Here is a 461,373-nt window from a genome sequence, read left to right as displayed (position 1 = left end):
CTTACGCACCGGTGGTCTTTCTGGAGTACAAAAACTGATTGACTCCAAAGCGCTCGGTAGCATAGAACTAAGCACAGGAATACAAATATCCGGACAGTTCAACTCAGTTATTGACCACAATGGAAAACCTATTTACCTACGAACCGTTGGCCCCACAGCACTATCTTATCGAGAAAAAGAGTTGGTAGGGCACGGCACAGAACAACATCCCGAAGGCTTTGGCTCCCCTGTCGGGAAGCTAAAAGGCATCAATCTTGCCATAGAAGATATGAGCCCACGTGACTTAAAAGCCTACAAGATCTATGAAGGAGAACAAATATCATTGGAATTTGAAGGAGGGGTCACCGTTGAGGGCACCATAGTTACAGGTACACGTAATCTTCAAGGAAAAATAATCTTGATAACGTTCAAGGATTGCAGGGTAATGCATGATGGAACGCTACTGTTCTTACCAGATTGGGGGTTGTACCATATGGCTATTGGCCAAGAAGTGGTTTCTGCATTTAACGGTCCTGCAGATTTGAACAGTTTCAACCTCATAACACACGAGCTTACAGAAACTACGATCAAGTCCAAAAAGAGTAAAGAAAGAGCACGATTGGAAGTTTATTACAAGCAGATAAGAGAGTTTAGAGAGGGCACGAATACCACCATTTCCCGTCACAAGGTGTTTCAGGAAATAAAAAAAGAATATCCTAACGATTGGTTATTACCTACGGAACTTTATGAGTTGGCCAAAAAAAGTAGTGATGAAGATTTCCAGAAAGAGATTATAGAGCACTTGGAAACCGTAAAACAACATAATCCTAAAGTGGGTCATTTGATTGATGACGGACTGAGCTTAGTCGACCATAGTTTTTCCCATAGCCTCTAATTGAGTTGAAGAATCAATTTGTTTTTGATTGTATACCAACTTCCAGCCCAAGGAATTTGTAAGCACATAGAGTTTTGAAAGTTCGCTGACCAGCCTGTTTTCGGCATTAGATTTTAACGAAGAGGTTTCAATCTTTTTTAGCAATGAAGATTTGACCGTATTTTTAATTTTGTTGTAATCATTCGCACTAAAAGGGTTCAGGTAATCTGCAGATACATCGTAGTATTCAAAATCAGGATTTATTTTTATCTCAGGTTCCGGAATGGACTTAATGTAAATCGTCTTTTCTGTCTCTTCTATTTCATAATCAACTTGGGAAAGGTCATATGCAATAGCAACCTCAGCATTCACTACGACCAAAGCTCTTTTATCGGCCGAAATGAGTGAACCGAACAGTGCTTTAGAATCTTTATAATTATAGACCTCGGCAAAATGACCCTCGGTAACGATAAGCTTGGAAACATTTTTCAATTCCTCTTGAATGAGCAACGAATTTTCTCTTAATATTGCCTTTTCCTCCCTATCGTCAGTACAGGATTTATAGATCAATACCGATGCCAGTGCGATCAATGCCCCAAACAGTACTTTTTTCATGTTTTAGAATTGAATGAAGGGATACTTTTCTTGAAGATAGACAATTTTAGCTTGAAGTGAAGCCGCAAACTTTTGATGTGCATTTGAATTGGGGTTAAAAGGTTTGTGCAATAATCCTTTTTGAACGGTTTCCACTTCTTCCATACTGGAATACGCTTCTTCAGCAATCCAAACCGATTTGAACTTTTCCCAAATGTAAGCTATCGCAAGTTGATTGGGATGCACCATATCCTTTTCATAAAAACGATAATCCCGTAGTTCGTCCATCATGATTTCATAAGAAGGGAAATAAGAAATAGTATGCCTTTCTTTTACGTAATGGAGTGCATTTACCAGATTTGCTTTACTTCTTTGGTTTTCAACAAAACCATCTTTTAGATGGCGAACAGGGGAAATCGTGAAAATTAATGTTGCTTTCTCATTGATGGATTGAATCAAATGAATCAATCGTTCCAAACAACCCTGAATAGTCTTGACCGACAACAATTCTTTTGAAAATTGTTTTTGCGGTACTTTATGGCAATTGGCAACAATGCTATCGCTTTCAGTATTCCGGTATACCCAAGCCGTACCCAAGGTTATGACGATGTGACTGGCCGCAGTTACCCGCTTTTTTGTTTGACGAAGTTTATCATTTAAATTTTGAAGTAATTCCTGTTTTGATAAAGCACTGCAATCGGAATGCGCATCAAAACACTTCCAGATTTCTTGATGCTCAAAAACCTCGTTCTCCTGATACATTTTATCATGTAGGGCACGCTCTATCAAATTTTCAATGGCAAGTGGATGAAACAGGATTCCAAAAGGATTTTGAACTTGCTGGAATTTATAATAGCTCAGTTTTTGACCTATATTTTCCACAAAACAGGAGCCCAGTAGTAATAATTTACTTTTATAATCAATTTGGGTTTTACCTTTTCCCAATGGAATTGTGGTCTGCAATTTCATTCAGATATATTACTTGCAATTATCTATGCTCTTTATCATTTCTCGATATTGATCTTCAAGCTGATTTTCCAATTGCACCATAAACTCAAGTACTCTTAGAAAATCCTGCATAGTTCCAGTTCTCAAAGCATCTGTTGCATTTTTGAGTTCAGTCTTTACCAAATCCTGAGTGTTGTACAATCCCTGAAGCTCATAGAGACAGTCGTATCCGAATTTATGGAATATACCTGTGGACTTAGCTACATCCCAAGCAATACTACTCAAATCCGTTATCTCAAGATTGACAAAGGCGTCGATTTCATATTTATTAAGTTTGTCATCTACAGGAATAGAATCAACACCCTTAATTTGCTCAGGATATCTATCCCAGAGTTCTTTCATATCCGAAGGGGTTAAAATCAACGCTTCATTACCGTTCTTCAAACTATCCATTTCAGTAAGAAAGGATGGAATTTTTTGGTTGAGGCTTCTATTCACGACCAACTCTTCCAGATTGGCTTCTAGCTCTACTTTTATCTTAGATAGTGCAACCTCCTTATCATTTTGAATTGCTTTCGAAGAATTCCAGTCATTGAACCAAATAGCCAAATTGATTCCCACAAAAATCAAGAATATTTCACCGAAGATATATTTCCAGTTAATCGTTTTTACTTTGAAAAACCGCATAACCCATAGAATTTCCTAAATCATTTCCTTAACACTATTTAGTGCGTCTTCAATTCCGGCCGGATTCTTACCCCCAGCGGTAGCAAAAAATGGCTGTCCGCCACCACCTCCCTGAATATGTTTTCCAAGTTCGCGGACAATGTTCCCCGCATGCATCTTTCTATTGGTCACCAATTCTTTGGAAATGTAACAGGATAACAACGCTTTTCCATCATTTTCGGCTGCGAGCAATAAAAACAGGTTATCGAACTGACCGCCCATTTCAAAGGCAAGGTCTTTAATTCCTGCTGCGTCCAACTCCACTTTTTTAGCCAAAAACCGAACACCATCAACTTCTTCCAATTCTGAAATTAAATCATTTTTAAGTCCTTTCGCCTTATCCTTCAAGAGTTGCTCCACTTGTTTCTTCAGAGTGGAATTCTCCTCTTGCAAACCTTCTACTGCTTTTACAGGATCTTGGGCATTGTTCAATAGGTCTTTGATTTCATAGAGCATTCTATTGTTCTTAAAGTAGAACTCTTTGACCGCATCCGAGGTTATCGCTTCAATTCTTCGAATGCCAGCTGCGACAGCCCCTTCAGATACTATTTTAAAATGCCAGATATCACCTGTATTTTTTACATGCGTTCCACCACATAGTTCAATGGACTGACCAAACTTAACGGTACGTACCGTGTCTCCATACTTTTCGCCAAAAAGTGCCATGGCTCCTTGCTCCATGGCTTCCTTCAATGGAATATTCCTATTCTCTTCAAATGGCAATTGTCCTTCAATACGGGCATTGACAAAATTCTCGACCGCACGCAGTTCCTCCACCTTCAACTTTGAGAAATGCGAAAAATCAAATCGTAAATATTTGGAATGTACGGCCGAACCCTTTTGTTCCACATGTGTTCCCAAAACTTCTCGCAAAGCTTGGTGCAATAAATGGGTCGCCGTATGGTTACTTGCTGTTCGCTCACGTTGCTTTTTATCTACACTGGCCTTGAATATGCTAGTGACAGCATTGGGAAGACTTTCTGAAAAGTGTACAATCTCATTATTTTCCCTTTTGGTGTCAATAACATAGATGATATCGCCATTAGGCGCTTCCAAATATCCTTTATCGCCTACCTGCCCACCTCCTTCGGGATAAAAAGGCGTTAGATTAAAGACCAATTGAAATTGCTCCCCATCTTTCTTACTGCTAATCTTTCTATATTTTACCAGCTTTACATCTGCTTCTAGACTATCATAACCGATGAATTCCTGCTCCGAGTCCTCCATTAAAACGGTCCAATCTTCCTTGGAGGTTTCCGAAGCGGCCCTAGAACGGTCTTTTTGGGCCTTTAAGGCTTTTTCAAAGCCTGCTTTATCCAACTGATACCCTTTTTCATCAAGAATCAGGGCCGTTAAATCGATAGGGAATCCAAACGTATCATAGAGTTCAAATGCCTTTTGGCCCTCTATGGTTTTAGTCTTTGAGGATTTTATGACCGAATTCAATAGTACCAATCCTTGTTCTAACGTACTCAAAAAAGAACTTTCTTCTTCCTTCACTACATTCTCAATCAACTGATACTGTTCTCGCAGTTCTGGAAAAGCTTTGCCCATGGTCTCCCCAAGCACCTTCACCAACCGGTAAATAAAAGGTTTGTTCGTGCCCAAAAATGTAAAACCATAGCGAATAGCCCTCCTTAAAATCCTGCGGATAACATAACCTGCACCAGAATTGCTTGGCAATTGTCCATCTGCTATTGAAAATGCTACGGCCCTAACATGATCAGCTACCACCCGTATGGCAATATCCGTCTCTTCATTCTTGCCGTATTTACGTCCGGTGATAGTTTCTATCTCACGGATCAATGGCGTAAAAACATCGGTATCGTAATTTGATGTGACCCCTTGCAACACCATACAAAGTCGCTCAAAGCCCATCCCTGTATCCACATGCTTTTCCGGGAGGCTTTCCAAACTTCCATTGGCCTTTCTGTTATACTGCATAAAGACCAAGTTCCAGATTTCCACAACTTGTGGATGATCTTGATTCACTAACGAAGCCCCAGATATTTCTGTTTTTTCTTCTTTGGGACGGATGTCCACATGAATCTCCGAACAAGGGCCACAAGGACCTTGGTCACCCATTTCCCAGAAATTATCTTTCTTGTTCCCCATAATGATTCTATCCTCGGGAACAATGGCCTTCCATAACGCAAAAGCTTCTTTGTCCATCTCCAAATTGTCAGTATCGTCACTGCCTTCAAAGACGGAAACATATAAACTGTCTTTGTCTATACCGTAGACTTCCGTCAACAGTTCCCAAGCCCACTGAATCGCCTCTTTTTTAAAATAATCGCCAAAACTCCAGTTCCCCAACATCTCGAACATGGTGTGGTGATAGGTATCTTTTCCCACCTCCTCCAAATCGTTGTGCTTACCACTGACCCGCAGGCATTTTTGACTGTCGGAAACACGCTTGGATTTAGGAACGGAATTCCCTAAAAAATACTCCTTAAACTGGTTCATTCCCGCATTGGTGAACATTAAAGTTGGGTCATCTTTCATAACCATTGGTGCGGAAGGAACTATTTTATGGTTTTTCCCTTTAAAAAAGTCTAAAAATTGAGTTCTAACTTCTTGGGATGTCATCGGAATTGCTAGGGTTTTATTAAATTTAACAGTTTAAGCAAAACAATTTTTATATTTGCTTGTTTTCATTAGAAAGAAAGCGCAAAAATAGGATAAAATCCCTTCATGTCTAAAGTTAAATACTATTACGACCCAGATACACTTTCATATAGAAAGATTGAACCTAAAAAGTCCAAGAAGTATCGCAATTTGTTTCTTTTCATAGTAGGAGCGGCTTTATTTGGATTTTTAGGGCTTGTCATACTATTGAACACTAGTCTTTTGAACACGCCTAAAGAGCTTTCTCTGGAACGTGAGGTGAACAATTATGAGCTTCAGTATGAAATCCTGATGAAGAAGATGGAGCAAATGGAGCAAGTGCTCGCCAATATTGAAGATAGGGACAACAATATATATCGATTGTATTTTGAAGCCAACCCTATACCGGAAGAACAACGAAAAGCAGGTTTTGGTGGTATCAATCGGTACAAATCCTTGGAAGGCTTCAATAATTCCGAAATTATAATCAACGCTACAGAGCGGTTGGATATCATTCAAAAGCAGATGGTAATTCAGTCCAAATCTTTGGATGAAATTGCCAAACTTGCCGAAGAAAAAGAAAAGTTATTGGCATCCATACCCGCCATTCAACCTGTACGTAATGAAGACTTAACCCGAATGGCTTCTGGTTACGGATGGCGTTCCGACCCTTTCACCAAGGCAAGAAAAATGCATTGGGGCATGGATTTTACCGCTCCCAGGGGCGTTCCCATCTATGCAACTGGAGATGGAACGATCAAACGTGCCGATAATGGCTCGTCCGGATACGGAAAACACATTAGGATAGATCATGGATATGGCTATATGTCACTGTATGCGCATTTGAGCAAATACAATGTTAGTAAAGGCCAAAAGGTAAAACGTGGCGATTTGATAGGTTTTGTTGGAAACACAGGACGCTCTGAAGCCCCCCACTTACATTACGAGGTCTTTAAAGACGGAGAGCGCATCAATCCCATTAATTTCTACTATGGCAGTTTAACGGCAGAAGAGTTTGAAAACATGCTCAAATTCGCCAACCAAGAAAACCAATCCCTGGATTAATGCATATAGACCTTCCCGAAAAACGATATTACGGCATTGGCGAAGTGGCAAAAGCATTCAATGTGAACACCTCTTTGATTCGGTTTTGGGAAAAAGAGTTTGATGTACTTCAACCAAAAAAAAATGCCAAGGGCAATAGAAAATTCACTCCACAGGATATCAAAAATTTACAGTTGATCTATCACTTGGTCAAAGAACGAGGCTTTACCCTTGAAGGCGCAAAAATTCATTTAAGGGAAGAAAAACAAAAAACGCTTTCTAATTTTGAGGTCGTACAAAAATTACAGAAAGTAAGAGCTGAGCTTTTAAAAATCAAGGAACAACTTTGAAAAGGTAGAAATACGAGGTCGGAAGCTAAAAATTCAAATAAAAGCGTAACAAAAAACACCAATAATACACTTATCTACTAACACTAAATAAACCAAAAAAATGAAAAAAGGCATCATTGCTGTAATCGTACTTGTTGTACTGGCAGTAATACTTGGCGGATGGTACGTGAGAACAAACAATATGCTTGTAGATATGAAAGGGGAAGCTACAAAACAATGGGCCAATGTGGAAAGTTCATATCAACGAAGAAGTGATTTAATCGGTAATCTCGTTAAGACCGTACAGGGAGCAGCAGATTTTGAAAGAGGAACTCTGAAAGATGTTATTGAAGCTAGGGCAAAAGCTACTTCTACTACCATTGACGCCAACAATATTACGCCAGAACAATTGGCACAGTTCCAACAAGCGCAAACAGGTCTTTCTTCTGCACTTTCCAGACTTTTGGTTACCGTAGAACGTTATCCAGATTTAAAGGCCAATCAAAACTTTTTGGAACTACAATCCCAATTGGAGGGCACTGAAAACCGTATCAATGTAGAACGTAATAGATTTAATGATTTGGCCGGTGAGTACAACATCACAATCGAAAAAATACCAACTAATTTTATTGCTAGCATAGCCAATTTCGACCCTCTTGCCTTGTTCAGTTCAAATCCAGGTGCTGAAAATGCTCCTGATGTAAACTTCGAATTTAATTGAACATGTCGCACGTAGAGGAGTTTTTAACCGCAGAAGAGGAACAGGAAATCATTGCGGCCATACAAGAAGCCGAGAAAAACACTTCGGGAGAAATACGGGTACACCTTGAAGCATCTGCAAAAATCGACCATTTTAGTAGGGCACAGCAAGTGTTCCACTTTCTTAAAATGGACAATACCAAAGAAGAAAACGGGGTATTGCTCTATGTAGCGGTAGATGATAGAAAATTTGTTATTTATGGTGATAGAGGTATTGACCGTGCTGTCCCCAAAGACTTCTGGAACTCCACCAAGGACATTATTGCCGAACATTTTAAAAAAGGTGCTTTTAAACAAGGTGTAGTAGAAGGCATACTAAGGGCCGGAAAGGAATTGGAAGAACACTTTCCTTGGGACCATAACGACACCAATGAACTCAGCGATGCGGTATCCAAAGGTTAGGCCTCCCATGGCCCCTCCAGATAAGGGGAATATTGTTTTTTCGTCTAGAGGAATTATATTGATTACTTTCTTTTTAGCACTTTTTACTTCTAATTGGGTACATGGGCAATTCGCTATTCCAGAAAAACCCAAAGAACAAACAAGCGTTTATGATTATATAAACCTATTGCCTACGGCACAAAGCAAAACTTTAGAACAAAAACTGATTCGGTATTCCGATAGTACATCTACTCAAATCGTTATTGCCATTATCAGCTCTACGGAAGGTGAGGATATCAACTATTTAGGAGCACAATGGGGACAAAAGTGGGGTATTGGTCAAGCCGACAAAGACAACGGGGTGCTTTTGCTTTTAGCAAAGGATGATCGTAAAATAGCTATCAATACTGGGTATGGCGTAGAAGGCAGTCTTACGGATTTTATGTCGAAAAGAATTATTGAATCCATAATTATCCCAGAGTTTAAAAAAGGGGATTATTATGGTGGACTCAATAAAGGGTCCGATGCAATTTTTCAAGTACTGAACGGAGAATTTAACGAAGATCACACTTTTGGAGATGAACAAGGGTTTTCATTAAAGGCAGTATTACCCTTTATTATTTTCATCATAATTCTCATTATTCTGTCTCGAAAAGGTCGTAACAACAGGGGTGGACCTGGAAACAAGAAAAAAGGATTGGACCTTTGGGACATCATAATTCTCAGCAATATGGGACGTGGAGGTTACCGCGGCTCATCGGGTGGAGGGTTTGGTAGTGGTGGATTCGGGTCTGGCGGAGGATTTGGCGGTGGCTTCGGTGGAGGCGGATTCGGAGGCGGAGGCGCTTCAGGAGGTTGGTGATTTTCAAAAAAACTGTGCCTTTGTAATAAAATCAAACTAATACATTTTTAAAAAATCTATCCCAAAATATTCTTAAAAAGAATCCGTTACAAATAGAGCAGCATAAATAAATGGAGTGCAAGCTCAATAACCCCATTTACCGTGTATTTCATATCTCTTTTTTAAAGTATTTTGGCTGTGCTTAATATACATTTAACTCTAAAGGTTTTCAAATGGGACGTTATTTCAGATTATTTTTAATTTCAATGTTGGTACTTATTGGTTCTTGCAAAAAGAAAACCGATAGCTCCTTGGATACCGATAACCTCTTCAAATTCAAGGATTATATAAGTTACCATACCAATGGGACCCAAAGTATATCGACCCCCATTAAAGTTGTACTTGCAAAACAGCTTGATCAATTTGAATTGACACAGGAACTGCCCTCGGAATATTTTAAGATCTCACCAAAAATAGAAGGTAAACTTGTCATCGAAAACGGAAGGGAACTTGTTTTTCAACCTTCGGAATACCTGGAACCTAATACGGAATATGCTGTAAGTGTGGCGTTAAACAAACTTTTTGATGCCATTGACCGCGACTTTAAGGAATACACCTTCAGCTTTAAGACCATAACCCCAAATTTTAAGATCAACCTTGGCAATCTACAATCCTACAGTAAAAATTGGCAATATCTAACAGGAACCCTAGAAGCTTCGGATATTTTAAATGCTTCCAAAATAAACAGCGTTCTTTCCGTAGCACAAGGCGATAAAAAGATTTCTGTAAAATGGGAAAATACAAAAGAAGATGCCCGCTATTTCACTTTTAAGATTGATAGCATTCCGCGCAAAACGGATGATAGCGAATTGGCAATTAGCTGGAACGGAGAAGCGTTGGGAACAGAAAATAAAGGCTCGGAGAATTATACCATACCCGGTCTAAACAAATTTATTGTTGTTGATGCCAAAACATCAACTGCCCCAAATGCTGCATTAACGCTTAACTTTTCCGATCCCTTAAAACAAAATCAAAACCTTAACGGGCTTGTCACTATTGAAGGCGCCCAAAGTTTACGATATGAAATCAATGGCAACGTTTTACAAGTATATCCCGCTAACCGAATTTTAGGGCAGGTACGTGTCAATGTTTTTGAAGGCATAAAAAGCGAATATGGCTACTCACTCAAAAAACCATTTTCTGAATTGGTTTCCTTTGAACAGTTAAAACCTTCCGTACGCTTAATCTCTAAAGGTACTATTCTCCCTAATGCCGCTTCCACGCCAATATATTTTGAGACGGTAAACCTTTCAGCAGTCGAAGTAAGGGTAATCCAGGTCTTTGAAAACAATATGTTGCAGTACCTTCAACACAATGATTTAACCCAGCGATATAACTCGGATATTAGAACTGTTGGTCGTAGGGTAGCTTACAAGGTAATTCCGTTAGTTGAAAATAAGGATGACGACACCAGTTCTTGGAAAGCTCACGCCCTAGACTTATCAAAGCTTATAAAAGTGAATCCCGGTTCTTTATACCGAATAGAATTCAGTTTTAAAAAAGAACATACTACTTACGGATGCGAAGGTTCTGGAAATTCAGAAGGCGATGAAGCAACCAATTCCATAGCCGAAGCGCAAAACCTTAGTGAAGAAGCCAGAGAAGAACGTTATTGGGACAACGAACTCTATTACTGGAGAGACAACAGTTATAATTGGGAAGAGCGTGATAATCCATGTCATAATGCTTTTTACAATTCAGATAGAATTGCATTCACTAATCTTTTAGGTAGTGATTTAGGGCTTATTGTCAAAAAAGGCAATAATCGTTCTTACCATTTTGCGGCAACGAATCTCGTGACCACTAATCCCGAAGCTGGTGCAACCATAAAACTATATAATTATCAGCAGCAGTTATTGTCCGAAGTAAAAACAGATGCTTCCGGATTTGGCATTTATGATGGAGATGCCAATGTTGCTTTCGCCATTGCCGAAAAAAACAACAATTTCGCTTACGCCAAACTTGCTGATGGTAATGCACTATCATTAAGCAAATTCGATGTTTCGGGACAAAAACTACAAAGCGGTCTTCAAGGATTCATGTATACCGAAAGAGGCGTGCATAGACCGGGCGATCCAATTCATCTCACCTTTGTATTGGATGATAAGGCCAATCCATTACCAGCTAAGCATCCGGTATCTATGGAGGTCACCGATGCTAGAGGAAAGCTTGTTCAAAGAAACGTGCTTAAAGAGGGAACTATTCCCGTAGCTGATGGACTGTATGCAAAAAAGGAAGGGAACTTTTACTATTTTCCCATTCCCACGAAAAGCACTTCACCAACAGGAACCTGGAATGCCAAGGTTATTGTAGGCGGAGCACAGTTCAATAAAAGTTTAAAAGTAGCTACCATAAAACCAAACCGTTTAAAGGTAAGTTTTGACTTTGAGGATGAAGTTTTAAAAGCAAATAGAAACAACAAAGGAAAAGCAGAAGTAAAATGGTTGCATGGTGCACCTGCACGTAATTTAAAAATTGACATCAATGCTAAACTGCAACAGGCCTCCAATGCATTTCCAAAACATAAAGGTTATATTTTTCAAGACCCGGTTCGTACGTTTAATGATACAGAACTCCAGTTTGTCAATTCAAAATTAAATGGGGAGGGCGTACTTAATATTGACCAAAAAATTACCGCAAATACCAATGCTCCCGGTATGCTACAAGCCACTTTCACTACTAAGGTTTTTGAAGGCGGTGGTGATTTCTCCATAGATGTTTTCTCCAAGAAACTTGCTCCTTTTTCACACTTTGTGGGATTACGCTCTCCAAAAGCAAAACGATATGGTTCGTTTTTAACGGATGAGGATACCACTTTTGATGTCATCTCCGTAGACGCAGATGGCAAAAAAGCAGCCAATCGCAAACTGAAAGTAAAAATCTTTGAGATAGCATGGCGTTGGTGGTGGAACAGAGGCTACGACAATCTCTCTCGCTACGAAAACGCTACCGTTCATAAACCCTTTAAAGAAATGACCGTAACTACCGGTGCAGACGGAAAAGCCAATTTTAAGGTGAACATTCCCGATGATGATGGAGGTCGTTATTTAGTTCGCGTTATCGATGAAGTATCGGGTCATGCCACCGGACGAACTGCATACTTCTATAGAAATTGGTGGAGAAGACCTGCATCTGGCGATACGGAAAGCTCAAAGATTCTAATTTTTTCCGCTGACAAGGAAAAATATACACTTGGCGATCAGGCAGTGGTCACATTTCCTTCGGATGTAGGAGGAAGAGCATTATTGAGTATCGAAAATGGCTCTGAGGTTTTATCGCAAAAATGGATTGAAACTTCTGCAAAAGAAACCAAAGCTACCATTCCGATTACAGCAGATATGGCCCCTAATGCCTATATCAACATATCACTGTTGCAGCCCCATGGTCAGGTAGCGAACGACCTGCCTATTCGATTGTACGGTATTGTGCCCTTACTAGTTGAAAACCCAGCGACTTTTCTAAAACCTGAGCTAGAAATGCCTGAAGTTTTAGCCCCCGAGAAGTCATATAAAGTGACCGTTTCAGAAAGCAACAAAAAACCGATGACGTATTCACTTGCGGTTGTGGATGAAGGGCTGTTAGACCTTACGCGCTTTAAAACCCCAGACATACATTCCTCTTTTTATGCCAGACAAGCATTGGGCGTGAAGACTTTTGACATCTTTGATGATGTCATGGGCGCCTACTCCATAAGTGTGGATAATATTTATGCCATTGGTGGTGGTGGAATTGGTGAGGGTGCCAAAAACAGGAAAGCACAACGTTTTAAACCCGTAGTAACATATCTAGGGCCGTTTACTTTAAAAGCTGGTGAAAAAACAACGCACACCATTGATATGCCCAATTATGTTGGTTCCGTTCGTACCATGGTGGTTGCGGGTAACAAAAACAGTGCGTACGGAAAAGCTGAAAAAGCAACTCCTGTGCGTAAACCATTAATGGTATTGACTTCGATACCTAGAAAACTATCGCCTGGGGAAACAGTTACTATTCCCGTTACTGTATTTGCCATGGAGAAAAAGGTGAAAAATGTAAAGGTTTCCATTGATGCTGGAAAAGCGCTTGAACCTATAGGGGCTACTACAAAGAACATCACTTTCAATTCGGTTGGAGAACAAATCGTGAATTTTGATTTTAAGGTAAATCCGAGCAAATCATTTCAGACCATAAAAGTAACGGTCTCTGGTAACGGAGAGCGTGCTAGCAATGAAACCGAGATCGATGTAGAAAACCCTAACCCCATTACCACAAAAAGTACCTTGTACACCGTAACGGAGAATCAATCACAGAGCATTTCTTTTGAAACTTTTGGAACGTCCGGAACAAATACGGCATTTATAGAGTTCTCAACACTGCCTCCTATGGATTTTTCAAAACGGATGAACTATTTATTACAGTATCCTCATGGCTGTGTGGAGCAAACCACTTCTGCTGCTTTTCCCCAATTATTTTTGACAGAGATACTGGATATTACTTTTGACAGAAAAAAGGAAATCGAGAAAAACATCAAAGCCGCCATTAAGAAGCTCAACGATTTCCAAGCGCCTAGTGGCGGATTAAGTTATTGGCCCGGTTACGGCTATGCTGACGATTGGGGAACTTCATATGCTGGACATTTTATGTTGGAGGCCAAACAGAAAGGGTATCAATTGCCATTGACATTTTTGAGCAATTGGTTACGCTACCAAAAGAATACTGCACGCCAATGGAGCAATCAACGTACAAGTTACAATACAGATATTGCACAAGCTTATAGGCTATACACCCTTGCCTTGGCACAACAACCAGAGCTTGCCGCCATGAACCGATTACGGGAAGCTAAAAATTTAAGTAACGAAGCCAAATGGCGTTTAGCTGCAGCTTACGCATTGGTAGGCAAGAAAGAAGTAGCCCAGCAATTGATACAGAAGGCGAACATCAATTTTCAGCCTAACTCCTATAACTATAGAACTTATGGCTCCGTTTTTAGGAATATGGCGATGGCATTGGAGACCATGGTAATCATTGGAGATGACCAACAACGGGAGTTGGCCATTTCATTGGCGAAAAAATTATCTTCACAAAGTTGGTACAGTACCCAAGAAACATCTTTTGCCCTTTTGGCCATGGCTAAGATGGTAGCAAAAAATGGCGGTAAATCCATTAATTTAACTTTTACCAATAATGGAAAGGAAATCACTGTGAAAACAGATAGAGCTATTGCACAACGAGGGCTTTCAATTACATCGTCGCAAAGTGAAATCACCGTTAATAATAAACAAGGGAACGTTATCTATGCTACCCTTACCCAAACAGGTAAATTACCTGTAGGTGAAGAGTTGGCACAACAACGAAACCTCTCCTTGTCGGTAAGATATCTAGATGCCGTTGGAAATTCCATTGATGTATCCAACCTTCGTCAAGGCACCGAGTTACAGGCCCAACTGACCGTTTTTAATAGTTCAAATGACTATATCGATAATCTGGCATTAACGCAAATTGTTCCAAGTGGGTGGGAAATCGTGAATACGTCATATGCAGGCGGAGGAGATTCAAATTCGAGCAAAGCGGAGTACATTGACACTAGGGATGATCGAACAAATTTCTATTTTGACCTTGGTTCAAAAAAATCCAAAACCTTTACGGTAAAGCTAAATGCTTCCTTTTTGGGAGATTATTATCTACCTGGATCACAGGTCGAAGCTATGTACGATGATAATAGATATGCCCGTAATAAGGGGCAATGGATAAAAGTGTCACAATAATGGGATGACCAATTTTTTATCAGTTCTAAAGCGATTTGTACTGAAACATAAAATTAAGGTTTCGGTTTTTCTGATAGTATTCTTGTTATGGTTGTTCTGTTTGCCCAAGGAGCTTTTTAAAGAGCCTACTTCAACCGTTGTGACAAGTTCGGACAATGTTATGATCGGGGCGCGAATCGCAGATGATGGCCAATGGCGATTTCCCCAAATCGATTCTATCCCAGAACGTTTCAAACAAAGTATTTTGCTGTTCGAAGATGAATATTTCTATAGACACCCAGGGTTTAATCCTATTTCCATTTTCAACGCTATAAAACACAACTTAACAAAAAATACACGCCGAGGAGGTAGTACCATTACACAACAGGTTATCCGTCTAAGTAGAAAAAACAAAGGACGGACTTATTTTGAAAAGTGCATCGAAATCTTCATGGCCACACGATTGGAGTTTCGCCATTCCAAAGAGGACATTCTAAAACTATATGCCACATATACCCCTTATGGAGGTAATGTAGTTGGTTTGGAAACCGCTTCTTGGCGCTATTTTGGAATACCTGCGCATGAATTGAGCTGGGGGCAATCCGCTACTCTGGCCGTACTTCCCAATGCGCCTTCATTAATTTTTCCCGGGAGAAATGACCAGTCGTTATTAATAAAACGGAACAGACTGCTCAAAAAACTATTGGATGAAAAATATTTTGACCAAACTACATACGAACTTGCTATTTCCGAACCCTTGCCGCAACAACCAATACCTCTTCCAAACAATGCACCGCATTTAACGGAACGCATTAAAAAGGAGCATAAGGGCGAACGTATACAAACATCTATCGACAGGTATTTACAAAATCAAGCAAATTATGTTGCAGAACGCCATTACCAACGACTAAAAAGTAATGAAATTCACAATCTTGCTATTTTAGTGTTGGATGTTGAAACTCGGAAAGTACTAAGCTATATAGGGAATTCTGCTTCTGGGAGACAACATGGCAACTATGTGGATATCATCACAAAAAATCGAAGCACAGGAAGTACTTTAAAACCTTTCCTTTTCGCATCGCTCATGCACGAAGGGCAATTGTTGCCAAATACTTTGGTCAAAGATGTTCCAACAGTAATCAACGGTTATAATCCAAAAAACTTCAATAAGAAGCACTCAGGTGCCGTACCCGCAAGTAGGGCTTTATCGCGATCGCTCAATGTTCCTGCAGTTCGATTGTTACGAGAATACGGACTTCAAAAATTTTATAACAAGCTCCGCAAAATGAATATGCACTCATTGAACAAACCTGCGGGGCATTATGGGCTATCATTGATTTTAGGTGGAGCTGAAAGCACATTATGGGACGTTACCAAAACCTACGCCTCAGCTGCATCGACCTTAAATTACTTTATATCGAATTCCAGCACATATCGTACCGATGAATTTTTAGAACCAAGCTATCTTTTTGAAAGTGAAAACGACTTTGGTGAACAACAATTCAATCCGCCCGTTCTAAATGCCGGATCGTTGTACCATACTTTTAAATCTTTACAAGAAGTCAACCGCCCAGAAGGAAATGAAAACTGGCAATTTTTTGATTCTTCGCAGCGTATCGCCTGGAAAACGGGCACCAGTTTTGGTTTTAAGGATGCTTGGGCCGTAGGCGTAACTCCAAAATATGCCATTGGGGTCTGGGCAGGGAACGCAGATGGCGAAGGTAGGCCTGGATTAACAGGTATTACGGCAGCCGCACCTATTTTATTCGATATTTTGGATGTACTTCCAAATAGTGGTTGGTTTCAGCAACCTTTTGATGATTTGTCAGCACTTGAAATCTGCTCCCAAAGTGGATATCGTGCTTCTGCTTTTTGCAACAGTACCAAGCAAGAACTTTTACCCATACATGGAAAAAAAAGCATCCAATGTCCTTATCATCATCAGGTTTTTTTGGATAATTCAGAAGCATATAGGGTAAATTCCGAATGTTATCCCTTGGAAAATATGATAGCAAAGAATTGGTTTACATTGCCTCCGGTAATCGAGTATTATTATGCCGCTTCAAATCCAAATTATAAACCATTGCCAAATTTTCTACAGGGATGTTCGACTTCAGAAACAAGGCTAATGGAATTTATATTCCCAAAACGAAATGAAGAAGTACTTCTTCCCAAAGATTTGGGCAAAAAAACTACTGAGGTCATTTTCAAGTTGGCACACCAACAAAATGAAAGTGCTGTCTACTGGTATTTGGATGAGCGCTATGTTGGTATGACCACAAGTTTTCATGAGCTCATTTTGGATGTTACACCAAACGATTATACACTTACCGCCGTAGATGATAAAGGCAACCGTATTGAGCAAAAAGTTTCTATACGATTGGCTTCTGGGGGGTAATCATCCCGATCCAAAACGCACAAAAATAGCTTCTATTCAATTAATTTATGCGTGTACATCATTCATTATAGCCCTTGGTGTTATCGATGAAATCGAGCGAAGTCAAATTATCATCAATACTAAAAGAATTACCGTGTCCGAGCAGTACAAACCTCATTTTTTGGACTATCTCAAGAAAAATTCACTGGACTGATCCATCAACTTTGATCAAGTGGTAATATATTATATCAAGTAAAATCCTTTGCCAATGAGCAAATCAATTTATCTTACGTTTTCTGAACCAGAGGTCTTCTAGACTCATGTTCAGTGTTACAATGTGATAGTTTTCTTTTACAAGTATGTTCTGAACCTGCCCTTTTGAGCCATAGCCATATGATAAGTTCAGCATAGAGTTGTTGTCCCTCTCAATTGGAAGTCCTATACCGCCCGTTATGCTGTAACCATCTATTTTTGTATCGTTTATAGCCAAGTAACCGTTGTCATAGTTAAAACCGGCCCTAAATCGTATTCTCTCCGCATATTTGTAACTAGATCTATTTTTAGCATATTCCAATCCAAATGCATAAATATCCTGGTCTGCATATTCACCTATATTCTCTTGCTGTCCGGTACTGGACCAATAGTTTTTCTTGTAGTCGGCACTTAGGATAAACGAGTTTAAGATTGTACCACTTACTCCAAGACCAAATTCCAAAGGCATTTTAAAGTCTGCCGCCGTGTCCGCTTCCTCATCTTCTACGGTAATCTCTGAAGCATCCAAGGTTTTGAGCACCGAACGCTTTAAATTCCCATTCAAACTAGTTGGAAACTGAACGGTACTTCCCAAAGTAAACTTATCGGTAATATCGTATTGTATTCCAAGACCCAAACGTATGCCACTATAATTGGTTGTTTCGGTCAATTGAAAAGCGCTATTGTTGATTATGAACGCTTCATTTTCCTCTATATTTCCAAAAAGAAAGGAAGTACTTACCCCCAATCGTAATTTCTCGATTACACTATAACCAATATTCAGTCTAAGGTCGCTTAATCCCCCTAATCCTGTTACGCTGCTTTCAAATGTTTCACTGGAACCTTCAATATTGGTCTGTAAACCTATCAACGAGTATCCTACATCGCTATAAGGAACCATAGTAATTCCAGCTCCCAACCCTTCTGTAATGCGAAAAGCAAACGCCAAGTTGGAAAAGTTCAACGTAGTCTTTCCATCATCGGACATCTCGTTGCTGATGTAATCATACTGGCCCCTGACCCCAACATCATAAAAAAAAGAGTTTTGAGGGGTCAACGCATAATTGGAAGAGTTTAAATTATTGATTTCGGTTTCTGTCTTTAATCCAATACCCGTATAACCCATACCATTGGACCTTCCTATACTGGTCTGGTTGATGACCCCTAAACCGTAAAGTGAATAGGGAGAGCTGGTCAATCCTTCTGATTGGGCAAAGGTATAATTTGTCCAAAGTGTTATTCCTGTTAGGGTTGTAAACAGTATTACTTTATTCATTTTCATCATAAACGGCATAGGTAAGTTCCAATGTGGTTTGGTAATCAGGACTGGTATTTCCATTCAATACAAACCTGTCAACAGTGGTATTGTAATCGTCAGGCAAAAGGATAAGTGCTTCGTCCGTATCTCTTTCTGCCCTTAACAGTTCTTCGATATAACTGCCCAATGATATTTCGTAATAGATATCGTTGAATTCTTGACCATCGGTATTAAGTACCGCCACCACAGGCGAAGTGCTTGCGACCAGCAATTGTCCTGTTAAGTCGTTGTTCTGATCAACGATATAAACTGATAGATTGTCCCTCAATATTAATTCATCGTTATAAGCACCCTCTGTTGGCTTTATTTTGAGAACGGCATCCAAAATGGTGCCTTGCCCCGGAATATCATAGATAGATTTAATGTGGGGAAACTGTATTCTTGTTGCAATGCCTATACCCGATTGTATGTAGCTTTGATTTTCTGATTCGGAGCTACTCAGATTTATTTCTTGATCCGTAAGACTAGCTAAATAGTCGTTTGGATTTTCCGCAGTAATCTGGTTAAAGAAGGGAAGTGGGGAATCAAAAGTGTTAACACTAAAATCTGTAAAATACTGTTCTTGGTCGTTTTCTTCCGAAATACTAAAATAAAGCCTCATGATACTTGATTCCAATAAAAACCCTAAAACCGAACCGTTGTTGGTTTCGTCCGGTATAAATGCAACACCCTTTAAGTATTCCGTGAATTCATCGGAATTTGTAAGTGTTTTGTCTTGTAAACCTTCAAATAAAGCAATTCCAAAATCATCGTTCAATTTGATTTCAATCGAATCTGTTTGCAAAGGTCTAGGTGAAAAGTCAATATAGCCCAAGTCTTCATCGGCGTAGGCAATTGTACTGGAATTGTAAAAGTTTTCATCATCCTCAGGCTTCATTTGCTCAGTGAGCTCCTTGATATGAATACCATTGGTCTGTAATGTATCGTTGTAGTAATACTCGTCGTATTTAAGGTAAAAAACAATACTGTCATATTCGGCCTCGGTATCTATAGTATAGGTCGATGGGAGTAATTCTGCGTAGCTTGAACTCTGCACCGTACCAAATACAGAATCAGTATATTTTCCTATCAACATTCGTGTTGTCGTTGCGGTTATTATACTATCAAATTTCATGGTCGATGTTTCAACCGTTAGAGTATCCACCAACAACACCCGTATATTACTGTCTGTAAATGCTTCGCCAGCAACAAAATCGGAATTCAGGTTATCTTCACTACAAGCCAAAAGCACCAATAGCAATATTCCCAACACCCCTATAATTCTAAGCATATTCTAATGTTTTGGGTAAATGTAAATGGAGACCCCGAGCATTAAAACCAGAATAGACCAAACCCAGATCTTACAAGATAAAAGGGCTCATTTTCAATACAAAAGTTAAACTTTATGTTGGTAGATTACATAGGCAGGTTCATAGGTTAAAAAGCCGACTTTATCTATTTTGGTTTTAAACTGGAAATAAGCTTTATAGTTTTGACAATCAATTAATCTTAACTATATGGAAAAATCAAGACAGTCACTTAAAATAGTATTTCTTTTAAGTCTATCATTTATTTTCTTAACAGGTTGTTCAAATGATGACGACGACGATGATGATTTGGGCAATTGGATCAACCGCTCGGTATTTGATGGAAGTCCACGTAGTAGCTCAGCAAGCTTTACCATAGACAATATTGGTTATATAGCAGTAGGATATGATGGAGACGATTATCTTAATTCTGTTTGGTCCTATGACATGGACGGAGATTTCTGGTCACAGAAGGCCGATTTCCCTGGAGTAGCAAGAAATGCAGCGGTAGGTTTTGAAATTAATGGAACTGGTTATGTAGGCTCTGGTTATGATGGACTTGATGAGTTAGGAGATTTTTACTCCTATGACCCAAGTTCAAACGCATGGACAGAGATTGCTGCATTACCCTCAACTACAAGGAGGAGCGCTGTAGCTTTTGGTATTAATGGGTATGGCTACTTTGGAACTGGGTATGATGGCGAAAACGACCGCAAAGATTTTTGGAAATATGATCCCGCAACCGATACATGGTCAGAACTTGTTGGGTTTGGTGGGAATAAAAGAAGAGCTGCTACCACTTTCCGTATAGGCGACTTAGTCTACTTGGGAACAGGGGTGTCCAATGGAAGTTATTTGGAAGATTTTTGGGTTTTTGATGCCGCAACGGAAAGTTGGACGAAAAAGCTGGATTTGGACGAGGAAGACGACTACTCGATTACAAGAAGTAATGCCGTAGGTTTTGCTATAAACGGTTACGGCTATATCGCCTGCGGCGAGAGCAGTGGTACTTTGTCCTCCGTATGGGAATACGACCCTTCTACGGACACTTGGGAAAACAAGACCAATTTTGAAGGTACTACAAGACAAGATCCGGTCGCATTCTCAAATTCATCAATGGCTTTTGTGGGCCTTGGCCGAACCGGCAGTCTATATTTGGATGATTTTGACGAATTCTTTCCGTTTGAAGAATATGATGAAGATGATTAAAGTTTTTAGGGTTGGATTTTTTTTAATTGAATGAACGGGGCTGTTCCGCTGAGGCGGCCAGCCCCGTTTAAGTTAAAATAGACACAAATGAAATCATTAACTAAAAAACTTATTATAATTTCTGCTGTATTCGCTATGGGATTGTTTTTTTTGATGGCCATAGATTCTTGGCCAAAGGAGAAAACCCAAGAACAAGTTTTAAAATCAAAGGTCATTATAGTAGATGGAGGTTTTGGTTATCAAATCTATAATAAAAAGAAGCTAATTATTGAACAGAATTTTATTCCGGCTATTTCTGGAAAGAAACCATTTGTATTGGCCAAAGATGCACAACTGATTGCCGACTTGGTCGTGAAAAAACTCTCAAACGGCGAAAGTCCAATAATTTATAAGGAAGAAATGGACAAACTCAATATTGAGCTATAGTGGCATAAAGACAGTCAGTGGACATTACAAAAAAACATACCTATCAGTTTTCCCTCCATTTTTTTTTATGGCTAGTGCTATCCATCCTATTGTTTTACCCTTTTATTTCAGAGCCAAGGCCTATACCTCCAGATGTACCCATACGTTTTGTTGTTGTAATTTCACTGTTCTATTTCAACTATTCTTTTCTGGTTCCAAGACTCTTGCTAAAAAATCGTACAGCTATTTACATCATTGTTTCTCTCTTTATAATTCTTGGGATTATTTTCTTAAAAGAAAGGTATTTTCCTTTTCGTCCCCCTGAAAATATTCCACCCTTTCCACAAGATCGCCACGCTTTCTACATGTCAAGGCAATTTTTTATGTCCATCGTTGTTTTTAGTGTTCCTTTTGTCACCAGTACCGCATTAAGGATTTACATTGAATGGCGAAGGAATGACGATTTGCGCAAAATAGTGGAAAAGGAAAAAATCAATTCGGAGCTTCAGTTCCTAAAAACACAATTGAATCCACACTTTCTTTTCAACTCATTAAATGCCATCTATTCCCTTTCAGTAAAGAATTCTCCCGATACATCCGATGCCATTATCAATATATCTGAACTCATGCGCTATATGTTGTACGAAGCAGATAAGGAGTTTGTTCCGTTGGGAAAAGAATTGGAATACATCCAAAATTACGTAAGGTTACAGCGAATTCGACTTTCCGATAGCGAAAACGTAGTCCTTAAAATTTCCGGTGAAGATAAAGGGAAGTCAATACCGCCCTTACTTTTTATCTCCTTTATCGAAAATGCCTTTAAATATGGTACCGATTTCAAGGGAAGGACAAACGTTAAAATAAACCTTTTAATTGAAAAAGAGTCCATACACCTGTACGTAATGAATAAAATAGGAGCATTTCGAAAAAAAATAGAAAGTTCAGGGGTTGGATTGGCCAATATAAAAAACCGCCTGACACTTTTATACCCCGATTCGCATGATTTAACAGTACAAGACGATGGTGTAAACTATGAAGTAAACCTAATCTTAAAATTGTAATTATGAAATGTATAATTATCGATGATGAACCTTTGGCAATAGATCTTTTGGAAGGCTACTGTGACAAAATGGGCTTTGTTGAAGTGATTGGCACTTTTACCAATCCACTTAATGCCATTTCCATAGTAAAAGAAGGTAATATCGACCTTATTTTTTGCGATATCGAATTACCGCAAATAAGCGGTGTTGATTTTATAGCATCCTTGGAGAACCGTCCATTAGTCATATTTACGACCGCATATTCACAATATGCTGTTGAAGGTTTTGAATTAAATGCCGTTGATTATTTGGTAAAGCCCATTCCTTACCATCGTTTTATAAAAGCTGTTTCACGAGCAAAAGAACTATTGACAAAAAAAGAAAAACCTGCCAAGGCCAATGTATTTCCTTCCTATGGGGCAAAGAACGAAAGTCAAAAATTCATTTTTGTAAAGTCAGAGCATGAAAGTGTCAAGATAAACCTGGATGAAATTCAATATGTTCAAGGTCTTAAGGATTATTTAAAAATCCATATAGCGGGATCCAATAAAACTATCCTGACATTGTTAAACTTCAAGGAAATGCTTGATAAATTGCCACAAAACCAATTTATACGCGTGCATAAATCTTTTCTTGTCAATATAAATTTTATACAGAGTGTCCAGAGAAACCGAATTGTAATCGATGACATTAGAATACCAATTGGAGAAAGTCATAAGACACAACTCTTTTCTTTTTTGGGATTATAAAAATTCTCTCTTTATAAAAAAGTAGTCTGAAGGAACTGTAATGGTTTGAGGAAATCATCCTTAACGTAAGCTCTTGGAATTAAAAAATTCAACTATAGAGTCTTGGGAACAAGAAATGTTTCAAGTTTTAGACTAGTAAAAAAGATAAAATTTTACTTCTTCCTCATGAAAATAGTAATGGGCACTCCGCTAAAATCAAAGTTTTCCCGAAGCTTGTTCTCCAAAAAACGTTTATAAGGTTCGCGCACATATTGTGGTAGATTACAGAAAAAAGCAAACTGTGGGTATGGTGTGGGCAATTGCGTACAAAACTTAATTTTCACATACTTTCCTTTGTAGGCTGGCGGAGGTGTGTTCTCAATAATGGGCAACATGATATCGTTCAATTTTCGGGTCACGACTTTCTTTGAACGATTTTTAAAAACATCCACTGCAGTTTCAATGGCTTTAAAAATACGTTGCTTGGTCAGCACCGAAATAAATAGAATGGGTACATCATCAAAAGGTTCTATTGCCTTTTTTATCTTCTGGGTGTATTCTTTTACAGAATTGGTTTCCTTTTCTACCAAATCCCACTTATTCACCAAGATTACCACGCCTTTATTGTTGCGTTGTGCCAACCAAAAGATATTCTGCACTTGTCCGTCAAATCCTCTTGTAGCATCTACCAATAAAACACAAACATCACAATGTTCAATAGCCCTAACGGAGCGCATTACAGAGTAAAACTCCAGATCTTCCTTTACCTTGGCCTTTCTTCGAATCCCCGCAGTATCGACTAGATTAAATTCAAATCCGAACCTATTGTATTTGGTATCAATACTATCACGTGTGGTCCCCGCAATATCTGTAACAATGTAACGGTCTTCACCAATTAGCGCATTAATGAAAGAGGATTTACCTGCGTTTGGTCTGCCCACTACCGCAAATCGCGGCAACTCACTTTCTTCTTCCTCAATTTCCGGAAGTTCTTTGACCAGTGCATCCAATAGCTCTCCTGTCCCACTTCCGTTTATACTCGACAAGGTAAAATAGTCACCAAGACCCAAAGCATAAAACTCTACAGCATCCGCTTCACGTTGGGCATTGTCTACCTTATTTATGGCAAGAAAAATAGGTTTATTGACCCTACGCAATAATTTGGCTACGTCTTCATCCATTCCCGTTACCCCAGATTCCACATCTACCATAAAAATAATGGCATCAGCTTCGTCTATGGCAAGTTCAACTTGTTTGTCAATTTCTTGCTCAAAAATATCATCGCTCCCCAATACATAACCTCCAGTATCAATAAGCGAGAATTCCTTTCCGTTCCAATCACTTTTCCCGTAATGGCGGTCACGTGTTACGCCGCTAACAGCATCCACAATAGCTTCTCGACGTTGAATAAGTCGATTAAAAAAAGTGGATTTACCCACGTTTGGTCTTCCTACAATTGCAACGATAGCACCCATCAGCATGAAATTTTGGCAAAAATACCACTATTTATGAAGAAAAAAATGATATCTTCTTTAATCAATTTCAATACGTTATGAATGATCTAGGTAATGAAATCGTGTTACGCCCCAGGTTCGATATATCATTGGATTCCGACCTTGAACCTTTAATGGAAATTTTTGACAACACCGAACAAGAACAATTATTGGTCAAACGATTGGATGAGCATATTTATATTCGATTTAAAAAAAAGGATACTACGTTTTGGTCTCCCCAACTTCATTTGGAACTAACTTCTTTTGAAAAAGGGATTAGCCGTATACATGGGGTTTTTGGCCCAAATCCTACGCTTTGGACGTTTTTTATGTTCTTACATTTTGGCATAGGTACACTTTTTATAATTCTAGGAGTTTTTGCCTATTCTCACTACGCTTTGGGCCACAATATTACGCTTTGGTTGGTTGGAATGGTGTTTTTAGTACTGATATGGTTTGCGCTATACGCATTTGGAAGACTTGGAAAATCTAAAGGGAAACCACAAATGAAACAGCTAAGGAATTACCTGAACGAATTGATTTCCGATTTTGATAAAAAGTAAAAGGTATGGCCCGCAGACCATACCCTTAACTAACTTAAACTCTGAAGCAAAAAATATCTTAATTGTTCTGATAAAAAGTAATTGTTCCGCTTACTTCGTTGCTAACTACTAGAATTTCTTTGCCCGTAGGGCTATCATCAGCATCTATTGCCAAAACCCCTTCTGGGCCAACGTCACCAGCGGTCTCCAAAATCTGCAAGAATTCCGGGAAACCTGGATTGGAAATATCATATACCATGATTTGGTTATTTCGCTCCAGACCAACAAAAAGAATTTGTCTATCCCCTATTTTCTGAATGGTCACTGCCTCTGGTTCGGCACCTTTATCATCACTACGGCTGTCGTCTCCATTAAATACTGCTGGTGTAAGTTCCAAAGTCCTTTCGGCAATATCGTTTCCACTATCGTAGACCAACTGTCCCGCTCCAGACCAAATACTGAAGGATCTTGCCCCATAGTTGTATAATTCATCAAAATCACCATCACCATCAATATCGCCCAACGTCGTGGTGGATTGCAGACGCCCTAAGTTCTCATCCAATTGCAAGGTAGCTGCATCTGGAAAAACTGTTTCATCAAAAACTAAATCTGCCATACGTTCCTCTTCTGAAAAACCGTCATAATCGCGTGCATCACCTTCATTGGCAGTAACTACGTAATCCATCCCATTTACAGAATAATACGCTATTGCATCTGGCTGGTACATTCCAAAAACAGGAACGCTCCGCAATTCTTTTTTGTCGTCTCTATTGCTGGGATCTATTTCGTTACCGGGAGCGGAATAGTCTTTAAATCCTAAAGGAAGAATGGATTCGATCTGTTTTGTTTCTAAGTTGACCACTGCAACCCCATTATTCTCTTGTAAGGTAACCCATGCTTTCTTAGAATCATCTGAAACGGCCACATATTCTGGTTCAACATCCATAGCCAGCGTGGCGTTAGGGCCAAAAACACGGAATCCTTTTTCTTCCAAGGAAGCTTCATCACCGTTAAAGCCCGTAAAATCAAGAATGGATACCTCTCTGGTTTTTACATTTATGATCCCAATTGAACCCATAGGATCGTTCGTGTATTCATCATTTGGTTCGCCCTCGTTGGCACATACAATATACGCTCCGTTTGGAGTAAACGTAACCATATCTGGCAAAGCACCTACTTTGAAGCTACAGATTTCTTTTTGGGTAGTTGTATCAAACAGTTCAATATAACCATCGGCCTGCTTATCTTCTGCTTCGATTGCAACAGCTAGTTTGCCATCGCTTACGGCAACACTGTTTGGGGCACCCGCATTAATACACGTAATCGAATTTAGTCTTATCGGGCTATTTAAGTTTGAAATATCAAAAACCGAAATTTCCGTGCTCTCCACGTTCACGATAAACAATTTGTTGGTAGAAGGGTCGAATGCAGAGATTTCGGAAGCACCTTCGCCTCCAACCTGAATGGTACCGTAAAATCCAAAATCCACTTGGGTCACTGGAATTTCGTCGTCAACGGGGTCATCGTCACTGCCACCATCACCAATAAAATCATCTATTTTATCACAAGAAAAGAAGGTAAAAAGTAAAATCGTGGGGAATAAAAGTCTAAGGTAATTTTTCATTTTCGTTTGGTTTAAATTTCCTTGGAAGTTCTAAACCAAACATTAAGTGATTGTTAGAGGAATACTAAATTATGATTTAGTTATTGTAACCAAAACGTTTCAACTGACGCGAGTTGCTTCGCCAGTTTTTATTTACCTTAACATAGAGCTCTATGTGCACTTGCTTGCTAAAGAATTTCTCCAAATCTTTTCTTGCTTCTACGCCTACTCGTTTTAAGGCACTGCCCTTGTGCCCTATAATAATTCCTTTCTGGGTATCTCTTTCCACCATTATTATGGAACGAATCCTAATGATATCGTCATCTTCAAAAAACTCTTCTGTTTCTACCTCAACGGCATATGGAATTTCTTTTTTATAGTGCATCAATATTTTCTCCCGAATGGTTTCGTTCACAAAAAAACGCTCTGGTTTATCCGTTAATTGGTCTTTAGGATAATATGGTGGAGCTTCGGGCAATAATTCTAAAATTCGTTCAAAAACCTCTTTTACATTAAAGTTTTCCAAAGCGGAAATTGGATGTATTTCCGCAGTTGGGAGTAACACTTGCCAATGTTGTATCTGCTCTTCCAATATGTGCTGTTCCGAAGTGTCTATCTTATTCAGGAGCAACAATACTGGAATTTTACTGTTCTGGATTTTTTTGAAAAAAGCCTCATCTTTCAATGCTTTTTCCCCAATTTCGACCATATAGAGCAGAACATCCGCATCTTCAAAAGCAGATTTCACAAAATCCATCATGGAGTTTTGTAGTTGATATGCGGGTTTTATAATGCCAGGAGTGTCCGAAAGAATGACCTGAAAATCATCTCCATTGACAATCCCAAGAATTCGATGTCTTGTAGTCTGTGCCTTCGAAGTGATGATAGACAATTTTTCACCAACAAAAGCATTCATCAATGTTGATTTACCAACATTGGGATTACCAATAATATTTACAAAACCTGCTTTATGCTTTTTCATCCTTCAGTTTTTTAAAGTACACTTTTGCCCGTTCGTTCACCTTTGGCGCCAATAATAAAACTGCTATCATATTTGGGATGACCATTAGGGCATACGATAAATCAATCAGATTCTTTACCAAATCCAATGAGGCTATCGCCGCAAAAACTATCATGATTACAAAATATACATTGTACAGCTTTCCAATTTTAGCGTTGGTCAAGTACGATAAACTCTTTACGCCATAATAGGAATAGGTAAAAAGTGTTGACAATGCGAATGCCGAAACGATGATCATCAATAAATCATCACCTACACCAAACAGTGTTGTTCTGAATGCTTGAAGCGTCATTACAATTCCACTGGAATCTTCTAAATAGGCACCGCTAAGTATAATTACGACCGCAGTGAACGTACAGACCAAAATGGTATCTATAAATGGGCCCAACATGGCAACCAGTCCCTCCCTAATAGGCTCATCGTTTTTTGACTGGCCGTGGTACATGGGCGCACTCCCCAATCCTGCTTCGTTTGAAAACATGGCACGTCTGACCCCAATGATTACCAACCCCCAGAAACCGCCAGTGACCACTGTTTTAAAATTCCATGCCTCTGTAACAATCAGTTTTAATGATGGGATTACTTGTGAAGCATTCAAAACCATGACCACGACAACTGCCACCAGATAGACCATTACCATAAAGGGAACAATGGCTGTAGCTACCTTTGCAATATTTTTCAATCCTCCAAAAATCACAAAAGAGGAAATTATGGCCAATACGATACCGATGGTCAGTTTCCAATTGAACAACGGGTCAGCTTCAGTGCCGCCCATTGCAATTAAGTTCTCCTCCGGTACGACAACGCTCATGAAAGTTTCTGTAAACTGATTCGCCGTGAAGACACCAAGAAACCCAAACAAGCCAGCTATACTGAAAAAAATCGCCAAGGGCTTTGCTTTTTTCCCCAAGCCCTGTGTGATGTAGTACATAGGTCCTCCTTGCAAATTCCCATCTGAGTCTTCGCCGCGATACATAATGGATAGACTACAGGAATAAAACTTGATGCACATTCCTATCAGAGCGGTCATCCAAATCCAAAAAACGACCCCGGGCCCGCCATCGTGAATGGCAATGGCAACACCCGAAATATTTCCCAAACCTACCGTTGCCGCCACAGCTGCTGAAAGCGCCTGAAGTGAACTCACATCACCTTTGGCATTTTTATCGTCATATTTTCCGCGAGTTATCGCAATGGCGTGGCCAAAAAAACGATAGGGTAACAATCTTGAATAAAACACCAAGAATAAACCACCACCTATCAATAAAATAAACATAGGCCATTCGGTGCCTGCAACTGCCTTAACCAAAAAGTCATTGAACTGTTTCATAGATTTCGAAGGTAGCTATTTCATTGAACAATTAAGTTTACTTTAATAGAATTCGGAATGTTTTTCAAACCAAGACAAAGAGATTGGTTCAAAAAATGAAGTGACACATCGGTTTCTTCTGGGATTAGTTTGATTGAATTGATGTGCATACACATATTTTTCAAATCAAAGTCTTGTTAAATTTGGATATAACACAGAAACGGTTGTATATTTGCCGTCCACATCGCGGGATAGAGCAGTAGGTAGCTCGTCGGGCTCATAACCCGAAGGTCACAGGTTCGAGTCCTGTTCCCGCTACTTTAAAATCCACTGACAAGCAGATACTTAAATCAATTGTCAGTGGATTCTTTTTTTAGCACCTTACAGAGCGCATATACTACCGCGTACAAGTCAACTGGAATGACAAGGAAATTTATAGAACCAAGAATATATATGGAGGGCCAAATTTTGATTTATCCAAAAAATGGTACGTCTATTATTCCTATGAACATCCCACTAAAAAGAATAAGGACGGAACGCAGGCAATGAAGCGCCAACCAACAAAAACTTTAAGCATCAACAGAAAATACAAGACCAAGTCAAAGCGACTATATGATTTAGGGGTGGATGCACTTCACGAAATGCTCAAAGAGGGATATTCTCCATATCCACATTTGTTTGTTTCCGTGTTAAAATAGCTTCGACTTCCTCAATTGTCAAAGCCTCGATGATAACATACATGATTTTTACTCGCAGTCAAACTAATTTCCATGTTGTATTTCAGTTTATTTTTAAAACAACTGAACCATATCGATAGGGAATTTAAATCAAAATACACTTCGGTAGGGTTCAGTATCAAGTTTCTATTTTGAATATTATTTCATTCGAACAAAAGCCAATGACCTGCAACTGGATAAAAAAATACCTGTTTGCGATAGGAGTATAAAGTGAGCCAGAAGGGCGTTTCTTTGTTACGGTTTATTTGAAGTTTTGTTTGATTTCACGATCGATCATTTTTTTACCTGCTTGTCTTTCTGAACTCCAGAATAACTTTTTATAGAACGGCCGTAAATGTTTAGCCCATCCATCGCTTACTGTCAGCATTCTTTTTTTACCTCTTCTCATCAAAAAAGTAAACCTATTGGTCCCATTAAAAGTGAATTACCAAGAATATTAAAAGAGAACATGTTTGGGGCTTTGTAGATAAAAGATTAAGGAATCCGTAAACTGGCCGTTTTACAAAATCATTTTGAGCAATATATAGAGTCGTTTAAAACTTTCTTTTTACCCAATCAACAACAGGAAGCCCACAACGGAATTTAACCGTTACTTAACACAAAAGTCTATTTAACTTGTTAATCTCGTATATCAAATAAAATCAACTTAAAAAAATACTCAATGCAGGACCTTGTTGCCCAATGTGTAGAAAAATTAAGCAAGAGTAACGAAAAGGCTTACCAAGAGTTTATTGCTGCATCAGAGGAAGGGTCTGCGAAGAAGGGTAAAACTTTGATCCCCATAGGTGGCGTATGCAGAAAACTATATGTACTTAATTCAGGTATTATAAAGCACTTTCGTTATAAAGAAGATGGTTCCGAACATATTACATGGTTTGGTTTCAAAGACGACATGATATCTGCCTACACCAGCTTTGTTACTCAAAAACCAAGTCTTGAAGGAGTTGAAGTTATCGAAGATATTACCTATACCGTTTTTCCGAGAGAAGCTTGCTATGGTTTGGCGGCAAAGTATCATGAAATGGAAACTTTTTTCAGGGAGTTGCTAGAACTTTATTACATCGCTTCTGATGAAAGGCTCTTTTTTCTGCAGGCATTGACAGCAAAACAAAAATATAGCTATATCCAAAAGAACCATCCTGAATTTATCCAGTTTTTACCTCAGAAAGAGCTCTCGTCTTTCCTTGGTATTACTCGTGAAACCCTAAGTCGTATACGAAAGTATTCCTAAGGTTTCCTTTTTCTCTGATTCCAGAAAACAAATCATTTTATTTACAAGTCTTAATCAGTGTTTTAAATTTTAAAGCACCTCTAAAGTCGTTTTTGACATATGTCACACGTATCCTGAATTTGACGGAATAGTTTTGTCTCATAATAATTTCAAATTATGGAAACAAATACGCAAGTTCAACTCTATCCCATCCTCAATAATAGAGTACTGACTCCACCAAGCCTAAGTAGTATTTTGGAAATATTTTATGCTTCCAATCAAAAATACTTTACGGTAGAGGAGCTTCAAAAAGTCACACAATTGCAAGTGGAAGAAATTGAAAACGCACTTGCGCTACTAAACAATTTGGGTGATGTAGGAATTAGCAGAAAAGAATCTTTTGTTGACCAACATTTCTTTCTGGATATCGATGGAAGTATCAAAAACCTTAAACATAGTGTGCAAGACAGTAAGAATGTCCTGAACATTTTAGAGAAAGTACTGGAACAACGCAATGGCGAAAACCAACCCCTTGAGTCCTTTATCAAGAACACCATCATCTTCTACAGCGAGATATTGGATTTTATAACTCTAAAGATTGATGAACATTTTGACCAGTAAAACAATGAAACGGATAAAAAGATTTTTTTTGGCTTTACTAAGCTTCTGCCTACTACAAGGGTTAGCAGCACAGGAAAAAAGTTATCGTATTGGAATATTGCTAGATGCCAACAGCACGGCAATTGATTCATTGGTGACAGAAATGAAGAATGAGATAAAGGCTACTGTGGGTGAAGATGCCGAAGTCCTTTTTCCCAAAGAAATACAATTGATCAATAAGCTCGACCTTCAAACAGCTGAACTACAGTACAACCAATTGATCAAAGATGATACCGATATCATTTTAGGCCTTGGGGTTATTATAGGAGATATCATAAGAAGACAGAAAAATCACCTTAAACCTACCATCTTACTAGGCGGAGCGAATAGGGATATGCAACTTTTTGATTTTGACAAAGAAACTTCCGGCATCCCTAATTTCACGTATTTATTGGAACAGGACTCCTATAAAAAAGACTTGCAAAGACTCCATAAGCTTACTGGTTTCAAAAAAGTGGGTGTACTCATGGAAGCGGAATACTTAAAAGTGCTTCCCATTGCGGAAACTTTTGAACGTATATCCAAAGAAATAGGGATTGACTACAAAATAATTCCCTTGGAAAAATCGCAAACCCTTGACAAAAATTTGGGAGCTATTGATGCCGTATACTTAGCAGGCGGGTTCTTCCTTTCAGAGGAAGCGCTTGAATCACTTTCAAAGCTGTTTATAGAAAAAAGACTCCCCTCTTTCACACTCAACAATGCGCTGCAAGTAAAAGCGGGTATTATGGCAACCCGAAACCCCAAGGACAATTTTGATAACGTAATTCGTCGTTTGGCCATTACCGTTGAACGCTATATTAGTGGTAGGCCATTGGAAGACCTACCGATTTTGGTAGATACCCAAGAAGGGCTTTTGGTCAACTACAACACTGCAGATGCCATCGACCTTCCCGTACGTTACAGCATGGTAAGCGATACCGAATTCATAGGAGAATTGACCAACGCCAATACCCAAGCAACCTATTCCTTACAGAATGCCATAGCCCAGGCACTGGGCAAAAATGTTGCGTTGAAATCGATTGAACAAAACATTGCCCTTCAAGAACAGGAAGTAAAGACCGCCAAGAACAACTATTTACCCTTGGTATCGGCAAACGCCGCTGCTGACTTTACCGACCCTGATGTTGCTGACTTTGGTTTTGGACAAACCCCGGAACGACAAACTTCGGGCAGAATTCAGCTAGAGCAAACCCTATTTTCCGAAACGGTAAATGCCAACGCAGCGGTTCAAAAACACCTGCGCAACGCAGAACAGGAAAACTATAATGCGGAGGAATTGAATACCGCCTTCAATGTGGCCAATGCCTATTTTGATATTCTAATTGGAAAGGCGAACACCGAAATACTTCGTGCCAATGTAAAGACGACACAAAAGAACTTGATGATCGCACAGCAAAATTTTGAAGCAGGCATTTCTGGGCAATCGGACATTTTTCGTTTTCAAAGCGAGTTGGCCCAAAACAACCAGCTGATGGTAGAAGCCTTTACCCAATTGGAACAGCGTATGATTCAATTGAACCAACTTTTGAACAATGATGTGAATGCCAAAATAGATATTGAAGAGATAACCCTAGAGACCAGTTTACTGGAAACCCTTCAATATACTGATTTCAATGAGCTATTGGACAATCCCGTGACGCGGGAGCCATTTATTGCTTTTCTGACAAAGGAAGCCCTAAAGAATGCGCCAGAACTTAAAGCATTGGAGCATACGGTAAAAGCTACGGAACGCAACATCCGCCTAAACGGCATGGGGCGTTTTTTACCAACTATTGGCGTGCAGGCGGGCTACAATAGTATTTTCAATCGCAGTGGGGTAGGCAGCAGTGCAACCGACGGCTTTGTACTACCTGATAATACCTATAATGCCAGTGTCGTGGTATCCATTCCCATTTTCAACAGAAATCAGACCCACACGAACAGGCAAACGGCAAAAATTCAAAAGGAACAACTGGAATTTAACAAACGGGACAGTGAACTGACCATTGGAGCCAATGTGAACAATAGCATTTTAAACGTCATCAACCAAATGGCCAATATGGACCTTTCCAAAGTGTCGGAAGAGGCAGCGAAGCGGTCTTTGGCACTGACACAGACCTCATACGCAGAGGGGGCAACTACTATGGTGCAGCTTATTGATGCACAACGGAATTATTTGAATGCCCAATTGACCCAGAAGACGGCTATCTATAGTTATCTCTTGAGTGTATTGCAGGTAGAGCGTTCCATTGGTTATTTCTTTATGATGCAGCCCCAAGAGGTCAATAGCGCTTTCATTGCCAAATTTTTAGATACGCAAAACAACTAATAATGAATTTATTACATATAAAACATAATACCATGAAATCAATAGTAAGGATAATATCTATAGGACTTCTCACGAGCATGCTATTTTCATGCTCAGAAAAAAAAGAAGCACAGACGCGTAAACCAAAATTGGTAAAGTATACCGAAGTCGGTTTCAACAATCAAAATGGTGTCGTAACCTATAACGGTGTGGTACAGCAAGAACTGGTCATTAATCTAAGTTTCAGGGCCAGTGGTATGATTACAAAGTTGCCCCTTGAAATGGGACAAAAAGTCGCGAAAGGGGATTTATTGGCCGTTCTAGATAACGTCTCTTCGCGATTGGCTTATGAGCAGGCAGTTACGCAAAGCAATGCCGCAAAATCGAATAGAAATACGGCCAAATCCGCTTTGGACCGCATCCTAAAATTGTATGAAAAAGGTAGTGCTTCGCTCAGCGATTTTGAACAGGCAAAGAACAACTTTAAAGCGGCGGAAGAAAACTACCAAGCCGCAAAACGAACCATATCCATTCGGCAAGACCAAGTAAATTATGGCTATATCTACGCCCCGGCAGATGGCATCATTGCCGCGGTGAATTCCGAAGTCAATGAAAATGTAAATGCCGGACAGACCGTGGCCACGCTCAATGCCGGAGAGGTAATGGAAATTGTGATAGGTGTGCCCGAAAATGTTATCAATACCATCACGAAGAACGATGTGGTAACCGTGCGATTGCCCTCATTGCAAAATCAAGAATTTAAGGGAACAGTTACGGAAGTGGCCCCTGCCCTTTCAGCTCAATTGGGCACATATCCCGTGCGTGTGGCATTGGAAAAACCAACTGCAGCTGTGAAGACCGGTATGGCCGCAGCGGTTGATTTTTTTCCTTCAATGGGAAATCCTTCTACGATAAAACCTGAGGCTTTGGTGGTACCCGCACAGTCCGTCGGGGAAGATTATGAAGGACATTATGTTTTTCTCATTGCTGAAAATGATACGGCACTCATTGTGCAAAAGCGACAGGTGGCTGTAGGCGAGTTGACCGAAAACGGATTTGAAATTACACAAGGTATTCAAAATGGAGACCGTATTGCCACGGCTGGGCTACAGAGTTTATTGGACGGGCAAAGCATTCGATTAGAGTAAAATACCTCAGAGCAAGCCCGAGAGACATTGATATAGAATAACATTTTGATTTCGAGTCAAGTCTCGAAACATTTAAATCTCGATTATCGAGTAAGAAATAATAGGAAGAAATCATGAATTTAACAGCATTTTCAATACAAAAAAACCGTATCGTATTAATGATACTGGGCGCTATCCTTTTAATGGGGATGGCCATTTATCCTGACCTTCCACGCGATAGTATGCCTTCTTATACGGTTCGTATAGCCAATGTGGTAACCGAATTTCCAGGTGCCAGTCCAGAAAGAGTGGAGCTATTGGTAACCGATAAGGTCGAAAAGATAGCACAAGAACTTCCGGAGCTTAAAGAGGTGACCAGTGTATCCCGAACGGGGCTCTCCGTTGTAACGGTTGAATTAAAAGAGGACGTTGGTCCTGATGAACTACAATCAGTTTGGAACCGACTGCGCCGCAAGTTACAGGGCATGGAAGGCATGCCCGAAGGTATCGATGCCTTTTTGGATGATGAAGGTGTGGGCGATGTCTACGGTATTGTCGCAGGACTCGTTTCAGACGGGTTTAGTTATGCAGAGATGAAAGAGTATGCGGACGATATCAAGAACGATTTCATAAAACTGCCCGAAGCTGCCAAGGTAGTCATGGGCGGGGTGCAGGAAGAACGGGTGTTCATCACTTTCGATAATGCCCGATTAAAGACCTATGGACTATCAGCGCAAAAGTTACAACAGCTAATTTCTGGGACTAATATTCTTAGTTCTGGCGGACAAATCAATCTGGGACAAGAGCGCATCATTCTGGAACCAACGGGAAATTTCAACAGTATAAAAGATATTGAAGATATGCTATTGCCCGTAAGCGAAGATTCGGGTTTACTAGTACGTTTAGGGGATTTGACCAAGATTGAAAAAGGGTACATAGACCCTTCCCAACAACGGGTGCAAATCAATGGTAACAATGCCATTTCCTTTCACATCAACCTAAAGAAAAATGCCAATATTATTTCCTTGGGCGAAGATGTGAATCAACTATTGACCAAGTGGCAAGATAAACTTCCGGCCGGATTAGACCTGAAAAGAATTTCTTCCCTAGATGTCTATATAGACGCAAAGGTGAGCAATTTTATCAGTAATTTATTGCAATCCATAGGCATTGTTTTAGCAGTTATGTTGGTCTTTTTAGGGTTCCGTACAGGAATGATAATCGCCAGTCTTATCCCTATAGTTACCATTATGACCCTTTTGATTATGGGACTCATTGATATAGGTCTGAACCAAGTTACCTTGGCTTCTTTGATTATGGCTCTGGGTATGTTGGTAGACAATGCGATTGTGGTTGCAGAGACCATTATGGTAAAGATGGAAGCAGGAGAGAAAGCCAAAAAAGCGGCTATCGATGCCTGTTCGGAACTATTCGTTCCTCTCCTGATTTCGACCCTGACCACTTCTGTTGCTTTCTTGGCCTTCTACCTTTCCCCAACGAATATGGGAGATATTGTAGGGCCGATATTTATCGTCATCACCATTGCGTTATTATCCTCATGGATTATTGCTTTGACCATCATCACGCTGTTTTGCTCCCTTTTCTTGAAGATCAAACCCAAGAACGAGCGCAAACCCGGGCTTGTAGATAAGGCGATAGCGGTTTTAAAATCAAAGTATAAATCACTTATCATAGTCGCATTGCATCACAGATGGAAAGTGATGATTGTACTGTTCGCGGTATTCATACTCTCATTGGTAGGGTTTTCAAAAGTTCCGTTTTTGTTCTTTCCCGATAGTGACCGGAATATGATAACGGTAGATATTAACCTTCCCGAAGGTTCCAATATTGATGCCACGACGTCCACCGTCAGGAAATTGGAGCAGTTTATGAGAGACTCGCTTCAGGTAACCCAAGACAGACCGGATGGAATCGATAGCTGGTCCGCTTACATCGGCCAAGGTCCCGAGTCGTATGATTTAGGCTATTCTCAAGATGAGGCAAACTCCAATTATGCACACATTTTGGTCAACACCTCTTCTTTTGAAATGAACCAAGATATTATCGCAAAGTTGGATGCTTTCGGATACGACAACTTCTCAAATGCCGATATCAAGGTAAAAGCCCTTGCAGCTGGTGCGGCCACGGTACCCATTGAAATTAAGTTGATAGGTGAAAATCCAGATGAGCTTGCCAAAATAGCCACAGCGGTTAAGCGGCAGTTATCTACCATATCCGGCACTAAAAATGTAAAGGACAACTGGGGACCAAAGACGAAGAAATTTGTGGTAAAAATAGACCAGAACAGGGCCTTGGCTGCCGGGGTAAGCAGCCAGGATATTGCACTGTCGTTACAGACCAATCTTGAGGGGTTGCAAACCGGAGAATATCGCGAGGGGGATAAATCCATACCCATTCTCATGCGGGGAAAGGACAATTACAATCAGACTTTGACCTCGTTACAGACCTTGAGCATTTTTGCCCAGGCAACCGGTAAAAGTGTACCCCTGCCACAGGTCGCTTCTATTGTGCCGGAATGGCAATATGCCTCCATAAAAAGGTATAATCTGAATAAGTCTATCAATATTACCAGTGAATTGGCACAAGGTGGAAATGCCGCGGCCATTACCACCGAAATAGGTGCTTGGTTGGAGGAAAATAAGAAAGAATGGCCAAGTGACTGTCGGTATGAATTCGGGGGGGATGAAAAAGAGACCGCTGAGAACATGGGGTCGGTCATTGCTTTTTTACCACTATCGGCATTCATTATAGTACTGTTATTGGTCATTCAGTTCAATTCGTTCCGAAAAATGGTGATGATTTTTTTCACAATCCCTTTGGCGATTATCGGTGTGGTGATTGGTTTATTGGTATTTCAGGAGCCCTTCGGCTTTATGCCTTTTTTGGGAACCATTTCCTTGGCGGGAATTGTCATAAACAATGCCATTGTACTTATAGACCGTATGCAGATTGAACAAAACGATTTGGGGCTAAAACCCGAAGATGCGATTATCACAGCCTGCTTGCAGCGGTTTCGACCCATTGTACTGGCTACCTGCACCACTATTCTTGGATTGATTCCCCTATACCTGAGTGGTGGGGAACTTTGGGAAGGTATGGCCATTAGTATTATGGTGGGTCTACTCTTTGGTACGGTCATCACCTTGATATTCATTCCATCATTATATAGCATTTTATTCAAATTGAACTATAAGGGGTATGAGTTTGATGAAAAGCTTTTGGAGGAATAGAATGCAGATTATTTTAAAGAAGTAAATGCGAAGGCGTATCAAAGAATATAAAAGACACCTATTCCGGTCACTGGCCTTTTGGACAGTGTCCATAGTGTTATTCGCCATCTATCGTTATTTTGCCATAGACCACGAAATCGGTATTCGAATTGATGCCGCCTATGAACCCATTTATCATTTTTATCAAATTGTATGGAGTTTTGGTCTCAGTGGTTTTTTGTTGGGTATCGTGTATGCCAGTGTCGAGTACATTTTTGATACGTATCTATCCCGTAAAATCCCCTTGATCATAAATTTATTGGTTCAATTTGTTTTAATATCACTTTCGGTGATTGCCATTTCAGAAGTGGTTTCAACATTTTTTTCGAGTGTTAATAGACTGGACTTTGATATATCACCCGAAATTTGGTACCGTAATCCATCATCCTGGGCACTTTTTACCTACATCTTTTTTGCATCAGTCATTTTTTCCGTTCTGGTCATTAGTACGGATAGGTTGGGCAGGGGAAAACTCATTCGAATGATGGTCGGACATTATCTATATCCAAGGGAGACCCAACGTATTTTTATGTTCTTGGACCTTAAGAGTTCTACGGCCATCGCAGAGCGCTTAGGGCATTACAAATACAGCCAGTTGATACAAGACTTTTTTTACGATATCAACGAGCTGGTCGTGCCCCATGATGCGGAAATCTATCAGTACATTGGTGATGAAGTAGTACTCACTTGGCCTTACAAAAAAGGCATGAAAAGAAATAGTAGCTTACGACTGTTCTTTGCACTGCAAAAAATGATTACCGATAAATCTGATTTTTATCGTAAAAAATACGGTCTGGTACCTGAGTTCAAAGCCGGTCTTCACGGTGGCGCACTTATGGTAACCCAAGTAGGGGTCGTAAAAAAAGAATTGGCCTATCATGGTGATGTTATTAATACAACAGCTAGAATTCAAGAAGCATGCAATACCTACGCCGCACATTTACTCATTTCTGAATCCCTTTTGGAAAAATTACAAAAAACACGTCCGATAACTTCACGATACATTGGCAATGTGATGCTCAAGGGCAAGGAAAAAGAGGTGAAAATACATACCGTGGAGATTAATTGACATTTGTCACGGATTTTCACTTGCCCCTCAACATAACTTTACTTCATAAAATTATTGGACAATAGATCCCATTAAAAAAATCATCGATTATGAAATTCAAAAGCGAAGAGGTTTCTCAGGTCATCGAACAATTGGATACGATCATATTAAAAATCAGAACGGAAGAAGAACATGCCGCACATATCTTGGAAGCAGTGGACGCTGCCTATCGTAAAAGCGCGCAGAACTTATTGCATTATAATGTGCTGCGCAGTTTTGATTTGAGGGATATTCAGAAAAACCTTAGAAAATGGGGACTCACCCGTTTTACTAATGATGAAAGTCATATTATGGCAAGTTTGCAAAGTACCCGTTTTATATTGGCCAATCTTATTGGCAGTGATGATGGCACTTTTCTAAAAGATACCTGGTCTATTAAAAAAGGGAAACGCCTTTTAGCAAAACACACGAAAGAATTATTAGGTTATCGTTCCAAAGGCCGCAGGGTACGTATCATGGTTACACAACCTACCGCCGCGGCATATGATTATGAGATGGTTCTTCAAATGGTAAAAGAAGGTATGAACTGCGCCCGAATCAATTGTGCCCATGATACTCCTGAGGTATGGGAGAAAATCATCGCCAATGTGAGGAGAGCTGCCAAGGCACAGGGCAAAACTGTAAAAATAGCGATGGATTTGGCAGGGCCTAAAATACGTACAGGGCAAATGGCTCCCGGACCAAAAGTGAGAAGGTTCAAGGCGCAAAAAGATGTTTTGGGCCAAGTAGTACATCCGGCAGAGATTATTCTTGTAGATGAAACTGGGGATTTTTCAGGGCCAAACATCTTACCTATTGTATCAGGAGGTTTAGACCAATTAAAGGTTGATGACCATCTTCAGATATCGGACGCTAGGGGTAAACAACGAACAATATATGTAGTGCGGATAGAAAAGGATTTTGTTGTCGCTCACTGTAAAAAAACGATTTATGTGGAAACAGGAATGATGCTAAATCGGGTGTTCGGAGGGTTATATACGCTTCAAGTAGGAGAACTTCCGGAAACTGAACAATCCATAGTATTAAAAAAAGGAGATGTTTTGGAAGTCACAAAGACCCCGGTACTTGGACAACAGTCACTGTCGAATGAAGATGGACAGCTTTCCGTACCGGCGAGAATATCTTGCCAAATGCCAGAGGTTTTTGATTATATAAGGGAAGGTGAGCGTGTGCTTTTCGATGATGGAAAAATACAGGGCGAAATTGTTTCGGCGTCCAAAGATTTATTTGAAGTACGTATCGATAGCGCCAAAGAAAATGGGGACAAGTTAAAAGCTTTCAAGGGAATGAACTTTCCTGATTCCCGATTAGGATTTTCAGGCTTAACGGAAAAGGATAAAAAAGACCTTCCTTTTGTAGTGGAACATGCAGATATTATCAACTTTTCATTTGTAAATCGCCCAGAAGACGTAAGTGAATTACATGAAGAACTTCAAAAACTGAATGTCTTCAATGCCGTTGATGTTATCTTGAAAATAGAAACAAAATATGCGTATGATAATCTGGTACCCATTCTTTTGGAAGCCATGAAATCGAAACAAGTGGGCGTGATGATAGCCCGTGGAGATTTAGCGGTGGAAACAGGCTGGGATAAAATAGGAAACATACAACAAGAAATGTTGTCCCTTTGCGCTGCGGCGCATATACCTGTAGTTTGGGCGACTCAAGTGTTGGAAAACCTTGCTAAAAAAGGCCTACCCTCCCGGTCTGAAATCACGGATGCCACTACGGCTTTAAAAGCAGAATGTGTCATGCTAAACAAAGGCCCTTTTATAAACGAGGCCATACAATTGTTGCATACGATTTTGTCCAGTATGGAATCCTCAAGGGATAAAAAAGAAGTTCTTTTGCCAAAAATGGAGATTTTGGCCGCTTAAGTAAACTACCTCGAGGCAAGCCCAAGAGCCATTCTTAAAGAAGAATATTTAAATAGCGATTGTGGAGTAAAAATATTGTGTTGGTTTAGGTTGGTTTTTTTTTAATCCTCAGGAGGTATAATCCGTATGTGGTTGTATCCTCTTCGAGGATTTTTTAGTGCTTAAAAATAATTTCCCCCAAGTTCTTTATTGATATATGTCACGCATTTCGTGCAACGACTCTTCTACTTTTATGATAACAAAATTGAAGAAGTCATGTGGAAAAATAGAGTAGTAATTAGATTTAGAAAAGTGGTATTCGCAACCATAATGGGATTGTTTTCTTTAACAAGTTCCGGTCAGTTCGCCACCGTTGAGATAGACGCTCCAAAAAAAGATACGCAATGGTCAACATTCACATATGACCTTGGTACTGTGTTTAAAGCGGTAGGACATTCCTATACAAGACCTTTACATTGGCAGGGCAAGCAATGGGCCACCTTCGCCGGAGTGATTGGAGGTACAGGTGCCGTATATCTAATTGACGAACCCGCTTCCGACTATCTAAGTGACCAAGGTGAGGATATTCCAAAATTTTTAAAGGAATATGGAAGAACCTATGGCAGTCCACAGGTCAATTATGCCGTAACGGGCGGCGTGTATCTAACAGGCCTTTTTACCAAAAATGAAAAACTGCGTAGAACCGGGGTTTTGCTTATTGCATCAGCCACCTCAACCGGATTTTTACAACAAGTATTAAAATCCGCAGTGGGTCGGGCGCGACCAGTAAGTGGCCAATCAAAAGATACTTTTGACCCGTTTAATAGTCATCGTGATTATCATTCCTTCCCTTCGGGTCATACTATGCTGGCCTTTACCAATGCATACGCTATCGCAAAACAGTTCAAGAGTCCATGGGTGAAAGGCGGAATTTATGCCGTAGGCCTAGTGCCAGGACTTTCAAGATTATGGGAGGACCAACATTGGCTTTCCGATGTTGTTTTGGGCATGGCCATCAGCATATTTACCGTGGAATCCATCGACAAATACCTTGATAAAAAATACAGCGAAAAGTACAATCGACAAGAAAAGAAAGTACAATGGAACCTCACTTTTGCTCCTAATCAGTTGGGCGTGAGCATGAATTTCTAGAAAACCTTTTTCTTATACAGTATTAACCTTAAATATCAATAAAATGCTACGCTATTTTTTAGGCAATAGCCCCAAATGGCACAAATACCTTATTATCGGATTTCTAATTTTCAATGTTTTCTCCTACTATATACTGGGGCCCGTTATTACTGCTTGGCTCTTTATATTGGAGTTTATTTTCACCTTGGCCATGGCGTTAAAGTGCTATCCATTACAATCGGGCGGTATATTGGCTATCCAAGCTTTGGCACTTCAACTTACGACACCAAAGCATGCCTTGAACGAGGTCATACAAAACCTTGAGGTCGTGCTCTTGTTGGTATTCATGGTGGCCGGAATTTATTTTATGAAGCCATAAAGTATTTTCGGCGGTTAAATTTCTGTAAGACTTACATAGTAGCGTTTTTACTCGCAAAACTATATAGGTATAATGATAGCGCATTCTTAAATATTCATCAGAATAAATAATCTTTATTAATAAAAATGGAAATACATTACAAAAATCACATATAGCTACAGCCCCTAGAAAGTTCATTTTAAAAAAAGTACTAGCTGGCCAATACGCAAATCAATTTGGCAATCATTTAAAGTTGTTCAAACTTTGGTTATTTTTAACTTTAGCAGCTTAAATTTTCCTTACATATTAAGGTATAAATGTTTTACAATTACTTTTTTTAAAATGAGCTTTTTAGATGTGTTTCCTCTGTTGAGCTCAATACTAGGTGTACTTATCGGGGCTTTTGTTATCACGAGAAAGTCAGGGCTGGGCAATAATAGAAGAATAAGGTTTGCGCTAAGTGCTTTGGTATTTCTCTATGCCTATACTTCTTTTGACTACTATTTATCCCTTAAAATTGACATCAATAGTATCTATTCTGGCGGGTCTTACCTGCTATATCACCTTGTAGGGCCTCTTTTCCTATATTTTATCTTATTGTTTACCAAGGCTCCGTGGAATTTCAAAAAAAGGGGTGTACTCATAATCCTATATACAGTGATCCGTTGGGGACTTTTCCTTCCACTAATTGAGTATGAAACAGTAAATGATATAATAGCCTCTGCAGATTCATACGGTGTGTGGTTTTGGATAGAACTGGAATACATATTCTCGACATCAATTAATATTATATTGTTGGTGGTGGGATATCTGAAGTTGAAAAACACACCTTTGTATCTAAAATTGGATAAATCGCAAAGTCTTAATTACAGGTGGATCAAGTTATTGATCCTACTTTTTATAGGCTTACAAATTGCAAGTGGCTTCAATACCGCTCTTAACACAAATAGCCTTGCCACTCTTGAGATTTACGCAAAAATCGAAACACTGATTTTAGCCATGTTCTTCTTCGTTTTGGCGTTTTCGATTATGCATTTTCCAGTATTTGCTTTCACAGGGTCTTTTGAAGACTTGCCAAACGAAACCAAGAAAAAGTACGCTAAATCTTCCCTATCTGATTCATCAAAATTGTTTCATCAGATTCAGGAAGCTGTCACTGGTGAAGAACTGTACTTGGATTATGATATTAAACTGAATACTTTGGCAGACAAACTGGGTAAATCTGTGCACCATATTTCCCAGGCAATCAACGAAAACGCCCATATGAGCTTTTCGGATTATATCAATTCTTTCAGGATTGAGGCGGCCAAACCACTTCTGTTGAAACCAAAACCTGACACTATCTATTCAATAGCATTGGATGTTGGATTCAATAGTAAGGCGGCATTCTACAATGCTTTCCGCAAAAATACTGAAATGACCCCTACAGAATTCAAAAAAAATCACGCTAACCCACCACCTTCATAATCCATTGATTTCCATAGAAAATTGATTCCAAGAAGTGTCTTCCCGATAAATGAAGACACTTTTTTTTGTCCAGTATTATAGGATAAAATACCTAAGCGGTCTTGTAGAGATACATTTGGACCACTTAATAATTATTACAAAAATAATAACAGTTAAAACAAAAATTATGATTGCACTTAGAACAATTTCAATCACATTACTATTATTGGCATGTTCTTTCCTGTCCAATGCCCAATCTAATGAAGATGTACTTGAATTCGGTATCCGTGGGGGCATTAACCAAAGTAATTTAAAAGATTCAAATGGGAAGTCCAGATTTGGGCCGACAATAGGATTTTTTGCGGAATACAATGCCTCAGAAAAGGTTGCCATACGCTCGGAACTAAAGTATTCCTCATTAGGGACTAAGGAAAAGGAAAATATAAGCGGTCTTAAACTAAACTACGTTCAAGCACTTCCAATCCTGTTAAAGGTGTATCCGGCGGAAAGCTTTAGCCTAGAGATTGGCCCATATGCAGGTTATTTATTAAACAAAAAAGGAAGTATAAACAAGTCTGACCTTCGAAAATTTGATTTTGGGGCGTCCGCAGGTCTCGGGTACCACCTCACTGACCATCTTGAGTTAGGTGCACGTTACTACTTTGGAATGCGAGATATTACCAAAACGATTGGGAAGGCAAAAAACAGATTCATTGAAATAGCGCTTTCCTATACATTTTAAATATCAATCAGTTCAATTCCGGTCCTTACTAATAAAGAGATATAATGCGCGACTCTGCCCAAGACATCATTCAAGAGACTAAAGAAAGAATACTGGGGTATGATGTTGCCCGTGCACTTGCAGTTTTTATTATGGTGATTGTCAATTTCAACCTTGTTCTGGCTAAAACGGACAATAACCATACTTTGTCCAAAGCTTTGAATTTCTTGCAAGGTAAAGGAGCAGCGCTTTTTGTTGTTTTGGCAGGGGCCGGTATTTCCCTAATGATTAGGAATAACCTATATGACGGAAACAAGACCAGATTGACAAATAAAAAGAGACTATTATTTAGACGTGCAGCTTTTCTCTTCGTGTTCGGATTGTTGTATACTCCAATATGGCCGGCCGACATCCTCCATTTTTATGGATGCTATATCGCAATTGGAGCTTTACTGATGACAACGCGCTCTTTCAATCTTTGGTTGCTCATTGTGTCTCTAATAGTTGTTTACCCATTCTTGCTGGACTTTGTAGATTATGAAAAAGGCTGGAATTGGAAAACCGTTGAGTATTTGGATTTTTGGAGTATTGGGGGGTTTATAAGAAATCTATTGGTAAATGGATTCCATCCAGTATTCCCATGGGTAGCATTTCTCTTTGCGGGTATTTGGCTTGGTAGGCAAAGCCTGATTTCCAATGGTAGAAGGAACGTTATTTTTTGGTCATCCCTTGTCATATTCGTACTTGTCCAAATAATCTCAAAAAGATTGGTGGATGTTTCCATAATCCAAACAGATCTTAAACTCCAAGATATTGTTGCACTATATGGAACCAAGCCTATGCCCCCAATGCCATTGTTTATGGTTTCAGGGGTGAGTTGGTCCTATTTAATCATTCTAATATGCATATGGGCCACTGAGAGATTTAACAGAAAAAGTCAGCTGCGTTTTGTTGTCAAGACGGGTCAAATGGCCTTCACGCACTATATACTTCATGTAATGGCGGGAATTATGGGGGCGTATCTCGTTTTTGGAGAGAACCAATTAAGTGTTCAGACCACCTTGCTATACTCTCTTATGTTCTGCGCGTTCTCTGTCTGCCTGTCACATTTTTGGGGTAAAAAATTTAAAAAGGGGCCGATGTCCCTACTATTAAGATATATAACAGGATGAAAAAAATGAAAACAAACAATTCGAAAATAAGAACAATCTCAATTATCGCAACCCTATTTCTTGGTCTGCTAATCGGAGTAAAAGGGTATGCACAAAAAACCAAAAAAAGTGTTTTGGCCAACATGTGGCATTTGTATGCCTATAAGGTAGGTGAAAAAGAATATGCTCCAAAAAAAAGGGAAAAAGACGATTTTATTCTTTTTGAGGAAGACATGTCCTTTGTTTCCACAACCGAGGGTAAACGTGAGGAAGGAACGTATTTCTTGAATTCCAATGGAGGATATCTTGAGTTTGTGGACAACAAAGGCGACAGGTTGAAGGCCTTTATAATATCAATTGATAAAGAAACATTGATCCTTAAGTTTGATATTAAGGAGATGAGGGAAGTGGAAGTGCATTATAAAAGTCACATTATAGTACCGAACCAATGAAAAAAATTCATTTAACAATAGGGACTCTTATTTCAACTTTTTTAGCTATTTCACAGGAAACAGTTAGTTTAAAACCTCCGGTAGAACTGGATACCCAAAAATTTTACATAGAAAATGTCCTTGATGATAGACAAGAACCAAGAATTGGAGTGTTCGAGAATAGCTCAGGAAGGGAAATCGACCTGATTTTAAACGGTGGAGCTTCTTTGGCAATAAAACGTTTTACAGATTTGGCCATTCCAAAGAAAATGGGCAATACCCCCATAACCATAAGAATCAAGTCACTTGAAATTCAACAAGCGCAAACAGGTATTGATGAGATAACCACCAGGGCCTATATTAGATTGTCTTTTTGCTCCGGCGCAGAGTTACAACATGGGGAACTTTTTAACGTCAATCGTTACGAGGAAGAGGTCTTTACAATTGGAGAACATTTAAAGATTCGGGAAACCCATGAAAAAAGAATTCGATCTGCCCTTGAATATTGTATTCTAAGTTTTCAGTCTTTCTTTAACAAGAATGGTAGCGATTCCAACAAGGGCAATGAAATCATAAGCCATTCTGGATCTTCAAGTCTAGAAAATAGAACTCCTTTGGGTAAATGGTACGACCTACTCACATTCAAAAGAATGTTTAACAGGTATGACAATGGCTGGGAAGTAAGTTATTTGGGGTTTGCTGACAGTAATTCCAAATTCATTGTTCCCTTTGAAATTTCATATGGGCAGTTGACGGCCAAGTCGGATTTTTTAAAGAGCAAAGGGTATGACTCCCTTGATTCTTATTCCCTTGGTGGTGGTTTCAATGGGCTTCTAAAGATTGTTCCGGGATTATATCTTAACCTGGGGGTCAACATGCCTCTCGGGGTAGAAATTTTAAGGGGCTTGGACAACAAAAGGTCCCACAACTTTTTAATCGGAATAGGAGCAAGTCAAGGCATAAAAGTCATTCCATGGAAAAATTTTGGTCTTGTAGTTGGAATAGGCGTTTCCGAAATGATACAGACTTCTAAAATCTACAAATCGAACTTGGGATGGGAAATTGAATTTGGGATAAACCTTTAATACATGAGGTTAGCGATTCACAACATCATAAGAATCCCGATACAACTATGTTGTATCGGGATTGAATATGACTTATAGATTTAAGTTTATCCTTAGTCTAGTCAAAGGGGGTGCTGCTCCAGATGCAAGAACATATTAAACCTCTACCTAAATGTTAAGCTTATTATATAAAAACATGCCATAAATACATAGTAAATTCCATTACATGCTATTTGTAGTATTTGTTTTAGTGAAAAAACCGAAATTTTTAGAAAATTTAAAGTTTAAACAGTACTGAAATTTTCATCTAACATTATAAAAAATATCTGCGTTCTTTGGCCTCATAGTTTTCTGAAGGATGCTATTTTCAAGAGACATTTACAATTCAATTAACAGTGCTTTCTGCTAAAGGCGTATCACTTTTTACAATGATGTATGTTGATATGGCGTAAAAGGCATCGCCATTACCACCATTATTGGACCAGTCTTGAAAATCATATTCAAAATTGAAAGAAGTATTGGCAATATCGTCAAAATAGTCTTTTCGGACTGGAACCTCCATACCTGGACACCATCCTGCACGATCAGGTTTCCAATTCCCTGGGTCTTGATTGCTTACCGGATTATCCGCACAACCCAAAGGCCCCATGTTATGTGAAAACATTGCTTCACCATCAATTCGAACGTTATGGTTTCTAAAACACCATTCGGCACAGCCCCTACCTCCACTATCATTTGGAGTGGCATGGCCCCATCCAGAAATGATGGTTCTTAAATGTGTACTTTCAGCATTGTCGGGTATAGTTATCGATTTATCTAAATCAAGATTATGACTCTTTCCGTAGGGTACACCGGCAATAGAATTTTCATTGTAATTCAATACCCTGGCAATCGTGTAGTACTTATAATCAGGTATTCCTTCAATATAGTCAAAATCAACGGTCACCTCATATCCCTTGGCATTCCAACACTCTGTAAAAATTTGCAGTTCTTTTGTCCCCGTCAAAAGTGTTTTGAAATCGGTCACATCAAATTCAAATCCGCGTGGCAATTGACTATTGTCGTTCCAATAGGGAGTAATGAATCGACCCAATTCAAACCAATCATTGGTAACATCGTCTTTAACGCTCACATTGGCATAAACATCCCATTCATCACAACCACCATCTGGACAGGTCAACTTTACAAACATTTTGACCTGTGCGATATTGGACACATCGCTATGAACTGTAAATGAACTACTTGTCCGTTGTTCGAAACCACCCCCAAAAGCCAAACGTTCCTTATCAAAAGTTATGTAATTATGAACAACGGCGTTCGCATAATCAGGAATGCCTGTACCTACCACGTTAATTTCGCTAGTATCGGTAACTTCTTCATTCATAATAGCAATACCTCCTGAAAATCGCTTTACCTTATTGGGTATAAATTTAATATAGAGATTGGTGTCTCCATTCGCTGTATTTGACGGAATGGATATTGAAGGCGCATAGGTGATATCATCCAAAGATATTTGAAAACCATCTGGCGCATTGACCTGGATTTGTTTGGTCAGGTTTTTGGCAGTAATAACTGAAATAACCGATGATGAAGTTTGGTCAATGGTAGTATCATCAAAAGTGAAATCAGATTCCGACATAGATATTCTAGGGGCTGAATTGATTCCTTCTCCCTGTAAATCCATAGAAATGGATTTGGCATTTGAACTAGTAAAAGACAAGGTTCCGGTAATGGTTCCCGTGGCATTTTCGGAAGGGGTAAAGGCGACAAAAATGGTAACATCTTTATTATTGACATCACTTACTTCTAAGGAAACTGTATTTGAAAAAGTATTGTCATCCAATGAAACTTTAAAACCATTAGACGTTGAAATTGATAATTTACCGGTAAGGTTATTTCCTTTTACCTTGATGGTTTTTGAAAGGGATTCTGTGAGCACCTCTGTTGCACTAAAAGCAGTTAATGAACCGGATACTATGATTTCCGTACTTCCAACTGGAACTTCAGGTTCTTCCTTATCACCGCCACAACCAAACAACATAAGTATGTTTAATAGACCCACAATATGGATGAATTTCCCAAAAATCAGATTCTTTTTAAAAACTGAAAGACGAATATAAAATGCTATATTTTTCATAATCAAGTATTTTATTATTGAAGATGTGAAGTAAAATTTCTATAATTATTAATGGGCCACTTAATTGGCAACTAATATGGTTTAAAAAGCATTTGACAAAATGTGCACATTCAAATCCTTGTATGCCAAATAATCAAAATTCACTGGTCAATATGTAATTCGTCCAAACTTTATTTAATCTTTTACTTCAAACTCGGTTTTTAAACGAATGTCATTGGATGCCGCTCCTACTTGAACTATAAATTCTCCGGATTCCACAACACGTTTCATCTTCATATTCCAAAGGCTTAAATCATCGGGCAATAGGGTAAATTCAATTTCTTTTGCTTCACCTGGCTCCAAATCCACACGTTGAAACCCACGTAATTGAATCTTAGGTGTGCCTACCGAACTGTAACTATCGGTAATGTATAATTGTGCTACTTCAGTCCCCTTTACTTTAGACGTATTTTTAATTTTCACCCAAACTTTCTGTTCCTCGTTTGGAGACATCTCAGGCTTTTCTACACGGATGTCAGTATACTCGAAACTACTGTAACTCAATCCATGTCCGAATGCAAATAAAGGTTGAATACTTTCGTCAACATAACCTGCATTAGCCGATTTTTTCTGGTTGTAATAAATAGGCAATTGCGCATTAGCTCTAGGAAATGATATGGGCAGTTTTCCTGACGGATTTACTTTCCCGCTTAAAATATCGACTGTTCCCTGCGCTGCTTCCTCTCCAGCATACCAGGTTTCTACAATAGCATCTGCCAAGGCAACTTCTTCTGTTAAGACTAAAGGCCGCCCATTCTGAAGTACTAAGACAATAGGTTTTCCTGTTGCGGCTACTTCTCTTAAAAGCCTTTTACTATATTGATTAAGTTCTAAACGCACTTTGTCCCTACCTTCTCCATTACCATCTTTTTCTCCTAATACCAAAACCGTTACATCTGCATTTTTTGCTGCTTTAACCGCTTTCTCAAACATGGTCTCACGGTTTTCATCAGGATTGATTTTCCAACGAATTTTAATATCTGCAAATTCATCGTATTCTGTAAGTTCCATCTTTATAGGATACTTTTTGTCTTTCTGAAGTCGCATGCTCTTTTTAGACCATGAGTTTTTATACTTCACGTCCCAGCTATCGATTAACACTTCATCACCAATGATTAATCTGCCCAAATCGTCTGCCCATAATTGAAAGTCATATACACCATTTAATTTAGGTATCAAATATCCTGTCCAGCGAATGGAAAAATTATCGCTTGGTATGCCAGGAGCTGGGCTTAGGTTATGCCAATAGTTTTCTAATTTAGTTTCTGTTTGGGTAAGCGATGGTTTTCCTGAAAAATCCGGGTTTGTGAAGTATTCTGCTTTGAGTCCTACTTCTCCATCTGCTGTTTCCAAGAACCGCTCGTCTATTTCTTCCATAATACCACCCGGAACGCCCACATCTACAAAATCTATCTCATAGTCTGTTTTTTGAAACGCCTCAATAATAGATGCTTCATTTTCGCCTCTTCTGGAATAGCCACCCAACAAGGCTTTATTGGCCATCTCACCAATAACCGCCACCTTTTTCACACTAGCATCAAATGGTAGTACATTATCTTTATTTTGAAGTAACACGATAGATTTGTGTGCTGCTTCCAATGCTAATTCTTGACTCTGCTTATTCCCATATCGAGCAGACTTAAGTGTAGTATCGATATAGGGATTGTCAAAAAGCCCTAACCTAAATTTCACATAAAGCACACTGGATACACCTCTATCTACATCTTCCATAGATAATAAGTTTTCATCTAGAGCATCTAAGATGCCTTGACGAAATACATCGTGTTTATAATCATAAAATTGCATGTCCAATCCTGCTTTGATGGAACTTGCAATGGCTTCTTTGGAATTTTTAACCGTTTTATGTATAAATTCCTGTTTCGCAATGGCTCCTAAGTCGGATATCACCATGCCTTTAAAGCCCCATTCTTCTCGCAGTAAGTCATGTAACAACCATCTGTCGCCTGCCGCTGGCACACCGTCCCATTCATGATAGGCCGCCATGGCGCCCAAAGCACCAGCTTCTTTATATGCTTTCTCAAAAACATAAAGAAAATTACTTCGCGCTTCACGCTCTCCAATGTAAACCGGAGCAGTATTTTTGCCTCCTTCGGGAATACTGTGAATGCCAAAATGTTTCGGTTCTGCAACAATAGCATCATCATCGCTTAAATCGTCTCCTTGCATCCCTTTGATGATAGCCACTCCTTTTCTTGCGGCTAAATAAGGGTCTTCTCCATAGGTTTCTTGCACACGTCCCCAACGTGGTTCTCTTCCTAAACCTAAAGTGGGTGCCAACGCCAAATGAACACCAACTGACCTAGCTTCGGAGCCTATTACCTTGCCTATTTTCTCCATTGCCTCTACATCCCACATACTGGCCATACCAATGGGCACAGGAAATGAAGTACTTCCTTTTCCCAAATAACCATGTAGGGCTTCTTCAATAATCAATATTGGAATTCCCAAACGATTGTTTTCTATAACGAACTTTTGTAATTCATTAGACAATTCAGCAGACTCTGGATAAAAATCTCGTACAGAACCCACGTTTAAACCATCCAATACAGGTTTTGCTTTTTCTATGGATAGTTTGCCGTTATCAATCAAATCATGAGCAGAATACATATCTAACTCCCTGATTTTTTCTTCTAGGGTCATTCGAGAAAGTAAATCAGCAACGCGTGTCTCTGTATCTAACCCTGAATTTTTATAGGTAGGATTTTCTTCATTTTGTGAACAGCAAAAAAGAAAAACAGTCGCTATAAGAATATTGTAGCGTTTCATCTTTATTCGTTTTTTACAGTCAAAATTTCTCTTAATCGAATATCATTCGAAGCCGCACCAATCATAATTCGGAACTCTCCCGGTTCTACTACACGGTTCATATTTTCATCGAGCATGGTGAGCATCTCAGGAGTTACCGTAAAGGTGACTTCTTTGGTTTCTGCTTTCTTGAGGTGTATTCGTTGAAACCCTTTGAGTTCAGTTACAGGACGCGTTACTGAAGCTATCAAATCCCTAATGTAGAGCTGTACTACCTCATCGCCGTCGTAATCTCCTGTGTTGGTTACCTTAAAGCTAAAGGTTGCGCTGTCTTCAGTGGTAATTTCCTTTGCATCAACAATAAGGTCGCTATATTCAAACGTAGAATAGCTCAAGCCATAGCCAAATGGAAAAAGTGGTTTTCCTGTCAAATCTCGATAATCATCCCCTCTTCCGGTAGGTTTATGATTATAGTACAATGGTAATTGCCCCTCATGTATGGGAAACGTAATTGGTAATCTTCCAGCAGGATTGTAATCTCCAAATAACACATCGGCTACAGCATTTCCGCCCTCATCTCCGGGATACCAAACATCAACAATGGCAGGCACCTCATTAATCCAATTATTCATAGTGACCGCACTACCGCCAACGATGACCACGGTAACGGGTTTACCGGTCGCAGCAATCTGTTGTATCATTTCTTCCTGATGCCCCGGAAGTGAAAGTTTAGCCCTATCTTGAAATTCTCCTTCATTAATACCTACTACCACAACTGCTACATCACTTTTTTGTGCTTGGGCAACAGCTTCTTTGATGTCATTTTCCCATGAATCTTCAACACCTACATCCCAGAGCAACTTAAACCATACATTACCCTTGGTTTCATAGAATTCTACTTTGATATCATACTCTTTGTCTTTTTGAAATTTGTAGGGTTTTGTTAGCTGTTGAAAGGTTTGTTTTCTCCAATTATCAATTACCAATTCTCCATCAATATACAGGCGGTAGCCATCATCTCCTTTTAATCCGATGTTAAACTCCCCTGTTTTTGGGGCAACCAATTTTCCTGTCCAACGTGCAGAGAACCAATCGTAATTAATGGTCTTATGTTCGGGGGAAAATAGCGTCCACCTGAAATTAAGAACCGGGTCTATACGTGTTAAAGCCGGTTCGCCTTCAAGATTAATATTATTAAAGTATTCCCCTTTTAATCCCTGTACTTTTTTACTATCGTCAAAAGTGTATAGGTTTTCGGTTGGGATGGCCACAAATTCTTCTGAAACACGACCGCAACCTTCAGCATAGTTTACTTTTGCTGCACCTATCTTATTTTGAATGCCTTCCAAAATACTAACCTTGTCGTTACCAGGGCCTGAATAGCCGCCTAACCTTGCTTCAGTAGCATCTGCTCCGATGACTGCTACCGATTTTATTTGCTTCGTAAAGGGTAGGGTATTTGCTTCATTTTTTAGCAATACAATAGATTCTTGTGCGGCTTTCTTCGCTATTTGTCGGTGCTCTTTTGTACCATTAGATGTTTTAGCCACCTCAACATCAACATATGGGTTTTCGAATAAGCCTAGCTTAAACTTTGCGCGAAGTACCCTTCTTACGGCTTCATTTAGCTTTTCTTCATCAATGTCCCCTCTTTCAAATGCCGGATAATATTTTTCCTTGTACTGATCGTAATACACTTCAAAAATAACATCCAATCCGTTTTCTATGGATTGCTTTCCAGCATCAGCAAAATCTGTGGTCGTGAAATGAATCATGTCAATAATACCCACGGCATTAGCATCTGAAATCACAAAGCCATCAAATCCCCATTCTTTTTTCAATTTTTGGTTGAGTAACCAGTCGTTTGAGGTACAGGGTCTACCATCATAAGAGTTGTAAGACGTCATCACCGACCATGCATTAGCTTCTTGAAACGCAGCTTTGTAGGCTGGAAAATAGACCTCCTCTAATAGTCTTTCATTAAAGTGAATGGGGTAACTATCCCTACCGCCATCACCTACATTGGCAACGAAGTGCTTTGGGGTGGTTACCACGCCCATTTTTTCAAACTCTGAAATAAAAGCAACCCCCATTCGCGTAGTCAGAAAAGTATCCTCGCCATAGGTTTCTTCTGTTCTTCCCCAACGCACATCCCTGGCAATATTAAGCACAGGTGATAAAATTTGACGTATGCCTCTTGTTCTAGTCTCCGTTGCAATGGAATGGGCAACATTTTTTACTAAAGTAGTATCCCAGGTTGCTGCTAGTCCAATTGCCTGTGGATATGCCGTAGCACCTTTGCGTACCAATCCGTGGAGGGCTTCATCAAAAGAAATAATAGGAATGCCCAATCGGGTTTCTTCTATAAAATATTTTTGCACTTTGTTGGCCAGTTCAGCCGCTTGTTGGGCTTCGCCACCTTCTGCATACGTCAATATCTGTTGTGTAGCTGATGAGGAGGTGTTCAATTGAAACCCAAAAACACCGTCTTTGTACTTTTCCAATCCTTCAGATGATTGGTACGGCACCATAAATACCTGCCCAAATTTCTCCTCAATGGTCATACGTGACAATAAATCCTCAACCCGATCTTCAATGGGGGCACTGGCATCTTTGTAGATGAGCTTATCTTCATTCTTACATGATACGGCAATTGAAAGCACTGCCATTATCACCACTATTATTTTTGCTCGATTCATTCTCTACATTTATTTATCTTTTATTTATTCTATTTTTATCTCAAGCGATATAATGTCACAAATCATTTTTAATTTTTTCCCAAAAACCAGCATCAAATAATTGTGCACTACCTATAATTGCTGCTTCTTCACCAATGGTGGACACGACAATCTCTACATTCAACTTTGCTAAAGACGTATTCAGATCAGCTAAAAAATAATCAGAAGCCTTTGCAATATTCCCTCCCAACAAAATAGTGCTGGGTTTGAATTTCTTGATATGGGGAGCTAAAAAGGCTGCCATGTGTTGTACATATTCTTGAAAAATGACAGGTACAACTTCATGACTTGAAGCTATCATTTCACGTACACCTGAAATTTGCTTACCAGTCTGTTCAAAAAATCGTTTTACAAACCATCGGGTAGAAAAATAGGCATCACCAATACCATCCTTAAATTCTTGATTCCATAACCACCCACTTTCTGGTATATCTTCACTTTTAAAAATAGGAACCCCCTTTTCTAAAAAACAAGCTCCTAAACCTGTGCCCAGTGTGAGCACAATCATCTTTTCTTTATGATTTAACTGCATTGCGTTTACGGCACCTACCGCAAAAGCAACAGCATCATTTATAAAGCGAAAGGTATAGTTGCCCTTAACTAAATAGGCAGGTAATTCATCAGGTATACTGACCGAATATAGGTGTTGGTACTTGTCAACATTTTCATCAAATAGTGCAATACCATTTTTATAATCAAACGGCCCGGGCATAGCAAAACCGATATGGATACTTTCATCTGCAACCCCTTGATTTTGAACAACAGCGTTTATTCCCTCAGCCCATTTTTCCAAAACCTGTTTTTTCTCTGTATTACTGTCTAGTTTTAATGTGGACATAACACCAAGTTCCAATGCAGGCATATCCACCACACCACAGGATATATGGCTTCCTCCTACATCTGCTCCAATTGTTAAAGACTTTTTCATTTCTATGCTACAACTAAATTTATTATTCAAAAGGTTTTTGTCAATGGGATTATCTGGTTCTTTTTAGCTGTCAAAATCTCTTCTACTCTTAATATTGTAGGTGAAATGCCCGGTTAGGCAATACACCAAGTTATATTCTGCAGGACGATTTCTTTTATCATTAACAAGCTTCATCTTTAACATAAGAAACAACAACTTTCGCTGTTTGATGCCCACAATTTTTAAGCGAATATTTACTTATGGCAGCTGGTACTGCAAAAGTTTCAGCATAGTTGAAGGCTCCTTGAATTGTTTCATCAACTTCTAAGATTACAGAAGTGCCTTCCACCAACATCATGATATGGCATTGATCATTGGACATAATTTCTATGGTATCTTCAAACTCATAGCGCTCAATTTTGTAAAAATGGTCGGGATGTGTGGATAAATCCAATATCTGCCAATTAGTCCCTGACGATTTCACTGTAGTTTTTGATACTAAAGTATTTTTAACCACATCGCCTTTTCGGTCAAAATTCAGATTCCGAAAAGCTCTTTCAATGTTGAGCGGTCTGGGGCTACCATCTAAATCCAGGCGTTGCCAATCGTACATTTTAAATGTAAAAATATAAGGGGTTGCACTTATCTCCAGTACCATATTATCGATTCCTGAACAGTGAATTGTGCCGTGCGGAATCAAAAATAAATCATGTTTTTGGGCAGGTAGTTTTTGAACATATTTTTCTACCTCTAAAACCTCCTTGGTTTCATAGCTATTTACCAGTGCAGTCTTAAACTCATTAGGATTGATATTTTCTTGGAAACCCAAATATACATCAGCGCCTTTTTTAGCATCTAGGATATAATAGGTCTCATCTTGGGTAAAGGTCTCTCCAAATTCCTTTTTTATAAACTCTGGTTTAGGATGACACTGTACTGAAAGATTTCCGCCATCGAAGGTATCCAGAAAATCAAATCGAATAGGAAATTCATCTTGGAAACGGTCAACGGCTTTACCCAATACATTTTCCTTTTCCTGAAACATCAACAAGTCAAATGAAACTTCCAAAAGATGTCCATCAGCCTCAAATAGTAAGCCATTTTCAGGAACTATCATTTCAAAGGACCATGCATAATTTGGTATATCTTGATTAAGGTCTTTTATTTTTTCCTTAATCCATTGTCCTCCCCAAACTCCTGGTTCAAACCAAGGCCTAACTCGAAAAAAGCTTTTAGACATGTCTTTTAATCCTTTCCTAATGGAGTCACCAATACTAAAAGTTGGTATTCCTGGGCGTTGTTGGTCAACAAAAATATCGATATCACCAAGCAGTCGTTTCTTTTCTTTGTTGAGCACAATCCAATCAACAAAATAAAAGTGCTTATAGGCTTCTTTAGGAGATTTAGGATAATCTAGGCCTAGGTTGGTGACCGCTCCTGCCCTAGCTCTAAACTGCAATTCATTTTTAGGGATATCAAAATATACCAGTAAACCTTTTATGTTCAGCAAACTTGATCCCGGGCCGTAAAAAATAGTGTACTCTGTATTCGTATTTGTTTGCTCAACTATTTTTTGAGTCTTACAATCATCGAAATAGTCATTTAGATCAAGGGAAGTCCTATGTCCAAAAATAGGATCATCACCACCCAAAAAAGGGGCGGTCATTTCCTCAATGAAATGGGAATCCTTAAAAAAGGATTGTGTATTTTTAAAAGTAACGGAACAACCTTGCCTATCAAAAATAGCCTTGAGATTTGAAACTACCTCGGTCCAATCAATACCAACATATCCTTCAAAAATAATAGTATTGCTCCCATAAAGTTGATTTGCCAATGCACTATAACCTGAATATATCTCTCCCCTTGCAAGAGAATGATATGGATATAAATCATAGCCTTTATCGTTAGAAAAATCAACTTTTAAAGGCAATAATTCTTGTTTAGTGGTACGCTTCATTATAGTTTATGGTTATTCGTTAAGAATCAAATATAATAAACAATATGTACATACATATGGACATAAAATTAATTAATTGTAATTTAGTAGTGTAATAATACCTATTGCACCGTATAAACAAACCATATTATTAAAGTTTTTAGTTATCTATTTTTTATGAAATTCTCCTCGCCACTAAGTTTGAAAGCAAAATGTTGCTTGGTTTCCTTTTTTGCAACATTTGTTTTGTCAATATCCGCCAATGCGGATACCAAAAGTGCACTGCCTTTTCTTTTTCACGAAGGCAATGGTAATGGTCACATACAAGAACTGAACACCAATTATAAATTGTATCAAATCTGCAAAAACGATATTGAAGGGTACAAGGAGATGATTTCTGGTTCAAATTTTTTCTCGTATCCATCAATACGTGAGGATGTCAATACCTCTATGATAGCCAGAACTACCACAGGCAAAATGGGTTTTGAATTTTTGACCGGTGAGGTTCCATCCAATTACGGCTCCGATAAGGTGACGTTTTTTATGCTTAGCGATATTGACTTTAACCAACGTGAGCCCTTTGATATTTTTGTTAATGGGCAATTATTATTGACTTTCAACTCCAACGAAGACGGTACGCTTTCCATCTCCAATAATCCCGGAAATGGAGCAGTTGAATACCTCTTGGTCCGAAGAGATGGCAATGGGGACGGACTTGGCGCATTTCGATTAACCATACCCACTTCATCCCTTAAAAAAGGGGAAAGTGCAAAAGTCAAAATAGTGGGGCACAAAAAAAATAAGAATTCTTGGGTGATGATTTTCAAAGCGGATGATGCGGTAGCTAGAATCAAAAAGTCTGTTGAGAATGATGCTGCTTTTGTTATCAAAGAAAATAGTGGCATGCTCTACGTAGATGCGCCAATGCATTTTGATGGCAAAACCGTATACTTAATGAGTGATGGAAAAAAAAGTAGGACCAAAACCTTTAAAGCACAGGGTGAACTTGCAAAGGCATCTTTCAGCATCACTGCTCCTAAAAACAGTTTTTCCATTGTTTACGATGGTATTGAAATCTCTTTAGAATTTAAAAATGGAGATGGTACAACAACCACTACCGATATCGTTGGGAGTTTTTTATTTCATCATACCACCAAATACAAAAGCGGATGGCATGCTTCGTTATCTAAGTTATATAAACCAGAGTTTTTCGAAACCTACGATGACTTCTTTGATAAAAGATATGAAAACGGATTGGTTTCCATCATGAATTCAAGCCATCAAGATATTGCATGGGTAGACCGTCCTGAAGTATGTATTATTTTGCGTGACACTTTGTTGCTTGCTCCTGTACTTAAAGATGCTTTTGTCCGTGAAAATTACGGTTTTGATATTGAAGACGGACTCATGCTTCGCGAATACATAGAAAGGCATCCCGAATCTAAAGAACAAATCACCACACTTTTAAACAAGAAGCTGATTTCTGTTGGGGCCACCTATAATTGCCCCTATGAAGATATGTATGATGCTGAGGATCAAGTACGACAATTGTATCTCGGTAAAAAATGGGTGAAGAAAAACTTTGGAGGCTATGATTCCAAAGTATATTGGAATGTAGACGTACCTGGAAAATCGTTACAAACACCGCAAATATTGAAAAAAGCGGGCGTTGATTATATGGTTATCAGTCGACATGCCAAGGGAATGTTCAATTGGGCCAGCCCTGATGGCAGCTCAGTTTTCACGTATTCTCCAGGGCATTATGGTAACGATTTGTTATACCTCTCCAGAGATTTGAACAGCCAAATGAAATATAGCGCGGAACAAGTACAATGGTGGGAAGGTACATTTAAGGGTAGTCAAATACAAACCCCGCTACTTTCAAGCCAAGACATGCTACCTGCCATTGATTATTCTGAACTTATTGAATCATGGAATTCTTTTGATGAGTTGAAAGACGAAAATGGAGAAAAAAAGAATGTTCATTTTCCAAAAATGGAACTGATGACGGTAGATGAGTTTTTGCCCTTAGCGGAAGAAAACGCAACGAATGTGAAAACTATCATGGGAGAACGCCCTAATGTATGGGTATACATTCACGGACCCGGACACCATGACGCTTTAACGGCAAGTAGGGAAGCTTCAAAGTTATTGCCGGCTGCGGAGAAATTCCTGTCTGTTGCGACACTTTTAGATCCTAAGAAAATACAATATCCCTTTGAAGAATTTGATGAAGCGTGGCAGGCTAAAATTTATCCCGACCATGGATGGGGAGGTCATGACGGAGACATTACCGATAACCTTTTTAAAGAGAATTTAGTGAAGTCACGCATGATGGGGCAAAATTTAGTAAATCAAGGTACCGATTTTATTGCTCGAAGAATAAAAAGGGATTATAAATTAGGAACACCGATTATGCTTTTTAATAGCCTGTCGTGGAAACGCACAGATCCCGTAACGACTAGTATGGATTTCCCAAAAGGAACAATGAATACTGTTGCAGTAACTACTTCTGACAAGAAAAAAATACCCGTACAAACGGCAAACGAAAGTCGCTATGACGATGGAAGTCTAAAAAGCGCGGATATTACTTTTATTGCCGAAAATATTCCATCAATAGGATATGTCACTTATTATGTTTCTGATGCAGGTAACACATCATCCAAAGATTATAAAGCCAATACGACATCCTATGAAAATTCATTTTACAAAATCGATTTTGAAGATGGAGGTATTGCTCAAGTACATGACAAAAAGTTCAAAAAAGACCTGTTTTTGACGGATAATCTAAAAGCAGCTGATGTCTTCACCATGCAATCTGTAGGGAATGGTGCTGGTGAGTTCGGCGATGTGCAACAACCAAGTATGGAAGGTTTTGATAAGGTAAGCCAACACAAGGCCAGTTGGAAAATCATTGAAAATGGTCCTGTATTCACCAAATACCGTTTAGAGCAACAAATTGCTCACGCCATCGTATGGCAAGAGGTGACGCTATACCATAATTTAAAGCGTATTTATTTTGACACCAGCTTACGCAATTGGGATGGTACCTTATATCGTGAATTTAGAACGGCTTTCCCTTTAAATATGGATAATCCTGAAATTGCACATGAAGTGCCATTTGGTAGTGTTCGTGTTGGTAAAGATGAAATTAAAACAGGTGGCGAGCGATACACACCACTCTGTAAAAACGTGCATCCAAGAGCGATTATTGATTGGATTTCAGCCACAGATGATGAGATTTCAGTTACTTTAAGTTCATCGGTATCTGCCGCCGACTGGATAGACCCTACACAAGACATTTCCAACAAAACTGTACTTCAACATCTATTACTTGCCAGTAGAACTTCGTGTCATTGGGAAGGTAATGAATATTCACAGGCGGGAAATCACGACTTTCATAATGTATTTACCTCTACTAAAGCTGGAAGTTTAGAAGGACAAAAAATCGCAAAGCAAAAGAATGAACCATTGCATGTGATTTTAAATCCTGATGCTGTAAATAAGCCTTCTTTACCCGAGGTGAACAGCTTTTTCAAAATAGATTCTGATAATGTTATCATGACTACCCTTAAGAAAGCAGAAGACTCTGATGAATTTATTGCGCGTATGTACAATCTAAAAGATGGTAATGAAGATGTAAATGTTTCTTCCTTTTTTGATATTGGTTCTTATAAACATACCAATATCATCGAAGAAAATCCAACTCCAGTTGCTCCGCAATTAAAGGTTGGTAAGTATGCTATTGAAACATTTAGTTTAGGAATCAAAGAATAAGTATTATAGTTATGGTAAGCCATGCACGGCAATAGGATTTATTACCGTGTTTGGTCTACCATTGTTTACTTCATCTGGGAAATAGGTGATGCCATTGGAATATCGCTTTTTAGTTTGCCAAGTTCTTTTTCACCATCAAAAAGTAATGGAAAAAATTTGCTTTCCAACACCTCTCCGGTTCTGCCCATAGGCGGAAAGTGCCTTAATTCATCTAAACGTTCATAACCATCGGTATTTGACATCGTTTGTGGTCCCATAATATTGAGTACTACAGCCCTTCTTGAACGGTCAGAAACATTGGCATAAGAACCGTGCATGGTTTGCGGGTGATGAAAACTGGCAAATCCTTTTGGTAAGGCATTCGCTTTTTTATTCTTAAAGTCTTTAAGCTGTTCCTCGGTCAATACCTTGCTGACCGCATCCATCTCCCCTGCAAGTCCGGTAATGGGCAGTAATCCCCACTTATGACTACCGGGCACATAATAAAGACAACCGTTATCATGATTGGCATCATCTAATCCAATCCAACACGTTAGATGGTTCATAGGCTTTGTAAAGGTCCAATACGAAAAGTCTTGATGCCAAGACACAACTCCACCATGTTGTGCTGGTTTACAGAATAATTGGTCATGGAATAATTTAAAAGAGCTTCCTAATAATTGATAGGCGGCCATTCTAAAAGCTGGCGCCCATAACAAATCGTGAAACCCTGGGGTAGTGCGCCATCCTCCAATGGCATGGAACAACACTTTTTCAGGATTTTCAGATTCATTGCTCTTGTAGTAATAGAACAGTTCCTTTTTTTCGTCACTAATAGGATTTAGTGATTTTAATTCTTCATTCAATGTATCAACTTGTGCTTCGGTCAATACCTTAACTCCAGATAAAAATCCATCTCTTTCGAATGCTTCTACTTTCTCCTTAGAGAGTACATACGGTTCCCATTCTTCAGGACTTTGAGGTTGTTTAAAAAGCTTCGATATAGGGTGGCTATAATTGGCCAAATCTTCTACTGTAGCATTGTCCATTGTTTTCATAATGTTATTGTTAGTTTGTGAAAAATTGTAATGTTTCTAAAATATGTTCCCCCAATACTCCCAGTTATGTTCTCCTGGGAACTCATTGTATATATGAGGAATCGCATTTCTTTCTAACTGTTGATGTAATTCGCGGTTTGCCTCAAGAAGATTGTCTTGAAGACCACAGTCAAAGCGAAGTTTTGGGAGTTTATCTTTATGTGTAATCAAGGTTTCTAAGACGGACTCGTCAACTGGATTATGCTGCTTGTAATGTTCTAGCTCTTCTTCGACAAACAATGCCATTTGGCTTATGTGAGTAATAGATGAAAGGCCAGAAATACCCTTGAATTTTTCATGGTAAGCAGCACCTATTCGCAAAGCTCCAAAACCACCCATAGAAAGTCCTGCAATGAATAAAGGGGATTTTTCATCTACCTGCAGAATGGTTTCTAACACCGCTTCAACAACATCTTCAGCAATCCACTTTTCAAAATTCTGGGTGGTGTGCGGCACATAACCACTACCATCGCCCCACAATCCGTCAGACGGCATTGCCAATGCCATTGGAGGTACTTGTTTTGAAGCAATCCATTCATCCATTTTTTTATGAATACCCGCATGGTATGCCCAAGACCAATGGCTTCCATATACACCGTGTAGTAATAGTACTAAAGGAAGTCTTTGCTGTGTTCTGTCCTCAGGAACATATACGGAAATATCGCCTCTGCCTTTAAGATTAGTACTTTTAACAACGATATGCCGTAAATTCCCAAGTTCATACTGAGGGTTTGAAATATGTATGGTTCTAAACTTTGACATTTGTTTTAATCTTCGAAAATGATAACTCCCTTCGCATTTTTTCCGCTCAACAGGTCTTCAAATCCTTTGTCCAAATCTTCGAATGCATAAGTATTGGTTACCATTTCATCCAATAACAAATCCTTCTTTTGATACAAATTCAATAAAATGGGAAAGTCAATTTGTGGTCTACACTTTCCATATAAGGGGTTAATATATATTTTATCCCACTGAAATAGATTCATATCTATGGAAATAGTGTCTTCGATACCACTTACCTGAACCGCCATTCCTGCATTACGAACCATTGCCAAGGGTGCTGCACCTAAACTGGGAATAGCTGTACATTCAAATGCATAATCGGCGCCTCTACCATTGGTCAAATCCTTTACCTGCTCAGCAGCATTTAACAGGTTTTCATCTGTTTTATCCGCTTTTATAGTATGGGTGGCACCAAATTTAACTGCCATTTTTAAGCGTTCAGGATTGATGTCTATGGCAATAATTTTATCAGCTCCCGAAATTCTCGCCCCTTGTATTACGTTCAATCCTACTCCGCCAGCACCAAGCACAACAGCAGATGAACCTGCTTTTACCTGGGCCGTGTTTACTACAGAGCCATATCCCGTCATCACACCACAACCTATGATTGCCGCCGAACTAAAGGGAATTGTAGTGCCATACCGCACCACAGCATGTTCTCTTACTACCGTATGGGTAGAAAGCGTACCAATATTGAAGGAACGTTGAATTCCTTTCCCTTTATACTTGGTCCGTTCTATAGGAACATGTCCTTCTCCAACTCCGCCTCCAGAAGTCTGATTCCCTACGGTTACGGGAGAGTTGTTTTCACAGATGTGTTGATTCATTTCTTGGCATTGAAAACATCTGCCGCAGGGTATGGCCCAATTAAGAATAACGCTATCGCCTACTGCAACAGTGGTAACATTATCTCCGATGGCTTCGACAACACCAGCACCCTCATGCCCCAAAATCAATGGTGTTTTCCAATGAAGCGAATCATGGTCGGTATGGCATAATCCCGCTGCCTTGATTTTTACGAGTACCTCGTCATGTTGTGGTAGTGCAATTTCCACACCCTCTATAGCATAGTTTCCATTTCCATCTGTTATTGCTGCTTTACCCTCCATGAATTAACAATTTGATAACATGCAAGATATCGATTTGGCGTTATGGTTTTTTCTTTAATATTATTCATTTATGAATGAATATTACCTACAAATGAATATTATATTAAATAAAACTATTTATATTGATGAAATTTTTGGTAAAAACCTCAAATGAAAGCTTCATTAGTAAAAATCACATTTGATTCTGAGAGCCCTTTTCATTGCGAGTATTTGGACTTACCGTATTTCGACCATCCATGGCATTTTCATCCAGAATTGGAATTGACTTTGATTTTGGAGAGTGATGGAATCCGGTATGTGGGCGACCACACCACAAGATTCAGTAGCGGGGATTTGGTTTTATTGGGTTCGAACTTACCTCATTTATGGCAAAATGATAGTGATCAAAGCAAAGATAGCACGAAAAGGAGTCGCGCTATAGTGCTTCAATTTCCTAAGGATTTTATAGGACGAATTTTTAAAGAATATAGGGCGTTAAAACCCATAGCCAATCTTTTTAGGTTGGCAGAGAGAGGCGTTTCCTATTCAAGCAATATAAGCAAGCAAGTAGCCCCAATGCTTTTAGAAATCAACAAACAATCTGGTTTGAAAAGATGGGCTATCATTTTTGAGATGCTGTGCGTGCTTACCGAAACCGATGACTATGAAATTCTAGCAGGGCCCTATTATCAACCTATATTAAAAAACAGTGATACCATGGTGATGAACAGGCTCTACGAGCATGTTAGAATCCACTTCAAGCATAAAATCACCCTTCAGGAAATGGCGGAAATGGCCTATTTATCCAAACCTGCCTTTTGCAGATATTTTAAAAGAAAAACTTCGAAATCGTTTTTTGAGTTTTTAAACGAATATCGCATAGGGCATGCAAAAAAAATGCTTAGGGATAATTTTTCATTATCCATTGGCTATATAGCTGCTCAATCAGGATTTCCAAGTATTCAACACTTTAATGCCCAGTTCAAGAAATTGGAGGGGATAACACCGAAACAGTACAGAGGCAATACAGAAATGACAAATATGTAAATATTCAGAGGCGAATTGATCTATAAAGATCGTATGAAATGAGCCGTACTTCTATTCGAATTTCAAAATACTTGCATTGACCAATTTTTGATGGTCAATAAAATAACCCCGATGTTTTTTGCCATCAATGAAAATACTTCGAACAGGTTTTTTTGATTCCGAATTTTGGGAAGTTATAATCAATTTATTGTTTGAGTAATAACGCTCGTCCAAATGAATGGTGACTTTATCAAATATTGGCCGCGTTAATGCGTAGATAGGTTCTGAAGGAACAACAGGATATAATCCCATCATGGAAAAAACGGCCCATGCACTCATCGTTCCCGTATCATCATTCCCGGGGAGTCCATCAGGCGTATTTTTAAAATAAGTTTCTAGAAGTTCCGAAACTTTTTGTTGGGTACGCCACTCCTCTCCTTTCACATAATTAAAAAGATAGGGATAGCCAATATCGGGTTCATTGGCCATATCAAACTGTTGGTTCTTGAACACATCCTGCAAACGATTGGAAAACGGTTTTGTACCTCCCATGAGTTTCATCAAACCCTTCACATCGTGGGAGACCATAAAAGTATATTGCCATGCATTGCCCTCGATAAACCCAACATTTTTAACAAAATTAGCTCCAGTTTCAGGATTATAGGGTGTCAACCAACTACCATCATCATTTTTGGGGCGCAATAAATTGAATTCACTATCAAACAGTTTTCGATAAGAAATGGCACGCTTTGAAAAGCGTTTGTAGTCTTCCTTTTTACCCAAAGCTTTAGCCATTTGAGCAATGGCAAAGTCCGAAATATTGTATTCCTGTGTCATGGAAACGGAACCATTTTCGGTAGTTTTGGTAGTAAGATACCCTTTATCCAGATAATCCGCTATACCAGGTCGAAGTGGATTATCAATAATCTGGTCAGCACTTTTCAGCATAGCAGCGTAGGCTTTTTCTACATCAAAATCCTGTATACCTTTCAGATAAGTGTCAGCAATGACAATACCTGCGGGATCACCTACCATGGTGGTCGTTTCGGTAGCGTTTAGTTCCCATTTGGGCAACCACCCTGATTCATCATAAATCTTCAACATACTTTGTATCATGTTTGATTGCTGTTTTGGGTAAACCAGACTCATCAACTGATGCAGGTTACGATAGGTGTCCCAAAGTGAGAATACGGTATATCGCGTTCCATCGGTCTTTAAAGTCTCCCGAGTTCTCATTTTAGGGTACGCTCCATTGAAATCATTTAGTGTACTAGGATGAATCAGTGTATGATATAACGCCGTATAAAAAATAGTTTTATCTTCCTCAGTTCCTCCTTCAACTTCAATTCGAGACAAATAGGTATTCCATTCTTGTCTTGCAGTTGCCAAAATCTGGTCAAAATTCTTAGTAGAGGTCTCTTTTTGAAGATTTTCACGCGCATTTTCGATACTTACATACGAAATCCCAACCTTCATTTCAACTTGAGTGGGCACCTTAAAATTGTAAGTCATGTATGCTCCTATACTATCACCAACAACTTCTTTGGTGTAGCCTTCCATTATTCGAGTTATACCATTGTAGCCCATCCATTGGCCTTCCACTCCATCGTACTTTCTTGGTTTTTTCCAAACCCCGAATTCATTTGCTGGTTCTGAAAATTGTGCTACGAAGTAAACCGGATAGGCTTCTTCTGGTTTATAATAACAAAAAGAGCCTACGGTACGAATCCCCTCAATTTCAGTTGGGGAAACTATTTTTACTTGAGCGCCCTGCTCATTGGTAAGTCCTAAACCTAAATTCAGTAAAATATTGGCTTTTCCAGATGGAAAACTATATTTGCTGATTCCTGTTCTTGTCGTTGCCGTTGCTTCTACTTTTATGTCGTATTTATCAAGTGTATTGGTGTAATATCCAACTTTGGAAATCTCTTCAGAATAAGTACTGCCATATTTTAGATGGTCTGTTTCCAAATCACCTGTGGTGGGCATCGCCAAAATCACGCCCAGTTCAGGGCATCCCACTCCGCTCAAATTCAAATGACTGAAACCTGTTAAAAATGTATTTTCATGAACATAGGGCGTTGATAACCAGCGACTATCTTTTTCTAAAGGCAAATTTTGAGGTCCTGCAACATTAAAAGGGGAAACACTCACCATACCACGAACGGCGATAGGTCCTGGGTTGGTAGTTCCAAAATTTGAGGTCCCAATGAATGGATTTACATAATCTACTGGTTTTGTCTGTGCCATCGCAGCACTTAAAAACAGGAGAAATCCGTGTACGATGTATATTCTTAAAAAACTCATTGTTCTACCTGTATTTTTTTTGCTGATGATTTTCCTTTAGTTCCATCTTGTGCGACAGGTTCAACCATTATATGTATGCCGTTGTCCTCTATAGGTACAGATGGGATATAATAATCCGTTGACGGGGTTTTTCCAAGCCATATCTTTCTCTTGTTTTTGGAAAGGGCATAGATATTTTGAAAAGCAGCATTGGAATCTTTAAAAGATAAATAAACCTCAGCCATACTCCCATTGGAAAATAACTCAACGGTAAATTTTGGAGCTGGCAATTTAGGCTCTCTTTTGTGAAATGCGGTGATTTCTCCCAAATACCCAGTTCCTGACCCTTTTATTTGAATCCCCATTTTTACAATGGAAATGTTTGGTCTGGGCAAAATGGTAATTGATGTTTTTTTCCACTTCTCAGAATTTTTCAAAGCATATCCCAATTTTTCTCCATTGGACAGTTCATAGAAAAACTCCATCGGCAATCCATTTTCCGATTTGGCAACTACACTAAAAGTGACCGCTTTATTCAACAAAATATGGGTTTTATAAAGCGGGATTTCAGCTTCACCTTTGCTTTCTATTAAAATGCTGCTTCCACCTTCATAGCTATCCTTAAAACTGAAGTTGATGGCAGCTTTGGTACTATCCACTTCCCACTGCCACGTGGGGAGAATATCTTGAATACTCAGATTATGCCACTCTTTGGAAGAAACAACCTTTCCTTTTTCTTTATAAAATCGACCTAGACCATAGTTGAAATTGGTAACGAAGGGCAATTTATCAATGACGCTTCTTGGTTCAAAAAAATTGGTGAATCCTTGCCATTTTTGAGTGCCGTACGGGTTTTCATAAGTAGGGCCACCATTCCAAAATTTTTGCTCGTTTTCATATACTTCTTCAGGTTCTTTGGTCTTGGAAAGATTAAACGTGGTATGCGGGCTGAACAACCCTAGCGACGTGTTTTTTGCGCCATTTTCACTGAATAAAGCATCCCATTGTATATCGGTTTGGGAACTTTTTGCACCTACATCGATACCTGCATATAAATTCCATTCACTTCGTCCCAACTTTTTGGCCAACTTTTTTGAATCTTCCAAATTGGTAGGATTGTATCTAAAATTGATGAAAAACGCATCGGACATCACCTGATCGTCATCTTGAAAAAACAAGTCGTTGTGATTATTGAGTTCGTCCTGCCATATCACCCGGCTATCTTCGATCATGGCATCATACCAAACTATTTTTAAATCTGTTTTTTTCTTGAAATATCTAAGAAAATTCAACATTCGCTCAGCGGTACCTCTTTTCAGGTTATAGGTTTCCTGATTAATAAACCATCCTTCAAAATGATACGTATTGGCAACTTCAATCAATTTATCAGCTACGGGAAAGCCTCCGTCTTCTCTTTGTTGTAAAAATTGATACACCCACTCCTCTTTTCCACCATATACATTTGGCGGAAAAAAAACAGTACCAATAACCTTCACTCCATTTTTATGAGCAGCATCTGTCCAGGTGGGCAATGGTGCCAAAATAATACCCTCTCCTGCCGAACCACCCCATTGGACAAAATAGTCTAGATACTGCCAAAACGAGAACGCATATTGTTTTACTGATGAAAATCCTTGAGCAGGGTGTCCATTGGTAGGATAAGGTGCTATCAATGACATAATACCAGGTATGTACGTTGATTCGTCGATAGCTACCGAGTCATTCAAAAATCGGTCTGCCAAAGGAATATGGCTTTTGTTAAATCTATAATGTGGGTCTTTTTCCGGCGACCATTCCAGTAGTTCCTCTACAAACCAATGGGAAGCATAAGGTTGGTTCTCCCCATACTTGGTTTCTTGGGAATTTCCTAGATGGGCGAAAAAAAATAGTACACTATATAAAAATAGAAATCTCATGATTTAATCTTTTCGTTGCTCAATGAATACGGAGCGGCTTCTTTACTGATTGCCCAATTTTTATTGGGCGCGTTACCCATATCAAACTGGAGCTCACCCCCTTTTTGAACAATTTCGGTTGAAATCCATGTTTGGTCAAATGGTTTCTCGTTGAACATGGCATTTTGGATAAAGGGGTTTTCCTTTCTGTTGTTATTGGCCCTGATCGTAAATGTATTTCCGTTTTGCAAGTACAATTTAGCTTCCTCAAAAAGCGGACTGCCTATTACATATTGCTTGGTTGCTGGGGCAACTGGATAAAATCCCAATGCACTAAAAACATACCAAGCAGAGGTTTGGCCGTTATCTTCATCTCCACAATAACCATCTGGGTTGGGAGTATATAATTTGGTCAAGACCTCCCGTACTCTTTTCTGTGTTTTCCACGGTTGTTTTGCATAATTATAGAGATAGATCATATGTTGGATGGGTTGGTTGCCATGGGCATAATTCCCCATGTTCATAATCTGCATTTCGCGTATTTCATGAATGGTGAACCCGTAATAGGAATCGTCATAATCTGGGGGCATATTGAAAACTCCATCCAATATTCCAATAAATTCCTTGCTCCCTCCCATTAGGTCGATGAGCCCTTGTACATCATGAAAAACGCTCCAAGTGTAGTGCAAACTGTTACCTTCAGTAAAGGCATCTCCCCATTTTAAGGGATTAAAGGGCGATTGAAATGAGCCATCCTTGTTTTTCCCCCGCATTAGTTTTGTTGACGGATCGAACAGGTTTTTATAATTCAAAGACTTCTCATAATATTCTTCGGCGAGTTTATCCTTTCCCATCGATTTTGCCATTTGGGCAATCGTAAAATCCGCATATGCATATTCTAGGGTTCGAGCTGCATTCTCATGAACATCCACATCATAAGGCACATAACCCAGCTCGTTATAGTACTCCAGACCAGCACGGCCCACACTGTTTACAGGCCTATCATCTGCCACAATAGCATTTTTGATCATAGCATCCAGAAGCATTTCTTTGTCAAATCCGTCTATCCCATTTAAGTAGGCATCGGCAATTATGGATGCCGAATTGGAACCTATCATACAATCACGATGTCCGGGACTGGCCCATTCTGGCAACCACCCTGATTCTATATAGGTATTGACCAAGCCTTCCATAATGTTTCGGTTCAGATCTGGATACATCATATTAAAAAAGGGGAAGACAGCACGAAACGTATCCCAAAATCCATTGTCGGTAAACATATAGCCAGGAAGCACCTCACCATTGTATGGGCTGTAATGTACTATTTCATTATCTGCATTAAACTCATAAAATTTTCTTGGGAAAAGAAGTACGCGGTACAAGCAAGAATAGAATGTACGCAGATGATCAATACTTTCTGTACTGACCTGAATTCTGCTCAATTCCTCTTCCCATACTTTTGTTGCCAAAGCTCTCGTTTCTTTAAAATCTTTATCGCCGACTTCACGATCCAAATTCAATTGTGCTTGTTCTGGGCTAATAAAGGATGAAGCTACTCTTACATGAACGGCTTCCCCACGCTTGGTTTTGAAACCGACAATGGCCCCAACATGCTCTCCATTATTTTCTGTAGAGTTCTCTTTTAGCTTCCAATTATCGCTCCATGTGTGGGTAAGGTCAAAGTCTTTGTCAAACTCAGCCACAAAATAATTGTGAAAGTTATCGGGAACACCGCCGCTATTGTTTCTGCAATAGCCAATGATCTTGCGTTGCCCCGGTAAAATTTTGACCATAGAACCCTTGAAGAAAGCATCGAGCAAGATATAGGCCTTATCAGTTTCTGGGAACGTAAACCTAAAATGCGCTGCCCGTTCGGTGGGCGTTACTTCGGCAAATACGTCATAGTCGGCAAGATAAACGCTGTAATAATCAGGGCGGACTGTTTCAGCTTTGTGCGAGAAATGAGATGCCCTTTCGTCTTCTTGAAACTTTAGTTCATCCGTCACGGCCATCAAAGAAAAGGCTGCATAATCATTGATCCAAGGACTTGGCTGATGTGTTTGTTTTATGCCACGTATGGTTTTATCGTCGTATTTATACGTCCAGCCGTCACCCATTTTAGAGGTCATGGGCGTCCAAAAATTCATACCCCAAGGAGTGGCAATGGCAGGATAGGTATTGCCATTGGAAAGACCAAAATCAGAATCGGTTCCCATCAATGGATTTACGTAATCCAAATATGTTATTTCTTCCTCTGTTAAGTTATCATCTTCTTCTTTTACACTATTGCCCGTACAGGAAAAAATAAAGGTTGCTAAGAAAACAAAGAAAATACTTGACCAAGATTTATAAATATTCTTTGTTTTCATTCTAGTTATAGATTTTATTGACTTCGGGGGTTTTGAGCTGCTTATTATCTGCAAATTCAGGATTATCTGTTAACTTGAAAATCAAAGTGCCTCCCGAACTGATTTCTTTATGAGTGATATAGTTCCTGGACAATGCTTCTCCATTTAAAAATACCTTTTCAACGAAGCGTTTATGGATACCTCCTTCTGCTATTACATGAAATGTTTTGCCGTTACCAACTTGAATCAAGGCACTTTCATACAACGGAATACCAAGGTCATAAGTTCCCTGAGCAGGATTTACGGGATAAAACCCCAAGGCACTCAAAATATACCAAGATGACATCTGCCCGCAATCTTCATTTCCACAATGGCCATTAGGTTCATTTTTATATTGCCCTTCTAAAATATCGCGAACCAATTTTTGAGTTTTTGAAGGCTGTCCCAAATAATTATAGAGATAGGCCACGTGATGGCTTGGTTCATTACCGTGCGCATATTGCCCAATCATTCCCGTACTGAATATCGGCAGTTTATCCGATGGTTTGGGCGCGTAGCTGAACATTGAATCCAATTTTTGGGTAAATCGTTCTCTACCTCCAGTTTTTTCAATAAGTCCTTCTATGTCATGAGGCACAAACCAATAATATTGCCAAGCGTTGCTCTCAGCGAAATTGGGCCCATATAATTTAGGGACGAAAGGTATAATAAATTCACCATTGGTATCTTTTGGTTGTATCCATGAGCTTTCTTCGTTGTATAGGTTTTTCCAACTCTCCGAGCGTTTTAAAAAGTAACGATAATCATCTTCTTTGCCCAAAGCTTTTGCAAACATGGCAATGCACCAGTCGTCAAAGGCATATTCCATGGTCTTCGAAACCGACCAATTTTCATGGTTTTCATCCGCAGGAATAAATCCCCTCTCTTTATAAACATCAATCTGTCGTCCGTTGACCATGGCACTCTCTTTACAGGCAGTATACGCCAACGCTGCATCAAACTGAAAACCTTTAAAGTAGGCATCCACGATTACGGGTACGGCATGGTAACCGATCATCATATTGGTCTCGCTCCCCTGCATTGACCATACGGGCAGTATATCTGTCTCTTGATAGTGGGCCAATAGGGAATTGATGATATCAGGTACTTTTTCTGGATGTATTATGGTTTGTAAGGGATGTGCCGCCCGAAACGTATCCCACAACGAAAATGTATCGTAACGGAGAAATCCATCCGTTTTCACAATGGTATCCTGACCTTTCTTGAAAAGCCCCTGAGTATCATTGGCCGCTTTGTATTCATTATTGATATCGCTGTACAGTGTAGGGGCAAGCATGGATTGATACAGCATCGTATAGAAGATGGTTTTTTTATTTACATCTTTTGTATCGACTGTTATCTTTTGTAATTCATGTTCCCATTGCGATGCCGCTTTTTGCTGAATAGCATCAAAGTTCTGGCCAGCTTCAATCGTAATGGCTTTCCCTGCAGCTTCCATACTTACTGATGACAATCCCGTTTTAACTTCAATTTGCTCATCTTTAGCAGTACTGTAGTGAAGTATTATTTTGGAATTGATACCATTAAACGGAGGGGCATCCTTCTTTTTATCATCAAGAATCTCATGGGATGTGAAAGGTTTTGAAAATTGCATTTCAAAATAAACCCTCTGGTTTCTGGCCCAACCTGTGGACATTCGATACCCTTGCAAAGTGGAATCGTTGACTACCTTAATAAAGGTATCGGTCGGGGTATCCCAATTGATGGCATATCCTAAATCTACGTGTAGTTGTGTATCATTATCTTCAGGAAACGTATAGCGGTGCACCCCAACTCTTGCTGTAGCGGTCATTTCTGCTTTGATGCCATAATCCAACAGGTTTACCCAATAATATCCTGGCGATGCCCCTTCTTGGTCATGACTGAAGCTGGAAAAAGGTTTATAATTGTTTTCCTTTATTTTTTTGGAAAACCTACTGTTTGTTGGCATCACTAAAATATCGTACAAATCGCCTGCGCCCGTACCAGAAAGGTGGGTATGCGAAAAACCAGAAATAATAGAATCTTGATAATAGTATCCTGCAATACGGTCCCAGCCTGGGATACCAATATCCGGACTTAATTGTACCATTCCAAATGGGACGGTCGCACCCGGATAAGTATTTCCTGGGCCATCAGTACCAATGAAAGGATTGACATAGTTAATCAGTTTTTCCTCACTAATCTGCTTTTTTGACAATTGCGTACAACTTGTAAAAAGAAGAATCAATATGTAGGTGTACCATCTCATGAATTCCAAAAAATGACTATTACAAACTATTTTCCTTTGTGAATTTCACAATCTCCGAAATATGGCCAAACGCCAAAGCCACAACAGTATCCGCCGCTCCATAATAGATGGCAATCTTATCTTCTTCAATGGAATGCAATGAAGCACAGGGAAACACCACATTGGGGACATCGCCTATACATTCATAAGATGTTTGTGGTGACAATAGATAGGGCTGTGTTCGATAGGTTACTTTTGAAGGGTCATTTTTATCCAAAATTGCAGAACCCATAGAATATCTAAAGCCATTGCAGGTATTGATCACTCCGTGGTAGAACATCAACCAACCTTCATCCGTTAAAATAGGTACGGACCCCGCACCAATTTTGGTACATTGCCAAGCACTATCCTCAAAGGGAGAGGCTTTCATTACCACACGATGTTCGCCCCAATATTTCATATCTGGACTATAACTCAGATAAATATCCCCAAAAGGTGTATGTCCATTATCGCTAGGCCTACTTAGCATAGCATATTTACCGTCTATCTTTTCAGGAAAGAGCACGCCATTTCTGTTGAAGGGCAAAAATGCATTTTCGCATTGAAAAAATTCCTTGAAATCAAATGTATATCCTATGCCAATTGTTGGGCCGTGATAGCCATTGCACCATGTTATCCAATAGCGATCTTCAATGAAAGTGACCCGCGGGTCGTATTTATAGGCCGACTCAATCATTTGGGTGTTTCCATCCTTAAAATCTATGGGGCTGTGCTCAATGTTCCAATGAATTCCATCTTTACTGAACCCTGCAAATATGTTCATTTGAACCGCCTTGTTGTCACATCGGAACACCCCAGCATAACCATCTTTAAAAGGTACTACGGCACTATTGAAAATACTGTTGGATGATGGAATGGCATCTCGTCGAATTATGGGGTTTTTATCATAGCGCCAAACAACATCCTTACTCGAAGCGGGTCTATCTTGCCATGGAATTGAACTCATATTTTTATTTTTTTGGAATCTTATACATTGAACTTTTTATACGGGTTTAATTGGGGATTTTTCGAACCTTATCCAACCAAGTAAATTTTAAAATTGCAGAGGTAACCAGAAAAACTGCCAGTGAAATCCATGTTTTGGGATAGTCCCTAATCAGAAAATAAATGGGAAGCAGTATCATGCTCGATTGCCAAACAATCCCAACGGTACAGTTTACCATATCCATCTTAAAATCAGTATTCTTTTCAAAACTGGAATCTTCATTTTTTAACTGTTCCAAAACAGGTTTCCACCAGCCCCAGGGTTTGACCGAGGCATAAAAGGATTTCAGCACGTTCATTTCGGTAGGCCTTGAAAAATAGGTACCCAAAAAGGACCCAAGGAGCGAAAAACCAAATATCAAAGGGAAGAGATATATGGCGTGTACATTAGAAAGCTCGTATAAAAGCGACCCTTCTTCAAAACTTCCTTTGTATTGGTCCAAAAAGAATTGAAGCGTAGCGATGAGCAAACCTGCTAACATGCCCCAAAAATAGCCCCAGCCATTAAAGCGCCACCATACCCACTTTAAAAAATTAGCAGCTACGTAGCCGCCATACAGAGCGCTGGTAATCCAAAGGGTCAATGAGTTAATGGAATCCGCAAAGAAGCCCATGAAAACACCAAGAATAACTACACCGAACGAAGCAACATAACTAGCTTTAATGTAGTGTTTGCTCGGAGCTTCTGGCTTAAAATATTTTTTATAGATATCGTTTACGATATAGGCAGGTCCTGAGTTTACGAACGCAGAAAAAGTGGACATGAAGGCAGCCAGCAGACCAGCCAACATCAGTCCCTTTATGCCCACGGGAATATGGTTGTTGATGACCTTGGGGAGAATGATTTCCAAATCTCCGCCGGATAAATTGGGATCTGCAGCCATTTGCGGTCCCAAAACCACCAAAGCGATGACTACAAATCCCGTGATCAATAAATATCGGGGTATGAATAAGATCAAGTTTGTAAATCCACTCATATAAGCTGCTTCTTTCACCGATCTTGTGGATAAAATCCGTTGAAAATCATAACTGGGTACTGGGCCGGCAATACTGGCAAAAAAACCTTTGAACAAGGTCATTCCAATTAAGGCTCCGAACATTTTATAGCCCTCGGAATCAATCAGGTTATTAAATGCTTGAAACTTGCTGCTCCAATGTGGGCCAAGTTCATTGCTGAAAAAGATATTCTTCCATTCTTCTGAAATAACTGAAGTGATCTCCATATCGCTAAACGTAAAAAAAGTATAGCCTGCCACTAAAATACCTGCGATAACCATAATTACGTACTGCAGTACTTCGGTAGCAACTACAGAAAACATCCCTCCTTTGATAGTATATAAAGTTGTGAGGAAAATAATGATGAGAGCATAGGATTGGTCGGAAGTCAAGATGAGGGTTTCTCCAATTTCCAACGGAATGTTCCAAGGCAAGATCACAGTCATGAATTTACCAATACCTTCAAAAAAATAAGCGATGAAACCTACCGCAGAAACCACTGCAAAAATGGCAACGATACTGTGCGAAGCCCTACCTGCTTTACCATCACCAAAGCGGGTAAGAATCCATTCAGAACCTGTCATGATGTTTGAACGCCTTATCCAGACCGCCAAGAAAATCATGATAAATACTTGGTTCCAAACGGGCCAAAGCCACATGAACATAAAGCTTTTTGCCCCATAAAGGAAGAGGATGCCCACCATCCAAGCAGTACCTGAAATATCAAACATTCCAGAACCATTGCTCAAACCCAGATAATACCATTTTATATTATTCCCGCCCAGAAAATAGGACTTAAGCCCTTTGGAAGCCTTTTTTGAAACCCAAATACCCACAAAAAGGGTGAGCAGCACGTAAATTACAATAATCGAAATATCTATTACATCCATAGAGTGGTCTAATTTATGCCCCACATTTTATTGGGTTCTGGTCCCATTTCAAACTCCAGTGTACCGCCCGCTAAAATTTCCGAATGATCGATATAAGTACGCTCCAACAATTTGCCATTCAATTTTACGGATTGAATGTACTTGTTGGTTGCTGAAGTATTTTTTGCGATAACTTCGAATTTCTTGTCCCCAGAAAGTGTGATGGTCGCCTTTTCAAAAATCGGGCTTCCGAGTTCGTACTGTCCCGAAGCTGGGTTCATGGGATAAAAACCGAGGGAACTAAAGACATACCATGCAGACATTTGTCCGCAGTCTTCATTGCCGCTCAATCCATCTGGTTTTGTACTATATTGGGTGTCTAAAATTTCGCGTACCCAATACTGCGTTTTCCATGGATGCTGAGCTCGATTGAACATATAGGCTATGTGATGGCTAGGTTCATTGCCATGGGCATACTGCCCAATTAATCCTGATATGTCTGCAGAAATATTGTCTCCGGAAATTTCTGAAGTTTCGGTAAAAAGTTGCTCCAACTTTTTGGTAAAAGCGTCATTTCCGCCATGAAGCCCAATAAAGTCAGCAACGTCGTGCAATACAAACCAGCTGTGTTGCCAGGCATTACCTTCGGTATAATCTGTATGTTCGCGATGGTTTGAATATTTTGGGTCAAAGGGTTCGTTCCAACTTTTTCCATCTACTGATTTACCTCTCATAAAACCTGTTTTAGCATCAAAAAGGTATTGATATGCTTTAGACCTTTTCAAAAAATAGTCATGGTCATCATTTTTTCCCAATACTCTGGCCATTTGGGCCACACACCAATCATTATAGGCAAATTCCAAGGTGATCGTTACGGATTCATCCAATTCGGTAAACGGGATGTAACCGTATTTTTTATAAGGACCAAGTCCACGAATATCACCCATCATGGTTTCTCGAACTGCTGCATAGGCCTTTTCAATATTAAAACCACGAATTCCTTTTAAAAAGGCTTCACAGATGACCGAAACACCGTGATTGCCCGTCATAGTATCGGTCTCGTTACCATAAAGTGTCCATACAGGCAACCTTCCCTGTTCATCGTAATAAGCCAACATGGATTGTATGATATCACTTACCTTCTCTGGATGTAGTAGATTTAAGAGGGGGTTTTCCGCTCGGAACGTATCCCAAAGCGATAAGGTAGAGTAGGTCTTTCCACTTGTCTTGACAATACTATCATTTTGCAACCGAAACTCGTTATTGACATCGCTAAAGAGAACAGGGGCAATTTGAGTATGGTATAGTGCAGTATAAAAGATGGTTTTTAGAGAATCGATAGGTGTTTCCACTTGGATCTTAGCCAACAAAGATTCCCATTGTTTACTGGTCCGATTTTTGATTTCCTCAAAATTTTGTTCGGCTCCTTGTTGTCGTAAGTTTTCTTTTGCATTATCGATACTAACCGAGGACAGCGCAACTTTGACATCGACTGTTTTTAAAGAATCCTTTGTGAAAAAGAACTGGCCACCTGTCTTTTTTCCTTTGACGGAGCTCATGCCCTCCACTGCTTTTCCATCGGTAACCAATTGATGCGTTGTAATGGGTTTTGAAGTTTCAATCACAAAAAACACTTTTTGATTTTTTGCCCATCCTGTACTAAAACGATAACCTACCAAACGATTTTCATTTTCTACTGCGATATGACCTTCGGTTGGTTTGTCCCAATTGACCGCAAATCCTAAATCAAGAATAAATGAAGGATTATTTTCCTCCCTAAAAGTATATTTATGGAAGGCTACATAGTCATTGGCCGTTAGGGCTACATCAACCTTGGGTTCTTCGAGATAGACTTCATAATACCCCGGCGAAGCAAGCTCGCTACTGTGTGGAAAGCTTGAAGTATAGGGAAGGCTATCCCTAGAAGTTCCAAAAAGGGTTACATCAACAGATTTGTTTGTTGGCATCAACAATACATCGGTCAAATCGCCAATACCCGTACCGCTTAGGTGCAATTGACCAAAACCAGAAATGATTGAATCGCTGATATGATACCCTGAACACCAGTCCCAACCAGTAATACCGTTACCTGGACTGGGTTGTACCATTCCAAATGGAGCGGTAGCACCGGGAAAAGTGTGGCCGTGGCCTCCTGTGCCAATAAATGGATTAACATAATCCACAAGACTTTCCCTGGTTTCTTGTTTAGGTTCATTCTTGCAAGAGGTATAACATGTTCCTAAAATCAATACAAGTATTAGGACATGCCCTCTTTTTAAGATGTGTGATGTGCTTTTCATCTACATTTTTAATAAAATAAACCTTGTTTCATAGTGTTCTATGAGCATCGGCTTGGTCAATTGCTGTATTTCTTCTCCGAGTACGTTGACCTCATACACTTCTTTTGCCCCAGTTTGATTCATTAATGCATTGATGTCTAAAATCGCATGGTCACCTTCTGTTTCGCGAAGGTGAAGTATAACACCATCGTTTATAGCTGTTGGTTTTGCATTCACAAGAAGTAGATTGGATACGCCGAGATTCAGTACGGACTTACTTAGTGTTTTTTCAGTTGTTGAATCTTTCTCTGGTGAAATAACACGACCCGCCATACCAACACGATTACCCCACCCAAACTTAGTAGCAAAGGTGTTTGATGTATTTGATGATGATGTCAAGAAATAACTCCATTTCATTTCGCCATCTTGACTGGCTCTAAAATTAGTCACCCAATAATTATTCAACACCCAAGAATAAATGTGTGGGCTTTGGGGTTTGCGCTTGTAGTAAAATCTACCTGTATTGATATCACCAAAATGTACCAAAGGCACATCATTACTGCTAAATAGAATTTGCGCCTCATTATTCTGTACTGCTGCAAAATTTTGAATAACGTTCCAATCTGCAGATGTACCTTCCAATTGATTTACCCCAGGATTAACTGTACCTCCCTGAACATCAAAAGCCAACTCATCATCATCGCTCATTTTAAAAGGAAAGGCAATGTATACGCCTTCAGGTGAAGTTACCGGTAACTTTACCATGCTATAAGAGAGTTCTATTTTTTTGGACGTGTTATAGAGTCTTATTTCTAGGTTTACACCTCTTTCGTCCGCACATCCTTCTATTTTTCCATTAACGGCGACACTGTTCCACAGTGCATTTTTCTTAATGTCAGAAACCGTAATATCGGTTAGGCCGCTTATTTTTCTCTTAATAGGAACATATACCGTATCCCTACTGGTATTGGTAAGCCGTTCCATGGATTTACGGTCTTCGGGTTCTTCGTAGATGAATTCGCCAAGTTTTGTTGAACTATCCATATCTACCAATTCCTTGTTCAACTCTTTATCAAAAAGGCTTGTGACCACCCCTTTTTCACGGTCTATTTTTAAGCGATAGTATTCGTTTTCAAGTATGGAGTTGTCATGCTCTGTTACTTTATCGGTCTGCTTATCCTTTTTATCTTCAAGAATGATACGAAAAGTTGCATAGCCCATGGGGGGTATATTAGTGGCCCATAAGGTATAGTTACTTCCATCGGCTCTGCTCGATATACGCTGTATTTGAATGGCTTTTCCATTCTCATCAACAAGTTTGTAATCACGTCCTAAAGGCAGTAATTCATGGTCTATATATACATTTACCAATCCGGATCGTTCCCAATTTAATGTATTGAATACCGCTACTGTTGGGTATTCTCCTTTTGGAACATGTTGTTGTATGAGTCCTAGCGCTTTTTCCCTAATCAAGCTTGATTCTTTATAGGCAGTCCAAGCATAGGCTGATTTTTGCCCCCATTGGACAACAGAGTTTTCACCCAATGGGTCTGTGATACTTTCCGCGGCACCAAAGGTATGCTCATCGTAAAATAACAATTCATCATAGGCCTTTTCAATCTCTCCATTGATGGTTTTAGGAAGTTCTGACCCCATGAGATAGGACATTGATAGCAGCCCCATATTCCCTATCATTTGAGAATGTGCCGTTCTTGCTGTTTTGGTTTCTCGAAACGCCGATCCGAAGCCGTCGGTCCACCAATCGGGCCAAGCTACTTTTTTTACGGGAAGTTCTTCGGCCAGATGTTTCTCAACATAGAGCATAAACTCGCTGTCCAAAGAAAGTTTTAGCTTGGGCCATTCGTACTTTTCGTTCCATTCTTTTACAATATCGCAAGCTATTGTGGATGGCGGCGAATTATCGGTCAAATAGCCTGAAAATTGAAATGCCGTTCTGTTGTACGGATAGCCTTTGTCCTCCAATTTGCTAAGGTAGCTTGAAAGATTCGACCTGAACTGGTCCATCTTTCCACTGGTCAAACTTAACGCATTACCATGCGTATAATGCTCACTTCGATAGGCCAAAAGTCGGTTACCTGAATTGGATTCCCACCAAAATGAAGTGGGCTTGTTAAAGGGAACATGGGCACGATGACCATGTTGCCCCATAGTCAAATATTTTACACCTGTATTTTTGTACAGATCGATCATGGCCCAACCAATACCATTCACATCATTTTGCATGGCGGTAGTAACATCGATTCCCTTTTCTTTGAAATGCTTTAAGGCCTGTGTTTGCATGGCCAATGCGGTTTCATCAATAATTTCCGAGAAGTTGAAGAACATGCCCGTTACTTCGATACGCCCCTCTTTTATGCGTTGTAATAGTCTATCTATCTGGCTCTTTGGTCTATTTTTCAAATACTCCCTAACGGTCCATGAAGCTTCGCAGGTCCATCGGAACTTGGCTTCGTCTGGATAATCATCGGTCTGATCACAATAATCCAAAGCCGTGTCAATAAAGCGCAGGTGCTCCGCTAAAATTTCGGTTTGAGATCTTGTGTAGCCGATATCCGTATGTGAATGCTGTACCAAGTTGATGGTCCACTCCCGTACAGGTTCAACCGTAAAACTAAGTTGTTCTTTTTTATTCCCTATTTTTAATTCCACATCCATTTCAGTAGGTGACTGTACTGCCGGTACCAAAAAATCCAACTCATTAAAACCTGTGTTGATCTTATATTTCTGCTTATTGTTTGATGCCGAAATGCTAGCCGTAGTTGGTTTTTTAAGATGCATCAATTCAAATCGGACACTATGAAAGAGCTTACCATCTTTCTTTACGACTACCTTTAACTGTTGTGTTCTAATTTTTTCACCAAGCTCACGTTTGAAAGTCATAAACCATTCGTTACTATCATTATCAACACCATCTATTTTCAATACCACTGGCTTGCCCTTGGTAAAATAGGAATCTGGAACGGTAAGTACGGCTGTACCCATTTCATCTAGATTCATATCTATCATTGAACGGTTGAATTGCAGTACGATACCGTCTTTTCCCTTTAATGTGCGCAATTGCTCATTACTATTTGGTGATGAAAATCTAAGTACCTTTTTATCATTAACGTAAAGGTCGAACTGCTGGCTTGGAGATTTTGCACCAATACCATAGCCCCAAATAAATGATGCTGTTGGCTTTGTATAGGAAACGGGAATTACCTCGGTCTCCCATTCAATTGGATCGAAACTTGACTTTGCCCTTGTCAAAAGACATTGGTCAAGATTTGAAAAAGGGGAATGGTATGCGAAATTGGCACCAGAGATAGATGCCTTATAACCGGCAAAATAATTGTCTTGTGCATAGGCATTCGGCACAAAGACAAATACGAATACGAATATGCTCAACAATAAAGTGAAAAGATTTTTATTTACTTTCATTTTGTTAGATGTTTTGTTTGGAACCTTCCAAAAATTCATTTTTTTCATTTAATTTTTTTTCAACCTGATTTATCTACTTTTATTTTAATTTCTACAAGCTTATCTGTAGGCTTTCATATACCTATAAATTTTATTCGTTTCGTAAAGCTAGAACAGGATTTATCCTGGCAGATTTCCAACTCTGCCAACTTACCGTTGCTGAACTTATTATAAAGGTGATTATTCCTGCCAAAGCGAAAACCCACCAACTAATTCTTGTTTGTACTGCAAAGTTCTCTAGCCAATTCTGAATGAAAAAGAAAGCCAACGCACTACCAATGAAGAAGGCAATAACGACCCATTTTATAAAGTCTTTGTTCAACAAGACCAATACTTCCCATATTTTGGCCCCGTTTACTTTCCGAATCCCGATTTCTTTGATCCGTTGTTGGGCAGCTTGGATGGATAAGCCCAATAGGCCTAAAATTGCGATTAGTATTGCCAAGATGCAAAGGGCACTAAAAAGATTACCAAAACGTACGTTTCCATTATATTGCTCTTCGTAATGACCATCAAGAAAATAGTAATCAAACGAACTGGTTGGAAAAGATCTAATCCATTTATCATTTAAATAAGAAACAACTTCATCGGTCTTCCCTGTGTATCGAACAATAAAATAATTATAACGCCCCCAATCAGATTTGGTACAATAGAAGAATACGGGTTTAAAATTATGGGTAGGGGATTGTTGTCTATAGTTTTTTAATACTCCAATGATGGTCACCGCCTCCTTCCGGTAGAGCTCTGGTAATTGAATGTGCTTTCCAACGGCGTCATCGGGGCTTTCAAAATTTAAAAGCTTTGCCATTTCTTCATTGATTAAAATTTTACGCCAAGGGTCAGATGTTTCATCAAAATCGACTCCAGCTGCCATTTCTAAGTCTAATGTTTCAACATAGTCATAATCAATATACCCCCCATCTGTTATTTCATGAATGGGAGTGTCAATATCGGTTCTATCGACCATATACCCCATATCCATAAATTGACCCGGGATATCGCTACTGGCCGTAACATTGATAATCGATGCATTTTCTGAGAGTGATTCTCTGAACCTATATAATCCTTTTGGACTTGAATCACTACCTATCGGAGGTTTGATAACCATGGTTTGACTTAAATCAACTCCAATTTCTTGGGAACGCATAAATTGAACCTGCTTATAAACCATTATAGTACCAATCAATAACACAACCACTGTTATAAATTGGAAAACCACCATAGCACGTTTAAACCTTGAACCTGAACTTTTTGCATCAGGTTTTAATAAAAAATCTGGATTGTTTACAAAAAAGAAAACTGTTGCAACAAGCCCTGAAACAAAAGTGCCTATCACCAAGATTCCTACCAATACCAATGAAATGAGTCCAGTGCTAAAAATGAAGCCCATACCCCCATTGTCGAAATAGGTATTGATCAACGGGGTGGCCAGAAGAATTAATAGTATGGAAAAACATATTGAAATCAGGTTTACAAAAAATGCTTCAACTATAAAATGAAAAATGACTTGAATTTTTCCAGCACCAAGTATGGTTTTTATACGTGTAGTCGCATTTCGTTTTGTAGCCAATGAAGTACTTATATTGATGTAATTCAGCCAAGAGATAATTATGATAAAAAGAGCTATTATAAGCAGATATTTGGTTTCTGCTCTACTTCCCTTTTTCTCGTGTTCCCATTGTAAAGGTTCGTTTAAATGAATTTCGGGAAAATGCACCAGTTCCATATCATAGTTTAAGTCGCCTTGGGCCACTACACCGCTTCTCTTAAAGAAAACCTCCATGATGCGGTCTTCCATTTTTTCAACATCAATGTTTTCTGCTAAGTGTAAATAGGTATACGAAATGGCATAATTCCATGAATTATCCAATTCCTTCCATATCTGTTTTTGAGTCTCCATAGAAATCAAAAAATCGAATTGAAGATTGGAATTATCAGGGATATCATAAAAAATACCGGTAATCTCGCACTCAAATGGACTACCACTGGTTGACATCGTTAAGACTTTTCCCAACGGGTTTCCACTCCCGAAATACTTTTTGGCAGCACTTTCAGAAATGACCATTGTGTTGGGGCGATTCAATACTTCGTTGATAGCGCCCACTTTTAGTGGATAATCAAAAAATGAAAAAAAGGTAGAATCGACTATAAAAACATTGGGCTCACGATATTTTAAAACTGATTCATCATCCTTGGCATAACTTACAATTCTTTCTGACTGATAGGTAAGTATCCTCACATAATCAAGAACTTCTGGTAATTCCTCTTTCAATGTAGGGCCGTATCCGTTATCCGTAGTTGCATAGGTACTGGTATATCCATTATCAGTCCCGTAAATTGAGTGCATACGGTATATATTTTTGGCATTCGCATGCATACCGTCATAACTATTTTCAAATCGATAATGCATGAAAACGATTATAAACACTGCAAAACCAGTACTTAGCCCTATGATGCATAAGGAAAAGACAAACTTGTGTTTCAAAAAAAGACGGACTACTGTTTTTAAATCATTATAATTCAACATTTACCAATCATTTTCATTTATTAATTATTCTAATAAAGGGGCAACACTTAAATTTCTATTTATGTAATATCAATACAATTGACAATAACAGTTACACTTATTATATATAATTTACTTCTTCTTGGACAACCAATAATTCTCGATTTCTTCCAAGGTCTTTCCTTTGGTTTCAGGTAATACTTTTATGATGATATAAATTGCAGGAATCATGCATATCGCAAAAAACCAAAAAGTACCATATGCTTTAAAATTCTCTAAAAACCAAGGTGTCATCTGTCCTATAAAAGTGGCCCCCAACCAAATAGCCATCGTTGCCATTGACAATGCCTTTCCTCTAACTTTTAAAGGATAAATTTCTGCCATTAACACCCATAAAACCGGACCATAGGAGAAAGCAAAACAAGCAATGAACAAGAGAATAAAGGTCATGAGCAAATAGGTGTTTTCCACTTGCAGGAAGAATAAAAGTCCGACTACTATAAGGGAAATTGTAATCCCAATAACTCCATATATGAGCAAAGGTTTTCTACCCAAATTATCTATTTTCCATAAGGCCATAAACGTGAACAACACATTTACAAAACCAATAATGACTTGCCCCCCAGCGCTTCACCCAACTGCAAACCTCCTTCTTCCAAAATTTTTGGACCAAAATAGATGATGGCGTTGATTCCGCTCAACTGACTTAGTATTGCCAAAGAAATTCCGATTAACAAGGCTATTTTGAATGAACCTGAAAACAGTTCCTTGATTTTTACCGATCTTTTTGATAATACTTCCTCAACATTTTGTATTTCATTGTCTGCTTCTTCTGCATCAGTAAAACGCAATAATATTTTTTTGGCTTTTGTCGTTTCTCCATTCATAATCAACCACCTAGGGCTTTTTGGAATGATCAAGAGCAAAAGCAGAAAGATGACAGCTGGAATGATTTCACTCCCCAACATGGCTCGCCATACTTCAGAAACATAAATTTTTCTGACCATTTCGGAACTCTCTTCAAAGCCGTTGGAAGTGGAAAGCGACAGTAAATATGAATTGACAAAATAAGCCACTAAAACACCTGAGGCGATAGCAAGCTGATACAGTGCAACCAATCTGCCCCTATTTTTCGCTGGGGCGATCTCAGAAATATATAGCGGTGACAGCATAGATGCGATACCGACCCCCACTCCGCCCAAGAGACGATACAAAACCAATTCCGTAAACGTACCAGATATGGTACATCCTATGGCAGAAAGTGCGAAAAATATACCTGAGGTTACCAATATATTTTTTCTACCATATTTATCACTCAGTATTCCCGCTATCGATACTCCTAGAATGGTACCTACAAGTGCTGAACTTACATACCACCCTTCCATTGAGGTACTAAGTTCAAATTGCGCTTTTACCAAGCTGATGGTGCCTGATATAATGGCAGTATCGTAACCAAAAAGAAATCCACCTAAGGCAGCAATCAGAGCTAGAAATGTGATATTATTCTTCAAAATGAAATTATTGCATTAACTATTCTTTTTCCAAAAGTGAAAGCGCTGCTTTCATATATCCCATGGCATAGGCCATACCGGCATACCATGGTGCATCGCAAGTCATTTGGGGGGTATGGTCGGGAATCAACACGCCATTAAAGTTATTTTTCTTTAGGATTTTCAGAATCTTGAACATATCAATATCACCTTCATCCACAAAAACCTCTTTATAATTTGGCACTTTACCTACTACATTTCGAAAATGGATGTAACTGATTTTATTTTGTTTGCTATAGGTATCTGTAGCCTCATATACATCACCCTCGGTCATTTCGGCTATTGAGCCCAAGCAGAATTCCAAATTATTTGACGGACTTGGATGCATATCGATAAGTTTTTGATACATGTCTGGTTGATATATCAATCTTGGAGTTTCCCGAACATAGGGCATAGGCGGATCGTCCGGGTGAGCTGCTAACTTCACACCAGCTTCCTCAGCAACAGGTATTAACTCGTCGAGGAAGTATTGCAACCTTTTCCATAATTCATCATGATTAATTTTAGGAATACTTCCTTCTGGGGCATTTACATCATAAATCATGTTCCAGACCATTCCGTTGGGTATGGGGGTGTTATCTACCCCTTCCATCCCTACAGATATGGCCTCACCCCTTGCATACGGTTTTTGCAAGCGTGATGATACGCCCGCCAATGAAAAATTATACCCGAATGTAGGGATACCAACTTCACCTACATTGCGTATGAGCTGTTTTAAATTGGCCATTTGCTGTTCTTTCTTTGGGCCATCCAGCAAAATGTCATACCATTGGGCAGGATCAAAATTTTCAATAGCCTCTAATTCGAGTCCGTGGTCGTTGACTTCTTTTTTTATTGCTGCCAACTCTTTACACGACCAAATCTCATCGGGATTCCCTGCTTTTCCCCAACCCGCTTTTCCGCCAATGGGCTGGTCAGCATTTTCTTTATTATGTCCAAAATAATCAACCATGTGAATGACCAAATGTGTAGCGCCACATTGTTTGGCAAAATTGTAATGTTTGGTGTTCAACATATGACGGTATAAACCGAATCCTAATTTCATTTCTATCCAATTTTAATTTAAAAAAGTGATACACACAGGCGATAAAATTTCTCTGGTACGGTATGTTTCCGATAAACGCCCATCTTTCTCGATTTTATACACCACAAGGTCATGCGAATTTTGATGTCCCGCCAATAACCATTTTCCATCTGGTGTGATATTAAACTCTCGCAGTTCCTCTCCTCCAGTACGAGTTATTTCAAGAAGCTCAAGTGTATCTTCAATAATTTTAAAAATGCTTATCGCTTCCAAACTTCTATTTGCAACATATAATACTTGTTTATTGGGATAAAACCGTATTGCCGAAGCACTTGGAATACCTTTAAAATCCATAGGCAAGGATGCATATGTTGCAATTTCTTGAAAGACACCGTCCGAACATTTGAGAACGGAGACATTTGCTGTCAGCTCATTTATTACATAAGCGATACTTCCATCTATATTAAAAACAAGATGACGGGGACCTCCACCTTTGGTAACCTCACAATCCTTTTCTGGGTTAGGTTTTAAGATACCATCCGTAAAAGTGTAGGCTTTAACCGTGTCGACACCCAAGTCACATACATAAACATCTTTTTGATTGGGATGAACTGCAACATGATGTGCATGGGGTGCTTCTTGACGAATCTTATTGCTACCTGAACCGCTGTGACGGTATTCCCTTTGAACACTTTTTAGTTCTCCAGATGCCATTAAAGGAAATTGAAGCATATTGCCCGTACCGTAGCAGGCAGTTAAAATCGTATTTTTAAATAGCGACAAATGGCAAGGATATGTACCCAATATAGATTGTTGATTCAATATTTGGAGCGAATAATCACTATGTATTTTATAGGCTTGCACTTGTGGGGCTTCAGTAATATCCAACTCAGTAGTACAGTATAAAAATTGGTTATCCATACTGATGGTCAAATAGCTTGGGTTACGGGAACTTTGAACGCTAACAGTGTACACTTCTCCGGTTTCTTCATTAAGTTGAACCGTATAAATACCTTTCCCTGTACCACCAAAATCGGGATTCAAATACTCAGTATAACTGCCTATGAAAAAAGTAAGTAACGCCATTATTTAAAATGTATTAAGTACACATTGTTTTTGAGCAATGTCTTAGTTTTTTCTTTTTGGTCTGGGGTCATATTGTATTGTATGATTCATATATGCACCATCAATATAAATATCCGCACCGTTAATATAGTCTGCTAAATCACTGGCCATAAAAGCAACTGTATTGGCTACGTCGGCAACATTGCCAATTCTACCTTGGGGAATCCATTTTTCAAACTTTTCCTTACCAAAGTTTTCGATTTCTTTACGATTCATATTGGTTTCTATAGCTCCAGGAGCGATGGAAACTACTCTAACATTGTTGTCTGCAAGTTCAAGGGACAAACACTTTGAGAACATTTTCAATCCGGCTTTTGCCGAACAATAATGAATTAATCCTTTACGCGGTACAGTGTCATGAATTGATGAAATATTGATGATAACGCCTCCTCCGTTACTCTCCATACGTGCAGCTGCTTCTTTAGAACATAAAAAAGGTCCCTTTAGATTTACGTTAATCACATTTTCCCATTCTGCTTCCTCCATGTCCAAAATATGATTTACCGTCTCGCAACCTGCATTATTTACAAGAATATCGATAGTCCCGATTTCTTCATCCATTCTAAGAAACATTTCTTTTACTTCATCAGCCTTGGTTACATCTGCACCGCCTACTGCTACTGTTGAACCAAAGGCTTCACGTATTTCTTTCGCCACTGTTTCTGCCTTGTCCTTGTTTTGATTGTAATTGATATAAACATCCGCTCCACATTTTGCCAAGTGTCTGCAAATTTCCGCACCAATGCCTTGACTGCCTCCCGTAACCAAAGCCTTTCTTCCTTTCAAATCAATCTTGTTCATTGTTTTAGGTTTTTACTGACCCTTTTTATTCACTTTTGATGAACTGCTCTGTCAAATAAATCTTTGACTCCTTTATGGAGTTCTTTATACTGTTCTTTGTTTAAATCAAAATGTTCACAGTCCGAAATATGGGTATTGGATTTCTCCACGATAATGAGTTCACAATCTTCAGTCATAGCAATATTGTGCCACATATTTTTAGGAATGTTATAGGTCTTATTAAGGTGCATCAACTCCATTTCATATTTCACACTATCGCCTTCAATTATTGCAGCAATCAGTACCGCATGGCCTTTCATGAGGATAAAAACTTCATCGGTTTCCCGGTGCACATCTAAACGCATTATGGCATCGATATGCTGTTCGGACATATAATTTAACTGTGCTACTTGCCAGCCGTCACGTATTAAAAAAGGATGGTATCCACTTTTTTTAATTTCATAAGATTCTATCATATAAGCATCAACATTACTATGTTATCTGTTTTTACCGTCACGCCAATGTTTTTCAATTTCTTCTAGTGTTTTGCCTTTTGTTTCAGGCACAAATTTCCAGATGAACCAAATTGCGGGAAGTGTAAATGCCGCATAGAGAAAGAACGTACCGGAAGGCATAATTTTTTCAATCAATATGGGATTTGTCAGTGTTATCACAAAACCAGTCACCATAAGGGAAAAACTACCAATACCTACCGCTAATCCTCGGATACGTGTTGGAAAAATTTCACTGATGATTACCCAGACAATCGGCCCAAATGAAAAAGCAAAACTGGCTACATAGAGCAGTAGTGGAATGATGACGTATTTTGACCCAATGGCAAAAAGAAGGCCAACTCCTGCCAAAGAAATAAAGGCTCCTGTAACCCCGATCAAAAGCAATTTTCTTCTTCCAAATTTTTCGATATTCAAAATGGCAACAAAAGTAAAAGCTGAATTGATGACACCCACAAGAACGGCACCTAGAAACGAACTTTCAACACTTTGAATGGATTCGTTTATGATATTTGGTGCAAAGTACATGATAGCCGCAATGCCACTGAGGTGCGAAAACATAGGCAACAAAACACCTATGACCAAAGGCATTCGCAAATAGGGCCGTAGCAATTCTTTGAGACCACCAACTTCTTGACTTTCCAAGCTTTTGATTTCCTGAATTTGTGCTTTTGCGTTTTCGAGTCCGTTAATCTTGATCATTATCTGCTCTGCCTCTTGGTTGCGACCTTTACTGATTAACCAACGTGGGGTTTCCGGCACCAAAAAGAGCAACCCTAAAAAGAGTAATGCTATGGGCACTTCTGTACCAAACATTCCCCGCCAAAGCTCATTAACGAACAACCATTCAAAAAAGCCAGAAGCGTCATTGGAAATGACTCCTGCGGCGTCTCCGGCATTGTTAAGAACCGCCCAATCAATTAAAAAGGCCAATAAAATTCCCAAGGTTATTGAAAGCTGGTATAAAGACACCATTTTACCCCGATTTTCAGAAGGCGAAAGTTCAGAAATATAAATCGGCGCAACCACCGAAGTTATTCCAACACCTATACCCCCTATAATGCGTACTATGATCAAAAAGTTAAATGCGGTATCGAGGTCAGAAGTAATCCAAAAGGGATTATTTGTATCTCCAAGAAATTGAGGAGGCAGCATAGACCCAAATGCAGATAGGGCAAGGCATATAGCTGCTAAAATCAATGCTTTTTTTCTTCCCAGAACATCGGTTACCGTTCCTGCTATGACACACCCTAAAATAGTACCCAATAATGCAGAGGATACTACCCAACCAAGTTCAACAGCTGACAGCTGAAAATGTTGTTCTAGAAAAGCATTACATCCAGATATGATGGCAGTATCATAACCAAACAAGAATCCTCCAATGGTAGAAACAAAGCTTATCCCCAATAAATAATTTGATTTTCTAGTTGTCATGTCCCTTGATGATACATTACATTATTCCGAATTTATCAAAGGCTTCAACTGTACTCATACCTTCTTCCAAAGCTTTCTTGACCAACTGTTCGCCACGTGCCTTCTCAATGGCTCCCATAAAAGCTTTATCCTCTACCTCTTTGGGCACCACCAGAACACCATCTCGATCACCGTACACAATATCCCCATCGTTTATTCTAATTCCCCCAATTTCAATGGGAACACGATAGTCGATCACTTTACCCCTAGGCCCTTGATCTTGGGCATAGCCTCCAAAGGAAAATGTGGGAAAATTAAGCTTTAACACTTCATTGGTATCTCGGGACCAACCATCCAATATGGCACCTGCCGCTTTCAACTTCATTGCGCGGGTACTCATTAGACCACCCCACAAAGCATATCTGGGCGATGCTCCCGTGCAGATATATACTTCATTTTCCTTAAGGTCGTCCAGTGCTTCGAACATGAGGCCAAATGGCTTTTTCATCAATGGGTTCTTTGTAATGGTTGCACTTTCTTCGAATGTATCCGCTTCAAGTACAGTCATTGCGCGGCCTATTACCACAAAGTCATCATTTATCGGTTTAATATTTGGTGGAAGAAACTGTTGCTGATATCCTAATGTATCCAGTACGTCTCCCACAAGAGCAACAAACAGTTCTTCTTTGGCTATTTGGAAAAGTTCTTTATCATTGTTCCAAATGGATTTAGTCTCGTTCATGTATAATTCTTAAGATTTTGAATTCTGATTTATGTGCCGTTTTTGGTTGTTGTTAAACTGCCTTTACTTGAAACCTTCGTTACCAGCGCAATTACATCACGTGATTAAATATCCAACGAATAAGAGAATCCAATAAAGAGCGATACTTTTTGAAGAAAATAAATCAGGGACAGTAAATCACTAAACCATCCCTGATATTAAAAAAACTAAACTAACTCAAAATATATCTAATTACTCCTCTTTATTCCAAATTACACCTTGCAGCTCCCCGTCATAATTACCGGTTTCATCCTTGAATTTGATACCATTGACTCTATCCAATGGGAAATAAATTTGCAAGCCTGCTTCACTACCATCAATATCGGCATTAAATTGAGCAGGTGTAAGCGCCAAATCCCAAAGACGGAAATCTCTCATTGAACCGTCAATTTTCTGACCAAATCTGTTGGCTCCTAAATATATCTGGTCTACTGGACAACAATCACTGGGAGCAGGTATGTTTTCTTGCAGACCTACTTGTTCACCATCAACATAAACAGCGGTTGTTTGAGCTGCATCATCATGAACAATTGTAATCTGTAGCCATTGTTCAGGTTGTAACGTGAGTGCAGGGAATGTGGGTCCGGTAAAACCATCGTCTAAGTTGAAGGTATAATTCCATCCTCCTCCTGAATTTAAGAGGTTCTCTTCTGTTAACTCAGTATACCCATTAACTCTAAAACCTAATACATTCAGTTCAAGCGCATCTCCAATTCCTCCGGGGTAGAATAAATCCGTCAATCTCATTTCGAACTCAAAGGTATAATCGCCTTGTGGCACATAGTACGGGGTTATTCTAAAACCCTGCATGCTATCATCTTGATCATCGACATAAAAACCATTTGCACCGCCCACCAAGTTATCATTGACAAGTGCAACAACGTCTAAAGCAGCAGCAGCAGCATCTATATCTGACTGACGTTCCGCATCTGTTCTTGCAGCTGAACCGGCAGCAATCAATCCATCTAAATATGCAATAGTACCAATTGGGTAGTCCCCGTTTTGATCGCCTTCCACAATGGTGTCCTTAAACGCAGTCAAATCTGAAATTGCAGCGTCTAGAGCTGAATAATCCAGAACTATAAAAGGTGGTTCCGCAACCCATTCTACATTTCCATTAAGCGTTGCTGTGTAAACACCGGTAACATCCACAAAAGAGTCCCCTAAATCCGATCCGAAAGGAAAATAGGCTTCTAGTCCATCTTCCGTACCATCAAACTCGGCAGTAGCATTGGTCTGAATTGCAGCTTGGTCCAATGCAGCGTCCCATACAGTAAATTCACGCACCAATAAGTTGGCAACCCGTTCTGGAAACCCAGGGTTTGTTCCAATTGTTAAAGGTATATCCGTATTGCCAATAGCCCTATCCCCGGCTTGTGCTACCTGAACACCATTGACATAAGCTGTTACCAATGAACCACCATTGGAGCTTGTAACCGCCACATCGATCCATTCACCACTGGTAAATGTTCCTGCAGGTATTTCTATAACAGTAAATGTTCCTGCTGTTTGGGTATTCCCAACGACGAGCTGAGCATTACCATCTATGAAATATCTAAGTTGAAAACCATTTCCTGGCTGATCAATTTTTGCAAATAAATTACTGGAAAAAGAATTTGCGTTTAGGTCTACAATATAAAACTGTGCTTGTAATGTAAAATTACCTTCGGAAATAAACGTGTTGAGGTTTTCTGAAATACCAATGGAACTACCTGCTTCTTGTCTTATATATGGTATTGCCACTGCCACCAAGCTTTCTCTATAGGCCTGAATTCCCGCGTTCATTTTTATGACAGCATCATCGACATCTGCTTGAGAATCTGAACTGGCTATAATTTTTTCGACCGCAGCAATGATAGTTTCCAAAATTGCTTTGGAACCTGGCTGTTGATCTCCTGCATTAATACCTTCTTCAGTATTGCTTATTAAAGTTCTGGCTTCTGCTATTGAGGCTTCAACTGCAGCAATATTAAAATTCCCACCGCCCGTTGTATCGTCATCGTCGTTGCAGGAAATGGCCACAAAAAGAAAGAGTGCCAGCGTAAGACATCCTGCCGTTATTTTGGTTATTTTATTTTTCATGGTTTTTTTTTAAAAATTACTATTCATCAATCCGCCTGATTTTGTTTTGGTATCCGCAGTATCCCACCACAATCTTGCATCCATACGATTTGTTTGTATGGTATTAAATTGTGATGGCATTAATTCTGAATCCAAATCATGGGCTTCATCGGGGTAGCGCAACCTTTTTACCCAGGTATCTTGAGCTACCGTAGCATTACTACTGACCCCATCCACGGGCAAAGTTATATCTGGATAATCCGTCCTTCTAAAATCGGCCCATGCTTCTGCTCCATTGGGAAAATTAGCAATCCATTTTTGGGTAATCAACTGCTTCAGTTGAGCCTCGTTGGAACCTGTGAGTGTTGGTACGGCCGCAATATAGGCAGAAGCCTGACCAGGGTCGACACCAACATGATCCATGGACGCCTGTATACCTTGCTGATACAAACCATTGGCATCGCCAGGAACCCATCCCCTTAGTGCAGCCTCGGCCTGAAGGAACAGTACTTCTGAATAAAACATAATAGGCTTATAAAGAAGTATTGCACCTCCATCGCCAACAAAGTCAATGTATTCACCATCAAAATCCTCCGTCTTCATGGTGGCAAAATCCACGGCGTCTTCAGGAACGATATCAAATCCGTTTTTCACTCCAACAAAATCCCCACCATTTAGTGGAGATGATTCGTTGTACGCCAGCCATCTGCTTGCCCGAGGGTCTTCAAAACCGGCTTCACTGTACAAATAGTTTGTAAAGGTCTCGGAAACCCTAATATTGACAAAAATATTTGAAATTATATGGAGGTAATCGTAAAAACCATCTCGCCAAAGCGGTATACGAGCAACGTCATCATTTGTTGTCATCACACCTAAATTGATTGCTGCTGCTGCCTCGGCCTGTGCTTTACCCGGATCTACATTGGCCAAACGCATGGCCAAACGCAGACGAAGGGAATTGGCAAAACGCTTCCATTTCTCTGCATCACCGTTATATATTAAATCATCTTCACTTAAGGTAACCTGACTTTCATCGCTCGAATCAATGACCTTAACTGCTGCATCCAATCGATCGAACAAGTCATAATAAATTTCCTGTTCTGGACTGTATGGCACATCATTGATACCTTTGCCAGCATCAAAATAAGGAAGGTCTCCATAGGCGTTGAGCATTCGAACCCATTCAGCTACTATCCAAATATCAAGTTGCGCCAAAACGTTCGTGTATACGGGATCTTCCCCATATATATCAATTAATGTATTTGCTTCTTGTAAGGTCTGGGTATAAAACTCCAACCATTTATTCCTGAGCCAAGGATTAACATATTCATACCTTGGGGATTCAAAACCATCTACGAGATTACCCCAATATTGCGCATAAAAATCAGCAAAAAGATTGACGTTACGCTGATAGTTACGTGTTGGATTCTGTAGAATAGGATTAAACAATGATCCAAAAGTTGGCGTATTGACTATAGTGGGGTTTGTATTGGTTTCCACAAAGTCTTCGGTACAGCCCATTATGAAAATGGCTGAAATCATTGTGATTATTAAACTTTTTATTTTCATATCAATCAATTTTATAGATTAAGGTTAAGTGCAAATCCTATAGATCGGGTCACCGGTACAGCAGAAAAATCAAAGGCCTGTGCCCCGAAGGTTGAATTAAAAGTCGCATCCGGTACAGTACCCGGAGTATCACGATATAAATAAAATAGATTCCGCCCTATTAATGACAAACGTGCACTCTGAACAAATCCAATTTTATCTAAAACCTGTTTTGGAAAAGAATAACTTAGAGAAAGTTCGGCTAATTTCATGAAAGAAGCATCGTATATAAATTCTTCGTCAATACCTGAAACCCTTCCCCAGTAAGCATCAGGTGACACAATTTGAACATTGGGGCTTCCGTCCGCTTGATTGCCCGCAGCAAAGAAAGGTTCACGACCCAAGCTTATTGATTTCAAAGAGTTTCCCGAGCCTGTGGCATTGGCTTCTGTTATCGATAGTATATCCCCCCCTTCTTTCATGGCAAAAAGGGCACTTAACGCAAAATTCTTATAGTTGGCATCTATACCAATCGAACCACTAAAATCTGGTTGAATATTACCTAATTTCACATCCTCTTGGGTCTCAACGGGCAGCCCATCTGCACCTATCACCATTTCTCCATTAGCATCTCTTACGTAAGCCGAACCGTAGATATCACCTAACCTTTCACCTTCGGTATTCCTAATCGTGTTTGAAAAATTGATATCCCTAAAAAATTCCCCATCATCTTCGGGTGTTAGCAATTCTTCCAATATCCCTTCATTTTTGGCAAAGTTAAAGGTAAGTCCCAGATTGAAATCATCGGTTCTGATCGGCACTACCGTTGCGATCAACTCGATACCCTTATTGGTAATTAATCCAGCATTATCAAATATGGAATTAAATCCAGTAAAGCGTTGATCCGCAATTTGAACTATCTGATTTTTTGTTCGTTCATCATAATATGTAGCTTCCAATGAAAACCTATTATCAAAAAGTCTCACATCGATACCAGCCTCATAGGTGGTAGAAATTTCAGGTCTTAAATCAGCAATTACACCAACACTTGGTGTTTCCGATGCTAATAAACCAAAAGCGCCCGGTGTATATCGAAAAACAGGATTAGTATTGTATGGATCAGTATCTTTACCCACCTGGGCCCACGATCCCCTTAATTTTAGATAGTTTACCCAATTTGGAAGTTCTGTCATTTCGGACACCAGTGCACTTAATCCTGCAGAGGGATAAAAGTAAGAGAACTCGTTATCGGTTCTTAATGATGCCAGTGCCGATGACCAATCGTTCCTTCCCGTTGCCGTTAAAAACAAATAATCTTTGTATGAAAAATCGACAAAACCATACAGGGACTGAATTTCCCTACTCGAGAATTCCTGACGAACCGTGATGTTCGTTCCAGCATTCAAGAAAAAATCATTGGGCGAGACCAGCTTGCCTGAACGCGCATCCAAAGCCTCGAAACCATTTTTCATAAGATTACCTCCAGCACTGACCGTTAAGCTAAAGTCATTGTTTAAATCCTTATTAAAGGTTAATAAGAATTCCATGTTTTCTTCCTTAAAAAACTGTTCGTACGTATCGATATTCGGCCTAACTGTAGGAGCAACATTATCCTCATAGCGCTGGCCAAAAACACGCTGGTACCTAAAAAAGTCCAGTCCATACTTTAAGCGTAGCGTTAAATTATCGGAGAACTTAAAATTGCCCGCCAAATACCCAAACATTCTGTTTCGCTCATCATTGTTGACTTGCTGTATCTGAACAAAATAGGGATTTCTTACATTGGGATTGGGGTTGGCCGTAAGTGGTCTATTGGGACCGTACAAAATCTCTGTGGGAAAGCCGTTGACCACCTCAAACCCAGGCGACAAATCTTCTGTTCTGATATTGGCGGGAGTAGCATACAATTGGGATATATAGCTATAAATACCAACTTCCGGTCGTTGCTGCCCTCGGGTTCTGAAATAGGATACTTTTGCATCTACATTCAACCAAGGCGTAATATCTTGGGAAGCCCTTAAATCAAAGTTCAATTTTTTAAGCCCACTATTTTGATACACTTCCTCGTTATTATCAGATAATATCGAAGCCTTAAAGTTTCCATTTTCGCTTCCCTTTGTAAACGATATGGAATGTCTTGTATTTACAGCCGTTCGCATGAAGTCTTCAATAAGCCTGTTATTGGCCTCGTAAGGCAAATTCTCCCCTGTCCATGCCGGTCTGAGTTGCCCGTCGAATCTTGGCCCCCAAGCATTTCTTGCATCTGGACTATAGACCCCTTCAACACCCTGACCATATTCTTTTTGCAAATCAAGAAAATAAGCGCCCTGAGAAAACGTGGTAGTCCCTGTATAGCTGATACCCAAGCCTGCACCTCTTTTACCTGTTTTTGTGGTAATCAAAACAACACCATTTGCTCCTCGTGAACCGTATAATGCAGCAGCTTGCCCACCTTTTAATACAGATATAGATTCAATATCGTCCGGATTGATATCAATGACACCACCCCCGTTGGAAAAGCCGCCGAAAGTATCTTGAGCATCGCTAGTGTTTTCTTCAGTGGAAAATGGGACACCATCGATGACCCACAATACCTGATCATCCCCTTGTAATGAACTTGAACCCCGCAACTCCAATCGTGCATTACCGGTTATACCACCTGAAGTGGTAACGGTAACTCCGGCTACTTTACCTTGTAAAGCGGTATTAATATTCCCGTTAGAGGCTCTAACTAAATTTTCAGACTCAACCTGCTGGGTTGCATAGGCGAGTGCCTTTTTCTCTTTGGTAATACCCAATGCGGTCACTACGACTTCATCCAATAATTCGGTGTCGGTTATTAAAGCAACATTGATTGTGGATTGTCCATTTACAGGAATTTCCTGACTTGCAAAGCCAACATAGGAAAATACCAATACGGGGTTGTTCCCTGTCACTGTAATGGTGTAATTGCCATCAAAGTCAGTTTGAACTCCATTTGTAGTTCCTTTTTCTATAATGGTAGCTCCCGGCAAGGGAGTTCCATTCTCATCGGTAATCGTACCTGAGACAGAATTTTGAAAATCATCTCTCGTTTTTTCTTTTGTGTGCCCTTTAGGAACAATGGCACCATTTTCACCTAATAATATCTCATTACCCTTGACTAAAGGACCAATAAGAACAAATAATGTCAGCGTCAATATTCTAATTGCTTTGCGACACCATTTATAGTTAGCAGTGCATGACTTCATAAATAAAATAGTTTATTTGGTTAATTAATTGAGTTAATTAGAACAACTATCAAAAAATTGATATGTTCCTATGTTCAAACATATTAATTTTTAATGAGTTTAGCAAGGAAGTAAATAGTAATTATTCAAAGTTCATTATTATTTTAAAAAATAAGCAGTGAAATATTTCAACTTTATTGTATTAAACTATTCTTTTTATGAAGAATTGACAATTCAACTAAACAGCTTTTTTTAGCATAATCAATAAAGAATATGATAAACCATGGCTTATTCAAGTCTTGTAAATACAATATAATCCTTGACATCATTTGTAAAGATTAATAACCCACAGGTAAAATATTCATGACAACATTTACCTTACTTGATTAAAAAGAGAGGCCATTTTCCACAAAACAAGCTTTTTTGACAACATAAACGTAATCCCTAAAAACTCTTCTATATACTTACAGCGTTTGTACCACACCTTAAAAGAAGAGCAAACCTGTTATTGGGTTATTGAATTTAGTATAATAAGAATAGTATATAAGAACTACAGTGGGTATTCCCAATTCAAGTTGAAAATACGTTTAAGCTTCTTTTAAAAAAGTTTACTTATTCAATCAAACCCCCTTTTTATTTCTATATCGTAGGTAAAATACTCTGTTCTATAGTACACAATATTAAATTCCACGGGGCGATTCCCAACATCGGTGACCAATCTCTCTCGTTTTAAAACCGGTGTATTCTTTTCAATTTCCAAAAGCGTACATAATTCTTCGTTAGCTATGATCGCACTAAGTCTTTCTTTGGAGGTAGCAACTATGATGTCATGATTTTTCTCTAACAAATCGTAAAGTGGTACATTAAAATCATCTTTATCCGAAATCTCGGTTCTTGGGTGAAAATAGGAAACCGAATACAAATACTTGGCCTTTTTAGAACCTCGGATTTTTTCAAGCTTGAGCACTTCTTTATCAATGTTTATGGAGAGGGACTGGCTAACTTGACTATCTGGTAAAACAACTGAGGTCTTGACCAAATAGTTGACAACATCAATACCTTGGTTTCGCATTTCTTTTGTGAAGCTGATCCATCTATCCAATCTTGTGCTAATTCTCTTTTGGACCACTTTTGTCCCCACTCCTTTTTTTCGCTCTAAATGACCTTCTATAACTAATTTATTAATGGCTTGCCTTATCGTGTTTCTAGACACCCCAAGCCTTTTAGAAAGAGTCACTTCCTTGGGCAGAAGTTTTTCACCATTTTTATAGTCTTCTTGAGAAATAAGCTTGCGAAGATAATCTTCAATTTGTGCATGTAAGGGTATAGGACTATCGAGATCTAGCTTAAATGGCATAATCGGTTTTAATATTTTGTTAGTTCGCAATTTATAAAAATTGAAACTAAATTGAGGAAAACCAATTTCAATATGTAATTTATCATTTTAGTTTTTTCGGTATAAACTGAATTTGACGTTATTAATCTTTTGTACGTTAACAGCAATAAGCTTTCTAAATACTGTATAGAACATACATCTCCTTCTAGAATATGATTTACAATTTTCTTTTTTGATTTAACCAATCAATTCCGCTTGATGTTTACTTGGTTTTAACGCCAATATTAAAAATAGAATCAAACTGTTTAAAAACAACAGTCCAAGAGTTTTACTATATATATTGACAGCAGCATAGCTAAATTCAAACTCTGGTAGATTTTTATAGTCACTTTTGCTGAAGGTTGAATCTTTAAATAGCATCGGCTTAAAGAAGTTTCTCCACTCTTTTGAAAATGCCAAGCTCTGGCGTTTAAAGTCTTGATAGTCTTCTGTTGAAGTCCCAGCAATGCTGTTCAATGCATTTTGTACAATCAAAGCAGGCGACAACCAACTTGAAGCATTTACCAATCTGTGTTGGTTACTTATTTGTGCTTCAAACTCTGATAGTAATGGCTTCAATTCGTCTTGAATCAACTGTTGTGTGGCCATATACTTTTGATAAAACCCTCTTACTTGTGTGCTGTCATTTGTCGCATATTCTGGATGGTCTCTTAAAAAATTATCTAAAATTTCATCTTGCTTCTTGGTAGCTTCAGCTTTAATTGAACGCATTTCATTTAGCATTAACGTTCTTGATGGAATGGGATACAGTGAATTGCTTATTTGATTTATTAATGAAGGGGACAACAAAACAAACAAAATCCAAAACCCAATTAATGTAATGGCATTTTTGGCAGAACTCCTTATCCAAATATTAGTTGCAAAAGCCAATACAAACCAAAATAAGGCATATGCAATAACGATGGACAATAAAGCCACAAAAGACATAAAGCCCGTCTTGAAGTCAAAGCCAAAAACAATGAACACTAAAGAGAGCGTTATGATGATAGCGATTACCAACCAAAAAAAGCGTAACCCTAGTTTTTGTAAGACCCAAACCCTAATATCAATAGGTTGTGATGCCAATAGTTTTAAAGAGCCACTTTCACGTTCGGATGCCAATATATTGAATGAAAATGCTATAATAAGAAGCGGTAAAAGATAGACAATGACAAAAGCTAAATCAAAACTTCCAAATAATAACTGAACTGGACTGGTCATTTCTTTAAAACTCATCGTTGAGTCATCGCCTGTAACAATTGGTTGTACGTAATGTGCAAACAAATCAGATTGTCCCGTAGCTACAAAAGCTGTTGATTTGGAGGGCATATTAACCACTCTTGGATGTAAATTCCCTATCACGATTGGTCGAGTAGGAACAAGCCAACTCGATGCATTGACTTCAAAACCTTTGTCAATAGAATCGAGTTGTGCCAACATTTCTTTTTCTTCCGTTTTGAACTCATTTATTGCTTCAGCAATGTTGGATGTTCTCGCATCCACCTTTTGTGTACCATTATACACAGCGAAGCCAAAGAGGATTAGTAGTAGTATGGTCAACACTTGAATCCATCGGTTGCGAATCAAAAGCAACCATTCGTATTGAAAATTATATTTTAACATTTTTAAGTGATTTAGTCGTGAAAAATAGTACTGCAAACGAACCGAACAACCAACACAATAGTATTAGGATATTACCGGTATTGTGCTTTAAATTCTCAGATAATGTTGGAGGCTCATAATTGAATTTTGGCAATTGTTTCCAAAAGTCTGCATCCGCTTTCCAAGACCAATCGCCATATTCGGATTCTTCTGCGAAATGTTCATTGAGAAATTTTTGGGTTTCAATCCTGTAATTTTCAGCAGCATCAGCAAAATCCCAATGCGTGGTATAATCTGTGTTGGCTATTGACATACTTAAAAAGCGAGTGGGCAAAAAAGGCGAAACAACCGCTAATTGACTATAAACCCTTGATTGGTTTGAATACTGTGTCCTTAATTGCTTATAGTGCTTAAAATAGACTTCGGCTTGGTGCTCTTCTCCTTTCTGCATTCTATAACCATCATAATTAAAAGGAAGTTGGCTTAAACTATCAACGCCATATTCTTTCAAGACTTCCCTCTCAAGAGTTTTTGATGCTTCGCTCCATGGATCATGACCATCTAATCCTTCCTTTTTATCCTTAGTAATATTTGCTGCAAATTCTTGTTTTGAAGGGTAAGGGTAGTTGTATTCGGCAATGTTACTGGCTGTTTTTGGCAATATCAAACAAACTAAAATCCATATGCTCAATGATAGTACCAATGCGATTCCAGATTTTTTCACCAACCCAGAAATTATAAATACTAAATTGATAAATATAGCATAGTAGACCACATAAGCCAGGAACAGTGTCGCTAAGGATGACCAACTAAAAACCCCAAAATCCGGTAAGCTAGATAATATGATACCAGTTGCGGCAAAAAGAACAAATAGCAACGCAAATAAGGGTAAAAATACGGCGAGCCATTTGCCAAAAATGAGTTTAAAGCCAATCGCACCCTGACTGTTGAGCAATGTGATGGTTCCCATTTCCTTTTCTTTCGTCAAGCTATTGTAAGCGATAAGAATGATGAGCAAAGGAATAATAAACATGAGAATAAAATCTGGTGTTAAATTTCCAAATCTTGCCAATCCTGTTTGGTCAGAAGCTTTGTCAAATTGGGCTTCATTTCGCTTGTGAGCTTCTAAAAAAATAGAGGTGCCCGTATACTTATCCACACCTTGGTCTATGAGTGCCAATGGGTATTTCGGTTTAAAAGCGTATGTCCCATAATGTGCAGCGGAATGGGGATTCTTTTCGCCTTGGTTATCCCACACCTCTCGTTCCGATTGTTTTGCCGATACATATTCTTCATTGATGTCTTTATAGTGCCACGCACTTATAATAACAGCCATTATGGTAAGAATGATGACCAGAATGAATGCGATTCTAATACGACCATCCCTAAACAGTTCTTTACTTTCTTTTTTAAGGGTGGTCAGTATCATAGTTCAATGGTATTATAGGACATGGTTTCCAAATAATTTTTCTCTAAATCAGACAGCGTAATATCATCAACAGACCATTGTTGTTTTAATTGACCATCTTTCATAATACCAATGGTTGTTGCGACCTCTTTCGCCCTGAATAAGTCATGTGTAGCCATAAGCGTGGCAACACCTTTTTGCCTTAGTTTTTGTAGTAGTTTGCCAAACTCGAAACTTGCTTTTGGGTCCAATCCAGAAGTAGGTTCATCCAAGAGTAAAACTTTGGCATCTTTAGCTAATGCTATAGCAACACCTACTTTTTGACGCATTCCTTTTGAGTATTTTGACACAGGTTTGTAAAAGGCAGATTCCTGAAGTCCAGCTTCAGTCAATATGGATTCCAAAGTTTTTTTGTTAAACCTTTTATTCGCAATTCCTGAAAAATAATCCAGATTTTCAATCGCATTAAGACTTGGGTATAACATTAAATTTTCAGGGATATAAGCTAAGTACTGCTTGGTTTGTTTGGAATGTTCAACAACGTCCAATTGATTGATAGAGGCACTCCCTGAGGTTGGTTTCAGAAAACCAAGTAAAAGATTTATCGTAGTTGTTTTGCCTGCTCCATTTGCTCCTAGGAGGCAATAAATATCTCCTTCTTTTACTTCTAAGTCAAGAGCATCCAAAGCGGTTAAATCACCATAGGATTTTGTAAGGTTATTGGTATGTATCATATTTTTTTGTATTAATAGATATTAGACATGTTATTGTACTGAAAGTGTACAACAAAATGTTTTCTAAATGAATTTTTGGAATGCAGTGGTGACTTAATTCGCTACATTGAGCTCTTGAAATTTACTTATTGCTACATTGAAGCAAATACCAGATAAGAATGGCTTAATGAAATAGATAGCTAAATATTTTATGCCATGCATCATTAAGCATAAAGAACAGAGTCATCCAAATTATAACGATGGTGGTGGTTTATTAAAGTAGAAAAAATGGTGGTGCTCTCTAAACAGAGGGTTTTTGTAAAGCAAGGTAAAAGGCTTTGGCAATACCGCTTTTTTAAAGACCTTACTTGAATAGGAATACAAATGACCATTAAATGTTTTGGTCTTGTTCGAATCAACAACTAAGATACAATGCTGACAATCGTTACTATCATCATGTAAGACAGCATGAGAAAGTGAGTGGGCTACTCCTATCTTTAAAAAGATAAAGATTAGCAGAAGTAAAATACTTTTTACGCTATGAGATGTATTTTGACCCACAACTCAAAGCTAAACAAAATAGTGTAAAAACTTTGTTAATGCTATAATACAGTCTGTTACCCAACTTCATTAAAATAACTATCCCTAATTAAAAAAGATTGATCTACTGGATAAAGTCAACTCTTTTTAATTTTTTAAAAACTCTAGCGCGATTGATTTGTAGTTATCTCCAATGGGTATTTCCAATTTTTCAATTTCTACGTCCTGTTTTGTATAGGCCGTTATTTTATGACTATTTACAATGTAAGAACGATGTGTTCTGAGAAATCTAACATCTAGAGTCTCTTCAAAAGACTTAAGGCTTTGTTTTATTAAGTGGCTACCTTTTTCCGTTACTATTTTGATGTAATCCTTAACACTTTCAACATATAAAATATCATCAAAGAACAGTTTTACCTGTTTTCTATCTTCCCTAATAAAAATAAAATCACTTTTTGTAACCTCAGAACGTTTTGTTTCCGTATTCATGACTTTTTGATACTCCAGAAACTTTTCTATTGCCTTAAAAAAACGAGCAAATGAGATAGGTTTCAACAGATAATCCACAGCATTCAATTCAAAACCATCCAAAGCAAAATCACGATAAGCGGTCGTGAAGATAACTTTTGGCTTTTCAATTAGGTTTTTAAAAAACTCGGTACCCTTTAAAATTGGCATTTCTATGTCCAAAAAGAGAAGGTCTATTTTTTCTGCCTTAAGGATTTTGCTAGCCTCGATAGCACTGGCACAAGAAGCCACCAATTCAAAATCATCCAATTGCGCTAAATGTTTTTGAATGAGCCTTCTAGCTAATATTTCATCGTCAACAATGACACATCGGTATTTCATTTTCTCTTCAATCTTAGTACTGCCTTATAAGCATCTTCCTCATTGGTAAGGGTTAACGCATGTGAATTAGGGTACAGTAGTTCTAATTGTTGCATTACATTTTTGAGGCCCAAAGGCTCTCCATCTCCATTACTCTTCTCAACTATTGCAGTGTTTGGTTTTGAGTTTTGTATTGAAAATAGTATAGAGGTACTGTTCGCTGTTAAGGAAATATCGATTTTAGCCATTCCCAATTCTTGTGTCACCCCATGTTTAAAAGCGTTTTCAACAAATGTCAAAAGTAGGAGTGGTGCAATTTTTGTTTCAGGCTCAATGACATGGTCAAAACTCACTGAGACCCTTTTATCATAACGTATTTTTTCCAGTGCTAAATAATTTTCTATTAAATCAATTTCTTTTTGAACGTGCACATAATTATTCTTACAACGGTAAAGTATGTAGTCCAGAATGTCAGAAAGTTTTTCAATAACCTCTGGTGTTTTATCCGATTTATCCAAAGCCAACGAATACAGATTGTTTAAGGTATTGAATAAAAAGTGTGGGTTCAATTGATTGCGCAAAGCGGTTAGCTCAGCGGTCTTTTTTTGTTCGTTCAACTTTAAAAACTTTTGCTGATTCTGGTAAAATCGCGCCATCAATAACAAGGCAGTCGGCGTAAGATACAATATACACTTGCTCAAGAATACAGAAAAATAAGTCAAACGCTTTCCATAGGGCTCTAATGCGTATTTAACTTGAATTTCGTTGTAGGAGTCAAAATAGATAACATCGAAATAGAACGTCTTAGCAGCCTGATACAGGGCAAACACGGCCATCAACAAAATCAACATCCAAAAGGCAAATAGACCAATCCTATTTTTATCCAAAAGTCTGGGAATAAGTATATAAATGCTCATGTAGGCAATTATTATCTGCGCCAATACAATAAGCCCAAAGGATTCCAAAATATGCCTATAACTAGCATACATACTCGTATTGTTCACGGAAAGAACAAAATACAAGTACACCACCGTCCAAAACAGTACATGCCTAAAAACAGGGGACTTAAAATATAAGGTTAACCTCTCCATATCGTAAGGTGTAAAAATAACCTTTAAACTCCTTTAAAGAACCTATTGTCCACGAAACAGTAATTATAGGCTATGAACAAGTAAAAATTAGCAGTAAAAGCCTTATTGGCATTCCATAGCCGAGGAGAGACCATTCGTCTACTTTTCCAAAAAAGGACTGTACACAGCGATAGTTTTGAAAAAAATAAGAGGTAATAATGGGTAAAATATTAAAAGTTATTGTTGTAATTATGGTCCTGAGCATACAAGCTAATATATACGGACAAACCATAACATCGGTTATTGGCAACGTACTAAATACAAAAAAAGAGGTTGTATTGGGAAACGCCCTTATCATCTCTCCATTAGACTCCACTATTATAACGGGAACAACTTTTTTTGAGGGAAAGTTTGAGTTAACAAATCTTAACGAGCGCAAAATACTTCTAAAACTTACTTCGCTCGAATTTAAAGACACATTTATAACTATAGATTTTAAAGGAATTTCAGATATCGACTTGGGGGATATCATCGTTGACGAAGCAAGCAATGCCTTGGAAGAGGTGGTACTGGTAGCCAACCTCCCCTTATTCGAAACCAAAAATGATGGAACAGTACAAGTTAATGTAGAGAACACAGTATTAGCAACAAGTAACTCCGTTCAAGAGATTTTATCAAGGTCGCCCAATGTACTGGTTGAAGATGAAGGTATTTCAATTATTGGAAAGGGTACGGCCATCATCTATTTGAACGGTCAACGTATTTTTAGCGAGCAATTGGCAAACGTACAAGCTTCCGAAATCAAGAACATCGAAATTATATCCAATCCCTCCGCAAAATACGACGCTGAAGGACAGGCAGTAATCAATATTGTTACCAGTACTTCTACAATGGAGGGGATAAAGGGAATGCTAAGCCAAAATGTTAGTGTTTCAGATTTTTCGCCAACAAACACAAACACCAACTTCAATTTTGATTATAGAAGGAATCGTATTTCGATAACCGGGAACTATGGTATGCAGTTAGGAGCTTATCGTTTTTTATTGAATACGACCAGAAACAGATCGGAAGAAGGGGACTTTTTTAATTCGGATATTACGACCGATTGGGTATGGGATCAAAAGTTTTTTGCCAATTACGGGGTTGGTGTACAATATAATTTCTCTGATGAAAGCTATTTATCCATCGGTTATAATGGGCTTAACCATGCGTTGGGCGGTACCGAAAGTAGCAACAACGACATTGTTTTCAATGATGTTTTGGAACAATTTGAAAGTGTGGTCAATAAAGACGACCTCACCACCCAAAATGCTTTTGTTCTAAACTATTTTCAATCACTGGACTCTCTAGGTTCTTCACTCTATTTTGGGGGTCAATATTCTCGTAATAATACCGCAATAGATGATATTATTGATGAAGAATCCATTAGTGAAGGGCAAATATCAAGGCGTACACTTAAAAATCTTGTAGATAGGGAAATTCCCATTTACAGCGCAAGACTGGACTTTACCAAAGTATTTTCAGAAAAAGGACAGCTGGAGACCGGAATTAAATTTGGGAGCGTCCAGAATACTTCAGACTCTGACTTTCTGGTCTCGACCAATGAAACCGATTTTACTCTAGATGAAGCCCTTTCAAGAGAATTTGAATACAATGAACAGATTTATGCAGCCTATATCAATTACAGTAAAAATGTATCGGAAAAAGTGAATTACAATTTTGGACTACGGAGTGAATTGACCGAATATGAACTTGCAACGGACAATCTAGAAGCTCCAATAAAGGATGATTACTTGAATCTATTCCCAAATGCTTCAATCGGAATAGTCTTGAATGAAAACAAGTCCTTTTTCGCCTCTTATGCTTCAAGAATAGCGCGCCCAAGATATGAATCCTTAAATCCCACTATCATCTACCAGGATGCTTTTACCTCAATTCAGGGAAACCCCAATATAGTGCCGGAAAAAATCCACGCTTTTGAAATCGGTGCAAATCTCCGTAAAATAACCTTAAAACTTGGTTACAATTACACTCTAGATCCAATAACAGGCGGAGCGGTTCAAGGAGAGGACCCAAAGAGTTATATACTACAACGCTTAAATAGTAATAGGCAACACGATGTTTTTGCCAATGCAATCTTACCTTTCAATACCGATTGGTGGACGTCTATGAACTCAGTGACCGTTAGTTACAATAAATTAATAGACACCCAATCCTCCTTTGGTTTCAAAGAAACTAGACCACAGGCTTACCTCTACACCAATAACAAATTCACCTTGTTCGAAGGTATGAAGCTACAATTAATAGCTTGGTACCTGAGTAATCGCTATGATGGAATCTATTTTAGAAAAAATCAAGCTGAAATCACTTTGGGATTGGAGAAGGATTTCTTCAATAATTCTTTAAAACTCCAAGTGGTCGCCAATGATATCTTTCAAACAAACAAGCCTGATGGCGACTATCGTCTGGGAAATACATTGATTTTATTTGATAGGATCAATAACACAAGGTACGTTAGGTTTATGGCTACTTACAATTTTGGTAAGTTGAAAAAAACCAACTATCAGCGTAAGTCCACAGGAGACGAAGAGAATAATAGACTGTAGAAGTTATATTCAATCTTTTTTGGACAAAGACTTTACCGTTCTAAAACCCAAATGCTCTTGTGCAGAATCCGTACTGTTCGCCATCCTTGAAGAAATTCGGTAGCTGGCACAGTACGATTCATGACAAAGAAATGAACCTCCTTTAATCACTTTTTCCTGTACATAGGGGTTGTTGGCATTATAGGCCTCCTTTGCACCCTGCGGATTTATAATCTCTTCTTCTGAATTGGCCAATGTTCTGTAATACTTGGTATTATACCAATCTGAAGTCCATTCCCATACATTCCCTGATGTATCGTAGAGTCCAAAAGCGTTCGCCTCAAAACTTTTTACTGGAGCGGCACCTTCAAATCCATCTGCTTCATCATTTTCATTTGGAAAAGTTCCTGTCCAGGTGTTTGCCCTATTCTCTAAACCATCTTTAAGTACTCCCCAGTGGTACGGAGCATCTTTAACTGCATTCCCCGAGCGGCGTACTCCCACTCTGCCTCTGTAGGCAATCGATGCCCTTTCCATTCACAGTACGCCAATGCATCTTCAAAAGATATGTGAACTACGGGATGATTTTCTTTTCCGATTAAGTCACTTCCCGGTCCTTTAGGATGTTTCCAGGACGCCCCTACTTTCCACTTCCACCATTGCGAAACGTCCATAAAGTTGGTAACAGGTTTTGGTGTTTTCCTAAATATCAATGAGCCTGGCTGAAAAATAGAATCATGTGGCTTTGGAGTTCCAGGTGGCAACTGCTGCTTCATCTCCTCCCAATCCAATGCCCGCTCTGCAACGGTAACGTAACCAGTAGCTTCTATAAACTTTTTAAATTCTGCATTGGTGACTTCCGTGGCATCCATAAAAAATCCATCTACTGTAACGGTATGGGAGGGTTTTTCGTGCGCCATAGCCAATTGATCTCCAGCTACAGCTCCTTGCTCAAAACTCCCTCCAGGAATCCAGATCATTCCCTCTGGTATTATTGTGCCGTTAGGTAGACTATCCAATACTGTATAACTTTCCTTTGGCTGCTCTTCGGATGGTTTTTGCTTTCGAGAATTACAGGAAAAAAGTAAAATCAAAAAAAGAATACCTAAATTTTTATAACAGTTCAAAATCATACCTATTGGTTTTCAGGTAAACGAAGATACAAAGGTGTTTTTGCCTTTCGTTAAGGTCATCATATAAAAAATAGGTTATGCTCCTACATGGATAATGCGCTGTTCCAAAATCTTATGTCACCTCCAAAATTGGTTTTCTTCGTTGCGTAAAATTTAAAATCATCAATACGGTAATAATCAAGAAGATTACTCCGCCAATCACAAAAACTTTTGTTGCTAAAAACTCAAACAAAACTCCGCCTAAAATAAGCCCAAACATACTGGCTATGCTCCCCATGCTATTACCATAGCCCTGTATTGTACCTTGCATGGTCGATTTACCCGTTCTGGACAAGAGTGCCATAAAACTTGGCCACATTAATCCATTTCCTATGGAAAGTAGGGTGTTTGCCAAGTAGATGACTAATAAGCTCCGATACGATAAAAGTAGAAATGACAGCGCCAATATAAATGAACCTATTAAAATTAGCTTTTCATTGCTCACTTTTCCCTCTAGTTTAGTAAGTACCGGACCTTGAACAATAATCATGATGAGACTTGAGTATGCCAAAAAAACGCCCAAATTCGTAGAGGACCACTCCAAAATAGTATTCGCATAAATAGGCAGTCCAGCATAGAAAAGGCTAAATCCTAAAAAGGTGAGAAAATAGACAAAGTATAGTAAAGGAATCCCAGGTTCTTTCAAAATCATTCTCAAACTAATTTTTTGTGGATTGGCCTGCAGTTCTCCCTCTTGGTAACAGTCTTTATGCTCAACCTGAAAGAACCGCCGTAGTGAACGCAAACCCACTTTACCTGTATTGACCACACAAGGAACACTTTCCTCTAATTTTGTATTGATTACAAATATGGCGATCAATGATATTATCGCAGCCAAGATTAAAGGCAACACTTCCCCCATTACCGTTGACGCCAAAACCCCAGCAAAAGCTGGCCCTAGCACAAAGCCCAGACTGGTCGCGGCACCCATTTTTCCAAAATTTGAATTCCTATCCTCATCGGTAGAGATATCGGATAGGTAAGCGTTGGCGACAGAGATGTTTCCGCCCGTAAAACCATCAAAAATTCTGGCCAGGAAAATAATGACCAAGGGCAGGGTCATCACATAACTTCCTGTAATATTTGTATTCTGTGACCATAACTCGGTTTCTGGAAGGATAAAGGCCAACAAGAAAAGTGTCCAGGCAACAAAGGTTCCCAACTGGCTTATGACGAGTACTTTTTTTCGCCCAATTTTGTCGGAAAGCCGCCCTAATATGGGTGCACCTATAAATTGAAAAAAGGGGTACATAGCTCCCAGAATTCCATAGATAAAACCGTTTCCTCCCAAATCCGTTACTATAAAAATAAGAATAGGTACTACAATGCTATAGCCCAATATTCCAATGAAATTGACCAATAAAATAGGAAAAATCTTAGGAGAAATGAGCTTGGGAAGCTTCATATAAAGTTAAAAATCCGTTCCTTTTAAAGATACGGATTTTATTGTCCCAATTCCCTAGCTTCAAAATGAACAAGTTCTTGATTTTCAAAAGCCGTATTTGCTTCAATAGGATTGCAACATACCTCGCAATCCTCAACATAGGTTTGGTTGGATACCGACATATCCAGCAGAAAAGAAATCTCTTCCCAACAATAGGGACATTGAAAAAAATGTTCGTGCATATCTTATTCAAAAAACGATTCTTACGAGTCTAGTATCTCGACTGCGCTCGATATGACTTAACGTATCAATTCGCCAATCAAAAGTCTACGTTCAGCAATTGACCGCTTATTTGCAACATTTGTAATTCGGCCAGTTTAGCACTGTATTTTGCTTGACTTTGTGCTAACTCCGCATTCAATAAATTTAACTGTGCCTGTCTAAATTCTATAGAGGTAACTTGACCCAACTTATAGCGTTCGTCTGTTCGTTTAAAGTTGTTTTGGTTGGTCTGCAAATTCTTTTCCTGTACTTCCAAAACGAACAATGCATTGGTATAACTATCCCATGCATTCCGGATATCGCGCTCTACCTCCAGCTCTATTTGTTTTTTTAGCAGTTCTTGATTTTCGTATCCGATTTTTACATTTTTTATACCCGTAACCCCTCTTCCACCATCAAAAAGGTTCCATGTTAAGTTAACCGCTCCCGTTACTCCTGTTGAAGTGTTCTGAATTAAGAAAGCAAGTGGACTATTGTTGTTGGATTCATTCCAACCGTATGTTCCCGTCAAACCAATGGTGGGCAAAAAAACGCTTTTAGCGGCCTTAACATTATATTCATTGATAATCATTTCTTTATCCACAATCTGTAAACGAACATTGTTTAATTTCGCTTCTTCGTGCATGTTCTCCATTTGTAGCCCGGGAACAAAGTTGACCGTAGTGTCCGCTAAAAACTGGTTTGAAAGCTCTTGGTTCAAGACTAGGTTTAAATCCCGCATTGTATTGCGCAATTGTTGTCTGGAATTTAAAAGATTGATGCTATCCGTATTTATATCCACCTCGGCATTCAACACATCCAAGCCTGTATTCTGTCCATATTCAAATTGATATTCCGCACGTTTCAATCGCTCCTTTGAAATTTCAAGGGCCTGCTCCAAGGTATTGGTGTTCTCGGTCAACCTTGCCACTTCGTAATAGACCGTAAACAATTGAAGAATCGTGTTTTCTATGGTTTGTCTTACCTCTAATTCCGATTGCTGCGAGCGTTCCTTAAAACTTTTATAGGTGTACCGCCTGTTAAGGCCATCGAACAGGGTATAGTTTACATCTACGGACGCATTGTAACGTCTTGTTTCTGCGCCATCCGCAGTACGTACATCGCCACTTGCCAACTGACCTTCTGTATTCTGTACATCTATACTTCCACCTCCTACTGCGGTTACCGTTGGCAAATATCCAGAATTCAAGATGCTGGCGTTATTATCATCTATTTTTTTTGTGTTTCTGGCGACCCTAATGTCCAAATTATTTTCTAAAGCCAAATCAATAGCTTCTTCTTTGGATAGTATTTTATCCTGAGCTTGTGTTGCATGTATGTGAACCAGTAAAAAAAAGGGTAGTGTATATAATATACTTCTCATCATCTTGTTTCTTCTAAAACTTCTGAAACGTCTTCGTTGGATTCAATATGGTTTGTACTTCCGTTGAGCTTGTGCGCACCTTCCAACATGAACTGCTCTTCACCTTGCTCTTTAATTGCGCGCTCCACCTCTTCTTTGGTAACCTTTTCTCCTGTCCATAATCTCTTGCCCCACACTTTTATATTATTTCCGAACGAAAGGAACAAAGGCAACATGACCAAGGTCAAAACAGTGGCAAAACCAATACCATATGCAATGGAAATGGCCATTGGCTTAAGAAATTGTGCCTGTCTACTTTTTTCCAATAGCAATGGTGCCAAACCAGCAATAGTGGTAACAGAAGTTAAAAATATAGCTCTAAAACGAGAGCGACCGGCTTCATATATAGCTTCGTTGAATTTGAGACCATTACGAAGGTTTATATTGAATTTACCAATAAGTACCAGACCGTCATTGACCATGATACCTATAAGGGCAATAATGCCCAGCATGGAAAGAATATTAATTGGAAAGCCATGTATCCAATGCCCCCATGCCACAGCCGTTAAACTAAAGGGCACCAAAAGTATGAGCAATAAAGGTTGACTAAAACTTCTAAAAGTAAATGCTATGGTCACAAAGATCAGAAAAAGTACTGTAAGGCCTGCAAAACGTAAGGAACCTATAAGTTTATTTGCCTCTCTGTTCTGTCCTTCGTAAGATGGGGTTATTGAGGGATATTTTGATAATATCTCTGGCATAACATCTGTACGAATCCAAGTCATTGCATCCGTTCCACTAGTCGTTTCCGGGTCTTTTAAATCAGATGAAACTTGAATTTCCCGTAGCCCGTCCAAGTGATTGATAGCAACATCACCGCGTTCAATGGAGTACGTGGCAATTTCCTTAAGTGGTATCCGCTCTCCATTGGGCGCTGAAATCCGCATCTCGTCCAAATCAGCAATGGAAGATCTATTATCCCTATCGTAACGGACCCAAACCCGAATTTCATCCTGTCCTCTCTGAAAACGTTGTGCTTGGGCACCAAAAAAACCCGATCGCACTTGGTTCATAACGGTTTGGAGATTCAATCCAAGTAAATAAGCGTTTTCTTTTAGTTCCAGTCGTATTTCTTTGATTCCCGCTGGATCGTTATCGGTAACATCCTTTAAAAGCGAATTGTTCAGCATCGCTGTTTTTAATTCTGTCTTAGCTGCTTTGAGTTCTTCTATATTATTTCCTAAAAGTGAAACAGACACCGGATCACCACCAAAATTACCCCCAGAACCATAGATAAGGCTTTCCACACCAACAACTGGACCCACCAATTCCCTAAGTCGTGTGGTTACCAAGTCTGCCCTGATCGCATCTGGACGTTCTTCTCCAGGCAATAAATTAATGATCAATCTTGCTGATGAGGAACCCGGACCAACATTTTTAATCATGTTTTCGAACAACATCTTATCCGTTTCCTGTAAATATTCATCCGTTAGCTCTTGATTTACTATTTGTGCCTTGTCCTGTATTAAACTGATTATGGAATCTGTTATTTTTTCGTTAGTCCCATTCGGCATTGACAATTCCACTGCAATCTGGTCACTGGCAATTCTGGGGAAAAAGGCAGTTCTTATAATTCCTCCACCTATGGAACCAAAGGTTAAAACAAGTGCCATAAAAAAGATGGCGAAAGTGAGCAGCTTATAATCCAAAGCAAAACGTAATGTAGGACTATATAACTTGTCACGCATCCAAGCCATGGATTGGTCTCCCATTTTGTTGATTACCCTCAACTTGGAAAAAACACGGGCAATTCCATCCTTTGGGCCCTGCTTTTGTGGTTGAAGTGCCTTCGAATGCGCCAAATGTGCAGGTAATATAATCAGTGCTTCCACCAAGGAAACCACTAAAGTCAATATGACAATCACAGAGACTTCACTAAAGAAATCACCTATCCTTCCATCCAAAAACAGAAAGATTGAAAATGCCAGTATCGTGGTTATGATTGCGGAAAGAATAGGGGGAATAACCTCCATGGTACCATCTATCGCGGCTTGAACGGGTGTTTTTCCCTTTTCATAATGTTGATAGATGTTTTCGGCTATCACGATACCATCATCTACCAAAATACCAATAACGATTATCATCCCAAATAATGAAAGTACATTAATGGTAACATTGAGCATTGGCGCAAAAACAAACATTCCCAAAAAAGCTATTGGCAAACCAAAAGCCACCCAAAACGCCAATCTGGTATTTAAGAAAAGGGACAAAAACAGAAGAACCAAGGCCATACCCACTACAGCATTTTCCATGAGCAGGTCGGTACGTTGGGTAAGTGTTTTGGACAAATCCCTAACAACATCCAATTGAACATTGGTATATTTCTGATTAAAATCCTCTATATACTCTTTTACATTCTCCGCAGAACCGATTAAATCTTCGGTGTTGGTACTTGTTATTGTAACATTTACCGATAAGTCGCCATTGAAGTAGGACACATTTGGCGTTTCGGAAAAACGATCGCGAATCTTTGCTACGTCCTTTAATCGTATGACTTTACCGGATTCATCTGCCCGTACCACTAGATTTGAAAGCTCATCACCATAATAGGAGCGGTTGTTCGCCCTTATCAGATATTCCTCAGAATTTGTCTTTATATTCCCTCCCGTTACCAAAATATTGGCACCCGAAACGGCTTGTGCCACATCGGCAAAAGAAACGTCGTAGGCCAAAAGATTGTTCTCATCGACAGCAATTTCTATTTCTTCATCTGGATACCCTGCAATTTCTATTTGTGATATTCCATCAATTGCCCGTAAATCATTTTCTATCTGGCGCCCTATTTGTTTTAAGGTCACTAATGGAATATTATTTCCACTTACCGCAAAACTTATCGTAGGTCTTACCGCTTCTAGTTTTGAAACCACAAGAGGCTCCATACCTGTAGGAAATGTGGGGACTCTGTCGACTGCGTTTTTAACTTCCAATAACATGAAATCGATATCCCGACCTTTTTCAATCTCTACATTTATGGTTCCACTGTTTTCACTTGAGGTCGAGGTCACCCTATCCACTCCTTCCAACCCTTTGAGGTTATCCTCAATTTTTAGAACAATACCCTCCTCTACTTCTTGTGGGGATGCTCCAGGATACGTAATTGCTATAACAACATTTCTTGATTCTGCAAGCGGGAAAAATGATGATTTTAGCGAAAGTGCCCCAACAATACCAAAAATGAAAAAAGCAATAATGATAACATTTACCGCTACGTGATACTTAATAAAATAAGATATTACCTTTCTCACGATTTCGCCTTTTTATCTTGATTTTCATCATATACCTTCACCAGCATTCCTGCATATGCACCCGTGAGCGATTTGGAAACAATCACTTCACTGTCCGGCACATCTTTTAGCACTACTTTTTTATCCGTGAAATATACGGGCTTAACGTCTATAAGATCAAGTACTGAATCACGTACCACAAAAATTTGATTGTTCTCAAGTAACAGCGAGCGATCTACTTCGATGGCATTAGCTTCTTCTTTTGCCTCTACATTGGCCTCCAAATATTGTCCTTCTTTCAAGTTTTCACCACTAACTTCTATAAATACAGTTATGGTTTGTGAGCTTTGGTCAACACGTCCATTAATTCGTGTCACCTCACCCATATAATCCTGTGTATTCTCTAAATTTGAAAGTTGTACTTTTTTTCCCAATTTTAAAAAATCCCCGTACGTTTTACTAACGGACACCTCTAATTCATAAGCCCCTACGCTTATGAACTCTCCTAACTTCTGTCCTGCCCGTATCAAGGTTCCCTCAGTCACCAAAGCTTCGGTCAAGACACCATTAAAAGGTGCAGCAATATTATACTTGGAAAGACGCTGTTCAAGATTCTTTACATTATAGTAGTTGGATATAACCCCTCTTCCAGAAATAAAGAATTTCTCTTTATCCGTAGTGATTTCAGGTAATTTGGGAGTGCTCTTGTTTAAATCGAAGCTATTTAAATACTCTTGCCATTTTGTGTAGATTTCCGGATAATCCAGTCGTAAATCCGGCATAATGGAAGTCAACAGATTGTACAGGTCACTTTTAGCGGATTGCACACTGGCATAGTACTCATCGGCATCGATTCTAATTAATGCCTGACCGGCACTATATTCTTGTCCTGTTCTAAATAATTTACTACCTGACCTAAAAACACCTTGAACCTCGGAAAATAGCTCGACACGCTTCTTTGCCCTAAGATTTCCATTGGCCGGCACCACTATGGGAACAGCGCTATTTACGACTGTATCGACAAAAACAGTCTTCACCACTTGTTGTGGTTTTGGCCTTCTGTCCTTTTTGCTTCCTGCAATCAGTCCTGCAAAATATAAAGATGCAAAAATAAGTAGGCCGCCAACTACGGCCGAAATAATGAGCTTACGCATGTATCGTATAAATTAGTCCCTGCAAAACTATTCCCTCCCATAAGTTTGAAGGGTTAAATATTTCATAAAATGTTTGTCTTTTTAATTTTTGACAAAAAAAAGGGGATACACGCCTGTATCCCCAAACCAAACAAACTAAAGTATAACTAACTACTCATTATCATCAACATCTTCAAATTTTGTATCGGCCATTCTAGACCGCTGTAATTGTATTTCGTTGAATTTTGGATTCAATGTTTTTTCATCAGAATCAAAAACCAAAAACTGTTTTGCATCCATTTCATTAAGTCCTTTGTAGGAATCAAATCTATTATTCTGTATCTGTAGAATTTTTAAACTTGCCAATTGTGCAAATTCTAAAGGTATTTCGCCACCTAATTGGTTATTTGCCAATACTAATTCCTTCAACTGGCCCAATTTTCCTATTTCTTGGGGAATTGTTCCTTCTAAGTTGTTTTCAAAAAGACCTAGTGCCTCTAGGTTTGATAAGTTTCCTATGGAATTGGGGATAGCACCCTTTAAATTGTTACTGGAAAGATTTAGCTCTTTCAGACTTTTTAATTCACCAAATGATGCGGGTATGGCACCTGTCAAAAAATTATTGAACATAGAAAATACCTCAAGAGACCCTAATTGATTTACATCTTTTGGTAGAGTTCCCTTGATTCGGTTCATCTCTAACCGTAATACCTGTAAACTTTCCAATCTCACAATACTCTCAGGCAATACACCGGTAATATTATTGAAAGCAAGGTTTAAATGAGTTAGGTGTTTCAGTTTCCCAATACTCTCGGGAAGGGTTCCTTCCAGATTGTTCCTAAAAAGATTAATCTTTACAACATGATTATCTTTTACTTGAATGCCCTTCCAAGTATCAATCGGGTCATTCAAATTCCAAGGAGTGGTCCACTTTTCGCCATTCATACTTTTGAACAGATCCACCAATGCGTCCTTTTCCTTTTTGGAAATTGCAGCATTTACAAACAAATGTGAAGTAATACAAACTGCTATAAAACAAAAAATTGCTTTTCTAAACATGGGTTGTGTGTTTAGGTATCATGTTATAGGTACAAATATGATGATGAAAGTAAAATCTTACAAATTAAATGGGTGAACTACGGGGAATATGTTGTAAACGAAGCCTATTCTGTGGTGAAGAAATCTTTTTTAATGCTAAAGGAATGTCTCAAGGTCTTTGGATAATTTTTCCCAATCCTCCATTAAGGATTCCAAAAGATTTTTTTTACCTTGATATCCATCAAAAAAACCTTGTTTGGCGATGGTACTATCATAATCCATTAACAAGTCATGGTCGATGGATGCAATTTCTTGTTCCAGTTGGGTAATTTTCTTTTCTACCCCGCTAAGTTTATTTTTTAGGGATTTAATTTTCTTTTGAATTTGATAATCGTTCTCTTTTACAACAATTTTTTCAACAGGCTGTTTTTTTTCTCCTTTTTCTATTTTTCTAAAATCATCCGCTTTGCGTTGTTCCAAATAAAAATCGATATCTCCTAAATATTCTTTGATGTTTCCATCTTTGAATTCGTATACTTTATTTGTTAATCCTTGCAGAAAATCCCTATCATGGGAAACCAAAATCAAAGTACCTTCAAAATTCTGTAGTGCCCGTTTTAATACATTTTTAGATTTTATGTCCAAGTGGTTCGTGGGTTCATCCATAACCAGTACGTTGAAAGGTTGTAACAGCATTTTGGCCAATGCCAACCGATTTCGTTCTCCCCCTGACAACACCTTCACATACTTTTCGACCTCATCGCCCCGGAACAAAAAAGAGCCCAGAATATCCCTTACCTTACTCCGATTGCTCTCATTGGCGGCATCTATCATCGTATCTAGGATAGTTTTACTACCGTCTAAGTATTCAGCTTGGTTTTGAGCAAAGTACCCGATCTGAACATTATGTCCTATTTTAAGTTGACCCTCATAGTCTAGCTCACCTACCATTATCTTTGCCAACGTGGTCTTTCCCTGCCCATTTTGACCAACAAAAGCAGTTTTGCTGTTCCGCTCCACCAAAAGGTCGATATCGTTCAAAACTTGGTTTTTCCCATAATTCTTGGATAGGGCTTCAAGCTCGGCAATAACTTTTCCAGGAGTCACGGAAACAGGAAACCTAACATTCATAACGCTATTATCGTCTTCGTCCACTTCAATACGTTCAATCTTGTCCAGTTTTTTAATCAGGGATTGTGCCATGGAGGCTTTTGAAGCTTTAGCTCTAAACTTTTCTATAAGTTTCTCTGTTTGCTGTATCTGTTTTTCTTGATTTTTTTGGGCACTAAGTTGCTGCACTTTTATTTCGTTCCGATGTTCCAAAAATTTTGAGTATGGCTTGTGGTAATCATAAATACGGCCCAACGAAATTTCTATGGTCCTATTGGTCACATTGTCCAAAAACATTTTATCGTGGGAAACTATGACAACAGCTCCTGCATAGTTCTTTAAGAACTGTTCTAACCAGATAATGGACTCAATATCCAAATGGTTGGTAGGCTCATCCAACAGTAGCACATCATTATTTTGAAGCAGAAGTTTTGCAAGCTCTATTCGCATTCGCCAACCTCCTGAGAACGTATCGGTGATTTTATCAAAATCATTTCTCTTAAAACCCAATCCCAAGAGCACTTTTTCTGTATCTCCCTGATAATTATAACCTCCCAAAATCTCATATCTGTGGGTAACATCGGTTAGGTCTATCATTAGTTGGTTATACGCCTCACTTTCATAATCTGTACGCTCGGCAAGACCTTTGTTTATTTCATCAAGCTGCAGCTCTAATGATTTGATCTCGTGAAACGCTTGATAGGATTCTTCCAAAACCGTTCTTCCTAATTCAAAATCGATGTCTTGTTTTAAAAATCCAATCCTAATATCCTTTTCCATGGCAATCGTTCCAGAATCTGGAGCCATTTCTTTGGCAAGCAACTTTAACAAAGTGGATTTTCCAGCTCCGTTTTTCCCGATAAGGCCTACCCGATCTCCAGCATTTAAGCGAAAGGCAATTTCTTCAAAAAGATAATCGCCCCCAAAAGCGACAGATAGATTATGAATGTTCAGCATATTATGTGACCTGTGTTACAAAACAAAAGTAGTCGAATCCGTACCTTGGCAAAAAGACGAATGAGTACCTTTGTAAAAAATCGTTGCAAATGTTAAAAAAAGGAAACAAACTCTACAGTATTTTAACAGGAAGTTGTCCTAAATGCCACGAGGAGAGCATGTATGTAAACAATAACCCGTATGTAATTGGACAAGTTTTCAAAATGCACGAACGTTGTTCCAATTGTGGACTCAAATACAAAATAGAGCCTTCTTTCTTCTATGGCTCCATGTATGTGAGTTATGGTGTTGGAATAGCGTTTGCCGTAGCGGCATTTGTTATCGCTTTCTTGATAGTTGGCGCTTCTCTTGTAAACACCTTTATCGCTATTGTACTAACATTGATTGTTTTTATGCCGGTGATCATTCGCTTATCCAGAAATATTTGGATCAACTTTTTTATCAAGTACGAGCCCAAGAGTTTGAAGGGTCAGTTGGAATAGTACTTCCTTGTAAACCTATCAATATCGATTTCCGAAGCCAGCGCCACATTCTGTTCGATTGCGCTGAACAATTGACTGGAAACCAATGGTGCTATTAGTACACCCCTAGAACCAAGACCGTTTAATACATATAACCTTTTATATTCTGGATGCTGGCCTACTAATGGTCTTCTGTCCACTACAGTTGGCCTAATACCCGCAACATGTTTCACAACCTCAAAATCACATTTTAAAAATGTCTTCAATTTTGTTAGCAGTTCATTTTTTGAATCGATTGTAGGTTCATTGGTCTTGTCCTTCCATTTGTACGTAGCACCTATAAGATACAAGTCTTCTCCCAACGGGATACTAAAAACAGAGGATTTAATAACATTGTTTTCTTTTAACTCGGGTGCTCTTATGGTCAAAAGCTCTCCTTTTGTGCCATTCAATGGTAAGTACTTGAAAAAAGGGTTGCTCTTGAGTCCGTAGCCATCAGCAAAAACGATATGCCTTGCCTTTATCGTTTTATACGAAATATGACCCTCAAGTACCTCAAAATTATCATAATCGAAAGATTCTTTAATCAAGAGGTTATTTTTGGTCAAACTATTTGAATAGGCCAACAATAATGCCTTTGTATCTATTCTACCCGTATACTTAACTTCTCCAAAACCAAAAGGAGCATCAATATTTGCGTTATTATTTTTGAGGATAGTGGTAGATAAAAAATAGTCAAGTCCGGGACGGTCTGCAGCCTCAAACCAAGAGTTCTGTTCTTCTATGGATGTGAACCTTCGTAATACTCGAAGCTTATGATCTAATTTTATGCTGAGTTTTTGTTCTAAATCAGCATAAAACGGAATAGCCAAATCCATTTGTTCCCTAGCGTTCCATGCCAGAGTAAATCTTTTTAGAATGACCGGATTATAAAGTCCTCCAGCTACAAGTGATGCTTGTTGGGAATCATCCGAGATTACTTTGAAGGACATACCTTCTTTTTCCAATTTTTCACAAAAAGCAATTCCTGCTAAACCAAGACCAACTACTAGATAATCCAACATAATGCAAAATTAATCTTCTTCATTGGAATTCGCTACTTTACCAAATTAAATGAGATTGGAAAACTCCACATTAGGCAATACATCTACACAAAAGGCACCAAAATAAAAACGCCGCACTTTCGTGCGGCGTCTGTATGAATTGAATTGGAAATTTAATACTTGTTATTTGTGGATTCCGATTTTCATCGGAATTAATTCAACCATCAACTTTGCATTACTGCTTCACAGTTTTCAAAGCTTGGGTTTCATTAATATGCCCACATATCCTGTTCCCTGTCTCGGATGACCTCTTTGATTCTTTTGGACTCCAAGAGTTGAAAAAGGGCATTGTCAAAAACATAGTCGTCAATTTCACGGTCACCGTGAACGTTGTCTTCTTTATAGATGACACCATTAAAACGTCTTGCATTCAACAACATATCATAGGTAATTGGGCGCGCCGAATTACGCTGGTTGTACACTTTGGCTTCATGTAGCACTTGTCTTGCTGCTGGATACCAGACCCAAAACAATTCTACTTTATTCTCGCCAGGATCTACAGACTCATCGTCGATGAAGTTTACGTCTGGAGCAACTGGGGCAATACCCAATAAACGGTACCTCAATTCTCCTTGACGCTTATCAAAATACCAGATGCCTTTGATGCGATACTCTTCAATATCGGCAGCGGTCAAATCTCTCTGATTAATAAACTCAGCTGAAATTTGCTCACCTGCATTGATTTGTTCGTAACCAAGGTCCGTAGTATCCACTTTACTTAGCGTAGCGCTTAAATCTTCAAACTTACGCTTTTCGGTAAAGTAAGAATCCGTGTATACTTCGGTCAGTTTACCATTTTTGATATTTTTCATCAATACGTGGTACAAGGATCTTCTGTCCCCTCCAATACCGATGGTATCGGTTGGATAGTACAACGGGAAATTAACACGCTCATCCAGGTCAATTACTTCCCACACGGTTTTGGACCAAAGGATATCTCTATCATCTGTGTATCCATATTCCAGCGGGGCATCGTTGTCCTGTTCTATTTGAGCTTCGGTTTTCTTACCAATGTCTTCTGGCAATTTGGCATTCAAAATGTTTGCCTGGGCCATCATGGACACCGGTATCAAACTTAAAGCTCCAATTAAAAATACATTTTTCCAATTCATGATAATCTGTATACTTTATTTAGTTTGTAAGCTCTACAACAACAGGAGAAACTTTTTTCAACTTATAGCTCTTGTTGTTAGAAATGTATGCTTTGATATCAAATATCTGAACCGCCTCACCTCTCTTAGCTCTTTGCAGGGCAGATTTGGCTCTGGCATTCAATTTGTTTCCGTTGATCACTATAGTAGGTTGACCTGGTACTTTGAACTTAAATCCACTTACTCCAAGATTTAAATCAAAGTCAAAGTCTTCCAACATAGCGCCTATCGTAGAGATTTCCAAGTTCTTCCTTGGCATTTTAACGCTACCTGATTCTCCTCTTACAGTACCTCCTGGTCTTGGAATATCCTTGATACGGAACGTTGCAGGTGTACTGATACGCTGACCATCTGGTAAAACACCAGAAGCACTAATTGTAACTTCTCTTCCTTTTCCAGGATTCATAACATATTTACTACCACTTCTCTTGGAAAGTCCAGGAGCAGATGCGGAAACTTTGTTATCAGGAATACCAGGAATGGATATGGTCATAGGGTTAGCAACCCCACGGTATACCACATTCATCTTGTCAGCAGCGATTACTGCAGCATTTGGTTTAGAAATTGTTGCAAAAGTATTTTTTACCTCAACAGGTATTTCTTCACCATCTTGCATAAAGTACATAGTACCAACAATTTCATGATCGCCCGGGCTACCGGCACCAATCAACATTTGAACTCCACCAGCTTCCAGTCTGTAATCTTTGCCTTCGGTCAATTTTCTACCGTCCAAAGTCAATTCAGCCTTAACAGGTGTAGATGTTTTATCCGTTTTGCTGATGATAATCTTACCATCATACTTGTCACCGTTGTAAAAAGCTGACTTAGAAGCCAACAATGAAGTGGCAAAGTTTGTCAATGATACTTGGTTCGTAAGCTCACCTTCCAACATAGACTTTAAAGCACTTTCTTCAGTGGCTTTAACGTCTGCTTGTAGTGCAGTTAACTTAGCCAAAGAAGCTACCAAAGGATATCCTTCGTAGTGATAGTTTATCCAATCTTGCTTTGTGCCATCTCTTTTTTCAACCTTACCGTTCTCATCACCGGTCTGAAAACGAGTATTCACTGACTGCTTTAAAGCTTCCGGTACAATAGCGCCAACTTGGGTCTTGTAATCGTTGATTCTTTTCATGAATTCCTTACCATCCGCAGATAGGTTATCTCCTTGAAAAAGTTTTTGATCCAAGTAATCGGAATTATCCATTCTAGCATAATCCTTAGGGTCTTCCAGCTTTTCGGTCATACCCTTTTTAAGGGATTCCAAATAATCAAAATACTCTTGCGATAAACTTTTTATCTTTTGAGCGTTTTGAAACAAGACACCGTATTTTGCGGCATCTTCTTCAGATTTAGTTTCCAGACTCGCCAAAAAGTTATCATTACTTTCGGTAGTCTTTATATTGGAAGTCTCAAGCTTTTCGTTCATGATACCGAACGCCGCAAGAACTTCCTTACTCATATTCAGGGCCAACATCGCGATGAAGATCAAATACATAAGATTGATCATCTTCTGACGTGGTGTTTGTTTTCCTCCTGCCATGTTTTTTTCTAATTAGAATTAATAATTAATTTGATTTGGGTTTTGGTCTATTAATCAACCCCTAATTAGTTTTTGCTCATTGCAGATAGCATACCACCATAAACTCCGTTCAGAGAAGAAAGGTTAGTTGCCAAAGATTCCATTTGGTCTTTCAATGCACCAGCATTCTGTACCACTTCTTCATTAATTGAAGCTTGTCTGCTTGCGCTTTCCAACTGTACTTTGTACAAGCTGTTCAAAGATTCCATTTGAGCGGCGGCATGTGATAATTCTTCAGAATATTTCTTAGTATGCTGAATTGCATCTGTAGTAGGTGCAATACCTTTAGCAGCACCTTCAAAATTCTTGATGCTATCACCCAAACTTGTAAAAAGCTCAGAATCAATATTTGCCTCCTTAAGAAGATTATCCAATTTTTTAGAAAGAAGGCCTTCAGCTTCCTGAGCTTGCTTAGCTTCTTTCTTGTTCCCTTTAGCTTCACCATTGTTTAATTCTGGATAAACCAAGGACCAATCGTATTCATCATCTACTGGTTCAAATGCACTGATAGCGAAAATTAATGCTTCGGTAATAAGTCCAACCGCAAGAAGTAATCCACCGGTCAGTGGTCCAAATTCCCAGTGAAGGATTTTAAATAGTGCACCAATAATTACTACTGATGCTCCAAGCCCGTAGGCCATGTTAAACAGTTTTTTTGTTGATTTTGACTGTGCCATAATTCTAGTTTTAATTAAGTTATATAAATAAGTATTTGGTTACTGATTTAATATAATGTTCTCTCCTTTGCTTGTTACTAATTAGTTTGGAAGTCCTTGACCTCTGGTTGAATCTTCTTCGCCCATGTAATCTTGAACTGTTCGGAAACCGATATAACTTCTGGCGGAATCCTGATATTCATAATCTCTGGTACTTACCTGTAAGAAGTAAGCAACATCTTTCCATGATCCTCCACGAATAACTTTTCTTTTGTTTTGTTTTGACCCGATATTTGGATTCATTGTAGACAGGTATTCGTATGCACCCTGGTCAAAACTGGAGCTTGTCCACTCAGAAACGTTTCCTGCCATATTGTATAGGTTGTACTCATTAGGTTCGTACGATTTAGCCTCAACAGTATAAAGAGCAGCATCTGCAGCATAATCTCCCCGTTGTGGCTTAAAGTTGGCCATAAAACAACCAGTGTCACTAATTACATAAGGACCGCCCCATGGGTATGTTCCTCCTTCGATACCTCCTCGTGCCGCATATTCCCATTCTGCCTCTGTAGGTAATCTAAACTGGTTAACGAACTGTTTTCCCCTACTTTTTTGATCATCATTTTTAAACTTGGTTCTCCAAGAACAAAATGCTTTGGCCTGTTGCCAATTTACACCAACTACTGGGTAGTCGCTGTAAGCATCATGCCAAAAATAATCATTGTGCATGGGTTCGTTATAAGAGTATTCAAAATCACGAATCCAAACGGTAGTGTCAGGATAAATTTCCAACTCTTCTTGTTTAATAAAGTCTTTTCTACTGGCTGTCTTGGCTCTTGCAGCAGCCTCAATATCCATCCAATTATACTTGTATTTCAATTGAGTAACATCAATAGTTCGTTGACCGTTGTAGCTTTCTTCCTCTGGTATATATAAAGAGTCCATTACCTCGGCATAGTACTCATCTGGATATTCAGATGTATCCCAAGTTAAGTCAGCATCTTTGTTCAAGGCCCTGCCTTCATATCCAGTTTCGCCTAAGCCTGCATAATTGTCCAACATATATTTGTCATAAACCGAAAGTCTGGTAGTATCGGTATCTTTAAAGGCAAACTCCCCTATACCATCATCTTCTGGACCAATACCCAGTTCATCGGCAAGGATGGCCAATTTAGTTCTGGCAATGGAATCTTTCACCCATTCCACAAATTGACGATACTCGCTATTTGTGATTTCGGTGTCGTCCATATAAAATGAACGTACGGTAACTGTTCTGGTAGGAGCATTCAATACTTTTGCCTGGTCCTCTTCAGCCTTACCCATTACATAGGAGCCACGTGGAATAAGTTCCATTCCGTAAGGTTTCTCTGGATACCACTTTTTACCTTGGGCTCCGACTAGTTCACCTTTTGATCTTGATTTTGAACCGCAACTGGTGAGTAAAAAAACAAGTGCTATAGATGAAAAGAATAGCTTTCTCATACTTTAGGTTAAATTTTCGATTTAAGATTATAAACTGTGTAACACAAATTCACTATTCTCAAAACTGATTTTTGAATAAATTATTGTGTAGATACAATTAATGCTTAAAAATTAATTTATTAAATCAAAGCCCTTTTCTATAGGCTTTGAACCACCTTTCTGGAATGTTCTGGTTGCAAGCATCCAGATAGTCCTCTTCGGTGCAAGGTAATAACGCCACCGAATTTGTTTTAGTATGTTCTGTTAAAATTGTTGGGACTTCCACCCACCAACGTTCTGTAATATGGCTCTTGAAGAATACGAGCTCTTCTGTATCCGTTGGAACGGTAAACTTGGTAAAATCCTCACTTTTGGAGCTTGGAAATTCTTTTATCCTAAAACTAATACCTTCCAAAAAATACCATATAATCTGTGCTATCATTTGAAAAGCCTGCGAAGAATTTTCTCCTTCATATATACCGAACAAGGATACTTTATCACTAATTCCCGCATATCTGGCGATAGCGCAAATCTCCCTTCCTGTAAAACCATTTGGGGAAAAGTTTTTATGCAATCCCATTTCACATGCCCTAATTGCCCGTAGATCAAGACTTACAATATGGGCACTTCGCAATACCGGTTCCGCCAATCCTATATTTGCAGCAATATCACCAAGCCTGTAAGCATCAAAAAAAAGACGCTCCATTAAGTCTATCTCCTCTTGTGCATTAAAATAACTTTGATACCCAATATTTGAAAAGTTGAAAAGGTTGTTAGGCTTGTCCGTAATAATTTTACTCATATAAGAGTGCGAGGAAATTAATTCCTCATCTTCACCAAAGTCAAAACGACTATCAATAGATACTAAATTGACCATATTCCTAATATTGTCAAAAGCTCTGTAGGTAGGAAAAGTGATATCCTGGGTTCCCCCGATCACGACAGGAATGATGTTTTCTTCCAAGAGACCTGCCACAATTTCTTTGACAACAAAATAAGTATCCTCGACCGTATCACCTTCCTGTACGTCGCCAATATCCAAAATAGTGGAGTTCCAGTTGCCAGTCATTAACCGGTATAGCTGAATACGGATTTCATCTACATTTAATTTCTCCGGTTTTTTCTCAAAAGCATTCCTTGATTCCAAAACACCAAAAAGCGCTACTGTCGCATTGGCAAATACGGGCAATCCTTTTTTTTCGGTATGCTTGAAGATATTTTTACCTAACGCTTGAGGAGGCAATAGCTCGGAGAATGCTAAAACTTTGTCTTTTACAGGAACCAAAAAATCGAATGCCATACTACTTTTTTGCCTTTGGTTTGGCCTTGGTTTTTTTCTTGGGTGATTTTTTTTCAATGAGAGACTGTGCCTCTTCTAGAGAAATCTTAGTTGGATCGACATCCTTGGACAGCTCAACCTTGATTCTTCCCTTGATAATATTATGGCGGCCCCATCTTGCTTTTTCAATACGGATTTTTTCAGCAGGCCATTCTTGAATAAGCTTTTCCGCTTCCTTTATTTTTTTTGCTTCAATAAGTTCAACAATGTCCGCTTTGGTAAGATTATCAAAATCGTATTTTTTGTTCACATTGATGAACATTCCGTCCCATTTAATAAAAGGGCCAAAACGACCTACACCTTTGGTGACTTCTTTATCTTCATAGTGTGCAATGGGCGCATCTGCCTTTTGCTTGGCTTTTATCAATTCGATGGCCCTGTCCATATCAACTTCAAAAGCGCTTTCGCCCTTGTCCAATGAAATAAACTTTTTGCCAAACTTAACATAGGGTCCAAAACGACCTACGTTTGCCTCCACTTCTTCACCCTCGTATACTCCTAATTTTCTAGGCAGTTCAAAAAGCGTTAAAGCTTCTTCGAATTTAATTGTTGTAATGGACTGGTCCGGCAAGAGACTTGCAAATCTTTTTTCCTCATCATCAGCATCCCCAATCTGTGCCATTGGTCCAAAACGCCCTAAACGCACAAGAACAGGTTTTCCGGTCTTTGGGTCTTCTCCCAAAATACGCTCCCCACTGGCACGATCGGCATTTTCTTCAACTTCAAGAACATTGGGATGAAAATCTGAGTAAAACTCTTTCATCATTTTTTGCCAATCTTCGTCTCCAGTGGCTATTTCATCAAAATCTTCTTCGACCTTTGCTGTGAAATTATAATCAAGTATGGTCGTAAAATGATCCACCAAAAAATCATTGACTATAATACCTATATCTGTAGGCACTAATTTTCCCTTGTCCGAACCTATCATTTCAGACAGTTTTTTCTCAATAAGCTTACCGCTCTCTAAAATCAATTGGACATAGTGGCGTTCTGTCCCCTCTATCGTTCCTTTCTCAACATAACCCCTATTCTGAATTGTTGAAATCGTAGGTGCATAGGTTGAGGGTCTTCCGATGCCCAGTTCTTCTAACTTTTTGACCAAAGAAGCTTCGGTATAGCGGTACGGTGGTCTTGAAAAACGTTCGGTAGCTGTAATAAAATTATTTTGAAGTGTTTCTCCAACGCTCATTGCCGGAAGCATTCCTTCTTGCTCTTCCGCCTTGTCCTCTTCATCGGTTCCTTCCAAATATACCTTAAGGAAACCATCAAACTTTACTACTTCTCCATTTGCAGAAAATTCTTCACTGTGCGAACTCGCCTTAATTTTTACATTGGTTCGTTCCAAGGCTGCATCACTCATTTGCGAGGCCAAGGTCCGTTTCCATATCAATTCGTAGAGTTTGGCCTGATCACGCTCCAGCGAAGGATTGTTCAATTTCATATCCGTTGGGCGAATGGCCTCGTGCGCTTCTTGTGCACCTTTTGATTTACCAGTATAGTTCCTGACCTTACTGTAAGATTCCCCATAATTCTGAATGATAGCATCCTTTGCAGCATTTAAGGCTTCTTTGGATAAGTTTACACTATCTGTTCTCATGTATGTAATAAGACCTGCCTCATACAACCGTTGTGCGACCTGCATGGTCCTACCTACTGAAAAATAAAGTTTTCTGGAAGCTTCTTGCTGCAATGTGGAAGTAGTAAATGGTGCTGCCGGAGATTTTTTTGCAGGCTTCTTATCTAAACTCGCAACAGAAAAATCTGCTCCAATATTTTGTTTTAAGAATTGTTCGGCAACCTGTTTTGTTGGAAACATTTTATTCAACTTTGAAGCAAATACATTTCCGCTATTGGTTTTGAACTCTGCCTGTATCCTGTAGGATGCTTCCGGTTTAAAAGCTTCAATATCCCTTTCCCTTTCAACAATCAATCGCACAGCCACAGATTGTACTCTACCCGCTGATAGCCCCGGTTTTATTTTTTTCCATAATACGGGCGACAATTCATAACCCACTAGTCTGTCCAAGACTCTTCTTGCTTGTTGGGCGTTCACCAAATTGTAATTGATTTCCCTAGGATTCTCAATAGCCTTTTGGATTGCCGACTTGGTTATGGAGTTAAAGACAATACGTTTGGTTCTACTCTTATCCAATCCCAATGCCTCTGCCAAATGCCAAGAAATTGCTTCTCCCTCTCGATCCTCATCACTTGCCAGCCAGATGGTATCTGCCTTCTTTGCTAGATCTTTCAATTTTTTCACAAGAGCCTTTTTCTCCTTGTCAACCGTGTATTTGGGTTTAAAGTCGTTTTCCACGTCAACACCAAGTTCTTTTGAGGGAAGATCTGCAATATGGCCGAAACTTGATTCAACTTGGTAGTCTTTCCCTAGAAAGCGTTCAATGGTCTTCGCTTTTGCTGGGGACTCAACAATAACTAAATTTTTTGGCATGGAATGGGTTTTGAAGTGACAAAAATATATCAAATTTTCGATTTGATGCTACGCAGTATATATAAGAAGATAAATGGTCATCATAAAATGAACTTATGAAAGGTAAAATAGTATTCATTGAAAAACCAATTGCAAAATATTCGTCCAACACTATTTTATAGTTATTTTTAATGAGTACTTCAACCAAACACTCATGAAAAAAACTACACTTTTACTTTTTACTTTTTTAGCAGTATTTACTTTAGTTGAGACAAATGCCCAACGCAAGAAAAATAAAAAGGAGACCAAAAAAACTTTTCCAGAAAAACTCTACAATGGAATACAATGGCGTCTTGTTGGTCCTTTTAGGGGAGGAAGAGCGGGCACAGCAACGGGAGTTATCGGCAACCCAAACTTATATTATATGGGGACTGCGGGTGGTGGAGTTTGGAAAACTACGGATTCCGGTAGCAGTTGGAGCTGTATTTCCGATGGTTATTTTGGAGGGTCTATTGGAGCAATAGCCGTCTCTGAAGCGGATCCAAACATTATATATGTAGGCGAAGGGGAACAGACACTTAGAGGCAACGTTTCCTCAGGAAATGGTCTTTGGAAAAGTACTGACGCAGGTGAAACTTGGAAGTTTATAGGACTTAAAGGGTCTGAACATATTTCAAGAATACGAATTCACCCAACAAATCCAGATTTGGTTTATGTAGCCGCCATAGGAAATCTTTGGATACCCAACGAAACACGTGGTGTATACCGGTCAAAAGATGGAGGGGGTACTTGGGAGAAGATACTATATGAAAGTGATAAAGCCGGTGCAGGAGACCTTATTATGGACCCAAATAATCCAAGGATCATGTACGCGGCCACTTGGCAAATGAAACGAAATGGATATCGCATGGATAGCGGTGGACCGGATAGCAAAATGTACAAAAGTACCGATGGCGGAGATTCATGGACAGATATTTCCAAATATGATGGTCTACCCAATGGTCCTTGGGGCATAGTTGGCATTACGGTTTCACCCAAGGACTCCAATAGGGTTTGGGCTTTAATAGAAGTAGAAGATGGCGGTTTGTTTAGGTCCGATGATGCAGGAAAAACATGGAAGAAGATAAATGAAAACAGGGCACTGCGCCAAAGGGCTTGGTACTACACGCGTATTTATGCCGATACACAAAATGTGGATAAACTTTTTGTGATGAATGTCAGCTACGGAGTATCCACGGACGGAGGTAAGACCTTTACTTTAAAAAATGCGCCACACGGGGATCATCATGACCTATGGATTGACCCGAACAACAATCAGAGAATGGTCATAGCAGATGATGGAGGAGCACAAGTATCAAATGATGGCGGTGAAAACTGGTCCACCTATTACAACCAACCCACCGCACAGTTTTATAGAGTGACAACGGACAACGCATTTCCCTACCGTATTTATGGCGCCCAACAAGATAACAGTACGGTTCGAATCTATCACCGAACTTCGGGAAACTCCATAAATGAAACGCATTGGGAACCAACATCCGGTGGTGAAAGTGCACATCTTGCTCCAGACCCCAAGAACAATAATATTGTCTATGGAGGCACTTATAAAGGATATATGATGCGTAAAGACCATTCCGTAGACCAAACAAGATCCGTAAACATATGGCCTGATAATCCAGCAGGCTCAGGAGCGGAGGTTATGAAATATCGCTTTAATTGGAATTTTCCGGTAAAATTCAGTATCCATAACTCAAAAAAACTTTATGCCGGCTCTAACTATTTGCATGTGACCACAAATGAAGGACAAACCTGGAAAACCATCTCCCAGGACCTTACCCGAGGTCTTCCGGAGACGATAAAATCATCCGGCGGTCCTATTACGCAGGACAATACGGGAGCTGAGTTTTATTCCAATCTTTTTGCCATAAATGAATCTCCTTTGGAAGAGGGAGTCATTTGGGTTGGTAGTGATGATGGGCTTATCCATATTTCAAAAGATAATGGTGAAACTTGGGAAAACGTTACTCCGCCTTCAACTATGAGTCCTAAATTGAACATGATCAATTGTATTGACCCAAGTCCGTTCAAAAAAGGGACTGCATATGTAGCGGCAACATCCTACAAATTTGGCGACTATACTCCTTACTTATATAAAACCAATGATTATGGAAAATCATGGCAACTCATAACCGCTGGCATAAAAAGTAATCATTATACCAGGGCCATACGTTCTGACAAAGTAAAGGAAGGTCTGCTCTATGCTGGCACGGAATGGGGCATGTATGTTTCTTTTGATGACGGTATTAGTTGGTCACCATTTCAACTCAACTTACCCATTACGGCTATACGAGATTTACATGTACGGGACAATGATTTAATTGCAGCCACCCACGGACGTAGTTTCTGGATGATCGATGACCTAACTCCCTTACACCAACTATCTTCAGAAATGGCCAATAATTCATTTTTTCTCTACAAACCGGATAAAGCTTACAGAATGCAACAATCTGGTGGATGGTCCAAACCAAACATGAAATTGGTAGGGGAAAATCATCCTGATGGTGCAATCATCAATTTTTATATTGAAGATGTAAAAGAGGGAGATTCCATTAACATAGCAATTTTAGAATCCGATGGCAAACTTATCCAAGAATTTTCCAACACTGCAAAAGAGAACAAATTGAATCCCGAAGCCATAAAACCAATTAAGGTGAACTCTGGGGGTAATCGATTAATCTGGAACATGAGATACCCTGGGTTCAAAAGCTTTGAAGGCATGGTTTTTTACTCATCGCCCAATGTAGGGCCCAAAGCAGTGCCGGGAGACTACAAAGTGAGAATGACTTACAATGGGGAAACATTGGAACAATCGTTTACAATTAGCAAAGACCCCAGATTACCTAACACGGATGAAGATTATCAGAAACAGTTCGACTTTTTGATAAAAGTTAGAGATCAAGTAAGTAGGGCAAATTCTGCAATTTCTTCCATTAGGTCCATTGAAAAGGATTTGAACTATCTAAAAGAGAAAATAAAAGATAACGAAGAGATTCAAAATCTTGTCCAAGAATTTCAATCCAAATTGGATGTCTTGGAGAACAACATTCACATGACCAAAAACCAAAGTAGGCAAGATCCCTTAAACTATGGTATTCGTATCAACAATCGAATTGCCTTTTTGATGGCAGATTCCCAAAGAGGGGATTATCCGCCAACGGACCAGTCCTTGGAATTTTTTAAAGAAGTAACCAAAGAACTGGATACGGAAATCAATGCACTTGATAACGTATTGGAAGACTACATCCCAAAAATCAATAGTCATGTCTCCGAAAACAAAATAAAGATGATTTCTTCAAAGTAATATTCCTAAACCACAGTTGAATATCGAAATAAAAAATGCCCCTTTTTGAAGGGGCATTTTTTTAGTTCAGTCCTATCTGACTGATGAGTTTTATATTATCATCCAAATATTCGTATTGATAGAGTACCTCATCCCCTACCATGATCAAATGGCTTTCCAAGGGAATTACATCAAAGGTCACGATATCCTTAAAATGGTTTAAACTTATTAAATTATTCACATCTGTTTTATCGTAAACTTTCAATCCAGAACTTCCATCACAAATAAATAGCTTCTCATCTTTAATGCCAAGACCATAAGGTTCATCCATTGGATATTCAATAGTCAACTCTGGATTTTCAATATTGGAAATATCAACAATGAACAATCCGCTATCAATAGCACCACATCCATTGCCGCCACGTAAGGTCACATAGGCATAGTCACCATCTACGACAACAGGGTCACAGGCCGTACCGTGCTGAAATTCTGAAACAAACGTTGGAGTAGCGGGCGAGGAAATATCATAAATATACATTCCCTGCATACTCCCTAAAAATAAATGATTGTCCCGATTAAAGATGGTTTCAATATCGAACCCTGCGTAAACATCCTCTAAATCTTGGGGATTCTCCAAATCTGAAATATTGAATACATTAATATTATGACGATCAACGGCATACAGGTAATCATCAACAATTTTAAAACGCGCCAAAGAACCTCCCTGACCAGTATCTCCACCATTGGTCGATTCAGCCACTGCAGCATCATTGAAGAAATCGACTCTAGTTTGTTCCACTTCTTCAATCAATCTGCGCTCCGTGACCGTTTGCCATCCAATTACTATCTCTGTATCATAATCAAAATTGGTATACTCAACAATATCAGCTTCAAAAGGAAAGAAAACAAAGTTGCCAAGAACATTTTCCAATCTATTTACGGGTTTAATATTATCGATATCCGAGATGTCCAAAACCACTAAATCCATTAAACTGTCAGCATACAAAAAGTTATCTTTTATAGAGATATCAACGTTACCCGGAATCTTAATAAATGAAACTTTTCGAGGTTGTTGGGGATTACTGTTGTCTATCACGTGAATCCCTTGACTTTTGTCGTTGATAAAAATATAATCTTGATACGTATATACTTTTCCAGATTCATCGATGGGACGAGGAACCTCTATGGATAAGCTTGTCGCAAATTCAGCCTTACTTATAATTAAAGGGCGTGCGACCAAATATTCTGCATAATCGTCATCTTTATTATCACAGGACGAAAAAATCAATACGAGGATGCCCAAGGACATTAAAATTTTCTTTTTCATTTTTGTTTAGTTTTTTTGTTAGAATAGTATTCTTTAGATTAAAAAACTTAAACAAAGTTGCGTGGTAAACTTAAAAAAATTACAAACGGGATGGAAAACCAACTGCTTCTTTATAAACAAAATAGGCAGGAACCTTGCTAATCATTGCGGTAAAGAATACACCAACAAAGCAAAGCAAGACTCCAAGTTGGCCAATAACTCCCATTAGCAAGAGTAATCCAAAAATAACTCCCCAATTTTTGTTCCCAAGGGCGAAACTTGCCTTTGTAATGTCCATCGCACTCAGTTCTTTATCAAAAGCCAAGAATACCGGGAAAAGTGATAAAGGAACAATTAAATAAAACATACCCAATCCACAGGCCAAAAACCCTAAAATACTAAGCCCGAACATGATCAATGAAAGCGATAAAGCCTTGACCAAATATTCCTTTTTGAAGTAAAAAAAATAGCCATCGACCGGTTGGTTCAAATCTTTTAGCCAACATATTCTTAAAAATCCCGCATTCAAACACAAACTGCAAACCATTACACCCAATAGAAAAACAGGCATAAACAAAAGCATGAACAATGCAGCAGCCGGTGGCATCTCTTCATTTTGAAATGCTTCAGGGTCTGCGATACCAAAAGCCAACATGGGTACATAAAGCAAAATATAAAATGGCAATATGGACACAAAAGTCAAAATAACGATTACAAATCCTTCCAACCACACTTTTTTAAAGAGCTCTAAGGAATTATTGAAAACATTTCCAAATTCCAATGGCTTGCTTTCACTTATTTTTTGGGATAAATCATCAATATTCATAGATTCTTAATTGGTTAAATTAAAATTGAGGCTAACAATAACTTAATAATACCTAAATATAGTATTAAAATGTACTGCCAAATTGTCACCAACATAGAATATGCATTATCTTTGCATCCCATTATAACGAAATGACAGCGAACGAAAATATAGAGAAAGTTATAGATGAAAGCCAACAAGGGAACACCTTGGCATTGGAGAAGAACAAAGACAACAATAGAAAGCTCTACATTGAGAGTTATGGTTGCCAGATGAATTTTTCCGATAGCGAGATTGTAGCTTCAATCTTAGCGAAAGAAGGTTTTAATACCACGCAAGAACTGGAAGAAGCGGATTTGGTATTGGTCAATACCTGCTCTATTAGAGAAAAAGCAGAATTGACCGTGCGCAAACGCTTGGAAAAATTCAACGCGGCCAAAAAGATAAATCCAGGAATGAAAGTGGGAGTGCTTGGCTGTATGGCCGAACGTCTAAAAAGCAAATTTCTGGAAGAGGAAAAAATCGTTGACATGGTTGTGGGACCAGATGCCTACAAAGACCTGCCCAATCTTATACAAGAAATTGATGAGGGTAGAAACGCTGTTAACGTAATACTGTCCAAGGACGAAACCTATGGCGATGTTGCCCCAGTGCGATTAAATTCGAACGGGGTAAGCGCCTTTGTGTCCATTACACGCGGTTGTGATAATATGTGCACCTTTTGTGTGGTTCCGTTTACCAGGGGGCGCGAAAGAAGTCGTGACCCACAATCTATTCTAGAAGAGGTCAATGACCTTTGGAAAAAAGGGTTCAAGGAAATTACGCTACTGGGCCAAAATGTGGACAGTTACCTTTGGTATGGCGGGGGATTAAAAAAAGACTTTGAAAAAGCTTCGGAAATGCAAAAAGCCATTTCGGTAAATTTTGCAAAGCTTTTGGAATTGACCGCAAGTGCCCAGCCTAAAATGCGCATTCGTTTTTCTACTTCCAATCCACAAGATATGACCTTGGATGTTATAGAGACCATGGCCAAGTATGACAATATCTGTAATTACATACACCTTCCCGTTCAAAGTGGCAGTGATAGAATTTTGAAGGCAATGAACCGTCTTCATACAAGAGAAGAATATTTTGAATTGATCGATAGTATTCGAAAAATCATCCCAGACTGTGCCATAAGCCAAGATATGATTGCTGGTTTTCCTACGGAAACCGAAGAAGACCATCAAGACACCTTGAGCTTGATGGAATATGTAAAATATGACTTTGGTTTTATGTTTGCATATTCAGAAAGGCCTGGTACCATGGCAGCAAGAAAATTGGATGACGATGTCCCGGAGGATATCAAGAAAAGACGCTTGAACGATATCATAAATCTTCAACAACGACATTCCCTCTTCAGAACCCAACAACATCTTGGCAAAATCGAGGAAGTTTTAATTGAAGGACCTTCAAAAAAATCAGATGCGCATTGGAAGGGAAGAAATTCCCAAAATACCGTTGTTGTTTTTCCAAAGGAAAATTACAAAGTCGGGGATTTTGTCAATGTAAAAATAAATGAGTGTACCTCTGCAACGTTGATAGGAGAGGCTGTTGCATATTCAAAGAACAATTAAAGCATGGAAAACGTTCAATCCATAAAACAACGTTTTGAACTTATAGGCAATGATGTAAAGCTCAACCGGGCTTTGCAAAAGGCTATTCAGGTTTCCCCAACAGACATTTCGGTGCTGGTAACTGGGGAAAGCGGTGTTGGTAAAGAGGCTATTCCAAAAATCATTCACTCGCTTTCGCATAGAAAGCATGCTAAATACATTGCGGTAAACTGTGGTGCCATTCCCGAAGGAACTATAGATAGTGAGCTTTTTGGTCATGAGAAAGGTGCCTTTACAGGAGCTACACAAACCCGAAGCGGTTATTTCGAAGTAGCTGATGGTGGAACCATTTTTTTGGATGAAGTTGGGGAATTGCCATTGACCACGCAAGTAAGACTGCTTAGGGTTTTGGAGAATGGTGAATTCTTAAAAGTAGGTTCATCTCAAGTGCAAAAAACAGATGTGCGGATTGTAGCGGCCACTAACATAAATATGTTCGAAGCCATTGAAAAAGAAAAATTTAGGGAAGACCTTTACTATAGATTAAGTACCGTAGAAATAAGCATCCCCCCACTCCGTGACCGCCAAGAGGACATTCATTTGTTATTTAGAAAGTTTGCTTCAGATTTTGGTCAGAAATATAAAATGCCCACTATCCGTCTAGAAGAACATGCAGTTCAATTATTGTTAAAATATAGGTGGCCGGGCAACATCCGCCAATTACGAAATATAGCAGAACAAATTTCTGTCTTAGAAGAAAATAGGTCCATAACGGCATCTACGCTCAACAGTTACCTACCCAATGCCAATGCCAGTAATCTACCTGCTGTTGTAGGGCAAGCAAAAAAGGATAGTGACTTCAGCAATGAAAGGGAAATTCTCTACAAGGTGTTATTTGATATGAAGGGTGACCTCAACGACTTAAAAAAACTTACCTTGGAGCTTCTAAAGAACAATGATTCCGAGAAAGTACAGGAAGAAAACGAGACGTTGATCAGAAAAATATACGGAAATGAAGAGGATGAGATTCCACCACAAGAAAACAGAACAACTGAAGTGCTTCATTTACCCGAGCCAATTGTAGAAACAACCAGTGCCACAGTAACACAACCACAGGAAGATCGTTATCATTTTGCTGAAGAAATTGAAGAGGAAGAGACCTTATCGCTACAGGAAAAAGAAATTGAACTGATCAAAAAGTCATTGGAGCGAAATAGGGGAAAACGGAAAGCAGCAGCTACGGAATTGGGTATCTCAGAAAGGACCCTGTACAGAAAAATCAAACAATATGATCTCTAGATTTCAAAATCTTTTGAAAATGTCACAAGAACAAAAGCTGATGAGAAAAAGCAACTACAAACTGGGAATCCTTTCCCTTGTACTATGTCTTTACGGTTGCGGAGCATATAATTTCTCAGGAGCGGACATTGGAACGGCCAAAAGTTTTCAGGTGAATTTTTTCCAAAATTACGCGGACCAGAGTCCGGGCTCTGTCATTGAACCTGGTTTGGATAGGGATTTCACCAATGCTTTGCAAGAATTAATTACCAACTTAACAAGTTTGGCGCTTACGGGCAGTAACGGGGATTTGTTGTACGAAGGAGAAATTGTAGAATATAGGGTTGTTCCCATGACTGCAACAGCAGACCAACTTACAGCTCAAAACCGTCTTACTATGAGCGTTAATGTTAGGTTTTTTAATAAAACAAAAGAAGAAGTGGATTTTGAAAAACGTTTCTCCTTCTTTTTTGATTTTGACGCAACAGCTACATTGGCCTCGGTGCAGGCCCAAGCCCATGAAGAAATTTTTGATCGTATCACCCAAGATATTTTTAATGCTTCGCTAGGAAATTGGTAGACCCCATGAATGTATCCGACTTCATACAAATTATTCAAAAATCAGATACCATTCTGTCACCAAAACAGACAAAGGCGTTAGAGGATATTATTGATGAATACCCTTATTTTCAGACTGCAAGAGCACTACATCTTAAAGGACTTAAAAACCTGGATAGTTATAAATACAACAGCGCATTAAAGGTTACAGCTGCCCATACCGCAGATAGAGATGTACTTTTTGATTTTGTCACGTCCAAGGAATTTGTCCAAAACAATATTGCGGACACTATAATGGGTCGTACCCAAAAGCTGGAAGATAAAAAGGCCGTTTCTGAAGAAATTCAGCCCAATCCAGATATGGAGACCATTCTTGGCGAATCTAAAGAGGGTGCCTTGCCGCAGAACCTTCAAGATGCGGAACGTATCCTGAACCCAAAGCTTTTTAAATCTAAGAAGCCTGAAATAGAAAAACCAGATCCATCAGAAAAAAAAAGCCCTGATGTTGATTTGAACATTGGAAAACCAATTCCCTTTACAAAAAAAGAAAAACACTCTTTTACGGAGTGGTTGCAATTGGCCTCTAAAAACCTTTCCGAAGAAACCGAATCTGAAGAAACGGCAGCGTTGGAAAAAAAGAAAAAGTTCGATTTATTGGACAAGTTTATAGAGAACAAACCCAAGATTGTTCCAAATGAAGACTCAAAGGCAAAGGTGAAGATAAAAGAGTCCACAAAGATGAATACCAATGAGCTGATGACAGAGACTTTGGCTAAAGTGTATTTAGAGCAAAAAAAGTATAAAAAAGCGATTCAAGCCTTTAAAATATTGAGTTTGAAATATCCAGAAAAAAATGGTTTCTTTGCAGACCAAATTCGGACAATAAAGAAGCTTCAGAAAGAAAACGAATAATAGAAAATCATGAGTACGTTTACAATATTTTTAATACTAATTATCATAGTGTGCCTTTTATTGGTATTGGTCATTATGGTTCAAAACCCTAAAGGCGGCGGTTTGTCTTCTTCATTTGGAGGTGGAGGCAACCAAGTAGTTGGGGGCGTAAAAAAAACAGGGGATTTCTTGGACAAAAGTACTTGGACGTTGGCATCCCTATTAATTGTTTTGATCCTTGTTTCCAATGTTTCCCTTAAAGGAAGCTATAGTCAAGCCGATTCCAAACTATTACAAGGTGATGATGTAGAAACTACAATTCCAGAGACTGTGCCAGAAGAAGTTCCAGAACAACTTCCACCTGCTACAAACGATAATCCAGCGGATACGATCAACTAACAGCAATGACAATATCCTATAAAAATGCCGGCTTGAGTGACAAGCTGGCATTTTTATTTTCTAATAATGTCAGTTTTTAACCAATGGCATAATTTCTGCCCAAAAAATTCAGAATTTTTAAATTAATCAAAAAATCAATAAAATGGCTAAAGTCAATATCAAACCATTAGCAGACAGAGTTCTTATAGAACCTGTTGAAGCTGAGACAAAGACAGCTTCGGGAATCATCATTCCTGATACCGCAAAAGAAAAACCACAAAAAGGAAAAGTAGTCGCCGTTGGTCCAGGCACCAAAGATGAAGCAATCACTGTAAAAGTGGGCGATACCGTTCTTTATGGAAAATATGCCGGTACAGAACTAAAACTAGATGGTTCTGATTATTTGATGATGCGCGAAAGCGACATTTTAGCAATTGTTTAATAAAAATCAACTAGAAGAAAATGGCAAAAGATATTCAATTTGATGTAGAAGCACGTGATGGCCTTAAAAAAGGCGTTGACGCCCTGGCAAATGCAGTAAAAGTTACTCTAGGACCTAAGGGAAGAAATGTTATCATTAGCAAATCGTTCGGAGCTCCACAGGTTACCAAAGATGGTGTAACTGTAGCAAAAGAAATAGAATTGGAAGATGCGCTTGAGAATATGGGTGCACAAATGGTAAAGGAAGTAGCTTCAAAAACCAACGATTTAGCTGGTGATGGTACAACTACCGCAACAGTGCTAGCACAGGCCATCGTAAAGGAAGGCCTTAAGAATGTGGCTGCAGGTGCCAATCCAATGGACCTAAAAAGAGGTATTGACAAAGCGGTGGAAGCCATTGTTGAGAACTTGGCAAAGCAATCCAAAAAAGTTGGAGACTCTTCAGAAAAGATAAAACAAGTGGCTGCAATTTCTGCTAACAATGATGAGACTATCGGTGATTTAATTGCACAAGCATTCGGAAAAGTTGGTAAAGAAGGGGTAATTACCGTTGAAGAGGCAAAAGGAACAGATACATACGTTGATGTTGTTGAGGGAATGCAGTTTGACAGAGGGTATCTTTCTCCCTACTTCGTGACAGATTCCGAGAAAATGATTGCAGATTTAGACAACCCTTATATTCTTTTGTTTGACAAGAAGATTTCTGCGATGAAGGATTTACTTCCAGTATTGGAGCCTGTAGCTCAGTCTGGAAAGCCATTATTGATCATTGCTGAAGATGTTGATGGTGAAGCATTGGCAACTTTGGTTGTGAACAAACTAAGAGGTTCCTTAAAAATTGCTGCAGTTAAAGCTCCTGGTTTTGGTGACAGAAGAAAAGCAATGCTGGAGGACATCGCTATCTTGACAAATGGTACCGTTATTTCAGAAGAAAGAGGATTCTCTTTGGAAACGGCAACAATAGATATGTTGGGTACTACGGAAAGAGTAACAATCGACAAGGACAACACTACCATCGTTAATGGCGGAGGTGTTGCAAAAAATATCAAGACCCGTGTCAACCAAATAAAAGCGCAGATTGAAACTACTACTTCTGATTATGACAAAGAGAAGTTACAAGAGCGTTTGGCCAAACTAGCTGGTGGTGTTGCCGTACTCTATGTAGGTGCTGCCTCTGAAGTTGAAATGAAAGAGAAGAAAGACCGTGTGGACGATGCTTTGCATGCTACCAGAGCTGCTGTTGAAGAAGGTATTGTTGCTGGTGGTGGTGTTGCTTTGGTTAGAGCTAAATCCGTACTTTCTAAAGTTAGCGCTGTAAATGCAGATGAAGAAACAGGATTGCAAATCGTTGCAAGGGCAATTGAATCTCCTTTGAGAACCATTGTTGAAAATGCTGGTGGTGAAGGATCGGTAGTCGTTGCAAAAGTTTTGGAGGGCAAAAGTGACTTTGGTTACGATGCAAAATCCGATGCTTATGTAGAAATGATGAAAGCAGGTATTATAGATCCTAAAAAAGTGACCCGTGTTGCTTTGGAAAATGCCGCTTCGGTTTCTGGAATGATCTTGACCACGGAATGTTCTTTAACGGACATTAAAGAAGATGCTCCTGCTATGCCTCCAATGGGTGGCGGTGGCGGAATGCCAGGCATGATGTAATTCGAAGAATATTGATTTTAATAGAAAAAACCGCACCAAATTAGGTGCGGTTTTTTTGTAGCATAGACGTGTTAAATCCTTGATAAAGTGATTTTCAGGCAGAGCTCTTTTTTGTATTTTAAAAGAAAACAAAATGAGCCAAATCCATATTAGTACATTTCTTGTCCCACTTCTTCTTTTTAATTTCAACCTCAATGCTCAAAAGGAAGAGACTACAGAGCTAAAGAAGATATACCAATCTCGTTTCCAACACTGTCGAGAGTCCATTCATTTGCATTTAAATAAGACTACCTTTATTCAAGGGGATGAGATTTGGTGGACGGCCTATGCTTACAATAAAAAAAGTAATTATCCTTCCAATGCAACAAAAAACCTATACTGCGGATTATACAATTCCAAAGGAGAACAAGTTATCAAAGACCTTTTTTTGTTTGATCAAGCTATTACTCACGGAAGCTTTAAGATAGATTCTACATTAAATCCTGGAACGTACTTTATAAAAGCAGATACCAAATGGATGAAAAACTTCGAAGAGGATGCGCCATTTGTTCAAAAAGTTACCATAGTTGATTCCGATAAGGAAACAGAGTCCAATTCACTCCAAAAAGACCATGACCTACAACTACTTCCTGAAGGCGGGCATTTGATATCTGATACGGATAACATGGTAGGCCTACGCATTGTGGATGGTAATGGTAGAGGAGTACAGATTCAAAAAGGAGGAGTATATGATGAAGAAAATAATCAATTGACCGAAGTCTTTACCAATGAGGTGGGTTTAGGTCGGTTTGAACTACTTCCCAAAAAACAAATGACCTATACCTTAAAGACAGTTCTCATAGATGGGAGTATTATTGAAAAAAAGCTTCCGGAAGCTAAGTCTAATGGGGTTGCCATGGCGATAAATAATATTTTGGAGGAGAAATTGATCGTCTCATTAAATACGAACAACAAGACCTTTGAAACCATCAAAAAAGACTCATTTCATTTGGCCATCCATCGTGATGGAATCATGACCTTAAATTCTTTTGTCTTTGACAGTATCTCCAGAAATATTAAAATCAGCAAAAAAAATCTGTTGCCTGGAACGAACATAATAACCTTGTTCAACCAAAACTTAGAACCAATAAGTGAACGACTTATTTTCAATTTCAATGGACTTAGGTTGGCCAATACATCTTTGACAAAGGGCAAAACAAAAAAGGACTCGGTCTATTTGAAAATAAAGGCTTACACCAAAAAAAACACTCCTATTTCACTAAGTGTTTCTGCCTTACCAGCCGCTAACACCAATAATCTTAATGAATCCAATATCTTTTCTTCCTTTCTCTTACACCCGTATTTAAAATCAGCTATTGAAAACTCTTCCCGATATTTTTCGGATTCCAATAGAATAAAGGAATATGAACTGGACTTGGCTATGCTCACGCAAGGCTGGAGTAGTTATGACTGGGGACTGATTTTTAAAGGGGAACCCGTAATCACATATCCTTTCGAACATGGGGTAAACGCCCAATTGAAACTATCCTCAAAGCTAAAAAAAGAAGAGCGATTAGTATTGATTGGAGATTATAATGACTCCATGGTTTTTCTTGATATGTACGATTCCCAAAACCTAGAGTTAACAGATTTGTTTTCACAAAATGGTGATACTCTTAAATTTTCCATCCGAAAAAAAAGAGGAGGATTGAGGAAACCTGATTTAAATATTCATTTTAATAGCTTTGATGTAGAAAAGGATTCAATCATTCTGAAGAAATACAATCATCCTTATTATTACAAGTTGGCTACTACAACAAGACTCAATAAAACCCCTCTTTTTAGACCATCTGGAGATATTATAGCCTTGGACGAGGTTGTACTGACTGAAGGACGAATTGAAAAAAAACTTACACGGAAAGGTCCAAACGTTAATTTTGCGTTTAAAGGCGTAAAAGTAGATGAGGCGGAACTGAAAAAAAGCCCTTTTTTAACCGACCTAATCGCAAGAAATGGATTCAGAGTGGATACAAGAATTCCAGGTGCATTGTCTATAAGAAATATCATTCCTAGCAGAGGACCTGTTCGAGTTTACGTCGATGATTTTCATTTACAAGATATTGCCCAATTACGTTATGTGCCCTTAAATCAGATAGACGAGATTTATTTTGAAACACAAGGCTTGTCTGGGGATATATATGCTCCCGGAGGAGTTATTCGAATTTATTGGAAGTCAGGGTTATCTTTAGGGAAATCATCAATGAATTTTGCCGAAAAGCTCGTGAAAAACAGTTTTTCCAGACCCAAAACTTTCTATCGTCCAAAGTACATCTCAACCAAAGGTGAAGCTTTTGAAAATTATGGTATTGTTCATTGGCAACCTAAATTAACCACCAATAAAAAGGGTGAAGTAGGTTTCAAAATCCCAAAAGACAATATTTCTTCAGTAAAAGTTTATATAGAAGGCATGGGAGAAGATGGCTCGCTCCTCTCCCATACTCAAGAAATTTCATTGGATTAAATCATACTTCCCAACATCCAAAAAGCCATCACCAACATAATGGCATTTTCTATAAATGTTGCTTCGGTCATGGGGAGTTTTAATGCCGTTCCCAAACAGGCACATCGAATGCTTTTTTTATCCACTAAGGTTTTAATTACTCCAAAAGTCGTTATTCCCAAAACAAGTATTGTAGCAACCAAAGCGATTTCCACCTCAATCCGCATAAGAAATAAAAGACCCAAGCCAAGTTCCAGAAATGGATAAATCCACCCGTAAACTGGAACAGCTTTTGCCAATGGGTCGTACATGCGAAAACTTTCAGGAAAACCTTTCAAGTCCAATAGCTTAAAAAAACTAAAAACGATGTAAAACAATCCCATAAAATCCAGCATAGCTGAAGCAGTATTCCAATTTTTGAAATTCAACAGGAACGAGGCTACAAACAAGTACATAAAAATCAAAAACAAGGGTCGTAGCTGTACCCATTTGGATTGTATTTCCTGAATGGGTGCTTCCAATGTTTCCCCTTGTATTTCAGAAATACCGTACTTACTCCCCAAAGCATCTTGTAGGATACTGTTTTGAACATGGTTTTCTGAAATTATTCTGGCCTTGCCATTATTCAAATCCACCTCAACATGTTCTACCCCTTTAATTGCCAACAACTTTTTGGACACAGAAGCGACACAACCTTCACAGGTCATTCCACTCACCGAATAGGTATGTTCCATTTAATGTTTTTTACTGTCATCGGTATTATCTTCACGGTATTTACAGCACGGATGAATATTATCATATGCTTCTTGAGAAGCCTTTAATTCCTTTGTATCATGACCTGCTTCGACCAATGCGGTTTTTATTTTCATGGCATCTGTTTTTCGCTCATCCATAATTAAGGAAAGCTGGTGCGATGGAATGTCCCAAACGGCATATTTTACACCAGGAACATTGAGCGCAGCTTTCTCGATACGCATTTTGCACATCTCACATTTTCCGTCGACCTCAAATTCAAGTTTCTTTTTTTTGTCCTGTGCATTGCTCACGAGCATCCCCATGATACATACTAGAAAAATCACTATTTTTTTCATCTTTATGTTATTTAATTATGTTATGATTTAAATCTAAAACCTGTATAGACCATTCTACCTAAAATTGGACCGAACACTATAGTAGTGTCAAAATTAGGGCCAAATGGGTTTTCTGCATCTAAAACAGGATTGTTTTGTCTAAAATTGGTCAAATTTTCACCCCCAACGTACATCTCAAATTTCTTTGAGAATACCTTGGTTATTTGCGCGTTCATCAAACTATATGCTCCTGAAAACTCGCCTAATTGAAAAGCTTCAGGATTTGCAGAGGTATTGGGTAATCGTTGTTTTCCCAAGGCGTGCAATGTATAATCAAAACGCCATTGCGCTCCATTTTCTTTCGCCGTGGTGTTATAGCCTATATTAGCAAAGTACCGATTACGAGCTTGTAATGGTTTTTGTAAAAGTCCGGTTTGGTAATCGGTTTGCACATCATAAAACTTATATGCAGTTCGCAACTCCACATTCGGTACAACTTCATAGTTCAGTTCAACCTGCAAACTATTAGCAAAACTCTTCCCTTCCAAATTTGAAAAGACTACTTCTCTAGGGTTTTCCCAATCTACAACAATTTGATTTTCAAAATCAGTTCTGTAAAAATCCACTGAAACATCCCCCGGCCTATCGAACAAGGTAAAGCCCTGTATAAAACTTACACCATAATTGTATGCCTTTTCGGCATCAAAACCATAAATATCCCCTCCATTTTGCACCAATCGAATAGTTCTTGACGAAGCGAACAACCGCTGGTTTTCGGCAAAAATATTGGCTGCTCTCCTTCCAATTCCAAAAGATCCCCGTAGACTACCTTTTTCCCAAGGCGTATACCGAATATGCAATCTTGGCGTGATGAAAGTACCTAAACGATTATGCGTATCTACACGCAAACCAGCAGTCAGACTAAGCTTTTCAAGATTGGTGTAACTGTATTCAAAAAAAGCTCCTGCTGAACGGTCGGTTCGCTCAAAATCTTGATTGTTCACCAACTCATCATAGCCATCAAAAGCAAAAGTCAAACCAGCTTTAAACTTGTTTTTTGTATTTCCTAAAATGGAATTGAACAGAAAATTAGAGTACAGACTTTCGTGGGCTATATCGTAAATATTGAATCCATAAAAAGAATCTTGTCTATGATTACTGTAGGAAACCTGAAAACCAAAACTCTGATAGGGTGATTCCGGAAAAACATAACCCAATTTGAGCGAGCTATCAAACCGTCTGGTATCAATTTCACTCCCCCAAGCATTTGTAGTGAATTTATCCGTACTTGGATTAAAATTGGTTTGCCCTACCTGTTTTTCATCATTCAGAAATCTGACATTAAGAAAACTGACCCATCCATTTTCAATATCTTGATATTGCCACCGGTTCGCAATATTGATCTGATTGGCCAACGGAGCATCCAAGAAACCATCATCATTATTGTCGACTTCTACATCTCTTCGATTTCCATGCACGTAAAAGCCCGTGCTCCATTTTTCCGATAATCTTCTGTTGATATGGGTATTCAGCTCCAATCTTCCATTTAAATTGGCATATCCGTTTACAAAAATGGGATAGTCCGTAGACGGTTTTTGGAGTTCGGTATTGATTTGCCCCGATATACTTTCATACCCATTGACCACACTCCCGGCACCTTTGGTAATCTGAATGCTTTCCACCCAAGTACCTGGGGTAAAGGTAAGTCCGTAGACTTGCGATGCCCCCTAACCATAGGAATGTTTTCTTGGGTAATCAATAAATATGGACTTGTAAGCCCAAGCATCTGAATCTGTTTTGTTCCCGTAAGGGCATCATTAAAATTAACATCAATGGCCGGATTGGTCTCAAAACTTTCTGATAGGTTGCAACATGCAGCTTTCAAAAGTTCTGCGCTGTTTACCGTAACCACATTTTGGGCAGAAAAGAATGTTTTTTGCACATCATCCTTTTTCTTTTCCAAAACAACCTCATCCAATTGATTGGAAGGTGTCAACCAATGATGTACCATTCTTGGCTTGTCTATAGTTAACGTATCTGTCTTGAATCCTACAAAACTAATAATAAGTTTATTGTAATCTTTTGAATAGGGAATATTAAAGGTGCCGTCATTTTTGGTCATCGTTCCAATTTGGGAATTTGACCAATACACATTGGCTCCAGCGAGTCCAATATGTTTGTTTTCAGTATTGGCTTCCATCACCATGCCCTCAATTGCATCTTGTGCAGCAATAGAATAGGGAAACCATAAAAAAAGTATTAAAATATATTTCATTTGTTTGTATTGAACATTTGTACTTGGTACAGAAGAATGTACCATTGGCAGTCCTTAAGAAAGGACTTTGAAAAAGTTCAATAGAATCAAATTAAAAAGACTTGGTCCAAAACTTGGATGTTCCTGACCAGATTGGGAGGTGGGTATTTTTCGTGTGGAACCGGGAGCTCATCGACCGGAACAAATAAATCAAAGTAAGATTGCGAAAAGGCTACCAGAAATAACTTGTGGTCCAGTTCAAAATCGTCCCAAGAAAGCTTTAGATCATCTTGACCTTCGAGCGTAAACGATTCGTCATCGCAACAATGGTTTTCCATGGTTTCTGCCCCCATTGCCGCCATGGCATCCTCCATACCACAATCATCAGCATTTACGAACAGAGCAATATCCATGACCCTACCCATACACAAGTGTTTATCCACAGTCCATGAGACGGTAGAAAACAACACCATAATGGCCAAGGATACCGATGCAATATGCCGGAAAATCTTTTTCACAAACGTAAAATTACAAAAACTCTATCTTTTTGAATTTAAAACGGAGTACGTTAACTAAAATTTAGAGTATTTGAAAATGTAATTTTCAACGTTTCCTGCGACCAAAATCGCTAATTAAAAAATACATTTGCAAAAACTGTTGTCATGCTAGTATCCCTAAGATCAAAAGTCACCAATATTTTATCTCAAAACGAAAAAAGTGTGGAAAATCGTTTGGACGAACTGTGCCAACTCTTAAAAGACACCGTGGAGTATTACGATTGGGTGGGCTTCTATTTTAAAAATGGTAATAAGAACGAATTAAAGCTCGGTCCTTACGCTGGGGAACCCACAGATCATACGATAATTCCCTTCGGGAAAGGTATCTGTGGGCAAGTAGCGGTCAGCAATGAAAATTTTGTAGTACCTGATGTAGCTGCCCAAGATAATTATATTGCCTGTAGTATTACCGTCAAGGCTGAAATTGTGGTCCCGCTATTCGTAAATGGTGAAAATGTTGGACAAATAGATATCGATTCCAATACCCCCGACCCATTTACTGAAGAAGATGAGCGCTTTTTGGAATTTGTAAATGAAAAAGTAGCCCAGATTCTTTAAAACTAATGTAATTTGTTGATAACCCCTATAACTTTTTAATAACAAAAAATTTACTTTTGTGTGCTTAATAAATTGATTTTAAGACACAAAATGAACACCACCAAAAAAGCTACTTCTGCGTTAATTTCCGTTTTTCATAAAGACGGACTAGAGCCTATTGTAAAAAAACTTGATGAACTCGGTGTAACCCTGTATTCAACCGGCGGAACGGAAAAATTCATTCAAGATTTAGATATCAATGTAGTCCCTGTAGAAGATGTCACAAGCTATCCCTCTATTTTGGGCGGCCGTGTAAAAACACTTCATCCTAAGGTTTTTGGTGGCATATTGAATAGACAGGACAACGAAAGCGATGTTGCCCAAATGGCAGAATTTGAAATTCCACAATTGGATATTGTCATTGTTGATCTATATCCCTTTGAAAAGACAGTTTCCAGTGGTGCATCTGAACAAGATATTATCGAAAAAATAGATATTGGTGGCATCTCCCTTATCCGTGCTGCGGCCAAAAACTTCAAAGATGTACTTTGTGTATCTTCCATGGAAGATTATGAGGATTTTTTAAATGTAATTTCAAAAGGAAATGGCTCAACTACGATAGCGGACAGAAAGCGTTTTGCAACCAAGGCATTCAACGTTTCTTCGCACTATGATTCGGCAATTTTCAATTATTTTAATGGTGATGGAACCGAAACCGCTTTAAAAATAAGTGAGCAAAATGGAAAAGTACTCCGCTATGGCGAAAACCCACATCAAAAAGGATATTTCTATGGAGATTTTGAAGCCATGTTTACTAAGCTTCATGGCAAAGAGCTTTCCTATAACAATCTTTTAGATGTTGATGCAGCAGTAAATTTAATGGGGGAATTTAAGAACGATGCCCCAACCTTTGCCATTTTAAAACACAACAATGCTTGTGGCCTAGCAACTAGGAATTCAATCAAAGAAGCTTATGTTGATGCACTTGCTGGTGACCCAGTTTCAGCATTTGGGGGTATTCTTATTTCCAATGTTGAAATTGATGGCCCTACTTCCGAAGAAATCCACAAATTGTTTTGTGAAGTGGTAATTGCCCCTAGTTTTTCCGAGGAGGCTTTAGAAATACTCAAAGGGAAAAAGAACCGAATTATATTGGTGCAAAATGAAGTAACGCTCCCGAACACTTTGATCAGAACTTGTCTGAACGGTGTGCTGGTCCAAGACAAAGATTATAAAACCGATAGATCAGATAGCTTGACAACGGTTACCAAACAAGAACCGAACATACAGGAAGTTGAAGATTTGATTTTTGCTTCAAAACTCTGTAAGCATACCAAAAGTAATACCATAGTCCTTGCAAAAAATAAGCAGCTATGCGCAAGCGGAACAGGACAAACATCACGGGTAGATGCCTTGAACCAGGCCATTCATAAAGCAAAATCCTTCAATTTTGAATTGGAGGGAGCTGTAATGGCAAGCGATGCGTTCTTTCCGTTTCCCGACTGTGTAGAGATTGCCCATAAAGCAGGTATCAAAAGCGTGATACAACCTGGTGGATCTATAAAAGATCAATTGAGTATAGATTATTGTAATGAGAACGGGTTAGCAATGGTAATGACTGGCACTAGACATTTTAAGCATTAATTTTAGTACTTTAGTCTTTAATTTTATTTTTAATCCAAAAAACCGACACTTTTTATGGGATTTTTTGATTTCATGACCGAGGAAATTGCGATTGACCTTGGTACTGCAAACACCCTAATCATTCATTTAGACAAAGTAGTTGTTGACAGCCCTTCCATAGTAGCCAGAGACCGTATTTCTGGAAAAATCATAGCCGTAGGAAAGGAAGCCAATATGATGCAGGGGAAAACCCATGAAAATATTAAGACCATTAGGCCATTAAAGGATGGGGTAATCGCTGACTTTGATGCATCTGAAAAGATGATCAATATGTTCATCAAAAATATTCCTGCTTTAAAGAAAAAATGGTTCCCTCCCGCCCTAAGAATGGTAATTTGTATCCCTTCCGGTATTACTGAAGTGGAAATGCGTGCGGTACGTGAATCGGCAGAACGGGTAAACGGGAAAGAAGTCTATTTAATCCATGAACCTATGGCTGCCGCTATTGGTATAGGTTTGGACATTATGCAGCCCAAAGGAAATATGATCGTAGATATAGGTGGTGGAACTACTGAAATTGCTGTGATAGCCCTAGGTGGGATCGTGTGCGATAAATCAGTGAAGATTGCAGGTGACGTGTTCACGAACGACATCATATATTATATGCGAACGCAACACAACCTCTATGTTGGGGAAAGTACTGCCGAAGCCATAAAAATTGAAATCGGTTCTGCAACTGAAGATTTAAAATCACCGCCAGAGGATAAATCCATACAAGGGCGGGATCTTTTGACTGGTAAACCAAAACAAGTTCAAGTTTCATATAGGGAGATTGCCAAAGCACTCGATAAAAGTATTTTGCGCGTTGAGGATGCCGTTATGGAAACACTTTCGCAGACCCCTCCAGAACTAGCCGCTGACATCTACAATACAGGTATTTATTTAGCAGGTGGTGGATCTATGTTACGAGGATTGGACAGAAGGCTTTCCCAAAAAACGGATTTGCCCGTGTATATAGCGGAAGATCCTTTAAGAGCAGTTGTTCGTGGTACGGGCATAGCGCTTAAAAATTTGGAGCGTTATAAAAGTATATTGATAAAATAATTTGGTCACCCAATCATTTTTGTCCACCTGAAAGTTGTTGTACTTTCTTAATGATATGATTGCATGCAGCGCATCATCAATTTTATTTTAAGCTACAGAATTACATTTTTATATGTCTTTCTTATGGTCATATCTTTAATAATGACCGTTAGGTCCCATTCGTACCATCAATCAAAATTTTTCAATTCGTCCAAATGGATTACGGGAAATGTCTATAACAATGCTGCTAACATTTCTTCTTATTTTCAGCTTAGGGATGAAAACAATAGGTTGGTGCAGGAGAATGAAGAATTACGGAGATTGCTATTTAATTCCGAAGAAAAGCCCAATGTTCAAATAGATACAACAACTATTGATTATGAGGTAATCAGTGCCAACCTTATTAAAAATAGTTTTTCCTCCCCCAGAAATTATATTACGCTGGACAAGGGTAAAAAGCAAGGTGTTACACAAGACATGGGCGTTATTACTACTAAAGGTATTTTGGGCATCGTTGAAAATACATCTTCTAACTTTTCAACGGTTCAGAGTGTTCTCAATACCAAGTCGAATATTAATGCCAAGATAAAAAACACCGATTATTTTGGATCACTTATCTGGAACGCAGAGGAATATAATGTCGTACAACTCATCGATATTCCAAGATTGGTTCCGTTGGTTGTTGGCGATACTATAATTACTGGTGCAATGTCCAGTATCTTTCCAGAAGGAATTCCCATAGGAACAATTAAAAAATACGATTTAAATACTTCAAAAAGTTTTTATAATATCGATGTTGAACTGTTCAATGATATGGCCAATGTTAAAAACGTGTATTTGATAAAAAACAAGAATCGAAAGGAAATTATAGAACTGGAAGCAACTACTACAAATGAATAGTACCATATTGATAAATATTTTTAGGTTCATTCTACTGGTGCTCACACAGGTACTGATTTTTAACACCTTAAACTTTTTGGGCTTTATAAATCCCCTTGTCTATGTCATATTTTTATACTGGTATCCCATAAAGGGGGACAGAGGTGTATTTATGCTGTCGGCATTCCTTCTTGGTTTTATGATCGATATCTTTTCAGATACCATGGCGCTTCATGCAATGGCCACATTGACCGTTGCTTTTGTAAGACCCATCATTATGCGATTTTGTTTTGGAGTCAATTATGAATTTCAAAATTTCAGCTTTAAAAATACCACCAAGGTACAGCGTGTCACTTTTTTGGGACTTTTAATTTTACTGCATCAAATCGTATTCTTTACTTTTGAAATGTTAAGTTTATCCCACATCCTTCTAATTTTGAAAAAGGTTTTTGCTACCGGTATCGTAACTTTGTTCATATGTACGCTGTTCAGTTCACTTTTTAGTCCAAAAAGCGAATAAAAACCATACAATTTCGTTGGAATAGTATATGGCGTAACTAAAACTCTGCCGTTTATGAAAAAACTGTTACTATCCTCTATCATTGTCATTATAGGATTTACCTTTATTGGCAGGCTTTCCTATTTACAGCTCTTTAGCTTTTCTCCAAATCAGACTTTGGAAGACCCAGCTATTAAAGCTATTTATGATTACCCGGAAAGAGGTTATGTATACGATAGGAACGGTGAGCTTATGGTAGGAAACCAACCCGCCTATGATGTAATGGTGATTCCGCGAGAGGTGAAACCATTGGATACTTTGGAATTTTGTGGGCTCTTGGGAATAGACAAGGCTTCTTTTATTGATAAGATGAGAAAAGCGAAGGTATATTCACCAAGACTGCCATCTGTTCTGGTTCCTCAACTGTCCAAGGAAGATTATGCAAGGCTTCAGGAAAAAATGCGACATTTTATTGGTTTTTATATTCAGAAAAGGTCTCTACGTTATTATGATACCAATAGTGCCGCCAACGTACTCGGTTACATTAGTGAGGTCAATGAACGTGATTTGGAGAACAATCCTTATTACGTAGCAGGTGAGCTAAAAGGGAGAACTGGAATTGAAAAACAATATGAAGAGATTCTAAGAGGACGAAAAGGAGTTAAGTTTATTCAAAAAGACCGTTTCAACAGAGATATCGGTCCATATAAAAATGGAAAACTGGACACCTTGCCAGAACAAGGAAAGGAAATTCATATCACTCTGGACAAAAGTCTTCAAGAATATGGAGAACGATTGATGCATGGAAAAAGAGGGGGCATCGTGGCGATTGAACCCAAATCTGGGGAGATATTGGCCATGATTTCCGGACCAACCTATGACCCTGCCCTTTTAGTGGGTAGAAAACGTTCTAGAAACTATAGCAAACTCCATTATGACACCATTTCAAAACCTACATGGGATCGGTCAATTCTGGCGGAACCTTCACCAGGTTCACCCTTTAAGACCATGAACGCTTTAGTGGCATTACAAGAAGGTGTCATAAACCCTGAAACAAAATTTAGATGTTATAATGGGTTCTACGTAGGCAGTCAAAAGAAAGGATGCCATTGTGGTGGAGGCGTTCGCGACATGAACTCGGGCATCTACCAGTCCTGTAACGCCTACTTTGCAGGAACCTTTAGAAAGATCTATGAAAAATACGCTTCTACCGATGAAGGTATGGACGTATGGGAAAAGCATATGAAAAGCTTTGGGCTTGGCAGCTATTTAGGCACCGATATCCCAACCGGACGCCCCGGCAGAATTCCTGGAAAAGGCTTTTACGATAAGTGGTATGGAGATGGAAGATGGGGCTCTTCAACAATAATTTCAAATGCCATTGGACAAGGAGAAGTTGCGGCTACCCCATTGCAACTTGCCAACATGACAGCTGCCATAGCCAACCGTGGTTATTTTTACACACCACATATCATAAAAAGTGTCGGCTCTACCGGCGCAATAGACCCCAGGTTTACGGAGCGACGCGAAACTACTATTGACAAAGAACATTTTGAGCCAGTAATCGATGGCATGGCGAACGTGTACAAATTTGGTACTGGAAGATGGGTTCAAGTACCCGATATTGAAATAGCTGGAAAAACAGGAACCGTTGAGAATTTTGTTAGAATCGATGGGGAACGTATGCAACTTACGGATCATTCGGTATTTGTGGCATTTGCTCCTGTTGATAATCCGAAAATAGCCTTGGCCGTTTATATTGAAAATGGATATTATGGTTCGCGTTATGCGGGTCACATTGCTTCCTTATTGATTGAAAAATATGTGAAAGGCGAAATCACCCGGAAGGATTTGGAACAGCGCATGCTTGAAAAAACATTGGAACACGAATATGCGAAACCATACAGCGGGGAACCTTTCAAGATAAATGAATATGTCTGGTAGAGGGCTTTTTGGCAGAATAGATTGGCTAACCATTTTTCTTTACGCTTGTTTAGTTTTTATTGGCTGGATCAATATTTATTCCACAACGCTGAGTGATCCAGATGCTTCCATTTTTGATTTTTCAACACTTTATGGAAAACAGCTTTTCTTTATAGGAGTAGCTGGTGTTGGGATTCTTTTTGTCCTTTTTATCGAAACCAATTTCTTTGAACGCTTTGCCTCTATTTTTTATATCATTTCAATTGTTTTGTTACTTGGGTTGTTCGTCTTTGGCAAAACGATTGCCGGAGCCACATCTTGGTATGATTTGGGTTTTTTCAATTTACAGCCTTCTGAGCTAGCCAAAGTTACCACCGCCCTTGCCTTGGCAAAATATTTAAGTGATATTCAAACCGACATTAAGAATCGAAAGCACCAACTATATGCCTTATTGATCATACTATTACCTGCAATTTTAATATTGCCCCAACCAGATCCAGGAAGTTCTCTTATCTACTTTTCACTTTTTTTCGTCCTTTTTAGAGAAGGATTTCCATTATATTATCTAGGTATCATATTGGTAATGGTTGCTTTGTTTGCCACAACGCTGATGTTCGGAACTGTTTGGATAGCCATTTCCTTAGGACTATTGACAGGCGTCATTTTTGTATTCAAGAAAAAATCCACAAAAATACCTTTGTTACCGCTGGGCGGGATAGTTGTTTTGTCGATTCTATTCTCGCTTTCGGTTGACTTTATTTTTGAAAACGTTTTTGAGCAACGGCATCGTGACCGTTTTGCCCTGTGGTTACGTTTGGAAAAAGATCAGGAAAAACTAGAGGAAATTAGAAAGAACATTGGTTACAATACTTATCAATCTGAAAAGGCCATTGAGTCTGGAGGTTTCTTTGGAAAGGGTTTTCTAGAGGGCACACGTACCAAAGGGGATTTTGTACCGGAACAACATACCGATTATATTTTTAGTTCTGTAGGCGAAGAATGGGGGTTTATGGGAACGGTAACCGTAATCCTACTGTTCACTTTTTTCTTTTTACGACTGATCTTTATCGCGGAAAGACAGAAAAATGATTTTAGCCGAATGTATGGATATGGGGTCATTTCTATACTGCTTATCCATTATTTTATAAATATAGGCATGGTCATTGGGCTATTGCCCACTATAGGGGTTCCCTTGCCTTTTTTTAGTTATGGCGGTTCTGGACTCATCTTCTTTACCATGTTGCTTTTTATTTTCCTAAAACTGGACTCCAACCGTTTAAAGGACGGTATTTAAAAAGTCCAACCAGAAGTATCTATCTTACTTTCAATCTTTTCTTGCCAAATTTTAGGCTTATTTTTAAAAAAATCGATAGAAGTTAGTTTCTCAATACTATCTATTGGGACCAAAAAGCTTTCTAGTGGTTTCTTGCTCTCCTCGTTCGGAATCAAAAAGCAAAGTACCTTTACCGAATCTCCATTCTTTCTAAAAATGACTTTGTAGAATGCATTGGGAACATCTACATCTTCACTTCCTATTTCTTTCAACCCTCTTTCCAAAACACCCCCTGTTATGATGTTTAAATCACCGTATTTTTTACACCAAAAGCGAACTTTCTGCTCTAACCTATTCCAAATCCCAGCATTAAATTTTCTGTTTTGAGGACTGATATTGCTTGTATAAAAGGTTTCGTTATAGGCATATTCTGAAAAACGTCTATCCCCCGCAGGACAAAGATGTCCCCTATCATAACCGGACCCTCTATAGTTTTTCCAATCGGCAGATTTAGTGGCTACTTTTGGGTCTTCAATAAAATAAGGGCGCTCCCTGTCATCATAGGTCAGATGACTTTGCTTGAGCTCATACGCCACCCATTCCGCCTGTTCATGTGGCTCGCTATAGGAGAGCATAAAATAGTCGTGCTTTATAATGGCTCCTGTGGTGGAGCTTGGCAAAAAATCTGTTGTAAACGGAGAAGAATGCGCTTTGGAATTTGGGTCTGAATAGGTTGCAGGAGTATAAAAATTCTCAAATAGCCAAAAGCCAACCACACATACTACAAACAATAAGGTATAAATTGTATTATTTTTCATTTCGTCATAAACATACTTTATTTATAATAACCTTGGAAATCAAAATCGCACTGCCATTACTATTTTGGTCGGTAACATAAATAAGTGCACAATAAAAAAAGCCGCTTCAAATGAAGCAGCTTTTTTAAATGCTTACCAATGTAAATAGACTATCCCTTTACACTTGCTAACTTTCTTTCGTTGTTTTTGATATTGTTCATCTGCAAATCTTTAAGAACGTTCACAGCCTCTTCCACATAAATATCCTTCGCTAAGTTTTGATGCCATCTATTCCTCTTCTCACGCAATACAGAATCCTGGACAAAGAGTTCTGTTTCATACTTCAATGACTCAAAAGTTAAATGCGAATCATAATCCCTTAACGTTTTAAAGTATTCCGATTTCTTTTTTGCCTCTTCACCTTTATCGGTATACACATCATAATTTAAAGAAACTACAGTCTCATCTTGTTGTTCCTTCAACCATTTTGCGTTTTCTTCAATCAATTTTATTTGCTGATTGTTGGCCATTCTTTCCTTACTTTTTGCAACGGTAGTTTCAAAATCGATATAACCGTCCCAGATTTTATATTCTGCCGGGGTAATCTTATCCCAGCCCAAAGGATTTTGTTGGTCCCTTTCGCCAAGATCAATGTAGCTATACCTGTCCGGTACAACAATATCACTTTTTACACCTTCTAACTGCGTAGATCCACCATTGATTCTATAAAACTTCTGCGTTGTCAATTTTATAGCTCCTAAATCACCATGTTCATTACTTCTAACAATATTGTCCAAAGGAATTACATTCTGAACGGTTCCTTTTCCAAAAGTCTGTTTGCTCCCTATGACGACCGCGCGTTTGTAATCTTGCATAGCGGCAGCCAAAATCTCCGAAGCCGATGCTGAAAGTTCGTTGACCAATATCACCAATGGTCCATCCCATTGAATGCGTTCATCTTTATCTTCATGTACCTCTTTTCTTTGACCGGAAGATCGTACCTGAACAATGGGACCGTCTTTAATGAAAAGCCCTGCCATTTCTACAACGGTCTTTAGCGAACCACCACCATTGTCTCTTAAATCCAAAATAATTCCTTCTACACCCTCTTGCTTTAATCGCTCCACTTCCTTTGCTACATCCGAAGCAGCGTTTCTTTCGGTATAATCTTCAAAATCAACATAGAATTTGGGTAGATTGATAATACCATAGTTATGGTCTTTTTCTTTTACTTTGGCAGATTTTGCATAAGACTCTTCTAACAGTACAACATCTCTCGTAATGGATACTTTTTCAACGGTACCGTCAACTCTTCTTACCGTTAGGTCCACCACAGTTCCTTTGGGGCCTTTTATCAACTTTATGGCATCGTCCAAACGCATCCCAACAATATTAATGGGCTCCTCACCATTTTGGCCAACTTTTAGAATTTCGTCCCCAACTTCCAAGCTTTGTGCCCTCCAAACTGGACCACCCGATATTATTTCCATGATTCTGGCACCTTCAGGCTTTTTTTGAAGCCTAGCACCAATACCTTCGAACTTACCGGACATTCCAATATCAAATTTTTCTTTATCGTCTGGAGCGAAGTAATAGGTATGAGGATCAAATTCATCAACTATCGTGTTGATGTATTGTACAAACCAATCCTTTCGTTCTAAATCGTCAACAAAATCGAAGAATTCGTCCAACGTATTCATTGTGTTCTCCCTAGCTTCTTCTTCCGTTGTTTCTTTATCTATGGATGCAGGGATTTCATCAAAGCTAAATACAGCATCAACAGTAGCTGTCTGTGATTGTTTGGCTTCAGCTATTCTATTCTCTATTTTATTGTCAAAAACACCAAGGGTATTGTATTTTAATTGTTGTCTCCAACGCTCTTTTAATTGCTTTTTGCTCGAAGCAAATTCTTGATCTTTGTAATCTATATTGATGCTCTCCTCGATTGTATAGTCAAACGGTTGGGAAAGCACCTCTTTGTAGATATCTTTCGCTTCGTCCATCCGTTTCATTAAACGTTGATAGACAATATTAAAAAATGTAATGTCCGTATTCTTGATTTCATCGTCAATTTGAAATCTGTACTTTTCAAACTCCCTTATATCACTGGCCAAGAAGTATCTTTTGGTAGGATCCAATATTTCGATAAAATCATCAAAGACATTGGAAGAGAAATTATCGTTCAAATCTTTTGGTTCATAGTGGCCGCGCTCCAATACGTAGGTTATCAAATCCAACAACAATTTATCCTTGTCATCGTTCTCAAAAGATTTATTTGTAAAACTGCAGGAGGCAACTGCGATAAGTATTATTAAAAAGCCAAGAACAAAATTCTTTTTCATAAGAGGTGTGTTTATTTGGGAGCGAAATCAATTGACACATCAATGTCAAATCGTCATTACGTCATCCTTCTTTCTTTTTCATACGAATTCCCTAAGATACAGAAAAAACCGTGCCAGTATGAATCATGGTTTTTAATTTTTTGTTAAACGCCTAGAGGTCCATATCCTTATGAAAAACGTATTTTTACGACTTTAATTATATCTTATGAAAAAACCACTCATCTTAGTTACTAATGATGATGGAATTACTGCCCCTGGACTCAGGGCTTTAATTAAGGTAATGAAAGAGATAGGAGAGGTAATCGTCGTAGCTCCCGATAGCCCGCAATCCGGTATGGGACATGCCATAACCATAGACAACACGCTCTATTCCAAAAAAGTGGTCATTGATCAAGATGAAGGCGCACCCAGCGAGTATAGTTGTAGTGGGACACCTGCTGACTGTGTTAAATTGGCACTGCAGGAAATATTGGACAGAAAGCCGGATATCTGTGTTAGTGGTATAAATCACGGTTCTAATTCTTCAATAAACGTGATTTACTCCGGTACCATGAGCGCCGCAATAGAAGCTGGCATTGAAGGAGTTCCCGCAATAGGGTTTTCACTTTGTGATTATTCTTGGGATGCAGATTTTAGCCATTCCTTAAACTCGGTAAAGAAAATAGTCCTGGAAGCATTGGAACATGGTATCCCCAATGGGACTGTACTGAATGTAAATATTCCAAAAAGCACTGACGAACCTGCCGGAATTAAAATCTGTAGACAGGCCAGAGCCAATTGGAAGGAGAAATTTGACAAGCGCATGAGCCCCACAGGCAAAGACTATTATTGGCTCACTGGCGAATTTGAATTATTGGACAAAGGCGAAGATACCGATGAATGGGCTTTGGCGCAGGGATTTGTTTCTGTCGTCCCTACCCAGTTCGATCTTACCGCACATCATGTAATTCCGCAAGTAAACAACTGGAGTTTAAATGAAGAATAGAAAAGAAGTTTTAATTGGTTTTGCCGTCGGTATTATAGCCAATACTTTGGGCACACTACTTTACATATTGGTTTTTTCGGATTTAAGTATTGTTGAGACATTTGAAGCTGCCGTTGCACAAGAACATATAGGAAGTTTATTGGCATTGGGCGCTATCCTGAATCTAGTCGCATTTTTTGGATTCTTACGTTTAAAAAGAGATTATAGGGCCCGAGGAGTCATGATTGCGACCTTACTCACGGCACTGGTGATTTTATATTATAAGATTTTTTGAAGGGTCAAGGGTCAAAGAAAAAACGTTTGAAATTGAATATATTCTTTACACGTGTTTTTAAGTTTAATTTTGTATTTGAGTTTGACACTTGAACTTAAATTTGATATTTGTATTTGACTTGTACTTTACACTGGAACTTAGATAATGAAATACTACATCATAGCTGGTGAAGCCTCGGGAGATCTCCATGGATCTAATCTCATCAAAGCGCTTAAAGCACAAGACGCCAATGCGAACATTCGTTGTTGGGGCGGTGATTTAATGCAAAAAGCGGGGGGTGATTTAGCCAAACATTACAAGGACATGGCTTTTATGGGCTTTTTGGAAGTCATCAAGAATATCCCGACCATCTTCAAGAATATTTCATTTTGTAAAGAAGATATCGCAAAGTTTAATCCCGACCAGCTAATTTTCATTGATTTTTCAGGCTTTAATCTTCGTATAGCCGAATGGGCAAAAAAAAGTAATTTCAAGACCAATTATTATATATCCCCACAAATCTGGGCGTCTCGGGAAGGAAGAATTAAAAAGATAAAACGTGATATCGACAATATGTACGTAATACTTCCTTTCGAGAAAGATTTTTATGAGAAGAAGCACAATTATCCTGTACATTTTGTGGGCCATCCTTTAATCGATGCTATAGCAAACACCAAAATTGTTGATGAGCCTACGTTTAGGGAGCAAAATGGATTGGACTTAAGAAAACCTATAATTGCACTCCTACCCGGAAGCAGAAAGCAAGAGGTGCAGAAAATGCTGGAAATCATGCTTTCTGTTTGTAGCGATTTCCCAGATTACCAATTTGTAATTGCTGGAGCTCCAAGTTTATCCAATAGTTTTTATGCCTCATTTTTAAAGGATAAGAGTATCAATTATGTCTCCAACCAAACCTACTCCCTTTTGAAGTATTCACATGCTGCATTGGTGACAAGCGGTACGGCAACTTTAGAAACGGCACTTTTTGGCATCCCTCAAGTCGTTTGCTATAAAGGGAATTGGATTTCTTATCAGATTGCAAAGCGAATTATTACGCTCGATTATATTTCTTTGGTCAATTTAATCATGAATAAAGAGGTTGTTAAAGAATTGATTCAAGGCGAGTTGACAACCAAAAACCTTAGAAAAGAACTATCAAAAATAATTGATGGGAGTGAAAGAGATACCATGTTGAAAGATTACGATAGGCTAAGAAAGAAATTGGGAGGAAAGGGCGCCAGTCAATTAGCAGCTAAATTAATCACGGAAAATGCTTAGATTTAATGCCCAAGAATTAAAAACTATTCTTGGATGTTACAAAGAGCCCTCTATCTTATCATTATTTTGCTTGTTTTTGGTTGTGGTACAACCAAGAAAAAAAGAACCTACCGCAGCACTCCTAAAACCATTTCTGTTGAAGGATCTGAAGAAGAAAGTATCCCTATCGTAAAACCTAAGAAAGAAAAAAGGAAGTACACCAAGGCGGATAGTATTATCGCTACTGCTATGACTTTTTCGGGAACGCGCTACAAATATGGCGGGACAACAAAAAAAGGAATGGACTGTTCTGGACTTTTGTATGTTTCCCTCAAAGAGAACGATATCATTTTCCCTAGGGCTTCGCATCAAATGGCGGAGGAGGGAAAGCGAATAAAAATCCCTCAGGTACAAAAAGGGGACCTTCTCTTTTTTAAGACCGGAAAAAGTGGAAAACGCATCAATCATGTTGGTCTTGTCGTTGATGTAGAAGGAGATGATATCAAGTTTATTCACTCCACAACATCTAGAGGTGTTATTGTTTCTTCTTTACGTGAAGGCTACTGGAATTATGCGTTTGTGAAGGCAACGCGATTTTTATAATGCAGTTTTTCAATTTTATTTCTATAAAATTGACCTTATGCCTTATTATGGGAATTGTTATTGGTTTCTATTTTGAGATAGCTCCATTATTATCCCTTACTATCACTATTGCTTTATTGCCTTTTTTGTATTGGACCTATAAAAAACAGACTCGCGAAGGGTTTCCATTTTTTGAGCTTACAACAATTTCTACTACGATAGCTCTTGGCGTTGTAATCGTTACTTTGGCGAAATCCAAAGATTTACGATATCATTATTCAGAACAAAACATAGAGAAGTACAACTTGTGGGAACTTAAGATTGTGGAGAAACTGAAGCCCAATCCATATTCTCAACGCTATGTGGCCAAAGTTGTCTCTCTTGAAAATAAAAGGTGTTCTGGAAAGATAATTTTAAGCCTATTTGTAGATTCTACTATGCGAAAGCTTCGGGTTGACAATGAGTTGTTCGTTTATTCATCCGCTAACAGTATTTCCGCTCCAAGTAATCCGCATCAATTTAACTATAAAAAATATCTGGAAAAGCAAGGAATATATCATCAAATCCAAATTTATCCCGAAACAATTATTATAAAAGATAAAGCATCAACTACGCTTAGGGGGTTAGCATCCTATTTAAGGGAACGCATCATCGTCAAATTGAAGCAAAGGAACTTTGGCAAAGATGAATTAGGTGTTATTCAAGCACTTTTATTAGGTCAACGAAATGATATCTCAGAAGAAACCTATAACAGTTATATCGATGCTGGGGCTGTTCACATTCTAGCAGTTTCCGGACTTCATATCGGTATTCTACTGTTGCTATTGCAGTTCTTGTTGTCACCTTTGGAACGAGTTCCAAAAGGAAAGACACTTAAGTTAACATTGATAGTCGTTTTGCTTTGGAGCTACGCTTTTATAGCCGGCCTTTCCCCGTCCATAGTACGAGCGGTAACCATGTTCTCTTTTTTTGCTTATGCCATGTACTTGAATCGTCCAACAAATTCATTCAACATCGTGGCCTTGTCCATGTTCTTTATTCTGTTGATGAAACCGCTGTTTTTGTTTCAAGTAGGTTTTCAGATGAGCTATGCAGCAGTTTTTGCGATTGTATGGATCTATCCAAAACTCCAACATTTTTGGTTTCCGAATAACCATATAGTGCGTAAGATTTGGCAATTGATGTCGGTAAGTGCGGCGGCACAATTGGGCGTTTTGCCCATAAGCCTTTTTTATTTTCATCAGTTTCCTGCTTTGTTCTTTGTTTCCAATTTGCTGATAGTTCCTTTTTTGGGGTTGATTTTGGGGCTCGGAATTCTAGTAATTGTATTATCCTTACTGGATAGTCTACCCAGTTTCATGGTTCAGGCTTACAATACAATCATTCAGATTATGAACGCCATTATCGATTGGGTAGCACACCAAGAAGGGTTTATCATTAAAAATATTCCGTTTGATAGTGTCCAGTTGATTTTAGGGTATATCATTATAATTTTCCTTGTTTTATTTCTTTCCAAACCAAAATTCAAGGCTATCCTCCCCTTATTTTTTGGAATTATTGTATTCCAAGGATGGAATATTTGGAACCAATTCCGATTACAAGATAAAGAAGCCTTTGTTTTGCTCCATAAATCGAAAAACACTTCGTTATTGCATCAAAACGGTGATTCTTTAGTGGTGTACACTACGGACAGTCTTGGTATAGCACCAGTAGTTGACAACTATAAAATAGCGGAAAGGAATCCTTCTGTAAACTTTGCACCATTGCAACACAGCTTCAGTCTTGGCAACAAAGATTTGTACATTTTGGACAGTACCAGGATTTATCCCCAAAATAAAAATCTGGATTTTTTAGTCTTGACACAATCTCCAAAAATAAATCTAGAACGCATTATTGACTCCATCCAACCCAAAAATATTATAGCAGATGGAAGTAACTTTAAAAGCTATACAGCACGATGGAAGGCGACTTGTAGCAAAAGAAAAATCCCTTTCCACAGTACCCGTGAAAAGGGAAGTTATTCTTTTTATTTTAAGGAAAATTAATGGCTCGCTAATTTAAACCCTTCTGCTTCTTAGTCATGGACTACAGTTTCTTCGTCCTCTGCACCGTGCGTCAATCGTTTTAATGGTTTTAACAGCAATAAGACCAATATGCCAAAAAGTACAGCGAATAAAAAGAGCCCTCCAAATACTTTAAGCTCCCCTGCTTTTACGGAACTTTCACCAATGATTCCCGCCACCTTATTTCCTAGTCCGGTTGCTGCCCAGTATACCCCCATCATAAGGGCCATATAACGTACGGGAGCCAGTTTTGTGAAAAACGATAAGGATACCGGTGATAAACAAAGTTCACCGAGCGTATGGAACAGATATGCAAGCACTAACCAGTACATTGCCGAGCTTCCTTGACTCTCATATTGTAAAGAAGCGAATACCATGTAGGCAAAACCCACACCCATAATAATTACCCCAACGGCCATTTTAAATAAGGAGGTAGCCTCTTTTCCTTTTAGTTTTCTTCTGGCCCAAAAACTAGCAACAGCTACCGCGAACAAAATTATGAACCCTGGATTGGCAGATTGAAACCAAGCAGCTGGAACTTCCCACCCCAGTAACATTCTGTTTGTTTTCTCTTGTGCATACAGGTTCATTAAACCGCCCATTTGTTCAAAACATCCCCAAAAAACAATTACCATTAAAAGGGACAATAACAAAACAACGTATCTGTCTTTTTCCACCTTTCCATTTAGGTTTTTATAGATCATCATCATCATACCTGTGATAAGGGATAAAAAAATAAACAGAACACCAAAGCCCCAATTATCAGGTCCTTCATAGGTGAATCCGGCATAAATCGAGTAAGCTAAAAGCAAGACCACGATTCCCAATTGCAGTGGAGATTTAAATAGTTGTGAAAAAAGTTCTCCAAGACTTATATCCGAAGATTTTTCTTCGACCGTTGGTGGATTCCCTACATGAATTAAATACCGTTGTCCATATAGATAGACGAGTAGCCCCAAGAGCATCCCTATACCTGCCATACCAAATCCGTAGTGCCAGCCATAAGCCTTGGCAACCAGACCTACGGATAAAGACGCTAGGAAAGACCCTAAATTTATACCTACATAAAATATACTAAAGCCCTTATCTCTTCTAATGTCTTTTTTACCATACAACCCTCCTACCATAGTGGATATATTCGGTTTCAGCATTCCGACACCCAAAATCACAAAACCTAGACCCGTATAATAGGCCCAAAGGTCGTCTATGGCCAAAATACCATGACCTATGGTCAATAGTATAGCGCCTATCGTCACTGCTTTTTTCTGTCCCAGATACCTATCAGCCAAAAAACCACCTGGGATACTCATTACATAGACCAACATGGTATACCATCCATAAAGTGCCAGCGCTTCCGTCACTGTCCAACCTAATCCGCTTTGAGGATTATTTTCCAATGTTTGTGCTGTCATGTAAAGCGTTAGAAGGGCCCTCATTCCATAATAGGAAAAGCGCTCCCACATTTCTGTGAAAAAGAGCACATATAGCCCAACGGGATGTCCAAAAAGTTCTTTCTTGTGTGCAGGTTTTACAAGGTCTGACATATATTTATTGTGTTAGATTACAGGTTTGCTTTGATAAAATTGGTCATCTTGGTATACAGGTGCAATCGCGTATTTCCTCCATAGATTCCGTGGTTTCTATCGGGGTAAATAGCCCAATCAAATTGTTTATTGGCTTGTACCAATGCTTCGATCATACGCATGGTGTTCTGCACATGCACATTATCATCGCCAGAACCGTGTACCAATAAATATTTGCCTTTTAAAAGTTCTGGATAGTTGAACGGAGAATTATCATCATATCCACTGGCATTCTCTTGTGGGGTCTGCATATAGCGTTCTGTATAAATGGTATCATAGAATCTCCATGAGGTCACAGGGGCTATAGCAATTGCCATTTCAAAAACATCATTTCCTTTTAACAAGCAATTTGTGGACATAAAGCCTCCATAGCTCCAGCCCCAAATACCCGTTCTGTTCTCATCGATATACGGTAGTTCACTTAACTTTTTCGCCGCGGCTATTTGATCTTCAACTTCATATTTCCCAAGTTCTTTTTGCGTTACTTTTTTAAAGTCACGACCCTTTAATCCTGTGCCACGGCCATCAACGCATACAACAATATATCCTTCTGAGACCAACAGTTGGTGCCAGTAGTCGTTAGGACCAAACCATCTGTTCGCAACCTGCTGCGAACCTGGCCCACTATATTGAAACATAAATAGTGGATACTTTTTGGTTTCATCAAAATTTACGGGCTTGATCATATACATATTCAAATCGTTCCCGTTGATATTGATAGTGGAGAATTCTTTTGGACTTAATTCATATTCCTCTAGCTTATTGTCCAAGACCGAATTATTCTTAATTTCTTTTACCTCTTCACCGTCCGAAGCTTTGTTCAGTGTAAATTGATATGGTGTAGTGGCATCAGAAAATGTATTGATGAAATAGGTATAGTTAGCACTAAAATCCGCTGCATTGGTCCCTTCTTTCGTGGTCAGTCTTTTCTTTTTCTTGCCATTTGTTCCAATGCTGTATACATCTCTGTTTATAGAGCCGTTTTCCGTAGATTGATAATAGATTCTATCCTCATTTTGGTCGTAACCGTAGTAGTTGGTCACTTCCCATTCTCCTTGAGTAACTTGGTTCATTAACTTACCATCCTCATTATAAAGGTAGATATGGTTGTACCCGTCTTTTTCGCTGGTCCAGATAAAACTATCATCTGCCAAAAAAGTGAGGTTATCGGTAACATCAACATATGCATTGTCCTTCTCTTCTATCAATATTGAGACTGAATTGTCTTTTGCATTAACTTCATGAAGTTTTAAATGGTCTTGATGGCGATTAAGGGTCTGAACACTTAAATAATTGGGGTTATTCATCCATTTTATTCTTGGTACGTAATAGGCATCCCCTAAATCAATATCTGATTTATTTCCCGAGGCCATGTCATACATGTGCAAGGTGACTTTTGCATTTTCTTCTCCAGCCTTGGGATACTTAAACTCATGCTGATATGGATACAATTCCTGACCATACACGTCCATTGAAAAGTGAGGTACATTGGTTTCGTCAAAACGAAGGAATGCAATCTTGGTTCCATTGCTATTCCAATCAAAAGCGCGAACAAAAGCAAATTCTTCTTCATATACCCAATCTGTAACCCCATTAATTATGGTTCCTTTATTGCCATCGGTAGTAATCTGCCTTGTAGTGTTTGTTGCACTTTCAAAAACATACAAGTTGTTTTCTCGTACATATGCCACTTTTGAACCATCTGGGGAAAGTAAGGGTTCTTGAATTTTATTATCCGAAATCTTCACAACGGTTTTACTAGCCACATCATATACGTAGTAGATTCCCTGTTTTGAACGCCTGAATATGGGTTCAGTTTCTGTAGCCAAAATTATTTTGGATTCATCGGCACTAAACGTGTATGAACTAAAAAAAGGAACTTCCTCCGAAGAGGTTACAATGGTCTCCAACTTTTCTGAAGTTTTATAGTCATACTTATCCAAACTACTGGAACGTGGCGAGCGATTAAAATTTAAGATCGTGTATTGTTCTCCATTTTTCATGGAACGGAGCACATCCATATATTCCGGCCTAAATGCGCCTCCCCAGATATCTTCTAAGGCTATTTTTTTCTTTTGGGCTATTGATATAGTTAAAAATCCGAAAACGGATAGGAACAGAAGGAACTGTTTTTTCATGAAGTTGTAAATTGATTAAAAACTATCAAGTTTACTAATATTTATTCAGAATATAAACTTTGATGTTACAATTGTAACAAGAATTATACTCCAATACCATTACAGTATCATCTAAATGCCATGAAAACCAATATTGTTGGAATGAAAAATCGCATTATCCTTATATTTGAGGCCTTTAACCAAACATTATGAGCACTCCTGTTGAAGGGTTTTCCAAGCTTTCAAAAAAACAAAAAATTGAATGGTTAGCAACCAACTATACCAAGAATCCCAAGGAATCTAAAAAATTGTTGGAACAGTATTGGAACAATGACGCTTCTGTTCAAAAGCTTCATGATGAGTTCATAGAAAATACCATTTCCAATTACTACCTCCCATTTGCAGTTGCACCCAATTTTCTAATCAATGAAAAGCTCTATGCCATTCCTATGGCAATAGAAGAAAGTTCCGTTGTCGCAGCGGCAAGCAAAGCTGCCAAATTTTGGTTGGAACGAGGTGGTTTTAAAACCGAGATACTGGGCACAGAAAAAGTAGGGCAAGTTCACTTTATCTTTAAAGGAGATACAACCAAACTTCACCAATTTTTCGATACCATAAAACCTGATTTTTATAAGGACACTGCTTCCATCACAAAAAGTATGGAAAAACGTGGTGGGGGCATCACTGACATCCAACTTAGGGACCTCGGCAATGAAATTGAGGGATATTACCAATTGCACTGCACTTTTGAGACCTTGGATGCCATGGGTGCAAACTTCATAAACTCCTGTTTGGAACAGTTTGCAAAAACACTGCTAGAAAGGGCCGCTTCCTACTCTAACTTTACTGATGAAGAAAAGGCCATCGAGGTTGTCATGAGCATATTATCCAACTACGTCCCCAATTGTTTGGTCAAAGCGGAAGTGAGTTGCCCAGTTGAAGCACTGGACGGAGATACCATTGCACCCAATGAGTTTGCAAAGAAAATGGTTCGAGCTATAGAAATTGCTAAAGCCGAACCTTACAGGGCCGTGACCCATAACAAAGGTATCATGAACGGGATTGATGCAGTTGTCATGGCTACCGGAAATGATTTTAGGGCAGTTGAGGCAGGAGTCCATGCTTATGCCGCGAAAGATGGTAGTTACTCTAGCTTAACACATGCCCGTATTAAAGATGGTATCTTCAAATTTTGGATTGAAGTGCCCTTGGCCCTTGGTACTGTTGGCGGACTTACTTCGCTACACCCTCTCGTAAAATTAGCCTTGGAGATTTTACAAAACCCAACAGCTAAAGAGCTGATGCAGGTTATTGCAGTAGCAGGATTGGCACAAAATTTTGCCGCAGTACGTTCTCTGGTTACAACGGGCATACAGAAAGGACATATGAAAATGCACTTACTCAACATGCTTAACCAAATGGGCGCAACGGAAAACGAAAAGAAGCAGCTTGTGGATTACTTTAAAGACAAAACTGTAACCAATGCTTCAGTTAAAGAAGCTTTGGAACGAATTAAAAATTAAACCATACGCTTTTTTGTATCTTTAATTTCAATTATCGGCTTAAGTCAAAACTTTTAATACCGTACATTTTGGAACGATTAGAGAAATACATAGAAATTGATTCTTCAAAAAGATTTGGAAAACCAGTATTGAAGGGAACTAGAATATCAATTTATGATGTTTTAAACTGGATGGCCAATGGGATGAGCAAATCAATGATCTTAGAAGACTTTCCAGAGTTGACCGAGCAACATATCAATGCTTGTTTGGCATATGCAGCTGATAGAGAAAAGAAATTGAACATTGCTTCGTGAGACTACTTTTTGACCAAAACATTTCTTTCCGTCTTTTAAAAAAAATACTTCCTATTTTTTCTGAATCCTTTTCTGTAAAGGACTTAAATCTTATAAATTCTTCGGATATTGAAATATGGAAATATGCAAAAGCCAATAAATTTACCATCATAACTTTTGATGCAGATTTTTTTGATTTGAATACGCTATATGGTGGCCCTCCAAAAATCATTTGGTTAAAAACTGGAAATATGACAACCAACTCAATTGCACAATTATTCATTGATCAGGAAACTTTGATAAAAGATTTTATAGCCAATGAAACAAGTGACTTCTTATTGCTATCCTATTAAGATTCTAAGATGCACAAAGAATTTTACAGTAATGGAAAGTTATTGCTCTCTGGAGAGTACGCTGTTTTAGATGGTGCCCTGAGCCTTGCAATCCCTACAAAACATGGGCAATCTTTAAAAATAACCACAACTACAACAGGCTTTTTAGAGTGGGAAAGTTTCGACAAAACCAAAACTGCTTGGTTTAACGGAAGCTTCGATATAAAAAGTCTGAAGACCATCGACACTACGGATAAAAATGTTGCAAAAACACTATCTGAATTATTGGTTGAAGCCAAATCACAAAATTCACGATTTTTAGAGAATTCTTCAGGTTTAAAGGTGGAGACCAAGCTTACTTTCCCGAAAAAATGGGGGCTGGGCACCTCTTCCACACTCATAAACAATATTGCCCAATGGGCAGAAGTAGATGCATATCGACTATTATGGAATGCATTTGGCGGCAGTGGATATGACATAGCTTGTGCACAGCATTATCAACCCATCTTATATCAAAAAGAAAACAATACTGCACACGTTGAGGAAGTGACCTTCCAGCCTTCTTTTGCCAATTCCATATACTTTGTTTACCTCAATCAAAAGCAAAGCAGTAAGGAAGCTATTACAGCCTACAGAACGCAGTATTTTGATGTACATAGTTTAATTACCAATATTTCAACGATTACCAAAAAGATGGTGAATACAACATCACTTTCAGAATTTGAATCCTTAATGCTGCAACATGAAGATATATTGTCAGAAGTACTAGGATTAGAAACTGTAAAATCCAAGCTTTTTGCTGATTTCACAGGCGCGATTAAAAGTCTTGGTGCTTGGGGTGGTGATTTTATTATGGCAACTGGCGGCTCAGATGTTTCTGATTACTTTAAGGCGAAAGGGTTTGAAACCGTTGTTCCGTATGCCGATATGGTACTTTAAAAAATGAATAAAAAAAGCCTCCAAAACGGAGGCTTCATATATTTTAGATGTTCGTTATTGCTAGTAGAACGTAGCCCGCTTATCTTCTATTTCCGATCCTTCCTTTAGTGCGTTGTACACATCACCATTAACTCGGTTTGAAGCACTGGTCTTCAGCGTATTTGCATACGTACTAAAGTTATCGATGGTTGGAGCTTCCTCTCTTTTGATTACCTTGACCTTAAATACCCCTGTTTCTCCTTTAATAAGACCAGAGGCTTTATCTTGATCCATGGCAAATGCATTTCCTACGACCAATGACTCACGTCCAGCACCAGGTATGGTTGGGGATTTCATGGTCAATGCAGAGGCATTCGAAACCGTAACATTATTGTCTTTTGCAAAGGTATCCATGTCTTTACCTTGATTGGCAAGCATGATTTTTTCTGCTTTACGCTCTTTTCTAATCTTTGGTAATGCAGTCGCCGAAGCATCTTCCGAAGTCATTAAACCTTCTTTATATTTTTTGGTCAGTTGCACCACGGCATACCCATTGTTAATATTGAAACGTTTGATATCACCAACCTCGGTATCTTCGTTAAAAGCCCATTGTACAATACCTCTTTGTGCAGAAAGACCGGGAAGGTTTTCATCCATCTCCTTGATTTTGTTCACAGGTCTTACGGTATGTTCAGAAGACCTTGCAATGTCTCCAAAATCATCCGCCTTACCATCTGTAGCCGACATCTCAAATTTTGTGGCTTCGGTGAACAACGTATTTATCGTCTCTTCTGAAGGTTCTATTTCTCTGGAAAAAGTTGCCACCTGTACAACATCTTGCTTATCGTCCACTTTAATAACATGAAAACCAAACTGGGTTTCTACCAAGCCTATGGTGCCCACTTCGTTTCCAAAGGCAAAGTCATTGAACTCATCTGCCATGACACCTTCTTGAAAATATCCTAAGTCACCACCCCTTGGTGCTGAAGGGCCATCAGAGTTATCTCTTGCCAGTGTTGTAAATACAGCTCCTTCTTCTTTAGCTTCGTCCAAAATCTCTTTTGCTTTTTCCTCCGCTTCTTCTTTTGTTCTTTTAATACTAGGGTTGGCACGTTCGGCACCTTCGTAAGCAAATAAAATATGACTTGCTTTTACGGTTCCATTGGGCTTTCTATTCATCATTTTAGAAACCTTGAAAAAGTCACCATCACGGTAGGGTCCGTAAATTTCACCTACTTCCAAAGCCATTAAACTATCGGCCACAACAGCGGGCAAATCTTTTTTAGCTTTAAAAATGGTATCGAACTTACTATCGGAATTTCTATCTAAAAAAGCACCAACATCTGTAGCGTTTCTAAAACCGGGAATAGTATCCGTAGTATTTCTTTCCTGAATGTACTCAACAGTATCGTCCAAAAGGGCGGTCATTGCGTCTTCAACAGCTTTTTCATCTTCTACGGAAGCCTTTTCCTCAAAAAAGACAAATCTGATATCCCTAGCTTTTTCCTGTTTAAAATCTTCCTTGTGCTCATTTACATAAGCCTCAATATCTTTTTTTGAAACTTGAATGGTACTATCTGCAATCGAGGTATATGGCACTCGAACATATTGGATATCGACTTTCTCGTTCGACATCCTATAATCAAATGCACCTTCGGTCAAGGTTGCACCAACGCCCCCTTTTATCAAATTAAAATATAGGCGTTCCTTCGCAGATTGTATAATGGACTTCTCATCTTGTAACCAAGCATCGTAACGAAGTGGGTCGTTTGCTTTCCAGTCTGCAATGGCGCTTTTAAACACCTCAGCATTAAATACTCCATTTTCATCTTGAAAATCGGGAATCTGTGCATAACCCGAGGTCTTTACAAACTCTACGATTTGGTCGCTCTCCACATTAATGCCCAAGTCTTCAAACTGCTGACCCAGGATTTCCTTTCTTACTTCTTGATCGTACACACGGCTTACCAGCTGTGTTGAAGATAGATTAGGGCCAAATCTTCTGGATGCAATCTCTACTTCTCTCCTAAAATCATCAATAGAAATACTTTCCCCATTCACTTCCGCCACCGCAGAACCTACTTTTCCACCTCCCAAATCATTGCTTGAGAAGACTCCTGATATTACAAATGCGAACAAAGCGAGACCGATAATCAAAATCAGTACCGTTGTCCGTTTTCTAATATTCTCTAATATTGCCATTTTACTACTTGTTTTCTATAATTTCAGTGGGCGAAAATACCATTTTCTTTTCAAATAGGAAAGTGAAAGAGCCGTCGGAAATTCTTAATTTTCAGGGAGAACATGAACGCTGACCAAATCGATTTTGGTATTGGAAACTTCTAAGATATGAAATAAGAAATCATCTATCTTTATTTCGGAATCATGTTCCGGTATTTCACCGATTTCATTCATGATCAATCCACCCAAGGTTTCGTACTCATCACTCTCCGGAAGCTCCAATTTATAGTTTTCGTTAATGTAGTCCACTTCTAAGCGTGCAGAGAACTTATATACGTTTTCGCTCACTTGTTCTTCGTGCAAGTCTGTGGTGTCGTGCTCATCTTCAATCTCTCCAAACAACTCTTCAATAATATCCTCAACAGTCATAATACCAGATGTTCCACCGTATTCGTCCAGTACCACTGCAATACTCTTCCGTTTTTTGGTCAATACGTTGAGAATATCCTGTATCAACATCGTTTCTGGCACAAACTCTACGGGCAAAAGAATACTTTTAATGCTTTTTGGTTTTTTAAAGAGTTCATAGGAGTGTACATACCCTATAATTTCATCTATACTTTCTTTGTAGACTAAAATTTTAGAAAGGCCTGTTTCTGAAAATAATTTGGTAAGGTTTTTTGGGGTTTCATTTATCTCTACTGCAGTAATTTCGGTACGGGGCACCATTACCTCTCTGGCCTTTACTGTTGAAAATTCCAAAGCGTTTTGAAATATCTGGATTTCCGAATCCACTTCATCCTCCTCTTCCACCGTCTCCATTTGTTCTGTAATGTAGTCGCCAAGTTCTATTTTGGTAAATGCCAATTGTACCTCGTCACCATCCGTCTTAAAAAATACCCTTAGGATAAAATCCGACACTTTTATCACAAACCAAGAAATAAAGGAAAACAACAGGTAAAAGAAATACGCTGGAATTGCAAAGACTTTTAGAAGTGTGTTCGAATAAATCTGAAATAGCACTTTTGGTAGAAATTCAGCGGTAACCAAGATAATCAAAGTGGAAATCACCGTTTGGGACACTAAGCTAAAATCAGTCAGCAATGCATTTAAAAACTCAGAAGAAGTAGGCAATGCATTTTGAAACCACGCCATGAGCACATCGCCCATAAACAGACCATATATGACCAATGCTATATTGTTGCCAATAAGCATAGTGACGATAAATTTTGAAGGTTTCCCTGTGAGCCAAGTGAGTACTTTGGCAAAAAAACCTTCCTGCTTTTTCTCAATTTCTATGTGAATCTTATTCGCGGATATGAACGCAATCTCCATTCCCGAAAAAAAAGCGGAAAACAATAAGGAGAAAATAATGATAAGCAAAGACGTATCCAATACTACTGCTGATTATCCTTTTTACGTTGCTCAAACCGTTTACGGTATCTTCTTCTAAAAAGAAACATTCCAACTGAAACCACAGCAAAGAATATAAAGATATAAGTACTGCTGGGATCTACGCTCCATAGTGTAGCTATCTTATAGGTAGAAACAATGGCCACTGCTAAATATAAATACTCGGTATATCTTAGAAATTTAATCATACTATTCCTTTTCTTTTAAGGTCATTAGACCATATGTTTTATGTGCATTGAAGAAGCTAAAGTCCCTATTAAAATCCATACCTTCTCCGTCCATCACCGTTCCATCTTCAGGATTTGTATAGGTAAACTTTTCCTCTGTAAAAATCCAATTGTTCGCCCTATCATAAAAGAGCTGAGGGGTTTCCAGCTTTTTTCCATCGTGGCTCTCTATGACCACGTTACCTTGAAGGTCTATTAAATTGGTCTGGGAATATACTATCCCATAGTCCGCCGTGATAACACTTTTTTGACTTTTTTCATCAAAAAAATCCACTTTTAGCCCTTCTGGAAAGGTACGATATTTAAAATCTTGATTGTCGAAATCCTCTGTTATTGGACTCGTTAGCACGGCAATCACCCTAGAGTTGGACAAGTCCTCCGTGCTCATTTCATCTATGGTCTCCGTATAGGTGAGTGTAAAATTTTGTGCCACTCCTTGTGGAAAAATGGGTTTAACCGCCTCTTCTCCTACTCGTTTATAGTCATCAGCACAGGATATAAAAAGGATTGCCACGGTAAAAACCGTGGCAAAATATTCAAGCTTATTTTTTTTTACCTGTTTCACATTACAAACTCGGTACTTTTACGCTACCGCCTACCCAACATTTGAATGTAACTGTTTTACCGGCCATTCCTGAATTAAAGATCATTGTCTTATCCGGAGCTTTAGCCCTGTAACTAGCTGCTGATTGATTCGCTCTTGAGCTTAATGATGGGTCAACTCTTCCCGCTTTGCTGGCCATATCTGCTGCTTTCCAGTAAATGGCTCTTTTTTCGAATGGTGTTGTTCCACATGCGTTAGCACTCGTAGCATATAGATTGGCGATCAGGAGATATGCTTTTCCATTAGAGGAATTCGCGTTAATTGCCTTTTGCGCATAACTTCGGGCTTGTGACTTGCTAGACCTTCTAACAATAGTTGCGACCTTGTATAGGATATTAGATTTTTTATAGGAATCAGATTCTAACTCGACCGCCTTATTAAAGTCGGCAATAGCTCCTTTTCTATCGCCATTTTTGGATTTCAAAGTTCCCAAATAAACATACACGTCTGCAGATGGGTCCAAGCTTGCTTGAATTTCCACCATTTCACTGAACAATGGATCATCTGTACATTCTTTAGAGAACATTCTTCCTACAGCTCTTTTCACCCAATCAACATCACCTTTCTTTGCATCAAGGCTTTTCTTATATAATGGAATAAGGTTACCGCAATCTGCAAGGGCTCCCAATTTGGAATCAATACTACCGGCTATCTTACCATAAGATTTTGAATTTATGGTCGCAGCTTTTAATTGTCTCTTTTCTTTTGAAGTCAATGTTCCCAAAGAGTCTTTTGGAAGTAATTTTGTAACAACAGCCGTAAGCTTCTTATTTTCTTCTGCAACCTTTTCAGTTACATCATCATAAGTATCAAATACTTCCTGCAAGTCTTTTTTTCCAGAACCGTGCAAATCCACTAAACTGGAGAAATATAAATAAAGTGCTTTGGGGTTCTTAAAGTGCTCCTTATCTCCTTCAAAAGCTTCTTTCAACATATCGTAAAGCTTCTCATCTGAGGCCATTTTATTTTCGTAGGATAAAAGAGCCTTATCGATAGCAACTCCCGCCTTACTAAACTTGCTCGGGAAATACTTAAGGCTATTGTCGTATAAAGACATTAGGTCTTGAATGTACCCATCTTTATCGGCGCCCGACGAATTCTTTATCTTATAGGACAGGATTTTTTCTCCGTAGGAGAAATTAGCCTTGTTAATATCTGGGCAACTTTCGTAGACCATTTTCCATGGTTCGTAAGCTGCATCATAATTTTTTACTTTAGCATGTTCTGCGTAAATGGAAAGATTGGTCATGCACTCTGGATTTTGTGCCTGAGCCATACTTAATCCCATCGACATAAAGACAGCTAACATCGTTAAGTAGTGTTTCTTCTTCATTTTACTAATTTTAAAGCGGTTAATGTACAAATTTTCATGAAAAAATCATCTTGATGAAACATATATTGGTGGTTATTTATCGACATTTAAAAAACTTCATCAATTTATTCTTTTTTTCACAAACCATTTTGCGTTTAAAGATAAACCAACATTTATTTTAATATAATTTTCTTCAATTAAGTTTTGATCTGTTGTTCCTCTTCTTCCCAGTTCAACTCCCAAGTTCAAATTTGAAAAAGCATCAAAGGACGTACCGGACAACGGTAACCCAAGTCCAAAAGTTATGCCAAGATTATTTATATCCTTATTATTTACCTCTAGACCGCTTACATCATACCGTATTCCGGCCCTGTATATAATTCTTTTAAAATAGCTAGATAATGATCTATAATTAGGTATAAAATAACCCCCGAATGCAAAACTGCTTGCATCATTATAGATTACGTTTTCCAATCCCAAAAATTCATTTTGAAAGTCACTGAACTTTTGAAAACTGTATTCTCCACCCACAAACCATTTTTTATTTTCACCAAAACCTAAACCAGCTGTTGTTCGGAAAGGAATCTTAATTTCTGTGTTCCTTAAGTTGGCAGCATCTAAATCAACATCAATCACTTCAATTTCTTGACCGTTGACCAAAGAAAAAGAGCCTAAACGCTCAGTGTTCTCTGAAACCAGATTTCCTTGGGTATTTACCATTAGCGATGTATACAAAGTATATTTGTCCTTAATGGTTGGTGTATAATTGGCCGAAAAATTAAAGTCATAGCCATTAATTCTGGATTCACGCCTATCCAAGGTTCCAAATTGAACATCTTCCACACTTTGGATACGTTGATACTCCAATCGTCCAAAATTAAAATTGGCAGTAGCCCCAATACTTAAGTTCTTCATTGGTTCATAGCCTATTGACATGTATACACGATTAAGCCCTCCTTCCCCTGCAAAAACATTTGTTATCGTAGGTTGTCCATCAATCGTAACCTCATCTGTTAAATTATACCCTACAGAGGAGAAAGGCATTACGCCAAATCCTAAGCCCAAGTTTTTGGCCAACGGAAAACCAATGGACAAATAGTCCAAGTTGGTTACCGAGGTACTCTGTTCTTGTGAAAAATCCTTAAGTTGAAATTCTGTATGGGACAATCCGAAGGCATAGGTAGTAAGCTTTAACTTGGAATATGCAGCTGGGTTGCGCAAATTTATATGTATACTGTCCGCATACATACTTATTCCCCCATCATTTGGTTCTCTACCGTTCCATTATTCCTTAACTCCCCTATTCCAAAATATGAATATGGTGATACGGTACCATTTTGCGCAGAAATGCTATGTGCAATCATGCAAAAAAAAGCAATCAAAAATTTCTTAACCATCTAGTGTTTGTTGTAATCCAGCAAGTAATTGAGCCCCTCCAAGAGAAATTTAGAATTCGCAAATATGGTATTTTTTAATCGGTTAGCAAAAAAATGGGAGTCACCGCCTGTTAAAATAACTGTTAAATCTTGAAAGCGAGATCTATACTGGTTAATCACTCCATCAATTTCCTGAGAAACGCCGTTTATTACACCACTATGCATACTTGTTTTGGTTGAATTCCCGATAAAATCCAAGATTTCTTCTGGCTGAAGTAAAGGAAGGGCATTTGTCTGATCATGCATAGCCCTATATCTCATTTGTACACCTGGTGAAATAGCCCCACCCACATACTCTCCAGAATCGTTTATCATATCGTATGTGATACATGTACCCGCATCGATAACCAGCGTATTTCCCCTTGGGTTTTGATAAAAAGCAGCTGTAGCAAGCGCAACACGGTCCATACCTAAAGTCGAAGGGGTTGCATAACTATTCTTGAAAGGCACCTTGGAGCTACTGGAAAGTAGGTGTACATTACAGAACAACGAAACAATCTCAAGTTCTTTCCCTTCTAGGTTCCCAACTGATGCAATTAGCGCCCGATTGATTTTTGGATACAATTCAAAAAGTTCTTTGACCCGCGATAAAAATAATCCAGATTCTGAGCTCTCATAAAACCTTATTGTTCTATGTTCAAAAACCGCATACTTTATACGTGTATTGCCTATATCAATAACCAGGTTCATACTACAAAGATGACAAATTGAAAAAAAACCAATGGCTTTTTTCTAGTTTTTGTTTGGATATCCTAAATTTGAAATTATATTTGCACCCGCCTTAGCAAAAGGCATTCAAGGTACCTTAGCTCAGTTGGTAGAGCAACGGACTGAAAATCCGTGTGTCCCTGGTTCGATTCCTGGAGGTACCACAAAAAAACCGGCAAAATTGCCGGTTTTTTTGATTTTTACCCTGTAATCAAATTCTTAATAAATTCATAAATATAAAAATCGAATACCCCTATAGGCACAAAATATGAAACTAACCCTTATATTTAGCCCATCTAGATTAATTTTAAATAAAAATGACCGAAGATTTATTAGAAAAGGCAAAGGAGTTTGAAAACAGAACTTTGAGTCATATGTCCACAAGCGATAGGGTTGCTGCTTCAAGAGAGGCAAAACAACTTATACTTTCCATCAACGAAATTTATAAAGAGACCAAAGACGAAAACTTAATGGATGTCATGAAACGTCTCACTGAAAAGAAGAAAAAAATAGAAAAGCGCTTAAAGGGAACCCCCTTGGTCTAAACTAACTTCATTTTTTAAGAAATTTCAGGTATTGTTTTGGTTTGTAGAAAGTCCCTTCAACAATCAAAATCGTGGATATAAGCAATACATTTCTATCGTACGCCGTTTCCATATTTGAGATTCACCTGCTGATAGTTTCGAAATCTACAGCACAAGAAATCACCCTCAACCATTCTATGGCTGCAACCCTTATTTGGTAGTCTCCTGACCTACTTGCTTTAGAGACTTACTGGTTATACTTTGTAAAATAGTAAATCCCAGGGAGCCAAGCCAAAGTAAAGTCTGATTGGGCCATCATTCCCCGTCACATTCTAATCTATTTTGTGAATAGGTTTTACTTAATAGAATGGCACTTTGCAATTCACGAAGAAATTTTTACCAATTACATCTTTTTAGCTGCAACTCACAAAAAGCTGAAACGTTGAGTGGGTTCTATTCCTTAATTTCGGAATATAAATCAAACTTCAACCCCCAAAAAATTTATTTATCATGAACACTATAGAAGAAAAAGTAGGCTATCTATTCTGGTTTTTTGTCATTGCATGCTCTATGTGCGCTTTTATTACCAGCCTCTATCATTATGTAAACTAAAAAATGGGTGTCAGCCAAACCGACACCCATTTTTTAATTGATTCTTCTATCCCTTAATTTCCTATAACCTATTGCATCTTGCAGCAACACCAATGACTGTATCATCCAGTTCACTAACTTGGCAACATCAAAGCCATTCTATTTTTGGCCACATTCCTTCTTTTTTTTCGTGTAAACGCTCCATATCATGTAGGATCTCATCCAATAACTTAATGGCTTCATTAATATAAGGACCTTTATTGAGCATTACACATTCTGCTCTAACGGAAGATGCTGTATCTGCAATCTCAGATCGCGATGGCAATCCATTTTTTGCCAAACTTTCCAAGACCTGGGTGGCCCAGACAACAGGAATATGTGCAGCACCGCAAAAGGACAAAATCTCTTCCTGTACTTTGCTCATATTTTTCCACCCCACTTCCAATGCCAAATCGCCCCTTGCTATCATTATTCCCAAATACTTTGTCTTCATTGCTGCAAGCAGTATTTTCACCAAGTTCCTAAAAGCGAAGCGTGTTTCTATTTTGAGGATTATACTTATCTTATCTTTTATATTCAATCGTTCCATTTCGTCCAATAGCTCGACTACATCCGCTTCAGTGTTGATGTATGAATAGTTTACGATATCTGCATATTGGGCAACAAATTCCAAATCTTTTTTATCTTTTGCTGTTAGCCCATTTATGCCCATATCCAAAGTTGGAAAATTGATTCCTTTTTCAGCTTTTAATTTAGACCCATTTTCTTTTGCTTTCTTTATGCGTACCATAAAAAAATCATCGCTTACATCTTCTATGATTCCCTTGATTTTTCCATCATCAAACAAAATAGGCTCGCCCTTTTTTACTCTTTTAACCACAGAATGGGGAATACAGGATATCTTACCGGGTTGAATTAAACGACCCTCTTTATCAAATTTAGAAAGGCTTCCTTCCTCATCTTTTCCAGAGACTATCAGTAAATCATCCTTACGCAAAGTAATATAACGAGCTACCACGGGAAGTTCGCCCACAATGCCTTTATCCAAATCCGAACGCATTGGAAACAGTTTGGTTCCCGTTCCTATATATACCGTTTTTTCACTACTGAGTAGCAACCGGTCTTTTTTAACCTTTACAACTTGCAGCTTACGAAACTTGCTTCTTGTATCCTTTAAAGCAACAAAGTCCCTTTCTTGTAACTGTGTCATCCAAGAATTGGAAACAGGAATTTCATTTGGACCTAAATCACCTTTTGTATCTGGAACAAGTTCGATATGTGCAGGGCTTTCAACAATTCCGACCGCTGTTCGCTTTGGTTTGAATTTTTTCACCTTGGAACCCTCCAGAAGATTGCCTGTTCTTATCTTGGGTCCTGCCAAATCCATCGCAATTTTAACCGTAGTCCCGCACTCCAAAGCTGCTTTTTTTATGTTCAGCACAATGTCCTTCCAAATCTCGGCATTGTCATGGGCACAGTTAATTCGTGCACAATCCATCCCACTCTTCACCATTTCTAGAACCATATTATAGTCATGCGCAGCTTTTGTGGGCTGGGTTACCATAATGCGCACCCTTCTATCCTCTGACCTAGCTCCAAAGAGGTTGTTCGTATGTTTTTTTAGCAGGTTGCTCCCCTCACCTATGGACAAGCAATCATGATTGCTTGATCTTTCTGAACTTAAGTTCAAGCGGTCTATAACTGTTTTGACGTTCACCAGACTTCCTAAAATATTGCCTTCTGAATTTGCCAAACGCGTCAAACCCAAGTACTTTAGTTGTGCTTGAATCTTCCTAACATCAAAACTTCTAAAAGTTCCATAATGCAATAGATTCCTAGCACTTTTCTTATAAACTGGGTTACTATTTTTAAGGATTTCCCTATTAGCTGTGTCTTGCTCTTCAATTTTAGCTATCAAAGATTCGATCCTTAAGCTTATTTCGTTCATTTCCTTAAAAGACATGCTCATTCAGAGATATTTAGAAGCCTAAAGTTCTAAATCAATTCATATAAAAAAACTGATAAAAATCAGTCATCTTCATTTAGTTTCAACAGAAGGTTTAAAAAAACAATTTGATAGATGGATTATAGGTTTTTTAAGATGATCTATATCATCAGTTCAGTGATTATTAAATTTTATCGAGATTGTATCAAAATAATATGAAAAACGATTCCTCTGATCTTATTTGAAATCAACTTTTGGGAGAAAAAATAATACGATTATTGGAGCAGTTCGCTTTTCCGTTATACTCAGCAGTCGATTTATATATATCACTGTTTAACTTGTTAAACAAACAGAATTAATACTTCAAATTAGCAAAATACTATCTTTTGTTTTTATTTTTGACCAATGCGAATCTCCCCGTTTCTATTATTCTTCATTTTACCTACTGCTAGTTCTTACGCACAAAAGCAACAGCCTAATACACCTAAAAAAAACAATCGTAATACGGTAGCCTACATTTCAACAGAAGAAGTTGATGACGAAGAAGATAACATACACGAAAAGGCATCCAACAAAGAAAAACCCGTAGTGGTTTATGGTTCAAAAGGTGTACATTCAGAAGATATTACAAAAAAGCTAATGTACTGGGATATATCGTTTATGACACTAATGGATTTAAAACTGAAGGAAGTATACACATTTAGTAAGTTTTGGGGCGATTTATTGACGAATGCCACAAAATATAGTCAACTAAATAAGAACAGAACCTATTGAAGCATATCGAAAACCATCTACTTTTAATTTTTACACGTAATCCCGAACTTGGAAAGTGTAAAACCCGACTTGCAGCCACAATAGGTGATGAGGCGGCACTGAATAGTTATAAATTCTTGCTCGACCATACCGTTACCATTACCAAAGATTTAAAAGTGGAAAAACAAGTTCATTATTCCGAAGCTATTTGGAAAGATGACATCTGGGACAATAAACTTTATCACAAAAAACTTCAGTATGGTAAAGATTTGGGAGAACGAATGGAGAATGCCTTCAAAAATGGCTTTGATGCCGGTTTTGAAAAAATCATTATAATTGGCAGTGACATGTACGACCTTTCGCAAAGTGATCTGGAAGAAGCCTTTGAACAACTTAACAAACACGATTATGTGCTTGGACCAGCAAAAGATGGAGGGTATTATCTTTTAGGAATGACATCTTTAAAAGTGGAACTCTTTCAAAATAAAGATTGGGGCACAGCAACCGTTTTGCCAGAAACCATGAACAATCTAGAGGGCGAAGATATTTTTATGCTCCCTACAAAGAACGACATAGACCTTTACGAAGACATAAAAGACATTGAGGCATTTAGTCCTTATTTAAAACACATTAAAGAATGACCAAGAAGCAACTAGACGAATCCGTAGCATATTTACAAAAAAAAGGGTTCGATGCACCGGACATAGGCATTGTATTGGGTACAGGATTGGGACAATTAGTAGACGAAATCGAAAGCCCTATCGAAGCACATTATAATCACATACCCTATTTTCCACTGGCAACGGTAGAATTTCATTCCGGAAAATTGATTTATGGAACAATAGCCAATAAAAAAGTGGTCGTTATGCAAGGACGTTTCCACTTGTATGAAGGTTATGACTTTTTAGATATCACATATCCCATTCGAGTAATGCATCAGCTCGGAATTAAAAAGTTATTCGTTTCAAATGCTGCTGGAGCAATTAACCTGAATTTTAAGAAAGGTGACATTATGTTGATTGAAGATCACATAAACCTACAGGGTGGTTCGCCGCTCGCTTTCAAAAATGTTGCCGAGTTTGGCGACAGATTTGTAGATATGAGCGAACCCTATGATTTGGAAATGCGAAATAAAATAGAAGCGACCGCACAAAAAGAAGGTATTTCATTAAAGAAAGGAGTTTATGCATCTGTGGTGGGGCCACAGTTGGAAACAAAGGCGGAATATCGAATGCTAAAAATTTTAGGAGCAGACGCCGTGGGAATGAGTACGGTACCAGAAGTAATTGTTGCCAATCATTTACGACTACCCATTGTAGCCGTATCTGTTTTAACGGATGAATGCGACCCTGATGATCTAAAACCGGTAAACATTCAAGAAATTATCGAAATCGCGGGAAAGACAGAGCCTAAAATGATACAATTATTTAAAGAATTAATTAAAGAATTATGAGTTATCTAGATGCAACCCAAGACTTATATAAAGAAGCTGCAATAACTCCAGATGTCGGACTTTGTTGCACAACCAATCCTATTTGGCAGTTCCCTGGGCTATCCATTCCCAAAATCATGCAAGAAATGAACTATGGGTGCGGAAGTACGGTTTCGGCCCAAGATCTTATAAATGACCCAAAAGTACTTTATGTAGGTGTGGGCGGCGGAATGGAATTACTACAGTTCTCCTATTTCTCTAGACAAAAGGGAGGCGTGACCGGGGTTGATTCCGTAGACGAAATGTTGGAGGCATCCCAAAAGAACTTCAAAATTGCAGAGGAAGAAAATGACTGGTTTAAAAGTGAGTTTGTCAATTTAGTAAAAGGCGATGCCCTAAACCTTCCTGTAGAAGACGAAAGTATAGATGTAGCCGCCCAGAACTGTTTGTTCAATATCTTTAAAATGGAAGATTTGAAAAAAGCGGTTTCGGAAATGTATCGTGTGCTAAAACCTCACGGGCGCTTGGTGATGAGTGACCCTACGTGTGAGCAACATATGAACGATGAGCTTAGGAACGATGACAGGTTAAGAGCGCTTTGCCTTAGCGGAAGCATTCCCATTAAGGATTATGTAAAAGTGTTGACAGATGCAGGTTTTGGCACTATTGAAATTAGGGCAAGAAAATCGTACAGGGTGCTTTCCCCTAACCATTACCCAACCGACGAACTCATTTATATAGAATCTATTGAGATTGCTGCCATAAAAGATCCAATGCCAGAAGATGGACCGTGTATGTTTACTGGAAAAACAGCCATCTATTACGGTGATGAAGCATCTTTTGATGATGGAAAAGGACATGTTTTATTACAAAATCAACCATTGGCCGTTTGTGACAAAACAGCAGCTGCATTAAAACAGGCATCCGACCAAATTCATGTGAGCGAAAGTACTTGGCACTACAATGGCGGAGGCTGTTGCTGATTTTTTTAGGATTCCTTGAAAGGTTAACCCTTTTTTTCTGACTATTGTTTTAGAGTTTAAATTGACAATAAAACCATGAACGCAGTCCTAAATCTTTTTTTTGTTTTACTTCTTTTATCATGTAATGGATATGCAACAACATCCAATACAATAAACAATGAAACAGTAGCCGCACCACCCAGTCATGACTCGTGGAACGCTCTATTAAAAAAGTATGTCGACGATGATGGCAACGTAGACTATGTTGGATTAAAAAACAATAGTACGGGTTTAGATGGCTATTTAAAGCAACTAGGGCAAAATCCGCCTTCGTCTTCATGGAGCAAAAATGAAAGATTGGCATTTTACATCAATCTATATAATGCGGCCACGGTTAAATTGATTTTGGATAATTACCCTGTCCAGAGTATTAAAGATATTCCAAATAGATGGAAAGAGGAATGGATTCCCTTAGGTGAGGGAACTACATCGCTCAACGACATAGAGCATAAAATACTTCGCAAAATGGATGAGCCGAGAATTCATTTTGCGATTAACTGTGCATCTTATTCCTGTCCAAAACTGCTTAATACAGCCTTCACATCACAAAATATGGAACGATTACTTAATAAAGCGTCCGTAGATTTTGTGAACGATAAAAAACGTAATCGCTTTGAAAATGGACAAGCGTATCTTTCCAAAATATTTAAATGGTACAAGAGCGATTTTACGGAAAAGACGTCACTTTTGGAATACATAAACACGTATTTGGATAATCCGGTCAATAAGAAGGCTAAAATTGATTATCTGGACTACGATTGGAGTTTAAATGAAGCAAAATAACAAAATGGGAATCAGCATCATTATTCCCGTACTCAATGAAGAAAAATATCTTGGAAAGTTATTGAAACACATCGCGTCCGCCAGTGGGCCAACAAATGTGGTCGAAGTTATTTGTGTTGATGGTCATAGTAAAGACAGTACAAAGGAAGTTGCCCTAGCGCATGGAGCAAAAATAATAAGTTCTGAAAGAGGGCGTGCCAAACAAATGAATATAGGCGCAAAAAATGCGAAAGGTGAAATTCTTTATTTTTTACATGCCGATACATTTCCTCCCGCTAATTTTGACACCATAATTCTACAGGCAGTGGTACAAGGACATGAATCAGGATGCTTCAGAATGAAATTCGACACAAAAAATCCGGTGCTACAATTTTTTGCCTGGCTATCCCGCATTAACCATACCCTTTGCCGAGGTGGCGATCAATCCCTATTTATTAAGAACAGTCGGTTTAAAAAGACAGAAGGATTCAACGAGGATTATTTAATATACGAAGACTCAGAATTTATACAAAGACTTTACCAACAAACCCGATTTAAGGTTTTGCAAAAAAGTGTTATCACATCAGCAAGAAAATACCGAGAAAAAGGATGGCTGAAAGTACAGTTCCATTTTGCAATGATTCATTTAAAAAACTATAGGGGTGCCGGTCCAGAAGAACTTTATAATTATTATCACAAAAACATACTCACTTAATTCCTTATCATGAAAACAAAAAATATCTTGTTCGGACTATTCGCAATCACTGTACTATTTGGTTGCAAGGAAAACGAGAAGAAAACAGTGTCAGCTTCAGAAGAAATAAGCAAAACAGTAGCACTGGCTACAGTTCCCGAGAACTGGGTAAAAAAAAGAGTTGAAAACACGAAAACAAGATTAACTGCATCAGAGGCAGGAAAAGTGGTATGGAATGCAATGGAAGCACATGGAGGGCTTGAAAAATGGTATGCCAATGGTCCGATTTCCTTCAGGTTCAACTACCAACCCTTGGATGGGAGTACACCAAGAGATACCTATCAATCGATAGATACTTGGAGAAGTAGGGCCAGACATTACCAAGCAGGCGATTCTACACAGCAATACGGTTGGGATGGTAAGAACTCTTGGGTCATTGCCAAAGACAGTACCTCTTTTGCCTACAATACCAGGTTCTGGTCATTAACACCTTACTTTTTTATGGCACAACCTTTTGTTTTGGATGGGAAAGGCGTTAATTTGGAGTTATTGCCTCAAAAAAAGTATAAAGATAGTATTCAAGATGTGGTGAAAGTTACATTTGATGCAGGTACAGGAGATGCACCAGATGACTACTATGTTCTTTATTTTGATACGCAAACGCATAAATTGACCGTTATCCGATATATTGTTTCGTATCCGGGCTATTTTGAGAAGGGAAAACATCTTCCGGAAAAATTCATGACTTTACATGGAGAACAAACCGTTGAAGGCATTTCATTTCCAAAAACTTACAAGACACATTGGTTGAAAGAAGATGAAACTGCTGGCGAGCATATCACCAACATAACTTTGAGCAATACTGAGTTTAAGCCAAATTTGGAATCCGATTATTTTAATGTTCCAAACGAAGCCAAAGTAACCGAAGGATTGTAAAATCAATCCTCAATCTTTAAATCCGCATAATCCTTTAGAATACCACTGGCAATCCAATTAGTAAACGACTTCTTGTCTGAACGCACAGGTATAGTGCCTTCCATTGATTTTTTAGAAGCATTGGTTATCACCATGAGGCTTAGTGCAGGCAATGTATTTTTGGCCAAGAAAAGACTGGTATCATCTTTAAAAATCATATCGGCATCTTTATAAGAGCGATTGGAAATACTGTTTTTCTTGAAAGCATTTTGAATATTATTGGCCAATCTATGACCTTCTTTACTTTTTTCGTGATGATAGACTGCTACATCAATATTCCCATTTGCTATAAGACCATTTGCCCTTATCATTAACAATCGCTGGTATTTTCCAGAATTTTGCAAATAGCGCTTATTTATGGTTTCAATATATCCGCCCATTTGGGCTGCACCTGTCAATTCTTTGCCTTCAGAAAGTGTTTTGTCACGTTCAATAATGTACACTGTAGCGCCCTGTACCATAAGTTCTTTTGCCAAGTTTTCCACTACAACACTTATAAAGCCTTTTTTTGCCTCATCTTGGTTCTCCGCGATTAAATAGTAAACAGCATCTTTGAGCGCTCTGCTCTTTAACGACATATTGGCAAGCTCCGTATCAAAAATAGGAGCTTCGGTCGTTTTGCCAGCCTCCATTTTTACACCTGTATTCTTAAAAGAATCCGAAGCATTAGGAATACTATACTCCCTCCCTACATGCAACATACTCCCATCTTTGATGTTCTTTGCATTGATCGTAATGAATTCTTCGTAGTATTTGGCAGGACTCAGCCCTTGTTTTCTTAGGATTGAAAAAATACCGTCTCCCTGTTCTGCTATCACAGTTTGATTCTCTTGCGCCAAGAGAATCGAAGATGCGCAAACCCACAACAAAATTGCTTTTATTGATTTCATAATCAGTGTTATTGCTGGGATGCAGCACAAATATGGGAAAAAACAATGAGAAACCTAAGTTGGAGTCAAAAATACTGGCCAATTCCAAAAACAACTCCTTTAGCAGCTTCTTTGGTTACGCCGTGCCCATAATCAATCCTAAAAATTGCGTTGAATATTTTCTTGTGGATAAAACGAATTCCCAAACCTGGATAAATTCTCAAATTCTGTTTGTCACCAAAATCACCAAAGTCACCTCCAGGATTCCTCCAGCTCCCGCCATCCATAAAAACGTTTCCCTGCAAAACAAACCAATCTTTTTCATACAGTGTATGTCGGTATTCAGTGTTCAGTACAATTGCCGCGGTACCTCTGTCTATAAGATTTCCCACCCCCCTAATATTCAAATTATTGTCCACTGCAAATGGGGCGAATGGCGTATCCAAGTTACTTGAAATTCCCAATCTGAGCCTTGTAGCCCAGTTTCCTTTGGAACCTATTCGTTTGAAATAGGAAAAATCATTGAATCCAATCCAAAATGGCGGCAACTGTGTGTTGGTACTTCCAACATATTGAAGATTTAAAACACTTCTAAAACCTTCCAAATATTGGTAATGATAGCGAAGCCCATCATAGTTATAAATCAACTTGAACAGATGTTTATCCACATTTAATTCCTGCGGAACGGAAGGGTCGGTGCTCCCAAAAAGATATTGATAATCCTCAGTAAAAAAATTGATGCCAAATTCAAATCTATTCTTAAAATTAAGTTGATACAGCGCCAATAATTCAACAGACTCGTTATTGTAGCGATAATCCGCAGTGCCATTATCAAGAAAAACAGGTTCTTGTGTTGTTAGATTTTGATAGCTAAACGCAAGACCCAACTTACGTCCCAAAATGTAGGGCGCCCTAATATTGGCACCGTACGAATCAAAAATATCTTTTTGATAGAAGCCTCCCAGTGTAATATTTTGTCCAAGCGCATTAAATTCCTGCAGACCTATCCTGTAAGCAAACTCTTCATTGTTGGAAGTATATACGTTTGCAAAAGGAATGAGAGTGAAGTTTTCTTCCACCCCATACGTCACTGTACAACCTTCAATTTCGTCGTCTACAACTTGAAAATAGGCATGTGCAATGGAAGGCAGCCTCTTTAACCTATATATATCCTCATCTATCTGAGAAGAATCCAGCTCCGTGCCCAGCTTTAGTTGAATCACTTTTTCCAAAAAGGAAGACTTGGTCTTTTCATTCCCTTGAATAACAATTTTTGTTACTCTTTTGGTTTGTGCCGCAACGGATAAACCAACTAATGTGATGAGCAAAAAAAGACAAAGTTTCTGAATCACAGGTTCTTTGTAATGGTTAGTTAATTGCTTTGTCTACAATGAACCATAAAAATTACGAATAATTTTTTCCGCCGGTTTGTTTTGTGGGGTAAAACGGTTATCCTTTTTACCACCGGAATCGGAATGATGGATAAACCATTTCCAAACAAAACCTCCTGCAAACCAGTCTTCACTCCAAAATTCATCAAAAATAACCTGTGTGGCATCTGCTTGTGCTTCAAGATTTACGGTCATATCATATTCATCGACCAACCATGGTTTTTTGGCGGTGTAGTCCATGCTACGGTATCCAAATTCGGTAAAAAGAACTGGACGGTCATATTTATTGGCATTTGTTGTTAAATCAGTTTTCCACTTTTTCCATCCACTGGCCATTTCTTCTTTGGTCGGAAATTTTTCATCCGATAAAGGAAAATAGGCATCGACCCCAATAAAATCCAGTTTGCTCCAAAATGGGGTTCTACCATATTCATCCCAATTGGCGGCATAGGTGAGTTTTCCCTCGTACACCTTTCTAACTTTAACGATCAACTCGTTCCAAAACTCTGGTCGGTTCTTTACAAATTCCTCCAGTTCTGTACCTATGCAATAGATTTCGCATTTGGTTTCTTGGGCAAGTTTTGCATAGGTCAAAATAAAATCACTATAAGTCGTTTCGAGTGTTTCCCAGTCTTTTTCCGATTTCATGGTCATGTCTCCTGTAAATTCACCCTTCCAAACCCAGATTTGGGGTTTTAGCATAATTTTTACTTTGTTTTTTTGGAGGAGATCTATGTATTGTTTGGCACCCTTTCTGGTTTCACCGAACCATTGCCTATCCGTGTTGAAAATTACATTTGGAGAATGTAGGTTCCTAACAAAACCAAAGGGCATAACCGCTGCGTAGTTGGCGTGTACGCCGAGTAAAGGATTCACTTGATCTTGTGTGACCTCCTCTCTTGAACCAACAAAACTCAAACCATTTATTTTTTCAGCTTTTTGACTGTTACAGGATAGTTGCAAGAGGCACAAAAAAAGGAGCCCTAATCTTTTCATAGTTAAAAATTAAGACTCCTAAAATAACCTTTTAAGGTTTAGGTTTAAAAAATAGCCCTCAAACCTATGTTAAATGTTTCGCCAAGTCCCGTGTCATTTCCCCGGACGAAATTGGTATATAGTCCCTCAATGTTCAACGCATCCGTTAACTGATATTTAAGACCTCCACCCACTGCGGTAAAGTCTTGTGAAAACTCATTGCCTCCCAAATCCAAAAGTTGCGAGTGCTGTGCCAAAACGAGAACCGTAAACTTAGAGCTTGGAAAATAGCTTAAAAATACCCCTGGTGTTAACCGCAAACTGTTGTTTGCAAAACTTTTGAGCTCATCCCCAAAGTTAAGTTCAGAATTGATTTCAGAAAAAATCTGCCATTTGTCACCCGGGAAAACATGGTCGTAGAAAAATCGGTTTTGCCATATGAACCCGTTTTGGTCAAGAAAAACCCCATTCTCGGTTTCATTATCGACCAACGGAATGAAAAACGAACTCTGAATCGAAAAATTACTGACAGAAGCAAAAGGAACAAATTTTACCGATGGAGCTATAGATGTAAAGCCTGAACGTGCAGAACCTTCTTCACCACTAAATTGAAAAACATCTAGAGCTCCACCACCTCCAACAACATTGGACCTGAATTCGAAAATTGCCCCAATATTCCATCTTTTGTTCTCACCGATTCCAGTGTATGCTTCCAGCGTGGATGTAAAAAAGGTATTTCTGGGGATATCGCCACTAAATGTATCTTCGGTTTCTGTATACAGGTTATTGAACCATTTAAGATCCCATTGTCCTTTACCTATAAGTTTTGAAGGCGTATATTCTTGGATATTGCTTCGCCCTTGATCACCGTCGTCTTGAGCTGTTACATTAAAAATGGTTAGGCACAGTGCTACTGCAAGTGTTACGTATTGTAAATTTTTCATGATTTCTAGGTATATTATTTTAAAAATTTATTTGGTTTCGTTCAAAGTCCAATCATAAGGGTAATAAGTCACTTTGGCTTTGTCCTCTATTTTTTCTTTTCGATATCGGTTTATAAAATCCACTAAACTTTTACCGCCTTGGGTAAAATCACCTTTGTACCATTCAAATATCTGGGAAACACCTACTTTTTTACCTTTCAATCTTATGAAGTTTGGATTGTTCAAAGACAGTTCCGTTTGCTTTTGTAATTGGGCATCTAAAGTATCGGGTAAATAGGCTTTGTTTATTATTGGTGGACAACCCAAACCAGCACATACCAATACAAAATGAAACCGGGCCTCCTCTGGAAAATTAGCTCGCAATAGTTTATTCTCTATATTGTTCAGCGTTATGTTCTCACCTCCAATTTTATGTTTGATTTTATCAAAAAAACCTACTTTGTCCAATGGCGATTTTAGGGGATAGTTATCCACAATTCCTTTTATAACGGATAAATTGTATCCGTTTATCCAAAAAGCTTGATAGGTTTTGGCATCAGATTTTGAAACAGAAATACTTTCAGCCATTGCAACGAGTTCATTTAAATCGGCTGCATTTGACTTTATAGCTGCATATGCAACTTTGCCATCCTTGACATAGGTATTTAGAAACATATTGGTTTTCTCAAAAAAAGCGTCGGTAGTTTGTGCAAAGCCCAAATGAACCATAGTTATCATAAAGAAGGCTTGCAATGCTATTCGTGATTTCATCTTTTAACTTTTAAATGGTTAGACTGGGGCTTATGTCGAAGGCACTCCCATCAACATACAAAACCAAGGTGTATTTTATGAAATATTTAAGAAATTGTAAATCAACGATTTGAACGTTCGATTTTTTAAAAACAACCTTACACCCAGTCACTAATTTAAATTACTTCTAAATTATGTTTGCCCGTTAAGTTCTTATATTTATGAACGACCCATCAAAACAACAACCAATACATCCATGGAAAATATTGTAATCATCGGAAATGGAATTGCAGGCGTTTCGGCCGCAAGACATATTCGAAAACTTTCCGATAAAAGAATCATCATAATTTCTGCAGAAACGGATTATTTCTTTTCAAGAACTGCTCTCATGTACGTATATATGGGGCACATGAAATTTGAACACATTCAACCTTACGAGAATTGGTTCTGGGAAAAGAACAGGATAGAGTTGGTTAGAGGTTATGTTACCCATGTGCAAACAAAAGAGAAACAATTATTAATCGATGGCTCAAGAGCGATTCAATATGATAAATTGATAATCGCCACAGGATCCAAACCAAATAAGTTTGGTTGGCCAGGCCAAGATTTACATGGTGTACAAGGACTATACTCCAAACAAGACTTGGATTTATTGGAAGTGAACGCGCCCAACAAAGAAACGTGCAAAAGAGCTGTAATTGTTGGTGGTGGCCTTATTGGAATTGAATTGGCAGAAATGTTACGAAGCCGAGATATTCCAGTTACTTTTTTGGTACGGGAAAACAGTTTTTGGAACGGCGTTCTACCCAAAGGAGAATCACAACTGATCAATGAACATATTGAAGAGCATCATATAGACTTACGACTTGCGACAAACTTAAAAGAAATTGTAGCGGACGAGAACGGTAAGGTCAAATCGGTGATTATTACAGAAACGGGAGAAGAGCTACCATGCGATATGGTCGGTCTTACGGCTGGAGTGACTCCCAATATTGATTTTCTTAAAGATTCAGGCATTGAATTAGGTCGTGGCGTAAAAGTGAACCGATTTTTAGAAACCAATGTAGCGGATGTTTATGCTATTGGGGATTGTGCCGAACAACATGAAGCTATTGGCAATAGAAGACCTATAGAAGCGGTTTGGTACACAGGTAGGATGATGGGAGAGACCGTTGCACAGACTATTTGTGGAAACAGGATTGAATACAAACCAGGACATTGGTTCAATTCTGCCAAATTTTTAGATATAGAATACCAGACCTATGGATGGGTTTTTTCCGAAAGGAGCAAGAAAGACCATGAAGAACATTTTCACTGGAGACATGCAACGGAGAAATTATGCGCAACAATAGCTTTTGATAAAAACAGTAATCAATTTCTGGGCATAAATACCTTCGGCATACGAATGCGTCACGAGATTTTTGATAGATGGTTGACCGAGGAAAGAAGCATTGATCATGTCATCGAACATTTGAGAGATGCCAATTTTGACCCCGAATTCTATAAGAACTACGAGCACGAAATCGTATCTAAATTCAATAGCGATTTTGGAAAATCCATCAAACCAAAAAAGAAGAGCGTTAGACGTATTTTCAACTTAAAACCTCAACACAACTAAACAACAATAACAGATTTGAATTTGAGATTTGAGCTTGAATTTGAAACTTGAACTTAAAAAATATGAGCACTTACGATAGAAGCATGGCCTTAGCAGGTCAACCGCCTAAGGAAATCAGTAGAAATCAAAAAATAGCCACGCTTATTGGTCTGTCGGGCCTGGCGATCATTTTATTGGCAGCCTTCAATGTTAGCTTTCCCAACAAAGCACTGTGGCTTAGTATTTCAATGGCTGCCATTACTACTGGAACAATTTGGTTCTCTTGGGAAGCCTATTCGAAAAAACTTCCTGGGATAAAAAACGATGGTGTTTGGTTCAAATCCATTTCAAGCCAAGGCTTTTGGGGGTGGATAGCTGGGATAGCCTTGACTGCATTTTATATTGTACTTTATTTTTATCCAGAGTATTTAGGTTTGGTAAAAGATGGTGAAAACAAAGGTGTCATTGCTCTTTTTGACCCGTTAAGCAGAATGCTCAGTGGAAACCCAGCAAGCCAATGGTTTGTTTATGGAACGCTATATACCGTTGCCATTCTAGCCTTTGGAATCAAGTTCATGTGGAAATATCGCCATAACCGATATGAGCGAATACGTACCATGAGCGTGATGTTCTTTCAAACGGCCTTTGCATTCATTATCCCCGAGTTGATGGCACGTTTAAATGGTGACAAAATTCTAAATGGGGGAAGCTTGCCATACTACGATTTAAAAAACGTTTGGCCCTTAAACTATTACAATTTTGAAGGGTATCGTATAAAGAGCTTTTTGAGCTCTGGTGATATCGGATTCGCCTTATTGATTTTTGGTATACTTTCCGTTTTTGTGATTACGCCTATCCTCACCTATAAATATGGTAAACGATGGTATTGCTCATGGGTCTGCGGTTGTGGCGGTCTGGCAGAAACTGCAGGGGATTCTTTTAGACAGCTAAGCGATAAAACCGTAAAGGCATGGAACATAGAACGCTGGGTAGTCCATAGTGTGGTTGTTTTTGTAACCTTGATGACGACAGCAGTAATTTATTCTTACTTGGGTACAGATACCAGCAAGTACTGGCTTACCAAAAGCACCTTTTTAATTGGTGTAGCTGTATTATTGACCGTTGTTTTTACACTGGTAATGGTATTTAAGCGCAAAGAACTTCAAAAAGATGCACAGTACGGCGCTATTGGGTATTTTGTAATTATAATGGCACTTATTGGGATGCATTTTTTCAGTGGGGATGGCAATGTCTTTTTATTCAAATCGGAAACACTTCGCAAATCCTATTCATTTTTAATAGGAAGTATTTTTTCTGGCGTAATCGGTACAGGTTTCTATCCAATTTTGGGAAATAGGGTCTGGTGCAGATTTGGTTGTCCCATGGCAGCAATGATGGGTTTTCAACAGCGGTTATTTTCAAAATTCCGAATTACTACGAACGGAGGCCAATGCATTTCCTGTGGTAATTGCTCCACGTATTGTGAAATGGGTATCGATGTGCGCGCCTATGCACAAAAGGGAGAAAATATTGTTAGGTCTAGCTGCGTAGGTTGTGGTATTTGTTCTGCCGTATGTCCAAGAGGAGTGCTAAAATTAGAAAACGGACCATTACAAGGCCGTATCGATAGTAACCAAGTTTTATTGGGCAATGATGTTGATTTAATGACACTTGTGAACAAAAAATAAGATGTTACGTTTTAGTTTTCTGTTTCTTTTGGTATTCTTGGTCAACACCAATAAAAAGTACCATCGTGAATATCACAACAATGGTATTCTTAAAGCTCAGGGTTGGAAGGTTGGTGATTCCAAGGAAAAATTCTGGAAATACTACTTCTCCAACGGTAAAATCATGGAACAAGGCCATTATAAAATGAATTTGCGTGAAGGCTACTGGTATTTCCACGACGAAAATGGGAAACTTGAAATGGAAGGTCATTTCAAAAAGGGAAAAAAAGTAAAATGGTGGCTTTTCTACGACGAAAATGAAAAAGTGGATCATAAGTGCCAGCTACAAAATGGCGTTAAAAACGGATATTGTCTCAAGTACGTTGACGAAGAATTAAAATCTGCGGAGAAATACAAAAACGGAAAAAAAATAAAAGAATGGTTTAGCTTTAGCGGTTTCAAAAAAGAAAATAAATTGTCCGATTTAAAGTAATGGCAGATATTAAAGTCATCATTCCCGCAGTAAATGAAGCGGATTCCATAGGAAAAGTTGTGTCCGAACTTCCAAAATCCGTCTCGGAAATTATAGTCGTGGACAATGGATCTACCGATAGCACCGTTATTAATGCAGAAAAAGCTGGAGCGACCGTATTAACGGAAAACCAACGCGGATATGGCTTTGCCTGTTTAAAGGGAATGGATTACATAGCCAAACAATCCAAATCACCGGATATCATCGTATTTATCGACGGAGACTATTCCGATTATCCCGAAGAGCTGGATAAAGTAGTTGCTCCAATCTTAAATGACAATATGGATTTAGTAATCGGTGCACGAAAAAAGGAACTACGGGAACCAGGCTCAATGACATTCCCCCAAATATTTGGCAATGAACTGGCCACATCGTTGATGCGCTTATTTTTTGGAGCAAAATTTACCGATTTAGGTCCCTTTAGAGCTATCAAATACAATAAGCTCAAAGCACTGCAAATGCAGGATAAAACATATGGTTGGACAGTGGAAATGCAACTGAAAGCCATACGTAAAAAACTGAACTACACAGAAGTACCAGTACGTTATAAAAAGAGAATAGGTGTCTCAAAAGTTTCAGGAACCATAAAAGGTGCTATATTTGCAGGCATAAAAATTCTAGGTTGGATTTTTAAATACAGTATTAAATAATATGGGACTTACCATCGCTTTTATTATCATCGCTATTTACAGTACGGCCTTAGTTTTAATTTTTTGCTACAGCTTGGCCCAGTTAAATCTTTTGGTTAACTATCTCAGCAACAAAAGAAAGAACGAAGAGGCACCAAAATTCAATCTCTTAGATCCAAAAGAAATTCCATTTGTCACCATTCAACTTCCCATCTACAATGAAGAGTATGTTATGGAGCGCCTTTTGGAGAATATCTCGAAAATAGAATACCCAAAAAGTAAACTGGAAATCCAGGTCTTGGATGACTCTACAGATGATACGGTTATTGATACGGCCAAAAGAATCGAAGGGCTCCAAAAAACAGGACTAGACATCACACACATACGCAGAGAGAACCGACAAGGTTTTAAAGCAGGTGCCCTAAAAGAAGGTTTAGAGATTGCAAAAGGTGATTTTGTCGCCATTTTCGATGCTGATTTTCTTCCTGAAAGCGATTGGTTGAAAAAAACAGTTCCTTATTTTAAAGATGAAGAAATAGGTGTTGTCCAAACAAGATGGGGTCACATTAACAGAGATTACTCAACACTTACAAGAATACAGGCATTTGCGCTTGATGCACATTTTACGCTTGAACAAGTAGGACGTAATTCCAAAGGGCACTTTATCAACTTTAACGGTACTGCTGGAATCTGGAGAAAAGATTGCATTTTAGATGCAGGGAACTGGGAAGGAGATACACTAACGGAAGATTTAGATTTAAGCTACCGTGCCCAGTTGAAAAATTGGAAGTTCAAGTACTTGGAAGATGTTGAAACCCCGGCAGAGCTTCCCGTGGTCATCAGTGCTGCACGATCGCAACAATTCCGTTGGAACAAAGGTGGTGCTGAAAACTTTAGAAAAACGGTTTGGAGTGTAATTACCGCCAAAAACATTCCTTTTAAAACAAAGTTTCACGGCGTAATGCACTTATTGAACAGCTCTATGTTCCTGTGTGTTTTCATCGTTGCGCTTTTAAGTATTCCTATGCTCTATATCAAAAATAGCTATGGTCACTTAGGGTGGGTTTTTGAGGTAACAAGTTTCTTTATTGTAAGTACCATTATCCTCTTCATTTGTTACTGGTTTACCTATAAAAGTATACAGGGCAGTGGATTTGATAACTTTATAGATTACATCAAACTCTTTTTTACGTTTTTCTCCGTAGCATTGGGCTTTTCGTTGCACAATACCGTTGCTGTTTTGGAAGGACACATGGGGAAACGTAGTGAATTTGTGCGAACACCAAAATTTAATATCAATAACCTAACAGATAGCTGGAAAGGCAACAAATACTTGGCCAAGAAGTTATCACCAAACATGATTTTGGAATTTGCGTTGATGATCTATTTCTTATTTGGCATGTACAGTGCTGTGCCGTTAAATGATTATGGACTCTTTCCTTTTCATTTGATGTTGTTCCTAGGTTTTGGTTTTGTCTTCTTTAAATCGTTGACGGCAAAAGCGTAGTTATTTTATTTGATAACGAATCGACAGCATATACACGCTAGGCAAGCCCCAAGAGATATTTAAACTCCAAGAACCAAATTCCAAAGTAAGGATTCTCTGAAAAATTCGTGTAATTTGTGTCCATCCATCCCAACAAAAAGGACATGGCTAGCTTCACCAATGCGATTAAACACGTTCTTCTTTGTACCTTTCTAGGCACGTAAAACTTATATAGTTTGATGGTATAACATCGAATTGACCTACATGGAAGAGAAACCACGTTTAGCAAGATTGACAGCCATATTAACACAATTACAGTCCTCTAGAATTGTAACGGCCAAAACACTTGCGGACAAGCATAACGTTAGCATTAGGACAATTTATAGGGACATACGGACTTTAGAGAAATCCGGGGTGCCCATCATTACCGAAGAAGGTAAGGGATATAGTATGATGGAAGGCTACCAACTGCCACCTGTAATGTTTACAGAAGATGAAGCCAATGCGTTGATTACCGCGGAACAGCTCATTCTTAAGAACAAGGACGCTTCTTTTGTCCAGAATTATTCCGATGCCATTCTAAAAATAAAGGCGCTGCTAAAGGGTTCGCAAAAAGACAAGGCAAGTCTTCTCAAAGACCGAATCTATTTTACCGATAATTTTTCACGCCAAACAACAAGTAGTTATCTTATGCAGATTCAATCGGCATTGACAAATTTCCAAGTCTTAAATATTGAGTACCTCTCCTTGGGCAATAAATCCACCAATCGAGATATAGAACCCTTTGCTTTATACAGTACCCAGGAAAAATGGTTGCTCATTGCGTATTGCAGGCTTCGCAAGGCGTTTAGGGTATTTCGAATCGACCATATCCAAAAAGTCGCGAATACTTACGAAGTATTTGAATCGCACAATATGAGTTTGGAAGAGTATTATAAGTCGTATGACAGATATAATGGAAATGATTCCGACTACAAGAATCAATAAACTTTAATGGCACTTATCGATTAGGATATGCTCCGTTTCAATGAGGTATATCGTCAGATATTGAGTACAAGTTCAGTACTGATATATGAAGTTCAGGAATTTTGGCCTATAAAGGAATTCCTATATTGATACATGCGTGTTACGAGCTAAATAATTTCAACCACCCCTGACACACCCTTGTCATAAACTGGTTTTAATTTTGTATAAACCTTAAAAATAATCATCATGACAAACACTAAAAAAGACGCATTGACCATTGTTGGCATAGCGGTAAGAACTTCAAACAAACCTGGTAAAGGAGACAAAGATATTCCGCAATTGTGGGGAAGGTTTATGGCAGAAAACGTGATAAACCGTATTCCAAACAAAGTGGACAACACCATTTATGCCATATACACGGATTACGAAGGAGACCATACCCAGCCCTATACCATAGTCATAGGTTGTAATGTTCACAGTTTGGATAATATTCCCGAAGACTTTACCGTAAAAATGGTTCCTGCATCGAACTACGCACAGTTCACCGCTAAAGGAGACCTGACCAAAGGTGCCGTTATCAATACCTGGATGGAAATATGGAATACAGATTTGAAACGAACTTTTACAACTGATATTGAAGTCTATGATGACAGAGCAGTAGACCCAACCAATGGTGTAGCCGAAATCTTAGTGGCCACAACCTAATATTCATCTCATCAGAAAACGAACAGTCATGAAAAACAAAACCCGTAAAATGCATCAGTTCGAGTTTTTCAGTCTGGCAGACCGTACGTCTGTCGGACATAAACTCAGGGACGGAACAAACCAAAGCCCGGAAGAGTATCGAGCAACTAGATTAAAGCAAAAAAGATGGTTCTCCATACACTTTATCCAAAAATCACCTTGAAAATCAAGGGAAGTGATAATTTATCGATAAAATCATTGGTATCATTGGTGGAGACTAAGCCGAGTCTAAATATCGTTTGAAAGAAAGCAAACTTTGGTATTTGGATAAGGTTTTACTCCTTCTTTTTACCCAATCCCAGCACATAATCCACAGTTTGTTGTATAGCATCACTATCACCGTCATACGTATAGTTTATTGCAATACTGCAATTGTATTCCGGAATATGCATAAAAACAGTACCCCAGAAGCCCGTATGTAGGTATGCTGTTAAGCCGGTTTTTTCACCAACAACACTGGTAAATCCTAATCGTTGATTCGGAAGTGCTTCTCCGTTGGCCGAGTAATCCTTTTTTAACAACATAATGTCCAGTGTATCCTCTTTTTCGAATATTCTACCATTAAATAAGGCCTGAAGAAAAAGAGTTAAATCTTCCGTGGTCGATACCAAGCCACCCCCGCCATAAAGATCAACAGAGTTATCCCAATTGGAAGCATCCAGTTCGCCCATATATCGTTTTACATTGTTCAAAAGTCCTTCTGGACGTTCTTCAAGACTTTCCAAATATGTAGATGACATCCCCAATACATCAAAATTCAAGAGCGTTCGCAAACTTTCCGCAAGACCAGAATTGGTTTGTCGTTCCAAAATTTCACCCAAAAGAACGTATCCCGTATCACTATAGTGCTCTTCTTGACCTGGGGGAGCATGTGGCTTTCCATGATCCATGGCAAACTTGATTTGCTCGGTGCGTGTCCATCGTTTCTTTGGATCCTTTCTTGCCTCAGCGATATACTCTTCCCCTCCTACCGCATAATCATAAAGTCCACTCGTATGATTCAGGCAATGGCGCACCGTAATGCTTGCGGGTGCATAGCCCCCGTCCTGCAACAATTTGATATGAGCATTAGAGATATATTTAGTAATGGGGTCTTCAATTGAAATACGTTGCTGTTCGTGAAGACGCATAATAGCTGCGGCCACAAACACCTTGGTCACACTTGCAATTCGGAAAGGTTGTTTCGCATGTAAAGGCATTGTTTTTTCCTTGCTGTCAAAACCACTGCTCCCGGTAAAATCAATTTGGAGTTCGGGAGACTTTACACTCGAAGAAACTCCAATAATCGTATTGCTTTTCTTCTTACAGGCCTTGTCCAAAATCTTCTGTAAAGCTATGTTGTGATCTTTGACTTGGGCATCACAATCTAAGGGCGCAAAGGTTGACGCTGCCAAAATCAAAACTAGTAAACCGTGTTTCATTGATATTTTTTTCGCAAAGATTGGTATTTGGGATAAAGCTACATTGTAAAAATTCGTCAACTATAATGAGGGCGTAGTTTTATGAAACTGGGCATTTGAACCAAAGCTGATGGAGTATTCCCCGTAAACCTTTTCATTTCTTTGATAAAATGGCTCTGATCATAGTATCCATATTGTAAAACATAATGCTGCCAATCTTGGTTCTTTGTTGTTGAAAGTTCGCGGAGGACTTTTTTGAAACGCTGCAAGGTTTGAAAAGCTTTTGGGGTCAGTCCAGTTTCTTTTTTAAAATAACGTTCCAAGGTTGAATACGAGTAGCCCGTGGTATGCATAATAGTGCTCAAATCACAATCTGTACTTACCTCTTGCGACATTTCGACAATAAATCCTTCACCTTCCTTTCGGTAACGTTGTGCAAACCAGCTATCCAATGTACAAACCAATAATTCCGGGACACACGTTTTCAGATAATCATTCAGTTTTTGCATTCCAATACCGAAAACATCTTCTGTAAACGCTACCGAGTTCTTCATAATGATATCAGCACCAACCCGAATAAATGGCTTTAATGATGAAAGTGCCCTGGACTTAAACTTTACTACAATGCAACGTTTCAAAGCTGAAAAATCAATATGTACCTTTTCATGGATAAAACTAAAGAGAAGACTTCGGTTCGACCTGAAATTTTCGCCTTGGTATGAAAGGGAATAATGTCCCTCAAGCACAATGATCATATCAGGGGTTATTCCCGGATAGGCATACATGTGCGTGCTATTCAATGTTAATAGGTCGGCACTATTCAGAATCCAATAATGGTCAATATGTCTCTTTACTTCTGGTAGCTGTGGTTCATAAACCATGAGGGCAAGCTAATCATAAAAATATTAGATTATCCTATTTGGGATAATTTTTGTATTTCAATAGGTATTGCAAAAGAGGTTTTATCAAATAGCGAATATGCAGTAGTTGTAACTGTAAAATAATTAGCCCTGTAAGAGTACATATATGCTCTTCAAAAGACCTATTTTAGTATTTTGCAACGCTAAACAAAAGATGTCCAATCGATTTTCAATATTCTGGAAACCTTATGGTATACCAGTACTACTAGTAATTCTGAGTTTACTTCTCTATTACATTTTTGCTTACAACTTGCAACGCGAGGATTTTCCAAAACTTATCGTACTCTTCAGTGCTCTCTTTTTTTGCTACTACCTGATTCTCCAATCTAAAAAGTTGGACTCTAAATTGCTATTGACCTTTGGGATTCTTTTTCGTCTGGTCTTTTTAATCACCGAACCCAATCTTTCTCAAGATTTTTACCGATTTATATGGGATGGTGAACTCATTAAAAACGGAGTAAACCCATACATTCACTTACCAAATACGCTCATTTTAGACCCTGCCCTGCCTATTGCAAACGCTCAGGAGTTATATGCTGGAATGGGTGAATTGAGTGCAAAACATTTCAGCAATTATCCACCTGTAAATCAATTCCTGTTTACGCTTAGTGCCTTTGTGGGCAATGGAAGTATTCTAGGCACCATCATCACTATGCGCTTGTTCATCATACTCGCGGACATAGGTATCTTATATTTTGGCAAAAAATTACTTCAGAAGTTGAACCAGCCAAGTCATATGATATTTTGGTATTTTCTAAATCCATTGGTCATTCTGGAGTTGACAGGCAACCTTCATTTTGAAGGTGTAATGTTGTTTTTCTTTATTTGGTCACTATATCTAATCAAAACAAGTAAATGGTTTTTGGGCGCTCCAATATATGCCATAGCTATACTGGTAAAACTTGTGCCCGTTCTATTTTTGCCGCTGTTTCTTAAATATTTTGGATTCAAGAAAAGTATTGGATTTTACATTTTGACAGGTGCAACATGCCTTGTTTTATTACTCCCTTTTTACAACAATACTTTTATCAATAATTATTCGGAAACGGTTGGACTTTGGTTTTCCAATTTTGAGTTTAACGCTGGTATGTATAACCTAGTCAAAAAAATAGGAGTTACGTATTTTGATGCCAAACCTTGGGAATTGATTAAGGTATATGGAAAAATAGTTGCATTTTCCACAATAATCGGAGCACTCCTGTTAACATTCTTTAGAAAAAATCAACAGTTTGATACATTGGTTGTTTCTATGCTGGCATTGCTTTCTGGGTACTACTTTTTATCAAGCACCTTGCACCCCTGGTATATTGTGTACTTGCTGGTCCTTTGTGTTCTTACAAACTACAGGTATCCTATCTTATGGTCATTTGTGGTAATATTGAGCTATTATGCCTATTCCAATCCCGAGTATCAAGAAAATCTTTGGCTGTTGGCCATTGAATATATTTTAGTCTTTGGCTTTTTGATTTATGAAATAGCCGTTAAAAAAGACAAAAAGTTATATTTCTTCAAAAAGTTAAGGTCATTCTAGGTCAGTTGGAATTTATTTGTACATTTATCACATAATGAAAGGACAAAACCACATACTATCTACACAGAGCTACATTGCTCCAGTACGTCCATTCGCTCCACGCCGTCGCCCGTAAGGGTGCACATAACTTATGGAATTAGGTGAGTCCATTTCCGCAACAACCACACAAATCTTAATTATTTATCAGTTTTAAAAAGCCATGCAATGAAAATTGTAATTGCTAACGAATCCCATTATAAATACGCGCAAATCATAAGTGACACCATTACCGAATCTGCAAAAGTTCGAGGTACCGGTATTGCACAACGTACGCCCGAGTACATTATCAAAAGACTACAGAATGGCAATGCGGTAATCGCTTTAGAAGGTGAAAAATTCGCTGGGTTTTGCTATATCGAAGTATGGGGCAACAAGAACTTTGTAGCGAATTCTGGATTAATAGTACATCCTGACTTTAGAAAACAAGGACTCGCCAAGAAAATCAAAAAAGCGGTGTTCGAGCTATCCAAAGAGAAGTTCCCAGATGCCAAAATCTTTGGAATAACCACTGGCCTACCCGTAATGAAGATGAATTATGAATTGGGCTATAAACCAGTAACGTTTTCAGAATTGACGGATGACCCAGAGTTCTGGAAAGGATGCCAGACTTGTAAAAACTTCGATATCCTTACAAGAACAGAGCGTAAAATGTGCCTTTGCACAGGAATGTTATATGACCCTGATGCAAACAAATACAAATCAAGAAAACTGAACGGAAAAGCCTTTCAACGGTTAAAAGAAATGAAACAGAACCTTTTCCTTAAAAAGAAAAATAAATAATGATTTCCCTGGATGCTGAGCGAAGTCGAAGCATAAAGGGGCATAGAATCTAAGATGTAGAATAGATTCCTGCATGTGCAGGAATACCAAAAAAACCAAATGAAAAAATTAGTTTTAGCCTATAGTGGTGGCCTGGATACTTCATACTGTGCCAAATACCTATCAAAAGAAGAAGGATATGAAGTCCATGCCGTAAGTGTAAATACTGGGGGGTTTTCAGAACAAGAGATTCTGAACATCCAACAAAAAGCGTTGGAATTAGGAGCAAAAACCTATACTTCGATTGATGCGGTTTCCAACTTTTACGATAAAGTAGTCAAGTACCTCATCTTTGGAAATGTACTTCGAAATAATACGTATCCCCTATCCGTAAGTGCAGAACGAATTGTGCAGGCCATAGAGATTGTAAATCATGCTAAAAAAATTGGAGCTACCTCCATCGCCCATGGCAGTACTGGAGCAGGGAACGATCAGGTAAGATTCGATATGATCTTCCAAATATTGGCCCCAGAAATTCAAATAATAACACCGATTCGGGACAATAAACTATCAAGGGAAGCCGAAATTGACTATCTGCAACATAACGGGATTGACTATTCTTGGGAAAAGGCAAAATACTCCATAAACAAAGGATTATGGGGCACTTCTGTTGGTGGTGAAGAAACCCTGACTTCACACCTACCGTTGCCAGAATCAGCATTCCCAAGTCAATTGGAAAAAGAACTCCCTAAAGAAGTTAAACTAACTTTTGAAAAAGGAGAGCTAATAGCAATTGATGGTGAATCTGCTTCACCTGTTGAGAATATTGAAAAACTGGAAGCTGTCGCTTCCAAGTATGCCATTGGAAGAGATATTCATGTAGGTGATACCATTATCGGCATAAAGGGGAGAGTAGGTTTTGAAGCTGCCGCATCGCTCATCATTATAAAAGCGCACCATTTGCTGGAAAAGCACACCCTGAGCAAATGGCAACAATACCAAAAGGAACAATTGGGCAACTTTTACGGTATGCTTTTGCATGAAGGAAATTATTTGGACGACGTTATGCGGAATATTGAAGCTTTCCTAACGGACACCCAGAAAAAAGTATCGGGCGATGTGTACATCACACTCCATCCTTACCGATTTGAACTCAATGGAATCTCTTCAAAACACGATTTAATGAATGCCTCTTTTGGCAGCTATGGTGAAATGAACAAAGGTTGGACAGCAGACGAAGCCAAAGGGTTTATCAAAATCCTTTCAAATTCAGGGAAAATAGCTAACCATGTAAACCAAAAAGATGATTAAAGCAGGAATTATTGGTGGGTCTGGGTACACGGGCGGTGAATTGGTACGGCTTTTATTGAATCATCCTCAAGCTGATATCGATTTTGTTTACAGTACAACACGTGCAGGACAACCTATTACCACTACCCATCAGGATTTATTGGGATTGACGGATTTAAAATTTTCCGGTGAGGTAAAACCGGATGTTGATGTAGTTTTTCTTTGCTTGGGCCATGGAAATTCCACCAAGTTTTTAGCAGAAAACAGTTTTGAAGCACGTACTAAAATCATTGATTTAAGCAACGATTTCCGGTTACAAAAAGATGCTGAATACAATGGAAAGGCATTTGTTTATGGCCTTCCCGAATTGAACAAAGAGAAAATAAAAACTGCGGCTGCCATTGCCAATCCCGGTTGTTTTGCAACCGCTATACAATTGGCCTTGTTGCCCTTGGCCAAAGCGGATATGCTACAGAACGATATTCATATAAATGCGGTAACAGGGAGTACAGGTGCAGGTGTTGGCCTATCATCAACTTCCCATTTTAGTTGGAGAAACAACAATGCTTCTTGGTACAAACCTTTCACTCATCAACACTTAGGGGAAATTGGAGAAAGCCTGAATTCCTTTGGAAACAAAACCGCAAAGCTCCATTTCTTGCCCAATCGGGGTAATTTTACAAGGGGTATTTTGGCTACGGCCTACACCAATTTTGAAGGTTCATTGAATCAAGCAAAGGAACTTTATAACGAATTCTATTCAAATGCCATCTTCACACAACTTTCAGGAGAGGCCATTCATTTAAAGCAAGTGGTGAATACCAATCAATGTCATGTTCACTTACACAAGCACGAAGATATTTTATTGGTAACCTCAGCAATAGACAATTTAATCAAAGGTGCATCGGGACAAGCGATTCAGAACATGAATCTAATGTTCGGGTTTTTTGAAAACACGGGTTTACAACTAAAAGCAGGAGTTTTTTAAAAAGAAAATTATGAAAATAGCAATCATAGGAGCGGGAAATTTGGGTTTGGCCATTGCAAAGGGAGTTTTACACAGCAATGGCGCCACGACCATGTACTTGACCAAAAGGAACACTACAGAAATTATGGATTATGAAAAATACGGCAACGTCACTGTTACCTGGGACAACCGTGAGGCCGTAAAAAAATCCGATATCTTGATTTTTGCAGTACAACCTGGACATTTTTCAGATATTCTTGAGCAAGTAAAAGATTTACTAACAGAAAAACATGTGGTAATCAGTACTATAACAGGTTTCAATATTTCCAAAATAGAGGAGATTATTGGTGCAGATAAGTACATCATCCGTAGCATGCCCAATACCGCTATTTCAGTAGGGAGTTCCATGACATGCCTTTGCAGCAACGAATTTGGAAAAAAACGAATTGACCTTTCCAAAGCCATTTTTAATCGAATGGGACATACATTGGAAATTCCCGAAGAACAGATGCAGGCTGCGACGGTAATCTGCGCAAGTGGTATCGCTTTTTGGATGCGCCTGATTCGAGCAACTACCCAGGGAGCAATTCAGTTGGGTTTTGATGCCAAGGAAGCCCAAGAACTGGCAATGCATACCTGTAACGGTGCCGCAAGTCTCTTAATAGAATCTGGAAGCCATCCCGAAGAAGAGATAGATCGGGTTACGACACCGAAAGGATGTACAATTTCCGGATTGAACGAAATGGAGCACCAAGGACTAAGTTCTTCACTGATACGGGGAATAGTCACTTCTTTTGAAAAAATAAGCCAAATCAGAAAAGGATGAAAAAACTCAAACACAAGAATCAAACTCAACCCTATAGCTACAGAATTGTATTTGATATTTGAGTTTGAACTTGACACTTGAACTTGAATTTGCACTTGATACTTAAACTTGAACTTTAGATGAAACTATTTGATGTATATCCTTTATATGACGTCACCCCAGTATCTGCCAAGGGTATTGAACTAACAGATGATAAGGGCAAAAAATATCTCGATTTCTATGGAGGCCACGCCGTGATTTCCATTGGACATTCCCATCCCCACTATGTAAATAGGTTAAAAGAGCAATTGGACAAGATTGGATTCTACAGCAACTCCATCCAAAATCCAATTCAAAAAGAGCTTGCTTCCGTTTTGGGAAAAGCCTCAAACTGTGAAGCTTACAACCTTTTTATGTGCAATTCGGGCGCAGAAGCCAATGAAAATGCTCTAAAACTGGCATCCTTTCATACCCAAAAATCCAAGGTAATCGCCTTTAACAACAGCTTTCATGGAAGAACCTCAGCTGCAGTTGCCGCTACGGACAATCCCAATATAAATGCACCCATAAACAAACAGCAAGAGGTTACTTTTCTTCCTTTAAACGATTTTGAAGCCTTTGAAAAAACAGTGAATTCGGACGAGTACTGCGCCGTTATCCTAGAAGCAATTCAAGGAGTTGGCGGCTTGGATGAACCCACAACTGAATTTTATCAATTCATTGCCGAAAATTGTAAAAAGAAAGGGATTGTCCTCATAGCGGACGAAGTACAATCGGGATTTGGGCGAAGTGGAAAGTTTTTCGCCTTTCAACATCATTTGGACACTGAGCGGAGTCGAAGTGTACAACCCGATATTATTTCTATTGCCAAAGGCATGGGAAACGGTTTTCCCGTCGGTGGTATTCTAGTACATGAATCCTTTAAAGCTTCTTACGGTCTCTTGGGAACCACTTTTGGCGGCAATCACTTGGCCTGTACAGCAACCTTGGCCGTCTTAGAAGTTCTGGAACAAGAAGGTTTGCTGGTAAATGCTACCGAGTTGGGCAGCTATTTTAAAGAAAAAGCCAAAGCATTTTCAGAAATAAAAAAAATAAAAGGCAGGGGGTTGATGCTAGGTTTAGAATTTGGGTTTGAAGTGGTGGATTTACGAAAAAGGCTCATTTATAAACAACACATGTTCACGGGAAGTGCCAAAAACAAAAAACTGCTACGGTTTTTACCCGCTCTGAATATAACCAAAACCCATATCGATTTATTTTTTGAGGGACTACAAAAAGAGTTGGGATGATATTTCGGCCAAACTCAACACTCCACCCTTCGACTACGCTCAGGGTATGGACTTTAACTAAGCTGAAAATGACAAAAAAATAAAATGAAAAACTATTTATCCATAAATGACATTGATTTCCTTCCCAATTGGGTAGACGAAGCGATTGCATTAAAAAAAGACCCCTATCAGTTTCAAGAAATGGGGAAGCACAAAACTATCTGTCTTTTATTTTTTAACAATAGTCTACGCACTCGGCTAAGCACTCAAAAAGCAGCCATGCATATGGGAATGGAAGTGATGGTAATGAATTTTGGAAGTGAGGGTTGGGCCTTGGAATATGAGGATGGAACTGTGATGGACCAAGGAAATTCGGAACACATTAAAGAGGCGGCCAAAGTGGTTTCCCAATACTGTGATATTATCGCCATAAGGGCGTTTGCAAAACTCGAAGACAGAACAAAAGATGAAGCAGAAGAAGTGCTCAATGGTTTTAGCAAATACGCATCCATTCCCGTAGTAAATATGGAAAGTTCCATAGCACATCCATTGCAGGCGCTCGCTGATGCCATTACCATTGCCGAAAACAATACCAAACCAAAACCCAAGGTGGTATTATCATGGGCTCCACACCCAAAAGCATTACCGCATGCAGTAGCAAACTCGTTTGCTGAGATGATAAAAAAGCAAAACGTTGAATTTACCATTACACATCCAAAAGGATATGAACTAAATCCGTCAATTACGAAAGGTTGTGATATTGAATATGACCAAAATAAAGCTTTGGAAGGTGCTGATTTTGTCTATGTAAAAAATTGGAGCAGTTATTCAGATTATGGAAAGGTACTATCACATGATAGCCGTTGGATGATGACCAAAGCTAAGTTGGGAAATGCAAAATTCATGCATTGTCTTCCCGTGCGAAGAAATGTAGTGGTTGAAGATGCCGTATTGGATGGAGAACAGTCTTTGGTCTTGGAACAATCTAATAACAGAACGTTTGCGGCCCAAATCGTCTTAAAAAAGATATTGGAAAACAGTAATGTTCCCTCTCCCAAAGGGAGAGAATAAAGGAGATAATCTATGAAAGCCAAATTATCCATAGTAAAAATAGGGGGTAACATCATTAATGATGACCAAGAGTTATCTAATCTCTTGGAGCTATTCTCAAAAATTAATAGGAACAAAATCTTGGTTCACGGAGGAGGTAAAAAAGCCACGGAGATTGGAGAAAAACTTGGGGTCGTAGCTAAAATGGTCAACGGAAGAAGAATAACCAATGCCGAGAGTTTGGACGTTGCCATCATGGTTTATGGCGGGTTATTAAACAAAAAAATTGTAGCAGAACTTCAAGCCCAGGATTGCAATGCTATTGGGATGAGCGGTGCCGATGGAAATGCCATCACTGCAAAGAAAAGACCTGTGGGCGTTATTGATTTTGGGCTCGTTGGTGATGTGGAAAAAGCAAATTCCGATACTGTTTCGATGCTTTTAAAGGCTGACCTTACCCCTACTTTTTGCGCATTGACCCATAATGGTAAAGGACAACTTCTAAACACTAATGCAGATACTATTGCAGCGGAACTGGCGATAGCCATGTCTTCTGAATTTGAAACCACATTATATTATTGTTTTGAGAAAAAAGGAGTACTGCAAAACATTGATGACGAAAATTCCGTAATTCAACATATCGATTCCAAGAAATATAAGTCCCTTTTAGCAGAAGGAATCATTGCGGAAGGAATGCTTCCAAAAATGCACAACTGTTTCCACGCATTGCAACAAAATGTAAAACAAGTTTGTATAGGAAACAGTGATATGCTTCAAGAAGAAAATTCAAATTTTACAACGCTGACCTTATGAAAGTACATCAAACGGAACTAACCCAAAAAGCAATCCAACTTCTGAAAGAGCTGATTGCCATTCGTTCATTTTCTGAAGAAGAGGATGAAACAGCAGATGTCATTCAAAAATGGTTGGCCAACTTCGGAATTAAAACGGAGCGACAGTTCAACAACGTGTATGCCTTCAACAAATACTTTGACGAAAACAAACCCACACTGCTTTTAAATTCCCATCACGACACCGTTAAACCCAATAGTGCCTATACCAAGGACCCCTTTGACCCACACATTGAAGATGGAAAACTATTTGGCTTGGGAAGCAATGATGCAGGAGGTTGTTTGGTCTCGCTTTTAGCCACTTTTACGCATTTTTATAATCATGAAGATCTAAGTCACAATATAATTATTGCAGCTACTGCAGAAGAAGAAAATGCTGGGGAACGAAGCTTAAGAGGCCTATTGCCCATGCTTCCAGAAATAGATGTAGCCGTTGTTGGAGAGCCTACCCTAATGAATCTGGCCATAGCTGAAAAGGGATTGGTCGTTTTTGATGCTGTTGTGGAAGGAACACCATCACATGCGGCGCATCCAAATGATAACAATTCCATTTACAACACTATCGAGGTTCTTGAGTGGTTCAAAAAATATACATTCGATAAAACTTCCGATGCCTTGGGCGAAGTAAAAATGACCGTGACGCAAATCAATGCCGGAAGTCAGCACAATGTGGTACCCGCACAGGTCGATTTGGTAATCGATGTTCGGGTAAATGACCGTTATTCCAACGAGGAAATAGCGGAGATGCTTCAAAATGAAGCGCCTTGTAAAATTACCCCGCGTTCGTTACGATTGAATTCCTCGGCAATTGACCCAGACCATGATTTGGTACAAAGCGGACTTGCACTTGGTAGAAAAACCTATGGCTCACCCACACTTTCAGATCAAGCGGCCTTAAGTTGCCAATCTGTTAAACTGGGACCTGGTGATAGCACACGTTCGCATTCCGCAGATGAGTTTATTTATCTAGATGAAATCGAGAAAGGCATAGATGTGTATATCAAGATTTTGAAAGGGTTTTTAAGCAATTAAAAGTTTAGGAATGTCGGGAGAAACAAATCTGTCCAAACTTTTATCCAATATGGAACCTGTCCTTCACAAGAATAGGTATGTGTTCGTAACCGTACCCCATTCTTATGAGATAGATTTTTCTATTGTTCATGGAACTTTCAAGGAAGATGAAGGAGTAACCCTTGTTTTAAAAAAAGAGCATGCTGACCGTTCAAATCTAACTTATGATTTTGTAGCTTCCTGCATCACGCTAACCGTTCATTCCGCTCTTCACGCCATTGGGCTTACTTCAGCAATTTCAACAGCACTGGCAAATGATAAAATTAGTTGTAATGTAATTGCTGCTTACTATCATGACCATATCTTCGTAGAAGAAAAAGATGCAGAAAAGGCCATAAAGGTTCTGCTTAAATTAACTAACGCTTATAATCTGAAGAAATGAAACTCTGGGACAAAGGATTCAGTACAGACCAAAAAATAGACCATTTTACGGTAGGCAATGATAGGGAATTGGATTTGCTACTGGCAAAGTATGACGTAATCGCCTCTAAGGCACACGCAAAAATGTTAGGTGAAGTAGCTTTGATCAACAAAGACGAATCAGAAGATTTGGTCAGGGAATTGGATGGTATCGCAAAAACCATTGAGGAGGGCACTTTTACCATAGAGGACACTTTTGAGGATATGCATTCCAAAATTGAGTTCCTGCTCATCGAAAAACTTGGGGATACCGGTAAAAAAATCCATACCGCCAGATCGCGAAACGACCAAGTTTTGGTAGCCATGCAACTCTATCTAAAAAATGAGTTAGCAGAAATAAAGTTAGGGGTGAAAAACCTTTTTGAGCTTTTGTTAGGTTTAGCTGATAAGCATAAAGCTATCTTACTTCCAGGGTATACACACTTACAAATTGCCATGCCCTCTTCTTTTGGGCTGTGGTTTTCAGCGTATGCCGAAAGCCTAATTGATGACTTATTTTTTGTTGATGCTGCTTATAAAATAGCCGACCAGAATCCGCTGGGGAGCGCTGCGGGCTATGGCAGTTCTTTTCCTGTGGACAGAACAAGTACCACTAAAGAAATGAGGTTTGCAACCATGAAATACAATGTAGTTGCTGCCCAAATGGGTCGTGGAAAAGTGGAAAAAGCGACAGGATTCGGTATTTCAAGTATCGCTTCAACACTTTCCAAACTGGCTATGGACATCTGTCTGTATATGAGCCAAAATTTTGATTTCATTTCATTTCCGGATGAACTGACTACGGGAAGCAGTATTATGCCGCACAAAAAGAATCCAGATGTTTTTGAACTGATCCGGGCCAAATGCAATAAGATCCAGGCAGTGCCCAATCAACTTGTTCTTATTACGAATAACCTGCCAAGTGGTTATCACAGAGACCTTCAATTGGTCAAAGAGGTTATAGTGCCCGCTATTCAAGATATTAAGGCATGTTTGGAGTTGATGCACTTTAGTCTAAAAGAAGTCAAGGTCAATGACAAAATTCTCGATGACCCAAAATACAATTACCTCTTTAGCGTGGATACCTTGAACGAGTTGGTCAAAAATGGAATGCCCTTTAGGGATGCCTATAAAAAAATGGGCGCTGAAATTGAGGCCGGAACTTTTCAACCCAAAAAAGACATACACCATACCCATGAGGGAAGTTTAGGGAATTTGTGTTTAGAGGAGATTCAGGCCAAAATGGAAAAAGTGTTTAGTCTATAAATCCTATTTCATTTTTAATGTTTGAGTTATAAGTTATCGATTAAAAAAACATCTCCATGATATTGTGCTTGGTTGGTATTTGAAGTTTTCCGAACTTCACTTACTCGTGCCGAAGTAGTTTCAGTATCAGTCGATATAATTTATTGAAACGATATTTTATATTATTCGTTACCATACATTAGAAAGAATTGAATGGAAAATTATGTTTTCAAGTCTGAAAGACTAGGATTTAGAAATTGGACTGAAATTGACAAATCTAAAATGGGAATGATTAACTCTAATGCCAAAGTGATGGAACATTTCCCAGCCATTCAATCACAAAAACAGACAGATGAATTCATTGACAGAATGAAAATTCAATTTTCTAAAAATAAATTCTGCTATTTTGCTGTTGATAAACTCGATAATAATGAATTCATTGGCTTTATAGGAATTGCCGAACAGACTTTTGAGTCTGATTTTACACCCTGCGTAGATATCGGATGGAGATTAGCCCAAACTGAATGGGGAAAAGGTTTTGCGACAGAAGGTGCGAAGAGATGTATTGAATTCGCCTTTAACGAAATTGGTTTAAATAATATTAAGTCAATCTGCCCAGACACAAATCATAAATCAGAAAAAGTGATGAAAAAAATCGGAATGAAAAAAACCAGAAATTTTAATCATCCCTTACTTTCTGAATTTAAAGAATTGGAAAAATGCGTACTATATGAAATTGAAAAGTAACGTGTGGCAATAATGGACAACCGCAATTATGACTGATTCGACTACCTTTCAGCGGTTTAAGAAATTTATGCTCGGATGAAATGTGTAAAATGATTCTTTCCTTCACGGTAAACAGCTATTCAAAAAAACAAAACTTTTCAACTTTCAGGAAACCAATCAAAACAGACATCCTTATTCTTCATTTTCCTTATCTCATAATTTTTAGTAACCGAATGTGAATAGCTTTTAATAAAGTATCTTCGGGTCAGGTTTGCGTCTGTATAAAATTTTAAAATGAGAAGTACGTCTTTAATGCCATTTCAGCTGCTGTATATTCTAATTTTTACATTTCCTTTTTTCACAATAGCACAGGATACGTACCAAAGAAATTCGTCCGCCGATGTTCAAGGGTATATTTTCAATCTTACGTTAAATGATGAGAACGATAGCATTATTGGAGAAGCAGCGTTTACTGTAGATTTTAAAAATGAAGTCAACGAATTTAGCATAGACCTTATTAAAAAAGCAAGTCGCTATGGCATGGAGCTGAAGGGCGTTCTCGAAGGTGATGTTCCCACAAAGTATACGTTCAAAAACAATAAAATTACGATTACACCTACGCCTTCGGAATCCAAGACAAGAACGTTCAAAGTAAAGTATCAGGGAATTCCAGAGCGGGGTCTGGTCATAGACACCACAAAATTTGGACAACGTTCCTTTTTTGGTGACAACTGGCCAAATCTAGCCCGGCATTGGCTGCCTTGTGTTGACCATCCATCCGATAAGGCATCCATTGAGTTCAGGATTACGGCACCCGACCATTATGATGTAGTGGCCACGGGAGAAAAAATAGAAGAAAGCAATTTGGGCAATGGCTACAAATTAACAACCTACAAAGAACCTGCACCAGTTGCTATGAAGGTAGTGACCATTGGTGTTACCAAATTTGCAAGCAAAATACTTGGCGAGGTAGATGATATTCCCATATCTGCCTGGGTATACCCAGAAAATCGTCTGGACGGGTTTTCAGATTATGGTGTAACTACAAATGTCATAAAATATTTTATAAACAACATAGGCCCATATTCCTACGCCAAGTTGGCCAATATGCAAGCCAAGACCCAGTGGGGCGGATTGGAAAATGCGGGCACCATTGCCTATTTTGAAAATTCGGTCACTGGAAAGAACGAAGTTGAAGGACTGATTGCCCATGAAATTGCGCATCAATGGTTCGGGAATTCAGCCACTGAAAATGATTGGAACCATGTATGGCTTAGCGAGGGCTTTGCCACCTATTTTGCCATTCTTTATCAGGAAAGTGTGTATGGGGATACCAAAAGGAAGGAAGAACTTGCTCTTGACAGGAAGCAAATTATAGATTACTATCAAGAGAATCCATCACCTATCGTAGACCTCAGTATTAAAGACCCCATGAAGGTATTAAGCACCAATACGTACCAAAAAGCAGGTTGGGTGCTCAACATGCTTCGCTATAAATTGGGTGACGAAGTATTTTGGAAAGGCATACGGGCCTATTACAAAACATATAGAAATTCCAATGTCATGACTTCCGATTTTAGAAAATCCATGGAAGATGCATCTGGTGTAAAGCTCGAAGAATTCTTCCAACAATGGATTTTTACTAAAGGTTATCCTTCGATTGAATGGGATTGGTCCTATACAAACGGTAAAGTTTTAGTGCATCTTGAGCAAACCCAAAACCATCATGTTTTTGACTTTCCGCTGGAAATCGAAATCATGGAAAAGAGGAAGTCCTTCATTTCAACAGTTCAAGTAAGCGATAAAAAGTCTTCCTTTGAAATTGCTGTTGATTCTCGTCCCACTGCAATTCATCTAGACCCATATCTTAAACTTTTATTTGAGGAAAAGTAACTCTTAAGGAAATTATATTGAAGGTATTGTGTCGAGTCATCGTGGTGAAAGGGGGTGCACTTTGTGAGATAATTTTCAATATAGAGCGATTGACCGTTGTTGCTCTTTATAGGCCTCAAGATGTTCCATGGCTTCAAGTTCTTCGAGCGTACCTCTTTTTTCCACCCAATGCTTAAGCGTATCGGTCCCATTAAGTATATCGATGGGTTCCAAGTGATGAATGTATTCATAAGGAGGTTCCAACCATTTAAAATCAGCTTCCATATGATAAAAAAGTTCCCGCATTAATAATTGTCCCGTTCTCCAAGGTTGAAACGTTTCCCTATCCGTAACATGGATTTGAAAACCCCCACAGACCTTATCCTTAAATTTATGGAAGGTCGGCAGAAAAAGTATCGGTCTAATGGCAAAACCTTTCAGTCCAAAACCTTTTATTGTTTTTTCTAGATGATTTGAAAAGAGCAAAAAGGGTTCAATTTTAGGATGCCCCACAATCTCCAACGGTTGGGTGGTACCTCGTCCTTCGCTTAAATAGGTACCTTCGAACATCACCGTTGATGGGAAAACAAGACAACTTTCGGCGCGGGCGATATTTGGTGAGGGCAACGCCCATGGCAGTCCGGTATCCGTAAAATACATCTCTCTTTCCCAAGCTTTCATGTGTATCACCCTAACGTTCGCCGCCGCTCTGGCCCATAATTTCTGATGAAGCAATCCAAGTTCCCCAATGGTGAGTCCATGTCTTACCGGCATAGGGTGTCTACCTATGAAAGAGGCAAATTCAGTATCCAAAATATTACCTTCCAATGTATTGCCATTAATGGGATTGGGACGATCTAAAATAATGACTTCGATATCCTTGGTTGCACACTTTTCCAACAACAATGTCAAGGTGTAGACATAGGTATACATGCGACAACCAATATCTTGAAGATCTACAAAAAAATGATCTATTCCCTCCAACATTTCATCGGTTGGCACCCGGGTTTCGGAGTAGAGGGAGTAAATGGGAATATTAAAATACGGATGAATGGAATGGTCCGTCTCGATCATATTATCTTGAGCATCCGTAGAAAAACCGTGCTGCGGACCAAAAAGTTTTTTAAACCGATGTCCAAAAATAGATTTGAAAACGTAAGAAGCATGATGGCACGAACTGTCTATGGAAGCATTATGGCAAAGCAAGGCCACGTTGCCCATAAACTGTTTTTGCAGGTTGATATCCTTTGCAAGAACTTCAAGACCGACCGCTACTTTTGCCATTGTAATGTGTTTAAAGGGTAAGGTACGTTATTTAGTCAATAATCCTAAGCATCAATCCAAAAGGCATATTTATCAATTCAGCGCTGTTTTACATTAAAAAATTTCCCGAACTTCACTTGCCTATGTTGAACTTATTTCAATATAGTTAGTAGAACGAATTTATATACTTAAAGTAATATCGCATTCTCAGTAGAACTGAACTATATCTTTAATTTGCAATGAATCATTATTTAACTGAGAAAAATCTATATCAGGCATTCAGGTCAGCCCTTGAAGAAAGTGCTCAAATAAATACTGAAAGTTGGACTTATATAAAACCGTTCTTGAACCTTAGACACTTTAAAAAAGGTGAATTTATTATCAAGGAGGGCGAGGTTGAAAACTATCTTTCAGCTGTCGCTTCAGGTTGTGTCCGACATTTTATAATGAAAGGAGATGATGAAGTAAGCTTTGAATTTGCGTTTGAAAACGAATTGAGCAATTCTTATGCTTCTTTTCTTTCGAGGCAACCATCCCGTATTTTCATAGAAGCTATTGAGGCCGTTAGTTTAGTAAGTCTACATTATGACAATTTACAAGAACTCTACAAGGGCTCAGCCATCGGGGAACGTATTGGAAGGTTAACAACCGAAGGCTACTATATGTGGAGGGAACAGCGTGAGCTCATGCTTCTAACACTCACTCCAGAAGAACTTTATCTTGACCTACTATCTCAATATCCTGAATATATAAACCGTATTCCACAAAAGTACCTTGCTACCTATCTACAAGTAAAGCCAGAATCATTGAGCAGAATAAAACGAAGAATCCATACGAATAGGAAACGAACTTAACCCAAGTTATTTTTTCAATTAACTCCGCCAAATACCTTTGCGATATAAAACGAGGGGGTATGAAATGTCATTTAAAAAAATTATTGGTTTTGATACTCATAGCCATAGGTAGAGAGATGATTGCGCAAGAGAATGCTGATGGATTTCAAAAACACAGTAATTTGTATATTAGCTTCGGAGCTGGTTCTTCAATGCTAGGTCAATTTCCTTCTGACATTTACTTTTCGGGAAGTACGAACTTACAATTGGGAACTATGTACGAAAGAGCACTTCACAAGCGATTTTCATTAGTTGTTGGATTGGAGCTTGAACAGGTTTCATACAATTTTGATGGCGACCTTGAATTATCATCTACTTTAAATATCGTTCAAGCAGGTCTTGACAAAAAATATACGGGCATTAGACAATGTAATATTGCTATTCCAATACAGGGACGATTTTACTTTCTAGATAACAATTACGCTGATTCGAAGAACATGTTCGTTCAAAGTGGAATTAGGTTTATTCAATCTTTGGATTTTATTGGCCCTGAAAGTTTAGGAACAACTTATTATTATCGAAGTAACGGGGAGGACGAAATAGTTTCACTGGCTGATTTCACGAATCAGACTGCTGTACAGTTGGAACTAATGATAGGGTTCAAAGGTCAGTTTTTTAAACGATTTGATTTACTCAATGCGTCTACCCTTGGATTTATGTATCAACCCATATCCTTATTTAAAGATGGCTCATCTGAGATTTACCCAACACATTTCACGTGGCGTTTTTTATTCTGACTTTAAAAAACAAGTAACGCCATACAACAATATGTATAAAAAATAGGGCTAATAGTAGTAAGATTAGGGTTTTTGGCTTATATCAAACTTTGTGCTCAACCGAAAGTTTAGTACTTTGAAATTGCCTACTTTTCATATACCAAACGATAAGTGCCATTAAAATAAATCCTTTTTCCCATTAAAAAATTCTGGAAACACTGAAATAAGTCTGCCTAATTCAGGTTAAAAATCATTCATCAATCCAAAAAGGTATATTTATCGATTCAGTGCTGTTTTACATTAAAAATTTCCCGAACTTCACTTATCGTTGGATATAAATTATTAAAACAAATTCTTATCCTTAAAAGTTTTATCTCATAAACAATTATTTGATGAAGCATCATATTTTATATGTTGTAGCACTTGTCTCTGTAATTACTAATAACGGATACGCACAAAAACAAATGAAGGGTGATTCTATTCCAAAAAGTAGTTATAGTGAATATGGGGTAAATATTTATTTCAAAGGTTCCATTGAAATTATCAAGAATGATTTTGAAGAAGCCAAAGGCTATTTTTATAAGGCTTATGAAATAATACGTTTTAATAAAAATCGAAGAATAATAGCATCCCATTCGCAACATCTTATTTCAGAAAATATGCCTCCGATAGATAGTGGGTATTTTGAACCAATTCAAATGTTAGGAGATGAAGTTTTAGATATCGAAAATGATTCTAGACCCTTGGTTAATAAAAGTAAAGATTCCTCGAATGTAAAGATCTATGCATCCCTTTCAAATTTTTTCTCTTATCATTTCCATCTCTCTTCATTATACATTCTTCCAAAAGACTCAAAAAGAAAATTGTTGGAGGAGATAGAACTTTACATAAATAGACATCCACCATACAAATTGGTTGGAGGAATTGAAGAAGTAGAAATAGGGAATAAAAAAGCACTTAAATTTCTTGTTAAAAATGGAAAAACAAGACTTAATCATTATATTATCTTCGGAAAAGGATATAACTATTTGTTCGTATCATCACCTTATGGAGAAGATGAAGTTATTCAGGATGTAATTAATGAAATGATCTTAGACAGACGAAATACAACAAAAAATAAACGGCATTGAAACGGTCGTTTATACCAACTGTTTTAGAACATAAAATAAATCGCATCATGAAAAAAACATCATTCATATTAATATGCTGTTTTGCCTTTAGTATTGTAGCAGCACAATCGAAATCGAAATCAGAAAATTTTCAATCCGATCCTAAACTTGTACTTGGAGAAGTTTTTAGAGGTGCTAATGAACAAGATTATTCAAATCTTAATAAGCTATGTCCCCCGAATAAAACAAATGATGGAGACACCCAAAAATATATCTGTGATATTGCTTCTTCTTCGGAACAGACGATAAATGAATTTATAAGTTATTTTAAAAATGCACGAGTTTCAGGAAAGGTTACATACTTTTTATCCTCAGATGGAACTGAAATGGCGAAAGTCCCGTTCTGGTTTAACCACCCTAGTGGTGAAAGTCGAAGCAACGAAACCATGAATATGGTTAAAGTAGAAGGCAAATGGTACTTATCAAGTTTTTAATTTAAATACGTTCTGTACTTGGATTAAAAAACTCCTTAAATCCACCTTCTGTTACAAAAGAATCATTAATTAGTCATAATTGAAATAGCCCAACAAAATCAAGAACCATTTGGAAAATCAAGGGAGACTTATGATATTGAAAACCAAATAACCAATCGACCATCATAAATGAAAGCTGTTCTCTACCAAAAATATGGTCCTCCCAGTGTTCTTAAAGTAACAGCGATTGAGAAACCTATACCAAAAGACCATGAAATTCTTATCAAGATTCACGCAGCCACAGTTACTTCTGGGGATGTAAGGCTTCGCAGTTCAGATTTCCCTACTTTGTTTTGGCTACCAGCGAGATTGATTTTTGGACTCTTTAAACCCAAAAAGAAGATTCTTGGCCATGAATTGTCCGGAGTAGTTGAAGAAAAAGGAAAAGATGTGACCCGTTTTAACATTGGTGATGAAGTCTTCGGCACCACTACAATGCTCGATACCGGTTCTTACGCTGAATATATTTGCTTGCCAGAGCAATGGAAACATGGTGTTGTCGATGTAAAACCTACAAACCTCAGTTTTAAAGAGGCAGCTACTTTGCCCATTGGAGGCATGACCGCGCTATTTTTATTGGAAAAAGCAAAAATCTCCAAAGGTAAGAGCATATTGGTCTATGGTGCTTCTGGAAGTGTAGGCAGCTATGCCGTTCAAATCGCAAAAAGCTTTAGCTCCTCCGTTACCGGAGTGTGCAGTACTTCAAACATTGATATGGTGAAATCCCTTGGAGCTGACAAAACGGTTGATTATACGCAAGAAGATTATGCTTTACTTGAAGAAACGTTTGATATTGTTTTTGACGCTGTTGGAAAGACGACCAAGTCGAAAGCCAAGAAGGTTTTAAATAGCAATGGTGTCTTTGTTTCCGTTAAAATGCTGACAAAGGAAAAGAGTGAGGACCTCCTAAAATTAAAGGCGCTGGCAGAGGAAGGAAAAATAAAGCCCTTTATTGACAAAAGTTATCCACTTGAGGACATTGTAAGTGCCCATACCTATGTTGACAGAGGTCGTAAAAAAGGGAATGTTGTTATTGAAATAAAAGTGTAATACAAATTACTTTGAGAAAGATGGCCCGCAATCAAAAATTATTGAGTACTTTGTAACTGCTTAAACACTTTTTAAAAGTTTATGTCCATAACAGCCGTAATTTCATATTCGGATATTGTAAAATAGATAGTCATGTTCTTCATTGGCTATCATCTTAACTTCGGATAAGCATCCGAAGCATTACTACTTATTTACATTTTCAAATAAAACATCACATTGATTGTGCCTACTCTATTATTTGGGTTAGATAACATCTAAGAAGTGAACTTCAAAATGTTCCGGATAAACCCTTTGCTCACAATGTAAAGGAGAATTAGACACAATCTTTTAAAACATACAGAATATGAAATTAGAAGATTTTGGATATAACAAAAAAATCGAAAAACTAAGAATTGATACTAACCTCAAAGACTTTGAAGTTGGGAGAATTGTTGTACAACATAAAGAAAAGTACATTGTTAAAACAGAACGGGGCGACCTTGATGCAGAGATTACTGGCAACCTAAGATATTCGGCCAACGGTCCTGAAGATTTTCCTGCTGTGGGGGATTGGGTCGCTTTAGTAATTTATGATGCTTACATTTCAATAATCCATAATATAATACCTAGGATTTCTGTCATATCCAGACAGGCTATTGGTAAGCATGGTGATATACAAGTCATTGCTGCCAATGTTGACTTCGCGTTTATCGTTCAAGCTATTGATAGGGACTTCAGCATAAATCGCATTGAACGATATTTGACGATATGCAATTCATCTGAAATCAAGCCTATTATCATTCTCAACAAAATTGATTTGATATCTGATATTGAATTACAACAGCTAGTTACCACCGTTCAAAAACGGATAAAACACATCCCCCTGGTTTGTTTGAGCAATACCTCCAAAAAAGGATTGAAAAAATTAGAGGCGTATTTATTCAAAGGCAAGACATACTGTTTTTTAGGTTCATCAGGAGTTGGCAAATCCTCTATGATCAATAATTTAATTGGTAACAATGTAATGGCAACCAGAGAAATAAATGAGCGTATACATAGAGGAAAACATACCACCACACATAGAGAGTTACTCGTTACCAAAAAAGGGATTTTTATTGATAATCCCGGTATGCGGGAAATAGGTATTACAAGTTCCACAGATGGAATAACCGATTCCTACAATGAAATTTTTAGCTTGGCCAAACAGTGTAAGTTTTCGAATTGTAAACATATCGATGAAATTGGATGCGCTGTGTTAGAGGCGCTTAGTTCGAAGAAGCTCGATGCATCATTATATCAGAATTATTTAAAAATGGAAAAAGAGAAGGAGCACTTTGAATTAACCGTTTCTGAAAAACGAAAAAAAGATAAAAAATTTGGAAAAATGATTAAAAACATCAAAAAAAGAAATAAGTACTGAGTACATTATCTTGAAGAAAGCAGCGGTTCAAGTCTGTTCTTGAACCGCTCTATTTTTTATATAAACTGGAATCTATAATGACATTTACTTAATCATCTTCAAATTAATGACCTCCTGCTCCGTTAAGTTGCGCCAATGGCCTCTTGGCAGGTCTTTTTTGGTCAACCCAGCAAAAATAACCCGGTCAAGTTTGGTAACATGGTAATCCAAATGTTCAAAAATTCGTCGAACAATACGGTTACGCCCGCTATGGATTTCAATGCCCACTTCTTTTTTTGGCGCTCCCTGTATATAACTAACATCATCGACCTGTACCTTACCATCCTCTAATTCTAAGCCCTCTTCTATTTTTCGCAAATCGGCCAAAGTAAGATTTTTGTCCAAGTGCACATGGTAGATTTTCCGAACGCCATGTGTTGGGTGCGTTAGTTTTTTGGTAAGATCACCGTCGTTGGTGAACAATAAAAGTCCTGTAGTGTTCCTGTCCAACCGCCCTACGGGCAAAAGCCTGGATTTTGAAGCACTGGAAACAAGTTCCATCACCGTACGCCTGCCCTTTTCATCATTGGTGGTGGTAATGAAGTTTTTGGGTTTGTTCAGTAGTATGTATTCTTTCTTTTCCGGGTTCAATTTTCTACCGTCAAAGCGCACATCGTCCGTTAGCTGAACTTTATAGCCCATTTCCGTAATCACCTTTCCATTTACGGATACATTGCCCGCTGCGATATAGGTATCCGCTTCCCTTCGGGAACAAATACCCGCATTGGCTACATACCTATTCAAACGCATCTCGTTGGGATTGGTGTTTTTTGGTGGGGCAGCTTTCTTTTTAGCTGGATTATAACTTTTGGAATATTGTTTTCGCCTATCTCCGCCAGTAGTTCTATTGGAAGGTTTCCCTTTTCGGTTGTAGTCTGATTTCGCCATCAGTCATTAAATTTTTGCAAAGGTACATATTGCAAATCAGCGGACAACGCTTTCCTTAAAATACCGTAACCATATTTCTTAAGTAACCGTTACCTTTGATATGCGCCTATAGTTAATCAAAATGAAAAAAATCATCCCTCTGCTGTTGCTTAGTACCCTTTCGCTAGTCGAATCTTTTGCCCAAAAAAAGGTATTGGACCATTCTGATATCAATCTTTGGAATACCGTGGAAGATGAGGCCATTTCACCAGATGGCTCCTATGTACTATACGATTTGGAAAAGGGTGAAAAAGATAATTTTTTGAAGATACAGGATTCCAAAGGCGATTTTCTTTTGGAATATGACCGTGGCAAAGAGGGTCATTTTACCTATGATTCACAATATGCACTCTTTACAATAAAACCATGGAAAGACAGCGTGGTTGCCCTAAAAAAACGAAAAGTAAAAAAAGAAAAACTTCCGAAGGATTCATTGGGAATTTTTAACCTAAAGACGAAAAACCTTGTAAAAATAGGAAACATAAAAACGTACAAGCTGCCGGAAAAATGGTCTGGTTTTGTGGCCTACCTACTGGAAGACATCAAAAAAGAGGATACGAAAAAAGAGGAGGAAAAAGATTCCGTATCACCTATCGAAAAGAAAAAGGATAAACCCAAAAAGGTGAACAAAAAGAATGGGTATCATTTGGTGCTTAGGAACCTTTCGACCAATACACAGGATACCATAAAGTTTGTGACCGATTATACTTTTGCCAAAACCGGTAAATGGTTTGCCTACACAACAACAGGCGAAACAAAAGATGCGAATGCTGGGGTCTTTGTCATTAATGTGGAAACAATGCAGACCACTATGCTCCACGAAGCAAAAAAAGGAAAATATTTTCAGCTCAACTTCAGCGAATCTGGCAAGAATCTCGGTTTTATTGCAGACACGGATACCACAAAAATCCAGTTGCGCCCAAACGAACTTTTTCTTTGGCAAGAAGGCAAGGCTACTGCCGAAAAAATTGTGGACAATACCAGCGCGCCTGCTAATTATGTAGTTTCCAAACACGGAAAAATACATTTCTCCAGAGACGAATCCAAGTTGTTTTTTGGCCTTGCCAAGCCCCCCATTGAAAAGGATACTTCCTTATTAAAAGAAGAAATTGTCAATGTTGAAGTTTGGACGTACGACGAACCCAAATTATATACCGTTCAAGAACTACAACTTAAGAATGATACAATACAATCATTTACGACTGCAGTACTCCTAAAGGACAAGCAGCTTATTACCTTAGCGGACAGAACCTATATAGATGCCCAACTAGGAGATAATGGCAATGCTCCTTATGCTTTGGCACGTAACGCTACACCTTATGAACTGCCAAGCCAATGGACGGCGAGACGTTATTACGATTACAAGGTTATCAATACCATTACAGGAGAAACACAATCGGAAGTAAAAAAAATGCCCCGTATGCGGCTTAGCCCCAAAGCAAAGTACGGTTATGGATATAGTAGGATAGACAGTACATGGTTCACCTATAATTTACAATCGGGCAACTATAGGCCCCTTACCAAGGATGCTGTGTTCTACAATGAAGAAAACGATTACCCCAATTACCCCAATTCCTATGGCGTTGCAGGTTGGACCAAGAATGATACGGCGTTATTGATCTATGACCGCTATGATATTTGGAAAATCAATCCAGAGACTGGCAATCGGACTAAATTGACCAAGGGCAGGGAAACCAAAACGGTATATCGTTATCTGCATTTGGATGAGGAAGAGCCTGCTATCGATTTTGACCAAAAACTCTTATTGAGCACCTTCAATGAGGTGTCCAAAGATGGGGGTTATGCTAAATACAATCCAAAGTCAAACACTGTAAAACAACTTGTTTCCGGACCGTACAGTTACGCAACACCAACAAAAGCACCTCTTACCGATAAGCTGATTTTCACCAGACAGTCCTTTAAAGAATTTCCCGATCTACGTCTTACCGATTTGAACTTCAAAAAAGACATCAAGCTCAGTAATGCCAACCCACAACAGAAAGAGTACAACTGGGGCACTATAGCGTTGGTAAACTGGATTTCATTGGATGGTAAAAAACTTACAGGCTTGCTTGTGAAGCCCGAAAATTTTGACCCCAACAAGAAATACCCCCTTTTGGTGAATTTTTATGAAAGGAATTCAGATCGGCTTCATAGACACCGTCATCCCAGGGCCGAACGGTCTTCATTAAATTATAGTTTTTACGCCAGTCGGGGTTACGTCATCTTTAACCCAGATGTGCATTACCGTATTGGTTATCCTGGGGAAAGTGCTTATAACTGTGTGATTCCCGGTGTTACTTCCTTGATTGAAAAAGGTTTTATAGACCCTAACAATATTGGTGTTCAAGGGCATAGCTGGGGAGGTTATCAGATTGCCCATTTGGTCACAAAGACAGATATTTTTAAAGCTGCGGAAGCTGGGGCACCCGTACCCAATATGATCAGTGCCTATGGTGGAATACGTTGGTGGACAGGTCTGAGCCGTCAATTTCAATACGAGCATACGCAAAGTAGAATTGGGGGTACGCCATGGGAATACCCCACCCGATATATTGAAAACTCCCCTATCTTCAATATTGATAAAATAAACACGCCTTTATTGGTCATGCACAATGACGCCGACGGTCATGTTCCTTGGTACCAGGGCATTGAACTCTTTGTAAGTCTACGCAGATTGGGCAAACCATCATGGTTATTAAATTATAACGGGGAGCCGCACTGGCCCTTAAAGCTTCAAAATCGCAAAGATTTTAATATTCGGTTGGCGCAGTTTTTTGACCATTTCTTAAAAGGCGAACCCAAACCAGCGTGGATGCAGCGCGGTGTTCCTCCCATGGAGAAAGGCTTCAGGCAAGGATATGAGCTTTTGGATGGGACTGGTGAAGATTAAAGCTCAACAGTGGACTACCATTCTTTGTTTAAACTTTTTGCCACATCGAATCTGGAGCAATATCCTATAGATATCAAAATTTTGTTATTATCAGTTCGGGCCTTTCGACCGTGTTCAATATGAAACGTTGGCCCTTAAATTCAGGCTTTTACTTCAATCCATCAATTGATATGGTACAATCATTAGTTTAAACCAAATTTTTACATATAAATTCTCGAAATTTATTTGTTAAATAGTGAACAATCATAAAACGATTTTTTCGTTTGATGAGAACCATAAGAACCTTTACGTACGGCATGAAGTTTCCATTTTTAAAAAAACGAAAGTTCTGGTGGCGGTTTGTTGCTGCTGCCATTTTATTTCCTACACTACTTCTGGGAATTTTGTTGCTCTATATCCACTATGCCCAAAACGATATCCTCCAAGATAAAATAGCGGAGCTAAATCAACAACATAAGGGCCTAATTACGATGGACGATTCCAAGTTATCGCTTTTCGGGAACTTCCCCTATATTTCCCTAAAATTATACGATTTAAGGATATATGAGACCAAGGCGAACAATGCGCCCAAAATCATCAATGTTGACAATCTTTATATTGGTCTTAACCTGTGGGACATCGTTAAGGGAAACTACGAAATACAATCGCTGTTTCTAAAGGAAGGAAACCTTGATATTGTTCTTCATGAAAACGGAACCAATAATCTTCAAAATGCACTTAAAACTACCACTGAAACAGAAGAAGGCGAGCCAATAAATCTACACCTCAAAAATATCAAGTTAAAAAATCTCAACATCCGTAAGTTGAATGAAGCTACAAATACGGACATCGAAACTGTTATTTACTCGGGCAATGGCGGATTTAAACTAGGCAAAGATTTTATTGCCGGCCATATCGATACCGAATTCCAATTAAACATATTCCAGGATAGCAAAAAGACCTATATCCATCACAAACATTTTGAGCTACATACCGATGTGACTTTTAATGAAAAGACAGGAATGCTTGAGATAAAGCCATCTGGTATTACCATGGAACACGGCAACTTTGACCTCCAAGGAACCCTTGATACGAAAAATGATATGCAGATTGACCTTACTGTCAAAGGGGACAAGCCCAATTTCGATATGTTCATCGCTTTTGCCCCTGAAGACCTTATACCTGTTTTGGAACGCTACGAAAATGAGGGGGAAATCTATTTTAACGGTATAGTTAAAGGGCCACTTAATGATGGAAAGATGCCGTTCATTGAAGCCACATTCGGAGCAAGTGAAGCTTTTTTGGAAAACATGGAAGAAAGAAAGCGCATCAACGAAATGGGATTTAAGGGTTATTTCACCAATGGTGAAGATCGTAGCATGAAGACGATGGAATTTTCCCTTACCGACATGAACGCCAAGTTGGAGTCCGGTAATTTTTCTGGTGCTTTGGTTGTGAAAAACTTTGAAGAACCAGAAGTGGATATGCAGGTGGACGCCGATTTCAATTTAGCATTCATGACCAAGTTTCTGAACATTACCGATATTGAAAATGTCTCAGGAAATGTGTTTCTAAAAATGCGATTTCACGACATTATCGATCTAGATCAACCGGAAAAAGCCATCAGCGACCTCAACCAGGCTTACTTTAGCGAATTAAAGGTGACTAATCTTCAGATTTCTTCGGCAAATTTACCTGCACCCCTAAAAAACCTTGATATGCACCTAATAATGAACGGGAAAGATGCGGTACTTGAACAATTTGATATGCAGGTCGGGAATTCAGATTTGTCCATGACAGGAAACCTATCGGACCTACCTGCTATCGTCCACCATTCAGACACCCCTGTAGAAGTACACCTTGATATTAAATCAGATGTTCTTGATATTGCCGAATTGACAGGATTTTCAGAGATAGATAAAAAAGGCATCAATGAAAAAATAGAAGACCTAAGTGCAGGGTTTTCTTTTAAAGCTTCGGCCCAAGACTTTACGGAATCCCAATTTTTGCCCAAAGGAGAATTCTTTATTGACAGTCTAAACGCACGACTTAAATACTATCCCCATACATTGCACGACTTCCATGCGGATTTCCTTATAGATGACAAAGACCTTAAGGTTGTGGATTTTACGGGTTACGTAGATGATTCCGACTTCCATTTTAACGGAATGGCACATGATTACGGATTTTGGCTAAAGGATGCACTCAACGGAGATGTGAAATTGGATGTTACATTAACTTCCGACTTACTTAGACTGGAAGATGTTTTTTCTTATAAAGGCGAAAACTACGTGCCTAAAGAATATAGGCACGAAACATTCGAAAAATTGACATTGCACGTGAATTCCAGTATGCACTACATAGATTCCATGTTGCATTCCATTGATGTGGACCTTGATAAACTAGATACCAAAATGCAACTACATCCTATGCGATTCCACGACTTTAAAGGTCGAATCCATTATGAGGACGAGCAGCTCGTAATCGAAAAGTTCCATGGCGAAATTGGCAGAACAATTTTTGACGTGAACTTGAACTATTATCTAGGGGAAGAACAAAACGCCAAAAAGCGAGAAAACTATCTAGCCCTAAATGCAAACTACATTGATTACGATCAACTTTTCAACTTTGACACACAACCTCCAGCTCCTCATAAAACTACCAATACAAAAACTGCAGATGTCAAAAAGCATGCGGAAGCTTTCAATATTTACGAACTCCCTTTTACAGACATGCAGTTTGATATCAATATTGATCATTTTATACGCAATCGTATTGATCTAAAGAATATAAATGCAAGTATACGCACCACACAAAATCATTTTGTCTATGTAAATACGCTTAGCATGGATGCAGCGGGAGGAAGTCTTAACCTATCTGGGTATTTTAATGGTAGTGACCCAGACCATATCTATCTGAATCCCAATCTTACCCTTAACAATGTTGATCTGGACAAAATCCTATTCAAGTTTGAAAATTTTGGTCAGGACCATTTGGTCTCGGAGAACTTGCATGGTAAGGTTTCTTCTCAAATCAACGGAAAAATTAGGATGTATCCTGATCTTGTTCCAGATTTAGATCAATCGGAAATACAGATGGATGTTCAAGTACTCAGTGGTCGTTTAGTGAACTACAAACCCATGTCCATGTTATCGGATTATATGGGCGATAAAAACCTTAAAAACATTCGCTTTGATACCCTTCAAAACCATTTGGACGTAAACCAAGGGCGCATCAACATACCGAACATGACCATCGAATCGACCTTGGGACACCTAGAAATATCGGGAACTCAAGATTTGGAAAACAATATAGCCTATAACATCAAAATACCTTGGAAGACCGTTAAACAAGCTGCCGTCTACAAGCTGTTCGGAAATAAGAAGAAAAAAGATTCCATTGCCGCGAACGACAAAATCATAGAGGTCGACCCAAACAGGAAAGTCAAATACCTCAACCTAAAGTTACACGGAAACATAGATGACTATAAAATCTCGTTGGGTAAGGGCAACGATAAATAAGCTGTTATTTAGTACTGATGATTTTGTCAATTGATATGACGGATTCATCAATTTGAGGTCAGGTTTGTAATCCTAAAAAGCTAACTTCACTTATCGTAGGATATGATTTATTAAAACAAATTCATGTCCCTTTTATTGGGCGTAAGTTGAAACAATACATTGCAGATTGACAGAATATCCGAAAGACATAAAATTCAAATACAGTTGGAGAAAATACCAACAGCGAGTGCTTGACGAATTGCAAGATCATCTATCTGACCAACATCTTCATGTAATTGCACCACCTGGTTCAGGTAAAACAGTATTGGGACTTGAAGTTGCAATTCGACTTAATAGACCAACTTTAATTCTTGCTCCTACAATAGCCATACGAAACCAATGGATACAAAGGTTTTGTGAACTTTTCCTTCAAACCAACTTGACACCTAATTGGATTTCGAGAGATATTCGCAACCCAGAATTCATGACAGTTGTAACATATCAAGGGCTTCATGCAGCCTGTAATAATTGGAGCATTGAAGAAGAAGAAATTGAAGAAGAAGAAACAGAAGAAAATGGAAATGGCAAATCCACCAACTCAGAACTTGATACTATTGTACGTGGACTAAAATCTCAAAACATCAAAACTATTGTTGTAGACGAAGCTCACCATTTAAAAAGTGAATGGTGGCGAACGCTTATAAAAGTCAAAGAAAAATTAGCCCCAGTAATTGTTGGCTTAACAGCTACTCCTCCCTATGATGTAACAGTGACAGAATGGCAACGCTACGTTAATTTAAATGGACCTGTTGATACTGAAATTTCAGTTCCCGAATTAGTGATCGAGGGGATTTATGCCCTCATCAAGATTATGTTCATTTTACCTTACCAACAGAGAAAGAAAATCAAAAAATTATTGAGTTCAGACAGAACATTGAAAAGCTTTTTCAGGAAATAAAGAAAGATAAAACCATCATCAAGGCAATTGAGCAACATCCCATTTGGCAAAATCCAACGGAGCAATTAGATTGGATCTATAATAATCTCTCCTATTATTCAGCTTGCTTAATATTTCTTAATGCCAACGAAAAAGAAATTCCTGAAATACATCTTGAAGTCATTGGCGACAAGAAGTTTAAAATTCCCAAACTTGATTATAAATGGATCGAAACGCTTTTAGATTTCTATCTCTATAAAGAAAAGGAGTATTTCAAAGTTTTCGAAGAACATCAAAAAACACTGGAAAATCGATTAAGAAGATATGGAGCAATTGAAAGGCGGCAAATTAATTTTTCGCACAATAATAGAATAACAGGGTTTTTGACTTCTAGTATCAGTAAACTAAACGGCATCAAAAATATCGTTGATTTTGAATACAAACAATTAAGAAAAGATCTACGATTAGTAATTCTTTCAGACTTTATTCGCAAAGAATTTTTCATCAATGCGCCTGAAAACAATCTTGAACTGAACAAAATTGGTATCATTCCGATCTTTGAAAAATTAAGGCGGGAAAACAAGGATAATATAAGAATTGCTGTCCTCACAGGTTCTATCATTATTATTCCACTTAGAGCTTATGCGACATTTGAGACAAAAGCAGCGAAATACGGAATTACCCAAATCAATTCAAGTCCAGTTCCTTTTGATAGTAATTACATTTTAATCAGCCAAACAAAGCAACTCAAACACAACATTGTTCATATAGTAACCCAAATATTTCAGCTTGGAGAAATTGAAGTATTAATTGGAACGAAATCTCTATTGGGCGAAGGTTGGGACGCACCTGCAATCAACTCATTGATCTTGGCAAGTTTTGTAGGTTCATTTGTGCTTTCCAACCAAATGCGTGGCAGAGCTATAAGAACACAAAACGGGAATGACAATAAAACAGGAAACATTTGGCATTTGGTCTGTATTGATCCAACCTCGCCAGCGGGCGGAGACGATTTTGATTTATTAAAAAGGCGATTTAGAAGTTTTGTGGGCATTTCATTCAAAGAAGAGCCCGGAATAGAAAATGGAATTGGACGCCTAAACTTGTCAGTAAACATTTATCAAAAAGAAGAAGCGGAGAAAAAGAACGTTGAAATGTTCTCCTATGCAGGCGACAGAGAAAGTTTAAAACAAAAATGGAAAAAGGCACTTGAAACAGGCGTTACACTTGTTGAAGAGATTAGAATTCCATTTCCAGAGGAAGAAGATTACAAAGCTGTTAAGTCAATGTACTTGAATAAAACAATTGGCAACCTCCTTGCGACTTTAGGTTCGGGTTTAGTTGCTTTTGGTTTAGAAAATTTACAAGGGCTTGGCAAGGTAGCAAGAAACATAAAGTCTATGCAAGATCTGTATGTATTCCTTGCCGTTTTTGGAGCAGTTGGAATGGCAATTTTTGGCAGACTTACATTTAAGACATTAAGATTGTATTTTAAATACCGGGATATTTCAAAAGACATTCAACAAATTGGAGATGCACTCTTAAATTCCTTAATTAAAGTAGGAGTCATAAAGACAGATTATTCAAAATTAAAGGTAGTAACCTCGGTGGACAATTGGGGAGCTATTTTCTGTCACTTAGAAGGTGGAACAACCTTCGAGAAATCAACGTTTATAAGTGCATTACAAGAAGTAATTGTCCCTATTGACAATCCAAGATATGTAATCATCAGAAAGAACAAGTTTATATTGTTCATAAAACAAAAAGACTATCATTCTGTTCCTGAAATACTTGGACGAAATAAGAATTTAGCGGAATATTTCAAAAACCAATGGGAACGACTTGTTGGTTCTTGCGACCTGATTTTTACACGAACAATTGACGGTAGAAAAATACTTTTAAAGTCAAGAGTAAAATCATTGGCAGCACAGTTTGATACAGAAGTGGAACATGTAAATAAGTGGAAGTAAAAAACCTACGTCCAACATCTTAGAACTTCCAAACCATACTATAAGGGAGCTGTTATTCACCTTCAAACTCCACCGTGGATTGCCGTTCCCTGTTCACCATTAATTTGGTAACATCGGGTCTTGAGTAATGACCTACAGGATCAAAATTCTGTCGTTCCTCATAGACCCTATTAAAATCCAAAGTTTCATAAATCAGTCCTTCTTTATCTATAACAGGCTCTACCTGCCATTCCCCATCGGGGCCGGCAATTGCAGAACCTCCGTTTGCCAAAACTTTGGGAGCTTTTTTCAAGATTTTCTCCAAATGCGGGGTTGTTTTTGGAAAATCGGATATCGTCATCAGTGATGATACCGAGATTACAAAACTTCTGGATTCTCGGGCTATAAATCGGGTAATGTCTTTCGTATTGTGCAATCCACCGGGCCAAACGGCAACATGTAAATTTTCGCCCTGGCCATAGAGTGCTGCACGTGGAAGCGGCATCCAGTTCTCCCAACAGTTCAATCCCCCAACGGTAAACTGTTTTAAAGGATGTACTTTGAGCCCGTTACCATCCCCTGGCGCCCAGGTCAAACGCTCGTCATAGGTAGGTTGCAATTTGCGATGCACCGATTTTATTTCCCCTTTTTGATTGATGTAGACCAGCGAACAGTAAAGGCTATGCCCTCCCCTGTCCTTGGCACGTTCCATCATTCCCAGATACACTGCAATATTTTTCTCATTGGCAATTTTACAGATTGTATCCAGCTCTCCAGCTTCAATCTGGATTGAATTTCTGACGTAATGCGCATGTAACTCCTTGTTTACTTTCAAGTCCCAAGCGGCACCTTCGGTATGGGCCAACCAGAAAGGATATCCGGGCAAAAAAGCTTCGCCAAAAACTATCAGTTCCGCTCCATTTTTTGCAGCATCTTCAATTGAGATTTCTATTTTTTCAAGCGTAGCCAGTTTGTCCAACCAAACTGGGGCAATCTGGGCCATTGCCACTTTTAAAAGATTTTCCATTATAGAATTCGATTTAAGACCAAATCAACATCGATCAATAAAATACTGAAAACACCGGCCACAATAATAAACTTTAAAATATTGTGCAGCCAAACATAGTGTTTTTTACCATTGGCCTTCCATAACAGAATGATAAAAAGACCCAAAAGAAGAATACAGGCAAAAAAGAACAGGTACATATAACCAACATCAAAAGTATTGATCAGTAAAAGCGAAGGAATAAGCGTCATCACAATCAACGATCCAATCATTAGCTTAGAAATCCTCACTCCATATATGATTGGAATGGTTTTATAGTTTTGTGCCATATCGCCAGCCATATTTTCCAAATCTTTGATCATTTCCCGAGCCAAAATCAATAGAAAGAGGAAAAGGGCATGTACAAAAATTACGGTCTGAAAATTTGCATAGTAGACGAAAACGACAAAAAAGGGAGCTATGGCCAATGAGGCCGAAACCAAATTGCCAATAAATGGAATACGCTTTAATTTATGCGAATACAACCAGATTCCAAAAATATAGGCCGAGAAGAAAAATACCGCTCTAAATGATATATAACTGGCAGCCACAGCAGCCAAAAAATTGAGGATGAAATAGGTTGTCAATTTAAATCGTTGGCTTACCAACCTGTCCAGCATACTCTTTGTTGGCTTATTGATCAAATCTTTCTCGGCATCGTAGAAGTTATTGATGATATAACCGCCCGCTATTGCCAATGCCGATGCTGTCACGATCAAAAAAAGATTAATGTCGAACACTACCTGCCTAAGAGGCAAATCTGGGGACAAAATATAGATGGAAGCTAAATATTGTGCCAGGGTAATCATTAGAATGTTATATCCCCGAACCACGGAAAACAAACTCAATAGCTTAAACAGCAGGAGTTTATTTTTTCTAGTAAGCATGTGATACGATTAGAAGTTGTACACCACTTCTAGGTTATGACCTTGCAATGTTTTTTTGGCTTTTTCCAAATCTTGTGTAAAGCCAAGAATGTAACCACCACCACCTGAACCGCAAAGCTTCAAATAATAATCATTGGTCTCAATACCTTTTTGCCAAAGTTGGTGGAACTTAGCTGGAATCATAGGCTTGAAATTGTCAAAAACTACGTTGGAAAGCTCTTTCAAGTTACCAAAAAGGGATTTTACATTTCCATTTAAAAAATCCTCTACGCAAGCATCCGTGTGCTTTATGAATTGGTTTTTAAGCATGCTACGAAACCCTTCCTGCTTCATTTTTTCCATGAAAATCTGAACCATTGGCGCGGTTTCACCAGTAATGCCACTGTCCAATAAGAAAACTGCGCCTTTGCCCTCCTTGTTTTGGGATGGAATACTTGCAGATTCTATATTGTCTTTAGAGTTAATAAGAATGGGTAAGCTCAAGTAACTGTTCAGCGGGTCTAGACCAGAAGACTTACCGTGGAAAAAGGATTCCATTTTCCCAAAAATCGCTTTAAGCCGCAAAAGTTTTTCTCGGGTCAGGTTTTCGAGAACGGTTATTTTATCGGTTGCATATTTATCGTAAATAGCCGCAACTAACGCCCCACTACTGCCAATGCCGTAACCTTGGGGAATGGAACTGTCAAAATACATTCCATGGTCAACATCTGCCTGAAGTGTTTCCAAATCAAAAGAGACCAAGTCTTTCTCTTCTTGTTCCAATTTTCTCAAATATCCAACATACTCTTTTAAACTTTCATTTGACTTTTTTGCAGAAGCAGAAGTGTTATCATCGGTCTTTAAAGCTCCCTTAAAAAAATTATAGGGAATAGAGAGTCCTTTGGAGTCTTTAATAATTCCGTATTCTCCGAAGAGTAAAATTTTAGAGTAAAATAACGGACCTTTCATGTTAGATTTATTGGTGAAATTCCATTTTGTTTAACAAATTTCAAAATAAAGATAAACAAAATTGATGTTCAAAATTCAAAACTTTCGATTAATTACGTTTATTTGAACGCCAATACCTTCTTTTCAGTGTATTAGACGACTAAATTAACGTAACTTTCTTGCACCGTCGCCAATTCGGTCGCAAATATAATGTCCCTTCTCGCAATGCACAACCAATTCATCCTGAATAAATTGAATAACTTTTTCTTTCACCGATTCAGGATACAACAGATGTACATTGGCGCCTGCATCCAACGTGAAGCATAACGGCACTTTTGTTGATGCCCTATAACTCCATATTTTATTGATAATTTCCAAAGTTTCGGGTTTCATAAGGATAAAATAAGGCATGCTTGTCATCATCATTGCATGTAGGGTAAGTGCTTCGCTTTCAACAATTTTTATGAAATTGTCCAAGTCCCCATTTTCAAAAATAGTTTTCAGTTTATCCAAATTTTGATGGGCTTGGGCAAAACGTCTTTCAGCATATGGATGGTCGTGCATTAAATTATGTCCAACAGAACTACTTACCTGTTTTTGGCCCTTGTGCACCAATAAAATGGTATCATGAAAATTCTTAAAAACAGTGGCTATTTTAAAGGGATACCGTACTCCGTACAAATCGGAACTTTCCTCGATAGCGGCATATTTGCCCCATTGAATTAAATCCCCTTCGATACTTCTACCTGCACTTCCCGAACCTAAACGTGCCAAAAAGGAGGCTTTTTTCCTGAAGAAATCATCGCTCATGCTACTATCCAGCTTTTTTTCAATATCCATAAGACAAAGCGATAGGGCAGCCATTCCACTTGCAGAGGAAGCTATTCCGCTACTATGGGGAAAGGAATTTGATGTTTCAATTATGAAGTGATACGATTTTAAGAAAGGAAGATACTTTTCTATGCGTTCAAAAAAAGTCTGAATCTTCGGCTTAAAATCTTCTTTGGGTTTTCCTTCAAAAATTAAATCAAACGAAAATTGCGGACTATCACCTTCCTTTTTGGTATATGAAACCGAGGTCGTCGTTGCACAGGCATCGAGCGTAAAGCTAATGGATGGATTAGCAGGAATCTGATTGGCCTTTTTTCCCCAATATTTGACCAAAGCAATATTACTGGGCGCTTTCCATGTAACTTTTCCCTCTGAAGGTAAATCAGCATAACTTTTGGACAGAAAGTCTTTTTCGGTCATTGAAAAATATTTAAGGCAAATATAAGGTGCTGGTCAGGATACGAGAAATAGGTATAAATAAATTCTTATTTTAGAGGGAATTGCACTTACCATGAAGAAAAAAGCTGTTTACATTTCAATTTCGGTTATCATTTGTCTGCTTATTGGTTTTTTATCCAGTTTTGCTACACAAAGTTCGGTTAATGATTGGTACTTAACCTTGAGCAAACCCAGTTTCAATCCGCCTAATTGGCTATTTGCTCCTGTTTGGACCTTACTTTATATTATGATGGGGGTTTCGGCGGGAATCGTTTGGTCCAAAGGGTTTCATCATATTTGGGTAAAAACGGCCCTGTATCATTTTGGGTTTCAATTGCTCTTTAATGCCTTGTGGAGCATTGTTTTTTTTGGGCTTCAAAGTCCCTTTTGGGCACTCTTGGTCATTCTTACTTTATTAACATTGATTATCCTGACGATGAAATGGTTTAGCGTGGTAAGTAAAACAGCCGCAATTCTATTGGCCCCTTATCTGCTGTGGGTGAGTTTTGCAACGCTCTTGAATTATAAAATCTGGGAGTTGAATTGACTTTATGCCATTCACTCTTCCACCATTGCGATCAATTTTTGCATTGTCTTCAAATTACGGGTCGTAGCTTCAACCTTGAGTTTACGTTCGATTAGGTTGTTGTTCAATTTTGCATTGCCATACCCTTTTTTACAACACAGATAAACGCATGTGTCGGTAATATGAAAGTCCTCATTCACGAATTGTTCGACCTTGAATTTCTCTTTCAAAATTTTTTCGGGCGGGTGTTTAAGCAAGACAAAGTATAATCTATTCTCTTCTGATTGATCATTGAATGGATTGGCATCCAAAATTTGCGCTAACACTTCTCCGGTGGCTACCAAAGTTGGTAAACTAAATCCAAAATCGTTCAAAATAATTTCGTGAATAGTCTTTTCAAGTTGTTTAGCATCGCACACTTCACTTTCAAAAACAACATTTCCACTCTGTATATACGTTGTTACTTTATGAAGACCGTAATTTTCTAGCGATTGTTTTAAATCGGCCATTCTAATTTTCTTTTGACCACTTACATTAATTCCCCTAAGAAGTGCTACATAGGTTTTCATAGGCTATAATTTTTCTTGAATAAAATTACTCCGATTTATTTTAGTAAATTCAGACGCATTAAATTAACACAATGAATCAGTATATTCTCGCCTTAGATCAAGGTACCACAAGTTCCCGAGCTGTAGTTTTCGATAAAAAAGGAACTATAATATCCGTTTCCCAAAAAGAGTTCACCCAAATTTTCCCCAAGCCAGGATGGGTAGAACACGATGCAGATGAAATTTGGGCCACACAAGCAGGGATGGCAGCCGAAGCTGTAAGCAAAAAAGGATTAAAAGGAGAACAAATTGCTGCGATAGGGATTACCAATCAACGTGAAACTGTTGTGGTATGGGACAGAAATACAGGCAAACCCATATACAATGCCATAGTTTGGCAAGACAAAAGAACTGCGGATTATTGTGATGAGCTTAAAAGTCAGGGTAAGTCCGAAATGATTCGGGAAAAGACAGGATTGGTCATTGATTCTTATTTCTCGGGCACCAAAGTAAAATGGATTCTGGACAATGTGGAAGGTGCTCGTGAAAAAGCGGAATCTGGTGATTTGGTACTCGGCACCATAGATACTTGGTTAATTTGGAAAATGACGGAGGGGAAAATGCACATTACCGATGTTACCAATGCATCCAGGTCCTTGCTCTTCAACATAAATACCATGGAATGGGACAATGAACTTTTGGAACTTTTTACCATCCCCAAAAGTATGCTCCCCGAAGTAAGACAATCCAGCGAGGTATACGGAAATACAAGTCCAAATTTTTTCGCTGCTAAAATTCCAATAGCAGGTATTGCCGGTGACCAACAGGCAGCATTGTTCGGGCAAATGTGCACCAAGCAGGGAATGGTGAAAAATACGTATGGCACAGGTTGTTTTATGCTTATGAATATTGGTGAAAAGCCCATTGTTTCTAAAAACAACCTTCTGACTACAGTGGCATGGAAAATAAATGGAAAAACGCATTACGCACTTGAAGGAAGTATTTTTATTGCCGGAGCGGTCGTGCAATGGCTTCGTGATAGTTTAAAAATCATAAAGAATTCTTCTGATGTTGAACAACTTGCAGGTTCTGTGGATAGCTCAGAAGGTGTTTATTTTGTGCCAGCCTTTGCTGGATTGGGTGCCCCGCATTGGAATCAACATGCCCAAGGAACCATTTTTGGACTAACCCGTGGAAGTACCGATGCACATATTGCCAGAGCCGCTTTAGAATCCATTGCCTACCAGACCATGGATATTTTGAAAGCCATGGAAGCAGATTCTGGAATTTCGATAAAAGAGCTTAGGGTCGATGGCGGTGCCACTGTAAACGATTTGTTGATGCAATTCCAGGCAGATGTTTTGAACACCGTAACTATTCGACCAAAAATAGTAGAGACTACAGTGATGGGGGCGGCTTATTTGGCCGGACTTGCTGTTGGGTATTGGGAAAGCCAGGAAGAAATTCAGGATATTTGGCAAACCGATGTCCATTTTAAACCATCCAATGAAAGAGCGTATATAGATGCTGGAATTAAAGGATGGTACAGGGCCATTGAAGCTTTGGAACACTGGACAAAAAATCAGTAAACTATTGGCAGTTGACAAACAAAACTATTTACCCATAAAACTTTAACAAACCTACAATGACTCCTTTTATCGCTGAAATTATGGGAACGTTCCTCCTCATTCTTTTGGGATGCGGTGTAAACGCAAACGTATCATTAAAAAAAACCTATGGAAGTGACTCAGGTTGGATAGTGATTACAACAGGATGGGCTTTTGCCGTCTACACAGGTGTAGTCGTCGCCGGGCCGTACAGCGGCGCACATCTCAATCCTGCCGTTACTATTGGTCTAGCAATAGCAGGAGAGTTCTCTATTTATGATGTTCCCAATTATATTTTGGCTCAATTTATAGGGGCTATGCTAGGTGCTTTCTTTGTGTGGCTTATGAATAAGGACCATTTTGATGCTACGGAAGATGGAAATAGCAAAAGAGGTGTTTTTTGTAATTCCCCTGCCATTCCCAACGTATTTTTAAATATTTTGACTGAAATTCTGGGCACTTTTGTCCTGGTCTTTGCGGTGCTCTATTTTACCGATGCCGTTTCTATGAAGGACAATACGATAATTGGTTTGGGGTCTTTAGGTGCATTGCCCGTTGCTATTATTGTGTGGGGAATAGGTTTATGTTTGGGCGGAACGACCGGTTATGCCATAAATCCAGCTAGGGATTTAGGACCCCGAATTATTCATGCGCTGGTTCCCATTAAGAATAAAGGTTCCAACGGTTGGCGCTATTCTTGGATTCCCGTAGTGGGGCCTATTTTGGGAGCTACCCTTGCCGCAGGCATCGCTATGGTTCTTCAATAATTATTCGGAAGAGATTGCTTGTGCAGCTATGTAAGCACCCGTCCAAGCGTTCTGAAAATTGAAGCCACCCGTTATTGCATCCACATTTATTATTTCTCCAGCAAAGTAAAGGTTTGGGTGTATTTTGCTTTCAAAAGTCTTGAAATTAATTTCTTTTAGATCTACGCCTCCAGCGGTTACAAACTCCTCTTTAAAGGTACTTTTCCCTTCAACCCTAAACGAACATTGCGTAAGCTGTTGTGCTAAATTTTGGAGTTTTTCTTTTGTAACATCCGCCCATTTTAAGTCTTTTTCGATACCGGCAGCCTTTACCAAACTTGCCCATAACCTTCTGGGCAAATCCACTACCTGCGTTCTCAAGATAGTTTTCTTTGTTTCTACCTTTTTTACTTCTTTAAGGAGCATCTCCATAGACTCTGTTGAATACTCGGGAGTCCAATTAACATTTATCCTAAAATTATATTTATAATCATGCAATATGTTTGCCCCCCATGCCGAAAGCTTCAAAATAGCAGGGCCACTCAACCCCCAATGTGTTATCAATACGGGACCTTCGGATTGTAGAACCGGTTCTTCTCTTGAAACACTCTTTAGTTTGACATCTACTTTGGATGAAAAAATCTTCTTTGGCAAAACTTCAACAGTGGCAAAAGTACTTACACCTTGAATTCCCTTTATCCGCTCATCCTTGATATTGAATGTAAACAGCGAGGGAACTGGCGGGACTATCTTATGTCCTAAGGATTCCAATAAAGTCCACATTTTAGGATTACTTCCTGTAGTTAGGACCAGTTTTTTGCAGTTGTAGTGCTTGTTCATAGTGGTTACTTGCCACCCATCTTCGTTACTGGTTTTCTTAAAATGTTTAACGGCACTATTCTTTAAAACCTGTATTCCCAGACGTTCCGTTTCCGAAAGCAGGCAGTCAATAATGGATCGCGAGGAATTGCTTTGTGGAAAAACCCGTCCATCGGACTCTATTTTTAAAGGTACTCCCCTTTCCTCAAAGAATGCCATCACATTTATGGGTGCATAGGTATGAAAGGGACCCAAAAGTTCTTTTCTGCCCCTGGGATAGTTGTTTACCAATTCATGGGCCGAGAATTCACCATGGGTTACATTGCAACGACCGCCACCTGAGACCTTGACTTTTGAAAGTACATTCTTTCCTCTTTCAAAGATGGCAATTTTAAGCTTTGGTGACTGCTCTGCAATATGGATGGCCGTGTAAAATCCTGCTGCGCCACCACCAACGATTATGACATCGAACATTAATGTACCCGTTCTGGAAAATTGGTGATAATGCCATCTACTCCAAACGCTTTCATTCTTTGGATATCGTCAGGTTCATTGACCGTCCATGTGTAGATTTTAAACCCCTCATCCTTAATTTTCCCCGTATTCTCTTCGGTCAATGTTGTGTAATCAGGGTTTATAGCGACAGCATTTAATTCTTTGGCTACTGAAATTGCATCCATTGGGTCTTCTTCAGTCAACACGGCAATCTTTATGTTTTTATTGATTTTTCGCATTTCTCTCAACTCGTCCCAATTAAAGCTGGAGATAACGAAATTGTCCAAAATCCACCCTTTTCCTTCAATATAGTTTTCTATTATAAAGTTTACCCTTTCAGAAGTATTGGCTCCTTTAAGTTCTATGTTCATTGCTACTTTATTATCAATTAGTTTGAGAACATCTTGTAGCATTGGAATTTTATGATTTCCGTCAAGGGTAAGTTTTTTTAAATCATAGATGTTGTATTCTTCGATGTTGCCACCACTGTTGGAAAGGCGTTCCACGCGTTCATCATGAAAGACCACTATTTCCCCGCTCGATATCTTGAACACATCGATTTCTATCATATCCACACCCAAATCCAAGGCTTTCTGGACCGAAGCCAACGTATTTTCGGTCTCATGTCCCATAGCTCCCCTGTGGCCGATGACCAATGGTTTTTTTTCCATCATACTACAACTATTGAGTAAAAAAGCAGCTGCTAAAGCTAATGGTAAGTTTTTCTTCATCTTGGTTATTTTATACCTCTAAAAATACAACTTGAAAGTGAATTGGAACAGTAAAACAATTAATTGCAAGCCCTTATAAGGTAAGATAATGAAAATGGCTCAGCAAAGTCTCCCTCACACCAATATTATCTAGCTTCTGACCAACAAAAAACCAAGTTGGAACAAGCAACTTTTATTGGGCAACACTTAAAATAATCGATTCCAAAGGTTGAAGCTCAATAGCCACGACCCCAATCCCATCTTTTACATTGAGTTCTATGTTCTTCTTTCCATAGAGTTCTTCCACTAAACTATGCCCACCCTCCGACAAATTCCATTTAGAAATTATGTCTTGAGGTAGTTTTAAATCAAAGGTGTAGCTTTTATCAGAATCAAAATTTGAAACAATTACCAATTTTTCATTTTCAGACCATCTCACATACGAGAGCACTCTATGGTCATAATTTTCGGTATTATCTTTATTGTAAAAGTGTATTTCTTGATAGCGCCCCATCAAAGCTTCACTGTTGATGGTAAAGTTTAAAAGACGTTTGTAAAAATCCCGAAGGGTTTTCTCTTCTTCTGAAAGCTGCCCGCCATCAAACTTCTTATTGTTCATCCATCTTTGGTGGTGCGGAACTCCAATATAATCAAATATGGAAGTACGCGTAGGTTTACCAAAACCTGCATCTTCTGCTCCTGGCTCTCCCACCTCTTGTCCAAAATAAATCATGGTCGGAGAAGTACTCAAGGTCGCGGAAACCACCATTGCCGGTTTTGCTATTTCTGCCCTGCCCACAAAATCTGGACTTGCAATACGTTGTTCGTCGTGGTTTTCCAGAAAGTGTAGCATATGGTGCTCTATGTCAGCCATGCCTTTTTGCACAACGGGAATATGATCGGTCCAACCATAGCCTTTCATAATATGCTTGATGCTATCGTACAACTCCACTTTATCGTAGAGATAATCCATTTTTCCTTTATGGATGTAGTCCCTATAAAGTTGTGGATTATATACCTCCGCCAGTAAAAAAGCATCTGGATTCTTGGTTTTGATATTGGAATTCAAATAACTCCAAAACTCTACGGGCACCATTTCGGCCATATCAAAACGGAAACCATCTACGCCAAGGTCGAGCCAATACAGTGTGATATCCTTGAACTTATCCCATGAATCTGGAACAGTCTTATCTTTCCAGAACTCCAAATGTGCTTTATAATCTTTGTTGCTGAAGTCTTCTGAAAGCTCGTCAAAATCCTTAGTACCATCTGGTCTTACCCCATAATTTACTTTGACCGTCTCATACCAATCGTTAAAGTGGGGTTGTGCCAGTCGTGATCCGTTACCAGTCCATTTAGCAGGTCGCTCCTTGAACGCTCCATCAGCAAGTTTATTTTGGCTTCCTCCAAGTGGAAGGTATCCATCTTGCCATTGGGGCACGGTAAACGATAAATCGGGGATGTAATAAAAGTTGTTATTGATATGGTATTCCAAAGAGGTATCGTCATTGGAACCAAAATCCGAAACTCCTTCAGGGTTGGTCAAGCCCTCATAATTTCTGGCGACATGGTTGGGAACAATATCAATGAGTACTTTCATTCCAACTTTATGTGTCCGCTCGATCAGTGCTTCAAACTCTTCCAATCTTTTTGAAGGGTCGATTGCCAAATCTGGGTTTACATTATAGTAATCCTTGACAGCATATGGAGAGCCTGCACGTCCTTTTACCACATCGGGGTCGTCGTTGGAGATACCGTAATCCGTGTAGTCATTTATTACAGCATGATGGGGAACGCCCGTATACCAAATATGTGTTACGCCAAGGTCTTTGATTTCCTTTAGTGCTTCTTCGGTAAAATCGGCAAACTTCCCTATTCCATTTTCTTCAATGGTACCCCAAGGATTGTTAGTGGTATTGGTATTACCAAAAAGTCGTGTAAAAACCTGATAAACTACAGCCTTTTTCTTCATTTTTTTCTCAACTGTTTTCTTTTCTGTTTTCTGTTCACACGAATGAATCGACACTAAGACCATAAGTATGGGTAAGTAGAGGTATCGCTTCATGCTTCAACTACTTTTCCCGGAATTAATGTCAATGGTGTATTGTTCACTTGAATTGCAAGTTCTTTTTCTCCGGTGATTTCAAAACTAGCGCCTTGTTTTGAAACCGATATCGTAATAATCTGATTTCTAAAATTAATCTTGAACGCATAAGAAGTCCACTGCTCTGGTATTTGAGGTGTAAAATGAAGCTGGTCTTTAATTATCCGCATTCCCCCAAAGCCTTCCACAATGCTCATCCATGTACCGGCCATGGATGTAATGTGCAATCCTTCCTCTACTTCCTTATTGTAATCATCCAGGTCCAATCTTGACGTCCTTAAATAAAAGGTATAGGCCTGTTCCATTCTTCCCAAGGTTGCTGCTTGAATACTATGTACACAGGGAGACAATGAGGATTCGTGTACCGTAAAGGGTTCATAGAAATCAAAATGCTTTTCCAATTGATTTTTGCTGAAATGGTCTTCAAAAAAATAGAAGCCTTGCAAAACATCGGCCTGTTTTATATAGGGGGAACGCAATATTCTGTCCCAACTCCACTTTTGGTTAATGGGTCTTTGTGATCTATCCAAATCCTGAACCTTCACCAATTCTTTGTCCAAAAATCCGTCTTGTTGTAAAAACACCTCATGTTTCCCTGAATAAGGAAAATAAACATTGTTGGCCACTTTGCTCCAAGCTTCGGTTTCGGATGTCGTTAAACTGGTTTTGTTCCATATTCTGTCATAATCCTTTGGATATTTGGATTCAACCACCTCAAGTTGCTCCAAAGCATAGTCTATACACCATTTAGCCAAGTAGTTGGTGTACCAGTTATTGTTGACATTGTTTTCGTATTCATTAGGGCCAGTAACTCCCAACATTACATACTGCTGCTTATCTTCAGAAAAATTAAAGCGTTGGTGCCAGAACCTTGCAATTCCTATTAAGACCTCCAATCCCATTTTTGGAATATAGCTATAGTCTCCCGTAAATCTGTGGTAATTAAAAATTGCAAATGAGATAGCTCCATTTCTATGGATTTCTTCAAAGGTAATCTCCCATTCGTTATGACATTCTTCACCGTTCATTGTTACCATGGGATATAGTGCGGCCCCATTGGTAAAACCAAGTTTTTGAGCATTCTCTATGGCTTTTTCCAGATGATTATAACGATATTCCAATAAACTCCAAGCTACTTCTTGGCCCTTGGTTGCCATATAAAATGGAACACAATAGGCTTCGGTATCCCAATACGTACTGCCCCCATACTTCTCTCCCGTAAATCCTTTTGGACCTATATTCAATCGCGAATCCCTTCCTAAATAGGTCTGGTTCAATTGAAAAATGTTAAAACGTATGCCCTGTTGTGCTTTTACATCGCCTTCAATTTCAATATCGCTCATCTCCCAAATCTTTGCCCAAGCTTCTTTTTGCTTTTGAAGTAATTCATCAAACCCAATGGAAGTCGCTTTGTCCAAAACATCGTTTGCAACATTGACAAGTTCCGATGCATCGTGATTCCGAGAAACTGTGTAACCACCGAATTTTACCAAAGCAATTTTTTCTCCTTTTGAAACATGTTGTTCAAACCCAAGACCAACAAAAGAATCTGTTTTCCTGTCTAATTTGGACTCCGATATTGTGGTACCATTATAAACTACATGCGCTTCCATAAAAGTACATGTAGCGAAATTGGTTTTCATCGTATGTGCTTCTATATAAGCTCGGTTTTGTTGGTAATCAACTTTCGTCGTGTCCCAGAACTTATCGTCCCAATTGCTATCTTCATTTGTAATACCGCTGTCCAAATAGGGCGTAAAGGTTACTTTAGCATCAGCATTCAGCAATTCTATTTCCATCTTTATAGCACCTACTTCATCAATATCTAAACTCAAAAAACGTGTAACAGTTATGGAAGCCTCAATATCGTTGGATAAGGTTGCCCTAAAATTTCGACAGTACCACCCTTCTTTCATGTTCAGTTTCCTTTTAAAACCGGAAACTTCTTTACAGGTATTCAAATCCAGCGGAACATCATCAATTTGTACGTTTATACCAATCCAGTTTGGTGCATTCAACACTTTTGCAAAATACTCCGGATAGCCGTTTTTCCACCAGCCCACTCTGGTTTTATCAGGATAGTAGACCCCTGCAATGTAGCTCCCCTGAAAGGTATCTCCGGAATACTGTTCTTCAAAATTGGCCCGCTGCCCCATAGCACCGTTGCCAAGACTGAACAAACTTTCTGAAGATTTTACTTGTTCTTTGTCAAAACCTTCTTCTATTATGGACCAAGGGTCCGCTTTTATATAATCTTGATTCATTGCTGTAAACTAAAATGTAGGTAGTTAAATGCATGCCTTGGAATAAGACATTGCAAAATTAATTAATTGTGGAATCCCTGACCACTAATGTAGGTTCTAAAATTTTGGTTTGAAATGATTCTTCTTCAACCTCACTTTCAATTTTATCGATTAACATTTGGGCAGATGTTTCTCCCATTTTTTCACCATGTTGTGCCACAGCGGTTAAACTGGGGTTGGCATATTTGGACAAGAGTCCATCTGTAAATCCTATAAATGCAACATCGTTAGGAATATGGAGGCCTTTTTTCTGAATTAGCTTCATACTATAAACGGTGAAAATCTCATTAACGCACAATACAGCATCCATGCTGTTGGAATCGAAGAAATCAATAATGCTTTTTTCATCTATTTCCATTGATGAAAGCTTAAGGATTAGGGATTCGTCGACAGGAAGATTATTTTCCATAAGCGCTTTTCTATAGCCTTCGGTCCGAGCTTTGCTTACGCTTAAGTAATCATCCGTGGTAATCAATGCTATTTTTTGCCTTCCTTGTTCTATAAGCTTTTTCGTTGCCATATAGGCCCCTAATTGATCATCTATGATTACTTTATCACAATCAATTTCGTTGGTAATACGGTCGAACAATACAACGGGTATGCCTTGTTCCGTTACTTCTTTTAAGTGGTTGAAATCTCCTTTTTGTTGTGTCTCAGAAGATAGGGACATGATAAAGCCATCGATACTCCCATTCGCCAACATCTCCATATTTATGACTTCTTTGTCGAAAGATTCCTCAGAAAGGCAAACAATGACATTGTAACCTTTTGCATTCGCATATTTTTCAATACCTCTGATTACAGTAGTAAAAAAATGGTGGACGATGTCCGGTATCACCACCCCTATATTTTTAGTTCTTTTGTTCTTAAGGCTAATGGCAATATTGTTCGGTTTGTAATTGTAAAGTTTGGCAAAAGCCTGAATTTTTTCTTTCGTATCTCTGCTTATCTCTTCACTGTTCTTTAAAGCCTTTGACACAGTAGAAATAGAAACTTCAAGTTCCTTTGCGATATCTTTTAGCGTAATCTTAGTTTTCAAAAAAAAGAGATTTGTATTTGTTAGTTAAGGTTTTCAAATTACTCAATAAAGCAGCGTAACTTAATCAATTGATTTTTTTTAACAAAAACTAATGTGAATACTTACAAAAATTTCTTGAAATGTGTTAACATGATGTAAAAAATAAAAATAGTATATTAGCAACAACGGTATAGATTTGATTATTTTTATGTCTTTACATTATGATTTACATAAATTAACTCTTTTAGTTTTGTGAACCTTTCATTTTTTCAAAGTTATTAACACGAAACCGTTTTCGTAATAGGTGACACACTCCTTAAATTTAGATTAACATTTTTTTTATATATGTTTAACACTTGAATTGAAATTAACTAAACTTAAAATTAATTATTTATGAAGATTACGCTACTTAAAAGTTTTTTGTTATTGGGAGCATTTATTTGTTTCGGAGTAACGAAAGCTCAGACAGTATCAGGTACTGTTTCGGACGCAAGTGGTCCTTTGCCGGGAGCCAGCGTTGTTGTCAAGGGAACAACAAATGGTACTCAAACTGATTTTGACGGTAACTATACTTTAAATGATGTTGCTGCTGATGCAGTTATCGTTTTCAGTTATATTGGTTTCTCCTCTCAAGAGGTTTCTGTAAGTGGACAAACAACTATTAATGTTGTTTTACAGGAAGATGCAAGCGAATTGGACGAAGTCGTTGTTGTTGGTTATGGTACTCAAACAAGGAGGACAGCAGTTGGTGCTATTGAGAGTGTCAAATCTGAAGAGTTCAACAAAGGTGTAATAGTAAATCCACAGCAATTAATTCAAGGTAAAACAGCAGGGGTGCAAATATCAGCTACCACAGGTGAACCTGGTGCAGCAGTAAATGTTAGAATACGGGGTACCGCTTCTGTACGTTCAAATAACAATCCATTATATGTTGTTGACGGTGTTCCATTGAATGGTGGAAATACTTCGGGAGTATCAGGTGGAGGAAACACGGACATTGGTACATCCGCTGCTCTTGACCCATTAAGTTTCCTAAATCCTAATGATATTGCAAGTATAGATATATTAAAGGATGCTTCGGCAACTGCAATATACGGTTCTAGGGGAGCTAACGGCGTAGTTTTAATAACTACTAAAGGAGGTACTCCAGGGAAAAGTACACTGGAATTTTCGACAACACTTTCGGTCGGTTATGTTCCAAATCAATTAGATTTATTATCGGTAGATCAATTTTTACAGGCTCAAACTGATCTTGGTGGAAACGCTGCAGACTTCGATTTTGGTGCTAGAAATTCTTGGCAAGATGAAATTTATAGAACTTCATTTACACAAAACTATAATCTTTCCTATGGCGGTGGTAATGAAAATGGAAATTATAGGTTATCATTTGGCTACCAAGATCAAGAAGGGGAGGTAGAAGATAGTTATTTTGATAGATTGACGGCTAGATTTAATGCATCACAACGCTTTTTTGATGATAAGTTACGATTAACAACCCAAGCGACTATATCAAACATAGAAGCACAAAGACCTTCTATTTCTGATAATCCAAATGCTAGAGGTGATTTATTGGCTACTACTTGGGCTTTTAATCCTACTCAACCCATTCGTTTGGAAAATGGAAGTTTTAATCAACCAACCTTTGAAACTAGGAATCCATTGGCCGTACTTGGGCTTTCAAGAAATATCTCAAGTACGTTGAGGGCACTGATCAATGTAGGAGCAGAATATAGATTCACAGATAATCTAAAACTGAATACCAACATAGGCTTAGATAAATCGACATCATCTGCAAACTCGGCCATTTCATCTTTGTTTAATTCCGAGCAAACTTCAGGAATAGGAAAGGCTACCTTTTTTGAGGTTGATTTAACAAACACTACATGGGAATCTTATTTAAATTATAATAAGGAAATTGGGGAGGGCGATGTATTAGACATTACTCTGGGACATTCCTATCAAGAATTTGTTGCTGAAAATATATCAATAGAAGCCGCAAATTTTAGAACAGCAGATTTGTTTCAAATGGTAAACAACTTGGCTTCTGCCACTACTTTTTCTAATCAAACTTCTTTGAACAGAGATGAGTTACAATCGTTCTTTCTCAGAACAAATTATTCTATCAATAGCAAGTACAATTTCTCAGGTACATTGAGAATAGACGGATCTTCAAGGTTCGGTGGTAATAATAAGTACGGAACATTTGGAGCTGTGGGTGCTGCATGGACACTTTCTGAAGAGGATTGGTTTCCAGAGTTTTTTGACAGGTTTAAACTTAGGGCCGCATGGGGCGTAACCGGAAACCAAGAGGGTCTTGGTTCAAACAATTTTACCCGCCGCGAAAGATTCAATGTGGGAAATCTTGACCCAACTCCTCCAGCAACCGGAGGTATAGACAACGGTGGGGTTTTCAACCCAGGGGGAACCCTATTTCCTGCCTTTGAAAATCCAGATTTAAGATGGGAAGAAAACGAACAATTGAATATTGGTGTTGATTTCGCATTTTTGGATAGCAGGATTAGTGGTTCTGTGGAATATTACAGCAGAATTACTTCAGGATTCCTTTTACAGACTCAGAGTGCCCAGCCAGCAGTTCAACCCTTTGTTTTCGAAAACGTAGATGGGGAAATCAAGAATTCAGGAGTCGAATTGAACTTGAATGCCCTTATAGTGGAAAATGAAGACTTTTCTTGGGACCTAAATTTCAATGTTGGTTATAATGATAATGTAATTCAGAATTTCAATGGACAGCCGATTCAGACAGGTGCCATTAACGGGCCAGGCCTAACAGGTGCTTTTGCCCAACAACTAGAGAACGGCCAACCTCTATTTAGTTTTTATTTGAATGACTGGAGGGGATTAACTCCTGTAGCTGATCCAAACAATATACAACCAACAGAAGGTGTAAACTTATTTTTGGATGCTAATGGCGAGGAATCGACTATAGGAACTCCCAGATTTGTTGGTGAGAGCGCTTTACCAGATGTAACTTTGGGTTTTACCCAAAACTTCAGCTACAAAAACTGGGATATGAGCATCTTCTTTAACGGTCAATTTGGTCAATCCATTTATAGCAATAATAGAAATGCTTTTTTTGCTATAGGTAATTTGGCACAGGGAAGAAACGTTACGACTGATATTCTTCCATTCGTTGGGGCCGAAAACCCTCTGAACATTGCAGAAGTTTCGTCTAGATTTTTAGAAGATGGCTCATTTTTACGATTACAAAATGTAACTGTCGGACATAACTTTCCGTTAGCTGAAACCAGTCTGTTTAGTAGCCTGCGTGTTTTTGCAAGTGCTCAAAATCTTTTTGTCTTAACTGATTACAGTGGACAAGATCCTGAAGTTTCAGTAGACAGAAATCTGAATAATGTTCCTTCGTTAGGCATTGACTTGACAGCATTTCCTAGACCAACAACTATATCTTTAGGCTTTAATGCAAGTTTCTAATAAAAAAATTAAAATGATGAGAAAAAAAATGTTTAAAAAAAGATTGATCCAATCAATTGGAATAGTGGTACTATTTCTTGTTGGACAATCATGTACCGATTTAGAGGTTCCGTTACAAGATTCCGTTTCAGCATCAACTGAAGATGGTAGTTTTGGAGGTGTTGTCAGCACGGTAAATTCACTAGAGGCCCTATACAACAACATAGAAAATCTAAATGCCCAAAACAATGAATATGCACTTATGGAAGTTACTGCGGACAATATAGCAGTACTCACCAGGGGAGCGGACTGGGGAGATAATGGTGTATGGAGGCAACTTCACAACCATTCATGGAATGCTACCCAGCTATATGTATTAAATTCTTGGAATAATAGAAATTCCCAGGTTTTGGCGGCCACACAGCTTTTAGATCCCGCTTCTGGTGCCGATGCGTCAATAACTGCACAAGCACAAGTAATTAGAGCTATAAATATGTTTATGGTTTTAAATTTTTTCGGTCAAGTACCCTTTAGGGGAGTAAATGAAGGTGTAGACGTTGATCCAACTGTACTTAGTGCACAAGAAGCTTTTGATTTCATTCTAGAAGACTTAAATACCGCAATCTCAAGTGGTAATCTGCATACCGATGGACCAGATGGAGACATATTCAACATTGGTGAGGCCACTGCTCGTTTTCTAAGGGCAAAAGTTAATTTAAATTCAATGAGTATATTGGGTTCAGCTCCTGCAGGAGCAATGGATGCGGTTATAGATGATGTTGATGCCATAGAACTTTTAGGGTTTACCTTAGATGATAGTGATGGCCCAAATGGATATTTTGATATTTGGGATTTATCTGCTGCCGCGGGTAATGACGAGGTTATTATGGCATTGGACGTAGGAACAGGACAAAGGGTTTTCAATATGATTCACCCCAACCAAACCGGATGGAACGGTTTTGTTACGCTTACCGAAACCTTTAGGTTGCATGGAACAAGTGATGTTAATGATGATGCCAGATTAGGTTTAGCTGGCCCTGATTTCAATGGGCTATCGACAGGTTATCTTCGAGGGCAGCAATTAAATGGCAGTGGAGAACCTCTTCAAGACAGACAAGGAACATCGTTGGTTTACGAGGACGAACTCTTGACAAGTCTTGAAATCAATAACGAAAGAAATGGTATTAGAATCGTGAAGTATCCTCAAAGAGGAGCTGATGGTTTTCCTGACCCCACTAATAATTTCGTTTGGTTACGTTTTGCCGAGGCCTTACTCATGAGAGCGGAAGCAGGATTGAGAGGTGGCGAAGGTGCAGATCCATTGGCCGATGTAAACCTGATTAGAGAGAGAGCCGGTGTAGCTACGTTGGGTTCTATTACCCTAGAGGAATTGAAGGATGAGATTACCAAAGAATTAAATTCAGAAGCCAATATAGCTGGTAATAGGGCTGTACAAATTCGTTTCGGCACCTTTGCTGATACTTGGGAAATGAAAACCGTACAGGATGAATTTAGAAATTTGTTCCCCATACCAGCAACTGCATTAGGATCAAACCCAAATTTAGTACAAAACGAAGGTTACTAAATCAATACAGTTTAAGTTTATCAATAAAAGAGGGCAATGCATTGCCCTCTTTTTTATTATAAATTTTAACAGCGTTAATATCAACATATCATTATGAAAGTCGGCTCAAAATAGTTAGTTTTCAAGATATAAAAGGTTGTACCTTTTGATACTTTCAAAAACATAATGATCTCATATTCAAACTTATCTCAACATCAGATGTCAAAAAGACTTCTTTTTTATTTTATAAGCATTTTAGTTTTTCTGTCCGTTTCTTGTTCCAAGAAGAAAACGGAGGAAAAAAACATCTCTTCTGAACTACTCTTCACAGCTTTAGACAGCACCCAAACTGGGATATCCTTTATCAACCAAATAGAAAACGAGGAAGATTTTAATATTTTCTTGTACCGTAATTTCTATAACGGTGGCGGCGTTGCCATTGGGGACATCAATAATGACGGATTGCCCGACATCTACCTTACCGCTAACCGCAAAAAAAACAAACTGTTTCTAAATAAAGGAAATTTCACTTTTGAAGATATTACCGAGTCTTCTGGTGTTTCCGGAACCAAAGCATGGTCAACCGGGGTAGTTTTAGTGGATATCAATGCTGATGGCCTTTTGGATATTTACGTCTGCAATGCTGGTAACATTAAAGGAGATGACCAGAAAAATGAACTCTTCATCAACAATGGAGATTTGACCTTTACCGAAAAAGCAGAACAATACAACTTAGCAGATAGCGGGTTCACTACGCATGCAGCATTCTTCGATTATGATAAAGATGGGGACCTTGATGTATATATGCTGAACAATAGTTTCATACCAGTAGCTAGTTTAGGGTATGAAAACAAAAGAGACTTAAGAGCCGAAGACTGGAACGTCATAGATGAAATAAAAGGTGGTGGAGATAAACTGTTTCGAAATGATAATGGTGTTTTTAAAGATGTAAGCGAGGAGGCCAACATATACGGGAGCCTTGTGGGGTTTGGTCTAGGAGTCACTATAGGGGATATTAACAATGATCTTTTCCCTGATATCTATGTGTCCAATGATTTTTTTGAACATGACTATCTCTACATTAACAATCAAGATGGAACTTTTACCGAAAGTATTAAGGATTGGGCCAACCATTTAAGCTTATTTTCCATGGGAGCGGATATGGCAGATATCAATAACGATGGAAAGTCGGATATTTTTGTTACCGATATGTTGCCCGAAGGCGATGAAAGATTGAAAAACACGACCACTTTTGAGACCTACGACACACACCAACGAAAACTGCAGAATGATTATTATTATCAATACATGCAGAATACACTGCAACTGAATCAAGGAAATTCGTTTTCAGAAATTGCCAATTATAGTGGAGTTTCCGGAACGGACTGGAGCTGGGGAGCGCTTCTCTTCGATATGGATAATGATGGTTATCGAGATATTTATGTGTGCAACGGTATTTACCATGACTTGACCAATCAAGACTTTATAGATTTTTTTGAAGATGTAGCTAGGCAACAAACTGCCATTTCTGGGAGTAAAGACCAAAAAGATGCGGTTATCAATGCTATGCCCTCCACCCCTATCTCAAATTATGCTTTTAAGAACAATGGAGATTTAACTTTTTCAAATTCATCTGAAAATTGGGGATTAAATACCCCTAGTTTTTCCAACGGGGCAGCCTATGGGGATTTAGACAACGATGGTGACTTGGATATCATTGTAAATAACGTAAACCAAGAACTTTTTGTATACCAAAATAACTCCGAAAAGAGCTCGAACAATTATATCAATATAAATCTGATAGGAAAGGCTCCGAATACCTTTGGGGTAGGCAGCGTTGTAGAACTTTTTACAGGGAGCGAAATAATACGGCAAGAACTGATTCCGAGCAGAGGTTTTCAATCCTCGGTAGATTATAAAATGGTTATAGGCCTCGGAAAAAAATCAACGATTGATTCGTTACGGGTGATATGGCCCAATGATGAAACCCAAACACTCACATCCGTTACCATCAACACAACATTAATACTCAAACAAGTTGATGCTGTTGAAATTTTCAAAAAGATTGAAGAAATCAAAACACCATTTTTGACCGAAATAGAATCTTCGATACCTAGGCATATTGAGGACAGGCATGTAGATTTTGATTATGAAGGGCTTATATCAAAAATGCTTTCCAAAGAAGGACCAACAATTGCTGTAGCGGATATTGACAATGATGGCAATGAAGATATTTTTATTGGTGGTGCCAAAGGCGAAGCCGCAAAAATATATCTGCACAAAGGGAATGGCACACTAAAGCCAGCATATGTCCAAGATGTTTTTAGGGCCGATAGGCTTTTTGAAGATACTGCTTCTGCTTTTGTAGATGTAGATGGAGATGGAGATATGGATTTAGTGGTTGGATCAGGCGGAAACATTCCTGGGGATGCAAGCAATTACCAGAATCGCATCTATATTAATGATGGAAAAGGAAACTTTTCCAAAAGCCCTAATAAAATAGCAAGTCTCAATACCAATGTTTCGGTAATTGCTCCCTATGATTTTGATGCTGATGGTGACCAAGACCTTTTTATTGGAAGCAGAAGTATCCTTGGCACTTATGGGGTTACACCACAACATCTATTTCTGCAGAATGATGGGGAAGGAAACTTTTCGGACATAACTGAAAGTAAAGCATTTCACCTTAAAAAAGCAGGAATGGTCACAGACGCCAAATGGGCAGATGTAGATGGGGATTCGAAAAAAGATTTGGTGGTAATGACCGATTGGGGAAGTCCTAAGATTTTCAAGAACAACGGAAGAAGACTTAGTCCGAAAACAAGTTCATTAGATAACTTACTCGGTTGGTGGAATACGGTTTATCCTAAAGACTTGGACAATGATGGCGATATAGATCTGATACTGGGAAACCAAGGAAGCAATGCGGCGTACAATGCTTCAAAAGAAGCTCCGGCCAAAATGTTTATCAACGATTTTGATGATAATGGAACAATAGAACAAATCGTTACAAGAAGTATTGATAATAGAGATTTTCCCGTATCCCTAAAAAGAGAATTGACCTCACAACTCGTATCGTTAAAAAAACAGAATTTGAAGTTTTCGGACTACGCAACTAAAAGTATTGATCAATTGATAGATCCCAGCATTTTAAAAAACACTATTGTCAAAGAAGTTAATACTACCGAGAGCGTTATTGCGATAAACGATGGAACTGGTAATTTTGACATAAAGAAGCTGCCAAGAGAGACACAATTTTCGTGCATTTGTAGTGTTAACTGCAAGGATATTAACGGAGATGGCAAACTCGATATCATTTTAGCGGGCAATAATTACAATTTTAAGCCACAGTATGGTAGACTGGACGCAAGTTATGGTAGTGTCTTAATTGCAAGTGAAAATGGCGAGTACGATTGGTTACCTCATGATGAATCTGGTTTTTATGTGAGAGGTGAAGTAAAACATCTTCAAACCTTTAAAGATAAAAATGGTGTAGCGTTTTTATTTGTTGCCATCAATAGTCAGAAACCAAAAATATTTAGATACAACAAGTAGCTATTCACAATTTATTGGATGTAAACGTTTACATTTTTATTTGTAGATTTACAGCCATTCAGAATGCTTTCAAAAACAGCGACATATATATTGGGTATAGTGGTACTTATTGGTACCCTTTTAGGATATATATCTCCTGCAATAGCCCTTGGTGCAGGAATGGTTTGCGGAATCTTCAAGATTGCCGAACAGGATTTAGTTCAAAACAGTAAGAATTTCCAAAAAACCTTGTTACAGCTTTCGGTGGTTGGACTTGGTTTCGGAATTCACATGCAACAAGCCATAGAAGTTGGCTCAAATAGCTTTTTCATTACACTCATTACTATTGTTTGCACTTTTATCATTGCTTTTGCTATTGGCAAAATCCTTAATTCAGAAAGAATTACCACAATATTGGTTGCTTCTGGAACAGCCATATGTGGTGGCAGTGCTATTGCAGCGGTCAGTCCAAGTTTAAAAGCCGATTCATCCCAAACCTCAATTTCACTTGCCATTGTTTTTTTGCTCAACGCTATTGCACTATTTATCTTCCCATACATTGGTCATTACTTTGAACTAAATCAAATTCAATTTGGTACTTGGAGCGCCATCGCTATTCACGATACAAGTTCTGTGGTCGGCGCAGCGGAAGTTTACGGAAATGTTGCATTAAATGTAGCTACCACTACTAAACTGGTCAGGACACTTTGGATCATTCCATTAGTACTGATCATTTCGTTCGGTTCTAACTCAAAAGAAAAATTTACATTCCCATGGTTCATTTTTGGGTTTATCGGGGCAATGTTGATCAATTCTTACGTATCATCCGCTGAGGTTTTTAGTGAACATATTGTATGGGGTGCACGAAAGGCATTGATATTCACACTTTTCTTGATCGGTTTACAAATTAACATTTCACAACTAAAAAAGCTTGGCTTCAACATTCTAATAGTTGGTATTTTTACGTGGATTGTTTTGGGCATTGTCTCTTTACTATATGTCTTAAATTACGTTTAACATTTTAGAAATTCCTTTTGTGAAATCACAAATAGGGTTTAATAAAGGCTTACATGGCAGGAATAAAGGAAATTGCTAAACGAACTGGACTATCCTTAGCTACGGTATCTAGGGTATTCAACAACAGTGCGCTTGTTTCTCCAACAACAAGGCAAAAAGTACTAAAAGCAGCAAAGGACCTAGATTATCAGCCCAATATTACAGCGGCTGCTTTGCGCAGTGGAAAAAGCAAAATTATTGGGGTAATCGTCCCAGAAGTGAACAATTATTTTTTTAGTGGTATCATAAATGGAATAGAAGGAATTGTAAGCGAATCCGATTATAATATCATCATCGCACAATCCCATGAATTGCAAGAGAAAGAAGACGAAGCCCTAAACTCGTTTCTAAAATTAAATGTGGAGGGCATATTACTGTCCATTTCTAAACAAACAACTGACTTTTCTTCAATTAAAAAAATATTGAAGAGCAAAACACCCATAGTTTTCTTCGACAGGATACCAAATTTAGATAGTGTAAACTCTGTAACGCTCAACGATTATATGGGAGCCTTTATAGCTACCGAACATTTATTGACTAGCAATTGCAAGAACCTTCTTCATGTTGCTGGGAATCCCAAAGTTTCGATTTTCAAAGATCGACAGAGGGGTTTTTCCAATGCAATTTTAAAAAGTGGGAGAAAAGATATTACGTCCCATATCGTAGAATTGACAGGAGATGTAGAAAAAGATATGAAGATCTTAAAAAAATTGTTCAAAGTGAACCCGAACATGGACGGCATTTTTGCCTATGGTGACGAAATAGGCCTTCATGTTTTAAACCTACTCAAAGATTTAAACGTAAATGTTCCAGAAAAAATAAAACTTATTGGATTTGGGAATGCAAATTTCAGCAACCTCACACAGCCCAAAATAAGTACTGTTGATCAAGAATGTTCTCAAATGGGAGAATTGGCAGCCGAATTACTGCTCCAAAACCTCAACAATAAAAATGCAAGACCCGAAACCAAAGTACTATCACCAAAGTTGGTTAAAAGAGCGTCTACTCAAGTATAGAAGTCTTAAAACCTCAGTAATTGTTCAATTTGGTTTTGAATGGTTTTATCCGCATCCTCGTGTATAGAATTGTTTTCAGAATTCAATAACTTAAAAATAGAAGAAATTGGATTTTTATTTGGATGGACATGCATTCCCAAATGGTTCAACACATCTGCAAGATGGTCCATCCCCCTTAAATTACCTGCTCTTCCCGAAGCTATTCCAGTAATGCAGGCTTTTTTATTATCAAAGCTTGGTTTAATTTCACGAACCGACATCGCATCCAAGAGTAGTTTTACAATTCCGGGATAACTCCCATTGTATTCTGGAACGAAAAACCAAAATTTAGAAGATGGTATAAAATAAGTGTCCTGTATCTCCTGAATCATTTTGGGTTGATTGGAATCTTTATACATATTTTCATAAATGACATTACCTGTAAGGGGTGCTAAATCCAAAAATTTTACTTCTTCTTTGGTTGCCGAACAAAGCTTCTCGTATGCATGCTTAGCAAAGTGCAAAGTTTTGTTGTTTTTTCTATTGGATCCTGAGATAATTGTAATCATTCAAGCTAAAAATCAAATTAAACATAATATTTGATGGCGAAAATATGGAATTTTACAATGTAAACGTTTACATTTATCAGTAATTTATTTAAATTTGACCCTTAACACGACTCATTTAGCATACATGAAACTGACAAAAGACAGTATTTCCCCATATATTATCGGTACTATGAGATTGGGTACCTGGGGGAGCAATCTAAATACCACCGAATATGAACGTTTTATCGAAGGATGCCTTGATCTAGACTTAATAGATTTTGACCATGCAGATATTTATGGACACTACACCACCGAGAACGATTTCGGAAATGTGCTCAAGTCCAGAAAGGATTTAAGAAAGAAAATGCGCATTACTACTAAATGTGGTATAAAATTAACCTCAGAAAACAGACCTGAACATAAAATCAAATCATATGATTTAAGTGCAGAGCATATAATTGCTTCGGTCGAAAAATCGTTGGCAAGCCTTCAAACGGATTATATAGATGTTCTCTTGCTGCACAGGCCAGATTACTTATTTAATCCTCATGAGATTGCCGCTGCTTTTTCAAAACTTAAAAAAGAAGGAAAGGTTTTAGATTTTGGGGTGTCCAATTTCTCACCTTCGCAATTCGATTTATTGCACTCCCTTACGCCTCTTGTTACAAATCAAGTTGAAATATCATTATTGCACAGAAACGCTTTTGAAGATGGCACGTTGGATCAATGTCAAAAGTTAAATGTAATTCCGACCGCTTGGTCCCCGCTCGGTGGAGGACTGTTGTTCAAAGAAGGAGCGGATGAAAAAATCCAAGCTATTCAAAAAACGTTGAGCACACTTGCGGAAAAGTATAGTGCAACAAGTGACCAAATCCTCTACGCATGGTTGCGGAAACATCCGGCAGGAATCATTCCCGTTCTGGGAACCTCAAAGATTGAGCGTATTCAAATTGCAAAACAGGCTTTGGATATAACATTGACCCACGAAGAATGGTACATGTTATGGGAAGCAGCATTAGGCAGCGAAGTTGATTAGATAAAATATAAAGAAACTACAATGGATAATTCAAAAATAGAAATAAGATCTCCTCATTTAGAAGGAGCCGAAGTCTCATGGTTTGCTCCAATTTGCAACGGAGACGACAGGTATTTAGGCGAACGAAGCATGGATCACAAAAGTACATTTGAGAATACTTCCCAAATAGTACTTACCGCAGATAAAAATGGGTTTCGAAATATTTTATGTCCTTCATCATATCAAGTTGGACAAGATACACTCCCTTTTGTTTCCGCAGTTGCTCCAATGACGGAACAAATCAATTTATTGGCTGCAATTCGCTGCGGAGAAATTCACCCTCCGATGTTAGCAAGAACGTTAGCTACCATAGATCATATTTTAAAAGGCAGATTTACCATCAATATCATTTCCTCTCCCCTACCTGGCGAAGAAATGTCATCGGAAGACCGGTACCAAAGATCAAGGGAAGTGATAGAAATTTTAAAACAAATTTGGACGCAAGATGATATCGATTATAAAGGCAAGTTCTATAATTTGAAGCTTTCGTCCTCTCCTGGTAAACCTTATCAAAATGGTGGTCCATTACTTTATTTTGGAGGTTATTCACCTGCTGCAGTAGATTTATGTGCCGAACACTGCGATGTATATCTTATGTGGCCCGAGACTGAAGGGAACCTTCGTAAACTTATGGAAAACATGAGCGCAAAAGCAGCAAATTATGGACGTAAAATCGACTTTGGACTAAGGGTACATGTAGTGGTACGAGAAACCGAAGAAGAAGCACGAGCATATGCTGATAGTATTGTTTCCAAATTGGAAGTAGAACAAGGAAAGGAAATACGGGAAAGAGCCTTGGATGCAAAATCTTATGGAGTAAGTAGGCAAGCTGAAATGAGAGAAATAGCCGAAGACGATGGCTATGTAGAACCGCATATGTGGACAGGAATCGGTAGAGGACGTTCAGGATGTGGAGCAGCGCTTGTTGGGAATCCAGACCAGATTGTAGAGAAACTAAACAGGTATATGGACATGGGAATCAGGGCATTCATATTTTCTGGTTATCCCCATAAGGAAGAGTGCGAACGTTTTGCAAAACTGGTTTTACCACATCTAAAAACATTCTCAATGCCGGAAGTACAAGGAAAGGTAACATCAGAAGAGCCCATGAGCCCTTTAGCTGCTGGAATACGCATTTAAAGCACCTGTTGAACACTGACTTTGGAAACAAAATGGTATATTACATAATCAAGGATAATTTCATAACCAACCACCTCAAACTAGGCCAATCACATTTAATCGTAAATTGGAACGCTGCGCTATGGAATTAACTCATTTAATTACATAGTCTATGATTGATTTACTAATTGTAAGTGCTTATTTCATTATTGTATTTGTTACCGCCATCACGGGTAGAACTTCTAAGGAGGCAACCACAGAGGAATATTTTTTAAGTGGAAGAAACCTTCGATGGCCATCAATAGCCTTTTCAACTATTGCAACCAATGTACAAGGATATCAATTTCTCGGTTTCATGGGCTCCGCATACCTCTATGGATTGGCACAGGCAAACTTTGAAATCAATGCAATCCAAGGACTGCTTTTAGCGGCCTTCATTTTTGTCCCCATGTATTTGAGGGAAAAGATTATCACCATAACACAATTCATAAAAACAAGATTGGGAAGCACGGTTGCTTTATTGTATTCTGCTTCAAATATTCTACTTTTCTCTACAATAACACTTGGTGCAGCACTATTCTGGGGAGCTTATTCCGTTGACTTGGTTTTCGGGGATTTCCTATCGTTTATTCATCAAGATAGACTGATTCGGATAGCAATATTGATTGTTTTCTTGGGGCTTTTTTCAGCAACGTACACCTATTTTGGAGGATTAGCAGCAGTAGTGCGTACTGATGTTATCCAATTTGCTATTTTATTGACAGGCGGGATTGTCGTATTGTTTATCTCCATATATCACCTTGGTGGTTGGTCCCAGTTATACGAGAAAACTGGAGATTTAATGCATCTACATTTACCTGCAGATCACGATACACTCCCTTGGATTCATATTTTTGGAGCATTCCTCTTGAATATCAATTACTGGTGCGCCAACCAATCTGTTGTCCAGCGTTCTTTAGCTGCTAAAAGCCTAAAAGACGTGCAAATAGGACTTATGGTCGGTGGTCTTATGAAGTATTTTATGGCAGCCATTATTATTCTTCCCGGGATAGCTTTGGTAGGCATTTTAGGGGAAAATGGTTTACCAGAACCAGATGCGGCATTCCCTTATCTAGTAAACACCTATCTACCAATAGGAGTCAAAGGCCTTATTTTATGTGCACTTTTTGCATCGCTGATGAGTACTGTGGACTCTACTTTTAATTCCTTGGCAACATTATGGTCAATAGATATTTACAAGGTATATGTAAAGAAAGATGCCTCGGACAAGCAAATAGTACGTTCTGGAAAAAGAGCTATTTTACTATCTTTTATCTCGGGAGTTATTATTGGTGTTGTATTATTGTATCTTAAGTTTCAAGATCCGGGAGCTGCTTTCACGCATACGCTTAATCAGTTACGATACTTTATCAATTGTGGTATTGTAGTTTTAATATGTTCTGCAGCATTTTTGGCTTTTCCAAAACACCGAGTAGCGTTATTTGGTTTCTTGGCTACCGTGCCACTTCAATTTTTCTTTTTGGAATTTTTCCCGGAAATGAATTACTTCGTAAGGGCCATGTGGGTTATATTAATTGGATTTACAATTATTTGGTTAGGTTCTAGAACAGGCTTTGTAAGAGATAAATTAAAAGCGGAACCCGCTTCACCAATACTTGGAAAAGCTGGTATCGGAATGCTATTATCATTAATTGCCCTGCATATTATTTTTCACTAGAAAAGATGAAACGACGTAGTTTTATTGCGAAAGGAACCCTAAGTGCTTTTGGTGGAATACTAAGCACTGAAATTGTCTTTAGCCACAAAATACCTTTTGGGTATAAGCCCTTGGCACTACAAGACCCAGACCCCTTTAAAATGTTTGGCAAGGATACCGATATGACGGTCCTTAACAATAAACCCTGGAATATTGAAGCCAAGGCACACCTTTTGGATGATAAAGTCACTCCAAATAAACACATGTTTATTAGAAACAATGGACTTATTCCAGAAAACATTGACGTTAAAAATTGGTCGCTGACCTTTGACGGTGAATCTGTACAAAACAGTAAGACTTACTCCCTGTTGGAATTAAAATCAAAATTTAGACACTATACCTATCAGCTTACTTTGGAATGTGGGGGAAATGGCAGAAGTGAATTTAATCCACCAGCGAAAGGTAATCAGTGGACTGTTGGAGCAGTATCATGTGCCAACTGGACCGGTGTACGATTAAAGGATGTATTGGAAGACGTGGGTATAAAAAGTAATGCAGTCTATATAGGGTACCACGCAGCAGATAAACATCTGAGCCTGAATCCTGAAAAAGAACCTATCTCCAGAGGTGTTCCTATTGCTAAAGCATTCCAAGATGAAACCTTACTTGCTTTTAAAATGAACGGTGAAGATATTCCATTGGCCCACGGTTACCCTTTAAGATTGATTGCAGGAGGTTGGCCTGCCTCTGCATCCGGCAAATGGATAAATAGAATTAGCATTAGAAATAAAGTACACGATGGCGCTAAAATGAACGGCACGTCATACCGGGTTCCATGTGAATCTGTTGCTCCGGGGGAGAAGGTTGCAGATGAAGATATGTGCATCATAGAATCCATGCCCGTAAAATCTTTGATTACCTATCCTAAATCTGGAGCCATGATTAAAGAGGGAGCTACTTTGAATATACGAGGCCATGCATGGGCCGGTGAACTAGAAGTTTCCAGAATGGAATATTCCATAGATTTTGGTGCCACATGGATTGAGTGTACCTTAGAAAAGCCAAAAAATCGCTTGGCTTGGCAACATTTTTCAGCAAATATTAGCAACTTTCCGAAAAAAGGATATTATGAGGTTTGGGCAAGAGCTATAGACTCAAAAGGTACTGGCCAACCTATGCTTTTACCGGGATGGAATCCAAAAGGGTATTTGAACAATGCGTGTCATCGAATCGCAATCAAAGTTATCTAGCTGATGTCTTCTGAAAACGAATTCAAAAAACAGGTTAAAGATTTATACCAAAAGATTTTAATAGCTTTTGGTATGATTGGTATTGCCGTATTTGGTTTTCTTTATATTGCCTTGAATCCATCCGTTTTTTCTAAAAAACCAGAAGAAACTGTGGTTGAAGTACCAGAAACCAATAATGAAATTGAAAGCGGAATCCATGTTGACACTGGTTTTGTAGATGGTGACGGACTTACAGAAGTAATTCAAAATTGTACCAACTGCCATTCTGCCAAGCTCGTAACCCAAAACCGAATGTCCAAGGAAGGATGGATAGCGACCATACGATGGATGCAGGAAACACAAAACCTTTGGGATTTAGGAGACCAAGAAAAAAAAATCGTAAATTACCTCGCTACTAATTATGCGCCTCAGAAAAAAGGGCGCCGCGAAGCATTGACCAACATCGAGTGGTATGTTTTGAAACAATAATCAAGAGTTTTCATAAACTAACATTTTTACCTTGGAATTATGTTATTTTAGGAATATTCTTGATACAAAATCAAGTAATCCATATTATATTAGCTTTTTAACAAACAATCCATAAATTACAAACCAACCATATGACAACTTCATTCAGCACTTGGGATTATTTAATATTTGTCTGCTATGCCATACTTATTTTAGGAGTAGGTCTTTGGGTCTCTAGAGATAAAAAAGGACATCAAAAAAATGCTGAAGATTATTTTTTGGCCAGTAAATCGCTACCATGGTGGGCCATTGGTGCTTCATTGATTGCTGCAAACATTTCCGCAGAACAATTTATTGGAATGTCGGGCTCTGGTTTCGCTGTTGGACTCGCCATTGCTTCTTATGAGTGGATGGCCGCATTGACGTTGATCATTGTTGGAAAATACTTTCTTCCAATTTTTATAGAAAAAGGGCTTTATACCATTCCAGAATTTGTTGAAAAAAGATATTCTACCAATCTAAAAACAATATTGGCTGTTTTTTGGATTGCACTTTATGTTTTTGTCAATCTAGCTTCCGTCCTTTATTTAGGAGCACTGGCGCTAGAAACAATCCTTGATGTACCAATGATTTATGGGGTAATAGGTCTTTCCCTTTTTGCAGCGGCGTACTCTTTGTACGGCGGTCTTTCTGCTGTGGCATGGACCGATGTCATTCAAGTTGTATTTTTAATCTTGGGCGGACTGGTCACCACGTATCTGGCCTTGAACACAGTATCAGGTGGAGAAGGGATAATGGTAGGTTTAAGCAAGGTTTACGATGCCGTTCCCGAAAAATTTGCCATGATTTTGGATGAATCCAATCCAGAATATAAAAATCTGCCCGGTATTGGCGTACTCGTTGGTGGATTATGGGTTGCAAACCTCTACTATTGGGGATTTAACCAATATATCATTCAACGTACTCTTGCCGCTAAATCTTTAAAGGAATCCCAAAAAGGTATCCTTTTGGCCGCTTTCTTAAAACTCATTATTCCGTTAATTGTTGTGGTTCCAGGTATTGCAGCCTATGTTATGGTCAATGACCCTGAGATTTTGGCAAGTTTAGGGGATGCTGGACTTAAGAACCTTCCTTCCTTAGATCAAGCGGACAAAGCGTATCCTTGGTTGTTGCAATTTTTACCAGTAGGTTTGAAAGGAGTTGCTTTCGCTGCTTTGGCAGCTGCCATTGTTTCTTCATTGGCTTCGATGCTCAATTCCACCTCTACAATATTCACCATGGATATTTATAGACAGTATATCAACAAAAATGCAAGTGATAAAAAAACAGTAAACGTTGGTAGGATCTCTGCCGCTATTGCACTGATTATCGCAGCTATTATGGCACCTTTGTTAGGAGGTATTGATCAGGCCTTTCAATTTATCCAAGAATATACCGGAATCGTAAGCCCAGGGATACTTGCAGTTTTCATGTTAGGACTTTTCTGGAAAAAGACGACGAACAGGGGAGCTATTATAGGTGCTTTGGTTTCTATCCCCATAGCCATGTATTTTAAAGTAGCCCCAAATGGTTGGTCTACAAGTTCGTTATTCATTGATGTTCCTTTTATCGATCAAATGGGATATACAGCACTACTGACAGCATTGGTAATTATTATTGCAAGTCTTTCGCAAAACAAAGGAAAGGATGATAAAAAAGGAATCCAGTTGGGAGGTGGTCTATTTAAAACCACACCTTTGTTCAATATTGGGGCATTTGCGGTGTTGATCATTCTTACTGCGCTGTATGCAATGTTCTGGAATTAAAAAATCAATTCCCTTTGCCACGCTGCGAAATGCACCTTTTATTCGATGGCACCCATACATGTAAATACCATGAATATTAACGCTTAAGAATTTTTCAACCTAAATGGATTGGTTATCTTGACAAATTCTTTTATCATTTGTATGACTAGGGTTTTATTGGCTTTTTGGGTATTTGGCATTTTCATTTCTTGTAACAAGGAAGAAGAAAACGTATTTAGAAAACAATCTTCTTCGCATACTGGCATAACCTTTAAAAATGAACTTAAGGACACTCCAGAACTAAACATTCTCACCTATCTCTATTATTATAACGGTGCAGGTGTAGCAGCTGGAGATTTCAATAACGATGGTCTAATAGATCTCTATTTTACAGGAAACCAAACTGAGGATAAACTGTATTTGAACAAAGGAGATTTTAAGTTTGACGATATTACCAAAGCTGCCAATATTCAGAACAAGGATGGATGGACAACTGGGGTGACGCATGTAGATATTAATAATGACGGGCTACTGGACATTTATATTTGTAAAGTTGGTCAATATAAGGGCATTAAAGGCAAAAATTTACTCTATGTGAATCAGGGGGTAAACACAGAAGGGATACCTAAGTTCAAAGAAGAAGCATCCAAATACAATCTCGATTTTTCTGGGTTCTCTACACAGGCCGCTTTTTTTGACTATGACCTTGATGGCGATTTGGACATGTTTTTGCTAAACCACTCTGTAAATCCAAATCGTTCTTATGGAAAAGGAACAAAAAGAAAGCAGATTGACTCCTTATCAGGTGATGTTCTATACAGAAATGACAATGGCAAGTTTATAGATGTTTCAAAAGATGCGGGAATTTTTCAAGGTGGCATTGGGTATGGTCTTGGTCTAGGGATTAGCGACCTTAACAACGATGGTTATCCAGATATTTATGTTGGCAATGACTTTTTTGAAAATGATTATCTCTACATCAATCAAAAAGACGGTACGTTCAAAGAAATCATTTCAAAAGACAGCCGTAAGGTTGGACATACTTCGCATTTCTCCATGGGCAATGATATTGCCGATGTAAATAATGATGGTTTAACAGACATTATTTCTTTGGATATGTTACCTGAAAATCTGGAAACTTACAAAACCTCTGGTCTGGAATATCCTTTTCCCATATACCAGCAATATCTAAAAAACGGATTCGCGCCACAATACATGCAAAATGCATTTCTTTTAAATTTGGGAGACAACAATTTTAGCGAGATAGCAAATCTTTCTGGTATTTCCGCCACAGAGTGGTCATGGGGAGCTCTTTTTGCAGATTTTGATAATGATGGTCATAAAGACCTGTTCGTTTCTAACGGAATAAAAGGGGCAACCAATGATATGGACTTTATCAGTTTTATTGCCAATGATAAAATCCAGAAGAAAATTGAAGAAGGAATGTCCGAAAAAGAAATGGCCTTCATCAACGAACTTCCAGAAAAAAAAGTCCCTAATTATTTCTTCAGCAACAATGGTGACCTTACATTTAAAGACGTAACCGATGCTTGGTTTAAAAAAGAAGCTTCCTTTAGCAATGGTTGTGTTTACGCAGACTTGGATAACGATGGAGATTTGGATTTAGTAATAAACAATGTCAATGATGAGGCTTCAATCTTGGAGAACACATTCAACGAAACATCGAAGCAAAATGCTTTACAGCTAGTTTTTAAAGGAAATACAAACAATATATTTGGTATTGGAGCTAAGGTTATTGCCTGCACCAAGAACAGAACTATTATCCAAGAGAACTTTGTGAGCAGGGGATATTTATCCGCGGTTCCCAACACAATTCACATGGGAATTGGCAAGGACTCCATTTTGGATTCGCTCACTGTCGTCTGGCCAGGTGGAAAACATCAAACCTTAAAGGCTGTGGCAGCCGGTAATCTACAACTGGAAGAGAAAAATGCAGCTGGCAACTTTTATCTAGAAAACAAATACGAAAGGCACTCTGTACTTGTCCAAAAAGATAGTATAATCCCATTTATCCATAAAGAGCAAAATACATTTGAGTTCGACAGAGACCCTTTGGTTCCATTTGCAAACACCAATGAGGGGCCTTCAATTTCGATTGCCGATATAAACAATGATGGCCTTCAAGATATTTTTGTCTCAGGGGCAAAAGTACAAGCCTCCAAATTATATGTTCAACAGATTGATGGTTCTTTTAACAGCGAACAGGAAACCGTTTTTGCTGTCGATGCCTTTAACGAAGATGTCTCCCATGCTTTTTTTGACGCTAATGGCGATGAGTTTCAAGATTTAATCGTTGTGAGTGCGGGCAACGAGTTCAAATCTTCCAATAGAATTCAGCCAAGGCTTTACCTTAACAATAAGGGTATTTTTGAAAAACAGCCCAATGCATTCGCAGGTATAGAGCTGAATGCTTCAAAAGTAATTGCTGTTGATTTTGATAACGATGGCGATATGGATCTCACGATTACTTCGGATCAATTGCCGCAGCAATTTGGAATTACTTCGGCACAATATTTATTCGAAAATGATGGGAAGGGCAATTTTAAAAATGTAACCGCAACTGTTGCGAAAAACTTTGAATCCGTAGGCAACGTCAAAGATGTTGTTTGGATGGATTTGGACGGTAATGGATTCAAAGACCTTATTGCAGTAGGGAATTGGATGCCACTTTCCATTTTCATGAATGATGGAAAAAACCTAAATCCTGCCTTAAATAATGGGCTGGAAAAGACCAATGGATTTTGGAACTGTATTCTTGCAGAAGATTTTGACAATGATGGAGATATAGACCTTGTAGCGGGGAATTGGGGCCAGAACAGTAAATTTAAAGCCTCATTGGAATACCCCATTACGCTTTATAGCCATGATTTTGATTCGAATGGTTCCGTAGAACCATTGGTAACCTATTTTCACAATGAAAAAGAAACTCCTTTTGCCTCTAAAGATGAGTTGGTAAAACAAATGCCTTTTTTGAATAAAAAGTTTCTGTCCTATAACGACTTTGCAAAGGCATCCCTGAACGAGCTCTTTGGTTCAAAAAATCTGGAAAAGACTATGCAAAAAAAAGTTTATGAGCTTTCCAGCTGTTATTTTGAAAACTTGGGAAATAATACATTTAGAAAAATTGAATTCCCTAAAATGGCACAGATTTCCACTATAAATGATATGATGATAGCTGATTTTGATGAAGATGGAAAAAAAGAAATTCTCGCCGTCGGAAACAATTATGAAATTAGCACACAACTCGGTAGGATGGATGCATCACATGGTATATTTTTACGTTTTGGGGAAAATGGATTGCATTGGGCCAAAGATTTGAAAATCAATATCCCTGGGCCATCTAGAAGTATTGAAAAAATAACTATCGATACAAAGGAATTTTATATTATTGGCATTAATAATTCCGCTCCTTTATTTTTAGAAAGAAATCAAAATGAATAAATATACCGTTTCGGTCATTCTTTTACTGCTGGTATTTAGTTGTGGAAAAAAAGAAGGTGAACTTTTTTCAAACCCATCAGCAGAGGATACAGGTATTTCATTTACAAATACCCTATCAGAATCCGATGACCTGAATATTTTAGACTACCTCTATTTTTACAATGGTGGTGGCGTGGCTATAGGCGATATCAATAATGATGGATTGCCCGACATATTCTTTTCTGGAAATCAAGTGAAAAATGCCTTGTACCTCAACAAAGGTGACTTAAAATTTGAAGATATTTCTGAAAAAGCAGGCATTCAAGGGAACAGTACGTGGAATACAGGCGCTATAATGGGCGATGTTAACGGGGACGGTTTTTTGGATATTTACGTATGCGCCGTAATTGGAATCAATGGGTTCGAAGGTGCCAATGAACTTTATATCAACAACGGAGACAACACTTTTACAGAGCAGGCATCAGCATATGAATTGGATTTTGACACCTACAGTTCTTCAGCGGCATTTTTAGACTACGACCTTGACGGGGATTTGGATATTTATCTATTGAACCATGCTGTACATACACAAGAATCTTTTGGTAAGGTAGATTTGCGTTATACCAGAAATTACGAAACTGGGGATAGATTGCTCCGAAACGACAACGGAAAATTTACGGATGTAAGTGAAGAAGCTGGAATTTATGGTGGAATCAATGGCTATGGTCTGGGAATAGCCGTTTCTGATTTTAATGTAGATGGATACCCTGATCTTTATATAGGCAATGATTTTCATGAGGATGATTATTATTATTTAAATAATGGGGATGGCACCTTTACCGAAAGCCTTCGCAAGCATTTTGGGCATACCACTAGATTCTCCATGGGGAGTGATGTTACGGATATTAACCATGATGGACTACCAGATTTCATTTCGCTGGACATGCTACCGGAAGACGAAATACCCCTTAAATCCTCAGAAGGCGATGACAACATCCAAGTACAACGACTGCGTACGGAACGATATGGTTATCACTATCAATTTACCCGAAACATGCTCTATGTAAATCAACCAAACGGCAACTATCTAGAAACAGCGCTTTTAAGCGGAGTCGCTGCCACGGATTGGAGCTGGAGCGCACTTTTTGGTGATTATGATCAAGATGGGGAACAAGACCTATTCGTTTCCAATGGTATTCCCAAGCGACCGAACGACTTGGACTATATCCGTTTTATATCGAACGAACAGATTCAGAAGAAACTGGACAATACAAAACTGGTAGATCAAAAAGCATTGAACTTAATGCCATCAGGGGCAATCAATAACATTGTTTTTAAAGGAAAATCAAATCTTCAATTCGAGAATAAATCGAATAGCTGGATCGCAAAAGACACCTTGATATCTGGAGCTACGGCTTACGGCGATTTGGACAATGATGGGGATCTGGATTTGGTCACCAACAACATCAATAGACCTGCCACAATTTATTTGAACAAAACCAATACTGCTTCAAATTATTTGAAGATTAGGTTAGAGTACCAAGGGGAAAATCCATTTGCGATAGGAACAAAAGTCTATTCCTTTCATCAGGGAAAATTACAGTACAAAGAACTCTATACAAGTAGGGGCTTTCAATCCAGCTCCGAGCCGATAGTGCATTTTGGATATGGAGCCGTACAAAAGGTGGATTCCCTAAGAATTGTTTGGCCAGATAAATCCTATCAGACGTTAAAAAATATTGAAGTCAATCAAACCTTAGAAATAAAACCGAAGCATACCCGTCCATTTAACTTTGAACTAATAAAACCAAAAACAAGACCTATTTTCAAAAAAGTTGAAGATAATTTAGGGTTGAGTTTTACGCACAAAGAGGATAACCACATCGATTTCAATAGGGAAAAGCTCATTCCATACCGTGTATCCGACAGAGGGCCTGCCACGGCCATTGGAGATCTAAATGGTGATGGAAAAGAAGATGTCTTCTTTGGAGGTTCAAAATTCTTCTCGTCAAAAATCTATATACAGCGGGATACGCTATTTACCGAGGAAAAAATTCCTGAACTGCAAAAAGATTCTGTAAAAGAGGATGTAGTTGCGCTGATAAAAGACTTCAACGGAGATGGAAAAAACGATATTTTTTTGGGTTCAGGAGGAGCAGATTTCTATGGAGAAGCCAAAGCATTGTTAAATAGCTACTTTATTCAAAAAGATACGTTATTCAAAGAAGGCGTTATCCCCGACTTTTTTGAAAATACTTCTGTAATCAAGGCAAACGATTATGATAAGGATGGTGATTTAGATCTATTTGTAGGAAGTAATGTCGTAACATCCAAATTCGGGGAAATCCCGAATTCATACTTGCTGAAAAATGATAAAGGTAGGCTTTCAATTGTGGAAAATACGCCATTTCAAAATGCGGGAATGGTCACCGATGCCACTTGGGATGATTTTGATAACGATGGATTGGACGACCTCATCTTGATAGGCGAATGGATGGCACCCAAATTTTTTAAAAATTTAGGAGATACTTTTAAGGAAGTGACCCTATTGGAAAATGAGCTAAACGGTCTATGGCAAACCATTCAGCCTTTTGATATTGATGGAGATGGAGACATGGACTATTTGTTGGGCAATTGGGGCACCAACTCAAAGTTCAAGGCCTCCAAAAAAGCTCCTATGAGACTCTATTTTTCAGATTTTGATGGTAACGGCAGTACTGAAACCATAGTAGCTACAGAAAAAAACGGAAAATATTATCCATTGTTGGGCTTGGACGAATTATCTGCACAATTGGTTTTTTTGAGAAAAAAATTCAATACCTATAAGAGTTTTGCAGGCAAAACCGTAGAAGAGCTTTTTGACAAAGAAACACTAGCAAAAGCCGAGGTTTTACAAGTACACGAGTTACATTCCGGGTACTTGAAAAACAATGGTGGCTCATATAGCTTTGTCCCCTTTAAATCTGAGTTACAGGTTTCACCCATAAAGGCTTTTCTAGCCCATGATTTTGATGGGGATGCCAAGAAAGAAGTATTGGTCGCAGGAAATTATTTTGGCGTAACCCCATTCCACGGAAAGTTCGATTCTTTTCCGGGAGCATTGATAAGTAATGAAAATGACATAATTTTGGGTGACGAGCTTGGTTTAGAGCTTACCCAAAAATCTATCAGACACCTTAATATCTTTAGTTTAGAGAATAGAACGTATCTATTGGTTACGGTGAACAATGATAAGGCACATGTCTACGAACTGCTGAAATAAAACAACTACAATGATGAAAGAGCGAATAGGCTTAGTATTTATATTTTTAATTTTTCTTTTTTCCTGTACAAAGAAGAACGAATCAATTACCATTGACCCAGAGGATTTTCATAGTGCTGTGGACAAGGTAATCGAGGTGATGATCCATGATATTTTTTCTCCCCCAGTCGCAAGTCGGATTTTTGCCTATCCAAACATAGCTGCTTACGAGATTTTAGCTTTGCAGGAGAATGAATATGTGTCGTTGGCAAATCAAGTTACAGACTTTACGGCCATTCCTACCCCTAATGAAGGTGAAACAGTGAATCACGAATTGGCTGCTTTAATTGCACATATGGAATTGAGCAAGCGACTCATTTTTTCAGAAGATAGGATTGAAGCATATAGGGATAGCCTTTATATGATTTGGGAAGACAAAAACACCGATGAATTCAACGCATCTAAAAATTATGGTCTTAAGGTGGCTGAACATGTTGCAGAATGGATGAGCAAGGATAACTACAATCAGACCCGAACCATGCCCAAGTTTACAGTGGATACGGAAAATCCTTCCAGATGGCAACCTACCCCTCCGGCTTATATGGCCGGAATAGAGCCACATTGGAACAAAATCAGGCCTTTTGTAATCGATTCTGCAAGTCAATTTAGACCAACTCCTCCTCCTCCTTTCTCCATGGAAGAAGATTCTGATTTCTACAAGGAATTAAAAGAAGTCTATGACATTAGCAACGAAATAACCGCTTCTGGAGATACTTCAGAAGAGGTAGAGATTGCCCAATTTTGGGATTGCAACCCTTATGTTTCGGTTACCCGCGGGCATTTAATGTTTGCAACAAAAAAGATTACGCCCGGAGCACATTGGATAGGTATCACCAAAATAGCCAGTAGAAATTCAAATGCCAATTTGAACAAAACCGTTTATGCCTACACCAAAGCATCCATTGCCATGGCAGATGCCTTTATTAGCTGTTGGGACGAAAAATATAGAAGTAATCTAATCCGCCCAGAAACACTGATCAATGAACATATTGATGAGAATTGGGAGCCAATACTGCAAACCCCGCCATTTCCTGAATACACAAGTGGACATAGTGTTGTCTCTGGTGCAGCTGCTGTGGCCTTGACCCATATTTTTGGTGACAACTTTGCTTTTGATGACGATACCGAAGTCCCCTATGGACTGCCTGTTCGTTCATTTACCTCTTTTAAACAAGCAGCAAATGAAGCTGCTATTAGTAGAATGTATGGTGGTATACACTATAGAGCCGCAGTAGATATTGGCGTGGATCAAGGAAGACGTTTGGGCAAATTTGTTGTGGACAATCTTAATATGGTTCAGTAAACCTAAAATCAAAAAAAGTAAAATTAACTACTAATGAAACGAAAGATTTCTTTGGTACTTTTCGCTGTACTTTCTGCTGCCCTAATTTGGTACCTATTTATCAAGCCAGCCGATTATTTGGTTTCCTTCACGGTAAATACTTTTCCCGGCACCGTAAATAAAACGATTAAAAATTGGGAAAAAAGTATGGTAGTAGATGCTCCGCTCAAAGAATATGGGATTCGTAATATTGAGCAACAGCTAAGGTTTGGAGATAGTATTGTCAAATACGATTGGAAAATTATCCCCCTTACGGATTCTACCTCAAAAGTCAAAGTACATATCAAGGATTTGGACCATAGCTTGATGAATAAAATCATGATTCCTTTCACATCGACCGTCATAGAAGAACGCTCCAAAAAAAACTTACTGAACTTCAACAAATATTTGAATGAGCATCTTAAAAAATTTAAAGTGAAAATTGTTGGAGAGGACAACTTAAAGTCAACGTATTGCGCTTACATAGAAGTAAAAGGCTTGCAATCTGAAAAAGCGTTTGGGATGATGCGCGACTTCCCTTTTTTAAGTGGCTTTGTAAAAGAAAACGATCTTAAGGTGAATGGCAGTCCATTTGTTGAACTTACCAAATGGAATATGGAAAGTGACAGTATCGAATATAATTTTTGTTTTCCAATTCTAAAACAGGACTCTTTGCCCATGAATAAAGAAATAAAGTATAAGAACTTTGAATCAAAAAAAGCTTTAAAAGCTATTTATAATGGAAATTACATTACTTCGGATAGAGCTTGGTACAAACTTTTGGATTATGCTGAAACGAATGCAATAAACGTGGAGAAAACACCTATAGAAATTTTTCAAAACAATCCCAATATGGGAGGTAATGAGTTGGAATGGATTGCCGAAATATACATGCCATTAAAAGAACCCAATGAATAAAATTAAATATTTTCTCATTCTTATTTTCATTCAAGGATGCGCACAAAAACCGTACTATGGAGACCTCACATTTTTGGGAAAATTACCTTCAAAACTGAGTGAAATATCAGGGATTGTTTCTTTTGATGGTACAACTATTTGGGCCATCGAGGACAATGGCAACAAGGATGATATCTATAAGGTAAATCTTGAAGGCAAAATCATCAGAAAAATCGATGTAAAAGATGCTAAAAACAACGACTGGGAAGATTTGGCCAAAGACGATGTGGGCAACTTATATATCGGTGATTTTGGAAACAATTCCAACGATAGAAAAAATCTGTGTATTTACAAGTTACCAAATCCAGAAAACGAAAAGGGAAACAAGATTGAAGCTGAAAAAATAAAATTTCACTATCCGGAACAAAACAAATTCCCTCCCAAGAAATCAAACTTAGTATATGATTGTGAAGCATTTTTTTATAGGGATGGTTTCCTATACCTTATCACAAAAAATAGAGCAAGGCCTTACACTGGAAAAGCATCAATCTATAAAATCCCAGCTGTAAAAGGCACATATACTGCAGAGTTAATAGGAGAGTTTACCTCTTGCTCAGATTCCCAGTTCTGTTCTATCACGGCCGCGGATATTTCTCCAAATGGTGAAAAGGTTGTTCTCTTGGGCTCTGGTTTTATATGGCTTTTTACAGATTTCACTTCTGATGATTTTACGAAGGGCGTTTTAACCACTATAGACGTAAAACACAGGACCCAACAAGAATCTATTTGCTTTCTAGATGACAACCTGTTAGTTATTGCGGACGAACAATCCAAGACCAAAGGACGTAATCTATATTCCTATAAGCTAGATTAAAAACCGAAACCTACTCCAAAAGCAAACCGTAACCCATCTGAGCTATTGAACAGTCCCAGGTTAGCAGATAGAATATCGGCTCCATTCACAAAAAACCCGCCACCGTAGGAATTGTGCCATTGTCCAGAAGCATCACCGGGAAACCAGACCCTTCCATAATCAAAACCTCCAAAAACACCTGGGGTCACGGGTAGAAGTCCCGTTCGCTGTCTCCTGAAACTATAGCGTAAATCCGTATTTTGGAAGTAGGCAGTTTTCCCAACAAATCGTTGAAAGCGGAAACCCCTTAAACCATTATTGGCCCCTATGCTAGCGCCTTGATAAAACTCAAAGTCATCTCCAATATTAAAGTGCGCCTTTACTTTGGAGGCAAGCACCAATCTTCCACTGGAAGACAATTTATGGTCAATCGATAAACTAGGTATTATAAATCCAAATGCCCTATCCGAGTCGCTCAAATTGGTCTTGTATCCGCCATGCAATGAAAAACTCATCCCAAGTGTTGGATAAGCTTCGTTATCCGTGTTGGAATAGCTGTACTCTGCATCAACACCAAAGAAATCCTGTTGTGTATCCCTTCCGGCATCCGTAAAAAATCCTTCAATAAAACGATTATCCGTTTCTTCAACATCGTAGTTTTCATAAGAAACGCCCAAGCGCACCTTTGAACCCAAATAGCCTCTCCAGACCAAAGATGGAGCAAAGGCTATGGTCCTGATCTTTACCCGGTTAAAATCCAGCTCTAACGGTTCGTCATCATCATTGTTTTCCGTTTCATTACCAAATCCAAAAAAGTTAATACTGAAATTCGGACTGGTAAATTTTGCATTCAATTCTAGATTTATATTTTCAAAAACATTGGCAAATTCACCGTTATACCCCAAGTCGAAACCATTGGTGGCAAAATAATAAGCCGCATTGAAAGTGTGCTGCTGTGTGAACGGATTTTGTTTGAATCCATTGAAAGTGTACGTATCCGTAAGTCCGATTCTAAAGCCATCATCTGGATTAAATCCCAGTGAAGGCAATAACTGATTGTTACTGGCCTTTACCTTAAGAAACGCATAAGTGTTCGTATCGTAATCGCTGAGTTTATGAATCTTGCCACTATACGCTTCGTCGTAAGTGTTCTTTTTAGCTTTAAAATCGTAGATATGGACTTTCTTACTATCATCAGACACTTTATAGATATCATTATTATGCCCCCCAACAATTCTCACCTTAATTTTTGAAGTGTTCGTTTTAACATCAAAAACATCATCATCATCCAGACCGTACAGCCAAATCTCTTTAGTGAATTCTGGCCGATATATTTTTTCAAAGAACAAATCTTGCCTTTTCCCGTCCTTTATTCGATAGCCCTTGATTTCTAAATTTCCATTTTTCAGTGAATTGATTTCAAAATAATCATCCTTATCCGTTCCCGTAACCACACTATATGTATTAATTACCTTGAAATACTCCTTGGCAGTTTCCACAAGGTTCTTTTTTCTGGCTAGCAATACTTTTTTGAAATTGGATACCGTTTCATCGTTCACTTCTTTTGGAAAATATGAAAAGGCACGATCAATTACTGCTTCATCTATATTGTCTTGAATGTATTTAGCTTGTGCAATCCATACATCAATATCGGTTTGGGAAAGAAGTGCCATATCCAAAGCAAAAGTCCTAGGAGAGGAATTAAACCCTTTAACACTTCGTATTTCTTCATTGAAACCTTCAAATATCCTAAGTGAAGGTACGGTACGGGATGCAAAGGCCATTAGTGCACCATCTCCCCAGATTGAGTAAGCCTGATCCCTGTCCCTGGGTATTGGTTTAAAAACAGTATTGCCCTTTTCGTCTTCAAACCCTGCCCATCGCCATTGATCCACATGACGGTCCCAATCCCCGATTACCATATCGAACAAACGTGCTTTTACATACTCTTTTTCATCAATGCTGTATTTTTCATCTTTCCTCAGTCTGTCCACTAAATCGTAGGTGCTCTCAATCTTTTTAGTGTATCCAAAACTGGCCAGATCATCATGGCCTTCAGAAACATGTTCTTCAATCATATAAAGACCGCCTCCGTAATTGTCGTTATATCCTCCCAGAGTTTTCTGCTTTGGGACATAATATAGTTTCGGGTTGGTGTGATAAAGACCTACTGCATCTGAAAGTGGTCCAATAGTAAAAGGTGCATAAGGGTGTGCGCCCGTATAAAAATCCATTAAAAGCTTTTCGGTATACGATCCTTCAAAATCTCCTATGATGTATTGCTCTTGAAATGCTATCGCTTGTAGATAACGCTCCGCACTTTTCCGCATGGCACGCATTACAAATTGCCTTCCATCCTTATGTTGCAATCTTAAGGAGTTTGACTGGTTTCCACCTCCTTTTCGCACAATCGTTAATCCGCCAAATAAAGTATCCAAAAGAACGGTTGGTGCCTCTACTTCAGTAGCATAATATTTTCGATAACGCTCTCCCCAAACCCATTTGTAAAAACCTCCCTTGTCAATTTCTTCTGCTGTATAGATTGATGCTTTCATAGTAGCCGGAAAGTCATTATCGTATGCTTTCTGATAGGGTTTCTCATCGGCAGGCAGTACTTCTGTATCATATAATAGTTCTTCCTTACCATCATTTCCAACGCCAAAAAAATCAACACTTGACGAACCGTCTTTGTATATTTTTAAGGTTGCATAGCCCATTCGACCCGTAGAGAACTTACTTCCATTCAAAAGTTTTGTTGCTCCTTTTTTAGCTCCAGAACCACTTACTATTTGTGGTACTCCGCTTTCAACAATATATTGTAGTGTATGCTCATGCCCCGAAGCGAAAATCACATTATCGGAGTATTTGGCCAGTGTTACAATCCTGTTTTTTAATTGATTGTAGACTTTATTGGATAAATCTTCCGTAGTAGCTCCCGAAGTTCTTCGCAAAACATTGGCCATTGAACCAACAATTGGCCAAGGAAACTTACCGCCACTAGGATTCATGTGCTGTTTAAAAGAATAGTACCCTCCATGGGAACCATAAGTGAACATAGGATGATGCAGGGCAAGAAGTACTGTTTTATCCCGATTCTTCTTGATAATACCTTCTAACTCTTCAAAAAATCTACCTCGATCTTTAATTTCACAGTCATCATTTATTGTTGGGTGCTTGTCCCAGTTTACCAGATACCATTCTGTATCAATAGCAACAACAATAACATCATCACTTATCTTGATCTTCTCTATTGGACAACCGTTTTCAGGAAAGAAGACTTCTTTGCTGTCCAATGCTTTTTCAATATACTTTTCCTGTCTTTTTAGTCCTTTCAATCCATCATTATACCAATCATGGTTTCCCGGAATGAAAACAACTTTACCTTTATAATCAGATACGGATGCTAGTTGGGCATCCAAATCATTTGTGGCTTTTAAGTAGGCCTCCTTTGAATCTTTTTTATCTGGCAACCCCGCAGGGTATATATTATCTCCCAAAAATATTGCAGTGCTGTTTTTTCCCGCTTTATCCAATTTTGATTTGAAAATTTTTAACGCGGGGTTTAAATCACCCATTGGAGATGTCCCGGCATCCCCTATCAAATAAAAGGTATGTTCGAGCTCTTTGTCAGTTTTTACTTTCTGGGCCACATAAGGAGTTTCATACTTTGTTTCATATGTGGCGCAACTATATACAACAACAAGTAATAGAAGAACTAGGTAATGTTTTTTCATATCAGTGAGGTTGATTTCAAATTTTTGTATTTTGGGGAATTCAAAACATTATGTATGTCGGAAATAGTTGAAAAAGCTGAACAATTTGTCTCCAAACTTTTGGAAAATGAATTGAATCCAAAAATTCTATACCACAATTTACGACATACCCAACGTGTGGTTAAAAGTACTAAAGAATTGCTCAATTTCTATATGCTTCCCAACAATGAGAACGAAAGGCTTCTTTTGACCGCTTGGTTTCATGATACGGGCTACACAAAAACAATTGAAAATCATGAAGAGGCGAGTTGTGCTATAGCAACAGAATTTCTAAAAGAACATAAGTATACCAAAGAGGGTATTGAACAGATATGTGCCAACATTATGGCAACAAAAAGATACCATGAGCCCCATAACTTACACGAAGAAATTATTAGAGATGCGGATGCCTCTCATTTTGCAAAAAAAACCTATTGGGAAACAACGGATTTTCTGAAAGAAGAATTGAAAGAGTTGGGAATTGCAAAATATTCCAACAAAGAGTGGAGGGATGAAAATATAAAGATGTTCAGAAATGAACATGAGTTTTATACGGAATATGCCAAAGAAAATTGGGAAGAAGCAAAAGAGCGGAATTTAAAACAACTTGTAAAGGAAAAAAAGACCGAAAAAGAAATTGCCAAAAAGGAGGCCCTAAAGGCAAAATATAAGAGTGAAAGTCCGGATAGGGGCATACAAACCCTGTTTAGGGTAACCCTAAAAAACCATTTGACCCTCAGTGATATTGCGGATACCAAGGCCAATATCTTGTTATCTGTAAATGCCATTATCATATCTGTCGCCCTTTCCAACCTCATTCCTAAATTGGATAATCCTTCCAACACATATCTCATCTACCCAACGGCCATATTTATTTCTTTCAGTGTTATATCTATGGTATTAGCGGTTTTGGCCACAAGACCTAATGTAACAAGCGGTCAGTTTACCAAGCAAGATGTGCAGGACAAAAAAGTAAACCTTTTGTTCTTTGGCAATTTTCATAAAATGAGCCTAAACGATTATGAATGGGCCATTCAGGAATTGGTTAAGGATAAAGATTATATTTATTCCTCTCTTACCAAGGATCTATACTTTTTGGGACTTGTACTAAATAGAAAATATAATATTTTACGTTGGACCTATACTATTTTTATCATAGGTATCGTGATATCCGTAATCGCTTTTGGAGTTTCATTTCATTTATATGGACAACCGAGATAAGTATCCAGATTAAAATTTAGGATTTCAATTCTTCCATTAAATCCTCATAGGTATACGTACGTTCAGATTTCACATCTTTGGTATACAGAATCTCAGCCCTTATTGCTTTTAACCCCGTAACGCCCTGCAAACCTTCTAGCTCTACGATTTCAATATTGTTGGTAAAGTATCCCTTGGACTTCAAAAATTTAATATAGCGTAAATACTCTTTTTCATCTTTTCGTTGTGAGTAGACAATGGACAGTTTCCCTTTCTGGGTCAATCTCTCGTTAGTACCCTTTATATAGGATTTGTCAATACGTTTTTTGATGATTTCGTACCGTGCATTGTATGTACCGTCCACATCAAAACGTTTTTCATCCATTCTAAATCTAATGGACAACGAAGCGCTATAAACTAAAATCAACGAAGCTACATCCAGTTTTACGGGCAATTTGGATTTAAGTGTATAGTACTTATTCTCCATATCGCACATGACCTGAAGCTGCCACAACCTTAAATTGCTTAGATATAATGCATTAAAATCCCTATCATTTGCTATAGAACTGCCAATGTACATATTGTGTTCTACACCATCTGTTTTGTAACGCTCAAAATAATGTGGGAACATTCTTTGGGCATCCAATTGTTTTCGATCCAACAAAGCTGCTAATTGCATATTGGCTTCCATTACGCTATGATCATAGTTACGACGATGGTCATAATAGGACTCGGTTTCAGCATCAATCTGGGCCTCGTACCCCTCAACCAATTTTCTTAGCTGTTTGTCTTCCTTTTTTAAATGTTTGAAAACAGGAGTTATTTCTTCTTTTACAAAATCAAAAATCGCTTGTTCCGTATGTGTGTATAATGCATCCCGTACCTCTTCCAAATAGGTATCTACCCTATACATTAATTCTTCGTAAACGGGAAGTTGATATTTTTTGACCGCCGCCCACAAAACATCATTGATTTCTGAAAGTTGAATCATTAAATCCCGCTGTATGGAAAGATTTCGTTCTTTAGAAGAATCCTTAATGTCCACTTGGCCATAGAGGGGATAAACATCTTTGAATACAATTTCCTTAAAAATAGGTTGATTTCCCAGAAGTTCGTCTGCCATGAAACGTTTTGCCTCTTCCTGAAATTTCCAATATACCGAAGAGTGAACGGTAGTACACTCGTGCTGTATAATTGCATCTACTAGGTTTTCCTCTTCTTCAATAGAACGGATAACTGCGGAAACAATGAAGGGCATTACATCATCCAACTTATTTGCATTGACGCTGTTCAACTCATTTACGGTAGTAGAGACCAATTCCAAAACACCTAACAAAACTCCGTTGTCCGCTATCGGAGCTAGAATGGCACTTTTTATCCCTTGTTCATATAGGTTTTTATAGGGTTGTCCTCCTTCCGATTTCTCATAATATTTATCTACATTGGATATTGCCACATAAGTGTTTTCATTGAACAACTTACCATAGGAATGGTCACACAGAATAGCATCGCAAGATTCGGTTTCCACTCCCTTAAGAACATAGCTTTCTATGCCCTTTCCATATATTTTTAGGAATTTGTCGGTATTGGCATCATAACCTGCAAAACCAACATTGATTTTTTTCAGATTAAACAGCGATCTAAAAGTGTCTTGAAAACTTTCCATAAAGTCTTCATTGCCTCTTTTATTGCTTCCTATCAGTGTAGATTTTATTTCAGAAATCGAATGCTCTGCACTGACATCGAACATATTGGAAATCACGAAACCTTTAGAGATAAAACTATTTGGTGGGATTTTTTCTTTCCAAAGCTCTAAATCATCAAAATTTTCCAAGAGTTCATCAACATCTTCTTGGGAAAGCTCTTTGGAAAGTTCTGTAGGAATAATTTCCATAAAATCCGCATTATAAAGTATCCTATAATGACGCATGACCCCATTTGCATCTGGAATATCATAGAACAATGGACGCTTCAAATCCATCTTAAACCCATAATAAAAATTTAGGATTATGGTACATTTCATAATGTAATTGATATCCATAGGCAGATTCCGAATCTCCAGTTCAAAACCTTCACCAGCATCCTTTAAGATTTTCTGAAAGCGTTCAGATGAATTGAACACCAAATTTTCAAAAGGTGTCGACGCCGTCTTAATCTCATTGTTGGTCAATACGGGAGCAAACGTATCCGCAAGAATAATGCTGATAACTTCTTTGTGTTTGTCCAGTAAAGTAATGTCATCAAAACCTTCTCTCAACTCAGGGTACGGTGCTTGAGCATCCAAGACATATTTTGCCCTATCCGCCAAGTACTTATCCTTGCTGTTAAGTTGATTATCATAATGTTCCAACAATTTATTGAAACTTACTAATTTCAACATTGGGGTTTCTATGCTGCCATTATTCTCCATATGAGGTTAGACGAGATTTTAACTGTAAAGTTACAAAAAGAAATAATGGGACATTATCAATGAATTCAATACTCGATTAGCCGCATTTTTTAGATATTTAAAAAAAATTGGCGTATGTCCTCATTCAAAAGGTTAGACCGAGCTTTTAAAAGTGCCAAAATCATTCATTTTGACAATAGCGACAAGTTCATACTTTTTAGTGATTGCCATAGGGGCGACAACAGTTTTGCAGATGATTTTGCAAACAATAGAAACATTTACTTTCACGCCTTGAACCATTACTATCGCGAAGGATTTCAATACTGTGAACTGGGAGATGGCGATGAACTTTGGGAGAACATAACTTTTGAATCAATTTTCGAGGCACATAAGAATGTTTTTCAATTGTTACGCCAGTTTCATCTTGAAAATAGATTGCATATGGTATGGGGGAACCACGATATGGTTTATAGGGACAAATCCTATGTGGATGAGCACTTATCGAGCTATTTTGAACCTATAGATGGCTCGGACAAAGAGCTTTTTGAAGGAATAACTTACCACGAAGCCCTAATTCTAAAGCATAAGAAGACAGACCAAGAATTGTTTTGCACACACGGACATCAAGCGGATTGGTGGAACTATGTTTGTTGGCGTATTGGAAGGTTTCTTGTTCGAGTTCTTTGGAAACCGCTACAAGTAGTTGGTATTGCCGACCCTACAAGTCCAGCGAAAAATTATAAAGAACTCATAAGAATAGAAAGAAGAATTAAACGTTGGATTTTAAGAAACAATCTTAAGATTACAATTTCGGGGCATACGCACAGACCACGTTTTCCGGAGCCAAAACAAATTCCCTATTTTAATGCAGGTAGTTGTGTACATCCTAGAAGCATTACCGGACTGGAAATAGAAAATGGGGAAATATCCCTGATCAAGTGGCAAATAGCCACTAAACCTGATGGCACTTTGCAAATAGTACGCTTATTGCTGGAAGGCCCGGAAAAACTATCGGATTACATTGAAAAGTAGTTGCAATCAATAGCAAATAATTTAAGAATACAGAAAAGCCCGCTAAGTTTTAGCGGGCTCTATTTCACATCAGAAAAAATAGGATAGACCGAACAAGAGGTTAGATGCGTTCAAATTGAAATTAAAGCCTTGATTTTCATTTTCAGTACCTGAACTATCTTCACCTGTGACCGAAGTATATTGAAGTAACCCTACAGATGATTCAAATGCCAGATTTTTTGAGGCAAAGAATGATATTCCTGGGCGTAACCCAACAAAAAATCGATCCGCTTCCGAAGTTCGGCGTTCTTGATTACTTCCAATATCTTCAGACCACGATTTTCCATATCCCAATTCTCCCTGTGCATAAAAAGCCAGATTTTTGGTTACGCCAAAATATCTTCTAACATATGGTGCCAGGGCCAAAGATTCACTTTTAAACTCGGATGTGCTCAACTCTGAATTGGGATTCTCGTTTTCATTCTCCGTTTTACTAAGGCTATATTCCGTTACCAACCCCACGATCCAATTATCGTTAAAAGCATATCCAAATCTGGGAAATACAGAAACTGAAAATCGATCAGATTCATTTTGTAAAATCTCATTATTGAACTCTGATGTAGACTCAAAGTTATTCGCTCCAATAGACACATTCCCTCCAAGGGTCCATGTCCCCTTTTCGATAGTCAGTTTGTCGTTGATTTGTTCCTGTGCTTGAATGGACATCATACCAAACAGTGCTGCAACTAGTACTACTCTTTTCATGTTCGTTTTAAATTAAAAGGTTAAGCCTAATCGTTATCAAGTATTGTTCCCCTATCACCCATCCGAACTGATTTATGAAGACTTTAACGAGGCATACTACTTTTAGATTTAACTTCCTTTTATTACTGTAATGGCAAGGTATTTGTTAACTTTAAAACATTGTATCGACCAAGTTCCCATGAAAAAGCTTGTTTTACTTTTTTCTTTCATCGTTTTTGGCCATGCCTTCGTAATGGCCCAAGGTGACATTCCTACGACACGTCCGCTAAAAATTGGGGAACGGAACACTTTGGATATCAAGTCCACGAATCAGGGAACTTCATTGCGTATGCCTTCCGTGATAAATGAGAACTTAACTTCGGATAGTAATAACCCAGGTATTAAAATGCTTCCAGACCGAGAATTGGTTCAAGCCGGGCACAATATGGTCATTGACCCCAAAGTAGGCGAAAAAGAGAAAAAAGGCTCTAAGAAACATTTCGGCGACCAGTATTTAGGGGATGTAAAAACTACGGCAAAATTTGTGGGTATTGTTTGCAGGGATCATGAATATGTTGATGGTGACCGCGTGAAAATATACGTTAATGGAGAAGTGGTAGAGCCCAATATTTTACTTACAGGTTCTTTTAAAGGAATCAACCTTGATTTGATCAAAGGATTCAATCGTCTCGATTTTGAAGCACTGAACCAAGGTTCCTCTGGTCCAAATACTGCTCAAGTTGTTATTACTGATGATAAAGGTGTAGTGATTCACAACAATCGATGGAATCTTTCCACTGGATCTAAGGCTAGTCTTATTGTTGTTAAAGAGGAGGAGTAGGGTTTTTCAAATACAAATTCAAAGTTCAAATACACAAGATCAAGTTTCAAGTGCAAATTCAAGTTCAAGCACAGGTTCAAGAACAACATTAACTCCTAACTCCTAACTCCTAACTCCTAACTCCTAACTCCTAACAAAATTACTCTTCACCAGGTTGATAAGTCTTTACCGCTCTTTTTAAAACATCTTCTTTGTAATAAGCAGCATCTTTCCATTCTACATCCGCATACATTTGAATTTGATCATCAAAATGTGGTGATGCAGGGTCACCGCTCTGGCCTCCTGCTAGAATAGTCTTTGCCTTTACTTTTTCACCAAATTCTACGGCAGCCACAAAACTATTTCCACGAGTACCATAAATCTTTTTAGTATCATTATCGTAGCGGGCACCATAGGCCGCCAAAGCTCCCCAACGTCCACTGGCAAATCCGATTGGAATACTTGGTTTGGAATCATCAAAAGGCTGACGGATATCCCCATTGAGTCTTTGGTATCGATGGACGTCGCCCCAAGGGATTTCCCAAGTGCCAAAATCTGCTATAAGCTGTTCGATGACTTCTTCAAAAATCTTGAGTTGTTCTCCATTTGGTTCATCGCTCCCCCAAAATAGAACACGCTCCATGGGCGTCATTCCCTTTGGATACTTTCCAACTTTGTAGTATCGTGTTCCATAATAATGTGCCAAGGTCATCGCAACAGATTCTTCAGAAGTAGTAAAATCCCATTTTTTCAATACTTCAATAGGTTCCAATAACTTGGGATTCTTATCATCATACCGTTCATAATTTTTAATCAACCCTGGAACCAAAGCTTTAAATGCAGGCAAATAGGGGTCATGCGCAAGTTGAATCAAACTATCCAAAGTGAATCCATCCCTATCTGTCAATAACTCAATGGCATGGATACCTCTAAAATTTTCTTGATCTCTTGACATGTATTTTGGATAATCTTCTCGTTTGGGACTATACTCCAAAGCAGCTGTATAGGGTGTAGAGTTGCAGTTTTGAATCCAACCATTTTTCGGATTCAAAATCAAGATATTCTCATCCACGGTATGCAGACCTTTCCAATCCGTTTTTGGATTGCTGCCATCTACAGGTTTTGTAAAGTCAAAAATAGTATCTCGCTTAGGAACAAAATTTCCATGGAAATAAGCAATGTTCCCTTCCGCATCTGCATACACGGTATTGTTTGAAGAATTTGTTCGGATATCCATCATCTTTCGAAATCCCTTATATCCTTCTTGTTTGGTTCGAACAAAAGATTGTTCTAGAGCCTTTACGGGTTCCCACATCATTGCTGAAGCCGTCCATTGCTTATCAACAGCATGAGTAATAGGTCCATGATGTGTACGATACATCGGAAAGCTTTTCTCTTTCAATCCATCACTATCTTTGTATTTTAAAATCGCTTCAGATTTTTCTACTGGCCTTAATTCTTCTCCATACTGATAAAACAAATTATCATCGTTCTTTAAAACAGTTTCTTTGAACTCATCCATCACATCGGTATAGGTCGATGTGTGCATCCATCCTGTTTTTTCATTAAAACCCTGATATACAAAAAATTGCCCCCATGTAACCGCACCATACGCATTCAATCCCTCTTCGCTAACCACATGTACTTCACCCCTAAAATAAAAGGAAGTATGCGGATTGATCAACAACATTGCATTGCCAGATTTGGTCAATGCTCCTGAAATGGCTATACCATTAGATCCTTGAGGTTCCTCCATTTCCTCTGCCTTTTTCATTTTCAACGCCTCAAGCTCAGGAATCTCCATACCGCTTTCATAAAACGCTTTGATTTTTTTAATGGAAATGCGTTCTATATCCCCACCAATACTTCCTTCACTAAAGTACATGGGCATCCAAGGCTCAAAACGGGTCAATAATTTAGGTTTTACCTCGGGATGGGTATGCAGATAATAATTAATTCCGTCAGCGAAGGCATCGCACAATTTCTTCAACCAATTCGGGCTTTTTTCATAGTTCGCCTTGGCTTCCGTTTCTGTCATAAAAAGTTTGGCACGAAGATCACTATACAACGCCTCTTCACCCTCTACTTCTGCCAACCTTCCAGTAGCCCAGATATAGTTTTGTTCCACACGATTAAAGTCGTCTTCACACTGCGCATATAACAATCCAAAAACGGCATCTGCATCGGTTTTACCATATATGTGCGGAACCCCAAAATCATCCCTGATTATAGTGATGTTCTCAGCTTGTGACTTCCATTTTTCAATTTCAGTTAGTGCTTTCTGGTCTTGTGGTTTGGATGAACAGCTTACCAGAAAAAATAAAGTAATCAAGGATAGTACTCTCATGGCATTATATTTAAGCTTTTTTTAAAAATTGGGTTTTCAGCACAATTTGTGCCTTACCTACCCTACATTCTACTTCTTGAGGGCTTCCGGTCAAACGGATATTTTTAATGACATTTCCCCTTTTTAAGGTTTTGGACATGCCCTTAATCTTCAAATCCTTCGTCACATGAACATTATCGCCGTTCTCCAAAATGTTACCATTACTATCCTTTGTATCCATAGGTTTATTTTACAATGTGAAAATAGCGGAAATGCAATTCAATTACCAATTATTTCTATCTACTGTTTATCATAAAGTTACCAGCTTCCACTTGAACCGCCACCACCCGAACTACCTCCACCTCCAGAAAAGCTGCTGGAACTACTCCCAAAAGAAGACCCAGAACTTGAACCGAAGGAATGGCTGCCAGATGAAGAGAATGTCTTTCGTACATAACTCTTGTCATTTTTATATAAGGACAGTTTAAAATCATCTTTACCTTTTATCAGGATTTTCACCATCGCTATTAAAATGCTTATTCCAAAGAACACTATAAAGGCAACATAAACCCACGTGTTATCATTTAGAAGATATTCGTAGTTGTTTGCATCAAGTCCCAAATCAAAGATCATTGAAGCAAAAAATAAGGGCATGACCATAAAAACAAGGGAAAACAACGTTGGTATAAGTGTGAAAGCGGCCATAATAATTCCCGGTAAGAGGCCTAGCTTCCCAATTAGCATTCCCCGAAACGTCTCAATTAGTCCACTGTAAGCCCTATAAAACACAAAACCGCCAGCACATACGAACATGGAAAGAAAAAGAATGATGAATATTTTTATCCCTAAACTCATTTCTTCTTTTTGGTCAATTTTATTTTTGAATTCCTCAAGAGCTGCAGGATCGTTCAAAAATTCGATAAGCTGGTCTACAGCTAAGTCCAAGCCTTCAAAATAACGCTCTTCCTTAAACTTAGGAATCATGGTATTCCTTATGATACGTGAAGCTACTGCATCTGTAATGTAGGGTTCTAAGCCATATCCAACCTCAATCCGTACTTGTCTTGCATTTTTGGCAAAAAGGATGAGAATACCATTGTCTTTATCCTTTTGGCCCAACTTGTTCTGATTGAACACACCGAATGCATATTCCTCGATGGTTTCGTTTCCTAGATCATTAATCGTCAATAGTACCAACTGGTTGGTCGTATTCGTTTCCAGTTCGGTCAACTTGGTCTTTAACCCCTGTAGTTCTTGAGGGGTAAATATGTTGGCACTATCCGTGACTATTTGCCTTAATTCCAAATATTGTCCTTGTGCAGCACAAATGGCGGATAATAACATCAAAAAATAAACAAGTCCTTTTTTGTGCATAGTCTTTTTCAACAAAAACAACTAAAGATAGTATTTGTTATGTAGTAATGGAGGGCAGTATTATTTTGGGTTTACAGTATCGTAATTTCAAGTAACTTGCGGCTTCTTTTAATACCATTTATGTCAGATAAAAAAGTAAGTATTTTAAAGGCCTTCAAAACCATTATTTGGCCCAGAAGAAATCTTGTCTTTACTGGTCTTTTGCTTATCGTAATTAGTAAAGCGGCCAGTTTTGTGGCGCCCATATCCCTTAGATATTTTCTTGATGATGTTGTACCCAATAAGAACTATGATTTCCTTAAAATCCTTGTTGCTATTGTTATTGCTTCATTTTTGGTTCAAGCGATCATGTCCTTTCTCTTGACCAAAGTTTTGAGCATTCAGGCGCAATTTATGATATCGGAACTACGGGCACAGGTACAAAAACAGGTGCTGTCGCTACCCATTCGTTTTTTTGATAACACAAAATCCGGGGCCTTGGTCTCTAGGATTATGAGCGATGTTGAAGGGGTACGCAATCTTATTGGAACCGGGTTGGTCCAATTGGTAGGAGGAACCATTACCGCAGTGGTTTCACTGGTCTTACTGTTACGAATTAGTCCCAGCATGACACTTTTAACCTTTATTCCACTGATTTTATTTGCAGTTATAGCTTTAAAGGCTTTCAAAATAATTCGTCCTGTTTTTAGAGAACGTGGTAAAATCAATGCTGAAGTAAAAGGAAGGCTTACCGAAACTTTAAGTGGAATTAGGGTAATTAAAGGGTTTAATGCGGAAGTACAAGAGGGAAAAGTTTTTGAAACCGGTGTAGAACGATTGTTCAAAAATGTGAAAAAGAGCCTGACTGCCACCGCAGTAATGACAAGCTCATCCACCTTTCTTTTAGGACTGGCCACCACAGGAATTATGATGGGTTATGGGGGCTACAAAATGATGCAGGGCGAACTGACTACCGGACAATATTTTGAATTTACATTTCTGCTTGCGTTAATGGTTGCACCAATTGTTCAAATGAGCAACATAGGAAGTCAACTTACCGAAGCCTTGGCAGGCTTGGACCGTACAGAAGAACTAATGAATGAGACTGCCGAGTCCGATGAAAAAAATAGAACCATTCAATTGGATACCATTCATGGTGATATTAGTTTCAATTCGGTTTCTTTTTCCTATGAAGCTGATGAAGAAGTGTTGCACGGTGTCAGTTTTAACGTTAAATCGGGACAGGTAATCGCATTGGTGGGGAGTTCTGGTTCTGGAAAATCCACAATTGCCGGATTGGCTGCTAGTTTTTTAAACCCTAGCAAGGGTACAATTAGCATTGATGGCCACAATCTATCAAAAGTAAACCTCAATAGCTTTAGACAGCACCTAGGGGTTGTACTGCAAGACGATTTTTTGTTTGAAGGTACGATACGGGAAAACATCCTCTTTCCACGACCTAACGCTTCCGAAGATAGGCTGCTAGATGCAGTAAAAGCTGCCTATGTGAATGAGTTTACCGATAGATTTGATGATGGCCTAGATACCTTGATCGGTGAACGTGGCGTAAAACTTTCTGGAGGACAGCGACAGCGTATCGCTATTGCACGTGCAATTCTCGCTGACCCAAGGATACTGATTTTAGATGAAGCGACCTCCAGTTTGGATACAGAATCCGAAGCGCTTATTCAAAAGAGTTTGGCCGAACTGACCAAGGGCAGAACTACCTTTGTTATTGCCCACCGCTTGAGCACGATCCGGAAAGCGGACCAGATTTTGGTAATCGAAAATGGAAATATAGCCGAACAAGGAACCCACAAAGAACTAATCGCTTCTGAAGGCAGGTATTACAATTTGTTTACCTATCAAGCCAGAATTTAAGCCTCTTCGGGAGCTAATTCCACTTCCAGTCCATCCAAGTCATTGGTGATATGAATTTGGCAACCCAACCTGCTATTGTCCTCAACAAAAAAGGCTTCGGAGAGCATAGCTTCTTCATCGTCCGACTTTTCCGGGAGTGCGTGTTCGGATTTTATATAGCATTGACAGGAAGCGCACATGGCCATTCCACCACAAATTCCAATAGTACCTTCTGGAGCAAGTTCATAGGAACGGACAACTTCCATTAGGTTCATGTTCATGTCGGTTGGGGCGTCTACTTCGTGCAACGTTCCTTCTCGGTCGGTTATTTTGATTTTGATATCGGACATTAATGCTGGATTAAAATCTAGTGGGTTAGTGAAATAGTGGTTAGTTTACTTGTGGAATCTTAAAATAGATGAATTATTAGTTTGGGACATATGGATTATTTCATGGATTTGATAAATGAATACAGCATTTTCGAAATTTCATTGGTCGCTTCAATCAATTCCCTAGAGCTCTTTGATTGCAAATAATCTAATCTTTCTGATAAATAAAGCATTGACCTTAACTCACTATTTGATGCTAGGGCAAAATAAAGAAATCTTTTAAAATCAGCATTCGATTGTCGTTCAAAATCTTCTGCAATATTATTTGATATAGAAACTGATGCTCTAGTGATTTGGTCTCTAAAACCATAATCTTTGCTTATGGAAAAATACTTATAAATCTGGACAGCTAAATCCTGAGATTTTTGCCACATCTTCAAATCTTCAAAACGCTGTACGGTCATTTAAATTTAAAATTTGTAGCCTATAATAAAACAAACCATTGTATCGCCTTCACTAGGATACTTTATCACTAGCTTACTATTCAACTATTCTATCGCCTTCACTACAGCTTTTGGAGCTTCCTTTTTGCTTCCATCAAAACCTGTTATACCACCTACCGTAGTATATTTCATTACATACTTTTTATCTGGAAATATGCGCTGATACGCGCTTTGACACATCAACGTAGCTTCGTGAAAACCACATAGGATCAGTTTTAATTTTCCAGGATACGTATTTACATCTCCGATGGCATATATTCCGGGAACATTAGTCTGGTAATCCAACGTATTATCGACTTTAATCGCATTCTTCTCAATCTCCAAGCCCCAGTTGGCAATAGGACCTAATTTTGGAGAAAGTCCAAATAGGGGAATGAAATCATCTACTTTCAACAAGATATCTTCCGAACCATTCGTTGTCTTTCTAATCAGAACTGATTCCAAGCGGTCTTCTCCCTGTAAACCAACAATCTCAGCTGGGGTAATCAGGTTGATTTTTCCTTGGTCCTTAAGTTGTTGTACTTTTTCAACAGAATCCAAAGCACCCCTAAATTCATTACGCCTATGTACTAAAGTGACTTCTGAGGCAACATCTGCCAAAAAAATACTCCAATCCAATGCGGAATCTCCTCCACCAGCAATGACCACTTTCCTATTCCTATAGACTTCCGGTTCCTTGATCATATACGCAACACCGTTGTCCTCGTACTTGGACAAGTTTTCGAGCAAAGGTTTTCGGGGTTCAAAGCTACCCAATCCACCTGCTATGGCAATTATAGGTGCGTGATGTTGTGTCCCTTTATTAGTGGTCACTATAAAAGAACCATCTTCCAATTTTTCGATGTTTTCGGCGCGTTCTCCTAAAGTAAAACCAGGCTGAAACGGTTTTATCTGCTCCATTAAATTATCCACTAAATCCCCTGCCAATACTTCTGGGAATCCGGGAATATCGTAAATGGGTTTTTTAGGATATATTTCTGCACATTGTCCACCCGCTTGTGGCAAGGCATCTATTAAATGGCATTTTAGCTGTAATAAACCTGCCTCAAAAACAGCAAAAAGACCCGTAGGGCCTGCTCCAATAATCAGTATATCGGTTTTTATCATTCAGAATCGTATTTGGAAATCTGCGCAACTTAAAATTTGTGAGAAAAAGGGGAAATGATATTTGTCAGTTAACCAACGTTGACAACTTCCTCAATTTGAGGAACATATTTTTTAATTGTCATTTCAACCCCACTTTTCAAGGTCATTTGATTTACGCTGCAGCCAATACAATTGCCTTCCAATTTAACTTTAACAGAACTGTCATTATCTATTGAAATCAATGAAATATCACCTCCATCACTTTGTAAAAATGGACGTATTTCATCTAAAGCTTTTTCTACGTTTAATTTAATCTCTTCTGACGTCATGCTCTTTTCTTTTTAACGGCAGCACAACCTGCCATTGTTGTAATTTTAATTGCTTCGGTAGGGGGGAGCGCGGTATTTCTTCTCACTAATTCCTGGACTACATTTTTTGTGAGCTCCTCAAATGCCTCTTCTGTTGGAGTAGCAGTCTGTAATGCTGCGGGTCTTCCCACATCTCCCGCTTCGCGAATACTTTGAACTATCGGAATTTCCCCTAAAAACGGTGTCTCTAAATCGTTGGCCAAATTTTTAGCACCATCTTTTCCAAAGATATGATATTTGTTGTTAGGCAACTCCTCTGGAGTGAAATAAGCCATATTCTCCACGATTCCCAAAACCGGCACACTTATGGCTTCTTGCTGAAACATGGCCACTCCCTTCCTAGCATCTGCCAACGCAATTTCTTGCGGTGTACTTACGACTACAGCTCCGGTAACCGGTAACGATTGCATAATGCTCAAATGAATATCTCCGGTTCCGGGAGGTAAATCCAATAATAGAAAATCCAGTTCGCCCCAATGGGCATCAAAAATCATTTGATTCAATGCTTTTGAAGCCATAGGCCCCCGCCAAATTACAGCTTGGTTGGGCTGGGTGAAAAAACCGATGGAAAGCAATTTTACCCCATAATTTTCAACGGGCTTCATTTTTGCTTTTCCATCAACATTCACCGATAACGGTTTCTCCATAGCTACATCGAACATAATGGGCATGGATGGTCCATAAATATCTGTATCGAGCAGACCAACCTTAAAGCCCATCTTGGCAAGGGTAACAGCTAAATTAGCGGTCACCGTAGATTTTCCTACACCTCCTTTTCCAGAAGCTACAGCGATGATATTCTGTATCCCGGGAATCGGGTTTCCCTTAATCTGATTTACTTTGGGCTTTGAAGGTGCATCGACCTTAAGATTTATCTTGATTTTTGCCTTTTCATAAACTTCTTTGTGGATAATTTTTAAAATTTCCACTTCAGTTTTTTTTCTAGCCTGAAGACTTGGGTTCTTTATGGTAACATCTACCTCAACCTCATCCCCAAACACCTGCACATTGGTCACCGCTCCACTCTCTACTATATTCTGCCCCTCTCCAGGTGCGGATATGTTTTCCAATGCCCTTATAATATCTGCTTTGTTCAGCTTCATCAATCCTATTTTATTTGCCAGTCGTTTAAACTGATTCTAAATTACAAAGATACGATTTGGGACTTAGATTAAGAAGTTTGGGTATTGAAAATGAAGATGATGCGATAGATAAATATTTTGCAAAAAATAAGCGGAACTTGGGCTTGCTTAAATCAAATTAAAATAATGAAGCTAAATGTCAAATTCAAGCTCTTTTCCCGGATCCCAAAAATGCTTTTTGAAATCGATAATTTGATTGTCTTTTACGGCTATACCTTCATTCTCCAAAAGCTGTTGCATTAGATTGGTACCGTCAAAATGATGCTTTCCAGTCAAAACCCCAACCCTATTTACAACACGATGCGCAGGGACGTCTTTTGCCAAGGAGTTGTTCATGGCCCAACCTACCATGCGAGCACTACGGGCAGCCCCCAAATACTTGGCAATAGCCCCATAGGAAGTAACTCTCCCATATGGGATCAGTTTAGCAACTTCATAAACCTTGTCGAAAAAGTTTTTTTCCTCCATGCACTAGCTATAAAAAATTCGGATAAGTGTGATGATCAACAAAATCAACATTAACACACTCAGAATATAATTTGAGTTTTTTGAAAACCGATTTGTTTTGGTCTCCAATTTGTTGAAATAAAAAGTGTACAAATACAATACCGAGAATGTGCCTGCTCCTGCCGCAACGACAAAAGTCGTGATATCTTTTGGCTCAAACTTAATCCAACCAGCCTTGTTCCACATTGCATTTAGGCCACTATAGTAAGGAATGGTCAACAGGTTCAATGCCGCCAACAACATGCCCTTGAAAAAGCTATTTTTCTTGCTGACCTTCACTTCTTTTGGTTTATTCTTTTTATTTCCTTTTGCCTTAAAAAAGAAATAAATCGCAAAAAAAGCAAAAACACCTAAAGCGATTTTTAGTAGCATATCTATAACCTCAGGGTTTTTATAGAGGAATTTTGAGATCATTACAGCTACATAGGCCTGTACCATAATCATGGTAGATACCCCGAAGCTGAAAATAATGCCGTTTAATTTTCCTTTTTCAACACTGGTCTTGGCCGCATTCATGTTTAACAGCCCTGGTGGTACAGTTGCCATAAATGCCGCGGAAAAAGTGACAAAGAAAAGTATGAGTAGATGTGTCATTGGTCAGCTTATCCTAAACTGGATGTAGGTTATTGGTTTTCCCTTCTCAAGATACTGATTTTCATAAAAAGTTTGAATCTCCAAAACCTCCTTTGGACTACCCTCGTTATTATAAACATCATGGTTGGCGTATAAAATCTCATGCCCCTGGCCTTGTAATAAACCCAGCGTGTAGCCGTGCATAAATTCACTATCCGTTTTTAAATTAACCGTTCCTTTGGGTTTTAAAATAGTCTGATATTTTTTGATAAATACAGGATTGGTCATACGGTGTTTGGTCCTCTTATATTTAATCTGTGGGTCTGGAAATGTAATCCATATTTCGTCAACTTCATTTTGTCCAAAGAGATGGTCCACCAATTCGATTTGCGTGCGAAGAAAAGCAACATTATGCAGCTGCATTTCCAATGCGGATTTGGCTCCTCGCCAAAAACGTGCACCTTTAATGTCAATTCCTATATAATTTTTATCTGGATTTTGTTTTGCCAGACCGACAGTATATTCTCCTTTTCCACAACCCAATTCCAATACAATGGGGTTATCGTTGTCAAAAAACGAATTCCAATTTCCTTTAAGGTCAAATCCATTTAGCACCTCCTCCCTTGACGGTTGAACTACATTGGAAAACGTTTCGTTCTCCTTAAATCGTTTCAGTTTATTCTTACTTCCCACTTATAAATTATCGTATTGACCAAAATTTAATGTTTTAGCAAAACTAAGGAAATCCGTAAGCAATTTTGATTTTGTTGCTTTGTAGTTATGCAAAGTTCTAAACGTATTTTGATTGCCCCATTGAACTGGGGTTTGGGCCATGCCACCCGCTGCATTCCAATTATCAACGCACTGTTGGACCATGGTCACCAACCCTATTTAGCTTCTGATGGAGTTGCACTAGCGCTACTTCGGAAAGAATTTCCCGATCTACCTTCTTTTGAATTGCCTTCTTACAAAATCAAGTATGCTGAAAAAGCGAAAAATTTTAAAATAAAGATGGTATGGGATTCTCCAAAAGTGTTGAAAGCGATGGCCAAAGAGAAAAAAGCAGTAAAACGTCTTGCAAAAGAACATCACTTGGATGGTATCATTTCGGACAATCGACTGGGTGTTTTTTATAAAAAAGCACCTTGCGTTTTCATAACGCACCAACTGAACGTACTTTCCGGAAACACTACATGGATGAGCTCAAAAGCACATCAAAAAATCATAAAAAAATTTGATGCCTGCTGGGTTCCCGACGTGAAGGAGAAACCCAACCTTACCGGCAAGCTGGGACACTTGAAAAAATCCAAAATCAATATAAAATACCTTGGGCCTTTGAGCCGGTTTGAAAAAAAAGACATTGTTTTAAAGTACCAACTTATGGTTTTGCTATCGGGTCCAGAACCACAGCGAACTATTCTAGAAGAAAAACTTTTGGAAGAACTTACTGGTTATGAAGGTCATATTCTTTTTGTGAAAGGAAAAATTGAAGATACTAAGAGCCAGCAAAAAATCAGCATTAAAAAAGGAAGCATAACCATGCACAATTATATGCAATCCCAAGAACTGGAAACTGCAATTAATGAAAGTGAAAAAGTATTATGCCGATCAGGGTACACAACAGTAATGGATTTGGCCAAACTGGAAAAAAAGGCCTTTTTTATTCCTACTCCCGGGCAATATGAACAAGAATATCTTGCAAGACGCTTACAAAAACAAAAACTGGTTCCTTACTGCGACCAAGAAGATTTTGAACTAAAACATCTAAAACAAATTGATGATTTTCAAGGCCTTGTTTGTTTTGAATCTAGTTTGGATTATTCAGAATTATTCGCTGTTTTTTCGAGTGTAAATGAAAATTCGGAGCCTACATCCTCTTCACTTTCTACGTAGATTTTTTCATCATGGGCTTCAATAATGTGTTTAACGATAGATAAGCCTAAACCTGAACCGCCTTCTGTACGACTACCGCTTTGGTCCACCCTATAAAAGCGTTCAAACAGTCTGGGGATGTGCTGTTTTGGTATTCCTTCGCCATTATCGGTCACACGAACGATCACTTTGTTTTTTATCAGATTTTCAACACTTACTTCCGTGGTTCCTTTAGGATGCCCGTATTTAATCGAATTCACCAACAAGTTGGTAATGACTTGCTGAATCTTTTCCCTATCTGCGTTTACATAGATAGGTTCAGGGTAATCCATATCAAAAGTAAGGGTAATGTTTTTTTGGGACGCTTTCATTTCCAAGAGATCAAAGACACTTTGTATAAGCTCTACAATATCAAAATTCTCTTCTTCAAGTTTAAGTCCCCCTACTTCGAGCTTTGTGATTAAATCAAGGTCTTTTACAATGTAAATTAATCGTTCCACACCTTTATTGGCACGTTCCAGATATTTCTCCCTGATTTTTTTATCGTTCATGGCACCATCCAGCAATGTAAGAATGTAACCTTGTACCGTAAATAATGGTGTCTTTAATTCGTGGGATACATTGCCTAAAAAGTCTTTTCTATACTCCTCCCGAATTTTCAATGTGTCTATCTCTATTTTTTTATCCTCGGCAAACTTTTCAATCTCCTGGGTCAGGGTTTTCATATCAGTGGTCACTGGTTTTGAGGAAAACGAAGAGGATTCGAGCAGCGAAACGTCATCATATATTTTTTTGACACGCCTGTAGATAAAACGTTCTACCCGAATCTGAAGGATAGTAAATGAAATAATGAAACTGATGAGTGCAAACAGAACTACAAAAAGCCAGTCCAACTGATCCTTTAGAAATAGAAAAACTATAATCGATGTCGCAAGGAAAACCGTTATCAGAAAAGAAGAACGAAGGGCAAACTTATAGGATTTCCTTAGCTGAATCGCCATTACAATACAAACTTATACCCTACGCCCTTTACGGTTTTAAAATGATGGTCCCCTATTTTTTCCCGTAATTTTCTAATATGTACATCAATGGTCCTGCCACCAACTACCACTTCGTTGCCCCATACTTTGTCCAGAATAACCTCTCGCTTGAAGACTTTACTAGGTTTGGACGTCAACAAGGATAATAATTCAAATTCTTTTCTTGGAAGTACAATTTCTTTACCATTATTGACAATTTTATACTCCTCCCTATTGATAACAATGTTCCCGACCTTTACAATATCCTCAACATCAGCTTTCTCTTCTTTGAGTCTTCGCAGTAAGGCCTTTACCTTGCTCACCAAAACCTTTGGCTTTATGGGTTTAGTAATATAATCATCTGCACCAGCATCAAAACCTGCCACTTGCGAATAATCTTCGCCACGAGCCGTAAGAAATGTAATTATAGTATTCTCAAGCCCTGGTGTACTGCGTATGACCTCACAAGCCTCAATGCCATCCATCTCCGGCATCATAACATCCAGAATGATCAAATGCGGATTTTTCTTCTTTGCTTTTGCTACAGCCTCTACACCATTAACAGCAGTGTAAACCTCATACCCTTCCGAAGAAAGGTTATAGCTAACAATTTCTAGAATATCGGGTTCATCATCAACCAGTAGAATCTTAATGTCCTTTGTTTTCATGGGATGGTATTTTTTACGTTGATCGCCCAAATGTAAATATAATACTATAACGGCATTAATGCTTAACATTCATTTAATGTCGTAACATTATTGTAACAGTTTTCAAATAAACTCTTAACATATGCCTAACATCGCTTTTACAGCATGGTGCGTTCTTTGCGCCAAATACTTACCAGATAATGAGATTATTTTTATTGATACTTACTCTAGTTTTTACAACAGAGATGATTGCACAGGGAACCACGGGAAGCATCGTAGGAAAGCTGACAGACAAAGAGTTAAACAATGAGCCTTTGGCATTTGCCAATGTATTGATCAAAGGGACTACCACAGGTACCACTTCAGACTTTGATGGGCTTTATGAAATTGCAGGAGTTGAACCAGGGACTTATACCGTAGTATATAGCTATTTAGGTTACGAGACCATTGAAATTCCAAACGTTGAGGTTGTTGCGGACAAGGTTACAAATATAGACGTTCCCATGAGTGCTTCTGCAGGGTTTGAACTAGACGAGGTTGTTGTGACTACAGTTTCTAGGAAGGATTCTGAGACGGCCTTGCTTTTGGACCAGAAGAAAGCCGTTGAAATAAAAACCAGTATTGGAGCACAGGAATTAGCAAGAAAAGGTGTAGGCGATGCAGAAGGTGCGGTAACCAAAGTGGCCGGTGTCACCAAACAAGAAGGCGAGAAAAATGTTTTTGTAAGAGGATTAGGCGACCGTTACAATGCTACAACATTCAATTCTTTACCTCTACCATCTGAAGATCCAGAGTATAAAAATATTTCTTTAGATTTTTTCAGCTCAGATATCATTAATAGTGTTGGTATCGATAAGGCTTTCAATTCTAAGATGTATGGGGATGTAGGGGGAGCTGTTATAGATATCGTCTCCAAAGAATTAGTAGGAGAGAGTATCTTTCAAATTAGTCTTGGAACTGGTGCGAACACAGCTGCCGTAAGCCAAGACTTTCTTCGGTTGGATGAAGGAAATTTTCTTGGTATTAATGAAGACAGAAGTATTCCGTTAGGAAGTCTGAACAGATACAACTTTGATAATAGCTTCGCTCCTGAATCGCAGGGCACACAGCTTAACAATTCTTTTGGCATCCAAGCTGGCAAAAAGTTTCAAATAGGCGAAAACAATTCACTATCTGTCTATGTAGTGGGCTCTGTGGACAGTGACTACTTTTATCAAGAAGGTAACGAAAGGGTAATTACCGCTCAAGGTGGAAATAGAAGAAATCTTGACTTCCAAAAATATATTTATGAAGCTACCCAAATTGGTATGGGCAAGCTAAAATATAGCTTCGGAAATGGAAATTTCATTTCCTATAACGGATTGTTTGTACACAGCAACAAACAGAGTGTTGGTGATTATGAAGGTTTTGCCGAGAATATCTCTGAAGAAGCAGTTTCTGCTTTTATAAGAAGGCAACAGCAGAATGAAAATACTCTTGCCGTCAATCAACTTGCCGCTAATTTTAACATAAGTGAAAAACTTAGTTTGAGCACAGGGGCCTCTTACAACTTAACAAGAGGGTTTGAACCCGATCGAAGAACGAACACTTATGTTTTCGATGGCGAAAACTACAGACCGTCTTTAGGTTCTCCCGGGCGAACACATCGCTTCTTTTCAGAGTTAGCTGAGGACGAGATTGCTGCATCACTTCAACTTGATTACAAGTTTGGGTCAGAAGAAAAAATAAACGGTACTATTTCAATAGGAGGGGATTACAGAAATACAGATCGTCAATTTGACTTTAACCAAGTGAACCACAACTTTACAAGTTTAACGCCACCTCCAACTTCCGAGCAACTTATAGTTGATATTAATAATCCCGACGCTTTCTTTAGTCAAAGTGGCATTACCGACGGTATTTTTCAATTGGAGACCAATAGAGGTATCAATTCTGGGGATATTGATCCTCTTGAGCCATTCTTCTATTCTGGAGATCGTGACGTTTACGCAGGATTTTTAAGCACCAACTTGGTTTTTAGCTCTAGATTTTCAATGAATGTTGGAGCGCGTTTTGAACAAATCAATCAATTTGTTGAATGGGACACGAACCTGTCCAGTAGTTTTAGGGATGAGAACACAGACCCAATAGATAGGGAAGAAACCTTTGTATTACCAAGTTTCAGTCTGAGATACTCTTTCAATGAGAATAGTATCCTTCGTTTAGCAGGAAGTCAGTCATATACTTTCCCCCAATTTAAAGAAGTAGCACCATTTTTATATGAAGACGTTAACTTTTCAAGTTTTGGTTTCACGGATTTGATAAATTCCGATAACTATAACCTAGATCTCAAATACGAATATTACTTTTCTGCGGGAGAGATTATCTCCGTAACCGGTTTCTACAAACTTATCCAAAATCCAATTAACCGGGTGAACGTAAACTCAGCAGCTGCGAGTCAATTATCATATCGAAACAGTGGTGACAACGCCAATATTGCAGGTTTAGAAGTTGAGTTGAGAAAAAACATATATAAAACAGAGTCTGGTGATTCGAACACAACAACACTATTATCCTCTGGATTGAATGCCTCTTATTTGTACTCGGTACAGGATTTATCAGATCCAGCAACAAACTTTACCGAAGAAGAAGACGAACTTCAAGGTGCTTCTCCCCTTTTGGTAAATGCTGATGTTACCTACTCTTACAACAAGAACGATAACAGTATTATTTCTTCCTTAGTGTTTAACTATTTCAGTGACCGTATTTTTTCGCTTGGAACACAAGGACAAGCAAATATCATTGAAAACGGTATTCCAACCTTGGATTTTGTCACACGAACCAATTTTGGAAAACATTACGGGGTGAATTTGGGTATACGGAATTTTTTAAATCCAGAATATAAACTATCACAAGAGATTACAACAGGAGAAGACATTTCCCTTAGGAATTATAAGAAAGGAGTGATTTTTTCACTTGGATTCAACTATACGTTTTAGAACACTAACGCTTTAATTATTTAACTAAAAACAAGTATTAATTATTAACATTTGAGATGATGAGAAATTTTAAGTATTTATTGTTAGCCGTTGTAGTTTCAACGTCTTTTATTATTGGTTGTTCTGGAGATGACAATGATCCTGATCCAGATCCACCGGCAGTTGCAACATGTTCTGATCAAATACAGAACCAAGATGAAACAGGTGTAGATTGTGGTGGTGTTTGTGCGGCTTGCCCAGATACAACTCCGGCAAAGAATGGAAGCATTGACTCACAGGACGATGTAGATTTAGATCCTGCAGGTGTTGAAGGTGAGGTAAACGCTAGTGTAACATTAAGTGCTGCCCAAACATGGGTGCTTTCAGGTGCTTTAACCGTTACTGCTGGAAATACATTGACCATAGAAGCAGGAACCAGAATTGAAGCTCAAGCTGGTGGTACCGATGTCTACATAGCAATTGAGCAAGGTGCAACAATCAACGCTGCAGGTACTATGGCTGACCCAATCGTTATTACCTCTACTGCTGACAACCCACGTCCTGGAGATTGGGGAGGATTGATCTTGGCTGGTAGAGCACCTATAAACACTGGTGAAACTGCAGAAGCTGAAGTTGTTGGTCTTACTTATGGTGGTACAGCTGCCGATGATAACTCTGGAACATTAACGTATGTTCAAGTTGAGTTCACAGGTGCGAGAATCAACGGCGAGCAAGAATTTAACGGCATCACGTTCTATGGTGTTGGAAGCGGTACAACTGTAAATCACGTATCTGTTTTCAATGGTGCAGATGACGGAATCGAGTGGTTCGGAGGAACTGTTAACGTAGACAACGCTTTGGTTGTTAACGCAACTGATGATATGTTTGACTGGGCAGAAGGATGGACCGGTACAGGCACAAACTTCTATGGAGTACGTGATGAAGGTTTCTTGAACGTGACCGATGATCCTCGTGGAATTGAAGCAGACAGCAACTCTTCGAACAACGATGCTGAGCCACGATCTAACCCAACTATAAACGACATTACTTTAATAAATGCCGCTAACGTGGTTATGGCCGATATGATCAAAATAAGAAGAGGTAGTGGTGCTACTATTACCAATGCTCTTGTAGGTTTTGTTGGAGAAGATGCTTCCGCTGGTGACTTTATTGACCTTACTGACAGTGCAGGACCAGCTGCAGGCACTACTTCCATAGGAGTTAGTGTTGACGGTGGAGTCGATGACACAGATATCAAGAACGAAGTTGGAGCCACAATTACCATAGAGGTTGGTAACACAGGTGCTGACGCCTCTGTATTTGCATGGACAGGTTTTGAGTTCCCTGCTAATCCAGAGTTGTAGACACAAAATAAGTCTTTAATTATTTATACAAAGCCCCGCAATTGCGGGGCTTTTCTTTGCTACACTTCATCGAAAAGTGTACTATTTTTCGTTGAACGGTTTAAAATCGGGGTTCAAATTATCTATATTTGTGGCATAGCCTTTGTAACCAATACTTTATGAAGCAACTTTACTTGGTATTCTTTTTCTTTGTTTGCACGCTTTGTTTTTCCCAAAACGCAAAGAGCAGTGCGGATATTGACGGCTTTAAGCTATACCCAAACCCCGTTCCACAGGGTAAAGTGTTCATAGAGACCGCACAAAATGCACCAAAACAGATTTTGATTTTTGATGTTTTGGGCACACAAGTACTGCAAACTACTATTTTAGGAAAAGAATTAAACCTTTCCACTTTGGACAAAGGAGTTTACATCCTTAGGGTATTTGAACTTAACAAAGTCGCTACCAGAAAGCTTATTATCAAGTAGTTGTTCTATTTTCAGCACCAAATTACCCTTAATCCTAAGGGTTCACCTACATAAATCTTTGTTTCACAACATTTTATAGGCCAAGAAGCATTCTTTAGCTACTTTTAATATGCTATTATCCCAAATCGGCATATATGAAGAAAATCTACTTAATTCTTATTATGGCATTACCCCTATTCAGTTTTGGCCAAGAATTGGTCAGCGTAAATACAGAACAGGTTCAAGAACTAGAGGGTTTTAAAATGTACCCGAATCCTGCCTATGGCGAGGAAATATATATTACCACCTCTTCCAACGGAAGTAAACAAATTAAAATCTACGATGTGTTTGGTGAAGTTGTCCTAACAGACCGAATTTCAACCAATACCTTGGATATCTCAAGATTGGTTCCAGGAGTGTACGTATTACAAGTCACCGAACAGGAAAGGACCATGACCAGAAAACTGGTGGTCAAGTAAAGGTTATGAAACTAAAAAAGCCCTTCTTTTTGAAGGGCTTTTATTTTTGGATACTTTTACTTCCCTATGGAGCGTACAAGAATCCAAAAGATTTTTTCAATTTCAAACCCATCCGAATTTGAGGCATTGGCATTGGAGGTTTTTCAGTTTCAATACCAACAAAATCCAACGTACCATGAGTACTGTAATCACCTTGAAAAAACACCTTCCAACGTATTAGCCTCACAAGAAATTCCTTTTCTACCGATAGCATTCTTTAAAACACATAAAATTACCTCATCCCCACACAAACCAGAAATTATCTTTGAAAGTAGCGGCACGACCGGCAGTATCTCCAGCAAACATTATGTTAGGGACACCTCTATATATCTAGAGAGTTTTAGAAAGGGTTTTGTGCATTTTTATGGCCCTGTTGAGGATTTTTGCATTTTGGCACTTTTACCTTCCTACTTGGAACGAGAAGGATCTTCTTTGGTCTATATGATCAATGATTTTGTCTCTAAATCCCAACACCCCAGTAGCGGTTTCTATCTTTACGATTTGGAAATGCTTCAGGAAAAATTACTACAACTGGAAAAAGAAGAAACCAAAACACTTTTAATAGGCGTTTCTTTTGCCTTATTGGATTTGGCGGAACAGTTCCCCATGAACTTAAAACATACCATGATTATGGAAACAGGAGGCATGAAAGGAAGGCGAAAAGAATTGATACGCGAGGAACTTCACAGCATTCTTAAAAATGCTTTCAACATCCAACACATTCATTCCGAATATGGAATGACCGAATTATTATCGCAAGGATATTCCAAAGGAAACGGTATATTTAAAACTCCACCATGGATGAATGTACTTACCCGGGATACCGAAGACCCGCTCTCCATACAGTCCCATGGAAAATCTGGCGGAATTAATATCATTGACCTTGCAAATATTAATTCGTGCTCATTTATTGCCACCCAAGATTTAGGAAAGACCTATGCTGATGGCACTTTTGAAATTTTAGGCAGGTTTGACCAATCCGACATTCGAGGTTGCAATCTCATGGCATTATGACTATTCGGCTGGGCGATATTCCAATCCAGGGCCATCACAAGCATTCCAAGTAGCATATAATGCATCTCCATTGAACACCAAAATTTCTTTATCGTTATTGGAACAGTTAGCTATAAGGGTTGTTCCAGTTTTATAGGTCAATTCAAAATACCTTTCCTCTTCTTGAGCCATAAGTTCATAGGTTCCTGTCGCTTTGGTTATGCTACCTTCGCGCTCCCGTTCTTTTATAAAACTGCCATCGGGATTAAAAAGATAGTACTCTTGCCATTCCATTGCGTCTCCAATAGTTTCAGAATTGACCATACTACCCGTCATCTTTACCAACTCCCATTTTTGGGCTTCACTTTTTAATGGAACTTGCACGTCTTCATCCCCATTTGAATCGTTTGTGTTACATGAACTAATAACAGTAAAAAAGAAAAGGAGCAGTTTAAATACTTTCATTGTTTTAGGTTTTATAAAGCAAAGACCTAAAAACAGCTATTTGGTTGCGCAGTTTTGAAAAATTTAACCTAATCAACGACCAGTACAAAATAGTTCTTCTTTCCTCTTTGGAGCAAAACAAATCTATTATTGATAAGATCTGAAACAGTAATACGATAGTCTTCCTTTACCTTTTCTTTATTTACCGAAATGGAATTTTGTTTCAGCTCTCTTCTGGCTTCACCATTGGAGCCTAAAAATCCCGTTTTTGCGGCCAAAGCACCTATCATATCCAAACCGTCATCAAGCTCCGTTCTAGCAATTTGTGCTTGCGGTACACCTTCAAAAACATCTAAAAACGTTTTTTCATCGAGAAGCTTCAGGTCTTCAGAAGTGGATTTTCCAAATAGGATACTACTGGCCTGTATGGCGTTTTCCAAGTCGGAGTTTGAATGCACTTGTACCGTAATTTCTTCGGCCAATTTTTTTTGTAGTATTCGTAGATGTGGTGTTTCCTTATGTTCATCTATGAGGGTGGCAATCTCGTCTTTGGTCAAAAATGTAAATATCTTAATATATTTTTCTGCATCTTCATCCGAAGTATTTAACCAGTACTGGTAAAACTTGTATGGAGACGTCCTTTCCGCGTCCAGCCAAATATTCCCGCCTTCGGTCTTTCCAAACTTGCTGCCATCCGCTTTTGTAATCAAAGGACAGGTTAAGGCAAAACCCTTACCACCGCCAATTCTTCTAATCAATTCGGTTCCAGTGGTAATATTCCCCCATTGGTCACTTCCACCCATTTGTAATGTACAATTATGATTTTGGTACAAATGCAAGAAATCATATCCCTGTACCAATTGATAGGTAAACTCCGTAAACGACATTCCTTCTTTAGCATCCGAGGAAAGTCTCTTTTTAACAGAGTCTTTCGCCATCATATAATTAACGGTGATGTGTTTTCCAACATCACGGATAAAATCCAGAAAGGAGAAATCTTTCATCCAATCATAGTTGTTCACCAAAACCGCAGCGTTTTTCGCATCACTCTCAAAATCCAAAAAACGCCCTAATTGTGCTTTGATAGCTTCTTGATTATGCCTTAATGTTTTTTCATCCAAAAGATTACGTTCGGCCGATTTCCCCGATGGGTCACCGATCATTCCGGTCGCACCACCTACCAATGCAAACGGTTTGTGTCCAGCTAACTGAAAATGTCTTAGCATCATAACACTCACCAAATGTCCAATATGTAATGAGTCCGCCGTAGGATCTATACCAACATAGGCAGCTTGCATCTCTTCCATGAGGTGCTCTTCGGCTCCTGGCATAATATCGTGCACCATTCCTCTCCATTGTAGTTCTTGAACAAAATTCTTTGGTTTCATATGCTTTTAAGAATAGCTGCAAATATAAAATGAAGTTCTTGAATCACTACATAATTCCATTGCAAATAGGTATTTTTATGGCATGATTTTGGTCACCGGAGGTACTGGTCTAATTGGCTCACATTTACTTTTTCAATTATTGAAGCAAGGCGAAAACATTCGGGCTTGCTATAGAAGTCAAAGTTCCATTGATGCTGTTTCAAAGGTTTTTGGATATTATACGGATAATCCTTCCTATTTATTGGAAAAAATAGATTGGGTGCAGGCAGATATCACGGACATTATTTCTTTAAAAGCCATTTTTAAAGATATTGAATACGTTTACCATTGTGCCGCAATGATTTCGTTTGATCCGAAAGACTATACTGCTTTGGTCAAAAATAATATTGAGGGCACTGCAAACATTGTCAACCGCTGTATTGAAAACAATGTAAAGAAACTTTGCTATGTGAGTACCATAGCAGCAATTGGACCAAGTGTCAAAGGTAAAGAAGTAGATGAGGATAGTGAATGGAACGATGCGAACGTTTCTGTTTATGGACTTACCAAACATGAAGCCGAACTGGAAGTTTGGCGTGGTTCGCAAGAAGGTCTTTCAATCGTCATCGTAAACCCTGGAGTTGTTCTTGGACCAGGTTTTTGGCATACTGGAAGCGGAACTTTTTTCAAATATGCCGCAAAAGGCAAAAAAACATTTATCCCAGGCGGAACGGGTTTTGTCTCCGTAACCGATGTAACCAATTCCATGATAAAACTTATGGAATCCGATGTGCAAAAAGAACGATTTATTCTGGTCAATGAAAATTTGACTTTTGAAGCATTGTTCCAAAAAATTGCTCCGTATTTAAACGTGAAAGCTCCTACAAAAAAAATACCTTTTTGGGTTTTGGAATGCTTTTGGCGCTTGGATTGGTTACGTTCCAATGTTTTGGGAAAACGGCGCAAGCTTACCAAGAATATGGTGAAAGGATTTTATAAACATGAAATATACAACAACGAAAAAATAAAATCGACGATTAATGTTCAGTTTGAGGATTTGGATGAAGTCATCCAATTTTGTTGCTCCAAATACTTAGTTTGATTCAACTATACTATCCTTCTTTATTCTTGAGTTTTTTATGGAATCCCTTTTTAACTGACTGGCTTTTTTAACACTATCGTTTTCCCTCTTTTTGGCCTCCTCTAACTCTTTATGCCTTTTTTCCAGCATGGATTCTACGTTTTCATAAATGGACTCATATTCCAATGGCATGGAAGCATAGTACAAATCACTCTGGGAAAATTGAGTACTATCAATTTGATACTTGTCGTACAGAAACTCCATGGTAGTGACTCCTTGGCTTTCCATTAGCTGCCTATACGATGTCGTAGCTGCTTTCAAAATGGCCAAATCATGCAAAATAGCAATCATTTTTTCCTTTGGAATTAAATTCTCGGGCTTTTCAACCACTTTCTCACCACAAGAAAAAAACAGAAGACCTAAAAAGAATATTATAATTTTCTTCATTTTTCCTTACCTATTAAATGTGAGTCTTTTGGCTTTTCTTTCTGTCGAAAATTTTCCGTTTTCGTATGCTAAATGACCATTGATAAAAGTGCGGACTATTTTAGAATCAAACATTGTGCCTTCAAATGGAGACCATCCGCACTTATATAGAATATTTGATTTTTCAACCTGATTTTTAGTGTTGCGATTCACTTGTACCAAATCAGCAAAATAGCCTTCACGTACAAAGCCTCGTCTATCAATATCAAACAATTTAGCAGGATTATGGCACATTTTTTCCACAATCTTTTCCAAACTTATTTTTCCTTCCTTTTCTTTTTGCAACATAGCCTGCAACGCATGCTGAACCAAGGGCCCACCGGATGGCGCTTTGGTGTAGGGATTATTCTTTTCTTCCAAGGTATGTGGGGCGTGATCTGTAGCAATAACATCAATTCTATCATCTAGCAATGCCTCCCAAAGTTGTTCTCGGTCCATTTTCGTTTTTACCGCTGGGTTCCATTTAATGAATGTTCCTTTATCTGCATAATCCTCATCGGAAAACCATAGATGGTGTATGCATACTTCTGAAGTTATCTTTTTCTCTTCCAACGGTATGGCATTGGTAAACAAATCAGTTTCAATCCCGGTAGAAAGGTGGAAAACATGCAATCTAGCACCTGTCTTTTTAGCCAAGGCAATCGCCTTAGATGAAGATAGGTAACAAGCTTCTTCACTCCTAATTATAGGATGTAGGCTTATCGGGATATCATCACCGTACTGTTCTTGATATTTTTCCATATTCGCACGTATGGTCCCCTCATCTTCGCAATGTGTGGAAATGACCATTTCCGTATTGCTGAAGATTTTTTCAAGAATCTCTTCATTATCCACCAACATATTCCCTGTAGACGATCCTAAAAAAAGTTTAACCCCCGAACATGCATTTTTATCGAGCTTTTTCAGTTCCTCTAAGTTGTCATTCGTACCCCCAAAAAGAAAAGAATAATTCGCATAAGAATCTCTGGCGCCCACTGCAAATTTCTCTTCCAACTTTTCTATGGTCGTAGTCTGCGGATTAGTATTGGGCTGCTCCATAAAAGTGGTTATTCCACCAGCAATCGCAGCTTTGCTCTCAGTTCCTATAGTACCTTTATGGGTAAGCCCTGGTTCTCTAAAATGAACCTGGTCGTCAATGATGCCAGGTAATACATAATCTCCATTTACATCAATAACATCTGCATTACCATCCGTTATATCCTTGGCTATGCGCGTTATAATATCTTCTTCCAAAAGTAAATCGGTCTCCATGATGCCACCCTCATTGATGACCTTCGCATTCTTCACTATTATTTTTGCCATTTCAAAAACTCTTTTTATAAAATATACTTCTAAACTTCATTGCAATGACTCCAAAAATAGCTTCTCTTATTATGGCAGAATTCATTTTTGACTTTCCATTAATCCTATCCGTAAAAATGATGGAAACTTCTTCGATTTTATAGCCTTTTAGGTATGCCCTATACTTCATTTCAATTTGAAATGCGTAGCCTATGAATCTAACCGCATCTAAATTAATGTTTTGTAATACCTCTTTCTTATAGCACACAAAACCTGCAGTGGGATCGTGCACTTTCATTCCGGTTATAATTTTTACATAGAAAGAAGCCCCGTAGGACAATAAGATTCTGAACAGTGGCCAGTTTACCACATTTACACCTTTTTTATAACGTGACCCAACGGCCACATCGGCGCCATTTAAGCAGGCTCTGTGCAATCTTGGCAAATCGGTAGGACGATGCGAAAAATCTGCATCCATTTCAAAAATGTACGCATAATCCCTCTCAAGAGCCCATTTAAAACCATGTATGTAAGCCGTTCCCAAACCTGATTTTTCTTTTCTTACTTCTAAAAAAAGACTGTCAGGAAATTGCTCTTGCATTGACCTCACATTTTCGGCAGTACCATCTGGAGAATTATCATCGACTACAAGAACATGAAAATCCTTCTTTAAATCGAAAACTGTTTTTACAATGGCCTCTATGTTTTCAATTTCATTGAAAGTTGGTATAATTACTAAACCGTTGGCCATGCACATAAAGATTAGAGCGCAAAAATACGGTTTTCTCAAACGGTTTAAAAAGTTACAACACCTATTACCGTGCTTCTTGTAATCCAATATTTGTAACTTTGCCGTTGTTAAAATCTATTTGATGACCCAAAAGTTTCCTAGGCTTTTTCTTATTCTACTTGCCTTTCTTTTTGTTCTCAATATTGTTCAGTCCTATTTTACGGAACTCATCTATGATGAGGCGTATTACTGGTATTACGCACAGAATTTGAATTGGGGCTATTTTGATCATCCGCCCATGGTGGCCTTTTTAATAAAGTTAAGCAGTATTTTCTTTGATGGAGAATTGGGGGTACGCTTTATGAGCTGTCTGCTTTCGGTTGGAACTTATCTGATTTTATGGATGCTTATTGACAGCGAAAAAAAGAAAGATTATGTAGTTCACTTTTTTCTCTTGGTTTTTTCAATGACGTTAATGAACGCCTACGGATTTTTAACCTTGCCCGATACACCACTCTTGTTTTTTACGGCGCTATTCCTCTTACTTTATAAGCGGTTTTTAAGCAACCCCAGTGCTTTGATCTCAATTTGTATGGGAATCGTTATGGCCGCTCTCATGTACAGTAAATACCATGCCGTTCTGGTCATTGTGTTTGTATTACTTTCGAACATTAGGTTAGTGACAAACAAATATGCTTGGTTATCAGTGGTTATTGCATTGGTTTGTTACATGCCGCATTTTTTATGGCTGTATGAAAATGATTTTATTTCCATAAAATATCATCTCTATGAACGCCCCAATCAAGCGTATTCTTTTTCAAAGTTCACTCTTGGTTATTTTGTGAATCTAATCGCAATTTTTGGCCTATTGTTTTATTGGGTGTATCTATCGCTTTTTAAAATGAAAATCAGTGATACGTTTTCTAAAGCCCTGATATACTTAACTTACAGCGTACTCATTTTCTTTTTTGTGTCAAGCTTTAACAGACGGGTACAAACGCAATGGATCATTATAGTTTCGATACCGCTGGCGATAATAGCCTTCAACCATCTCATTGAAAACGCAAACAGCAGAAAATGGATGTTTAGAATGGGAATAGCGAGTTTAGTGCTACTGCTTTACGCCAGGGTATGGCTTGTACACCAACCGTTGCTCCCTATACTTTTCGAAACACACGGAAACGCAACCTGGGTCCAAGATTTAAAATCAAAAGCAGGTGATATTCCCATAGTTTTTGAAAATTCGTATCGAAAATCACCGATGTACGAGTTTTACGCTGGAAACCCCACGTACTCTTTGAACAACCATATGTATAGAAAAAACCAGTATTCTATCGATGATTCTGAAAAAAGAGTACAAAACAAAAAAATACTCTATGTAACCAAATACAGAAAAAGCGGGGATATATCTTACGCTCACCCTGACAGTACTGTTTTTCACGGTGTTTTTATGGAAGATTTTAAATCATATCGAAAATTGAAAGCCATTGTAGAAAAGATTGACGGCAGTACTGACTATTACACTTTGAAGGTATATAACCCTTATTCTTTTGAAATTCCTTTGAACGAATTAAAATATTCTGCAGCTTTTTCCAATCGCCACAAACAGGTTAAACAACTTGTATCAATAACTGTTGAAGCTATTGCTGATAATGGTCCACTATTAAAATCAAGAGATACTGCTTTTTTCAGTTTCAATTTACCTAAACCAAAAGAGGAAAACCTTTACTATTTCCGTATTGGAATATCTGAGAATGATTTGTTACCTGGACTTAACGGAATCCCAACTAAATTTGACCAATGAATCCTATATACAAAACTGTTGAATCCTTGGATTGGATGACCATTGCCCTTTTTTTCAGTTTGATTGTACTAACTCTGGGGAAGTATCTTTTTCAAAACAAGTTTTTGAGTTTTATCATTTTACCGTTCAATAATAGATATACCGTAGTTTACAATAAAAAAGGACGTCTTTTAAATTGGTTTCAAGTGCTTTTGACTATTTTTCAATTGGTCAACTTCTCACTGTTCCTTTTTTTGATTCAAAAAAGCTTTTCCATTGTAAAATTGGACGGACAACTTTCCTCTTTTTTTATAATTATGGGAGGGTTGATATTGTTTCAATTACTAAAAATATCACTACAGTATGCCAAAGGATTTGTATTCAATACGCAAGCAATGATTTCTGAACTACTGTTCAACAAAATCTCGTATCTCAACTATAGTAGCTTGGTTATGTTCGTAACCAATGTAATTCTTATTTACATTGTAAAGGACTCAAAAATGATTATTTCATTTGCTTTGGCCTTGATTGTTTCCATAAATATCATTGGGTTGGTCAAGGTCTTGAAGAACTATCAAAAAGCGATCATTCCCTATTTTTTCTATTTTATTTTGTACCTTTGCGCACTCGAAATTGCACCCTTAGTGATAGTTGGAAGCTATCTAAAAGATTGAAAGCTTATGAAAGTAAAAACAATTTTGGTTTCCCAGCCAGAACCCAAAATAGAAAATTCTCCCTACTCACGCCTAATTGAAAAAGAAAAAGTAAAGGTAGATTTCAGACCTTTTATACACGTAGAGGGAGTAGAAGCAAAAAGTGTAAGACAGCAAAAAATTGATTTGAACAATTTTACTGCGATAATCCTTACGAGCAGAAACTCTGTGGATCATTTTTTTAGAATCGCAGAAGAAATGCGCTTTAAGGTACCAGATACCATGAAGTATTTTTGCCAATCAGAAGCCGTAGCTTATTATTTGCAAAAATATGTAGTCTACAGAAAGCGAAAAATTTATGTTGGAAAAAGAACATTCAATGAACTTGTTCCACTTATCAAAAAATATAAGGATGAAAAATTCCTTTTGCCATCATCAGATATTTTGAAACCTATTGTTCCGCAAGCTTTAGATGAACTTAAAGTGGATTGGAAAAGAGGTATCTTTTACAAAACGGTAATAAGCGACCTATCTGACTTAAGAGAAGTGACTTATGATGTTTTGGTATTTTTTAGCCCTTCTGGAATCGAGTCGTTATTGAAAAATTTCCCGGATTTTGAACAGAACGGAACTCGTATTGCAGTTTTTGGGAACAGTACGGTCAACGCTGCAACTGAGGCAGGTCTCAGAATAGACATAAAGGCACCGACACCAGAGACGCCATCAATGACAATGGCCTTACAGAAATACATTACAAGCGTCAATAAGTAGCAACATATACGATAACAAAAACAAAAGGCCCATCTTAAGATGGGCCTTTTGTTTTAAAAAGCATAGCGTTGCGGACCGCCTCGCCGTATCTCTTCACTGGCATAAGATTCAAATTTCTTGAAATTTTCTCTAAAGGCATTGGTGAGCTTAAATGCCGTCTTATAGTAAGCTTCATCATCGTTCCATGTTGCTCTTGGGCTAAGCACTGAAGTTGGCACGCCAGGACACTCTCTAGGCTGTGCCACTCCAAAAACAGAATGGATATGGTATTTGTCATAGCTATAAAGTCCTAAGTCACCGCTAAGTGCTGCACTTATCATAGCTCTTGTGTACTTTAGCTTCATTCGGGTACCCACACCATAAGGTCCTCCAGTCCAACCTGTATTGATCAACCAAACATCGACCCCGGATTCTTGCATTTTTTTACTTAGCATTTCTGCGTACTTAGCAGGGTGTAAGGGCATAAAAGGCGCCCCAAAACATGCAGAAAATGATGGTTGTGGCTCAACCACGCCAGCTTCTGTACCAGCGACTTTAGCAGTATATCCAGAAATAAAGTGATATGCAGCCTGCGCAGGTGTAAGCTTGGAAATTGGAGGTAAAACACCAAATGCATCTGCAGTCAAAAAGAATATATTCTTTACATTCTCACCTATAGAAGGCTGTTGTATATTATCAATATGATAAATAGGATAACTGACTCTTGTATTCTGGGTAATGGAAGTATCTGAAAAATCAACTACGCCCTTATCATCCATAATTACATTCTCCAAAATAGCTCCCTGTTTGATTGCCGCGTAGATTTCCGGTTCTTTTTCTTGTGACAAATCGATGACCTTTGCATAGCAACCGCCTTCAAAATTGAATACCGTATTATCTTTCGTCCATCCATGTTCGTCATCGCCAATGAGCTTTCGGTCAGGGTCCGTAGAGAGTGTGGTTTTTCCAGTACCGGAAAGACCAAAGAAAAGTGCAGTGTCCCCAGAATCGCCAATATTGGCAGAACAGTGCATGGGCAACGTATTTTTATATACAGGCAGAATAAAGTTCAAGGCAGAGAATATCCCTTTTTTTATTTCGCCCGTATAGCCCGTGCCTCCGACCAATGCTATTTTTTTTGAAAAATCCAGAATAGCAAAATTATGTTGCCGTGTTCCATCAATCTCGGCGTTGGCAACAAAACCAGGAGCATTTATTACGGTCCATTCAGGTTTAAAATCCTTTAGTTCCTCTTCATTAGGCCGAAGAAACATATTATAAGCGAACATATTGGACCATGGATACTCATTGATTACCCTAATGTTCATCTTATAACCTTCATCGGCACAAGCATAGCAATCGCGTGCAAAAAGTTCTTTTTCGTTCAAGTAGGCAATCATCTTATTGTAGAGCTTATCAAACTTTTCACTCTCAAAGGGAATATTGATATCTCCCCACCAAACCTTTTCTTCTGTAATGGAATCCCTTACGATAAAACGATCCATTGGAGACCTTCCCGTAAACTCTCCCGTGTTAACTGCCAAGGCTCCCGAAGAAGCTTCTTTGCCCATATCCTTTTCAATGGTCAATTTTTGTAATTCCTGAGGGGATAATTGGTAATGTACGTTAGTATGTTGTATTCCATACTGGGTTAACGAAATCGATTTCGTTGTTGGAATGTGGGCCTCCATGCTTTTGTAGTTTTTTTAGTTGGTACAAAACTAGAAAATTATACTATTTTACCACTTTTTTGATGGTTTATTTATGCTGTTTTTTAGTCAAAATGTAATATCCTAAAAGAAACCACCCTATAATTAAAAAAGTACCGCCTATGGGGGTTACAAATGCTATTTGTTTAAAATTGAAAGCAACTAAACTATTGATAGCGAGCAGATAAATGGAGAAAGAGAATAGAAGAACACCCAGAAGAACGAAGATAAACACGATTCGTTTTTGTTTTTGAAGCAAACCATCCCATGACCCGAGAAAAAGTAAAAACAATGCATGATACATCTGATAGCGTACGCCCACTTCAAAAGTATCAATTGAGTTTGAATCAACCACTTTTTCAAGCCCATGGGCACCAAAAGCACCTAACACTATAGCCAAAAACCCAAAAATAATTCCCATCAGCATAATTGTTTTGTTCATAACTTTTAGAGCTTAAATATTTAGAAATATAACAATTTGATACTTTAGTATTCGTTTTAATCAAAAGTAAACAAAACCCATGGTTCGCACTATTTTGGTACTTGGAGCAGGAAAATCCACTGCATACCTGTTAGATTATATTCTCGAGAAATCCAATAAAGAGAAACTTCAGTTAACCATAGGAGACCTTAACCCTCAACACATTCCAGAACATATTGCCTCGCATCCAAATTGTAACGTGATAGAACTGGATATCTTTAATGATGAGCAAAGGAAAAATGTCATTGCTTCGACATCACTTGTAATCTCTATGTTACCTCCACGGCTGCACATTAAAATAGCTGAAGATTGCATCACCTTCAAAAAACATCTGGTTACCGCATCCTACGTGAGCAAGGAAATAGCAGCCTTGGATAGCGATGCAAAAAAAAATGGACTTGTTTTTATCAATGAAGCTGGTCTTGATCCTGGTATTGACCATATGAGTGCCATGGAAATCATTGATAGAATTACCAACAAAGGTGGAAAAATGTTACTTTTTGAATCATTTACGGGAGGATTGGTAGCCCCTGAAAACGATTCCAATCTTTGGAATTACAAATTCACATGGAATCCGAGAAATGTAGTTGTTGCAGGTCAAGGTGGTGCAGCAAAATTTATCCAAGAAGGAACATATAAGTACATCCCTTATCAAAAACTATTTCGCCGTACCGAGTTAGTGAACATTGACGGATACGGCTCTTTTGAAGTATATCCAAACAGGGATTCCCTAAAATATACCGAAGCCTATGGCTTACAGGATGCATTGACATTATTCCGTGGAACTATGCGTAGAGTTGGGTTTTCCAAGGCATGGCAAATGTTCGTTCTTCTTGGGTTGACAGACGACAGTTATACCGTGGAAAACTCTGAAGGCATGTCGTATCGGGAATTTATCAACCTATTTTTACCATATTCTCCAACAGATTCCGTTGAATTAAAACTTCGACATTACCTCAAAATAGACCAAGATGATATTAGATGGGGAAAGTTACTAGAGTTGAATCTTTTTGACGATACAAAAAAAATACCGATAAAGAATGCCACTCCCGCCCAAATGCTTCAGTACATCCTTGAAGATAACTGGACATTACAAAAAGACGAAAAGGATATGATCGTGATGTACCATAAGTTTGGCTACGAAATTAACGGTGAAAAAAAACAAATAGATGCCAACATGGTCGTACTTGGTGAAAACCAAAGCCATACTGCTATGGCAAAAACTGTTGGCTTGCCCGTAGCAATAGCAGCACTCCATATTCTTAACGGTAACATCACAACTCCAGGTGTTCAAATTCCCATTAGCAAAGAGGTGTATGCCCCCATACTTTCAGAACTGAAATCGTATGGAATTAAGTTTAGGGAATATGAGGTGCCCTATTTAGGTTACAATCCAGATTCAATAGGGAATTAGTTTTTAACCTTTTTCGGTATCTTTAGCTTCAATCTATAATCGTTCTTGTGAAAGCTTCTAACAGTTCCGTAAAAATTGATGGCATCGACAAAAAAATCTTGCGATTTTTAATGGAAGATGCCCGTAGACCTATTTTGGAAATTGCCCGAAACATAGGAATCTCTGGGGCAGCCATTCACCAACGATTACGTAAGCTGGAAAGCTCAGGCTTGTTATCGGGCTCTAAGTTCATTATCAATCCTAAAGTACTGGGATATACCACAATGGCCTATATTGGTATTTTTCTTGATAAGGCCATGGCCAATCCACAAGCCGTAAAACAACTTGAAAAAATCCCCGAGGTATTGGAATGTCACTATACTACTGGAAACTGGTCTATTCTTATTAAAGTATTGTGCAAGGACAATGAACATTTGATGGTTGTATTGAATAAAAAAATCCAACAAATAGAAGGTGTCTCCAGAACGGAAACCTTTATTTCGTTAAATCAACAGATTGACAGACAAATTTCAATCTAAAAAAACCTGCTTGAATCTCTTCAAACAGGTTTTGCATTATCTTTAATACGAGGCTTAGTCCCTTCCGCCAAAAACTTGGAATGCCCAATAAACCAAAGAGGCCAAAGCTCCCAAAGCAGCGACCAGATATGTTCTGGCAGCCCATTTAAGTGCATCTTCAGCACCTGCATATTCTTCTTGGCTTACCATGTTTTTTTGTTTTAACCAAGCTAAAGCCCTATTGCTGGCATCGTATTCCACAGGTAAGGTGACAAAACTAAACAATGTGGCAAACCCCATCATCACAAGCCCGGCAATTGCTATATAGTACCCAAGACCAACTCCGGCAGCCGCTCCTAACATCAATCCACCAAAAACCACCCAAGTGGACATACCAGAAGTAACACTAACAACGGGAACAAGTTTGGAACGCATGGTCAACCACTCATAGGCCTGCGCGTGTTGTACAGCATGGCCTACTTCGTGCGCAGCAACTGCAGCGGCAGAGGCATTACGTTGATTGTAAACACCTTCACTAAGGTTTACGGTTTTATTTTTTGGATTGTAATGATCGGTAAGCATCCCAGCGGTAGAAATTACCTTGACATCACTGATTCCATGATCATCCAACATTTTCTGGGCGATTTCCGCACCGCTCATGCCATTGCGCAAATGAACCTTCGAATATTTTTTGAACTTGCTCTTCAATCGGCTGCTTACCAACCAGCTTATTAGTGCAATCCCACCTATCAATATATAATATGTCATCATAGCTTTTCTGTTTTAATTCCTATAAATATACCAACTTAAAAGCAAAAACCCCGCCATTTTGAGGCAGGGCATATTTACTGACAAAATGTGTATTAAGCCATAGCAGGCTCCCAGTTAAAAGCTTCTGTTATCTCTTCATAAACTACTTCGCCTTCGATAATATTAAGACCTTTTGCAAGGTTTTTATCGAGATTACAAGCACTGCGCCATCCCATATTTGCCAACTTTAATACATAGGGCAGTGTTACGTTCGTCAAGGCAACTGTAGAGGTGTAAGGGACTGCCCCAGGCATATTTGCTACGCAATAGTGCACAACGTCATCAATAATATAAACGGGGTCTTCATGCGTGGTCGCTTTTGTGGTTTCCACGCATCCGCCTTGATCTACGGCAACATCTACGATTACAGTTCCGGGACGCATCTCCTTTAGCATATCCCGCGTAATCAAATTTGGAGCTTTGGCTCCTTTTAGAAGGACTCCCCCAATAATTAAATCATGGGTCTTTATAAGTTTTCTGATATTGAATTCACTTGAAAATTCGGTCACAACATGGCTTGGCATAACATCGTTAACATAGCGAAGTCGTTTCATGTTCACGTCTAAAATAGTAACATGGGCGCCTAAACCTGCTGCCATTTTTGCAGCTTGAATCCCTACCGTACCAGCTCCCAATACTAAAACTTTGCCTGGCGCGACGCCGGGGACGCCTCCTAAAAGCACCCCTCTTCCTTTTACGGGTTTCTCCAAGTACTTTGCCCCTTGCTGAATTGCCATTCTACCGGCAACTTCTGACATAGGCGTCAACAATGGCAACGTACCTTCATCATCCTCAACGGTTTCATATGCAATACAAATAGACTTACTGGCTATCATAGCTTTGGTCAATGCTTCACTAGAGGCAAAATGAAAATAGGTAAATACTATCTGTCCTTCTTTGATGAGTTGGTATTCTTCAGCGATTGGCTCCTTAACCTTTACGATCATATCGCTTGACGCATAAACCTCAGCAATTGTTCCTAAAATAGTAGCTCCGGCCTGTTGATAGTCTTTATCAAAAAATCCGCTTCCTTCCCCTGCTCCTGCTTGCACGTAAACGGTATGGTTGTTTTTCACCAATTCAAAAACCCCTGCTGGAGTCATCCCAACACGGCTTTCGTTGTTTTTGATTTCTTTAGGTACACCTACAATCATTTTGTTATTATTTTGATTAACAAGTCAAAGGTGCTGTAAAAATTTTAAAAATAAAAGCTAGATTAGATAAAAAGTAGGGGTATGTCGATAAAAAGTTATTTTTTTATATGAATACCCCTAAAAAATAGGGGTTTAAATTTTTATAAATGATATTTTTAAAAATTACCCTATATTTTTTTAGTGGTATTACTACTTATGTATGATTTTTAAAATAAGCATTGTAATGGCCAAGATACCCGTAATCACATTCGCCAAAATAATGGCCAGGCTTTCCAAATGGATTCCATAAATTATCCAAAGGATAAGCCCTGCAAGCAGAACAATGTACATGGTAAGTGATACATCTGCTGTAGATTTATGCTTTAATGCCTTGTACACTTGTGGCACAAATGCAGAGGTGGTCAATGTGGCTGCGATGAGACCAATGATTTCGATGGTTTCCATGAAATTGAAAATTTGTGTTTGTCATACTTCGACGGGCTCAGTATGACAAACATTTATAAACTGTACGCTTAGACGAGTTCAGCGTAACGCTATGCTGCATCACTTTATCCTACAATGTTCACAATCTTCCCGGGAACTACGATTACCTTTTTGGGGGTACGTCCTTCGAGTTGCGCTTGGGTTTTCTCGTGACCCATTACAGCAGCTTCAATCTCATCTTTACCCATATCCAAAGGAAGTTGCATCGTAAAGCGCATTTTTCCATTAAATGATATAGGGTATTCTTTGCTACTTTCCACTAAGTACTTTTCTTCAAATTTTGGAAAGGGCGCTTCTGCGACAGATTCGGTATAACCCAATTTTTCCCAGAGTTCCTCAGCTATGTGCGGCGCATAAGGTGAAACCAGAATGGCCAAAGGTTCCAAGATAGCTTTGCTGGTACACTTTTGGGAAGTGAGTTCATTAACGCAAATCATAAACGTGGAAACCGAGGTATTGAACGAAAAATTCTTAATGTCTTCTTCTACCTTTTTGATAGTCTTGTGCAGCGTTTTCAGATTTTCGGCCGTAGCTTCTGCTTCGACTCCACTCAGCGTACCATCTACTAATGGAGAGTATAATTTCCAAAGTTTTTTTAGAAAGGAATGCACCCCTGTTATCCCAGCGGTGTTCCAAGGTTTAGATTGTTCCAAAGGCCCCAAAAACATTTCGTATAGACGTAGACTGTCCGCTCCGTACTCTTCACAAATGGCATCGGGGTTGACAACGTTAAACCATCTTTTAGACATTTTTTCGATTTCCCTCCCAACGATATATTTACCATCTTCCAAAATAAATTCTGCATCACTAAATTCAGGTTGCCATTCTTTAAGAGCTTCAATATCCAATTCATCTGAAGAATTAATTAACGAAACATCTACATGAATTGAGTCAACTTGCTTAGACTGTACTAATCCATTTGATAGATAAGAGTTAGTCCCTGTCATCCTATAGACAATAGCACTCGTTCCCGTAATCATACCTTGGTTGATCAGTTTTTTGGCAAATTCCTCTTTTGGGGCTATTCCTTTATCAAACAAAAACTTCTGCCAAAATCGGGAATAGAGCAAATGTCCGGTTGCGTGCTCACTTCCGCCAATATAAAGGTCTACGTCTTCCCAATACTCGATAGCTTCTTTGGAATAAATGGCGTCACCATTATGCGGATCCATGTACCGATTAAAGTATTGGGAACTTCCAGCCCAACCGGGCATGGTGTTTAATTCAAGAGGAAAGATAGTAGTGTTGTCTATTTTCTCATTACTCACTACTTTATTCTCAATACTATTCCAAGCCCAATGCGTAGCATTTCCTAGAGGTGGCTCCCCTGTTTCCGTAGGCAGGTATTTTTCAACTTCGGGCAATTCCAACGGCAAATGCTCATCGGCAATCATCTGTGGCATTCCATCCACATAATAGACTGGAAAAGGTTCACCCCAATACCGTTGGCGACTGAATACCGCATCCCGAAGTCGGTAGTTCACTTTTCCTTCTCCCTGTCCTAGTTTTTCAAGTTCTTCAATCGCCTTTTTTACCGCTTTCTTATAATCAAGTCCATTTAAAAAGTCTGAATTCGCGATAACCGCGGTTGCCTTGTCGGCAAAAGCTTCTTCAGAAATATCTACTCCCTCAAAAATATTGGGAATTGGAATATTGTAGTGTTTTGCAAAATCATAATCGCGTTGATCTCCACAAGGTACAGCCATGACGGCCCCTGTTCCATAGCTTGCCAATACGTAATCCCCAATCCAAATAGGAACCGGTTCCTTAGTAAACGGATGCTCAGCATAAGCCCCGGTAAAAACTCCCGAAATGGTTTTTACATCTGCCATTCGGTCACGTTCAGAGCGTTTGGCCGTGGCTTCCACATAGGCATCGACCGCCTCTTTTTGCTCTTGTGTAGTAATTTTAGATACCAATTCATGTTCGGGAGCCAGAGTCATAAAGCTTACACCGAAAATAGTATCAGGTCGAGTCGTGAAGACTTCGATTTGATGTTGGTGATTGAGCGAAGTCGAAATCACATTTTGGTCGCTTCGACTACGCTCAGCGTCCAAACTGGCAATCACTTTAAAAGTCACCGAAGCCCCTTCAGAGCGACCAATCCAATTGGTTTGGGAATCCTTAAGCGGCTGAGGCCAATCAATGGTATCCAATCCATCCAACAAGCGTTGGGCATAAGCCGTTATACGCATACTCCATTGCGTCATTTTTTTCCGGATGACCGGATGCCCACCTCGTTCGGAAACTCCATTTACGATTTCATCATTGGCCAAAACGGTTCCCAGAGCAGGACACCAATTTACTTCGGTATCCGCCAAATAGGTCAATCTATATTTTAGAAGAATCTCTTGTTTGGTCCTATCTGAAAAACTGTTCCAATCTTCTGCATTAAAAATAGGCGTATCATCATCACAGGCTGCATTGATATCACTATTTCCACTTTTTTCAAAATGTGCAACCAACTCTGAAATTTCCTCGGCTTTGTCACTTGTTTTATTGTACCATGAATTGAACAATTGAATAAAAACCCATTGCGTCCATTTGTAATAACCAGGGTTGGATGTGCGCACTTCACGACTCCAGTCAAAGGAAAAACCTAGTTGATCCAACTGCTCTCTGTAACGCTTTATATTGGCTTCCGTGGTAATTGCCGGATGTTGTCCTGTTTGAATGGCATATTGTTCTGCGGGCAAACCAAAAGAATCATAGCCCATAGGGTGCAAAACATTGAATCCTTTATGCCTTTTATATCGTGCATAGATATCAGTGGCAATATACCCTAATGGATGTCCAACGTGCAGTCCCGCACCAGAGGGATAAGGAAACATGGAAAGTGCATAATACTTTGGCTTTTCAGAATTATTTAAAGCCTTAAAAGTTTCGTTTTCCGCCCAGTATTTTTGCCACTTGGCCTCAATTTCACGAAAATTATAGTTCATGGTAATTTCATCTTTTTCGAGTTGCAAAAATAGCTTTAATCCCCTAATTACGATTTACTTTTCTATTTTTACGTATTGATTTTCCTTTATGAGCCAATATATTGAACGATATCAACGAAGAAAACTAATATCCTCTTATTTTTCAGTGGTCTTGAGCATTGCTTTGGTACTTTTTTTACTCGGTGCCCTAGGACTTCTTGTTTTGAACACCAAAAAGATGGCAGATCATTTTAAGGAGCAGATAACCATTTCTGTCTTTTTAAAGGATAATGCAAAGCCCGTGGAAATTGAACAATTACAAAAAAGCTTGGCACTTGCGGAACATACCAAATCCGCCGATTATGTTTCTAAAGAAGATGCCGCTGAACAGTATAGCGAAGATATCGGGGAAAATTTCACCGATTTCCTTGGATACAATCCGCTTAAAAACTCAGTGGACGTTAATTTAAAGGCCGACTTTGTAACTCCTGAACAGATTGAGGCAATCGCTAATGACATCGCTTCCAAAACCTACGTAGATGAAGTTAGTTATGACAAGCCCTTGATTTCATTGCTCAACGATAATGTTCGTAAAATAAGTCTTTGGATTCTCATCGCCAGTGCTGTTTTCACATTAATTGCCGTGCTTTTGATCAATAGTTCCATACGCTTGTCCATATATTCCAAACGCTTTATCATCAAGACAATGCAAATGGTTGGCGCTACTAAAATATTTATACGCAGGCCCTTTATCTGGACAAATATCAAATTGGGAATGTTAGGCGCCACCCTTGCACTTATTGCCTTGGGCGTCCTACTCTATTATGTGAATTCCAATTTTCCGGAACTTAATCTCTTTCAGGATTTGGTAGTGTTGATAGCCTTATTTATTGGCGTCTTTGTCCTTGGAGTCATTATTTCTTGGGCGAGCACGCATATTGCCACGCAACGATTTTTGAACCTAAGGACAGATGATCTTTATTATTAACTTTGCGCCATGAGTAAGAAAAATAAGAATGTCCAAAAGCCAACGCCACAATTTATCTTTCAAAGGAAAAACTACATCTTTCTTTTTATTGGATTGGCCTTTATTGCACTAGGGTTTATTTTAATGACAGGCGGCGGCAGTGATGACCCCAATGTTTTTAACCCGGATATCTATAATTTTAGGAGAATACGTTTAGCTCCAACATTGGTTCTCATTGGACTTGGTATTCAAGTATATGCAATTTTGTTGAACCCTAACAAAAACAAAGAATAATTTGGACATTATCGATGCTATTATCCTTGGGATTATTCAAGGTCTGACCGAGTTTTTGCCTGTCTCTTCCAGCGGACACTTAGAATTGGGGAAGGCCATCTTGGGGAATGACTCGTTACCAGAAGAAAGCCTTTTGTTCACTGTAGTATTGCATTTCGCCACTGCACTGAGTACCATCGTTGTTTTCCGAAAAGATGTATGGGATATTATAAAGGGGTTGTTCCAATTTTCATGGAACGAACAGACACAATTCTCTTTAAAGATTATTGTTTCAATGATTCCTGCTGCTCTAGTTGGCTTTTTTCTTGAAGATTTCATGGAGGTTTTTTTTGATGGCGCTATTATCATAGTCGGTATTATGTTGTTGATAACAGCAGTTTTGTTGTATTTAGCTGATTTAGCGAAAACCACGGAAAAAGGGGTTTCTTTCAGAAGTGCTTTTGTGATAGGATTGGCACAGGCCGTGGCAATGCTACCTGGAATCTCAAGAAGTGGAGCCACAATTTCCACCGCTGTGCTATTGGGGATTGATAAAACAAAATCCGCTCGTTTTTCTTTCTTAATGGTCGTTCCCTTGATAATCGGCAAAGTAGCCAAGGATATTTTGAGTGGCGACATCAACTTTGAAGGTGGGGAAACCGCTGCCATGGGAGCAGGATTTATTGCGGCTTTCATCGCAGGACTTGCAGCATGTACCTGGATGATCAAATTGGTACGCCAAAGCAAGCTTACTTATTTTGCCATATACTGTCTAATTGTTGGTCTTATTGCCATTGCTTGGAGTATTTGGGGATAGTCACTTAACTTCTATCTAAACTAAACGTAGAACAGTTTGAAAACCAAAGAGGACTTTTTAAACGGCCAAATACTACTGATAGACAAACCCTTGGAATGGAGTTCTTTTCAGGCGGTCAACGCTTTAAAATGGGCTATTCGTAAAAAGTTTGGGCTTAAAAAAATAAAAATTGGTCATGCCGGCACTTTAGATCCTTTAGCCACAGGTTTGCTAATCATTTGTACGGGGAAATTCACAAAAAAAATTCCTGAACTTCAAGGACAGATAAAAGAATATACGGGTACTTTTACCTTAGGTGCCACTACACCATCTTTTGATATGGAAACGGAAATAAACCAAACCTTTCCAACGGAGAACCTTTCTGAAGAACTTATTCGTAAAACCACCCAAAAATTTATCGGAGAAATAGAACAAGTTCCTCCGGTATTCTCAGCACTAAAAAAAGACGGCAAACGTCTTTATGAATTTGCAAGGGAAGGAAAAGAAGTTGAAATCAAATCAAGGAAAATAACGATTTCCGAATTTGAAATCACGAAAATAAGCCTGCCAAAAGTGTATTTTCGCGTCGTTTGCAGCAAAGGAACTTATATCCGTTCCTTAGCCCACGATTTTGGAAAATCTCTAGAATCAGGGGCATATTTATCATCCCTTAGAAGAACCAAAATAGGGGATTTCAACGTAATTAATGCTGTAATACCAGCTGTTTTCAAGGAAAACCTTGAGGCTAAAAGTTAAATAGAGTAAGAAAAACAACTTAGGTATACTTATTGGAATAAAATAATTTTAAAAAAAAGCGGTTATTATATCACCATGAACCTAAACAGAAGCCAGTTATCATTTTTAATAACTTTTTTCTCAATGTCCCTTATCGTGCTGTTGCTTTACAACATTCACCTAGGAGGGGTCAAAGAGGAAGAGTACGTTATTGAAATGAGTTTAGCGGATGAGGATATTGAAGAACTGCTAAAGCAGGAAGAAGAAAGAATGGAGGAGTTGGCCAACAACGACCCCATTAAAAGCCATATGGCCTTTAACGAGACTGCAAAACCTTCTGTGGGTAATCCTGAACCTTTAAAGACCTTGGAAGAACTTTTAGAAGAGCGTGAACTGAACAGTGAGCAAAGCGAGTTTTCAAGTTCGGACAGTGATTATGCCGCGCATTTGAAGGAATTAGCCAAAAAAAGGGAAGAGAAAAAACAAAAATTGGGGGAACGTGAAGCTCAAAAAGAGGAGTTTACCAATAACTTGAAGGATAAACGCACCTCTATTTCCTATTCTTTACTGGACCGAAATGCCTATTCGCTTCCACCACCTATTTATACTTGTATTGAAGGTGGAAAAGTAGTCATCAATATCAAAGTAGATGCATCTGGCTATGTAGTCGAAGCGGACTTTAATGACCAAAGCTCTGGGACCAGTAATGGGTGCTTGGTGGATAACGCCATCGCTTATGCCCTAAAAGCAAGGTTTAGCCCAGATTCCAAAAATTCACAGATTGGAACGATTACCTATTTATTTCAGCGTAAGTAACGCTACCAAATCGTTTAGAATAGTCTGCCCTTTGTCTTTATTGTACCAAACTTGAAGGTCTTGTTTGAACTCTGGTGTAAGTTTTCCATGTTCTTCTTTATAGGCTTCGACCATCTTTGTCGCAACACTTGATCTTGGGCCCCACTCACCAAAAATCTCTTCTTTTTCTTGATTCCAAATAATGAGTTTGGGTATGGACTGGGAGCCGTTGGTCAAGAATTCGTTCATGAGCTCTAAATTTTCATCCCTCAGCACAATTTTGAGTTCAAAATTGGCATTTCTTTCTACAACTTTATTAATGACCGGCAAAGCTGGGGATGCGTCTCCACACCAGCTTTCGCTAATGACCAAAAAAGTAAACTTATTGGGAAGGTTTGCTATTTTGGTCTCAATTTCCAAAGGTATTTTCAATGTCTTGTCCCAACGATTCATTCTGCGGTCGTTGAGTTGCGTGTAATTGATCAGCGCTTCTGATTGATTTTCGCCAGTAGTTCTTTCATTTTGTGCCAAATCATGGACTAAGTCACGATATGTTTTATAATCCATCCCATTGGCAATATTTCTTTGAATCAAATCTTTTTTATCGCTCTTCATATTTTTTTCAACTACGACCATTGTATACTTTTTTCAAAATTAACCTTCAAATACAAGTTAAATTGTGATTTTTATCATTGGTTGTGTTACATGCCAATACCTTACAGTATCAAAAAAATGAAAACACGCTATCTTGATATTAATCGTTGAGTATTCTTTTTTTGACCATTCCACCTTTAGTATCATTTATACTGTTCATAACAACAAAAGCATTGGGGTCTATCTCGTTTAGTTCAATATTCAATTTTCTTATCTCCAATCGTGTGATTACCGTATAAATTACATCATATTGATTGTGCTCCCCTTTTTTTCCATACCCACCACTTGCTTTGTAGATGGTCAACCCCCGACCCAACTTTTCGGTCACCATTACCCTGATTTCCTCGCTTTTAGGAGAAATTATGGTGACCCCTGTATACTCTTCGATACCTTCAACTACAAAATCCAAAGTACGGGAAGCCGCCAAATATGTAAGCATGGAATACAACGCCGCTTCAATTGACAACAAATAGGCAGCGGCCAAAAAGATAACAATGTTGACAAGAATGATGACATCCCCAATCTTTACAGCTATTTTTTTACTTAGGAAGATGGCCAGAACCTCGGTTCCGTCCAAAACACTACCGCCCCTTATGGAGAGCCCAATACCAGCCCCTAAAAAAAAACCACCAAAGACGGCGACCAGCAACTTATCTTGGGTAACCTCTGGAAATTGAACAAATACCAAAACCATGGCCAACCCTAAAATCGCCAAAATTGCTTTTATGGTAAACTGCTTTCCTAATACCCTATAACCTAAAACCAAAAACGGAATGTTGACCAATATAATGAGCGCCCACAACGGCAAATTGGTGACTTCTGTAACCAATAAAGAAATCCCTGTAGCACCACCATCTATAAATCGGTTAGGCAATAAAAAGCTTTCTAATCCAAACGCGGCCGAAAAAATCCCCGTGACGATAAAAAAAGTATCCTTTATGTGTGAATTTATTTTCATTGCATCGTACTAATTTAAATTCCAGGATACCTTAGTCTACTTTTACATCAACTATAAAGTTTCTGGGTTAATCGCCAAACTCTTAAAGAGCTTTGCCTTGGTATAAAAAAACTTGTTCTGCACCTCATTTTGTTTTAGCGCGGCATCTATGAGCTTACTTTCCCTTGAATTGATCAGGAACAAAGAACTTTCGCCAAAACTGAATTTACGCTCTTCCGCACTTAAGAGTGTTCCATAGTCCCTAACAATATTGGCAATCAATTGGTTTTGGTTAGTATAGGAGTCGAGCTCTTGATAAATGGCCACAACCTTGTTTTGAATTTCGACCAAGGCATTGTCACGTTCAAATCGTGCATCACGTAGCTTAAATTTTGCCAACTTTAAGTCGCCGCGTTCCTTTCGCAGAAATAAGGGCAATCGAAACGTTATCCCTCCCTTATATTCACCAACATCGAAAGAATTGATACGATCTGGTGTTTCTGTTAAGAAATTATACTCTACATCCAAAACGGGCAACAGTTTATTTGCTTTTAACCGTCTATCCACATCCAAGCCATCAATCTTAAATTCCAAAGACCTTAACTTTGGATGATTCTCCAAAGTAAAGCTGTCCAAGGGTTTACCCATGATTTCTAGGGTTGCATCAATCTCACTGACAACATTCTCATCTGGGATTACCTCGGGCTCCAATTCCACCGGCACATCATTGATCCACAAAAAATTAGATAGCTCCAAGGATTTTTTCATCAACCTTACCTTGGCCTGTTCCAAGCCCAATGCCCGGTTCTGCACAGCAATTTTGGCTTCAACGGTATCAATTATCGCTATGTCGCCAGCTAGGGCGCTCTGTTTCACCCCTTGAAATCTGACCTCTGCATTCTCCAGAAAATCATCAAAAATCATTGCATCTTTGTATGCCCTTAACCAATCAAAATAAGCCAAAGATGCCTTATATAAAACTTCGTTGACCAATAAGTCCTGATCTGCCTTGGATTGTTCCCTAAATAATTTAGCGCGTTTTAGGGTAGCCATTCGTTCATTGATCCAAAAACCTTCTGCCAAAGACATTGATACTCCAGCACTATAGAGTCCATCTTCTGGTACAAATTCGTCTGTACTGATAAAGTCTCCTTGATTTTGCTCAAAATTACCCTTTAGTTCAATACCGAACCATGTGGGAACCTTGAAGGTGGTATTGAGCCTGTCCCAATATTCAATATCCTTAAAATCCTTGCGTTCATAATCCACCTCTATTTTTGGATCAAAGCCACCTCTTGCTTTCATTAGGTTGGCCTGACCTATTGGTATGGTCAACTGTGCCTGTTTTGCAATAGGATGGAACTTTTTTACATAACCCAGATATTCCTTAAAATTAAGCACGATGGAATCTTGCTGTGCTTGAATACAAAGGATCGACAGAAAAAAGAGAATCCCAAACAGGGTATGCTTCTTATTTCTTTTTAGCATCGGCCATGGTATTTTGAGGTTGATAATAATTTGGAGGGAAGCCATTTAACTGTCTCCAGAGTTCGAACCATATGGGCACATCTTCTAAAAGCGCCATGGTATTTGCACCAGAACCAACACGTAAATCTTTTGGCCATTCCTGATCATCAACATCTGGGGCCAACAAAATCCTGTATTTACCATTGTCACTAATAAAAGTTTCTATAGCTACAACTACTCCACCGTAAGTCCCGTATGATACATTGGGCCAACCACTAAAGACTATTGCCGGCCAACCATCAAATTGTATACGTACTTTTTCTCCAAGATGTAACAAGGGTAAATCTATAGGGGCCACAAATGTTTCCACAGCCATCTCATAGTCAGATGGCATAATACCGACCAATCTATCCCCTTCTTTAAATGTCTCTCCAATACCTGATTGTATTGCCCTATTAATAAATCCGCTTTGAGGCGCTTTAATGTAAAGGAGATCATTTCGTATCTCATAATTGGAGCGTGAATTCTCCAATTTTGTAACCTGAGCCTCAGAATCAAACTGATTGGACTGTGCTGTAAACATATCACTTTGGGCCTTCGAGATTTTATCGGTATATTCTGCATTTACCCTACTGATCTCAACCTGAGCATTAATAACTTCGTTCTTGCTTGCCAATAATTTGTTTTCCTGAGAAATCAACTTAGCTTGTGTTTCTTGAAGCTTTAGACGCTTTTCTTCAACATCTGTTATAGCTTTTAAACCTTCTTTCTCCAGTTGAACCACACGATCATATTGTCTTTCTGCAATTGAAATATTGGTTTTTGCGGCTTCAAGGTCAATACTATCACTTTGCACCTTTAATTTCGATTGAAGCAATTTGTTCTTTGATTGTTCCAATTTTAACCCTCTTTCATTGGACAATGCCCCAATCTGTGTATTGAGTGCCTTTACTTTTTCCTCGTACGAGGTAACGGCCATGGATTTGGCTTTAATCTGCTGTCCTGTTCGTTCTATAAGGTTCGGGTCAAAATATTCACTCTTTATTTCAGAAATAAAAAGTATCGTATCTCCTTTTTTTACATAATCCCCCTCTCTTACATACCACTTTTCTATTCTACCTGGGATAGGTGATTGTATGGTTTGTGGTCGTTGATCCGGTGTTAATGTCGTCAAAAACCCTTTGCCAGATATATTCTGGGTCCATGGTAAGAACAATATGATTAAGGCAATGATGAAAAAAGCTGCTAAAAACCTATTAAACTGCTTGTAATGGGTTCTATAAAAGACTTTTTTTACCGCCTTGTAATTGCTTAGATCAATTTTTTTGTTCAATTTGTTGGGTGAGATATTTAGCATAGCCTTTTATCTTTCGTTAATCAATTTTCCATTTTCCATAGTGATAATACGGCCGCAGCGTGTTGTCCACTTAGGATTCTTACTTACAATTACCAACGCCCATCCATTGGAACTATCTGTTAAAAAGTCCATTATTTGGGTTGATTCATCATCTCCAAACTGATCTAACGGGTCTTTTAGGATCAGTAGTTTTGGTTTTGTTACGATGCTACGTGCTAGAACAATCTTCTTGGAAATCGTGTAAGGAATCTGTTTTCCTTCCGGATATAGAACTGTGTTCAATCCTTGAGGTTGATCTTTTACAAATTGCGTTAACCCTGTTTTCTCTAATGCCCAGTACACATCTTCTTGTGGAATACCTTTATTCCCAAATGTGATATTGTTGAGGAGAGTGCCCTCAAATGGAGATTCTTCACTTAGTGATTTTCCAAGATGGGAACGATAATAATTAAGGTTTACACCTTGTAAAGCTACATCGTTTACAAATATCTTTCCTTCATCTGGTTCCAAGATACCTGCTATCAATCTTAGTAGAGTAGACTTTCCGGAACCGCTAGGGCCTTGCAACAAAATAGTACAGGTGGGAGTTATCGTTAAAGAGACTTTATCAATAATTTTTTTATCTCTTTCTGGAACCTTATATGCCACATCGTCAAGTTCAACTGTGAAGCCTTGTCTCTCGGTAAACGGTTTTTCTCCTGATTGAGGTTCAAGCTCTTTATCCACTACTTGCCCCAACTTTTCCAAAGAAGTCAGCAAATCATAAAAAGTCTCTAATCCCAATATCATTTTTTCAACAGAACTTATGACCAATAGAATAATAATCTCGGCAGCAACAAACTGTCCAATATTCATTTCTTGATTTAAGACCAACAATCCTCCAATCAATAAAAGTCCTGCAGTTACCAAAACCTTAAAACCTATCATCTGAATAAACTGAAGCACCAATATTTTAAAGTGGCTCTCGCGCGCATCCAAATAGTTAGCTACCAGGGTATCGTTCTTATCAATGGCATGGGATGTCCCACCAGACAACTTAAAACTGATGATAGACCTTGCCACCTCTTGAATCCAATGGGCTACTTTATATTTATTCTTGGATTCATCTAAACTGGTCTCAAGACCTCGTTGTGCCGTAAATTTAAAAACCACATAGATGAGCAATAGCAGCAGCAAACCATAAATGATAAAAAAAGGATGATAGAAGGACAGTAATAATAGTCCAAATATTATCTGTAACAGTGCTGCAGGAAAGTCTATCAAAATTTTGGACAGTCCCTTTTGCACTGTAAGTGTATCAAAAAAACGGTTGGCCAATTCTGGCGGATAATAGTTTCGAAGCTCGCTCATTTTGATTTTTGGAAACCTATATGCAAATTCAAATGAGGCACGAGTAAATATTTTTTGCTGAACATTTTCAATGATACGTATCTGCATTAATTGAAGAATGCCTACAAAAGCAACTCCCAAAGTCACCAAGATGACCAAAATCACCCATGATGTGCTTACTTGTGCTCCTTGAATGAGATTAATTATTGCTTGTATGCCCAAAGGCAATGAAAGATTTACCAAGCCGGCAAAAACGGCGTAATAAAAAACTTGTAGTACATCCTTCTTATCCAATTTTAGCATGTTGATCAAACGCTGCCAAGCCGTAAGAATAGTTTTAGGCATTATTTTTTGGTTTTAAGGTCCTAAAGACCAGGTCTGTAAAGTATTGTGTTGGGGTAGTCGTTTGGTTGCAGTCAGTCAACATGGGAAAATGTTCCTTGAGAAAATATTGGTGAAGACATCCTTCCAGTATTGTACTGGCCAAACTAGATGGATAAGGATAATCATTGTCCATAGCTACAATCATTTCGTATAGACGGTTTACCAACCTTTTGTATATGATAAAATAGCCTTCTTTATTCTCTTGGTCAACTTCTTTGGTAAGATAAGATTTTGAATATTCATTAATCACTATCTTACTTAATAAAATTTCGTTAATATGTGAAAACGATACATCTTCCTCAACGGTCTGGGTTAAAATTTCTATTGCAGTGCGTAATTTTTCCTTTCTATCAGCGATACCATTTGTGGCGAATACCATTTTATATTCCAACCATCCCCAATACCAAGAGGTCAAATAAAGTAAGAGTTTATGTTTGTTTTCAAAATAACGGTAGATAGAGCTTTCGTTTGATTTAATACGTTCTCCAAGCTTCCTAAAAGTGAAGCTTTCAAAACCCATCTCATCTATCATTAAAATGCTTTGCTCAATTATTCTTTTGCCTAGATTAGAAGATTCAGGGTCTTTTACATAAATCTTATTATTTATGTCTATTCGTATTGATTGCATTAGTCTTTCCATGTATACCACACATTAAGGTTTCAAGACAAATATAAAAGTATTACTATTGAATTATAATAGTTTAACTACTTATTAACAGTAGTAATACTTTTTTTAGCTGGAATATTTGTTATATTTATTAAGTTTTATCCTATAAGCAAAAGCTATGAAAACACAATTACTCTTTATTATATATACTGTTTTTTTAAGTTTTCAACTGGTAGCACAAGACCGGTCCCATCATATTTCTTTTAAACATTTTACGGAAAGTAGAGGGGATTTGGAAAAAGGATTGCTTTTGGAGATACCATATTCGGATGTAGTTGTAATGAACAACTCACTGAATTCATCTTCAGGTTTTGGTTTTACCATGAATTTTCATGGAAACGTTGTTGTCATTGACCAGATGAATGTTATGCCCGATGGAAGTACTCAAGTAGTGATGCGCAGGGAAGATGGAAAAGATTTTTATGGCTATACCCCTACGCTAAAAGCTGTATTGGTAAAAAATAATATGAAAGATATAAATCAACCTTAAATCTATGTAAACATGAAGAAGCCTATCCTATTTTTAATTGCCTTAGTACTATCAGCGTACAGTTTAATGGCACAACAACAAGAGAATTATTCAGATTTGGTAAAGGTTGGGGATGAACTCCTTATCGATGCACCTTCAGCTTCATCCTATCAACACATTAATGTTCCCAAGAAAAACTTTATCATTAAACGTGGTGGCGTTCCAGATATGAAAACCTTAAAAAGTTCCGTGGTGACAGTCACCAAAATATCCAATGATGAAAATCCTATAATCACCTTTAAAAAAACGAACGGGAAAAAGTTTTTTAGGGTCTACAAAACATTGACCGCAGACCTGAATGAAGCGGTTGCAAGTGGAGAAATTCAAATACGGGAAAGAGGAAACAAGAAATCAATGACCAAGTAGCGCTATCTTAAAACTTGGACATGGCTTTAATGCGTAAGAAACCGTTTCCTCTTTACGCATTTGCTGATTATTTCTTTATCGTATGGTCTTATTACACATTGTCTGTCACTCCTCTGAACAAGCTACAGCAATAGTTGATTTTTTACTTGATGAGAAGCTCGTTCTCAATGCCATTGTTTCAAATAAATTGGTGTACAAACAATTAAACGAGAATAAGAAGGAAAGTTTTGAGCAAACACTAGTAATGGGCACAACAAAAGCTCTGCTATTCTCTAAAATAAACCAAAGAATTCAAAAAAAGTTTACTAAACATCCACCACTTATCTACGCCATGCCCATAATTTATATGGATGAACTCCAAGGTGATACCCTAAGGGAACGTACCGAAAAAGTATAGATGACAAGAGTACCTATCTACAGTTTAAAAACACATATGATTTTATAATTATAAAAATTATTAATGTTTTTCATAATTAATATAAATAAAATTATATGATTACATATTCGCATTTTTGCCAAAAACAATATAACAAATGAATAGAATTACCATCGCAAAAGGTGACGGAATTGGCCCAGAAATAATGGAAGCCACGTTACAAATTTTGGAAGCAGCAGGTGCACAATTAGAAATGGATGAGATAGAAGTAGGTGAAAATGCATATCTAAAGGGAAACACTTCTGGGATATCCAAAGAATCTTGGGATATCATTAGAAAAAACAAGGTCTTTCTGAAAGCTCCGATAACCACTCCACAAGGCGGAGGTTATAAAAGTTTGAACGTAACCACCAGAAAATCTCTTGGACTTTATTCCAATGTAAGACCATGCCGTAGTATACATCCATTTGTAAAGACTAAACATCCAGAAATGGATGTCGTAATTATTAGGGAAAATGAAGAAGACCTTTATGCCGGAATAGAGCATCAGCAAACTGATGAAGTCGTTCAATGCCTTAAATTGATTAGTAGACCGGGCTGTGAAAAAATAGTGCGCTACGCTTTTGAATATGCCAAAAAATATAACAGAAAAAAAGTTACCTGCTTTACCAAGGACAACATCATGAAACAAACCGATGGGCTTTTCCATCAGGTTTTTGATGAAATTGCCGCGGAGTACCCAGAAATTACCAACGAACATTGGATTATAGATATAGGCGCTGCAAAATTGGCAGATACACCAGAAATATTTGATGTAATCGTAATGCCTAACCTGTATGGAGATGTATTATCTGATGTAGCTGCGCAAATTACGGGGTCGGTGGGACTTGCAGGATCGGCGAATATTGGAGAAAGTTGTGCTATGTTCGAAGCTATACATGGTTCAGCACCACGTAGGGCAGGACAAAACTTGGCCAATCCATCTGGATTATTAAGAGGTGCCATTATGATGCTTAACCATCTAGGACAAAATGATATTGCCGAAAAGGTTGAAAATGCATGGTTGAAAACAATGGAGGATGGTATCCATACCTACGATATTTTCGATGAGAAAACCAGCAAAGAAAAAGTTGGCACCAAAGAATTTGCCGCTGCGGTCATTGCCAATTTGGGCCAGAAGCCAAAAACCTTGAAAAGTGTTTCTTACGAACAAACAGGTCCCCTTAATCTGCCTAGTACTGCTAGAAAAGAACCTGTTTTAAAAGAATTGAAAGGAGTTGATATTTTCGCCCACTGGTCAGGAACAAATCCCAACGAGATTGCAACGCAACTTCAAAAAATGGAAAATGACAAATTAAAGCTACAAGTCATTACAAATAGAGGGGTGAAAGTCTGGCCAAACGGATTCGAGGAAACATTCTGTACGGACCACTGGAGATGTCGTTTTGCCGTAACCGGCGAAGGTTCTATCAAAAACTCAGAAGTTGTTGAGCTGTTAAGTAGGGCAATCACACATGATATTGATGTTATAAAAACAGAAAATCTTTACTTTTTTAATGGAAAACAAGCTTTTTCAATGGCTCAAGGGCAGTAAGGGTAAATTATTGCAGAAAAAGAGCATTTCTAACGAAGATGAATGCCAAACGTATAATGTGCGTTTGGTAGAGGGTGAATTTGACCCTGCTGAATCTGCCGAAGTGCTCCTTTCCCTGCTCAACTATAAAATCAAGTTTCATACGGTTCAACTGTTAAACCTAAAAGAAACCCAAAACAGTGATCCAGAAAAATCGCAAAAAAGAATAGAAGACCTTAAAGCTGCAAAACAGAAAGTTACAGAACTTGTAGTGCAAGCAAGAAACAAAGGTCAAACACTGGAAATACGGAGTATTCTTAATATCAAGATAAAATAGCACCCTTATATTTTCTATTTAATATTGATTAAACCACTCGAAGTTGGTATCAATAACTTCTTGTTTTTGATTTTTTAGATAATCCAATAATGCCACGGCAACCGGTGATAGCTTTTTATTCTTTAACCAAACTAAGTTCCACATTGTAGTGATGGGGAGGTTTTTTAACGGTATTATTTTTATTTCACCATTGCTCAATTCATTTTTAAGCCCAATTAAAGGCATAATAGAGCAACCCAGGCCAGCTATGACTGCTTGCTTTACAGCTTCATTAGAGGTCAATTCTATTTTCTTGGCTATGGTTATGCTCTTTTCGAGCAAATAATTTTCCATTGCTGCACGGGTAGCCGAGCCTTTTTCCCTTAAAATTAAAGGTGTGTCTTTTGAGAATGCGCTCTTACTTAATTTGACTTTTTCAAAATATTTTGGATTTCCCACGAGATACAGCACGTTTCGCATCAAGCTTATCTTTTCCAAATTCAAATGATCAGGTAAAACACTCACCAAAGCAAAATCGACTAGGTTCTCTTCCAAACTTTCCACAACTTGTGTTTTGTTCGTAACATCCATGCTCAAGTCAACCCCCGAGTTGTCGCGCATAAATCCAGAAAGAAAATAAGGCATGACATACTTTCCCGTAGAGACTACCGATATTTTTAGTTTCCCCGCCAACTCACCTTTAAATGTGAGCAATTTGTAGTTTATGCTATCCACCTCATTAAGAATCCGTTTGGCCGCCAATGCTATTTCTTTTCCAAAATCCGTAACAAAAAGCTGTCTTCCAACCACTTCGGTCAAAGGAATTGGAAACTGGTTCTGAAAATTCTTTAATTGGATGGAAACTGCAGGCTGTGTTAGATGAAGTTCTTCAGAGGCCTTTGTAATACTTTGTTTATCAGCTATTTTAGAAAATATTCGAAGTTGGTGCAATGTATAATTCATAAAATTGTTTTATGCAAATTATAATAAATATAAATAAAAATATATGATAAATATCATTGAACTTCGCACCAAAATAAAATATGTTCGGTAAATCAACATCTCTAGTTCAAAAAATTGAGGCTAAAAGAACCAAACTTAGCGAAGAGGAAAAATATTATCCTATTTACTACGCTTTAATGGGGTTTCTTTTTGGCGGAATTTTAATCCTTTCCGCCCTAAACGACTTTCTTTTCTTTGGCTGGTTAAGTATTTCAATGTCGATCATATTCGGCTTATTGTCGATCAATATGATTGGAAAAAGACAAACAAAAAAATATTAAAACTTTAAAAATTTTCAAAATGGAAACTACAATCGAAACAAAGCAAAAAATACAATTGGTAGATGGCAGTTTTACCCCATCAGAGGCATGCGATGTAATTACTGCCCTAATAGACGAAAAAATAAACTTTCACAAGCTTCAGCGTATATCGTGGTGCGAAGGAGACAGAGACGCCAATACCAAGTATCCAGATGAGAGAATCCTAGAATTGGAAAAAGAGAAAGTAATTGCAAAGGAATTCATCAATAGTTTGAGAAGCGAGGGAAAAAGACTTCGAATTGATGGTATTCTCAAAATATCCCTGGAAGAATAAAAAAATTAATGGATTTACACCTTCTAATTGATAACCTAACCAACCCTGCCTTATTATTTTTCTTTCTTGGCATAGTTGCAGTCCAACTAAAAAGTGATTTAGAAATTCCTCAAAACTCATCAAAATTTATATCGTTATACTTACTATTTGCAATAGGCTTTAAGGGAGGCCTTGAACTTTCCCATAGCGACTTTAGTATGGAAATTATATGGTCGTTGCTATTTGGTATTTTTTTGGCCATCTCGGTACCTGTATTCGCTTATTTTATACTCAGAAGAAAATTTAGTGTTGAAAACTCCGGTGCAATCGCAGCGGCATATGGCTCTGTGAGTGCAGTGACCTTTGTAACCGCAATTTCGTTTTTGGAAATTGAAAACATTGAGTTTGGTGGGCATATGGTTGCAGTAATGGCACTTATGGAAGCACCTTCCATAATTATTGGAGTATTGTTAATGGCCTTTTTTAAGCGAGGTAACAAGAAAGATGGCAACTTTAAAAAAGTATTGCACCATTCGGTTACCAACGGTAGTGTTATATTGATTCTGGGAAGTTTGGCCATTGGTTTTTTGGCGAATGAGCATCAGGCGGAAGGAATTAAACCTTTTACCACAGATATCTTTAAAGGTTTCCTAGCAGTTTTCCTATTGGATATGGGAATCACCAGTGGGAAGAAATTGAACGATTTCATTAAGAAAGGCTGGTTTGCTTTGGTATTCTCTATTGGTTTGCCCGTGATTAATGGTTGTTTGGTTGCTTGGTTCAGTCAGTTTATCACAGAAAGTGTCGGTAACCGTTTTCTATTTGCCATTTTAGCCGCCAGTGCGTCTTATATTGCAGTACCCGCCGCCATGCGCATAGCGGCACCAAAAGCAAATCCAAGTCTTTATGTCCCTATGGCTTTGGCTTTTACATTTCCTTTCAACATTACATTGGGAATGCCCCTCTATTTGTTCATTATCCAAAGTTTTCAATCTTAAAGCAATGATGAATGAAGAAGAAAGAACGTCCTGCTATTTTTCCCGATACCGGTTTTAATGAAACATCTTCCAAATCTTACCATAAAAACTACAAAGTTAAGCTTGGTGAACTTTTTAAGATTGGAAATCCCGTAAACAAATCGTACTTGTACATACATGATTCCGTCAACGGTGAAACTTCAGAAATAGCTTCTAGAATACCTGTTCACAAAATAATGAGCCAACTGGTGGTCATCATTGGAATATTGGAACTCTCCAATAAAAAAGAGAAGGTAATCCTAGAACGAAAAGATAAGAATGACTTCTTTAGAGGGCAGAGTAGATTATACGTAGCCATTGACGATGCCATTATTTCCAAAGAGCTTATCCCACTATAGTTTAGTGCTGAAAGAAAAGTATATTTTCCCTTACCTTTAGGTTAAAATTTAACCATGAACAAACATCGCTGTGGTTGGTGCGAAGGCGATTCGCTTTACGAAGAGTATCATGATAGGGAATGGGGGGTGCCCGTGAAGGATGACGACACCTTGTTCGAATTTCTTATTTTGGAAACTTTTCAGGCAGGATTAAGCTGGATTACCGTCTTGAAGAAACGTGATAATTTTAGAAAGGCATTCGATAATTTTGATTACAAAAAAATAGCAAATTACAATCAGGAGAAAATCGATGGACTTCTTGATGATGCTGGTATCATAAGGAATAAATTAAAAGTAAATGCTACGGTTTCCAATGCCAGGGCATTTATGGAAGTGCAAAAAGAATTTGGGAGCTTTAGCGAATATATTTGGGGTTTTGTGAATGGAAAACCTCTCAAAAATAAGGTAGCTTATTACAAAGATGCGCCTGCTACCACACCGCTTTCGGATTCAATCAGCAAAGATTTAAAAAAACGCGGCTTTAAGTTTGTAGGAAGCACGGTTATGTATGCCCATATGCAGGCTACGGGAATGGTAAACGATCATGAGGTAAGCTGTTTTAGATATGATGAAGTATAGGCTATGTCTTGGATTAATACTACTGACATTCACATGTTGGGGGCAAAATAAATATGAGAAGGAATATCGCATAGCACAATCAGAATTCCCAACCAATGCCTACGAGCTCATTGCCGAACAATTGGCGTCATCAAAAAGGATACGTTTTTATAAGGAAACCGATAGCCTTAAGAACAGTTTTGAAGCCAAATTCAAGAAAGGAAAATTACATTACAGTGTGGAATTCGATGAACAGGGCATATTGGAGGATATTGAAATTATCATCAAGGAGAAAGATATACCAGAGGAGAGTTGGGATAACATCAATGAATATCTCCAGAACAAATTTAGCAAAGTCCGTATCGTAAAAATACAACAGCAATATCCTGTTAATGGCACCTCCGAAAAAGAACTGATTCACCACGCCTTCCAAAATCTAATTCTACCCTATATCAACTATGAACTGGTCTTTGCGGCAAAAGTTGAAAAGGGCTTTCAAACCTATGAGGCATTGTTTAATGCCAAGGGTGAATTTATAAAGCTTAGAAAATCATTATCATCCTCCTATGACCATGTTCTGTACTAGGTGGTTGTTGCCTAGCTGTTTTCTTTGGACCTCTTTTTTAGCATCCCAAGAAAACCTGACCGCGTATTTGCAACCACAAGCTGCCATAAACTACAACTTGTCCAAAACGTATTCGCATAACTTTTCTATGGCCAAGCGAAGTTTTTTTATTGACGAAGGAGATTTAGAGGTTAAGATAAGGCACGTGGACTTAGTTCATTTTTCGAATTTAAAATTGGCCGATAACAAGAGTATAGCGTTGGGGGTTCAATATCGATTCAGAAATAATTTTGAGGATAATCCTAACGAACTTCGCCTTACCCAACAGTACAACTTTACAAAACGACCTTTTGTGATACGATTTGGTCATAGGTTTAGAGCTGAGCAACGTATTACAGAACCATTGACGACACATAGATTCAGGTATCGCTTTGCAGTTGATTTTCCCTTGAAAGGGGAAAAATTGAATGTTGGCGAGCCTTATTTTGTTGGGGGATTTGAAAACTTATTGAGCGTGGCCAAAGGAAATTCTTCTGAATATGATACTAGAATTAGCGGTCAAGTGGGATGGCAGCTTTCAGGCGGATTAAAGGTACAGGGAGGTGTTGAATACCGGATAGAAGAATATACTTCTGGCCTACCCCAAAATGTAGTTTTCTTATTGACAAACGTCCAATTATCCCTTTAAAATTTTAATGAACGAATCCCTTGGTATCGTTTCGGCCCCAAGGCTTTTAAGATGGTCAGTATGCATTTGACAATCTATGAGCTTATAGCTTTCTTTTTCAAGTTTAGCGACCAATTGTATAAATGCAAATTTAGAAGCATTGGCAACGGTACTGAACATACTTTCACCACAAAATACATGGCCTAGATCAATCCCGTACAGTCCACCAACCAAATTATTATCTTTCCATACCTCAAAAGATTTGGCAAAGCCCAGTTCAAAAAGTTCCTTGTAAGCAGACTTCATGTTATTGGTAATCCATGTTCCATCCTGTCCTTTTCGCTTAATCTTGGCACATTTTTCTACAACATCATCAAAACATGCATTTTGAGTCAATATAAAATCACTTTTCCGAATAACCTTTCGCATACTTTTAGAAATCCTAAGCTTTTTTGGAAACAAGACCATTCGCGGGTCGGGACTCCACCACAAAATCAATGCATCTTCATTAAACCAAGGGAAAATACCGTTTTTGTAAGCCAAAAGTAAACGTTGTGGAGACAAATCGCCTCCTACAGCCAAAAGGCCATCTTCATTAGCAGTTTCAACGGGTGGGAATTCCAACCTATCCCCCAAGAAGGACAGGGGAAGGTTTTTCCTATCTTTTTCCAATTTGCAATTTTTATTAAAAATACGAAAAAAGAGACTAAAAAATAAGAAGTCCCCCTATGTAAACAAGACTTCCAATCAACATAAAAACTAGGGTGTAGGGTAGAATTTCTTTGGCTTTTAACCTGGTAATGCCCAAAAGTGGCAAAGCCCAAAAAGGTTGTAACATGTTCGTAATTTGATCACCATAGGCCAATGCCATTATAGCTTTTGGCAGTGGCACATCCATTTTTAATGCAGACTCAAGGACCAATGGTCCTTGGATAGCCCATTGCCCTCCCCCACTAGGAACAAAAATATTGACCAATCCCGCACTAAAAAAAGTAAAGATGGGCATTGTTGTTTCTGTACTTATGGACACAAAAAAATCAGAAATGCTCGTAATCATTCCACTACTGCCCATAATGCCCATGATACCAAAATATAGTGGAAATTGAATCAAGATTCCCGCGGTATCACCAATTGCTTCTTCTACCGCACTTAAAAAGCTTCTGAAGTTACCATGCAATACAATCGCTAGGCCAAGCATAAAAAAATTAAGTAAGTTAGGGGTAATGTTCAGGCTTCGTAAAGCTGGCAAATACTGAAGTAGAAAGGCCAACAAAATTAAAGTGCCAAAACTTATGGCAGCTATTTTTGAATGGTCCAGTTTTTCAGCTCCTTTTAGATTACTTTTTGCAGTGGAAGTAAATCTATATTCTTTTAAATCGAACTTTGTAGGGGTTGTTCTTTTGCCCAAATAGTAAACTAAAATACTTACAGCAAGCACAACAACTCCAAACAGAATAAGGTTCCAATAGCTAAAAACAGTAAACGAGGTAGAAATTGTTTCAGGCAACTGTGCCAATATTCCGCCATCGGAGATAGTTCCCATTAAACTATCCAGATGACCCGATTCGGAAACTTTTATTGGAGCGGAACCGCTTATTCCTCCATGCCAAACCATCATCCCAACATAGCCAGAAGCACCTACTAAAGGGTAATTAATAGGAATATTGTTCGCTTGGGCATATTCACCAATCTTACGGGCCAAAATAGCCCCAAAAATAAGACCGAGTCCCCAATTAAAAAATGAGACCAACATCGTGGGCAAAGCAACCAGAACAGCTGCATTGGAAGTATTTCTTACAAGCTTGGTGATTCTTAAAATCAACCGTTCCATGGGTCTGCTCAATACCAACACGTGCCCCAACACCAAAATGAGCATCATCTGATAGGCAAACACCAACAGGCCATTGTTCCATATCCCGTTTTCCCAATACAATAAAATTTGAACAAAATGATTCCTATCTGAAGTGTTTTCAGTAAAAACCAGCGCCAAAACAACGGTAAGGAACGTAAGAAATACCGCAATTGTAAACGGGGAAGGTAAAAACCTTCTAAAAATCAACGTTATACCTTTGGTTAGACCCAAAGTATGCTAGAAAGGCAAATCGTCGTGGTCACCCTCGTTAAGATCATCCGCAGGTTCAAAAGCTTCCATAGGCGGTACGGGCGGTATGTTCTCGCCACCTGTCTCTTCTTGAAGGTTCTCAATACGCCAACCCTGTACAGAATTAAAATATTTGGTTTCCCCTTGTGGATTCACCCACTCTCTCCCTCTTAAATTTATACTCACTTTTACCATTTGTCCAACACTATAATTGTTGAGCAAATCGCATTTATCCTGGACAAACTCCACTAAAATATGCTGAGGGTACTGCTCTTCTGTAGTAACTACCAATTCTCTTTTTCTGAAACCATTATTGCCATAGGTTTTGGTTTCATCTATCATTTTGATTCTTCCTTGAACTTCCATTTTTCTACTTTTCTATAAGTGCCAAAAATACATAAAATGAGTCCTAATAAAAACCATCCTAAGTAACGAAGTATCAACATATTTTTACATTTTCCGCTATCTTTAATCCCAATTGCAACAAAAATGAACATTAACCCAAGGAAAAAGGCCTACAACATCATTTTATTGATTTCGGCGTTTGTCATTGTAAGCCTTATACTTTGGAACACCAACAGTTTTTTTAAGAATTTTAAAGAGGAAGAGCGGTTGAAGATGGAAATTTGGGCGACCGCCCAATTGGAGCTCATCCAATCCTCGGTAGACCAAGAATTAGGAAACCTTACTTTAAAAGTGATGGGCAACAATACGTCCACTCCAATGATTTTGGTAAATGAAGAGGGGTCTATAAAAACGCATAACATACCTTTTGAAAAAGCAGCGGACAGTATTTACATCAAGAAAAAAATAAGGCAATTCGAAAGCGAGAACGAGCCTATCCATATTATTCAGGAGGGGGAGCTGTTGGAAACCCTATATTATGGAAATTCCGAGGTCTTAAATAAGCTGAAGTATTATCCTCTGGCTCTACTTTTGATCATCTTTCTTTTTGGAACGGTCATTTTCTTCTTCTTTAAGACCAACAAGGCTTCCGAACAAAATAAACTTTGGGCAGGGATGGCAAAGGAGACGGCACATCAGATTGGGACGCCCTTAACTTCGCTTCTGGGATGGAACGAACTCCTAAAGTCTGAAAATATCAATCCAGACATTACCAAAGAGATTGCGAAGGATATTACCCGATTGGAAACCATAACGGACCGCTTTTCCAAGATTGGTTCCATTCCAGATTTGGAAGCACATGATATTGTCGCCGAAACTGAAAAAGCCTATGAATATTTAAAACGAAGAAGCTCAAAACTTGTCCATTTTGCTTTTAGCTCCGAAATTGATGAAGTACCGGTGCTTTTAAATCCCCCTTTGTACAATTGGAGCATAGAAAATCTCGTTAAGAATGGTATAGATGCTATGAAAGGGAGAGGGAACATCACTATTCAAATTGAAAAAAAGGGCCAATACGTAAATATTTTGGTTTCGGATACAGGACACGGTATTCCAAAAAGTAATTTTCAAAGCATTTTTAATCCTGGTGTAACATCCAAGAAAAGAGGCTGGGGATTAGGGCTTTCCCTCGTAAAGAGAATTGTGGAGGAATATCACAAAGGAAAAATTAAAGTACTTTCGTCAAGCAAAGAAGGAACAATCATGCAAATTTCACTACGGGCAACTATTTAATACGCTATGGCAAAGGAAAAAAAGATTGCAATCAAAGACGCTGACATCACCAACAACTGCCCAGAATGCTTCAACCAAGAGCTGAAGATCACCTTTTACCAAAAACACACCTATAATGCATTTTATCATAAAACCACCGACGAGGTAACCCATGAGATAAAATGCAAGAAATGTTATTCCGTTATTTATCCCGTAAACTGGACTACGGACATTGAGCGGGTATTCGAGTACTATAATAAACTAGTTACTCCCGATAAGACTTCGGTACGGTTTACCACGCTCTTCTTTATCATTCTTGTATTGGCAATTTGTGGCGTATCGGCAGGCGTTTATTTTTATTTGGAAGGTGTTAGTTAAGCTTTTCCCTTATTTTCTCGGCAATAGCTATAAACTCCTCAGGCTCCAGTTTTTCTTTATGTTGAAACGTGGCGTTCTTCATGCTGTGCAATGGGATAAGGTGTACATGAACATGTGGAACTTCCAAACCGATAATCGTCATCCCTACACGTTCGCATGGTACCGCAGATTCAATCGCCTTACCTACTTTTCTTGAGAAGCGCATTAAACTCAAATAAGAAGCTTCATCCAAATCCAATAGCTTGTCCACCTCTGTTTTGGGTATGCAGAGGGTGTGACCTTTTGAATTAGGGTTAATATCAAGGAAAGCAAAATTATCTTCGTCCTCTGCTATTTTGTAGCAGGGAATCTCTCTGTCGATGATTTTGGTAAAAATACTTGGCATGCTTGGTTTGGTTTTAAATAAAAAATCCTGTCGAGCGACAGGATTAAATATAACGAATTAGTACCTGCTAATCTCGTGTAATCTCCAAAATATCGAACTTTAACGTTCCATTGGGAACGGTGATTTCCGCAACTTCGCCAACAGATTTTCCCAACAATCCTTTTCCGATTGGGGAAGTGACCGATATTTTACCGCTTTTTAAATCTGCTTCGCTTTCTGCAACCAATGTATATTTCATTTCCATCCCATTGGTTTGGTTTTTCAGTTTAACTGTAGACAGTACCAAAACCTTTGATGTATCCAGTTGTGATTCATCAATAAGTCTTGCGTTGGCCAATGTTTCTTCCATTTTAGAGATTTTCATTTCTAAAAGTCCTTGCGCTTCTTTTGCAGCATCATATTCCGCATTTTCAGATAAATCTCCTTTATCTCTAGCTTCACCAATGGCCTGTGAAGCCTTGGGACGCTCAACATCCTTTAGATAATTGAGTTCCTCCCTCAATTTTTTTAATCCTTCTTCTGTATAATAAGATACTTTACTCATATCATTGTAATTTAATGCAAAAGAACACTGGAGAAAATCAAAAATTTTCCCAATGCGCTTTATCGTTGTAAATACAAAAAATCCTCGAACACCTCTATGACTTGCATAGGATTTTTATCGAGGATTTAACGCAAATATAGGTAATTTTTGCCCAAATTTGCTGAAGTAATGTTTTGAAATTCACACTATGAGGTACTTCTGGGGCTTTATTTTATTGATTTTTTCAGTTTCATGCAATTCTGATAGCACCAATCGAAATCCTTTTCTCCAAGAGGTGAATTTTAGGTTTGAATTAAATTTGAATCTACCGCTCTATAACGATTTAAACAATATTGGCAATCCCGTTTACGTAGGAAATAGTGGAGTTGGTACACGAGGTGCTTTTGTCATCAAATCTGGATTGGATACTTATGTAGCTTTTGAAGCAAGCTGTCCCAATCATACACCCAATAATTGTTCTACCATGACCATTGACGGGCAAAATGTAGTCTGTTCCTGTGAAGATTACACCTATAATCTTTTTACCGGACAACAACTGGACAGACCAGACGATGGAAATCGCTATTACGACCTCCTTTTTTATAGGGCCACACAAAGTGGAAACATCGTAACCATCTCTAACTAGTGTTAGGTGTTAGGTGTTAGGTGTTAGGTGTTAGGTGTTAGGTGTTAGGTGTTAGGTGTTAGGTGTTAGGTGTTAGGTGTTAGGTGTTAGGTGTTAGGTGTTAGGTGTTAGGTGTTAGGTGTTAGGTGTTAGGTGTTAGGTGTTAGGTGTTAGGTGTTAGGTGTTAGGTGTTAGGTGAAAAAACAAATTTATGTCTTAATACAAAAACCAAAAATTTTCCATGTTCTTTTAGGAGTGTACCTTTCTATTTCAAATTCCCCAAGATTTTGTCCATCACCCAACTGGTATGCAGTCCTGTTTCTCCTGTTGAGGGGTGTTGTATTTCTTCAAAAAGATGCTTTTGCATATTTTCCACATGGTATTGGTGCATATGCTTAGGGTGTTCAATATGTAGAGATTCCTTATTTTCAAGACTAATGAGTTCCAATGGTGCTTCGTTCAATACTGAAAACCGTATTTCTCCCTTAGAACCAAAAATCTCAACGATGTCCCTTTGTTTATTGGCCCCAAAAATCCAACTGCCTTCTCCGGTTATTCCATTTTCATGGAGCCAACTGCCCGTAACCGCATCTTTGGCCGAATATAATCCTTGTTGGTTCACGGCAAAACCCTTTGCATCTTTTATATCACCCAACAAATAGATGAACAAATCAAGACCATGGCTTGCCAAATCATCAAAATAACCAGCTGGAGCAACTTTTGCGTCGGTACGCCAGTTGTATGTTCCGCTTAAATCCAGTTCGCTTGGTGTTCTACTCTTGTACCAACGAATGTGGCGCACATCTCCAATAAAGCCTTTATCCAACCACTCTTTTATTTTGGTAAACCTAGGTAGGGAACGGCGATAATAGGCAATAAAAAGTGGGATTTCTTTTTTTTTGAAGGCATTATATATCTCAAGACTATCTGCGTAGCTGGGCGCCATAGGTTTCTCAATACAACAAGGTTTTCCAGCTGCTGCCACTTGAAGACCATACAATTTATGGGTGTCTGGTGGTGTAGCTATATAAATGGCATCTATTTCAGGGTTTTCAATGACCTCACTCGCCTTGGTCGTCCAGAGCGGCACCTCATGTCTTTTGGCATAATCCGCTGCCTTTTCTGCATTACGTCGCATCACCATAGACAATTCAAAACCATCCGTTAGCTGATAGGGTGGACCGCTTTTTACTTCGGTAACATCTCCACAGCCTATAATTCCCCACCGCAATGGTCTTGAATTGTCCTTGTCCATATGTTCTATTTTTTAACTACTGCAGCAGGTTAGAAAACACTAAATCTTCATAAAGCAATCCAGCTGTTTCAAGATTTGAATCGTACAACCAATTTAAGAATAAATCCACCTTTTCCGGCTCCATAATCCCCCAATTGTTTTCGTTACCATAAAATTTATTCGAAAGCTTTTGACTTTCCAACAGGTCGATATCGGCATCGCTCTTGGCTATATGGGGCTTAATGCAATCCGCTGCATATTGCGGATGCTCTATAGCGTATAAAAAGCCTTGCTTTGTTGCACTAAGAAAATCTTTATAACATTTTTTATTGCTATCGATTCTGCTTCTACTTGCCAAAATAACAGGAGAATAGCCATAAGGAATTCCATAATCTCCCATTTTGAAGTTTCGTAGTTTAATCCCTTTGGTTTTCGCATGGACCCCTTCCCAATTCGTAAAAATCCAAGTAGCATCCAAAGAACCGTTTATGAGCGTGTCCCAAATACCCAATCGTTTTGGGTATTCAATTTTAATATCGCCCATGCCGCCATCATTCCGTATCATCTGTTTCACTATCTCATCTTCGTAACGAGCCTTATAGGAAGCATAAACTTTTCCATCTAAATCTTTAGGTGTGTTTATCTTACTTTCCTGTAAAACAGTTATTGCACTAATATCTTCTCTAAAAATTGTAGCAATAGCTACAGCGTCAAACCTTTCTTTTTTGGTATTGTAGCTCAAAACACTCTCAAAAGGACAAAGTGCTAAATCAGCTTCTCCCAGTTCTACTTTTTTAGCAGGTGTTTTGCTATAATCGTCTGCTTCTGGTGTATTTATCTCCAAATCAATTCCGTGCCCGTGATAAAAACCTCTTTCCTGTGCCACATAAAAACCTGTATGGTTTGTATTTGCAGTCCAATCCAATACTATTTTCAGCTTATCCATATTTTAAAAGTTTAAAGTTGCTCCTAATAGAAAATTGATACCTGCCTGTGGATAGAAAAATGATTCCCCAAAAAACACATAACCATTATTTTCATATTCCAAATCAAAAATATTGTTCACTTGTCCTGTAAATACTATCGATTTTAAAATTGAAATGTTCGCTAACGTATATTGTACGTTCACATCATTCACAAAATAAGCGTCTATGGCATTAGAATCCGTATTAGTCATAAATTGCTCTCCTACATATTTAGAATACAAACTTGCACTAAAGCTATCTGAAGCATTGTACGTAAAAATATTTCCTGCAATAATCTCTGGTGAGAACGAAATGTTGGTATTGCCTAAATTGGTAAAACCATCGGTATCAGCTTCAACCAAAAAATCTTGGTTTTTATTGGTACTGACCGCCAAATTTGGTCGAATACTGAATTTATCCCATGTAAAATTGGCATCGATTTCCAAACCTAAACGATAGCTCTGACCACTGTTCTGGCGAATTGGAAAACCTACCTCATCCAATTCTCCCGTCAATACCAACTGATTCTTAAAATCTAGATAGTATGCATTGGTATTCAATTGAAAATTTGGTGAGACATAACGCCATCCCAATTCAAAATCATTCAAGCTTTCAGGTTCTGGGGTACCCGTTTCAAAATCTACACGTGCTGGTTCGCGATTCGCCCGCGCATAAGAGAAATAGATACTGTTTTGATTATTTGGCTTATAAGTTATTCCGGTTTTTGGATTGAAGAATGAGAAATTTTCATCTACGTTCAATGCACCACTTGGGTCGAACAGCGCTCCTGAAGCTTCGTAATCAATTGTTCTTATTTGCAAATCGCCAAACAACGAAAATTGTTCATTAAGTTGATAGGTAGCTTTTGCGTACACATTGAAATCTCTTTTATCGCTACCATTTTCATAAAAACGGAAGGGAATACTGGGCAATTGTGCAAATTCGGCTGCAGTAATCTCGCCAAATTGTTCACCATCATAACGATTGAACCCTCCACCAAAGACTGCATCCCATTTGGAGTCTTTGTAGTTCAAACTAAATACGGTGCCGTAAAAGTCACTGTTCAAAAAACGTTCCGTGACCAAGTCCGAACGTTCTATTGTTTCGCCATTAGATTCAAAATTTGGCAGTCTGTAGAAGGCTAAATCTCCATTAAAAAAACTAGGGTCCGATTCTATGTATTGCTCAAAAAACCCACGCCCTTTTGTATAGTGGAGCGATATGTTCCCTGTCCAGTTCTCGTCAAATTGCTGGGTAATATGCAATTGATAATGGTCTTGTTTGTAGTTATCGGTCTGTCTATCGTAGAACTGCACATTACCATCAGAATCAAGGTAAAGACCGTCATTATTAAAGGTTCTATTTTCTTCGATTCCAGCAGCATTCAGACCAAAAAACGATAATCCTGTAATTTCTTCACCTCCAAAAACTACCGCTTTTATCAAGGTATTTTCATCTTTATATACCCCATCTAAAAAATAGGACCTTAAATCTGAAAAGGCACGGTCGATATAACCATCCGATTTAATTCTGGAAAGTCTTCCCGAAAAGGCAAAATGGTCGTTCAGCAATCCAGTGCTAAAACGAACGGAATGTTTCCTAGAATTGAAACTGCCAAAGCTATTGGATAACTGCCCAAAAGCTTCTTCTGAGTAATTGTCCGTCAAAATATTGACACTTGCCCCAAAAGCACCTGCCCCGTTCGTGGATGTTCCCACGCCTCGTTGAATTTGGATGTTTTCGATAGATGATGCAAAATCCTGAAGGTTAACAAAAAAAGTAGTCTGGCTATCGGCATCGTTGTACGGAATTCCATTGATCGTTACATTGATACGAGAGTTGTCGGCACCTCGAATTCGAAAATCGGTAGGACCTATTCCAGTGCCATCAAATGTAGTGGAGACCACCGAGGGCATATAATTCAACAATACAGGAATATCCTGGCCTAAATTTACTTTCTGGATTTCTTCCCTGTCAATGTTGGTAAATGTCACCGGAATCTTGTCGGTAGCCCGCGATGCAGAGACTACAACTTCATCAAGATTGATTTTTTTCCCTTCCAAAGAGTCTTTGGGCTTTTCCTGTGCACTGGCTGAAAGTGCCAATCCACAGCTGACAAAAGCAGCGAACATTGTTTTAATACGATGTCTCTTTTCATTTTTTGACCGTCGCATTGAACCATCTTTGCGTTTGATGGCTTCTTCATAAAAATTTGAATAGAATGGTTTCATCCGTAAAAAATTTTACGAATAAAAGGGGCCATTATTCCTTGTTAATACTTGATTTTTTTGAGCGACCCAAGGAGTTTTTATGCATTCTGAAATAAATTCAGAATGACGCCTACTCTTAAACGCTCTTCTATCCCTTGGCGGCATTACCCGCCCAGGTTCTTTGGGTATAATCTCAGCTTGTCCTGAACTTGTTTTAGGACCTGCCCAATTCAAGTTCGAGGTTTAAGCACCCCTTTGAGATGGGGCAAATGTAATTCGCCATATTCACTTTTCATAGCAAAAATGACGTTAATTAACTTTTAAAAACGACCCACACACCTATTCTTTCCCGTATATAGATGGTAGAGCGCTTGTTATGTACCCCAAATCCAAAAGGAGATTTACATTTAAAATAATTACCAGCTATCTAGTCTTAGGTGTGTTGGCGTTTTTGGCTGCCTTTTTCGTTTATTCGGAATTCCAGGATTATAACGCTTCACAGAGTAAAGAGGAGGATAATATCAAATTATTAAAAACCAACTCCTTGTTGACCGAACTGTACGAAGCCGAAAACTTATCAAAGCTGGCACTACAAACCAAAGAAAGAGGAAATCTAACGGCCTATGCCCAAAAGGTGGATACGATATTCAATTCTATCGATAGCCTAAAACTCTTGACTACCAACGATAATCAGATAGTAAAACTGGACAGTGTTCAAAAACTACTGCAACAGAAAGTATACAATAATGCAGAACTTAGAAATTTAAAAGTCAGAAATACCAAAAGCGCGCCCATTGATTCCTTGTTGAAAAAGTTCAATAAAATGGAAGTGGACATGGGAAGAATAACCCCAGAGACTTTTGCTCCAAATTTTGAACAACTGTCTCCGGAGACCCAAAATTCCATAAAAAAAGTTGTGGCCATTCTCAACAAGAATATTCCATCCGAAGATAAGGACAATGCCCCCACGGCAGACATAGACTCCTTATTGCAATTATCCAAGTCCCTTTTGGAACGTGCCAAATTGGAAAACGCAAGAATAGAACGATCCGTAATCAGAAAAGAGCTTCAAATTTATAAAGCAGATCTAGAGCTTTCCCAAAAACTGCGCAGTATGATTTCTGCTTTTGAAAAGGAAATCATCATGAATGCCTATCTGGATAATCTCAACAAGGAACAAATATTAAAACGAAGTGTTCGCTTGACAGGGATTGCCGTTATTTTGGGTTTAATCGTAGTATCGTTATTCACCTTCCTGATTATCCGTGATTTTTGGAAAGTGCAACGTTACCGGGAACAATTGGAAAAGGAAAAGAAATATTCCGAATCTTTATTGAAAAGTAGGGAACAGTTAATCTCTACAGTAAGCCATGATCTTAGAACACCATTAAATACTATTGGGGGCTACACAGAGTTAATGGAGCATAGCAACTTGGGCACCAATCAGCAACAGTATGTACGCAATATTAAATCTGCCTCAAAATATGTTGATAACCTGGTAAATGACCTTTTGGATTTTTCAAAATTAGAATCGGGAAAAATACAGATAGAAAAAGTACCCTTTCTGCTCTCTCATTTAATTGCGGATACCGCTTCTGGTTTTGAAGACATCTATCATAAAAAATTCATAGTCTTTTCATCAGAAATTCCCGAAGCTTTGGAAAAACCCATAATAGGGGATCCTTTTAGAGTGCGCCAAATATTGACCAATCTGTTAGGAAACGCCTTTAAATTCACGGACAAAGGCTTTGTAAAAGTAAAAGCCCGTGTAAGAGAAAATGATAGCGGTCCTTTAGTGAACATTACTGTCATTGATTCAGGCATAGGAATTAAAAAAGAGCAACAAGAACGAATCTTTAAAGAATTTGCCCAAGCAAGTGATTCCATAGAAAAGAAGTATGGTGGATATGGTCTTGGATTGACCATATCCAAAAAACTGACAAGTTTATTGGGCGGAACTTTATATCTGGAAAGTGAGGAAAACAAAGGAAGTGCATTTACACTTTCTCTCCCTCTTAAATTTTCTGACACAGAGATTACCACCGAGGACACACAACATTCAAATCTTAAAAATCAGCCTTCCTTACTCATTTTTGACGATGATGAAACGTTATTGGAACTCTTGCAAGAAGTATGCAAAATACACCATATGCCCGCAAAGGTCTTTTCCAATTTTGAAGATGCAGAACATCTTGATGATTTTCATTATGATGTGGTTTTGACCGATATACAAATGCCCGTAGTCAATGGGTACGAAGTGGTCAAAAGATTAAAGTCTGGCCATTTTTCGCATTATGAAAATCAACCCATAGTTGCAATGACAGGTCAAAGAAATGTTGACAAGAAGAGTTATCTTGACAATGGGTTCTCTGAAGTGTTACCTAAACCTTTTTCCCATGACGCACTTTTAAATACGCTTAATACCATTCTGGACTATGGCAACCAGCATACCCCAGAACATAGTTTGAACGAGAATACGGTCCAGTCAAATTCAAAACTGTTCAGTCTAGAAATTATTTCGTCTTTCTTGGACAGTCCCAAAAGTGTTTACGAGGTTTTAGAAAGCTTTCTAGAGGATACCCATGATAATTTATACCGACTTTCCATTGCGGTCGAAAACCTTAACTACGATGAAATAAAATCCATCTCACACAAGATGCTGCCCATGTTTCGACAGTTAAAAGTGGAGAGTGCCATTCCTATTCTTGAAAAACTTGAACACCTTTCTTATGATGCCACGCACAAAAAAACAATACGTAGATTTGAAAAACTGAAACTTTCAATCTTAAATCTGGAAACAGCAATTCATGCTTTTTTGCCTACACTTCCAGTTGATATTGATTAATTTTATTATAGAGTGTCTTTCTAGTGATTTGTAAAAGTTTGGCAGCCTTGCTCTTGTTAAAATTGGTTTGCTTCAAAGCATTGAGAATCTTCTCCTTTTCATAGTCCGATTTAGAGAATTTGGATTGGGATGAATTCTCGACTACATTGTCCACTGTATTAGGAATGGAGCTTAAACTTACCGTATCTCCTTCTGTAAATAAAACAGCACGCTTGACTACATTTTTTAATTCCCGTAGGTTTCCTGGCCAAGCATAGTTATGGAATGTATGTTTTACCTCTTCGGAAAAACCCGTTACATTTTTATCAAGTTCCCTATTTGCATTGTCCAAAAAGTAATTGGCAAATAACATGAGGTCGTCAACACGCTCCTTTAGTGATGGTATCTCAACAGAAAACTCATTAAGACGATGGTACAAGTCTTCCCTAAAACTACCTTCGGCAACGGCATGCAATAAATTTTCATTGGTTGCCGTGATAATCCGTACATCAACAAAAATTTCTTTCGTACTGCCAACGCGCTTTATCTTTCTTTCTTGAAGCGCCCTAAGCAGTTGAACTTGATTCTCATAGGAAAGGTTTCCTATTTCATCTAAAAAGAGCGTACCTCCGTTTGCAGCTTCAAAATGACCCATTTTATCATCAATAGCTCCTGTAAAACTTCCCTTTACGTGTCCAAAAAATTCACTCGTCGCGATTTCCTTAGGGATGGCACCACAATCTACGGCGACAAAGTTATTGGCCTTTCGCTTACTTTTATCGTGAATGGCCTTGGCAGTAACTTCTTTGCCGGTGCCACTTTCGCCAGTAATCAAAACCGACATATTGGTTGGGGCCACCAAATCTATATACTGCTGTAGTTTTCTTGATACTTCACTGGTTCCAACAATAGTCCCTGATTGGGTTGAAGCAATGGATTGTTTTTTGGTATCCTCAGTTTTTACAGGTTGTTCCTTTACTGCCGCCTTGGTATTGAGGGCGCTCGTAATGATCTTGAGTATATTTTCTGGGGTAAAAGGTTTTGAGATATAATCGAATGCCCCTTTTTTCATGGCACTCACCGCAGTCTTCACTTCTGCGTAACCGGTCATCAAAATTACCTGTGTACTTGGAAATTCAGATTTTATTCTCGAAAGCAATGCTATACCGTCTCCTTCTGGCAAACGCACATCGGATAGAATAATATCAAAAAGGCTTGACTTTAATTTCTGTTTGGCATCTGTAATTGTATAGCTTGTAGAAATATCAAAGTTATGCTTGGCCAAAAACTTATGGAGCATTTGGCAAAAAGCTGTGTCATCCTCAATGATTAAGATTTTGGGCATACCTTAATCTAATATACGACGGGGATAAAGTTATGGACTTTAAGAGCGTGGTAAAATTATCATAAAAAGGAGAGGCCCACGTAAGCAGACCTCTCCTTAACCAAACTAACCTAACACGATTAATCAAAAACTGTAATTATATTTCTATCCAATTTCCTTCGGCATCGGCATACAATGTTCCAGAAGTACCATCTTCCAATGATAGTTCCAACTTGTATTGCTCAGATGCATTTTTATAGGCTTTATTTACAGTAGCCGTTGGATAGTCCTTTGCCACAGCTGCTGTAACAGCTTCTGGAAGATCGGAAACACTGATTTCCTCAAAATCCTGTGTTGCAGTTACTACAGTTGTTTCGTCTGCTTGCAGCTCAGCAGTTTCTTCTTGGGCGATTGCTGTAAGACCTACAAAAGATAAAACAGTTGCAAAAAATAACTTTCTCATGATATATATGTTTTTAAAAATTAAACTTGCTTATCTATATGAAAATCTAGTGCCAACATTTTCTTTGTTGCCCTATTCAATTTAAGTGCTTAATAATGAATTGATTATGATATTTTCAAAAAACAGGATACTGTGTAATTTTGTATACAACAGTATCTTCATGTGTATTTTTTATACAAAAAAAGGCTGCCAAAGCAGCCTTTTCAACTTCCCTAGCACCATATAACCATTTTCTAAAAGAATACAATTATTTTAGGTACCACTGGGAACGGACAATACAAGGTTAGTGTTTGCATAGCATCATCCTAGTTACTTTTCCTTATTTTTTCTATAATCCTTGTTCAAATAAGATGCCACCAAAAAAACGGATATCACAAAGGATAGAATACTGATGGCCAAAACTATTTTGTAGATCATTTTTTAATTTCTGGGTATTTCATGTTTTTTTGATTCTTTGTCATAAAAAGGCCGCACAGTGTACGACCTTTCTACCAAATCAATCAACCAAAAAATCTAGACACCCTCATCTAGATGTTTTAAATATTTTATAATTAGCTCCATCACAAACTTGGGAACCGTTCCAATTTATCTATAAGACACTGCTTTTTTATTTTGGTCACATTAAAAAAGGACCGTTACCTACTACAGCAGGTAACGGTCCTTTATAAATTGGGTAGCACTATGTAACTTTTAAACTTGGTGTGTAGGTTTTAAAAGATCATTGACCGTTTTAACTGGATTAAAAGTTACCAATGGCACTTCTACAAAAATAGTGTTCCAATACGCCATGGCCCCATTCCAAAGCCCTGGAAGTTCTAGCGCTTTTAATTCTTTGCCCTCTTTTGTCTTTTCTGTGATAAAACCTTGTTTTGTATCTATAAAGTCCAATAGATTATATTTCTCACCTTTATGGTTTCGTACCCCACATATTAAATCAACAGGATTAAAATGTGTTGCGTTTTTTAATATGGCTGCTTGTTCCTCATTAGAAGTATCAATTTGGGCCGACTCTATAATTTGAAGTGAAACATCATTCTCGCTATCCTTTATCCAAAAAGGTCCTCCACCCGGCTCACCTTCATTTTTTACCATTCCACATACACGGATAGGGCAATTGATTTTGTCTTTTACCATAGCTACTTGCCCTTCTAGATTTAAATTCATTAAATCATTGGGAAACCTTACGTTCAACTTGTTTTCTAAAAAGATTTTGATTTCATCCAGTTGTTCATTGGAAATACTGTTGTGTTCAAGCATTTTAGCATATTCGAACGCCTTCGCCTGAACTCTAGTTAAAACACCCGCCAACATTTTCTTACTGTCGGCCACTTCTTGTAAGTTATCATCAATGACTACATTATCAATATTTTTTATAAAAATAACGTCGGCATCTTGATCATTTAAATTTTCTATTAAAGCTCCATGGCCTCCCGGTCTAAACAATATTGACCCATCATTGTTTTTAAAAGGTTTATTCTCCATATCTACGGCAATGGTATCCGTAGATGGTTTTTGATTGGAATAAGTAATGCTAAACTGAGTATCTGTTTTCTTGGAAATTTTAGGACCAGCCTGTGCATGTTCTTTTCTGAACATAGCATCGTGCTGCTCAGATATGGTGAAATGTAGATTGGCTTTACCCTCTGTTTTTGCATAAAGTGCCGCCTCTTTTAAATGTTCTTCGAACGGAGTTACACTTTCAGTACCGTATTTATGAAATGGCAATAGCCCTTTTGGATAAAACCCATAGTTGAGCCCATCTTCCATAAGCATTTCTTTTACAAAGAGATAGGCTTCTTCATCTGAATTTTTTGCTTTTGCCGAAATTCTATCCATAATTTGATGATAAAACGGAAAGTCTTTCATTTCAGATGTAAACTTTTGGACCGCTGTATCACCAGTTCTTTCAATATAGGCTGATAATTTTTCTTTGGAAGGATCGTAGATATCCAAAAAATTGAACATTGCCTTGAACATTCTTGACGCGGCCCCCGAAGCTGGTACAAATTTTAAAAGTTCCAAGTCGCCACGAACGTTTTCAAAATATTGGATGAGTTCGTTTTCTTCTTTTTCAGAAAACTTAAGAATACCATCTGAAACAACCGCGGCTTTTTTTAATTCTACAAATGGGATTCCCTCTTTAAATGTTTCAATCTGACCCATTACTTTTTCCTTGGAAATTCCTTTTTGTTTCAGTTGTTCTAAGTCCTGCTGACTAAAGTCGATCATTGTTGTAAAAGATTATTTATGCGTTCTACTGCGGTTTTGAGCCTTGTCTTTTTATCTCCTTTCAAGATAACGAAATTCCGATCGTATTTTTTTAATGTGTCATGAAAATATGCAAACATTTTTTCTCTTTCATCTGGCTTGTCCCTAAGGTCGTCCGCTTCCCATGGGGTATCTATATAAGTCAAGAAATACAGGTCATATGTATTCTTTAATGCATACTTCTCCAAAACCGGGTCGCAATGGCCTATATAATAAGCTTCTGAATATACCTTGGTTTCCAATAAATCGGTATCACAAATGAGTAAATCTGTAGCTTTCTTGGTCAATTCATTTTCCAATCGGATTTGTCCTTGGGCAATAGGCAATAAATCATGCGGTTCACAGGTTTTACGCTCGTTGTTCCATTTGTCCTGTAAGTACTCACGTGCATATTCGGGTACCCAAACCGTATTATAATGCCTTGCTAGTTGTTGTGACAACGTAGTTTTTCCTGTAGACTCAGGACCAAAAAGAACTACTTTAATAAGGTTTGAGGGCTCTTGCCCAAGTTTTTCTTCCATGCTTTGTAACCGTAAATGGCAATTATAGTCAATAAAAAATACAGCAAAGAGCTAAAGATTAGTCCTTTATACCAATATAAGGGTACGGTGACAATGTCACCAACGATCCAATAGACCCAGTTCTCCAGTTTTTTTTTGGCCATCAACCACATTCCCACAAAAAAGATAGCTGTAGTGAGGGTATCCACATAAGCTGTCCACGTATCAAATTTTTCGAAGAAAACGTAAACCAGGGTTACAAAAACGACTGCGCCAATAAAAAGGAGTACCGACCATTTTTTTTCTTTTAATGTGGTCTTGGTGATGGGAATAAAATGACTCTCATCAACTTTACGAGTCCATAGATACCACCCTATAACACTCATAACAAAATAATACGCATTAATGAGCATATCCCCTAAAAGGCCAAAAACCAAAAGGATATATACAAAGATTCCTGTACTGATGATGCCCGTAGGAAAAACCAAGATATTCTCACGCTTGGAGTACCAAACGCTGAGCAGCCCAAAAACCACCCCGATCATCTCTAACACGATCAAATGTGTTGGCACACCCTCGTATTGGGCAAAAATCCAATCAAAAATGTGGCTCATACCCGCTTCTGTCAGATTTTACAATCTTCATATTAAGTAGTATGTGTTCAATATTTTCAAAAGTATCTTTTATCTCCTTATGAAGGATTTTCATAACATCATCATACTCCCCATAGACTTGGGTACTCAATGGATTTTCTAAAATAGTAAGTCCAGAAGCTCTGAGTTTTTGGATAAAATCTATGATAGGCGCTTCAAAGTCATCTTGTAGCGGAGTTAGTGCAAGTTCTACGGATATTTTCATTAATCAAAAAATTAATGCAAAGCTACTAAAGGAAATTCTATCCACCTATCATACGCAAGGCATATACACAGGTAAAACCTTCAAACTCCAAAAAAGCAACATCATAGTCCGATTTTTGTCCTTTATACGAAATTTTCGCAACTGTTCTTTTATCATCGAACGCAAAATCCATGACATCTATATGCTTTAAAAAACTGAGCCCGCCCTGTGCATAGATTTTGTAAAGGGATTCTTTGACGCCCCAAACTATGGTCAACTTTCGTACAACAGCTTCGGTATTGGCCAATGTTCTATATTCCTGTATTGGGGTAAATTTATGTGCGATACGGAGTATTTTGTCACGCTGTTTTTCAATATCGATCCCAACCTCATCCGTTGTACTGATTATTATTCCCGTAAAGTCATGTGAGTGGGTTATAGAAATATGATTTCCGTCGTTTAAATGTGGTTTCCCTGAGTCATCATAAAATAAGTCACTATCCATATAACCTGCTTCTGCCAAAAGGTGTCGTATACTTAGAAAAGCCCTTCGATGCGCTTGGGATTTCATGCCGTCCATTCTTTTTTGACAATGTGGCGTTAGACTAATATTTTTCTGTAGTTCATTTTCAGATTCGGTGACATTCCAAATAAAAACTTGGGTGGTGGACGAGACTGTTATGGTTTTGTAAAGGGGCACGACTAAAAGTTAAGTATTTTGTACCTTTGCTGGCTGTTAAAGCTAAGCTACAAAAGTAAATTTACATAAAGCTATGAATACAAAGACTATTCCCTATGTGCCTTATAAAGTGAAAGATATTTCTTTAGCGGATTGGGGTAGAAAAGAAATTAACCTTGCCGAAGCCGAAATGCCCGGTCTTATGGCATTACGAAAAGAATATAAAGATGAACAACCTTTAAAAGGTACGCGTATTGCAGGATGTTTGCATATGACCATTCAAACTGCAGTATTAATTGAAACTTTGGTAGAACTTGGGGCAGATGTAACTTGGAGTTCCTGTAACATATTTTCTACCCAAGACCATGCGGCGGCGGCCATTGCTGCAGCTGGAATTCCCGTATATGCCTGGAAAGGAATGAACGAGGAAGAATTTGATTGGTGCATTGAGCAAACCTTGTTTTTTGGCGAAGATAGAGAACCGCTGAATATGATTTTGGACGATGGTGGGGATTTAACCAATATGGTTCTGGATCAATACCCAGAATTAGCTTCTGGTATCAAAGGGCTTTCAGAAGAAACCACTACTGGGGTACACCGTTTGTATGAACGAGTTAAAAATGGAACATTGCCCATGCCGGCAATCAATGTGAACGATTCCGTTACCAAATCAAAATTCGATAACAAATACGGGTGCAAAGAAAGTGCTGTGGATGCCATTCGCCGCGCTACAGATACCATGTTAGCGGGAAAACGCGTTGTGGTCGCAGGTTATGGTGACGTAGGAAAAGGAACGGCTGCTTCTTTTAGAGGTGCCGGCGCCATTGTTTCCGTTACCGAAATTGACCCTATATGTGCGTTGCAAGCTTGTATGGACGGGTATGAAGTCAAAAAATTGGAAACTGTAATCGGTAATGCTGACATTGTAATTACCACAACTGGAAATAAGGACATTATCCGTGAGGAGCATTTCCGTGCTTTAAAGGACAAAGCTATTGTCTGTAACATCGGACATTTTGACAATGAAATAGATATGGCTTGGTTGAACGGGACTTTTGGCGATACCAAAGACGAAATCAAACCACAAGTCGATAAATACACAATCAATGGTAAAGATATTATCATTCTGGCCGAAGGTCGATTGGTCAACCTTGGTTGTGCAACGGGACATCCTAGTTTTGTAATGAGTAATTCATTTACAAACCAGACTTTGGCGCAGATTGAATTATGGAACAATAGTGACAATTATGAAAATGATGTCTATATGCTTCCAAAACATCTTGATGAAAAAGTAGCTAAACTACATTTGGAACGTTTGGGCGCCGAATTAACGGAACTTAAGCAAGACCAAGCTGAATATATTGGTGTAACGGTTGAAGGACCTTTTAAACCAGAATATTACAGGTATTAGTAAATTTATCCTCTCTTTTAAAAGGATATCCAGTACAGATAAAACCAATAAACCCTTGCAGGTATGCAAGGGTTTATTTTTATGTGCGATATTTACAACTTTAATAGTTCTCGAATGAATATCATTCTTACCGGATCAACAGGGACACTCGGTTCTCAAGTGCTGTTTTCATTGCTTGAAAATAGACTCAACGTACTGGAAAAAGTATACCTTATCGTACGCAAGAAAAAAATGACTTCTCCAGAAGCAAGGATTTCAAAAATGCTCGATAGCAATGCTGCCCCAAGCTTTATTGGAACACATAAAGAAGAACTTTCCAAAAGAATAATCGTTATTGATGCGGATGAATTGTTGGAACCAAACAAATTCCTTGAGGAAAACAAAAAGTATTACTTTATTCACTCGGCAGGCTACGTTAATCTTTCCGTAAATCCTGATAGTGAAGAAGAAATTTTTAGAGAAAATCTTGCACTTACCCAAGCCATATTCAAAGCGTATTCGACATACCTTAAGAAATTTATATATATAAGCACTGCATTTTCCATTGGCAAATTAGATGGCTTATTGAATGATAATTACGTAAACGTAGAACAGAAGGAGTATCGCAACTTCTATGAAGCATCTAAACATGCAGCAGAAAAATATTTGGTGAAAGAAGGAGCTAAAAAAGAAATTCCTATTCAAATATTACGCCCTAGTGTTTTAGGTGGAAACATTATGGACAAACCAAGTTTCTTTATTTCAAAGTATATGGTATTTTATCTTTTCGCAAAGTTTTTCTATCGTAATACCTCTCTTGATTCGGTACGGATACAAGCAAATATTGATAGTAAGCTAAATATTATCCCTACTGATTACGCAGCCAAGGTAATTGCCAAAGTATTTGATACCGATGTTCAACAACTCAATATTGTCAATTCTGAAGGAACCAATATTTTTAATGGTATTTCAAAAATTTTGGAAACGGTCAACTTTAAAAATTTTAAGCTTACACAAGAACTAATAACGACTGCATCTGAATTTGAAAGTTCATTGGAACAGTTTTACTACGAGACCATAGGCATACATCTGACCCCATATTTGACCTCAAAACCCTATGAATGGGATACTACGCTACTGGAAAGTATTTTGCCATTGCCCCAGTATAATTTAGAAGACTATTTGGTAGCCACAGTCGAATTTGCAAAGACCAATGGTTTCAAGAATCAGCGGTGGTAAAGTGATTTTTACATATCTAACCACCGTTTAAAATTGGTGGTACGTTCCCTTGATACGATCACTTGTTCCTCTTCTTTTGGCAGCAGTTTTAGCAAGAGTCGGCTATTAAAATAACTATGTATTTCCGTTACGGCCTTTACTGAAACCATAAATTTACGGTTGACCCTAAAGAAATGAATAGGATTTAAAATATTTTCCAATTGATCTATCGTATATTCAATTGGGTAAGATTGGGCCAAATGGGTATGCAGGCAAATTAAACCTTCATCGGATTTAAAATAGGCAATATCTTCTACATTGAACAACCTAAACTGGTTTCCCACTTTGACCATAAAACGATGTTTGTACTCCTTATGGAAAAGTTGTTTTAAATGTTCTAAACTATTTGTAGGCGTATGACCATTTCTAGTGATATTGTTTTTGAATTTTTCTAGAGCTACTTTTAAATCCATCTTAACAATGGGCTTTAGCAAATAATCCACTCCATTATATTTAAAGCCCCTAATCGCAAATTCATTATATGCAGTGGTAAAAATTACTGGAGGGTGTTCTTCTAGGCCATCCAAAATATCGAACCCATAACCATCATTGAGTTGAATATCTAAAAAAATCAAATCGGGAGAGTCGTTTTTTTTAAACCATACCGTTCCACTTTCAACCGAATTGATTTTAGCGACTATTTCAATTTCTGGTGCAAGCTGTTCCACCAACTGTGCCAGTCTTTTTGATGCAAACTCCTCATCCTCTACAATAACTGCCTTCATATTACGATATGGCCAAAATATTCGTTTCCTTTATATTCTTATCCAAAAGTGGAACAATTACCTCAAAAACATCATCCTCTTCCCTAACAAGTACTTGCTTATTAGTATAATAGGAATATCGCTTCCTTATATTTTCAAGACCTAGTTTGGTCGTCTCATATTTTAATGTTCTCTTTCGTAAATTGTTCTTAATTGCCAGAGCACTCTTTTCAATAGAACCAATAGAGATATACAATGGCTTTTCTTTCGAATATAAATTGTGCTTTAAAGCATTTTCAATGAGCATTTGTAATGTCAATGTGGGAATCCAATAATTTTCAGCAGAAACCTTAATATCGGTTTTAATGAAAACTGCATTCTTATGTCGAACTTCCATCATAAAAACAAAAGCATCCAGAAAATTCAACTCTTTTCTTAAGCTCACCAGATCATCTTCATTGTTCTCTAAAATATAGCGATAGCTCGATGCAAGTCTGGTCACGAAATCAGAGGCCAAATCCCGATCTTCATACATGAGGGAGGTTAATGTATTCAAGCTATTAAACAGAAAATGTGGACTTATTTGGGTCTTTAATGAAGAATACTTTGAAGCCAGCATTTCCCTTTTAAGATTTTCCATTTGTTCTTCCATTTCTTCTTTTTGCTTCATCGTAAAGTAGAAAAGGTTTATAAAAACAACCGTAGAACCTATAAGCGCCACCCTAAAAAAATCACTTCTGAATTCCAAAAAAGGATCTTCGCAAACAATGCCTATTGCCTCACGAAGTGGAAAGAGTGCCAAAAAATAAACAATTGCACTTAAAGGCAGTAATAATGCCATAGTCTGCGCAAATATTTTTAAGCTATTTTTAAAATTAAGCTTTGCCCTTTTTCGTTCCCTTTTTATCAACCAATCGTTAAATTCCCATGTAACCATAAAGAACATAAAGGTCGTCAGATAATAGAATAGCGTAGTTGGGTCCAAAAAAGAATCAATCTCTTTTCTATCGTGTTCAACGGATACCTTTATAAGTAAGAAAACCACGTTCACGACCATCCATCGGAACAAAAACTTGTACACTCTTCTTTTTTCTAAAACATTTTTCATTTGTATGTTAAAGATACACAAGTCCGTTTTTTAATTGATTTTCTAACCTCCCATACGTTGTATTACATCTTGTATTGTCATTATTGTTGTTGAATTGTATTCATTTCCATTTCACTATCTATATACCATCCACTTTCTTATTTATCATTTTAAAAGTAAATCTAACACTCCAACCAATCATATTTCCTGCAAAAACAATGATCGTTCACCTTTGGCTCAATCAAACAAAAAAACTATGAGAAAAATTGTTTTAGTGTTATTCGCATTCGTTGGATTAGCGGGAATGGCACAAACCGGAGTAATAAAAGGAATTGTAATCGACAAGCAATCCGAGCAGCCCCTGCAAGGCGCAACAGTTGAGCTTTTAAATGTTGAATTGGCAACTGGAACGATTACGGATTTTGATGGTCGCTTTATTCTGAAGGAAGTTCCCTTGGGAAGGCGGGCCGTCCAAATAAGCTATATCGGTTATGAAAGCATAACGATTCCGAATGTAATCGTCACTTCCGGAAAAGATGTAAGCCTCACCATTGCGCTATTGGAGTCTTTTAATCAGTTAGACGAAGTAGTGCTAACATCCGATACCAACAAAGACAGACCCTTGAACAAGTCTGCCACAGTATCTGCTCGCCAATTTGGAATTGAGGAAGTAACCCGTTTTTCTGGTGGGCGAAGCGATGTTGGTCGGTTGGCAGCAAACTTTGCCGGAGTATCTACTCCAGATGATAGCCGAAATGATATCGTTGTAAGGGGCAACTCCCCAATAGGATTGCTTTGGAGGGTAGAGGGAATTCCCATTCCAAACCCCAATCACTTTGCAGCTTTTGGTACTACAGGCGGTCCTGTTTCTGCCATCAACCCAAATATGCTAAAAAATTCCGATTTCATTACCTCAGCATTCCCCGCAGAGTATGGTAATGCACTTGGGGGTGTTTTTGACCTTAGTTTTAGGAGCGGAAATGTGGACAACTATGAATTTACTGCACAAGCAGGAGCATTTACAGGTTTGGAAGCTACTGCCGAGGGACCTATGGGTAACAACAATGGCTCTTTTCTTCTAGCTGCTCGTTATTCTCTGATTGGCCTTATTGGTGGCGGAGCTGGTGGAGCATCTACTGCAGTTCCTAATTATGCAGATATATCCTTCAATCTAAACTTTGGAAAAGGAAAATTGGGAAACTTCTCCCTGTTTGGCATTTTGGCAACGTCCAATATAGACTTTCTAGGGGATGAAATCGATGAGGATGATTTGTTTGCCGCAGAGGACGAAGACCTTTTTGTTGAATCACGTTTTGGAGTATTGGGCATAAAGCATCGCATCAATCTTGGTAATAACACCTATTTACGAACTATTATAGGAGGCTCATTGGCGCAGAGTGAGGTAAATGCTGATCGTTATTTTAATAAGGATACCCCTGATGAACGGGTTATTCCTTTTTTCGATACCGATGACCTAGAATACAGACTTACTTTTTCAACCCTTTTTAATAGTAAGTTAAGCAACAAAGTGACTCTGCGTAGTGGAATCTTAGTGGAGAACTTCGGTCTCGAATCTTTGCTTAGAGATAGAGAGGAGCAACCTGATACTGACGGAGACGGAGACCCAGATTTTGCTACCGTTAGAGATGTTGATGAGACATTTGCAATTGTTCAACCATACCTGCAAGGACGATTCCGGTTAACGGAAAGCATAACACTCAATGCAGGATTGCACAACCTGTACAGTTCTCTTAACGAGCAGTTTGTATTTGAACCCCGAGCAGGAATTAAATATAATTTTTCCAGTTCCCAAACACTAAGCTTTGGTTATGGTTTGCATCATCAACCTGCCCCATTGCCATTACTTTTTATTAATGAGAGTATCAATGGCGAAGCAATACAGACCAACCACAATCTGGATTTTGTCCGTAGTTCCCATTATGTATTGGGTTACGATATAAAATTGGCAGCTAACTGGCGTGGCAAGGTAGAAGTCTATTACCAAGATATTGAAAATGCTTTAGTGGAACCCTTTCCGTCTAGCTATTCCTCGTTAACCGAAGGCGCCGATTTTGTTTTTGACAATGACCGGGTATCCTTGGTCAATGATGGTACTGGTTTTAATAGAGGTATCGAGTTCACCTTGGAAAAGTTCTTCAGCAAAGGGTATTACGGCTTATTAACAGGATCCTTTTTTGAAAGCAAATATGAAGGCAGTGATGGTATTGAGCGAAACAGCCCTTTTAATAATGGCTATGTGGTCAACTTTTTGACCGGTAGGGAATTCAAAATCGGGGCTTCTGGCCGTAACGTACTCTTTGTAGATACTCGTTTAGCGACTTCGGGAGGACAATACTTTACCCCTATTGATTTGGCAGCATCCCAAGAAGCAGGTTTTGAAGTACAGCAAGAGGATTCAGCATTCAGTGAGCGTTTTGATGATTATTTCCGTTGGGATATCAAATTTGGGATTCGTTTGAACAGCAGCACAAAAAAGCGGTCGCACCAGTTCTATGTTGATTTACAGAATGTGACCAATAATGAAAATGCATTTGTAAGACGTTACAATCGCTTGAGCAATCAAATTGATCAGGTCAATCAAATAGGCTTCTTCCCCGATTTTGGGTACAAATTTCAATTTTAAACCTTCAAAAAGATGAAACTTTCCGATAATACAAAACATAAATTATTGAATACGTATGGCCCATGGGGATTAATTACAGGAGCATCCTCAGGCATCGGAAAAGAGTTGGCAAAAACAGTCGCAGAAGCTGGTCTCAATGTGATTCTAAGCGGTAGAAATGAAGAAGCTTTACAAGCATTGAGTAATGACCTCGAAACTACTTTTAAAATCATCACCGAGGTTATTGTAGCAGATATTTCAACCACTTTGGGCATATATAAACTTATTGAAGAACTTGAAGATTTACCAATTGGACTTTTTATAGCTTCTGCAGGTTTTGGAACGTCTGGTGAATTCATAAATTCAAACTTAGACAATGAGATACAAATGCTTCAGGTAAATACTTTAGCATTGATGATGCTTACCCATTACTTTGGAAGAAAATTCGCTGAGCAAAAAAAGGGTGGAATCATACTTATGAGTTCTATAGTAGGTTTTCAAGGAGTGCCAAATGCCGCTAATTATTCAGCTACCAAAGCGTATGTGCAGTCTTTGGGCGAAGGATTGTACCATGAACTCAAACCCTATAACGTAGATGTCTTGGCAGCAGCTCCAGGACCCGTAAACAGTAGTTTTGCCAAAACAGCAAATATGCAGATGGGCAATGCCCTAAAACCAGAAGATGTAGCTGTTCCCATTTTAAAGGCCCTTGGGAAAAAATCCACTGTTTTCCCCGGAACATTGACCAAAATTTTGATTTTGGGTTTACGCACCGTACCCCGTTGGGGGAAAATTCGAATCATGAAAATGGTTATGAGCGGGATGACGAAACATCAAAATAACCTATAAAACCAAAGCGTAGTGAAAATGAAAATAATATTGATAGTGGTATTGCCCTTGTTAGCGACTGGACTTATAATTTTAAGCTCTAAAATATAAAATCAAGATAACGATAAAATGTTTTTGGGAGATGAACTAATCGAACTCGCGAGCTACATCAAGTACCGGGACAGCATTGACCCTAATGTCTCCAAGGTGCCGGTTGCATGGCATGTGGACCATAGCCTAAGAACGATAAATGAAATTTACAAAGCTGTTAAAAAATCGAACCCCGAAGAGTATAGGGGAAGCATTCACCTAGGTCGTTCTTTTTTGTTATTGATAAATAAAATTCCAAGAGGAAGGGCAGAAGCTCCAAAAATAGTGACCCCACCGGATACAATACTCACTGACAGCTTATATATTCATTTAAACGAAGCTAGGTTTAACCTTGATGCCTATGATTCAGTTCCTGAAAAAGCCTTTTTTACGCACCCTTACTTGGGAAGGTTGAAGAAAAAAACTGCCAAACGGTTCATTGAAATCCATACGGAACACCACTTAAAAATTATACGAGATATCATTAAAGGATAATTCAAACAATATCACTAATGAAAAGAACAATCCTATCTACCGTTTTACTTTCACTGGTTTTACTAACCTCATGTACAAGCACAAAAAAGAAAGTGGCCATGAGCCAGCCATACCCTGAACAAATCAATTGGCCAAAAGAATATGACCCAAAGGATGCCGGGTTTTTTGCACACAATGAGATTGATATAAAAGCCCCACCAGAAAAAGTATGGGATATCTTATTGTAAGCCGAAACTTGGCCCGATTGGTATGAAGGGGCATCGAAGGTAAAAGTAAAAACCTCCACAGATGGAATTTTGAAGGAAGATTCGGTATTCGTATGGAAAACCATGGGGCTCGACTTTGAATCTTCGATACAAGAATTTGAACCCCATACAAGATTGAGTTGGATCTCTATAAAGAAAAATATAAAAGGATATCATGCATGGCTTATTATTCCTACTGAAAATGGTTGCAAACTGATTACAGAGGAGTCCTAACATGGTTTTCTAACTTTTTTGGAAAAGACATTTCAACCCAAAAAGCTCGAAAGACTTCATCAAGTTTGGCTAGAAAAAATTAAGGAAAAAGCTGAAGGGGGATTAAGGAAATGAAAAAAACCTTAAATCCAAATATACCTTTTAAATATCCTTATTTTAATTTACTCAATACAAACAGACCAAACGTTTTTTAAAAGTGCATCCCCAACACCACTTAAAATCTGTAAAGAACATTTTAAAAAGAATAACAACAATCAATAATGTTGTTTTCATTTTGAAACGGTAATTTTCTTTAAGAGCTCGGCAAGTTGTTTTCTTTCTGATTTGTTTAGGTTAAGTAAGTTGGATTCCGCTGCTTTAAATCTAACGGCTATAGCTTTATCTATGATTTTTCTTCCTTGATTAGACAAGACTGCCAAACTTACCCGTCCATCTTTAGGATCAGGCAATCTATATAACAACTCCATTTTTTCCAATCTATCAAGCAATGCGGTCATGGCGCCAGAGGTAATCAAAACCGATTTTCTTAGCTGTGTGGGCGAAAGTTGGTAAGGTTCTCCAGCTCTTCGCAAAGTGGCCAATACATCCAAATCAGTATAATAAATACCATACTCTTGTAGTGCCAAGCTAGTTTGTTTTTCAATTTTTTTACCAAGAAAAAGTATTCTTCCCACCACATTCATTGCTGATGCATCAAGATCTGGTCTTTCTCTCTCCCAATCAATAATCAATTCGTCCAATAAATCTGTTTCCTTCATATGTTCTTTTATGATAACCTATTTTTAAGAAAATTTTATCTTGATATCAAGATAAATATCTTAATATTGAGATAAATTTAAAGAAATAGAACTGTAATTCAATAATAAACCCATAGCATATTTGACAATGAAAAAAAACAATCCAAGAAAAAATCAACCTTCAAAGTCCTTTCCTTCAGTTTTATCTAGTACTCATATATTTTTAATCCTTTTACTGGTAGCGGCAACAGTACCAACTGCTTTGCGAGCACAACAAAATTCTAACACAATAAAGGCAAATCAGCTTTTGAAACAAACAATACAGAAAAACAATTTGCCAAGTCTTTCTATTGCAGTTGCAAAACAAGGACAATTAATTTATGCTAGTGCCCAAGGTTTTGCAGATTTGGAACTAAAAGTCCCTGCTACTCCAGAAAGTGTTTATAGAATTGGTTCTATAAGCAAAAGCATATCCGCTGTTTTAACCATGGTTTTGCTAGAAAAAGGTAAATTGAAAATTGATGCCCCAATACAAACATATTGCCGTTCCTTTCCTGATAAAGGCGTTTCAATAAGTTTAAAACAATTACTAACACATCAAGGTGGTATTCGGCACTATAAATTTGATAAGATTGAAGAGGAATATTTCAGTATAACCAGATACTCTTCATCTGAGGAGGCCACTTCCATATTTAAAAATGATACCTTAATAGCCAGATCTGGCACAAAACACTTCTACAGCACCTATGGTTATACCCTTATTGGTTGTGCAATAGAATCTTTAACCAACACCTCATTTGAAGAAGCACTTAAGAAATACATTTTTGATGTAGCCCAAATGAATAATACAGAACTTGATTATTATGATGAGATTATACCAGATAGAGCTAAAACATACAATGTAGAAAAAGATGGAAGTTTTAAAAATACACGACAGGTGGACCTAAGCAATAAATTTCCAGGAGGAGGAATTTTATCTACACCCACTGATTTAGTGAAATTTGGTAATGCCTTGCTTGACCATAGACTGCTAAACAGTTCAACTAGGGAAAAAATGTGGAAAGAACAAAAAACTACAAACGGTGAATCAACTAATTATGCATTAGGTTGGCGTGTTTCCAATGATGAAAAACAAATCTTTCATGGTGGCTCAAGTGCAGGTGGTAAATCTTTTTTATTCATTATTCCAGAAGAGCAATTAGTTGTAGCCTTTACAACAAACTCTTCATCTTTTTCTTCATCACGTCTGGAATTTGCTCAACAAATAGCTACATTGTTTTTAAAATGAGCAAACTAAGTATTTGCTTCTTAAATTAAAGAAAAAATGATAAAGAATTGGTTTGAAATTCAAAATATAGATACAGTGGATTCGCCATCCGTGATTATTTTTAAAAACCATGTGGAACACAACATCAGAGAGATGATTGCTTTGGTCAAGGGTAATGTCAAAAGATTGATGCCTCACGTCAAGACCAACAAAATGCCAAAAGTGATGCAATTACTTTTGGATGCCGGAATCTCCAACTTTAAGTCATCAACTATTTCTGAAGCGGAGATTGCAGCTGAGGCAGAAGCACATTCGGTTTTAATTGCACACCAATTGGTAGGACCCAAAGTAGACCGATTTCTTTCATTGGTTTCGCATTTTTCGAAAACTACGTTCTCGACCTTGATCGATTCTACCGAAACAGCGGAATTACTCAATTTCAAAGCCAGTGAGCAAGACTTAAAAATCAATATTTATATTGACATCAACAATGGTATGAATCGTTCTGGAATCAAGATAGGAGCAGAATTGGACAAACTTATAACTGTTTTGAAGGGTTACAAATCGTTAAATTTTGAAGGTTTTCATGTATACGACGGTCATCTGCGAGATAACGATTTCGATAGCCGCAATGAAAAAATAGAAAACGGATTTATAGCAGTAACAGATTACTTCCAAAGCCTAAAAAATGAGTATCCGAACATTCAAATGATTTGCGGGGGAACACCTTCTTTTACCTCCCATTTATTGAATGAAGACCGAATCACCAGTCCTGGAACCTGCGTTCTTTGGGATTGGGGCTATAGTGAAAAGCTAACAGAACAGAACTTTAACTATGCTGCACTTTTGGTAACCCGTATCATTTCTAAACCTACCGAAGGTATTATAACATTAGACTTGGGTCATAAATCGGTTGCTCCCGAAAATCCTATCGACAAACGGGTAAAGCTCCTCAACTTGGACGGATATGAATTGATATCACAAAGTGAAGAGCACGGAGTTCTAAAAGTACAGAACTGGAAGGACCTCAAAATCGGTGATGTTTTATACGGAATTCCATATCATATTTGTCCTACCATTAATCTGCACGATGAAGTATCGGTAATCGAAAATGGTCAAAAGACAGATACATGGCAGATTACTGCTAGAAAAAGAAAATTGAACTTTTAGACCTACTTTTCCATTAATTTGCCGAGGTCATAAAAGTAAAAGTTCTTTTCATCGTTCATTGCCACGAAAAGACCATTTTTAAACGTATCGTTTAAAGGAACAGTAACGACTTCGCAACCATCAGTTTCATGAGTACCCAGATTTACGGCTTTAACGAATTCATTTTCTTTTCTTGAAAAAATATTGAACTCGCCTTGTTGTTGGTTAGAGACAATAATATAGCCCTCCCCATTAGGATAGACAGCAATGGCAATACCTTCGATATCCTCTAAAAAATGCTCAGCACCAAAACATGATATTTCTTCATTGCCTTTTGATGGTTCTGCGTAATATTTTCGGATACAAATGCCTTCATCAGAATAATATACAAACCCGCTTTCATCATCCACCGCAATGGCCTCGATTTCCTTTTGACCGCTAAACTTACCAAACTTTCTTACTAAATTGGATTGTACTCCTGTACTATCCGCGGTAAACTTATATTGGTATAAATAATTTTCACTTGGACCTGTCTTCCTACCCACAATGGCATAAATGAGACTATCCATTGAAGATTTGTAGAGTCCAATTCCCATAGGAAGTTTTTGGTCATATGCGCTTTCATCTTCAAAAACAGGAAAGCCTCCATCATCCAAAGGTTCCATATCAGGCACGGAAAAAAGTCTGATTTGCTGCTTTTCACGTTCTGTAAAGACTAAAATATCGACCGAAACAGAATCATTTAATTGAAAACCATACTCAACATCCACATTGTTGGGTCGTTGAATATTTCTGATCGTTTTATCCTCTATGATTTTTCCATCCAAATCAAAAGCATAAATAGCACCATTGGTTTCTTTATCGGTTCCAAAAACAATACTTTTTGAGGCATCCTCTGGATTTATCCAAATTGCTGGGTCATCCGTGTCATTAAGTGTGTTTTGGGTAATTATATCTGGTGTTATTGCCGGTAGTTTGCTTTGGTTACATGCTGCCAAAACCAAAATTAATATGAGATATATATATTTGTTTTTCATTGGAATAGGATAAAAGTAGCCTAAAATCCAATTTTAAAATTGGATTTTAGGCCAATTTGAATAGATTATTTTTTCTTGAACAAATCGTATTTTAACCCAAAGGTCAGTCTTCTATCGTAAAATTCTACTTGTTGTGTTCGATTGGTAACCCCTTGGTAATAACGCAGCGGTTGGTTGACAATATTATTGAGGTCCAAATAAACACTTAGATTTCTATTGATGGCATAGATTGCATTGAAATCAAGGAAAAATTGCTTGTCATAAAAACGATCTTCAAAAGGTCTACCTCCAATTTCATCAATATAAGCATCGGAAAAATTGGCAGACAAGCGTAGGTTCATTCGTTTACCCGAATAGGCCAAAGAACCATTGAACATATTGGGTGAAGTGTTGGGGAGGTCGATATCATCCCGCTCATCTCCATCTTCGTTGCGAATACCTTCAGCGTTTGAAGTAATATGGGTATAGTTCAAGAAAATATTGAAGTTTTTTGCAAACCCTGGCAAGAAGTCCAATTGACGTTGAAAAGAAACTTCCAATCCAGTGATCGATGCAGCATCTCCATTTTGAGGTTGAAAGATGTTATAGCCTTCAGTATTTTCTCCCAAGCTATTATCCTGTGCTTCAAAAACAGAAGTATAAATGAAGTTATCGATACTTTTGTAGAACACACCTCCAGACACCAAACCTACAGATGTAAAATAGTGTTCTGCCATTACATCAAAGTTCATGGATGTGGTCGGGTCCAGTTCTGAGTTGCCAAGAAAAATCTCTTCGTCTTCATTGACAATATCCAGAGTAGGAACCAAATCAACATAATTGGGCCTGGCCAACGTATTGGTCCAAGCTAAACGCAAAATGGTTCGGTCGGAGAAATTATATTTAAAGTGCACGCCTGGAAGTATATTGGTATACGAACTTTCATCCGTAACCTCGCCGATCAAGTCTTCTTCATCTAGAATTCGATTTCCCTTTGCAGTAATACTGGTATTTTCAACTCGTAACCCAGCAAGTACGCTCAACTTATCCGATACCTTTTGGTTGGCCATAAGATACCCCGCAAAAACATCTTCCTGAACATCAAAATTAGCTCTTAGAAATTCATCAGGAACCGGGGAACCATCAAAAGCTGCAGTATCAAAAAGATCAAGACTTCCCAAAAGTGCCGGTGAAAAGTAGCTTCCCGCAGCATATTGACTTCCTGCTAAAAAGTCAGGGTCCGTTTGATTTACAGTTTCTACATCGGCTAAGCTATCAAATCCACCTGTCAGGGGTGTAAACTCAAAAAAGTTATTGTCGCGTACTTTATCCTTCAATCGTGCGAGGCCCCCAAACTTAATCATTCCATTACCTTGACCAAAAAAGTCGGCTGGTAGTTCAAAGTTGATGAAGGCATTCATGTCCTCTTCTTCAGTGAATTGGTTTTCCTCGGTGATTTCATCAAAAAGGAATGTAGACAACGCTCCATCAGCTGCGTTTGCCGGTCTGAACGAAGGGTATCTTGGGTTCATTAAATCAGCAGAAATAGCTATGGCGTCTTCTTGTTCGTATTGCGCATACCGCTCGTTGGGTCTGTCTTCAGAAGCCGATGCATAAGAAACCATCCAGTTAACTTTTAATTTTCCAAAGAGATGGTCACCTCCCAAGCTGTAGTTTTGCATTCGTTGGTCTTCGAGACGGGTGTTTTGGATACGACCACCTGGGATACCACCTTTGGTCTGTCGGCTCAAGGCGCCTTCGAATCCTATAACGTTTTCTGTTCCATCCGCAAATACAGGTTCAATATCATTAAACCGTAATCTATATCTGTTTTCACGATCATCCCGCCAGTTATACATGGTCTTAAGAAAAATACTGTTGTTCGCATCAAACTTATAGTCAAAATTGGCAGAGAAACTACGGCGTACTCTTTGAACCAAATAAGTTCGTATGTCCGATTCCGCCACATAGGGATCTATTTCAATATCTTCTTCGGTCAAGGGGCTTTCAGCCTCGTCGGACCATTCTGCCTCAACATTATCAGAACCAAAATCGTTGTCATTAATAGATGCGGCGACCATCCATCCAAACTTATCATTTTTGGTTCTGTCGCCAATTAGGAAAGAGCCGTTCCAGATTCTTTTATTTGTGATGAAATTTACCCCTGAACCTAAAGTTGCGGCAACCCTGAATCCTTGTGGTGATGTCCGTGTCACCAAGTTAACGGAACCACCCAATGCATCGGCCTCCATATCTGGTGTAACCGCCTTGCTCACTTCAATGGTCTGAATCATATCCGAAGGAATCAAATCCATTTGAATATTTCGGTTATCCCCTTCCGCAGAAGGAATTCTACTCCCATTCAAAGTGACCGAGTTCAACTGCGGGGAAAGACCTCTTACGATAATGTTTCGTGCCTCTCCCTGATCTACTTGAATGGTGATCCCCGGAATCCTTTTCACAGCATCACCAATATTGGCATCCGGAAATTTTCCTATTTGATCCGTAGAGACCACATTCGAAATCTTCATATTGGTCTTTTGTCTGTTCAAGGCTTTTGCCTGTCCGCTAAGTCCATAGGCCGTAACCTGAACTTCGTTAAGTTCAAGACTTTTAGGGCGCATGGTCAACGTAACAGATGTTGTTTCATTGGCCGATACCGTTACCTCCTGTTCAATGGACTCGTATCCTAAAAAGCTAATATCTAATATATAGCTCCCCTCTGGGATTCCTACTAGCGTAAATTTACCGTTAAAATCGGTAATGACCCCTTGTGAAAGTTCCGAAATCATCACGTTTGCCCCAGGAACATAGATTCCATTTTCATCAGAGATCGTTCCTTGAACATTTCCTGTTTGAGCTTGACTTTTAGCAAGCGCCAAAACCATAAAGAGCGTTACAAATGATAGTGTTTTAAGGTTAATCAGTTTCATATACTTATCAGTTAAATTCCGACTCAAATCTATGTATATCAACTCATTATAATTTAAACTAAAGGAAAACAAAAAGAAAACAAAACTCTATTTCAACATAAACAAGAAGGCAACAATTACAGTTTGTTTACATTGTACTAACATTTTGTAAAGAACAGATGGAAACTAACTTAAAGTTCGATCATAAAATTTACCAATTCTTCTTTTTGGTCAATGGGTAGTTTTTTACGCAATCGATATCTTGCAACCCTAACACTATCTGGGGTCACCCTTAAAATAGTCGCTATTTCTTTTGATGAAAGATTAAGGCGCAACAACATTCCCAGTCGAAGCTCTGCCGGCGACAAGTTGCTTTGGGACAAAGAAGAAAGCTTTTTAATGAATTCCGGATGTATCTCCTTAAAGAAGTTCATAAACTCATCCCATTCATTTTCTTGTTTTAGATTGATGTCTATCTCCTTTACCAGCTGTTTTATTTTTCCATGGGTGTTCATGTTTTGCCGAGAAACTATGTTTCTGAGTGTGTTTGATAAATCCAATAATATTTTATTCTTTTGGGAAAGGTGAAGACTATATCTGGATAGGGATGCCGCCTTTAATTGAACTTCGCGCTGCAGGTTTTGCTCCTGAATTTCTTTTTTATCCAACTCTGCCTTCAACATTCGCTGTTTATATTCCTGGATCTTAATCTTGGCTTTTCGTTTTCTTCCCAAATAACTATAAAGAATAGTGAGGATTGCAGCAATTGCAAATAGAGCTACCCAAAGCAAGTTCTGTTTGGCCGTACTTACCTTGTTCTGTTCCTTCAATAATTGTATCTGTGCTTCTTTTTTATTGGTCTCATAAATCGTCTGGAACATATGTAGTTGGTCGGTATTCCGATCTTTTAAGATATCATTATTGATTCTATCAGTTTCTTTAAGTTGTGCATGAGCTTGTTCAAAATCCCCCATAAGTGCATAGGTCTTGGATAAATCATTATGTGCGCTTTCCCTTTGATGGCGGTTATTTAGTCGGATTGCCAGATTCAAAGCTTTATATGTTTGAGCAAGGGCAGACTCGTAATTCCCGGTTTTTCTGTATACATCGCCCAAGTTGTTGAGCACATTGATTTCTTTGTCCGAATCGCTATCTCGCAAGTAATCATAGGCTTTAGAAAAATATTGGTACGCCAAGTCAAATTTTTCTAAATCTTCATAGATACTTCCAATATTTTCATTGGTCATGGCAACTCCATCTTTATCGTTCAGTGCTTCAAACAACAACAAGCTCTCCTCTTGATATTGTAGTGCTTTATCATACTGTCCATTTTTTTCATAACAAGCGCCCAATAAACTTTTGGATTCAGCTTGTTCATTTTGAAAGCCCAATTCCGAGGAAACTTTCATAGTATCCGTAAAATACTGTTCTGCCAGTTCAAAATTGTTCAGCGATAGGTATACTTTTCCAATGCTGTTATTCAATAAGATGTAAAGTTTATGGTTAGAATCAGTACCTATAATTTGCAACGCTTGGTTAAATTGACCAATGGCTTCTGAAGAAAGCCTTAACGTATGGTAGTACTCCCCCAGTACTAAATAATCTTGGGCTATTGTTCGAGATGATACTCGGTTAAGTTTTGATTCTTCTAACCGCTGCTGTAAATGAAGAAAAACTGAATCTGATTTTCTCTCTATAGAAAAGTCAACTTCACTTTGTTGGCCATAACCAGCAAGATGAACAAAAAACAAAACTAATATAGTATTGTTAAAGGATTTGAAGTTTCTACCCATTTTAGAACTAGATGTGCTTGAGGGCTAAGTAAAGCTATTTCCTAACTGAGGAATATCACCTTTAGGTTATGAAACCTTTAAAAATGGGTTATGTGCCATAATGTAGAGTGGCACAAAATAAAAAACCTCGCTAAATAGCGAGGTTTGTATCGTATTAAAACTTTTTATTAAGCTTCGAATGGCTCAATGGAAACAAAAGATTTTCCACCGGCTTTTTTCTGAAATTTTACAATACCGTCTACTCGTGCATGCAGTGTATGATCTTTACCTAAATATACGTTTTCACCCGGATTGTGCTTGGTACCACGTTGTCTAACAATGATGTTACCAGCAACGGCAGCTTGTCCACCAAAAATCTTGACTCCTAATCGTTTCGATTCTGATTCTCTACCGTTTTTTGAACTACCTACACCTTTCTTATGTGCCATGGATATTTATTTTTTAGTTCTTATCTTATTTTGTTAAGGCTTCTATCAACTCTGCTTTCTTCATGGAAGAAATTCCAGAGATTCCTTTAGCCTTGGCCATTTCTTTCAATTCAGCTACCGTTTTAGCACTCAAATCCTCAGTCTTCTTGGGAGCTTCCTTTTTTGGGGCTTCCACCTTGGTTTCTTTAGCTTTCTTTGGCTCAGCAGCTGGTTTTTCTGCTTTTGCTTTTGCAGGGGCAGCTTTTTTAGCACCTTTGGCCACAATGTTCTCTACTACAATCTCTGTTAAAGACTGTCTGTGTCCGTTTTTTACACGGTATCCTTTACGTCTTTTCTTTTTAAAGACGATTACTTTATCTCCTTTAAGGTGTTTTACTACCTTGGCCTCAACAGCCGCACCTTCTATGACCGGGGCGCCAATGGTTACGTCACCTGCATCGTCCAAAAGAAGTACCTTGTCAAAAGTGACTTTTTTACCTTCTTCTGTTTGCAAACGGTGAACGTACACTTTCTGGTCTTTTGCAACTTTAAACTGCTGCCCTGCCATCTCTACAATTGCGTACATAATGCGTTAATTAGATTAAATTATTTGCGCTTTATCAAAATTAGCGGGTGCAAATATACTGCTAAATCCTTAATCTACAAGTAATATTCCCTTATTTGACTGATTATTTTTTAGGATTATTGGAGGTTTTGAAAAGTTGCATGAAAGAGAGCGTCAAAACCAAGGCCGTGGCAAATCCCATTATGGCAACAGTAAAGAAAACAATACCTTCGAAATTGGCATAATCTTTTGCCCATACCGCTGAAAGCTCATTGAGAAATTCAGGATTCAGCTCTGTGGAATACAATGCAAAAAAAATGGTAAACAATAGTGTAGCGATAAAGCCTGTAGTTATACCCGCGGTAAAGCCTTTTCCGTACGAGAAATCTTTTCCCAACCTCAACTTTGTATATTTAATGGTTTCATAAATCCCAAAGCCAGTAATAAATCCATTAAAGAGACTATAAAAAACATTGGTATGTTTTCCCAACAAGGATAATATTAAAAAATACGCTATCAAACTTGCGCTCGTAACTATTCCAAAACGAATTGGCAGGGTTAAATTTTTCATTTTAATATTTTTTGGTGGATGTATAATTTACTGATTGTTCATGAATTATACTAAATTTCTTGTTAAAGACTTGTTTGGTATTCCATATATCCTTTAAATTTCAATCTATTTTAGTGTAACATTCAGTATAGATTTCACACTAACACTATTAATACATAAACACAAAGACCATATTATGAAAAGACATTTACTATCAACACTTTTTGTGCTTGTTGTGGGTAATTTTCTTGTAGCGCAAGAAGTCAGCTTTGAAGAGTACAAACTTGACAACGGCTTACATGTTATTCTACATCAAGATAATTCTGCTCCCGTAGTAACCACAGCAGTAATGTACCATGTAGGATCCAAAGATGAAGATCCTCAGAAAACAGGATTTGCCCATTTTTTTGAGCACCTTCTTTTCGAAGGGACCAAGAATATTAAGCGTGGGGAATGGGACAAAATAGTTTCATCAAACGGCGGTAGCGGAAATGCAAACACCTTTCTTGACCGTACCTACTATTATGAAACTTTTCCATCCAATAGCCTAGAAACAGGACTTTGGTTAGAATCCGAAAGACTACTTCATCCCGTTATAGAACAAATTGGGGTGGATACGCAAAAGGAAGTAGTGCAAGAAGAACGAAGACTTAGGGTCGATAACTCTCCCTACGGCGCCTTTTTTGAAGTGCTCCTCAAAAATTTATATACCAAACATCCTTACAGGTGGGGCGTAATCGGTTCCTTGGAACACATAGCAAGTGCAACGTTAGACGATTTTAAAAACTTCAATAAAATCTACTATGTTCCAAACAATGCAGTGCTAGTGGTAGCTGGGGATATTGAAAAGGAAAAGACCAAAAAAATGATTTCCGATTATTTTGGTCCAATTCCCAAGGGAGCGGAAATAAAGAGAAATACTATTGTTGAAGATCCTATAACCACAACTAAACAGGCTAAATATTACGACCCAAATATTCAGATTCCAGCTATTTTGCTCGCATACAGGACTCCAGGGCAAGCCGAAAGGGATGCTTATGTCATTGACATGATATCAACGTATTTAAGTGATGGAGAAAGTTCCAAGCTCTATAAAAAATTGGTTGATGAGAAGAAAATGGCACTTCAGATATTTTCCGTGCCAATCACTGCTGAGGATTATAGTTCTTATGTAGTAGGTGCACTGCCTGTAGGAGAGAATTCAATCCAAGATCTTAAAAACGAAATAGATGAAGAAATTTTGAAAGTACAAATGGAGTTGATTTCAGAAAGAGACTATCAAAAACTTCAGAATAAATTTGAAAATAGGTTCGTAAATGCCAATAGCAGTATTGAAGGCATTGCCAATTCTCTAGCAGAAAACTACATGTTAAGAGACGATACTAATCTCATCAATACAGAAATAGATATTTACCGCTCCATTACAAGAGAGGAAATTATGGAAGTTGCCAAAAAGTACTTAAAGGTAAACCAAAGGGTGGAGTTAGAATATTTGCCAGAACAAAAAGAAGCTAATTAAGATGAAAAAGTATATCATTTTTTCTTTACTGTCCTTTTTCATGACAGTATCGTACGCACAAATAGATAGGTCCAAACAACCAAAACCGGGTCCTGCACCAAAAATCAACTTAAAAGAACCTGTTCGTTTTGATCTTAACAACGGTCTTAAGGTCATGGTCGTAGAGAATCATAAACTCCCACGGGTTTCCATACAACTGACTTTGGACAACCCCCCTATTCTACAGGGTGACAAAGCCGGGGTTTCGGACTTGACCGCTAGCTTGCTAGGTAAAGGGTCAAAATCCATTCCTAAAGACGATTTTTATGAAGAAGTGGATTTCTTGGGAGCAAACATTAACATTGGCGACCAAAGTGCCTTTGCAAGCTGTCTTTCTAAATATTTCCCAAGAATTTTGGAGCTTATGGCCGATGCCGCCTTGAACCCAAACTTTACACAAGAGGAGTTTGATAAAGAGAAAGATAAGCTTATCACAGGAATAAAATCTGAAGAAAAAGACGTTTCTGCAATTGCGAATAGAGTACAATTAGCCTTGGCCTATGGCAAAAATCATCCTTATGGCGAAATGACCACAGAGGAAACCGTAAACAATGTATCATTACAAGATGTAGAACAGTACTACCGTAATAATTTTGTGCCTGCAAATGCCTATTTGGTCGTTTTAGGGGATGTGGAACTTGATAAGGTAAAGGAGCTAGTAACTACCTATTTTACGCCATGGTCCAAAGCTACCCCACCATCCTTTAGTTACACAAAACCTACCGATGCGCAATATACCCAGATAAATTTTGTGGATATGCCCAATGCGGTACAATCCGAAGTATCCGTTCAAAACATTACGAATCTAAAAATGAAGGATGAGGATTATCTTGATGCCCTTTTGGCCAATAGAATCCTTGGAGGAGGTTCGCAAGCAAGGTTGTTCAAAAATCTTAGGGAAGACAAAGGCTATACATATGGTTCGTATTCGTCCATAAGGGACAACAAATACAGCGTAATGCGATTCTCCGCATTTGCACAAGTACGGAATGCCGTAACAGATAGCTCAGTAGTCCAAATTTTAGAAGAAATAGACAAAATAGTAAATGAGCCCGTTACCAATGAAGAACTTGCAAATGCCAAAGCAAAATACGCAGGAAGTTTCGTCATGGCTTTAGAAAAACCAGAAACTATTGCCAATTATGCATTAAATATAGAAACTGAGGATTTACCAAAAGATTTCTACAAAACATATTTAGAAAGGATTGAAGCAGTCACCATTGCCGATGTGCAAAAAGCGGCACAAAAACATCTTTCTACAGATAACACAAGAATAGTAGTTACCGGAAAAGGAAGCGAAGTTTTGGAAAATCTTGAAAAGGTAGAATTCAAAGGCAAAGCCGTTCCCACTCTATTTTATGATGTATATGCGACCAAAACGGAGAAACCAGATTATGAAGCTGATGTTCCAGAAGGGATCACCGTAGAAGCTATCTTAGAAAAATATATAGCGGCCATAGGTGGAAAAGAGAAATTGGAAGGTGTTAGCTCATACGCAATGCTCGCAGAAGCAGAAATGCAAGGAATGAAGTTGGAACTTGAAATGAAGAAAACCACCAAGGACCAGTTTATGCAAGACGTAAAAGTGATGGGCAATTCCATGCAAAAACAAGTTCTCGATGGAGACAAAGGCTATATGGTAGCCCAAGGTCAGAGAAAAGACCTTTCTCCCGAAGAAGTTACCAGAATTAAAGAAGAATCCGCTGCCTTTCCAGAGCTTAATTATTTGTCTGCTGGAAACATAACTTTGGAAGGTGTGGAGCCGGTAAGTGGGAAAAAAGCGTACAAGCTTAAGATAACGGATAAAAAATCTTCTTTTTATGATATGGAAACTGGCTTAAAACTTCAGGAAGTGAATACAGAAGAGGTACAAGGACAGCAAATGATGAATACGCTAGAATATAGTGACTACAAAGAAGTATCTGGCATTAAATTTCCATTCAAGCTATCCCAGACCATGGGGCCTCAAAATTTTGAGTTTATTGTAAAGGAAATCAAAGTAAACGAGGGGGTTTCCGCTTCGGATTTTGAATAAGATTACACTTAATTTTTAAGAGAAGACGTCCTTTGTGGCGTCTTTTTTTTGTTTACGATATAAACCCCTATCAAAATTACCACAGCTGCAAGCAATTGCCTAAACGCAAATTTTTCTCCATCGACGATACCCCAAAAGACACCTACTATCGGAATCAAATAAGTAACGGACACGGAAAAGACCGCAGAAGAAATTTTAACCAGCTTATTGAACATGACCTTTGCAACACAAGTGCCCAAAATACATAGCAAAATAATATACCCCAGAGAACTTAGAAAATAAGGGCCAGAAACCACCTCTTTCTTTAAAAAACCTGAAAAGATCAGAATACAAAGTCCGGGAATAAAAATGACCAAAAAGTTACCTACTGCAATTCCCATAGGCGATACATCCTGCAATTTACTTTTAATGATGTTTGCATTGCACGCATAACAAATAGTGGCTACAACGACCAATCCTGCATACCAATAGTTTTGGTCAGGGTTTATTTCGGTGCCAAAAAAAATGAGAAGTGCCGCTCCTATCAAACCTACGGCAACTCCTATAAATTGATTTTGGGTAAATTTTACACCAAAAATAAACAGTCCTATGAACAGTGTAAAAAGTGGAACTAACGAGTTTAAGATAGAGGCAATACCGCTGTCAATTTCCGTTTCTGCAAAAGCAAATAAAAACATAGGCACAAAACTCCCTATAATACCCGAAACCCCAACCCATGGCCATTCTTTTCTAGAAATGGTCTTTATGGATTTAAATCCTATTATGAAAAGAAAAAGAGCGGCCATAACTATACGAATTGCTCCCAATTGAATTGGGTTAAACCCTTCCAATCCTTTCTTTATCAATATATACGACGTACCCCAAATTATGGAAAGTACGATAAGATAAACCCACTTACGATTTTGTTCTCCCACAGTTTAAAAATAAGCTGCAAAAGTGCAGCTTATTTAAGACTTTTTTATCTTTTATCCTTTAATTTAGCACTGCCTGAACAGCAAAAGTGAAACAAGCGATCATTTATTGGTTTGTACTCCTCTATCTTGTAGCAATGGTCCGTCCCGTTGGTCCAATGTTGGAGTACATTATCTATGAAGATTATATTGCTGAATTTCTTTGCGTAAACAAAGACAAAGTAGAGCTTCAATGTAATGGAAAGTGCTATTTAATGCAACGACTTTCTGAGCAAAACGATGAAAAAAAACAAGGCCTTCCAAAAATTGCTTTAGAAGAATACCCAATAGGTTTTGTTGATTTGTTGTTCTTTAATTCCAATAAGGCACCTATAATTCCAAATCAAAATCACTTTGATTATCAGAATTCCTATACCTACCTATACTGCACCTTTAATTTTCATCCGCCTAGCACGCTTTCCTAAAGTACGCTTTTACAAACATTTTTTAAGGTGATACAACATGAGTTGTAAAACAATCACCTACACTTCAATTTTATAAACCGATGAAAAAATTTATATCGGCCATTTTATTCATGGCCACCGTTGCATTTTATGCACAAGAAACAACTGATGAATCTAAAAAATGGTCAGCAGGAAGGCCTGATGGGCATGCCCCTATCTCAGTAATGGGCGACCATATGCATGGTAAAGGCGAATGGATGTTTTCCTATCGTTACATGTACATGAACATGGATGAGCTAAAACAGGGAAGCAACAATGCCTCTTTTGATGATGCTTTGGCCAATTACATGGTCACTCCAACAAAAATGCCAATGAATATGCACATGTTGGGCGCTATGTATGCACCAAGCGAGAAGATTACTATAATGGCCATGTTCAATTACCTGTCCATGGAAATGGATCATATTACCCAAATGGGCGGAACGTTCACCACCGAAGCAAGCGGTTTTGGGGACATACAACTCTCTGTTTTATACAAGTTCTTCAATAAAAATAAGCAAACACTTCACGGTCAAATAGGATTTTCAATTCCGACGGGAAGTATCACGGAAAGCGATGTCACACCAGCATCGACCCCAAATGAGGTTGAATTACCATATCCTATGCAAATAGGGAGCGGAACAATTGACCCCAATTTGGCACTTACCTATTTAGGTCAAAACGAATCCCTTTCGTGGGGTTCTCAAGTACGGGGAATTTTTCGTTTTGGGGAGAACGATAGGGAATATCGTTACGGAAACCGCTATAGCCTAAATAATTGGTTTGCCGTAAAAGCAAGTGATTGGGTAAGTATCTCGGTACGATTGGAAGGGCTTATTGTTGGCAAAATCGAAGGCGCAGACCCAAATCTAAACCCGGTGATGGTCATTACTGCTGATACCGAAAATTCTGGTGGGGCTTTCATCAATTCTGGAATCGGCGTCAACACCTATGTACCAACTGGCAAACTTAAAAATCTAAGATTCGGTGTTGAGTTTGGATATCCGATATATCAAGATTTGAACGGAATCCAGTTAAGGACCAAAGAGACCATCACTTTTGGAACCCAATACGCGTTTTAGTATATGAGAAATATATCGGTAGTGCTTTTTTCTGTCTTTGCAATTATGATAGGAACTGCACAAACAGCAATAAAGGGAACTGTAAAAGATTCCCAGGGCAATCCCGTTCCTTTGGCAAACATCAAAGTTCTAAATAGTGATTTGGGCACTGCAACGGATAAGGACGGTATATTCTCACTAGAACTTGCAGCTTCCTCAAATACCTTAATTGTATCTGCTATAGGGTATGCTACGCAGTATTTAGTAATTGAAGAAGAGTCAGAAATCAATATTATGTTATTGGAAGCAACCACGGTTTTAGGGGATGTGGTCGTATCTGCTCGAAAACGGGAAGAAACGTTGGTTTCTTCCCCTATTTCGGTAAGTTTCTTGAATAGTAAGGCCATCGAGGACACACAGACTCGCGATTTAGGTGGCCTTACCGCTATAGTACCCAATTATCTGTATCAAGAAGCTGGTGTGCCTTTCCAAGCTATCCAGTCCATTAGGGGAATACAGGTTTTTAGTGAAAACCCAGCAGTAGCAACCTATATCGATGATGTAAACCAACTGGATATTCTTGCCAACGGTTTTGCATTGACAGATATTGAACGTATTGAGGTGCTGAGAGGACCTCAAGGAACTCTATTTGGAAGAAATGCTATGGGCGGTGTCATTAATATCGTTACAAAACAGCCTGGAAATAAGACTGAAGGCTTTGGAGAAATTGGTTTTGGCAACCTCAACTTACAACGACATTCTTTTGGGTTAAGAACACCTTTGATAGCAAACAAATTATTTTTTGGATTTACTGGCTTGTTTCAGGATAGAAATGGGTATTGGGAAAACGATGCTTCCTTGGCTTCTGTTCCCAATCCGTCTTTAGATGGGGAAACAGTGGGCGATTATCGCAACCTATATGGAAATCTTAGTTTAAAATGGCTGGCTTCAAAGAGGCTTACATTTTCTTTGAACGTTAAATCCCAAAAAGATTGGTCCAATGCTTCAGGATTTTTTGTTTCCCAACCCAATGAAGAAATTGCTTTTGAAAATCCCGATAAGATTTATTTGAGCCGATTGGGAAGTCATAACCGAAACATTGTAAACACAGCCTTGGTCGCTAAATACTTTGGTAGAAATCATACACTAAGTTCAATTACCACATACCAAAACATTGTTTTGGCCTTTGAGGACATTGACTTTCCGGGGTTTTTTCATTCATTTGTAGATGGCGAAATTGGAGAAAAACTTCCACCACAGGAAGTATGGAGTCAAGAGTTTAGAATCAATTCTATTGAAACCGATTCCAATTGGCAATACACAGGAGGGCTTTTTGGTTTTACACAAAATGCATTTGAGCCTTCGACCAATATAGCGAATGAGCTTACCGATACAGAAGCTGATTTTTTTCAACTTCCGAGAGGAACTAACCTTATTTCCAAAAATGAAGGCTTCAACAGAGGTTTGGCGGTTTTTGGGGAATTTAGTGTTAAACTAAATGAACAACTTGAATTTACGGGAGGACTACGATACGATTATGAAGAACGTGAAGCTACATTTAACAGTAATATCATTTTTCTAAATGGAGATTTTATCGAACCTAATCCAGAAATTACCGAAAAAGGAGATTATTCAGCAATATCACCAAAAGCTGCAATTTCATTTACGCCTAACGAAAATTCCAACATCTACGCCAGTTATACCCGCGGATTTAGGGCAGGTGGTATAAATGCACAGCGATTGCCAGAAGGTATAGACCAGACGTTTGACCCGGAGTACTCCAATAATTTCGAACTGGGCTATAAAGTTAGTTCACCTGATAATAGATTCAGATTGGGCGCAGCTGCTTTTTACATCGATTGGACAGATATTCAATTCTTCAACTTAATAGCACCTTCGACCTTTGCCCGGGAAAATGTTGGTGATGCAAGGTCTATGGGTTTAGAACTAGAGACATCCTACATACCAGTTAATGGTTTACAGCTCGATGCAAGTTTTGGTTATACAAAAACGGAATATCAAGGTTTTTTACTGAGACGAACAGACCCTGAAAATCAAGAGGAAGTGCTAACCGATATTAGTGGCAATTCGTTGGGCAATACACCAGAGTATACCTTTTTTCTTGGTACCCAATACACAGCAAGCCTTTCAAAAGGATTAAAAGGAACGCTAAGGGGTGAGGTTAGGAGTTTGGGTAATTACTACACTGATATTCAGAACACCTTGGAACAACCCTCCTATACCTTGCTCAATGCTAGGGCTACATTGGAATTTAAAAACTATACATTGGCATTCTGGGGTCAAAACCTTACCGATAAAACCTATCTGGCATTTGGTAACGCAGATACCAGTTTTGGGAGTAGAAATGTACGTACGGCAGCACCGTTAACTTTTGGCAGCACACTTACGTATCGATTTTAAATTAAAAAAAGATGTTTATAAAGTCATTTCTTCTTGTTGTCACCCTGAGCCTGTCGAAGGATCGTTGTGCTCAAACGCATTTCGACAGGCTCAATATGACATTACACATTGCTTTTTAAACATCTCCTATAACAACAACTACAAAAATAAATTCAAAATGAAAAATACATTCTTTATCCTAATGACAATCGTCCTTTTAGGATGCCAAGAAAAAAAACTACCATCAACCGTTTCGGTAAAAGAAGAGATAACAACGCAAAAAAAAGAACGTAATATAAAACCAGATGGCACCCCTTATTCTGATGAAGAATTGCAAAATATGGGACATGCCGAATCCATGGCCGTAATTTATGAAGCTCCAACAGATACTCTGGAAACCATTGGAATTCTGGTTTACGATGGATTTTTCACTCTGGATGCACTGGGTCCGCTATCTGTGTTGAACAGTATGTACCCCACTAAAAAACTTCTCATTGGGCGAGAAAAAGGAACTATCACAAGTAATGATAACGTCAAAATTGAGGTAGATTATGGAATCCAGGATATTGAACAATTGGATATGCTGATAATACCTGGTGGATTTATTCAAACATACCAAGCAACAAAAGACCAAGAGTTATTGGATTGGATTCGTAAAATTGACCAAAACAGTAAATATACCGTGAGCGTATGTACGGGAGCATGGATTTTAGGTGCCGCTGGTCTCCTTAAAGGAAAAAAAGCAACTACCCACTGGTACCGGGCCAATGAAAAATTGGCCGAATATGGAGCAACTTTTGTTAAAGAACGATACATAAATGATGGAAAATACTGGACGAGTGCCGGCGTTTCTGCTGGTATAGATATGAGTCTGGCACTTATGGATAAGATTCTAGGAAGAAACTATGCTGAATTTGTTACATTGAACCTAGAATATGACCCAAAGCCCCCTTTTGAAGGTGGTCACCCTGATAAGACCGACCGTGTAGTGACCATTATGACAGAAAAGATGTTTGATGAGGGGTTAGCACCATACATTGAAAAATAATATTTTTGAAAAAAGAAAATAAGATGAGATACAATTTATTTATAGCCGCCCTTTTGTTTTTTGCACTGAGTTGCAAACAAGGCGAAAAAACATCCAATGAATCAACACAAATGGAACAAGTAATGGCGGTCCACGACGAAGTAATGCCCAAGATGGGAAAATTGGGAAAATTGGTCGGTGAGCTAAAAAGTAAAGTTGATACCACAGAAACGGGACAACAATACGAAGCTGCGATGAAAGATTTACAAAACGCCAATGTAGCCATGATGGATTGGATGAAATCGTTCGGAAGTCGTTTTGATTCTGATGAAATTCTTAATGGCAAAGAACTCACGGAACAGAAACAAAAATGGCTCGATGAAGAGGAAGAAAACGTTAGGGCCCTAAAGGAACAGATAAATTCCAGTATAGAAAGGGCGGAAGTACTGTTAGAGAAGGAGTAACCTTATTTTTTCCAACGCAGTGTTTCCATAATTCTCCTAATGTCTTTTTGCAGATAGATCGCTGCCGGAAGAATAGAATCGTAATTGGGCTTAGCATAGAAATACAGTGACCCGGTCACAAAGTGATCGGTACTATCGGTCACATAAAATTGGGATTGGGACGCTGCATTTCCACTAACTTCATAAAACATGCCGTAGACTCCTTTTTCGGTATTCACAAAAGGTTGTTCTATAATATTATCTGCTTTTACCACATGCTCATAGGATAGCTTTTGCGCATCGGTAAGCAATGTGTTCAGGTTCTCTTTTACAGGTTTATAGGTTATGTAAACAGCGCCGTTCATCATAGGATAGTCTAAAACCAAAGAGCAATCCTTATTCTCCTTGAGCTCGGACAAGTCATTGACCTCAAAAGCATAGGTGCAATCATTCTGAATTTCTTTATATTTTGCCTCGGGATACTCTAATCGTAGCATGGCATTAGGTTTGGGCAAGACCTCATCCTTGCAACCTATTATTGAAGTAAATACAATAAGATATAAAGGCCAATTATGCTTCATGGGGCAATGTTACTTTTATGCGTTTTAATCTTTTTTTATCCATACTCTCCACTACAAACTTATACTCTTCAAATAGAACTTTCTCTCCTAACTTTGGAAAACTTCCCGAAATTTCGAGTACAAATCCAGCAATAGTCTCAGATTCCCCCTTGTTTCCTTCAAAAAGTTCTTCATTTTCAATCTTAACGACACGGTAAAAATCCTTTAGGGTCGTTTTGCCATCAAAAACATAATTATAATCATCCAGTTTGGAGAATATTAAATCCTCGTCATCAAACTCATCGCTGATATCCCCTACGATTTCTTCAATGATATCTTCCAGAGTTACGATTCCAGAGGTTCCGCCATATTCATCGACAACAACAGCCAAATGGTTCTTTTTTTCTTGAAATTCTAACAGTAGATCATCCAGCTTTTTGTTTTCTGGCACAAAATAAGGTTCCCGAATCAGAGACATCCAATTAAAGGTTTTTCGCTCTATATAGGGCAATAAGTCTTTAATGTACAACACTCCAAGAACATTATCCATATTTTCTGCAAAAACAGGAATTCTTGAATAGCCATTTTTCTTGATTTCCTCAATTACTTCAGGAAACTTCATCTCTTCATTGAGTGCAAAAATATCTATTCGGGGACGCATTACCTGTTTAGTGTCGGTATTCCCAAAAGTAACAATGCCTTCCAAGATCTTCTGTTCTTCTTTGGTCGTATCTCCTTCAGAAGCCAGCTCCAATGCCTGGGATAAATGGTCAATACTCAAATTGGATTTTTGTCTTCCCAGCTTTTCTTCAAGATAAAGAGTCGCTGAGCGCATTGGGGCACTTAAAGGTGTAAATACAGTATTCAAAGCCTTTAAGGGGATAGACATAAAGCTTGAAAATTGAAGCCTATTTCTATTGGCGTATATTTTTGGGAGTATTTCCCCAAACATCAAAATTAAAAATGTAGCTACTACGACTTCTAAAAGAAAACGCACAGAAACCACTCCAAACAGCGTTTGATCTATTTCTGAAAAAATTGTGTCCCCAATAGAACTGAACAGCAAAACAACACCGATGTTTATGGCATTGTTCGTAATCAATATAGTAGCCAATAGTTTTTTTGGCTTTTCCAGCAGTTGTACAATGAGTTTTCCTTTTGACGTTTCTTTTTCTTCAAGCTCGTTCAAATCTGTTTGCGAAAGCCCGAACAAGGCTACCTCGGCACCAGAAATTAGTGCAGAACAGCACAGAAGCAAAATAAGAATTGCCACTTTTATTAAAAAGATACTGTCTAAGGTGGTTAAAAAAAATGCCAGACAATAAGGGTCAGGGTCCAAATTTTAAGTACTTTAATCTTAGTGTTTAGAATGGTAAATCATCATCCTGTTCTGTTTCTTCAACAGGTGCAGCACTAGGCGTAGGTTTTGCGGGCTCATTCTGTGGCATTGTTCCAGAACCTTGTTGTGCATTCGCCATACTTTCCTTTTTTGTGGAGAGAAAGGTAAAGTCCTGTACGTGGACTTCGGTAGTATATCTGGTATTACCGTCCTCACCTTGCCATTGTCGGTTTTTCAATCTTCCTTCCAAATATACTTTGTCGCCTTTGCTCAAATATTTTTCACATATTTCCGCAGCTTTATTTCTTATAACTATGTTATGCCAGTCCGTATTCGTAACCCGTTCCCCGGTTTGTTTATTCGTGTAGGTTTCATTGGTGGCCAGTGGAAATCTTGCAATGCAATTTCCACCTTCAAAATAATGGATTTTCACTTCGTCGCCCAAATGCCCGATCAGCATCACTTTGTTCAATGTTCCGCTCATAATTCTTTAATTAATCAAAAGTACTAAATTTTATATGTCTTAATGAAATCTGCAATCAAAACAGGAACAGGAAAAGATATGATATCTCCCCATGAAATACCATCTTTTAATATCTCTTTTGTTTGTAAAATCCAAAATCTGGTATGTAAATGTTGATGGGAAAGCTTATGAACGATAGGCTGTTCGTTATACAATAGCACTTTTGCATAATCCGGAAAGTCATTATGATTGCCTATCTGCTCCTTTAATTCTGAAATATTCATTACGTTATGGGACTCAACAAGCGGAAATTGGTATAAATTCTGCCATATCCCCTTTCCTTTTCGCTGCTCTAGCAATGTTTGTTTCTTATCATCCAAAAAAATCAAATAGTTAAAAAAGCGATTTTTGATTTTAGCATTCTTTAGTTTAACAGGAAGGGCCCCAACTTTGTTTTCCTGTAGGGCCACACAACTATCATTTAAAGGACACAAGAGACAGTATGGCTTTTTGGGAGCACATTGTATGGCACCAAATTCCATTATCCCTTGATTATAGTCCCTAATGTTCTCTGAGTTCATTACATCACGCGCCAATTTCTTAAAATATTTGACCCCTGTCGTACTGTTTATGGGCAAATCCACACCAAAATATCTGGCAAGCACACGATAAACGTTGCCATCCACAACAGGTTCTGGCTCATTAAAGCATATTGAAGCTATTGCACTGGCAGTATAATCCCCCACACCTTTCAGCGATTTAAGCTCCTCATAGGTATTGGGGAAATGACCTCCATGTTCTGTTACGACCATTTTAGCAGTAGCATGCAGGTTTCTTGCCCTAGAATAATATCCCAGGCCCTGCCAAAGCTTTAGTACTTGCTCTTCATCTGCATTTGCCAAGTCATAGACCGTGGGAAAAGCTTCTAAAAATTTATGGTAATAGGGCATGCCCTGTGCAACTCGTGTTTGCTGGAGCATGATTTCCGAAAGCCAAATTTTATAAGGGTCATTCGTTGTTCTCCATGGAAGTTCGCGCTTATGTTGGCCATACCATTTCAAGATTTTTTGGGAAAAAGACATCAAGGAAAATACTATAGGTTAAATGTAGTAGTTTATATACTTAAAATTAAAGGCTTTAAACAAAAGATTAATTTTAATTTTTATATTTGCAAGCCTAAAAAATAAGAAAATAATAATACGAAATGACGAAAGCAGATATTGTAACTAGAATCTCAGAAAAACTAGGTATTGAAAAAGGAGACGTACAAGCAACAGTTGAATCTTTTATGGAGGAGGTAAAATCGTCCTTAGAGAATGGTGATAATGTGTATTTAAGAGGTTTTGGAAGCTTTATCATTAAGACGAGGGCGGAAAAAACCGGAAGAAATATTTCCAAGAATACAACTATTAAAATCCCAGCGCACAATATACCTGCATTTAAACCGGCAAAAGTTTTTGTTGAAGGTGTAAAAAGCAATGTTCAAGTAAAATAATATAATTAACGTAAAAGAAACAACCATATGCCGAGTGGTAAAAAAAGAAAAAGACATAAGGTAGCTACCCACAAGCGTAAAAAGCGCCGTAGAGCTAATCGACACAAGAAAAAGTAGTTGTTACAACTACTTTTTTATTTTCAACACATACGTTCTTTGACATAGAGATTCAAAAAAGAAGAATTTCAATCGGTTTGAAAGAAAACCGATTCTATATATTGTTTAATCATTTATCCCTTTAGTACTATTAATTGGGATAAATTTAAAATCGATTCAGGTGAATAGAGAATTAATCGTAAGATCTAGTCCTGATGCAGTCGATTTTGCCTTACTAAAGGATGGAAAACTAATAGAATTACACAAAGATGAGGATGATAATAATTTCTCCGTAGGGGACATCTTCCTGGCGAAGATAAGAAAACCCGTTACCGGCCTTAATGCGGCATTCGTAAATGTTGGTTATGAAAAAGATGCTTTTCTGCATTATCATGACCTTGGTCCGCAATTATCCTCCATGTTGCAATTCATAAAAAAAGTTAGAACGGGAAAGTTAAAAGACTACTCCCTCAAAGATTTTCCATTTGAAAAAGATATAGACAAGAATGGCAGTATTAACGAAGTTATTAAAGCCAATCAGTCATTATTGGTACAAATTGTAAAAGAACCCATTTCCACCAAAGGACCAAGAATTAGCTCAGAGCTTTCCTTAGCAGGGCGTTACTTGGTAATGGTTCCATTTTCCGACCGTGTTTCCGTATCACAAAAAATAGGGAGCAAGGAAGAAAAAGACAGGCTAATACGACTCGTTAAGAGTATAAAGCCCAAAGGATTTGGCGTTATCATACGTACCGTTGCAGAAGGCAAAAAAGTTGCAGAACTGGACAAAGATCTTCAAGATTTGTCATCTAAGTGGATGACAATGTGCAAGAAATTGCAAAAAGCACCTCATCCGTCCAAAGTGTTGGTAGAGCTCAATAGAGCTTCCTCCATACTTAGGGATGTTTTCAACGATTCCTTTACAGGGATACATGTTGATGATGAGACACTTTATAATCAAATCAAAGATTATTTACATGAAATCGCCCCGCAAAAGGAGTCTATCGTAAAACATTATTCTGGCAAATCGCCCATATTTGAAAAATTTGGGATTGAGCGTCAGATAAAGACTTCCTTCGGAAGAACGGCCTCTATGAGCCGTGGTGCATATCTTGTGATAGAGCATACTGAAGCTTTACATGTAATCGACGTAAACAGTGGCAACCGCTCCAACAAAGCAAAAAACCAAGAAGATACTGCTCTAGAAGTAAATCTATCGGCAGCTTCTGAAATTGCGCGACAGCTTAGGCTTCGTGATATGGGCGGAATCATTGTAGTGGATTTCATTGATATGGTCAAAGGTGACCATAGAAGAAAATTGTTCGACCATCTTAGAGATGAAATGAAGGACGATAGGGCTAAGCACAAAATATTGCCCCCCAGTAAATTTGGACTTGTTCAGATTACCAGACAACGGGTACGTCCAGAAATGAATATCAAGACCAGTGAGGTAAATCCCAATGGCTCGGGTTCAGAAGTAGAAGCTCCTATAGTATTGATAGACAAAATCAATAATGATCTGGAGCGCATTATGAAAGGGAAGCAAAAGAACAATGGCATTGTTCTCAACATACATCCCTTTATTGCAGCCTACCTAACCAAAGGTTTCCCATCTCCACGTTACAAGTGGTTCTTAGAACATAAGAAATGGGTGAAGATTCAACCAAGGGATGCATATACATACCTTGAATATCGTTTTAAAGACAAGGACGGTAAAACAATTAGATAATACCAAAGCGGCACCAGAAATGGTGTCGCTTTTTTTGTTTCAACTAGATTTTCATTTTTTTCGTACATTGAGTTTTGTAGCCAAACCAATTTTAATGCCTCACTGTCTTAATTGTCATGAAACCATTTCTAAAGAGGCATCTTTTTGCTTTCATTGTGGAGCTAGAGTTGTTAAAAACAGAATCACATTAAAAAGAATATTATCCGAAATCGCCGAAACTATCTTTGGATGGGACAATAAATACTTGTTTACGGCCCGATTACTTGTAGTTCGCCCTCATATAGTTCTAGAAGAATATACAAAAGGAGTCCGAAAAAAATATGTGCATCCTTTTACCTATTTGATTATAGGTGCAACTTTGGTCCTGTTTTCGTTTACATTGTTTCTTGATAATTTTATGGAACACCTCCAAGCGTTCAGTGAAAAGATGAAAGATCTCTATGGAGGCGCCCAACTAAAGGATACCCAAAAAGTACAAAGGGAAATCATAGAGTATTTCAATATTACTACACTGATTCTTATTCCTGTTTATTCTTTGTTTACATATTTCATTTATCGCAAAACCTATAACTATGCCGAACATCTAGTGTTCAATTCCTACATTCAAGGCACCAGTTTTATCTTTATCTTTGTTTTCTTTTATATCAGCTTATTAACGCATCCCCTGGTTTACTCTATTACCACATTCATTACGTTTTTTCTTTACATTTACAGCTTCGGTAAATTGTTTAAACTGGACTTGGGAACATCCATTTTAAAATTTTTCTTATTTATCGTTTTGTTCTCTGCTTTTATTATCATTTTGATGGCACTCCTTATTGCCATTGTTTTTTTATTATCCTACTTAAATAACTAATGATCCCTTCAAAAGCTTATTCAGTAACCGAGGCTACCAGAAAACTGGAATCATACTGTGCCTACCAAGAACGTTGTCACAAAGATGTGCATGAAAAATTAAAGGGAATGCGAATGATTCCCGAAGCTATTGACCACATCATATCCCATCTTATTCAGGAAAACTATTTAAATGAAGAACGTTTTGCGAAAAGTTTTGCAAGAGGAAAATTCAATATAAAGAAATGGGGGAGAAACAGAATAATTAACGAACTGAAGTCTCGTCAAATTTCAAAATACAATATAGAAAGTGCTTTAGCCGAAATTGATGATGATATATACCAAAGCACGTTAGACGAACTGGCACAAAAAAGGCTCAACCAAATTACAGAGGCCAATCCCTTAAAAAAGAAAAAGAAACTAGCCGATTATTTACTCTACCGCGGATGGGAAAGTCATTTGGTATACGAAAAACTAAAGGATTTGATTTAAACCAGCAATGAAAAAATTGTGGCAGCATCTAATATCTACATGATATATTATGCTGCTACTTCTATGCTCGCAAGCTATAAAACGAGACTCTTTTTTTCTTCCCTATTATCCATGGTCACCGCATAAAAACTTTGTGGATATACATAGTTACTTTCTTCGGGGCCATGAATCATGATACCTGTTAAGACAGCATAATCGTAAGGCTCCTTCTCGGCCACTTGTATAAGTCTTTCCAAATCCTCTACTATGATCTCGTGGGCTATTTTGGTTATACGCACCAAGTCCGGTTTTTCCCCATATTGAAGTTTCTCAAAAATCTTCGTTTTTAAAATGCTTTGTTCAATATCATCCATATCCAATTGCAAATGCAGCTTTCCATTCCCTATTTCGTCAATAATTGCTTCCAAAGCACCACAGGCGTGGGAAGCCCCTGACCTACCCTCGCGATACACAATACCTATCTCGCCTTTTTCACTTATGGCAATATGGGGCATAGCAATAAAAATATAACGTTCCAAGCCATCAATTATAGGAGCATGGCTCGCCGCTGCTGCAAAACCGGTTTTGCCAAGTGTTAACGAACCGGCCAAACTCGAAAAGTTAAATACCTCACCCCATACAAGGTCGGTTTGATCTAAAAGTGGTTTGGTGATTTCATCTCGACATACACTAACGCAAGCAAAAGTGTTTTCATTTGTAAAACCCAATGGGGTTAGTTTTTCATGGGTTTGATGTATATAATCCTCTAGGGAAATACTCCCGGGAAAATAGTTGTTCAATGTTGTTTCAAAAGTCATTTTTAAAAAAGTATCACTTAATAAATAGCGCTGTTTACAACTTAAAATTATAAAAACCCAAAGTAAAATAGAAGCCAAATTTTGGTTAAAAATGTTAATAAAAACTAGGGATTGAACGCTATTGAAACTTTTTGGACCAGCTTATTGGTATCAGTAAAATTTTCCGACTTGTTGAGCAACTTTCCTTTATTTTAAACCCTTCGTTATGTTTCAAAAAAAAAACATAAAACTGATATACATACATATTAAATCCTGATTGATTAGCTAATTTTATTACATGGAATTTGCTGAGTAAATTCCTATTGGCAAACATCAATTAAACCTTACAATACCCTATGGATAAACAAACACTAGAACTCGAAGGGCTACAAAAAATCAGAACAGATTTTACCTATCTCATAGCTACATTCAAAGAAATGCTGGAATCACTTGGCGAAAATGACTTAGCGGCAATGATTCCACTCGAAAATAATCCATCCCCTAAAAATCAGTCTGGCATTCCAGATGAAAAACTTGCACAGGCGATCGGCATTTGTTTTGAATTACTTAATGCAGTGGAAGAAAACGCAGCCACTCAATTTCGTCGAAAAACAGAAACCCAATTCGGTCTGGAAAGTATTCGTGGGTCATGGGGGGAAACTTTGAAATTATGGAATACCTCTGGGATTAAGGAGCAAGAAATAGCAGACCTATTGCCCAAAATTAAGGTAATGCCCGTACTAACTGCGCATCCTTCAGAAGCAAAACGACTGACCGTATTGGATATACACCGAGAGCTTTATGTACTATTGGTGAAAAACGAAAATCCCCTTTGGTCCACTTCAGAGCGAGCTTTAATAAAACAAGAGATCAAAAGCTTGTTGGAACGTTGGTGGCGCACAGGTGAGATATACCTACAAAAACCAAGATTGGAAGATGAACGCAGTAATGTAATGCACTACTTTGAAAACGTATTCCCAGAAGCTTTGCGTTTAACCGATCAGCGTTTGAACGATGCTTGGGAGTACATGGGTTTTTCCAAAAAACTTCTGGAACGTCCAGAACAATATCCCAACTTAGCGTTTGGAAGTTGGGTAGGTGGAGATAGGGACGGACATCCTTACGTAACTCCAGAATTTACTGCCTCCACTCTTAAACTACATCGACAGTCAGCATTGAAAATTATTAGGAAAGAACTGGTTCAGTTGGCGAAGGAACTCAGTTTTTCAGAATACCTCAATAAGGTTCCATCTGAGTTTCTTGTTGATGTAAACACAAGTGCTAAAAGTTTGGGGGAAGCTGGTCAAAAGGCATTAGCACGAAATGGCTCCGAACCTTTGCGACAGTTTATTAATTTATTGATCGTTCGCCTGGACAATACATTAAACGAACGTTCTGAATTTGGTGAGGAAGGTTATTATCGCCGACCAGAAGGTTTAGCCGCATCGCTTAAAAAACTAAGGGATGTTCTGATCCACTTAGGGGCAAATAGGATAGCTAAAGAATATCTATTGCCAGTTGAACGGGCGATAAGCTGCTTTGGTTTCCATTTGGCCAAACTGGATATTAGACAAAACAGTGCATATCATGAAAAAGCCATTGGCCAGATACTGAAAACAGCTGGCTTCGTAGATTTTGACTATTCCAATTGGGATGAAGAAAAAAGATTATCCTTTATTGATCAAGAATTGCAAAGTAACCGACCATTCCTTATAGCTGGCACTCCATGTGGGCCAGAAGCAGACAACGTGTTGGGATACTTTAGGGAAGTAAAAAACTATGTAGACCTATACGGAACAGATGGTATTGGTTCTGTAATCATCAGCATGACAAGGAGTTTGAGCGATTTACTCGTTGTTTTTCTATTCTTGAGGGAAGTAGGTTTAAAAGATGTAAAATTACCAGTAGTACCACTATTGGAAACTATTGATGACTTGGTAGCTGGTCCTAAAATATTAGAAGCATTTTTGACCCATCCCCTTGTTCAGGAAATGCGAAAGGGCCAAAAGTCATTTGTGCAAGAGGTCATGTTGGGGTATAGTGACAGTAATAAGGATGGTGGTATATTGACCAGTAGATGGACTATATATAAGGCTGAGGAAAAGCTCACGGAATTAAGTAATCGCCTTGGGGTTCAACTTCGTTTTTTTCATGGACGCGGGGGAACCATAAGTAGAGGTGGTGGAAAAATCCATCGATTTTTGGAAAGCATGCCAGCAGGTTCTATGAGCGGACAAATTAAAATGACCGTACAAGGGGAAACCATTGCCAATCAATTTGCAAATCGTTTAAATGCCTGTTACAATCTAGAAATGATGATTTCCGGTACGGCTAGGCAGGCAATGATAGCTGTGGATAAGGATAAAGATGAAAAATTATATGACATCATGGACCGTCTTGTAGAAATGTCCAGAAGTAATTACAGACAATTGTTGGACCATCCCAAGTTTATAGAATTCTACAGTCAAGCTACTCCCATAGATGTATTGGAACAAAGTAAGATTGGTTCAAGACCTGCACGGAGAACTGGGCAGAGAACACTGAATGATCTGCGCTCCATACCGTGGGTATTCAGTTGGAACCAATCAAGATTCAATCTTAGCGGATGGTTTGGAACCGGTGCAGCTCTTGGTAAGTTTGAAGAACAATATCCTGAAGATTTTGAACGCTTAAAAACTGCAGCAGAAGAATGGCCCTTCTTAAAGTATGGGTTGATTCAAATTGAGACCAATCTGTTAAGTTCAAATACGGAAATCATGAAGGAGTTTGCAAATCTGGTTCAAGATTCCACCGTAAGAACCGAATTGATGACCCTTATTTTAACCGATTACGATACGTGCTTAAAACAAGTCGGAAATCTATTGGGTTCATCATTGGAAAAACGTAGAGTCTCCAAACTAGAAAACAACAAGCTCAGAAAAGAGGCACTAAAGGTGTTGCACATGATTCAGATACAATCGCTTGGAACATGGCGCAAACAAAGAGAAAACGAAAAACAAGAGGATAGTCAATTGTTATTAATGCTTTTATTGTTAGTGAATGCATTATCTGGCGGCTTAAAAAGTACTGGTTAAGATAGAATTCTGTCAGTATATTGCCCCTGTAATAAAGTCTTTGGGTATCGTTATCCATATATTCGATACCCAGAGTTTTTGTTTTATATAAGCAAGAACGAGTCTAACAACATTCAAAACTCTACTTTTTTATGAGTAGACTATGTGTACGTTTTATGGCTTTTTCATTTTTCCAATCTATCCACTTTTGACCCTTCATTCTTCGCATTAGATTATCGAAGTGCCGCATAAAAAAAATATTATAAACGGCCCTGGTAAAGTTCTTGGGTTTTCTGGCAATGGCTCGCAAGCTCATTGAGAAGCCTGGGCTTATGTATTTCATATGATGCCAGTAACCCTCTGGTATGTATAGAACGCTGCCATGCTCCAACTGTGTAACATGTCCTTTGGCATTCTTCAATGCAGGCCATTTTTCTAAATCGGGATTTGCAAAATCTATGTCTTCCCGTGTTATGAGCGAATGTGGAATCTTGTACAAGAACTTGGTTTCCGATTGTGGAAAAAGTATACATTGCTTTTCTCCTTCAAAATGAAAATGGAAAATATTCGCCAAATCAATATCATAATGCATAAATGTATGGGAATTGCTTCCACCAAAGAAGAGCATGGGCAATCCTTTCATTAGTCGCAATCCAAAGTTTGGATAGCTAAAATCTTTTTGAAGCTGCGGAACTTCCTTTATAACATTCCAAAGAAAGATGCGGTACTTTGTAGGTTTACTTTTTAACAAGTCGATATAATCCCGCATTTTCATGGTTGCATGGGGTTCATTAAAACCTTCATCATGCTTTACAGGTCTATCATCATAAAGTGGAACCATCTTTTCACCTGCAACCTGCTTAATATACTCTAGGTTCCATTTGGAGTACGCGGGCCAATCTTCAATAAAATCTTCGATTACCACAGGCCTCTGGGGCTTGAAGTACTTAGCAACAAACTCTTTCTTCGAAAGGGTCTTTACACGAGGAATTTGTTCAAGGTTAAGTTCCAAAATTTCAGGTATTTTGAAACTATAAAATTACTAAAAGGTTTTTAAATTGTATTCCTAAGGTTACTCCTTTGGAACTAATTTAGCCTTTTGTTTGGCTTCTTCGTTACGCTCTATCTTATGTCCCGGGCGTGACCACTTGGGTTTTTCGCCCAAAGCTTGGAACTGGGAATCAGAGGCTTCAACCGTTTTGGGCTGGGAAACTTTCTCAAAAGGTTTTTGAGGTTTTAGCCCCAATAGTCCAAACATTTCCATATCCTCGTTTACATCTGGGTTGGGAGTCGTCAACAATTTATCCCCAGCAAAAATGGAATTGGCTCCGGCAAAGAAACACATGGCTTGTCCCTCTCTGCTCATTTCAGTTCTTCCTGCAGATAATCTAACCTGTGTTTTAGGAATTACAATACGCGTGGTTGCTACCATACGAATCATTTCCCAAATTGAAATAGGCTCTATATCTTCCATGGGAGTTCCTTCTACGGCAACCAATGCATTTATGGGAACAGATTCGGGTTGAGGATTGAGCGAAGCTAACGCAACCAACATTCCGGCGCGATCCTCCAACTTTTCTCCCATACCTATAATGCCCCCGCTACAAACGGTCACATTACTCTTGCGAACATTGTCGATGGTATCTAGGCGATCTTCAAAAGCACGTGTCGAGATAACGTCCTTGTAATAGTCTTCGGAGGTATCCAAATTGTGGTTATACGCGTACAATCCTGCTTCTGCCAAGCGATTTGCCTGATTCTCGGTCAACATGCCCAACGTACAGCATACTTCCATATCCAGCTTATTAATGGTACGCACCATCTCCAAGACCTGATCAAACTCAGGGCCATCCTTAACGTTACGCCATGCAGCGCCCATACAAACTCTTGAACTCCCCGATGCCTTGGCCCTAAGTGCCTGCGCCTTTACATGGGGTACAGTCATTAAGTCGTTCTCATCTATATCTGTATGATACCTTGCGGCTTGCGGACAATACCCGCAATCCTCCGAACATCCTCCTGTCTTTATGGAAATTAAAGTAGAAACCTGAACCGTATTGGGATCATGGTACTTACGATGTACGGTTGCTGCATCGTATAGCAACTCCATTAACGGTTTATTGTATATCTCAAGTATTTCTTCTTTGGTCCAATTATGTCTTAATTCGCTCATATGGTAAGGCTCTATCTATTTTCAAAAATAGGTGTTATTACTAAAAGACTACAATTTTAAGTTCTTAAAAAAAGAAAGGCAATGATAATTATCATCGCCTTATCTGCCAGTTTTGCAAGAATTTATTCTGATGTATCCTTTTTTTCTGAAGTGGGTTTGTTTTCCTCTTTATCCGACATTTCAGTGGTATCCTTCCCTTTTAAGTACTCGGGAAGCTGCATTCCTGCCATATTGAACATGTCCTGCAATGGTGGTACGGACTTATACATACCTGAGATAAAATTAGCCGTTGAGTTTTTACCATCTTCGGTCTTAGCGCCAGAATCCCAAACCGTGACCTTGTCAATTTTGATATTCTTGATGGCTTCCGCCTGTTTCTCGACCAATTCTGGTAATTTGTCCGCAATCAATAGAAGTACTGCATCTTTTGGATTATCTCCAGCGGCCTGTACAATCTTGTCCAAACCTTCCGCTTGTTTGGTCAATACCTCAAAAATACCTTTTGCCTCAGCTTGGGCCTTAAAAAGAATTGCATCGGCTTCCCCTTTTGCTTTTCTACGAATCATTTCAGCTTCAGCTTCGGCATCGATTTCAACTTTCTTTTTATCTATTTCAGCAGGTACAACAATATCTGCCATTTGAGAACTACGCTCTCTTTCAGCCCTTGCAACTTCAGCATCTTTTTCTGCGGCATAGGATTCTTCAAGGGCTTTTGCCGCTTGTACTTTTTCGGCTGCGATTGCGGTACGTTCTGCTTCTGCCTCGCGCTGTCTACGCAATGAGTCTGAGTTGGCTACATCGATTTTAGCAATATTCTCTCCTTCTACAGCCTTTGCATTTGCAGCGGCCACTTGGGTACGTTCATCCTGTACTGCATTTGCCTCACCAATAGATCCATCCCTATTTTTTTCGGCTACTGACTTACGTGCAGCATTTATGGCGTGGGCCGCAGCTTCTTTACCCAAAGCTTCTATATATCCCGACTCATCTACGATATCGGTAATGTTTACGTTGATCAGTTTAAGACCTACTTTCTTTAATTCAGATTCTACACTCTGCGAAATATTGGACAAAAATTTATCCCTATCTGAATTAATTTCTTCAATATCCATAGAAGCGACGACCAAACGCAACTGACCAAAAATGATTTCTTTGGCCAACTCTTGTACTTCTTGCATGCCCAAACCTAAAAGCCGCTCAGCTGCATTCTGCATAACCCCAGGTTCTGTAGAAATACCTATGGTGAACCTTGAAGGTACATTTACCCTAATGTTCTGTCTACTCAAGGCATTTGCCAAATCAACTTCAATGGAAATAGGCGTTAAATCCAAAAATTCATAATCTTGGATAACGGGCCAGATAAAAGCGGCACCACCGTGAATACATTTAGCCGAGTTGCCCGAGCCTACCTTTCCATATACCACTAGAATACGGTCGGACGGACATCTTTTATACCTTCTGATAAAGGAAATGATGATGATAAAGAAAAATAGTACGGCAAAACCAATACCCAACAATGAGGCGCTTCCTCCCATTTGCATTTGTAATAATAGTAACATTTGGTTATTTATTTAAAAGTTCAACAATCAATATTCCGTTCGCGGTAATCTCTTTTACCTTGACCACATTACTTTGGACAAGGTCAGTATCCTCATCGGTCAATGCTTCCAGTTCACGCAAGGTTCCCTGTACATTGATACTCACTTTACCTATTTTGGACCTGTTCGCCCCAACGGTCAAATACACCTCCCCGATTTGGTTTAAGGCATTTTTGAGTTTTAACGTTCCGCTACTTTGCATCTTGCTCAAATAATAAAATAAAGATGCCATAAGAAACATCATCAACAATCCAAAAAAGATGGATATGACCACGGTTACACCTTTGGACAACCCACCATCGATACAGGCAATTCCGGACCATCCAAAAATGGTGAAAAATCCCATAAGGTTTTTAATGGAAAGAAATTGAAAAGATATTCCGCCGTCTGCATCGATATCAGCATCAACATCACCACTAAGGTCATCTACTTCTCCACCGATGAATGTCATGATAACAAAAATCACCAAAACAACAGAACCTGTAATGGCAATGATCCAATAGATTTTTTCAAATAAAGTCAACGCGGCAAACCAGTTTTCCATAGTTAAAAGTATTAAGTTGATGTTTTGGTCAAGATAAGACTTTACCGTAAATTTTTACAGGTCTTATACAGAAAGTAAAACGGAAACTGCGTTCCCACCGAACCCTACGGCATTGACCATTATCTTTTGTATGGATTCTTTTTTTACTTCTTGCTGATATAATGGAGGTTGAATGTGTTTTTGATATTGAAGCATCAAAATAGCCATTTCTACACTCAACATTCCGGAGGCTCCAAAAGTGTGTCCCACTTTCCACTTATTAGTAGTCAAATAAGGTAATTTGTTACAAAAAACTTTTTCAATGGCCTTTAGCTCGGATAAATCTCCTTTCACAGTTCCCGGGGAATGCATCACAATCACATCCACGTCTTCTGGAGATAAACTGCTGAGAGCCATTTTCATGGACTCCTGAAAACATTGTGCATCCGCAGAGATAGATACGTTATGCTTTAAAGGCTCAGTAGCATAACCTACACCTTGAATCAAAGCCAATGCATTTGAATGTTTTCCCCCTTCCAAACAAGCCATTGCCGCTCCTTCCCCAAGGACCATGGAGTTTTTTTTCTTATTGAAGTTTAAGGCTTGGCAAGGGTAGCTTCGACTTCGCTCAGCTTCCGAGAGATTTATTCGGTGACTTCGGCTACGCTCAGTCACCAAGTTTGTTCCCTGAGAAGAGTCAAAGGGGGCATAAATCTTTAAAGCTTGCATCTGGGCAATCGTAAAAGGAGTCAATGGCGCCTCGCTGCCCCCTACCAAAAAAGTATTGGACATTCCTGACTGAATCCAAGCAATACCATTCAACAAGGAATGCAAAGCCGTTGAACAGGTAATGGAGTGGGAGATATCCGGTCCTTTGGATTTTAGATCGTGCGCTACCCAAGATGAGATATTCCCCAAGGTTGTTGTAGGTGATGATAAGGTCGACGATTTTCCTTCCCGTAAAAAATCTGCATGATATTTTTCAAAAAGCGCTGTTGCCCCTCTGGATGAACCAATATTGATTCCAAAATCCATTTTACCACTCCAGCCTGCATGTTCAATTGCTTTTCTAGAAGCATGGATAGCAAAAAGAACCGAATCGTCTAAATTCTTGTACTTAGCATCTGATTGTCTCAGATGTTCTATTTCCAACGTTAAGGTCTCAGGTAATGTAGCGGCCCAAACTCTTTGTGCTCCAATTTCAATTGCGGAAAGTCTATGATTGGAATCGTTGTAAGAATTCCAGACTTCTTCCAAAGAGTTCCCCAATGATGAGATTGAGGCTATTGCGGTAATCGAGATAGGTTCTTTCAACATGTTTTCCTACACCAGTTCCAGTGCCGATTTAATAGCTCCGTAAATACGTTCCATTTCTGTTTTGGTGGTAATGTAAGGTGCTAAAATGTATATGGTATTTCCTAGCGGGCGCAAAAACACCCCATTATCCATAAAGTGCTTGAACAGTTTGTCCCTTAAATTGCCATAGCGTTCCATTTTCACATTCAAATCCAGTGCATATATTACTCCCAATTGACGGGTTGAAGCTACTTTTGGATGGTTTTTAATGGATATATCAAACTGTTTGTGCCATGAGATAATATTTTTAATATTCTCTTGGATTTCTTCGGTCTGAAGCAATTCCAAAGCTGATAGCGCAGCGGCACAGGCCAATGGATTGCCCGTGTAGGTATGTCCGTGAAACAAGCCCTTCGCAATATCATCACTATAAAACGCTTGATACACTTGTTGCGTACATGTTGTGAGCCCCATGGGCACTAATCCTGCCGTCAATGCTTTTGAGAGGCACATGATATCAGGTTTAGTTTCCAGATGGTCAGAAGCAAAAAACTTTCCGGTTTTCCCAAACCCTGTCATTACCTCATCAGCTATAGTGAGGACATCGTATTCTTTTAAAAGTGATAGCATTCTATCAAGACCAACAGCGTCGTGCATTTTCATGGCCGCCGCACCTTGTACCAAAGGTTCGTAAATAAACCCAGCGATGCCACCTTGCTCCAATCTAACTTGTAATTGTGCAAGAATGGCTTCTATATTGTCTGTGGTAGGTACTGGAACTCGCTCCACTTCAATAAAAAAATCTTCAAAAGGACCATTGTAAACGGATAGACCAGAAACTGACATGGCACCAAAAGTATCTCCGTGAAAAGCCTCTTCGAATGCTAAAAGTACATTGCGTTTTTCTCCACGATTAAAGTGATACTGCAAAGCCATTTTAATCCCTATCTCCGTGGCAGTAGACCCATTATCCGAAAAGAAAAGTTTTTCTTGGTTCTCTGGAAGGATTTTAATGAGTTCTTCAGATAATTTTACAGCAGGTTCATGCGTAAAACCACTAAAGACAACCTGGTCCAAGCGCTGCATTTGCACTCCCACTTTTTCTAAGATATAGGGATGACAATGTCCGTACATACTGGTATACCAAGAAGATATGCCATCAACGTACTCTTTTCCCGCTTCATCAATCAAGATTGCCCCTTTTGCCTTTGTGATAGCCAGCATTTCCGAATGAATCTTATGTTGGGTCAACGGGTGCCAGAGGTGTTTTTTGTCCCTATCAGATAATTTTTCCAATGCAGCAGTATTAATCAAAAGCTTCAATTTATCTATCTTGCAAAGATCGTAATTAAAACACAAAAAAATCAATCCCAAAAGTGCTAAATAAAGCTATTCGATTTCTCACTCCCAATTATAAAAAACTTAATTGGAAGACCGTTTTTTTGATAGTTTTTTCTGTAGCTTTTTTTATTCGGTTTCCTTTCTTTTTTAGAGATTACATAGACCGTGATGAAAGCACATTTATCATAATGGCACAATCGTGGGTAGACGGTCATTTGCCCTATACCCATCTCTGGGACCTAAAGCCGCCTATCACTTTTTTGTCTTTTGCAATTGTGATCTATACATTTGGTAAAAGCTTTTTTGCCATACGCTTGTTTGGAACTTTTCTAGTGGCGATTACAGCACTTTTTATTTATGGCATTGCTTCCAAATCCATGTCTAAAAAAGTTAGTTTTTGGTGTGCCATTTTCAGTGTTTTTTTACTAAGCCTTTTTGGCAGTTTACAAGGAGTAATGTCAGAACATATCTGTACAATGTTCTTTGTCATTGGAGTTTATGTATTGCTGACCAAACACTCTCTAAGATGGTTTTTTATAGCTGGATTCCTTTTTGGTATTTCTGTTATGTCCAAATTAAATATGGCATATCCATTGCTTATCCTAGGACTCTATTTAAGTTGGAAAGCCATTCAAGAAAAGCGGATTTTACATGAGTTTAAGCAACTGTTCGTAATGGGATTAGGTTTTGTAACTCTTGTTCTTCTTACAGCTATACCCTATTATTTAGAAGGGGAAACGAGCACATGGTGGCAATCTGTTTTCGAAGCACCTTTGGCTTACTCAAGTTCAAAACATCATTCTGTTTTAAAGCCGTTGCCTTTTGTCCTTGTCATACTCATGCTATTATTCGCAGGACACGCATTCAAAATCATTAATTATAAATCACGGCACGTACAGATTGTTGTTGTCATTATATTGGGCGTTCTTCTCTCATTTATTCAAGCGGGAAAAGCTAATGGACATTATTTAATTCAATTGTTTCCATTCATCTTAATTCCGATTGGTATCGCAGTTGATACGTTCCCGGCAATACCTAAAAAGTTTTTGGGCGGTGCTATTTTGCTTCTTTTTTTAATTCCTATTGAATCGTATTTAGAGTATGCCAATATCATTTCCAACAAATTGGAAAAAGGCACTTTTTATAATGGGGAGGGAATTGATGTGACCAGATATATTGAAACGAACAACCTTGAAACTGAAAATATATTTTTTACAGAATACCATATAGGATATTGGGTGTTGGGGGAAGACCCGCCTACAAAAGCGGCAACACACCCAAGCAGTATAGGTCGAGAAGAACTATTTCCTTACATGAAAAATCCAAGAAAAACCGGTATGCAGGAATTACAATATATTTTGGATGTTGTGCAACCCAAGATTATAGTCGCACGTAAAGGAAAAAAGATTTTTGATAAAAAAATGATCGATTTTAATACGTATATAGATGATTATTTACTCGAACATTATCGCTTGATCAAAACAATCGATAGAGGCTTACTATACCAAAGACTAGAATGACAATAAGGCCTTTCTAAACTGAGATGCATATTTCATTACAATTTCTTTATCAAAACCTTTCTCCTCATTGATTCTTCCAATAAAAGAGACCCCCGTTTTCTTTAAGATTATACTTTCAGTGGTTGGATGTTCATTTCCACTAAAAATGATTCCGATTTTTAAATTCCGTTCCTGTAATTTTTCAATCGTGAGCAGCGTATGGTTTATACTGCCCAGATAATGTCTAGACACTACAATGACCTTATGGTCTGGTTGTATCAAATCAAAAATAGTGTCCGTATCGTTCAGCGGGACCAATAGCCCTCCTGCACCTTCTATCACCAAATTATTTTCTGTCTCAGGCGGAACAATTGTCTTCAGATCAATAGTTATTCCATCAATTTCTGCTGCGCCATGTGGACTCATAGGAGTATTGAGCGCATAGCTGTTTTTATGGATTGTGGTATTGGTGTTTGAAATCAATTCTTTGACCTTATGGCTATCTGAATATTCCAAGTCGCCCGCTTGTACGGGTTTCCAATAATCAGCTTCAAGGGCTTCTACAACTATTGCAGATGCTATGGTCTTACCAACATCTGTTGATGAACCTGTAATAAAGAATTTTGTCATTACGGTTTGGTAATAAAGTTACATTGTGCACATTTATACTTTCTAGGCTCAAAAAAGGGAAAGAGTTTATAAAATATGCTGTTTCTTAAATAATAAATCTCAGACTTGGTAGCACTACAATTGGGGCAAACGATAGGTTTACCATCTTTGTCAGTAGCATAGTTACGTACCTCATCATATATTCTCTGCGCGATATCCTTATCGGCAGAATATACCAATAGTTTTACGCCACCAATGGCTCCACTGATCAATGGGTCTGAATTTATGGTATTTTCATCCTTTAAAAATACCTGTATACCTTCTGATTCCAATTTTCCTTTTATAATCTGAACATCTGCGGGAAACTCAAAACTGCCCAAGGTGAAAAATTCCTGTTCCATTATTTTATGAGGTTTCTTGTGGTTGATAAAACTTTTGATATTTCTTGTGTTGTATTATAGGAATGTAAGCAAAAACGGAGTCTTTCCTTTCCGGCCTTTACAGTCGGCGAAAGAATAGGTCTCACATTGAAGCCTTCCGCTTGAAGCTCATTTGACATATATTTTACTTTTTCATTCCCCGGAACGATTATACAGTGAATTGCGGAGTTGCTTTCTATAAAACTATCCGATACCTCCAAAAGTTTGGTTTGATTTTTAAAAAACCCAATGTTCTCTTGGAGTTTTAATCGTTCCTTTTCACCTTCCTCTTCCAAATAGTGATATGCCATCAAAACAGAGGCTAATGCATGCGGAGAAAGGGCTGTTGTATAAATAAGGCTTCTGGCAAAGTTAACCAGATATGTTTTTAAAGCATCACTTCCAAGAACAGCTGCGCCATGATTCCCCAATGCTTTTCCAAAAGTGATAATTCGTGCAAAAACCTGCTCTTCAATACTCAATTGACAAACCAAGTCTTTTCCTTCTCCAAAAATACCAGTAGCATGCGCTTCATCAACAACCAAATAGTAACCATGCGCCGTACAAAAATCTGACAATGCTTTTAAATTAGGAGAACCGCCGTCCATGGAGAAAACCGATTCGGTGACCACATATACCTCCCCGTTCATATCAAGAGCATTTCGGCTCCGCTCAATGCCCTCCGTCAAATCTCCTATAGCATTATGCTTAAACTTATATGCTTTGGCATTGCTCATTTTAATACCATCCCTTATGCTTGCGTGCACCAACTCATCATAAAATATAAAATCTCCTTTTTGGGGAACAGCTTCAAAAAAACCAATGTTTGCATCGTATCCCGAATTAAAGACCAGAGCAGAGGCTGATTTATGATAAAAAGCCAAGAAGTCTTCCAGCTTTTTGTACAATTCATGATTTCCTGTAAGTAATCGAGAACCTGAGGCTCCATTTTCAAGTAAATCCATGTCCTCCAACAGGCTTGATGCTTGTCTTGCAAACTCTTTTTTCTTTGCAAATCCTAAATAATCATTGGAAGAGAAATCTATCAATCGTTGTGCTTCCGGCAAAACCCGTAAAGCATTGTCCAGCTTTCTTTTTTCAAGCTTTTGTTCCAACTTATTTGGAAGATTTACCATATTTCAAAAGTACTATCTTTATTGAAATATATGAGGTATGGTTACCTACAAACAGGCATCTACAGATACCGAACTTGAACAAATTCTTCTGTTACAACAACAAAATCTACCGAAAAATCTCACGCATAAAGAAATTGATAGCGAAGGATTTGTGACCGTGCAACATTCCTTGGAAATTCTAAAGGAAATGAACGATGAACATGGTCACATCATTGCCATCGAAAATGATATTGTCATTGGATACGCGCTTTGTATGCATCCTAAGTTTGCCAATACCATCAATATTTTAAAACCCATGTTCAAAGAAATTTCCAAAACCATAGAAATAAAAACCAAATACATGGTCATGGGACAAATATGTATTGCTAAACCATATCGAAGACAAGGAATTTTTAAAGGACTCTACTCAAAAATGAAACGTACACTGCCCAAAGACCTTGATTGTATTATAACTGAAGTAGATGCAAGCAACCAGCGTTCCTTACATGCACATAAGGCGATAGGATTCACAGAATTAAAGCGATATAAAACCACCACTAAAGAATGGTCACTTATTGTACTAAAATAAAAGAAGCCGCTTAATTAGCGGCTTCTTTTATTGTTATTAAGTATGAATAGCCTAATCCGCTAAAACAATCACTTTATTTTCTTTCATCTCAATAGTACCACTAGAGATAGCAAGAACAGTTTCTCCATTTGCACCTTTGGAAAATTTGTTTTGAAAGTCCTCATCGATTGTGATATCTCCTTGGACTTTTACATTACCTTCTTGCAATAAAGAAACAATTGGTGCGTGATTTTCCAACATTTGAAATTCTCCATTTACCCCCGGTACGGTAACCGATGTTACCTCTCCTGCAAACAAAGTAGCTTCTGGTGATACAATTTCTAAATACATGACTCTAGTATTAAGTAGTTAGTAGTTAGCATTAAGTAGCTAGTATTGAGAAGTTCTAATTACTTTATACTAACTACTAGATACTAAGTGTTATGCTTCAGCTAACATTTTCTCTCCTGCTTCAATAGCATCTTGAATACTTCCCTTAAGGTTAAAGGCCGATTCTGGCAGGTGGTCCAATTCACCATCCATAATCATATTGAAGCCTTTGATCGTATCCTTAATATCAACCAGTACTCCAGGAATACCCGTAAACTGCTCCGCTACATGGAAAGGTTGGGACAAGAAACGTTGTACCCTTCTTGCTCTACCTACTGCCAGTTTATCCTCTTCAGAAAGTTCTTCCATACCAAGGATAGCAATAATATCCTGTAGTTCTTTATACCGTTGCAACAACTCTTTTACACGTTGCGCACATGCATAGTGCTCCTTTCCTAAAATTTCTGGTGTAAGAATCCTTGAAGTCGAATCCAATGGATCCACAGCTGGATAAATACCAAGCTCAGCAATTTTACGTGAAAGTACCGTTGTAGCATCCAAGTGAGCAAATGTTGTTGCGGGAGCTGGATCCGTTAAATCATCCGCAGGTACGTATACCGCCTGTACCGATGTGATGGAACCTCTTTTTGTTGATGTAATTCTTTCCTGCATGGCGCCCATCTCTGTTGCCAAAGTTGGTTGGTAACCCACAGCGGAAGGCATCCTTCCCAATAGTGCGGAAACCTCAGAACCAGCTTGGGTAAAACGGAAGATATTATCGACAAAGAAAAGTACATCTTTTCCTTGACCATCACCAGCACCATCACGGAAGTATTCGGCAATGGTTAATCCAGAAAGTGCAACACGGGCACGTGCTCCAGGAGGTTCGTTCATCTGTCCAAAAACGAAAGTAGCTTTAGATTCTTTCATCGCGTTTTTATCCACTTTGGATAAATCCCATCCGCCTTCTTCCATGGAGTGCAAAAAGTCATCTCCATATTTAATAATACCAGATTCCAACATCTCGCGAAGCAAATCGTTTCCTTCACGTGTTCTTTCACCAACACCGGCAAATACGGATAGGCCACCGTGTCCTTTTGCAATATTGTTGATCAATTCCTGAATCAATACGGTTTTACCAACACCGGCGCCACCAAACAATCCAATCTTACCTCCTTTTGCGTAGGGCTCGATCAAATCGATTACTTTGATTCCTGTAAAAAGTACTTCGGTAGAAGTTGACAAATCTTCAAACTTAGGAGCCTCTCTGTGAATTGGAAGTCCATTATCGCCAGATTTAGGTAAGTTTTCCATTCCATCGATAGCATCTCCAATCACATTAAAAAGACGTCCATAAACATCCTCCCCTATTGGCATCTGAATTGCACTTCCAGTGGCATGGGCTTCAACACCTCTGCTTAAACCATCCGTAGAATCCATAGAAATGGTACGAACCGTGTTTTCACCTATGTGGGATTGAACTTCCAACACCAACTTGGAGCCATCGGCATTATCGATTTCAAGAGAATCATAAATTTTTGGGATTTCAGTTCCCGACTCAAATTCAACATCAATGACGGGGCCTATAATCTGTGCAACCTTACCTGTAACTTTAGACATTACTGTGTTTATTTTTAATTGAATACGATAGAAAAAAACTTCCTTTTTTCCGGCTGCAAAGATATACTTTTACATGTTTAAACTGAAAATTATAATCTCTTTTTTTGATAACAAAAAAGGCACTGAAAAAATCAGTGCCTTTGGGTTATTGTGTAGTTATGACTTATGGATTAATTGTCCAAGAGACATAATAGATCGAACCTACTAAACCTGTACCAATAGCTTGAAAGTATTCGTCTCCCAAAAGGTTTGATCCCCCAGCCTTGAAAACAGATTTAATGCTTGGAACGTTATAATTAATTTGTGCATCCAGAACAGTATAGGCTGGAACATCACCATCTTCAAATGTGGCTTCCCAGAAAAAGCTATCGCTCCATCTGTAGTTTACGTTGAAACCAAAATTCTTGAAGAGTTCCGTGTTACCAAAAGAGGCCTTAACACGATGTTTCGGCGTATTGAAATTAGTTTCAAAATCTGGAAACCGTTCCCTATCAAAATCAAATTCGGCGTATGTGTAATTTACACCCAAGTCAAAATTACCGAGCACTTTAGTATCTACACCGATTGAACCTCCCCAAGAATCAATATCAGCCTCTGAGTTGGTGTATACTTGATAGGCTTCTCTATCTCCATTCTGCAACGCTAAAAGCGAAAGGCTGTTGTCTCCAACCGTTCCATATAATGGAACTAGTACATTGACAGTTGAAATGAAATTCTTATATCGGTTATAGTAGCCACTTAAATCTATCGTAAACTTTCCTATCTGACCTCTATACCCTCCTTCGAACGTTGTGATTTCCTCTGGCTGAATTATAGAAGAATTGAGCGCTTCAGGAGCTCCGTTTAGAACAGAAGTTACCGAAAAAGCATTCTCATAAGCAGCTCTACCTACAATTTGCACTGAAGATTGCCCAGTTAAATTTTGACCATCTTCAGTAAGATTAAAAGTTCTCACATCTCTGTCCAAGTTAGCTGGTGCGGAACCTACTAAAACAGCAGACCCTGCATTTAATCCAATAAATAAATCTTGAGTTGTGGGATTTCTAAAGCCTTGTTGTGCCGAAACCCTAAAGTTATGATTTCTCTTTTCACCAGCGGTATAGCCCAAAGCAACCCGAGGAGATAAAAATCCGTCAAAGAATTCGTTCTTGTCATAGCGGACGGAACCTGTAAATTTCAACCGCTCCTCTAAAAACTTCTTTTGCAATTGAGCATATGCTCCAAATTCATTGTACTTAATAGGGCCATCGAAATCTGTGAATATTGTTCCCCCAGAGTTCAATTCATATTCCCTAAATGAACCCCCTACCTGAATATCTGCCCAATCATCGATTAAATGGGCTAAGTTGTAATTACCATTTACATGACGAAACTTGGTGTTATCAATAAAACGTGCACCCCTTGTCAAATCACCATCAGCAATTACCGAATTGAATGCACTTTGGAATTCTGGTGTTCCCGGAATCAACCTGCCCGTATCCGCAGCTACTCTTGCTGCTGCATGTGCCTGAACAGAAGCGTCTTCCCTAGACAACCCTCCTTGCTGAATTCCTCCCAAAAATGTAGGGATGTATGTTTGGGCATATTGTCTAAACCAATCTTCATTGGACTTCCATCTATTGTTTACATTAATTGCAGCGAAACGGGTATCATAAGAATCTCCAGAGTTTTCAGAAGTTATGTACCCCCTTAAGAAAAAGTTCTTATTTCTGAATTCTATTTTGTGTTGCTGAAGGATAAAATTTCGAACTGCATATCTGTTTGCCCCTTGATAAATCGTATTACCACGACCAACTCTTCCTTGATAGATAATCTCGAAATCATCTGCGAACGGACGGTAAAAAACCGAGAAATCCGTTTTGACACTTTCTGCACCGTAATCTACCAATTCACTTTCTGTGTAACCTGTCCTAGAAACATTAGCAGAGCCTACCGTTCCAGCAGGTAATCCTGCAGCTGTGTCAAAATTTAATAATGTCGTTACCTCATCTCCGTAAACGTTTAGCCCATCATAATTTGGGTCTGTCCTATCTGCACCAGGATTAGCAATATCAGTAGCATTCACTGCATGCCAATCCTCACCTTTTAATATGGATAGATTTGCTTTAACTGCCAGTTTATCACTAAACGCATGGGCAACCCTTATTCCAAAGTCGTAGTATGCATTATCTCCTGCCGCTTCTTGGGAAGTTATCCCTGTTTTGGCATAAGCACTGATTCCCTGAAAATCGAAAGGACTCTTACTCTGCATAAATAGAATACCATTAAAAGCACCTGCTCCATACAATGCCGAAGAAGCACCTGGTAGGATTTCAACACTTTGAACCTCTAGTTCCGACATCCCGACCAAGTTTCCTAAAACAAAGTTTAGTCCAGGGGCTGAGTTATCCATACCATCTACCAATTGTAAAAACCTATTGTTGGCAAATGTTGCAAAACCTCTGGTATTTATAGATTGAAATGTTAAACTGTTTGTATTGATATCAACCCCTTTTAGATTCTGCAATCCACCATAAAAAGATTCTGCCGAAGTATTTTGTATGTCCTTTAAGCCAAATCTTTCCACCGAAACTGGTGACTCAAAAATACGTTCCGGGGTTCTAGAAGCAGAAATCACAATTTCGTCAAGAAGGGTGGATGCTTCTGTGAGCGTAATGGTTAGTGTTTGATTGTTTGAAGTTACATCGGCAATAAAATCAGAATAGCCAATACTTGTAAATCTTAGTTTAAATGGTGGTTGTTCCGATGTTTCAAATGTGAATTTACCATCAAAATCAGCAGTAGTACCTTCGGCTTTTCCTACCAATACTACATTTGCTCCCGGAATAGGTTCATTGCTTTCGTCAACTACTGTACCCTGTACTGTGGTCTGTGCGTAAGAGACAGCACCAAAAAACATGAGGGAAATGATCATTAGTCTTCTCATTGGCTTATTTATTTGAGTTAAATTAGTTTTAAGTTAATGTAAATCATTGCAGGCGGAAGATACATTTTTTTTTAGTTGCTTTGCATAAAATTGAAAAAAATTATGCATGCATAATACTTTTTTGCCAAAAAAAAAGGGTTATCTCTAAGATTTTAACAAAAAAAAGCACTGATATCAGTGCTTTTATGTGTAATCGTTGTTTTTTAAAAGTTACTCTACGGTAACCGATTTGGCCAAATTTCTGGGCTGATCTACATTACATCCTCTCATGACCGCAATATGATAGGATAATAATTGTAACGGGATTGTGGTAAGCAATGGGGTTAGGCTTTCCGAAGTTTCCGGTACTTCGACAACATGGTCAGCCAATTCTTTTACGGTCTTATCTCCTTCCGTTACGATTGCAATAATCTTACCGCTTCTGGACTTAATTTCTTGAATGTTACTGACAACCTTTTCATAATGCCCTTTTTTGGTAGCAATAACGACTACGGGCATCTGCTCATCGATCAAGGCTATAGGTCCGTGTTTCATTTCTGCAGCAGGATAGCCTTCTGCATGAATATAACTGATTTCCTTTAACTTAAGTGCTCCTTCCAAGGCCACAGGGAAATTATATCCTCTCCCTAAATAAAGACAATTGGTTGAATCCTTATATATTTCTGAAATCTTCTCTACGATTTCGTTAGACTGTAATGTTTTTTCCACTTTAGCAGGTATCCCTTCAAGCTCAGTTAAATATTCATGGAATTTTGATTTAGAGAAAGCTCCCTTTTCTTGAGCCAATTTTAAAGCTATCAAAGTAAGTACCGTAATCTGTGTGGTAAATGCTTTGGTCGACGCCACTCCAATTTCAGGTCCTGCATGTGTATAAGCACCAGCTTGGGTTTCCCTAGCTATGGAAGATCCAACCACATTACATACACCGAATACAAATGCTCCTTTCTCTTTGGCTAGTTTTATTGCTGCGAGCGTATCTGCCGTTTCCCCAGATTGCGAGATGGCAATTAAAACGTCATTTTCAGTTATGACCGGATTTCTGTAACGAAACTCTGAGGCGTATTCCACTTCAACAGGAATTCTCGCCAAGTCTTCAAAAATGTATTCTGCAACAAGACCGGCATGCCACGAAGTTCCACAAGCCACTATGATAATTCTGTTGGCATTGAGGAATTTCTCTAAATTTTGATCTATACCTGCCATTTTGACAAGACCTTGGTCAGCAAGCAATCTTCCTCTATAGGTATCCAAAATTGCTCTAGGCTGCTCATAAATCTCTTTGAGCATGAAGTGGTCATAGCCTCCTTTTTCAATTTCTTCAAGGTTCAATTGAAGCTCAAGGATATTGGGATAAGCTATCGCATCGTCCTTAATTTTACGCATTTTTATCTCTTTACCCACACGGACTATGGCCATTTCTTCATCTTCCAAGTAAACGGCGTTGTTGGTAAATTCGATAAACGGAGAGGCATCCGAAGCGATAAAGTATTCATTTTCTCCAATCCCAATCGCTAAAGGGCTTCCTAGTTTGGCAACCACGATTTCATCTGGTTTGTTTTTATCGAATACAGCGATGGCGTAGGCTCCAACAACTTGGTTTAATGCAATTTGAACTGCTTTTCCAAGTTTGACATCTTCCTTTTTCTTTACCTCTTCAATAAGATTTACCAGTACCTCCGTATCCGTATCGGATTCAAAAGTATAGCCTCTTCCGATCAATGCTTTTTTAATGGACTCATAATTTTCTATGATTCCATTATGGATGATCACTAAATCCCCAGAATTGGAATAATGCGGATGTGAATTGGTATCATTTGGAACACCGTGCGTGGCCCATCTTGTGTGACCAAGCCCTAACTTTCCAACAGTATCCATTGTCGCTTGCGATTTCTTCTTTAGGTCCTCAACCTTTCCTTTGGTTTTGGCAAGATGTGTGTTTTCGCCATCGAACAGTACAATCCCTGCACTATCATAGCCTCTGTACTCTAATCGTTGCAATCCTTTCATAATGATTGGGTATGCATCACGATGACCAATGTAACCTACAATTCCACACATAAGATGATGATATTAATTAGTGATTTAGATTTGCAAATCTAATAGCTATTAAATAAAATAGATAATTCTATATGTTCTATAACAAAAAAAGTCTTTGAATGGTATATTTTAGTTGGCTTGGGTGTAAAAAATCTCCAATTTTAATTTTTTGTCCTCGTTAGCCGAGTCCACATTGCTACCAAAGAGTACAGTTCCCAATGGATTGATAGTGGACATAATGGGAACATCAATAACAGGATCTTCTGTTCCGGTAGCCATAGCTTCGGTAACAGTCGTAACAAAAATATTGGAGCTTACCGTAAGTGCAAGCTTTGCATTTGTAGAATCCCTTACGATTATATTGTTGATATGATCGGTAATTCTAAATTTATATCGAACCCCCTTTTCACTTTCTGTTTGTAATATGCCATCATAATTTAAAAAAATGCCTAAGGGTTCCGCTGAATCACTCTGTTCCGTAGCGGCATTATATATCGCCTGATTGGTCTCACCATTGTACAAATACAGTCTTGGCGGCTCTATAACATCGCCGCCAGAGGTATCTAAAGTAAGTCTGTCTATATGGAACACCAAATTGGCCTCGTTTATAATCCAATTGTTAGCTTTAATCTGGTTAATAAACTCCTGACCTCTTGCACTAGAGTCTTCATCATCTCCAAACAATCTGATTTCTGTAATCGTCCCAGGTCCACCTTTTAAAAATATTCTGGATGCATTTTCACCATTATCCAAAGCTCCTGAAAATTCTTCATTCTCCAAAGTATTGACAGCATTGCCCGTAAAACCTGTTCCAACAAAGCCCAATACAAAATTCCGTTCTACAGTTTCCACTGCCTCATCAGTGGCATTATAGTCTTGGAAATTATAGGTTATCGTAATTGTAGCCTGTCTTAAATCGAGTAAAAACAGTAACTCTTCCATATCAGAGCCCGGTGTTAGTTGTACACCTCTAAAAAAGTCATTGAAGTTAGCTTGGCTCAACAATTCCGATTGTCCTTCTTTATCCAAAATCTCTTGAAAGAAAGCAGTATTCAAATCAACACTGATTCCCGGCTCTATTCTATCAGTTATCTGTGTGGACTCATCCTCTTCTGTTTCGGGATCATCTTCTCCAAAAACTAAAACTTCTTCATTAGTAAATTCCACTGTACCATCAAAAAAGACATCGGAAACAGAACCTGAGAGGTCCTGGTTGGAAAAATATTGTTGCCGTTGCTCAAAATTGGTATTCGGATCAAAATCCCTTAGAAAAAATGTAGATCTGGACACTTTTAAATTAAATGACCCTTCTATTAACCCATTATCGTCCTTGCGCAAAGGAGGGAATATACTATCTAAATCAAATCTTGTTGGGAAAGTATTCGGAACAAAATCAGCATCCGTTCCATCTTCTGTGGGATCTAGTGGGTTAGAACCCAAAATACGCTCATCGTTGTCACTTACACCATCTTTATCTGTATCCGAATTAGGGTCATCAGCATCGGCATCAAGTGCATCCTCCACCCCATCACCATCCCTATCCCTCAATGTTTCAGGCGGTCTTTGGAATGGAATATACAACGTAACCTTAGTTACCTCTTCATTCTCGGGTATGGTAGACGCTAAATCATCATTGTCAGCATTATCTTCAGTGGCTTGTGATGAATCACCAAATGTTGGATTTGAACTTGGCAACGTAATCTGAGATATAATACTCGCCGTTCTTTTCCCATAAACCGGATCATTGAATACTCCTAATTGATATAAAGGCAAATTATTCGTCTGTACCGCTGCTATACCTTTATTATATGCAAAAACATCAAATACCTCACTATCTGTTGTAAAAGGTTCTCCTGCAACTACGCCCTCACCAATAGTTCCAAGCTCTTCCTCACAAGAGGTCAACATTATTAGTAGAGCTACAACCAAGGTTGAAACTCCTGTAATCCTAGAAAATTTCATGTAACTTAATTTAAAACTTCTGTTTTATAGAAATTCGTGTATGCTTCTTCTGCTTCCTGAAGTGAAACATAAGGCAGCACTGGTTTGGAGAGATTTTCAATATGATTTTTCAAGTCATCAGAGATTTCTTCCGAAGCTAAAATAATGGCATCGGAATAATCTACTGCTACCTTTAACAAATTATTATAGTCGGGAACGGCAAGCGCAGCAATCTTTTCTTCTTCCATGCCGTCAAAAGCTATTTTACCTTTCATACCGCCATCCAATTCACCATCATAACCTTTATCATAAACAGAGGTTACGATTTTACTATCGGCAAATAAAGGCTCGTCCGCATAATAATTTCGTAGGTATAAAGGTAATAATGAGGCCATCCAACCGTGAACATGGATAATATCTGGTGACCAGTTTAATTTTTTCACAGTTTCCACAACGCCCTTTGCAAAGAAAATAGCACGCTCGTCATTGTCAGGAAACAAATTCCCTTCCGCATCCGTAAACGTCGCTTTTCTTTTAAAATACTCTTCGTTATCTATAAAATATACTTGAATACGTTCCTTTGGAATGGATGCAACTTTTATAATGAGCGGCATATCCATATCATTGATGACCAAATTCATCCCCGATAACCGTATCACTTCATGTAATTGATGTCTTCTTTCATTTATATTTCCGTACCGCGGCATAAAAATACGTATCTGTCCCCCATTGCTATTGACCATTCTAGGAGTTTCATAGGACATTAAGGAAACTTGATTTTCTGGGAGGTATGGAACTAATTCAGAAGATACAAACAATATCTTTTTACCATTCATAAACACTTTCTTTTTCTTATCTGAAAAACGTAGGTGCAAAAGTACAAAAATTATGCTGATTAGCAGTATTTATAGTATTTTTGCACGTTTTCGAACAGCTTTATGCTTGTATTTCATAACAAAAAGGAGCTTCATCCTTACCTAAAAAAAGAGAGGGACGCCAAACATACCATTGGTTTGGTGCCTACAATGGGAGCATTGCACCAAGGGCATATTTCTCTTATACGTAGTGCCCTTGATCAGAATCATTTAGTTGTTGTGAGCATATTCGTAAATCCGACCCAATTCGATAAAAAGGATGATTTGGATAAATACCCTAGAAGCTTGGGCAAAGATTTAACCCTTTTAAAACAAGTTTCAGAAAGAATCATTGTTTTTGCACCTTCCGTAAATGACATCTATGGAAATCACGTAGTTTCGAAAACCTACCAATTTGATGGATTGGACAAAGTAATGGAAGGTGAATTTAGGGAAGGACATTTTGATGGAGTCGGCACTATTGTAGAGACGTTACTAAGAACGGTTGCTCCCGATAAGGCATATTTTGGAGAAAAGGATTTTCAACAACTCCAAATCATTAGAAAAATGGTTAAATTGAAGGATTTACCATTTGAAATTATAGGTTGCCCAATAGAACGTGAACCTCATGGATTGGCAATGAGTTCACGTAATGAGAGACTCTCCCCTAAAGTAAGAACCGAAGCTAAATTCATATACGAAACGCTGTTGACTGCCAAAACAAAATTTGGCACGGAAAGTGCACTTAGTATTTCAGAATGGGTCAAGCTTCAGTTCGAAAAAAATATCCTGCTAGATTTAGAGTATTTTCAAATTGCGGATGAGGACACATTGACACCCATACTAAAGGTACAAGCTGGAAGAAAATATAGGGCGTTCATTGCCGTTTATGCAAATGACGTTCGTTTAATAGACAATCTAAAATTGAATTAATTAATTTTGCACCATGCAAATAGAAGTTGTAAAATCCAAAGTCCACAGGGTAAAGGTTACAGGCGCCGATTTAAATTACATTGGCAGCATTACCATTGATGAAGACTTAATGGATGCCGCTAATATTATTAGGGGCGAAAAGGTTCAAATTGTCAACAATAACAATGGTGAGCGATTGGAAACTTACGCAATACCCGGACCTAGAGGTTCCGGAGAACTAACACTTAACGGAGCTGCTGCCCGCAAAGTAGCCGTTGGCGATGTCCTTATATTGATAACCTACGCAACAATGGATATTGAAGAGGCAAAATCCTTTAATCCCGCTTTGGTTTTTCCTAACGAAGAAACCAATCTCCTAAATTAGTTTTGAGTCCGTCCCTCAAAAAAATTCTTAAAGTAGCCATTCCAATACTTATTGGTGCTGGCTTGGTTTTTTATTCTTACACATCCACCTCTGCCGCGGACAGGGTCAAGATTCTTGAATCTATCCAAAATGCAGACTTAACATGGGTCTTTTTATCAATATTCATTGGTATACTAAGCCATATCTCAAGAGCCGTTCGTTGGAATTATCTCTTGTATCCTCTTGGATATAAGCCACGGCTCATCAATAATGTCCTAATAATACTTACAAGCTATTTCGCGAACACACTAGTTCTTAGGTCTGGGGAATTTCTAAGGGCCACGGCATTGACTACATACGAGAACGTTCCCTTTGAGAAAGGTTTTGGCACCATTGTCACAGAACGTATCATAGATGTCATTATGCTCATGTTGATTATCCTAACCGCTCTACTTTTTCAAACCGATGTGATTTTGGGAATCCTTGAAGAAAAAGGGATAGGTCTAGTAGGCTCGTTAGTCCTCTTACTTGCAGGTATTTTAGGTCTTTTAATCGCTATTCGCATCATTAGAAAGTCGACTTCTACCTTCGCAATAAAAGTCAAAACGTTTCTTAACGGTCTTTTAGAGGGTGTTTTGAGCATTTTTAAAATGAAGAACAAGTGGGCTTTCATTCTTCACACACTTTTTATTTGGGTTTGCTATATAGCTATGTTCTGGGTAATCAAATTCACGGTTCCCGAAACTACCAATCTTCCCTTAGGCGCCTTCTTAGTGGCATTTGTAGCCGGTGCTTTTGCAATGGCCGCAACCAATGGTGGTCTGGGGCTTTTCCCCATTGTAGTCACTGCTGCCTTGTCCGTATATGGTGTAAGTAAAACTTCTGGTGACGCATATGGTTGGATCATGTGGACTGCACAAACTTTAATGGTGGTCGTTTTTGGCACAATATCCTTTATCATATTACCGTTAATAAATAGAAAATAGGTAGACCCCGACCGCCTAAAAACTTAACCACGATGAAAAATTGTCTATTTGTACTAATAGGCCTATTATGTACCAATCTTGGCGCGCAAGTAAAAAAGGAGATTTTCGAATCCTTTAAACTGCAGGAAAGAAGAAACGTTTCCTACTATTTCCCAGAAGACTATTCCGAAGAAAAAAAATATCCCTTGATTTTGGTATTGGATGCCGAATATCTTTTTGACCAAGTTGTGGCCATCTCCAAGTTCAACAGTCAATTTCAAGGAATGCCGCAAACCATAATCATTGGTATAGACCAATTGGAAGATGAGCTACGTTGGGAAGATTGTGCTTTTGATGAACAAACAGGTCTGCCAACTGAAAAAGGAAAACTCTTTTTCGAATTTTTGGGCATGGAAATCATACCTTCTATTGATACAAAATACAGTACTGCACCTTTCAAAATGGTCATAGGATACGATATCACTGCGAATTTTATGAACTATTGGCTCTTTAAGGACCATTCGTTGTTCAAGTCGTATATAAGCATCTCACCACTTTTGGCCCCAGAAATGGAAAGTAGAATTCCCGAGCGTTTGGCCACAATGGACAAACATATTTTTTACAATCTCATAACCGCTGGCAATCGGGATAAAATCACAAATAACATTCTTCAATTGGATAGGGGCTTAAAAAGTCTGGGCAAAGAAAATATACACTACTCCCTTGATGAATATCCAGATGCCAATGAACTTTCAGTAATAACGTACGGATTGGGAAAAGCATGGGAAAGAACCTTTCAAATGTTCAAACCTATCAGCCCAAAAGAGTATAAAACCGAAATACTCGTTTCCAATGATCCAGTCATTAACTATCTAGAGGATAGATATAATATGATCGAAGAGCTCTTTGGTTTTGAAAAACCTATGGAACTCAATGACATTATGGCCATTTATGCTGCAAGCCTGAAAAAAGAAGATTTTGAATCGTTAAAGCCCTTGTCGGATATATGTAAAAAACTATTCCCCGATACCATGCTAGGTTTTTATTTTGAAGGAGAGTATTTTGAACAACTAGGGGAACCAAAAAAGGCTTTCAAAGCATTTGAAAAAGCTTTTCAGATGGAAGAGATAGACTTTTTAACGAAGGATATGGCCCTTGAAAAAATAGATGCCCTTAAGGCCGACTTTGGATATTAAAACCCGATTTATTGGATAGGTTAGATTTTTAGATATATGGATTGATTTGATTATTCTGTGTCATACTGAGCTTGTCGAAGGATTCTTTATTTGATGTCTCGATTCTTCGATTCCCTGATTTTTGGATAGCAAGTGAATATAAAACTTTAGGTTGAGCGACCTAACAATCCAAGGCTCCAAAAATCGAATAATCCATGAGTCTAAAAATCTATCAAAACCAGTATCTTTAGCCAAAACCAAAACGGTTCATGGCAAAGACCAAAACGACTTTTTTCTGTCAAAACTGTGGTGCTCAATATCCCAAATGGGTGGGGCAATGTTCATCTTGCAAACAGTGGAATACCATTGTTGAAGAAGTCATTCAAAAAGAAGAAAAGAAAAACTGGAGAAGCGAATCCAACACAATAAAAAAAATTGCTACTCCTTTGCGTGTCGCAGAAATCAACAACGAAAAAGAAATTCGATTAGATGCCCAGAATCAAGAGTTCAACAGGGTACTTGGCGGAGGTATTGTACCTGGTTCATTGATTCTTTTGGGAGGGGAACCCGGTATTGGAAAAAGTACGTTGCTTTTGCAAATAGCTTTGAAGCTCGCATACAAGACACTGTATGTTTCCGGTGAAGAAAGCCAGAAGCAGATAAAAATGCGAGCGGACCGCATTCATCCCAATAGCGAAACTTGCTATATCCTTACCGAGACCAAAACGCAGAACATCTTTCAACAAATAGGTGCTTTGGAACCAGATTTGGTGGTTATCGATTCCATTCAAACCCTTCATACCGATTATATTGAATCCGCCGCAGGTAGTATCTCACAGATACGGGAATGTACCGCAGAACTAATAAAATTTGCAAAAGAAAGTAGTACTCCTGTTATTTTGGTGGGTCACATCACCAAAGATGGGAACATAGCCGGACCTAAAATCTTGGAGCATATGGTGGATACTGTTCTTCAGTTTGAAGGCGACCGTAACTATGTATACCGAATTCTCCGTTCGCTTAAAAATCGATTTGGCTCTACGGCAGAATTGGGAATCTATGAAATGCAGGGGAGTGGCTTGCGTGAAGTAAACAATCCATCCGAAGTATTGATTTCCAAGAATGAAGAAGACCTTAGCGGAACAGCTATAGCCGCAACGGTAGAAGGCATGCGACCCCTTCTTATCGAAATACAGGCTTTAGTGAGTACTGCGGTTTACGGAACCCCGCAACGTTCTGCAACCGGATTCAACGCCAAACGATTGAACATGCTTTTGGCCGTTTTGGAAAAAAGAGCAGGTTTCAAATTAGGGGCAAAAGATGTGTTCCTAAACATTACGGGGGGAATATCTGTAGATGATCCCGCGATTGACTTGGCCGTATTGGCCGCCATTCTATCCAGCAATGCGGACATTCCCATTGAAAAAGGGACGTGTTTTGCCGCAGAGGTGGGCTTGGCAGGGGAAATACGCCCTGTACAGCGGGTAGACCAACGCATCTTAGAAGCAGAAAAACTGGGTTTTTCTACAATCTATGTTTCCAAAAGCAACAAAATCGGAATTAAAAATACTACGATTCGACTAAGACTGGTCTCCAAAATTGAAGATGTGGTAAACGTATTGTTCCTCTAATTTTAAGGAGCAGGATTTGGAAGTTCATTGTGAATATCCTCAATCCCTTTCAACACCTCATCGGAAAGTTCCACATCTATACTTTCAATATTTTCCTTTAACTGCTCCATGGTTGTGGCACCTATGATATTGCTGGTCAAAAAGGGTCTGGTGTTTACAAAAGCCAACGCCATTTGTGCCAAGCTCAATCCATGGTCTTGCGCCAATTGAAAGTATTTTTTCGTGGCTTCCGTTGCAGTTTCCCCGCTATAGCGACTGTAATGGGGGAAAAGTGTCATTCTCGCTTTTCTCGGCTTTATCTCGTCCAAATATTTTCCGCTCAACACCCCAAACGCCATAGGTGAATAGGCCAAAAGACCAATATTTTCGCGCATGGAAATTTCAGAGAGCCCTATCTCAAAGAGCCGATTAAGTAAGCTATACGGATTTTGTAGGGTAAGCATTCTTGGTAAACTTCTATGGACTTTACTTTCTTCCAAAAAGCGCATGGTTCCCCAAGGACTTTCGTTCGAAATCCCCACCTGTCTTATTTTCCCTTCTGCAATCAAATCCCTAAGTGTTTCCAAAACTTGGTGAATGTTGTCTTCCCAAGGATCAATAGCATGGGCATTGTAGCCACGCTGCCCAAAATAATTGGTATTCCGCTCTGGCCAGTGCAATTGGTACAAATCGATATAATCCGTTTGCAATCGTTGTAAACTCCCTTCAACAGCCTTTATAATGGAATCCTTGCTAAAACCTGTTGCTCTTATAAATTTCGCAAACTCCGCTCTACCTGCAATTTTGGTGGCAAGCACTACCTTATCCCGGTTTCCTGTTTTTTTGAACCATTTCCCTATGATTTCTTCAGTGACCGCATAAAGTTCTTTTTTGGCAGGAATCGGGTACAACTCTGCGGTATCAAAAAAATTGATTCCTTGTTCCAGAGCATAATCCATCTGTTCATGACCTTCTTCTTCAGAATTCTGCCGGCCCCAGGTCATTGTTCCCAAACAAAGCTTGCTGACTTTAATGTCGGTATGTGGAAGTCTGGTGTATTTCATGTGGCAATTTTTTTAGACGGGCAAAAATAATCAATCCTTATCGGTATCGTTTAAAGCAATCGTTATTTTTCAACCTCCAGTAAAATTGGACAGTGGTCACTATGCTTGGCATCCGACAAAATAACAGACCGTTTCAGCCTATCCTTTAAAGTCTCGTTCACCATACCATAATCCAATCGCCAGCCCTTGTTGTTGGCACGTGCATTGGCGCGATAACTCCACCATGTGTAGTTGTGCGGTTCTTTGTTAAAATGTCGAAAACTGTCAATAAACCCGCTTTCAATAAAATTTCCGATCCATTCCCGCTCTACGGGCAAAAATCCTGATACATTTTTATTGCGAACAGGATCATGGATGTCCATGGCTTCATGGCAAATGTTGTAATCCCCGCAAACAATCAAATTGGGGCGTTCTTTTCTCAACACATCGGAATACTTTTGAAAATCCGCCATATAGGTCAACTTATGTTCCAACCGTGCCATATTGGTTCCAGAAGGCAGGTACATGCTCATAATCGAAATATCCCCAAAATCGGCCCTGATATTTCTCCCCTCAAAATCCATATAATCGATTCCGGTGCCATATTCCACATGATCGGGTTGCTCCTTGCACAACAACGCTACCCCGCTATATCCTTTCTTTTGCGCACTGAACCAATAATGGAACTTATATCCAGCGGCTTCGAAAACAGATACATCCACCTGTTCCTTTAGCGCCTTGATTTCCTGCAGACAGACCACATCTGGGTTTACTGTTTGCAACCATTCCATAAAGCCTTTGTTCAAAGCTGCCCTAATACCATTTACATTGTAGGATACAATCTTCATTTTTGAATTTTTGTTAAAAATAGCCATTGTCATTCGTATATAAAATTCAAGTTACACGGACATGGTTTAAATTTGAAGTATGGAACGCTAATTGATGACTTTAGGTAATCCAAAAAACGAAAATCATGAAAAAACTATTTTTCTTAGTGCTATTTATCTCGGGTTATTTCATGAATGCCCAAGCCTATCCAAGATTCGACAACAACCACGAAATAAAATTAAACGCTGGTCTTTTTCTCATTACAGGTGCCGTAGAGGGTTCATATGAATATTTTCTTGGTGAGGATACCAGTATTGGCGGTACGGTATACTTTAACAATGATGCCACGGAATATAACGGAGACTTTGGAATCGGACCCAATTTTAGGGCCTATTTTGGTTACCAGCCCCGTAGCGGTTTTTTTGCCGAAGCTTTTGGTCTTTATTACACTGGGGAAGATGAAGTTGATGACCCAAATGCCTTTAGGGACAACACATACAGTACCTTAGCTTTGGGGTTGGGCCTAGGAAACAAATGGGCAACACGGAGCGAGAAATTTACCTTGGAAATCTTTGGCGGTTTTGGAAGGAACATAAACCCAGAGGATTTTCAGGATACCTTTATGTATCGAGGGGGGCTCTCCATTGGTTTCAGGTTTTAATCGCTAATTTTAATTTACATAAATGACAGCACTTTTATTGATTGATGTCCAACTCGGTTTACAGGAAACCGATTTCTACGGAGAAGAACGAAGCAATCCAGATGCAGAAAAAAACTGTAGCAGATTACTTGATGAATTCAGAAAGAGAAACTTGCCCTTGTTTCACATTCAACACTGCTCCACAAATCCGGAATCACCCTTACATCCCACCAAAAATGGCAATGCATTCAACCCGTTGGCAGCACCAAAGGATGGTGAACCCGTTGTACAAAAAAATGTAAACAGCGCTTTTATAGAAACCGATCTGGAATCCCAGCTTAAGGCCAAAGGCATAACAGACTTGGTTATTGCCGGATTGACCACGGAGCATTGCATTTCCACCTCAACGCGAATGGCATCAAACCTCGGCTTTAACACCACATTGATTTCCGATGCCACGGCCTCCTTCAACAAAATTGGAATCGATGGAGAACCTATAGCTGCAAAGACCGTTCATCAAATCGCATTGGCCAATCTTAAAGACGAGTTTGCCCATATTACCGATACCCAAACATTCTTATTGAAATTGACCAATAGCATATCATAATCCAAAAATTAAACACTCTCCTATTTTATGAAAAGTCTTCTTTTCGCACTGTTGCTGTTTTTTTCAATCCAAACTTTTGGTCAGACAGTTAAAAAAGATTCCATTACGCAGTTGGATGAAATCATCCTCACCCAAGACAACCCCAACAAAAAGGCCATTGGCATTACCCCTTCTTCAACCATCAATTCGGTCACTTTTGAAAAATTCAGTCCCATTGATGTATCCGCGGCCATCAATCAGATTTCGGGGGTGTATGTGCTTTCGGGAGCTTTGAACACCAATAGAATTACGGTGCGGGGCATTGGAGCGAGAACTCCTTTTGGTACGGACAAGCTCCGCCTGTATTTTAACGGAATCCCCGTAACAAATGGTACAGGTTCCTCTACCATTGAAGCGTTTGACCTGGAAAATCTAGGTTCGGTCGAGGTCATAAAGGGGCCGAAGGGAACCGCTTTTGGCTCAAACCTGGGAGGTACCATTTTATTGGATACCAAGTCGCCCCAAGTGGACGAGACCCGATTGACCAATACCTTTACCGTAGGTTCTTACGGAATGCTGAAGGACAACCTGTTGTTTCAACATGCCGAAAAGGATTTTGACCTGACGTTTAGCTACAATCACCTACAAACCGATGGTTATCGCCAAAACAACCGTTTTGAACGGGACGGGTTTCTGCTGAATTCCAACATCAAGTTAAGTGCCAAAAGTACGGTCGGTCTGCTGTTGAACTATATTGATTACACCGCACAGATACCAAGTTCCATCAATCAGACGGATTTTGACGAAGACCCTACGCGTGCCGCGGGAAACTGGTTGGCCGCACAGGGCTTTGAAGCCAATAATTATGTTTTGGCAGGGCTGTACCATACCTATACTTTTGGAAAGACCTTGAAGAATACCACCAGTATTTTTTATTCCTACCTGGACCACTACGAACCCCGCCCGTTTAACATTTTGGACGAATTCACCAATGGGTTTGGGTTCAGGAGCGTCTTTGAAGGGGATTTGGGGAAAGTGCAATATTCGTTTGGGAGCGAACTGTACAAGGACGAATACCACTGGGGCACTTTTGAGAATTTATTTGCGGACAACAATGGCAACGGGAGTCTCCTTGGAGAGCGTATAAGCAGGAACCGGGAGTTTCGCAGGCAGTGCAATCTCTTTGGAACGTTGACCCATCCCATTACCCCATCGCTTTCCGCACAATTGGGCATGACGCTCAACAAGACCAATTACAACTTTAGGGACCTGTTCAATCAAGGTGCTGAAAACACTTCGGCGGAACGTAATTTTGACCCCATACTCCTACCGAGTTTTGGATTGCGATACCAGTTACAGAACGGGCAACTCTATGCCAATGTCAGCAGGGGGTTTTCCAATCCAAGCTTGGAAGAAACCTTGACCCCGGATGGCGTGATCAATCCCGATATTGCCCAAGAAACGGGCACCAATTATGAGCTGGGAAGCAAATTGCTATTCTTAAAAAAAAGAATGTCATTGAACCTTACACTGTACCGCATGAACATCAACAACCTGTTGGTGGCGCAACGTGTGGGCGAAGACCAGTTTATTGGAAGAAACGCAGGCGAGACCCGCCACCAAGGTTTGGAAATGGATGCGAAGTACCTGTACAAGCTCTCCAGGAAATTGGTGTTTTCGCCCTACCTCAGCTATACGTTCAGCGACCATAGCTTTACCGATTTTGTGGATGGGGAAAACGATTTCTCCGGCAATCCGCTTACAGGAGTGCCAAAACACCGGATAAGTTCTGGGTTCGATGTACAACATGCCAATGGCCTATGGCTGAATGTGACCCACCAGTTTGTGGATGAAATCCCCTTGACGGATGCTAATAGTTTAAACAGCGAAGCCTTTAATGTGTTCAATGCCAAGTTGAGTTACCGGACTACCTTGGCCAGCAACTTCTCCTTGGGGTTGAATGTTGGGGTCAATAATATTTTTGATACCGTCTTTGCGCAATCCGTGTTGATCAATGCCGTTGGCTTTGGCGGAGCGGAGCCCCGTTACTTTTATCCCGGCAATGACAGGAATTATTTTGGTGGGGTACGGTTGCAGTATGTTTTTTAATCTAATCACAGATATCCCTTACAAAATATAACGTTTATCTGTTATATTTGGAGATGTAGCGATGTATATTACGGCTGTATAAAAAGGTTAAGTGCAATATTAAATAAATGATTAACAAAAAGAAACACACTTTAGTCCTACTTCAAACTGTAGAGAGACTTTTCAAGAGGATAAGAACATTTGTCGAAGTGAACAGCGATATTTTTGAATTAACCAAAAATGAGCCTTTTGAATTATTAATCGAGGACAAATCAAAATATTCTGATTTCCAATTTTCTGTTTCCAATCCTACTCAAAATAATAGCAATAAAATATTCTTTGAAGCCGAATTCAATCCCACCAATAGTGTTTCTTTAGCAACAAAAAAAATAAAAACAGAAGAAAATTCTATTGTCTCTTTATTGGAGCGATGGACTAATCTGATTAAGGCATATAACAAAACTGAACTTTCAGCAGAAGAAAGTATTCTAAATGAATACGAACAAGAATTTTATGCAAATTTTGAAATACTTGACGAAGATGCGGACACTAAACCTTATGAACTTGAGAAACAAGTTATAATTCATACCTATTTTGTAAATGTAATTCATCTTCTAAAACGGAATGAACAGGAAAATGAAGGCTTGATTAAAGAAGCAGAGGAAATAAAGGACAATATTCCCTCAATGACTAAGCGGACTACTGTAAAGAAAATTAGCAGATTCTTCGCTAAAGTTCGGAAAAAGAGTTTACCACTACTTAAAGAAGTTTTGGAATTAGGGCGAAAGGAAGTTTTTAAAAGAGGAATTAAATTTCTGCTTAATAATTTTGGAGAGTGGATAACAATGATTGGATAAAATACAGCAGCTAACATTGGATACAATTCATTGTGGTTTTCTGCCATACCAAAAAAAATATAAATCAAACAGTTAGATTTCGGAAGAAAAATACTGTCTTGCCTAAGCTCTAAATCCCTCGCTGCTTTGCAGACGTTGTAACAAGGAAATCATAACCGAGACATCCATATTTATGAATAGAATTCTTTGCTCAATATTTCTCGTCTCATTGATTGCTTGCAAGTCCGAAAAAAGTGATGACTATTATTCAAATGAAAAGAATGATGTAGAGTTTATAGAATTCAGGTTTCCAGAGTTTGGAGAATGGACGGAGTGTCACGACGAAAAAGAGGTAAAAGACTATTTTGATAGTTTTTTAATGTTTGAAAAAATTGAAAATGTTGGTGTTTACTTAAACAATAAAACCTATTTAAAAAAGGACAGTCTTGCCATAATCGACTTTGAGGATTATGCAGTTTTTATGGTCAACGTGAATGAACAAAAATGGAAATTGACTGGAAATGATTTAAAAAGAATTTTTAGGATTCAAAAAAGAAAAAAAGGAATTGAAAATTTCGATAAGGATTTTGCTTTGAATAAAGTATATTCTGATACTACTTTTTTACGCGTCGACAAACCAGTTGTAATCGAAGAATATAAACCACATCCAAATATTCTTTCAGCAGTAAAATTTGTAAAACCGTACTCAAATTATCACGATATTATTGTGGTCTACGTGTTTAACCTAATTGTAATAAAAAATCACTTGGTTTATGCGGGTTATTACTTGGATTTGAATGGAACTGAATCGATTGAAAGGGTAAAGAAAACCAATGATAAGATTATGAAGAAGTTTGTTGAATATAATAAGTAGCCATAACTAACAATGGCCTAAGTGATTGCTCGTTCTCGCCTACCCTTCGACTGTTCTCAGGGCTGGCTTGAATTCCCTTTAACGGACAAAAACGAATTTGAAAAACTCAATCCCGTTGCCGCAGAATAGTACTGATTTCCCGTAGTGCGGAAACCACATGCTGGACTTCCCTGCGCTCAAAGGTATCCGCTTCCAGATAGAACAGCATTTCGATTCCCAAATCGAGGATTTTTGCCAATTCTTCTGGAGTACCATAGGCATCCAAAATTAGGTCGTTCAAACATTTTTGTTGTTTTTCTCCAAACATCAAACCAGAAATTCGTGTTATCAAATGTATCTCAAAAATAAATTTTGAATAACTACTAATTAGTAGCAGTTATGAAAATTTTGCATTGGATAATAAAATCCATAGGGCGCAATATCGAAGGTATGAAACGGGAACGGACATGCAGTTTACCAGTCTGCTCAAAATAGCCAAGGCGTTCGATATGACCCTCGAAGAATTTTTCAGTAAAGGGTTTGATTAGATTGGCGGTTGCCAATACGGTGCATAATTATTTCTAGGTAAAAATTCCTGTAATCAATTATCTTTAGGTTTAGGTGGACAATTTCCTGTTGAAAATGTCCGTATCGAAATCATGTTAAATACCCTTGTGCTTCATTCAAACCTCAAATGAATTTTATCTTTTGTAACAATTTTCATGAAACATCGTCGCGTTGAAAAGGATATAAACTATAGCATCAATGAATACTTATAACGGAAAGGAGTTGTCACTTTCAAAAGCGGCCTTATTTGCAGGAATTAGTTTGCTTGTAATGGTTTTGACCACGCCATTTGCGGAATTCTCAATATTCTCAAAACTCATCGATTATGACAGTCCTACAATTACCGCTGAAAACATTATAAACAATAAGTATCTGTTCAGTACAGCGATATTTCTGATTCTATTGACCCTTATTGCCGATATTACAGCATCTTGGGCACTATATATTTTATTGAAACCGGTAAACAAAAGTTTATCCCTATTAACTGCTTGGTTTAGGTTAATTTACACAGCTATGTATTTCATTGCCATGTATAACCTTTTAAGCATATTGAGTGTTGTTAATTCGCTTGAGCATATAAAACATATGGGAATAGAGCAGATAAATGAACGTATTTTCCTGTATTTTAAAGCCTTTAGAGTTGAAGGTTCTTTTGGACTGATATTTTTTGGAATCTACCTTATTTTCCTTGGTTATTTAGTGTATAAAGCGACGTACATTCCGAAAGCATTTGGAATAATTTTAATAGTCGCTGGGTTGAGCTGGATAATTGATAATCTGAGCGTATTCTTCTTTCCAAATTTAGACACTCAATTTTTGTTCATTCTTACAATTGGAGAGTTAGTATTTATGCTGTGGCTTCTAATAAAAGGGTCAAGACTCAAGAACTTGGAATGATACAACAAATAATTAAAATGCAGCAATGGATTATAGCCATTACGGCATTTTAATTAACTTGGAACATAGTAACCATTATAAGGTTAGATTTGCTAAAACCGTTACCATTCATTTTGAAAAATTCAATCTATCATACCCTATTTTCAATGCTGTTCATTGCTCCGATTACTTTGAATGGACAAGAATTATTAAAAAAACAAATACTAGGAATATGGGAACATGAAAAACCAAAACAGGACTCAGAACTCCTATTAAGGCCAAAAGATGAAAACAGATCAAGTTATGCTTCCAAAAGCATCTATTTCTTTCAAAAGGACGGAGTACTTGATATCAAAGAAGAATTTGGGCAGTTCAAGGCACACTATTCAATTTCTGATTCGATGTTAACAATAGGAACGCGGAAATACAGATTGCTTGAATATTCTCAAAACCAATTCTCAATAGAAGAGACTGGTGATTTGGTCATTTTTAAAAAGAAACTGGAATTTACAAGAACTGATAAATCAATTAAACCAATTCCTTTCAAAGAAAAAATATCAGAATTCTATAAAAACGGTAATCCAAAAATATCAGGGAAAAAAGAAAGTGGATTTGAAAATGGGATTTGGACAGAATGGCACGAAAACGGGTACGTTAAATCCGTTATATACTATAATATGGGCGCACCTTTGATGACCGCTAAGTTTGACGATGAAGGAGTATTGATTTCAAAGAACTGGTTCGATTTAAATTCAAACTCTGTCCGGACAGACTAAAAAACGTATGGCTACAATGACATATAATTCATTGCTGCATTTTAACTGCCTTGAAACACAATAAGCATTACTACAGCTGGATTTGAGCCTCAACTGGTATTAAAAATCAACACGGAATCTAAACTGACCAAAACGACTTAGGAAAATGCAAAAACAAACAGGGTATGTATTGATCGGAATAGGAGTTGCTTCAATACTGGCTGGAATTTATGCTGCAGTTCGAAGCGGAGAAATAATGGACGCTATAAGTGGCGTTTTCATAGGAGCGGCATTAATTGGCGTAGTACTTATGGAACGGAACAAAAAAGATAAAAACGACTAAGTGCCAACTATGGCTATAATTTATGGCTGCTATTCGCTAACTTCATAGCTGTAACCTATCAGCAATTGAATTTACTATGATAAGAAATCTTACGATTTCGAACACCATTACGGGTGATACCCTTCGTTGCGATTTGAAAAACTCTTATGATTGAGAAAAAAGACGTTGAGAAATTGGTGCTCGAAGATAAAAGCAGTACACTTGGAACTCATTTCCGTGATGCATTCTTTTATAACACCTTAAAGTACAGTGGAGAGATACGGAAAAATGAAATCCTTCTCTGGACATCTTCTTACTGGCTAAGAGGTGGATATCCTATTTTTCATTTGAAGTTCAATTCTGAAAATAAACTTAAAGGAATTTCAACCGTGTTAAATCCCTTTGGAAAATTAATTAATAAACTTGCAATTGTCACAACCAGTGTTTTCACTTTAATACCAATAGTTGGCTATGGGTTTATCGATGGCTGGAAACTTTCAGTATTTGTTTTGTTTACAGCTTTTGTATTGTTTATTATTTTAAGGAAAGTATCTATAAGTGAGAAAACTATTATTACCGAAGAATTAAGAGATGTAATTGAAACCTTAGAAAGAGAAAAATATCCCGAAAAATTTAAACAACAAGAAAAACCAAAGAAAAAAGAGTGGACTCTCAAGAAAACTTTAACTCGTTTAATATTTTACCCTGTTTGTATTGTTATTATTTATTTCTGTTTGACTGAAATACTACCAAATGGAAAACCTACTCACGCACTTTTTGGTATCGGAATTTGTGGAGCCTATTTAATCGCTGACATTTTAAACATTTTGAAAAAGTAATTCACATAGTATTTAGTAAACTATATAGCACTTACAAAAATTCAAAACACCCCATTCCCCATTCGGAATACTCCCCATATTATGGTATATTTAGAGAAGCCGTTTTAACGGCTTGCTAGACACCAAAAACAACACAAAACCACCTTCCGAAAATGAAAAAACACTACATCCTATCTGCACTGTTTACTTTCTTTTGCTTTGCCTTCAATTTGTCGGCCCAAAACCAATCGACCCAAAATACCTCAATAGATAAAAACTTTTATGAAGGTCTGGAATGGCGCAACATTGGCCCGCACCGTGGGGCCGTTCCCTTGGCTGTGCAGGAAGCCCCACCCGCCCCAACGAATATTATTTTGGCGCTACGGGCGGGGGATTATGGAAAACCGTGGATGGCGGCAACGAGTGGAAACCCGTCACCGATGGTCAAGTCACCAGCTCCTCGGTAGGTGCCGTAGCGATCGCGGAAACCAATCCGGACATTGTCTACATAGGTATGGGCGAAGTACAGTTGCGCGGAAGCATCACCCAAGGTGATGGTGTCTACAAATCCGAAGATGCGGGCAAAACGTGGAAGCATTTAGGGTTAAAAGAAACCCAAGCCGTTGCACGGATCAGAATCCATCCTACGAATCCGGATATCGTTTACGTAGCCGCATTGGGACATCCATATGGCGACAACGAGGAGCGTGGCGTATTCAGGAGTACGAACGGGGGCGATACCTGGGAAAAAATATTATATGCAAGCCCAAAAGCCGGGGCGGTGGACCTCATCATCGACCGCAAAAATCCTGATGTTTTGTACGCCACCACATGGCAGGTATACCGCAAAGCATGGAAAATGTGGGGCGGCGGTGGCGACAGCAAACTATGGAAATCCGTGGACGGTGGGGATACCTGGACCGACCTCACCAGTAACGAAGGAATGCCGGAAGGGCCCATCGGGAAAATCGGAGTTACCGTATCACCAGTAGATTCCAATAGGGTTTGGGTCATTGTGGAAGCCAATGAGGGCGGTGTGTTCCGTTCCGAAGATGCGGGTAAAACCTGGGAGCGTACCAACGATGAACGTAAACTACGGCAACGTGCTTTCTACTATTCCAGAATCTATGCTGACCCTTTAGACAAGGAAACCGTTTACGGCCTCAATACTCGAATGTATAAATCCACCGATGGCGGTAAAACCTTTGATACCATCATAAAAACCCCGCACGGAGACAATCACGATCTATGGATTGATCCCAACAATCCCGACCGCATGATCAATTCCAACGACGGTGGTGGCAACGTGACCATCAACGGAGGCAAAAGCTGGACAGACCAGGATTTTGTAACCACGCAATTTTACCATGTAATGGCTACAAACGATGTGCCCTATCACGTAGCGGGTGCACAACAAGACAACAGTACTTTGGCTATGCCTAGCGATGGATGGGACCACATGCAGGCAAGAGGACCCAATAAAGATTGGTATTATGCCGTTGGTGGTGGGGAAAGCGGCTGGATAACGCAACATCCCGAAAACTTGGACATTTTTTATGCAGGAAGTCAGGGCGCATTATTAACACGATACGACCGAAGCAATGGTCAAATACGGGATATTCAGGTATACCCTAGATTCTTCTCCGGAGAGCCTGCCGAAGCGTTACCAGAGCGCTGGCAATGGACTTTCCCCATCATGTTCGCACCCCAAGATGCCAATGTCATGTATACCTGTTCACAGCATGTTTGGAAAACCACCAATGATGGACAGTCCTGGGAGAAAATAAGCCCTGATCTCACCTATGCCGACCCTACCACCTTGGGAAAAACCGGGGGTGTCATCACCATGGATATGAACGGTCCTGAAATCTATGCCACCGTTTTTGCATTGGCGCCATCTTTTCATGATATCAATACCATTTGGGCAGGTTCGGATGATGGAAAAATCCATATCACCCGGGATGGTGGCAAAAACTGGGAGGACATTACCCCAGAAGGTTTGCCCAAGTTCTCCCGTGTAAGCATCATTGATGAATCCAAACACCGACCGGGAACTTTATTTGTGGCTGCAAATCGTTATCAGGTCGATGATAGGCAACCTTACGTGTTCAAAACACACGATTATGGTAAAACTTGGAAAAAAATCACCAACGGTATAGCAGACGGACATTTTGCAAGAGCGATTCGGGAGGATCATGTACGACAAGGCCTTTTGTTTTTAGCTACGGAACATGGCGTTTATTTTTCCATGGACGACGGCCAGCAATGGCAAAGTCTGCAATTAAAATTACCCGATACCCCCATTCGCGATGTGGTCATTAAGGACAACGATGTGGTCTTGGGTTCGCACGGTCGCGGCTTTTGGATTTTGGATGATATTCAACCCTTGCGACAATACAAGGACGAAATGAAAAATCAATCTGCTGTGCTGTTCGCCCCTTCGGATGCGATACGAGGAATCAGCGATGCTACTATCCAATATTACCTTCAGAACGAAACGGATACCATCACTTTTGAGATTTTGGATGCCAATGATAAGTTGATTGATACGTTTACCGGAAGCAAACCCAAATACGAAGAAGACCCCAATATTCCGTGGTGGAAAAAAGGGGGTCGTCCAAACCTACGACTGCAAGAGGAATCAACACCTTTACGTGGGATTTACGATATCCCGGTGCTACGGAGTTTGAAGGAATGATCATTTGGAGCGCACGTCCCACAAGAGGACCAAAAGCACCACTGGGCACATACAAAGTCAGGATGAAAAGTGGGGATTACGAACAGACTTACCCTTTTGAAGTACACATTAATCCCAATTTGAAGGGTATTACCAAAGCTGATTTGGACGAACAGTTTACACTGGCGAACGATATCATGGAAAAAACCACTGCTGCGAATGAAGCAGTTATCAAAATTCGGAAAATCAAGACAAGAATCGATTCAAGCAAAGCGAAGATTACAGCCAAGGCCATGAAAAGGACAGTGATACCTTTCTTGGAGAAAATAACGGCAGTTGAAGAGGAACTGTATCAGGTTAAAAATCAATCCGGTCAAGATCCGTTGAATTTCCCTATAAAACTGAACAACCGATTGGCCTCTTTACGAAGAAGTGTTGAAAATGGGGATGCAAAACCCACGGATGGTGCTTACAAAGTATTTAAGAAACTTTCTGCTGAATTGGAGGAACACTTGGGGAATTTGAATGGAGTGCTTGCAAAGGATGTATCCAAAATAAATGCTATTCTGGAAGCCAACGGTGCAGACCAAATTGAAGTGTCAAAATAATGATCGAAGTCAACATTGAAGAAAAAATGCCTTAATCAATTTCAAAGCCCTTTTTTATGACCGATTTACAGATTGCCAAAAAAACAACGTTACAGCACATCTCCGAGATTGCAGAAAAATTTGGCATAGCCCCGGACCAATTGGAAATGTATGGCAAGTACAAGGCAAAACTGCCTTTGCAGGCCATCAACAAGCAAAAGGCAAACGAAAGTCATCTTATTTTGGTATCGGCCATTTCTCCAACCCCTGCGGGCGAGGGTAAAACTACCATGTCCATCGGCCTCTCCGAAGGACTGAACCGCTTGAACAAAAAAAACGACGGTGGTCTTGCGGGAGCCATCTTTGGGTCCTGTTTTCGGGATTAAAGGGGGTGCCACGGGCGGGGGATATTCCCAAGTATTGCCCATGGAGGACATCAACCTACATTTCACGGGCGATTTTGCCGCTATTGAAAAAGCCCACAATCTGTTGGCGGCCATTATTGACAATAACATTCAAAGTAAAACCAATTCGTTGCGGCTGGACCCGAGAACCATTACCTGGAAACGTGTTGTGGACTTGAATGACCGAGCGTTACGGCATGTCATCGTTGGTTTGGGCGGAACCACATCTGGAGTGCCCCGCGAAACTGGGTTCGATATTACCGCAGCTTCCGAGATTATGGCTATTCTGTGTCTGGCCGAAAATTTAAGCGATTTAAAAAAGCGGTTGGGAAATATTTTTATTGGTTACACCTTCGACAAAAATCCCATCTATGCCAAGGATTTAAAAGCAGAGGGGGCGATGACGGCTTTGCTCAAAGATGCCATAAAACCCAATTTGGTACAGACGATTGAAGGAAATCCAGCGATTATCCATGGGGGTCCCTTCGCGAATATTGCCCAAGGAACCAATACGGTGATTGCAACCTTGATGGGCATGACGCATTCTGAATATACCGTTACCGAAGCCGGGTTTGGATTTGACCTTGGTGCCGAGAAATTCTTCGATATCAAATGTCAGAGTGCCGGCCTAAAACCGAAGGCTGTAGTTCTCACTACAACGATACGTGCTCTAAAATATCATGGAGAAGCCGATTTAAAATCCTTGACCGAACCCAACGTGGAAGCACTCAAAAAAGGAATCCCAAATTTGGAAAAGCATCTTGAAAATATTTCCAAGTTTAAGGTGCCTCCGGTCATCGCCATCAACAAATTCGTTACGGATACCGAAGAGGAAATTGAAACCATTAAAAGTTTTGCCGCCTCAAAAGGCATAAAAGTAGCTTTGGCAGAGGTTTGGGAAAAAGGAGGGGAAGGTGCTCTAGAACTGGCGCAGAATGTCATTGATATCGTTGAATCGGACACCTCTGATTTTACGCCCTTGTACTCATGGGAATCCAGCGTTATGGACAAAATTGAAACAATTGCCACAGAAATCTACGGTGCCGAACATGTGGATTATACCTCAAAAGCAAAAGCACATCTTAGAAAAATAGCGAACCTAGGGTTAGAGCATCTACCCGTCTGTATTGCCAAGACCCAAAAATCGTTATCAGACAATCCAAAATTATTGGGACGTCCAAAAGATTTTATCATCACGGTTCGGGAAATAGAAATAGCTGCCGGAGCCGGTTTTCTTATCCCGATAACTGGCGATATTATGCGAATGCCAGGATTACCAGCGCACCCTTCATCAGAAGGAATCGATGTTACTGATGATGGGGAAATTACCGGGTTGTTCTAGATTTTACCCATTTAAGTCTTAAAGAACAAAATGAGGTTATAGGAATCGGTTATCTTTAGAAACTAATTTTGAAAATGATTATGTTCAAATGAAGCAATTCCTATTGATTCCAATACTGTTGTTTTTAAATATATCAATTGCCCAAACAGCAGTTGAGCAACTCACGTTATCTGATGCTGCCTTAGAATTAACGGAACAGAACGTGACCTACGACCCCAGCTATTTTTCTATGGATTACCCCAATGGAGATGTACCAAGCGACAAAGGTGTCTGTACCGATGTTGTCATACGGGCGTACAGAAAATTGGGAATCGATTTGCAAAAAGAGGTCCACGAAGATATGAAGGCTAATTTTAATGTGTATCCAAAAATCTGGGGATTGCGAACAACAGACAAAAATATTGACCACCGAAGGGTGCCCAACTTAATGACCTATTTTAAGCGGGAAGGAGCTGAAAAATCAATTTCAGATAATGCAAGTGATTATCTACCAGGAGATGTGGTCTGTTGGAATTTAGGCGGTGCCATCACACATATTGGTATTGTGGTCGACAAAAAGTCGAGCGATGGAAAACGGAATTTAATCGTCCATAATATTGGTCGCGGACAGGTTCTTGAGGATATGCTTTTTGATTTTAAAATTATCGGCCATTACCGTTACGCAGTACAACAATCTTCAAACCAATAGAATTCATGTCGTTTTATCAAAAAGCAACGGAAGTAGGTTCAAAATTTATTAAAAAGCATAAGCTCTTTAAGTATGGTTTCAACCTCTCGCCCATGTACCGAAGAAGTACGGCGAAAATCATTTATGTTGCGGAAGACTTATTAAAAATAAGCATCAAACTTCCCATCAATTACAAGAACAGAAATTACATGAACACCATTTTTGGTGGAAGTATGTTTTCCGCGGTAGACCCTATTCCCATGGTGCAGTTGGTCAATCTTTTGGGAAAGGACTATGTGGTATGGGATAAATCCGCTGAAATTTTCTTTAAACGCCCAGCCAAAGAAAACCTATATGCCCATTTCACTTATGATTTGGATGAGATACATCGCATTAAGGAAAAAGTCGCTTTACGAAATGAAATGGAAATCATAAAAACCACAGCTTTGACCAATAAAGCAGGCGACAAAGTGTATTGCGAGGTCAAAAAAACCATTTATGTAGCTGACAAGGCTTTTTACAAGAAGAAATTGGCCAAGCGAAAGGTGAGAGGATAACAAAACCCACATTAATGATTTGCTAGAAACTTCTCCTCCCAGAATTGCCTTTTTGCAATTCTGACCTCCCCATGAGGAGGTATATTTTGAAACTACCGAGAAGCGTTAAGGTTACATACGCTGTAACCAATAGCGCATGTCGACTTCTTTTGTAATAATCTCCTTTACTTCGGAAAGTTTGACCCGTTGTTGTTCCATAGTATCGCGGTGACGAATGGTAACGGTATCATCTTCCAAAGTTTGATGGTCGACCGTAATGCAGAAAGGTGTACCTGCGGCATCTTGGCGACGGTAACGGCGGCCTACGGCATCTTTTTCATCATACGCAACATTGAAATCCCACTTGAGTTCATCCATAAGCTTTTCGGCTACTTCTGGAAGTCCATCACGTTTTAACAAGGGCAAAATCGCAGCTTTCGTTGGTGCTAAAACCGCAGGTATTTTAAGTACCGTTCTTGTGGTACCGTTTTCCAATTCCTCCTCTTTTAACGAATTTGAGAAAACGGCTAAAAACATTCGATCAAGACCGATGGAAGTTTCGAGCACGTACGGTACATAGCTTTCGTTTACTTCTGGGTCGAAATATTGCAACTTTTTACCTGAATGTTTCTCATGTTGACTTAAATCAAAGTCAGTTCTGGAATGAATTCCCTCCAGCTCCTTGAAACCGAATGGGAACTTAAACTCGATATCTGCTGCCGCATCAGCATAATGGGCCAATTTTTCATGATCATGGAAACGATAGTTATCCGCTCCCATTCCAAGGGAAAGGTGCCATTTCAATCGATTTTCTTTCCATTTCTCGTACCATTCCTGTTGTGTTCCCGGTTTAATGAAGAACTGCATTTCCATTTGTTCAAACTCCCGCATACGGAAAATGAACTGGCGGGCCACAATTTCATTACGGAACGCTTTTCCTGTCTGGGCAATGCCAAACGGAATTTTCATTCGCCCTGTTTTCTGGACATTTAAGAAGTTGACAAAGATTCCTTGGGCGGTTTCTGGACGCAGGTACAAATCCATTGCAGAATCTGCGGAAGCTCCCAACTTGGTTCCGAACATTAGGTTGAACTGCTTCACATCGGTCCAATTCTTAGAGCCTGAAAGCGGACAGGCGATTTCCAATTCCTCTATCAATGCTTTTACATCGGCCAAATCCTCGTTTTCCAATGATTTCCCAAGGCGTTTTAAAATATCATTAGCTTTGGCCTGATAGCCCAAGACCCTTGGATTTGTTTCCAGAAATTGCTTTTTATCAAAACTATCCCCAAAACGTTTGGCCGCTTTGGTCACTTCTTTATCAATCTTTGCTTCAATTTTAGCGACATAGTCTTCTACCAGAACATCGGCGCGGTATCTTTTCTTGGAATCTTTATTATCGATTAACGGGTCATTGAACGCATCTACATGGCCGGAAGCTTTCCAGGTTGTAGGATGCATAAATATGGCGGCATCTATCCCAACGATATTATCGTTGAGCTGTACCATGGCCTGCCACCAATACTCCCGAATATTCTTTTTTAACTCAGCACCATTCTGCGCATAATCATATACCGCACTGAGTCCGTCGTATATTTCACTGGATTGAAATACATAGCCATACTCCTTTGCATGGGAGATAACCTTCTTAAAAATGTCTTCTTGATTTGCCATTGGGCAAAAATAGAATTTTACCCAAAAAGAAATGGGTTATTTCAACTGAAATTCGGTAGAGGCCAACAGTCTTTCGTCCTCAAAAACGTTAAGGGTGTAAATTCCATCTTCCAAGGAACCTTCTGGGACGGTAATGGCATCACAAACACTGATCTCTCTCCCAGTATAAACAATTTCCACTTTTTTGCTATAGATATTGCCACTTACGGAGATTGTGGTAGCATTGTCTTCGATAACCTTCATATCAGGGCCTAAAAATTGCAGGTATAGAACTTTCACGGTACCGTCTTCGTTCGTATCGCTTAAGATCGTAACGCAACCCCGTAATTTTTCTATGGTCGATGCCTTATTGGTTTTTAACGGCCTGCCTGCCCGTAATCGAAACCCGCTTCCCTCAGCGTTCTGAAGTTTTAGGTAACTCTTTATCTTAAGTTCTTTGGTGAGTTCTTTATTTGTTTCCCGCAAGATTGATTCCGCGCGTTCCATATTGCTTGCCCTTCCTCTTACCTCTTCTAATTGCCTTCGCGTCTCCTCATACCTGTCGGCCAATACACTATTGTTGTATCTAAGAAAATTGTTTTTAAGTTTTAAGCTATCAAACTTCACCCCTAACATACGGAGCTCTTTTCGAGTTTCCTTCAATTTTGTGATGCTGAAGTTTAAGCGTCCAACAGAATCCAACAATTGTTGTACCTTGAACCTTGAAGTCTGTAATTCGATTTCATTCACCTCATTAAGTCCGGAAAGACGATCCACATCAGCCTTCATTAAGGTCAAATCCTTTACTAAAAGTGATTTTTCCTGTTCCAGAAAAGACATCTGGTTTTTGGATTGCGCATAACTGTAATAGAAAGCTATTAAAATACCCACTATTACCGCGATAAGGGCAGCAAAAATAATCTTGTAGTTGAAATTATTATCTTGGGCATCCATGGGTTAATAGACTACTCTAACACGTATAAGATTTGATTCCAAAAAGGTTGGCTAAGATACTAAACGATATTAACAACATCCTATTGCCAGAGGTATGTTTTGGATGTAATACCCAAATAACCAGAGGAGAACGCATTTTGTGTGCAGTTTGTCGACATGAGCTGCCACTCACCGATTATAACTATACTGATCAAAATACAGTAGACCATATTTTTTATGGGAGAATTCCTATAAATAAGGCCATGTCCTTCGTTTTTTTCACCAAAAACGGAATTGTAAAGAACCTTATGCACTACTTGAAGTATAAAAATCAGGAGCAAATAGGTGGCTTTTTTGGAGATTGGATCGGGGCTTCTTTACAGGAAGAGAAAACGTTAAAGAATGTAGATGTAGTGGTTCCTATTCCGTTGCATCCTAAAAAAAAGAAGAAAAGAGGTTATAACCAGGTAGCATTGTTTGCAGAAAAAATAGCGCAATCCATCAATGCTGAATATAGGGATGACATTCTTCTAAAGGTTGTCAACACAAAAACCCAAACCAAAAAAGACAGACAGTTACGTTGGGAAAATGCAAAGGATATCTTTCAATTGAATGTCCACACGAAAAAGGATTTTACCCATGTATTACTGGTCGATGATGTTATTACCACGGGAGCAACCATAGAAGCGGCCGCACAAACACTCTTCAAAATTGAAGGAATCTGTATTTCCGTACTAAGTATTGCCGTTGTTGCATAAGGGTTAAATTTTATTAATGCTTCTTTTCAATTTTTAAATTAGTTGTTTCTTTGTTCCATACTAGTTGTTTACATGCGGTATCTAAAAAAACTGTTGAGCTTTTCTTTTATCATGCTACTTGGACTTGCACTTTGGCAATGTGCCAGAAGAGGAAATCCTACCGGCGGCCCCGAAGATAAAACACCCCCAGAGCTCTTGCGAACAGAGCCGGATAATTTTTCAATCAATTTTAAAGCAGAAAAAATACGGCTGTACTTTGACGAATTTATAAAGCTGGAAGATGTACAAAACCAATTGATCGTTTCTCCACCTTTAAAATATCCTCCAGAAGTAAGGCCTCAAGGTGGCGCAAGCAAGTATATTGAAGTTACCTTAAAAGATACCCTCAAAGAAAATACAACCTATACCATCAACTTTGGACAGAGTATAGTGGACAACAACGAGGGAAATCCCAATAGTTTTTTGACCTATGTGTTTTCAACTGGGTCTTATATTGATTCCCTTACCTTATCTGGGGCCGTTAAGGATGCCTTTAATCGAAAAGCTGAGGAATTTATAAGTGTTATGCTTTATGAAATAGATACGGCATACACAGATTCCACGATTTACAAGTCACCCCCTAATTATATTACCAATACGTTGGATAGTCTTCCACTTTTCGAGCTTAAAAACTTAAAAGAAGGAAAATATAAGTTGGTCGCCATAAAGGATATCAATAAAAACAACACTTTTGACCAAAGACAGGACAAAATAGGATTTTTACAGGATACGATTACAATCCCTACGGATTCCATCTATTTGCTCACACTATTCCAAGAACAGCCAGATTACAGTGTTTCCTTTCCAAGTTATGTGGCCAAAAATCATATTCTTTTTGGGTATCAAGGGGATTATAGAGATATCCAAATTGAACCTTTGACCCAATTACCGGATTCCGTAAAAACCACGATTCTAAAAGATCGTGAAAAGGATACTTTGGACTATTGGCTTACGCCCACCGATATTGATTCCATTGTTTTCACCGTGAGCAATGAAAAAATGGAAGCAATAGACACGTTTACCGTAAAAACCAGAAAATTAGGTTTGGATTCGTTGAAGCTGAGTCCTAGCGTAAGTGGAAAATTCAATTTTGAGGATATGTACAGTCTTTTGGCCAACACTCCAGTGACCCAAATAGATTCCTCTAAAATTGATTTTTATATAAGTGATTCCATAAGCGAACCTTATACGTATGTCGTGGATTCTGTAAGCAATAAGATTGATTTTGATTTTGCTGTTGAGCCAAATGAAAGCTATCGCTTTACTTTTTTGCCTGGTGCTGTCACCGACTTTTTTGGAATTGAAAATGACTCTTTAGAGTACAGATTTTCAACAGGAAGTTTTGCCGATTATGGGAACTTACGGGTAAACTTAAGTGGTGCTGTTCGGTATCCCCTCATCCTTCAGTTAACCGATGAGCAAGGTGAAATTGTGCGTGAAACCAAAGCAACAGAACCCAAGGTTTTTGAATTCAACAATTTAGACCCTGGAAAATATGCCATCCGTGTTATTCTTGATGATAATGGCAACGGTGTTTGGGATACGGGGAGCTACCTCAATAAAATTCAGCCAGAAAAAGTAAGTTACTATCCAGATATTATAGACGTTAGGGCTAATTGGGAACTGGAGCAGACCTTTATCATACTAGATTAAAATCATCTCTATCTTCCAAGAACCTTAGTTTTTCGCGCATTGATTTTATGTGCTTTTTATCAAGGTTTGCATATGTTATCTCTTCTTTTTCCGAGTACGCGGTTCGGTGTCCCAGTACATCATAAACTGCCGAATGGCCTGAATATTCATACCCAAGCCCATCCAATCCAATCCTATTTACGCCTATGCAGTAAGACATATTTTCAATAGCTCTGGCTTTGAGCAAGGCATCCCAAGCATCTATTCTCGGTTTTGGCCAGTTTGCTACATAGATAAGCACATCGTAGTCTTCTGTATTTCTAGCCCATACAGGAAAACGCAAATCGTAGCAGATCATGGGTTGTATTTTAAACCCTTTATAGGAAACAAGCAATTTTGTAATTCCTGCTTCATATACCTTATCCTCTCCTGCCAAAGTAAAGGTGTGCTTTTTATCGTAAACCGCCAATTCTCCGTCTGGAAAGCAAAAAAACAAACGATTGAAGTTTTTATCCTTCTCGGTAAAAACGATACTTCCCGTGATGGCCGCACTTTTCTCTTGGGCAATTTGCTGCATCCACGCTATGGTTTTAGCAGCTTCCGCACTATCAATGTTCTGTGGATTCATGGTAAAGCCAGTGGTAAACATCTCTGGCAACACAATTAACTCGGTATCTTTTGGAATAGTGGCTATCTTTTTTGAAAACATAGCCCTGTTCGCTACTGGATTTTCCCAATGTAGCTGGGATTGAATTAATGCTATTTTAAGTTCCGATGCCATCTTTGCTAATCAAAATATACTTCAGTTGTTGAAGATTTTGCCAAATGGAACAAGTGTTTCAACTGACTTTCCAAAATTCGTTCCTCTGATAGCTCTGGAAGATGGTCCAGCGAGAAAAAATCCGCACCTAACATATCAAATCCAGGTTTGAGGTTACCTCCCACCATTCTACAAAGAAAAATAAGCTTGTAAATATAATAGGGTTCTGGTGGATGGGGATGAACTTGTTTATCGTAGACTCCCAAAAACCGTACAACTTCTACTTGAATCCCTGTTTCTTCGGCAACTTCTTTAACGGCAATTTCCGAAGGGGTGCTTCCAATATCCGCCCAACCCCCGGGGATTGTCCATTTATTATCTACACTTTCCTTCGCCATCAAAATTTCATCTTTCTCATTCAGTACTAAAGCCCTTACGTCCACTTTTGGCGTTGGATAGTCCTTTTCCGGAACAAAGAAGTCCTTTAACGCTTCAATTGGAGCGTCTCCAACAACAGATAGCAGTTCGAGGCTTATGTGTTTCAATTCTTCGTACCGCTCTTGGTCATAAGGGTCTTTGGCATAAATCAATCCTATTTCAGAAATCGACTTGATACGCTTGATAAGATTGAGCTGCTCTTTCGGATTCATAGAGTAATCAGGATGTGTGGGTTTCCAGTAGTGCTATCAATTCTTTAAAGTCTTGCATCTTTGCTTGATCTAGCGCAGTATGTCCTCTTGCATCTCTGGTAGCACTGTCCGCACCGTGATCAAGTAACAACTGGGCCATATCCAACCGATTGAACGTAGCTGCGTAAATAAGGCAGGTAGCACCCATTGCGTTGATGTGATTGACATTGGCTCCTGCATCTATCAATAATTTAGCAATACCGACATATCCTTTAAAACATACGCCCATTAATGCCGTATTTCCAGAACTATCCTTCATATCGATTTTTGCTCCCTTTTCCAATAAAAGGGCTGCGACCTTTTCATGTCCGTAGTAGGTGGATAACAATAAGGGCGTAGAGCCTCTCTCATCTGTAGATTCCAATAATTCGGGATTAGTTTCCAGTGTTTCTTCTATGGCTTTTACGTTACCATTTCTTATTTGGTCAAAGAAGTCTTTCTTGTTGTTCATCATGATAGGGAAAGGTATAAAAAAACTGCCACAACCGTTTGCGGTCATGACAGTCTTTACGTTAATTTTCTTTTTCTATAGTTTAATTGATTTTATGATAAAATCAAGCTAAATCAAAACGGTCAAGGTTCATTACTTTGTTCCAAGCGGTAATAAAGTCTTTTACAAACTTTTCTTTTGCATCATCGCATGCATAAACCTCTGCAATGGCGCGGAGTTCAGTATTTGAACCAAAAATCAAATCTGCGCGTGTACCGGTCCATTTCACTTTGCCTGTTCTCCTATCCGTACCCTCAAAAACATTTTCGTCTGAGGAGATTGCTTTCCAAGCAGTTCCCAAATCAACAAGGTTAGTGAAAAAATCGTTGGTCAATGATTCAGCATTATCGGTGAACACGCCATGTTTTGAGTTGTCAAAATTCGTGTTCAAAACACGCATTCCACCAACCAATACGGTCATTTCAGGAACTGTAAGTGTCATCAACTGTGCTTTGTCCACCAACAATTCTTCTGCCACTGCATGTACTCCTCCTTTAACATAGTTACGGAACCCGTCCGCACGTGGTTCCAATGCTTCAAACGACTCAACATCAGTCTGCTCTTGTGTGGCATCGGTACGACCAGGAGTAAAAGGAACCTCTGCACTATGGCCGGCATTCTTAGCAGCTTCTTCCACAGCAGCACACCCTCCTAAAACGATAATATCTGCTATTGATATTGCTTTGTCTCCCGATTGTGAAGCATTAAACTCCTTTTGGACTGCCTCCAAAGTCTCCAATACTTTAGCCAGTTGTTTTGAGTTGTTTACTTCCCAATCTTTTTGAGGGGCCAGACGAATTCTACCGCCATTGGCACCACCTCTTCTGTCCGAACCACGGAAAGTTGAAGCCGAAGCCCATGCTGTTGAAACCAATTCTGAAATGGATAATCCAGAAGCCAGTATTCTCTTCTTTAAGTCGGCAACATCGCTTTCGTTGACCAAATCGTGATTTACTGCTGGAACAGGATCTTGCCAAAGCAACTCTTCGGTTGGAACTTCTGCGCCCAAGTAGCACTCTTTAGGTCCCATGTCGCGGTGCGTTAGTTTAAACCATGCTTTGGTGTATGCATCTGCAAATTCCTCTGGATTTTCCAGAAAATGCTTTGAAATCTTTTCATAAGCTGGGTCCATACGTAAAGAAAGGTCCGTAGTCAGCATAAAAGGTGCATGTTTTTTCTCTGGGTCGTGTGCATCTGGGAACGTACCTGCGCCTTCATTATTTTTTGGCTTCCATTGGTGTGCTCCGGCAGGGCTTTTTGTTAGTTCCCAATCGTATTTGAACAAATTTTCAAAGAATTTATGGCTCCATTTTGTTGGAGTGTCCGTCCATGCGCCTTCTAAACCACTTGTAATCGTATCGGAGCCGGAACCTGTTCCAAAATTATTTTTCCAGCCCATGCTTTGCATTTCAATGGATGCCCCCGCTGGTTCAGCTTCTAAATACTCGGCATCACTCGCTGCTCCATGGGTTTTTCCAAAAGTATGTCCACCTGCAATCAAGGCCACGGTTTCATAATCGTTCATGGCCATTCTACCAAATGTCTCGCGAATATCATGTGCTGCCAAGACTGGATCAGGATTTGCATTTGGTCCTTCTGGATTCACATAAATTAGACCCATGTGCACGGCTCCAAGCGGATTTTCCAATTCACCTTCTTTGTTATATCGCTCTTTATTTCCGAGCCATTCTCCTTCAGAGCCCCAATAAATATCTTCTTCCGGCTGCCAAATATCTTCTCGGCCACCACCGAAACCATACATTTCCAGACCCATTGATTCATGTGCAACATTACCGGCTAAGATCAATAAGTCTGCCCATGAAATTTTCTTTCCATATTTCTTTTTAATAGGCCATAGCAATAGTCTTGCCTTGTCCAAATTAGCATTATCAGGCCAACTGTTCAAAGGTGCAAATCTCTGCGAGCCTGTTGATCCACCTCCTCGACCATCGGCAATTCTATACGTACCTGCAGCATGCCATGCCATACGAATGAAGAAAGGTCCGTAGTGTCCATAATCTGCTGGCCACCACTCTTGGCTATCAGTCATTAAATCAGTTAAATCTTTTTTAATGGCTCCCATGTCCAAGGATTTAAATTCCTTCGCATAGTCAAAGCTTTCGTCCATAGGGTCAACTAAATTTGAGTGTTGCCGCAAAATATTCAGATTGAGCGCATTTGGCCACCAATCTTTGTTTGTAGTTCCGCCTCCTGCAGCTTGATTCAGTTCTCCGTTTAGAAAGGGGCATTTAGCGCTTGAGTCATTGCCTTGCCACGCATTACCGTTTGATGATGTGGATTCTGTTTTCATGATAGTATTGATATAAGTAAGTGAATTTTTAACCTCCATAAAATTAAGAAAACACATGTCTACCCGATAGGTAATTAATATTAAAATACTATTAAATCATAAGTATTGCTTATATTCAATAGTACTTCGAACCATTTACTTTGTAGATATATCATGATAAATTTGATACATTACGTTGGAAAATGTTCATGTAATCCAATTTATACCCTCTGTCAAGAATCTTTAGCATCAAAATAATGGTTTCATAATGTCCAATCCATTTCGTTTGATTCGTCTTTAAACAAAAAACACTACATTTCTAACTAATTTAAAATCAACCACATTATGAAAAAAATGATATTACCCATTGTAGGCTTGTTACTTCTCAGTTTTAGTAACGATATTTTTAAACTTTCTGACGATGACCGTAAAATGGCCGTCAAACATTTAATGGAAAGTCGTGATCACATGACCAATGTACTTGACGGGCTCACTGATGAGCAATTGCATTTTAAACCCGAAGAAGGGGCATGGTCAATCGCAGAATGTGTTGAGCATCTTACTATTTCTGAAAATGCTTTTGGTGGACTTGTGCAGAAAACCGTCGCTGCCGGTCCAAGCCCTGCAATGAAGGACTCTGTTAAACTAACCGATGAAAAACTAATGGATATCATCAAGGACAGAAGCAATAGGGTAAAAACTTCCGAGCCGTTTGAACCAAGTGGAAAGTTTGGTTCTCACGAAGAAACCGTAAAAGCATTTGTTGATAAAAGAAACGAACATATTGAATATGTAAAGACTACCGAAGATGACTTAAGGAACAGTTTTAATAGTGATCTTCCCTTTGGAACTGTGGATGGTCTGCAGGTAATACTCTTTGCTGCCGGTCATACAGAGCGACATGTATCTCAAATGGAAGAAATTATGGCACATGAAAGCTTTCCTAAAAAAGATTGATTCTCTTAAGAGAAACCTAAAAGTTGGCCCTTTCTACTATTGAAGGGGCTTATTTTTTTAATTTTATCCCTTACATAATTAGACATGAGAACATTTAAATCCTTTTTGCTGTTAAGCACGTTATTACTAGCTTTTACTATTTCTGCGCAATCTAAAAAAGATAGAAAGATTATGAGTGATGCCAAAGAAGCCAAGAAAACACTCTTGAAAGCAGATTCTGGGCTCCAAAGCTTTTTTGACAGTTCCGCAGGTTATGTCATTTTTCCCAATGTAGGCAAAGGTGGCTTTATTATTGGTGGAGCTTCTGGCAATGGTGTCGTCTACGAAGGTGGAGAAACTGTTGGAATGGCAGGACTCAAAAAACTAAATGTAGGGTTACAAGCTGGAGGACAAGCCATCATAGAGGTCATCTTTTTTGAGACCCAAACAGATTTAGATCGGTTTAAAGAGGGGAAATTCGCTTTTGCCGCTGAAACTTCGGCAGTGGCACTAAAATCTGGAATTGCCTTCAATGCAAAATATAAAGATGGTGTAGCTGTGTTTGCTTTACCAAAAGCTGGATTAATGGCCGATGCTTCTGTGGGAGGACAAAAGTTTAGTTACAATTCCTTTTAGATTTTGAGGTCTCCAATCCATTTATAGGGACTGGTTTACTAAAGTCTTATATATTTCGTGAAATTCCTTTAGTTGCATATATACTGCTACCAGGGGTATTGGTTTTTCCAATTGTCTAAGGTGGATGTCCATGGCCAATTCCGAACCGTCATTGTTTATCGTTACATTCTCAACATCAGCATAACTAAGCTCACTTCCAAAGAGTACAAAAGTCTCATCCCTAAGAATAATCTTGCGTTCTTTTACCTTGTATATCCTCAAAAAATTATAAAGGATATAAAACCCCCAAAGCACTAAACCAAGAGCTGCAATAGCACAAATAGTGTTTATCCAAGGCTCCTTTATGACAAAAACACCCAATCTGAAGATCACAAAGGCTCCATACAATTGTGTGATTCCCAAAATAAGCAATCGATATAGGGGTTTTATTTTTATGGTTTTGTCCTCACGAACTGTTTTCATTTTTCTATCTTTCAATAAATCTAAATTTTACAATGGTAGAGTTGCTGATTGGGGTCGTCTTTTGTTATTGGGTTTATAAGTTACTGGTAATTATACGTAATTCTAGAGAATTGACTCGATTTTCCGAAGAATGTGAAGCTCTTTCGAGAAGAGACAATAGCGAAACCGCTAAAAAACTAAAGGCCGGCGGACTGGCCTATAAAAAAGCGAACAAGAAGATAACGACCTCCAATATCGTTTGGTTTTTAGTAGAAGTTATTGGTTTATCTGCCGTTTATTTTGTTTTCATTCATTGATGACTTTTATTCCCTAATGCCAGGGGAAAAATCTACTGGAGCGTTTTGGGGCTGGTTTATTGTTCCTGCATCACCAGTGTCATTATAAATGGTCCATTCACTAAACGTATAGACTGGATTGCCTTGTGTTATGTTAATATTCCGAAGTGCCCGGCCATCTTCAAATTCGTGATTGGTCCCTGTTCCGTCCTCACCAACCACTCCAAAAACGTCTATGATAGTACCGAATGGGTCTACCAGTTCCAAGTTGTCATCTCCATTTGAATCTGCCGGACTGTTGGTAGAAACGCCAAGGTCTGGACTAAAGCCATAAACCAGTCCAAACGCTTCGGCATTTGGAGAAATGACCAAGGTATTTTCCGCACCAATTATCATTCCGGATAAATCAATAGTGGAGCTCACCTCTGTATTGGCATTAGTATATCGCCTCAATATCCACTTATTCAAATCTAACGGCTCTTTTGCGGAATTGAACAGTTCTACAAACCTTGCGCCCGTATTGTTTTCCGGGTCTGCCAATTCAGAAATAAAAATATGGGTCGATGCAAATTCCGTTATGATCTCTGGACAGCGCTCATCCGTGAATGCTATATCGTCCAAATCTCGGACAACGATTTGAAACTCATTGCCATCTTTAAGAAAAATACCTGTAATCTTCCCGTTGCCCTGTGGTAGCGTATCAGCCTGAAAATCTGAGAAACCGCTGTTGATAAGCGCAATGTTGTTTTCTTCACAATCCTGTAGCGTACGCGTCGTTTCTTCCCTAGCAATAGCAAAAATACTGTCCAGTTCTTCTTCTACCACTTCCAAACTTTCAAAACGCACCAAGGTATTGACCTTCAAGTCTTCCAACGCTTTAATCTCGGCAGGTACAGGTATCATTTCTGCGACTCCATCACAGGATAAAAAAATGTGCTCTGGAACTTTTAACGCTGGTATTCTGCCAACAGAAATATTTCCAAATGCGGAGAACGGACTCCCCAGTTTTAGCATTTCTTCTTTCTTGTTCAAATACAAGCCCTTTAGTTTTATGAAAACCTTACTTCCTACTTCAAAAAATAGATGTGACTCCCGTAAATCGATTTCTATTTGAAAACCATAGGATGGTTGATTACTTGCATCTTGAATGTAAAGCTCGCCAAAAAAATTACCTGCAACATCTGAAGAGATAACATAGCCTTCAATGATCCAATCTTCTTGAATTTGAAAAGTACCATCTTCGAATAATTCAAGTATTTCATCTAAAGTAATATTAGTAGTCAAATTTGGATTGCAGTTTTTCTTTGGAACATCAAATTCTGTAGTACCAACACATGACGTTGTCACCAACAAAATAAATAAGAATGATATAAAATAAACTAATCTATTCCTCATGATTCTTGTTTTTTCAAAGCGGATTTTTAGAAACTGACGGCTAAATTCAAAAAATACGTTCTGCCAAAGCCGTACCAATACTTAGGCCCAAAAGAAGGTGAACCACTGAGATTGTCCTGTTTTAACTGACCATAATTACCATTCCTGCTCTGCTCAAAACCACCTGTTCTAAACGTTTGGTCAAAAGCATTATTAACACTCACAAAAGCACTTACATATTTTTTGTTGATTATCCATGACTTTCCGCCTACTAGATTCAATAAGTAGAAATCATCTAACTTTTGTTGATTCAGAATTTGAGCAACATTTTCTGGGGTGGCATCAGGAAAACGTTGACCGGTATCTGGATTGATTAAAAAACTTTGGGTCCTGGTGATGGTTGAAATATTGGCATAGTTATCGGCCAAATAATTTGTTGTTGCTCCAAGCCACCAATATTTTGGACTTCTGTATTCGACTCCAAAAGCAAACGCTGTTTGTGGACCTTGGGCCAATTTCAAATCCTTTAGTTGAGCTATGCCTAAATCAATAGTTCCTTCTGGATCTATAAGGTCTTCGGATGCTCCTGCAGTATCAAAGTTTATTTCGACAGCGGGATTACTGGCATAAACGTAACGCGCCAAGTTACCTACCAACGATAGTTTTACGCTGGAAGAAACTTCATACACCACCCCAAGTTCAATACCTTTATGCAGTCTATCTAAATCTGTTATTACTTCCTGCACAAAGTCAGATCCCAAACCGGAATCGACAAAAAAGAAATTGATATCCGTAGTATTCTGGAATCGAGAATAGAATGCACTTATCCGTCCCGTTACATCTGGTAGCTTAACAATATAATTTACATCTAAACTGGAAATAGTTTCCTGTTGAATTTCTGGAACACTGTTATTGTTTTCTCTTGGATTGATGAAGATATTTTGAAGTGTTGGATGTTTATTTATGATCGCACCATTTACATTCAACCAATGCCTGCCTGATATAAAGTAAGTTCCCCCAGATTTGAAGCCAAAATCGGAAAATGAAATCTTTTCACTGTTGCCGAAAGAGTTTTCTAAAAACCGTTCATTCTTGAACAATCCATTTCGCAACGTACCAAAATTTGAATAGGTCCCCGAAGCAAAAGCACTCCAATTTTTAAATGCAAACGTTATTTGACCAAAAGCTTCAACTACTGAAGTATTGAGTATGTAGTTATAGTTGAATTTTTCTTCGGTAGTTTTGACAGGATTCCCATTGATATCATTCAGCGTATTGGAAAAAGAATCCATATCTTCATGGAAATCCGCACCCAGTAAATCTTGGATTTGGGCAAAATTTTCTGAAGCCAACGTTTTAAAGTTTACTCCTCCCCCAACATTTAGATTATCATTGATTTTGTAATCAAAAGTACTGGATGCCGATAGCTGTTTGT

386 protein-coding genes, 2 tRNA genes, 2 pseudogenes and 1 riboswitch (2 of these 391 cut by a window edge) are annotated in these 461,373 nt (G+C 38.6%); of the genes and pseudogenes, 200 read left to right on the top strand and 190 right to left on the bottom strand.

Annotated features, from left to right (window positions below; translation table 11 throughout):
* Positions 1-874: the 3' portion of an aromatic amino acid hydroxylase gene (locus tag LV716_RS11100; protein ID WP_163417799.1), read on the top strand. The gene continues 884 nt to the left of window position 1, outside the view; the window shows 874 of its 1,758 coding nt (coding positions 885-1,758); its start codon lies off the left edge, out of view; its stop codon occupies positions 872-874.
* Here the strand turns inward: LV716_RS11100 and LV716_RS11095 are convergent.
* The 4 genes from LV716_RS11095 to alaS are packed head-to-tail and all read right to left on the bottom strand — an operon-like array spanning position 842 to position 5,710.
* Positions 842-1,468 carry a DUF4230 domain-containing protein gene (locus LV716_RS11095; RefSeq protein WP_163417798.1) on the bottom strand — a complete coding sequence of 209 codons (627 nt, stop codon included), beginning with the start codon at positions 1,466-1,468 and terminating at the stop codon, positions 842-844. The genes LV716_RS11100 and LV716_RS11095 overlap by 33 nt on opposite strands.
* 3 nt (positions 1,469-1,471) lie before the next feature.
* Complete coding sequence (locus LV716_RS11090) at positions 1,472-2,416, bottom strand: GSCFA domain-containing protein (protein ID WP_163417797.1); 945 nt, start codon at positions 2,414-2,416, stop codon at positions 1,472-1,474.
* Between the two features lie 9 nt (positions 2,417-2,425).
* Entirely contained in the window at positions 2,426-3,082 is a 657-nt protein-coding gene (locus LV716_RS11085) for a hypothetical protein (protein ID WP_163417796.1), read from the bottom strand.
* Between the two features lie 15 nt (positions 3,083-3,097).
* Positions 3,098-5,710 (bottom strand): alanine--tRNA ligase, encoded by a 2,613-nt coding sequence (gene alaS, locus LV716_RS11080; RefSeq protein ID WP_163417795.1) that lies wholly within the window; start codon positions 5,708-5,710, stop codon positions 3,098-3,100.
* Between the two features lie 105 nt (positions 5,711-5,815).
* Here alaS and LV716_RS11075 point away from each other — a divergent pair, with 105 nt between their 5' ends.
* The 7 genes from LV716_RS11075 to pbpC all read left to right on the top strand — a co-directional run bounded on the left by LV716_RS11075 (position 5,816) and on the right by pbpC (position 17,263).
* Entirely contained in the window at positions 5,816-6,793 is a 978-nt protein-coding gene (locus tag LV716_RS11075) for a M23 family metallopeptidase (protein WP_163417794.1), read from the top strand.
* Complete coding sequence (locus LV716_RS11070; protein WP_163417793.1) at positions 6,793-7,122, top strand: MerR family transcriptional regulator; 330 nt, start codon at positions 6,793-6,795, stop codon at positions 7,120-7,122. The genes LV716_RS11075 and LV716_RS11070 overlap by 1 nt, the downstream gene beginning before the upstream one ends.
* 100 nt (positions 7,123-7,222) lie before the next feature.
* On the top strand, positions 7,223-7,822 hold the full coding sequence (locus tag LV716_RS11065; protein ID WP_163417792.1) for a LemA family protein: 600 nt from the start codon (positions 7,223-7,225) through the stop codon (positions 7,820-7,822).
* A gap of 2 nt (positions 7,823-7,824) precedes the next feature.
* Complete coding sequence (locus LV716_RS11060) at positions 7,825-8,262, top strand: TPM domain-containing protein (protein ID WP_163417791.1); 438 nt, start codon at positions 7,825-7,827, stop codon at positions 8,260-8,262.
* Positions 8,263-8,269: 7 nt separating this feature from the next.
* Positions 8,270-9,103, top strand: coding sequence for a TPM domain-containing protein (locus LV716_RS11055; protein WP_163417928.1), 834 nt, complete (start codon positions 8,270-8,272; stop codon positions 9,101-9,103).
* A gap of 212 nt (positions 9,104-9,315) precedes the next feature.
* Complete coding sequence (locus LV716_RS11050; RefSeq protein ID WP_163417790.1) at positions 9,316-14,886, top strand: alpha-2-macroglobulin; 5,571 nt, start codon at positions 9,316-9,318, stop codon at positions 14,884-14,886.
* A 4-nt stretch (positions 14,887-14,890) separates the two neighbouring features.
* Positions 14,891-17,263, top strand: coding sequence for a penicillin-binding protein 1C (pbpC, locus tag LV716_RS11045; protein ID WP_163417789.1), 2,373 nt, complete (start codon positions 14,891-14,893; stop codon positions 17,261-17,263).
* A 256-nt stretch (positions 17,264-17,519) separates the two neighbouring features.
* On the opposite strand, the gene LV716_RS11040 is transcribed toward pbpC, so the two are convergent.
* Both LV716_RS11040 and LV716_RS11035 read right to left on the bottom strand, forming a co-directional pair.
* Positions 17,520-18,770, bottom strand: coding sequence for a hypothetical protein (locus LV716_RS11040; RefSeq protein WP_233759118.1), 1,251 nt, complete (start codon positions 18,768-18,770; stop codon positions 17,520-17,522).
* Entirely contained in the window at positions 18,763-20,082 is a 1,320-nt protein-coding gene (locus LV716_RS11035) for a DUF4270 family protein (RefSeq protein WP_163417787.1), read from the bottom strand. Before LV716_RS11035 ends, LV716_RS11040 begins: the two co-directional genes overlap by 8 nt.
* A 226-nt stretch (positions 20,083-20,308) precedes the next feature.
* Here LV716_RS11035 and LV716_RS11030 point away from each other — a divergent pair, with 226 nt between their 5' ends.
* The 4 genes from LV716_RS11030 (at position 20,309) to LV716_RS11015 (ending at position 23,501) form a co-directional block, all read left to right on the top strand.
* Positions 20,309-21,307: a kelch repeat-containing protein gene (locus LV716_RS11030; protein ID WP_163417786.1), complete on the top strand. Its 999-nt coding sequence runs from the start codon at positions 20,309-20,311 to the stop codon at positions 21,305-21,307.
* Positions 21,308-21,394: 87 nt separating this feature from the next.
* Positions 21,395-21,733 (top strand): DUF4907 domain-containing protein, encoded by a 339-nt coding sequence (locus tag LV716_RS11025; RefSeq protein WP_163417785.1) that lies wholly within the window; start codon positions 21,395-21,397, stop codon positions 21,731-21,733.
* A 362-nt stretch (positions 21,734-22,095) separates the two neighbouring features.
* A complete protein-coding gene (locus tag LV716_RS11020) occupies positions 22,096-22,773 on the top strand; it encodes a sensor histidine kinase (RefSeq protein WP_233759117.1) in 678 nt (225 codons plus the stop codon).
* A gap of 2 nt (positions 22,774-22,775) precedes the next feature.
* Positions 22,776-23,501 carry a LytTR family DNA-binding domain-containing protein gene (locus LV716_RS11015; protein WP_163417783.1) on the top strand — a complete coding sequence of 242 codons (726 nt, stop codon included), beginning with the start codon at positions 22,776-22,778 and terminating at the stop codon, positions 23,499-23,501.
* A gap of 152 nt (positions 23,502-23,653) precedes the next feature.
* On the opposite strand, the gene der is transcribed toward LV716_RS11015, so the two are convergent.
* On the bottom strand, positions 23,654-24,955 hold the full coding sequence (gene der / locus LV716_RS11010; protein WP_163417782.1) for a ribosome biogenesis GTPase Der: 1,302 nt from the start codon (positions 24,953-24,955) through the stop codon (positions 23,654-23,656).
* A gap of 77 nt (positions 24,956-25,032) precedes the next feature.
* On the opposite strand from der, the gene LV716_RS11005 reads away from it, so the two are divergent.
* Positions 25,033-25,536, top strand: coding sequence for a GTP-binding protein (locus LV716_RS11005; RefSeq protein WP_163417781.1), 504 nt, complete (start codon positions 25,033-25,035; stop codon positions 25,534-25,536).
* 58 nt (positions 25,537-25,594) lie between these two features.
* Here the strand turns inward: LV716_RS11005 and LV716_RS11000 are convergent, their stop codons facing one another.
* The 3 genes from LV716_RS11000 to LV716_RS10990 all read right to left on the bottom strand — a co-directional run bounded on the left by LV716_RS11000 (position 25,595) and on the right by LV716_RS10990 (position 29,469).
* Complete coding sequence (locus tag LV716_RS11000) at positions 25,595-27,139, bottom strand: choice-of-anchor I family protein (RefSeq protein WP_163417780.1); 1,545 nt, start codon at positions 27,137-27,139, stop codon at positions 25,595-25,597.
* Positions 27,140-27,215: 76 nt separating this feature from the next.
* On the bottom strand, positions 27,216-28,100 hold the full coding sequence (era, locus tag LV716_RS10995) for a GTPase Era (RefSeq protein ID WP_163417779.1): 885 nt from the start codon (positions 28,098-28,100) through the stop codon (positions 27,216-27,218).
* On the bottom strand, positions 28,087-29,469 hold the full coding sequence (locus LV716_RS10990) for a sodium:alanine symporter family protein (RefSeq protein WP_163417778.1): 1,383 nt from the start codon (positions 29,467-29,469) through the stop codon (positions 28,087-28,089). The genes era and LV716_RS10990 overlap by 14 nt, the downstream gene beginning before the upstream one ends.
* A gap of 224 nt (positions 29,470-29,693) precedes the next feature.
* On the opposite strand from LV716_RS10990, the gene LV716_RS10985 reads away from it, so the two are divergent.
* From LV716_RS10985 to LV716_RS10915, 15 genes are all read left to right on the top strand, one after another.
* Positions 29,694-29,766, top strand: a tRNA-Met gene (locus LV716_RS10985).
* A 1,080-nt stretch (positions 29,767-30,846) separates the two neighbouring features.
* Positions 30,847-31,416 carry a Crp/Fnr family transcriptional regulator gene (locus LV716_RS10980; RefSeq protein ID WP_163417777.1) on the top strand — a complete coding sequence of 190 codons (570 nt, stop codon included), beginning with the start codon at positions 30,847-30,849 and terminating at the stop codon, positions 31,414-31,416.
* A 156-nt stretch (positions 31,417-31,572) separates the two neighbouring features.
* A complete protein-coding gene (locus LV716_RS10975; RefSeq protein ID WP_163417776.1) occupies positions 31,573-32,016 on the top strand; it encodes a hypothetical protein in 444 nt (147 codons plus the stop codon).
* A gap of 4 nt (positions 32,017-32,020) precedes the next feature.
* On the top strand, positions 32,021-34,366 hold the full coding sequence (locus LV716_RS10970) for a TolC family protein (RefSeq protein WP_233759116.1): 2,346 nt from the start codon (positions 32,021-32,023) through the stop codon (positions 34,364-34,366).
* A gap of 32 nt (positions 34,367-34,398) precedes the next feature.
* Entirely contained in the window at positions 34,399-35,493 is a 1,095-nt protein-coding gene (locus LV716_RS10965; protein ID WP_163417774.1) for an efflux RND transporter periplasmic adaptor subunit, read from the top strand.
* 113 nt (positions 35,494-35,606) lie between these two features.
* A complete protein-coding gene (locus tag LV716_RS10960; protein WP_163417773.1) occupies positions 35,607-38,723 on the top strand; it encodes an efflux RND transporter permease subunit in 3,117 nt (1,038 codons plus the stop codon).
* Between the two features lie 25 nt (positions 38,724-38,748).
* Complete coding sequence (locus LV716_RS10955) at positions 38,749-39,831, top strand: adenylate/guanylate cyclase domain-containing protein (RefSeq protein WP_163417772.1); 1,083 nt, start codon at positions 38,749-38,751, stop codon at positions 39,829-39,831.
* A gap of 89 nt (positions 39,832-39,920) precedes the next feature.
* Complete coding sequence (locus LV716_RS10950) at positions 39,921-41,747, top strand: pyruvate kinase (protein WP_163417771.1); 1,827 nt, start codon at positions 39,921-39,923, stop codon at positions 41,745-41,747.
* Between the two features lie 255 nt (positions 41,748-42,002).
* On the top strand, positions 42,003-42,878 hold the full coding sequence (locus LV716_RS10945) for a phosphatase PAP2 family protein (RefSeq protein ID WP_163417770.1): 876 nt from the start codon (positions 42,003-42,005) through the stop codon (positions 42,876-42,878).
* 43 nt (positions 42,879-42,921) lie between these two features.
* Positions 42,922-43,236, top strand: coding sequence for a hypothetical protein (locus LV716_RS10940; RefSeq protein WP_163417769.1), 315 nt, complete (start codon positions 42,922-42,924; stop codon positions 43,234-43,236).
* A gap of 348 nt (positions 43,237-43,584) precedes the next feature.
* Positions 43,585-44,682 (top strand): helix-turn-helix domain-containing protein, encoded by a 1,098-nt coding sequence (locus LV716_RS10935; RefSeq protein WP_233759115.1) that lies wholly within the window; start codon positions 43,585-43,587, stop codon positions 44,680-44,682.
* Between the two features lie 166 nt (positions 44,683-44,848).
* Positions 44,849-45,403 carry a porin family protein gene (locus tag LV716_RS10930; protein ID WP_163417767.1) on the top strand — a complete coding sequence of 185 codons (555 nt, stop codon included), beginning with the start codon at positions 44,849-44,851 and terminating at the stop codon, positions 45,401-45,403.
* 44 nt (positions 45,404-45,447) lie between these two features.
* Positions 45,448-46,554, top strand: a complete 1,107-nt coding sequence (locus LV716_RS10925; RefSeq protein WP_163417766.1) for a DUF418 domain-containing protein — start codon at positions 45,448-45,450, stop codon at positions 46,552-46,554.
* Positions 46,555-46,559: 5 nt separating this feature from the next.
* Entirely contained in the window at positions 46,560-46,985 is a 426-nt protein-coding gene (locus tag LV716_RS10920) for a hypothetical protein (protein ID WP_233759114.1), read from the top strand.
* Entirely contained in the window at positions 46,982-48,049 is a 1,068-nt protein-coding gene (locus LV716_RS10915) for a hypothetical protein (protein WP_163417765.1), read from the top strand. Before LV716_RS10920 ends, LV716_RS10915 begins: the two co-directional genes overlap by 4 nt.
* 364 nt (positions 48,050-48,413) lie before the next feature.
* On the opposite strand, the gene LV716_RS10910 is transcribed toward LV716_RS10915, so the two are convergent.
* From LV716_RS10910 to LV716_RS10890, 5 genes are all read right to left on the bottom strand, one after another.
* Entirely contained in the window at positions 48,414-50,165 is a 1,752-nt protein-coding gene (locus LV716_RS10910; protein ID WP_205600115.1) for a peptide-N-glycosidase F-related protein, read from the bottom strand.
* 174 nt (positions 50,166-50,339) lie between these two features.
* Positions 50,340-52,991 carry a glycoside hydrolase family 3 N-terminal domain-containing protein gene (locus tag LV716_RS10905; protein WP_163417764.1) on the bottom strand — a complete coding sequence of 884 codons (2,652 nt, stop codon included), beginning with the start codon at positions 52,989-52,991 and terminating at the stop codon, positions 50,340-50,342.
* Between the two features lie 2 nt (positions 52,992-52,993).
* Positions 52,994-55,669 carry a glycoside hydrolase family 3 protein gene (locus LV716_RS10900; protein ID WP_205600114.1) on the bottom strand — a complete coding sequence of 892 codons (2,676 nt, stop codon included), beginning with the start codon at positions 55,667-55,669 and terminating at the stop codon, positions 52,994-52,996.
* Positions 55,670-55,724: 55 nt separating this feature from the next.
* Complete coding sequence (locus tag LV716_RS10895; RefSeq protein ID WP_163417763.1) at positions 55,725-56,636, bottom strand: ROK family protein; 912 nt, start codon at positions 56,634-56,636, stop codon at positions 55,725-55,727.
* A 160-nt stretch (positions 56,637-56,796) separates the two neighbouring features.
* Positions 56,797-58,572, bottom strand: coding sequence for a class I mannose-6-phosphate isomerase (locus LV716_RS10890; protein WP_163417762.1), 1,776 nt, complete (start codon positions 58,570-58,572; stop codon positions 56,797-56,799).
* A 225-nt stretch (positions 58,573-58,797) separates the two neighbouring features.
* Between LV716_RS10890 and LV716_RS10885 the strand changes: the two genes are divergently transcribed.
* Positions 58,798-62,328 (top strand): glycosyl hydrolase-related protein, encoded by a 3,531-nt coding sequence (locus LV716_RS10885; RefSeq protein ID WP_163417761.1) that lies wholly within the window; start codon positions 58,798-58,800, stop codon positions 62,326-62,328.
* 65 nt (positions 62,329-62,393) lie between these two features.
* Here LV716_RS10885 and LV716_RS10880 read toward each other — a convergent pair whose 3' ends face one another.
* Genes LV716_RS10880 through LV716_RS10870 form a run of 3 tightly spaced genes read right to left on the bottom strand, consistent with a single transcriptional unit; the run spans position 62,394 to position 65,296 of the window.
* Positions 62,394-63,365 carry a phytanoyl-CoA dioxygenase family protein gene (locus LV716_RS10880; RefSeq protein WP_233759113.1) on the bottom strand — a complete coding sequence of 324 codons (972 nt, stop codon included), beginning with the start codon at positions 63,363-63,365 and terminating at the stop codon, positions 62,394-62,396.
* Positions 63,366-63,401: 36 nt separating this feature from the next.
* Complete coding sequence (locus LV716_RS10875; RefSeq protein ID WP_233759112.1) at positions 63,402-64,166, bottom strand: alpha/beta hydrolase family protein; 765 nt, start codon at positions 64,164-64,166, stop codon at positions 63,402-63,404.
* Between the two features lie 5 nt (positions 64,167-64,171).
* The gene (locus LV716_RS10870) at positions 64,172-65,296 is read right to left on the bottom strand and encodes a Zn-dependent alcohol dehydrogenase (protein ID WP_163417759.1); all 1,125 of its coding nucleotides are present in this window, start codon (positions 65,294-65,296) and stop codon (positions 64,172-64,174) included.
* A 150-nt stretch (positions 65,297-65,446) separates the two neighbouring features.
* Here LV716_RS10870 and LV716_RS10865 point away from each other — a divergent pair, with 150 nt between their 5' ends.
* The gene (locus tag LV716_RS10865; RefSeq protein ID WP_163417758.1) at positions 65,447-66,322 is read left to right on the top strand and encodes an AraC family transcriptional regulator; all 876 of its coding nucleotides are present in this window, start codon (positions 65,447-65,449) and stop codon (positions 66,320-66,322) included.
* Between the two features lie 51 nt (positions 66,323-66,373).
* Here LV716_RS10865 and LV716_RS10860 read toward each other — a convergent pair whose 3' ends face one another.
* From LV716_RS10860 to LV716_RS10740, 26 genes are all read right to left on the bottom strand, one after another.
* Positions 66,374-68,608 carry a GH92 family glycosyl hydrolase gene (locus LV716_RS10860; RefSeq protein WP_163417757.1) on the bottom strand — a complete coding sequence of 745 codons (2,235 nt, stop codon included), beginning with the start codon at positions 68,606-68,608 and terminating at the stop codon, positions 66,374-66,376.
* Positions 68,605-70,503 carry a hypothetical protein gene (locus tag LV716_RS10855; protein ID WP_163417756.1) on the bottom strand — a complete coding sequence of 633 codons (1,899 nt, stop codon included), beginning with the start codon at positions 70,501-70,503 and terminating at the stop codon, positions 68,605-68,607. Before LV716_RS10855 ends, LV716_RS10860 begins: the two co-directional genes overlap by 4 nt.
* Entirely contained in the window at positions 70,500-72,851 is a 2,352-nt protein-coding gene (locus LV716_RS10850) for a GH92 family glycosyl hydrolase (protein WP_163417755.1), read from the bottom strand. Before LV716_RS10850 ends, LV716_RS10855 begins: the two co-directional genes overlap by 4 nt.
* Before the next feature lies 1 nt (position 72,852).
* On the bottom strand, positions 72,853-75,120 hold the full coding sequence (locus LV716_RS10845) for a GH92 family glycosyl hydrolase (RefSeq protein ID WP_163417754.1): 2,268 nt from the start codon (positions 75,118-75,120) through the stop codon (positions 72,853-72,855).
* Between the two features lie 19 nt (positions 75,121-75,139).
* Positions 75,140-76,105 carry a glycoside hydrolase family 130 protein gene (locus LV716_RS10840; protein WP_163417753.1) on the bottom strand — a complete coding sequence of 322 codons (966 nt, stop codon included), beginning with the start codon at positions 76,103-76,105 and terminating at the stop codon, positions 75,140-75,142.
* Positions 76,106-76,151: 46 nt separating this feature from the next.
* Complete coding sequence (locus LV716_RS10835) at positions 76,152-78,029, bottom strand: sodium:solute symporter family protein (RefSeq protein ID WP_163417752.1); 1,878 nt, start codon at positions 78,027-78,029, stop codon at positions 76,152-76,154.
* A gap of 8 nt (positions 78,030-78,037) precedes the next feature.
* The gene (locus tag LV716_RS10830; protein ID WP_163417751.1) at positions 78,038-80,308 is read right to left on the bottom strand and encodes a GH92 family glycosyl hydrolase; all 2,271 of its coding nucleotides are present in this window, start codon (positions 80,306-80,308) and stop codon (positions 78,038-78,040) included.
* Positions 80,309-83,728: a glycoside hydrolase family 38 C-terminal domain-containing protein gene (locus tag LV716_RS10825; protein ID WP_163417750.1), complete on the bottom strand. Its 3,420-nt coding sequence runs from the start codon at positions 83,726-83,728 to the stop codon at positions 80,309-80,311.
* 130 nt (positions 83,729-83,858) lie between these two features.
* Positions 83,859-86,294 (bottom strand): ABC transporter permease, encoded by a 2,436-nt coding sequence (locus tag LV716_RS10820; protein ID WP_163417749.1) that lies wholly within the window; start codon positions 86,292-86,294, stop codon positions 83,859-83,861.
* A 111-nt stretch (positions 86,295-86,405) separates the two neighbouring features.
* Positions 86,406-86,852, bottom strand: a complete 447-nt coding sequence (locus LV716_RS18470) for an MFS transporter (RefSeq protein ID WP_255674254.1) — start codon at positions 86,850-86,852, stop codon at positions 86,406-86,408.
* A gap of 17 nt (positions 86,853-86,869) precedes the next feature.
* Complete coding sequence (locus tag LV716_RS10815; protein WP_255674253.1) at positions 86,870-87,784, bottom strand: MFS transporter; 915 nt, start codon at positions 87,782-87,784, stop codon at positions 86,870-86,872.
* A gap of 19 nt (positions 87,785-87,803) precedes the next feature.
* Positions 87,804-88,868 carry a mannonate dehydratase gene (locus tag LV716_RS10810; RefSeq protein WP_163417748.1) on the bottom strand — a complete coding sequence of 355 codons (1,065 nt, stop codon included), beginning with the start codon at positions 88,866-88,868 and terminating at the stop codon, positions 87,804-87,806.
* A 12-nt stretch (positions 88,869-88,880) separates the two neighbouring features.
* A complete protein-coding gene (locus LV716_RS10805) occupies positions 88,881-89,933 on the bottom strand; it encodes a lactonase family protein (protein WP_163417747.1) in 1,053 nt (350 codons plus the stop codon).
* 42 nt (positions 89,934-89,975) lie between these two features.
* Positions 89,976-90,773, bottom strand: coding sequence for an SDR family NAD(P)-dependent oxidoreductase (locus tag LV716_RS10800; RefSeq protein ID WP_163417746.1), 798 nt, complete (start codon positions 90,771-90,773; stop codon positions 89,976-89,978).
* A 29-nt stretch (positions 90,774-90,802) separates the two neighbouring features.
* Complete coding sequence (locus tag LV716_RS10795; protein WP_163417745.1) at positions 90,803-91,228, bottom strand: hypothetical protein; 426 nt, start codon at positions 91,226-91,228, stop codon at positions 90,803-90,805.
* Between the two features lie 21 nt (positions 91,229-91,249).
* A complete protein-coding gene (locus LV716_RS10790) occupies positions 91,250-92,698 on the bottom strand; it encodes a sugar porter family MFS transporter (protein WP_163417744.1) in 1,449 nt (482 codons plus the stop codon).
* Positions 92,699-92,714: 16 nt separating this feature from the next.
* Complete coding sequence (locus LV716_RS10785; RefSeq protein ID WP_163417743.1) at positions 92,715-93,419, bottom strand: RraA family protein; 705 nt, start codon at positions 93,417-93,419, stop codon at positions 92,715-92,717.
* A gap of 231 nt (positions 93,420-93,650) precedes the next feature.
* Positions 93,651-95,540 carry a LamG domain-containing protein gene (locus LV716_RS10780; protein ID WP_163417742.1) on the bottom strand — a complete coding sequence of 630 codons (1,890 nt, stop codon included), beginning with the start codon at positions 95,538-95,540 and terminating at the stop codon, positions 93,651-93,653.
* 9 nt (positions 95,541-95,549) lie between these two features.
* Complete coding sequence (locus LV716_RS10775) at positions 95,550-97,088, bottom strand: SusD/RagB family nutrient-binding outer membrane lipoprotein (RefSeq protein ID WP_163417741.1); 1,539 nt, start codon at positions 97,086-97,088, stop codon at positions 95,550-95,552.
* A gap of 11 nt (positions 97,089-97,099) precedes the next feature.
* Positions 97,100-100,297: a SusC/RagA family TonB-linked outer membrane protein gene (locus tag LV716_RS10770; protein ID WP_163417740.1), complete on the bottom strand. Its 3,198-nt coding sequence runs from the start codon at positions 100,295-100,297 to the stop codon at positions 97,100-97,102.
* A 595-nt stretch (positions 100,298-100,892) separates the two neighbouring features.
* Positions 100,893-101,633, bottom strand: a complete 741-nt coding sequence (locus tag LV716_RS10765; RefSeq protein WP_163417739.1) for a GntR family transcriptional regulator — start codon at positions 101,631-101,633, stop codon at positions 100,893-100,895.
* 216 nt (positions 101,634-101,849) lie between these two features.
* Positions 101,850-103,274: a DUF3526 domain-containing protein gene (locus LV716_RS10760; protein ID WP_163417738.1), complete on the bottom strand. Its 1,425-nt coding sequence runs from the start codon at positions 103,272-103,274 to the stop codon at positions 101,850-101,852.
* On the bottom strand, positions 103,261-104,682 hold the full coding sequence (locus tag LV716_RS10755) for a DUF3526 domain-containing protein (protein ID WP_163417737.1): 1,422 nt from the start codon (positions 104,680-104,682) through the stop codon (positions 103,261-103,263). The genes LV716_RS10760 and LV716_RS10755 overlap by 14 nt, the downstream gene beginning before the upstream one ends.
* A complete protein-coding gene (locus LV716_RS10750; protein WP_163417736.1) occupies positions 104,679-105,395 on the bottom strand; it encodes an ABC transporter ATP-binding protein in 717 nt (238 codons plus the stop codon). The genes LV716_RS10755 and LV716_RS10750 overlap by 4 nt, the downstream gene beginning before the upstream one ends.
* A 666-nt stretch (positions 105,396-106,061) precedes the next feature.
* Entirely contained in the window at positions 106,062-106,763 is a 702-nt protein-coding gene (locus LV716_RS10745) for a LytTR family DNA-binding domain-containing protein (protein ID WP_163417735.1), read from the bottom strand.
* Positions 106,760-107,833: a sensor histidine kinase gene (locus tag LV716_RS10740; protein WP_163417734.1), complete on the bottom strand. Its 1,074-nt coding sequence runs from the start codon at positions 107,831-107,833 to the stop codon at positions 106,760-106,762. The genes LV716_RS10745 and LV716_RS10740 overlap by 4 nt, the downstream gene beginning before the upstream one ends.
* 197 nt (positions 107,834-108,030) lie before the next feature.
* On the opposite strand from LV716_RS10740, the gene LV716_RS10735 reads away from it, so the two are divergent.
* On the top strand, positions 108,031-110,418 hold the full coding sequence (locus tag LV716_RS10735; protein WP_163417733.1) for an outer membrane beta-barrel family protein: 2,388 nt from the start codon (positions 108,031-108,033) through the stop codon (positions 110,416-110,418).
* 9 nt (positions 110,419-110,427) lie between these two features.
* Here the strand turns inward: LV716_RS10735 and LV716_RS18465 are convergent, their stop codons facing one another.
* From LV716_RS18465 to LV716_RS10695, 9 genes are all read right to left on the bottom strand, one after another.
* Positions 110,428-110,901 carry an SUMF1/EgtB/PvdO family nonheme iron enzyme gene (locus LV716_RS18465; protein ID WP_255674252.1) on the bottom strand — a complete coding sequence of 158 codons (474 nt, stop codon included), beginning with the start codon at positions 110,899-110,901 and terminating at the stop codon, positions 110,428-110,430.
* Positions 110,829-111,530 carry an SUMF1/EgtB/PvdO family nonheme iron enzyme gene (locus LV716_RS18460; protein ID WP_255674251.1) on the bottom strand — a complete coding sequence of 234 codons (702 nt, stop codon included), beginning with the start codon at positions 111,528-111,530 and terminating at the stop codon, positions 110,829-110,831. The genes LV716_RS18465 and LV716_RS18460 overlap by 73 nt, the downstream gene beginning before the upstream one ends.
* Positions 111,531-111,642: 112 nt before the next feature.
* The gene (locus tag LV716_RS10725) at positions 111,643-112,974 is read right to left on the bottom strand and encodes an MFS transporter (RefSeq protein ID WP_163417731.1); all 1,332 of its coding nucleotides are present in this window, start codon (positions 112,972-112,974) and stop codon (positions 111,643-111,645) included.
* A 38-nt stretch (positions 112,975-113,012) separates the two neighbouring features.
* Positions 113,013-113,195, bottom strand: coding sequence for a CPXCG motif-containing cysteine-rich protein (locus LV716_RS10720; RefSeq protein ID WP_163417730.1), 183 nt, complete (start codon positions 113,193-113,195; stop codon positions 113,013-113,015).
* Positions 113,196-113,272: 77 nt separating this feature from the next.
* Positions 113,273-114,601, bottom strand: a complete 1,329-nt coding sequence (locus LV716_RS10715; protein WP_317167642.1) for a TolC family protein — start codon at positions 114,599-114,601, stop codon at positions 113,273-113,275.
* Positions 114,598-117,882, bottom strand: coding sequence for an efflux RND transporter permease subunit (locus LV716_RS10710; protein ID WP_163417729.1), 3,285 nt, complete (start codon positions 117,880-117,882; stop codon positions 114,598-114,600). Before LV716_RS10710 ends, LV716_RS10715 begins: the two co-directional genes overlap by 4 nt.
* The gene (locus LV716_RS10705) at positions 117,879-119,015 is read right to left on the bottom strand and encodes an efflux RND transporter periplasmic adaptor subunit (RefSeq protein WP_163417728.1); all 1,137 of its coding nucleotides are present in this window, start codon (positions 119,013-119,015) and stop codon (positions 117,879-117,881) included. The genes LV716_RS10710 and LV716_RS10705 overlap by 4 nt, the downstream gene beginning before the upstream one ends.
* A 150-nt stretch (positions 119,016-119,165) precedes the next feature.
* Positions 119,166-120,053 (bottom strand): hypothetical protein, encoded by an 888-nt coding sequence (locus tag LV716_RS10700; protein ID WP_163417727.1) that lies wholly within the window; start codon positions 120,051-120,053, stop codon positions 119,166-119,168.
* Positions 120,054-120,188: 135 nt separating this feature from the next.
* Positions 120,189-122,099 (bottom strand): ABC-F family ATP-binding cassette domain-containing protein, encoded by a 1,911-nt coding sequence (locus LV716_RS10695; protein ID WP_163417726.1) that lies wholly within the window; start codon positions 122,097-122,099, stop codon positions 120,189-120,191.
* 89 nt (positions 122,100-122,188) lie between these two features.
* Between LV716_RS10695 and LV716_RS10690 the strand changes: the two genes are divergently transcribed.
* Positions 122,189-122,581, top strand: coding sequence for a DUF983 domain-containing protein (locus tag LV716_RS10690; protein WP_163417725.1), 393 nt, complete (start codon positions 122,189-122,191; stop codon positions 122,579-122,581).
* Here the strand turns inward: LV716_RS10690 and LV716_RS10685 are convergent.
* The 7 genes from LV716_RS10685 to topA all read right to left on the bottom strand — a co-directional run bounded on the left by LV716_RS10685 (position 122,569) and on the right by topA (position 132,298).
* The gene (locus LV716_RS10685) at positions 122,569-123,624 is read right to left on the bottom strand and encodes an FAD-binding oxidoreductase (RefSeq protein WP_163417724.1); all 1,056 of its coding nucleotides are present in this window, start codon (positions 123,622-123,624) and stop codon (positions 122,569-122,571) included. The two genes, LV716_RS10690 and LV716_RS10685, sit on opposite strands and share 13 nt — an antisense overlap.
* A 248-nt stretch (positions 123,625-123,872) precedes the next feature.
* A complete protein-coding gene (gene gldN, locus LV716_RS10680) occupies positions 123,873-124,775 on the bottom strand; it encodes a gliding motility protein GldN (protein ID WP_163417723.1) in 903 nt (300 codons plus the stop codon).
* A 19-nt stretch (positions 124,776-124,794) separates the two neighbouring features.
* Positions 124,795-126,354, bottom strand: coding sequence for a gliding motility protein GldM (gene gldM / locus LV716_RS10675; RefSeq protein WP_163417722.1), 1,560 nt, complete (start codon positions 126,352-126,354; stop codon positions 124,795-124,797).
* 65 nt (positions 126,355-126,419) lie between these two features.
* Positions 126,420-127,070, bottom strand: coding sequence for a gliding motility protein GldL (gldL, locus tag LV716_RS10670; RefSeq protein ID WP_163417721.1), 651 nt, complete (start codon positions 127,068-127,070; stop codon positions 126,420-126,422).
* 81 nt (positions 127,071-127,151) lie between these two features.
* On the bottom strand, positions 127,152-128,531 hold the full coding sequence (gldK, locus tag LV716_RS10665) for a gliding motility lipoprotein GldK (protein ID WP_163417720.1): 1,380 nt from the start codon (positions 128,529-128,531) through the stop codon (positions 127,152-127,154).
* Between the two features lie 124 nt (positions 128,532-128,655).
* Positions 128,656-129,810 (bottom strand): formimidoylglutamase, encoded by a 1,155-nt coding sequence (locus LV716_RS10660; protein ID WP_163417719.1) that lies wholly within the window; start codon positions 129,808-129,810, stop codon positions 128,656-128,658.
* 1 nt (position 129,811) lies between these two features.
* Complete coding sequence (gene topA / locus LV716_RS10655) at positions 129,812-132,298, bottom strand: type I DNA topoisomerase (RefSeq protein WP_163417718.1); 2,487 nt, start codon at positions 132,296-132,298, stop codon at positions 129,812-129,814.
* Between the two features lie 193 nt (positions 132,299-132,491).
* On the opposite strand from topA, the gene LV716_RS10650 reads away from it, so the two are divergent.
* On the top strand, positions 132,492-135,638 hold the full coding sequence (locus LV716_RS10650; protein WP_163417717.1) for a glycosyl hydrolase: 3,147 nt from the start codon (positions 132,492-132,494) through the stop codon (positions 135,636-135,638).
* A gap of 61 nt (positions 135,639-135,699) precedes the next feature.
* Here the strand turns inward: LV716_RS10650 and LV716_RS10645 are convergent, their stop codons facing one another.
* Positions 135,700-136,944 (bottom strand): LVIVD repeat-containing protein, encoded by a 1,245-nt coding sequence (locus LV716_RS10645; RefSeq protein ID WP_163417716.1) that lies wholly within the window; start codon positions 136,942-136,944, stop codon positions 135,700-135,702.
* Between the two features lie 79 nt (positions 136,945-137,023).
* A complete protein-coding gene (locus LV716_RS10640) occupies positions 137,024-137,749 on the bottom strand; it encodes a hypothetical protein (RefSeq protein ID WP_163417715.1) in 726 nt (241 codons plus the stop codon).
* Between the two features lie 131 nt (positions 137,750-137,880).
* On the opposite strand from LV716_RS10640, the gene miaB reads away from it, so the two are divergent.
* The 8 genes from miaB (at position 137,881) to LV716_RS10600 (ending at position 147,025) form a co-directional block, all read left to right on the top strand.
* A complete protein-coding gene (miaB, locus tag LV716_RS10635) occupies positions 137,881-139,344 on the top strand; it encodes a tRNA (N6-isopentenyl adenosine(37)-C2)-methylthiotransferase MiaB (RefSeq protein WP_233759111.1) in 1,464 nt (487 codons plus the stop codon).
* Positions 139,345-139,347: 3 nt separating this feature from the next.
* The gene (locus tag LV716_RS10630) at positions 139,348-140,622 is read left to right on the top strand and encodes a sigma-54-dependent Fis family transcriptional regulator (RefSeq protein WP_163417714.1); all 1,275 of its coding nucleotides are present in this window, start codon (positions 139,348-139,350) and stop codon (positions 140,620-140,622) included.
* Positions 140,623-140,662: 40 nt separating this feature from the next.
* Positions 140,663-141,181, top strand: a complete 519-nt coding sequence (locus LV716_RS10625; protein ID WP_163417920.1) for an LptE family protein — start codon at positions 140,663-140,665, stop codon at positions 141,179-141,181.
* Positions 141,182-141,186: 5 nt separating this feature from the next.
* Positions 141,187-142,071 (top strand): hypothetical protein, encoded by an 885-nt coding sequence (locus LV716_RS10620; RefSeq protein ID WP_163417713.1) that lies wholly within the window; start codon positions 141,187-141,189, stop codon positions 142,069-142,071.
* 9 nt (positions 142,072-142,080) lie between these two features.
* A complete protein-coding gene (secG, locus tag LV716_RS10615; RefSeq protein ID WP_163417712.1) occupies positions 142,081-142,449 on the top strand; it encodes a preprotein translocase subunit SecG in 369 nt (122 codons plus the stop codon).
* A gap of 142 nt (positions 142,450-142,591) precedes the next feature.
* Complete coding sequence (gene groES, locus LV716_RS10610) at positions 142,592-142,870, top strand: co-chaperone GroES (RefSeq protein ID WP_055396737.1); 279 nt, start codon at positions 142,592-142,594, stop codon at positions 142,868-142,870.
* 20 nt (positions 142,871-142,890) lie between these two features.
* A complete protein-coding gene (gene groL, locus LV716_RS10605) occupies positions 142,891-144,525 on the top strand; it encodes a chaperonin GroEL (protein ID WP_163417711.1) in 1,635 nt (544 codons plus the stop codon).
* A 133-nt stretch (positions 144,526-144,658) separates the two neighbouring features.
* Positions 144,659-147,025: a hypothetical protein gene (locus LV716_RS10600; protein ID WP_163417710.1), complete on the top strand. Its 2,367-nt coding sequence runs from the start codon at positions 144,659-144,661 to the stop codon at positions 147,023-147,025.
* On the opposite strand, the gene LV716_RS10595 is transcribed toward LV716_RS10600, so the two are convergent.
* The 4 genes and pseudogenes from LV716_RS10595 to LV716_RS10580 all read right to left on the bottom strand — a co-directional run bounded on the left by LV716_RS10595 (position 147,022) and on the right by LV716_RS10580 (position 150,846).
* Positions 147,022-147,738, bottom strand: a complete 717-nt coding sequence (locus tag LV716_RS10595) for a heavy-metal-associated domain-containing protein (RefSeq protein ID WP_163417709.1) — start codon at positions 147,736-147,738, stop codon at positions 147,022-147,024. The genes LV716_RS10600 and LV716_RS10595 overlap by 4 nt on opposite strands.
* Entirely contained in the window at positions 147,739-148,095 is a 357-nt protein-coding gene (locus tag LV716_RS10590) for a heavy-metal-associated domain-containing protein (protein ID WP_163417708.1), read from the bottom strand. It lies immediately after the preceding gene.
* Positions 148,096-148,115: 20 nt separating this feature from the next.
* Positions 148,116-150,349 (bottom strand): annotated as a pseudogene (locus LV716_RS10585) (TonB-dependent receptor domain-containing protein).
* Between the two features lie 86 nt (positions 150,350-150,435).
* Complete coding sequence (locus LV716_RS10580) at positions 150,436-150,846, bottom strand: hypothetical protein (protein WP_233759109.1); 411 nt, start codon at positions 150,844-150,846, stop codon at positions 150,436-150,438.
* 144 nt (positions 150,847-150,990) lie between these two features.
* On the opposite strand from LV716_RS10580, the gene LV716_RS10575 reads away from it, so the two are divergent.
* The 7 genes from LV716_RS10575 (at position 150,991) to rodA (ending at position 158,723) form a co-directional block, all read left to right on the top strand.
* Entirely contained in the window at positions 150,991-151,443 is a 453-nt protein-coding gene (locus LV716_RS10575) for a GAF domain-containing protein (protein WP_163417706.1), read from the top strand.
* A 90-nt stretch (positions 151,444-151,533) separates the two neighbouring features.
* Positions 151,534-153,066 (top strand): bifunctional phosphoribosylaminoimidazolecarboxamide formyltransferase/IMP cyclohydrolase, encoded by a 1,533-nt coding sequence (gene purH, locus LV716_RS10570; protein WP_163417705.1) that lies wholly within the window; start codon positions 151,534-151,536, stop codon positions 153,064-153,066.
* Positions 153,067-153,120: 54 nt separating this feature from the next.
* Positions 153,121-154,149, top strand: coding sequence for a rod shape-determining protein (locus LV716_RS10565; protein WP_163417704.1), 1,029 nt, complete (start codon positions 153,121-153,123; stop codon positions 154,147-154,149).
* Positions 154,150-154,212: 63 nt separating this feature from the next.
* Positions 154,213-155,028 (top strand): rod shape-determining protein MreC, encoded by an 816-nt coding sequence (gene mreC / locus LV716_RS10560; RefSeq protein WP_163417703.1) that lies wholly within the window; start codon positions 154,213-154,215, stop codon positions 155,026-155,028.
* Positions 155,021-155,527: a rod shape-determining protein MreD gene (locus LV716_RS10555; protein WP_163417702.1), complete on the top strand. Its 507-nt coding sequence runs from the start codon at positions 155,021-155,023 to the stop codon at positions 155,525-155,527. Before mreC ends, LV716_RS10555 begins: the two co-directional genes overlap by 8 nt.
* Positions 155,528-155,581: 54 nt before the next feature.
* Positions 155,582-157,450, top strand: coding sequence for a penicillin-binding protein 2 (locus LV716_RS10550; RefSeq protein WP_163417701.1), 1,869 nt, complete (start codon positions 155,582-155,584; stop codon positions 157,448-157,450).
* Positions 157,440-158,723 (top strand): rod shape-determining protein RodA, encoded by a 1,284-nt coding sequence (rodA, locus tag LV716_RS10545; RefSeq protein WP_163417700.1) that lies wholly within the window; start codon positions 157,440-157,442, stop codon positions 158,721-158,723. Before LV716_RS10550 ends, rodA begins: the two co-directional genes overlap by 11 nt.
* Here rodA and LV716_RS10540 read toward each other — a convergent pair.
* Positions 158,720-159,520: a DNA/RNA non-specific endonuclease gene (locus tag LV716_RS10540; protein ID WP_163417699.1), complete on the bottom strand. Its 801-nt coding sequence runs from the start codon at positions 159,518-159,520 to the stop codon at positions 158,720-158,722. The two genes, rodA and LV716_RS10540, sit on opposite strands and share 4 nt — an antisense overlap.
* 149 nt (positions 159,521-159,669) lie before the next feature.
* Positions 159,670-161,841 carry a carboxy terminal-processing peptidase gene (locus LV716_RS10535; RefSeq protein ID WP_163417698.1) on the bottom strand — a complete coding sequence of 724 codons (2,172 nt, stop codon included), beginning with the start codon at positions 161,839-161,841 and terminating at the stop codon, positions 159,670-159,672.
* A gap of 205 nt (positions 161,842-162,046) precedes the next feature.
* Between LV716_RS10535 and surE the strand changes: the two genes are divergently transcribed.
* The 5 genes from surE (at position 162,047) to LV716_RS10510 (ending at position 166,963) form a co-directional block, all read left to right on the top strand.
* Positions 162,047-162,826, top strand: a complete 780-nt coding sequence (gene surE / locus LV716_RS10530; protein WP_163417697.1) for a 5'/3'-nucleotidase SurE — start codon at positions 162,047-162,049, stop codon at positions 162,824-162,826.
* The gene (locus LV716_RS10525; RefSeq protein WP_163417696.1) at positions 162,816-163,100 is read left to right on the top strand and encodes a hypothetical protein; all 285 of its coding nucleotides are present in this window, start codon (positions 162,816-162,818) and stop codon (positions 163,098-163,100) included. Before surE ends, LV716_RS10525 begins: the two co-directional genes overlap by 11 nt.
* 144 nt (positions 163,101-163,244) lie before the next feature.
* Positions 163,245-164,357 (top strand): lipid-A-disaccharide synthase, encoded by a 1,113-nt coding sequence (gene lpxB / locus LV716_RS10520; RefSeq protein WP_163417695.1) that lies wholly within the window; start codon positions 163,245-163,247, stop codon positions 164,355-164,357.
* Positions 164,358-164,390: 33 nt separating this feature from the next.
* Positions 164,391-164,939, top strand: coding sequence for a C40 family peptidase (locus LV716_RS10515; RefSeq protein WP_163417694.1), 549 nt, complete (start codon positions 164,391-164,393; stop codon positions 164,937-164,939).
* Between the two features lie 47 nt (positions 164,940-164,986).
* Positions 164,987-166,963 carry a ComEC/Rec2 family competence protein gene (locus LV716_RS10510; protein ID WP_233759108.1) on the top strand — a complete coding sequence of 659 codons (1,977 nt, stop codon included), beginning with the start codon at positions 164,987-164,989 and terminating at the stop codon, positions 166,961-166,963.
* A gap of 29 nt (positions 166,964-166,992) precedes the next feature.
* Here the strand turns inward: LV716_RS10510 and LV716_RS10505 are convergent, their stop codons facing one another.
* A complete protein-coding gene (locus LV716_RS10505; RefSeq protein WP_163417692.1) occupies positions 166,993-168,525 on the bottom strand; it encodes a peptide MFS transporter in 1,533 nt (510 codons plus the stop codon).
* 17 nt (positions 168,526-168,542) lie between these two features.
* On the bottom strand, positions 168,543-170,702 hold the full coding sequence (locus tag LV716_RS10500; protein ID WP_163417691.1) for a S9 family peptidase: 2,160 nt from the start codon (positions 170,700-170,702) through the stop codon (positions 168,543-168,545).
* A 188-nt stretch (positions 170,703-170,890) separates the two neighbouring features.
* Between LV716_RS10500 and LV716_RS10495 the strand changes: the two genes are divergently transcribed.
* The 4 genes from LV716_RS10495 to LV716_RS10480 all read left to right on the top strand — a co-directional run bounded on the left by LV716_RS10495 (position 170,891) and on the right by LV716_RS10480 (position 173,747).
* The gene (locus LV716_RS10495) at positions 170,891-172,204 is read left to right on the top strand and encodes a hydroxymethylglutaryl-CoA reductase, degradative (protein ID WP_163417690.1); all 1,314 of its coding nucleotides are present in this window, start codon (positions 170,891-170,893) and stop codon (positions 172,202-172,204) included.
* 68 nt (positions 172,205-172,272) lie between these two features.
* Positions 172,273-172,497 (top strand): DUF433 domain-containing protein, encoded by a 225-nt coding sequence (locus LV716_RS10490; RefSeq protein WP_163417689.1) that lies wholly within the window; start codon positions 172,273-172,275, stop codon positions 172,495-172,497.
* Positions 172,494-172,829: a DUF5615 family PIN-like protein gene (locus LV716_RS10485; RefSeq protein WP_163417688.1), complete on the top strand. Its 336-nt coding sequence runs from the start codon at positions 172,494-172,496 to the stop codon at positions 172,827-172,829. The genes LV716_RS10490 and LV716_RS10485 overlap by 4 nt, the downstream gene beginning before the upstream one ends.
* Before the next feature lie 9 nt (positions 172,830-172,838).
* Positions 172,839-173,747: a GYDIA family GHMP kinase gene (locus LV716_RS10480; RefSeq protein ID WP_163417687.1), complete on the top strand. Its 909-nt coding sequence runs from the start codon at positions 172,839-172,841 to the stop codon at positions 173,745-173,747.
* 60 nt (positions 173,748-173,807) lie between these two features.
* On the opposite strand, the gene LV716_RS10475 is transcribed toward LV716_RS10480, so the two are convergent.
* The 8 genes from LV716_RS10475 to LV716_RS10445 all read right to left on the bottom strand — a co-directional run bounded on the left by LV716_RS10475 (position 173,808) and on the right by LV716_RS10445 (position 181,589).
* A complete protein-coding gene (locus LV716_RS10475) occupies positions 173,808-175,928 on the bottom strand; it encodes a peptidylprolyl isomerase (RefSeq protein WP_163417686.1) in 2,121 nt (706 codons plus the stop codon).
* A gap of 84 nt (positions 175,929-176,012) precedes the next feature.
* Positions 176,013-177,302 (bottom strand): hemolysin family protein, encoded by a 1,290-nt coding sequence (locus tag LV716_RS10470; RefSeq protein WP_163417685.1) that lies wholly within the window; start codon positions 177,300-177,302, stop codon positions 176,013-176,015.
* Positions 177,303-177,304: 2 nt separating this feature from the next.
* A complete protein-coding gene (locus LV716_RS10465) occupies positions 177,305-177,508 on the bottom strand; it encodes a hypothetical protein (protein WP_163417684.1) in 204 nt (67 codons plus the stop codon).
* A gap of 1 nt (position 177,509) precedes the next feature.
* A complete protein-coding gene (gene lptC, locus LV716_RS10460; protein WP_163417683.1) occupies positions 177,510-178,112 on the bottom strand; it encodes an LPS export ABC transporter periplasmic protein LptC in 603 nt (200 codons plus the stop codon).
* A gap of 1 nt (position 178,113) precedes the next feature.
* Complete coding sequence (locus tag LV716_RS10455; protein ID WP_163417682.1) at positions 178,114-179,484, bottom strand: hypothetical protein; 1,371 nt, start codon at positions 179,482-179,484, stop codon at positions 178,114-178,116.
* A 99-nt stretch (positions 179,485-179,583) separates the two neighbouring features.
* Complete coding sequence (locus LV716_RS10450) at positions 179,584-180,684, bottom strand: hypothetical protein (RefSeq protein WP_370637387.1); 1,101 nt, start codon at positions 180,682-180,684, stop codon at positions 179,584-179,586.
* 29 nt (positions 180,685-180,713) lie between these two features.
* Positions 180,714-180,860, bottom strand: coding sequence for a hypothetical protein (locus LV716_RS18545; protein WP_370637386.1), 147 nt, complete (start codon positions 180,858-180,860; stop codon positions 180,714-180,716).
* The gene (locus LV716_RS10445) at positions 180,861-181,589 is read right to left on the bottom strand and encodes a type III pantothenate kinase (RefSeq protein WP_163417680.1); all 729 of its coding nucleotides are present in this window, start codon (positions 181,587-181,589) and stop codon (positions 180,861-180,863) included.
* Between the two features lie 109 nt (positions 181,590-181,698).
* On the opposite strand from LV716_RS10445, the gene LV716_RS10440 reads away from it, so the two are divergent.
* Both LV716_RS10440 and LV716_RS10435 read left to right on the top strand, forming a co-directional pair.
* Positions 181,699-181,771, top strand: a tRNA-Phe gene (locus LV716_RS10440).
* A gap of 153 nt (positions 181,772-181,924) precedes the next feature.
* Positions 181,925-182,152: a hypothetical protein gene (locus tag LV716_RS10435; RefSeq protein ID WP_163417679.1), complete on the top strand. Its 228-nt coding sequence runs from the start codon at positions 181,925-181,927 to the stop codon at positions 182,150-182,152.
* A 718-nt stretch (positions 182,153-182,870) separates the two neighbouring features.
* On the opposite strand, the gene LV716_RS10430 is transcribed toward LV716_RS10435, so the two are convergent.
* Positions 182,871-184,691 carry a pyruvate kinase gene (locus LV716_RS10430; RefSeq protein WP_163417678.1) on the bottom strand — a complete coding sequence of 607 codons (1,821 nt, stop codon included), beginning with the start codon at positions 184,689-184,691 and terminating at the stop codon, positions 182,871-182,873.
* Between the two features lie 381 nt (positions 184,692-185,072).
* Here LV716_RS10430 and LV716_RS10425 point away from each other — a divergent pair, with 381 nt between their 5' ends.
* From LV716_RS10425 to LV716_RS10395, 7 genes are all read left to right on the top strand, one after another.
* Entirely contained in the window at positions 185,073-185,441 is a 369-nt protein-coding gene (locus LV716_RS10425; protein WP_163417677.1) for a hypothetical protein, read from the top strand.
* Between the two features lie 5 nt (positions 185,442-185,446).
* The gene (locus LV716_RS10420) at positions 185,447-186,061 is read left to right on the top strand and encodes a TIGR04282 family arsenosugar biosynthesis glycosyltransferase (RefSeq protein ID WP_163417918.1); all 615 of its coding nucleotides are present in this window, start codon (positions 185,447-185,449) and stop codon (positions 186,059-186,061) included.
* Positions 186,058-186,873, top strand: a complete 816-nt coding sequence (locus LV716_RS10415) for a purine-nucleoside phosphorylase (protein WP_163417676.1) — start codon at positions 186,058-186,060, stop codon at positions 186,871-186,873. The genes LV716_RS10420 and LV716_RS10415 overlap by 4 nt, the downstream gene beginning before the upstream one ends.
* Complete coding sequence (gene arsM / locus LV716_RS10410) at positions 186,870-187,835, top strand: arsenosugar biosynthesis arsenite methyltransferase ArsM (protein WP_163417675.1); 966 nt, start codon at positions 186,870-186,872, stop codon at positions 187,833-187,835. Before LV716_RS10415 ends, arsM begins: the two co-directional genes overlap by 4 nt.
* A gap of 75 nt (positions 187,836-187,910) precedes the next feature.
* On the top strand, positions 187,911-188,657 hold the full coding sequence (locus tag LV716_RS10405; RefSeq protein ID WP_163417674.1) for a DUF547 domain-containing protein: 747 nt from the start codon (positions 187,911-187,913) through the stop codon (positions 188,655-188,657).
* A gap of 4 nt (positions 188,658-188,661) precedes the next feature.
* Positions 188,662-189,351, top strand: coding sequence for a TIGR04283 family arsenosugar biosynthesis glycosyltransferase (locus tag LV716_RS10400; protein WP_233759107.1), 690 nt, complete (start codon positions 188,662-188,664; stop codon positions 189,349-189,351).
* Positions 189,352-189,360: 9 nt separating this feature from the next.
* Positions 189,361-190,266 (top strand): DUF6503 family protein, encoded by a 906-nt coding sequence (locus LV716_RS10395; RefSeq protein ID WP_163417672.1) that lies wholly within the window; start codon positions 189,361-189,363, stop codon positions 190,264-190,266.
* Positions 190,267-190,268: 2 nt separating this feature from the next.
* Here the strand turns inward: LV716_RS10395 and LV716_RS10390 are convergent, their stop codons facing one another.
* The 5 genes from LV716_RS10390 to LV716_RS10370 form a co-directional block, all read right to left on the bottom strand.
* The gene (locus LV716_RS10390; RefSeq protein WP_163417671.1) at positions 190,269-191,195 is read right to left on the bottom strand and encodes an N-acetylmuramoyl-L-alanine amidase; all 927 of its coding nucleotides are present in this window, start codon (positions 191,193-191,195) and stop codon (positions 190,269-190,271) included.
* Between the two features lie 65 nt (positions 191,196-191,260).
* Positions 191,261-192,526 (bottom strand): POTRA domain-containing protein, encoded by a 1,266-nt coding sequence (locus LV716_RS10385; RefSeq protein WP_370637385.1) that lies wholly within the window; start codon positions 192,524-192,526, stop codon positions 191,261-191,263.
* Positions 192,527-192,559: 33 nt separating this feature from the next.
* Positions 192,560-193,561 carry a glycoside hydrolase TIM-barrel-like domain-containing protein gene (locus tag LV716_RS10380; protein ID WP_163417670.1) on the bottom strand — a complete coding sequence of 334 codons (1,002 nt, stop codon included), beginning with the start codon at positions 193,559-193,561 and terminating at the stop codon, positions 192,560-192,562.
* Positions 193,562-193,605: 44 nt separating this feature from the next.
* Positions 193,606-194,484, bottom strand: a complete 879-nt coding sequence (locus LV716_RS10375) for a hypothetical protein (RefSeq protein ID WP_163417669.1) — start codon at positions 194,482-194,484, stop codon at positions 193,606-193,608.
* A gap of 27 nt (positions 194,485-194,511) precedes the next feature.
* Complete coding sequence (locus LV716_RS10370; RefSeq protein WP_163417668.1) at positions 194,512-195,234, bottom strand: DUF547 domain-containing protein; 723 nt, start codon at positions 195,232-195,234, stop codon at positions 194,512-194,514.
* A gap of 235 nt (positions 195,235-195,469) precedes the next feature.
* On the opposite strand from LV716_RS10370, the gene LV716_RS10365 reads away from it, so the two are divergent.
* The 8 genes from LV716_RS10365 to LV716_RS10330 all read left to right on the top strand — a co-directional run bounded on the left by LV716_RS10365 (position 195,470) and on the right by LV716_RS10330 (position 202,997).
* Complete coding sequence (locus tag LV716_RS10365; RefSeq protein ID WP_163417667.1) at positions 195,470-196,831, top strand: NAD(P)/FAD-dependent oxidoreductase; 1,362 nt, start codon at positions 195,470-195,472, stop codon at positions 196,829-196,831.
* Between the two features lie 62 nt (positions 196,832-196,893).
* Positions 196,894-198,498 (top strand): 4Fe-4S dicluster domain-containing protein, encoded by a 1,605-nt coding sequence (locus LV716_RS10360; RefSeq protein ID WP_163417666.1) that lies wholly within the window; start codon positions 196,894-196,896, stop codon positions 198,496-198,498.
* Between the two features lies 1 nt (position 198,499).
* On the top strand, positions 198,500-198,970 hold the full coding sequence (locus tag LV716_RS10355) for a toxin-antitoxin system YwqK family antitoxin (RefSeq protein ID WP_163417665.1): 471 nt from the start codon (positions 198,500-198,502) through the stop codon (positions 198,968-198,970).
* Entirely contained in the window at positions 198,970-199,659 is a 690-nt protein-coding gene (locus LV716_RS10350) for a glycosyltransferase family 2 protein (RefSeq protein WP_163417664.1), read from the top strand. The genes LV716_RS10355 and LV716_RS10350 overlap by 1 nt, the downstream gene beginning before the upstream one ends.
* A gap of 1 nt (position 199,660) precedes the next feature.
* Entirely contained in the window at positions 199,661-201,145 is a 1,485-nt protein-coding gene (locus LV716_RS10345) for a cellulose synthase family protein (RefSeq protein ID WP_163417663.1), read from the top strand.
* A 243-nt stretch (positions 201,146-201,388) separates the two neighbouring features.
* On the top strand, positions 201,389-202,111 hold the full coding sequence (locus tag LV716_RS10340) for a YafY family protein (RefSeq protein ID WP_163417662.1): 723 nt from the start codon (positions 201,389-201,391) through the stop codon (positions 202,109-202,111).
* Positions 202,112-202,336: 225 nt separating this feature from the next.
* A complete protein-coding gene (locus tag LV716_RS10335) occupies positions 202,337-202,795 on the top strand; it encodes a GyrI-like domain-containing protein (RefSeq protein WP_163417661.1) in 459 nt (152 codons plus the stop codon).
* Between the two features lie 28 nt (positions 202,796-202,823).
* Positions 202,824-202,997 (top strand): hypothetical protein, encoded by a 174-nt coding sequence (locus tag LV716_RS10330; RefSeq protein ID WP_163417660.1) that lies wholly within the window; start codon positions 202,824-202,826, stop codon positions 202,995-202,997.
* Positions 202,998-203,109: 112 nt separating this feature from the next.
* Here the strand turns inward: LV716_RS10330 and LV716_RS10325 are convergent, their stop codons facing one another.
* Together LV716_RS10325 and LV716_RS10320 are read right to left on the bottom strand one after the other, a co-directional pair.
* Positions 203,110-204,255: a serine hydrolase gene (locus LV716_RS10325; protein ID WP_163417659.1), complete on the bottom strand. Its 1,146-nt coding sequence runs from the start codon at positions 204,253-204,255 to the stop codon at positions 203,110-203,112.
* A gap of 56 nt (positions 204,256-204,311) precedes the next feature.
* Positions 204,312-205,115: an AraC family transcriptional regulator gene (locus tag LV716_RS10320; RefSeq protein ID WP_163417658.1), complete on the bottom strand. Its 804-nt coding sequence runs from the start codon at positions 205,113-205,115 to the stop codon at positions 204,312-204,314.
* 373 nt (positions 205,116-205,488) lie between these two features.
* On the opposite strand from LV716_RS10320, the gene mptB reads away from it, so the two are divergent.
* The 13 genes from mptB to LV716_RS10255 all read left to right on the top strand — a co-directional run bounded on the left by mptB (position 205,489) and on the right by LV716_RS10255 (position 219,048).
* Positions 205,489-206,685: a polyprenol phosphomannose-dependent alpha 1,6 mannosyltransferase MptB gene (gene mptB / locus LV716_RS10315; RefSeq protein ID WP_317167639.1), complete on the top strand. Its 1,197-nt coding sequence runs from the start codon at positions 205,489-205,491 to the stop codon at positions 206,683-206,685.
* Between the two features lie 204 nt (positions 206,686-206,889).
* Positions 206,890-207,504: a GNAT family N-acetyltransferase gene (locus LV716_RS10310; RefSeq protein ID WP_163417656.1), complete on the top strand. Its 615-nt coding sequence runs from the start codon at positions 206,890-206,892 to the stop codon at positions 207,502-207,504.
* Between the two features lie 99 nt (positions 207,505-207,603).
* Complete coding sequence (gene argG / locus LV716_RS10305) at positions 207,604-208,794, top strand: argininosuccinate synthase (RefSeq protein WP_163417655.1); 1,191 nt, start codon at positions 207,604-207,606, stop codon at positions 208,792-208,794.
* Complete coding sequence (gene argC / locus LV716_RS10300; protein WP_163417654.1) at positions 208,787-209,761, top strand: N-acetyl-gamma-glutamyl-phosphate reductase; 975 nt, start codon at positions 208,787-208,789, stop codon at positions 209,759-209,761. Before argG ends, argC begins: the two co-directional genes overlap by 8 nt.
* Positions 209,762-209,771: 10 nt before the next feature.
* On the top strand, positions 209,772-210,566 hold the full coding sequence (gene proC, locus LV716_RS10295) for a pyrroline-5-carboxylate reductase (protein ID WP_163417653.1): 795 nt from the start codon (positions 209,772-209,774) through the stop codon (positions 210,564-210,566).
* Positions 210,567-210,685: 119 nt separating this feature from the next.
* On the top strand, positions 210,686-211,834 hold the full coding sequence (locus tag LV716_RS10290) for an aspartate aminotransferase family protein (protein WP_163417652.1): 1,149 nt from the start codon (positions 210,686-210,688) through the stop codon (positions 211,832-211,834).
* An 84-nt stretch (positions 211,835-211,918) separates the two neighbouring features.
* Entirely contained in the window at positions 211,919-212,884 is a 966-nt protein-coding gene (locus tag LV716_RS10285; RefSeq protein ID WP_163417651.1) for an acetylornithine carbamoyltransferase, read from the top strand.
* A 12-nt stretch (positions 212,885-212,896) separates the two neighbouring features.
* The gene (gene argB, locus LV716_RS10280) at positions 212,897-213,676 is read left to right on the top strand and encodes an acetylglutamate kinase (protein WP_163417650.1); all 780 of its coding nucleotides are present in this window, start codon (positions 212,897-212,899) and stop codon (positions 213,674-213,676) included.
* Complete coding sequence (locus LV716_RS10275; RefSeq protein WP_163417649.1) at positions 213,673-214,746, top strand: M20 family metallo-hydrolase; 1,074 nt, start codon at positions 213,673-213,675, stop codon at positions 214,744-214,746. Before argB ends, LV716_RS10275 begins: the two co-directional genes overlap by 4 nt.
* 10 nt (positions 214,747-214,756) lie before the next feature.
* Positions 214,757-215,167, top strand: a complete 411-nt coding sequence (locus LV716_RS10270) for an ACT domain-containing protein (protein ID WP_163417648.1) — start codon at positions 214,757-214,759, stop codon at positions 215,165-215,167.
* Positions 215,164-216,450, top strand: coding sequence for an argininosuccinate lyase (gene argH, locus LV716_RS10265; protein WP_163417647.1), 1,287 nt, complete (start codon positions 215,164-215,166; stop codon positions 216,448-216,450). The genes LV716_RS10270 and argH overlap by 4 nt, the downstream gene beginning before the upstream one ends.
* A 192-nt stretch (positions 216,451-216,642) precedes the next feature.
* Positions 216,643-217,176: a GNAT family N-acetyltransferase gene (locus LV716_RS10260; RefSeq protein WP_163417646.1), complete on the top strand. Its 534-nt coding sequence runs from the start codon at positions 216,643-216,645 to the stop codon at positions 217,174-217,176.
* Between the two features lie 273 nt (positions 217,177-217,449).
* Positions 217,450-219,048, top strand: a complete 1,599-nt coding sequence (locus LV716_RS10255; RefSeq protein ID WP_233759106.1) for a M1 family metallopeptidase — start codon at positions 217,450-217,452, stop codon at positions 219,046-219,048.
* Positions 219,049-219,123: 75 nt separating this feature from the next.
* Here the strand turns inward: LV716_RS10255 and LV716_RS10250 are convergent, their stop codons facing one another.
* Entirely contained in the window at positions 219,124-220,311 is a 1,188-nt protein-coding gene (locus tag LV716_RS10250) for a DUF1343 domain-containing protein (protein ID WP_163417645.1), read from the bottom strand.
* Positions 220,312-220,529: 218 nt separating this feature from the next.
* Here LV716_RS10250 and LV716_RS10245 point away from each other — a divergent pair, with 218 nt between their 5' ends.
* From LV716_RS10245 to rsgA, 6 genes are all read left to right on the top strand, one after another.
* Positions 220,530-221,144 carry a Crp/Fnr family transcriptional regulator gene (locus LV716_RS10245; protein ID WP_163417644.1) on the top strand — a complete coding sequence of 205 codons (615 nt, stop codon included), beginning with the start codon at positions 220,530-220,532 and terminating at the stop codon, positions 221,142-221,144.
* A gap of 59 nt (positions 221,145-221,203) precedes the next feature.
* On the top strand, positions 221,204-221,920 hold the full coding sequence (locus LV716_RS10240; RefSeq protein WP_163417643.1) for a hypothetical protein: 717 nt from the start codon (positions 221,204-221,206) through the stop codon (positions 221,918-221,920).
* Between the two features lie 371 nt (positions 221,921-222,291).
* Positions 222,292-223,029, top strand: coding sequence for a hypothetical protein (locus LV716_RS10235; RefSeq protein ID WP_163417642.1), 738 nt, complete (start codon positions 222,292-222,294; stop codon positions 223,027-223,029).
* Between the two features lie 47 nt (positions 223,030-223,076).
* A complete protein-coding gene (locus LV716_RS10230; RefSeq protein ID WP_163417641.1) occupies positions 223,077-223,502 on the top strand; it encodes a hypothetical protein in 426 nt (141 codons plus the stop codon).
* A 168-nt stretch (positions 223,503-223,670) separates the two neighbouring features.
* A complete protein-coding gene (locus LV716_RS10225; protein WP_163417640.1) occupies positions 223,671-224,591 on the top strand; it encodes an NAD(P)-dependent alcohol dehydrogenase in 921 nt (306 codons plus the stop codon).
* A 343-nt stretch (positions 224,592-224,934) separates the two neighbouring features.
* Positions 224,935-225,990, top strand: a complete 1,056-nt coding sequence (rsgA, locus tag LV716_RS10220) for a ribosome small subunit-dependent GTPase A (RefSeq protein ID WP_163417639.1) — start codon at positions 224,935-224,937, stop codon at positions 225,988-225,990.
* An 84-nt stretch (positions 225,991-226,074) separates the two neighbouring features.
* Here the strand turns inward: rsgA and LV716_RS10215 are convergent, their stop codons facing one another.
* Positions 226,075-226,917: a pseudouridine synthase gene (locus tag LV716_RS10215; protein WP_163417638.1), complete on the bottom strand. Its 843-nt coding sequence runs from the start codon at positions 226,915-226,917 to the stop codon at positions 226,075-226,077.
* A gap of 121 nt (positions 226,918-227,038) precedes the next feature.
* On the opposite strand from LV716_RS10215, the gene LV716_RS10210 reads away from it, so the two are divergent.
* The 4 genes from LV716_RS10210 to LV716_RS10195 all read left to right on the top strand — a co-directional run bounded on the left by LV716_RS10210 (position 227,039) and on the right by LV716_RS10195 (position 236,235).
* Positions 227,039-229,849, top strand: coding sequence for a S9 family peptidase (locus LV716_RS10210; RefSeq protein ID WP_163417637.1), 2,811 nt, complete (start codon positions 227,039-227,041; stop codon positions 229,847-229,849).
* Positions 229,850-230,115: 266 nt separating this feature from the next.
* The gene (locus LV716_RS10205) at positions 230,116-233,349 is read left to right on the top strand and encodes an AsmA-like C-terminal region-containing protein (protein ID WP_233759105.1); all 3,234 of its coding nucleotides are present in this window, start codon (positions 230,116-230,118) and stop codon (positions 233,347-233,349) included.
* Between the two features lie 166 nt (positions 233,350-233,515).
* The gene (locus tag LV716_RS10200; RefSeq protein WP_233759104.1) at positions 233,516-234,286 is read left to right on the top strand and encodes a DEAD/DEAH box helicase; all 771 of its coding nucleotides are present in this window, start codon (positions 233,516-233,518) and stop codon (positions 234,284-234,286) included.
* A 362-nt stretch (positions 234,287-234,648) separates the two neighbouring features.
* Positions 234,649-236,235, top strand: a complete 1,587-nt coding sequence (locus LV716_RS10195; RefSeq protein WP_233759103.1) for a hypothetical protein — start codon at positions 234,649-234,651, stop codon at positions 236,233-236,235.
* 52 nt (positions 236,236-236,287) lie between these two features.
* On the opposite strand, the gene LV716_RS10190 is transcribed toward LV716_RS10195, so the two are convergent.
* From LV716_RS10190 to LV716_RS10175, 4 genes are all read right to left on the bottom strand, one after another.
* Entirely contained in the window at positions 236,288-237,241 is a 954-nt protein-coding gene (locus LV716_RS10190; protein WP_163417635.1) for a carbon-nitrogen hydrolase family protein, read from the bottom strand.
* Positions 237,241-238,146 carry a geranylgeranylglycerol-phosphate geranylgeranyltransferase gene (locus LV716_RS10185; protein WP_163417634.1) on the bottom strand — a complete coding sequence of 302 codons (906 nt, stop codon included), beginning with the start codon at positions 238,144-238,146 and terminating at the stop codon, positions 237,241-237,243. The genes LV716_RS10190 and LV716_RS10185 overlap by 1 nt, the downstream gene beginning before the upstream one ends.
* 9 nt (positions 238,147-238,155) lie before the next feature.
* The gene (locus LV716_RS10180; RefSeq protein ID WP_163417633.1) at positions 238,156-239,094 is read right to left on the bottom strand and encodes a mevalonate kinase; all 939 of its coding nucleotides are present in this window, start codon (positions 239,092-239,094) and stop codon (positions 238,156-238,158) included.
* 144 nt (positions 239,095-239,238) lie between these two features.
* Positions 239,239-240,324 (bottom strand): diphosphomevalonate/mevalonate 3,5-bisphosphate decarboxylase family protein, encoded by a 1,086-nt coding sequence (locus LV716_RS10175; protein WP_163417632.1) that lies wholly within the window; start codon positions 240,322-240,324, stop codon positions 239,239-239,241.
* A 91-nt stretch (positions 240,325-240,415) separates the two neighbouring features.
* Between LV716_RS10175 and LV716_RS10170 the strand changes: the two genes are divergently transcribed.
* Positions 240,416-240,889: a TspO/MBR family protein gene (locus tag LV716_RS10170; protein WP_163417631.1), complete on the top strand. Its 474-nt coding sequence runs from the start codon at positions 240,416-240,418 to the stop codon at positions 240,887-240,889.
* A gap of 11 nt (positions 240,890-240,900) precedes the next feature.
* Here LV716_RS10170 and LV716_RS10165 read toward each other — a convergent pair whose 3' ends face one another.
* Complete coding sequence (locus tag LV716_RS10165; protein ID WP_163417630.1) at positions 240,901-241,437, bottom strand: DUF1697 domain-containing protein; 537 nt, start codon at positions 241,435-241,437, stop codon at positions 240,901-240,903.
* Between the two features lie 71 nt (positions 241,438-241,508).
* Here LV716_RS10165 and glpK point away from each other — a divergent pair, with 71 nt between their 5' ends.
* Positions 241,509-243,005, top strand: coding sequence for a glycerol kinase GlpK (gene glpK / locus LV716_RS10160; RefSeq protein ID WP_163417629.1), 1,497 nt, complete (start codon positions 241,509-241,511; stop codon positions 243,003-243,005).
* A 56-nt stretch (positions 243,006-243,061) separates the two neighbouring features.
* Complete coding sequence (locus LV716_RS10155) at positions 243,062-243,790, top strand: MIP/aquaporin family protein (protein ID WP_163417628.1); 729 nt, start codon at positions 243,062-243,064, stop codon at positions 243,788-243,790.
* Here LV716_RS10155 and LV716_RS10150 read toward each other — a convergent pair whose 3' ends face one another.
* The 5 genes from LV716_RS10150 to LV716_RS10130 all read right to left on the bottom strand — a co-directional run bounded on the left by LV716_RS10150 (position 243,791) and on the right by LV716_RS10130 (position 251,239).
* The gene (locus LV716_RS10150) at positions 243,791-245,062 is read right to left on the bottom strand and encodes an NAD(P)/FAD-dependent oxidoreductase (protein ID WP_163417627.1); all 1,272 of its coding nucleotides are present in this window, start codon (positions 245,060-245,062) and stop codon (positions 243,791-243,793) included.
* The gene (locus LV716_RS10145) at positions 245,062-245,814 is read right to left on the bottom strand and encodes a glycerophosphodiester phosphodiesterase family protein (protein ID WP_233759102.1); all 753 of its coding nucleotides are present in this window, start codon (positions 245,812-245,814) and stop codon (positions 245,062-245,064) included. Before LV716_RS10145 ends, LV716_RS10150 begins: the two co-directional genes overlap by 1 nt.
* A gap of 172 nt (positions 245,815-245,986) precedes the next feature.
* On the bottom strand, positions 245,987-247,858 hold the full coding sequence (locus LV716_RS10140) for an alpha-amylase family glycosyl hydrolase (RefSeq protein ID WP_163417626.1): 1,872 nt from the start codon (positions 247,856-247,858) through the stop codon (positions 245,987-245,989).
* Positions 247,855-250,161 carry a glycoside hydrolase family 65 protein gene (locus LV716_RS10135; RefSeq protein ID WP_163417625.1) on the bottom strand — a complete coding sequence of 769 codons (2,307 nt, stop codon included), beginning with the start codon at positions 250,159-250,161 and terminating at the stop codon, positions 247,855-247,857. Before LV716_RS10135 ends, LV716_RS10140 begins: the two co-directional genes overlap by 4 nt.
* 58 nt (positions 250,162-250,219) lie before the next feature.
* Positions 250,220-251,239: a LacI family DNA-binding transcriptional regulator gene (locus LV716_RS10130; protein WP_163417624.1), complete on the bottom strand. Its 1,020-nt coding sequence runs from the start codon at positions 251,237-251,239 to the stop codon at positions 250,220-250,222.
* A 372-nt stretch (positions 251,240-251,611) separates the two neighbouring features.
* Here LV716_RS10130 and LV716_RS10125 point away from each other — a divergent pair, with 372 nt between their 5' ends.
* From LV716_RS10125 to LV716_RS10105, 5 genes are all read left to right on the top strand, one after another.
* Entirely contained in the window at positions 251,612-254,671 is a 3,060-nt protein-coding gene (locus tag LV716_RS10125; protein WP_163417623.1) for a TonB-dependent receptor, read from the top strand.
* Positions 254,672-254,684: 13 nt separating this feature from the next.
* A complete protein-coding gene (locus LV716_RS10120) occupies positions 254,685-256,235 on the top strand; it encodes a RagB/SusD family nutrient uptake outer membrane protein (protein WP_163417622.1) in 1,551 nt (516 codons plus the stop codon).
* Positions 256,236-256,433: 198 nt separating this feature from the next.
* The gene (locus LV716_RS10115) at positions 256,434-259,769 is read left to right on the top strand and encodes a VCBS repeat-containing protein (protein WP_163417621.1); all 3,336 of its coding nucleotides are present in this window, start codon (positions 256,434-256,436) and stop codon (positions 259,767-259,769) included.
* 63 nt (positions 259,770-259,832) lie between these two features.
* Complete coding sequence (locus LV716_RS10110; protein WP_163417620.1) at positions 259,833-260,765, top strand: YeiH family protein; 933 nt, start codon at positions 259,833-259,835, stop codon at positions 260,763-260,765.
* 53 nt (positions 260,766-260,818) lie between these two features.
* A complete protein-coding gene (locus LV716_RS10105; RefSeq protein ID WP_163417619.1) occupies positions 260,819-261,820 on the top strand; it encodes a LacI family DNA-binding transcriptional regulator in 1,002 nt (333 codons plus the stop codon).
* 5 nt (positions 261,821-261,825) lie between these two features.
* Here the strand turns inward: LV716_RS10105 and LV716_RS10100 are convergent, their stop codons facing one another.
* Positions 261,826-262,368, bottom strand: coding sequence for an NADPH-dependent FMN reductase (locus tag LV716_RS10100; RefSeq protein ID WP_163417618.1), 543 nt, complete (start codon positions 262,366-262,368; stop codon positions 261,826-261,828).
* 124 nt (positions 262,369-262,492) lie between these two features.
* Between LV716_RS10100 and LV716_RS10095 the strand changes: the two genes are divergently transcribed.
* The 11 genes from LV716_RS10095 to LV716_RS10045 all read left to right on the top strand — a co-directional run bounded on the left by LV716_RS10095 (position 262,493) and on the right by LV716_RS10045 (position 279,552).
* Positions 262,493-263,383, top strand: coding sequence for an aldo/keto reductase family oxidoreductase (locus LV716_RS10095; protein WP_163417617.1), 891 nt, complete (start codon positions 262,493-262,495; stop codon positions 263,381-263,383).
* A 21-nt stretch (positions 263,384-263,404) separates the two neighbouring features.
* Positions 263,405-264,562, top strand: coding sequence for an LLM class flavin-dependent oxidoreductase (locus LV716_RS10090; RefSeq protein ID WP_163417616.1), 1,158 nt, complete (start codon positions 263,405-263,407; stop codon positions 264,560-264,562).
* A gap of 151 nt (positions 264,563-264,713) precedes the next feature.
* Positions 264,714-266,258 carry an SLC5 family protein gene (locus tag LV716_RS10085; RefSeq protein WP_163417615.1) on the top strand — a complete coding sequence of 515 codons (1,545 nt, stop codon included), beginning with the start codon at positions 264,714-264,716 and terminating at the stop codon, positions 266,256-266,258.
* A 5-nt stretch (positions 266,259-266,263) separates the two neighbouring features.
* Positions 266,264-267,487, top strand: coding sequence for a sulfite oxidase (locus tag LV716_RS10080; protein WP_163417614.1), 1,224 nt, complete (start codon positions 266,264-266,266; stop codon positions 267,485-267,487).
* Positions 267,488-267,490: 3 nt separating this feature from the next.
* The gene (locus LV716_RS10075; RefSeq protein ID WP_163417613.1) at positions 267,491-267,955 is read left to right on the top strand and encodes a monoheme cytochrome C; all 465 of its coding nucleotides are present in this window, start codon (positions 267,491-267,493) and stop codon (positions 267,953-267,955) included.
* 131 nt (positions 267,956-268,086) lie between these two features.
* Positions 268,087-269,739, top strand: coding sequence for a sodium/sugar symporter (locus LV716_RS10070; RefSeq protein ID WP_163417612.1), 1,653 nt, complete (start codon positions 268,087-268,089; stop codon positions 269,737-269,739).
* Between the two features lie 141 nt (positions 269,740-269,880).
* Complete coding sequence (locus LV716_RS10065; RefSeq protein WP_163417611.1) at positions 269,881-273,180, top strand: VCBS repeat-containing protein; 3,300 nt, start codon at positions 269,881-269,883, stop codon at positions 273,178-273,180.
* Complete coding sequence (locus LV716_RS10060) at positions 273,173-276,421, top strand: VCBS repeat-containing protein (RefSeq protein ID WP_163417610.1); 3,249 nt, start codon at positions 273,173-273,175, stop codon at positions 276,419-276,421. Before LV716_RS10065 ends, LV716_RS10060 begins: the two co-directional genes overlap by 8 nt.
* Before the next feature lie 13 nt (positions 276,422-276,434).
* Positions 276,435-277,763 carry a vanadium-dependent haloperoxidase gene (locus LV716_RS10055; protein ID WP_163417913.1) on the top strand — a complete coding sequence of 443 codons (1,329 nt, stop codon included), beginning with the start codon at positions 276,435-276,437 and terminating at the stop codon, positions 277,761-277,763.
* Between the two features lie 33 nt (positions 277,764-277,796).
* A complete protein-coding gene (locus tag LV716_RS10050; protein ID WP_163417609.1) occupies positions 277,797-278,699 on the top strand; it encodes a GyrI-like domain-containing protein in 903 nt (300 codons plus the stop codon).
* A complete protein-coding gene (locus tag LV716_RS10045) occupies positions 278,692-279,552 on the top strand; it encodes a hypothetical protein (RefSeq protein ID WP_163417608.1) in 861 nt (286 codons plus the stop codon). The genes LV716_RS10050 and LV716_RS10045 overlap by 8 nt, the downstream gene beginning before the upstream one ends.
* Here the strand turns inward: LV716_RS10045 and LV716_RS10040 are convergent.
* Positions 279,549-283,265, bottom strand: coding sequence for a metallophosphoesterase (locus tag LV716_RS10040; protein WP_163417607.1), 3,717 nt, complete (start codon positions 283,263-283,265; stop codon positions 279,549-279,551). The genes LV716_RS10045 and LV716_RS10040 overlap by 4 nt on opposite strands.
* A 54-nt stretch (positions 283,266-283,319) precedes the next feature.
* On the opposite strand from LV716_RS10040, the gene LV716_RS10035 reads away from it, so the two are divergent.
* Positions 283,320-284,504 carry a Pycsar system effector family protein gene (locus LV716_RS10035; protein WP_163417606.1) on the top strand — a complete coding sequence of 395 codons (1,185 nt, stop codon included), beginning with the start codon at positions 283,320-283,322 and terminating at the stop codon, positions 284,502-284,504.
* A gap of 16 nt (positions 284,505-284,520) precedes the next feature.
* Here the strand turns inward: LV716_RS10035 and LV716_RS10030 are convergent, their stop codons facing one another.
* A complete protein-coding gene (locus tag LV716_RS10030) occupies positions 284,521-286,863 on the bottom strand; it encodes a GAF domain-containing protein (protein ID WP_370637381.1) in 2,343 nt (780 codons plus the stop codon).
* Between the two features lie 144 nt (positions 286,864-287,007).
* Between LV716_RS10030 and LV716_RS10025 the strand changes: the two genes are divergently transcribed.
* Positions 287,008-287,904 (top strand): metallophosphoesterase, encoded by an 897-nt coding sequence (locus LV716_RS10025; protein WP_163417604.1) that lies wholly within the window; start codon positions 287,008-287,010, stop codon positions 287,902-287,904.
* A gap of 69 nt (positions 287,905-287,973) precedes the next feature.
* Here LV716_RS10025 and LV716_RS10020 read toward each other — a convergent pair whose 3' ends face one another.
* Positions 287,974-288,648 (bottom strand): outer membrane beta-barrel protein, encoded by a 675-nt coding sequence (locus LV716_RS10020; protein WP_163417603.1) that lies wholly within the window; start codon positions 288,646-288,648, stop codon positions 287,974-287,976.
* 178 nt (positions 288,649-288,826) lie between these two features.
* Here LV716_RS10020 and LV716_RS10015 point away from each other — a divergent pair, with 178 nt between their 5' ends.
* Positions 288,827-289,468 (top strand): hypothetical protein, encoded by a 642-nt coding sequence (locus LV716_RS10015; protein ID WP_163417602.1) that lies wholly within the window; start codon positions 288,827-288,829, stop codon positions 289,466-289,468.
* Between the two features lie 139 nt (positions 289,469-289,607).
* Here the strand turns inward: LV716_RS10015 and LV716_RS10010 are convergent, their stop codons facing one another.
* The 3 genes from LV716_RS10010 to LV716_RS10000 form a co-directional block, all read right to left on the bottom strand.
* Positions 289,608-291,794, bottom strand: coding sequence for an acylase (locus LV716_RS10010; RefSeq protein ID WP_163417601.1), 2,187 nt, complete (start codon positions 291,792-291,794; stop codon positions 289,608-289,610).
* A gap of 10 nt (positions 291,795-291,804) precedes the next feature.
* Positions 291,805-292,014 (bottom strand): alkylphosphonate utilization protein, encoded by a 210-nt coding sequence (locus tag LV716_RS10005; RefSeq protein ID WP_163417600.1) that lies wholly within the window; start codon positions 292,012-292,014, stop codon positions 291,805-291,807.
* A gap of 77 nt (positions 292,015-292,091) precedes the next feature.
* Positions 292,092-293,147: a YgcG family protein gene (locus tag LV716_RS10000; RefSeq protein WP_163417599.1), complete on the bottom strand. Its 1,056-nt coding sequence runs from the start codon at positions 293,145-293,147 to the stop codon at positions 292,092-292,094.
* 120 nt (positions 293,148-293,267) lie between these two features.
* Between LV716_RS10000 and LV716_RS09995 the strand changes: the two genes are divergently transcribed.
* Positions 293,268-295,007, top strand: coding sequence for an ABC transporter ATP-binding protein (locus LV716_RS09995; RefSeq protein WP_163417598.1), 1,740 nt, complete (start codon positions 293,268-293,270; stop codon positions 295,005-295,007).
* On the opposite strand, the gene LV716_RS09990 is transcribed toward LV716_RS09995, so the two are convergent.
* The 8 genes from LV716_RS09990 to trmB form a co-directional block, all read right to left on the bottom strand.
* The gene (locus LV716_RS09990; protein WP_163417597.1) at positions 295,004-295,336 is read right to left on the bottom strand and encodes a 2Fe-2S iron-sulfur cluster-binding protein; all 333 of its coding nucleotides are present in this window, start codon (positions 295,334-295,336) and stop codon (positions 295,004-295,006) included. The two genes, LV716_RS09995 and LV716_RS09990, sit on opposite strands and share 4 nt — an antisense overlap.
* Before the next feature lie 95 nt (positions 295,337-295,431).
* Entirely contained in the window at positions 295,432-295,779 is a 348-nt protein-coding gene (locus tag LV716_RS09985) for a four helix bundle protein (protein WP_163417596.1), read from the bottom strand.
* An 84-nt stretch (positions 295,780-295,863) separates the two neighbouring features.
* The gene (locus LV716_RS09980; RefSeq protein ID WP_163417595.1) at positions 295,864-296,925 is read right to left on the bottom strand and encodes an NAD(P)/FAD-dependent oxidoreductase; all 1,062 of its coding nucleotides are present in this window, start codon (positions 296,923-296,925) and stop codon (positions 295,864-295,866) included.
* A 68-nt stretch (positions 296,926-296,993) separates the two neighbouring features.
* Positions 296,994-297,233, bottom strand: a complete 240-nt coding sequence (locus tag LV716_RS09975) for a NifU family protein (RefSeq protein WP_163417594.1) — start codon at positions 297,231-297,233, stop codon at positions 296,994-296,996.
* Positions 297,230-298,375, bottom strand: a complete 1,146-nt coding sequence (locus tag LV716_RS09970) for an Mrp/NBP35 family ATP-binding protein (RefSeq protein WP_163417593.1) — start codon at positions 298,373-298,375, stop codon at positions 297,230-297,232. The genes LV716_RS09975 and LV716_RS09970 overlap by 4 nt, the downstream gene beginning before the upstream one ends.
* 171 nt (positions 298,376-298,546) lie before the next feature.
* Positions 298,547-298,882 (bottom strand): MGMT family protein, encoded by a 336-nt coding sequence (locus tag LV716_RS09965; RefSeq protein ID WP_163417592.1) that lies wholly within the window; start codon positions 298,880-298,882, stop codon positions 298,547-298,549.
* A 3-nt stretch (positions 298,883-298,885) separates the two neighbouring features.
* Positions 298,886-299,515 (bottom strand): LysE family transporter, encoded by a 630-nt coding sequence (locus tag LV716_RS09960; protein WP_163417591.1) that lies wholly within the window; start codon positions 299,513-299,515, stop codon positions 298,886-298,888.
* Positions 299,516-299,518: 3 nt separating this feature from the next.
* Complete coding sequence (gene trmB / locus LV716_RS09955) at positions 299,519-300,187, bottom strand: tRNA (guanosine(46)-N7)-methyltransferase TrmB (protein ID WP_163417590.1); 669 nt, start codon at positions 300,185-300,187, stop codon at positions 299,519-299,521.
* Between the two features lie 87 nt (positions 300,188-300,274).
* On the opposite strand from trmB, the gene LV716_RS09950 reads away from it, so the two are divergent.
* Positions 300,275-301,387: a glycosyltransferase gene (locus LV716_RS09950; RefSeq protein WP_163417589.1), complete on the top strand. Its 1,113-nt coding sequence runs from the start codon at positions 300,275-300,277 to the stop codon at positions 301,385-301,387.
* Here LV716_RS09950 and LV716_RS09945 read toward each other — a convergent pair.
* Positions 301,312-302,367: a cell wall metabolism sensor histidine kinase WalK gene (locus tag LV716_RS09945; protein WP_163417588.1), complete on the bottom strand. Its 1,056-nt coding sequence runs from the start codon at positions 302,365-302,367 to the stop codon at positions 301,312-301,314. The two genes, LV716_RS09950 and LV716_RS09945, sit on opposite strands and share 76 nt — an antisense overlap.
* Positions 302,367-303,053: a response regulator transcription factor gene (locus LV716_RS09940; protein WP_163417587.1), complete on the bottom strand. Its 687-nt coding sequence runs from the start codon at positions 303,051-303,053 to the stop codon at positions 302,367-302,369. Before LV716_RS09940 ends, LV716_RS09945 begins: the two co-directional genes overlap by 1 nt.
* Positions 303,054-303,232: 179 nt before the next feature.
* On the opposite strand from LV716_RS09940, the gene LV716_RS09935 reads away from it, so the two are divergent.
* The 5 genes from LV716_RS09935 (at position 303,233) to LV716_RS09915 (ending at position 309,331) form a co-directional block, all read left to right on the top strand.
* The gene (locus LV716_RS09935) at positions 303,233-306,010 is read left to right on the top strand and encodes a TonB-dependent receptor (RefSeq protein WP_163417586.1); all 2,778 of its coding nucleotides are present in this window, start codon (positions 303,233-303,235) and stop codon (positions 306,008-306,010) included.
* 56 nt (positions 306,011-306,066) lie between these two features.
* Positions 306,067-307,353, top strand: a complete 1,287-nt coding sequence (locus LV716_RS09930; RefSeq protein ID WP_233759100.1) for a hypothetical protein — start codon at positions 306,067-306,069, stop codon at positions 307,351-307,353.
* Positions 307,354-307,511: 158 nt separating this feature from the next.
* The gene (locus LV716_RS09925) at positions 307,512-307,820 is read left to right on the top strand and encodes a T9SS type A sorting domain-containing protein (RefSeq protein ID WP_163417584.1); all 309 of its coding nucleotides are present in this window, start codon (positions 307,512-307,514) and stop codon (positions 307,818-307,820) included.
* A gap of 134 nt (positions 307,821-307,954) precedes the next feature.
* A complete protein-coding gene (locus LV716_RS09920) occupies positions 307,955-308,278 on the top strand; it encodes a T9SS type A sorting domain-containing protein (protein WP_163417583.1) in 324 nt (107 codons plus the stop codon).
* A 66-nt stretch (positions 308,279-308,344) separates the two neighbouring features.
* A complete protein-coding gene (locus tag LV716_RS09915) occupies positions 308,345-309,331 on the top strand; it encodes an acyl transferase (RefSeq protein WP_163417582.1) in 987 nt (328 codons plus the stop codon).
* Here LV716_RS09915 and LV716_RS09910 read toward each other — a convergent pair whose 3' ends face one another.
* Positions 309,332-309,775 (bottom strand): hypothetical protein, encoded by a 444-nt coding sequence (locus LV716_RS09910; protein WP_163417581.1) that lies wholly within the window; start codon positions 309,773-309,775, stop codon positions 309,332-309,334.
* 68 nt (positions 309,776-309,843) lie between these two features.
* Complete coding sequence (gene tyrS, locus LV716_RS09905; RefSeq protein ID WP_163417580.1) at positions 309,844-311,142, bottom strand: tyrosine--tRNA ligase; 1,299 nt, start codon at positions 311,140-311,142, stop codon at positions 309,844-309,846.
* A gap of 82 nt (positions 311,143-311,224) precedes the next feature.
* Between tyrS and LV716_RS09900 the strand changes: the two genes are divergently transcribed.
* The gene (locus LV716_RS09900; RefSeq protein ID WP_163417579.1) at positions 311,225-312,223 is read left to right on the top strand and encodes an NAD-dependent epimerase/dehydratase family protein; all 999 of its coding nucleotides are present in this window, start codon (positions 311,225-311,227) and stop codon (positions 312,221-312,223) included.
* Here LV716_RS09900 and LV716_RS09895 read toward each other — a convergent pair.
* From LV716_RS09895 to LV716_RS09885, 3 genes are read right to left on the bottom strand one after another with little or no spacing between them, the layout of a single operon-like run.
* Positions 312,215-312,649 carry a DUF4296 domain-containing protein gene (locus LV716_RS09895; RefSeq protein WP_163417578.1) on the bottom strand — a complete coding sequence of 145 codons (435 nt, stop codon included), beginning with the start codon at positions 312,647-312,649 and terminating at the stop codon, positions 312,215-312,217. The genes LV716_RS09900 and LV716_RS09895 overlap by 9 nt on opposite strands.
* Positions 312,650-312,655: 6 nt before the next feature.
* Complete coding sequence (locus LV716_RS09890; protein ID WP_163417577.1) at positions 312,656-313,990, bottom strand: dihydroorotase; 1,335 nt, start codon at positions 313,988-313,990, stop codon at positions 312,656-312,658.
* 1 nt (position 313,991) lies between these two features.
* Positions 313,992-314,720, bottom strand: coding sequence for a polyprenol monophosphomannose synthase (locus tag LV716_RS09885; RefSeq protein WP_163417576.1), 729 nt, complete (start codon positions 314,718-314,720; stop codon positions 313,992-313,994).
* Positions 314,721-314,841: 121 nt separating this feature from the next.
* Here LV716_RS09885 and LV716_RS09880 point away from each other — a divergent pair, with 121 nt between their 5' ends.
* Genes LV716_RS09880 through LV716_RS09870 form a run of 3 tightly spaced genes read left to right on the top strand, consistent with a single transcriptional unit; the run spans position 314,842 to position 317,906 of the window.
* Positions 314,842-316,503 (top strand): glycosyltransferase family 39 protein, encoded by a 1,662-nt coding sequence (locus tag LV716_RS09880; RefSeq protein ID WP_163417575.1) that lies wholly within the window; start codon positions 314,842-314,844, stop codon positions 316,501-316,503.
* Positions 316,500-317,156 (top strand): DUF4271 domain-containing protein, encoded by a 657-nt coding sequence (locus LV716_RS09875; RefSeq protein ID WP_163417574.1) that lies wholly within the window; start codon positions 316,500-316,502, stop codon positions 317,154-317,156. The genes LV716_RS09880 and LV716_RS09875 overlap by 4 nt, the downstream gene beginning before the upstream one ends.
* A 6-nt stretch (positions 317,157-317,162) precedes the next feature.
* Positions 317,163-317,906, top strand: coding sequence for a uroporphyrinogen-III synthase (locus LV716_RS09870; RefSeq protein ID WP_163417573.1), 744 nt, complete (start codon positions 317,163-317,165; stop codon positions 317,904-317,906).
* A 53-nt stretch (positions 317,907-317,959) separates the two neighbouring features.
* Here the strand turns inward: LV716_RS09870 and pckA are convergent, their stop codons facing one another.
* Together pckA and LV716_RS09860 are read right to left on the bottom strand one after the other, a co-directional pair.
* The gene (gene pckA / locus LV716_RS09865; RefSeq protein WP_163417572.1) at positions 317,960-319,576 is read right to left on the bottom strand and encodes a phosphoenolpyruvate carboxykinase (ATP); all 1,617 of its coding nucleotides are present in this window, start codon (positions 319,574-319,576) and stop codon (positions 317,960-317,962) included.
* A 67-nt stretch (positions 319,577-319,643) separates the two neighbouring features.
* Positions 319,644-320,036, bottom strand: a complete 393-nt coding sequence (locus LV716_RS09860; RefSeq protein WP_163417571.1) for a DUF423 domain-containing protein — start codon at positions 320,034-320,036, stop codon at positions 319,644-319,646.
* 79 nt (positions 320,037-320,115) lie between these two features.
* On the opposite strand from LV716_RS09860, the gene LV716_RS09855 reads away from it, so the two are divergent.
* Both LV716_RS09855 and LV716_RS09850 read left to right on the top strand, forming a co-directional pair.
* Positions 320,116-321,489 carry a saccharopine dehydrogenase family protein gene (locus LV716_RS09855; protein ID WP_163417570.1) on the top strand — a complete coding sequence of 458 codons (1,374 nt, stop codon included), beginning with the start codon at positions 320,116-320,118 and terminating at the stop codon, positions 321,487-321,489.
* Positions 321,490-321,536: 47 nt separating this feature from the next.
* Positions 321,537-322,007: an Lrp/AsnC ligand binding domain-containing protein gene (locus tag LV716_RS09850; protein ID WP_163417569.1), complete on the top strand. Its 471-nt coding sequence runs from the start codon at positions 321,537-321,539 to the stop codon at positions 322,005-322,007.
* A 54-nt stretch (positions 322,008-322,061) separates the two neighbouring features.
* Here the strand turns inward: LV716_RS09850 and LV716_RS09845 are convergent, their stop codons facing one another.
* The 4 genes from LV716_RS09845 to leuS all read right to left on the bottom strand — a co-directional run bounded on the left by LV716_RS09845 (position 322,062) and on the right by leuS (position 327,375).
* On the bottom strand, positions 322,062-322,757 hold the full coding sequence (locus tag LV716_RS09845; protein ID WP_163417568.1) for a zinc metallopeptidase: 696 nt from the start codon (positions 322,755-322,757) through the stop codon (positions 322,062-322,064).
* A gap of 92 nt (positions 322,758-322,849) precedes the next feature.
* Positions 322,850-323,950: an alanine dehydrogenase gene (ald, locus tag LV716_RS09840; protein ID WP_163417567.1), complete on the bottom strand. Its 1,101-nt coding sequence runs from the start codon at positions 323,948-323,950 to the stop codon at positions 322,850-322,852.
* A gap of 189 nt (positions 323,951-324,139) precedes the next feature.
* Positions 324,140-324,394, bottom strand: a complete 255-nt coding sequence (locus LV716_RS09835; protein WP_163417566.1) for a SemiSWEET family sugar transporter — start codon at positions 324,392-324,394, stop codon at positions 324,140-324,142.
* 104 nt (positions 324,395-324,498) lie between these two features.
* Positions 324,499-327,375 carry a leucine--tRNA ligase gene (leuS, locus tag LV716_RS09830; protein WP_163417565.1) on the bottom strand — a complete coding sequence of 959 codons (2,877 nt, stop codon included), beginning with the start codon at positions 327,373-327,375 and terminating at the stop codon, positions 324,499-324,501.
* Between the two features lie 88 nt (positions 327,376-327,463).
* Between leuS and LV716_RS09825 the strand changes: the two genes are divergently transcribed.
* The 5 genes from LV716_RS09825 (at position 327,464) to LV716_RS09805 (ending at position 330,941) form a co-directional block, all read left to right on the top strand.
* Entirely contained in the window at positions 327,464-328,342 is an 879-nt protein-coding gene (locus LV716_RS09825) for an ABC transporter permease (protein WP_163417564.1), read from the top strand.
* Positions 328,343-328,351: 9 nt separating this feature from the next.
* Entirely contained in the window at positions 328,352-328,615 is a 264-nt protein-coding gene (locus LV716_RS09820; RefSeq protein WP_163417563.1) for a DUF3098 domain-containing protein, read from the top strand.
* Position 328,616: 1 nt separating this feature from the next.
* On the top strand, positions 328,617-329,411 hold the full coding sequence (locus tag LV716_RS09815; protein ID WP_163417562.1) for an undecaprenyl-diphosphate phosphatase: 795 nt from the start codon (positions 328,617-328,619) through the stop codon (positions 329,409-329,411).
* A gap of 36 nt (positions 329,412-329,447) precedes the next feature.
* Positions 329,448-330,146 carry a tRNA pseudouridine(55) synthase TruB gene (truB, locus tag LV716_RS09810; RefSeq protein ID WP_163417561.1) on the top strand — a complete coding sequence of 233 codons (699 nt, stop codon included), beginning with the start codon at positions 329,448-329,450 and terminating at the stop codon, positions 330,144-330,146.
* Between the two features lie 75 nt (positions 330,147-330,221).
* Positions 330,222-330,941, top strand: coding sequence for a hypothetical protein (locus LV716_RS09805; RefSeq protein WP_163417560.1), 720 nt, complete (start codon positions 330,222-330,224; stop codon positions 330,939-330,941).
* On the opposite strand, the gene LV716_RS09800 is transcribed toward LV716_RS09805, so the two are convergent.
* The 6 genes from LV716_RS09800 to LV716_RS09775 form a co-directional block, all read right to left on the bottom strand.
* On the bottom strand, positions 330,924-331,556 hold the full coding sequence (locus LV716_RS09800) for a thioredoxin family protein (RefSeq protein ID WP_163417559.1): 633 nt from the start codon (positions 331,554-331,556) through the stop codon (positions 330,924-330,926). The genes LV716_RS09805 and LV716_RS09800 overlap by 18 nt on opposite strands.
* Before the next feature lie 118 nt (positions 331,557-331,674).
* A complete protein-coding gene (locus LV716_RS09795) occupies positions 331,675-332,532 on the bottom strand; it encodes a YitT family protein (RefSeq protein ID WP_163417558.1) in 858 nt (285 codons plus the stop codon).
* 51 nt (positions 332,533-332,583) lie between these two features.
* Positions 332,584-333,999, bottom strand: coding sequence for a TolC family protein (locus LV716_RS09790; RefSeq protein ID WP_163417557.1), 1,416 nt, complete (start codon positions 333,997-333,999; stop codon positions 332,584-332,586).
* Positions 333,983-335,335, bottom strand: coding sequence for an HlyD family secretion protein (locus tag LV716_RS09785; protein WP_163417556.1), 1,353 nt, complete (start codon positions 335,333-335,335; stop codon positions 333,983-333,985). Before LV716_RS09785 ends, LV716_RS09790 begins: the two co-directional genes overlap by 17 nt.
* Positions 335,336-335,341: 6 nt before the next feature.
* A complete protein-coding gene (locus LV716_RS09780; RefSeq protein ID WP_163417555.1) occupies positions 335,342-337,009 on the bottom strand; it encodes a peptidase domain-containing ABC transporter in 1,668 nt (555 codons plus the stop codon).
* On the bottom strand, positions 337,002-337,688 hold the full coding sequence (locus LV716_RS09775; RefSeq protein WP_163417554.1) for a TetR/AcrR family transcriptional regulator: 687 nt from the start codon (positions 337,686-337,688) through the stop codon (positions 337,002-337,004). Before LV716_RS09775 ends, LV716_RS09780 begins: the two co-directional genes overlap by 8 nt.
* A gap of 145 nt (positions 337,689-337,833) precedes the next feature.
* Between LV716_RS09775 and LV716_RS09770 the strand changes: the two genes are divergently transcribed.
* The 5 genes from LV716_RS09770 to LV716_RS09750 all read left to right on the top strand — a co-directional run bounded on the left by LV716_RS09770 (position 337,834) and on the right by LV716_RS09750 (position 340,896).
* Positions 337,834-338,205, top strand: a complete 372-nt coding sequence (locus tag LV716_RS09770) for a hypothetical protein (RefSeq protein WP_163417553.1) — start codon at positions 337,834-337,836, stop codon at positions 338,203-338,205.
* Positions 338,206-338,217: 12 nt separating this feature from the next.
* Complete coding sequence (locus LV716_RS09765; RefSeq protein ID WP_163417552.1) at positions 338,218-338,610, top strand: hypothetical protein; 393 nt, start codon at positions 338,218-338,220, stop codon at positions 338,608-338,610.
* 82 nt (positions 338,611-338,692) lie between these two features.
* On the top strand, positions 338,693-339,007 hold the full coding sequence (locus LV716_RS09760) for a divalent cation tolerance protein CutA (RefSeq protein ID WP_163417551.1): 315 nt from the start codon (positions 338,693-338,695) through the stop codon (positions 339,005-339,007).
* Positions 339,008-339,143: 136 nt separating this feature from the next.
* Complete coding sequence (locus LV716_RS09755; RefSeq protein WP_163417550.1) at positions 339,144-340,580, top strand: NADP-dependent isocitrate dehydrogenase; 1,437 nt, start codon at positions 339,144-339,146, stop codon at positions 340,578-340,580.
* Positions 340,543-340,896: a hypothetical protein gene (locus LV716_RS09750; RefSeq protein WP_163417549.1), complete on the top strand. Its 354-nt coding sequence runs from the start codon at positions 340,543-340,545 to the stop codon at positions 340,894-340,896. The genes LV716_RS09755 and LV716_RS09750 overlap by 38 nt, the downstream gene beginning before the upstream one ends.
* An 18-nt stretch (positions 340,897-340,914) precedes the next feature.
* Here LV716_RS09750 and LV716_RS09745 read toward each other — a convergent pair whose 3' ends face one another.
* A complete protein-coding gene (locus tag LV716_RS09745) occupies positions 340,915-341,838 on the bottom strand; it encodes a LysR family transcriptional regulator (protein WP_163417548.1) in 924 nt (307 codons plus the stop codon).
* A gap of 80 nt (positions 341,839-341,918) precedes the next feature.
* On the opposite strand from LV716_RS09745, the gene LV716_RS09740 reads away from it, so the two are divergent.
* The 7 genes from LV716_RS09740 to LV716_RS09710 are packed head-to-tail and all read left to right on the top strand — an operon-like array spanning position 341,919 to position 345,675.
* Complete coding sequence (locus tag LV716_RS09740) at positions 341,919-342,158, top strand: hypothetical protein (RefSeq protein WP_163417547.1); 240 nt, start codon at positions 341,919-341,921, stop codon at positions 342,156-342,158.
* Positions 342,159-342,177: 19 nt separating this feature from the next.
* Positions 342,178-342,471, top strand: coding sequence for a hypothetical protein (locus LV716_RS09735; protein WP_163417546.1), 294 nt, complete (start codon positions 342,178-342,180; stop codon positions 342,469-342,471).
* Positions 342,472-342,479: 8 nt separating this feature from the next.
* Positions 342,480-343,448: a sodium-dependent bicarbonate transport family permease gene (locus LV716_RS09730; protein WP_163417545.1), complete on the top strand. Its 969-nt coding sequence runs from the start codon at positions 342,480-342,482 to the stop codon at positions 343,446-343,448.
* An 11-nt stretch (positions 343,449-343,459) separates the two neighbouring features.
* Positions 343,460-343,825, top strand: a complete 366-nt coding sequence (locus LV716_RS09725) for a hypothetical protein (protein WP_163417544.1) — start codon at positions 343,460-343,462, stop codon at positions 343,823-343,825.
* 54 nt (positions 343,826-343,879) lie between these two features.
* Complete coding sequence (locus LV716_RS09720) at positions 343,880-344,443, top strand: DNA-3-methyladenine glycosylase I (RefSeq protein WP_163417543.1); 564 nt, start codon at positions 343,880-343,882, stop codon at positions 344,441-344,443.
* Positions 344,430-345,008 (top strand): hypothetical protein, encoded by a 579-nt coding sequence (locus tag LV716_RS09715; RefSeq protein ID WP_163417542.1) that lies wholly within the window; start codon positions 344,430-344,432, stop codon positions 345,006-345,008. The genes LV716_RS09720 and LV716_RS09715 overlap by 14 nt, the downstream gene beginning before the upstream one ends.
* Positions 344,995-345,675, top strand: coding sequence for a DUF2490 domain-containing protein (locus LV716_RS09710; RefSeq protein WP_163417541.1), 681 nt, complete (start codon positions 344,995-344,997; stop codon positions 345,673-345,675). Before LV716_RS09715 ends, LV716_RS09710 begins: the two co-directional genes overlap by 14 nt.
* Here LV716_RS09710 and aat read toward each other — a convergent pair.
* From aat to LV716_RS09695, 3 genes are read right to left on the bottom strand one after another with little or no spacing between them, the layout of a single operon-like run.
* Positions 345,664-346,326 carry a leucyl/phenylalanyl-tRNA--protein transferase gene (aat, locus tag LV716_RS09705; RefSeq protein WP_233759099.1) on the bottom strand — a complete coding sequence of 221 codons (663 nt, stop codon included), beginning with the start codon at positions 346,324-346,326 and terminating at the stop codon, positions 345,664-345,666. The two genes, LV716_RS09710 and aat, sit on opposite strands and share 12 nt — an antisense overlap.
* A gap of 34 nt (positions 346,327-346,360) precedes the next feature.
* On the bottom strand, positions 346,361-347,713 hold the full coding sequence (locus LV716_RS09700) for a short-chain fatty acid transporter (RefSeq protein WP_233759098.1): 1,353 nt from the start codon (positions 347,711-347,713) through the stop codon (positions 346,361-346,363).
* A gap of 30 nt (positions 347,714-347,743) precedes the next feature.
* Positions 347,744-348,121, bottom strand: coding sequence for a DUF3127 domain-containing protein (locus LV716_RS09695; RefSeq protein WP_163417539.1), 378 nt, complete (start codon positions 348,119-348,121; stop codon positions 347,744-347,746).
* 123 nt (positions 348,122-348,244) lie between these two features.
* On the opposite strand from LV716_RS09695, the gene LV716_RS09690 reads away from it, so the two are divergent.
* The gene (locus LV716_RS09690; protein ID WP_163417538.1) at positions 348,245-349,393 is read left to right on the top strand and encodes a PAS domain-containing sensor histidine kinase; all 1,149 of its coding nucleotides are present in this window, start codon (positions 348,245-348,247) and stop codon (positions 349,391-349,393) included.
* A gap of 6 nt (positions 349,394-349,399) precedes the next feature.
* Complete coding sequence (locus LV716_RS09685; protein WP_163417537.1) at positions 349,400-349,750, top strand: hypothetical protein; 351 nt, start codon at positions 349,400-349,402, stop codon at positions 349,748-349,750.
* On the opposite strand, the gene LV716_RS09680 is transcribed toward LV716_RS09685, so the two are convergent.
* Both LV716_RS09680 and greA read right to left on the bottom strand, forming a co-directional pair.
* A complete protein-coding gene (locus LV716_RS09680) occupies positions 349,743-350,135 on the bottom strand; it encodes an HIT family protein (RefSeq protein ID WP_163417536.1) in 393 nt (130 codons plus the stop codon). The two genes, LV716_RS09685 and LV716_RS09680, sit on opposite strands and share 8 nt — an antisense overlap.
* A 67-nt stretch (positions 350,136-350,202) precedes the next feature.
* Positions 350,203-350,679 carry a transcription elongation factor GreA gene (gene greA, locus LV716_RS09675; RefSeq protein ID WP_163417535.1) on the bottom strand — a complete coding sequence of 159 codons (477 nt, stop codon included), beginning with the start codon at positions 350,677-350,679 and terminating at the stop codon, positions 350,203-350,205.
* Positions 350,680-350,866: 187 nt separating this feature from the next.
* On the opposite strand from greA, the gene LV716_RS09670 reads away from it, so the two are divergent.
* A complete protein-coding gene (locus LV716_RS09670; RefSeq protein WP_163417534.1) occupies positions 350,867-351,304 on the top strand; it encodes a hypothetical protein in 438 nt (145 codons plus the stop codon).
* 244 nt (positions 351,305-351,548) lie between these two features.
* Here LV716_RS09670 and LV716_RS09665 read toward each other — a convergent pair whose 3' ends face one another.
* Genes LV716_RS09665 through LV716_RS09655 form a run of 3 tightly spaced genes read right to left on the bottom strand, consistent with a single transcriptional unit; the run spans position 351,549 to position 355,713 of the window.
* Entirely contained in the window at positions 351,549-352,538 is a 990-nt protein-coding gene (locus LV716_RS09665; RefSeq protein WP_163417533.1) for a Gfo/Idh/MocA family protein, read from the bottom strand.
* Positions 352,539-352,554: 16 nt separating this feature from the next.
* Entirely contained in the window at positions 352,555-353,463 is a 909-nt protein-coding gene (locus tag LV716_RS09660) for an ABC transporter substrate-binding protein (RefSeq protein ID WP_163417532.1), read from the bottom strand.
* 3 nt (positions 353,464-353,466) lie between these two features.
* Positions 353,467-355,713 carry a TonB-dependent receptor gene (locus tag LV716_RS09655; protein ID WP_163417531.1) on the bottom strand — a complete coding sequence of 749 codons (2,247 nt, stop codon included), beginning with the start codon at positions 355,711-355,713 and terminating at the stop codon, positions 353,467-353,469.
* A gap of 113 nt (positions 355,714-355,826) precedes the next feature.
* Positions 355,827-355,957, bottom strand: a riboswitch (TPP riboswitch).
* Between the two features lie 111 nt (positions 355,958-356,068).
* Here LV716_RS09655 and LV716_RS09650 point away from each other — a divergent pair.
* Entirely contained in the window at positions 356,069-358,537 is a 2,469-nt protein-coding gene (locus tag LV716_RS09650) for an ATP-binding protein (protein WP_163417530.1), read from the top strand.
* Here the strand turns inward: LV716_RS09650 and LV716_RS09645 are convergent.
* From LV716_RS09645 to LV716_RS09615, 7 genes are all read right to left on the bottom strand, one after another.
* Positions 358,512-359,861 (bottom strand): sigma-54 dependent transcriptional regulator, encoded by a 1,350-nt coding sequence (locus LV716_RS09645; protein ID WP_163417529.1) that lies wholly within the window; start codon positions 359,859-359,861, stop codon positions 358,512-358,514. The two genes, LV716_RS09650 and LV716_RS09645, sit on opposite strands and share 26 nt — an antisense overlap.
* A gap of 136 nt (positions 359,862-359,997) precedes the next feature.
* Entirely contained in the window at positions 359,998-360,303 is a 306-nt protein-coding gene (locus LV716_RS09640; protein ID WP_112377660.1) for a hypothetical protein, read from the bottom strand.
* A 690-nt stretch (positions 360,304-360,993) separates the two neighbouring features.
* Entirely contained in the window at positions 360,994-362,532 is a 1,539-nt protein-coding gene (locus LV716_RS09635; protein WP_163417528.1) for a DUF4301 family protein, read from the bottom strand.
* Positions 362,529-363,092, bottom strand: coding sequence for an AAA family ATPase (locus LV716_RS09630; protein WP_163417527.1), 564 nt, complete (start codon positions 363,090-363,092; stop codon positions 362,529-362,531). The genes LV716_RS09635 and LV716_RS09630 overlap by 4 nt, the downstream gene beginning before the upstream one ends.
* Positions 363,047-363,685: a nicotinamide riboside transporter PnuC gene (pnuC, locus tag LV716_RS09625; RefSeq protein ID WP_163417526.1), complete on the bottom strand. Its 639-nt coding sequence runs from the start codon at positions 363,683-363,685 to the stop codon at positions 363,047-363,049. Before pnuC ends, LV716_RS09630 begins: the two co-directional genes overlap by 46 nt.
* The gene (locus LV716_RS09620) at positions 363,669-363,929 is read right to left on the bottom strand and encodes a YkoF family thiamine/hydroxymethylpyrimidine-binding protein (RefSeq protein ID WP_163417525.1); all 261 of its coding nucleotides are present in this window, start codon (positions 363,927-363,929) and stop codon (positions 363,669-363,671) included. The genes pnuC and LV716_RS09620 overlap by 17 nt, the downstream gene beginning before the upstream one ends.
* Positions 363,930-363,966: 37 nt before the next feature.
* A complete protein-coding gene (locus LV716_RS09615; protein ID WP_163417524.1) occupies positions 363,967-364,608 on the bottom strand; it encodes a 4'-phosphopantetheinyl transferase superfamily protein in 642 nt (213 codons plus the stop codon).
* A 73-nt stretch (positions 364,609-364,681) separates the two neighbouring features.
* Between LV716_RS09615 and ahcY the strand changes: the two genes are divergently transcribed.
* Positions 364,682-365,998 carry an adenosylhomocysteinase gene (gene ahcY, locus LV716_RS09610; protein WP_163417523.1) on the top strand — a complete coding sequence of 439 codons (1,317 nt, stop codon included), beginning with the start codon at positions 364,682-364,684 and terminating at the stop codon, positions 365,996-365,998.
* A gap of 114 nt (positions 365,999-366,112) precedes the next feature.
* Positions 366,113-367,216 (top strand): SDR family oxidoreductase, encoded by a 1,104-nt coding sequence (locus LV716_RS09605; RefSeq protein ID WP_163417522.1) that lies wholly within the window; start codon positions 366,113-366,115, stop codon positions 367,214-367,216.
* A gap of 8 nt (positions 367,217-367,224) precedes the next feature.
* Here the strand turns inward: LV716_RS09605 and LV716_RS09600 are convergent, their stop codons facing one another.
* Both LV716_RS09600 and LV716_RS09595 read right to left on the bottom strand, forming a co-directional pair.
* Positions 367,225-367,980: a LytTR family DNA-binding domain-containing protein gene (locus tag LV716_RS09600; protein WP_163417521.1), complete on the bottom strand. Its 756-nt coding sequence runs from the start codon at positions 367,978-367,980 to the stop codon at positions 367,225-367,227.
* A 1-nt stretch (position 367,981) separates the two neighbouring features.
* On the bottom strand, positions 367,982-369,067 hold the full coding sequence (locus tag LV716_RS09595; protein WP_163417520.1) for a sensor histidine kinase: 1,086 nt from the start codon (positions 369,065-369,067) through the stop codon (positions 367,982-367,984).
* Between the two features lie 235 nt (positions 369,068-369,302).
* On the opposite strand from LV716_RS09595, the gene LV716_RS09590 reads away from it, so the two are divergent.
* From LV716_RS09590 to LV716_RS09575, 4 genes are all read left to right on the top strand, one after another.
* Positions 369,303-371,690, top strand: coding sequence for a TonB-dependent receptor (locus tag LV716_RS09590; protein ID WP_163417519.1), 2,388 nt, complete (start codon positions 369,303-369,305; stop codon positions 371,688-371,690).
* A 12-nt stretch (positions 371,691-371,702) separates the two neighbouring features.
* The gene (locus tag LV716_RS09585; protein ID WP_163417518.1) at positions 371,703-372,518 is read left to right on the top strand and encodes an SDR family oxidoreductase; all 816 of its coding nucleotides are present in this window, start codon (positions 371,703-371,705) and stop codon (positions 372,516-372,518) included.
* A 108-nt stretch (positions 372,519-372,626) separates the two neighbouring features.
* Positions 372,627-373,082: a DUF1569 domain-containing protein gene (locus LV716_RS09580; protein WP_163417517.1), complete on the top strand. Its 456-nt coding sequence runs from the start codon at positions 372,627-372,629 to the stop codon at positions 373,080-373,082.
* Positions 373,083-373,099: 17 nt separating this feature from the next.
* Positions 373,100-373,309 carry a hypothetical protein gene (locus LV716_RS09575; RefSeq protein ID WP_163417516.1) on the top strand — a complete coding sequence of 70 codons (210 nt, stop codon included), beginning with the start codon at positions 373,100-373,102 and terminating at the stop codon, positions 373,307-373,309.
* A 521-nt stretch (positions 373,310-373,830) separates the two neighbouring features.
* On the opposite strand, the gene LV716_RS09570 is transcribed toward LV716_RS09575, so the two are convergent.
* Positions 373,831-374,319, bottom strand: a complete 489-nt coding sequence (locus LV716_RS09570) for a MarR family winged helix-turn-helix transcriptional regulator (RefSeq protein WP_163417515.1) — start codon at positions 374,317-374,319, stop codon at positions 373,831-373,833.
* A gap of 127 nt (positions 374,320-374,446) precedes the next feature.
* Between LV716_RS09570 and LV716_RS09565 the strand changes: the two genes are divergently transcribed.
* Together LV716_RS09565 and LV716_RS09560 are read left to right on the top strand one after the other, a co-directional pair.
* Positions 374,447-375,586, top strand: coding sequence for a serine hydrolase (locus LV716_RS09565; protein WP_163417514.1), 1,140 nt, complete (start codon positions 374,447-374,449; stop codon positions 375,584-375,586).
* 36 nt (positions 375,587-375,622) lie between these two features.
* A complete protein-coding gene (locus tag LV716_RS09560; protein WP_163417513.1) occupies positions 375,623-376,735 on the top strand; it encodes a D-TA family PLP-dependent enzyme in 1,113 nt (370 codons plus the stop codon).
* A gap of 2 nt (positions 376,736-376,737) precedes the next feature.
* Here LV716_RS09560 and LV716_RS09555 read toward each other — a convergent pair whose 3' ends face one another.
* The 6 genes from LV716_RS09555 to LV716_RS09530 form a co-directional block, all read right to left on the bottom strand.
* Positions 376,738-377,751 carry a phytase gene (locus LV716_RS09555; protein WP_163417512.1) on the bottom strand — a complete coding sequence of 338 codons (1,014 nt, stop codon included), beginning with the start codon at positions 377,749-377,751 and terminating at the stop codon, positions 376,738-376,740.
* Positions 377,752-377,816: 65 nt separating this feature from the next.
* Positions 377,817-380,663, bottom strand: a complete 2,847-nt coding sequence (locus LV716_RS09550) for a TonB-dependent receptor (protein ID WP_205600112.1) — start codon at positions 380,661-380,663, stop codon at positions 377,817-377,819.
* Between the two features lie 170 nt (positions 380,664-380,833).
* Entirely contained in the window at positions 380,834-382,393 is a 1,560-nt protein-coding gene (locus LV716_RS09545) for a tetratricopeptide repeat protein (protein WP_163417511.1), read from the bottom strand.
* A gap of 209 nt (positions 382,394-382,602) precedes the next feature.
* Positions 382,603-382,863 (bottom strand): 50S ribosomal protein L27, encoded by a 261-nt coding sequence (rpmA, locus tag LV716_RS09540; RefSeq protein WP_112377668.1) that lies wholly within the window; start codon positions 382,861-382,863, stop codon positions 382,603-382,605.
* A 25-nt stretch (positions 382,864-382,888) separates the two neighbouring features.
* On the bottom strand, positions 382,889-383,428 hold the full coding sequence (gene rplU, locus LV716_RS09535) for a 50S ribosomal protein L21 (protein WP_163417510.1): 540 nt from the start codon (positions 383,426-383,428) through the stop codon (positions 382,889-382,891).
* 103 nt (positions 383,429-383,531) lie between these two features.
* Positions 383,532-383,978 carry a DUF4199 domain-containing protein gene (locus LV716_RS09530; RefSeq protein WP_163417509.1) on the bottom strand — a complete coding sequence of 149 codons (447 nt, stop codon included), beginning with the start codon at positions 383,976-383,978 and terminating at the stop codon, positions 383,532-383,534.
* 175 nt (positions 383,979-384,153) lie between these two features.
* Here LV716_RS09530 and LV716_RS09525 point away from each other — a divergent pair, with 175 nt between their 5' ends.
* Entirely contained in the window at positions 384,154-385,476 is a 1,323-nt protein-coding gene (locus tag LV716_RS09525) for a pitrilysin family protein (RefSeq protein ID WP_163417508.1), read from the top strand.
* 1 nt (position 385,477) lies between these two features.
* Positions 385,478-387,550 carry an insulinase family protein gene (locus tag LV716_RS09520; protein ID WP_163417507.1) on the top strand — a complete coding sequence of 691 codons (2,073 nt, stop codon included), beginning with the start codon at positions 385,478-385,480 and terminating at the stop codon, positions 387,548-387,550.
* Positions 387,551-387,558: 8 nt separating this feature from the next.
* Here the strand turns inward: LV716_RS09520 and LV716_RS09515 are convergent, their stop codons facing one another.
* Positions 387,559-388,464, bottom strand: coding sequence for a DMT family transporter (locus LV716_RS09515; RefSeq protein WP_163417506.1), 906 nt, complete (start codon positions 388,462-388,464; stop codon positions 387,559-387,561).
* Between the two features lie 86 nt (positions 388,465-388,550).
* Between LV716_RS09515 and LV716_RS09510 the strand changes: the two genes are divergently transcribed.
* From LV716_RS09510 to LV716_RS09490, 5 genes are all read left to right on the top strand, one after another.
* Positions 388,551-388,925, top strand: coding sequence for a hypothetical protein (locus tag LV716_RS09510; protein WP_163417505.1), 375 nt, complete (start codon positions 388,551-388,553; stop codon positions 388,923-388,925).
* Between the two features lie 80 nt (positions 388,926-389,005).
* Positions 389,006-390,025 (top strand): transporter, encoded by a 1,020-nt coding sequence (locus LV716_RS09505; RefSeq protein ID WP_163417504.1) that lies wholly within the window; start codon positions 389,006-389,008, stop codon positions 390,023-390,025.
* A gap of 3 nt (positions 390,026-390,028) precedes the next feature.
* Positions 390,029-392,425: a TonB-dependent receptor gene (locus LV716_RS09500; protein ID WP_163417503.1), complete on the top strand. Its 2,397-nt coding sequence runs from the start codon at positions 390,029-390,031 to the stop codon at positions 392,423-392,425.
* 157 nt (positions 392,426-392,582) lie between these two features.
* Entirely contained in the window at positions 392,583-393,452 is an 870-nt protein-coding gene (locus tag LV716_RS09495; protein ID WP_163417502.1) for a DJ-1/PfpI family protein, read from the top strand.
* 23 nt (positions 393,453-393,475) lie between these two features.
* Positions 393,476-393,895, top strand: a complete 420-nt coding sequence (locus LV716_RS09490; RefSeq protein WP_163417501.1) for a hypothetical protein — start codon at positions 393,476-393,478, stop codon at positions 393,893-393,895.
* A 2-nt stretch (positions 393,896-393,897) separates the two neighbouring features.
* Here the strand turns inward: LV716_RS09490 and gldD are convergent, their stop codons facing one another.
* The 4 genes from gldD to mutY are packed head-to-tail and all read right to left on the bottom strand — an operon-like array spanning position 393,898 to position 397,318.
* Entirely contained in the window at positions 393,898-394,455 is a 558-nt protein-coding gene (gldD, locus tag LV716_RS09485) for a gliding motility lipoprotein GldD (RefSeq protein ID WP_163417500.1), read from the bottom strand.
* A complete protein-coding gene (locus tag LV716_RS09480) occupies positions 394,445-395,773 on the bottom strand; it encodes a gliding motility-associated protein GldE (protein WP_163417499.1) in 1,329 nt (442 codons plus the stop codon). The genes gldD and LV716_RS09480 overlap by 11 nt, the downstream gene beginning before the upstream one ends.
* 25 nt (positions 395,774-395,798) lie before the next feature.
* A complete protein-coding gene (locus LV716_RS09475) occupies positions 395,799-396,257 on the bottom strand; it encodes a single-stranded DNA-binding protein (RefSeq protein ID WP_163417498.1) in 459 nt (152 codons plus the stop codon).
* 23 nt (positions 396,258-396,280) lie between these two features.
* A complete protein-coding gene (gene mutY, locus LV716_RS09470; RefSeq protein WP_163417497.1) occupies positions 396,281-397,318 on the bottom strand; it encodes an A/G-specific adenine glycosylase in 1,038 nt (345 codons plus the stop codon).
* A 122-nt stretch (positions 397,319-397,440) separates the two neighbouring features.
* Between mutY and LV716_RS09465 the strand changes: the two genes are divergently transcribed.
* The 4 genes from LV716_RS09465 (at position 397,441) to LV716_RS09450 (ending at position 400,882) form a co-directional block, all read left to right on the top strand.
* Positions 397,441-397,731 carry an HU family DNA-binding protein gene (locus LV716_RS09465; RefSeq protein WP_036380395.1) on the top strand — a complete coding sequence of 97 codons (291 nt, stop codon included), beginning with the start codon at positions 397,441-397,443 and terminating at the stop codon, positions 397,729-397,731.
* Positions 397,732-398,008: 277 nt separating this feature from the next.
* Entirely contained in the window at positions 398,009-399,556 is a 1,548-nt protein-coding gene (locus LV716_RS09460) for a ribonuclease E/G (protein WP_163417496.1), read from the top strand.
* A 94-nt stretch (positions 399,557-399,650) separates the two neighbouring features.
* A complete protein-coding gene (locus LV716_RS09455; RefSeq protein WP_163417495.1) occupies positions 399,651-400,412 on the top strand; it encodes a DUF3667 domain-containing protein in 762 nt (253 codons plus the stop codon).
* Positions 400,412-400,882, top strand: a complete 471-nt coding sequence (locus LV716_RS09450; RefSeq protein ID WP_163417494.1) for a regulatory protein RecX — start codon at positions 400,412-400,414, stop codon at positions 400,880-400,882. The genes LV716_RS09455 and LV716_RS09450 overlap by 1 nt, the downstream gene beginning before the upstream one ends.
* A gap of 74 nt (positions 400,883-400,956) precedes the next feature.
* Here LV716_RS09450 and LV716_RS09445 read toward each other — a convergent pair whose 3' ends face one another.
* Positions 400,957-401,679, bottom strand: coding sequence for a hypothetical protein (locus LV716_RS09445; RefSeq protein WP_163417493.1), 723 nt, complete (start codon positions 401,677-401,679; stop codon positions 400,957-400,959).
* Positions 401,680-402,014: 335 nt separating this feature from the next.
* Between LV716_RS09445 and LV716_RS09440 the strand changes: the two genes are divergently transcribed.
* Positions 402,015-404,732, top strand: a complete 2,718-nt coding sequence (locus LV716_RS09440) for a phosphoenolpyruvate carboxylase (protein WP_163417492.1) — start codon at positions 402,015-402,017, stop codon at positions 404,730-404,732.
* Positions 404,733-404,853: 121 nt separating this feature from the next.
* Here LV716_RS09440 and LV716_RS09435 read toward each other — a convergent pair whose 3' ends face one another.
* The 6 genes from LV716_RS09435 to bioA form a co-directional block, all read right to left on the bottom strand.
* Complete coding sequence (locus LV716_RS09435) at positions 404,854-405,723, bottom strand: cupin-like domain-containing protein (protein ID WP_163417491.1); 870 nt, start codon at positions 405,721-405,723, stop codon at positions 404,854-404,856.
* Between the two features lie 60 nt (positions 405,724-405,783).
* Positions 405,784-406,884 carry a biotin synthase BioB gene (gene bioB / locus LV716_RS09430; protein ID WP_163417490.1) on the bottom strand — a complete coding sequence of 367 codons (1,101 nt, stop codon included), beginning with the start codon at positions 406,882-406,884 and terminating at the stop codon, positions 405,784-405,786.
* Positions 406,885-407,006: 122 nt separating this feature from the next.
* A complete protein-coding gene (locus tag LV716_RS09425) occupies positions 407,007-408,443 on the bottom strand; it encodes a flotillin family protein (RefSeq protein WP_233759097.1) in 1,437 nt (478 codons plus the stop codon).
* Between the two features lie 4 nt (positions 408,444-408,447).
* Entirely contained in the window at positions 408,448-409,026 is a 579-nt protein-coding gene (locus LV716_RS09420; RefSeq protein ID WP_163417489.1) for a hypothetical protein, read from the bottom strand.
* A gap of 63 nt (positions 409,027-409,089) precedes the next feature.
* A complete protein-coding gene (locus LV716_RS09415; RefSeq protein ID WP_163417488.1) occupies positions 409,090-410,322 on the bottom strand; it encodes a beta-ketoacyl synthase N-terminal-like domain-containing protein in 1,233 nt (410 codons plus the stop codon).
* Positions 410,323-410,328: 6 nt separating this feature from the next.
* Positions 410,329-411,615, bottom strand: coding sequence for an adenosylmethionine--8-amino-7-oxononanoate transaminase (bioA, locus tag LV716_RS09410; RefSeq protein ID WP_370637374.1), 1,287 nt, complete (start codon positions 411,613-411,615; stop codon positions 410,329-410,331).
* Between the two features lie 62 nt (positions 411,616-411,677).
* Between bioA and LV716_RS09405 the strand changes: the two genes are divergently transcribed.
* Positions 411,678-413,162, top strand: a complete 1,485-nt coding sequence (locus LV716_RS09405; RefSeq protein ID WP_163417487.1) for a glycosyltransferase family 39 protein — start codon at positions 411,678-411,680, stop codon at positions 413,160-413,162.
* Here LV716_RS09405 and bioD read toward each other — a convergent pair.
* Genes bioD through LV716_RS09390 form a run of 3 tightly spaced genes read right to left on the bottom strand, consistent with a single transcriptional unit; the run spans position 413,154 to position 415,284 of the window.
* Positions 413,154-413,771 carry a dethiobiotin synthase gene (gene bioD / locus LV716_RS09400; protein ID WP_163417486.1) on the bottom strand — a complete coding sequence of 206 codons (618 nt, stop codon included), beginning with the start codon at positions 413,769-413,771 and terminating at the stop codon, positions 413,154-413,156. The two genes, LV716_RS09405 and bioD, sit on opposite strands and share 9 nt — an antisense overlap.
* Positions 413,771-414,151, bottom strand: coding sequence for a DUF2007 domain-containing protein (locus LV716_RS09395; RefSeq protein WP_163417485.1), 381 nt, complete (start codon positions 414,149-414,151; stop codon positions 413,771-413,773). The genes bioD and LV716_RS09395 overlap by 1 nt, the downstream gene beginning before the upstream one ends.
* Positions 414,151-415,284 carry an aminotransferase class I/II-fold pyridoxal phosphate-dependent enzyme gene (locus LV716_RS09390; RefSeq protein ID WP_317167638.1) on the bottom strand — a complete coding sequence of 378 codons (1,134 nt, stop codon included), beginning with the start codon at positions 415,282-415,284 and terminating at the stop codon, positions 414,151-414,153. The genes LV716_RS09395 and LV716_RS09390 overlap by 1 nt, the downstream gene beginning before the upstream one ends.
* 58 nt (positions 415,285-415,342) lie before the next feature.
* Between LV716_RS09390 and LV716_RS09385 the strand changes: the two genes are divergently transcribed.
* Positions 415,343-415,873, top strand: coding sequence for a GNAT family N-acetyltransferase (locus LV716_RS09385; protein WP_163417483.1), 531 nt, complete (start codon positions 415,343-415,345; stop codon positions 415,871-415,873).
* Between the two features lie 51 nt (positions 415,874-415,924).
* On the opposite strand, the gene LV716_RS09380 is transcribed toward LV716_RS09385, so the two are convergent.
* The 6 genes from LV716_RS09380 to LV716_RS09355 all read right to left on the bottom strand — a co-directional run bounded on the left by LV716_RS09380 (position 415,925) and on the right by LV716_RS09355 (position 425,542).
* Positions 415,925-416,203 carry a F0F1 ATP synthase subunit epsilon gene (locus LV716_RS09380; protein ID WP_163417482.1) on the bottom strand — a complete coding sequence of 93 codons (279 nt, stop codon included), beginning with the start codon at positions 416,201-416,203 and terminating at the stop codon, positions 415,925-415,927.
* A gap of 90 nt (positions 416,204-416,293) precedes the next feature.
* Complete coding sequence (gene atpD / locus LV716_RS09375) at positions 416,294-417,802, bottom strand: F0F1 ATP synthase subunit beta (protein ID WP_163417481.1); 1,509 nt, start codon at positions 417,800-417,802, stop codon at positions 416,294-416,296.
* A 163-nt stretch (positions 417,803-417,965) separates the two neighbouring features.
* Positions 417,966-420,728 carry a TonB-dependent receptor domain-containing protein gene (locus tag LV716_RS09370; RefSeq protein ID WP_163417480.1) on the bottom strand — a complete coding sequence of 921 codons (2,763 nt, stop codon included), beginning with the start codon at positions 420,726-420,728 and terminating at the stop codon, positions 417,966-417,968.
* Between the two features lie 210 nt (positions 420,729-420,938).
* Positions 420,939-422,786, bottom strand: a complete 1,848-nt coding sequence (gene glmS / locus LV716_RS09365) for a glutamine--fructose-6-phosphate transaminase (isomerizing) (protein WP_163417479.1) — start codon at positions 422,784-422,786, stop codon at positions 420,939-420,941.
* A 108-nt stretch (positions 422,787-422,894) separates the two neighbouring features.
* The gene (locus LV716_RS09360) at positions 422,895-424,727 is read right to left on the bottom strand and encodes a DUF4270 domain-containing protein (protein WP_163417478.1); all 1,833 of its coding nucleotides are present in this window, start codon (positions 424,725-424,727) and stop codon (positions 422,895-422,897) included.
* Positions 424,728-424,732: 5 nt separating this feature from the next.
* Entirely contained in the window at positions 424,733-425,542 is an 810-nt protein-coding gene (locus LV716_RS09355; RefSeq protein ID WP_163417477.1) for a glycogen/starch synthase, read from the bottom strand.
* A gap of 102 nt (positions 425,543-425,644) precedes the next feature.
* Here LV716_RS09355 and panC point away from each other — a divergent pair, with 102 nt between their 5' ends.
* From panC to radA, 5 genes are all read left to right on the top strand, one after another.
* Entirely contained in the window at positions 425,645-426,493 is an 849-nt protein-coding gene (gene panC / locus LV716_RS09350) for a pantoate--beta-alanine ligase (RefSeq protein WP_163417476.1), read from the top strand.
* Between the two features lie 13 nt (positions 426,494-426,506).
* Entirely contained in the window at positions 426,507-426,857 is a 351-nt protein-coding gene (gene panD, locus LV716_RS09345; RefSeq protein WP_163417475.1) for an aspartate 1-decarboxylase, read from the top strand.
* 2 nt (positions 426,858-426,859) lie between these two features.
* A complete protein-coding gene (locus LV716_RS09340) occupies positions 426,860-427,822 on the top strand; it encodes a lysylphosphatidylglycerol synthase transmembrane domain-containing protein (RefSeq protein WP_163417474.1) in 963 nt (320 codons plus the stop codon).
* A 32-nt stretch (positions 427,823-427,854) separates the two neighbouring features.
* A complete protein-coding gene (locus tag LV716_RS09335) occupies positions 427,855-428,997 on the top strand; it encodes an alpha/beta hydrolase (protein WP_163417473.1) in 1,143 nt (380 codons plus the stop codon).
* Positions 428,998-429,245: 248 nt separating this feature from the next.
* Positions 429,246-430,607, top strand: coding sequence for a DNA repair protein RadA (gene radA / locus LV716_RS09330; RefSeq protein ID WP_163417472.1), 1,362 nt, complete (start codon positions 429,246-429,248; stop codon positions 430,605-430,607).
* A 2-nt stretch (positions 430,608-430,609) separates the two neighbouring features.
* On the opposite strand, the gene LV716_RS09325 is transcribed toward radA, so the two are convergent.
* Positions 430,610-431,650, bottom strand: coding sequence for an NADP(H)-dependent aldo-keto reductase (locus tag LV716_RS09325; protein WP_163417471.1), 1,041 nt, complete (start codon positions 431,648-431,650; stop codon positions 430,610-430,612).
* Between the two features lie 62 nt (positions 431,651-431,712).
* On the bottom strand, positions 431,713-432,477 hold the full coding sequence (locus tag LV716_RS09320; protein WP_163417470.1) for an exodeoxyribonuclease III: 765 nt from the start codon (positions 432,475-432,477) through the stop codon (positions 431,713-431,715).
* A 125-nt stretch (positions 432,478-432,602) separates the two neighbouring features.
* Here LV716_RS09320 and LV716_RS09315 point away from each other — a divergent pair, with 125 nt between their 5' ends.
* The 5 genes from LV716_RS09315 to LV716_RS09295 all read left to right on the top strand — a co-directional run bounded on the left by LV716_RS09315 (position 432,603) and on the right by LV716_RS09295 (position 437,481).
* Positions 432,603-433,118 (top strand): hypothetical protein, encoded by a 516-nt coding sequence (locus tag LV716_RS09315; protein ID WP_163417469.1) that lies wholly within the window; start codon positions 432,603-432,605, stop codon positions 433,116-433,118.
* A 22-nt stretch (positions 433,119-433,140) separates the two neighbouring features.
* Positions 433,141-433,704, top strand: a complete 564-nt coding sequence (locus tag LV716_RS09310; protein WP_163417468.1) for a cysteine hydrolase family protein — start codon at positions 433,141-433,143, stop codon at positions 433,702-433,704.
* A 27-nt stretch (positions 433,705-433,731) separates the two neighbouring features.
* Positions 433,732-435,792 carry a TonB-dependent receptor domain-containing protein gene (locus LV716_RS09305; RefSeq protein WP_163417467.1) on the top strand — a complete coding sequence of 687 codons (2,061 nt, stop codon included), beginning with the start codon at positions 433,732-433,734 and terminating at the stop codon, positions 435,790-435,792.
* 107 nt (positions 435,793-435,899) lie between these two features.
* Positions 435,900-436,628 (top strand): hypothetical protein, encoded by a 729-nt coding sequence (locus LV716_RS09300; protein ID WP_163417466.1) that lies wholly within the window; start codon positions 435,900-435,902, stop codon positions 436,626-436,628.
* A gap of 172 nt (positions 436,629-436,800) precedes the next feature.
* Entirely contained in the window at positions 436,801-437,481 is a 681-nt protein-coding gene (locus tag LV716_RS09295; protein ID WP_163417465.1) for a hypothetical protein, read from the top strand.
* Between the two features lie 106 nt (positions 437,482-437,587).
* On the opposite strand, the gene LV716_RS09290 is transcribed toward LV716_RS09295, so the two are convergent.
* The gene (locus LV716_RS09290; RefSeq protein ID WP_233759096.1) at positions 437,588-437,761 is read right to left on the bottom strand and encodes a hypothetical protein; all 174 of its coding nucleotides are present in this window, start codon (positions 437,759-437,761) and stop codon (positions 437,588-437,590) included.
* A gap of 112 nt (positions 437,762-437,873) precedes the next feature.
* On the opposite strand from LV716_RS09290, the gene LV716_RS09285 reads away from it, so the two are divergent.
* The 10 genes and pseudogenes from LV716_RS09285 (at position 437,874) to LV716_RS09240 (ending at position 447,032) form a co-directional block, all read left to right on the top strand.
* Complete coding sequence (locus LV716_RS09285) at positions 437,874-438,008, top strand: helix-turn-helix transcriptional regulator (protein WP_163417463.1); 135 nt, start codon at positions 437,874-437,876, stop codon at positions 438,006-438,008.
* 217 nt (positions 438,009-438,225) lie between these two features.
* Entirely contained in the window at positions 438,226-438,924 is a 699-nt protein-coding gene (locus LV716_RS09280) for a DUF4386 domain-containing protein (protein ID WP_163417462.1), read from the top strand.
* A gap of 113 nt (positions 438,925-439,037) precedes the next feature.
* Positions 439,038-439,679 (top strand): hypothetical protein, encoded by a 642-nt coding sequence (locus LV716_RS09275; RefSeq protein WP_163417461.1) that lies wholly within the window; start codon positions 439,038-439,040, stop codon positions 439,677-439,679.
* A 145-nt stretch (positions 439,680-439,824) separates the two neighbouring features.
* The gene (locus tag LV716_RS09270) at positions 439,825-440,001 is read left to right on the top strand and encodes a hypothetical protein (protein WP_163417460.1); all 177 of its coding nucleotides are present in this window, start codon (positions 439,825-439,827) and stop codon (positions 439,999-440,001) included.
* Between the two features lie 146 nt (positions 440,002-440,147).
* On the top strand, positions 440,148-440,819 hold the full coding sequence (locus tag LV716_RS09265) for a hypothetical protein (protein WP_163417459.1): 672 nt from the start codon (positions 440,148-440,150) through the stop codon (positions 440,817-440,819).
* A 274-nt stretch (positions 440,820-441,093) separates the two neighbouring features.
* Complete coding sequence (locus LV716_RS09260; RefSeq protein ID WP_233759095.1) at positions 441,094-443,496, top strand: glycosyl hydrolase; 2,403 nt, start codon at positions 441,094-441,096, stop codon at positions 443,494-443,496.
* Positions 443,397-444,083, top strand: coding sequence for a hypothetical protein (locus LV716_RS09255; RefSeq protein WP_233759094.1), 687 nt, complete (start codon positions 443,397-443,399; stop codon positions 444,081-444,083). The genes LV716_RS09260 and LV716_RS09255 overlap by 100 nt, the downstream gene beginning before the upstream one ends.
* Before the next feature lie 56 nt (positions 444,084-444,139).
* Positions 444,140-445,808 (top strand): annotated as a pseudogene (locus LV716_RS09250) (formate--tetrahydrofolate ligase).
* A gap of 88 nt (positions 445,809-445,896) precedes the next feature.
* Entirely contained in the window at positions 445,897-446,496 is a 600-nt protein-coding gene (locus LV716_RS09245; RefSeq protein WP_163417456.1) for a DUF1287 domain-containing protein, read from the top strand.
* A 5-nt stretch (positions 446,497-446,501) separates the two neighbouring features.
* Positions 446,502-447,032, top strand: coding sequence for a DUF4442 domain-containing protein (locus LV716_RS09240; RefSeq protein ID WP_163417455.1), 531 nt, complete (start codon positions 446,502-446,504; stop codon positions 447,030-447,032).
* Positions 447,033-447,143: 111 nt separating this feature from the next.
* On the opposite strand, the gene LV716_RS09235 is transcribed toward LV716_RS09240, so the two are convergent.
* Both LV716_RS09235 and LV716_RS09230 read right to left on the bottom strand, forming a co-directional pair.
* Entirely contained in the window at positions 447,144-448,685 is a 1,542-nt protein-coding gene (locus tag LV716_RS09235) for a glycine--tRNA ligase (protein WP_163417454.1), read from the bottom strand.
* A gap of 36 nt (positions 448,686-448,721) precedes the next feature.
* Entirely contained in the window at positions 448,722-449,618 is an 897-nt protein-coding gene (locus tag LV716_RS09230) for a hypothetical protein (RefSeq protein WP_163417453.1), read from the bottom strand.
* Positions 449,619-449,665: 47 nt separating this feature from the next.
* On the opposite strand from LV716_RS09230, the gene LV716_RS09225 reads away from it, so the two are divergent.
* Together LV716_RS09225 and LV716_RS09220 are read left to right on the top strand one after the other, a co-directional pair.
* Positions 449,666-450,355: a ComF family protein gene (locus LV716_RS09225; RefSeq protein ID WP_233759093.1), complete on the top strand. Its 690-nt coding sequence runs from the start codon at positions 449,666-449,668 to the stop codon at positions 450,353-450,355.
* A 72-nt stretch (positions 450,356-450,427) separates the two neighbouring features.
* Complete coding sequence (locus LV716_RS09220; protein WP_163417451.1) at positions 450,428-452,047, top strand: Ig-like domain-containing protein; 1,620 nt, start codon at positions 450,428-450,430, stop codon at positions 452,045-452,047.
* Here the strand turns inward: LV716_RS09220 and LV716_RS09215 are convergent.
* The 4 genes from LV716_RS09215 to katG all read right to left on the bottom strand — a co-directional run bounded on the left by LV716_RS09215 (position 452,034) and on the right by katG (position 456,276).
* Positions 452,034-452,807: an amidohydrolase gene (locus tag LV716_RS09215; protein ID WP_163417450.1), complete on the bottom strand. Its 774-nt coding sequence runs from the start codon at positions 452,805-452,807 to the stop codon at positions 452,034-452,036. The two genes, LV716_RS09220 and LV716_RS09215, sit on opposite strands and share 14 nt — an antisense overlap.
* A gap of 5 nt (positions 452,808-452,812) precedes the next feature.
* Positions 452,813-453,436, bottom strand: a complete 624-nt coding sequence (locus LV716_RS09210) for an NUDIX hydrolase N-terminal domain-containing protein (protein ID WP_163417449.1) — start codon at positions 453,434-453,436, stop codon at positions 452,813-452,815.
* A 7-nt stretch (positions 453,437-453,443) separates the two neighbouring features.
* Positions 453,444-453,929 (bottom strand): ankyrin repeat domain-containing protein, encoded by a 486-nt coding sequence (locus LV716_RS09205; protein WP_317167637.1) that lies wholly within the window; start codon positions 453,927-453,929, stop codon positions 453,444-453,446.
* A 100-nt stretch (positions 453,930-454,029) separates the two neighbouring features.
* Positions 454,030-456,276, bottom strand: a complete 2,247-nt coding sequence (katG, locus tag LV716_RS09200) for a catalase/peroxidase HPI (RefSeq protein ID WP_163417448.1) — start codon at positions 456,274-456,276, stop codon at positions 454,030-454,032.
* Positions 456,277-456,600: 324 nt separating this feature from the next.
* On the opposite strand from katG, the gene LV716_RS09195 reads away from it, so the two are divergent.
* Positions 456,601-457,212 (top strand): DinB family protein, encoded by a 612-nt coding sequence (locus tag LV716_RS09195; RefSeq protein WP_163417447.1) that lies wholly within the window; start codon positions 456,601-456,603, stop codon positions 457,210-457,212.
* Positions 457,213-457,296: 84 nt separating this feature from the next.
* The gene (locus LV716_RS09190) at positions 457,297-457,827 is read left to right on the top strand and encodes a lipid-binding SYLF domain-containing protein (protein WP_163417446.1); all 531 of its coding nucleotides are present in this window, start codon (positions 457,297-457,299) and stop codon (positions 457,825-457,827) included.
* Between the two features lie 21 nt (positions 457,828-457,848).
* On the opposite strand, the gene LV716_RS09185 is transcribed toward LV716_RS09190, so the two are convergent.
* The gene (locus LV716_RS09185; protein ID WP_163417445.1) at positions 457,849-458,304 is read right to left on the bottom strand and encodes a hypothetical protein; all 456 of its coding nucleotides are present in this window, start codon (positions 458,302-458,304) and stop codon (positions 457,849-457,851) included.
* 17 nt (positions 458,305-458,321) lie between these two features.
* On the opposite strand from LV716_RS09185, the gene LV716_RS09180 reads away from it, so the two are divergent.
* Complete coding sequence (locus tag LV716_RS09180; protein WP_163417444.1) at positions 458,322-458,585, top strand: hypothetical protein; 264 nt, start codon at positions 458,322-458,324, stop codon at positions 458,583-458,585.
* A 6-nt stretch (positions 458,586-458,591) separates the two neighbouring features.
* On the opposite strand, the gene LV716_RS09175 is transcribed toward LV716_RS09180, so the two are convergent.
* Complete coding sequence (locus LV716_RS09175; RefSeq protein ID WP_163417443.1) at positions 458,592-459,959, bottom strand: DUF5689 domain-containing protein; 1,368 nt, start codon at positions 459,957-459,959, stop codon at positions 458,592-458,594.
* A gap of 26 nt (positions 459,960-459,985) precedes the next feature.
* On the bottom strand, positions 459,986-461,373 hold the 3' portion of the coding sequence (locus tag LV716_RS09170; protein WP_163417442.1) for a TonB-dependent receptor. The gene runs 1,354 nt beyond the window's last position; only the last 1,388 of its 2,742 coding nucleotides appear in the window; its start codon lies beyond the right edge, outside the window; its stop codon occupies positions 459,986-459,988.

Origin of the sequence: Flagellimonas sp. HMM57 (genome assembly GCF_021390175.1) — a bacterium.
GTDB lineage: Bacteria > Bacteroidota > Bacteroidia > Flavobacteriales > Flavobacteriaceae > Flagellimonas.
The sequence above is the reverse complement of the archived record's forward strand: the minus strand, read 5'-3'. Positions and strand labels throughout refer to the sequence as shown.

Coding starts and splice junctions, on each gene's coding strand:
- LV716_RS10925 (WP_163417766.1), top strand. CDS start 45,448: ATGCGCGACTCTGCCCAAGACATCATTCAAGAGACTAAAGAAAGAATA.
- gldD (WP_163417500.1), bottom strand. CDS start 394,455: ATGAAGCATAATTGGCCTTTATATCTTATTGTATTTACTTCAATAATA.
- LV716_RS10065 (WP_163417611.1), top strand. CDS start 269,881: ATGACTAGGGTTTTATTGGCTTTTTGGGTATTTGGCATTTTCATTTCT.
- LV716_RS09770 (WP_163417553.1), top strand. CDS start 337,834: ATGAAAACACAATTACTCTTTATTATATATACTGTTTTTTTAAGTTTT.
- LV716_RS10240 (WP_163417643.1), top strand. CDS start 221,204: ATGAAATGTCATTTAAAAAAATTATTGGTTTTGATACTCATAGCCATA.
- LV716_RS09260 (WP_233759095.1), top strand. CDS start 441,094: ATGGCGCAACATTGGCCCGCACCGTGGGGCCGTTCCCTTGGCTGTGCA.
- proC (WP_163417653.1), top strand. CDS start 209,772: ATGAAAATAGCAATCATAGGAGCGGGAAATTTGGGTTTGGCCATTGCA.
- LV716_RS10235 (WP_163417642.1), top strand. CDS start 222,292: ATGAAGCATCATATTTTATATGTTGTAGCACTTGTCTCTGTAATTACT.
- LV716_RS10060 (WP_163417610.1), top strand. CDS start 273,173: ATGAATAAATATACCGTTTCGGTCATTCTTTTACTGCTGGTATTTAGT.
- LV716_RS09570 (WP_163417515.1), bottom strand. CDS start 374,319: ATGAAGGAAACAGATTTATTGGACGAATTGATTATTGATTGGGAGAGA.
- LV716_RS10780 (WP_163417742.1), bottom strand. CDS start 95,540: ATGAAAAATAAAATAACCAAAATAACGGCAGGATGTCTTACGCTGGCA.
- LV716_RS09975 (WP_163417594.1), bottom strand. CDS start 297,233: ATGACGTCAGAAGAGATTAAATTAAACGTAGAAAAAGCTTTAGATGAA.
- LV716_RS09320 (WP_163417470.1), bottom strand. CDS start 432,477: ATGAAGATTGTATCCTACAATGTAAATGGTATTAGGGCAGCTTTGAAC.
- LV716_RS10170 (WP_163417631.1), top strand. CDS start 240,416: ATGAAGAAAAAAGCTGTTTACATTTCAATTTCGGTTATCATTTGTCTG.
- LV716_RS09520 (WP_163417507.1), top strand. CDS start 385,478: ATGAAAAAGTATATCATTTTTTCTTTACTGTCCTTTTTCATGACAGTA.
- LV716_RS10045 (WP_163417608.1), top strand. CDS start 278,692: ATGAATAAAATTAAATATTTTCTCATTCTTATTTTCATTCAAGGATGC.
- LV716_RS09220 (WP_163417451.1), top strand. CDS start 450,428: ATGCGGTATCTAAAAAAACTGTTGAGCTTTTCTTTTATCATGCTACTT.
- LV716_RS09580 (WP_163417517.1), top strand. CDS start 372,627: ATGTTTTTGGGAGATGAACTAATCGAACTCGCGAGCTACATCAAGTAC.
- LV716_RS10010 (WP_163417601.1), bottom strand. CDS start 291,794: ATGAGAGTACTATCCTTGATTACTTTATTTTTTCTGGTAAGCTGTTCA.
- LV716_RS09440 (WP_163417492.1), top strand. CDS start 402,015: ATGGATAAACAAACACTAGAACTCGAAGGGCTACAAAAAATCAGAACA.
- rsgA (WP_163417639.1), top strand. CDS start 224,935: ATGAAATTAGAAGATTTTGGATATAACAAAAAAATCGAAAAACTAAGA.
- LV716_RS10825 (WP_163417750.1), bottom strand. CDS start 83,728: ATGAAAGTAAATAAAAATCTTTTCACTTTATTGTTGAGCATATTCGTA.
- LV716_RS10175 (WP_163417632.1), bottom strand. CDS start 240,324: ATGACCGAAAAAGACTTTCTGTCCAAAAGTTATGCTGATTTACCTTCA.
- LV716_RS09995 (WP_163417598.1), top strand. CDS start 293,268: ATGTCAGATAAAAAAGTAAGTATTTTAAAGGCCTTCAAAACCATTATT.
- LV716_RS10350 (WP_163417664.1), top strand. CDS start 198,970: ATGGCAGATATTAAAGTCATCATTCCCGCAGTAAATGAAGCGGATTCC.
- LV716_RS09760 (WP_163417551.1), top strand. CDS start 338,693: ATGGTCTTATTACACATTGTCTGTCACTCCTCTGAACAAGCTACAGCA.
- LV716_RS10135 (WP_163417625.1), bottom strand. CDS start 250,161: ATGAATCAAGATTATATAAAAGCGGACCCTTGGTCCATAATAGAAGAA.
- LV716_RS10475 (WP_163417686.1), bottom strand. CDS start 175,928: ATGGCAATATTAGAGAATATTAGAAAACGGACAACGGTACTGATTTTG.
- LV716_RS10705 (WP_163417728.1), bottom strand. CDS start 119,015: ATGCGTAAGCTCATTATTTCGGCCGTAGTTGGCGGCCTACTTATTTTT.
- LV716_RS09860 (WP_163417571.1), bottom strand. CDS start 320,036: ATGAACAAAACAATTATGCTGATGGGAATTATTTTTGGGTTTTTGGCT.
- LV716_RS10660 (WP_163417719.1), bottom strand. CDS start 129,810: ATGGCATTCGATTTTTTGGTTCCTGTAAAAGACAAAGTTTTAGCATTC.
- LV716_RS09855 (WP_163417570.1), top strand. CDS start 320,116: ATGGTTCGCACTATTTTGGTACTTGGAGCAGGAAAATCCACTGCATAC.
- LV716_RS09600 (WP_163417521.1), bottom strand. CDS start 367,980: ATGAAGGCAGTTATTGTAGAGGATGAGGAGTTTGCATCAAAAAGACTG.
- LV716_RS10855 (WP_163417756.1), bottom strand. CDS start 70,503: ATGAGATTTCTATTTTTATATAGTGTACTATTTTTTTTCGCCCATCTA.
- LV716_RS10015 (WP_163417602.1), top strand. CDS start 288,827: ATGAAAAAGCTTGTTTTACTTTTTTCTTTCATCGTTTTTGGCCATGCC.
- LV716_RS09605 (WP_163417522.1), top strand. CDS start 366,113: ATGAATATCATTCTTACCGGATCAACAGGGACACTCGGTTCTCAAGTG.
- LV716_RS10325 (WP_163417659.1), bottom strand. CDS start 204,255: ATGAAACACGGTTTACTAGTTTTGATTTTGGCAGCGTCAACCTTTGCG.
- LV716_RS09835 (WP_163417566.1), bottom strand. CDS start 324,394: ATGGAAACCATCGAAATCATTGGTCTCATCGCAGCCACATTGACCACC.
- LV716_RS09310 (WP_163417468.1), top strand. CDS start 433,141: ATGACAGCACTTTTATTGATTGATGTCCAACTCGGTTTACAGGAAACC.
- LV716_RS10990 (WP_163417778.1), bottom strand. CDS start 29,469: ATGAAACAGTTCAATGACTTTTTGGTTAAGGCAGTTGCAGGCACCGAA.
- LV716_RS09575 (WP_163417516.1), top strand. CDS start 373,100: ATGAAAAGAACAATCCTATCTACCGTTTTACTTTCACTGGTTTTACTA.
- LV716_RS10140 (WP_163417626.1), bottom strand. CDS start 247,858: ATGAAGCGATACCTCTACTTACCCATACTTATGGTCTTAGTGTCGATT.
- panC (WP_163417476.1), top strand. CDS start 425,645: ATGCTTGTATTTCATAACAAAAAGGAGCTTCATCCTTACCTAAAAAAA.
- LV716_RS09685 (WP_163417537.1), top strand. CDS start 349,400: ATGGCAAAGGAAAAAAAGATTGCAATCAAAGACGCTGACATCACCAAC.
- LV716_RS09745 (WP_163417548.1), bottom strand. CDS start 341,838: ATGAATTATACATTGCACCAACTTCGAATATTTTCTAAAATAGCTGAT.
- glmS (WP_163417479.1), bottom strand. CDS start 422,786: ATGTGTGGAATTGTAGGTTACATTGGTCATCGTGATGCATACCCAATC.
- LV716_RS10940 (WP_163417769.1), top strand. CDS start 42,922: ATGCTACGCTATTTTTTAGGCAATAGCCCCAAATGGCACAAATACCTT.
- LV716_RS10165 (WP_163417630.1), bottom strand. CDS start 241,437: ATGAAAACCTATGTAGCACTTCTTAGGGGAATTAATGTAAGTGGTCAA.
- leuS (WP_163417565.1), bottom strand. CDS start 327,375: ATGAACTATAATTTTCGTGAAATTGAGGCCAAGTGGCAAAAATACTGG.
- LV716_RS10820 (WP_163417749.1), bottom strand. CDS start 86,294: ATGTTGAATTATAATGATTTAAAAACAGTAGTCCGTCTTTTTTTGAAA.
- LV716_RS10750 (WP_163417736.1), bottom strand. CDS start 105,395: ATGATACATACCAATAACCTTACAAAATCCTATGGTGATTTAACCGCT.
- LV716_RS09500 (WP_163417503.1), top strand. CDS start 390,029: ATGAGAAATATATCGGTAGTGCTTTTTTCTGTCTTTGCAATTATGATA.
- LV716_RS09450 (WP_163417494.1), top strand. CDS start 400,412: ATGATCCCTTCAAAAGCTTATTCAGTAACCGAGGCTACCAGAAAACTG.
- LV716_RS10020 (WP_163417603.1), bottom strand. CDS start 288,648: ATGAAAAGAGTAGTACTAGTTGCAGCACTGTTTGGTATGATGTCCATT.
- LV716_RS10430 (WP_163417678.1), bottom strand. CDS start 184,691: ATGAGCATGTCTTTTAAGGAAATGAACGAAATAAGCTTAAGGATCGAA.
- LV716_RS09495 (WP_163417502.1), top strand. CDS start 392,583: ATGAAAAATACATTCTTTATCCTAATGACAATCGTCCTTTTAGGATGC.
- gldN (WP_163417723.1), bottom strand. CDS start 124,775: ATGAATTGGAAAAATGTATTTTTAATTGGAGCTTTAAGTTTGATACCG.
- LV716_RS10790 (WP_163417744.1), bottom strand. CDS start 92,698: ATGACAACTAGAAAATCAAATTATTTATTGGGGATAAGCTTTGTTTCT.
- LV716_RS10230 (WP_163417641.1), top strand. CDS start 223,077: ATGAAAAAAACATCATTCATATTAATATGCTGTTTTGCCTTTAGTATT.
- LV716_RS10620 (WP_163417713.1), top strand. CDS start 141,187: ATGAATGTATCCGACTTCATACAAATTATTCAAAAATCAGATACCATT.
- LV716_RS10025 (WP_163417604.1), top strand. CDS start 287,008: ATGTCCTCATTCAAAAGGTTAGACCGAGCTTTTAAAAGTGCCAAAATC.
- LV716_RS09880 (WP_163417575.1), top strand. CDS start 314,842: ATGACCCAAAAGTTTCCTAGGCTTTTTCTTATTCTACTTGCCTTTCTT.
- LV716_RS10600 (WP_163417710.1), top strand. CDS start 144,659: ATGAGCCAAATCCATATTAGTACATTTCTTGTCCCACTTCTTCTTTTT.
- LV716_RS09215 (WP_163417450.1), bottom strand. CDS start 452,807: ATGGCATCGGAACTTAAAATAGCATTAATTCAATCCCAGCTACATTGG.
- LV716_RS09335 (WP_163417473.1), top strand. CDS start 427,855: ATGAAAAATTGTCTATTTGTACTAATAGGCCTATTATGTACCAATCTT.
- pnuC (WP_163417526.1), bottom strand. CDS start 363,685: ATGAGCCACATTTTTGATTGGATTTTTGCCCAATACGAGGGTGTGCCA.
- LV716_RS09640 (WP_112377660.1), bottom strand. CDS start 360,303: ATGAGAAAGTTATTTTTTGCAACTGTTTTATCTTTTGTAGGTCTTACA.
- gldL (WP_163417721.1), bottom strand. CDS start 127,070: ATGGCACAGTCAAAATCAACAAAAAAACTGTTTAACATGGCCTACGGG.
- LV716_RS10110 (WP_163417620.1), top strand. CDS start 259,833: ATGCTTTCAAAAACAGCGACATATATATTGGGTATAGTGGTACTTATT.
- argB (WP_163417650.1), top strand. CDS start 212,897: ATGAAAGCCAAATTATCCATAGTAAAAATAGGGGGTAACATCATTAAT.
- LV716_RS10270 (WP_163417648.1), top strand. CDS start 214,757: ATGTCGGGAGAAACAAATCTGTCCAAACTTTTATCCAATATGGAACCT.
- miaB (WP_233759111.1), top strand. CDS start 137,881: ATGACAGCGAACGAAAATATAGAGAAAGTTATAGATGAAAGCCAACAA.
- tyrS (WP_163417580.1), bottom strand. CDS start 311,142: ATGAAACCAAAGAATTTTGTTCAAGAACTACAATGGAGAGGAATGGTG.
- LV716_RS10345 (WP_163417663.1), top strand. CDS start 199,661: ATGGGACTTACCATCGCTTTTATTATCATCGCTATTTACAGTACGGCC.
- LV716_RS10875 (WP_233759112.1), bottom strand. CDS start 64,166: ATGTCAAAGTTTAGAACCATACATATTTCAAACCCTCAGTATGAACTT.
- LV716_RS10070 (WP_163417612.1), top strand. CDS start 268,087: ATGACAACTTCATTCAGCACTTGGGATTATTTAATATTTGTCTGCTAT.
- LV716_RS10755 (WP_163417737.1), bottom strand. CDS start 104,682: ATGATACTGACCACCCTTAAAAAAGAAAGTAAAGAACTGTTTAGGGAT.
- LV716_RS09360 (WP_163417478.1), bottom strand. CDS start 424,727: ATGAAATTTTCTAGGATTACAGGAGTTTCAACCTTGGTTGTAGCTCTA.
- rodA (WP_163417700.1), top strand. CDS start 157,440: ATGTCTGGTAGAGGGCTTTTTGGCAGAATAGATTGGCTAACCATTTTT.
- LV716_RS10740 (WP_163417734.1), bottom strand. CDS start 107,833: ATGGAGAGGTTAACCTTATATTTTAAGTCCCCTGTTTTTAGGCATGTA.
- LV716_RS10765 (WP_163417739.1), bottom strand. CDS start 101,633: ATGCCATTTAAGCTAGATCTCGATAGTCCTATACCCTTACATGCACAA.
- LV716_RS09175 (WP_163417443.1), bottom strand. CDS start 459,959: ATGAGGAATAGATTAGTTTATTTTATATCATTCTTATTTATTTTGTTG.
- LV716_RS10630 (WP_163417714.1), top strand. CDS start 139,348: ATGGAAAACGTTCAATCCATAAAACAACGTTTTGAACTTATAGGCAAT.
- LV716_RS10185 (WP_163417634.1), bottom strand. CDS start 238,146: ATGCTTACTAGAAAAAATAAACTCCTGCTGTTTAAGCTATTGAGTTTG.
- LV716_RS09735 (WP_163417546.1), top strand. CDS start 342,178: ATGGAAACTACAATCGAAACAAAGCAAAAAATACAATTGGTAGATGGC.
- LV716_RS10920 (WP_233759114.1), top strand. CDS start 46,560: ATGAAAACAAACAATTCGAAAATAAGAACAATCTCAATTATCGCAACC.
- LV716_RS11095 (WP_163417798.1), bottom strand. CDS start 1,468: ATGAAAAAAGTACTGTTTGGGGCATTGATCGCACTGGCATCGGTATTG.
- LV716_RS10960 (WP_163417773.1), top strand. CDS start 35,607: ATGAATTTAACAGCATTTTCAATACAAAAAAACCGTATCGTATTAATG.
- LV716_RS09530 (WP_163417509.1), bottom strand. CDS start 383,978: ATGAAAAATTTAACCCTGCCAATTCGTTTTGGAATAGTTACGAGCGCA.
- LV716_RS18470 (WP_255674254.1), bottom strand. CDS start 86,852: ATGGCCTTATGGAAAATAGATAATTTGGGTAGAAAACCTTTGCTCATA.
- LV716_RS09300 (WP_163417466.1), top strand. CDS start 435,900: ATGATTAACAAAAAGAAACACACTTTAGTCCTACTTCAAACTGTAGAG.
- LV716_RS09505 (WP_163417504.1), top strand. CDS start 389,006: ATGAAAAAATTTATATCGGCCATTTTATTCATGGCCACCGTTGCATTT.
- LV716_RS10145 (WP_233759102.1), bottom strand. CDS start 245,814: ATGAAGAAAAACTTACCATTAGCTTTAGCAGCTGCTTTTTTACTCAAT.
- LV716_RS11085 (WP_163417796.1), bottom strand. CDS start 3,082: ATGCGGTTTTTCAAAGTAAAAACGATTAACTGGAAATATATCTTCGGT.
- LV716_RS09355 (WP_163417477.1), bottom strand. CDS start 425,542: ATGAATGGTAAAAAGATATTGTTTGTATCTTCTGAATTAGTTCCATAC.
- LV716_RS09465 (WP_036380395.1), top strand. CDS start 397,441: ATGACGAAAGCAGATATTGTAACTAGAATCTCAGAAAAACTAGGTATT.
- LV716_RS10735 (WP_163417733.1), top strand. CDS start 108,031: ATGGGTAAAATATTAAAAGTTATTGTTGTAATTATGGTCCTGAGCATA.
- LV716_RS09800 (WP_163417559.1), bottom strand. CDS start 331,556: ATGGTCGTAGTTGAAAAAAATATGAAGAGCGATAAAAAAGATTTGATT.
- LV716_RS10355 (WP_163417665.1), top strand. CDS start 198,500: ATGTTACGTTTTAGTTTTCTGTTTCTTTTGGTATTCTTGGTCAACACC.
- LV716_RS09930 (WP_233759100.1), top strand. CDS start 306,067: ATGATGAGAAATTTTAAGTATTTATTGTTAGCCGTTGTAGTTTCAACG.
- LV716_RS09720 (WP_163417543.1), top strand. CDS start 343,880: ATGAACAAACATCGCTGTGGTTGGTGCGAAGGCGATTCGCTTTACGAA.
- LV716_RS10770 (WP_163417740.1), bottom strand. CDS start 100,297: ATGAAGTCATGCACTGCTAACTATAAATGGTGTCGCAAAGCAATTAGA.
- rpmA (WP_112377668.1), bottom strand. CDS start 382,863: ATGGCACATAAGAAAGGTGTAGGTAGTTCAAAAAACGGTAGAGAATCA.
- LV716_RS10255 (WP_233759106.1), top strand. CDS start 217,450: ATGAGAAGTACGTCTTTAATGCCATTTCAGCTGCTGTATATTCTAATT.
- radA (WP_163417472.1), top strand. CDS start 429,246: ATGGCAAAGACCAAAACGACTTTTTTCTGTCAAAACTGTGGTGCTCAA.
- LV716_RS10435 (WP_163417679.1), top strand. CDS start 181,925: ATGACCGAAGATTTATTAGAAAAGGCAAAGGAGTTTGAAAACAGAACT.
- LV716_RS09985 (WP_163417596.1), bottom strand. CDS start 295,779: ATGACCGTACAGCGTTTTGAAGATTTGAAGATGTGGCAAAAATCTCAG.
- LV716_RS10840 (WP_163417753.1), bottom strand. CDS start 76,105: ATGAGTTCAATTCCATGGCAAGATAGACCCGCTTCGAGTAAGGATGTT.
- LV716_RS10050 (WP_163417609.1), top strand. CDS start 277,797: ATGAAACGAAAGATTTCTTTGGTACTTTTCGCTGTACTTTCTGCTGCC.
- LV716_RS10275 (WP_163417649.1), top strand. CDS start 213,673: ATGAAAGTACATCAAACGGAACTAACCCAAAAAGCAATCCAACTTCTG.
- LV716_RS10180 (WP_163417633.1), bottom strand. CDS start 239,094: ATGAAAGGTCCGTTATTTTACTCTAAAATTTTACTCTTCGGAGAATAC.
- LV716_RS09780 (WP_163417555.1), bottom strand. CDS start 337,009: ATGCCTAAAACTATTCTTACGGCTTGGCAGCGTTTGATCAACATGCTA.
- LV716_RS09695 (WP_163417539.1), bottom strand. CDS start 348,121: ATGGAAGTTCAAGGAAGAATCAAAATGATAGATGAAACCAAAACCTAT.
- LV716_RS09635 (WP_163417528.1), bottom strand. CDS start 362,532: ATGATCGACTTTAGTCAGCAGGACTTAGAACAACTGAAACAAAAAGGA.
- LV716_RS11035 (WP_163417787.1), bottom strand. CDS start 20,082: ATGCTTAGAATTATAGGGGTGTTGGGAATATTGCTATTGGTGCTTTTG.
- LV716_RS10390 (WP_163417671.1), bottom strand. CDS start 191,195: ATGAAATCAATAAAAGCAATTTTGTTGTGGGTTTGCGCATCTTCGATT.
- gldK (WP_163417720.1), bottom strand. CDS start 128,531: ATGAGAAAGCTATTCTTTTCATCTATAGCACTTGTTTTTTTACTCACC.
- alaS (WP_163417795.1), bottom strand. CDS start 5,710: ATGACATCCCAAGAAGTTAGAACTCAATTTTTAGACTTTTTTAAAGGG.
- LV716_RS09670 (WP_163417534.1), top strand. CDS start 350,867: ATGAGGTACTTCTGGGGCTTTATTTTATTGATTTTTTCAGTTTCATGC.
- LV716_RS10150 (WP_163417627.1), bottom strand. CDS start 245,062: ATGTTCGATGTCATAATCGTTGGTGGTGGCGCAGCAGGATTTTACACG.
- LV716_RS09550 (WP_205600112.1), bottom strand. CDS start 380,663: ATGAAACTGATTAACCTTAAAACACTATCATTTGTAACGCTCTTTATG.
- LV716_RS10125 (WP_163417623.1), top strand. CDS start 251,612: ATGAAGATTACGCTACTTAAAAGTTTTTTGTTATTGGGAGCATTTATT.
- LV716_RS10245 (WP_163417644.1), top strand. CDS start 220,530: ATGAATCATTATTTAACTGAGAAAAATCTATATCAGGCATTCAGGTCA.
- LV716_RS09210 (WP_163417449.1), bottom strand. CDS start 453,436: ATGAATCCGAAAGAGCAGCTCAATCTTATCAAGCGTATCAAGTCGATT.
- LV716_RS10425 (WP_163417677.1), top strand. CDS start 185,073: ATGCGAATCTCCCCGTTTCTATTATTCTTCATTTTACCTACTGCTAGT.
- LV716_RS10215 (WP_163417638.1), bottom strand. CDS start 226,917: ATGGCGAAATCAGACTACAACCGAAAAGGGAAACCTTCCAATAGAACT.
- argG (WP_163417655.1), top strand. CDS start 207,604: ATGAAAAAATTAGTTTTAGCCTATAGTGGTGGCCTGGATACTTCATAC.
- LV716_RS09730 (WP_163417545.1), top strand. CDS start 342,480: ATGGATTTACACCTTCTAATTGATAACCTAACCAACCCTGCCTTATTA.
- era (WP_163417779.1), bottom strand. CDS start 28,100: ATGAAAAAGCATAAAGCAGGTTTTGTAAATATTATTGGTAATCCCAAT.
- LV716_RS09820 (WP_163417563.1), top strand. CDS start 328,352: ATGAGTAAGAAAAATAAGAATGTCCAAAAGCCAACGCCACAATTTATC.
- LV716_RS10290 (WP_163417652.1), top strand. CDS start 210,686: ATGAAACTATTTGATGTATATCCTTTATATGACGTCACCCCAGTATCT.
- LV716_RS09590 (WP_163417519.1), top strand. CDS start 369,303: ATGAGAAAAATTGTTTTAGTGTTATTCGCATTCGTTGGATTAGCGGGA.
- LV716_RS10330 (WP_163417660.1), top strand. CDS start 202,824: ATGAAAAACAAAACCCGTAAAATGCATCAGTTCGAGTTTTTCAGTCTG.
- LV716_RS10890 (WP_163417762.1), bottom strand. CDS start 58,572: ATGAAGCGTACCACTAAACAAGAATTATTGCCTTTAAAAGTTGATTTT.
- LV716_RS10465 (WP_163417684.1), bottom strand. CDS start 177,508: ATGATTAAATTTCTAAGATATACCGAGTATTTATATTTAGCAGTGGCC.
- LV716_RS11000 (WP_163417780.1), bottom strand. CDS start 27,139: ATGAAAAATTACCTTAGACTTTTATTCCCCACGATTTTACTTTTTACC.
- LV716_RS10650 (WP_163417717.1), top strand. CDS start 132,492: ATGAAAAAAACTACACTTTTACTTTTTACTTTTTTAGCAGTATTTACT.
- LV716_RS10260 (WP_163417646.1), top strand. CDS start 216,643: ATGGAAAATTATGTTTTCAAGTCTGAAAGACTAGGATTTAGAAATTGG.
- LV716_RS10495 (WP_163417690.1), top strand. CDS start 170,891: ATGAGCACTCCTGTTGAAGGGTTTTCCAAGCTTTCAAAAAAACAAAAA.
- LV716_RS09380 (WP_163417482.1), bottom strand. CDS start 416,203: ATGTATTTAGAAATTGTATCACCAGAAGCTACTTTGTTTGCAGGAGAG.
- LV716_RS10690 (WP_163417725.1), top strand. CDS start 122,189: ATGTTAAAAAAAGGAAACAAACTCTACAGTATTTTAACAGGAAGTTGT.
- LV716_RS10850 (WP_163417755.1), bottom strand. CDS start 72,851: ATGAAAACAAAGAATATTTATAAATCTTGGTCAAGTATTTTCTTTGTT.
- LV716_RS09710 (WP_163417541.1), top strand. CDS start 344,995: ATGTTCTGTACTAGGTGGTTGTTGCCTAGCTGTTTTCTTTGGACCTCT.
- LV716_RS11065 (WP_163417792.1), top strand. CDS start 7,223: ATGAAAAAAGGCATCATTGCTGTAATCGTACTTGTTGTACTGGCAGTA.
- LV716_RS10320 (WP_163417658.1), bottom strand. CDS start 205,115: ATGGTTTATGAACCACAGCTACCAGAAGTAAAGAGACATATTGACCAT.
- bioD (WP_163417486.1), bottom strand. CDS start 413,771: ATGACAAAATTCTTTATTACAGGTTCATCAACAGATGTTGGTAAGACC.
- LV716_RS09420 (WP_163417489.1), bottom strand. CDS start 409,026: ATGGAAAACTGGTTTGCCGCGTTGACTTTATTTGAAAAAATCTATTGG.
- LV716_RS09940 (WP_163417587.1), bottom strand. CDS start 303,053: ATGAAAACAAAGGACATTAAGATTCTACTGGTTGATGATGAACCCGAT.
- LV716_RS10120 (WP_163417622.1), top strand. CDS start 254,685: ATGATGAGAAAAAAAATGTTTAAAAAAAGATTGATCCAATCAATTGGA.
- surE (WP_163417697.1), top strand. CDS start 162,047: ATGAAAAAACCACTCATCTTAGTTACTAATGATGATGGAATTACTGCC.
- LV716_RS11075 (WP_163417794.1), top strand. CDS start 5,816: ATGTCTAAAGTTAAATACTATTACGACCCAGATACACTTTCATATAGA.
- LV716_RS10190 (WP_163417635.1), bottom strand. CDS start 237,241: ATGGAAAATCTTTTAAAAGTGGCAATGGCCCAGATTGCCCCAGTTTGG.
- LV716_RS11070 (WP_163417793.1), top strand. CDS start 6,793: ATGCATATAGACCTTCCCGAAAAACGATATTACGGCATTGGCGAAGTG.
- LV716_RS09395 (WP_163417485.1), bottom strand. CDS start 414,151: ATGGAACAGGAATTTTTCACCTTGGGCAGTTTTGAGTTTCCCGCAGAT.
- LV716_RS09725 (WP_163417544.1), top strand. CDS start 343,460: ATGAAGAAGAAAGAACGTCCTGCTATTTTTCCCGATACCGGTTTTAAT.
- topA (WP_163417718.1), bottom strand. CDS start 132,298: ATGCCAAAAAATTTAGTTATTGTTGAGTCCCCAGCAAAAGCGAAGACC.
- LV716_RS10405 (WP_163417674.1), top strand. CDS start 187,911: ATGAACGCAGTCCTAAATCTTTTTTTTGTTTTACTTCTTTTATCATGT.
- ald (WP_163417567.1), bottom strand. CDS start 323,950: ATGATTGTAGGTGTACCTAAAGAAATCAAAAACAACGAAAGCCGTGTT.
- LV716_RS09490 (WP_163417501.1), top strand. CDS start 393,476: ATGAGATACAATTTATTTATAGCCGCCCTTTTGTTTTTTGCACTGAGT.
- LV716_RS10775 (WP_163417741.1), bottom strand. CDS start 97,088: ATGAAAATAAAAAGTTTAATAATCACAATGATTTCAGCCATTTTCATA.
- pckA (WP_163417572.1), bottom strand. CDS start 319,576: ATGGAGGCCCACATTCCAACAACGAAATCGATTTCGTTAACCCAGTAT.
- LV716_RS10905 (WP_163417764.1), bottom strand. CDS start 52,991: ATGAAACGCTACAATATTCTTATAGCGACTGTTTTTCTTTTTTGCTGT.
- LV716_RS09755 (WP_163417550.1), top strand. CDS start 339,144: ATGAATAGAATTACCATCGCAAAAGGTGACGGAATTGGCCCAGAAATA.
- LV716_RS09870 (WP_163417573.1), top strand. CDS start 317,163: ATGAAAGTAAAAACAATTTTGGTTTCCCAGCCAGAACCCAAAATAGAA.
- LV716_RS10445 (WP_163417680.1), bottom strand. CDS start 181,589: ATGAACCTGGTTATTGATATAGGCAATACACGTATAAAGTATGCGGTT.
- LV716_RS09235 (WP_163417454.1), bottom strand. CDS start 448,685: ATGGCAAATCAAGAAGACATTTTTAAGAAGGTTATCTCCCATGCAAAG.
- LV716_RS09205 (WP_317167637.1), bottom strand. CDS start 453,929: ATGATGAACAACAAGAAAGACTTCTTTGACCAAATAAGAAATGGTAAC.
- LV716_RS10810 (WP_163417748.1), bottom strand. CDS start 88,868: ATGAAATTAGGATTCGGTTTATACCGTCATATGTTGAACACCAAACAT.
- LV716_RS10075 (WP_163417613.1), top strand. CDS start 267,491: ATGTCTTCTGAAAACGAATTCAAAAAACAGGTTAAAGATTTATACCAA.
- LV716_RS10225 (WP_163417640.1), top strand. CDS start 223,671: ATGAAAGCTGTTCTCTACCAAAAATATGGTCCTCCCAGTGTTCTTAAA.
- LV716_RS09455 (WP_163417495.1), top strand. CDS start 399,651: ATGCCTCACTGTCTTAATTGTCATGAAACCATTTCTAAAGAGGCATCT.
- LV716_RS10895 (WP_163417763.1), bottom strand. CDS start 56,636: ATGAAAAAGTCTTTAACAATTGGAGCAGATGTAGGAGGAAGCCATATA.
- LV716_RS10870 (WP_163417759.1), bottom strand. CDS start 65,296: ATGGAGGGTAAAGCAGCAATAACAGATGGAAATGGAAACTATGCTATA.
- LV716_RS09965 (WP_163417592.1), bottom strand. CDS start 298,882: ATGGAGGAAAAAAACTTTTTCGACAAGGTTTATGAAGTTGCTAAACTG.
- LV716_RS10360 (WP_163417666.1), top strand. CDS start 196,894: ATGAGCACTTACGATAGAAGCATGGCCTTAGCAGGTCAACCGCCTAAG.
- LV716_RS10575 (WP_163417706.1), top strand. CDS start 150,991: ATGCTAGTATCCCTAAGATCAAAAGTCACCAATATTTTATCTCAAAAC.
- LV716_RS10210 (WP_163417637.1), top strand. CDS start 227,039: ATGAAAAAAATCATCCCTCTGCTGTTGCTTAGTACCCTTTCGCTAGTC.
- LV716_RS10095 (WP_163417617.1), top strand. CDS start 262,493: ATGAAACTGACAAAAGACAGTATTTCCCCATATATTATCGGTACTATG.
- LV716_RS10715 (WP_317167642.1), bottom strand. CDS start 114,601: ATGATGAGAAGTATATTATATACACTACCCTTTTTTTTACTGGTTCAC.
- LV716_RS10005 (WP_163417600.1), bottom strand. CDS start 292,014: ATGGATACAAAGGATAGTAATGGTAACATTTTGGAGAACGGCGATAAT.
- LV716_RS11020 (WP_233759117.1), top strand. CDS start 22,096: ATGTCCATCGTTGTTTTTAGTGTTCCTTTTGTCACCAGTACCGCATTA.
- LV716_RS09690 (WP_163417538.1), top strand. CDS start 348,245: ATGAACATTAACCCAAGGAAAAAGGCCTACAACATCATTTTATTGATT.
- LV716_RS10745 (WP_163417735.1), bottom strand. CDS start 106,763: ATGAAATACCGATGTGTCATTGTTGACGATGAAATATTAGCTAGAAGG.
- LV716_RS10030 (WP_370637381.1), bottom strand. CDS start 286,863: ATGTTGAAATTAGTAAGTTTCAATAAATTGTTGGAACATTATGATAAT.
- LV716_RS18545 (WP_370637386.1), bottom strand. CDS start 180,860: ATGGTTAAGAAATTTTTGATTGCTTTTTTTTGCATGATTGCACATAGC.
- LV716_RS09265 (WP_163417459.1), top strand. CDS start 440,148: ATGATTGAGAAAAAAGACGTTGAGAAATTGGTGCTCGAAGATAAAAGC.
- LV716_RS09980 (WP_163417595.1), bottom strand. CDS start 296,925: ATGATAAAAACCGATATACTGATTATTGGAGCAGGCCCTACGGGTCTT.
- argC (WP_163417654.1), top strand. CDS start 208,787: ATGATTAAAGCAGGAATTATTGGTGGGTCTGGGTACACGGGCGGTGAA.
- LV716_RS09240 (WP_163417455.1), top strand. CDS start 446,502: ATGTCGTTTTATCAAAAAGCAACGGAAGTAGGTTCAAAATTTATTAAA.
- LV716_RS09935 (WP_163417586.1), top strand. CDS start 303,233: ATGAGATTATTTTTATTGATACTTACTCTAGTTTTTACAACAGAGATG.
- LV716_RS09425 (WP_233759097.1), bottom strand. CDS start 408,443: ATGTTACTATTATTACAAATGCAAATGGGAGGAAGCGCCTCATTGTTG.
- LV716_RS09415 (WP_163417488.1), bottom strand. CDS start 410,322: ATGTTGAAAGAACCTATCTCGATTACCGCAATAGCCTCAATCTCATCA.
- LV716_RS10760 (WP_163417738.1), bottom strand. CDS start 103,274: ATGTTAAAATATAATTTTCAATACGAATGGTTGCTTTTGATTCGCAAC.
- LV716_RS09915 (WP_163417582.1), top strand. CDS start 308,345: ATGGAGCGTACAAGAATCCAAAAGATTTTTTCAATTTCAAACCCATCC.
- LV716_RS09555 (WP_163417512.1), bottom strand. CDS start 377,751: ATGAAAAACAAATATATATATCTCATATTAATTTTGGTTTTGGCAGCA.
- lpxB (WP_163417695.1), top strand. CDS start 163,245: ATGAAATACTACATCATAGCTGGTGAAGCCTCGGGAGATCTCCATGGA.
- LV716_RS09630 (WP_163417527.1), bottom strand. CDS start 363,092: ATGGAAGAAAAACTTGGGCAAGAGCCCTCAAACCTTATTAAAGTAGTT.
- LV716_RS09295 (WP_163417465.1), top strand. CDS start 436,801: ATGAATAGAATTCTTTGCTCAATATTTCTCGTCTCATTGATTGCTTGC.
- LV716_RS09195 (WP_163417447.1), top strand. CDS start 456,601: ATGAAAAAAATGATATTACCCATTGTAGGCTTGTTACTTCTCAGTTTT.
- der (WP_163417782.1), bottom strand. CDS start 24,955: ATGGGTGCTATCGTTGCAATTGTAGGAAGACCAAACGTGGGTAAATCC.
- arsM (WP_163417675.1), top strand. CDS start 186,870: ATGAGTTATCTAGATGCAACCCAAGACTTATATAAAGAAGCTGCAATA.
- LV716_RS09895 (WP_163417578.1), bottom strand. CDS start 312,649: ATGAAGAAAATTATAATATTCTTTTTAGGTCTTCTGTTTTTTTCTTGT.
- LV716_RS09620 (WP_163417525.1), bottom strand. CDS start 363,929: ATGAAAATATCCGTAGAACTTGCACTAACTCCGCTACAAGATGACTTT.
- LV716_RS10040 (WP_163417607.1), bottom strand. CDS start 283,265: ATGAAAAAACATTACCTAGTTCTTCTATTACTTGTTGTTGTATATAGT.
- bioB (WP_163417490.1), bottom strand. CDS start 406,884: ATGAGCGAATTAAGACATAATTGGACCAAAGAAGAAATACTTGAGATA.
- LV716_RS10455 (WP_163417682.1), bottom strand. CDS start 179,484: ATGAAGAAGAAACACTACTTAACGATGTTAGCTGTCTTTATGTCGATG.
- LV716_RS09885 (WP_163417576.1), bottom strand. CDS start 314,720: ATGGCCAACGGTTTAGTAATTATACCAACTTTCAATGAAATTGAAAAC.
- LV716_RS10335 (WP_163417661.1), top strand. CDS start 202,337: ATGACAAACACTAAAAAAGACGCATTGACCATTGTTGGCATAGCGGTA.
- LV716_RS10795 (WP_163417745.1), bottom strand. CDS start 91,228: ATGATAGAATCTTATGAAATTAAAAAAAGTGGATACCATCCTTTTTTA.
- LV716_RS09665 (WP_163417533.1), bottom strand. CDS start 352,538: ATGGACAAGGACAATTCAAGACCATTGCGGTGGGGAATTATAGGCTGT.
- LV716_RS10540 (WP_163417699.1), bottom strand. CDS start 159,520: ATGAAAAATAATACAATTTATACCTTATTGTTTGTAGTATGTGTGGTT.
- LV716_RS10590 (WP_163417708.1), bottom strand. CDS start 148,095: ATGAAAAAAATAGTGATTTTTCTAGTATGTATCATGGGGATGCTCGTG.
- LV716_RS10480 (WP_163417687.1), top strand. CDS start 172,839: ATGCACAAAGAATTTTACAGTAATGGAAAGTTATTGCTCTCTGGAGAG.
- LV716_RS10645 (WP_163417716.1), bottom strand. CDS start 136,944: ATGAAAAAGAAAATTTTAATGTCCTTGGGCATCCTCGTATTGATTTTT.
- mutY (WP_163417497.1), bottom strand. CDS start 397,318: ATGTCTTTTTCCCAAAAAATCTTGAAATGGTATGGCCAACATAAGCGC.
- LV716_RS10900 (WP_205600114.1), bottom strand. CDS start 55,669: ATGAATCGAGCAAAAATAATAGTGGTGATAATGGCAGTGCTTTCAATT.
- greA (WP_163417535.1), bottom strand. CDS start 350,679: ATGAGTAAAGTATCTTATTATACAGAAGAAGGATTAAAAAAATTGAGG.
- LV716_RS11050 (WP_163417790.1), top strand. CDS start 9,316: ATGGGACGTTATTTCAGATTATTTTTAATTTCAATGTTGGTACTTATT.
- LV716_RS09910 (WP_163417581.1), bottom strand. CDS start 309,775: ATGAAAGTATTTAAACTGCTCCTTTTCTTTTTTACTGTTATTAGTTCA.
- pbpC (WP_163417789.1), top strand. CDS start 14,891: ATGACCAATTTTTTATCAGTTCTAAAGCGATTTGTACTGAAACATAAA.
- LV716_RS11060 (WP_163417791.1), top strand. CDS start 7,825: ATGTCGCACGTAGAGGAGTTTTTAACCGCAGAAGAGGAACAGGAAATC.
- LV716_RS10380 (WP_163417670.1), bottom strand. CDS start 193,561: ATGAAAAGATTAGGGCTCCTTTTTTTGTGCCTCTTGCAACTATCCTGT.
- LV716_RS10395 (WP_163417672.1), top strand. CDS start 189,361: ATGAAAACAAAAAATATCTTGTTCGGACTATTCGCAATCACTGTACTA.
- LV716_RS09370 (WP_163417480.1), bottom strand. CDS start 420,728: ATGAGAAGACTAATGATCATTTCCCTCATGTTTTTTGGTGCTGTCTCT.
- LV716_RS10700 (WP_163417727.1), bottom strand. CDS start 120,053: ATGTTTAGAAAAGCAATTTTTTGTTTTATAGCAGTTTGTATTACTTCA.
- LV716_RS10085 (WP_163417615.1), top strand. CDS start 264,714: ATGATTGATTTACTAATTGTAAGTGCTTATTTCATTATTGTATTTGTT.
- LV716_RS10595 (WP_163417709.1), bottom strand. CDS start 147,738: ATGGAACATACCTATTCGGTGAGTGGAATGACCTGTGAAGGTTGTGTC.
- LV716_RS10860 (WP_163417757.1), bottom strand. CDS start 68,608: ATGAGTTTTTTAAGAATATACATCGTACACGGATTTCTCCTGTTTTTA.
- LV716_RS10505 (WP_163417692.1), bottom strand. CDS start 168,525: ATGTCAGACCTTGTAAAACCTGCACACAAGAAAGAACTTTTTGGACAT.
- LV716_RS10785 (WP_163417743.1), bottom strand. CDS start 93,419: ATGAACGAGACTAAATCCATTTGGAACAATGATAAAGAACTTTTCCAA.
- LV716_RS10880 (WP_233759113.1), bottom strand. CDS start 63,365: ATGAAAACAATGGACAATGCTACAGTAGAAGATTTGGCCAATTATAGC.
- LV716_RS10640 (WP_163417715.1), bottom strand. CDS start 137,749: ATGAATATTGATGATTTATCCCAAAAAATAAGTGAAAGCAAGCCATTG.
- LV716_RS09325 (WP_163417471.1), bottom strand. CDS start 431,650: ATGAAATACACCAGACTTCCACATACCGACATTAAAGTCAGCAAGCTT.
- LV716_RS10400 (WP_233759107.1), top strand. CDS start 188,662: ATGGGAATCAGCATCATTATTCCCGTACTCAATGAAGAAAAATATCTT.
- LV716_RS09445 (WP_163417493.1), bottom strand. CDS start 401,679: ATGACTTTTGAAACAACATTGAACAACTATTTTCCCGGGAGTATTTCC.
- LV716_RS10100 (WP_163417618.1), bottom strand. CDS start 262,368: ATGATTACAATTATCTCAGGATCCAATAGAAAAAACAACAAAACTTTG.
- LV716_RS10510 (WP_233759108.1), top strand. CDS start 164,987: ATGGGAATTGTTATTGGTTTCTATTTTGAGATAGCTCCATTATTATCC.
- LV716_RS10910 (WP_205600115.1), bottom strand. CDS start 50,165: ATGAAAAATATAGCATTTTATATTCGTCTTTCAGTTTTTAAAAAGAAT.
- LV716_RS10565 (WP_163417704.1), top strand. CDS start 153,121: ATGGGATTTTTTGATTTCATGACCGAGGAAATTGCGATTGACCTTGGT.
- LV716_RS10375 (WP_163417669.1), bottom strand. CDS start 194,484: ATGAAAAATTTACAATACGTAACACTTGCAGTAGCACTGTGCCTAACC.
- LV716_RS09680 (WP_163417536.1), bottom strand. CDS start 350,135: ATGCCAAGTATTTTTACCAAAATCATCGACAGAGAGATTCCCTGCTAC.
- LV716_RS09525 (WP_163417508.1), top strand. CDS start 384,154: ATGAAAAGACATTTACTATCAACACTTTTTGTGCTTGTTGTGGGTAAT.
- LV716_RS10205 (WP_233759105.1), top strand. CDS start 230,116: ATGAGAACCATAAGAACCTTTACGTACGGCATGAAGTTTCCATTTTTA.
- LV716_RS11055 (WP_163417928.1), top strand. CDS start 8,270: ATGGCCCCTCCAGATAAGGGGAATATTGTTTTTTCGTCTAGAGGAATT.
- LV716_RS10515 (WP_163417694.1), top strand. CDS start 164,391: ATGTTACAAAGAGCCCTCTATCTTATCATTATTTTGCTTGTTTTTGGT.
- LV716_RS10155 (WP_163417628.1), top strand. CDS start 243,062: ATGACTCCTTTTATCGCTGAAATTATGGGAACGTTCCTCCTCATTCTT.
- LV716_RS09890 (WP_163417577.1), bottom strand. CDS start 313,990: ATGGCAAAAATAATAGTGAAGAATGCGAAGGTCATCAATGAGGGTGGC.
- ahcY (WP_163417523.1), top strand. CDS start 364,682: ATGAATACAAAGACTATTCCCTATGTGCCTTATAAAGTGAAAGATATT.
- LV716_RS10950 (WP_163417771.1), top strand. CDS start 39,921: ATGAAATTCAAAAGCGAAGAGGTTTCTCAGGTCATCGAACAATTGGAT.
- LV716_RS09305 (WP_163417467.1), top strand. CDS start 433,732: ATGAAAAGTCTTCTTTTCGCACTGTTGCTGTTTTTTTCAATCCAAACT.
- LV716_RS09920 (WP_163417583.1), top strand. CDS start 307,955: ATGAAGAAAATCTACTTAATTCTTATTATGGCATTACCCCTATTCAGT.
- LV716_RS10685 (WP_163417724.1), bottom strand. CDS start 123,624: ATGTTGGATTATCTAGTAGTTGGTCTTGGTTTAGCAGGAATTGCTTTT.
- LV716_RS10830 (WP_163417751.1), bottom strand. CDS start 80,308: ATGAAAAGCACATCACACATCTTAAAAAGAGGGCATGTCCTAATACTT.
- LV716_RS09595 (WP_163417520.1), bottom strand. CDS start 369,067: ATGAAAAATGTTTTAGAAAAAAGAAGAGTGTACAAGTTTTTGTTCCGA.
- rplU (WP_163417510.1), bottom strand. CDS start 383,428: ATGTACGCAATTGTAGAGATGGCAGGGCAGCAGTTTAAAGTTGCAAAA.
- LV716_RS11005 (WP_163417781.1), top strand. CDS start 25,033: ATGAATGATCTAGGTAATGAAATCGTGTTACGCCCCAGGTTCGATATA.
- LV716_RS10000 (WP_163417599.1), bottom strand. CDS start 293,147: ATGCACAAAAAAGGACTTGTTTATTTTTTGATGTTATTATCCGCCATT.
- LV716_RS11015 (WP_163417783.1), top strand. CDS start 22,776: ATGAAATGTATAATTATCGATGATGAACCTTTGGCAATAGATCTTTTG.
- LV716_RS10055 (WP_163417913.1), top strand. CDS start 276,435: ATGAAAGAGCGAATAGGCTTAGTATTTATATTTTTAATTTTTCTTTTT.
- LV716_RS18460 (WP_255674251.1), bottom strand. CDS start 111,530: ATGATTTTGAACTGTTATAAAAATTTAGGTATTCTTTTTTTGATTTTA.
- LV716_RS10250 (WP_163417645.1), bottom strand. CDS start 220,311: ATGGCAAAAGTAGCGGTCGGTCTTGAAGTTCTTGCAAAGGATATCAAC.
- LV716_RS10340 (WP_163417662.1), top strand. CDS start 201,389: ATGGAAGAGAAACCACGTTTAGCAAGATTGACAGCCATATTAACACAA.
- LV716_RS10310 (WP_163417656.1), top strand. CDS start 206,890: ATGAAAATTGTAATTGCTAACGAATCCCATTATAAATACGCGCAAATC.
- LV716_RS09180 (WP_163417444.1), top strand. CDS start 458,322: ATGGTAGAGTTGCTGATTGGGGTCGTCTTTTGTTATTGGGTTTATAAG.
- LV716_RS09960 (WP_163417591.1), bottom strand. CDS start 299,515: ATGACACATCTACTCATACTTTTCTTTGTCACTTTTTCCGCGGCATTT.
- LV716_RS10500 (WP_163417691.1), bottom strand. CDS start 170,702: ATGAAAAAACAGTTCCTTCTGTTCCTATCCGTTTTCGGATTTTTAACT.
- LV716_RS09765 (WP_163417552.1), top strand. CDS start 338,218: ATGAAGAAGCCTATCCTATTTTTAATTGCCTTAGTACTATCAGCGTAC.
- LV716_RS09190 (WP_163417446.1), top strand. CDS start 457,297: ATGAGAACATTTAAATCCTTTTTGCTGTTAAGCACGTTATTACTAGCT.
- LV716_RS09715 (WP_163417542.1), top strand. CDS start 344,430: ATGATGAAGTATAGGCTATGTCTTGGATTAATACTACTGACATTCACA.
- LV716_RS09585 (WP_163417518.1), top strand. CDS start 371,703: ATGAAACTTTCCGATAATACAAAACATAAATTATTGAATACGTATGGC.
- LV716_RS10805 (WP_163417747.1), bottom strand. CDS start 89,933: ATGGCGTTACTTACTTTTTTCATAGGCAGTTATACTGAGTATTTGAAT.
- LV716_RS10965 (WP_163417774.1), top strand. CDS start 34,399: ATGAAATCAATAGTAAGGATAATATCTATAGGACTTCTCACGAGCATG.
- LV716_RS09990 (WP_163417597.1), bottom strand. CDS start 295,336: ATGTCCGATATCAAAATCAAAATAACCGACCGAGAAGGAACGTTGCAC.
- glpK (WP_163417629.1), top strand. CDS start 241,509: ATGAATCAGTATATTCTCGCCTTAGATCAAGGTACCACAAGTTCCCGA.
- LV716_RS11025 (WP_163417785.1), top strand. CDS start 21,395: ATGAAATCATTAACTAAAAAACTTATTATAATTTCTGCTGTATTCGCT.
- LV716_RS09230 (WP_163417453.1), bottom strand. CDS start 449,618: ATGGATGCCCAAGATAATAATTTCAACTACAAGATTATTTTTGCTGCC.
- LV716_RS10035 (WP_163417606.1), top strand. CDS start 283,320: ATGTCGGAAATAGTTGAAAAAGCTGAACAATTTGTCTCCAAACTTTTG.
- LV716_RS09805 (WP_163417560.1), top strand. CDS start 330,222: ATGAACCTAAACAGAAGCCAGTTATCATTTTTAATAACTTTTTTCTCA.
- LV716_RS09750 (WP_163417549.1), top strand. CDS start 340,543: ATGGAAAACAAGCTTTTTCAATGGCTCAAGGGCAGTAAGGGTAAATTA.
- LV716_RS09875 (WP_163417574.1), top strand. CDS start 316,500: ATGAATCCTATATACAAAACTGTTGAATCCTTGGATTGGATGACCATT.
- groES (WP_055396737.1), top strand. CDS start 142,592: ATGGCTAAAGTCAATATCAAACCATTAGCAGACAGAGTTCTTATAGAA.
- LV716_RS09315 (WP_163417469.1), top strand. CDS start 432,603: ATGAAAAAACTATTTTTCTTAGTGCTATTTATCTCGGGTTATTTCATG.
- LV716_RS09560 (WP_163417513.1), top strand. CDS start 375,623: ATGATAAAGAATTGGTTTGAAATTCAAAATATAGATACAGTGGATTCG.
- LV716_RS10115 (WP_163417621.1), top strand. CDS start 256,434: ATGTCAAAAAGACTTCTTTTTTATTTTATAAGCATTTTAGTTTTTCTG.
- LV716_RS11040 (WP_233759118.1), bottom strand. CDS start 18,770: ATGAATAAAGTAATACTGTTTACAACCCTAACAGGAATAACACTTTGG.
- LV716_RS09845 (WP_163417568.1), bottom strand. CDS start 322,757: ATGATGACATATTATATATTGATAGGTGGGATTGCACTAATAAGCTGG.
- LV716_RS09970 (WP_163417593.1), bottom strand. CDS start 298,375: ATGAAGCTGAACAAAGCAGATATTATAAGGGCATTGGAAAACATATCC.
- LV716_RS10080 (WP_163417614.1), top strand. CDS start 266,264: ATGAAACGACGTAGTTTTATTGCGAAAGGAACCCTAAGTGCTTTTGGT.
- katG (WP_163417448.1), bottom strand. CDS start 456,276: ATGAAAACAGAATCCACATCATCAAACGGTAATGCGTGGCAAGGCAAT.
- LV716_RS10975 (WP_163417776.1), top strand. CDS start 31,573: ATGGAAACAAATACGCAAGTTCAACTCTATCCCATCCTCAATAATAGA.
- LV716_RS10720 (WP_163417730.1), bottom strand. CDS start 113,195: ATGCACGAACATTTTTTTCAATGTCCCTATTGTTGGGAAGAGATTTCT.
- panD (WP_163417475.1), top strand. CDS start 426,507: ATGCAAATAGAAGTTGTAAAATCCAAAGTCCACAGGGTAAAGGTTACA.
- LV716_RS11030 (WP_163417786.1), top strand. CDS start 20,309: ATGGAAAAATCAAGACAGTCACTTAAAATAGTATTTCTTTTAAGTCTA.
- LV716_RS09945 (WP_163417588.1), bottom strand. CDS start 302,367: ATGGCGATTCAGCTAAGGAAATCCTATAAGTTTGCCCTTCGTTCTTCT.
- LV716_RS10535 (WP_163417698.1), bottom strand. CDS start 161,841: ATGAAAAAGAATTTTGTTCTTGGCTTTTTAATAATACTTATCGCAGTT.
- LV716_RS09740 (WP_163417547.1), top strand. CDS start 341,919: ATGTTCGGTAAATCAACATCTCTAGTTCAAAAAATTGAGGCTAAAAGA.
- LV716_RS10865 (WP_163417758.1), top strand. CDS start 65,447: ATGAAAGCTTCATTAGTAAAAATCACATTTGATTCTGAGAGCCCTTTT.
- LV716_RS10550 (WP_163417701.1), top strand. CDS start 155,582: ATGAAAAAACTGTTACTATCCTCTATCATTGTCATTATAGGATTTACC.
- LV716_RS09655 (WP_163417531.1), bottom strand. CDS start 355,713: ATGAAACCATTCTATTCAAATTTTTATGAAGAAGCCATCAAACGCAAA.
- LV716_RS09775 (WP_163417554.1), bottom strand. CDS start 337,688: ATGGAAAGACTAATGCAATCAATACGAATAGACATAAATAATAAGATT.
- LV716_RS09280 (WP_163417462.1), top strand. CDS start 438,226: ATGAATACTTATAACGGAAAGGAGTTGTCACTTTCAAAAGCGGCCTTA.
- LV716_RS09245 (WP_163417456.1), top strand. CDS start 445,897: ATGAAGCAATTCCTATTGATTCCAATACTGTTGTTTTTAAATATATCA.
- LV716_RS10970 (WP_233759116.1), top strand. CDS start 32,021: ATGAAACGGATAAAAAGATTTTTTTTGGCTTTACTAAGCTTCTGCCTA.
- LV716_RS10370 (WP_163417668.1), bottom strand. CDS start 195,234: ATGAAATCACGAATAGCATTGCAAGCCTTCTTTATGATAACTATGGTT.
- LV716_RS09650 (WP_163417530.1), top strand. CDS start 356,069: ATGTACCCCAAATCCAAAAGGAGATTTACATTTAAAATAATTACCAGC.
- LV716_RS10365 (WP_163417667.1), top strand. CDS start 195,470: ATGGAAAATATTGTAATCATCGGAAATGGAATTGCAGGCGTTTCGGCC.
- groL (WP_163417711.1), top strand. CDS start 142,891: ATGGCAAAAGATATTCAATTTGATGTAGAAGCACGTGATGGCCTTAAA.
- LV716_RS09660 (WP_163417532.1), bottom strand. CDS start 353,463: ATGGATAAGCTGAAAATAGTATTGGATTGGACTGCAAATACAAACCAT.
- LV716_RS09565 (WP_163417514.1), top strand. CDS start 374,447: ATGAAAAAAAACAATCCAAGAAAAAATCAACCTTCAAAGTCCTTTCCT.
- LV716_RS09795 (WP_163417558.1), bottom strand. CDS start 332,532: ATGAAAATAAATTCACACATAAAGGATACTTTTTTTATCGTCACGGGG.
- LV716_RS10695 (WP_163417726.1), bottom strand. CDS start 122,099: ATGCTGAACATTCATAATCTATCTGTCGCTTTTGGGGGCGATTATCTT.
- purH (WP_163417705.1), top strand. CDS start 151,534: ATGAACACCACCAAAAAAGCTACTTCTGCGTTAATTTCCGTTTTTCAT.
- LV716_RS10415 (WP_163417676.1), top strand. CDS start 186,058: ATGACCAAGAAGCAACTAGACGAATCCGTAGCATATTTACAAAAAAAA.
- atpD (WP_163417481.1), bottom strand. CDS start 417,802: ATGTCTAAAGTTACAGGTAAGGTTGCACAGATTATAGGCCCCGTCATT.
- LV716_RS09385 (WP_163417483.1), top strand. CDS start 415,343: ATGGTTACCTACAAACAGGCATCTACAGATACCGAACTTGAACAAATT.
- LV716_RS10625 (WP_163417920.1), top strand. CDS start 140,663: ATGAGAAAAAGCAACTACAAACTGGGAATCCTTTCCCTTGTACTATGT.
- LV716_RS10555 (WP_163417702.1), top strand. CDS start 155,021: ATGAATAGTACCATATTGATAAATATTTTTAGGTTCATTCTACTGGTG.
- LV716_RS09270 (WP_163417460.1), top strand. CDS start 439,825: ATGCAAAAACAAACAGGGTATGTATTGATCGGAATAGGAGTTGCTTCA.
- LV716_RS10725 (WP_163417731.1), bottom strand. CDS start 112,974: ATGAAGCTTCCCAAGCTCATTTCTCCTAAGATTTTTCCTATTTTATTG.
- gldM (WP_163417722.1), bottom strand. CDS start 126,354: ATGGCAGGAGGAAAACAAACACCACGTCAGAAGATGATCAATCTTATG.
- LV716_RS09900 (WP_163417579.1), top strand. CDS start 311,225: ATGATTTTGGTCACCGGAGGTACTGGTCTAATTGGCTCACATTTACTT.
- argH (WP_163417647.1), top strand. CDS start 215,164: ATGAAACTCTGGGACAAAGGATTCAGTACAGACCAAAAAATAGACCAT.
- LV716_RS10525 (WP_163417696.1), top strand. CDS start 162,816: ATGAAGAATAGAAAAGAAGTTTTAATTGGTTTTGCCGTCGGTATTATA.
- LV716_RS10285 (WP_163417651.1), top strand. CDS start 211,919: ATGAAAAACTATTTATCCATAAATGACATTGATTTCCTTCCCAATTGG.
- LV716_RS10955 (WP_163417772.1), top strand. CDS start 38,749: ATGCGAAGGCGTATCAAAGAATATAAAAGACACCTATTCCGGTCACTG.
- LV716_RS10090 (WP_163417616.1), top strand. CDS start 263,405: ATGGATAATTCAAAAATAGAAATAAGATCTCCTCATTTAGAAGGAGCC.
- LV716_RS09925 (WP_163417584.1), top strand. CDS start 307,512: ATGAAGCAACTTTACTTGGTATTCTTTTTCTTTGTTTGCACGCTTTGT.
- mreC (WP_163417703.1), top strand. CDS start 154,213: ATGCAGCGCATCATCAATTTTATTTTAAGCTACAGAATTACATTTTTA.
- LV716_RS10845 (WP_163417754.1), bottom strand. CDS start 75,120: ATGAGATGGTACACCTACATATTGATTCTTCTTTTTACAAGTTGTACG.
- LV716_RS10915 (WP_163417765.1), top strand. CDS start 46,982: ATGAAAAAAATTCATTTAACAATAGGGACTCTTATTTCAACTTTTTTA.
- LV716_RS09645 (WP_163417529.1), bottom strand. CDS start 359,861: ATGCCCAAAATCTTAATCATTGAGGATGACACAGCTTTTTGCCAAATG.
- LV716_RS09825 (WP_163417564.1), top strand. CDS start 327,464: ATGAGCCAATATATTGAACGATATCAACGAAGAAAACTAATATCCTCT.
- LV716_RS10945 (WP_163417770.1), top strand. CDS start 42,003: ATGTGGAAAAATAGAGTAGTAATTAGATTTAGAAAAGTGGTATTCGCA.
- LV716_RS10980 (WP_163417777.1), top strand. CDS start 30,847: ATGCAGGACCTTGTTGCCCAATGTGTAGAAAAATTAAGCAAGAGTAAC.
- LV716_RS10835 (WP_163417752.1), bottom strand. CDS start 78,029: ATGGATGTAATAGATATTTCGATTATTGTAATTTACGTGCTGCTCACC.
- secG (WP_163417712.1), top strand. CDS start 142,081: ATGAGTACGTTTACAATATTTTTAATACTAATTATCATAGTGTGCCTT.
- LV716_RS09785 (WP_163417556.1), bottom strand. CDS start 335,335: ATGCTAAATATCTCACCCAACAAATTGAACAAAAAAATTGATCTAAGC.
- LV716_RS10105 (WP_163417619.1), top strand. CDS start 260,819: ATGGCAGGAATAAAGGAAATTGCTAAACGAACTGGACTATCCTTAGCT.
- LV716_RS10930 (WP_163417767.1), top strand. CDS start 44,849: ATGATTGCACTTAGAACAATTTCAATCACATTACTATTATTGGCATGT.
- LV716_RS09790 (WP_163417557.1), bottom strand. CDS start 333,999: ATGCTAAAAAGAAATAAGAAGCATACCCTGTTTGGGATTCTCTTTTTT.
- LV716_RS10800 (WP_163417746.1), bottom strand. CDS start 90,773: ATGAACAAGATTGATTTGAAAGGAAGAAAGGCTTTGGTTACGGGAGGC.
- LV716_RS09950 (WP_163417589.1), top strand. CDS start 300,275: ATGCAAAGTTCTAAACGTATTTTGATTGCCCCATTGAACTGGGGTTTG.
- LV716_RS09475 (WP_163417498.1), bottom strand. CDS start 396,257: ATGAGCGGAACATTGAACAAAGTGATGCTGATCGGGCATTTGGGCGAC.
- LV716_RS11090 (WP_163417797.1), bottom strand. CDS start 2,416: ATGAAATTGCAGACCACAATTCCATTGGGAAAAGGTAAAACCCAAATT.